Annotated in this window: 346 protein-coding genes, 8 tRNA genes, 4 pseudogenes and 1 riboswitch (1 of these 359 only partly in view); of the genes and pseudogenes, 137 read left to right on the top strand and 221 right to left on the bottom strand. The window is 73.1% G+C overall.

What is annotated here, in order from left to right; all coding sequences use genetic code 11:
- Positions 1 to 135 precede the first annotated feature (135 nt).
- Together IF55_RS02510 and IF55_RS36655 are read right to left on the bottom strand one after the other, a co-directional pair.
- Positions 136 to 957: a DUF1963 domain-containing protein gene (locus IF55_RS02510; protein ID WP_030882103.1), complete on the bottom strand. Its 822-nt coding sequence runs from the start codon at positions 955 to 957 to the stop codon at positions 136 to 138.
- Positions 958 to 1,300: 343 nt separating this feature from the next.
- A complete protein-coding gene (locus IF55_RS36655; protein WP_078643431.1) occupies positions 1,301 to 1,855 on the bottom strand; it encodes a hypothetical protein in 555 nt (184 codons plus the stop codon).
- 1,679 nt (positions 1,856 to 3,534) lie between these two features.
- On the opposite strand from IF55_RS36655, the gene IF55_RS02500 reads away from it, so the two are divergent.
- The 5 genes from IF55_RS02500 to IF55_RS02480 all read left to right on the top strand — a co-directional run bounded on the left by IF55_RS02500 (position 3,535) and on the right by IF55_RS02480 (position 11,461).
- Entirely contained in the window at positions 3,535 to 4,716 is a 1,182-nt protein-coding gene (locus IF55_RS02500) for an LLM class flavin-dependent oxidoreductase (RefSeq protein ID WP_030882097.1), read from the top strand.
- A 293-nt stretch (positions 4,717 to 5,009) separates the two neighbouring features.
- Positions 5,010 to 5,843: an SDR family NAD(P)-dependent oxidoreductase gene (locus IF55_RS02495; RefSeq protein ID WP_030882095.1), complete on the top strand. Its 834-nt coding sequence runs from the start codon at positions 5,010 to 5,012 to the stop codon at positions 5,841 to 5,843.
- A 337-nt stretch (positions 5,844 to 6,180) separates the two neighbouring features.
- Positions 6,181 to 6,729, top strand: coding sequence for a hypothetical protein (locus IF55_RS02490; protein ID WP_245661025.1), 549 nt, complete (start codon positions 6,181 to 6,183; stop codon positions 6,727 to 6,729).
- Between the two features lie 26 nt (positions 6,730 to 6,755).
- Positions 6,756 to 8,120 carry a crotonyl-CoA carboxylase/reductase gene (gene ccrA / locus IF55_RS02485; protein WP_030882091.1) on the top strand — a complete coding sequence of 455 codons (1,365 nt, stop codon included), beginning with the start codon at positions 6,756 to 6,758 and terminating at the stop codon, positions 8,118 to 8,120.
- A gap of 545 nt (positions 8,121 to 8,665) precedes the next feature.
- Positions 8,666 to 11,461: an ATP-binding protein gene (locus tag IF55_RS02480; RefSeq protein ID WP_342668257.1), complete on the top strand. Its 2,796-nt coding sequence runs from the start codon at positions 8,666 to 8,668 to the stop codon at positions 11,459 to 11,461.
- Positions 11,462 to 11,572: 111 nt separating this feature from the next.
- On the opposite strand, the gene IF55_RS02475 is transcribed toward IF55_RS02480, so the two are convergent.
- From IF55_RS02475 to IF55_RS02430, 11 genes are all read right to left on the bottom strand, one after another.
- Positions 11,573 to 12,799 carry a cytochrome P450 gene (locus tag IF55_RS02475; protein ID WP_078643428.1) on the bottom strand — a complete coding sequence of 409 codons (1,227 nt, stop codon included), beginning with the start codon at positions 12,797 to 12,799 and terminating at the stop codon, positions 11,573 to 11,575.
- 75 nt (positions 12,800 to 12,874) lie between these two features.
- The gene (locus tag IF55_RS02470) at positions 12,875 to 13,672 is read right to left on the bottom strand and encodes a thioesterase II family protein (RefSeq protein WP_078643426.1); all 798 of its coding nucleotides are present in this window, start codon (positions 13,670 to 13,672) and stop codon (positions 12,875 to 12,877) included.
- A gap of 117 nt (positions 13,673 to 13,789) precedes the next feature.
- The gene (locus IF55_RS02465) at positions 13,790 to 14,239 is read right to left on the bottom strand and encodes a nuclear transport factor 2 family protein (RefSeq protein ID WP_030882078.1); all 450 of its coding nucleotides are present in this window, start codon (positions 14,237 to 14,239) and stop codon (positions 13,790 to 13,792) included.
- A 138-nt stretch (positions 14,240 to 14,377) separates the two neighbouring features.
- Positions 14,378 to 15,220 (bottom strand): mycofactocin-coupled SDR family oxidoreductase, encoded by an 843-nt coding sequence (locus IF55_RS02460; protein WP_030882077.1) that lies wholly within the window; start codon positions 15,218 to 15,220, stop codon positions 14,378 to 14,380.
- 101 nt (positions 15,221 to 15,321) lie between these two features.
- A complete protein-coding gene (locus IF55_RS02455; RefSeq protein WP_030882074.1) occupies positions 15,322 to 15,744 on the bottom strand; it encodes an allene oxide cyclase barrel-like domain-containing protein in 423 nt (140 codons plus the stop codon).
- Between the two features lie 79 nt (positions 15,745 to 15,823).
- On the bottom strand, positions 15,824 to 16,183 hold the full coding sequence (locus IF55_RS02450; protein ID WP_030882071.1) for a nuclear transport factor 2 family protein: 360 nt from the start codon (positions 16,181 to 16,183) through the stop codon (positions 15,824 to 15,826).
- Between the two features lie 38 nt (positions 16,184 to 16,221).
- Positions 16,222 to 17,472 (bottom strand): cytochrome P450 family protein, encoded by a 1,251-nt coding sequence (locus IF55_RS02445; protein ID WP_037964384.1) that lies wholly within the window; start codon positions 17,470 to 17,472, stop codon positions 16,222 to 16,224.
- A gap of 11 nt (positions 17,473 to 17,483) precedes the next feature.
- A complete protein-coding gene (locus IF55_RS40300) occupies positions 17,484 to 20,288 on the bottom strand; it encodes an SDR family NAD(P)-dependent oxidoreductase (protein ID WP_245661023.1) in 2,805 nt (934 codons plus the stop codon).
- On the bottom strand, positions 20,285 to 35,797 hold the full coding sequence (locus IF55_RS02440) for a type I polyketide synthase (RefSeq protein WP_425428511.1): 15,513 nt from the start codon (positions 35,795 to 35,797) through the stop codon (positions 20,285 to 20,287). The genes IF55_RS40300 and IF55_RS02440 overlap by 4 nt, the downstream gene beginning before the upstream one ends.
- Positions 35,798 to 35,829: 32 nt before the next feature.
- A complete protein-coding gene (locus IF55_RS40295; protein WP_048831432.1) occupies positions 35,830 to 48,948 on the bottom strand; it encodes a type I polyketide synthase in 13,119 nt (4,372 codons plus the stop codon).
- A 47-nt stretch (positions 48,949 to 48,995) separates the two neighbouring features.
- Positions 48,996 to 49,514, bottom strand: a complete 519-nt coding sequence (locus tag IF55_RS02430; RefSeq protein WP_030882064.1) for a pyridoxamine 5'-phosphate oxidase family protein — start codon at positions 49,512 to 49,514, stop codon at positions 48,996 to 48,998.
- 498 nt (positions 49,515 to 50,012) lie between these two features.
- Between IF55_RS02430 and IF55_RS02425 the strand changes: the two genes are divergently transcribed.
- Positions 50,013 to 61,823, top strand: coding sequence for an SDR family NAD(P)-dependent oxidoreductase (locus IF55_RS02425; RefSeq protein ID WP_425428510.1), 11,811 nt, complete (start codon positions 50,013 to 50,015; stop codon positions 61,821 to 61,823).
- A 54-nt stretch (positions 61,824 to 61,877) separates the two neighbouring features.
- Positions 61,878 to 65,921, top strand: a complete 4,044-nt coding sequence (locus tag IF55_RS41120) for a type I polyketide synthase (RefSeq protein ID WP_030882059.1) — start codon at positions 61,878 to 61,880, stop codon at positions 65,919 to 65,921.
- A gap of 1 nt (position 65,922) precedes the next feature.
- Here IF55_RS41120 and IF55_RS02415 read toward each other — a convergent pair whose 3' ends face one another.
- The 23 genes from IF55_RS02415 to queC all read right to left on the bottom strand — a co-directional run bounded on the left by IF55_RS02415 (position 65,923) and on the right by queC (position 89,664).
- Entirely contained in the window at positions 65,923 to 67,152 is a 1,230-nt protein-coding gene (locus IF55_RS02415) for an MFS transporter (protein ID WP_030882057.1), read from the bottom strand.
- A gap of 31 nt (positions 67,153 to 67,183) precedes the next feature.
- A complete protein-coding gene (locus IF55_RS02410; RefSeq protein ID WP_030882055.1) occupies positions 67,184 to 67,519 on the bottom strand; it encodes a hypothetical protein in 336 nt (111 codons plus the stop codon).
- Complete coding sequence (locus tag IF55_RS02405) at positions 67,494 to 68,303, bottom strand: DODA-type extradiol aromatic ring-opening family dioxygenase (protein ID WP_030882052.1); 810 nt, start codon at positions 68,301 to 68,303, stop codon at positions 67,494 to 67,496. The genes IF55_RS02410 and IF55_RS02405 overlap by 26 nt, the downstream gene beginning before the upstream one ends.
- A 61-nt stretch (positions 68,304 to 68,364) precedes the next feature.
- Positions 68,365 to 69,429: a Gfo/Idh/MocA family protein gene (locus tag IF55_RS02400; RefSeq protein WP_030882048.1), complete on the bottom strand. Its 1,065-nt coding sequence runs from the start codon at positions 69,427 to 69,429 to the stop codon at positions 68,365 to 68,367.
- Between the two features lie 29 nt (positions 69,430 to 69,458).
- Positions 69,459 to 70,427 (bottom strand): NAD(P)-dependent oxidoreductase, encoded by a 969-nt coding sequence (locus IF55_RS02395; protein WP_048831431.1) that lies wholly within the window; start codon positions 70,425 to 70,427, stop codon positions 69,459 to 69,461.
- Complete coding sequence (locus IF55_RS02390) at positions 70,420 to 71,190, bottom strand: SDR family NAD(P)-dependent oxidoreductase (protein WP_030882043.1); 771 nt, start codon at positions 71,188 to 71,190, stop codon at positions 70,420 to 70,422. The genes IF55_RS02395 and IF55_RS02390 overlap by 8 nt, the downstream gene beginning before the upstream one ends.
- Positions 71,187 to 71,933: a 4'-phosphopantetheinyl transferase family protein gene (locus IF55_RS02385; protein WP_048831430.1), complete on the bottom strand. Its 747-nt coding sequence runs from the start codon at positions 71,931 to 71,933 to the stop codon at positions 71,187 to 71,189. The genes IF55_RS02390 and IF55_RS02385 overlap by 4 nt, the downstream gene beginning before the upstream one ends.
- Before the next feature lie 8 nt (positions 71,934 to 71,941).
- The gene (locus IF55_RS02380) at positions 71,942 to 72,580 is read right to left on the bottom strand and encodes a class I SAM-dependent methyltransferase (protein WP_030882038.1); all 639 of its coding nucleotides are present in this window, start codon (positions 72,578 to 72,580) and stop codon (positions 71,942 to 71,944) included.
- Between the two features lie 54 nt (positions 72,581 to 72,634).
- Positions 72,635 to 73,684, bottom strand: coding sequence for an HAD-IIIC family phosphatase (locus IF55_RS02375; RefSeq protein WP_037964379.1), 1,050 nt, complete (start codon positions 73,682 to 73,684; stop codon positions 72,635 to 72,637).
- Positions 73,681 to 74,817 (bottom strand): acyl-CoA dehydrogenase family protein, encoded by a 1,137-nt coding sequence (locus IF55_RS02370; RefSeq protein WP_048831429.1) that lies wholly within the window; start codon positions 74,815 to 74,817, stop codon positions 73,681 to 73,683. Before IF55_RS02370 ends, IF55_RS02375 begins: the two co-directional genes overlap by 4 nt.
- Positions 74,814 to 75,074, bottom strand: coding sequence for an acyl carrier protein (locus IF55_RS02365; protein ID WP_030882030.1), 261 nt, complete (start codon positions 75,072 to 75,074; stop codon positions 74,814 to 74,816). The genes IF55_RS02370 and IF55_RS02365 overlap by 4 nt, the downstream gene beginning before the upstream one ends.
- Positions 75,074 to 75,934, bottom strand: coding sequence for a 3-hydroxyacyl-CoA dehydrogenase family protein (locus IF55_RS02360; protein ID WP_030882027.1), 861 nt, complete (start codon positions 75,932 to 75,934; stop codon positions 75,074 to 75,076). Before IF55_RS02360 ends, IF55_RS02365 begins: the two co-directional genes overlap by 1 nt.
- Positions 75,931 to 78,927 carry a type I polyketide synthase gene (locus IF55_RS02355; protein ID WP_048831428.1) on the bottom strand — a complete coding sequence of 999 codons (2,997 nt, stop codon included), beginning with the start codon at positions 78,925 to 78,927 and terminating at the stop codon, positions 75,931 to 75,933. Before IF55_RS02355 ends, IF55_RS02360 begins: the two co-directional genes overlap by 4 nt.
- Positions 78,924 to 81,662, bottom strand: coding sequence for a non-ribosomal peptide synthetase (locus IF55_RS02350; protein ID WP_078643418.1), 2,739 nt, complete (start codon positions 81,660 to 81,662; stop codon positions 78,924 to 78,926). Before IF55_RS02350 ends, IF55_RS02355 begins: the two co-directional genes overlap by 4 nt.
- Before the next feature lie 11 nt (positions 81,663 to 81,673).
- Positions 81,674 to 83,131 (bottom strand): FAD-dependent oxidoreductase, encoded by a 1,458-nt coding sequence (locus IF55_RS02345; RefSeq protein ID WP_048831426.1) that lies wholly within the window; start codon positions 83,129 to 83,131, stop codon positions 81,674 to 81,676.
- Positions 83,124 to 84,116 carry a phosphotransferase gene (locus IF55_RS02340; RefSeq protein ID WP_157854347.1) on the bottom strand — a complete coding sequence of 331 codons (993 nt, stop codon included), beginning with the start codon at positions 84,114 to 84,116 and terminating at the stop codon, positions 83,124 to 83,126. Before IF55_RS02340 ends, IF55_RS02345 begins: the two co-directional genes overlap by 8 nt.
- Positions 84,113 to 85,075, bottom strand: a complete 963-nt coding sequence (locus IF55_RS02335) for a transketolase family protein (protein ID WP_048831425.1) — start codon at positions 85,073 to 85,075, stop codon at positions 84,113 to 84,115. Before IF55_RS02335 ends, IF55_RS02340 begins: the two co-directional genes overlap by 4 nt.
- A gap of 3 nt (positions 85,076 to 85,078) precedes the next feature.
- On the bottom strand, positions 85,079 to 85,918 hold the full coding sequence (locus tag IF55_RS02330) for a transketolase (RefSeq protein WP_078643415.1): 840 nt from the start codon (positions 85,916 to 85,918) through the stop codon (positions 85,079 to 85,081).
- Complete coding sequence (locus IF55_RS02325) at positions 85,915 to 87,168, bottom strand: hypothetical protein (protein WP_048831424.1); 1,254 nt, start codon at positions 87,166 to 87,168, stop codon at positions 85,915 to 85,917. The genes IF55_RS02330 and IF55_RS02325 overlap by 4 nt, the downstream gene beginning before the upstream one ends.
- A gap of 30 nt (positions 87,169 to 87,198) precedes the next feature.
- A complete protein-coding gene (locus tag IF55_RS02320; RefSeq protein WP_030882005.1) occupies positions 87,199 to 87,966 on the bottom strand; it encodes a GTP cyclohydrolase, FolE2/MptA family in 768 nt (255 codons plus the stop codon).
- Between the two features lie 8 nt (positions 87,967 to 87,974).
- Positions 87,975 to 88,331, bottom strand: coding sequence for a 6-carboxytetrahydropterin synthase QueD (gene queD, locus IF55_RS02315; RefSeq protein WP_030882003.1), 357 nt, complete (start codon positions 88,329 to 88,331; stop codon positions 87,975 to 87,977).
- On the bottom strand, positions 88,331 to 88,966 hold the full coding sequence (queE, locus tag IF55_RS02310; protein ID WP_030882000.1) for a 7-carboxy-7-deazaguanine synthase: 636 nt from the start codon (positions 88,964 to 88,966) through the stop codon (positions 88,331 to 88,333). The genes queD and queE overlap by 1 nt, the downstream gene beginning before the upstream one ends.
- Before the next feature lie 2 nt (positions 88,967 to 88,968).
- Positions 88,969 to 89,664 (bottom strand): 7-cyano-7-deazaguanine synthase QueC, encoded by a 696-nt coding sequence (gene queC, locus IF55_RS02305; RefSeq protein ID WP_030881997.1) that lies wholly within the window; start codon positions 89,662 to 89,664, stop codon positions 88,969 to 88,971.
- 673 nt (positions 89,665 to 90,337) lie between these two features.
- Here queC and IF55_RS02300 point away from each other — a divergent pair.
- The 5 genes from IF55_RS02300 to IF55_RS02280 all read left to right on the top strand — a co-directional run bounded on the left by IF55_RS02300 (position 90,338) and on the right by IF55_RS02280 (position 95,214).
- On the top strand, positions 90,338 to 90,922 hold the full coding sequence (locus IF55_RS02300) for a DUF4254 domain-containing protein (protein WP_048831423.1): 585 nt from the start codon (positions 90,338 to 90,340) through the stop codon (positions 90,920 to 90,922).
- 105 nt (positions 90,923 to 91,027) lie between these two features.
- On the top strand, positions 91,028 to 92,224 hold the full coding sequence (locus IF55_RS35885) for a glycosyltransferase family 9 protein (RefSeq protein ID WP_030881994.1): 1,197 nt from the start codon (positions 91,028 to 91,030) through the stop codon (positions 92,222 to 92,224).
- 300 nt (positions 92,225 to 92,524) lie between these two features.
- Complete coding sequence (locus IF55_RS02290) at positions 92,525 to 92,974, top strand: hypothetical protein (RefSeq protein ID WP_030881991.1); 450 nt, start codon at positions 92,525 to 92,527, stop codon at positions 92,972 to 92,974.
- Between the two features lie 27 nt (positions 92,975 to 93,001).
- Positions 93,002 to 94,639, top strand: a complete 1,638-nt coding sequence (locus tag IF55_RS02285) for an AMP-binding protein (RefSeq protein WP_030881988.1) — start codon at positions 93,002 to 93,004, stop codon at positions 94,637 to 94,639.
- A 125-nt stretch (positions 94,640 to 94,764) separates the two neighbouring features.
- Positions 94,765 to 95,214, top strand: coding sequence for a nuclear transport factor 2 family protein (locus IF55_RS02280; RefSeq protein WP_030881986.1), 450 nt, complete (start codon positions 94,765 to 94,767; stop codon positions 95,212 to 95,214).
- 127 nt (positions 95,215 to 95,341) lie between these two features.
- Here the strand turns inward: IF55_RS02280 and IF55_RS02275 are convergent, their stop codons facing one another.
- Positions 95,342 to 96,247, bottom strand: a complete 906-nt coding sequence (locus IF55_RS02275; RefSeq protein WP_030881983.1) for a LysR family transcriptional regulator — start codon at positions 96,245 to 96,247, stop codon at positions 95,342 to 95,344.
- 376 nt (positions 96,248 to 96,623) lie between these two features.
- On the opposite strand from IF55_RS02275, the gene IF55_RS02270 reads away from it, so the two are divergent.
- Positions 96,624 to 97,739 carry a serine hydrolase domain-containing protein gene (locus tag IF55_RS02270; RefSeq protein ID WP_030881980.1) on the top strand — a complete coding sequence of 372 codons (1,116 nt, stop codon included), beginning with the start codon at positions 96,624 to 96,626 and terminating at the stop codon, positions 97,737 to 97,739.
- A gap of 43 nt (positions 97,740 to 97,782) precedes the next feature.
- On the opposite strand, the gene IF55_RS02265 is transcribed toward IF55_RS02270, so the two are convergent.
- The 7 genes from IF55_RS02265 to IF55_RS38120 form a co-directional block, all read right to left on the bottom strand.
- The gene (locus IF55_RS02265; RefSeq protein WP_030881977.1) at positions 97,783 to 99,408 is read right to left on the bottom strand and encodes a PucR family transcriptional regulator; all 1,626 of its coding nucleotides are present in this window, start codon (positions 99,406 to 99,408) and stop codon (positions 97,783 to 97,785) included.
- A 134-nt stretch (positions 99,409 to 99,542) separates the two neighbouring features.
- Positions 99,543 to 102,689 carry an amino acid adenylation domain-containing protein gene (locus tag IF55_RS02260; RefSeq protein WP_048831422.1) on the bottom strand — a complete coding sequence of 1,049 codons (3,147 nt, stop codon included), beginning with the start codon at positions 102,687 to 102,689 and terminating at the stop codon, positions 99,543 to 99,545.
- Between the two features lie 108 nt (positions 102,690 to 102,797).
- Complete coding sequence (locus tag IF55_RS02255; RefSeq protein ID WP_048831421.1) at positions 102,798 to 103,823, bottom strand: zinc-dependent alcohol dehydrogenase family protein; 1,026 nt, start codon at positions 103,821 to 103,823, stop codon at positions 102,798 to 102,800.
- A 10-nt stretch (positions 103,824 to 103,833) separates the two neighbouring features.
- A complete protein-coding gene (locus IF55_RS02250) occupies positions 103,834 to 104,691 on the bottom strand; it encodes a HisA/HisF-related TIM barrel protein (protein ID WP_048831420.1) in 858 nt (285 codons plus the stop codon).
- Between the two features lie 216 nt (positions 104,692 to 104,907).
- On the bottom strand, positions 104,908 to 106,143 hold the full coding sequence (locus IF55_RS02245) for an FAD-dependent oxidoreductase (RefSeq protein ID WP_030881966.1): 1,236 nt from the start codon (positions 106,141 to 106,143) through the stop codon (positions 104,908 to 104,910).
- Positions 106,144 to 106,170: 27 nt separating this feature from the next.
- The gene (locus tag IF55_RS02240; RefSeq protein ID WP_030881964.1) at positions 106,171 to 106,851 is read right to left on the bottom strand and encodes a hypothetical protein; all 681 of its coding nucleotides are present in this window, start codon (positions 106,849 to 106,851) and stop codon (positions 106,171 to 106,173) included.
- Positions 106,852 to 107,347: 496 nt separating this feature from the next.
- The gene (locus tag IF55_RS38120; protein WP_211269927.1) at positions 107,348 to 107,488 is read right to left on the bottom strand and encodes a hypothetical protein; all 141 of its coding nucleotides are present in this window, start codon (positions 107,486 to 107,488) and stop codon (positions 107,348 to 107,350) included.
- On the opposite strand from IF55_RS38120, the gene IF55_RS02235 reads away from it, so the two are divergent.
- The 4 genes from IF55_RS02235 (at position 107,487) to IF55_RS02220 (ending at position 111,373) form a co-directional block, all read left to right on the top strand.
- A complete protein-coding gene (locus IF55_RS02235; protein ID WP_211269926.1) occupies positions 107,487 to 107,642 on the top strand; it encodes a hypothetical protein in 156 nt (51 codons plus the stop codon). The two genes, IF55_RS38120 and IF55_RS02235, sit on opposite strands and share 2 nt — an antisense overlap.
- A 287-nt stretch (positions 107,643 to 107,929) precedes the next feature.
- Positions 107,930 to 109,312, top strand: coding sequence for a PucR family transcriptional regulator (locus IF55_RS02230; protein ID WP_169767179.1), 1,383 nt, complete (start codon positions 107,930 to 107,932; stop codon positions 109,310 to 109,312).
- Positions 109,313 to 109,538: 226 nt separating this feature from the next.
- The gene (locus tag IF55_RS02225; protein WP_030881958.1) at positions 109,539 to 110,717 is read left to right on the top strand and encodes an acyl-CoA dehydrogenase family protein; all 1,179 of its coding nucleotides are present in this window, start codon (positions 109,539 to 109,541) and stop codon (positions 110,715 to 110,717) included.
- Between the two features lie 155 nt (positions 110,718 to 110,872).
- On the top strand, positions 110,873 to 111,373 hold the full coding sequence (locus IF55_RS02220; protein WP_030881956.1) for a flavin reductase: 501 nt from the start codon (positions 110,873 to 110,875) through the stop codon (positions 111,371 to 111,373).
- A 140-nt stretch (positions 111,374 to 111,513) separates the two neighbouring features.
- Here IF55_RS02220 and IF55_RS02215 read toward each other — a convergent pair whose 3' ends face one another.
- The 3 genes from IF55_RS02215 to IF55_RS02205 all read right to left on the bottom strand — a co-directional run bounded on the left by IF55_RS02215 (position 111,514) and on the right by IF55_RS02205 (position 113,563).
- Complete coding sequence (locus tag IF55_RS02215) at positions 111,514 to 112,470, bottom strand: Rieske (2Fe-2S) protein (RefSeq protein WP_398244130.1); 957 nt, start codon at positions 112,468 to 112,470, stop codon at positions 111,514 to 111,516.
- Positions 112,471 to 112,627: 157 nt separating this feature from the next.
- Positions 112,628 to 113,095: an ester cyclase gene (locus IF55_RS02210; protein ID WP_048831417.1), complete on the bottom strand. Its 468-nt coding sequence runs from the start codon at positions 113,093 to 113,095 to the stop codon at positions 112,628 to 112,630.
- Between the two features lie 63 nt (positions 113,096 to 113,158).
- The gene (locus IF55_RS02205) at positions 113,159 to 113,563 is read right to left on the bottom strand and encodes a winged helix-turn-helix transcriptional regulator (RefSeq protein ID WP_048831416.1); all 405 of its coding nucleotides are present in this window, start codon (positions 113,561 to 113,563) and stop codon (positions 113,159 to 113,161) included.
- A 107-nt stretch (positions 113,564 to 113,670) separates the two neighbouring features.
- On the opposite strand from IF55_RS02205, the gene IF55_RS02200 reads away from it, so the two are divergent.
- Complete coding sequence (locus tag IF55_RS02200) at positions 113,671 to 114,600, top strand: NADP-dependent oxidoreductase (RefSeq protein WP_030881942.1); 930 nt, start codon at positions 113,671 to 113,673, stop codon at positions 114,598 to 114,600.
- A gap of 129 nt (positions 114,601 to 114,729) precedes the next feature.
- On the opposite strand, the gene IF55_RS02195 is transcribed toward IF55_RS02200, so the two are convergent.
- The gene (locus tag IF55_RS02195; protein ID WP_030881939.1) at positions 114,730 to 117,444 is read right to left on the bottom strand and encodes a glycoside hydrolase family 2; all 2,715 of its coding nucleotides are present in this window, start codon (positions 117,442 to 117,444) and stop codon (positions 114,730 to 114,732) included.
- Positions 117,445 to 117,644: 200 nt separating this feature from the next.
- Here IF55_RS02195 and IF55_RS02190 point away from each other — a divergent pair, with 200 nt between their 5' ends.
- Complete coding sequence (locus tag IF55_RS02190) at positions 117,645 to 118,658, top strand: LacI family DNA-binding transcriptional regulator (RefSeq protein ID WP_030881936.1); 1,014 nt, start codon at positions 117,645 to 117,647, stop codon at positions 118,656 to 118,658.
- Positions 118,659 to 118,949: 291 nt separating this feature from the next.
- On the opposite strand, the gene IF55_RS02185 is transcribed toward IF55_RS02190, so the two are convergent.
- Together IF55_RS02185 and IF55_RS02180 are read right to left on the bottom strand one after the other, a co-directional pair.
- The gene (locus tag IF55_RS02185) at positions 118,950 to 120,086 is read right to left on the bottom strand and encodes a cytochrome P450 (protein WP_245661020.1); all 1,137 of its coding nucleotides are present in this window, start codon (positions 120,084 to 120,086) and stop codon (positions 118,950 to 118,952) included.
- 269 nt (positions 120,087 to 120,355) lie between these two features.
- Positions 120,356 to 121,369 (bottom strand): NADP-dependent oxidoreductase, encoded by a 1,014-nt coding sequence (locus IF55_RS02180; RefSeq protein WP_030881932.1) that lies wholly within the window; start codon positions 121,367 to 121,369, stop codon positions 120,356 to 120,358.
- 198 nt (positions 121,370 to 121,567) lie between these two features.
- On the opposite strand from IF55_RS02180, the gene IF55_RS02175 reads away from it, so the two are divergent.
- The 5 genes from IF55_RS02175 to IF55_RS02155 all read left to right on the top strand — a co-directional run bounded on the left by IF55_RS02175 (position 121,568) and on the right by IF55_RS02155 (position 126,264).
- Positions 121,568 to 122,170, top strand: coding sequence for a TetR/AcrR family transcriptional regulator (locus IF55_RS02175; RefSeq protein WP_030881929.1), 603 nt, complete (start codon positions 121,568 to 121,570; stop codon positions 122,168 to 122,170).
- Positions 122,171 to 122,458: 288 nt separating this feature from the next.
- Positions 122,459 to 123,556: a polyprenyl synthetase family protein gene (locus IF55_RS02170; RefSeq protein WP_030881928.1), complete on the top strand. Its 1,098-nt coding sequence runs from the start codon at positions 122,459 to 122,461 to the stop codon at positions 123,554 to 123,556.
- A 132-nt stretch (positions 123,557 to 123,688) separates the two neighbouring features.
- Positions 123,689 to 124,195 carry a DinB family protein gene (locus IF55_RS02165; protein ID WP_030881921.1) on the top strand — a complete coding sequence of 169 codons (507 nt, stop codon included), beginning with the start codon at positions 123,689 to 123,691 and terminating at the stop codon, positions 124,193 to 124,195.
- A gap of 143 nt (positions 124,196 to 124,338) precedes the next feature.
- Positions 124,339 to 125,283, top strand: coding sequence for an aminoglycoside phosphotransferase family protein (locus IF55_RS02160; RefSeq protein WP_037964368.1), 945 nt, complete (start codon positions 124,339 to 124,341; stop codon positions 125,281 to 125,283).
- A 168-nt stretch (positions 125,284 to 125,451) separates the two neighbouring features.
- Positions 125,452 to 126,264 (top strand): MerR family transcriptional regulator, encoded by an 813-nt coding sequence (locus tag IF55_RS02155; protein WP_030881913.1) that lies wholly within the window; start codon positions 125,452 to 125,454, stop codon positions 126,262 to 126,264.
- Between the two features lie 202 nt (positions 126,265 to 126,466).
- Here the strand turns inward: IF55_RS02155 and IF55_RS02150 are convergent, their stop codons facing one another.
- The 3 genes from IF55_RS02150 to IF55_RS02140 all read right to left on the bottom strand — a co-directional run bounded on the left by IF55_RS02150 (position 126,467) and on the right by IF55_RS02140 (position 128,914).
- Positions 126,467 to 126,946 carry a nitroreductase family deazaflavin-dependent oxidoreductase gene (locus IF55_RS02150; protein ID WP_030881909.1) on the bottom strand — a complete coding sequence of 160 codons (480 nt, stop codon included), beginning with the start codon at positions 126,944 to 126,946 and terminating at the stop codon, positions 126,467 to 126,469.
- A gap of 85 nt (positions 126,947 to 127,031) precedes the next feature.
- A complete protein-coding gene (locus IF55_RS02145; protein ID WP_030881907.1) occupies positions 127,032 to 127,934 on the bottom strand; it encodes a serine hydrolase in 903 nt (300 codons plus the stop codon).
- Complete coding sequence (locus IF55_RS02140; protein ID WP_048831415.1) at positions 127,931 to 128,914, bottom strand: LysR family transcriptional regulator; 984 nt, start codon at positions 128,912 to 128,914, stop codon at positions 127,931 to 127,933. Before IF55_RS02140 ends, IF55_RS02145 begins: the two co-directional genes overlap by 4 nt.
- A gap of 235 nt (positions 128,915 to 129,149) precedes the next feature.
- On the opposite strand from IF55_RS02140, the gene bla reads away from it, so the two are divergent.
- Together bla and IF55_RS02130 are read left to right on the top strand one after the other, a co-directional pair.
- On the top strand, positions 129,150 to 130,124 hold the full coding sequence (gene bla / locus IF55_RS02135; protein WP_030881902.1) for a class A beta-lactamase: 975 nt from the start codon (positions 129,150 to 129,152) through the stop codon (positions 130,122 to 130,124).
- A gap of 277 nt (positions 130,125 to 130,401) precedes the next feature.
- Positions 130,402 to 131,088: a DUF2306 domain-containing protein gene (locus IF55_RS02130; protein WP_211269925.1), complete on the top strand. Its 687-nt coding sequence runs from the start codon at positions 130,402 to 130,404 to the stop codon at positions 131,086 to 131,088.
- Positions 131,089 to 131,167: 79 nt separating this feature from the next.
- On the opposite strand, the gene IF55_RS02125 is transcribed toward IF55_RS02130, so the two are convergent.
- Together IF55_RS02125 and IF55_RS02120 are read right to left on the bottom strand one after the other, a co-directional pair.
- On the bottom strand, positions 131,168 to 132,220 hold the full coding sequence (locus IF55_RS02125) for a type II toxin-antitoxin system Phd/YefM family antitoxin (RefSeq protein WP_030881896.1): 1,053 nt from the start codon (positions 132,218 to 132,220) through the stop codon (positions 131,168 to 131,170).
- Between the two features lie 93 nt (positions 132,221 to 132,313).
- Positions 132,314 to 132,736, bottom strand: a complete 423-nt coding sequence (locus tag IF55_RS02120) for a MarR family winged helix-turn-helix transcriptional regulator (protein ID WP_030881893.1) — start codon at positions 132,734 to 132,736, stop codon at positions 132,314 to 132,316.
- A 259-nt stretch (positions 132,737 to 132,995) separates the two neighbouring features.
- Here IF55_RS02120 and eno point away from each other — a divergent pair, with 259 nt between their 5' ends.
- From eno to IF55_RS02100, 4 genes are all read left to right on the top strand, one after another.
- On the top strand, positions 132,996 to 134,276 hold the full coding sequence (eno, locus tag IF55_RS02115) for a phosphopyruvate hydratase (protein ID WP_030881890.1): 1,281 nt from the start codon (positions 132,996 to 132,998) through the stop codon (positions 134,274 to 134,276).
- Positions 134,277 to 134,815: 539 nt separating this feature from the next.
- Positions 134,816 to 136,666, top strand: a complete 1,851-nt coding sequence (locus IF55_RS02110; protein WP_030881876.1) for an ABC transporter ATP-binding protein — start codon at positions 134,816 to 134,818, stop codon at positions 136,664 to 136,666.
- A 256-nt stretch (positions 136,667 to 136,922) separates the two neighbouring features.
- Positions 136,923 to 137,885, top strand: coding sequence for a quinone oxidoreductase family protein (locus IF55_RS02105; RefSeq protein WP_030881873.1), 963 nt, complete (start codon positions 136,923 to 136,925; stop codon positions 137,883 to 137,885).
- Positions 137,886 to 138,042: 157 nt separating this feature from the next.
- Positions 138,043 to 138,645 (top strand): TetR/AcrR family transcriptional regulator, encoded by a 603-nt coding sequence (locus IF55_RS02100; protein WP_030881871.1) that lies wholly within the window; start codon positions 138,043 to 138,045, stop codon positions 138,643 to 138,645.
- A 120-nt stretch (positions 138,646 to 138,765) separates the two neighbouring features.
- On the opposite strand, the gene IF55_RS02095 is transcribed toward IF55_RS02100, so the two are convergent.
- On the bottom strand, positions 138,766 to 139,881 hold the full coding sequence (locus IF55_RS02095; protein WP_030881870.1) for a hypothetical protein: 1,116 nt from the start codon (positions 139,879 to 139,881) through the stop codon (positions 138,766 to 138,768).
- 205 nt (positions 139,882 to 140,086) lie between these two features.
- Positions 140,087 to 140,575: a hypothetical protein gene (locus tag IF55_RS02090; RefSeq protein WP_030881858.1), complete on the bottom strand. Its 489-nt coding sequence runs from the start codon at positions 140,573 to 140,575 to the stop codon at positions 140,087 to 140,089.
- A gap of 361 nt (positions 140,576 to 140,936) precedes the next feature.
- Between IF55_RS02090 and IF55_RS02085 the strand changes: the two genes are divergently transcribed.
- From IF55_RS02085 to IF55_RS02075, 3 genes are all read left to right on the top strand, one after another.
- On the top strand, positions 140,937 to 142,175 hold the full coding sequence (locus IF55_RS02085; RefSeq protein WP_030881854.1) for an MFS transporter: 1,239 nt from the start codon (positions 140,937 to 140,939) through the stop codon (positions 142,173 to 142,175).
- Positions 142,176 to 142,206: 31 nt separating this feature from the next.
- Complete coding sequence (locus IF55_RS02080) at positions 142,207 to 142,734, top strand: hypothetical protein (RefSeq protein ID WP_030881851.1); 528 nt, start codon at positions 142,207 to 142,209, stop codon at positions 142,732 to 142,734.
- Positions 142,735 to 142,805: 71 nt separating this feature from the next.
- Positions 142,806 to 143,402 (top strand): SMI1/KNR4 family protein, encoded by a 597-nt coding sequence (locus IF55_RS02075; protein ID WP_211269924.1) that lies wholly within the window; start codon positions 142,806 to 142,808, stop codon positions 143,400 to 143,402.
- A gap of 103 nt (positions 143,403 to 143,505) precedes the next feature.
- Here IF55_RS02075 and IF55_RS02070 read toward each other — a convergent pair whose 3' ends face one another.
- A complete protein-coding gene (locus IF55_RS02070) occupies positions 143,506 to 144,105 on the bottom strand; it encodes a DUF5701 family protein (RefSeq protein ID WP_048831451.1) in 600 nt (199 codons plus the stop codon).
- A 238-nt stretch (positions 144,106 to 144,343) separates the two neighbouring features.
- A complete protein-coding gene (locus IF55_RS02065; protein ID WP_245661018.1) occupies positions 144,344 to 145,009 on the bottom strand; it encodes a hypothetical protein in 666 nt (221 codons plus the stop codon).
- A 163-nt stretch (positions 145,010 to 145,172) separates the two neighbouring features.
- Between IF55_RS02065 and IF55_RS02060 the strand changes: the two genes are divergently transcribed.
- Positions 145,173 to 145,421 (top strand): DUF5133 domain-containing protein, encoded by a 249-nt coding sequence (locus IF55_RS02060; RefSeq protein WP_030881841.1) that lies wholly within the window; start codon positions 145,173 to 145,175, stop codon positions 145,419 to 145,421.
- A 243-nt stretch (positions 145,422 to 145,664) separates the two neighbouring features.
- Here IF55_RS02060 and IF55_RS02055 read toward each other — a convergent pair whose 3' ends face one another.
- Positions 145,665 to 146,936 (bottom strand): MFS transporter, encoded by a 1,272-nt coding sequence (locus tag IF55_RS02055; protein WP_030881838.1) that lies wholly within the window; start codon positions 146,934 to 146,936, stop codon positions 145,665 to 145,667.
- 84 nt (positions 146,937 to 147,020) lie between these two features.
- On the opposite strand from IF55_RS02055, the gene IF55_RS02050 reads away from it, so the two are divergent.
- The gene (locus tag IF55_RS02050) at positions 147,021 to 147,353 is read left to right on the top strand and encodes an ArsR/SmtB family transcription factor (RefSeq protein ID WP_030881835.1); all 333 of its coding nucleotides are present in this window, start codon (positions 147,021 to 147,023) and stop codon (positions 147,351 to 147,353) included.
- Positions 147,354 to 147,857: 504 nt separating this feature from the next.
- On the opposite strand, the gene IF55_RS02045 is transcribed toward IF55_RS02050, so the two are convergent.
- The 5 genes and pseudogenes from IF55_RS02045 to lanKC form a co-directional block, all read right to left on the bottom strand.
- A complete protein-coding gene (locus IF55_RS02045) occupies positions 147,858 to 148,556 on the bottom strand; it encodes a DNA alkylation repair protein (RefSeq protein WP_037964363.1) in 699 nt (232 codons plus the stop codon).
- 56 nt (positions 148,557 to 148,612) lie between these two features.
- Positions 148,613 to 149,467 (bottom strand): ABC transporter ATP-binding protein, encoded by an 855-nt coding sequence (locus tag IF55_RS02040; RefSeq protein WP_051776155.1) that lies wholly within the window; start codon positions 149,465 to 149,467, stop codon positions 148,613 to 148,615.
- Between the two features lie 202 nt (positions 149,468 to 149,669).
- Positions 149,670 to 150,404, bottom strand: a pseudogene (locus tag IF55_RS41400) (ABC transporter transmembrane domain-containing protein); the annotation flags it as partial.
- Positions 150,405 to 150,609: 205 nt separating this feature from the next.
- A complete protein-coding gene (locus tag IF55_RS38115) occupies positions 150,610 to 150,738 on the bottom strand; it encodes a SapB/AmfS family lanthipeptide (RefSeq protein WP_106980286.1) in 129 nt (42 codons plus the stop codon).
- A gap of 84 nt (positions 150,739 to 150,822) precedes the next feature.
- Positions 150,823 to 153,504, bottom strand: a complete 2,682-nt coding sequence (gene lanKC / locus IF55_RS02025) for a class III lanthionine synthetase LanKC (RefSeq protein WP_030881829.1) — start codon at positions 153,502 to 153,504, stop codon at positions 150,823 to 150,825.
- Positions 153,505 to 153,852: 348 nt separating this feature from the next.
- Between lanKC and IF55_RS02020 the strand changes: the two genes are divergently transcribed.
- Genes IF55_RS02020 through IF55_RS35875 form a run of 3 tightly spaced genes read left to right on the top strand, consistent with a single transcriptional unit; the run spans position 153,853 to position 157,447 of the window.
- Positions 153,853 to 156,786, top strand: a complete 2,934-nt coding sequence (locus IF55_RS02020; RefSeq protein ID WP_078643404.1) for an AfsR/SARP family transcriptional regulator — start codon at positions 153,853 to 153,855, stop codon at positions 156,784 to 156,786.
- A 50-nt stretch (positions 156,787 to 156,836) separates the two neighbouring features.
- Entirely contained in the window at positions 156,837 to 157,247 is a 411-nt protein-coding gene (locus IF55_RS02015; protein WP_051776154.1) for an isocitrate lyase/PEP mutase family protein, read from the top strand.
- Positions 157,248 to 157,252: 5 nt separating this feature from the next.
- A complete protein-coding gene (locus tag IF55_RS35875; protein WP_051776153.1) occupies positions 157,253 to 157,447 on the top strand; it encodes a hypothetical protein in 195 nt (64 codons plus the stop codon).
- 46 nt (positions 157,448 to 157,493) lie between these two features.
- On the opposite strand, the gene IF55_RS02010 is transcribed toward IF55_RS35875, so the two are convergent.
- The 3 genes from IF55_RS02010 to IF55_RS02000 form a co-directional block, all read right to left on the bottom strand.
- Positions 157,494 to 157,778 carry an acylphosphatase gene (locus tag IF55_RS02010; RefSeq protein WP_030881823.1) on the bottom strand — a complete coding sequence of 95 codons (285 nt, stop codon included), beginning with the start codon at positions 157,776 to 157,778 and terminating at the stop codon, positions 157,494 to 157,496.
- Between the two features lie 116 nt (positions 157,779 to 157,894).
- Positions 157,895 to 158,926 (bottom strand): NAD(P)H-dependent flavin oxidoreductase, encoded by a 1,032-nt coding sequence (locus tag IF55_RS02005; protein ID WP_030881822.1) that lies wholly within the window; start codon positions 158,924 to 158,926, stop codon positions 157,895 to 157,897.
- Positions 158,927 to 159,231: 305 nt separating this feature from the next.
- Positions 159,232 to 160,422 (bottom strand): YbfB/YjiJ family MFS transporter, encoded by a 1,191-nt coding sequence (locus IF55_RS02000; RefSeq protein WP_030881818.1) that lies wholly within the window; start codon positions 160,420 to 160,422, stop codon positions 159,232 to 159,234.
- Positions 160,423 to 160,605: 183 nt separating this feature from the next.
- Here IF55_RS02000 and IF55_RS01995 point away from each other — a divergent pair, with 183 nt between their 5' ends.
- From IF55_RS01995 to IF55_RS01985, 3 genes are all read left to right on the top strand, one after another.
- Positions 160,606 to 161,457 (top strand): LysR family transcriptional regulator, encoded by an 852-nt coding sequence (locus tag IF55_RS01995; protein WP_030881814.1) that lies wholly within the window; start codon positions 160,606 to 160,608, stop codon positions 161,455 to 161,457.
- A 701-nt stretch (positions 161,458 to 162,158) separates the two neighbouring features.
- Positions 162,159 to 163,190 (top strand): MDR family oxidoreductase, encoded by a 1,032-nt coding sequence (locus tag IF55_RS01990; RefSeq protein ID WP_048831414.1) that lies wholly within the window; start codon positions 162,159 to 162,161, stop codon positions 163,188 to 163,190.
- Between the two features lie 485 nt (positions 163,191 to 163,675).
- Positions 163,676 to 165,121, top strand: coding sequence for a CoA transferase (locus IF55_RS01985; protein WP_030881808.1), 1,446 nt, complete (start codon positions 163,676 to 163,678; stop codon positions 165,119 to 165,121).
- A gap of 148 nt (positions 165,122 to 165,269) precedes the next feature.
- On the opposite strand, the gene IF55_RS01980 is transcribed toward IF55_RS01985, so the two are convergent.
- The gene (locus IF55_RS01980; RefSeq protein WP_030881805.1) at positions 165,270 to 166,430 is read right to left on the bottom strand and encodes an iron-containing alcohol dehydrogenase; all 1,161 of its coding nucleotides are present in this window, start codon (positions 166,428 to 166,430) and stop codon (positions 165,270 to 165,272) included.
- A gap of 119 nt (positions 166,431 to 166,549) precedes the next feature.
- Here IF55_RS01980 and IF55_RS01975 point away from each other — a divergent pair, with 119 nt between their 5' ends.
- Positions 166,550 to 167,518, top strand: coding sequence for a LysR family transcriptional regulator (locus IF55_RS01975; RefSeq protein ID WP_078643401.1), 969 nt, complete (start codon positions 166,550 to 166,552; stop codon positions 167,516 to 167,518).
- Between the two features lie 29 nt (positions 167,519 to 167,547).
- On the opposite strand, the gene IF55_RS01970 is transcribed toward IF55_RS01975, so the two are convergent.
- Positions 167,548 to 168,519, bottom strand: coding sequence for a DMT family transporter (locus IF55_RS01970; RefSeq protein ID WP_048831413.1), 972 nt, complete (start codon positions 168,517 to 168,519; stop codon positions 167,548 to 167,550).
- 73 nt (positions 168,520 to 168,592) lie between these two features.
- Here IF55_RS01970 and IF55_RS01965 point away from each other — a divergent pair, with 73 nt between their 5' ends.
- Positions 168,593 to 169,486: a LysR family transcriptional regulator gene (locus tag IF55_RS01965; protein WP_030881797.1), complete on the top strand. Its 894-nt coding sequence runs from the start codon at positions 168,593 to 168,595 to the stop codon at positions 169,484 to 169,486.
- Between the two features lie 47 nt (positions 169,487 to 169,533).
- Here IF55_RS01965 and IF55_RS01960 read toward each other — a convergent pair whose 3' ends face one another.
- Positions 169,534 to 170,895, bottom strand: a complete 1,362-nt coding sequence (locus IF55_RS01960) for a B12-binding domain-containing radical SAM protein (protein ID WP_030881795.1) — start codon at positions 170,893 to 170,895, stop codon at positions 169,534 to 169,536.
- Positions 170,896 to 171,588: 693 nt separating this feature from the next.
- On the opposite strand from IF55_RS01960, the gene IF55_RS01955 reads away from it, so the two are divergent.
- The 4 genes from IF55_RS01955 (at position 171,589) to IF55_RS01940 (ending at position 176,306) form a co-directional block, all read left to right on the top strand.
- Positions 171,589 to 172,533, top strand: a complete 945-nt coding sequence (locus IF55_RS01955; RefSeq protein ID WP_030881793.1) for a TIGR03619 family F420-dependent LLM class oxidoreductase — start codon at positions 171,589 to 171,591, stop codon at positions 172,531 to 172,533.
- Positions 172,534 to 172,660: 127 nt separating this feature from the next.
- Positions 172,661 to 174,361 (top strand): amidohydrolase, encoded by a 1,701-nt coding sequence (locus IF55_RS01950; RefSeq protein ID WP_030881788.1) that lies wholly within the window; start codon positions 172,661 to 172,663, stop codon positions 174,359 to 174,361.
- Positions 174,348 to 174,689 carry a hypothetical protein gene (locus IF55_RS01945; RefSeq protein ID WP_030881786.1) on the top strand — a complete coding sequence of 114 codons (342 nt, stop codon included), beginning with the start codon at positions 174,348 to 174,350 and terminating at the stop codon, positions 174,687 to 174,689. Before IF55_RS01950 ends, IF55_RS01945 begins: the two co-directional genes overlap by 14 nt.
- 90 nt (positions 174,690 to 174,779) lie before the next feature.
- Positions 174,780 to 176,306 carry a sodium:solute symporter family protein gene (locus IF55_RS01940; protein WP_157854343.1) on the top strand — a complete coding sequence of 509 codons (1,527 nt, stop codon included), beginning with the start codon at positions 174,780 to 174,782 and terminating at the stop codon, positions 176,304 to 176,306.
- 94 nt (positions 176,307 to 176,400) lie between these two features.
- On the opposite strand, the gene IF55_RS01935 is transcribed toward IF55_RS01940, so the two are convergent.
- The 3 genes from IF55_RS01935 to IF55_RS01925 form a co-directional block, all read right to left on the bottom strand.
- Complete coding sequence (locus IF55_RS01935) at positions 176,401 to 177,258, bottom strand: fumarylacetoacetate hydrolase family protein (protein WP_030881784.1); 858 nt, start codon at positions 177,256 to 177,258, stop codon at positions 176,401 to 176,403.
- Positions 177,259 to 177,342: 84 nt separating this feature from the next.
- Positions 177,343 to 178,230, bottom strand: coding sequence for a 3,4-dihydroxyphenylacetate 2,3-dioxygenase (locus IF55_RS01930; RefSeq protein WP_030881783.1), 888 nt, complete (start codon positions 178,228 to 178,230; stop codon positions 177,343 to 177,345).
- Complete coding sequence (locus IF55_RS01925) at positions 178,223 to 179,776, bottom strand: aldehyde dehydrogenase family protein (RefSeq protein ID WP_078643395.1); 1,554 nt, start codon at positions 179,774 to 179,776, stop codon at positions 178,223 to 178,225. Before IF55_RS01925 ends, IF55_RS01930 begins: the two co-directional genes overlap by 8 nt.
- 178 nt (positions 179,777 to 179,954) lie before the next feature.
- On the opposite strand from IF55_RS01925, the gene IF55_RS01920 reads away from it, so the two are divergent.
- Positions 179,955 to 181,595: an aldehyde dehydrogenase gene (locus tag IF55_RS01920; protein WP_078643392.1), complete on the top strand. Its 1,641-nt coding sequence runs from the start codon at positions 179,955 to 179,957 to the stop codon at positions 181,593 to 181,595.
- The gene (locus IF55_RS01915) at positions 181,592 to 182,386 is read left to right on the top strand and encodes a gamma-glutamyl-gamma-aminobutyrate hydrolase family protein (RefSeq protein ID WP_048831449.1); all 795 of its coding nucleotides are present in this window, start codon (positions 181,592 to 181,594) and stop codon (positions 182,384 to 182,386) included. The genes IF55_RS01920 and IF55_RS01915 overlap by 4 nt, the downstream gene beginning before the upstream one ends.
- 314 nt (positions 182,387 to 182,700) lie before the next feature.
- Here IF55_RS01915 and IF55_RS01910 read toward each other — a convergent pair whose 3' ends face one another.
- Entirely contained in the window at positions 182,701 to 183,276 is a 576-nt protein-coding gene (locus IF55_RS01910; RefSeq protein WP_030881777.1) for a MarR family winged helix-turn-helix transcriptional regulator, read from the bottom strand.
- Between the two features lie 258 nt (positions 183,277 to 183,534).
- Here IF55_RS01910 and IF55_RS01905 point away from each other — a divergent pair, with 258 nt between their 5' ends.
- Positions 183,535 to 184,341 carry an SDR family NAD(P)-dependent oxidoreductase gene (locus tag IF55_RS01905; protein WP_030881774.1) on the top strand — a complete coding sequence of 269 codons (807 nt, stop codon included), beginning with the start codon at positions 183,535 to 183,537 and terminating at the stop codon, positions 184,339 to 184,341.
- Positions 184,342 to 184,411: 70 nt separating this feature from the next.
- Here IF55_RS01905 and IF55_RS01900 read toward each other — a convergent pair whose 3' ends face one another.
- Entirely contained in the window at positions 184,412 to 185,209 is a 798-nt protein-coding gene (locus IF55_RS01900) for an acetoacetate decarboxylase family protein (RefSeq protein WP_030881770.1), read from the bottom strand.
- 273 nt (positions 185,210 to 185,482) lie between these two features.
- On the opposite strand from IF55_RS01900, the gene IF55_RS01895 reads away from it, so the two are divergent.
- A complete protein-coding gene (locus IF55_RS01895) occupies positions 185,483 to 186,856 on the top strand; it encodes a glutamine synthetase family protein (RefSeq protein WP_030881767.1) in 1,374 nt (457 codons plus the stop codon).
- Positions 186,857 to 186,966: 110 nt separating this feature from the next.
- Entirely contained in the window at positions 186,967 to 188,247 is a 1,281-nt protein-coding gene (locus tag IF55_RS01890; protein WP_030881764.1) for a cytochrome P450, read from the top strand.
- Positions 188,248 to 188,273: 26 nt separating this feature from the next.
- Here the strand turns inward: IF55_RS01890 and IF55_RS01885 are convergent, their stop codons facing one another.
- The 8 genes from IF55_RS01885 to IF55_RS01850 all read right to left on the bottom strand — a co-directional run bounded on the left by IF55_RS01885 (position 188,274) and on the right by IF55_RS01850 (position 198,305).
- Complete coding sequence (locus IF55_RS01885) at positions 188,274 to 189,038, bottom strand: sulfite exporter TauE/SafE family protein (protein WP_030881762.1); 765 nt, start codon at positions 189,036 to 189,038, stop codon at positions 188,274 to 188,276.
- Entirely contained in the window at positions 189,035 to 190,186 is a 1,152-nt protein-coding gene (gene aepY / locus IF55_RS01880) for a phosphonopyruvate decarboxylase (protein WP_030881759.1), read from the bottom strand. The genes IF55_RS01885 and aepY overlap by 4 nt, the downstream gene beginning before the upstream one ends.
- On the bottom strand, positions 190,183 to 191,103 hold the full coding sequence (gene aepX / locus IF55_RS01875) for a phosphoenolpyruvate mutase (protein ID WP_030881757.1): 921 nt from the start codon (positions 191,101 to 191,103) through the stop codon (positions 190,183 to 190,185). The genes aepY and aepX overlap by 4 nt, the downstream gene beginning before the upstream one ends.
- A gap of 25 nt (positions 191,104 to 191,128) precedes the next feature.
- Positions 191,129 to 192,481 (bottom strand): cupin domain-containing protein, encoded by a 1,353-nt coding sequence (locus IF55_RS01870; protein ID WP_030881754.1) that lies wholly within the window; start codon positions 192,479 to 192,481, stop codon positions 191,129 to 191,131.
- Complete coding sequence (locus IF55_RS01865) at positions 192,478 to 193,746, bottom strand: phosphonoacetaldehyde reductase (RefSeq protein WP_048831410.1); 1,269 nt, start codon at positions 193,744 to 193,746, stop codon at positions 192,478 to 192,480. Before IF55_RS01865 ends, IF55_RS01870 begins: the two co-directional genes overlap by 4 nt.
- Before the next feature lie 178 nt (positions 193,747 to 193,924).
- Positions 193,925 to 194,941: a C-terminal binding protein gene (locus IF55_RS01860; RefSeq protein WP_030881748.1), complete on the bottom strand. Its 1,017-nt coding sequence runs from the start codon at positions 194,939 to 194,941 to the stop codon at positions 193,925 to 193,927.
- A 128-nt stretch (positions 194,942 to 195,069) separates the two neighbouring features.
- Positions 195,070 to 196,470, bottom strand: a complete 1,401-nt coding sequence (locus IF55_RS01855; protein ID WP_030881744.1) for an aldehyde dehydrogenase family protein — start codon at positions 196,468 to 196,470, stop codon at positions 195,070 to 195,072.
- Between the two features lie 251 nt (positions 196,471 to 196,721).
- Positions 196,722 to 198,305 (bottom strand): B12-binding domain-containing radical SAM protein, encoded by a 1,584-nt coding sequence (locus tag IF55_RS01850; protein WP_030881740.1) that lies wholly within the window; start codon positions 198,303 to 198,305, stop codon positions 196,722 to 196,724.
- A gap of 241 nt (positions 198,306 to 198,546) precedes the next feature.
- Here IF55_RS01850 and IF55_RS01845 point away from each other — a divergent pair, with 241 nt between their 5' ends.
- The 4 genes from IF55_RS01845 (at position 198,547) to IF55_RS01830 (ending at position 202,432) form a co-directional block, all read left to right on the top strand.
- Positions 198,547 to 199,563, top strand: coding sequence for an EamA family transporter (locus IF55_RS01845; protein WP_157854341.1), 1,017 nt, complete (start codon positions 198,547 to 198,549; stop codon positions 199,561 to 199,563).
- A gap of 200 nt (positions 199,564 to 199,763) precedes the next feature.
- Complete coding sequence (locus IF55_RS01840; protein ID WP_030881732.1) at positions 199,764 to 200,171, top strand: YciI family protein; 408 nt, start codon at positions 199,764 to 199,766, stop codon at positions 200,169 to 200,171.
- 42 nt (positions 200,172 to 200,213) lie between these two features.
- A complete protein-coding gene (locus IF55_RS01835; RefSeq protein ID WP_037964454.1) occupies positions 200,214 to 201,359 on the top strand; it encodes an RNA polymerase sigma factor in 1,146 nt (381 codons plus the stop codon).
- Between the two features lie 227 nt (positions 201,360 to 201,586).
- On the top strand, positions 201,587 to 202,432 hold the full coding sequence (locus IF55_RS01830) for an IclR family transcriptional regulator (protein WP_030881727.1): 846 nt from the start codon (positions 201,587 to 201,589) through the stop codon (positions 202,430 to 202,432).
- Between the two features lie 112 nt (positions 202,433 to 202,544).
- On the opposite strand, the gene IF55_RS01825 is transcribed toward IF55_RS01830, so the two are convergent.
- The 4 genes and pseudogenes from IF55_RS01825 to IF55_RS01810 all read right to left on the bottom strand — a co-directional run.
- Complete coding sequence (locus tag IF55_RS01825) at positions 202,545 to 203,219, bottom strand: hypothetical protein (protein ID WP_030881724.1); 675 nt, start codon at positions 203,217 to 203,219, stop codon at positions 202,545 to 202,547.
- Positions 203,216 to 204,622 (bottom strand): aminotransferase class I/II-fold pyridoxal phosphate-dependent enzyme, encoded by a 1,407-nt coding sequence (locus IF55_RS01820; RefSeq protein WP_169767178.1) that lies wholly within the window; start codon positions 204,620 to 204,622, stop codon positions 203,216 to 203,218. Before IF55_RS01820 ends, IF55_RS01825 begins: the two co-directional genes overlap by 4 nt.
- A gap of 134 nt (positions 204,623 to 204,756) precedes the next feature.
- The gene (locus tag IF55_RS01815; RefSeq protein ID WP_030881720.1) at positions 204,757 to 206,004 is read right to left on the bottom strand and encodes a beta-ketoacyl-[acyl-carrier-protein] synthase family protein; all 1,248 of its coding nucleotides are present in this window, start codon (positions 206,002 to 206,004) and stop codon (positions 204,757 to 204,759) included.
- Positions 206,001 to 206,258, bottom strand: a pseudogene (locus IF55_RS01810) (acyl carrier protein); the annotation flags it as partial. The pseudogene IF55_RS01810 and the gene IF55_RS01815, both read right to left, overlap by 4 nt.
- A gap of 273 nt (positions 206,259 to 206,531) precedes the next feature.
- Between IF55_RS01810 and IF55_RS01805 the strand changes: the two are divergent.
- Positions 206,532 to 209,819: an amino acid adenylation domain-containing protein gene (locus tag IF55_RS01805; RefSeq protein WP_051776152.1), complete on the top strand. Its 3,288-nt coding sequence runs from the start codon at positions 206,532 to 206,534 to the stop codon at positions 209,817 to 209,819.
- 30 nt (positions 209,820 to 209,849) lie between these two features.
- Here IF55_RS01805 and IF55_RS01800 read toward each other — a convergent pair whose 3' ends face one another.
- Together IF55_RS01800 and IF55_RS01795 are read right to left on the bottom strand one after the other, a co-directional pair.
- Positions 209,850 to 211,001 carry a hypothetical protein gene (locus IF55_RS01800; protein WP_030881710.1) on the bottom strand — a complete coding sequence of 384 codons (1,152 nt, stop codon included), beginning with the start codon at positions 210,999 to 211,001 and terminating at the stop codon, positions 209,850 to 209,852.
- Between the two features lie 494 nt (positions 211,002 to 211,495).
- Entirely contained in the window at positions 211,496 to 211,861 is a 366-nt protein-coding gene (locus tag IF55_RS01795; RefSeq protein WP_030881708.1) for a MerR family transcriptional regulator, read from the bottom strand.
- A 39-nt stretch (positions 211,862 to 211,900) separates the two neighbouring features.
- On the opposite strand from IF55_RS01795, the gene IF55_RS01790 reads away from it, so the two are divergent.
- Together IF55_RS01790 and IF55_RS01785 are read left to right on the top strand one after the other, a co-directional pair.
- Entirely contained in the window at positions 211,901 to 212,827 is a 927-nt protein-coding gene (locus IF55_RS01790) for an alpha/beta fold hydrolase (RefSeq protein WP_245661017.1), read from the top strand.
- A gap of 286 nt (positions 212,828 to 213,113) precedes the next feature.
- The gene (locus IF55_RS01785) at positions 213,114 to 214,289 is read left to right on the top strand and encodes a glycoside hydrolase family 64 protein (RefSeq protein ID WP_030881702.1); all 1,176 of its coding nucleotides are present in this window, start codon (positions 213,114 to 213,116) and stop codon (positions 214,287 to 214,289) included.
- On the opposite strand, the gene IF55_RS39930 is transcribed toward IF55_RS01785, so the two are convergent.
- Positions 214,286 to 214,846, bottom strand: a complete 561-nt coding sequence (locus tag IF55_RS39930; protein ID WP_030881699.1) for a hypothetical protein — start codon at positions 214,844 to 214,846, stop codon at positions 214,286 to 214,288. The two genes, IF55_RS01785 and IF55_RS39930, sit on opposite strands and share 4 nt — an antisense overlap.
- A gap of 69 nt (positions 214,847 to 214,915) precedes the next feature.
- Here IF55_RS39930 and IF55_RS01775 point away from each other — a divergent pair, with 69 nt between their 5' ends.
- Entirely contained in the window at positions 214,916 to 215,311 is a 396-nt protein-coding gene (locus IF55_RS01775) for a TetR/AcrR family transcriptional regulator C-terminal domain-containing protein (protein ID WP_342668253.1), read from the top strand.
- A gap of 55 nt (positions 215,312 to 215,366) precedes the next feature.
- Here IF55_RS01775 and IF55_RS01770 read toward each other — a convergent pair whose 3' ends face one another.
- Both IF55_RS01770 and IF55_RS01765 read right to left on the bottom strand, forming a co-directional pair.
- On the bottom strand, positions 215,367 to 216,875 hold the full coding sequence (locus IF55_RS01770; RefSeq protein WP_030881694.1) for a WS/DGAT domain-containing protein: 1,509 nt from the start codon (positions 216,873 to 216,875) through the stop codon (positions 215,367 to 215,369).
- 3 nt (positions 216,876 to 216,878) lie between these two features.
- Entirely contained in the window at positions 216,879 to 218,021 is a 1,143-nt protein-coding gene (locus IF55_RS01765; protein ID WP_048831409.1) for an SDR family oxidoreductase, read from the bottom strand.
- 482 nt (positions 218,022 to 218,503) lie between these two features.
- Here IF55_RS01765 and IF55_RS01760 point away from each other — a divergent pair, with 482 nt between their 5' ends.
- Entirely contained in the window at positions 218,504 to 226,567 is an 8,064-nt protein-coding gene (locus tag IF55_RS01760; protein ID WP_063763822.1) for a type I polyketide synthase, read from the top strand.
- A 140-nt stretch (positions 226,568 to 226,707) separates the two neighbouring features.
- On the opposite strand, the gene IF55_RS01755 is transcribed toward IF55_RS01760, so the two are convergent.
- On the bottom strand, positions 226,708 to 227,589 hold the full coding sequence (locus tag IF55_RS01755) for a LysR substrate-binding domain-containing protein (RefSeq protein ID WP_030881687.1): 882 nt from the start codon (positions 227,587 to 227,589) through the stop codon (positions 226,708 to 226,710).
- 185 nt (positions 227,590 to 227,774) lie between these two features.
- On the opposite strand from IF55_RS01755, the gene IF55_RS01750 reads away from it, so the two are divergent.
- Positions 227,775 to 229,094 (top strand): MFS transporter, encoded by a 1,320-nt coding sequence (locus IF55_RS01750; RefSeq protein WP_048831408.1) that lies wholly within the window; start codon positions 227,775 to 227,777, stop codon positions 229,092 to 229,094.
- 78 nt (positions 229,095 to 229,172) lie between these two features.
- Here the strand turns inward: IF55_RS01750 and IF55_RS01745 are convergent, their stop codons facing one another.
- Positions 229,173 to 229,547: a VOC family protein gene (locus IF55_RS01745; protein WP_030881683.1), complete on the bottom strand. Its 375-nt coding sequence runs from the start codon at positions 229,545 to 229,547 to the stop codon at positions 229,173 to 229,175.
- A gap of 301 nt (positions 229,548 to 229,848) precedes the next feature.
- On the opposite strand from IF55_RS01745, the gene IF55_RS01740 reads away from it, so the two are divergent.
- From IF55_RS01740 to IF55_RS01670, 15 genes are all read left to right on the top strand, one after another.
- A complete protein-coding gene (locus tag IF55_RS01740; RefSeq protein WP_030881681.1) occupies positions 229,849 to 230,244 on the top strand; it encodes a GNAT family N-acetyltransferase in 396 nt (131 codons plus the stop codon).
- 345 nt (positions 230,245 to 230,589) lie between these two features.
- The gene (locus IF55_RS01735) at positions 230,590 to 231,594 is read left to right on the top strand and encodes an ABC transporter permease (protein ID WP_342668252.1); all 1,005 of its coding nucleotides are present in this window, start codon (positions 230,590 to 230,592) and stop codon (positions 231,592 to 231,594) included.
- Positions 231,595 to 231,597: 3 nt separating this feature from the next.
- Complete coding sequence (locus IF55_RS38105) at positions 231,598 to 234,288, top strand: dipeptide/oligopeptide/nickel ABC transporter permease/ATP-binding protein (protein WP_078643377.1); 2,691 nt, start codon at positions 231,598 to 231,600, stop codon at positions 234,286 to 234,288.
- Positions 234,285 to 235,493, top strand: a complete 1,209-nt coding sequence (locus IF55_RS01725) for an ABC transporter ATP-binding protein (protein WP_078643467.1) — start codon at positions 234,285 to 234,287, stop codon at positions 235,491 to 235,493. The genes IF55_RS38105 and IF55_RS01725 overlap by 4 nt, the downstream gene beginning before the upstream one ends.
- Positions 235,494 to 235,555: 62 nt before the next feature.
- Positions 235,556 to 236,578 carry a dipeptidase gene (locus tag IF55_RS01720; protein ID WP_030881673.1) on the top strand — a complete coding sequence of 341 codons (1,023 nt, stop codon included), beginning with the start codon at positions 235,556 to 235,558 and terminating at the stop codon, positions 236,576 to 236,578.
- A gap of 230 nt (positions 236,579 to 236,808) precedes the next feature.
- Entirely contained in the window at positions 236,809 to 240,483 is a 3,675-nt protein-coding gene (locus tag IF55_RS40280; RefSeq protein WP_030881671.1) for a serine hydrolase, read from the top strand.
- 1 nt (position 240,484) lies between these two features.
- The gene (locus IF55_RS01710; RefSeq protein WP_078643374.1) at positions 240,485 to 241,783 is read left to right on the top strand and encodes a M20/M25/M40 family metallo-hydrolase; all 1,299 of its coding nucleotides are present in this window, start codon (positions 240,485 to 240,487) and stop codon (positions 241,781 to 241,783) included.
- A complete protein-coding gene (locus IF55_RS01705) occupies positions 241,776 to 242,663 on the top strand; it encodes a GNAT family N-acetyltransferase (protein ID WP_342668251.1) in 888 nt (295 codons plus the stop codon). The genes IF55_RS01710 and IF55_RS01705 overlap by 8 nt, the downstream gene beginning before the upstream one ends.
- Complete coding sequence (gene menC, locus IF55_RS01700; protein ID WP_030881663.1) at positions 242,660 to 243,769, top strand: o-succinylbenzoate synthase; 1,110 nt, start codon at positions 242,660 to 242,662, stop codon at positions 243,767 to 243,769. The genes IF55_RS01705 and menC overlap by 4 nt, the downstream gene beginning before the upstream one ends.
- 191 nt (positions 243,770 to 243,960) lie before the next feature.
- Positions 243,961 to 245,688, top strand: coding sequence for a PucR family transcriptional regulator (locus IF55_RS01695; protein ID WP_030881660.1), 1,728 nt, complete (start codon positions 243,961 to 243,963; stop codon positions 245,686 to 245,688).
- Positions 245,689 to 245,916: 228 nt separating this feature from the next.
- Entirely contained in the window at positions 245,917 to 247,089 is a 1,173-nt protein-coding gene (locus tag IF55_RS01690) for a serine hydrolase domain-containing protein (RefSeq protein ID WP_051776157.1), read from the top strand.
- A 607-nt stretch (positions 247,090 to 247,696) separates the two neighbouring features.
- Entirely contained in the window at positions 247,697 to 249,139 is a 1,443-nt protein-coding gene (locus IF55_RS01685; RefSeq protein WP_048831406.1) for a serine hydrolase domain-containing protein, read from the top strand.
- Positions 249,140 to 249,262: 123 nt separating this feature from the next.
- Positions 249,263 to 250,891 carry an ABC transporter substrate-binding protein gene (locus IF55_RS01680; protein WP_030881651.1) on the top strand — a complete coding sequence of 543 codons (1,629 nt, stop codon included), beginning with the start codon at positions 249,263 to 249,265 and terminating at the stop codon, positions 250,889 to 250,891.
- Between the two features lie 190 nt (positions 250,892 to 251,081).
- The gene (locus tag IF55_RS01675; protein WP_048831405.1) at positions 251,082 to 252,329 is read left to right on the top strand and encodes an MFS transporter; all 1,248 of its coding nucleotides are present in this window, start codon (positions 251,082 to 251,084) and stop codon (positions 252,327 to 252,329) included.
- A 265-nt stretch (positions 252,330 to 252,594) separates the two neighbouring features.
- Positions 252,595 to 254,856: a terpene synthase family protein gene (locus IF55_RS01670; protein WP_398244183.1), complete on the top strand. Its 2,262-nt coding sequence runs from the start codon at positions 252,595 to 252,597 to the stop codon at positions 254,854 to 254,856.
- Here the strand turns inward: IF55_RS01670 and IF55_RS01665 are convergent.
- Complete coding sequence (locus tag IF55_RS01665; RefSeq protein ID WP_078643366.1) at positions 254,802 to 256,988, bottom strand: ATP-binding protein; 2,187 nt, start codon at positions 256,986 to 256,988, stop codon at positions 254,802 to 254,804. The two genes, IF55_RS01670 and IF55_RS01665, sit on opposite strands and share 55 nt — an antisense overlap.
- A 520-nt stretch (positions 256,989 to 257,508) precedes the next feature.
- On the opposite strand from IF55_RS01665, the gene IF55_RS01660 reads away from it, so the two are divergent.
- Positions 257,509 to 258,660 carry a glycosyltransferase gene (locus IF55_RS01660; protein ID WP_048831403.1) on the top strand — a complete coding sequence of 384 codons (1,152 nt, stop codon included), beginning with the start codon at positions 257,509 to 257,511 and terminating at the stop codon, positions 258,658 to 258,660.
- A gap of 960 nt (positions 258,661 to 259,620) precedes the next feature.
- The gene (locus tag IF55_RS01650; protein ID WP_342668250.1) at positions 259,621 to 261,282 is read left to right on the top strand and encodes a hypothetical protein; all 1,662 of its coding nucleotides are present in this window, start codon (positions 259,621 to 259,623) and stop codon (positions 261,280 to 261,282) included.
- 66 nt (positions 261,283 to 261,348) lie between these two features.
- Here IF55_RS01650 and IF55_RS01645 read toward each other — a convergent pair whose 3' ends face one another.
- Together IF55_RS01645 and IF55_RS01640 are read right to left on the bottom strand one after the other, a co-directional pair.
- Positions 261,349 to 261,702: a hypothetical protein gene (locus IF55_RS01645; RefSeq protein ID WP_037964413.1), complete on the bottom strand. Its 354-nt coding sequence runs from the start codon at positions 261,700 to 261,702 to the stop codon at positions 261,349 to 261,351.
- Between the two features lie 193 nt (positions 261,703 to 261,895).
- The gene (locus tag IF55_RS01640; RefSeq protein ID WP_037964349.1) at positions 261,896 to 262,264 is read right to left on the bottom strand and encodes a hypothetical protein; all 369 of its coding nucleotides are present in this window, start codon (positions 262,262 to 262,264) and stop codon (positions 261,896 to 261,898) included.
- Between the two features lie 243 nt (positions 262,265 to 262,507).
- Between IF55_RS01640 and IF55_RS41115 the strand changes: the two genes are divergently transcribed.
- The 8 genes from IF55_RS41115 (at position 262,508) to IF55_RS36630 (ending at position 271,454) form a co-directional block, all read left to right on the top strand.
- On the top strand, positions 262,508 to 263,317 hold the full coding sequence (locus IF55_RS41115; protein ID WP_063763820.1) for a TetR/AcrR family transcriptional regulator: 810 nt from the start codon (positions 262,508 to 262,510) through the stop codon (positions 263,315 to 263,317).
- Complete coding sequence (locus IF55_RS01630; protein WP_030881623.1) at positions 263,314 to 264,684, top strand: phenylacetate--CoA ligase family protein; 1,371 nt, start codon at positions 263,314 to 263,316, stop codon at positions 264,682 to 264,684. The genes IF55_RS41115 and IF55_RS01630 overlap by 4 nt, the downstream gene beginning before the upstream one ends.
- A gap of 212 nt (positions 264,685 to 264,896) precedes the next feature.
- Positions 264,897 to 265,439 (top strand): hypothetical protein, encoded by a 543-nt coding sequence (locus tag IF55_RS01625; protein ID WP_030881620.1) that lies wholly within the window; start codon positions 264,897 to 264,899, stop codon positions 265,437 to 265,439.
- A gap of 90 nt (positions 265,440 to 265,529) precedes the next feature.
- Positions 265,530 to 266,366, top strand: a complete 837-nt coding sequence (locus IF55_RS01620; protein ID WP_030881618.1) for a DUF4097 family beta strand repeat-containing protein — start codon at positions 265,530 to 265,532, stop codon at positions 266,364 to 266,366.
- 722 nt (positions 266,367 to 267,088) lie between these two features.
- Positions 267,089 to 268,342 (top strand): cytochrome P450, encoded by a 1,254-nt coding sequence (locus tag IF55_RS01615; protein WP_030881615.1) that lies wholly within the window; start codon positions 267,089 to 267,091, stop codon positions 268,340 to 268,342.
- Positions 268,320 to 268,514: a ferredoxin gene (locus tag IF55_RS01610; protein ID WP_030881611.1), complete on the top strand. Its 195-nt coding sequence runs from the start codon at positions 268,320 to 268,322 to the stop codon at positions 268,512 to 268,514. Before IF55_RS01615 ends, IF55_RS01610 begins: the two co-directional genes overlap by 23 nt.
- 270 nt (positions 268,515 to 268,784) lie before the next feature.
- Complete coding sequence (locus IF55_RS01605; protein ID WP_398244085.1) at positions 268,785 to 269,684, top strand: glycoside hydrolase family 19 protein; 900 nt, start codon at positions 268,785 to 268,787, stop codon at positions 269,682 to 269,684.
- Between the two features lie 330 nt (positions 269,685 to 270,014).
- Complete coding sequence (locus IF55_RS36630) at positions 270,015 to 271,454, top strand: MFS transporter (protein WP_078643355.1); 1,440 nt, start codon at positions 270,015 to 270,017, stop codon at positions 271,452 to 271,454.
- Between the two features lie 123 nt (positions 271,455 to 271,577).
- Here the strand turns inward: IF55_RS36630 and IF55_RS01595 are convergent, their stop codons facing one another.
- The gene (locus IF55_RS01595; protein WP_030881604.1) at positions 271,578 to 273,188 is read right to left on the bottom strand and encodes a PTS ascorbate transporter subunit IIC; all 1,611 of its coding nucleotides are present in this window, start codon (positions 273,186 to 273,188) and stop codon (positions 271,578 to 271,580) included.
- A gap of 52 nt (positions 273,189 to 273,240) precedes the next feature.
- Positions 273,241 to 274,068 carry a PTS sugar transporter subunit IIAB gene (locus tag IF55_RS01590; RefSeq protein WP_030881601.1) on the bottom strand — a complete coding sequence of 276 codons (828 nt, stop codon included), beginning with the start codon at positions 274,066 to 274,068 and terminating at the stop codon, positions 273,241 to 273,243.
- A 167-nt stretch (positions 274,069 to 274,235) separates the two neighbouring features.
- On the opposite strand from IF55_RS01590, the gene IF55_RS01585 reads away from it, so the two are divergent.
- From IF55_RS01585 to IF55_RS01570, 4 genes are all read left to right on the top strand, one after another.
- Positions 274,236 to 275,048: an SDR family NAD(P)-dependent oxidoreductase gene (locus IF55_RS01585; RefSeq protein WP_030881598.1), complete on the top strand. Its 813-nt coding sequence runs from the start codon at positions 274,236 to 274,238 to the stop codon at positions 275,046 to 275,048.
- Between the two features lie 369 nt (positions 275,049 to 275,417).
- Positions 275,418 to 276,800: a family 2B encapsulin nanocompartment shell protein gene (locus tag IF55_RS01580; RefSeq protein ID WP_030881596.1), complete on the top strand. Its 1,383-nt coding sequence runs from the start codon at positions 275,418 to 275,420 to the stop codon at positions 276,798 to 276,800.
- The gene (locus IF55_RS01575; RefSeq protein WP_037964345.1) at positions 276,787 to 278,226 is read left to right on the top strand and encodes a cysteine desulfurase; all 1,440 of its coding nucleotides are present in this window, start codon (positions 276,787 to 276,789) and stop codon (positions 278,224 to 278,226) included. Before IF55_RS01580 ends, IF55_RS01575 begins: the two co-directional genes overlap by 14 nt.
- A gap of 183 nt (positions 278,227 to 278,409) precedes the next feature.
- A complete protein-coding gene (locus IF55_RS01570; RefSeq protein ID WP_030881590.1) occupies positions 278,410 to 278,814 on the top strand; it encodes a DUF779 domain-containing protein in 405 nt (134 codons plus the stop codon).
- Between the two features lie 89 nt (positions 278,815 to 278,903).
- Here the strand turns inward: IF55_RS01570 and IF55_RS01565 are convergent, their stop codons facing one another.
- The 5 genes from IF55_RS01565 to IF55_RS01545 form a co-directional block, all read right to left on the bottom strand.
- Entirely contained in the window at positions 278,904 to 281,072 is a 2,169-nt protein-coding gene (locus tag IF55_RS01565; protein ID WP_030881588.1) for a putative bifunctional diguanylate cyclase/phosphodiesterase, read from the bottom strand.
- 23 nt (positions 281,073 to 281,095) lie between these two features.
- Positions 281,096 to 281,920, bottom strand: a complete 825-nt coding sequence (locus IF55_RS01560; RefSeq protein WP_030881585.1) for an SAM-dependent methyltransferase — start codon at positions 281,918 to 281,920, stop codon at positions 281,096 to 281,098.
- 293 nt (positions 281,921 to 282,213) lie between these two features.
- Positions 282,214 to 284,424, bottom strand: coding sequence for an ATP-binding protein (locus IF55_RS01555; protein ID WP_157857222.1), 2,211 nt, complete (start codon positions 284,422 to 284,424; stop codon positions 282,214 to 282,216).
- Positions 284,425 to 284,668: 244 nt separating this feature from the next.
- On the bottom strand, positions 284,669 to 285,781 hold the full coding sequence (locus tag IF55_RS01550) for a PP2C family protein-serine/threonine phosphatase (protein WP_157854339.1): 1,113 nt from the start codon (positions 285,779 to 285,781) through the stop codon (positions 284,669 to 284,671).
- A gap of 247 nt (positions 285,782 to 286,028) precedes the next feature.
- Positions 286,029 to 287,459 (bottom strand): peptidase C39 family protein, encoded by a 1,431-nt coding sequence (locus IF55_RS01545; RefSeq protein WP_030881577.1) that lies wholly within the window; start codon positions 287,457 to 287,459, stop codon positions 286,029 to 286,031.
- Between the two features lie 293 nt (positions 287,460 to 287,752).
- On the opposite strand from IF55_RS01545, the gene IF55_RS01540 reads away from it, so the two are divergent.
- Positions 287,753 to 288,379: a uridine kinase family protein gene (locus IF55_RS01540; protein ID WP_037964342.1), complete on the top strand. Its 627-nt coding sequence runs from the start codon at positions 287,753 to 287,755 to the stop codon at positions 288,377 to 288,379.
- Between the two features lie 465 nt (positions 288,380 to 288,844).
- Positions 288,845 to 290,743 carry an AAA family ATPase gene (locus IF55_RS01535; RefSeq protein ID WP_030881573.1) on the top strand — a complete coding sequence of 633 codons (1,899 nt, stop codon included), beginning with the start codon at positions 288,845 to 288,847 and terminating at the stop codon, positions 290,741 to 290,743.
- 28 nt (positions 290,744 to 290,771) lie between these two features.
- On the opposite strand, the gene IF55_RS01530 is transcribed toward IF55_RS01535, so the two are convergent.
- The 11 genes from IF55_RS01530 to IF55_RS01480 all read right to left on the bottom strand — a co-directional run bounded on the left by IF55_RS01530 (position 290,772) and on the right by IF55_RS01480 (position 301,273).
- On the bottom strand, positions 290,772 to 291,923 hold the full coding sequence (locus tag IF55_RS01530; RefSeq protein ID WP_030881571.1) for a hemolysin family protein: 1,152 nt from the start codon (positions 291,921 to 291,923) through the stop codon (positions 290,772 to 290,774).
- Positions 291,920 to 293,245 carry a hemolysin family protein gene (locus IF55_RS01525; protein ID WP_030881569.1) on the bottom strand — a complete coding sequence of 442 codons (1,326 nt, stop codon included), beginning with the start codon at positions 293,243 to 293,245 and terminating at the stop codon, positions 291,920 to 291,922. The genes IF55_RS01530 and IF55_RS01525 overlap by 4 nt, the downstream gene beginning before the upstream one ends.
- A gap of 196 nt (positions 293,246 to 293,441) precedes the next feature.
- Entirely contained in the window at positions 293,442 to 293,906 is a 465-nt protein-coding gene (locus tag IF55_RS01520; protein ID WP_030881566.1) for a PH domain-containing protein, read from the bottom strand.
- 79 nt (positions 293,907 to 293,985) lie between these two features.
- On the bottom strand, positions 293,986 to 294,834 hold the full coding sequence (hisG, locus tag IF55_RS01515) for an ATP phosphoribosyltransferase (protein WP_030881563.1): 849 nt from the start codon (positions 294,832 to 294,834) through the stop codon (positions 293,986 to 293,988).
- Positions 294,835 to 294,909: 75 nt separating this feature from the next.
- Complete coding sequence (locus IF55_RS01510) at positions 294,910 to 295,182, bottom strand: phosphoribosyl-ATP diphosphatase (RefSeq protein ID WP_030881562.1); 273 nt, start codon at positions 295,180 to 295,182, stop codon at positions 294,910 to 294,912.
- Between the two features lie 35 nt (positions 295,183 to 295,217).
- Positions 295,218 to 295,703 (bottom strand): 6,7-dimethyl-8-ribityllumazine synthase, encoded by a 486-nt coding sequence (gene ribH / locus IF55_RS01505; protein ID WP_030881556.1) that lies wholly within the window; start codon positions 295,701 to 295,703, stop codon positions 295,218 to 295,220.
- Positions 295,704 to 295,761: 58 nt separating this feature from the next.
- Positions 295,762 to 297,042, bottom strand: a complete 1,281-nt coding sequence (locus IF55_RS01500) for a bifunctional 3,4-dihydroxy-2-butanone-4-phosphate synthase/GTP cyclohydrolase II (protein WP_030881553.1) — start codon at positions 297,040 to 297,042, stop codon at positions 295,762 to 295,764.
- Complete coding sequence (locus tag IF55_RS01495) at positions 297,039 to 297,695, bottom strand: nicotinamide mononucleotide transporter family protein (protein WP_030881550.1); 657 nt, start codon at positions 297,693 to 297,695, stop codon at positions 297,039 to 297,041. The genes IF55_RS01500 and IF55_RS01495 overlap by 4 nt, the downstream gene beginning before the upstream one ends.
- On the bottom strand, positions 297,692 to 298,297 hold the full coding sequence (locus tag IF55_RS01490; RefSeq protein WP_030881547.1) for a riboflavin synthase: 606 nt from the start codon (positions 298,295 to 298,297) through the stop codon (positions 297,692 to 297,694). The genes IF55_RS01495 and IF55_RS01490 overlap by 4 nt, the downstream gene beginning before the upstream one ends.
- 9 nt (positions 298,298 to 298,306) lie before the next feature.
- Positions 298,307 to 299,434, bottom strand: coding sequence for a bifunctional diaminohydroxyphosphoribosylaminopyrimidine deaminase/5-amino-6-(5-phosphoribosylamino)uracil reductase RibD (gene ribD / locus IF55_RS01485; protein WP_048831441.1), 1,128 nt, complete (start codon positions 299,432 to 299,434; stop codon positions 298,307 to 298,309).
- A 185-nt stretch (positions 299,435 to 299,619) separates the two neighbouring features.
- Positions 299,620 to 299,750: riboswitch (FMN riboswitch) on the bottom strand.
- 242 nt (positions 299,751 to 299,992) lie between these two features.
- Positions 299,993 to 301,273 (bottom strand): ROK family transcriptional regulator, encoded by a 1,281-nt coding sequence (locus tag IF55_RS01480; RefSeq protein ID WP_030881541.1) that lies wholly within the window; start codon positions 301,271 to 301,273, stop codon positions 299,993 to 299,995.
- 155 nt (positions 301,274 to 301,428) lie between these two features.
- Between IF55_RS01480 and IF55_RS01475 the strand changes: the two genes are divergently transcribed.
- Positions 301,429 to 302,622, top strand: a complete 1,194-nt coding sequence (locus IF55_RS01475; RefSeq protein WP_030881538.1) for an MFS transporter — start codon at positions 301,429 to 301,431, stop codon at positions 302,620 to 302,622.
- Between the two features lie 263 nt (positions 302,623 to 302,885).
- Here the strand turns inward: IF55_RS01475 and IF55_RS01470 are convergent, their stop codons facing one another.
- Positions 302,886 to 303,212, bottom strand: coding sequence for a hypothetical protein (locus tag IF55_RS01470; protein ID WP_030881536.1), 327 nt, complete (start codon positions 303,210 to 303,212; stop codon positions 302,886 to 302,888).
- Positions 303,213 to 303,473: 261 nt separating this feature from the next.
- Positions 303,474 to 304,859, bottom strand: coding sequence for a uracil-xanthine permease family protein (locus IF55_RS01465; RefSeq protein ID WP_030881533.1), 1,386 nt, complete (start codon positions 304,857 to 304,859; stop codon positions 303,474 to 303,476).
- 669 nt (positions 304,860 to 305,528) lie between these two features.
- Between IF55_RS01465 and IF55_RS01460 the strand changes: the two genes are divergently transcribed.
- On the top strand, positions 305,529 to 306,218 hold the full coding sequence (locus tag IF55_RS01460) for a DUF5995 family protein (protein WP_030881530.1): 690 nt from the start codon (positions 305,529 to 305,531) through the stop codon (positions 306,216 to 306,218).
- A 78-nt stretch (positions 306,219 to 306,296) separates the two neighbouring features.
- Here the strand turns inward: IF55_RS01460 and IF55_RS01455 are convergent, their stop codons facing one another.
- From IF55_RS01455 to IF55_RS01430, 6 genes are all read right to left on the bottom strand, one after another.
- Positions 306,297 to 307,997 carry a flavin monoamine oxidase family protein gene (locus IF55_RS01455; protein WP_030881525.1) on the bottom strand — a complete coding sequence of 567 codons (1,701 nt, stop codon included), beginning with the start codon at positions 307,995 to 307,997 and terminating at the stop codon, positions 306,297 to 306,299.
- Positions 307,998 to 308,072: 75 nt separating this feature from the next.
- Positions 308,073 to 308,873: a carbon-nitrogen hydrolase family protein gene (locus IF55_RS01450; protein WP_030881522.1), complete on the bottom strand. Its 801-nt coding sequence runs from the start codon at positions 308,871 to 308,873 to the stop codon at positions 308,073 to 308,075.
- A gap of 199 nt (positions 308,874 to 309,072) precedes the next feature.
- Complete coding sequence (locus IF55_RS01445; RefSeq protein ID WP_030881519.1) at positions 309,073 to 309,522, bottom strand: Lrp/AsnC family transcriptional regulator; 450 nt, start codon at positions 309,520 to 309,522, stop codon at positions 309,073 to 309,075.
- A 20-nt stretch (positions 309,523 to 309,542) separates the two neighbouring features.
- A complete protein-coding gene (locus IF55_RS01440; protein ID WP_030881517.1) occupies positions 309,543 to 311,054 on the bottom strand; it encodes an amino acid permease in 1,512 nt (503 codons plus the stop codon).
- A 357-nt stretch (positions 311,055 to 311,411) separates the two neighbouring features.
- The gene (locus IF55_RS01435; RefSeq protein ID WP_030881514.1) at positions 311,412 to 312,116 is read right to left on the bottom strand and encodes a class I SAM-dependent methyltransferase; all 705 of its coding nucleotides are present in this window, start codon (positions 312,114 to 312,116) and stop codon (positions 311,412 to 311,414) included.
- Between the two features lie 184 nt (positions 312,117 to 312,300).
- Complete coding sequence (locus IF55_RS01430; protein ID WP_030881513.1) at positions 312,301 to 313,767, bottom strand: GuaB1 family IMP dehydrogenase-related protein; 1,467 nt, start codon at positions 313,765 to 313,767, stop codon at positions 312,301 to 312,303.
- 276 nt (positions 313,768 to 314,043) lie between these two features.
- Here IF55_RS01430 and IF55_RS01425 point away from each other — a divergent pair, with 276 nt between their 5' ends.
- From IF55_RS01425 to IF55_RS39105, 3 genes are all read left to right on the top strand, one after another.
- Positions 314,044 to 314,760, top strand: coding sequence for a DUF6230 family protein (locus tag IF55_RS01425; protein ID WP_157854337.1), 717 nt, complete (start codon positions 314,044 to 314,046; stop codon positions 314,758 to 314,760).
- A complete protein-coding gene (locus tag IF55_RS40265) occupies positions 314,751 to 315,689 on the top strand; it encodes a DUF6114 domain-containing protein (RefSeq protein WP_245661016.1) in 939 nt (312 codons plus the stop codon). Before IF55_RS01425 ends, IF55_RS40265 begins: the two co-directional genes overlap by 10 nt.
- Before the next feature lie 347 nt (positions 315,690 to 316,036).
- Positions 316,037 to 316,381 carry a hypothetical protein gene (locus IF55_RS39105; protein ID WP_157854335.1) on the top strand — a complete coding sequence of 115 codons (345 nt, stop codon included), beginning with the start codon at positions 316,037 to 316,039 and terminating at the stop codon, positions 316,379 to 316,381.
- 264 nt (positions 316,382 to 316,645) lie between these two features.
- Here the strand turns inward: IF55_RS39105 and IF55_RS01410 are convergent, their stop codons facing one another.
- On the bottom strand, positions 316,646 to 317,614 hold the full coding sequence (locus IF55_RS01410) for a GDSL-type esterase/lipase family protein (RefSeq protein WP_048831398.1): 969 nt from the start codon (positions 317,612 to 317,614) through the stop codon (positions 316,646 to 316,648).
- 346 nt (positions 317,615 to 317,960) lie between these two features.
- On the opposite strand from IF55_RS01410, the gene IF55_RS01405 reads away from it, so the two are divergent.
- Positions 317,961 to 319,388, top strand: coding sequence for a helix-turn-helix domain-containing protein (locus tag IF55_RS01405; protein WP_157854333.1), 1,428 nt, complete (start codon positions 317,961 to 317,963; stop codon positions 319,386 to 319,388).
- Positions 319,389 to 319,758: 370 nt separating this feature from the next.
- Here IF55_RS01405 and IF55_RS01400 read toward each other — a convergent pair whose 3' ends face one another.
- The 6 genes from IF55_RS01400 to fmt all read right to left on the bottom strand — a co-directional run bounded on the left by IF55_RS01400 (position 319,759) and on the right by fmt (position 326,754).
- Positions 319,759 to 320,748 carry a sugar-binding transcriptional regulator gene (locus tag IF55_RS01400; protein ID WP_030881496.1) on the bottom strand — a complete coding sequence of 330 codons (990 nt, stop codon included), beginning with the start codon at positions 320,746 to 320,748 and terminating at the stop codon, positions 319,759 to 319,761.
- A gap of 303 nt (positions 320,749 to 321,051) precedes the next feature.
- Positions 321,052 to 321,747 carry a ribulose-phosphate 3-epimerase gene (gene rpe, locus IF55_RS01395; RefSeq protein ID WP_030881493.1) on the bottom strand — a complete coding sequence of 232 codons (696 nt, stop codon included), beginning with the start codon at positions 321,745 to 321,747 and terminating at the stop codon, positions 321,052 to 321,054.
- 239 nt (positions 321,748 to 321,986) lie between these two features.
- The gene (locus IF55_RS01390; RefSeq protein WP_030881491.1) at positions 321,987 to 322,748 is read right to left on the bottom strand and encodes a hypothetical protein; all 762 of its coding nucleotides are present in this window, start codon (positions 322,746 to 322,748) and stop codon (positions 321,987 to 321,989) included.
- 16 nt (positions 322,749 to 322,764) lie between these two features.
- The gene (locus IF55_RS01385) at positions 322,765 to 323,889 is read right to left on the bottom strand and encodes a MerR family transcriptional regulator (protein WP_030881487.1); all 1,125 of its coding nucleotides are present in this window, start codon (positions 323,887 to 323,889) and stop codon (positions 322,765 to 322,767) included.
- A gap of 337 nt (positions 323,890 to 324,226) precedes the next feature.
- Positions 324,227 to 325,765: an RsmB/NOP family class I SAM-dependent RNA methyltransferase gene (locus IF55_RS01380; protein ID WP_030881485.1), complete on the bottom strand. Its 1,539-nt coding sequence runs from the start codon at positions 325,763 to 325,765 to the stop codon at positions 324,227 to 324,229.
- Between the two features lie 53 nt (positions 325,766 to 325,818).
- A complete protein-coding gene (fmt, locus tag IF55_RS01375; RefSeq protein ID WP_030881482.1) occupies positions 325,819 to 326,754 on the bottom strand; it encodes a methionyl-tRNA formyltransferase in 936 nt (311 codons plus the stop codon).
- 816 nt (positions 326,755 to 327,570) lie between these two features.
- On the opposite strand from fmt, the gene IF55_RS01370 reads away from it, so the two are divergent.
- Positions 327,571 to 328,191: a hypothetical protein gene (locus IF55_RS01370; protein ID WP_030881480.1), complete on the top strand. Its 621-nt coding sequence runs from the start codon at positions 327,571 to 327,573 to the stop codon at positions 328,189 to 328,191.
- 184 nt (positions 328,192 to 328,375) lie between these two features.
- On the opposite strand, the gene IF55_RS01365 is transcribed toward IF55_RS01370, so the two are convergent.
- Positions 328,376 to 330,547, bottom strand: a complete 2,172-nt coding sequence (locus IF55_RS01365) for a primosomal protein N' (protein WP_030881477.1) — start codon at positions 330,545 to 330,547, stop codon at positions 328,376 to 328,378.
- A 225-nt stretch (positions 330,548 to 330,772) separates the two neighbouring features.
- On the opposite strand from IF55_RS01365, the gene IF55_RS01360 reads away from it, so the two are divergent.
- The 5 genes from IF55_RS01360 to IF55_RS01340 all read left to right on the top strand — a co-directional run bounded on the left by IF55_RS01360 (position 330,773) and on the right by IF55_RS01340 (position 336,962).
- Positions 330,773 to 332,110 carry an NsdA family TPR-like regulatory protein gene (locus IF55_RS01360; RefSeq protein ID WP_030881475.1) on the top strand — a complete coding sequence of 446 codons (1,338 nt, stop codon included), beginning with the start codon at positions 330,773 to 330,775 and terminating at the stop codon, positions 332,108 to 332,110.
- 14 nt (positions 332,111 to 332,124) lie between these two features.
- Positions 332,125 to 332,871, top strand: a complete 747-nt coding sequence (locus tag IF55_RS01355) for a toll/interleukin-1 receptor domain-containing protein (protein ID WP_051776150.1) — start codon at positions 332,125 to 332,127, stop codon at positions 332,869 to 332,871.
- Positions 332,871 to 334,832 carry a hypothetical protein gene (locus IF55_RS01350; protein WP_048831395.1) on the top strand — a complete coding sequence of 654 codons (1,962 nt, stop codon included), beginning with the start codon at positions 332,871 to 332,873 and terminating at the stop codon, positions 334,830 to 334,832. Before IF55_RS01355 ends, IF55_RS01350 begins: the two co-directional genes overlap by 1 nt.
- Positions 334,833 to 334,878: 46 nt before the next feature.
- Positions 334,879 to 336,153 carry a hypothetical protein gene (locus IF55_RS35870; protein WP_211269923.1) on the top strand — a complete coding sequence of 425 codons (1,275 nt, stop codon included), beginning with the start codon at positions 334,879 to 334,881 and terminating at the stop codon, positions 336,151 to 336,153.
- Positions 336,154 to 336,299: 146 nt separating this feature from the next.
- Entirely contained in the window at positions 336,300 to 336,962 is a 663-nt protein-coding gene (locus IF55_RS01340; protein ID WP_030879749.1) for a DUF4360 domain-containing protein, read from the top strand.
- A 91-nt stretch (positions 336,963 to 337,053) separates the two neighbouring features.
- On the opposite strand, the gene metK is transcribed toward IF55_RS01340, so the two are convergent.
- The 13 genes from metK to pyrR all read right to left on the bottom strand — a co-directional run bounded on the left by metK (position 337,054) and on the right by pyrR (position 351,530).
- Positions 337,054 to 338,268, bottom strand: coding sequence for a methionine adenosyltransferase (gene metK, locus IF55_RS01335; RefSeq protein WP_030879746.1), 1,215 nt, complete (start codon positions 338,266 to 338,268; stop codon positions 337,054 to 337,056).
- 173 nt (positions 338,269 to 338,441) lie between these two features.
- Entirely contained in the window at positions 338,442 to 339,749 is a 1,308-nt protein-coding gene (locus IF55_RS01330) for a bifunctional phosphopantothenoylcysteine decarboxylase/phosphopantothenate synthase (RefSeq protein WP_030879744.1), read from the bottom strand.
- A 142-nt stretch (positions 339,750 to 339,891) separates the two neighbouring features.
- Positions 339,892 to 340,164, bottom strand: a complete 273-nt coding sequence (gene rpoZ / locus IF55_RS01325) for a DNA-directed RNA polymerase subunit omega (protein WP_030879741.1) — start codon at positions 340,162 to 340,164, stop codon at positions 339,892 to 339,894.
- A 54-nt stretch (positions 340,165 to 340,218) separates the two neighbouring features.
- Positions 340,219 to 340,824, bottom strand: a complete 606-nt coding sequence (gene gmk, locus IF55_RS01320; protein ID WP_078643344.1) for a guanylate kinase — start codon at positions 340,822 to 340,824, stop codon at positions 340,219 to 340,221.
- A gap of 38 nt (positions 340,825 to 340,862) precedes the next feature.
- Entirely contained in the window at positions 340,863 to 341,186 is a 324-nt protein-coding gene (locus IF55_RS01315) for an integration host factor (protein WP_030879735.1), read from the bottom strand.
- A gap of 214 nt (positions 341,187 to 341,400) precedes the next feature.
- Entirely contained in the window at positions 341,401 to 342,255 is an 855-nt protein-coding gene (gene pyrF, locus IF55_RS01310; protein ID WP_030879733.1) for an orotidine-5'-phosphate decarboxylase, read from the bottom strand.
- Positions 342,256 to 342,259: 4 nt separating this feature from the next.
- Positions 342,260 to 343,360, bottom strand: a complete 1,101-nt coding sequence (locus tag IF55_RS01305; RefSeq protein ID WP_030879730.1) for a quinone-dependent dihydroorotate dehydrogenase — start codon at positions 343,358 to 343,360, stop codon at positions 342,260 to 342,262.
- Positions 343,361 to 343,488: 128 nt separating this feature from the next.
- On the bottom strand, positions 343,489 to 346,809 hold the full coding sequence (gene carB / locus IF55_RS01300) for a carbamoyl-phosphate synthase large subunit (protein ID WP_030879728.1): 3,321 nt from the start codon (positions 346,807 to 346,809) through the stop codon (positions 343,489 to 343,491).
- Positions 346,802 to 347,953, bottom strand: coding sequence for a glutamine-hydrolyzing carbamoyl-phosphate synthase small subunit (carA, locus tag IF55_RS01295; protein ID WP_030879726.1), 1,152 nt, complete (start codon positions 347,951 to 347,953; stop codon positions 346,802 to 346,804). The genes carB and carA overlap by 8 nt, the downstream gene beginning before the upstream one ends.
- Positions 347,950 to 348,513 carry a PH-like domain-containing protein gene (locus IF55_RS01290; RefSeq protein ID WP_030879724.1) on the bottom strand — a complete coding sequence of 188 codons (564 nt, stop codon included), beginning with the start codon at positions 348,511 to 348,513 and terminating at the stop codon, positions 347,950 to 347,952. The genes carA and IF55_RS01290 overlap by 4 nt, the downstream gene beginning before the upstream one ends.
- A complete protein-coding gene (locus IF55_RS01285) occupies positions 348,510 to 349,796 on the bottom strand; it encodes a dihydroorotase (RefSeq protein WP_030879723.1) in 1,287 nt (428 codons plus the stop codon). Before IF55_RS01285 ends, IF55_RS01290 begins: the two co-directional genes overlap by 4 nt.
- Before the next feature lie 2 nt (positions 349,797 to 349,798).
- Positions 349,799 to 350,833 (bottom strand): aspartate carbamoyltransferase catalytic subunit, encoded by a 1,035-nt coding sequence (locus tag IF55_RS01280; RefSeq protein WP_030879721.1) that lies wholly within the window; start codon positions 350,831 to 350,833, stop codon positions 349,799 to 349,801.
- 106 nt (positions 350,834 to 350,939) lie between these two features.
- On the bottom strand, positions 350,940 to 351,530 hold the full coding sequence (gene pyrR / locus IF55_RS01275; protein WP_030879719.1) for a bifunctional pyr operon transcriptional regulator/uracil phosphoribosyltransferase PyrR: 591 nt from the start codon (positions 351,528 to 351,530) through the stop codon (positions 350,940 to 350,942).
- A 196-nt stretch (positions 351,531 to 351,726) separates the two neighbouring features.
- Here pyrR and bldD point away from each other — a divergent pair, with 196 nt between their 5' ends.
- Positions 351,727 to 352,227, top strand: a complete 501-nt coding sequence (bldD, locus tag IF55_RS01270; RefSeq protein ID WP_030879716.1) for a transcriptional regulator BldD — start codon at positions 351,727 to 351,729, stop codon at positions 352,225 to 352,227.
- 113 nt (positions 352,228 to 352,340) lie between these two features.
- Here the strand turns inward: bldD and nusB are convergent, their stop codons facing one another.
- From nusB to IF55_RS01200, 14 genes are all read right to left on the bottom strand, one after another.
- Positions 352,341 to 352,775: a transcription antitermination factor NusB gene (nusB, locus tag IF55_RS01265; RefSeq protein ID WP_030879713.1), complete on the bottom strand. Its 435-nt coding sequence runs from the start codon at positions 352,773 to 352,775 to the stop codon at positions 352,341 to 352,343.
- Positions 352,776 to 352,777: 2 nt separating this feature from the next.
- Positions 352,778 to 353,344, bottom strand: a complete 567-nt coding sequence (gene efp, locus IF55_RS01260; protein ID WP_030879710.1) for an elongation factor P — start codon at positions 353,342 to 353,344, stop codon at positions 352,778 to 352,780.
- A 48-nt stretch (positions 353,345 to 353,392) separates the two neighbouring features.
- Complete coding sequence (locus IF55_RS01255; RefSeq protein WP_030879708.1) at positions 353,393 to 354,511, bottom strand: aminopeptidase P family protein; 1,119 nt, start codon at positions 354,509 to 354,511, stop codon at positions 353,393 to 353,395.
- Positions 354,512 to 354,597: 86 nt separating this feature from the next.
- Positions 354,598 to 355,524, bottom strand: a complete 927-nt coding sequence (locus IF55_RS01250; RefSeq protein ID WP_078643461.1) for an AAA family ATPase — start codon at positions 355,522 to 355,524, stop codon at positions 354,598 to 354,600.
- A 300-nt stretch (positions 355,525 to 355,824) separates the two neighbouring features.
- Positions 355,825 to 356,301 (bottom strand): type II 3-dehydroquinate dehydratase, encoded by a 477-nt coding sequence (gene aroQ, locus IF55_RS01245; RefSeq protein WP_048831439.1) that lies wholly within the window; start codon positions 356,299 to 356,301, stop codon positions 355,825 to 355,827.
- Positions 356,302 to 356,324: 23 nt separating this feature from the next.
- Positions 356,325 to 357,416 carry a 3-dehydroquinate synthase gene (gene aroB / locus IF55_RS01240; protein ID WP_030879701.1) on the bottom strand — a complete coding sequence of 364 codons (1,092 nt, stop codon included), beginning with the start codon at positions 357,414 to 357,416 and terminating at the stop codon, positions 356,325 to 356,327.
- A 72-nt stretch (positions 357,417 to 357,488) separates the two neighbouring features.
- Positions 357,489 to 358,013, bottom strand: a complete 525-nt coding sequence (locus IF55_RS01235; RefSeq protein ID WP_030879699.1) for a shikimate kinase — start codon at positions 358,011 to 358,013, stop codon at positions 357,489 to 357,491.
- Positions 358,010 to 359,194 (bottom strand): chorismate synthase, encoded by a 1,185-nt coding sequence (gene aroC / locus IF55_RS01230; protein ID WP_030879697.1) that lies wholly within the window; start codon positions 359,192 to 359,194, stop codon positions 358,010 to 358,012. Before aroC ends, IF55_RS01235 begins: the two co-directional genes overlap by 4 nt.
- Positions 359,195 to 359,344: 150 nt before the next feature.
- The gene (locus IF55_RS01225) at positions 359,345 to 360,205 is read right to left on the bottom strand and encodes a shikimate dehydrogenase (RefSeq protein WP_030879695.1); all 861 of its coding nucleotides are present in this window, start codon (positions 360,203 to 360,205) and stop codon (positions 359,345 to 359,347) included.
- The gene (mltG, locus tag IF55_RS01220; RefSeq protein WP_030879693.1) at positions 360,205 to 362,181 is read right to left on the bottom strand and encodes an endolytic transglycosylase MltG; all 1,977 of its coding nucleotides are present in this window, start codon (positions 362,179 to 362,181) and stop codon (positions 360,205 to 360,207) included. The genes IF55_RS01225 and mltG overlap by 1 nt, the downstream gene beginning before the upstream one ends.
- Positions 362,182 to 362,305: 124 nt before the next feature.
- Positions 362,306 to 362,770 carry a Holliday junction resolvase RuvX gene (gene ruvX / locus IF55_RS01215; protein ID WP_030879691.1) on the bottom strand — a complete coding sequence of 155 codons (465 nt, stop codon included), beginning with the start codon at positions 362,768 to 362,770 and terminating at the stop codon, positions 362,306 to 362,308.
- Positions 362,771 to 362,774: 4 nt separating this feature from the next.
- A complete protein-coding gene (alaS, locus tag IF55_RS01210; RefSeq protein ID WP_030879689.1) occupies positions 362,775 to 365,444 on the bottom strand; it encodes an alanine--tRNA ligase in 2,670 nt (889 codons plus the stop codon).
- Positions 365,444 to 365,773, bottom strand: a complete 330-nt coding sequence (locus IF55_RS01205; protein ID WP_030879687.1) for a DUF6167 family protein — start codon at positions 365,771 to 365,773, stop codon at positions 365,444 to 365,446. Before IF55_RS01205 ends, alaS begins: the two co-directional genes overlap by 1 nt.
- Before the next feature lie 8 nt (positions 365,774 to 365,781).
- Positions 365,782 to 366,219: a DUF948 domain-containing protein gene (locus tag IF55_RS01200; protein WP_078643340.1), complete on the bottom strand. Its 438-nt coding sequence runs from the start codon at positions 366,217 to 366,219 to the stop codon at positions 365,782 to 365,784.
- A 149-nt stretch (positions 366,220 to 366,368) separates the two neighbouring features.
- Between IF55_RS01200 and IF55_RS01195 the strand changes: the two genes are divergently transcribed.
- Positions 366,369 to 368,573, top strand: coding sequence for an ATP-binding protein (locus IF55_RS01195; RefSeq protein ID WP_030879682.1), 2,205 nt, complete (start codon positions 366,369 to 366,371; stop codon positions 368,571 to 368,573).
- Positions 368,574 to 368,595: 22 nt separating this feature from the next.
- Here IF55_RS01195 and rpsD read toward each other — a convergent pair whose 3' ends face one another.
- Entirely contained in the window at positions 368,596 to 369,207 is a 612-nt protein-coding gene (gene rpsD, locus IF55_RS01190; protein WP_030879681.1) for a 30S ribosomal protein S4, read from the bottom strand.
- 55 nt (positions 369,208 to 369,262) lie between these two features.
- On the opposite strand from rpsD, the gene IF55_RS01185 reads away from it, so the two are divergent.
- Positions 369,263 to 370,144 carry a DUF2470 domain-containing protein gene (locus tag IF55_RS01185; RefSeq protein ID WP_078643337.1) on the top strand — a complete coding sequence of 294 codons (882 nt, stop codon included), beginning with the start codon at positions 369,263 to 369,265 and terminating at the stop codon, positions 370,142 to 370,144.
- Positions 370,145 to 370,234: 90 nt separating this feature from the next.
- Here the strand turns inward: IF55_RS01185 and IF55_RS01180 are convergent, their stop codons facing one another.
- Genes IF55_RS01180 through IF55_RS01165 form a run of 4 tightly spaced genes read right to left on the bottom strand, consistent with a single transcriptional unit; the run spans position 370,235 to position 374,350 of the window.
- Entirely contained in the window at positions 370,235 to 371,611 is a 1,377-nt protein-coding gene (locus tag IF55_RS01180; RefSeq protein WP_030879676.1) for a replication-associated recombination protein A, read from the bottom strand.
- A 40-nt stretch (positions 371,612 to 371,651) separates the two neighbouring features.
- On the bottom strand, positions 371,652 to 372,308 hold the full coding sequence (locus tag IF55_RS01175; protein WP_030879672.1) for a vitamin K epoxide reductase family protein: 657 nt from the start codon (positions 372,306 to 372,308) through the stop codon (positions 371,652 to 371,654).
- Positions 372,309 to 372,368: 60 nt separating this feature from the next.
- The gene (gene hisS / locus IF55_RS01170; protein WP_030879668.1) at positions 372,369 to 373,628 is read right to left on the bottom strand and encodes a histidine--tRNA ligase; all 1,260 of its coding nucleotides are present in this window, start codon (positions 373,626 to 373,628) and stop codon (positions 372,369 to 372,371) included.
- An 11-nt stretch (positions 373,629 to 373,639) separates the two neighbouring features.
- Positions 373,640 to 374,350, bottom strand: coding sequence for an MBL fold metallo-hydrolase (locus IF55_RS01165; protein WP_030879665.1), 711 nt, complete (start codon positions 374,348 to 374,350; stop codon positions 373,640 to 373,642).
- Positions 374,351 to 374,500: 150 nt separating this feature from the next.
- On the opposite strand from IF55_RS01165, the gene IF55_RS01160 reads away from it, so the two are divergent.
- Positions 374,501 to 375,337 (top strand): peptidylprolyl isomerase, encoded by an 837-nt coding sequence (locus tag IF55_RS01160; RefSeq protein ID WP_030879662.1) that lies wholly within the window; start codon positions 374,501 to 374,503, stop codon positions 375,335 to 375,337.
- Between the two features lie 241 nt (positions 375,338 to 375,578).
- Positions 375,579 to 376,808, top strand: a complete 1,230-nt coding sequence (locus IF55_RS01155; RefSeq protein WP_030879659.1) for a DUF349 domain-containing protein — start codon at positions 375,579 to 375,581, stop codon at positions 376,806 to 376,808.
- A 75-nt stretch (positions 376,809 to 376,883) separates the two neighbouring features.
- On the opposite strand, the gene IF55_RS01150 is transcribed toward IF55_RS01155, so the two are convergent.
- From IF55_RS01150 to pgsA, 15 genes and pseudogenes are all read right to left on the bottom strand, one after another.
- Positions 376,884 to 379,478, bottom strand: coding sequence for a RelA/SpoT family protein (locus IF55_RS01150; protein WP_030879655.1), 2,595 nt, complete (start codon positions 379,476 to 379,478; stop codon positions 376,884 to 376,886).
- 181 nt (positions 379,479 to 379,659) lie between these two features.
- Positions 379,660 to 380,208, bottom strand: coding sequence for an adenine phosphoribosyltransferase (locus tag IF55_RS01145; protein ID WP_030879653.1), 549 nt, complete (start codon positions 380,206 to 380,208; stop codon positions 379,660 to 379,662).
- Positions 380,205 to 381,362: a protein translocase subunit SecF gene (secF, locus tag IF55_RS01140; RefSeq protein ID WP_030879651.1), complete on the bottom strand. Its 1,158-nt coding sequence runs from the start codon at positions 381,360 to 381,362 to the stop codon at positions 380,205 to 380,207. Before secF ends, IF55_RS01145 begins: the two co-directional genes overlap by 4 nt.
- Before the next feature lies 1 nt (position 381,363).
- Positions 381,364 to 383,217, bottom strand: a complete 1,854-nt coding sequence (gene secD, locus IF55_RS01135; protein ID WP_030879648.1) for a protein translocase subunit SecD — start codon at positions 383,215 to 383,217, stop codon at positions 381,364 to 381,366.
- A gap of 151 nt (positions 383,218 to 383,368) precedes the next feature.
- Positions 383,369 to 383,887: a preprotein translocase subunit YajC gene (yajC, locus tag IF55_RS01130; protein WP_030879640.1), complete on the bottom strand. Its 519-nt coding sequence runs from the start codon at positions 383,885 to 383,887 to the stop codon at positions 383,369 to 383,371.
- Positions 383,888 to 384,050: 163 nt separating this feature from the next.
- Entirely contained in the window at positions 384,051 to 385,169 is a 1,119-nt protein-coding gene (ruvB, locus tag IF55_RS01125) for a Holliday junction branch migration DNA helicase RuvB (RefSeq protein ID WP_030879638.1), read from the bottom strand.
- A 41-nt stretch (positions 385,170 to 385,210) separates the two neighbouring features.
- Complete coding sequence (ruvA, locus tag IF55_RS01120) at positions 385,211 to 385,834, bottom strand: Holliday junction branch migration protein RuvA (protein ID WP_030879636.1); 624 nt, start codon at positions 385,832 to 385,834, stop codon at positions 385,211 to 385,213.
- Complete coding sequence (ruvC, locus tag IF55_RS01115; protein WP_030879634.1) at positions 385,831 to 386,382, bottom strand: crossover junction endodeoxyribonuclease RuvC; 552 nt, start codon at positions 386,380 to 386,382, stop codon at positions 385,831 to 385,833. The genes ruvA and ruvC overlap by 4 nt, the downstream gene beginning before the upstream one ends.
- A gap of 291 nt (positions 386,383 to 386,673) precedes the next feature.
- Positions 386,674 to 387,426, bottom strand: a complete 753-nt coding sequence (locus IF55_RS01110; RefSeq protein WP_030879632.1) for a YebC/PmpR family DNA-binding transcriptional regulator — start codon at positions 387,424 to 387,426, stop codon at positions 386,674 to 386,676.
- A gap of 62 nt (positions 387,427 to 387,488) precedes the next feature.
- On the bottom strand, positions 387,489 to 388,106 hold the full coding sequence (gene pdxT, locus IF55_RS01105) for a pyridoxal 5'-phosphate synthase glutaminase subunit PdxT (RefSeq protein ID WP_281180897.1): 618 nt from the start codon (positions 388,104 to 388,106) through the stop codon (positions 387,489 to 387,491).
- 425 nt (positions 388,107 to 388,531) lie between these two features.
- Complete coding sequence (gene pdxS / locus IF55_RS01100) at positions 388,532 to 389,437, bottom strand: pyridoxal 5'-phosphate synthase lyase subunit PdxS (protein ID WP_030879627.1); 906 nt, start codon at positions 389,435 to 389,437, stop codon at positions 388,532 to 388,534.
- Positions 389,438 to 389,697: 260 nt separating this feature from the next.
- Positions 389,698 to 390,246, bottom strand: a complete 549-nt coding sequence (locus IF55_RS01095; protein ID WP_030879625.1) for a LemA family protein — start codon at positions 390,244 to 390,246, stop codon at positions 389,698 to 389,700.
- A 187-nt stretch (positions 390,247 to 390,433) separates the two neighbouring features.
- On the bottom strand, positions 390,434 to 391,594 hold the full coding sequence (locus tag IF55_RS01090; protein WP_030879623.1) for a glycosyltransferase family 4 protein: 1,161 nt from the start codon (positions 391,592 to 391,594) through the stop codon (positions 390,434 to 390,436).
- Between the two features lie 302 nt (positions 391,595 to 391,896).
- A pseudogene (locus IF55_RS01085) lies at positions 391,897 to 392,784 on the bottom strand (phosphatidylinositol mannoside acyltransferase); the annotation flags it as partial.
- The gene (pgsA, locus tag IF55_RS01080; protein WP_030879617.1) at positions 392,781 to 393,443 is read right to left on the bottom strand and encodes a phosphatidylinositol phosphate synthase; all 663 of its coding nucleotides are present in this window, start codon (positions 393,441 to 393,443) and stop codon (positions 392,781 to 392,783) included. The gene pgsA and the pseudogene IF55_RS01085, both read right to left, overlap by 4 nt.
- Positions 393,444 to 393,836: 393 nt before the next feature.
- Between pgsA and IF55_RS01075 the strand changes: the two genes are divergently transcribed.
- The 4 genes from IF55_RS01075 (at position 393,837) to IF55_RS01060 (ending at position 400,118) form a co-directional block, all read left to right on the top strand.
- Entirely contained in the window at positions 393,837 to 395,051 is a 1,215-nt protein-coding gene (locus IF55_RS01075) for a sensor histidine kinase (RefSeq protein ID WP_245661015.1), read from the top strand.
- Between the two features lie 233 nt (positions 395,052 to 395,284).
- Positions 395,285 to 395,923 carry a response regulator gene (locus IF55_RS01070; RefSeq protein ID WP_037963826.1) on the top strand — a complete coding sequence of 213 codons (639 nt, stop codon included), beginning with the start codon at positions 395,285 to 395,287 and terminating at the stop codon, positions 395,921 to 395,923.
- A gap of 176 nt (positions 395,924 to 396,099) precedes the next feature.
- Entirely contained in the window at positions 396,100 to 398,298 is a 2,199-nt protein-coding gene (locus IF55_RS01065; RefSeq protein ID WP_030879606.1) for an elongation factor G-like protein EF-G2, read from the top strand.
- Positions 398,299 to 398,468: 170 nt separating this feature from the next.
- Positions 398,469 to 400,118, top strand: coding sequence for a hypothetical protein (locus IF55_RS01060; RefSeq protein WP_030879604.1), 1,650 nt, complete (start codon positions 398,469 to 398,471; stop codon positions 400,116 to 400,118).
- Positions 400,119 to 400,173: 55 nt separating this feature from the next.
- On the opposite strand, the gene IF55_RS01055 is transcribed toward IF55_RS01060, so the two are convergent.
- From IF55_RS01055 to IF55_RS01030, 6 genes are all read right to left on the bottom strand, one after another.
- Complete coding sequence (locus IF55_RS01055; protein WP_245661014.1) at positions 400,174 to 401,367, bottom strand: YncE family protein; 1,194 nt, start codon at positions 401,365 to 401,367, stop codon at positions 400,174 to 400,176.
- On the bottom strand, positions 401,364 to 402,158 hold the full coding sequence (locus tag IF55_RS01050) for a polysaccharide deacetylase family protein (protein WP_037963763.1): 795 nt from the start codon (positions 402,156 to 402,158) through the stop codon (positions 401,364 to 401,366). Before IF55_RS01050 ends, IF55_RS01055 begins: the two co-directional genes overlap by 4 nt.
- Positions 402,159 to 402,483: 325 nt before the next feature.
- Positions 402,484 to 403,044 (bottom strand): HIT family protein, encoded by a 561-nt coding sequence (locus tag IF55_RS01045; RefSeq protein WP_030879592.1) that lies wholly within the window; start codon positions 403,042 to 403,044, stop codon positions 402,484 to 402,486.
- A gap of 157 nt (positions 403,045 to 403,201) precedes the next feature.
- Positions 403,202 to 405,187, bottom strand: a complete 1,986-nt coding sequence (gene thrS / locus IF55_RS01040; RefSeq protein WP_030879589.1) for a threonine--tRNA ligase — start codon at positions 405,185 to 405,187, stop codon at positions 403,202 to 403,204.
- Positions 405,188 to 405,324: 137 nt separating this feature from the next.
- Entirely contained in the window at positions 405,325 to 406,509 is a 1,185-nt protein-coding gene (locus IF55_RS01035) for a hypothetical protein (protein ID WP_030879586.1), read from the bottom strand.
- Complete coding sequence (locus tag IF55_RS01030; protein WP_030879583.1) at positions 406,509 to 407,075, bottom strand: DUF4365 domain-containing protein; 567 nt, start codon at positions 407,073 to 407,075, stop codon at positions 406,509 to 406,511. Before IF55_RS01030 ends, IF55_RS01035 begins: the two co-directional genes overlap by 1 nt.
- A 162-nt stretch (positions 407,076 to 407,237) precedes the next feature.
- Between IF55_RS01030 and IF55_RS01025 the strand changes: the two genes are divergently transcribed.
- Positions 407,238 to 407,969, top strand: a complete 732-nt coding sequence (locus IF55_RS01025) for an exonuclease domain-containing protein (RefSeq protein ID WP_245661013.1) — start codon at positions 407,238 to 407,240, stop codon at positions 407,967 to 407,969.
- Positions 407,970 to 407,977: 8 nt separating this feature from the next.
- Here the strand turns inward: IF55_RS01025 and IF55_RS39100 are convergent, their stop codons facing one another.
- The 4 genes from IF55_RS39100 to IF55_RS01010 form a co-directional block, all read right to left on the bottom strand.
- Entirely contained in the window at positions 407,978 to 408,142 is a 165-nt protein-coding gene (locus IF55_RS39100; protein ID WP_157854310.1) for a hypothetical protein, read from the bottom strand.
- 207 nt (positions 408,143 to 408,349) lie between these two features.
- Positions 408,350 to 408,421: transfer RNA gene (locus IF55_RS01020), tRNA-Val, on the bottom strand.
- Between the two features lie 84 nt (positions 408,422 to 408,505).
- Positions 408,506 to 408,991 (bottom strand): SRPBCC family protein, encoded by a 486-nt coding sequence (locus IF55_RS01015; RefSeq protein ID WP_030879577.1) that lies wholly within the window; start codon positions 408,989 to 408,991, stop codon positions 408,506 to 408,508.
- Between the two features lie 66 nt (positions 408,992 to 409,057).
- A tRNA-Val gene (locus IF55_RS01010) sits at positions 409,058 to 409,129 on the bottom strand.
- A gap of 360 nt (positions 409,130 to 409,489) precedes the next feature.
- Here IF55_RS01010 and IF55_RS01005 point away from each other — a divergent pair.
- The gene (locus IF55_RS01005) at positions 409,490 to 409,903 is read left to right on the top strand and encodes an SsgA family sporulation/cell division regulator (protein WP_003959770.1); all 414 of its coding nucleotides are present in this window, start codon (positions 409,490 to 409,492) and stop codon (positions 409,901 to 409,903) included.
- Between the two features lie 191 nt (positions 409,904 to 410,094).
- On the top strand, positions 410,095 to 410,649 hold the full coding sequence (locus tag IF55_RS01000) for a CGNR zinc finger domain-containing protein (protein WP_030879571.1): 555 nt from the start codon (positions 410,095 to 410,097) through the stop codon (positions 410,647 to 410,649).
- 105 nt (positions 410,650 to 410,754) lie between these two features.
- Here IF55_RS01000 and IF55_RS39655 read toward each other — a convergent pair whose 3' ends face one another.
- Together IF55_RS39655 and IF55_RS00995 are read right to left on the bottom strand one after the other, a co-directional pair.
- On the bottom strand, positions 410,755 to 410,895 hold the full coding sequence (locus tag IF55_RS39655) for a hypothetical protein (protein ID WP_169767176.1): 141 nt from the start codon (positions 410,893 to 410,895) through the stop codon (positions 410,755 to 410,757).
- 68 nt (positions 410,896 to 410,963) lie between these two features.
- A complete protein-coding gene (locus tag IF55_RS00995) occupies positions 410,964 to 411,416 on the bottom strand; it encodes a hypothetical protein (RefSeq protein ID WP_030879568.1) in 453 nt (150 codons plus the stop codon).
- A 162-nt stretch (positions 411,417 to 411,578) separates the two neighbouring features.
- Between IF55_RS00995 and IF55_RS00990 the strand changes: the two genes are divergently transcribed.
- On the top strand, positions 411,579 to 412,124 hold the full coding sequence (locus IF55_RS00990; RefSeq protein WP_030879565.1) for a DsbA family protein: 546 nt from the start codon (positions 411,579 to 411,581) through the stop codon (positions 412,122 to 412,124).
- Between the two features lie 98 nt (positions 412,125 to 412,222).
- Here the strand turns inward: IF55_RS00990 and IF55_RS00985 are convergent, their stop codons facing one another.
- From IF55_RS00985 to IF55_RS00975, 3 genes are read right to left on the bottom strand one after another with little or no spacing between them, the layout of a single operon-like run.
- Positions 412,223 to 413,053 carry a GNAT family N-acetyltransferase gene (locus IF55_RS00985; protein ID WP_030879562.1) on the bottom strand — a complete coding sequence of 277 codons (831 nt, stop codon included), beginning with the start codon at positions 413,051 to 413,053 and terminating at the stop codon, positions 412,223 to 412,225.
- Positions 413,054 to 413,093: 40 nt separating this feature from the next.
- A complete protein-coding gene (locus IF55_RS00980) occupies positions 413,094 to 413,963 on the bottom strand; it encodes an aminotransferase class IV (protein WP_048831393.1) in 870 nt (289 codons plus the stop codon).
- Positions 413,960 to 414,994 carry a chorismate-binding protein gene (locus IF55_RS00975; RefSeq protein WP_030879557.1) on the bottom strand — a complete coding sequence of 345 codons (1,035 nt, stop codon included), beginning with the start codon at positions 414,992 to 414,994 and terminating at the stop codon, positions 413,960 to 413,962. Before IF55_RS00975 ends, IF55_RS00980 begins: the two co-directional genes overlap by 4 nt.
- Positions 414,995 to 415,165: 171 nt before the next feature.
- On the opposite strand from IF55_RS00975, the gene IF55_RS00970 reads away from it, so the two are divergent.
- From IF55_RS00970 to IF55_RS00950, 5 genes are all read left to right on the top strand, one after another.
- A tRNA-Gly gene (locus IF55_RS00970) sits at positions 415,166 to 415,238 on the top strand.
- 33 nt (positions 415,239 to 415,271) lie between these two features.
- Positions 415,272 to 415,345 (top strand) — tRNA-Cys (locus IF55_RS00965).
- A gap of 1 nt (position 415,346) precedes the next feature.
- Positions 415,347 to 415,418, top strand: a tRNA-Val gene (locus tag IF55_RS00960).
- A 23-nt stretch (positions 415,419 to 415,441) separates the two neighbouring features.
- Positions 415,442 to 415,513: transfer RNA gene (locus tag IF55_RS00955), tRNA-Val, on the top strand.
- A gap of 28 nt (positions 415,514 to 415,541) precedes the next feature.
- Positions 415,542 to 415,613, top strand: a tRNA-Val gene (locus tag IF55_RS00950).
- Between the two features lie 219 nt (positions 415,614 to 415,832).
- On the opposite strand, the gene IF55_RS00945 is transcribed toward IF55_RS00950, so the two are convergent.
- Both IF55_RS00945 and IF55_RS00940 read right to left on the bottom strand, forming a co-directional pair.
- The gene (locus tag IF55_RS00945) at positions 415,833 to 416,060 is read right to left on the bottom strand and encodes a hypothetical protein (protein WP_030879552.1); all 228 of its coding nucleotides are present in this window, start codon (positions 416,058 to 416,060) and stop codon (positions 415,833 to 415,835) included.
- A 210-nt stretch (positions 416,061 to 416,270) separates the two neighbouring features.
- Positions 416,271 to 416,528 (bottom strand): hypothetical protein, encoded by a 258-nt coding sequence (locus tag IF55_RS00940; protein WP_030879550.1) that lies wholly within the window; start codon positions 416,526 to 416,528, stop codon positions 416,271 to 416,273.
- Between the two features lie 228 nt (positions 416,529 to 416,756).
- On the opposite strand from IF55_RS00940, the gene IF55_RS00935 reads away from it, so the two are divergent.
- The gene (locus IF55_RS00935; RefSeq protein ID WP_030879547.1) at positions 416,757 to 418,091 is read left to right on the top strand and encodes a serine/threonine-protein kinase; all 1,335 of its coding nucleotides are present in this window, start codon (positions 416,757 to 416,759) and stop codon (positions 418,089 to 418,091) included.
- 317 nt (positions 418,092 to 418,408) lie between these two features.
- Here the strand turns inward: IF55_RS00935 and IF55_RS00930 are convergent, their stop codons facing one another.
- From IF55_RS00930 to IF55_RS00895, 8 genes are all read right to left on the bottom strand, one after another.
- Positions 418,409 to 419,227, bottom strand: coding sequence for a TrmH family RNA methyltransferase (locus IF55_RS00930; RefSeq protein ID WP_030879545.1), 819 nt, complete (start codon positions 419,225 to 419,227; stop codon positions 418,409 to 418,411).
- Between the two features lie 53 nt (positions 419,228 to 419,280).
- The gene (cobA, locus tag IF55_RS00925) at positions 419,281 to 420,546 is read right to left on the bottom strand and encodes a uroporphyrinogen-III C-methyltransferase (protein WP_030879543.1); all 1,266 of its coding nucleotides are present in this window, start codon (positions 420,544 to 420,546) and stop codon (positions 419,281 to 419,283) included.
- A 197-nt stretch (positions 420,547 to 420,743) separates the two neighbouring features.
- A complete protein-coding gene (gene cobT / locus IF55_RS41395; protein WP_425428509.1) occupies positions 420,744 to 423,134 on the bottom strand; it encodes a nicotinate-nucleotide--dimethylbenzimidazole phosphoribosyltransferase in 2,391 nt (796 codons plus the stop codon).
- Between the two features lie 2,626 nt (positions 423,135 to 425,760).
- A complete protein-coding gene (cbiE, locus tag IF55_RS00915) occupies positions 425,761 to 426,975 on the bottom strand; it encodes a precorrin-6y C5,15-methyltransferase (decarboxylating) subunit CbiE (protein ID WP_030879537.1) in 1,215 nt (404 codons plus the stop codon).
- Positions 426,976 to 427,177: 202 nt separating this feature from the next.
- Positions 427,178 to 427,819, bottom strand: a complete 642-nt coding sequence (locus IF55_RS00910; protein ID WP_030879536.1) for a GNAT family N-acetyltransferase — start codon at positions 427,817 to 427,819, stop codon at positions 427,178 to 427,180.
- A 166-nt stretch (positions 427,820 to 427,985) separates the two neighbouring features.
- Positions 427,986 to 428,843 carry a MetQ/NlpA family ABC transporter substrate-binding protein gene (locus IF55_RS00905; protein WP_030879532.1) on the bottom strand — a complete coding sequence of 286 codons (858 nt, stop codon included), beginning with the start codon at positions 428,841 to 428,843 and terminating at the stop codon, positions 427,986 to 427,988.
- A 136-nt stretch (positions 428,844 to 428,979) separates the two neighbouring features.
- Positions 428,980 to 429,720 (bottom strand): methionine ABC transporter permease, encoded by a 741-nt coding sequence (locus tag IF55_RS00900; RefSeq protein WP_030879530.1) that lies wholly within the window; start codon positions 429,718 to 429,720, stop codon positions 428,980 to 428,982.
- A complete protein-coding gene (locus tag IF55_RS00895) occupies positions 429,717 to 430,841 on the bottom strand; it encodes a methionine ABC transporter ATP-binding protein (RefSeq protein WP_078643326.1) in 1,125 nt (374 codons plus the stop codon). The genes IF55_RS00900 and IF55_RS00895 overlap by 4 nt, the downstream gene beginning before the upstream one ends.
- Before the next feature lie 441 nt (positions 430,842 to 431,282).
- Here IF55_RS00895 and IF55_RS00890 point away from each other — a divergent pair, with 441 nt between their 5' ends.
- Both IF55_RS00890 and IF55_RS00885 read left to right on the top strand, forming a co-directional pair.
- Positions 431,283 to 431,642, top strand: coding sequence for a hypothetical protein (locus IF55_RS00890; RefSeq protein WP_030879524.1), 360 nt, complete (start codon positions 431,283 to 431,285; stop codon positions 431,640 to 431,642).
- Positions 431,643 to 431,644: 2 nt separating this feature from the next.
- A complete protein-coding gene (locus tag IF55_RS00885; RefSeq protein WP_030879521.1) occupies positions 431,645 to 432,130 on the top strand; it encodes a hypothetical protein in 486 nt (161 codons plus the stop codon).
- 74 nt (positions 432,131 to 432,204) lie between these two features.
- Here the strand turns inward: IF55_RS00885 and IF55_RS00880 are convergent, their stop codons facing one another.
- The 3 genes from IF55_RS00880 to IF55_RS00870 form a co-directional block, all read right to left on the bottom strand.
- Positions 432,205 to 432,783 carry a GNAT family N-acetyltransferase gene (locus tag IF55_RS00880; RefSeq protein WP_281180909.1) on the bottom strand — a complete coding sequence of 193 codons (579 nt, stop codon included), beginning with the start codon at positions 432,781 to 432,783 and terminating at the stop codon, positions 432,205 to 432,207.
- A gap of 3 nt (positions 432,784 to 432,786) precedes the next feature.
- Positions 432,787 to 433,341 (bottom strand): sigma-70 family RNA polymerase sigma factor, encoded by a 555-nt coding sequence (locus IF55_RS00875; RefSeq protein WP_030879518.1) that lies wholly within the window; start codon positions 433,339 to 433,341, stop codon positions 432,787 to 432,789.
- A 111-nt stretch (positions 433,342 to 433,452) separates the two neighbouring features.
- Complete coding sequence (locus IF55_RS00870; protein WP_030879517.1) at positions 433,453 to 434,652, bottom strand: glycerophosphodiester phosphodiesterase; 1,200 nt, start codon at positions 434,650 to 434,652, stop codon at positions 433,453 to 433,455.
- Between the two features lie 258 nt (positions 434,653 to 434,910).
- On the opposite strand from IF55_RS00870, the gene IF55_RS00865 reads away from it, so the two are divergent.
- Complete coding sequence (locus IF55_RS00865) at positions 434,911 to 435,579, top strand: lysophospholipid acyltransferase family protein (protein WP_037963755.1); 669 nt, start codon at positions 434,911 to 434,913, stop codon at positions 435,577 to 435,579.
- A 78-nt stretch (positions 435,580 to 435,657) separates the two neighbouring features.
- Here the strand turns inward: IF55_RS00865 and asnB are convergent, their stop codons facing one another.
- Together asnB and IF55_RS00855 are read right to left on the bottom strand one after the other, a co-directional pair.
- A complete protein-coding gene (gene asnB / locus IF55_RS00860) occupies positions 435,658 to 437,535 on the bottom strand; it encodes an asparagine synthase (glutamine-hydrolyzing) (RefSeq protein ID WP_030879512.1) in 1,878 nt (625 codons plus the stop codon).
- 207 nt (positions 437,536 to 437,742) lie between these two features.
- On the bottom strand, positions 437,743 to 438,636 hold the full coding sequence (locus tag IF55_RS00855; RefSeq protein ID WP_048831386.1) for a helix-turn-helix domain-containing protein: 894 nt from the start codon (positions 438,634 to 438,636) through the stop codon (positions 437,743 to 437,745).
- Positions 438,637 to 439,391: 755 nt separating this feature from the next.
- Between IF55_RS00855 and IF55_RS00850 the strand changes: the two genes are divergently transcribed.
- The 5 genes and pseudogenes from IF55_RS00850 to IF55_RS36610 all read left to right on the top strand — a co-directional run.
- The gene (locus tag IF55_RS00850) at positions 439,392 to 440,585 is read left to right on the top strand and encodes a M24 family metallopeptidase (RefSeq protein WP_030879507.1); all 1,194 of its coding nucleotides are present in this window, start codon (positions 439,392 to 439,394) and stop codon (positions 440,583 to 440,585) included.
- Positions 440,586 to 440,647: 62 nt separating this feature from the next.
- On the top strand, positions 440,648 to 441,724 hold the full coding sequence (locus IF55_RS00845; protein WP_030879504.1) for a PLP-dependent cysteine synthase family protein: 1,077 nt from the start codon (positions 440,648 to 440,650) through the stop codon (positions 441,722 to 441,724).
- Positions 441,721 to 443,208 carry a 4-hydroxyphenylacetate 3-hydroxylase family protein gene (locus IF55_RS00840; RefSeq protein ID WP_030879501.1) on the top strand — a complete coding sequence of 496 codons (1,488 nt, stop codon included), beginning with the start codon at positions 441,721 to 441,723 and terminating at the stop codon, positions 443,206 to 443,208. The genes IF55_RS00845 and IF55_RS00840 overlap by 4 nt, the downstream gene beginning before the upstream one ends.
- Positions 443,205 to 443,777, top strand: coding sequence for an NADPH-dependent FMN reductase (locus tag IF55_RS00835; RefSeq protein ID WP_048831384.1), 573 nt, complete (start codon positions 443,205 to 443,207; stop codon positions 443,775 to 443,777). The genes IF55_RS00840 and IF55_RS00835 overlap by 4 nt, the downstream gene beginning before the upstream one ends.
- A 41-nt stretch (positions 443,778 to 443,818) precedes the next feature.
- Positions 443,819 to 444,538 (top strand): annotated as a pseudogene (locus IF55_RS36610) (alpha/beta fold hydrolase); the annotation flags it as partial.
- Between the two features lie 522 nt (positions 444,539 to 445,060).
- Here the strand turns inward: IF55_RS36610 and IF55_RS00820 are convergent.
- From IF55_RS00820 to IF55_RS00800, 5 genes are all read right to left on the bottom strand, one after another.
- Positions 445,061 to 446,617, bottom strand: coding sequence for an MFS transporter (locus IF55_RS00820; RefSeq protein WP_048831378.1), 1,557 nt, complete (start codon positions 446,615 to 446,617; stop codon positions 445,061 to 445,063).
- Complete coding sequence (locus tag IF55_RS00815) at positions 446,614 to 447,162, bottom strand: TetR/AcrR family transcriptional regulator (protein ID WP_030879486.1); 549 nt, start codon at positions 447,160 to 447,162, stop codon at positions 446,614 to 446,616. Before IF55_RS00815 ends, IF55_RS00820 begins: the two co-directional genes overlap by 4 nt.
- Before the next feature lie 113 nt (positions 447,163 to 447,275).
- The gene (locus tag IF55_RS00810; RefSeq protein ID WP_030879483.1) at positions 447,276 to 448,250 is read right to left on the bottom strand and encodes an aldo/keto reductase; all 975 of its coding nucleotides are present in this window, start codon (positions 448,248 to 448,250) and stop codon (positions 447,276 to 447,278) included.
- 138 nt (positions 448,251 to 448,388) lie between these two features.
- Positions 448,389 to 449,819 (bottom strand): argininosuccinate lyase, encoded by a 1,431-nt coding sequence (argH, locus tag IF55_RS00805; RefSeq protein ID WP_030879480.1) that lies wholly within the window; start codon positions 449,817 to 449,819, stop codon positions 448,389 to 448,391.
- Positions 449,820 to 450,102: 283 nt separating this feature from the next.
- Complete coding sequence (locus IF55_RS00800) at positions 450,103 to 450,486, bottom strand: DUF488 domain-containing protein (protein ID WP_030879478.1); 384 nt, start codon at positions 450,484 to 450,486, stop codon at positions 450,103 to 450,105.
- Positions 450,487 to 450,533: 47 nt separating this feature from the next.
- On the opposite strand from IF55_RS00800, the gene IF55_RS00795 reads away from it, so the two are divergent.
- The 3 genes from IF55_RS00795 (at position 450,534) to IF55_RS00785 (ending at position 452,035) form a co-directional block, all read left to right on the top strand.
- Positions 450,534 to 451,127 carry a pyridoxamine 5'-phosphate oxidase family protein gene (locus IF55_RS00795; protein WP_030879475.1) on the top strand — a complete coding sequence of 198 codons (594 nt, stop codon included), beginning with the start codon at positions 450,534 to 450,536 and terminating at the stop codon, positions 451,125 to 451,127.
- Positions 451,124 to 451,858 (top strand): L,D-transpeptidase family protein, encoded by a 735-nt coding sequence (locus IF55_RS00790; protein WP_245661012.1) that lies wholly within the window; start codon positions 451,124 to 451,126, stop codon positions 451,856 to 451,858. Before IF55_RS00795 ends, IF55_RS00790 begins: the two co-directional genes overlap by 4 nt.
- A gap of 103 nt (positions 451,859 to 451,961) precedes the next feature.
- A tRNA-Pro gene (locus IF55_RS00785) sits at positions 451,962 to 452,035 on the top strand.
- Positions 452,036 to 452,158: 123 nt separating this feature from the next.
- Here the strand turns inward: IF55_RS00785 and IF55_RS00780 are convergent.
- The 6 genes from IF55_RS00780 to IF55_RS00755 form a co-directional block, all read right to left on the bottom strand.
- Positions 452,159 to 452,728: an arginine repressor gene (locus IF55_RS00780; protein ID WP_030879470.1), complete on the bottom strand. Its 570-nt coding sequence runs from the start codon at positions 452,726 to 452,728 to the stop codon at positions 452,159 to 452,161.
- Positions 452,729 to 452,735: 7 nt separating this feature from the next.
- On the bottom strand, positions 452,736 to 454,004 hold the full coding sequence (locus IF55_RS00775; protein WP_048831373.1) for an acetylornithine transaminase: 1,269 nt from the start codon (positions 454,002 to 454,004) through the stop codon (positions 452,736 to 452,738).
- Complete coding sequence (gene argB, locus IF55_RS00770; protein ID WP_030879465.1) at positions 454,001 to 454,900, bottom strand: acetylglutamate kinase; 900 nt, start codon at positions 454,898 to 454,900, stop codon at positions 454,001 to 454,003. The genes IF55_RS00775 and argB overlap by 4 nt, the downstream gene beginning before the upstream one ends.
- A complete protein-coding gene (argJ, locus tag IF55_RS00765) occupies positions 454,897 to 456,048 on the bottom strand; it encodes a bifunctional glutamate N-acetyltransferase/amino-acid acetyltransferase ArgJ (RefSeq protein WP_030879463.1) in 1,152 nt (383 codons plus the stop codon). Before argJ ends, argB begins: the two co-directional genes overlap by 4 nt.
- A 100-nt stretch (positions 456,049 to 456,148) precedes the next feature.
- Positions 456,149 to 457,186: an N-acetyl-gamma-glutamyl-phosphate reductase gene (gene argC / locus IF55_RS00760; protein WP_030879460.1), complete on the bottom strand. Its 1,038-nt coding sequence runs from the start codon at positions 457,184 to 457,186 to the stop codon at positions 456,149 to 456,151.
- A 123-nt stretch (positions 457,187 to 457,309) separates the two neighbouring features.
- On the bottom strand, positions 457,310 to 458,662 hold the full coding sequence (locus IF55_RS00755; protein ID WP_245661011.1) for a bifunctional folylpolyglutamate synthase/dihydrofolate synthase: 1,353 nt from the start codon (positions 458,660 to 458,662) through the stop codon (positions 457,310 to 457,312).
- Between the two features lie 131 nt (positions 458,663 to 458,793).
- On the opposite strand from IF55_RS00755, the gene IF55_RS00750 reads away from it, so the two are divergent.
- Both IF55_RS00750 and IF55_RS36605 read left to right on the top strand, forming a co-directional pair.
- Entirely contained in the window at positions 458,794 to 460,203 is a 1,410-nt protein-coding gene (locus IF55_RS00750; protein WP_030879452.1) for an amidase, read from the top strand.
- A 371-nt stretch (positions 460,204 to 460,574) separates the two neighbouring features.
- A complete protein-coding gene (locus IF55_RS36605; protein WP_245661010.1) occupies positions 460,575 to 461,360 on the top strand; it encodes a DUF998 domain-containing protein in 786 nt (261 codons plus the stop codon).
- Here IF55_RS36605 and IF55_RS00740 read toward each other — a convergent pair.
- Positions 461,263 to 461,373: the final stretch of an MFS transporter gene (locus tag IF55_RS00740; RefSeq protein WP_030879437.1), read on the bottom strand. The gene runs 1,236 nt beyond the window's last position; the window shows 111 of its 1,347 coding nt (coding positions 1,237–1,347); its start codon lies off the right edge, out of view; it ends in the stop codon at positions 461,263 to 461,265. The two genes, IF55_RS36605 and IF55_RS00740, sit on opposite strands and share 98 nt — an antisense overlap.

Here is a 461,373-nt window from a genome sequence, read left to right as displayed (position 1 = left end):
ACCATCCCAATCGCGGGAGCGCTGGAAGCATCACGTAGCAGTCGCACATGTGTGGCTGGCCAGGTCGATCGGCGCGGTGGCGGAAGGGGGCGGCCGATGAGCACCACTGGGGAGATGGTCGTCCGGACCGCGCTGTCAGGCCATTTCAACGTAGCGGTGGACCCGGTCGAAGCGCCGGGCTGTCACGTCTTGGCGGCGGATCACCCAGTGGGCCACGCCGGAGTCCAGTTCCGTGACGTCGTCGCCGCACCTCCAGGTGGCCAGCAGAGCCCAGTCGTCGGCGTCCTGCGCGTGGGCGGGACCGCCGTGCTCGCTGGGGCCGGCCTCCTCGGGCGTACGGGCATCGTGGACGGGGTCGTTCTGAGGGGAGGCCGGGTGGCCGCCGAGTTGCAAGGTCCAGGAGGGGCGGTAGCCGCCCACGTGTGCCCAGGCGTCGCTGAGTTCGTCGGCGAGTTCGAACTGCTCGTCCTCGGGGAAGTCGCCCCACCTGTCGAGGGCGTAGCTCTCCGGCATCTGTGCGCTCGGCTGGTGCCAGACCGTGCGCAGTTCACGGGTGCGGTACGGCTCGCGCCAACTGTGTTCGAGGGGGCTCGGGGCTGTCGGGGTCCCGGCGGGAACGTACAGCACCGCGTCGGAGACCCGGCCCCCGATGCCGCTCACCTCGGTGCCGGAGAAGAAGAGCAGGTGGCCGTCGGCGGGGAGAGGAAGGCTGGTCGCCCCCGGCGGGAGGGCCGCGAGGTCGACGGAGGCCACAAAGGGGTCGGACGGCTCCGGCACGCCGTGCGGCAGCAGGGGGACGCCGCCGATTCGGGCCACGAGGGGGCCGTCACCGCTCTCCGCCAAGTACACCGCCGGGCGGGCAACACGTATCCACTCCTCCACCTCCTCCGACGGCAGATCCCGGGATTCCGCCTCGGCCCGGAAGCGGTTCACTCTGTCCATACTCGCGTCGATCACCGGGACACCTTAACGGGCTCGGCGGCATCGGCAGGACCGAACTCGACCGAATGCGCTGGTCTTTGGCGCTAGAAGGTGCCTGAGAAGTCCCGGTCAGGACAGCAATCTTTTGCCGACGCGGTGCAGCAGGAGCGTCACGTGCACCAGATGGATCACGTTCCGTGACCAGCATCCAGGTACTCATAGTCTTTCGACAGCCGCCGGTAGAGGCTCCGCCAGGTGAAACTCCGCTGCTGGGCTTCGCCTCAGCCGTCCGGAGGGCGCTGCCGGCCGCCTCTGGTGTCAGCGGCGTCTGCCGACGGCGGTCGCTAGGCCATGTCCTTACGGCAACTCCAGGCGCGCGTCACGGCCCTTCCTGCGGTCGCTGGAGTGCCCGCCAGCGTGGGGCCTCGTCGTCGGGGGTGTCTGGAGAAGCGAAGTGGAACGGCACACCAAGGTGGTCGGCCAGCGTCCGGCCGGCTTTGGCGGCGGCGTCGACAGGGGGAGCACCGCCCCGGCGTTGGTAGACGGCCGCCAGGTGCCCCTCCCCCTCTGGGGCATCCAAGACCGCGACCAGGACAACGAACCAGTCGTGCACGGTATCGCCGTCCCACAGCGCCTCCACCGCCGCCACGCGGCCTGGGAGAGCCGCGGCGCGAGCGGCAAGTGAGGGGAGGTCGAGCGGATCCGGCGGAGTGTGCTGTACTCGGTCACCAAGAGCCTCATACCGCGCGTGGACCACCCGCTCGGCCTCGTGCAGCCCTACCCCCAGAGGACGCAGCGCCTCCCGGACGCATACGACCGCCAACAGCGGTCGATCGCGCAGTACATCGGCATCGACCTCTTGACGGGTCCATTCGTCCAGATATGCCCACCAGTCGCTCGTGCGGCCACCAGCCGGGGTTTCAGGGGGCGTCATAGGCCCAAACGTACGTCAGGACGCAGCGCGCGACCCGGCCGCCCCTGCGTGATGCTGTCCCCGAAACTCACGAACCCCTCTGTCTTCAGATGCATACCCCTCCTTCGGTTCCGTGGATTTTCCCCTCCAGGAACCAGGAGCCCGTCGTCTTGGCGCAGGGCCACCTGGGATCACCAGGCGCGGCTCGGTCGGGTCCGCTCCCCGCAGTTGATCGAGGTCCGCTGCGGCACCAGCCGGGCGCACCTGGGCCGTCTACGACGCCCCGTACAGCGCCAAGAGGGCGCCCCGCAGCGCGCGGTGCCCGGAAGCGGTTGGTCCCAGGGAGTTGTGCCCCAGGGGGAAGCGGCGGCGTCTCGCGAGGCTCCGATGGTGCCTCACGTTCGCCCGATCGTTCAGCAGACGGCCGGACCAAAGAGACAAGCAGGTGATGAGCCCGCCTACTGGAGCGGCGAAATCCTGACGGGTGGGTGCGGGCGCAGAGCACCGTCTACGGCCGCGTCCTCCCGGTACCTCACGCTCGTCGTGCAAGGCGGGCCCGCCCTGTCCCTGTTGAACGGCACGCATCTTGGCCGGAGTTGCTCTTCGTCTTTGTCCTCGTCGCGGGAATGGGGCAGCTCGCGTGCGCCGACTGATGTGCGGCGGACCTGCCGTCTTCTTCACTGTGGCGACTGTCGCGGCGTCGGCGGGGAAAAGGGCGCGGGCCCTAACGACTCTGGGAATGTTCGGCGGCGGGCTCGGGGTGGTGGTGTGGTTGGCGGGTCTCCTCGCCGCGGTCGTTGTCGCGGAGGGCGCAGCCCGGCCCGTCGAGCCGCGGCAGCTCAGCTGAGAGAACCGGTGGTCCCGGGCCGGCGAGGAGAGGGCTTCCGCATTGGGCTCTCGTTGAAGTGCTGATCTACCGGGCAGGGCACCGGAGATGAGGTTGTCGGCCTGGGCGCGTACGTGGGGCGGCTCCCTCGGCACCTGACCGCAGCCGCCCGGCGGCCGCCCCGCCCTGCTGGCCGCGGGCTTCATCAAGGGAGTCCCGCTGCGCGGCAACCCCGGAAGCATCCCGGCCGAGCCCCAGAGGGCGCGGTCGCTTCGGCTGGAGTACGCCTTGGTTGCCGCGTACTCGGTCCGGGTGGCGGCGCGGGCAGGTACGGAAACCTGGCTGTGGTGGGCGACCCCGTGGGGTCGCCTTTTCCTTGGCCGGCGGCGCGTTCCGTCGGGGGCGTTGACGAGTGTCGCCGCCAGGTCGGACGTGGAGAGGGAGACTCAGAGACCCCAGAGATGGGTTGTGACAACTAGGGGATGGCTTACCGGGAAAGTTAGGGGATGGCCCGGTGGGGCGCAGAGCCTACCGTGGGGCGCACGCAGCTCTTCGGAGGTTGATTCATGGCTTATGCCGACCAAGTGCCAGTCTTGACCCCTTTTCTGCCCGCTTTTCTGCCCGCGCCGTCACTCTTCCATTCCCCGCCGGGGCCGAACGAGCTGCGACGGGATCGGCCGCTCCCCCAGTCGCGGCTCGCTGACGGCAGTACCCGTTGGCTGGTCACGCGCTACGAGGACGTACGCCAGGCGCCGACCGACCCGCCCGAGCACACCCGTCCGCATCGGCTCGTCGCCGGTGCGTTCACCGCCCGTCGTGTGGCAGCGCCGCGGCCGCGAGTGACTGATGTGGACGCCGACCTGGTGGAGAACTTGTGACTAGTCTGCGCTTCGGCGCGTTCCTGCCCCCGATCCACCCGCTGGGGGAGAACCCGACGTGGTGGCTGCGCCACGACCTGGACTTCATGGCGCACCTCGACCGGCTGGGGTTCGACGAGGCGTGGATCGGCGAGCACCACTCGACCGGCCGGGACCTCATCGCCTCGCCCGAGATCTTCATCGCCGCGGCGGCGGAGCGCACCACCCGCATCCGCCTCGGGACCGGCATGACCTCGATCCCCTACCACCATCCGCTGTGGGTGGCCGACCGGATGGTGATGCTCGACCACCTCACTCAGGGCCGGGTGATGTTCGGGGTCGGCCCCGGGTCCCTGCCCTCCGACGTCGCCATGATCGGCATGACCCCCACCGAGAGCCGCGAGCTCCTTGAGGTCCATCTCGACATCATCCAGCGGCTGCTGGCCGGCGAGACGGTCACCGCGACGGTCGGGAGCCACAAGCTGGTCGACGCGACGTTGCAGCTACGCCCGTACACCGAGCCGTGCTTCGAGATCGCGGTGGCCGCGACGGCGTCGCCGACCGGCGCGCGCCTGGCCGGCAGCCGCGGCACGAGCCTGATCTCGCTCGGGGCGACCATGAGCAAGGACGGCTTCGACGCCCTGGCGTACCACTGGGGGATCGCCACCGAGCGCGCCGCCCACGCGGGACGCCCGGCGCCCGACCGCGCGACCTGGCGGCTGGTCACGAACGTGCACGTCGCCGAGTCCCGGGAGCAGGCCTACCGCGACGTCGAGTTCGGACTACAGCAGTGGGTACGGCACCTCAACGACAACGCGGCCACCCCTGGGCACGTGCTGCCCGACGGCAGCACGCGGGAACTGATCGAGTTCGTCAACGAATCCGGCCTGGGCGCGATCGGCACCGCCGACGACGTACGCCGCCAGATCCAGCGCATGGTCGACCAGTCCGGCGGCTTCGGCACCGTACTGCTGCTGGCCCACGACTGGGCGGGCCCGACGGCGAAGTGGCACTCCTGGGAACTCATCGCCCGTCAGGTCGCCCCGCACTTCCAAGGTCCGGGGACGACCCACGCCCAGGCATCCCACGACGCCCGTGCCCGGATTCTCGCGCGGCGCGAGGAGGCGAGCATCGCGGCCGGCGCGGCCCTGGAGCACATGAACCGCAAGTACGCCGACGAGGTGGCCGGCGGGTCCTGAGCGGACGGCCGGCGGGTCCTGACCGTACGGACGCGGGCAGGCCGTAGGCCGGGGGCAGACCGTACGGCCGGGTTCCTGACCGTACGGCTGTAGGTCCTGACCGCCTCGCCCCCCGGGCCGGCGGCCGGTGCGAGGCCCGGTCCCGTACCGGGCCGCGGCGCCTGCCGGATCGTCACCGCGCACCGCGAGCGGCACCGCCAGATCACGAAGGAACTTCGCCGGGCCGTGGACCGCGGCCCACGGCCCGGCAGCGAGCACCGATGCCGACAGAAGCAGAAGGAGACGTTTCCGTCATGGCCACATGGTTCATCACCGGGGCCGCCCGAGGGCTGGGCGCCGAGATAGCCCGGCACGCTCTGAAGGCGGGACACGATGTCGCCGTCGGCGCCCGGCGTGTCGACGCGTTGCCCGACGACCTGCGCGGCGCCGAGCGGTGCCATCCGGTCACCCTCGATGTCACCGACCAGGCCCAGATCGACCGGGCCGTCGCGCAGGTCGTCGATCGGTTCGCCACGATCGACGTGCTGGTCAACAACGCGGGCCGGGTGCTGGTGGGTGCGCTGGAGGAGGTCACCGACGCCGAGGGCAGGTCGCTGTTCGACGTCAACGTCTTCGGTCTGATCAACGTGACGCGAGCGGTCCTGCCGACGATGCGCGCTGCCGGCAAGGGCAAGATCGTGCACATCGGCTCCCGGGCGGGGTTCGAGGGCGAGGCCGGGGTGAGCCTGTACAGCGCCTCGAAGTTCGCGGTCGCCGGCATCAGCGAAGCCCTCGCCGCCGAGGTGGGCCCGTTGGGCATCCAGAGCATGGTCGTCGAGCCCGGGGCGTTCCGCACCGACCTCTTCGACGCCAGCTCCCTGTCGGTCTCCGGGACACGGCTGGCGGCCTACGACGGCACCCCCGCCCACCTCGTACGCGACGGGGTCGACGCGGCCAACCACGCCCAGCCCGGGGACCCGGCCAAGGGCGCGGCGCTGATCGTCGAGGTGACCGACGGCGAGACGCTGCCCTCGCACCTGCTGGTGGGCAGCGACGCCTACGAGCGTCTTGAGGCCAAGAACGCGATGGTCGCGGAGCACATCGCCCCGTGGCGCGGCAAGGCGCTCGACACCGCCTACCGCGACTGAGCCTGATGAGCCCGACCGTTCGCGACGCGACCGTCCCCCGGCCATGCCGTCCGGCCGACGCCGGCGCCGGAGGGATGGGCGTGGTCGCGCCCGTGATCCGGAAGTCGGGCCTACCGGTCCGTGAGCGACGAGCAATGAGCGACGAGCGACGAGCGATGAGCAATGAGCAATGAGCAATGAGCAATGAGCAATGAGCAATGAGTGTTGGCGACGGAGAGCGTGTGCACACCATGGTTCTCAGTTCGGTTATCAGTTTGGTTCCCAACGCGCGAGACGTGGTCTCGGTGAGGGAACGGCTGCCGGCCGGCACGACCCGGACCGCGGGCCGGTGAAGGCCGTGGCCGACGCGCGCGCGGACGCCGAACTCGACGGGCTCCCCGTCGCGCTGCACGCGAAGGTCGCCGCCGCGCAGGCGGCGTGGGCGGTCGCTCGCTGCGCGCGGCACGCGGTCGTCCCGGAACACTACTGGCCGCACGAAACCGATCTCGCCGCGCTGCGCGCCGGGCGCGCCCTGACCGAATCGGTCTCCCGCTACGTGGAAAGGGCCGTCGTGGCCGCGCGGGCCGAGGGGATCGGCTGGCCGGTCATCGGCGAGGCGCTGGGGGTCGCCGACCCGGAGGCCGTCTTCGGGCCCGCCGTGGCCGGCTGGACCGTAGAGCTGGCGCGCGTGCGGGCGGGAGAGGTGCGCCCGGTGGACCAACCGGCGCTCGATTGGGTCGTCGACACGGCGTGGTGGGCCGAAGCGCTGCGGGAGTGGCTCGGCAGGCCCGGTGACAACCCCCTGGACTCCGCGGCCGGACGGCCGCCGGACGGATACCGCTGGTGGCGCCCGGGTGAGCGGGCCGCCGGCGAGGACGACGAGGCCGACGCGGGCCTCCTGGCGTGAGCCGGACCAGCGAAGAGAGGAAAGCCGTGCCGAACGCGGAACTCAAGGAGATCCAGCAGGCCATCGTGGCAGGGGACCCGGGCGCACTGGCCGGGCTGCGGGTGCCGGAGAGCTACCGCGGCGTGACCGTGCACGCCGAGGAGACCGAGATGTTCGAGGGCATCGCCGGCGCGGACAAGGACCCGCGCAAGTCGCTGCACGTGGAGGAGGTCCCGACGCCGGAGCTGGGGCCCGGTGAGGCGCTCATCGCGGTGATGGCGAGCGCGATCAACTACAACACGGTCTGGACCTCGATCTTCGAGCCCTTGCCGACCTTCAAGTTCCTCCGGCGCTACGGGAAGCTGTCCCCGCTGTCGAAGCGGCACGACCTGCCCCACCACGTGGTCGGCTCGGACGCCTCGGGTGTCGTGCTGCGGACCGGGCCCGGGGTGCACCGCTGGAAGCCCGGCGACGAGGTGGTGGCGCACTGCCTCAGCGTCGAGCTGGAAGGCCCCGAGGGCCACGACGACACGATGCTCGATCCCGAGCAGCGGATCTGGGGTTACGAGACCAACTTCGGCGGCCTCGCCGAGGTCTCCCTGGTGAAGGCGAACCAGTTGATGCCCAAACCCGCGCACCTGACGTGGGAGGAGGCGGCGAGCCCCGGGCTGGTCAACTCGACCGCGTACCGGCAGTTGGTCTCGCGCAACGGGGCGCACATGAAGCAGGGCGACGTGGTCCTGATCTGGGGCGCCTCCGGCGGACTCGGCTCGTACGCCACGCAGTACGTGCTCAACGGCGGTGGCATCCCGGTGTGCGTCGTGTCCAGTGAGGAGAAGGCGGAGATCTGCCGCCGGCTCGGGGCGGAGCTGGTCATCGACCGCAGCGCCGAGGGGTACCGGTTCTGGCGGGACGAGCACACCCAGGACCCGAAGGAATGGCAGCGGTTCGGCGCCCGCGTCAGGGAGCTGACCGGCGGCGACGACGCGGACATCGTGTTCGAGCACCCGGGCCGGGAGACGTTCGGCGCTTCGGTCTACGCGGCCCGCAAGGGCGGCACCATCGTGACCTGCGCGTCCACCTCGGGATTCACGCACCAGTTCGACAACCGATATCTGTGGATGAACCTCAAGCGGATCGTCGGCTCGCACTTCGCGAACTACCGGGAGTCGTGGGAGGCCAACCGGCTGATCGACAAGGGGTTCATCCACCCGACGCTGTCGAAGTGCTACCCGCTGGAGGACACCGGCCAGGCCGCGCTCGACGTGCACCGCAACGCGCACCACGGGAAGGTCGGCGTGCTGTGCCTGGCGCCGGAAGAGGGCCTGGGCGTACGGGACGAGGCCAAGCGCGCCCGGCACCTCGGGAGCATCAACGCGTTCCGCCGGGCGCACCGGGGCTCCGGTCGGTGAAGCGCTATACCGTGGCGCGCTACCTGATCCCCCGGGCGGCCTGGGCCGCCCCCGCGGCCGAGGCCGACCGGCCGCACCCACGCTCGTAGCGTCGACCGGCATGGACGCCTCTTCGCGCCGCACCGCCGACTGGTCCGCGTCGCTCTCGAAGGAGACCGAGGCCGTCGGATCGCGGCGGTCGTGGAAGGCACTTTCACACCTCGCGTTTGCCCCCGCTGAGTGGAATGTCTGGTACGACCACCCTCGGCCCCACGGTGAGAAAGGGCACATTCCGCTTGTCGCATACGGAGCCGATCCCTGTCGAGCAGCCACGAATCCCCAGCTCACAGCTATCAACTCGGTTCTAAACCTGGGCGGTTCATCGTCCTGCCCACGGGTTCAACTGCATGATCGACTGGGGTAGACATGGGTATGACCAATGTCGGCCCATAGAGGTGTCGAACCATTTTTGTTGAATTGATGTCTGTTCTTATTCCGTCGATTTCCGCATTTGTCGATCCTTCTTTCGCGCGGTCTGTCGGTGCGCGCGACGCAGGGACCGCTCCATGAAAGACAGGGGATCGTGCATGATCGAGCGAGAGTCCGAGCTCGCCGAGTTGGCTACAGCTTTTGGCGAGTCCGCCGCCGGCGGCGTGCGGATTGTCGTGCTCAAGGGTGTTGTCGGGACCGGTAAGACAGCGTTGATCGAGGAGTTCGGCGACCGGGCCCGTGCGGCGGGGGCGCGCTTGCTCCGGGCCAGTGGGGCGCCGACCGAATCCTCGCTTTCCTTGGGGATCGTGCGTCAATTGCTTGCTGGTGAGGTTTTCGACCGCGACAGGACGGAGATCGTTCGGGGTTTGCTCGACCACCGGTTGATCGCCGACGCGGCGTACGACGGGGTGAGCCGCTCCAGGGTGTTGGACGGGTTGGCGACGGCGGTTCTGGAGTCGGCCGAGCAGAGCCCGGTGGTGATCGCCATTGACGATACTCAGTATCTCGACGCATTCTCCCAGGATTGGCTGATCTATCTGATCCGCCGTGCCGGCCTCGCCCGCATCCTGCTCGTCCTCGGCTGGCGCAACGACGACGTCGAGATGCATCCGAGCAATTCCCGGCTGCTGTGCGCCGAGCTCTACGAGCAGTCCTCCTTGCGCATGCTGCCGCTGGGCCCGCTGTCGCCGAGCGGTGTCGCGGAGCTGATGGCCGAGCGACACCCTGAGTCCCTTTCGACGGAACTGGCCGCGGAGGCGCACCAGCTCACCGGTGGCAATCTGCTGCTGCTGCACGCGTTGCTGGAGGACAGCCGGGCTGCCGACCGCGGCGACGGCCCGCCGGCCGAGCTGAACACCGGGCCCGCGTTCGAGCGGGCGGTCCAGCTCGTCCTGCGCCGGTGCGATCCGGTGACATTGCGGGTCGCGGGTGCGATCTCGGTGATCGGTGATCCGTCGCGGTTCGCGTTCCTCGACCGGCTGGTGGGCGTCGCATCGGACCGGGTCGCCGTCGCCATGGAGGCGCTGACCCGGACCGGTCTGGTGGCGGCCGGCCGGATGCGGCACCCGATCATGGCCGGCGCCGTGCTCAACGCCTTCTCGGCCGCGGACCGAGCCGAGCTGAGCCGGCGCGCCGCGGACCTGCTCAAGGCATGCGGTGCGGACTCCTTGACGATCGCGGAGCACTTCGTCGCCTCCGGCCGCCTCGACGACCCGTCGGCCGTACCGAACCTGGTGAAGGGGGCGCAGCAGGCGCTGGACGAGGGACACACCCGGCGCGCCACCGAACTGCTGCGGCTCGCGTACGAGGCCGACACCGACGGCCGGCGCCGGGAGGAGATTCTGGCCCTACTGCTGCGGGCGGGGTGGCGGGACGATCTACGGGCCTCGATCGGGCATCTGTCCGAACTGACCGAGGCGATGCTGAGCGGCCGGCTTCGGGGCCGGCACACGACGATGCCCATCATCATGCTGCTGCAACAGGGGCGGGTGGAGGAGGCCTGCTCCGTGCTCTCGCGGCTGGCGGCCGACGTGCCGCCGGGCGCCCGGCCCTCGTGGGAGTTCGAGCTGGTACGGATGTGGCTGGCCAACATGTATCCGGGCGTCTTCCGGCGAGTGGCCGACGAGATCAGGACGGACGGCACGCCGATCATGCCCCCGGGCGCCATCGGCTATCGCCTGCTCGAACACTTCCAGAGCTCCCACAACCAGGGGGCGACCGCGGAACTCCTGGTCCAAGCGGACGAGGCGCTGTGGCAACAGCCGCTGACCGATATCAACCTGCTGCCGCTCATGATCGCGTTGCACACGATGGTGTACGCCGGGCGGTTGGAGGAAGCCGAGCAGCGGTGCCGCGAACTGATGCAGACCTGCCTCGACCTCCAGGCACCCACCTGGCGCGCGGTGTTCTGCGCGATCGCGGCGGACATCGCCTTGCGCCGGGGCTCGCTCAGCGTCGCGGTCTCCCGGGCGGCCACCGCGCTCGAACTCGTCTCGGTCGCCGAATGGGGTGTGATGGCCGCTGAGCCGCTGAACACTCTGCTGACCGCGCAAACGCTGCAGGGCAAACACGACGAAGCGGCACGCACGCTCGCCCTGCGCGTGCCGGACGTGATGTTCGAGACGCCGTTCGGCCTGTCCTATCTGCTGGCACGCGGCCGCTACTACGTCGAGCGCGGCCTCGCCCAGGTCGCCCTCGACGATTTCCAGGCCGTCGCCGACACGCTCGACCAGTGGGAGGTGGCCCAGTCCGAGACGCTGCCGTGGCGCACCGAGATGGCCGCCGCCCACCTGCGACTCGGAGACCACGAGACGGCCGCGCGCTACGCCCGCGAGCAGCTCCGCCTGATCGGTCCGGAGGGCCATCTCCAGGTGCGCGGGCGCACCATGCGGCTGCTGGCGGCGACCCGTGAGGTGCACCTCCGGCCTGCCATCTTGTCCGAGGCCGTGGATGTGCTGCACCGGAGCGGGGACAAGTACGAGTTGGCGAACGCGCTCGCCGCCCTGCGCGACGCGTACACCCAACTCGGTGATGCCGGCCGGGCGCGGTCGGTGGCGCGCAAGGCCAACAGCATCAGGCAGGCGTGCTTCGCGGAACAACCCGCCCGACGGGCCAGCGCGCCGGACGTGCTGGAGGAGACGGAAGTCGACATGCACGCGCTCAGCGACGCGGAGCGGAGGGTCGCCAAGGTCGCGGCGAAGGGCCTGACCAACCGGGAGATCGCCGGCAAGCTCTACCTCACGACCAGCACGGTGGAGCAGCATCTGACCCGGATCTACCGCAAGCTGGGGGTCAGTTCACGCGTACAACTGCTGTCCCGCCTCGGCCCCCAGCCGGCCCCGCACTCCGCTCTTCAGGACGCCTCCGCCTGAGGGCTGTCACGCAACACCTGGTCGCGGGCGCCTGTGGACGCGGCGCGCCCACGGCGCGGACCCCGCGCACTGGGCGGCCGGCCCATCGGCGCCGGCCGCCGCGAAGTTCCCTCACGCCGCCGTGATCGGGATTCCCCGAAGACCCCGCAGCGTGAAGTCGGGGCCGAATTCGATATCGCCCGCGATCTCGTAGTCCGGCAGCTTGTCCAGCAGCCGGTTCAGCCAAAGACGCATCTCCAGCCGGGCCATATGAATGCCCAGGCAGATGTGCGGCCCGAAGCCGAAGCCGAGGTGCGCTTTACGGGCACGGAAGATGTCGAAGGAGTGCGGGTCGTCCCAGCGAGCGGGGTCGCGGTTCGCGCAGCCCAGAAGGGTCACGACCGCGGAGCCCTCGGGGATCGTGAAGCCCTCGACCTGGGACTCGTCGCTACAGGCGAAGCGCAGAACCGACTGCGTGAGGGTCGACCAGCGGTGGACCTCTTCGAGTGCGGCCGGAACGAGCGACCTGTCGGCGACCAGCGCGCGACGCTGGTCGGGATGGCGTCCCAGCGCGTACAACATCATCGCCATCACCTGGGCCGTACTCTCATTGGCGGCGACCGTCAGCATCGTCCCGTTCGCCAATATTTCCCGGTCGGGCATGGACGACGCGAAGTCGTCGAACACCATCTGGGCCATGAGCGATCCATCGCTCGCCCCCTGCGCACGGTGCTTTTCGATGAGGCCGCCGATGTACGAGTTCAAGGCGATCGATGCCGCGGTGCCCTCGGCGACGATCTCCTGGCCCCTCGGCGTCGGGTCCAGCCGTGCGCCGAGAACCGCCGCCGTCGCATCACTCCACTTGATGAAGTCCTCGTACATGTCCTCTTCGGCGCCCAGCAATTGGGCGGTGACAACGGTGGGGATGATCCGCGTCATCCCCGCGAGGGCGTCGAGGGGTTCGCCGGAGCGAAGGCGTTCGACGAAGTGATCCACATACACGTCCACAATTCGCTGTATTCGCGCCGTCCAGTCGGCCTCGACAGTCCTGCGCTCGAATCCCGGCTCCCAGATTCCGCGGACCGTCTGGTGCCGCGCGCCGTCGGTGCCGAGAAAAGTCGGTCCGCCGAACGCCTTCTCCATCTCCGGGAGCACATTCGCGGAGTTGAAATAGCGTATGTCGCCCAGCACTCGCGAGCAGTTGCGATGCGACATGACCATGTACTGGTCGTGATGCGAGTTGTAGACGACCGGGCCCAGGGCTCGCCATGCGGCCATGGTTTCGTAGGGGTCCTGCACGAAGTCAGGGTCGAGCATGTTCACGTCCACGGTGGGACATTCCGTCACTGCGGAGTTCATTGCAGGTCCTCTCCCCGGTCGGGGTCGATCTCATCGGGCGCCATCACGGCCAACACCTGTGCGCGGAAACGGCATTCAGCGGGAACAGCCTAGCGGCCGAGTGAGGTCGGAACGGAAGTCGATGAGCACACGTCGAACACAGCCGGCTATCTCGGCGACGTGCTCGTGTATGAAGAAATGGCCTCCGGTCAGGACCTTGATCTCGAAGGGTCCCGCCGCGTGTCCTCGCCAGGCGCTCGCCTCCTCCAGCGAAACGCTCGGGTCGCGATCGCCGGTTATCGCCATGATCGGCACGTTCAACACGGTCTCCGCGGTTGGCGCACGATACGTCTCGACTGCCCGGTAATCGCCGCGGATCACGGGGAGGATCACGCTTCTCATCTCGTCGTCGTCGAGCAGAGCCGGGTCCGTTCCGCCCAGCGACCGAAGGTGGGCGACGAGACTCTCGTCATCGGCCGTATGCGAATCCTCATCACGGTGACACGATGGGGCGCGGCGCCCGGACGCGAACAATGCGAGCGGCGCGCGGCGATTGTCCCGCTCGAAGCGCCGCGCCACCTCGAACGCCACCACCGCACCCATGCTGTGGCCGAAGAAGGCGAGCGGCTGCGTCTCCCACGGGAGCAACGCCTCGCAGATCTCGTCGGCGAGCCGGCCGATGTCCTCGATCAACGGCTCATGGCGGCGGTCCTGGCGCCCTGGATACTGGACCCCGAGCACCGAGACGTCCGGTTCGAGCGATTTCGCCAACGAGTGGAAATATCCCGCGGAGCCGCCCGCGAACGGAAAGCAGACGAGGTGTACGTGACTGCGCTGAGCTGAGCTTCGCAGCGGCCTGATCCAGGAGCCGCCACTCGTGGTTGATGCGTGCACGTTCCTTCTTTCTCGGGCCACGCGGCCGGCACCACTGCTGATCGCTCAGGATGGGATCCGAAGCAGTCGGTGCACGGCCGCGTGGTCAGTGCCGGCCGGTCTACTGAGTGGTCCGGCCTACTGACTGAATGGGCTCTGCCCTGCCGGGAATTCGAAGGTTCCGACTTCCGGCCTCGTCAACGGGATCACCTTGCGGCTGGAGAACTTCCAGACCCCGTCCTCGCGAACGTATTGATCCTTGTAGTACGCGGTGGCCCGGGAGATCCCGCCGGCCCGCACGTCCCCCTGGGCGAAGACATGGCAGTTGCCGGATGCTCGGGATTCGAGGATCTCGTCGACGACGTGGTTGGCCGTCAGGTGGCAGAGATTCTCCATCTGCCCGTAGATGTCGGCTTCGAAGTGCCGCCGGATCGCGTCCTTCCCCGTGAACTTCCCCAGCCCGAAGGCTTCTTCGTCGAAAACCGGGTCGGCGTCGCTCCACAGCTCCATCAAGGAATCGAACTGGCGAGTATCGAGCCGATAAGCGTACTTGGCCGTCAACTCAATGATATCGAGCCGATCGACCATGAGAGAGAATGCACTCTCCGTCGTCACGAGAAGCCTCCGGAAAAATTGTTCACGCCTGGGGACGCTGACAGGGTTTGAGTTGTTTCGGTTGTTTCGGTTGTTCGATGAGCGGCGTCTTATTCGTGGACCGGCCGGCTCCTATCGAATTTTGTTGGGGAGCGACATTCCGGCGTCCACGGGAAGGGTGATTCCCGTGACGTGACGCGCCGCGTCCGACGCCAGATAGAGCACGGCCTCGCTGACCCCTTGCGAGTCCAGCCAGCCGACGGGCAACGCGCTCATCTCTCGCATCACATCGTTCGCCGCCTCCGGTGTCGGGTCGGAGACTTCGGGCAGGAAGAGCTTTCGCATCGGAGCGTTGTTGACCATCGGCGTGTCGACATTTCCCGGGTTGACCGAATTCACGCGGATGTTGTGCGGTGCCAGCTCCACGGCCAGGGCACGCATCAGCCCGACCACGCCGTGCTTGGACGCGGTGTAGTGCGACATGGTCGGCACGCCGATCAGCCCCGCCGTCGAGCTGATGAAGACCAGCGAGCCGCCTTCATTCCGCTCGATCATATGGGGAATCACCGCTTTGACGGTTTTCCACGATCCCGTCAGATTGACGTCGATGATTTCTTGCCAGGCTTCCTCGGAGAGTTCCCATGAGAACCCGAAGCTGGACATGCCGGCATTCGCGCACACGACGTCGATATGGCCGAACTCGGCTATCGCCTCGTCGACGACATTCTGCAATTCCTTGAAGTCGCGGGTATCCGCCCGGCGGGCAAGGATTCGCCGGCCCGTCTGTTCGACCAGCTTCGTCGTCGAGGTGAGGTCCTGGCTGTTCGCCCCTGGGTACGGCGTGCTGTCGAGGTCCGCGCACAGGTCGACGGCCACGATGTCCGCCCCCTCCTGGGCGAGCCGCACCGCGTGCGAACGCCCCATGCCACGCGCGGCGCCAGTGACCAGCGCGACTTTCCCGGCGACCCGGCTCAATTCGCTACCTCCACGTCGGAGAACACAGGTGCCAATCCGCGGCGGAATGCCCTGAATCCTGAACTTGAGTTTCCTCGCCCCATCACGTCACCGCGAGCCGTTCACTCGGCGGCGGCAAACATGATCAGTTTCACGTCGGCGCCTTCCACCTTGCCGAGGTCGTACGGGCGCCAGGCCATGAATCCCGTCTGGCCGAGGTACCGGCCGCTGGTGCCCACACTCGGGTAGTAGGCCCAGTCCCCGGACAGGAGCGACCCGAGGTCGATCCAGCCGGCGACCCGGATCGTTCCGGACCCGTCCTCGAAGACGACCTCGTTGGTCAGGTACGCCATGAACTGCTGGTCGGATTCCCGCTGGTAGAGAATCTTGTAGCCGCCCGAGGTGGTGGCCACCTTCTCACCGGACTTGGTGAACAGGGCGTGCTCGTACACACCGCCCTGGCCGACCTGGATGTTCTCGAAGTCCTCGATGTCGGTGGTGGCGCTGACCGTCGTCTCGACCAGTTCCTCATAGCTGTTGAGCATGTTTCTACCCCTTCTTGATGGAGAGTTTCAGCGATTCTCGGGGAGCGGCAAGGCCGCATCAGGGATGCGTCGGAGAGTTTCAGGCCTTGCGGTAGACGTCTTTGAGCACGATCTTCCCGTCGCGCAGGATGAAGAGGTCGACGCCGCGATTGACCACCTTTCCGTCATCGGTCTCCACGGTCCACCGCACCAGCCCCATGTTCTCGTCGACCATGATGGGCGGCTCGAATTTCCCGTCGACCCCGGAGGCGATCATCTTTTCGCGCATCGCGTTCATACTGGTGATCAGCTCGCCGATCTGATTCTTGGTGTGGACCGTCCCGAGTCCGTCTCCGTCGGGCGTGATCCACTGCCCGTCGTCGGCGAAACATTCGACGGCGGTCTCGATGTCGCCGGCACCCGAGCTCTGGAAGAATCGGTCGATCACTTCTGCTGACATGGGTCCGCTCCATTCTCGTCGTTAACCGTGTTCATGGGTCATGCGTGCAATCTGACCGGCAGCCGCTCCAGGCCGCGGAACTGCAGGGTGTATCGCCAGGTGAGTCGTTCCAGCGGCTCGGCCGCCTCCCAGCGGGGGAACCTGTCCAGCAGCCGGGCCAGCACGATTTCGCCCTCCAGCCGTGCGAGCGGCGCGCCGACGCAGTGATGGATGCCGTGCCCGAAGGCCAGGTGCGTAGCGGCATTGCGGTGAATGTCCAGCCGGTCCGGGTCCGCGAACCGATTCGGATCCCGATTCGCCGAGGACAGCGCCAGGAACACCACCTCGCCGGCCGGGATGACCGTATCGCCGACCTCCACCGGTTCGGTGGTGTAGCGCAAGGTGGAAAGGTTCAACGGGCTTTCATACCGCAGGAATTCTTCCACTGCGTTCGGTATGAGGGCGGCGTCCCCGCGCAACTGCTCCAACTGTTCGGGGTGCTTCAGGAGAGCGTACACCGAACTGCTGATCAGGTTGGCGGTGGTCTCGTATCCGGCGTTCATCATCAGGAAGATGGTGGAAAGCAGCTCGGACTCCTCGAACCGCTCCTCGTTGTCCGGGTCGATCATCGCGTTGATCAGGTCGTCCGCGCCGTCATGACGGCTCGCTTTCTGGGCGACCAGGGTCCGGAAGTATTCGAGCGACGCCATATAGGCCCGATACTTCTCCGCCGGCTCGGATTCGACGCTGGTGAGCGCGCGGTTCCACCGGCGCAGATCGTGGTGGGCGGCGCGGGGTACGCCGAGCAATTCGCCGATCACCGCGATGGGGATGGCCATCGCCACGGACTCCACCAGGTCGACCTCGGCCCCCGGCGGGATCGAGTCGAGCAGTTCGTCGGTGAGTTCCTCGATGCGCGGCCGCAGGTTCAGTGTCCGGCGCATCGTGAACGCCCTGCTGAACATCCGGCGCAGCCGCGAGTGTTGCGGCGGATCGCTGAACAGCATGCTCTCCGACGTGATCGACGCGCCGGAGACGTCCTCCGTGCTGTGCTCGGCGATGATCGGCGCGGCGCCCCCGGCCGCCTTCGAGAGCCTGGGGTCGGCCAGCAGCCGGCGTACGTCGCTGTACTCGGTGACCAGCCAGGAACGCAGGCCGGTGCTCAAGGTCTTGATGACGAGCCGCCGGGGCCCCGTACCGGCGCGCATCTCCTGGTAGGTCAGGTAGGGGTCCTGGATGAAGTCCCAGCTCAACAGGTCGGCCTCGGCTGTCTCGGGGCCGGGGGCGCGGGGCTTCGTGGGGTCGGTCATGAGGTGTCGGTTCACTGGCCGGGTCCGCCCAATTCTCGGTTGATGAAGTCGAACAGTTCGTTGTCGTCGGCGTTCTCGATGAGCCGGCTCTGCTCGGATTGGCCGCCTTGGCCGGCGAGCGCGGCGGCCAGCTTCTGGACTCGCCGCAGCACCTGGTTCTTGGCCGCCTCGTCGATGCCGTCGTCCGCCGCCACCGCCGAGAGCATGTCCTCCAGCCGGTCGAGCTCGGCCAGCGCGGAGTCGGCCGGGTCGGCGTCCGCGCCGAACATCGCCGTCCGCAGGTGGTCGCGGAGCGCCAGCGCGGTCGGGTGGTCATAGGTGAGCGTCGCCGGCAGCGTCAGCCCGGTCGCCGCGACGAGCCGGTTGCGCAGCTCGACCGCGGCGAGGGAGTCGAAACCCAGCTCGACGAACGCCTTGGTCGGCGGCAGGGCCTCGGTCGAGGTGTGCCCGAGCGCGTCGGCCACCTGCTCTCGCACCAACTCCAGCAGCACGGCGTCACGTTCGTCGCCGTCCAGGGCGTCCAGCCGCGCCCAGGGCCGGGCCCCGCCGTTCGGCTCGGCGAGCCGGTGCCCCGCGGCGGCCGCCGGGAACGCCGCCCGGTATTCGGGCAGGTCGCTGATGACCGTGCACTTGACGGTGCCCGCGGTCGCCGTGATGAATCGGGCCCAGTCGACGTGCGTCATGGCGATGTAGGTCTCGTCGTCGTCCAGTGCCCGCCGCAGTCCGGCCAGCGACTGGCCGGGATCCATCGCGTGCAGCCCCCGGCGGCTCGCCCGTTCGGTCGCTCCGGTGTCGTCGGCCATGCCCCCGCCGGCCAGAAGGCCCCAGCCGATCGTCGTGGCCGGCAGGCCGCGCGCCCGCCGGTGGTGGGCCAGGGCGTCGAGGAAGGCGTTCCCCGCCGCGTAGTGCGACTGGCCGGGTGAGCCGATGAGGCCGGCGGCCGAGGAGAACAGCACGAAGGCCGAGAGGTCCAGGTCCTGGGTCAGCTCGTGGAGGTTCCACGCCCCCTCCACCTTGGGCCGCAGCACGTTGTTCAGCCTGTCGAGGGTCAGTTCGGTGACGACGCCGTCGTTGGCCACCCCCGCGCTGTGGAACACGGCGGTCAGCGGCAGGTCGTGGGGCAGGCTCGCGAGCACGTCCTTCACCTGGCCCCGGTCGGCGATGTCGCAGGCGGCGATGGTCACCGAGGCCCCGAGCGCGGTGAGGTCGGCTTCGAGCTCGACGGCGCCCGGCGCTTCACGGCCCCGGCGGGAGGTGAGGACGAGGTGGGGCGCGCCCTGCTCGGCCAGCCAGCGCGCGGTACGGGCGCCAAGGCCGGTGAGGCCGCCGGTGACCAGCACGCTGCCCGACGGCCGCCAGTTGCGGCGCGGCGCCTGGTCCGGGTCGGCGCGGACCAGCCGGCCGCCCAGCACGGCGCCGTCCCGCAGCGCTGCCTGCTCCCCCGTGCCGCCGTCGCCCAGCAGGCGCATCAGCCCGGCCGTAGAGGCGTCGTCGGGCGTGGCCGGCAGGTCGACCAGGCCGCCCCAGCGGTCGGGGCGCTCCAGCGCGAGGGTCCGTCCGAAGCCCCACAGCAGGGCCTGGCCGGGATGGTCGAGGCCGTCGCCGGGGACGACGTCCACCGCGCCCTGGGTGAGACACCACAGGGGCGCGTCGATCCCGCGGTCCTCCAGCGCCTGGATCAGGCCCACCGTGGCGGCCAGGCCGGCCGGCACGCCCGGGTGGTCCGGGACGCGGGACCCCTCCAGCGCCAGCAGCGACACCACCCCGGCGAGCGGCGGCTCGTCGAGCCGGGTCGCCAGCGCGGCCCGGTCGAGCTGCTGCTCGCCGACCTCCAGAACACGGACCTCGGCCCCGGCGGCGGTCATGGCCGCTGCGATCGCCGCGACCCAGGCGTCGTCGCGGTGGCCGGCGGGCACCGCCAGCAGCCAGGTGCCGGTGAGCGTGGTATCCGGCCGGGTCGGTACGGACCGCCAGCTCAATCGGTACCGCCGGCTGTCCAGCGCCGTCCTCTCGCGGCGGCCGAGGCGCCACCGGGTGAGTGCGGGCAGTACGGCGCCGAGGCCGTCCCGTTCCTCGGTGTCCAGCTCGGCGCTCAGCGCGTCGAGGTCGCCCTGTTCGACCAGCCCCCAGAAGCGGCTGTCCACGGCGTCCGGGTCCGCTGTCGTCGGGGCCGGTGTCTTCGGCGTGTCCGGCCAGTAGCGCGTGCGGTGGAAGGCGTACGTCGGCAGCGGTGTCTGTCCCGCGCCGGCCGCGGGGAACAGGGCCGGCCAGTCGACCTCGACCCCGGCGGCGAACAGGGTGCCCAGTGCGGCGAGCACGGATTCGCTCTCGGGCCGGCCGCGCCGGAGGCCGGGCACGGCGACGACCTCGTCACCGGTCACGCACGCGCGGATCAGGCCCGTCAGGGTCGCGTCGGGCCCCAGCTCCAGGAAGCGGGTCGCCCCGCCGGCCCGGAGTCCGGACACCGTGTCGGCGAACCGCACCGTGTCGCGGACGTGCTGGACCCAGTACTCGGGGGTGGCCACGTCGCCGCTGGTCATCGGTATGCGCGGTGGCTGGAAATCCAGGCCGTCGAGCGCGGCCCGGAAGTCCGCGAGCATGGGGTCCATGAGCGGGGAGTGGAAGGCGTGGCTGACGGCCAGTCGCTTCGTGCGATAGCCGGCGTCGCGGAGGCGTTGTCCGGCCTCGGCGACGGCGAGTTCGGCGCCGGAGACGACCACCGACTCCGGGGTGTTGACCGCGGCGATCGATACGCCGGGGCCCTCCTCGGCCACCAGCGGTGCCACCACGTCCTCACCGGCGTCGACGGACATCATGACACCTCGTCGAACGCCGCCGCGAACACCGGGAAATCACGGTGGAGTTCGAGGCCCATCCCCACCCGCTGCGAACCCTGACCGGTGAAGACGACGGCCAGACCGCCGCCGCCGGCCACGCCGGTGGCTTCGGCGCCGGGCGTGGCGGTGCCGGCAGTGCCGTCAGTGCCGGCAGTGCCGGCTGCGAAGGCCGCCAGTCGCTCGCGCAGTTGCTCGCGGTCGGCGGCGAGCACCACCGCCCGGTGGTCGTGCGTCGCGCGGTCGGTCACCAGTGCCCGCGCGATGTCGGCCGCCGTCAGGTCGGGCCGGTCGGTCATGTGGGCGTGGAGGCGCGCCGCCTGGGCGCGCAGGGCCGCCGGCCCCCGGGCCGACAGCACCACCGGCCGCACCCGCCCGTTCGCGGAGCGCTCGTCCGGGGCCGGTGCCGTCGGCGGCGCGGGGAGGTCCGCGGGCGGTTGTTCCAGGATGATGTGCGCGTTGGTTCCGCTGAGGCTGAACGCGGACACGCCCGCCCGTCGCGGATGCCCCTGTTCGGGCCAGTCACGGGCCTGGTCCAGGAGTGCCACCCCGCCGGAGGACCAGTCGACCTCGGGGGTCGGGGTCTCGGCGTGGAGCGTCGGGGGCAGCAGGCCGTGCCGCATCGCCATGATCATCTTGATGGCTCCGGCGGCGCCGGCGGCGGCCTGCGCATGCCCGATGTTCGATTTGATCGAACCGAGCCACAGCGGGGCGCCGGGCTCGCGCTCGCGTCCGTAGGCGGCCAGCAGGGCCTGCGCCTCGATGGGGTCGCCGAGCCGGGTCCCGGTGCCGTGTCCCTCCACCGCGTCGACCTCGCGCGCCGACAGGCCGGCGTTGGCCAGCGCGGCGCGGATGACCCGTTGCTGCGACGGGCCGCTGGGCGCGGTGAGGCCGTTCGAGGCACCGTCCTGGTTGACCGCCGAGCCGGCCAGGACGGCCAGGACGCGATGGTGGTTGCGGCGGGCCTCGGAGAGCCGCTCCAGTACGAGCAGGCCCACGCCCTCGGCCCAGCCGGTGCCGTCCGCTCCGTCCCCGAAGGCCCGGCACCGGCCGTCCGGGGACAGGCCCCGCTGCCGCGCCATCTCCACGAACATGGCGGGGGTGGCCATCGTGGCGACCCCGCCGGCCAGCGCCAGCGAGCACTCGCCGGAGCGCAGCGCCTGGGCCGCCAGGTGCAGGGCCACGAGCGAGGACGAGCACGCCGTGTCGATGGAGACGGAGGGCCCCTCGAATCCGAACTCGTAGGACAGCCGGCCGGAGATGATGCTGGCCGCGTTGCCGGTCAGCACCCGGCCGCCGAAGTCCCCGGAGTCGCGGTCCAGCAGGGCGGGGTAGTCGCTCCCGTTCGCTCCCACGAACACCCCGACCGGGCCGCCGCGCAGGACGGAGGGGACGATGCCGGCGTTCTCGAACGACTCCCAGGCCGTCTCCAGCAGCAGCCGCTGCTGCGGGTCGATGGCGATGGCCTCGCGCGGGGAGATGCCGAAGAAGTCGGAGTCGAACTCGGCCAGGCGGTCGAGGAACCCGCCCCCCTGGGCGTACGTCGTGCCGGCGTGGTCGGGGTCCGGGTCGTAGAGGCCGGACAGGTCCCAGCCGCGGTCGGCGGGGAAGCCGGTGATCCCGTCGCGGCCCTCGGCGACCAGCCTCCACAGCTCGTCCGGCGAGTCCACGCCGCCCGGGTACCGGCAGGCCATACCGACGATCACGATCGGGTCGTCGCCGGTCGCGGCGACGGGCCCGGCCGGAGTGGCGTCGGCGGTGCCGGCGGTGGCGGAAGTGTCGGTCTCCTCGCCCACCAGCTCGGACCGGAGGAACGCGGCCAGCGCCTCGGGGGTGGGGTGGTCGAACACCAGCGTCGCCGGCAGCCGCAGCCCGGTGGCCGTGTTGAGCCGGTTGCGCAGTTCGACCGCGGTGAGCGAGTCGAACCCGACCTCGTGGAAGGCGCGGGTCATGTCGACCGAGGCGCCGCTCGGGTGGCCGAGCACTGCGGCGACCTGCTCGCGTACCAGTTCGCCGATGGCCTTCACCTGGTCGGCCACGGAGGAACCGGCCGCTCGTACCGCCTCCGGTCCCGCCGCCGGCGATGCCGCCGCGCGCCGGGCCGGACGCCGCACCAGGCCCCGCAGCAGGGCGGGCACCGTGCCGGACGTACGTACGGCGGCCAGGTCGAGGCGGGCGGCCAGCACGTTGGGGCGAGCCGCGTCGGCCGCCGCGGCCAGCAGCTCAAGGCCCTGGGCGGTGGGCATCGGCAGCATCCCGCCGCGCCCCATGCGGGCCACGTCGGTCTCGCTGAGGTTCTCGGCCATGCCGCTGTCCTCGCCCCACCAGCCCCAACTGATGGCGACCGCGGGGAGGCCCTGCCGGTGCCGCTCGACGGCCAGCGCGTCGAGGAAGGCGTTGGCGGCGGCGTAGTTGGCCTGGCCCGGGGCTCCGAAGGCCGTGGCGGAGGACGAGAACAGCACGAACGCGGAGAGGTCCAGCTCCCGGGTCTGTTCGTGCAGGTGCCAGGCGCCGTCGACCTTGGGGGCCAGCACCGCGTCGACCCGTTCGGCGGTCAGGGAGCCGAACACGCCGTCGTCCAGGACTCCGGCACAGTGCACCACCGCGGTGAGCGGGAACTCCGGCTCCACCGAACGCACCAGGGCCGCGACCTGATCGCCGTCGGCGACATCGCAGGCCACGACGCGTACCGCGGCGCCGAGTTCCGCCAGTTCGGCGGCGAGTCGGACGGTCCGGGGCGAGGTGTCGCCCTGACGGGAGGCCAGCACCACATGCCGCACGTGGTGGTCGGTGACGAGGTAGCGGGCCGCGTGCCCGGCGAGGGCGCCCGAGGCGCCGGTGATCAGTACGGTGCCGGCCGACCACGCGGTGGCCCGCGCGGTGTCGACGGCCCCCAGGCGGGCCAGCCGCGGGGCCCGGAGCGCGCCGTCGCGCACCGAGACCTCCGGCTCGCCCGATGCCACGGCCGCGTGCAGCGCCGCGGTGGTGATCGCGTCGGCGCCGCCCTCGACGAGGACGATGCGGTCGGGGTTCTCCGACTGCGCCGAGCGCAGCAGGCCCCGTACGGCCGCGCCGGTCAGGCTGTCGGTCGTCACCACCGCCAGCCGGGAGGACTCCCAGGCGGGATCGGCCAGCCACGTCTGCACCGAGCGCAGCACGCCGTTCACCGCCGCGTGGACGTCGGCGGCGACGGCGGTCTCCTCCCCCGGTTCCCCCGGTACGGACACCGCCACGAGGGCCGGTACCTCGGCCGCCGCGTCCCGCCCGGATATCAGCTCCGCGAGTGCGAGCGGGCCGGCCAGCACGGTGGCCTCGGGGTGGGGCGCGCTGTCGTCGACCCGGCCGCACTCGACCCACTCGGTCTCGAACAGCGAGTCGTCGCGGGACGCGGCGGCGCGGAGCTGGTCGGCGGAGACCGAGCGGGAGGACAGCGCCGCCACGCTGAAGACGGGGGCGCCGGTCTCGTCGAAGGCGTCCAGGGCGACCGTGTCGGCGGCCACCGGCCGGACCCGGACGCGCAGCGCGGTGGCGCCCGAGGCGAACAGCCGCGCTCCGGCCCAGGAGAACGGCACCAGGCCCTGAGGGGACTCGGAGGTGAGGGCCCGGAGCACGCCGCCGTGCAGACCGGCGTCCAGCAGCGCCGGGTGCACGCCGTAGCGCTCGACGTCGGTCCCGTTCGGCGGCAGCGCCACCTCGGCGTAGAGCTCGGCCCCGCGCCGCCAGCAGGCCACCAGCCCCTGGAACGTCGGCCCGTAGTCGTGGCCCGCCTCGGCGAACAGTTCGTACGCGCCGGCGACATCGACGGCGTCGGCTCCCCGCGGCGGCCATTCGGTGAGCGGATCGGGGTCCGGCAGGCTCCCCGTGCCGGACACGGTTCCGGTGGCGTGCCGGGTCCAGGGGGTGTCGTCGGCGTCGCCGTCGGGGCGGGCGGAGATCGTGATCTTCCGGTGGCCCCCCTCGTCGGCCGCTTCCACCAGAATCTGCAGCGCGACCGAGCCCGCCGGGGCGATCAGCAGGGGCGACTCGATCGTCAGCTCGTCGAGCACGGTGCAGCCGACCTGCTCGGCCGCCCGCAGCGCCACGTCGACGAAGGCGGTGCCGGGGAGCAGGGCCTGCTCGAACAGCACGTGCTCGGCCAGCCAGGGCTGGGTCCGCGGCGCCAGCCGGCCGGTCAGCAGCACGGACTCGCCGCCGGCGACCTCCACGCCGGCCAGCAGCAGCGGATGGTCGAGCGGGTCGAGGCCGACCGCGGCGAGACCGGCCGGCGGCTCGGGGTTGTCGAGCCAGTACCGCTGGTGCTGGAACGCGTACGTGGGGAGCGGGGTGTGCCGGGCTCCGGTGCCGTCGAACAGGGCGGGCCAGTCGACGTCCACTCCGGCGGCGAACAAGGTGCCGAGCGCGGTGAGCGCCGTGTCGGCTTCGTCGCGGTGCCGGCGCAGGCCGGGGACCGCGACGGCGTCCGTCTCCGCGAGACAGTCGCGGATCGCGCCGGTCAACGGGGCGTCGGGGCCGATCTCCAGGAACCGGGTGACGCCGGCGCCGTGCAGTTCGGCCACCGTGTCGGCGAACCGCACCGTGTCCCGCACGTGCCGCACCCAGTACTCCGGGTCCGTCACCTGCTCGCCGCCCGCCATCGCGATGCGCGGCGGCTGGAATGCCAGGCCGTGGACCAGGGCGCGGAACTCGTCGAGCATCGGGTCCATGAGCGGCGAATGGAACGCGTGGCTGACGGCGAGCCGCTTCGTGCGGTATCCGTCCTCGGTCAGGCGCCGCACGATCTCCGCGACGGCCGCCTCGGTCCCCGAGAGCACCACGGAACCGGGGGTGTTGACCGCCGCGATCGACACCTCTTCGGCGTACCGCGCGACCAGCGGTGCGACCGCCTGCTCGCCCGCGGTCACCGAGACCATCACACCACCCGGGCCGAGCCGCGCCATCAGCCGGCCCCGCTCCGCCACCAGCCGGCACGCGTCCGGCAGCGACAGCACGCCGGCGACGTGCGCGGCCGCGATCTCGCCCACCGAATGGCCGGTGAGGACGTCCGGCCGGACACCCCAGGACTCGAACAGCCGGAACAGCGCGACCTCGACCGCGAAGAGCGCCGGCTGGGCGACCTCCGTGGCGTCGAGCCGATCGCCCCCGTCGCCGAGGACGGCCTCCCGGACGGCGGGATCCAACTGGCCGCACGCCTGGTCGAACGCGGCCGCGAAGACCGGGAAGCGCCGGTGCAGTTCCGAGCCCATGCCGGGGTGCTGCGCGCCCTGGCCGGTGAACACCATCGCCAGCGGGCCCCGCCGGGCCGCATCGGCGACGACTCCGGTTCCGTCGCCCCCGTGCGCGTACTCCGCCAGCCGTTCCAGGGCCTGCGCGCGGTCGGCGGCGAGCAGGACCGCCCGGTGATCGTGGCGGGCCCGGTCGGTCACCAGGGAGTAGGCGATGTCCGCCAACGCCGCGTCGGGACGGTCGCGCAGGGAGGAGCACAGCCGGTCCGCCTGGCCCCGCAGGGCCGCGGGCCCGCGGGCCGACAGTACGAGCGGCCACACCGGCAGCGTCGCCGCGGGGGTCGTGGCCGGGGCGGGGGCCGGAGCGGTGGACTCGGCCGGGGGCTGTTCCAGGATGATGTGGGCGTTGGTCCCGCTGACGCCGAAGGAGGACACCCCCACCCGGCGGGGCCGGCCGCGATCGGGCCACTCCCGCGCCCGGTCGAGCAGCGCGACCGCGCCCGACTCCCAGTCGACCTGCGGCGACGGGGTCTGTGCGAACAGGGACTTGGGCATGATCCCGTGCCGCATCGCCATGATCATCTTGATGGTGCCGGCGATGCCCGCCGCCGCCTGCGTGTGGCCGATGTTCGACTTGATCGACCCCAGCCAGAGCGGCGCGTCCTCGGTGTGCTCGCTGCCGTAGGTGGCCAGCAGCGCCTGGGCCTCGATCGGATCGCCCAGCCGGGTCCCCGTGCCGTGTCCCTCGACGACGTCCACGTCGGCGGCGGACAGCCCGGCGCTGGCCAGGGCCTGGCGGATCACCCGCTGCTGGGACGGGCCGTTGGGGGCCGTCAGCCCGTTCGACGCGCCGTCCTGGTTCAGCGCCGAACCGGCCAGCAGCGCCAGCACCTGGTGGCCGTTGCGCCGAGCGTCGGACAGCCGCTCCAGCACCACCAGGCCCGCGCCCTCGGACCAGCCGGTGCCGTCCGCGTCCGCGCCGTACGCCCGGCACCGGCCGTCCGCGGCGTTCGCGCGCAGCCGGCTGTACTCCACGTACAGGTCGGGCGTGGCCATCACCGTCACGCCGCCGGCCAGCGCGAGCGAGCACTCCCCCGACCGCAGCGTCTGCGCCGCCAGGTGCATGCTGACCAGCGATGACGAGCACGCCGTGTCCACCGTCACGGCGGGGCCCTCGAAGCCGAACTCGTAGGCGACCCGGCCCGACGCGATGCTGCCGGCGCTGCCGTTGCCCAGGTAGCCCTCCAGCTCCTCGGGCTTGGTGTGCAGGCGCGAGCCGTAGTCGTGGTACATCAGCCCGACGAACACGCCGGTCGGGCCGCCGCGCAGCGAGGCGGGATCGATGCCCGCGTTCTCCAGGGACTCCCAGGCCGTTTCCAGCAGCAGCCGCTGCTGCGGGTCGATCGTGATGGCCTCGCGCGGCGAGATGCCGAAGAACTCGGGGTCGAACTGGTCGGCGTCGTGCAGGAAGCCGCCCTCACGGGTGTAGGTGGTCCCGGGGTGGTCGGGGTCCGGGTGGTAGAGCCCGTCCAGGTTCCAGCCCCGGTCGGTGGGGAAGGGGCCGATGACGTCCCGCCCTTCGGCGACGAGGTCCCAGAGCTCGTCGGGCGAACTCACCCCGCCCGGGAAGCGGCAGGCCATGCCCACGATCGCGATCGGGTCGTCTCCTGTCCCGGCCGAGGTCGCGGCCTCGGTAGCGCCGGCGGCCGGCCGGGCCGGGGCGGGCGCGTCGCCGCCGATCTCGCCCCGCACGAACTCGATCAGGGCGGCCGGCGAGGGGTAGTCGAAGATCAGTGTGGCCGGCAGCCGCAGCCCGGTGGCCGTGTTGAGCCGGTTGCGCAGCTCCACAGCGGTCAGGGAGTCGAACCCCAGAGCGGTGAAGGGCTGCCGGTCGTCGACGGCGTTCTCCGAGGTGTGCCCGAGCACGGCCGCGGCGTGGACGCGCACCAGCTCGGCGACGGCCTGGTCGCGCTCGGCCGGCTCCAGTGCCGCCAGGCCCTCGCGAGCTCCGGCCCCGCCGGCCGGGTGAGGTTCGACGATCCGCCGCGCCGGGCGGCGCACCAGCCCGCGCAGCAGCCCCGGGACCGCGGCCGCGGTGGACAGGCCGGCGAGGTCGAACGGGGCGGCGACGACCCGGCCCTGGCGGCGGGCGGCCGCGTCGAACAGGGCGAGACCGAAGTCGTTGTCCACCGGGCGGATGCCGGTACGGGCCATCCGGGCCCGGTCCTGGGCGCCGAGGTGGCTGCCCATCCCGCTGGCCTCGGCCCACCACCCCCAGGCGATCGACACCGCCGGCAGCCCGAGCCGCCGCCGGTGCTCGGCCAGCTCGTCGCAGAACGCGTTGGCCGCCGCGTAGTTCGCCTGACCGGCGGCGCCGAACGCCGCCGCGGCCGAGGAGAACAGCACGAACGCCGACAGCTCGGCGTCCCGCGTGGCCTCGTGCAGGTGCCAGGCGCCGTCCACCTTGGGCCGCAGCACCGCGTCGACCCGGTCGGGCGTCAGCGACCCCACGGTCCCGTCGTCGAGCACACCCGCGCAGTGCACCACGGCGCTGAGCGGGAACTCCGGCGGCACCGAGCCGACGAGGTCCAGCACCTCATGGCGTACGGCGAGGTCGCACGCGACCATCCGCACCGAGGCGCCCGCCCCGGTCAGCCGCTCGACCAACTCGTCGGCGCCGGGAGCGGCCGGGCCCCGCCGCGACACCAGCATCAGCCGCCGCACCCCGCACTCGGCCACAAGGTGCTCGGCCACCAACCCGCCCAGTACGCCGGACGCCCCGGTCAGCAGCACGGTCCCGGTGCCCCACATCGAGGCCGGCTCGTCCGCCGCCGGCCCGGCGGTCTCCGGGAGCGCTTCGGCGGCGACCTTGTTCAGGCGGGGCGACCACAACTGTCCATCGCGAACCGACACCTCCGGCTCGCCCGTCGCGAGCGCGGCGCGGGCCAGGTCCTCCACCGCCGACGCCCCGGCCGGCTCCGGATCGGCGAACGACCGCTCGACGAGAACCACCCGCTCGGGGTTCTCCGTCTGCGCGGAGCGCACCAGACCTGCGACCGCCGCGCCCACGAGTCCGCCGTCGACCACCACGACCAGCCGCGACCGCTCCCACCGGGCGTCGCCGAGCCAGTCCTGAAGCACCCGCAGCGTGCCGTTCACCGCGGTGTGCACCGCGTCGACCGTCGACTCGGGTGCCGGGCCGCCGGGGACGCGGAGCACCACCAGTTCGGGCAGGGGCGCGCCATCGTCCACCGCCGAGCCGAGCGCGGCCAGGTCGGGGTGGCACCACGCGTCGGCCGTGTGCTCGTCGCGTTCGTCGTGCTCGCTGCGCTCGTTGTGTTCGTCGTGCTCGTTGAGCTCGTCGTGCTCGTTGAGCTCGTCGTGCTCGTCGTGCTCGTCGCCCGACGGCGCGGTCCGCGCCGGATCGGGCAGCGCCAGCCGGCCGATCGGCCCTTCGGCGCTCGCCACCGAACCGGTCTCGGCCGGTCCGCACCGCACCCAGCCGGGCTCGAACAGCGCGTCGCCGTGCGGGGAGTCGACATCGCGCAACTGCTCGGCGGAAACCTCCCGGGCGACCAGTGAGTCCACCCTCAGCACCGGGCGGCCGGCGGTGTCGAACCCGTCCACCGACCACGAGGACGGCCCCGTCGGGGAGAACACGAGCCGCAGCGCCGCGGCGCCCGAGGCGAGCAGCCGCACCCCGGACCACAGGAACGGCGCGCGCACGCCGGGGCTGTCCGGGCCGGCGCCCCGCGCGTCGAGCTGATCCATCGCCAGGCTGTGCTGGCCGGTGTCCATCAGGGCCGGGTGCAGGCCGAAACGGGCCGCGTCGGCCGCCAGTCGCTCGGGCAGCTCCGCCTCGGCGAAGACCTGGTCGCCCATCCGCCAGGCCCGGCGCAGCCCGGTGAAGGCGGGGCCGTAGTGGTAGCCGAGCGCGCCGAGCCGCTGGTACGAACCGTCGACGTCCAGTTCGGTCGCCCCGGGCGGCGGCCACGTCGCGTCCGCCGGCCACGGCGCCGGCTCCGGATCGTCGCCGGGCGCCGCGCTCCCCCGCGCGTGCCGCGTCCACGAGGCGCCCACGGCCTCGCCGGGCCGCGTCGGCTGGGAGTAGACCTCGACGGTGCGGCGGCCGTCGTGGTCGGGGGCCCCCACGAGCACCTGGACCAGCACGTCCTGCCGGTTCGGCAGGGTCAGCGGCGCCTCGATGGCCAGCTCCTCCAGCCGGCCGAGGCCCGCCTCGTCGGCCGCGCGGACCGCCAGTTCGAGGAAGGCCGTACCGGGCAGCAGCGGCCGGTCGAAGAGCGCGTGGTCGGCGAGCCACGGGTGAGCGTGGAGCGAGAGCCGGCTGGTGAACAGGTAGCCGGCGTCGCCGGCCAGGGTCGCCTTCGCTCCGAGCAGCGGGTGATCGACCTGTTCAAGGCCGCTGGCGGCCAGGTCGGCGGGGGCGGACGCCGCCACGGTCGGCCAGTAGCGCTGCCGCTGGAAGGCGTAGGTCGGCAGATCGACCCGCCGCGCCCCGTTGCCGGCGAAGACCGCGGACCAGTCCACGGTGAGCCCGGCCCGCCACGCGGCGGCCGTCGAGCGCAGGAACATCTCCGGGTCGCTCTCGCCGCGGCGGAGGGTCGCCAGCACGGTCGCCTCGACGCCGCCCTCCTCGGCGGTCTCCTCGATCGCGGGGGCCAGCAGCGGGTGCGGGGCCACCTCCAGCAGCACGCGGTACCCGTCGGCCAGCAGCGCGGCACAGGTGTCGTGGAACCGTACGGGCCGCACGAGGTTGGTGAACCAGTACCGGCCGTCGAGTTCGTCGCCCTCCACCCGGCGGGCGAGCGTCGGGGAGTAGTACGGCACCGAGGCGGCGGCCGGGCGGATGTCGGTCAGGAGCGCGAGGAGTTCGTCCTCGACCACCGCCATGTCCGGGGAGTGCGTCGGGTAGTCCATCGGGATGGGACGCGCGCGGACCCCGGCGGCCTCGTACTCGGCCCGCAGCGCGGCGATGCTGTCGAGCGGGCCGGTCACGACGACTGATCGCGGGCCGTTGACCACGCTGACGTGCACGCCGGTCAGATGGGCGACCCGGTCGCGCACCTGGTCGGCCGGCAGCCCGACCCAGAGCGTGGCGTAGCCGGTCACCCGGCCGGACACGCGCGCCCGCGCGGTCAGGACCCGGGCCGCGTCGGCGAGGGTGAGGATGCCGGCGATGTGCGCGGCCGCGACCTCGCCCACGGAGTGCGCGATGATCGCGGAGGGCACCACCCCTTGGGAGATCCACAGCCGGGCGAGCGAGACCATGACCGCGAACAGCATCGGCTGGACCTGCTCGGCGTGACCGGTGTCGACGCCGCCCACGCCGTCCGCACCCGCCGCGCCGTCCGAGTCCGCCGCGCCGTCGGTGCCGTCCGCGCCTGCCAGCAGATCGCGCAGGGTACGGCCGTGCCAGTCCACGTACGGCGCGAGCGCCGCCTCGCACTCCGCCATGGACGCGGCGAAGACCGGCGAGGAGTCCCACAGCCGCAGGGCCATCCCGGCGTACTGGCCGCCCTGCCCCGGGAACACGAACACCGGATCGGTGTCGCCGGAGCCGACGGGACCGGCGACCGGGGTGACGCCGGCCACCACGTCGTCCAGGCCGGAGAGGAGTTCGGGGAGGTCGGCGCCGAGCACCACGGCCCGGTGCTCCAGCGAGGCGCGGGTGCCGGCCAGTGAGAACGCCACGTCGGCCAGGTCCGCCGGGCCGGTGGCCCCGAGCGTCAGAAGGTGCTCGCGCAACCGCGCGGCCTGGCCGCGCAGCGCGGCTTCGCCGCGGCCGCTGAGCAGCAGCGGCAGCACCCGCGGCGGGTGGGACCGGTCCGCCGGCCCGGCCTCGGGTTCGGTGTCGGTGTCGGTGTCGGTGTCGGTGTCCGGAGCCTGCTCCACGATGACGTGCGCGTTGGTGCCGCTCGCCCCGAAGGAGGACACCGCTGCCCGGCGGGGCCGCCCGGTCGTCGGCCAGGGCCGGGCGTCGCCGAGCAGCCGGACCGTTCCGCTCTCCCAGTCGACGTGTTCCGAGGGCCGGTCCACGTGCAGGGTCTTCGGCAGCAGACCGTGCCGGATCGCCATGATCATCTTGATGACGCTGCCGACCCCGGCCGCTGCCTGGGAGTGGCCGATGTTGGACTTGAGCGAGCCCAGCCAGAGCGGTTCGCCCTCCCCGCGGTCCCGCCCGTACACGGCCTGCAGCGCCTTGATCTCGATCGGGTCGCCGAGCACCGTGCCGGTGCCGTGCCCGTCCACCGCGTCCACCTCGTCGGGGCGCACCCCCGCGTTGGCCAGTGCCTGGCGTACGACCCGCTGCTGGGCGAGGCCGTTGGGCGCGGTGAGGCCGTTGGAGGCGCCGTCCTGGTTGATCGCCGAGCCGCGGAGCACGGCCAGCACCGAGTGGCCGTTCCGGCGGGCGTCGGAGAGCCGTTCCAGTACCAGCAGGCCGGCGCCCTCGGCGAATCCGGTCCCGTCGGCGCCCGCGCCGAACGCCTTGCAGCGGCCGTCGGCGGACAGCCCCTGCTTGTCGAACTCCTGGAGGTCGACCGGGGTCGCCATGACGGTGGCGCCGCCGGCCAGCGCCAGCCCGCACTCCCCGGACCGCAGCGCCTGCGCCGCCAGGTGCATCGCCACCAGCGAGGACGAGCAGGCCGTGTCGACGGTCAACGCCGGCCCCTCCAGGCCGAACTGGTAGGAGACCCGCCCGGCGAGCACCGCGGCGGAGGTCCCGGTGAGCAGGTAGCCGTCGGCCAGTTCGGCGCTGCCGCGGAGCAGGTCCGCGTAGTCCTGGTCGCTGGTGCCGGCGAACACGCCGGTCCGGCTGCCCCGCATCGACTTCGGGTCGATCCCCGCCCGCTCCAGCGCTTCCCAGGTCAGTTCCAGCAACAGCCGCTGCTGCGGGTCCATCGAGGCCGCCTCGCGCGGCGAGATCCCGAAGAACCGCGCGTCGAACTGGGCCACGTCGTCGAGGAAGCCGCCGCCGCGCACGTGGGTGGCGCCCTGACGCGTCGCATCCGGGTGCAGCAAGGTGTCGAGGTCCCAGCCCCGGTCGGTCGGCAGCCCCGACACCGCGTCGCGGCCGCCGTCCACCAGCTCCCACAACTGCTCCGGCGAGGCGACCCCGCCCGGGTAGCGGCAGGCCATGCCCACCACGACGATCGGGTCGTCGGCGAGCGGGGCACGGGGCACGGCCGCGCCGGGCTCCTCGTCGGCCGCCTCGGTCACCCGCCCGACCAGGTACGACGCGAGGGCCGCGGGGGTCGGGTAGTCGAAGGCCACGGTGCCGGCCAGCCCGAGACCGAGCGCCGCGTTCAGCCGGTCCCGCAGCTCCACCGCCGCGAGCGAGCTGAAGCCCAGGTCCTGGAAGGTGCCGTCGACGTCGACCTCGGCCGGCGAGTCGAGGCCCAGTACCAGGGCGACGGAGGTCCGCACCAGATCGTTCACGACACGACGCTGGTCCACGACGGCCAGTACGTCCGTGACCCGACCATCGGTGCCCGGTTCGGACATGGCGGCCGAGGGCGCGTCCGAGGGGGCCGGGGCTGCGGAGCCGTCGCGCGGCAGCCAGTGCCGGTGCCGCTGGAAGGCGTAGGTCGGCAGGTCGACCCGCGGGCCCCCGTCGGGGAACAGCGCCGCCCAGCCCACCTCGGCGCCGCCGGCGAAGAGGCGGCCGGCCGCGTCGAGCAGGGCGACGGCCTCGGGCCGGTCACGGCGGGAGGCGGCCACCGCCGTCACCCGCCGGTCGGCGGGCAGGCACTCCCGGACCATGGCCGAGAGCACCGCGTCCGGTCCCAGCTCCAGGAAGCGGGTGACGCCCCGCTCGTACAGGGTGGCCACCCCGTCGGCGAAGCGCACCTGCTCGCGTGCCTGCCGGACCCAGTAGCCGGGGTCGCCGAGCGTGGCCGCGTCGGCCAGGGCGCCGGTGAGGGTGGACACCACCGGGATGTCGGGCGCGCCGAAGGCGAGTCCGGCGACGACGGCCCGGAAGTCCTCCAGCACCGGGTCCATCAGCGGCGAGTGGAACGCGTGGCTGGTGGTGAGCCGACGGGTCCGGTACCCGGCCGCGGCCAACTGGGCCACGACCTCCGCCACCGGTTCCTCCGCACCGGACACCACGACCGACTCGGGGCTGTTCACCGCGGCCACGGACACCCCGTCCGCCGCCGCGACCAGCGGGGCCACCGCATCCGGGGCGGCGTTCACCGCGACCATGGCGCCGCCCTCGGGCAGCGCCTGCATCAGCCGGCCGCGCGCCACGACCATGCGGCCGGCGTCGGCGAGGGACAGCACGCCGGCCGCGTGCGCGGCGCTGATCTCGCCGACCGAGTGACCGGCGACGAACTCGGGCCGGACGCCCCACGACTGGACGAGCCGGAACAGCGCGGTCTCGAAGGCGAACAGCGCCGGCTGCGCGAACTCGGTGCGGTCCAGCGGCGGACCGCCCTCCCACATCAGCTCGCGCAGCGACCGGCCCAGCGGCCCGTCGACCACCGCGCAGACCTCGTCCAGCGCCGCGTCGAACACCGGGTACCGCGCCGCCAGTTCTCGCCCCATCGCGGCGCGCTGGGCGCCCTGGCCGGTGAAGACGAACGCCAGTCGGCCCTCCCGCGCCCGGTCGACGTGGACCGCGGGGCTGTCCGTGCCGGCGGCCAGCGCGGCGAGACCGGCCAGCAGGGCGGCCCTGTCCTCGGCGACCACCACGGCGCGGTCGGCCAGCACGGCGCGGGTGGTGACCAGGCTCCGTCCGACGTCGGCCGGTTCCAGCTCCGGGTGGCGTTCGACGAAGGAGCGCAGTTCCTCGGCCTGACCGCGCAGCCCGGCGGCGCCCCGGCCGGTCACCACGAACGGCCACGGGCCGGTGCGGGCCTCCCCCGGCGGCGCGGACGCTGCCTCGGCCGGGCCTTCGGGGGCCTGCTCCAGGATGACGTGCGCGTTGGTGCCGCTGATCCCGAACGACGACACCGCGGCCCGCCGGGGACGGCCCCGGTCGGGCCACCGCCGCTGGTCGGTGAGGAGCCGGACCGTGCCCGCCGACCAGTCGACGTGGGAGGTCGGCCGCTGGGCGTGCAGCGTCCTGGGCAGCTCCCCGTGGCGCATGGCCATGACCATCTTGATCACGCCGCCGACGCCGGCCGCCGCCTGCGGGTGGCCGATGTTCGACTTCAGCGACCCGATCCACAGCGGCGTGTCCGCCGTCCGCTCCCGGCCGTAGGTGTCCAGCAGGGCCCGGGCCTCGATCGGGTCGCCCAGCCGGGTGCCGGTGCCGTGTGCCTCGACCGCGTCGATGTCGGTCGAGGACAGACCGGCGTTGGCCAGCGCGGCCCGGATCACCTGGCGCTGGGCCGCGCCGTTCGGGGCGGTGAGGCCGTTGGAGGCGCCGTCCTGGTTGAGGGCGGAGCCGGTCATGAGGGCGAGCACCTGGTGGCCGTTGCGCCGGGCGTCGGAGAGCCGCTCGACCACGAGCACGCCGACGCCTTCCCCCCAGCCCATGCCGTCGGCCTCGTCGCCGAATGCCTTGCACCGGCCGTCCGGGGCGATGCCGCGCTGCCGGGCGAACTCGATGAGCGAGGCCGGGCCCGACATGATCGTCGCCCCGCCGACCAGGGCGAGCGAGCACTCCCGCGAGCGCAGCGCCTGGGCGGCCAGGTGCAGCGCGACCAGCGAGGAGGAGCACGCCGTGTCCACGGTGACCGCGGGCCCCTGGAGGCCGAACGCGTAGGACAGCCGTCCGGAGACGACGCTGGCGATGTTGCCGGTCAGCACGTAGCCCTCGTAGGCCGCCGGCACGGTGCGCAGCGAGATGTGGTCCTGGTAGCTGACGCCGACGTACACGCCGGTCTGGCTTCCGCGTACCGCGTCGGCGCTGATCCCGGCTCGTTCCAGGGCCTCCCACGAGGTCTCCAGGAGGAGCCGCTGATGCGGGTCCATCACGGTCGCCTCCCGAGGGGGGATGGCGAAGAACTCGTGGTCGAACTGGTCCGGCCTCCGCAGGAATCCGCCGCCCCGGGAGTATGTCCGGCCCACCTTCCGGGGGTCGGGGTCGTAGAGCTCGTCGAGGTTCCAGCCGCGGTCCGCCGGGAGGCCGGAGATGGCGTCGGTGCCGTCGGCCACGAGCCGCCACAGGGCTTCGGGGCTGTCGGCGTCGCCCGGGTAGCGGCAGGCCATGCCGACGATGGCGATCGGCTCCCGGTCCCGCGCCTCGGCGTCGCCGAGCCGCTGCCGGATGCGCTCGTTCTCCTTGAGCGCGTTGCGCAGCGCGTCAACCAGTTCGTTCATGGACGGGGTGGTCATGAGGTCGGCCCCTCCGCTCGGTCGCTCGCGTCGGCTCGGCCGTATGCGGCGTGTATGAGATCAGCTATGTCCATCGAGTCGATCGCCGTCGTGGTCCCGGCGCTGTCGGCCGGCTCGCTCTCGGGGGCGGTCTCGGCCAGCCGGAGCAGGGCGTCCACCAGCCCGGCCCGCCGCAGCGAGGCGATCGGAATACGGTCGATGATCTTCTTCAGTCCGGCGTCGTCGACGCTTTCGCCGTTCTCGCTGCCGTCGTCGACGCCCTTGTCGCGCTGGCTCCCGTGGGCCTCGGTGTCCTCGCCGAACAGCTCGGCGTGCAGCAGCTCCGCGACCGCGGCGGGCGTCGGGTAGTCGAAGATCAGCGTGGCGGGCAGTCGCAGTCCGGTCGCCGCGCCGAGCCGGTTCCGCAGCCGCAGGGCGGTGAGCGAGTCGAAACCGGATTCCTGGAAACCGCGCTCCGACTCGACCGCGGAGGCGTCGGCGTGGCCGAGTACGGCCGCCACCGTGGACCGGACGAGGTCGGTGACCGCGTACGTCCGCTCGGCGGCGGGCAGTCCGGCGAGCCGCTCCCGCATACCGGTGTCGGCCGCTCCGTCCGCCGGCCCTTCGGGGGCGTACCCTGTCGCCCTGCTCGCCCCGCTCGGCTCCAGCAGTTCGGCGAGGAGCGGCCTCGACCGGGTGCCGACGAGTTCGGCGGCGAACGAGGACCAGTCGACGTCCACCACGACCACGGCCGTCTCGTCGCGGTCGATGACCTGGTCCATGGCCTGGACGGCGGCGCGGGGGTCCATCGCGCGCAGCCCGCGGGCCGCCAGTCGGCGCTCCGCTCCGTCGCGGTCGGCGAGCCCCGGGCCCTGCCACAGTCCCCAGGCGATGGAGGTCCCGGTCAGTCCGAGAGCCCTGCGGTGCGCGGCCAGCGCGTCCAACGAGCTGTTCGCGGCGGCGTAGTTGGCCTGGCCGGCCGGGCCGACCGTGCCGACGAACGACGAGAACAGGACGAAGTCGGCGAGGTCGAGGTCGCGCGTCAGTTCGTGCAAGTGCCATGCGGCGGCCACCTTCGGGCGGAACACCCGCTCGAAGCGTTCAGGGGTGAGCCGGTCGATGACGCCGTCGTCGAGCACGCCCGCGGTGTGCACGACCGTGGTCAGCGGGTGGTCGGCGGGCCAGTTCGCCAGCAGGTCGGAGAGTTGCGCCCGGTCGGCGACGTCACAGGCGACCACCGACACCGAGGCGCCCTGCTCGGTCAGTTCGGCGGCCAGCTCGGCCGCGCCGGGTGCGGCCGGGCCACGACGGCTTGCCAACACCAGGTGTCGCGCGCCGCGCCGTACGAGCCAGCGCGCCGCCTCCGCGCCGAGAGCGCCGGTGCCGCCGGTGACCAGAGCGCTGCGCGCCGGCGGCTGCTCCGTCCGGTGGGGCGCGGTTGCGGTGACCCGGGTCAGCCGGCGGCAGAACACCGCGCCGCCGCGCACCGCCAGCTCGCTCTCGCCGTCTCCGAGCGCCCCGGCCAGCGCCGCCAGGTCCGCTTGGCCGACCTCGCGCGGCAGGTCGACGACGCCGCTCCACGCCATGGGCTGCTCCAGCCCCGCGTGCCGGGCGAAGCCCCACAGCGCGGCCTGCCGTGGCCGGCTCACGGCGTCGCCCGGCCGGACGGCGACCGCGTCCTGGGTCACGCACCAGACCGGGGCCGACGAGCCGAGCTCGCTCACCGCCCGTACCAGCGCGAGCGTGGCGCTCAGGCCGGCCGGCACGGACGCGGCGTCGGCGTCCTCGGCCGTGTCCAGCGCCAGCAACGACAGAATGCTCCCGGCCGGTTCGCCGTCCAGCGCCGTGGCGAGCCCGTGGCGGAGCGCCGCGGCGTCCGCCGCCCGGGGGGCCTCGACCCGGCGGACCTGGGCCCCTCGGGCGCTCAGCGCCGCGATGGTCTGCTCGACCCACGCCGGCTCGGCGACGGCCGCGGGCACCACGACCAGCCAACGGCCGGTGAGCGGCCGGTCCGGTCCTTCGGTGGGGCGCCAGGTGACGCGGTACTGCCAGCCGTCCAGCGTCGCCTGCCGCCGGCCGCGCTCACGCCACGACGACAGGGCCGGGAGCACGGCGCCCAGCGAGGTCCGGGCGGCGTCGTCGGGGAGGGCGAGCGCCGTGGTCAGCCCGTCGAGGTCGCCCTGGTCGACCATCTTCCAGAACCGGCTGTCGGCTTCGGCGCCACGAGACGAGCGGCTGGGCGGCGTCTCGATCCAGTAGTGGGTGTGCTGGAAGGCGTAGGTGGGCAACTGGACGGTCGGCTGCCCCGAGGGGAACAGGTGTGACCACCGCACGTCGACGCCGGCCGCGTACGCCTCGGCGGCGTTGCGCAGGAACTCCCGGGCGCCGCCGTGACCGCGGCGGAGCGTGCCGACCGTCGTGACCGGCGTCCCCTCGGCCTCGGCGAGCTCCTGTATGGAGTGGACGAGTACCGGGTGCGCGCCCACTTCGTGGAACGAACGGTGCCCGTCGCCGAGCAGTTGGCCGACCACCTCCGCGAAGCGCACCATCTCGCGCAGGTTCCGGTACCAGTAGTCGGCGTCGAGCTTCCGCCCGTCGAGCATCGAGCCGGTGACCGTCGAGTAGAACGGAACCGTGCCGGGCGCGCACTCGACCACGCCCAGCGTGTCGGCCAGCTCGGCCCGGATGACCTCTACTTCCGCCGAATGCGACCCGTAGTTGATCGGTACGCGCCGGACCCGCGCTCCCTCCGACTCCCAGGTCGCCAGGAACTGATCGAGTTCGGCGGCGTCCCCGGAGACGACCGTGGACACCGGGCCGTTCACCGCGGCGACGCCGAGCGCCGGGTAGCCGGCCAGGCGTTCGCGCACCTCGTCCGCCGACCGGTTCACCCAGCCCATGCCGCCCCGTACCGCCAGCCGCCGAAGCACCTGGGATCGCAGGGACACCACGCGCGCGCCTTCGGCCAGCGACAGCGCCCCCGCCGCCACGGCGGCGGCGAACTCGCCTTGGGAATGCCCGACAACGGCCGAGGGCCGAACGCCGAGCGACGCCCACAGCCGGGACAACGAGACCCCGACCGCGAACAGCGCCGGCTGGACGACATCGTCCCGGTCGAGGCTCGGCGCGCCCGGCACCCCGGCGAGCACGTCCCCCAGCGAGAACCCGTCCCAGTCGACCCACGGCGCCAGCGCCTTGTCGCAGGTCCGCATCAGCTCCGCGAACGTCGGGCTGCTCTGCCACAGCTCGATGCCCATCCCGAGCCACTGGCCGCCCTGCCCGGGGAACACGAAGACCGGGCCCTCGTGGTCGGCTTCGCCGCTCCCCGCCACCACCAGGGCCGAGTTCTCCGACTGGCCCGCCGCGATCGCGTCGAGGCCGGTCAGGAGCTCATCGCGGTTCTCCGCGAGTACCACGGCCCGGTGGGGGTGCGTGGCCCCGCCGTTGGTCAGTGCCGCGCCGAACGAGGCCGCGTCGGTGTCCGGTGAGTCGGCCAGCGCGGCCCGCAGCCGGGCCGCCTGGCCGGCCAACGCCGCCGCTCCCCGGCCGGACACCGGGAAGGCGAGGACTCCGAGCCGCGTCACGGCGTCCGCCTGCCCGGCCGCCGGCCGCTCCGGCGCCTGCTCAAGGATGACGTGTGCGTTGGTGCCGCTGATACCGAACGACGAGACGCCGGCCCGGCGCGGCCGATCGGTCGTCGGCCAGTCGTGGTTCCGGTCAAGCAGCGCGACGGCCCCCTGCGACCAGTCGATGAACGGCGAGGGCTCCTCGGCGTGCAGCGTCTTCGGCAGGACGCCGTGCCGCATCGCCATGACCATCTTGATGACGCCGCCGACCCCGGCGGCGGCCTGGGTGTGGCCGATGTTCGACTTCAGCGACCCCAGCCACAGCGGGGTCTCCCGGTCCTGGCCGTAGGTGGCCAGCAGCGCCTGCGCTTCGATCGGGTCGCCGAGCCTCGTGCCGGTGCCGTGCCCCTCGACCGCGTCGACGCCCGACGCGGGCAGGCCGGCCGAGGCCAGCGCCTGGCGGATCACCCGCTGCTGCGAGGGGCCGTTCGGGGCGGTCAGGCCGTTCGACGCGCCGTCGGAGTTCACCGCGGAGCCCTTGAGCACCGCCAGTACCTGGTGGCCCTGCCGGCGTGCGTCCGACAGCCGCTCCAGCACCACGAGGCCGACGCCCTCGGCCCAGCCGGTGCCGTCCGCGCCCGCGCCGAACGCGCGGCACCGGCCGTCCGGGGACAAGGCCCGCTGGTGTCCCAGGTCGACGAACGTCATCGGGGTGGACATCACCGTGACCCCGCCGGCCAGTGCGAGCGAGCACTCGCCCGACCGCAGCGCCTGGGCGGCCAGGTGGAGCGCCACCAGTGACGACGAGCACGCGGTGTCGACCGAGACGGCGGGCCCCTCCAGGCCGAACTGGTACGCCACCCGCCCCGAGAGCACGCTGCCCGCGCTGCCGGTCAGCACCGCCCCGCTGAGCTGGTCCGGGACCAGGCCCACCGGCGGCGCGTAGTCGTGATACATGACACCGGAGAACACCCCGGTCCGGCTGCCGCGCAGGGAGTCCGCGTCGATGCCCGCGCGCTCGAAGGCCTCCCAGGCGACCTCCAGCAACAACCGCTGCTGCGGATCCATCGCCGTCGCCTCACGGGGCGAGATCCCGAAGAACCCCGCATCGAACTCCCCCGCCTCATGCAAGAACCCGCCACCACGCGCGTACGTCGTCCCCGGATGATCCGGATCCGGGTGATACAGCCCCCCCACATCCCAGCCACGCGACTCCGGAAACCCAGTGATCCCCTCCCCGCCCTCGACCACCAGCGACCACAAATCCTCCGGAGAACCCACCCCACCTGGATAACGGCACGCCATCCCGACAATCACCACAGGATCGTCGGCATCGTTCGTCGGCGAGCCGCCGGTCGTGTCCGCTGTCTCGCCGCTGGGGGTCAGTTCGCCGGTCAGGTGGTCGGCGAGGGCCCGCGGGGTCGGGTAGTCGAAGACGGCCGTGGTCCCCAAGCGCGCTCCCGTGACCGCGTTGAGCCGGTTGCGCAGCTCCACGGCGGTGAGCGAGTCGAGCCCGAATTCCTTGAAGGCACGGTCGGCGCCGATCGCCTCCCGCCCGTCGTACCCGAATACGCGCCCCGCCTCCGCGCGTACCAGCTCCAGCAGCCGCCCGGGCCGGGCCGCCATGTCCGCGCCGGCGCGGTGCGGTCCGTCCGGACGGGCCGGTACGGCCGCCGGGCGGGCCGGGCGCGGCGCGCTCGTGAACAACTCGCGGAGCAGCGGGGGAACGTTCCCGCCGTCCGTGGCGGAGGCGTCGGCCGTCCGCAGTGGTACGAGCAGCGGCTCGCTCCGGCGAAGAGCGGCGTCGAAGAGTGCGAGCCCTTCGGTCTCGGACAGCGTCGCTACTCCGGAGCGGGCCATCCGGTTGAGGTCGCCGGCGCTGAGCTCCGCCGCCATACCGCCCCGCTGATCCCACAGCCCCCACGCCAGCGACGTCGCGGGGAGTCCGAGCCGGGCGCGATGGCGGGCGAGCGCGTCGAGGTAGGTGTTGGCGGCGGCGTAGTTGGCCTGGCCGGCCGCGCCGATCAGGCCCGAGATGGAGGAGTACAGCACGAACGCCGTCAGCGGCATGTCGGCGGTGAGCTCGTGCAGGTTACGCGCCGCCAGCGCCTTCGGCCCCATGACCGCGTCGAGGCGCCGCGGGCTCAGCTCGGTGAACACGCCGTCGTCGAGCACGCCGGCCGCGTGGACCACAGCGGTGAGGGGCCGATCGGCGGGCAGCGCGCGCAGCACCGCGGCGAGTTCGGCGCGGTCGGCGACATCGCAGGCTTCGGCCCGTATGTCCAGACCCAGCTCTGTCAGCTCGGCCACCAGGGCGCGCGCCTCGGGCGTGACGGGGCCGCTCCTGCTGACCAGCAGCATGCTCGTCACGCCGTGCTCGGTGGCCAAGTGCCGCGCGAGGAGGCGGCCGAGCCGGCCGAACGCCCCGGTCAGCAGCACGGTCCCGGGCCCGGACAGCGGCTTCTCGGCGGAGGTGGGCGAGCCGGGGGCCACGGGCAGGCGGGTGAGGCGCGGGATGCGAACGCCCTCGGCGGACAGCGCGAGTTGCGGCTCCCCCGTGGCCACCGCGGCGGCGAGTCGCCGGGCCCCCTCGCCGCCCGGTGCCACGTCGGCGAGCACGACGCGGCCGGGGTGCTCGGTCTGCGCGGTACGCAGCAGACCCCAGATCGGCGCGTTGTCGAGATCGATGCGCCCGTTGTCGCCTCTGTCGACGGCGTTGGTGGTGACGACGACCAGGGGCGTGTCGGCCAGTGTCCCGGCGGTCATTGCCTCGGCGGTCAATGCCCCGTGGGTCGCCGTCTCGTCGGTCGTCGTCCCGTCGGTCTGCGTCTCGTCGGTCGTCGTCCCGTCGGTCTGCGTCTCGTCGGCCGTCGTCCCCTCGGCCAGCCAGTCCTGTACGAGTCGCAGGACGCGGTGCGCGACGCCGGCGTTCGCGGCGTCGGCGTTCGGGGCGTCGGCGTTCGGGGCGTCGGCCGGGGGGACCACGGTGATGACCGTGGACGGCGTCGGGGCCCCCGCCGCCAGCGCGGCCCGCAGCGCGGGGAGGCCCGCGTACCGGTCGAGCGGTGAACTGTCACCGGTCAGCTCGGCGGCGATGCCGTGCGGGTCCTCCCCCACCATCGCCCAGCGACCGGCGCCGGGGCGGGCGCCGACCTCCTTCGGCAGCCACGCCACCCGGAACAGCGCCGCCTCGCTCCGATCCGTCGACGGAGCGCGCGGGGCGTCGGGCGCGGGCCGCAGCACCAGCGAGTCGACCGACGCGACCGGGTTGCCGTCGAGGTCGGTGAGCATCATGGCCACCGAGTCGGCGCCGGTCCTCGTGATACGGGCCCGCAAGGCCGGCGGGGCCGCGGTGTGCACGGTGACACCACTCCACGCGAACGGCACCAAGGTCTCATCCGCGGTCTCGAACAGGCCCACCAGCGCGGCCTGGATGGCGGCGTCCAGGGGGGCGGGATGCAGGTCGAACACCGGGCCGCCGTGTTCCGCCGCCTCGTCCAGGACGATGTCGGCGAACACCTCGCCGTCGCCGCGCCGGACGGCTCGCAGCCCCCGGAACGCCGGCCCGTAGTCGTAACCCCGGCGGGTGAGTTCCGCGTAGGCGGTGGAGATGGCGATGGGCTGTGCGTCGGGACCGGCCTCGCCGTTCCAGCCGGTTCCGGACGCCGCTCCGGCAGCCGCTCCGGCAGCCGATCCGACAGGCGAGAGCCCGGCGGGTGGGGCGATGGTGCCTTCGGCGTGCCGGGCCCAGGTGCCGTTCCCGGCGGTGTCCCCCGCTCGGGACAGCACGCGCAGCGCACGGCGGCCGGTGGCGTCCGGCGCGTCGATCACCATCTGGAGCTGGGTGTCGCCGTGCTCCGGCACGACCAGGGGGGCGCGTACGACGAGCTCTTCCACCGGGCCGCCGCCGGTTCGCCGCGCGGCGTACGAGGCCAGGGCCAGGAATCCGGTTCCGGGAAGGATCGGGGTGCCCAGCACCACGTGGCCGGCCAGCCACGGTTGCTGGTCCACGGACAGGCGGCCGGTCAGTACGAGCGCGCCGGCATCGCCTAGGGGCATCTCGGCGCGCAGGAAGGGATGGTCGACCGGCTCCAGGCCGGCGGCGGCGAGGCCGGTGGCCGGGAGGGGGGCGGGTTCCAGCCAGTAGTGCCGGCGTTGGAAGGCGTAGGTGGGCAGTTCGGTGTGGCGGGCGCCGGTCCCGGCGAACACCTGCGACCAGTCCACCGACACCCCGGCGGCGAACAACGCGCCCAACCCCGCCAGCACCGACTCGACCTCACCACGACCCCGGCGCAGGCTCGGCACCGCCGCAACGTCGCCCTGACCGTCCAGGCATTCGCGCACCGACCCCGTCAGCACCGCATCCGGACCCAGCTCCACAAACCGCGTCACACCCCGCCCATGCAACCGCGAGACGGTATCGGCGAACCGCACCGTGTCCCGCACATGCCGCACCCAAAACTCCGGATCCGCCACCCCCTCATTCACCATTCCGATACGCGGCGACTGGAAAGACAAACCCGCCACCACCGCACGGAATTCATCCAGCATCGGCTCCATCAACGGCGAATGAAACGCATGACTCACCACCAGCCGCTTCGTCCGACAGCCTTGCTGGGACAGCCGCCGCACAACACGCCCGACGGCGGCTTCCTCCCCCGAGACCACTACTGATGTCGGGCTGTTCACCGCCGCGATCGATACCTGAGCGCCGCCCAACTCGGCCACCACCGGCGCCACCACGTCCTCACCCGCGGCAACCGCCACCATCACCCCACCCGGCGCGAGCCCCTGCATGAGGCGGGCTCGCGCGGTGACCAACGCGCAGGACACCTCGTCGAACGCCGCCGCGAACACCGGGAAATCACGGTGGAGTTCGAGGCCCATCCCCACCCGCTGCGAACCCTGACCGGTGAAGACGACGGCCACACGGCCCGAACCCGCTACAACGGGCCCACGATTCGGCCCGGCCGCCTCACCGCCGGCCACCACCGCCAGGCGCTCCAGCAACTGCTCCCGCCCCGAAGCGACCACCACCGCCCGGTCCCCATGCACCGCACGATCAACCGCCAGCGAATACGCGACATCCGCCAACGCCACATCCGGCCGCTCCCCCACAAACGACCGCAAACGAGCAGCCTGACCACACAACGCCCCCGGCCCGCGGCCCGACAGCACAAACGGGAGCACTGGCAATTCGCGCGTTACCGTCGGCGTTGACTGCCCGTCGCCGTTCGCTGATTCATTCGGCGGTTGCTGGAGAATGACGTGCGCGTTCGTCCCGCTGATGCCGAACGAGGACACTCCGGCTCGCCGAGGCCGGCCGGTGTCCGGCCAATCCCGTGACCGGGTCAGCAATGCCACCCCGCCGGAGGACCAATCCACCTCGGGCGAGGGGTCCTCGACGAACAGGGTCCTGGGCAGGAATTCGTGCCGCAGCGCCATCACCATTTTGATGACCCCGGCGACGCCTGCCGCCGCCTGTGGGTGACCGATGTTCGCTTTCACCGATCCGAGCCACAGGGGTGAGTCTTCGGTGTGCTCCCGCCCGTAGGTGGCGAGCAGCGCCTGTGCTTCGATCGGGTCCCCGAGCCGAGTGCCCGTGCCGTGCCCCTCCACCGCGTCGACATCGGCGGCCGTCAGCCCCGCGTTGGCCAGCGCCTGCCGGATCACCCGCTGCTGCGAGGGGCCGTTCGGGGCCGTCAGCCCGTTCGAGGCCCCGTCCTGGTTCACCGCCGAACCGGCCAGCAGCGCGAGCACCCGGTGCCCGTTGCGCCGCGCGTCGGACAGCCGTTCCAGCACGACCAGGCCCACGCCTTCGGACCACCCGGTGCCGTCCGCGCCCGCGCCGAACGACCGGCACCGGCCGTCCGGGGAGAGTCCACGCTGCCGCGCGAACTCCGTGAGGATCATCGGCGTGCCCATGACCGCGACGCCGCCGGCCAGCGCGAGCGAGCACTCGCCCGACCGCAGTGCTTGCGCGGCCAGGTGCAGTGCCACCAACGATGACGAACAGGCCGTGTCGACCGTTGTCGCGGGCCCCTCGAAGCCGAAGTGGTACGCGATGCGCCCGGACAGGACCCCGGGCGTGGTGCCGGTGAACAGGTATCCGTCCGCGTCGGCTCCCGCCGCCCCGTATCCGTGCGGTGTCGCTCCTACCACCACGCCGGTCCGGGTGCCGCGCAGGGAGTCCGCGTCGATGCCCGCGCGTTCGAATGCCTCCCAGGCGACCTCCAGCAACAACCGCTGCTGCGGATCCATCGCCGTCGCCTCACGGGGCGAGATCCCGAAGAACCCCGCATCGAACTCACCCGCATCATGCAAGAACCCGCCACCACGCGCGTACGTCGTCCCCGGATGATCCGGATCCGGGTGATACAGACCCTCCACATCCCAGCCACGCGACTCCGGGAAACCAGTGATCCCCTCCCCGCCCCCGACCACCAGCGACCACAAATCCTCCGGAGAACCCACCCCACCCGGATAACGGCACGCCATCCCGACAATCACCACAGGATCGTCCGCATCGTCGGGGTCATTGAGGTCAGCGGAATCAGCGGTCGGTACGGACTGGGTGCCGGCGCCGGCGTCTGCGCCCAACACCGCTGATCGCACGTGCTCGATAAGAACAGCGGGAGTGGGGTAATCGAAGATCACCGAACTCGGCAGCGTGATATCCAGGGCGCGCGAGAGCCTGTCCCGCAGTTCGGCGGACATCATGGAATCGAAGCCCAGGTCCTTGAACGTCCGGCCGAGTGCGTCCTCGCCGAGCACGCCGCCGCCGAGAGTGGCTGTGATGTGCGCGAGAGCCAGCTCCGTCATCCGATGCGTGCGCTCGGCCTCACCGAGCCCCCGCAGCTCACTCACCAGAGCCGATGTCTCTACGGGCGTCTTCTCGTCGTCGAACGTCATGTCCAGCCAGTAGCGGCGGCGTTGGAAGGCGTAGGTGGGCAGTTCCGTGTGGCGGGCGCCGGTCCCGAGGAACAGCTCCGACCAGTCCACCGCCACCCCGGCGGCGAACAACGCGCCCAGCCCCGCCAGCACCGACTCGACCTCACCACGGCCCCGGCGCAGGCTCGGCACCGCCGTCACGTCGTCCTGGCCGTCCAGGCATTCGCGCACCGACCCCGTCAGCACCGCGTCCGGACCCAGCTCGACGAACCGCGTCACACCCCGCCCATGCAACCGCGAGACGGCATCGGCGAAACGCACCGTATCCCGCACATGCCGCACCCAGAACTCCGCATCCGCCACCCCCTCATTCACCATTCCGATACGCGGCGACTCAAAAGACAAACCCGCCACCACCGCACGGAATTCATCCAGCATCGGCTCCATCAACGGCGAATGAAACGCATGACTCACCACCAGCCGCTTCGACCGACAGCCTTGCTGGGACAGCCGCCGCACAACCCGCCCGACCGCGGCCTCGTCCCCCGACACCACCACCGACGCCGGACCGTTCACCGCCGCGATCGACACCTGAGCGCCACCCAACTCGGCCACCACCGGCGCCACCACGCCCTCACCCGCGGCAACCGCCACCATCACCCCACCCGGCGCGAGCTTCTGCATCAGCCGACCCCGCGCCGTCACCAACGCGCAGGCATCCGCCAGCGACAGCACGCCCGAGACATGAGCCGCCGCGATCTCCCCCACCGAATGGCCGGTGACGAAATCGGGCCGGACGCCCCACGACTCGTACAACCGGAACAGCGCCACCTCCACCGCGAACAGCGCCGGCTGCGCGACCTCCGTCGCGTTCAGACGGTCCGCAGCACTCCCCTCACCACTCTCCTCACCGAGGACGGCCGCCCGCACCACCGGGTCCAGCAACTCACACGCCTGATCGAAAGCAGCCGCGAACACCGCGAACCGCCGGTACAACTCCCGGCCCATCCCGGCCCGCTGCGAACCCTGACCGGTGAACACCACCGCCACACGACCCGAACCCGCCACAACGGGCCCATAATTCGCCCCGGCCGCCTCACCGCCGGCCACCGCCGCCAGGCGCTCCAGCAACTGCTCCCGCCCCGAAGCGACCACCACCGCCCGGTCCCCATGCACCGCACGATCAGCCGCCAACGAATACGCGACATCCGCCAGCGCCACATCCGGCCGCTCCCCCACAAACGACCGCAGACGAGCCGCCTGACCACACAACGCCCCCGGCCCACGACCCGACAGCACAAACGGCAGCACCGCGGGTGACTGGTCGGAGTCCGCTCCATCGGTCTCGGGTTTCCTGGCGCTCCCGCGCGAGGCGGCCGAGCCGGGCGGAGCGTCGCCGATGACCAGGTGACAGTTGGTGCCGCCCATGCCGAAGGAACTGACGCCGGCGATCAAGGGGCTATCGGGCGCTTCCCACGAACCTAGGCGCTGCTGCATTCGGAGATTGAGGGCGTCCAGCGCGATCTCCGGGTTCGCCACCTCGAAATTGAGGCTGGCGGGGAGTTCGCGGTGGCGGATCGACATCGCCACCTTGATGAGGCCCGCGATCCCCGCGGCCGCCCCCAGGTGTCCCAGGTTCGTCTTGACCGATCCGACGGGCAGCGGTCGCGTACGCGGCCGGGCGTTGCCGACGACGGCACCGAGCGCGGCGGCTTCTACCGGGTCGCCGGCGGGTGTGCCCGTTCCGTGCAACTCGACGTACTGGAGTTGGGCGGCGCTGATTCGCGCGCGCTCGTGAGCGCGGCGCAGGACGTCTTGTTGGGCGAGTTCATCGGGCTGGGTCAGGGCGTGACCGCTGCCGCCGTGGTTCACCGCGCTCCCGAGGATCACGCACTGCACGGTGTCACCGTCGGCCAGGGCGTCCTCAAGCCTCTTGAGCACGACCAGGCCGCCGCCCTCGCCCGGCACATAGCCGTTCGCGCGCGCGTCGAAGGTGTAGCAGCGGCCGTCCGGTGACAGCGGCCCCCAACGGTCCGCGATGTCCACGGACTCCGGCAGCAGGTTGAGCTGCACGCCGCCCGCGACGGCGAGGTCCGACTCGCCGGTGAGCAGACTCTGGCAGGCCAGGTGGACGGCGACCAGCGACGAGGACTGACCGCTGTCGATGCCCACGCTGGGGCCGTGCGCGTCGAGGAAGTGGGAGAGCCGGTTGGCGATCACCGCGCGTTCGATGCCGGGGTAGGTGTGCTGGGTCGCCGCGGCGGGCCCGTTCCGGTGCGCGAGGTGGGCGTAGTCGTCGGCGAAGACGCCCACGAAGACGCCGAGTCGGCCGCCGCGCACGCTCGCCGGCACGATCCTCGCGTCCTCCAGCGCCTCCCACCCCAGCTCCAGGACGAGTCGCTGCTGCGGGTCGACGGACGCCGCTTCGCGGGCGGGAATGCCGAAGAACTCGGCGTCGAATTCGTCGACGGCGTCGAGGAATCCGCCCCAGGGGGGCGCGACAATGCTGCCCGCGCCACGGCGTCCGGGCGGGCGCTCGGTGATCGCATGACGTCCCTCGGCCAGGAGCCGCCACAGTTGCCGGGGCCCATCGGCGCCGGGGAAACGGCAGGACGCGCCAACCACCGCGATGTTGCCACCTTGGGCCCGGACATCCACCCGGATCGTCCCCTTCCACATCTCACATTGCGTCTTGCGGGGTCACGGCAGCGAATGCCGGAATTCGCTCAGGATCGCGTAAAGTCCCACCTGGTCGCGGTCTCCCAGCCGGCGATTCCCGTCCAGCCGTAGATACGCTCGGGATTCAGCCGGAACACCGGCGCGCTCTGGCCGAATCGCGTGTGGACACGGTCCTCGCGCACCGTGAGTTCCCAGTCGTACTTCGCGCCGACGCCTTCGGCGAGCACGTTGATGTCGTCCCCGAGCACGCGGGAGCAACTGCCCTCGATCATCACCACGTCCTCGCCGGTCTGCACGTTCACGGAGGCCCGGGGGTTGACCTTCAGGAATTCGCCGCAGCGGTTCTGGCTGGAGAACCAGAAGGTGTTCCGCTGCCAAATACCCCACAACGGCCTGCTGTGCGGGCGTCCGTCCGGGCTGGTGGTGACCAGCCAGTACGTGGGCGTGGACGTGAGCATGCGCTCCGCCCAGCTCCATGGTTGCGTCGGCCCCGGCGCGGTCTGGTTGAAGATGAATGCCGACGTTCCCCGCGGCTTCTCGTTGTTCTCCAACACCTCGGCAGTCATGTCGCTTTCCCTTCGCTCGTCCGCTGTGGGCGACCAGCGAGACGCACCGGTCTGGCTCCCGGATTTCCTGCTCGTAGCGCGCTCGGATTTCACGCTCGTAGCGCGGGCGCATTTCACGCTCCAGCGCGGTCGGATTTCCTGCTCGTAGCGCGTTCGGCGTTCATGCTCGCAGCGCGACCGCGACACCGACACCCCGAAAATCCGGGCGGTCACCGGGGTGGCGACTAGGGGGGTTAGGGGGTGCCCGCGGCCGTCGTCGCCAGAGCATGGTTGTTCACGCGACCGCCCAGAGGCGGTCCTGATCGTGGTCCCGCCCAAGCCTTTTCGGCGCGAGCCTTTCGCCGGACTGCCGATCTCAGCAGACGCCTGCCACGTGTCCAGGCATGACAAGTCCGGGTACGCCGGACCGCTCCGGGGGTCCCCCGGGCCACTGGAACAGACTGAGACAGATGGGGTTGCTCCATGGAGAACGAGGACAAGCTTCGCCAGTATCTCAAGTTGGTCACGAGCGACCTCTACCAGGCTCGCAAGAAGATCACCGAGAGGGAGGCCCAGGACACCGAGCCGATCGCCATCGTCTCGATGGCCTGCCGCCTGCCCGGCGGCGTCTGGTCGCCGGAGGACCTCTGGGAGCTGGTCGCCAGTGGCACCGACGCGATCGGCGAGGCGCCGACCGACCGGGGCTGGGACATGGACAGCATCTACGACCCGGAGCCCGGCAAGCCCGGCAAGACGTACACCCGCGAGGGCGGCTTCATGTCCGGCCTGGCCGACTTCGACGCGGGCTTCTTCGGCATCTCGCCGCGCGAGGCTCTCGCCATGGACCCGCAGCAGCGGATCGTGCTGGAGGCCGCCTGGGAGTCGTTCGAACGGGCCGGCATCGACCCGGAGACCCTTCGCGGCACCGAGACAGGCGTGTTCATCGGCTCGAACACCCATGACTACGTGCCGTTGACCGTCACGGCGCCCCGCGAGGTCGACGGCTATCTGCTGCTGGGCAACGCGCCGAGCGTGCTCTCCGGCCGCGTCGCGTACACCTTCGGCTTCGAGGGCCCCGCCGTCACCGTCGACACCGCCTGCTCCTCTTCGCTGGTCGCGATGGACTACGCCGTGCGGGCCCTGCGTCGCGGCGAGTCCTCGATGGCCCTGGTCGGCGGCGTCGCGTCGATGTGCTCGCCCCTGGTGATGGTCGACTTCAGCCGGCAGCGCGGGATCGCGCCCAACGGCCGGTGCAAGGCGTACGCGGACACCGCGGACGGCACCGGCTGGTCGGAGGGGGTCGGCCTGGTCCTGCTGGAGCGGCTTTCCGACGCGCGGGCCAACGGCCACCCGGTGCTCGCCGTCATCCGTGGTTCGGCGATCAACCAGGACGGCGCCTCCAACGGCCTGACCGCCCCCAACGGCCCCTCCCAGCAGCGGGTCATCCAGGCGGCGCTGGCCGACGGCCGGATTCCGATGGAACAGGTCGACCTGGTCGAAGGGCACGGCACCGGCACCCGGCTGGGCGACCCGATCGAGGCGCAGGCCCTGCTGGCCACCTACGGCCGCAAGAAGAAGGACGGCGAGCCGCTGTGGCTGGGCTCGCTGAAGTCGAACGTGGGCCACACCCAGGCGGCCGCGGGCGTCGCCGGGGTGATCAAGGCGGTGATGGCCATGCGCCACGGCGTCCTCCCCAAGACGCTGCACGTGGACGAGCCGACGCACGAGGTGGACTGGTCGGCCGGCGGGGTCAGGGTGCTGACCGAGAACCGCCCGTGGCCGGAGAACGAGTGGCCGCGCCGGGCGGGTGTGTCGTCGTTCGGGATGAGCGGCACCAACGCGCACGTCGTCCTCGAACAGGCGCCCGCGCCGGAGCCTGTCGAGGCCGAGCCGGTGAGCGTACGGCCGACCGCCCTGCCCTTCCTGCTCTCGGCCCGTACTCCGGGGGCCCTGGCCGGTCAGGCGACGCGGCTCCGCGACTGGCTCGCCGGCCAGGACGGCGAGGACGCCTCGCTGCCCGACGTCGCGAAGTCGCTCGCGCTGCACCGCGTGACATTCGAGCACCGCGCCGCCGCGGTCGCGGGCACCAAGGAGGACCTGCTCGCCCAGCTCGACCTGCTGGCCGAGGGCGGCAGCGGTGCCACGGCGGTCGTCGGCGCCGAGTGCCGGGGGCTCACCGCGGTGATGTTCCCAGGGCAGGGGCCGCAGCGCGTCGGCATGGGCGCCCAGCTCGCGGCCGCGTACCCCGTCTTCGCCACGGCGTACTCGGAGGTGCTGGGGCTGCTCGATCCCGAGCTGCCGCGGATCATCGCCGAGGGCGGTCCGACGCTGGACCGGCCCGAGTACGCGCATCCCGCGCTGTTCGCGATCGAGGTGGCGCTCTACCGCCTGGTCGAGTCGTGGGGCGTGCGGCCCGACTATCTGCTCGGGCAGTCCTGCGGGGACATCGCGGCGGCGCACGTCGCGGGCGTGCTCTCGCTCCAGGACGCGGCCACCATGGTCACCGCCCGGGCGCGGCTGATCCAGACCTCGCCCGCCGGCGTGATGGCCACGGTCGCGGCCGGCGCCGACGTGGTGGAGCCGGTCATCGCCGGCATCGAGGGCGTTTCGCTCGCGGGTGTCAACAGCCCGGGCTCGGTCACCCTCTCGGGGCTGGAGGGCCCGATCGAGGCGGCCGTGGCGCGGCTGTCCGAGCTCGGCCACTCGGCCCGCACGCTGCGGGTCGGCGTCGCGGGCCACTCGGTCACGATGGAGCCGATCCAGGATCAGTTCCGGGCCGTGGTGGAGACGCTGACGTATACGGCACCGACCATCCCGATGGCGGTGCCCGCCGAGGTGCTGTGCACCCCCGAGTTCTGGGTGCGGCAGATGCGCGACACGGTGGACCTCGCCGGCGGCGTGGCCCGGCTGCGCGAACTCGGCGTCACCCGGTTCGTCGAACTGTCGCCCGCCGCGTCGTTGACCAGCCATGTCCGCGACTGCTACGGCGACGAGCCGGTGGTGGTCACGCCCGCCCTCCGCAGCCGGCGCGACGAGGTGGAGTGCGTCGCCGTGGCGATGGCCACCCTGCACACCGCCGGCGTCGAGGTGGACTGGGCGGCCTTCTTCGCCGGCACCGGCGCGCGCCGCGTCGACCTGCCCACGTACGCGTTCGAGCACGAACGCTTCTGGCTGGAGACCAGCCACGTCGGAGGCCACGACCTCGGCTCGGTCGGCCTGCGCCCGGTCGACGCCCCGCTCCTGGGCGCCGGCGTCTCGCTCGCCAACGACGGCGGCTTCCTGTGCACCGGCCGGCTGTCGCTCTCCGCCCAGCCCTGGCTCGCCGACCACGCCCTGTTCGACCGCGTCATGCTGCCCGGCACCGCCTTCGTCGAGTTCGCGCTGCGCGCGGCGGACCAGGTGGGCTGCGAGCTGGTCGAGGACCTGACCATCGAGGCCCCGCTGCCGCTGGAGCGGGGCGGCGTGGCGCTGCAGATCGTCGTCGGGGAGCCGGAGGAGGCCACCGGCCGGCGGTCCATCACCATCTGGTCGCAGCGGCAGGACCCGGACTCGCCAGTCTCCCCCGGCCTCGACACGGCCTGGACCCGGCACGCCGGCGGCTTCGTCTCGCCGACCGCGGGTGTGAGCCACGACGATCCCGAGCTGGCCGAGTGGCCGCCCGCCGGTGTCGAGGAGGTCGATGTCAGCGATCTCTACGAGACCTTCGCCGCGGCCGGGTACGGCTACGGGCCGGTGTTCCGCGGCCTGAAGGCCGCCTGGCTGCGGGACGGGGAGGTCTTCGCCGAGGTGGCGCTGCCCGAGCGGGTGGCCGACGCCGGCGCGTACGGCATGCACCCCGCCCTGCTGGACGCCGCCCTGCACGCGATCGCGGTGACCGGCGACGCGCGGGACGTCATCCCCTTCGCGTGGTCGGGCGTCCGGCTGCACGCCGTCGGCGCCTCCGCGCTGCGCGTACGGCTGACTCCCGTGGGGACCGACACCTTCGCCCTGCTGGTCGCCGACGGGACCGGCCGCCCGGTGCTGTCCGTCGACTCGCTGGCCTTGCGGTCCGCCACCGCGCAGCAGATCGCCGCGAGCGCCCCCCGGGCCCACGACTCCCTCTACGAGATCGAGTGGACCTCCGCGGGCGAGGTCGAGGTCTCGGAGCCCACCGGCTGGGCGAATCTGGGCGGCACAGCGCCCATGACCGGCACGGCGTACGACGGCTTCCCCGCGCTGCGGGCCGCTCTCGACGACGGGGGCGAGGCGCCCGCCGTGGTGCTGGCCGCTCCCGGGCACGGCCACGGCCACGATGTGGCCGCGGATGTGCACTCAGGCGTCGACCAGATGCTCGGACTGGTGCGCGACTGGCTGGCCGACGAGCGGCTGGCCGCCTCACGGCTGGTGCTGGTCACCCGCGGCGCGTTGGCCACGTACGACGGTGAGCACGTCGGTGACCTGGTCGGCGCGGCCCTGCACGGCCTGTTCCGCGCGGCGCGCGCCGAGCACCCGGGCCGGCTCGTCCAGGTCGACCTCGCGCCCGGCGAGCCCGACACGTCCGTCGTGGCGGCGCTCGACGCCGGGGAGGACGAGGTCGCCGTACGCGCGGGCACGGTCCTGGTGCCGCGCCTGGTCAAGGTCGCCTCCTCGACGACGCTCGCCGTGCCGGCGGAGTCGCCCGCCTGGCGCCTGTCCGCCCCCCGCCCCGGCACCTTCGACGGGCTTGCGCTGGTCGAGTCGCCGGAGGCGGTCGCGCCGCTGGCCGAGGGCGAGGTGCGGATAGCCGTCCGAGCCGCGGGCATGAACTTCCGGGACGTCATGTCCACCCTGGGCCTGGTCCGCGGTCAGGAAGTGCTCGGCGGCGAGGCGGCCGGCGTGGTGACCGAGGTCGGCCCGGGGGTCGCCGGTCTCCAGCCCGGGGACCGGGTGATGGGCCTGTTCTTCGGGCCGTTCGGGCCGGTGGCCGTGGGCGACCACCGGATGGTGGTGCCGATCCCGGACGGGTGGTCGTACCTGGAGGCCGCGACGGTCCCGATCACCTACCTGACCGCGTACTTCGGGCTCGTCGACGTGGCCGGCCTGCGACCCGGCGAGTCCGTGCTCGTCCACGCCGCCGCCGGTGGCGTCGGCATGGCGGCCGTGCAGTTGGCCGCCCATCTGGGCGCCGAGGTCTTCGCGACCGCGAGCCCCGCCAAGTGGGCGGCCGTCCGCGAGCTCGGCGTCCCCCACGAGCGCATCGCGAACTCCCGCACCGCGCGGTTCGAAGCCGATCTGCTCGGCGCCACCGACGGCCGCGGCGTCGACGTGGTCCTCAACTCGCTCACCGGCGAACTGGTGGACGCCTCGCTGCGGCTGCTGCCGCGCGGCGGCCGGTTCGTGGAGATGGGCAAGACCGACATCCGCGACGCCGACTGGGCGGCCGAGGCGTTCCCCGGCGTCCGCTATCAGGCGTTCGACCTGCTCGGGGTGGCGCCCGAGCGGGTGCACGAGATGCTGGTCGAGCTGCTGGACCTGTTCGACCGCGGCGCGCTGACCCTGCCGCCGACCGCCGTCTGGGACGTCCGCCGGGCTCCGGACGCGATGCGGTTCCTCAGCCAGGCCCGGCACATCGGCAAGATCGCCCTCACCATCCCGGCGCCCGTCGATCCCGCCGGCACCGTGCTGCTGACCGGCGCCTCCGGCGCGCTGGGCGGCCTGGTCGCCCGGCACCTGGTCGCCGAGCACGGCGTACGCCACCTCGTGCTGGCGAGCCGGCGCGGCCCCGATGCCCCCGGCGCCGCGGAGTTCGCCGCCGAACTGACCGGGCTCGGCGCGTCCGTGACGACTGTCGCCTGCGACGTCTCCGACCGTGCGTCGCTGCTCGGGGTGCTGGCCGCGATCCCCGCCGAACATCCGCTGACCGCGGTGGTGCACGCCGCGGGCACCAGCGACGACGGCGTCGTCGGCTCGCTGAAGACCGAGCAGGTCGACACCGTGCTGCGTCCCAAGGTGGACGCCGGCTGGCTCCTCCACGAGCTGACCAAGGACCTCGACCTCTCCGCCTTCGTGCTGTTCTCCTCCGCCGTCGGGGCGTTCGGCGCGCCGGGCCAGGCCAACTACGCCGCCGCGAACGCGTTCCTGGACGCCCTCGCCCGGCACCGCCGCGCGCTGGGGCTGCCCGCCGTCTCGCTCGACTGGGGGCTGTGGGCCGCCGCGAGCAACATGACGACCTCCCTGCGGGAGGCCGACTGGGGACGGATGGCACGCGCCGGTATCAAGGCGATGTCCGACGAGGAGGGGCTGGCCCTCTTCGACTCGGCCCTCACCGTCGGCGCCCCGGTGGTGCTGCCGGTCCGGCTCGACCTGGCCGGGTTCCGCGGGGAGGTGCCGCCCCTGCTGCGCAACCAGGTCGCCGGGCGGGTGCGGCGTACCGCCGTCGCGAGCGGCGGCGACGCCGGCTCGTGGATCCGCCGGCTGCTCGCCCGGCCGGCGGCGGCCCGGCAGCAGATCGTGCTGGACGCCGTCGCCGCCGAGACCGCGGCCGTGCTCGGGCACACGTCGGCGTCGAGTCTGTCGCCGGACCGGACCTTCAAGGACATCGGCTTCGATTCGCTGGCCTCCGTGGAGCTGCGCAACCGGATCACCGCGTTCACCGGCCTGCGGCTGCCGGCGACGGTGGTCTTCGACTATCCGGACCTCACCTCGCTGAGCGCGTACGTGCTCGGCGAGGTGATCGGCACCGGCTCCGCCGCGCCGACGGCACCCGCGATCGCCACGGCGGACACCGGCGACGACGCGATCGCCGTCGTCGGCATGGCCTGCCGCTACGGCGGCGGGGCCGACTCACCGGAGGCGCTGTGGGCGATGGTCGAGGAGGGCCGGGACGCCGCCACGGAGTTCCCGGCCGACCGCGGCTGGAATCTGGCCGAGCTGTTCGACCCCGAGCCCGGCCGCCCGGGCACGACCAACGCGCGGGCGGCGGGCTTCCTGTCCGGCGCGACCGAGTTCGACCCCGAGTTCTTCGGCATCTCGCCCCGTGAGGCCACCGCGATGGACCCGCAGCAGCGTCTGCTGCTCGAATCGGCGTGGGAGGCGTTCGAGCGTGCCGGTATCGACCCGCTGGCGCTGCGCGGTACGAGGACCGGCGTGTTCGTCGGCCTCAGCGCCCATGACTACGGGAACTTGCTCGCCCGCGAATCGCGCGGCCTCGACGGCCACCTGCTGACCGGTACGGCGGCCAGCGTGGCCTCGGGCCGCATCGCCTACGAATTCGGCCTTGAGGGCCCGGCGTTGACGGTCGACACCGCCTGTTCGTCCTCGCTGACCACGGTGCACATGGCGGCCCAGGCGCTGCGGGCCGGCGAGTCCGACCTCGCGCTGGCCGGCGGCGCGGCCGTGATGTCCACGCCGGTGGTGTTCCAGGAGTTCGCGCTGCAGGGCGGGCTCTCCGCGGACGGCCGCTGCAAGGCGTTCGGCGCGGACGCGGACGGCACCGGCTGGGCCGAGGGCGTCGGACTGCTCGTACTGGAGCGCTTGTCGGACGCCCGCCGCAACGGCCACCAGGTCCTCGCGGTGGTGAAGGGCTCCGCGGTCAACCAGGACGGCGCCTCCAACGGGCTGACCGCGCCCAACGGCCGCTCGCAGCAGCGGGTGATCCGGGAGGCGCTGGCCAACGCCGGTGTCTCCGCCGCCGATGTGGACGTCGTGGAGGGACACGGCACCGGCACCAGGCTCGGCGACCCCATCGAGGTGCAGGCGCTGCTGGCGACGTACGGGCGCGAGCACGCCGAGGAGAGCCCGCTCTGGCTCGGCTCGCTGAAGTCGAACCTGGGCCACGCGCAGGCGGCCGCCGGTGTGGCCGGGGTCATCAAGATGGTCCAGGCGCTGCGCCACGGCGTACTGCCGCGGACCTTGCACGCCGACGAGCCCACCCCGCACGTGGACTGGTCGGCCGGCGGCGTGCGGCTGCTGACCTCGGCCCGGCGGTGGCCGGAGCGCGACCGGCCCCGGCTCGGCGCCGTCTCCGCGTTCGGCATCAGCGGCACCAACGTGCACGTGGTGCTGGAGCAGGCGCCGGAGCCCGCCGAGCCGCCGGTCGCGCCCGCGCCCGACCGGGTGCTCGCGCAGTCCGTCAAGCCGTTCGTCCTCTCGGCACGCGGCGCGGCGGCGCTGCGCGGCCAGGCGGCCCGGCTCGGCGCCCACCTCGCCGGGCACCCGGAGGTGGACCTCGACGCGCTCGGCCGCTCGCTCGGCGGCCGGGCCGCCTTGGAGCACCGGGCCGTGGTGCTCGCCGAGAACCTGGACACGCTGACCGCGGCGCTCAAGGCGATCGCCGACGGCACGGCGGACGCCAACGCGGACGTCGTGCTGGGCGACGGCGGTGGAGCGAGGCGGCCGGTCTTCGTCTTCGCGGGCCAGGGCGGGCAGTGGCCTGGCATGGCCCTCGACCTGTGGCGCACCAGCCCGCTGTTCGCCGCGGCCATGGCCGAGTGCGACGCGGCGCTGGCCCCGTACGTCGACTGGGACGGCGCCACCCTGGCGGACGTGCTCGGCGGCGCTCCGGGCGCGCCGGGCCTGGACCGGGTGGACGCGGTGCAGCCCGCGCTGTTCGCGGTGATGGTGTCCTTGGCCCGGCTGTGGCGGTCGCTCGGGGTCGAGCCGGCGGCGGTGGTCGGTCACTCCCAGGGCGAGATCGCGGCGGCCGTGGTGGCCGGTGTCCTCACGCCGGCCGACGGCGCCCGTATCGCCGGGTTGCGCTCGCGCCTGATCGCCGGTCTGAGCGAGCGCGGCGGGATGGGGTGGGTCGGCCTGCCGGCCGCCCGGGTCCGGGAACGGCTCGCCGACTACCCGGGGCTCGGCATCGCCGCGGTCAACGGGCCGCGGTCGGTGGTCGTCTCCGGCGCCGCCGACGAGCTGCGGGGCCTGTGCGCGGCGCTCGCGGCCGAGGAGGTCCCGGTGCGCACGCTCCTGGTCGACTACGCGTCGCACTCGCCCGGCGTGGAGGAGCTGCGCGCCGAACTCGTCGCCGCGCTGGCCGACATCGCGCCCGCCGAGGCGGAAGTGCCGTTCTACTCCACGGTCACCGGCGGGCGGGTCGACGGCACCGAACTGGACGCCGACTACTGGTACCGCAATCTGCGGGAGACGGTGCGGTTCAGCGCGGCCGTCGAGGCTCTGGTGGACGACGGGCACAGCCTGTTCGTGGAGCTCAGCGCGCACCCGGCGCTCGTCGACGCGGTCGAGGCGGTCGCCGAGGCCCGCGGCGCCGAGGCCGCCGCGTCGTGGTCGTTGCGGCGGGACGGCGGTGCCGTCGAGTTCACCCGCTCGCTGGCCACGGCCTACGTGCACGGCGCGGCGGTGCGCTGGGGGGCGGTGTTCCCCGCCGGAGGCCGCGTCGAGCTGCCCACTTACGCGTTCCAGCACCGCCGGCTGTGGGTCGAGCCCGCCGGCGCGGTGACCGCGAGCGCCGCCGACTTGGGGCTGGCGTCCGCCGACCACCCCCTGCTGGGCGCCGCCGTGGAGCGCGCCGGCGAGGACCAGGTGCTCTTCACCGGCCGGTGGTCGCTGGCGACCCACCCGTGGCTGGCCGATCACGTCGTGCTCGGCACCCTCCTGCTGCCCGGAGCCGCCTTCGTCGAACTGGTCACCCACGCCGGGCGGCACGTCGGCTGCGCCCGCCTGGAAGAGCTGGCGTTCCAGGCGCCGTTGGTGCTCTCGGAGACGTCGGGCGTGGCGGTGCAGGTCGCGGTCGGCGCCGCCGACTCCACCGGTCGGCGTTCGGTCACGGTGCATTCGCGGCGTACCGAGTCGGGCGCGGGCGGCGGGTGGATCCTGCACGCGGAGGGCACGCTCGCCCCGGTCGGCAGCGGCCCGGCGCCGGGGAATCCGGCGGTCTGGCCGCCGGCCGGCGCGGAGGCGGTCGATGTGACCGACATCTACGCCCGGCTCGCCGAGCGCGGTTACGCCTACGGGCCCGCGTTCACCGGTATCCGCGCGCTGTGGCGGGACGGCGACGACGTGTACGGCGAGGTCGCGCTGCCGAGCACGGTCCGCGCCGAGGCGGGGCGGTACGGCCTGCACCCGGCGCTGCTGGACGCCGCCCTCCAGGTGCCGGTCGCCGGGCTGATCGACAGCGAGAGCGAGGCGGTTATGCCGTTCTCCTGGAACGGCATCACCGTGCACACCCGGGGCGCGAGCTCGCTGCGCGTCGCCTTCCGGCGCAACGGCCCCGGCTCCTCCACGATGCTGCTCACCGACGGCGCGGGCGAGCCCGTCGCCTCGTTCGACTCCATCGTCGCGAGGCCGGTCAGCCGGGCGCGGTTGCGGAGCGCCGTGGACAGCGCGGCCGGTACGAACGCCGACGGCGAGCACTACCGCGTCGAATGGCGTGCGCTGACCGGCGGCACACACGCGCCGATCGGCGGCACCTGGCTGGCGGTGGTCGCCGAGGGGCGGCCGGCCGACGGCTGGGCCTCGGAGACCGTGCGCCGCCTCGCCGCCCACGTGCCCTCCCTGGTGACCTGGGCCGTACCGTGCGGGGACCTCGACCGGGCGGCGCTGGCGCAGCGGCTCCGCGAGCTCGCGGCGGACGGCACGAGCCCGGCCGGGGTGGTGTCGCTGCTGGCCGAGGACGAGACCCCGTGCGAGCACTCCGCGGCGCTGCCGCGGGGGCTCGCGGGCACGGTCGTCCTCACCCAGGCCCTGCTCGACGCCGGGCTCGACGCGCCGGTCTGGGCGGTGACCCGGGGCGCGGTGGCGGCCGGCCCCCAGGACCGCATCGGCTCGCCCGCCCAGGCGCTGGTCTGGGGTTACGGGCGGGTCGCCGGCCTCGAACACCCGCGGCTCTGGGGCGGCCTGGTCGATCTGCCGGAGACGGTGGACGACGGCGCGGCCGCCGGACTGGCCGGTGTGCTCGCGGGCGGCGGCGAGAACGAGGTCGCCGTACGGTCCGAGGCCGTCCTGGCCCGCCGTCTGGTCAGGGCGGCTGCGCCCGAGCAGGAGCCGCCCGAGTGGCGGCCGGGCGGCACCGTGCTCGTGACGGGCGGCACGGGTGGCCTCGGCACCGAAGTGGCCCGCCGGCTGGCCGACCGCGGCGCCGAACATCTGGTGCTCGCCAGCCGCGGCGGCCCGGACGCGCCCGGGGCCCAGGGCCTGGTCGAGGAACTGGCCGCCAAGGGCGTCCCGGTCTCGGTGGTGGCCTGCGATGTCGCGGACCGGTCCGCGGTGGCCGAACTGCTGGCCTCCATTCCCGCCGAGCACCCGCTGACGGCGGTCGTGCATGCCGCGGGCAGCCTCGACGGCGGGCCGATCGCCGACACGACATTGACCGAGTTCGGCGACATCCTGGCCGCCAAGGTGCTCGGCGCCGCGCACCTCGACGCACTCCTCGACCACGACAGCGTCCGGACGGTGCTGCTGTTCGGCTCCATCTCGGCGACCTGGGGCGTCGGCAACCAGTCCGCGTACTCGGCCGCCAACGCGTACCTCGATGCCCTGGCCCGGGAGCGGCACGACCGCGGCGGCCGCACCATCTCGGTGGCGTGGGGCCCGTGGGAGGCCGGAATGCTGGCCGAGGACGGGGAGCTGGCCGACTCGCTGCGCCGCGGAGGTCTGCCCCTGCTGCCGGTGGACGCCGGGCTGGCGTCCCTGGACCGTATCGTCGCCGAGGGCGAGCCCTGCCCGGTCGTGGCGCGGGTCGAATGGCCCCGGTTCCATTCCCGCTTCGCCTCGCTGCGGCCCAGCCCGCTGCTGGCGGACCTGCCGGATGTCCGCCAGTTGCCGGCGGCGGAGCCCCAGCCCTCGGTCGAGCGCGGCGCGGCCCTGATCGAGAAGCTCACCGCGCTGCCCGAGGAGGACCGGGAGCCGGCCGTGCTCGATCTGGTCTGCTCGCATGTCGCGGCCGTGCTCGGCCACGACTCCGCTGAGCAGGTCGATCGCAAGCGGGCCTTCAAGGATGTGGGCTTCGACTCGATGACCGCCGTCCAACTGCGCAACCGGCTCAACGCGGCGACCGGGTTGCGGCTGCCGGTGACGCTGGTCTTCGACTACCCGAGTCCGACGAGCCTGGCCGCGTTCCTGCGCTCCGAGGTGGCCGCCAGGGTGCCGTCGCCGACGGACGCGGCGCTGGCCGAGTTCGACCGGCTGGAGGCGTCGCTCTCGGCGATGCCGACCGAGGACACGGAAGTGCGCGATGTCCTCGTCGGCCGGGCGCGGGAACTGCTCGGCCGGCTCTCCGGCCCGGCGCGGGGCGCGGACGCCGAGGGCACTGAGGGCGACGTGGGCGACGTGGGCGACGTGGCGACGCTGACGGCGGCCTCCGACGACGAGCTGTTCGACTTCATCAATACGCAACTCGGCCGTCAGGACCAGTGATCCGTGTACCCGCGGGGAACTCGCCGCGGCGTCGGCTGAGAGGTCGAGGAGCAGATGGACGACAACGAGAACAAACTGCGGCGCTACCTGAACCTGGTCACGGCGGACCTGGTACGGGCCCGCAAGCGGTCGGAGGAACTGGAGCGGCGGGTCGGCGAGCCGATCGCGATCGTCGGCATGGCGTGCCGCTATCCGGGCGGCGTGCGCTCTCCCGAGGATCTGTGGGAGCTGGCGGTCACCGGGCGGGACGCGATCACCCCGTTCCCCCGCGACCGGGGCTGGGATCTCGACTCGCTCTACGACCCCGACCCGGGGCGCCCGGGCACCAGCTACACCCAGCAGGGCGGCTTCCTGACCGATGTCGCGGACTTCGACGCGCGGTTCTGGGGCATCTCGCCCCGTGAGGCCACCGCCATGGACCCGCAGCAGCGACTGCTGCTGGAGACATCGTGGCAGGCCCTCGAAAGGGCCCGGATCGATCCGCACGCGCTGCGCGGCAGCGGGACCGGGGTGTTCGTGGGCCCGAGCGTGACCGACTACGCGGCCCTGCTGGCGCGCTACCCGACCGGGTTCGAAGGGCTGCTGCTCGGCGGCCTGGCGGGAGCCATCATCTCCGGCAGGATCTCCTATCTCCTGGGGCTGGAGGGGCCGGCGGTGACCGTCGACACCGGTTGTTCCTCGTCGCTCACCGCCTTGCACCTCGCGGCGGGCGCGCTGCGCGCCGAAGACTGCTCGCTCGCCCTGGTCGGCGGCGTCTCCGTGCTGGTCACGCCGGGCTCGTTCGTCGAGTTCAGCACCCAGCGCGGGCTCGCTCCGGACGGCCGGTGCAAGTCCTTCGGCGATGCCGCGGACGGTACGTCCTGGGCCGAGGGCGTCGGCATGGTCGTCGTGGAGCGGCTGTCCGACGCCCAGCGCAACGGGCATCCGGTGCTGGCGGTGGTGCGCGGCTCGGCGATCAACCAGGACGGGGCGTCGAACGGGCTGACCGCGCCGAGCGGCCCGTCCCAGCAGCGGGTGATCCGGCGTGCGCTGGCCGCCGCCGGGCTCACCTCCTCCGATGTCGACGCCGTCGAGGCGCACGGCACGGGCACGACGCTGGGCGACCCGATCGAGGCCCAGGCGCTGCTGGCCACATACGGGCGGGACAGGCGGCCCGGTCGTCCGCTGTACCTGGGGTCGCTCAAGTCCAACCTGGGCCACAGCCAGTCCGCCGCCGGAGTGGGAGGACTGATCAAGACGGTGATGTCGCTTCGGCACGGCGTGCTGGCGCCGACGCTGCACGCCGACCCGCCGTCCGCCGAGGTCGACTGGACGGCCGGCGACGTGGAGCTCCTGCGGGAGCCGCGGCCGTGGCCGGACACGGAAGACCGGCCGCGGCGGGCGGCGGTCTCCGCCTTCGGCATCGGCGGCACCAACGCGCACGTCGTTCTGGAAGCCGCGCCCGAGGACGACGCCACCGGACGGGAGGGCGACGGCGTCGCGCGCCGTACGCTCACCGCCGTTCCCTGGCCGGTCTCCGGCCGCACCGCGGCCGCGCTGCGCGCCCAGGCCGCGCGGCTGGCCGGCTTCCTGACGGACCGTGCCGAGCCGGCCGACCCCACCGACGTCGGATACTCGCTGGCCACCACGCGCGCCGCCCTGGACCACCGCGGCGTCGTCGTGGCCGCCGACCGGGACGGCCTGCTCAGCGGGCTCGACGCGCTCGCCGAGGGCACACCGCACGCCGCGGTCACGACGGGCGCCACCGCGCACGGCCGGCTGGCCTTCCTGTTCACCGGCCAGGGGGCGCAGCGGCCGGGCATGGGCCGCGCGTTGTACGCGGAGCACCCTGTCTTCGCCGAGGCGTTCGACGCCGTCTGCGCGCACCTGGACGGTCCGCTGGGCCGTTCACTGCGTGACCTGACGTTCGCCGAGGACGATCCGCGGGGCCTGCTCGACCGCACCGGATTCGCCCAACCGGCGCTCTTCGCCGTCGAGACCGCTCTGTTCCGGCTCGTCGAGTCGTGGGGGGTCCGCCCGGACTTCGTCGCGGGACACTCCATCGGCGAGGTCACCGCCGCGCACGTGGCCGGGATACTGTCGCTCGCCGACGCCTGCGCGCTGGTCGCCGCCCGGGCGCGGCTCATGCAGGGCATGCCCCCCGGCGGTGCGATGGTCGCCGTGCGCGCGGCGGAAGAAGACGTTCTGCCGACGCTGGATCAGTTCACCGGCCTCGTGTCGGTCGCCGCGGTGAACGGCCCCGCCTCGGTGGTGCTCTCCGGCGACGCGCAGGCGCTCGGCACTCTCGTGGCACAACTCGCCGACAAGGGCCTTCACCCGCGCGAACTGCGGGTGAGCCACGCCTTCCACTCGCCGCGGATCGACCCGATCCTGGCCGACTTCCGCTCGGCGATCGCGCACCTCTCGTACGCCGCGCCGCGCATCCCCATCGTGCCGCTCGCTCCGGGCGCCGCGGACCGGGGCGAGCGGATGCGTTCGGCGGACTACTGGGTCGCCCAGGCCCGTGCGGCGGTGCGGTTCCACGACGGAGTCGTGCGTCTGGGCGAGGCCGGTGTCACCACCTACCTGGAGCTCGGGCCGGGCGGGGTCCTCGCCGCCCTCGGCCGGGACTGCCTGCCGCCGGCCGGCCCGGGCGCACCGGAGCGGGCCTTCGTGCCGACCCTGCGGCAGGGCCGGGCCGAGCCGGCCGCGCTGCTGGACGCGGCGGCCGCCCTGCACGTCCGCGGTGTGCCGGTCGACTGGCGCGCGGTCTACGCGGGCACCGGCGCCGCCCAGCTCGACCTGCCCACGTACGCCTTCCAGCGCCGCCGCTACTGGCTGGTCGATCATCTGCCGCCGGGGGCGAGCCTGCTGGCCGACCAGGGTGTCGTCGGCGGGACGGGCGCCCCGCTGCCGGACGCGGTGACGGCCGAGGCGGTCGCCGAGGTCCCTTCCGTACGTGGCGAGCTGGCCGATCGCCCGCGCGAGGAGTGGCCGGAGATCCTGCTCGCCGAAGTCCGCGGCCATGTGGCGCGGCTGATGGGCTACGACGCGCTCGACGACGTGGACCCCCAGCGGGGCTTCGCCGAGCTGGGCTTCGACTCGCTGACCGCGGCCTGGCTCACCGAGCGCCTGAGGGCCGCCACCGGCTTGGAGCTGCCCCGCACCCTGGTCCTCGACTCGCCGACGCCGCACGCGGTCGCCGCTCACCTGGCCGACCGCTTCGCCGCGCTCGAAGACCTCGAAACACCCCCGACGCGCCCGACGCCGGGGGACGCGGACCGGGCGGCACCGCCGACGGCCGACCCGCTGCCGGCCCTCTTCGCTCGGGCCTGCGCGCAGCACCAGGTCGAGGACGGGCTGGAGCTGCTGGCCGTCGCCGCCCGGCTGCGCGTAGGCGCCGGAGCGCCGAAGGCGCGGGAACCCGTCAGCTTCTCCCAGGGGTTCGCGGGCCCGACCCTGGTCTGCGTCCCCTCCGTGGTCGCGCCCTCCAACGTCTACCAGTACGCCCGGCTGGCCGACGCGCTGCGCACGGCGCACAACATGGTCGTACTGCCGCTGACGGGCTACGCGGACCACGAGCCCCTTCCCCCGACCCGGACCGACCTGGTGGCCGCGGTCGCCGAGACGGTGCTCGCCCACGTGAGGGGCCCCTACGTCCTCGTCGGATACTCCTCCGGCGGCTGGATCGCCCACGCGGCGGCCGCCCGCCTCAAGGACCTGGACACCGCGCCGCGGTCGCTCGTCCTGCTGGACAGCCACCTGCCCGGCAGCACCGGCCTGGCCGAGATCCAGACCGGCCTGCTCGGCGACGCCTACGCCGAGTGGACCGCGGCACAACCGCTCCGCGGCGCCGAACTGACCGCGATGGCACACCACTTGCACCTGTTCGACGACTGGGCGCCGACCGACCTCGGCGACATCCCGACCCTGCTCCTGCGCGCCACCGAACGCCTGGGCGCCCCCTCCCGCCCGGGCGACCACTGGCAGGCCCACTGGCCCTCCGCCCACGACGCCGTCGACGTACCCGGCACCCATCTGACCCTGCTCGACGCCCACGCCGCGACCACCGCCTCGGCCATCGACGACTGGCTGGCCCGCCGGCCCGTCCGCCCCTGACTCACGTGCGTCCAGCACGTTCCGCCGCCGGTACGGGGCCCAGGCCGCGTACCGGGGGCAGGCTGGTGATCAGTGTCGTGGCGCCCAGCGTGACGCCCGCGAGCAGCAGGAATGTCGAGGACGCCGACAGGTGGCCCGACAGCGGGATCATCAGGGCGGCGGCCAGCGGCGTGCTGCAGTACTGGATGAGCGTGAAGTAGGAGTTCATCCGCGAGAGCAGCCCGCGGCTCACCCGGAGTTGCACGCTGATGTGCCACACGGTCATGAAGTACTCGGCCGCGGCCCCGTCGAGGATTATCGCGCCGATGAGCAGCGGGTACGGCAGGGACAGCCCCATCATGGCGAGGATCGCCCCCTGGGCGAGCAGGCACAACTGCCCGAGGAACAGCGGGCGTCTCGGCCGGAGCCCTACCGCACCGGTCGCACCGAGCAGGCCGCCCAGGGCGCGTGCGGACATCAAGAGGCCCAGCCCCGCAGCCCCGTTGAAGCGCTCCGAGGCGATCGTGGGGGCGAGGATCTGGAAGCCCGCGACCATGCAGGTGGTATAGGAGAGGGTCTGTCCCACCGTGACGGCGATCCAGCGCTTTCCCCAGAACTCGCGCCAGCCCTCCCCTAGGGACCGCACGAGCGACACGGAGGGGGGCGGGTCCGTCTCGACCGGCTTGATGAGGAGCAGGGGGACCGTGCTGCTGATGAAGAAGACGCCGTTCAGCAGCAAGGCGACTCCGGGCCCGACGAAGCTGACCATGACGCCGCCCAGGGCCGCGCCGCCGACCATCACGGCGGTGCGGGACGCCGAGAGCAGCGCTTGGGCCTGTGCGACGTCGGGCGGTTCGACGAGGTAGGAGACGAAGCCCGCGCCGGCCGGCAGGGCCACGGCCGCGGCGAGGCCGCTGAGCAGGGCGGCGGCGAGGAGCGTCGGCACTTCGGCCGTGTGGGTCAGCAGCAGCGCGGCCATGATGAACTGCGCGACGGACGAGAGGGTGTTGGCTCCGGCGAGGATGGTCATGCGCTCGTACCGGTCGCCCAGTACGCCGCCGATCAGCACGAGCACGATGATCGGCGCTTCCTGCGCGGTGAGCACCGTGGCGACGGAGGTCGCGGAGCCGTGGGCGGCGAGGACGGCGAAGGGCAGGACGACGGGTCCGATGGCAAGGGTCAGTGCTGTGATGCTGCGACCGATGAAGTAGAGCCTGAAGTTCCGGTTCGTCCGCAGCAGTTCCGGCACCATGGGCGCTCCCGTCCCTCTCTCCCGCCCCGCCTCAGGCGTCCGTCGGGGCCCTCGGCGCGCCCCCACGGCGGCCGGCGGTCCGGATTCGGCGACTGTAGTCGTCGGCGGTGACGCCGAACAAAGACAGCGCCGCGATCCGCACCAGCAGGACCGGGTGCGCACCGCGCCCGTACAGGGCGGCGATGTCGCCGGTCAGCAGCAGGCGCCGGTCCTCGGCGGTGAGCGGCCAGTCGGCGAGGGCGCGTTCGGGGCCCTCTCGGAGCCGTCGCACGAGATCGGGGTCCCGGTGCAGTCGGTGGCAGAGCCGGTTGACGGTGTACGCGGCGCGCAGGCCGCGGATGTCACTCGCGCCAGGCGACGAAGCCATGCCCCTCCCCTTCGCGGTAGTCGAGGTGGGCGAGTTTCAGGCCCTCGGCCGCGCCCAGCATGCCCAGCCAGCTCAGCAGTTCGCCCGCCACGGTCCCGGCCTCGGCGAGCAGCCGTGGTGTGGTCTCCGCCGCCAGCGCCGCGTGCCGCCCGTACCGCAGATGGCTCAGCACGCGCGCGGCCCAGTCGGGCCGGGGGACTCCGTAGGTCGCCCCGGCGTGTACGGCCGGACCGCCGACCTCCAGGGAGAAGCTGCCGCTGGCCACCACCGCGACCCGCAGGCGGGGGGAGAACGTGCGGATGCCGTCCGCGACCGCGGCGCCGAGCTGCAGGCAGCGCCGGGGCCCGGGCAGCGGCGCGATCATGCCGTTGACGTGTATGGGGACGATCGGCAGCGGCCTGTTCGCGTTGAGGAAGTGCAGGGGCACGACCACGCTGTGGTCGACGGCGGCGTCCAGTACGAGCGCGGGGTCGAAGTCGCGGCGCACGCAGGTCTCGTAGAGGTGGGCGGCCAGGTCCGCGTGGACGGGGATTCGGGTGCGCGCCACGCCCGGCACCTCGTCGAGGGGGCCGCTCACCTCGTCGGCCGCGATCACGGCGAGGTTCGGCCAGTTGTCGAGGAAGAAGGTGTTGATGTGGTCGCTGGTGAACACGCACAGAACGTCCGGGCGCGCGGCGTCGAGCACGTGGGCGACGGCCGCGTAGCGCTCGCGGATGTCCGTGCCCTCCGGCCGGTTCGCCAGCTCCGGGAAGGCCGGCGTGTGCGGTACGCCTGCGGCCGCCACGACGCTTCCCGTCTCAAGTTCTGTCTCAAGTTCTGTCTCAAGTCCCGCCGTCGGCCCCACCTCACGCCTCCCGCCGCTGCGCGCGATCGAGTCCGGCGGCGGCGTAGAGGTCGGTGATCAGGGCCGCCATCCGCAGCCCGTTCCCGGTCGAGGCCGTCATGGGCTCGCCGCGCTGTACGGATTGCGCGAAGTCGGCGATCTGCCGCCGGTGCGAGACGCCGTAGTAGTCGATGCCCGGCGGCTCCTCCTCCGCCGCCCTCGCCCGCTCCACCGCGGCCAGCCGCTCCAGTTCGGCGCTGCCGGTGGCCCGGTGGAGGCTCGCGGGGTGGTCGATGTCGAACTCCACGGTCCCGGCCGAGCCGATGAGTTCGATCCGCGACCGCCAGGTGACGGTGGAGCCGACGGTCACGCTGAAGGCCACGGGGACCTCCCCCGCGGCCAGCAGCGCGCTGAGGGTGTCCTCGGTCTCCATCGTGGCGAACAGCTCTCCGCAGCGCGCCACCGAGGCCACCACCCGCAGCTCTCCGCAGAGCGTGCGCGCCACGTCCAGGCAGTGGTAGCCCTGGTTGATCACCGCCGAGCCGCCCTCGCCCGCCCAGGTGCCGCGCCAGTAGCTGTCCGCGTAGTACGGCTCCTCCCTGCTCGACTCCAGCGAGACGCGGCAGTGCAGCAGCCGCCCGAGCACCCCGTCCTTCACCCAGCGGTGCACGGCGCGCACCAGCGGGTCGTACAGGTGCTGCGAGACCACGGACAGCACCCGGCCGCGGTCCGCGGCCAGCCGCACCAGCCGCTCCCCGTCGGCGACGGACAGCGCGAGCGGCTTCTCGACCAGTACGTGCTTGCCCGCGGTCAGCGCCTGCTCCGCGAGCGGCGCGTGCTGGGCGTGGTCGACGGTGAGGGAGACACTGGTGACGGCCGGGTCGGCGAACACCTCGGCGGCGGACGCGGTGGCGGCGGCGATGCCGTGTGCGGCGGCGAATTCCCGCGCCCTCGCGGGTTCCCGGTCGCAGGCCCAGCCCACCTCCCAGGGCTCTGCCAGGGCCCGGAAGCCGTCGACGTGGTTCGGCGCCACCCGGCCGCAGCCGACGATGGCGTGGAGGAAGGGAGCATGGGACCGCTGGGGCATGTCGGCTTCTCCTGTCGAGCGGTTCGGGGTCAGGTGGGGGACGGGACGGCGTTGGGCGGTCGCAGGCCGCGGGCGAACCGGCTGATCTGGTCGACCGCGACGGTCCACGCGCGCTCCTCGGAGTCCCCCGCGCCACCGCCGATATGGGGACTGATCAGGACGCCGGGGGCGGACCAGAGGGGGTGGCCGTCGGGCAGCGGCTCCGGGTCGGTGACATCCAGGGCCGCGCGCAGCCGCCCGCGGCCGAGTTCGGCGAGGAGGGCTCCGGTGTCGACCAGGGCCCCGCGGCCGGCGTTGACCAGCACCGCCCGGTCCGGCATCAGGGCGAGGAACTCCGCGTCGGCCATGCCGCGGCTCTCCGCCGTCAGCGGTGCCGCGAGCACCACGGCGTCGTGGTGCGGGAGGAGTCCGCACAGTTCGTCGCGGCCGTGCACGCCGGGTCTGGCCCGGCGAGCCACCATGGTGCATCCGGCGCCGCAGGCCTCCAGCCGGACCCGGAGGGCGGCCCCGATGCTGCCGGCGCCGACGATCAGTACGCGCTTGCCCTCCAGAGTCTCCGCGGCGAACGGCCGCCACGTACCGCGGGTCTGTGACGCGAACGCCTCGGGGAACTCCCGTACCACCGCGAGCAGAGCCGCCAGCGCCCATTCCGCCGTGCAGGGGCCGTGCGCGCCTCGCGCGTTCGACAGCAGCAGGCCGGCCGGGAGCCGTCCGGCCCACTGTTCGGTCCCCGAGTGGAGCAGTTGTACGAGGCGCAGGCCGGGCAGGGCGCGCACCAGGTCCAGGTGGCGCTCGACCGGGCCGCGGCCGGGCACGAGCACGCGGGCGGCGGTGGCGGCCGGGGGCAGCGGCCCGTCGAGGGCGTAGCGCAGGGGTACGAGCCCGGGGGCGGCCCCGACCGCGCGCACCCCTCGTCCGTCGGGCACCAGCACCCCGACCGGCTCGGCCGCGGTCGCCGCCGGGCCGTTGGCGCGGGCCCTGCTCTCGGGTTCACACATAGCCGTTGACCAGCCATCCCCCGTCGACTGCCAGGGTCTGGCCGTGGATGTAGTCGGCCGCGTCCGAGCTGAGGAACAGGACGGCGCCGGCCACGTCCTGCGGGGTGCCCGGCCGCCCGGCGGGGATGCGCGCGGCGATGTCGTCGCGGCGCAGCGTGCCCGCCGCGACCGCGGGGTGCGGGGTCTCGATCCGGATCATGCCCGGCGCCACCGCGTTGACGTTGATGCCGCGCCCCGCCCAGTCCAGGGCGAGGGCCCTCGTGAGCTGGAGCACGCCGCCCTTGCTGGCGGCGTAGGCGGCGCGGCCGGGGAAGGCCGTGAACGACAGCAGGGAGGCGAAGTTGACGATCTTCCCCCGGGCGCGTTCGAGCATGCCCGGCGCCACCCGCTGGGAGACCAGCAGGGTGCCGGTCACATTGGTCTCGAACAGGTCCCGCGCCCGCTCGGCGGGGAACTTCTCCGTCGGTCCCATGTCGAAGGCCCCGGCGCAGTTGACGAGCACGTCGACGGGGCCGTACGCCTCCTCGACGCGGGCGACGGCGTCGGCCACCTGGTCCTCGTGCCGGACGTCGCAGACGAGCGGGAGCGCGGCGGCGCCCGCCCGTTCGGCTTCCGCGGCGACGGCGTGGAGTTGCTCCGCGGTCCGGGCCGCGAGGGCGACGCGGGCGCCCTCCGCGCCGAAGGCCAGCGCCAGCACTCGCCCGATGCCGCGCCCGCCGCCGGTGATCAGTACCGTTCGGTCTTTGAAACGCTGTTCGCTCATGCGCTCTCCTGGGGGATGTCCCGCTCCTGGGGAAGGTCCGCGGTAGCTGCCGCAAGGCGGCCGGGCTCGTCGGCCCAGCGCGTGATCTCGTCCGACGAGGCGGGCCGCAGCCCACGCACCACAGGCGGCGGCGCGCGGCGCGCGACCGCGAGAGCGGCGGCGAACCCGGCGGGCGCGGACAGTCTCCGCACCCAGCCGACGTCTTCGGCCGTGCCGGTGCGGGGGGCCATGCCGGCCCGCGACCACCCCGCCGCGTCGGGGGCGGTGAGGGTGATGCCGCTGAGGGGCTGGGCGAAGCCCCGCCCCACGAGTTTGAGCACCGCCTCCTTGGCGGTCCACAGCTCGAACCAGTTCCGCTCGCACCCTCGCGGGGGCGCCTCCCGGGGAGCGAGAACGCGCTTCGCGAGCCGTTGCCAGTCGACGTCCGGCCGTACGCGCTCGACGTCCACGCCGGCGGGGCCGCCGCACAGCGCGATCGCGGCCAGGTCCGCGGAGTGCGACAGGCTCAGGTGCACCGACGCCGGGCCCGTGAGAACGAGCCTGCCGTGATCGGCGGTTCCGCAGCGGGGGCAGTGGCGTACGAGCGGCACGTCGGCCGGCCGACAGCCCAGGTGGTGGGCGGCGAGCGCGCGCAGCGCCAGGTGTGCGGCGGCCCGCGCGGAGGCTCGCCCGGCGGCGAGTTCCGCGAGGTCCACCAGCCAGACGTGCGGGTGCCGAAGTGCGCCCGGCGGTGTTCCGCGCATGGCGCGCCTCATCCCGTGCGGGGCACGGTCCGCTTGCGGAAGTGGCCGAACCAGTGCCATTGGTCGGGGCGGGCGCGGGTCGGGAGGTTGCGGAACCTCCGGAACTCCTCGACCTCGAAGTACGGCGTGACGGCGTCGAGCACGTCGTCGGAGGTCAGCCGCAGGGGGCCGCTGCCGGGGGTCATGCGGTCGGAGAAGCCCACGAGGACGAACCGCCCCCCGGGCCGCAGGACGCGGGCGGCCTCGCGAACGTACGCCTGCCGGGCCTCGGGGCGGATGTTGTGGTAGATGAACGAGTCGTGCACGGCATCGGCCTCGCCGTCGGGCAGGGTCGTCGCGAGGATGTCCGCCTCGACCAGAGTGACGCGCACGCCGAAGAGGTCCATGAGCCGGCGGGCGGCCTCCAAGGCCACCGCGGAGCGGTCGACGCCGATGACGTCCATTCCGTGCCGGGCCAGGAAGGCGGCGTGCACCCCGGCTCCGCAGCCGAGGTCGACGACCCGCTGTCCGGGCCGCAGCGTCCCGTCGATGACGAGTTCGGTGAGCACGGGGCTGACCGACGCGGTGAACCAGGAGATCTCTCCCAGGGGGAGGTCGGCGTAAAGCTTGGAGAAGTGGTCGGCCCAGCGGTCGGTGAAGGCTTCCATGTCCGTTGCTCCTCTGCCGTGCGCGTGATGGGTGGCTGCGGGGCGGTGCCGGTATCAGGGGTCTTCGAGCGTCACGTGGTCGGGGACGCACCGGCTCGCCTTCGGGCCGAGGCGGAGGCGGAGCGTCCGGCCGGCGCGTTCCTCGGCGGCGAACCCCGACAGCCGGTAGAGCAGGTACATGGGCCGGTTGACGTCGGTGTGGCGGAAGTCGGCGGTGAGCCGGACGCCCTGGCGGTCCGCCGCGGCCGCCAGGTGCGCGAGCACGGCGCCGCCGATGTCGCGGCCCATCACCCGGCAGGACATCAGGAACAGCCGGATGCGCCACTCCCCCGCCTGCCGGGTCAGCAGCACCAGCCCGATGGTGCCGTACGCGCCGAAGCGGTCCCGGAGCGAGGCGACCAGCACGGTGTGTTCCCGCTGGGACATGAGCTGGCGCAGTTGTGCCTTGGAGAAGGTCAGTCCCGTGGTGTTGAGCTGGTGGGTGCGTTCCGTCAGTTCGGCGGCGCGGTCGAGGTCGTCGGGGTTCGCGTCGCGGACCGTCAGCCGCATGTCCAGGGAGCGCAGGAATTCCTTGCGCGGCCCGGTGAAGTCCTCCTCGTAGGCCTGGCGTCGCGCTTCGTCGCGGTAGCGGGTGCGCCGCAGCGTGGCGTCGGCGCTCGCCGCCTTCGGCGGCAGGTCGGCGCGGTCGAGCAGGGCGGCCAGGTCGGCCGGGTCGGCGCTGCGGACGGCGGGCAGCCGGTCGGCGACCTCGGCCCGTTCGAAGGGCGAGTCGTCGACGAACAGCAGGGTGTCGGGGCCGATGTTGAGCTGCTCGGCGATCCGTTCCAGCAGCCGGGATTTGGCTTCCCAGGAGATCTGCGGGAAGAGGAAGTAGTCGGACAGCCCCAGTTCCGCGAGTTTGGCGGCTGCCGCGGAAGGCTGGTTCTTGCTCGCCACGGACTGCAGTACGCCCCGTGCGTCGAGTTCCCGTATGAGGTCCGCGACGCCTTCGCGCAGCCGTACGTCGTCGCCCTCGGCCAGCACCCCGTCCCACACGGTGTCGTCCAAGTCCCAGACCACGCATTTGACTTGCGGGGGCCTGGTCGCCGTGCCACGGTCGTTCATGCGTCCCGTCCCGTCGTGGCGGCGCGCCAGCGCGCCGTGACCTGTTCGGCGATGAGCTGCTGCAGAAGCTGGGTGTTGCCCTCGATGATCTCCAGGACGCGGGCGTCCTGGCTCCGGCGCTCGACGGGAGAGCCCTCGGCCAGGCCCTCGGCCCCGTGGAGCTGCGCGGAGCAGTCCGCGGCGAGCCGAGCCGCGCGGCTGGCCGCCAGTTTGGCCGTCAGCACCTGGGCGACGGCCCAGTCGTCGCCGTCGTCCAGCGCGCGTGCCGCGCGCTGCGCCAGCGCCCGCGCCCCCTCCAGCGCCACTTCCGTGTCGGCGATCAGGCCCTGGACGAGCTGGAACTCGCCCAGTCGGCGGCCGAAGCGGCGGCGCTGGGCGGCGGTGTGCAAGGTGGCGTCCCGGCATGCTTCGGCCACCCCGAGCGCGCCGAAGGCGACGCACAGCCGGCCGAGGGTCAGGGCGCGCGCGGCGACCTCCGCGAGGCCGAAGCCGGGCCGTCCCACCAGCCGGTCGGCGGGGACAGCGCAGTCGTCCAGGGTGAGCCGGGCCAGGTGGGCGGCGCGGAATCCGGCGGTGCGGGCCTCGGGTTCACGGGCGAGCCCCGGGTCGTCGGCGCGCACGGCGAACGCCGCCTGCCCCCGTGGCGTACGGGCGAACACCAGGAATACGTCGGCGAGCATCCCGAAGCTGATCCAGCGCTTGACTCCGGTGAGGCGCCAGCCGTCGGGCACGGGCCGGGCGGTGCACGTCAGCGCCGAGACGTCGCTGCCCGCTTGCTCCTCGGTGAGGGCGAACGCCCCGATCTCGACGCCCGCCGCCAGACGCGGCAGCCAGTCGGCGCGGACGGCGGGGGCGCCCCAGCGGGCGAGGGACCGGCAGACCATGCCGTGGACGGTGAGCAGGCTCTGCGCGGCGGCGGAGACCGTGCCCAGCAGCCGGTTGGCGTCGCCGTACGCCGCGTGGCTCCATGGCGCGCCGCCGTACTCCGCGGGCACCATGGCCCCCAGCGCGCCGGTCCGCGCGATCGTCGCGACGGCCGTGCGCGGCACCGCTCCGGCGCGCTCCCAACGCTCCGCCTCGGCCCGGAGGCGGTCGCGCGCCGCGACCGGGAATCGCCCCGTGACCGTGTTCACGCCGTGGCCCGCTTGCGCCGGACGAACTCCTCGATCGCGTCCAGGGTGTCGAAGTTCTCCAGCTCCAGGTCCTCGTCGAGTACGGGGGCGCCACAGTGCTGTTCGATGAAGTCGATCATCTGGGTGGCGACGAGGGAGTCGAGCAGCCCCGCGGTGATGATGGGCCGTTCCTCGAAGATGTCGGGATCGTCGACGAATCGCCCGAGGAATTCCTTGACCGCCTTGCGTACGTCCCTCCCGGAGCCTTGGTCCGGCATCAGCGAGCCCCCACTTCGTCCGCCGTGTAACGGTAGAAGCCCCGGCCGCTCTTGCGGCCGAGCCGGCCGGCGTCGACCATCTGGCGCAGGAGCGGGGCCGGGGTGAATCGGGCGGGCCCGTAGTAGTGCGCGAGCACCTCCAGTGTCCGTACGACCGTGTCCAGGCCGATCAGATCCGCCGTCCGCAGCGGGCCCGAGCGGTGCCCGAGGCAGTCCTGGAAGAGCTGGTCGATCTCCTCGGGGCCCGCGACGCCGGCCGCGTGCAGATCGGCGGCCTCGTTCACGAACATCATCAGACAGCGGTTGATCACGAACCCCGCGGCATCCGCGACGACCACGCTCCGTTTGCCGATCAGGGACAGGAACGAGCGCAGCCGCTCCAGCGCCGCGGGCTCCGCGTAGGCGGTGCGTACCACCTCGACCGCGTCGATGAGCGCGACCGGGTTCATGAAGTGCGCCCCGATCACCCGGCCGGGGTGGGCCGTGGCGAGCGCGAGGCGGGTGATGGGCACGGCCGAGGTGTTCACGGCCACGACGCTCTCGGGCGCGAGCACCGCGTCCAGTTCCCGGTGCACCCGTTCCTTCACCGCGATGTCCTCGGTGACGTTCTCGATCACCACCTCGCAGTCCGCGAGGCGCCGCGGGTCGGAGGTCGGGGTGACCGGCGCGAGAGCGGCGCGGCCCTTGCGCAGTCTGGTGATCCGCTCCGCCGTCCGCAGCGTGTCCGCCACGGAGTCCAGCGCCTTCGGGGAGTTGTCGTACAGGGTCACCGGGGCGCCGGCGCGTGCGACGGCGTGTGCCACGCTGCATCCGATCACCCCCGCTCCCACCACCCCCACCGGTGTCTTCCGGCCGGTCATCGCGCGTGTCCTTTCGCGTCGAGCCACTGTTGGACGTTCTCAGCCATGCGGGCCAGGACGGCCGACTTGAAGATCACGGCGGTGGGTACGTGCGCCCCGAGGCCGTCTTCGAGCAGACGGGTCAGCCGCACCCCCATCAGCGAGTCGCCGCCCAGGTCGAAGAAGTGGTCCTGTGGCAGGGGGTCGGGTACTCCGAGCAGCGTCCGCCAGATTTCCGCCAGCAGTTCCGGTACGCCGGAGCCCTCTCGCGGGGTACGGGCGGGGGCCGGCCGCGCGGCGGTGTGGGTGCCCGGCGGCGTCGGTACCGCCCCGTCGGGCACGGCCGGCCGGTGCTCTTCGGCCGTACCGGCGCGCTGCCGTGGCGGGGGCGCGGCCCGGCCGGCGGCCCGCAGCTCCCGGTCGTCGCAGGCGTTCGGCGGCAGCGGCACGCCGCGGGCCGCGCGCCCGCCCCGCAGCGCGGCCCAGTCGACGGGCGTGCCGCGTTCCCACAGGCGGCCGAGGGTGCGCGCCAGGACCAGGTCGTCGCGGTCGTCCTCGTAGCGCCGCCGTACGGTCGCCAGCGCCGCCACTCCCGCGCGCGCGATGCCCGACTGGCTCACCACGGTGCGCAATTGGCCGGGCCCGAGTTCCAGCAGTACAGGGCACCGCCCGGACATGCGCAGCGCCCCGTCCCCGAAGCGGACCGTGGAAGTGAGCTGCCGGACCCAGAAGTCCGGCCGGGCGATGTCCGCGCCGGCCCAGTCGCCGCCCAGCCCCGTGACCAAGGGAGTCTCGGGGGGCCGCAGGGGCATGGCGGTGAGCAGGGCGCGCAGCTCCTCGGCCGCGGGCCGCATGAGCGGGGTGTGGAAGGCGTGCGAGACGCCCGTCATCCGCGTCTGGACGCCGCGTTCGCGCAGCCGCTCGGCGACGGCCAGCAGGTCCGCCCGGGCCCCGCCGAGCACGCAGCTCGCGGGCGTGACGACGGTCGACAGCCACACGCGCGGGCCGGTGAGTTCGACGGCGCGGTCCTCCGGCAGGGCGACCGCGAGCATGGCGCCGGCCGGCAGCGCCGCGACGTGCTGGGCCCGGCGCACCACGACGCGGTACGCGTCCTGCCGCGTGAACACCCGCGCCACGGTCGCCGCCGCGAGCTCGCCGAGACTGTGGCCGAACACGGCCGCGGGCACGACGCCGAGGTCGGCCAGGGCCTCGGTGAGGGCCAGTTGCACGCAGAAGACGGTGACATGGGCGTTGACCGGGTCGTTGAGGGCCGCCTCGCGCGGCGCCCCGCGCAGCATGGCGCGCAGGTCCACGCCGCCCGCCGCGCGGCGCGGCGTCCGCCGCGGCGGGAACAGCAGCGCCTGGAAGTCCCGGCCGGCGAGTTCGCCGGCCGTCGTCAGAGCGTCGGCGAGCCGCGGGCGGAAGCCCGGCAGATAGTCGAGCAGTCCCGCCGCCATGCCTTCGTAGTGGTCACCGATCCCCGGGTAGACGAATCCGCACCGCGGCGGCCCGTCGGCGACGCCGCCGGAGCCGGGCGCCAGGAGCCCTTCGCGCGCCTCCTGCCATCGGGTGGCGGGCACCGCCAGGCGGTGAGGCAGCGGGGCCCGGCGCTCCTGAAGGGTGTGCGCCGCGTCGGCGAGAGGCTCGGCCGCGGACGCGGCGGCGAGGCGCGCCGCGGTGGCACGCAGCGCGGTCGCGGTGTGCGCGCTGACGGTGAGGACTTCGGCGGCGGCCGGCCCGGCCGCCGGGGGCGCGCTCGGGGGCGGCTGCTCGACGACGACATGGACGTTGGTGCCGCCCAGCCCGAAGGAGCTGACCCCGGCCCGGCGGGGCAGCGGCCCCGTCCACGACACGGTGCGGTCGGGCAGGCGCAGCCCGGTCGCCGTGTCGCGGACGTACCGCGCGGGGCGCCCGTCGTGCAGGCTGGCGGGCACCCGGCCGGTGCGTACGGCGCCGACGGCCTTGATGAGCCCGGCGATCCCGGACGCCTCGCGCAGGTGGCCGACGTTGGACTTGGCGGAACCGACCAGGACCTCGTCCTTGAACACCCGGCCGAGCGCCGTCCATTCGGTCTCGTCGCCGAGCGCCGTGGCCGATCCGTGCGCCTCGACGCACCCGATGCCGCCCGGGTCCGTCTCCGCCAGGCTCAGCGCCTCCTCGATGACCTGCTGCTGTGCCCTGGCGCTCACGGCCGCGAAGCTCCCCTTGGCCCCGTCGTTGTTGACCGCCGAGCCGCGGAGGACGGCGAGTACGGGATCACGGCCGGCCCGCGCGTCCGCCAGTCTGCGCAGGGCGACGCAGCCGACGCCGTCACCCGGTACCGCGCCGTCGGCGTGCGCGGAGAAGGGGCGGCAGCGCCCGGTGGGGGAACCGATCGCTCCGTGGGTGAACACATAGCCGTACTCCAGCGGCACCCGGACGGCGGCGGCCCCGGCGAGCGCGGTGTCGCACTCGTAGTTCGCCAGGGACAGGCATGCCTGATGCACGGCCAGCAGCCCCGTGGAGCAGGCGGACTGCACCACCACGCTGGGGCCGGTGAGCCCGAGGCGGTAGGAGAGGCGGGTGGCGAAGTAGTCCTTCCCGTTGCCGATCTCCAGCATCAGGTCCTCGGCGTCCGGGTCGGGGAGCGTGGAGCGCACCCAGTCCTCGTGCCGGTTTCGGCCCACGCCGGCGAAGACGCCGATCCGGGCGGCGTCCACCGCCCGGATCCCGGCGTTCTCCAGCGCCTCGCGGGCCGCGTGCAGGAACAGCCGGTGCTGCGGGTCGGTGACCGTCGCCTCGCGGGGCGACATGCCGTACCGCTCCGGGTCGAAGGCGAACACGTCGTCCACGAGGCCGGAGGCGGCGACGAACCGGGGGTGCGCGCGTACCTCCTCCGGGACCAGTCCGACGAGTTCCCGCGGCGCGGCCCGGTGGACGCTGTCCCGCCCGGCTGTCAGGTTGGCCCAGTACGCGTCGGCGTCGGCCGCCCCGGGGAACCGGCAGGACAGCCCGACGACGGCGATGCCCGTCACGCGGGTTTTCCTTCCCGCGGAGCCTGGCCCCGGTGGTCCGGAGCCGGAACCTGGTCCGGAGCCGGAACCTGGTCCGGAGCCGGAACCTGGTCCGGAGCCGGAACCTGGTCCGGAGCCGGAACCTGGTTCGAAGCCGGAACCCGTCCCGACTCCGCGGCCTGTTCCGGAGCCGCGGTCTGTTCCGGAGCCGCGGGCTGTTCCGACTCCGCCTGTTCCGAATCCGCGGCGGGGAGCCGCGCCGGGGCCGGAGCCGGGACGCCGCCCATTGCCGCGCGCCGTCGCTGCTGCTCGCGGTGGCGCGCCTGGGCCGCCGCCCGGCCCCGCGTCGGTGTGCCGTCCTGCTCCGGCCCCCGGTCCGGGGCCGCCGCGCCGTCGGACGCCGTCGCATCGGGGCCGCGGCGGGTGAACAGTTCGGCCTGCACGCCCACGGTCGGGCGGTCGAAGAGGTCCGCCACCTCCACGGCGGCCCCGAACTCCTGCTCCAGCAGCGACCGGAGCACCAGCAGCCGCAGCGAATCGCCGCCCAGGCCGGCGAAGTCGTCGTCGCGCCCGACCCGGTCCAGCCCCAGAGCCCGGCTCCACTGCGCGGCCACCCGGCGCTCCGCGTCGGTGCGCGGCGGTACGTAGGGGACGCGCAGCGGCGGCCGGTCGCCGGGGACCGGCACGAGGGCCGCGCGGTCCGTCTTGCCGCTGGGCAGCAGGGGCAGCCGGTCGAGCAGCACGAAGTGCGCGGGGATCGTGTGCGGGGGCGTCCGCTCGGCCAGGAAGGCTCGCAGGCTCTCCACGGAGGTGCCGTCGGGCTCGGGCCGTACGAAGCCGAACAGCCGGAAGCCCTGGTCGGGGTCGGGGTATCCGACGACGGCGGCGTCCGCGACGTCGGGGTGCTCGCGGAGCACCGCCTCGACGGCGGTCGGCTCCACCCGCAGGCCGCGGATCTTCACCTGGAGATCGGCCCGGCCGATGTACTCGACCTCGCCGTTCGGCAGGAAGCGGGCGAGGTCGCCGGTGCGGAAGAGCAGCGGCGCCCCGCCGGCCGCTCCGGGCGGACCCTCGAAGGGGTTGGGCACGAAGCGCCGGGCGGTCTCCGCGGGCTGGTCCAGATAGCCGGTCGCGAGTCCGGGGCCGCCGGTGCGGATCTCGCCGACCACGCCGGGAGGTACCCGCCGGCCGTCCGGGTCGCACAGGTAGACCCGCATGTCCAGGGCCCGGCCCGCGACGCTGCCCGTGCCCGGCTGGTCCGTCGGCCCGCGGCGGTGCAGGACGTAGTCGGCCTCGGTGAGTGTGTAGGTGTTGTGCACCGCGTGCCCTTGGGCGATCAGCCGTTGTTCCAGGTCACGGGGGAACTTCTCGCCGCCGACGAAGATGTGGCGCAGGGCGTCGAGTTCGGCGAAGGCCGGGTCCGCCGCGAGCAGCCGCAGCATCGAGGGCACGAAGCTGACCACGGTCAGCCGCTCCTCGCGCATCAGCGAGAGCAGGTAGCGGTCGTCCCGGTCGCCGCCCTCGCGCGCGATGACGGCCCGCGCCCCGACCGCGAGGGGCCACAGGAACTCCCGGAAGGAGACCGCCGACTTCAGCAGTACGCGGTCGCTCGGGCCGAGTCCGTACATCGACTGTTCGAGGTCGATGCGCGAGGTGTGCATGCGGTGCGGGCGTACGACCCCCTTGGGGCGGCCCGTCGTCCCCGAGGTGAAGATCACGTAGGCGGGGTCCTCCGGCCCGGCCCCCTTTCCGGGGTGTTCGGGGTTGCCGGAGTCCCCGCCTCCGGGCGGGGTGTCGGCGTGCTCGGCCTCGGCGAGGATGCCGTGCACGGGCAGTTCCGCGAGCGCGCTTCCCGCCGCGGCGGGGACGGCGCCGCCGGGGGCGACGACGACGATACGCAGGCCGGCGGCTGCGACGACGGAGCTGTGGTAGGTGTCCGGCTGCGCCGGGTCGAGATGGACGATGGCGCCGCCGGCCTTGAGTACGCCCAGCAGGGCGACGAAGAGTTCCAGGCAGCGCCCGCCCGCGACCGCGACGAGCGTGCCGGGGCCGACGCCCAGCTCGGCGAGGCGGTGGGCGACCGTGTTCGCGGCGCGGTCCAACCGCCGGTAGCCGAGCCGCTGCTCGCCGTGGGACAGGGCCACGGCGTCGGGGGTTCGCCGCGCCTGCCGGGCGACGAGTTCGTGGAGGGTCGTGGCCGGGTAGTCCCGGGGACGGCCTCCGTGCCGTTCCAGGAATTCCCGTTCCCGGTCGGTCAGCAGGTCGACGTCGGCGAGTGCGCGGCCGGCGGCGCACTGGTCGAGCACGGCGTCCAGGTGGTCGCCGATCCCCCGCAGCGTGTCGGGGCCGAACGAGGCGGGGTTGGCTTCGAGGACCAGGGTCCTGCCCGCCACGCGCACCGCGAGGTCGTCGGTGCGCGGGTCCAGTGCGGCGCCCGCCCGCACGAGGGGGGCCGCCGCTTCCTCCTCGGCCTCGTGCGGCGTCCCGGCCGCGGGCAGCAGGTCGCGCAGGCACGTGGCGGTCGCGACGCGCGCCGGGGCGGGCGCGGCAGCTCGCAGCCGCCGGTTCCAGTGCTGCCGGTAGCGGTCGGCGAGCAGGGTCAGGGCGGCGCAGAGCACGTCGTCGGGGGGCGCGTCGAGCGCGGCGGCCGCCCGCAGCACGGCGTCCGCGGGCCGGCGCAGGGCCGTCGCCGTCGTCCCGGGGGCCGGGGCGCTGGTGTGTTCGGGGAGTACGAGCACGATGCGCTTCCTTTCCACGCGGCCGACGGTCAGCGGGCAAGCGCGGCGCGCGCCGCGATACGTCCTGTGACCGCGCCGTAGGTGACACCGATGATCTTGGAAGAGGAGTCTCCGGCGAAGAACAGGCCGGGCACACTGGACTCCATCTCGTGCGAGAGCGTGATCGCGGGGTAGACCCGTTCCACTACGGGGGCGGCGATCAGCGCGTGCCCGCCGATCATGCCGGGGCTGAAGTCGTTGAGCCGCTCGATCATCTGCGCCACGTCGGCCACCCGCCGGCGGCCGAGCGCCCCGGCGAGGTCACCGCGGACCGCGGCGGGCAGGCTGGACGCGAGCTGCCGGGTGGGGCGCTCGCGCCAACCGAGGAAGTCCGCGGCCTGCTGCACCACCGCGCCGCCGCGCCCCACCTTGTTGACGCGGCGGGCGAAGTCGAGGCCGTGCTGGGTGCCGTCCTCGCCGGGCGGCACCCGCACGCTGGTCACCACGCCGAAGTTGGTCCGCCGGGTGGGGGCGCTCAGGCAGTGCTGGCCGTCCAGCACCACCGTGTCCAGGAACTCGTACTGCATGATGCGTCCGCCGACGCACACGCAGAAGGTGCGCACGGTGTCCTCGGCCTCGTTGAGGAAGCCGAATTTGGGGTTGTGGCAGTTCTCGGTGAGAGGGGCGGCCTCGTCCAGCGAGACCTCCAAGCGCACCCCGACATCGATCCGCTCGGGTGTCGCGTACGCCACGTCCAGTTCGGCCAGTACCTCCCGCACCCAGCCCAGCCCGAGCTTCCCCACGGCGACGATCACGGACCGGGCGGTGTACTCGCCGCCGTGGTCGCCCTCGACGCGCACGGCGAAGCCGTCCGCGCGCCGCGCGACGCGGGTGACACGGTGCCGGAGCAGGATGCGGCCGGTGCTCCGGGTGATCTCCGCGCTCATCCGGTCCATGACCACGAGCGCCTCGTCCACCATGATCGGCTGGGACGGCGCGGTGTCGGCCAGCGCGAACCCCGCGGTGCCCCCGGCCGGCCCCGGGGCCGCCTCCGGGAAGTCCGCGCGGGTGAGCCCGAAGCCGTAGAAGAGCTCGTAGACCTCCCCGATCTCGTGCCGCGCGGTCTCGAAACCGCCGAGCGCGCGCTCCAGCCCGCTGTACGCGCGCACGCCGCCCTGTCCGTCGCTCTCCACCTTCGACCGCGTCAGGCCCTTGATGTAGCCGAGGTTGGTGTCGAAGTGGAAGGCGGCGCCCCCGAGGCCGGTCAGACAGGTGCAGTGGGCGCACTGGAGCCGGAACTTCTCGGCGTCCCGGATGCGCCTGCCGCGCGCCACGGCCTTGACCCTCGGGCACAGGCTCTGGGCCATGCCGTCGCCGGCTTCGAACAGCAGCACGCGGCGTCCGTGCCGGGCCGCCTCGTGCGCGGCGAACATCCCGGACGGTCCGCCCCCGACGACGATGACGTCCCAGCGCGTCCGGGGTGGCGACTCGGCGGTCGCGTCACTCATCGAGCTCTCCGATCCAGTGCGGTGCGGTACGCAGGAAGTGGTCCATGAGGGGCAGATAGAACATGCCGCTGGTGTCCCGGCCCTGGTTGCGAATCCGCCGGTCCAGCCACAGGCAGGCGACCGGCAGGAGTTCGGCGAGGGCGACCGCGGACTGCCCGGTGCCCCGGGCGTAGCGGCGCAGCGCGTTCGCCACGACGGACCGGAAGGGGCCGGCCACGTGGAAGACCTGTTCGCCGAGCCATTCGAAGCCTCGTCGCGGATATTCGGGGAAAATCAGGAGGGCACAGGTGAAGACCGTGTTGAGCAGGTCGATCGCCTGGATTCCGGCCGGCTGGTAGTCCTCCCAGTCGATCAGGGTCAGCGTGTCGCGTCCGGTGGCGCACCGGATGTTCCACGGCCCGAGGTCGCCGTGGGTCGGTCCGGTGCGCGCGCCGGCCAGGGCCGCGAGCGCGGCCGGCCCGGCCCGTTCGAGGTCCGCGCCCAGGAAGCCGTGGGCGATCTCCAGGGGGCTCGCGCGCCGCGCCGGGGGCGGCTGCCAGGCCCCGGCGGCGGTGTGCAGCCGGAGCATCAGCTCGACGCACCGGGCCAGCAGCGGGTCGAGGCCGGCCGGGTCGGTCAGTGCCGCGACGGCGTCGGGCAGGTCGTGGTCGGGGGCCCACTCCATGACCCAGCCGCGGGCCAGCCGGGCGATCGGCCGGGTCCTGGCGGGCCCGCCGGCGGGCAGACTTCGCAGGACGGCCCACTCCTCCTCGACCTTTTCGTCGGCCGGGTCCAGCGGGACCTTGGCGACGCAGACGGGGCGATGGCCGGCGACGGACGCGACGAACAGCCGGCGGCGCTGCCGCCGGGCCCCGCGCGGCACCCAGTGGCGGTAGGTCACCCCGCGCCGCACCAGGCCGAGTTCGGCGTGCAGCGCGGCGAGGTCGGAGGTGACGCGGGCGACGACGGCCGGGTCCGCGTCGGCCGCTTCCCGCACGGCGGTCACGGTGTCCCCCCGCACGCCGCCGCGGCACGTACCGCGCTGCCGACGGACCGGGCGTCCACGCCGTAGAAGGCCAGCAGCTCCGCGCGGTCGCCGACCGGCGGATAGCGGTCGTCCAGGGCGTGCACGAGGAACCGGCCGCGCCAGGTCCCGGCGAGCGCCAGTGCGGTACGGGCCGCCAGCCCGGTGGCATCAAGGTGCTCCTCGACGACGGCGACGACGCCCGTCGACGCGGCCGCCGCGCGGATCTCGTCGGCGGGAAACGGCTTGAGGGCGCTGAGCGCGAGAACGCCGAGACCCACGCCGTCCGCCGCGAGCAGGTCGGCGGCCCGGAGCGCCACGGCCACCCCGGCGCCCATCGCCAGGGCCAGCGCGTCCCGCGCCGGGCGCAGCGGCCGGCCGCGCCCGAGGTCGAAGGGTTCCGTGTCCGGGTAGAGGACCGCGTCCTCGCGGGCGCCGAGCCGTACGTACGCGGGGCCCGGCCAGTCGAGCGCCTCGCGCACCGCCCAGGCCGCCTCGGTGGCGTCGGCGGGGCACAGGACCAGGGTGTTGGGCATCGCGGCGAAGGAGCCGAGGTCCTCGGGGGCGTGGTGGGTCGGTCCGAGGGTGCCGTAGCCCAGCCCGCCGCCGACGCCGAGGAAGGTCACGTCCAGGTTGGGGTTGCACACGTCGTTGCGGATCTGCTCCTGCGCGCGGCGCACCAGGAAGGGCGCCATGGTGCCGACCACGACGGCGTGTCCCGCCCGTGCCAGTCCGGAGGCCACGCCGACGAGGTTGGGCTCGGCGATGCCGACGTCGATGTAGCGCTCCGGAAAGGCCGATCGCACCCCCATGGCCAGGCCGTGCCCGTCCGCGCCCAGTACCACGAGGCCGGGCCGCTCGTGTGCCGCTTCGGTCAGGACGCGGGCCACGGCCGGCCGCATGGAGGCCGTCGGGGCCGCCGTCGGAACGGCGCTCGGCATCGCTCACGCTCCCCTCTCGCCCGCCGCCAGCGCCGCCAGCGCCGCCGTGAGCTGTTCTTCGTCCAACTGCCCGTAGTGCCAGGCGGCGCTGCCCTCCATGAACGCCACCCCGCGCGCCTTGACGGTGCGGGCGAGGACGACGCTGGGCCGGTCGTCCGGCGTACGGGCCGTGCGCAGGGCGCCGGTCAGGGCGGCGCAGTCGTGGCCGTCGGTCTCGATCACCCGCCAGCCGAAGGCGGCCCACTTGGCGGCCAGCGGCTCCAGGGCGAGCACCGCCTCCGTACCGCCCTCCTGCTGCATGCCGTTGCGGTCCACCACCGCGATCAGCGTGTTCAGCCGCCGGTGGGCGGCGAACATGGCCGCCTCCCACACGGAGCCCTCATCGAGCTCCCCGTCGCCGAGGACGACGAGGGTCCGGCGGTCGGCGGCGTCGAGGCGGGCGGCCTCGGCGAGGCCCGCGCCGATCGACAGGCCGTGTCCCAGCGCGCCCGTGGCGGCCTCCACGCCGGGCGTGCCGTCGATCGGATGGCCGGCCCGGGGCTCGTCGAGCCCCGCGACGCCCAGTTCGGCCAGCACGCTGTAGAGCCCCCACACACCGTGCCCCTTGCTCAGGATCAGCCGGTCCCGGTCGGGGCGGTCGAGGTCCCGCGGGTCGTGGCGCATCGTCGCGAAGGCGCAGACCAGGATCTCCACGACGGACAGCGAGGCGCCCAGGTGGACGGGGCGGGAGGCCGCCAGTCCCAGCAGACGCGCGCGGGCGCGCCGGGCGGTCTCGGCCGGGCGGGCGGCGCCGGCGGGGGGCCGGTCATCCGTCACGGCGCGGCTGCCGGCCCGGCCCGTCATCGCTCCTCCCCCGCGCCGACGGCGGCGGGCAGGGCCGCGGCGACCACGTCGTCGAAGGGCGGCCCGGCCAGCAGGTCGCGGAGCTCCCCCGCTCCCGCGCGCCGTTCGTCGTCGCCCACGGCGAGGTAGCGTTCTACGCGTTCGTTCATCCGCTTCCTGAAGCGGGCGTAGGCGTCGTCGTCCTCGATCAGGCGCCCGACGTGTTCCGCTACGGCGGCCGTGCCGGCGAAGTCGTCGGCGGGCACGTCGTATCCGTCGATCAGATCGGCGAAGCGGCACCCCAGCCGGTGGAAGGCCGTGCCCGCCAGGCTCTCGTAGTTGAAGATGTGGCCGTAGTGCTGTTCCGGCATGCACAGCGCCAGCCGCCCCAAGGCGTTGGCCTCGTGCAGCGATGTCAGGCCGGGCGTCATCATGCAGTGGCGGGCGGTCGCGAGGGCGCGGAGGAAGTCGCGCTGCGAGGGGCAGTGGAACCGCGCGGTGCGCCCGCGCACCGATACCCGGCCCTCCCGCCCGTCGGCGAACCCCCCGCAGCACACCGAGACGCTGCCGAACCCCCGCTGGTCCGCGAGGAGATCGGGCACCCACTTCGAGAAGAGCCGCAGATATTCGTCGTGGGTGCCGGGGTCCAGCAGGAAGTTCTTGAACCCGCCGAGGTTGATGAGCAGATCGCTGCCGGGCCCCTGGTCCGCGGCGACGCCCTGGAGCGCTTCCTCGTCGACGATGGGCCCCGACAGGTGCACGCGGTCCTTGCCGAGCCGGGCGGTCTCGGCCATCCGTTCGGGCACGCCGGGGAAGTTCTGGACGATGGAGGCGTCGGCGAGCAGATGCGCCGCGTACTTGCGCTCGTGCACGGTCAGCCCGGACAGCCGGCGGCGCAGCGCGGGCAGTCCGCCGCGCGTCCTCGGCAGGCACAGTTCGGCGATCCGCCGCGGCGAGTCGCTCAGTTGCCAGAAGGAGAAGAGGCTGTCGACCATCATGACCGGCCGGCCGGCGGCCACGGCCTGGAACACCAGCTCCTCGTCCATGACCGAGATCACGTAGTCGCAGTCGGCGGCCAGGCCCTGGGGCGCGTCGCCGTCCGGGCGGCACGCGAGGATCCGGTCGAACGCGTCGGCGTTGCGCCGGGCGAAGTCGAGGGCCGTGCCGGTCCCGGTGAACACGCGGTCGTGTCGCGGCAGTCGCCGGGCGAGCCCCGCGAGCTTCGACACCGGGCCGAAGCCGCAGCTCTTGGCGCCGAACAAGACCTTCATACGGGCTTCCTCCGTTCTCCGCCCATCGGTTCAGCCCCTGATGCTCGCGACGGCGTCGTGGCTGTGGATGCTCTCCAGGTTCCGCACCCGCACGGTGTGCCGCAGGCGCTGCGCACGGCAGACGGCCGACACCTCCCTGGCCATGTCCTCGACGAAGGCCGGCCGGTCGAAGGCGCGCATGGTCAGCGCCCGTTCGTCCGGGCGCTTGACGAGGGGGATCACGGGCGCGCTGGCGCATCCGTCGAGGATGGCCACGGCCGCCGGCACCGGCAGCGGGTAGGGCTCGTCGCCGTCGCCGGTGACGTCGAGGGTGACGCGGCTGCGCTGGTTGTGCGCGCCGTAGTCGGAGATCGCCTTGGAGCAGGGGCACAGGCTGGTCACCTCCGATGTCACCGACGTGACCACCTCCACCGCCCCTTCGTCGAGGCGCCCGGTCACCTTGACGTCGTGCACGGACCAGGACCGCGCGCCGGTCGCCGGGGCCCGGACCTCGACGCCCACCGGCAGGGCCAGGGTCACGGTGATGGCCGGTGCGTCGAGTTCGTACGCCCCGGCCTTGAGCAGTTGCGGCATCTGCCGGGGGGCGAACTGCCGCGCGTGCTCGTGCACGATGGCGACCATGCGGCTCATGTGCGTGCCGCGGCGGTCGTGCTGGAGCCGTACGGTCACCGAGATGTCGGCGATTCCCTGCTGCCGGATCCGGCCGTCGTCGAAGCACACCGGGTAGCGCAGTCCCACGATGCCGACTTCGTCGACGCCGATGCCACGGGAATCGTGCTCATTCTGGATGTCGGGCATAGCCAAGGTCAGTCACCCCTGTAGGTGCAGCCGGACGTGCAAGTTTCCCGCACGGTGAGGGCGGAGAGGATGGGGAGTTCGTCGCGCAGCCGGTCCCACACCCATCGCACGAGCACTTCGCTGGTGGGGTTGTCGAGACCTTTGATCTCATTGAGGTAGTGGTGGTCGAGCGTTTCGATCAGCGGCACCATGGCGCGCTTGATGTCGCCGAAATCCATCACCCATCCGGTCTTTTCGTCCACCGGCGACTCCACGTGCACCTGAATTCGGTAGGAATGCCCGTGCAGTCGCCCGCATTTGTGGCCCACCGGGACGTTCGGCAATCGGTGCGCGGCCTCGAAGGTGAACTCTCGGAAGATCTCCATCACCGGATTCCAAGCTGCTTGTGTGTCTGCAGGGAAAGGGACCAGTTCGGATGCGCCAAGCAGTACTCCAGGGCCGACCGGGTGTGGCTTTCGACGTCCGGGCAGTCCATCGGCTGGAGCCGGAACGAAGCGAACCGAAGATGCTCGAACTGCGCGGGGTCGCCGCCCTCCTGCGGATAGACGAGTTTCAGTTCGTCGCCCTGGCTGACGACCAATTCGGTACCGATCTTCGGACTCACGCACAACCAGTCGATGCCCTGGGGCGGAACGCGCGTGCCGTTCGTCTCGACCGCTACTTCGAATCCTCGGCCGTGCAGGCTCTCCACCGCCGCGGCGTCCAGTTGCAGCAGGGGTTCACCGCCGGTGCACACGACGAATCTGCGGTCCTGGAAGCCGGCGGGCCAGCACGCCTCCACCGCGTCCGCGAGCTCCTCGGCCGTCGCGAACCGCCCGCCGTCCGGCCCGTCGGTGCCGAGGAAGTCGGTGTCGCAGAACGCGCAGATCGCACGAGCGCGGTCGGCCTCGCGCCCGGTCCACAGATTGCACAGGGCGAACCGGCAGAAGACCGCGGGCCGGCCGGCGTGCTGCCCCTCACCCTGCAGCGTGTAGAAGATCTCCTTGACCGCATACCCCACGGTCAACTCCCCTGGTACGGGACCGGGTCGACCATTCCGGCCTCGGAGAAGCCCTTCAGGCGCAGCAGGCACGTATCGCAACGGCCGCACGCACGGCCCCGCTCGTCCGGGTCGTAGCAGCTACAGGTCCGGGAGTAGTCGACGCCCAGGCTCGTCCCCCGGCGGATGATCTCGGCCTTGGTCAGGCGCATCAGCGGCGTATGGATCACGAGGGGCCGCGCCCCCCGCACCCCTTCGCGGGTCGCCAGGTTCGCCATCCGGGCGTAGGCCTCGATGTACTCCGGCCGGCAGTCCGGATAGCCGCTGTAGTCCACGGCGGTGACCCCGATGAAGATGTCGTGGGCGGCCACGACCTCGGCGTACGCGAGGGCGAAGGACAGGAAGATGGTGTTGCGGGCCGGCACGTAGGTGACCGGGATGCCGCCGTCCTCCGCCTCGTCGAGGCTGCCGCGTTTGGGCACATCGATATCGGAGGTGAGGGCGGAGCCGCCGAACACGCGCAGGTCGATGTCGGCGATGATATGGCGCGCGACCCCCAGGGAACGGGCGACGGCTTTCGCCGCTTCCAGTTCGACGCTGTGCCGCTGCCCGTAGCGGAAACTCAGCGCGTACGGGGTGAATCCCTCGCTCTTGGCGATCGCTGTCGTGGTGGTCGAGTCCAGCCCTCCGCTGAGCAGTACGACTGCGGGACGCTCCATCTTGATCTTTCCCCCACCCTTCCGCTGTGTCCCTCGCACATGCCGCGGAGGGATTTCTTATCGGCATGCCGGTGGCATACCCGAGACCATGAGGAGTTCCACGGAATGGAAAACAAACGAACAAGGGCCGGCCCGGCCTCATGCGAAGATCTTCGCGCCGCGTCAACACCCGCACTGCGGCACCCAATCCGGCCCGGAGCGCGCGTATCCGCCACCGGATGTAGCAGGAAATGATCGTGGCAACTGCGCTCAGCCGTATATCACGCTAGCAGTGGCCCAGCACGGAAGCAATAGCCCCTGTCTTCTCAACAACCCCCCATCCGCCGCGCGCCTTGACTCGCATCTGTCGGCTCGCCAGACTCAGCACGGAAAGACCGGCAGAGAGATGTGATCAAATACCAGGATCAATGATCTCCCTGCCGCGATCTTTTCACCTGACCCTTTTCCGTTGATCCTATTTTCTGCGGCCTGTTTTCCGTGGCTTGTTTTCCGCGCCCCGTTTCCGCGATCTTCTCGGCGCGATCTTTTCCATCCGCCGTCGCGCACCGGCGTATCCGCGCCATGGCCGTCCCCGTACGGGCCGACGGACTCGATCGATCGGCGGCACCGTTCCCCACACGGCGCGGTCGCGTCCCGGCAAGAGACGGTCGACAGCGATTCGAAGGGAGTCGAGATGCACATCGACGACGCGCTCCGCACGGTGCCCGGCGCTCTCGCACCGCCCAGGGCGGCGAGCATCCTCGGCGGCTTCGGCGCGGCGGATGCCGAACAGGACGACCACCCCGTCCTCGCTATCGCCCGCGAACTGTGCGGCCAGCACCGCCGGCAGTGGGAGGCCGAGGACCTTTCCCGCGCCCCGGCCGCAGACGCCCAGACGCTGGCCGCCGTCAAGAGGACGATCGACGCCCTCAACTCCCGGCGCGGCAGCCTGATCGACGCCCTGGACGAGTGGGCGGGCCGGAGCCTGCGCCAGAACCCGAGGGCACCACTGCACACCGAGACACTGGGCAGCGTCGTCGACCGCCTGTGCATCGCCTGGGTGCGCGCCGAGATGCTCCGGCCGAAGACGCCTCCCGCCCCGCCCCCGGGGCCGGCCGCGCAGGGAGCCCCGCCCGCCGACGGCGGGCCGGCCGCCAGAGGGGAATCGGCCGCCAGGCAGTTGGCCGAACTCGCCTTCGCCTACGACACCTTGACCGAGGAGATCGCCGCCGGACTGCGCCGGGTGCCCGACTGGCGGCTGCTGAAATCCTACGGGTAGACCCGTCACGGGGTGCCCCCGAGCGCGGCGCCCTATGGGCAGACCCGCCACGGCACGCCTCGCCGGCGCACACGACCCGCCACCGGAGTTCGGAGTTCGGTACGCATGTGGAGAATCGACGGACCCAAGTTCCAGCGGGGCGGCCCGCTGGTGGTACCCAGGCAGGCCGCCCCCTTGGGCGTACGCCTCCCCTATCGCCGGGCCGACGGCGAGGGCCCCGGGGGCCCGTCGCCGCTCTTCGCGTCCGTCGCGGCCAACGGCTGGGCGCTGGACGTACGGCACGACCCGGGCGGCGCCCCCGCGACAGGTCCCTCGCCGGTGAGATTCGGCGACCTGCTGCTCGAACTGGCCACCGCCCAAGCGCTCTCCGACGCCCTGCGCACAGCATGGGGAAGAGCCCCGGAACTCGTCTACCGGGGCCCACGGCACCGCCTGATGGAGCGCTGCGATCTCCCGTTCGCCGCGTGCGAGGCGGACGACGGGCACTCGGTGACCACCGCCTCGGACCCGGGCGACTCCCCCGTCCATGTCGAGGTACGACCGAACCTCTGGCCCCGCTGGGCAGCGGAGCCCCCTCCGGCGAACGACCGCCCCGCCCACGTCCCGCCCTGGCTCGACCTGTTGGACGACAAACGGGTCCAAGTCCACTCGGCACTGCCCATGCGCTACTACCTGGCGGTCGAGCGGAGTCTCGGCGTGCGCCTCCCGCTGGACGGCGCACCGGCTCCCCGGTTCCGTACGGACGCCACGGCCCAGCCCCGGCACGTCGTCCTCGTCGCGACGACCAGCGCTCCGGGCAGCGGTCAGGATTACGGAGCCGACCGGCTGCTCGCCGTGGCGCGAGGGCTGCGCCACGCCGGGGATTCCGGCCGGCGCTGCACGCTGCTCACCAACGACGACCGTCCCGGCGGCCCCCGACCCGACCGCGATCTCGTGGACACCGTCATCGGGGCCGACGACGTGGACTGCCTCGACCTCTTCGGCTCGGCTGAGCTCGTCGTCGGCAACGACACCGGGCTCACCCACCTGGCGGCCTTGACCCGCCGCCCGGACGGCACCGGTCCCCACGTCCTCGCCCTCCACGGGCGCTACAGCCATCTGAAATGGGTCACCGGCTCCCCACGGCACCACTCGGTGGCGACCCCCGCCTCCCAGATGCTGGCCCTGGCCGACAGCGGCCTGTACACCACCCCGTACGGCCTCCCGATCGACGACTCCCTGTGGGGCACGAGCGACATCCGCGACATTTCCCCGGACGCCATCGCGCGTTTCGCCCAGAGCTGTCTCGACGGGACCGGCTGAAGCCGAGCAGGAGCACGCACCCGTTCGCCGCGCCCCGCGGCGGGGAGCCGGTCGCCGCCCTGCCCCCTGACGGTCCCCACGGTGGGGGGCCGGTCAGTGCCCCTGCCGCCTGACGGTCCCATGGGGCCCATGCGCCATGTGCATTTGCGAGATCCGCAACTTGCGTTGGTGACGACCCGTTCGGCGGTGGATGCTGGCTCGCGTGACGCAGCACGGGACAGCTACCGGGCGGGTCCCCGCGCAGCTCGGTCGACGCGGCGGCTGCGGCCGTCACCGGTGCACCTCGCGGAAGGAACGATATTGACCATCGACCTGCGGCCCGCCGCCGCGCTCCCGGACGAGGCCGGCTTTCCCGACCAGCGGCAGGTGGTGCAGCGGTTCGGGGACCTCGCGCCGGACGGTGCGACGAGCACCGTAGCGCTGTCGCGCATGTTCGAGCAGTCTCTGGTCGGGCTGCGCTTCGCGCGGTTCGACGGGCGCGTGGCCGGGGGCGGATTCGGGCCGTACCGCTTCCTGTTCGTCAGCCGGCGTGTCGAACGGTGGAGGGCCTTCGGCGAGATCGGCGAGGCCGTACGGATCGGCACCGGCATCCGGGCGATCGGGCGGTCCTCGTACACCTATGGCTGTGCACTACGAACTGGGCCTGTTCGACGGCGGACGGTGTCTGGGGACAGCGGACGCCACCGCCCCTCGCGGTGCGCTCCCCGGCGCCGCGCTCGCGGACGCGGCACCGTCGCCGCGGACGCCTGACGCCTGACGCCGGGAGGCTCACGAACCATGCCGAAGATCTTGACGGAGTCGTACTGGCCCGCTGACGCCGGCGCACCCGTGCTGGAGCTGACCACAGGCGACCTGCTGCGGGAGGCCGCGCGCGACGCCGGGCCCCAGAACGCCCTGATCGAGGTCGCACCGCTGGAGGCCCCCTCGCTCTCCGGCGCCGAACGCACCGATCGCCGCTGGACCTACCGGCGACTGCTGGCCGAGGCCGAGCAATGCGCGCACTGGCTGCTGACCCGGTTCTCCCCGGGCGAGCGGATCACGGTCTGGGCCCCCAACATCCCCGAATGGATCATTCTCCAGTACGGCGCGGCCTTGGCCGGTCTGGTGGTGGTGACCGCCAACCCGGCGCTGCGAGCCGCGGAACTGCGCTACGTACTCCACCAATCCCGCTCGTCCGGGCTCTTCCACACCGCGGCGTTCCGCGGCAGTGACATGACCGCGATCGCCCGGGACGCCACGCGCGGACTCCCGGGGCTCAGGGCCACCGTCTGCTTCACGGACTGGCAGACGACCGTACGCGCCCATCAGGGCAGCGGGCCGCTGCCGGAGGTGCGCCCGGGTGAGGCCGCCCAGCTCCAGTACACCTCCGGCACCACCGGATTCCCCAAGGGAGCCCTGCTCCACCACCGCGGACTGGTGACCAACGCGAAGTTCGCGATCGACCGGGCCCAGTTGCCCGAGCGGGGCACGCTGGCGTCCGCCGCGCCGCTGTTCCACACGGCCGGCTGCGCCATGGGGGTGCTCGGCAGCGCCCACCGACGGGCTTCCTACGTCCTGTGCCAGCTCTTCGACCCCGCGCTCGTGCTCGGCGCGGCCCAGGACCACCGGGCGGACATGCTCGGCGGGGTCCCGACGATGCTCATCGCGCTGCTGGAGCACCCCGGATTCGAGCGGTTCGACCTGTCGCACCTGTCGCGGGTGCTCTCCGGCGGCAGCCCCATCCCGCCCGAGCTGGCCCGTCGCGTCGAGGACCGCTTCGGAGCCCGGTTCAGCGCTGTCTACGGCCAGACCGAACTCTCCCCGGTGATCACCCAGACCAGCCCCGACGATTCGCCCGAGGACAAGGCCGCCACCGCCGGCCGCCCCCTGCCGCGGGTCGAGGTCGCCGTCCGCGATCCGTGGACCGGGGACATCGTGCCGGTCGGACAGCCCGGGGAGATATGTGCTCGTGGTTACCAAGCCATGCTCGGCTATTTCGAGCTGCCCGAGCGCACCGCCGAGACCATCGACCCGGCGGGCTGGGTGCGCACCGGCGACCTGGGCCGCCTCGACGAACGCGGATATCTCACGGTCGTCGGACGGCTCAAGGACGTGATCATCCGGGGCGGGGAGAACATCTACGCCGCCGATATCGAGCAGGTTCTGTCCACCCACCCGAAGGTGCGCGACATCGCCGTCATCGGCCTGCCGGACCCTCTATGGGGAGAAATCGTCGTCGCCGTGCTCGTACCCGCCGAGCCCGGCCAACCGCCCACGGCCACGGAGCTGCACGACTTCTGCCGCGCGCGGCTGGCTCCCCACAAGACGCCGGTGCGCTGGCTCCGGACCGCGGAACTCCCCCTCACCGACTCCGGCAAAGTCCGCAAACACCTGCTGCGCGAACAAGCGGGCCACGCCGGGCTCCAGGAACTATGACGACGACGCCATGTTCTCGATGCGATGCGGCGATTTTCCTGACCGCCGCGGTCTGCGCGGCCCTGGCGTACCATCCGCGCAGCGCCCGTCAACCCTTGCACCCTTGCACCATCTCAGGAGGTCAAGTGCTCAACATCCAAGAGATTTCCGACCGGTTGGAGATCCAGGAACTGCTGGTGGCTTACGCGACCGCCGTCGACGGCAAGGATTTCGACGCCCTGGACCAGATATTCACCGAAGACGCCCATATCGACTACACGGCATTCGGCGCTATCGCGGGCACCCTCGCCGAGATGAAGAAGTACCTCACTTCGAGCATGGCGCAGCTCACCGCGTGCCAGCACCTGATGGCCAACACGGAGATCCGCTTGGACGGCGACCGCGCGACGGGACGGGTGATGGCCTGGAACGCCCTCGGCTTCCCGACCGAGGACGGCGAGCCGCACATCGCGTTGCTGGGCATGTGGTACATCGACGAATACACCCGCACACCGGCGGGCTGGCGGATTTCCCGGCGGGGCCAGGAACGCAACTGGACAAAGGGCTTCGGCGACGTCATCGGGAACGGGCGCTGACTCGTGTTCCCGGATGGTTGGGCCCCGCTGTGCCTGGTCGGCGGGGCCCCGACCGTGATCGGCAGGCCGTGATCGGAAGGCCATGAACGCGGACCTCGGTCGCCGTTCAGGGCGCCCGGTACGGCGGTCAGCCGGTCAGGTCCTTTGCCGCCGCGCGGATCATGTCGCGCAACCAGGAGTGCATCGGGTCGGTTTCCAGCCGCGGGTGCCAGATCATCCCGTACGGATACGCGTCGAACTCTTCCGGCGCCTCGACCAGCCGCACCCGCGGATCGGTGGCCGCCCGGAATTCCGCGAGCCGCCGCGGGATCGTCGCCACGAGAGCCGTACCGGGCAGGACGTCGAACGCCGAGCTGAAGTGCGGCACCCGCACCGCGGCCCTCCTGCCGTGGCCGAGCGTCTGGAGCCACTGTTCGATCATGGGCTGCTCCTGGTGCAGCAGTGTGATCACCACGTGGCGGGCGACGACGTAGTCGGCCAGTGAGCAGCGATCCCGTACCGGGTGGTCGCGGTCCACGACGCAGACCACGTCGTCGGTGAACAATCGCTCCCACCGCAGCCCCGTGGCGGGGCGGAGCACCGACAGCGCGATGTCGGCCCGGCCTCGTTCGAGGTCCGCGTACGAGTCCTCGTCCCGCGGTTCGATACGGACTTCCAGCTCGGGCGCGGCCCGGAGCAGCCGGGGCAGCAGATGGGGGCCCAGCGTCGAGGTGGTGTAGTCGGTGCCGATGACGCGTACGATCCCGGTCGCCGTGGAGGGGTCGAAGCCCCGGCCGGCCACCAGGCTCTCCAAGCGTGGCAGGAGCAGGGCGAGTTCGCGCTGCATGTCCCGCGCGCGAGGGGTCAGCTCGTAGTCGCCGCCGGACCGGACCAGAAGCTCGTCACCGAACAGTGCGCGCAGCCGCTGCAACGTGCGGCTCATGGACGACTGGCTCAGGTGGAACAGGCCGGCGGCCCGGGTCACGTTCCGTTCTTCGAGCAGGATGGAGAGAGCACGCAGTTCGTGCAGCAGCCCAAGATCGCTGTGCGGCATGCGCACAGTATGCATCCGCGTCAGTGGCCCATACCGTCAGACCGGCACCCGCCAGGCCAGTACCGCCAGGCAGGCAGGTACCGCCAGGCCGGTCGAGGCCACCGCGGCAGCCGGTCCGGGTCCGCCGCGCCGGGGCGCGGAGCCGCGCGCCGGCCCCGGCCTCACCCTACGCGCGGCTGAGCCCCCACCCTTTGGCCGCCGGCACAATCCGCCATCTCCATGGTTGGCCAGGCGGCCAACTCCAGAACCGGGTGCGGTTCCTAGAGTGACGTTCTCCCCGGTCACGGCGGCGTTCTCCCCGGCCCAGGGGGCGACGGCCGCGTGGCAACGAGGGCGGGCGCGCACCGTACGCGGCTCGCCTCTGACGAACGGAGACATGGTGCGACGGAAGACGTGCGCGGTAGTGGCCTTGGCGTTCACCGCCTCCTTGCTGACGACTCCTGCCGCCTCGGCAGAGCCACGTCAGTGCGACACCCAGCGCATCCAGGCGGCGATGAAGGACCTGGGGAGCGTCGGCGCCTCGGGGATCAGCGTGACGGTGCAGAGCCCGCTGTGCGGGGTCCGGAGCGGCGGCACCGGCTTCGCCGACCTCAGGACGGGCCGCAAGGTCGTCGGCGATGAGCACAGCCGTATCGCCAGCAACACCAAGACCTGGACGGCCACGGTCGTGCTGCAGCTTGTCGGCGAAGGCCGGATCGGGCTCGACGACACCGTGGACCAGTATCTGCCCGGCCTGATCCGCACCGAGCACTACGACGGCCGCGAGATCACGGTCCGCCGGCTCCTCCAGCACACCAGCGGCCTGCCCGACTACCTGGACGCTCCGTTCTGGAACGACCTGGACGCCCACCGCTGGGATCACATCGACCCCTTGCGGACCGTCGAGCAGACGCTGACGCTGCCCCCGCCCGACAGGACCCCCTCCGGCTTCGCCTACTCCAACACCAACTACAACCTGGCCGGCCTGATCGTCGCCGAGGTCACCGGCCACGACATCGGCACCGAGATAGAGCAACGGATCATCGGGCCGCTCGGGTTACACGACACCTACTGGCCCGGCGACCGGACCACGCTCCCCCAGCCCGACCTGCGAGGCTATGCCCAGGAGCACGGTAAGCCGGTGGACAAGACCGAATGGAACGTCTCGGCGGCCGACGCGTCGGGCGCGCTGGTCACCACCGGTGCCGACGCCACGGCCTTCTGGACCGCCCTGTGGACCGGGAAGCTGCTGGCCCCCGCCGAGCTGGCCGAGATGAAGCACACCGTTCCCGAAGAGGAGGGCGGGCGCTACGGCCTGGGCGTCGAGCGCTACGAGCGCACCCCGGGCTTCGTCACCTGGGGCCACAGCGGCTCCATGGAGACCAGCCACAATTTCCGGAACGCCGTCACCGACGACGGGCAACGCGCCGTCACCCTCCTGATCGGCTCGGACCAGTTCGACTCGGCGAAGGTGGACGCCGTCATCGACGACCTCCTCCGGAGCCTCCGCTGACAGGGAGCCGGGAACGCCGGGTCGGAAACCTCTGGCCCCGCCCTCACGGCGGAGGGGGAACGGCGGTGCCGCCCGTCCCCGCCCCCGTCCCCGCGGAACCGCCGAGCCCCGCGAGGGCCCTCAACTGGAGCCAGAGAACCAGCCGTTCGTCGGGGTCGTCGAGATCGATGCCGAGCTGTCGACTGGCCTGTCTCAGGCGGTAGCGGCAGGTGTTGGGGTGGACGGAAAGCTCTTTGGCCGCCCTCGCCACGTCACAGCCCGCGTCGAACCAGGCCACGAGAGTACGGGCGTAGTCGGAGCCGTGATCGGCGTCCGCCGCCAGCACCCGCCGCCAGGCGCCCGCTCGCAGCATCCGCTCCTTCCCCATCAGCTCGGAGAGCAGCAGGAGCGCCGCCCGGGGACGCACTTCGTCGATCACGGCCACCGGCAAGGCATCGTCCAACAGCCGCAGGACCAGGTCCGCGTCCGCCCGCGAGTCGGCCACTTCGCCGAGATGGGACACCACCCCGCCGAGCGCGGCGCGCACCGGCACCCGCAGCGACCGGCGGGCCGCGCGCACGATGTCCTCCGCCATCTGCCGGTGCCGCCGGTCGACCGCGCTCGGCCCCTGCGGCGCGCGGCCCGCGCCGTGCTCCCCGGGCGCGGGCAGCAGCCCGTACACCACCCCGTCCAGGAGTACGCACGCCTGTCGCCCGTAGCGTGCCTCGCACTGGAGGCGCACGACATCCAGCAGCCTGAGCGAGGTCCGCTCGGCGTCCGGCACGCTCACCGCGGAGTCGATCGCGAACGCGGCCACGCGGACCGTCTCCCACCCCAGGCGGTGCGCCGCCGACCGAGCGTCCGCGGTGCCGTCCAGCAATCGGCGGACCAGGTCGGTGTTCTGGTGGTGGGCGAGTTCCTGGGCGGCGCGGGCCCGCAGCAGGAGCAGCGCCGCCGTCGACGCGCCCTGGGCCAGGGTCTCCTCGGCGTCCCCGGCGAGCGTGCCGCCGTCGACCGCCCAGACCGATCCGAGGGTTTCGCCGCCGGCCCGCACCGCGACGGCGAGCCGCGGCAGTCCGTGCGGTGTGAGCGGCGGCAGCCGAACCGGCCGGTCCGAGGCGAACACCGTCCGGACCTGTTCCGAGTTCTCCACGTCGTCCGGGACCTGGAGCCCGAGGATGCCCTGGCGGCGGGCCTCGTCGACCGGCTGGCCGGGCACGGTGGAGTAGGCCAGCACCCGCTGGCGCGGGTCCTCCACGGACACCGCTCCGCCGGCCGCCGCCGCGATGGCGTCGGCCAGCGCGAACAGGTCCCCCAGCCCGCCGGCGTGCTCGGGCCGGGTGCCGATGGCCGAAGCGAGCAGCAGGTGCACATGGTGCCAGGCCGTCTCCTCATCGACCGCCAGCAGCGCCACGCCGTGCGCCTCGGCCTCGCCGACCGGCCCGTCCGCGCCGCGCACCACGACTCCGGTCATCCCTGCCCGCGCGGCGGCCCGCACCAGCGGCCCGGCCGCCGCCGCCCGCACGCCGACCGCGAGCAGCAGCGCCCCGGGCACCGCCGGCAGCGGCGCGTGCGGGTCGAACAGCAGCACCTCGGTGACCTGGGCCGAGGGGTCGGCCGGCGCGGCCTGCAACCGTAGGGCCGGGCCGCCGACGACATCCATCAGGCCGCTGAAAGTACAGCCGTTCATAGCCCCTCCTCCCGCATCGACTCCCTCACCATGCCCCACGAAGATCATTCCGCATGGGCCCCGCAGGGAGCGGACCCGCCCGATCGGCTGAGTAGCTACGACACCTCCGAGGCGGAAGGCGACGGCCCCGGAGGTCAGGAGCGCGTGTTCTGTTCGGGCGGGGCCAGGAAGCCGGTTTCTTGGAAGCGTCGGAGGTAGAGGTCGAGCATGGCGGCGTCGACCGGTGGGCAGGTCGGGCCGCTGGTGCGCAGGGCGGAGTCGACGTTGGTGCGGTCGAGGTCGGGGAAGGTGCCGGCGAAGTAGAGCTGCTTGATGGTGTGGTCCGTGCCGCGGGCGGAGCCGGTGAACATGGGGAGGTAGGGGGCCATGGGGTGGTCGGGGTGGTGGGAGGTCAGTTTGGCGAGGCGGGCGACCCAGTCGTCGTAGCCGAGGTCGGTGAGGGGGTAGCCCATGGCGCGCAGGCGGTCGTTCAGCAGCGGGAGTCGGGCCGGCCGGGGGTTGGTGAGGTGGTAGGCGCGGCCGTCGGGGCGTTCGTGGGTCAGGATGTGGACGACGGCCTGGGCGGTGTAGTCGACCGGGACGAAGTCGAGGGGCAGCGGGATGTCCGGGGCGAGGCCGGTCTCGGCGATGGTGCGGAACAGGGCGCACATCATGGTGTCGGTGTTCCACACGCCGCGGTCCCGGGTCCCGGTGATCTCGTACGGGCGGTGGACGGCGGTCGGCAGTCCGCGCGCGGCGGCCTGGGCGATGAGGCGTTCGGCGACCCACTTGGTCTCGGGATACCCCAGGGAGATCAGTTCGGGGTGGCCGGGCGGGGTGTCCTCGTCGAGGCGGCGGGTGCCGGCGGCGCCTTCGCCGGCCGCGACGGCGACGGTGGAGATGTAGTGGACGGGCTTGAGGCGGTGCGTCGCGGCCAGTTCGAGGACGGTGCGGGTGCCGCCCACATTGGCCGGCGCCAACGCCTCGTACGGGTAGGCGAAGTTGACGCGCGAGCCAGCGTGCACGATGACATCGGTGGTACGGGCCAACTGCTGCCAGTCGGCGTCGGACAGTCCGAAGCGGGGCGCCTCCAGAGTGCCGGGAACGGGCACGATGCGATCCTCGCAGCAGGAAGGGTCCAGCCCGTAGTGGCGCATGCGTGCGGCGATGCGCGCGTGCGCGGCCGCGCTGTCGTCGGCCCGGGTGAGGCAGCGGATCTCCGGCACCCCGGCCTCGGCGAGCTGGTCGATCAGGTGGACGCCGAAGAACCCTGTGCCACCGGTCAGCAGCACGGTCTCGGGGGCGGTGGGGTCGGAGCCCGACGGCGCGTCGAAGGTCAGCCGGTCGTCGAGCTCGGCCTCCGCGGCGAAGTCCACCCCCTCGCCGTCCTCGCCGCCGTCCCCGGGCCGGTCCTCGCGCAGGGCGTCGGCACGGGCCGCGAAGGCCGCCAGCCCGGGGCCGTCGAGCAGGCTGCTCAGCAGCGCCCGGTCCGTGTGCGGGGCGAGGCCGAGCCGGTCCCGTACGGCGGAGACGGCCTGGGAGGCGAACAGCGAGGTGCCGCCCAGCGTGAAGAAGTCGTCGCCGCGGTCGACGCGGCTCAGGCCCAGCAGCTCGGCCCATACCGCCGCGACGGCCTCTTCGGCCGGGCCGTGTGGCGGGTCGCCGTCCCCGGCGGCCCGGTCGTCCTGCCGCGTGACCAGTTCCATGAACCGGTCCCGGTCGATCTTCCCGCTGGCCTTGAGCGGGATCTCCTCGACGGCGGCGAGCTGCGCCGGGACCATGTACCGCGGAAGCCGGTCCTGGACATGGGCGGTCAGCCGTGCGGGCAGGTCCTCGGCCCGGCTGCCGGGGGCGGGCACGGCCGCGGCGGCCAGCCGCTGCGCGGCGCCCTCGCCCACGACGTCCACCGCCGCCTCGCGGACCTCGGGGTGGCCGGACAGGGCGAGTTCGATCTCGTCCAGCTCCACGCGATAGCCGCGGATCTTGACCTGCCGGTCGCGGCGCCCCCGGTACTCCAGGATTCCGTCGCGCCGCCAGCAGGCCACGTCGCCGGTGCGGTACAGCCGTCCGTGCGCGTCGGGCCCGAACCGGTCGGGCACGAAGACCTCGGCGGTCCGCTCCGGGTCGCCGAGGTAGCCGCAGGCGATGCCGTCGCCGCCGAGCCACAGCTCACCGTCCTCCCCCGGCACCGCCGGCCGGCCGTCCTCGCGCACCACGTACGCCGTGGAGTTCGCGATGGGGCGGCCGATCGGCACGGTCTCGGCGTGCGGGGCGAGGCCCTCGACGCGGTGGGCCGTGGCGAGCGACGAAGCCTCGGTCGGACCGTAGCCGTTGATCAGCAGACCGGGGCGGCCGTGCCGCAGCACGGCGCGCACCGCGGACGGGCTGAGCGCGTCGCCTCCGGCGATCAGCGCCCGCAGCGTGCCGAACATCCGCGGGTCGTCCTCGGCGTGCTGGTGGAACAGCCCGGCGCTGAGCCACATCACCCCGATCCGCCGACGGCGCAGCAACTGCCCCAGCGCGTCGGCGGAAAGCAGCGCCTCGGGGTCCGGCAGCACCAGAGCGCCCCCGTTGAGCAGCGGGCCGAAGATCTCCAGGCAGGAGACGTCGAAGGTCAGCGCGGTGGTCGCGAGCAGCCGGTCGTCGGGGCCCAGTTGCAGGTAGTCGGTGTTCCGCACCAGCCGGACGGGGCCGCGGTGCGGACAGACGACCCCTTTCGGCTCCCCGGTGGAGCCGGAGGTGTAGATCACATACGCGGGGTCGGTGGCCCTTCGGTCCACGCCCCAGCGCTCGTCGTCGGCGGGCGGGCGCTGTTCGGACAGGGCTTCCGTGGTCGCCTGTGTGCAATGGCGGCCTACGGGGGCCGGCGGCTCGCCCGGCGCGGTGACCGCGTGACGGACGCCGGCGCCGGTCAGCACCGTTTCCAGACGGTCGTCCGGGTCCCCGGGGTCGAGGGGCAGGTAGGCGCCCCCGGCCTCCAGTACGGCCAGCACCGCGACCACGGCCTCCGGCGAGCGCCGCAGCAGCACGGCGACGGTGTCCCCGTCCTCCATACCGCGGGCCCGCAGGTGCGCGGCGGCCCGGCGGACGCGGTCGTAGAGCTCTCGGTAAGTGAGACTGCCCCCGTCCCACTCCAGCGCGGGGCGGTCGGCGTGCCGACGGGCCTGCTCGGCGAACAGGGCGGGAACGGTCGCGTGCCGCGGGTAGTCGGTGGCGGTGTCGTTCCAGGCTCGGACGGTGTCGAGGATGGCGTGCGAGCGCTCTTGGGGCTCGTGGGGCTCGTGATGGTGGTCCTTGCGCATGACGTGTCCAGACGGAGGTCGCGGAGGGGGCGAACTTGAGGGGCGATAGGGGGTGGGCGGCTGATGGGAGTGGGGCGTGCGCGGCGGGGGACGCGCTGCGAGAGGGCTTCAACTCGTCAGTACGGCCTTGGACATGCGTCCGGGGCTCGGCGTGTGCCGTACGGCGCGGGCGACGTCGGCCAGGTCGAAGCGCTCGGCCTCCGGAACGGCGAAGGACTCTCCCCCGGCTTGTCCGTCGGCGAGCCGCCGGGCGATGCCTCGTATCAGCCGCCCCACCTCGTCGGCGGGCAGCCGGCCGAGACGCTCCGGCAGCCAGAACCCGGTCAAAGTGATGCCGCGGAAGACCAGTTCGTCCGGGTCGACGGAGACGGGACGGCCGGAGAACATGCCGTAGCTGATGAACCGCCCCTGGTCGCGTAGCGCCCGCAGGGCGAGCGTCCCGGCGGCTCCGCCCACGGCATCGAGGACGGCCGCGACGCCGCGCCCGTCGGCGAGCGCCGCCAGCCGCCGCCCGACGCCCTCGTCGTCCTGGACGAGTACGGCCTCGGCACCGGCCTCCAGCAACGCGGGCCGGTGCCGCTCGTCCCGTACCAGGCACAGGCAGCGCAGCCCACGCCCGTGCGCGAGCCGGACCAGCATCCGGCCGACGGCGGAACCGGCCGCGGTGAGCAGGACGAGGTCGCCCTGGTCCACGGACAGCTCGTCCAGTTCGTCGAGGAGGAGTTGAGCCGTGACCGGGTTGATCGTGAGCTGGCAGGCCACGTCGTCGGGGAGGGTTTCGGGCACCGGAACGACATCGGCCGCGTCGGCGACGACGTACTCGGCCCAGGTGCCCAGCGCGGAGACCGCCACCCGCTCCCCCACGCGGAGGGGCGCGTCGGCGCCGACAGCGTCGACCACGCCCGCCCCTTCGAAGCCGACGGGCGAGGCGGTGCTCCGATCCGGATGCGGACCGGACCGGAAGGCCGCGGGACGCCCGTAACGGCCGCGGACCAGCAGCAGATCGGAGGGGTTCACGGGGCTGGCGTGCAACCGGACCCGCACCTGCCCGGCCCCGGGCTCCGGCACGGGGCGGTCGCTCAGCCGCAGTACGTCGCAAGGCTCGCCGTAGCGGGAGAAGACGATCTGTCGCATCGTGGCCGCCTCACTCGGCCGTGTCGTCGGAAGAGGGAGAGGGCGGGGAGGTGGGAGAAGAGGGCGACGAGCGGGAGGAAGGAGAGAAGGAGGAGTGGGCCAGCAGGTGGTCGCGGACCTCTTCGATGCCGTACTGCCCCTTGTGCAGCATGTTGTTGACCAGTACGTACGTCGCGTCGCCCGCGGCCAGCGCCTCGGTGAGGTGGTCGAGCGTTCCGCACCCGCCGGAGGCGATGACCGGCAGCCCCGAGGCGGCGGCGATCGCGTGGAGCAACTCCAGGTCGAAACCGTCGCCAGTGCCTTCCCGGTCGATGCTGTTGGCGAGAACGGCGCCGACTTGGAGCTCCGCCAGCCGTTCGGCCACGTCGACGGCGCTGACGCCGGCGTCCTTCTCGCCGTCGTGCGTGAAGGCGCCCCACCGACCGGGCCCGGTCCGGCGGCAGTTGACGACGCCCATCAGCCGTCCGGCGCCCCACTCCCGGACCGCCGCCTCGACGGTCCCCGGCTTCTCGATCAGGCTGGTACTGACCGACAACGCGTCCGCGCCGGCCTCCAGCAGACCGCCGGCGTGCATCACGGACGGAAGATCACCGTGTGCCACGGAGACCAGCGGCCGGACGCCCGATGCCTTGATGTCGCGCAGCAAGGGCGGGAGGTAGTCGATGGCGTCCCACGCGTCGAAGACGTCCAGGAAGACCTTGCGGGCGTGGCCGGCGGCGTAGGCCGCGACGATGGCCGCGACATCGCCGGGGTCGTCCAGACCGGCGATGCGGCTGGGCTCGGTGGCGCGTCCGTTCGCCACGTCCACACAAGGGATCACCAGATCGCCGACGTGGTCGCGCTGGCTGTGGAACACGGGCTCGGTCATGGTGTCGCTCCTGTCGGATGGTTCCTGTCCGATGACTGGTGTCCGATGACTTGTGTCCGATGGCTTGTGTCCAGTGACTGCTGTCCGATGGCCGCTGCCCGATGGCCGCTGTTCAGTGACCGCTGTCCGATGGCCGCTGTTCACTGACCGCTGTCCGATGGCCGCTGTTCACTGACCGCTGTCCGATGGCCGCTGTCCAATGGCTGTGTCGAATCGCTATCCGGCGGCGCCCGCGAAGGGGGTCAGGCGCGGGCTGTCGGGGGCCAGCCTGCGGGCGACCGCGACGGCCGAGCCCAGGACGCTGTCGAGGTCGTCGAGGGGGGTGGTGATGTGGCCGGCGAAGTAGAGCCCGCCCTCGCCCTGCAGGCGCAGCAGTTCGCTCTGGGCGGTCAGCATCGCCGGGGTGGGCTGGAGCAGCCGGAACGCCGTCGAGGTCAGCGACGCGCGGGGCAGCGTCTCGCGATGGGTGAGCTGGCTGACGAACACGTCGCCGTCGGGCAGTTCATGCCAGGTCGTCGTCTCCGCCCAGGCCCCGTGCAGCGAAATGGTCATCGGCGCCCACTCGCCACGCTCGGCGGGCAGGTAGCACGGATCGCTGTGCACTCCGTAGACCAGGTCGTTGTAGTCGTAGGCGCCCAGGAGGCGATGCAGCGGGCCCGCACCACCGAGCGCCCCCACGACGCAGCGCGCTGCCTCGGCGGTCAGCGCCAGGACGACGGCGTCCACCATGTGTCGCGCACCGCCCGAATCGACCAGCTCGAACTGGCCGTTGAAGCGGCGCACTCGGCGAACCGCGGCTCCGTTCACGATCCGGGTGTTCGGACACTGCCGGGCCAACTGCCATGCGAGCGACTGCATTCCGCCGCGCAGCCGGTACGTGCGGGCATCCGCCCCCGGGCCGGGATCGGCGAACAACGGTCCCACGGCGCGGGCCGACAGATGCTGGGCGTCGACCGGAGCGCAGCCGAACACCGAGGCCGGAAGGGCGTACACCGCTTGGACCTTGACATGGCGCGGCAGGTCCCAGGGCTCCACCAGCTCGGCCAGCGTCGTGGTCCACGGGACTTCCTTCCGCTCCCAGTCCGCGGCGTGCGAGGCGAGCAGCCCTTCCGCCTCCCGGGCCTCGTCGCCGGTGACGCGCGGGACGCCGGCCGACCGCGGCGAGGGCGCGTCGTCGTGGACTATGGCGCGGCCTGGGGGCACTTCCTCCCACTGATCTTCCAGTCCGACGGCTTTGGCGAACTCTCCGACCACGGTCGTCAGGTGCAGAGGAACTTCCTGCACCCCCAGTTCGAGCGCGGTGGGGGCCCCTGTGCTGTCGGGCACGTACGCCGAGCGGAGATTGCCGCCGACGCTTTCCCGTGCTTCGAGCACCAGCGTGTCGTGCACGCCGTCCAGCAGCCACGCGGTGGCCAGCCCGGCGACTCCCGCCCCGACGATGCCGATCCTCATGTCCTCACCTCCATTCGCCGTAGGCCGTCACGCGCCCAGCGCTTCAGGGGTGCCCGCGGCCGCGCGCCAGAAGTACCCGATGGATTCCTCCAGCAGCCGCGCGCAGAAGACCGTCTCATCTGGGTCGTCGCCTTGGTCCAGGCCGTCCTGTACGACGTCCAGGGCGAGTTGACTCAGTTCGTCGGGGGCCTCGTCGTCGTAGTAGTCGAGCAATTCCTGCGGCACGTACAGCGGTGTTTCCTGCACACGCCTGATCGCTTCGGCGCAGCCGGCGAAATACACCTGCATATCGGCGTAGCCGGCGAGAGCGAACGCGGCCTGTGTGCCCTGGGAGGCCAGCCAGCTCAGGGTGCCGTTGAACGCGTACGCGGCGTACTCGGTCGGCCATCGCTGCGCGTGGACATCGCCCTCCATCCCGAGCGCCCGCGCGCAGTCCCGCAGTTTGGGCTGGGCATCGCACACCAGCCGGGCCAGCCGGATCAGTAGGTCCGCCGCCGGGCGGTGCGGGAACCGGGCGAGCAGCGTGCCGTACGCCGCGAGTTCGGCCGTGTGGCAATGGGCCTCGGTCCCGATCATGCGCCGCAGCGACTCCTCGGACAGCCGCCCCTTCGCGGCGGCCTCCAGCAGCGCGTTGCCCACGGGCTCGCGCTCCCGGAGTTCGCTGAGCCGCGCGGCCAGCTCGACGGCGGTGACGGACGAATTGACCATGACCTGTTCCTCTCCTCGATTGACACGGGAGGCCAGATGACAATTTTCTGAACCGGCGCGCGGGCACAACCATTTCGAAGGCGCGCCTCAGAAATCACCTGGCAATGCTCCAAAGGGCGGCCTCGCCCGCGCCTTTTCATCAGAAGCTAGGTCTCGGCTAACCCCTGAGCGCCACTCCAACCGGCCGCAGCGAACATTGGCCGTAAATCCGCATCGCAGACGACGCATGGAGGGCTGCCGGTTCCCGGCACATCAGAGAACTACGAAATCACCGGGTCGACGGAGAAGGCCGCATCGAAATCCGGCCAACGGTGAGCGGGCATTCCTGGCCGCCCGACAACGCCGGAGGCGGTAACTCCGAAAGCGATGGGCGATCGACGATCGGCTATCGACGATCGGCCATTGGCCATCGGCGGTACGTGCTCGGCCATCCCGGCGCCGCAGGGTCACCCGGCCCCACCACCCGGCGAGCCGCAGGTTCGGCGGCCCAGAACGGTCAGGCCGACGGCCGCTTGGCGCGGGCGGTGCGGCGTTCCCCGTTGCGATGGCCTATGTCGGCCTTCTGCTCGTCGGTAAAGGGCGAGTTCTCCAGGAAGGAGCGGGACCCCGCGCTCCTCGTCGCCCTGCGTGAATCCATGATCACCACCGTCACCACCCAGGAGGGGGCCGTACGGGAACCAGGTCCGGCCGGCGCCGCCCGCGCCCTGCGCGCCGCGCTGCCCGGCCAGAGCGCCCTCACGAAGGCCGAACAGCAGCTCCTGATGGACTGGCTGCGGCGACTGTCCGTATAGGCCGGGATAGAGAGCGGATGAGGGGCCCCAGTGCGGGCGGAGCCAGCCCGGTGCGGCCCGCTTGCCGTCGGCCAACGCCCCCGTACCTCTGCACAGGCAAGCCCTCGGGGCGAAGTACCGTACAAGGCGCCGAAAGACGGAACTACTTACGTACACACGGAGAGCGGGCAGCAGATGGGCGACGGGCGTTTCGCGCGCCGACGTGGGGCCTCATGAGCGCGGCGGGAAGCACTGAGTGGAGCTCGCCGGGGGACACGGCGGGGAGTCCGACGCCGAAAGATTCGTGGTTGAGGAGGCTGCGGCCCGAGGACGAGACGGTGATCAGCTCGACCATCTCCGATCCCATGCTGGTCGCCGAGGCGGTCGCCCGGGTGGGGCGGGCAGCGGCGGGATGGGCCGTAGAAGCAGGCCGCGCCATGGCCTCCCGGCGGAACGACGGCGACCTCTCCGACGCCCGTTACATCCACTTCCGGCCGCAACGCTTCTACGAGGCGCTGGCGCTGGCGGCCGTCGTCTCCCTCACGGGCGACCACACCCTGCCCGCCGCCCTGCGCGGCGAGATCTCCGTGCTGGTCAAGGAAGCCGTGCCGAGGGGCGTATCGGTGGACGTGGGACTACAGGGCGTCCAACTCTTCCACGCGGACTTCCTCGGGAGGCTCTTCGACTGGTGCCGAGCCCACCTGCCCACGGAGAGCCAGGCCGAGGGCATGCGGCAGATGTCCGCGGACCTGTTCGAGGGGATGGCCGCGCTCAGCGCCCTGATGGCGCAGGAGTTCACGGTCGTCCGGGACCGCTGGCTCGCGGGCGCCGCGGCGGCCCGACAGGAGATGGTGCGGGACATCCTCGCGGGCAGGGACGTGGGCCGCGACCGCGCCATGTCCCGGCTGTCCTACGACCTGACCGTGCACCACCTGGCGCTCATCGCCTGGTCCGAGAGCGATGTGACCGACGACACCGAATCGATCGTCCACTCCGATTCGACCGCCAATACCGGGCCGTACGACAGCACCGACAGCACCGGCCCGTCCCACGGCACCGGCCCGTCCCACGGCGCCGGCGATCTCGCCGACGCCGCGACACGGCTGCTGAAGTCCGCCGGCTGCTCCTCGATCCTGCTGGTACCGACCGGCACGGCGAAGTTGTGGGCGTGGGGTGGCCGAGTCGGCGGGCTGCCCGAGCCGGGCGCCGACAAGGATTCCTCATCGCGGAACTGGCGCCTCCCGCCTCATCTGCGGGTCGCGCTGGGCCGCCCTGGGTCGGCTCTCGCCGGCTTCCGCCGCTCCCACGAGCAGGCGCTGGCGGCCGAACGGGCGGGCAGGGTAGGGCAGTTCCCCGGGCCCGTATACGACTACGAGCGACTTGAGCTGCCGATACTCCTGAACGCCCGTCCGGACGCGGCCGGTGAGTTCATCACCCGGGTGCTGGGGCCGCTCGCGGCCGACGACCCGGCGATGGCGGAGCTACGGACCACACTGAGGGTCTACCTCGACGAGGACCGGGCCGTCTCCGCTGTCGCCGAGCGGCTGCACATCGCCAAGAACACCGTGCTGTACCGGGTGAAGAAGGCCGAGCAGTTGCGCTGCCGCACGGTGAAGGAGGACCGGCTGGCCGTACACGCGGCCCTCACCTTCATCGAGGTGTTCGGGCCACCGGCACAGCGACCGGAGTGATTTCTGCGCGCGGGCACGACGGCCGGGCCGGGCCCCGTTCGCCGGCACGACGGCCGGGCCGGGCCCTGCTCGCCATCACGAAATCCAAGCCGCCCCCTGCTCGCCATCACAAAGACCGGCCTGATCTCTGGTCGCCGTCACAAGAGAAGCACCGTGCCGCTCGGCTTGACTCGGTTCCACCGGGGCGGAACCCCGGACCAGGACATCGAGTGAAGCGAGCATGACGATGACGACGACGACTGCCCCCGGCCACGAGTACGGCGCTGTCCCCACCCGCGAGGAGTTGGTGGAACGCGCCGCCGCGCTCGTACCGCTGCTCAGGAAGCACGCCGCCGAGACCGAGGAGCGGCGGCACGTGAGCGAGGCGAGCCTCGCCGCGATCACCGAGGCGGGGTTCGCGCGGGTATGCGTGCCCGTCGAGTGCGGCGGTTACGGTCACGGCATCGGGACCCTCACCGCGGTGACGGCCGAACTGGGGCGCGGATGCGCCTCCTCCGCCTGGGTGGTGGGGGTCAGCGGGCAGATCGCGGTCTCCCCGAAGAGCCCCGCCATCAACTCCACCCTGTACGGCGAGGGGCCGGACGCATGGCTGTGCGGTTCGCTGAACCCCACCGCCGGCCAGGTGGAGACGGTCGACGGCGGGGTCCGGCTGACCGGCCGGTGGGGGTACGCGTCGGGCTGCTCACACAGCCGGTGGGCGATGGTGCTGGCCACGGGCACCACCCCGGACGGCGGCCGGACCGTCCACGGCCTCACTGTTCCGATGAGTGACCTGACCATCGACGAGGACTGGTGGGTCGCCGGCATGGGCGGCAGCGGCAGCCACACCCTCGTGGCCTCGGACCTCTTCGTCCCGGCCGAACGGGTCATGGCCGCCACAGGCGAGAGGAGCCCGGAGCAGACGATCCTGAGCGGGATCGGCGGATCGGCCATGATGGCGGGCCCGCTGCTCGGCGCCACGCACGGGGCGCTGGACCTGGTCCACGAGACGCTGGCGGCGAAGAAGAAGGTCGTCTACAGCCGTTACCCGTCCGCCCCGGAGGCGGTGGTGACGCAGCTCTGGCTGGCCGAGGCGACCCAGTACCTGGACACCGCCCGGATGCACACACAGCGGGCGACCGACGCGATCGACGCCGCGGTCGCCTCGGGCACCGCGATGAGCCTGGTCGAGCGGGCCCGCGCCCGTATGGACATCACCACGGCGGTGGAGAGCTGCCGCCAGGCGATGGCGCGGCTGCTCGACATCCACGGCGCGAGCGGTTTCGCTCAGGCCAATCCGCTGCAGCGCGCCTGGCGCGACCTTGAGACGGCGAGCCGCCACGGCTTCCTCAACACACAGTTGGCCCGCGAGGCCTACGGGCGTGCGCTGGTCGGCATCGACGAGCCCATCGCCATGAACATCTGACACCTCAGATCGCCTAGAAATCGCCTAGAAGACGCCGTACTTCGAAAAGCGGCAAGAGGCGCGGTGGCGAAACCCGACGAGTCGGGACACGAACGAGCAGGACCGAGCGGGACCGAGCAGGACCCAGCAGGACAAGGACAAGGGCGGAATCGAAGATGACGACGAGCACAGCGGACCGAGTGGAATTCCGGGATGCCATGGCGCGTTTGGCGGCGGCGGTCAACATTCTCACCACCGACGGGCCGGCCGGCCGGTGCGGGATCACACTGAGCGCCGTCTGCTCGGTCACGGACACCCCGCCCACGGTCCTGGCGTGCGTCAACCGGAACAGCGCCATGCACGATGTTTTCGTACGCAACGGCCGAGTCGCGCTGAACGTCCTCGGCGGAGGCCAGGCGGAACTGGCGCGGCACTTCTCCGGAGCCACGAAGGTGGCGATGGAGGAACGCTTCGCCTGGGACGTCTGGGAGCCGACGGCACAGGTGCCCGTGCTGCGCGACGCGCCGGTGACGATGACCGGCGTGCTGCGTCAGCAAACGCCGATGGGGTCCCACAGCGTCCTCTTCATCGGGGTCGAAGAGATCCGCGTACGGCGCGACGGCGGCGGCGACGGGCTCGTCTACCACAACCGCGACTTCCACCGGTTGGGCGCGTAGGCCCGTAAGCCTGTAGGTCCGTAACCCTGTACGCCCGTACGCCGACACACCCGTAGTGGCCTGGAACGTCGTGCGCGGGAGGTCCGATCCGGCCCCTCCCGCGCACGGCCGCGCCGGGATGGGGCCAGGGCGGCCGAGACTCACCCCGCCCCGGGAAGCCTCACGCGTACGGTCCCGTCGCCGTCCACGCGCGTCTGGAAGGCGGGCTGCGGTGCGGTGGCCGGTCCGCGTACGTTCCAGCCGTCCGACAGGCGGAAGACGCTGCCGTGCCAGGGGCACTCGACGCACCCGTCGGCGAGCTTGCCTTCGGAGAGCGGGCCGGAGAAGTGGCTGCACCGGTCAGCCAGGACGTGGATTTCGGTATCGCTCTGGCGCACCACCAGGAGGGGCACCTCGCCCAGTTCCCTGCGCACGGCCTCGCCGACGGGAAATTCGCCCACCGTGCCGAGGCTCTGCCACTCGGGGTCGAGCAGATGGGGGACCGGTTCGCTCTTGTTGGCACCGGCCGCCTGCCGATACGCGAGGTGTCCGCCCAGCATCCCTCCGACGCTCGCGGCGCCGAGCCCCGCGAACCCCAGAACCCGGCCCCAGCCCCGCCGGCCGCGCCCCCGAGCCGTCCAGGAACCGGCGTACAGGCCGATGGCCACGGCGTTCGACGCGGCGTGCACCAGGCCGACGCGCATCTGCTGCTCGTGCTGCTCGGCCCAGTCGACCCAGCCCGCCAGCGCGGCGGGCACCGCCGAGACGACGCCGAGGCCCACCAGGAAGCGGGCGCCGCGCCGACCGCCGGGGACGAGGTCCAGCGCGGCGGCCGACAGCCACGCGCCCATGGGGAGCTGGACGAGGAGGGGGTGCAGAGGGTGGCCGAGCTGGCGACCGTGCAGCACATCGCGCCCGCGCCCCAGTGGCAGGGCACGGACCAGTCGCCGCACCGGGCCGACCGCCCGGTCCAGCCCCTCCATGCCGCCCATGGAGTCGAGGAACTTCAGGAACGCAGCCTCGGCCGGCCGCTCACCGACCGCGCTCCGAACCTCGTCTCGAACCTCGTCCCGGACATCTGACGCGAACTTCGTGGAACCCGCTGAAGGCAACCGCATGATTCCCGAGTGACCTCCGCCATGGCTTCCCAAACAGGCAGCGGGCCCGTGCCACTCTCGTGGCCCCCGCCCGTACGCCCGTACGATCGCGAAACCGCGCGCCTCGCCAGCCCTCCCCAGCCCTCCTCAGCCCTCCTCAGCCCTCCTCAGCCCTCGATTACGGTCGCTCCCGCCCAATCGAGGGTGTGTCGGCCTCCCCCGGGCCAGGTCGGAGCTGTTCCAAGGCACCGGGCAGGTCCCAGTTGATCCAGGTCTCGGCGATCTTTCCCTCGTCAAATCGCAGGGTGATCTGGCCGGTGGCCTCGAAGCTTCTGCCGCTCGGCGGATTTCCCTGGTATTCGCCGGTGTGGCGGCCGCGCACGGTGAACCGCGCGCTGGCCAGGTCGCCCTCGGCGATCAGGCTCTCCGCCGTGTGCCGGAGCCCGAAGGCCGCGATCAGCTCGCGGTACACCTGCGTGGCCTCGGCCAGGCCCACCGTCTTCCGCGGCATGGACGGATCGTGCTCAAGGTAGTCGGCGGTGCACAGCTCGGCGTAGGCGGCTTCGCGGTTGCGGTCCTGGGTCTCCTCCAGGAAGCGCCGGGCCACACCTTTGTCGCATGTGCCGCGTTTGTCGTACTGTTCCATGCTCGTGTTCATAGCGCGCCTCGCGGCCCGCGGCGCGGATTCTCACCCCTACGCAGCGGGCCGCTACGGACGACGACCGCGGACGGCCGGATCGGGGACGGCCGATTCGGGGGCCGCCGCGTCGAGTGCGTCGAGCACCGCGTCGCCGTTGGCCATCGCCCATTCGGTCAGCATGTGGATCGGCTCGATCAGCGTTTCCCCGAGCGGAGTGAGTTCGTACTCGACGCGGGGCGGCACCTCGGCGTAGGCGTGCCGGCGGACGAGGCCGTGATCGGCCAGACGGCGGAGCGTCTGGGTCAGCATCTTGCGCGAGATGCCGCCGATCACCTCGATCAGCTCGCCATGGCGCACGGGGCCCCTGCTGAGGCCGTAGAGCACGGCCACCGTCCACTTGTCGGCGATCAACTCGACTGCCATACGCGCCGGGCAGTCGGCGAGGAAGGGGTCGCCGGGACCGAAACCGCTCATGGCGCCAACGGTACCTGCGGGTTCCTATCGGAAACGTAGCGTGGGGTTCTCCCCACCGATTCCCCCCGCGCGAAGCCCTTCGCACCCTTTCGAAAGCCAGGAAAGCCATGCGAGTCATCACCCAACAGTCCTTCGGCGGCCCCGAAGTGCTCACCATCGTGGACGCGCCGGAGCCCGAGCCCCTGCCCACCGAGGTCCTCGTCCACGTCAAGGCGATCGGCCTGAACCCGCTGGAGGCGCGGCTGCGCGCCGGTGAGTTCCCGCTGCTCGGCCGGCCGCCATTCGTCCTCGGCTGGGACATCAGCGGCGTGGTCGGTCAGGCGCCGCGGACGTGGCGGTTCCGGCCCGGCGACGAGGTGTTCGGGATGCCGCTGTTCCCGCGGGCGGCGAGCGCGTACGCCGAGGCCGTCGCGGCGCCGGCGCTGCACCTGATACGCAAGCCGGCGTCGCTCTCGCACGTCGAGGCGGCGGCGCTGCCTGTCGTCGGGCTGACGGCGTGGCAGGGCCTCGTGGACCTCGCCGGCGTGTCCGAGGGCGACCGCGTCCTGATCCACGGCGGCGGTGGCGGGGTCGGACACGTCGCGATCCAGATCGCGAAGGCGCTCGGCGCGTACGTCTTCGCGACCGCGAGCGGGAGCAAGCGCGAGTTCGTGGAGGGGTTCGGCGCCGACGAGGTGATCGACTACACGGCCGTCGACTTCGCCGAGGCGGTCCGCGATGTCGACGTCGTGCTCGACACGCTCGGCGGCGACACCGCCGAGCGGTCGCTCGCGGTACTCCGCCCGGGCGGCCACCTGGTCACGGCGGTCGCCGAGGAGAACGCGCGGCTCATCGCCCGGTACGAGGCCGCCGGCATGCGCTTCAGCGGCATCGCCGTCGACCCCGACCCCGTCGGCCTGCGCGCTCTGGTCGACCTCGTCGAGCAGGGGCGGCTCCGGGTCCATGTGCAGGAGACGTTCCCGTTCGAGCGCGTCGCCGACGCGCACCGAGTGCTCGACGACGGCCACCTCCGGGGCAAGCTCGTCCTCACGCTCTGACCCCGTCGCGGTGACGCCAGGGAGGGCGGCCCTCCGCCCATGGCGAGCGGCCGGCCACCCCTCCCCTCTTCACACCGCGGTCAGATCACCACTTCAGGGCCACCGACCGCCGACCATCGGACCACCGCCTCACGCACACCCCGCGGGCCGATCCCGCGAAGCGTCCCGGATGAGGGCCCGCTGCGCGTCGTGCACCCGCTTCACATCGGGCTTCACGACCCGGCGGTCGTAGGTGACGAGGCCGTTCAACTCGCCCTCCACGTCGGATATCTGCGTGTAGACGGCGCCGTTGCCACCCTTGCAGACCAGGGCCCGTACCTCGTTCAGCTTGCGGAGGTAGTCATCCGTGTACGTGGCGGGGTCCACGTCCACGTACGACTGCTGTACGGACCACGCGTGCCCGGGGACGCCGAGTCCGAGCCCCCCGTACTCGCCCGCGACCAGGGCCCGCTTGCCGTCCGGGTGCGGCGGCAGCGCGGGGCTGGGGTAGCCGTGCTCGTCCATGATGTCGCCCGTACCGCCGTCGGCCCCGAGGTTGATCCCGGACATCGAGTTGATGAGCCGGGTCGGGTCCCAGGCCTTGGCCTGGTCGGCGATGCGGGCCTCGTCGTACTGCCCCCAGCCCTCGTTGAACGTGACCCACATGGCGACCGAGGGGTGGTTGTAGTGCTGGTCGATCATCGTCTTCATCTCACGCTCGTACTCGGCGCGCGCCGCCGCGCTCGGGTTCACCCCGGCCGCCATCGCCGGCATGTCCTGCCATACGAGCAGCCCGAGCCGGTCGGCCCAGTAGAACCACCGGTCCGGCTCGATCTTGATGTGCTTGCGGACGGAGTTGAACCCCAGCCGCTTGTGCATCTTCAGGTCGTACGCGAGGGCCTTGTCGCTCGGCGCGGTGTGCAGCCCGTCGGGCCAGAACCCCTGGTCCAGGGTGGCCATCAGGAAGACGGGCTGCCCGTTCAGCATGGTGCGCGGGGTGCCGTCCACCCGCTGCACGGAGATCGAGCGCATGCCGAAGTAGCTGCGGACGCGGTCCCCGCCGACGCTCACCTTGAGGTCGTAGAGGTAGGGGTCGTCCGGTGTCCACAGGTGGGGCTTGGAGATCTTCAGTTCGAGCGGGCTCCCCGACCGGCCCTTGACGGTGCCGACCTTGTGCCGTCCGGCGTACGCGGTGGCGGTGACGGGAAGGCCGTCGCGTACGCCCCTGGTCTCGATGGTCAGCTTGCCGTTCGCGTCGGGCGTGAGCTTCAGGTCGGAGACGTGGTCGGCCGCGACGGGCTCCATCCACACGGTCTGCCAGATCCCGGAGGACGGTGTGTACCAGATGCCGCTGGGGTCGAGGCGCTGCTTGCCCATCGGCGGGTTCTCGCCGCCCCTCGCGTCGGTCGGGTCGTACACGCCGACGATGAGTTCCTGGGTGCGCCCCGGCTTCAGCGCGTCCGTGATGTCGGCGCTGAACTTGTCGTAGCCGCCCTTGTGATCGGCGACCTGCCGGCCGTTCACGTAGACCCGCGCCTGCCAGTCGACGGCCCCGAAGTTGAGTTGGAGCCGCTGGCCGCGGCCGACCTTCCAGTTCGCGGGAACCGTGAAGGTGCGCCGGTACCACATGCGGTCCTCGTGGCGCTCGATCCCGGAGAGCTGCGACTCCACCGGGTACGGCACCAGTATCTTCTCGCCGAGCCGCTGGCCCGCCGGTACGGCGTCGCCCGCCTTGGCCGCGGCGAACTCCCACGTCCCGTTGAGGTTCTGCCACTTGGACCGGGCGAGCTGCGGGCGCGGGTACTCGCGGTGCGCGTTCGCGGGGGTCACCTTGTCGCCCCACGGCGTGCTCAGTTCGTACGTGGAGTGGTTGGGCCCACTCGACCAGAAGCGGCCGACGGCGGCGCCGTCCGATCCGGCCAGGCCGCCCTTCCCGTCGTACGTCACGTCGACGATGCCCGGGGCGTCGCCGTTCTTGTTGCCGACGACGGGCTCCTTCAGCCCGACCAGCAGGCCGTGCGGGTCCTTCGGGTCCCTCCTGACCTTGCTCAGCGGCCACTTGGACCCGCCGATCACCGCCGAGACATGGCCGTTCACCTCACCAGGCACCCTGCCGATCTTCTGCGCGAAGTCGAGCTTCAGGGTCCGCCCGTCGCCGAGCACGGTCGTGCCGATGGCTCCGTCGTACTTCCAGTCGTCGGGCAGCCGGAACGCCGACGACGGGATGGCCCTCTTCTGCCGGCCGGGCTCGGTCCACCGCAGGTGCAGATTGGAGCCGCCGACGTGCTCGAAGTACTCGACCTTGATGTCGACCGCCTGGCCGGCCGTCAACTCCACCGGCTTCGCCGTCTGTTCCCTGTCCCAGTCGTCGACCCAGTGGTCTATGACGAGCTTTCCGCCCACCCACAGCCGGAAGCCGTTGTCCCCGATGATGGAAAACGTTGTCGCACCGGATGTCTCCGGCACGAGCTTCCCGGTCCAGCGCACACTGGCGTTGTCCGACTGGCCCGTGGCGGTCTGCAGCCGGGATTCGAGGCTGCCGAAGTCGAGGTTCGGATCGAACCCTGTCGCCTTCAACGTGCCGAAGTCGAACGCTCCGGGGGCGGATTGCGTGTAGTACTCGCCCTTGAGCCCATGCGGCACGACGTTCCCGTGCGGTCCGACGTGTCCGTTCAGCCCGTCTTGTCCATTCGATCCGGCGTGACCGTTCGATCCGGCGTGCCCGTTCATCCCAGTGGCCGGGGCGGCCGTGTCAGCCGTGTCGGCCGTGGCGGCTGGGACCGCGGTGAGCGCCGTGAGTCCGAGGGCCGCGGTGAGGAGCAGGGCCAGATGTCGGCCGGTTCGTCTGAGGGGTCTGGTGCGCACAAATCCTCCTGTAGGGGAACGCGTCCGCCGGACGCGGTGAGGAAGGGTGGCGGCTCGCCGCTCAAGTCGGTACAACTCTTCTGGGTACGTACAACGTTGAAAAGAGCGACAGTTGGCATGACAGCACGTGATCCGGCGCGCTGTCCAGGGCCGCGACGAGCACGCCCGACGGACGGGCGTGCCGAGCCGAAGGAGGTTCAGTGCGGGTGAGTCTCAAGGATGTCGCGGAGCACGCCGGCGTCTCGATCAAGACCGTGTCGAACGTCGTGAACAACCACCCGCATGTGACCCCGGCGATGCGCAGCCGCGTCCAGCGCACCATCGACGAACTCGGCTACCGCCCCAACCTGGCCGCCCGCCACCTGCGCAAAGGCCGTACGGGCATCATCGCGCTCGCCGTACCCGAACTGGGCAACCCCTACTTCGCCGAACTCGCGGGAGCCGTGATCGACGCGGCCGCGGAACACGACGTCACGGTGCTCCTCGACCACACCCAGGGCGACCGCGAGCAGGAGATCCTGGTCAGCCAGGGGTTCCGGGAGCGGGTGATAGACGGGCTCATTCTGAGCCCGCTGGAGCTGGAGGCCGAGGACCTGGGCGGCAGAGACGGCGACGTACCGCTGGTGCTGCTCGGCGAGCGCGAGTACGACCTGCCGTACGACCACATCGCCATCGACAACGTCGCCGCCGCCCGCACCGCGGTGCGCCACCTGCTGGGCCGCGGCCGTACCCGGATCGTCTACCTCGGCGCCCGCACCGACTCGGCGAACCGCCCCGCGCACCTGCGACTGGACGGGTGGCGCGCGGAGTTGACCGCGGCGGGGCTGCCGGCGCCGGACGAGCTGGTCGGCGAGACCACCGGCTGGGACCGGGACGACGGCGCCTACGCGATGGCCCGGATACTGGACTCGGGGGTCCGCCCGGACGCCGTGTTCGCGTACAACGACCTGGTGGCGATCGGCGCGATGCGGGTGCTGCACGAACGGGGCCTCAGGGTGCCGTGGGACGTGGCGGTGGTCGGCTTCGACGACATCGCGGAGGGCCGGTTCGGCGCGGTCACGCTGACCACGATCTCGCCCGACAAGCCCGCGATCGCCCGGCTCGCCGTACGGTCGCTGCTGCACCGACTGGAGCGTCCCGAGGAGCGCACGGGACGCAGGCTGACCCCCGAATACCGCCTGATCGAGCGCGAGAGCACCCTTGGCCGCCGCTGAACCGAAAGGCGCGTCGAATGCCTTTACGGCCTTCTTCCAACGATGTAAAACCTTGCTGTACCGCCGCTCGAACGGCCAACCGGCTCGGCCTGCCACTCCGGCCGACCCGCCGGTCCGGCCGGCCCGGCCCCGTCAGCCTCCCCGCTCCGGGGCGCGACGGCGGCTCGTACGCCAGTGACCACGGCGTACGAGCCGCCAAGGCGGGCCAGGAACCCTAGAGCCAGACGTCCGGCTCCCAGAAACTGGCGGGCTTGTTCCGGATGATGCGTCGGATAGCGGCGAGCATGGCGTTCACCTCCCTTCACCAACGGTCTCGGCAACGGTCCTGGAGGAGGGCTTGAGGGCGCGGCGCAGGGTGAACGGGCGGGGGAGCACGGCGCCGGCCACGACGGGCCGGTCATCGCCGCCGCTGACGCTGAGCTGCGCGTCCTGAGCGAGGGCGATGACCGCCTCGGTGGTCATGCTGTGCGCGACGGCCGCTCCGGCGCAGATGAACGGGCCGGTGCCGAAGGGGAGATAGGGGCCTTGTTCGCCGTGCTCACCTCGCTCGACTCGCCCGCTTTGCTCGCCTCGTTCACGTCGCCCACCTCGCCCGCCTCGCTCCCCCGGGGCGCCGCCCCAGCGTTCGGGCCGGAACAATTCGGGGCGGTCCCAGCGCCGCGGGTCATGGTGCAGCAGGTAAGGGCTGACCGACAGGATCGCGCCCGCGGGGAACGACATGCCGCGGAATTCGAGCGGGCGAGGGGCCGGCCGGCCCACCATCCAGACGAACGGGCGGTGCCGCCCCGCCTCGCGGACCAGCCAATCGGTGGGCCACGGCCAGGGCGGGCCGGCCGGATGGCGAAGGCAGGCCAGCAGGAGCGACCACGCCACCGCATAGCCGACGTTGCCCACGATCGACTGGAACAGCAGCACGTACAGATCCGTCACGGCCCGGTCGGAAAGCTCCCGGGGACCGGCCCGGAGCACGGCGTCCAGCACGTCCCGCGGCTCGCCCCGCACGGGGCCCTCGGCGCGGCGGCTCCGTACGTGATCGGTGATCCCGGCCAGCAGCTTGGGGCGCACCATTTCCACCCGCGCGCGCTGCCACATGTGCGGTTGCCGGGCGGTCAGCCCCGCCGATACGGCCTGTGCCAGCCGGCGCCGCAGGGGCGAGGGGGCGGCGGGGTGCAGCAACGCCTCCGCCGTGCACCGGTACATCAGGGTCGGCCCCGCCGCGGGCCACTGGCTGACCGTTCCGAGCCCGGCCGCCGCCTCGGCCAGGCGCCGGCGGTAGGCGGGCAGATGCGCTCGCATCACGTTCCGCACGGCACGGCCTACGTCGATCTGAGCGGCACGCGAGGGCAGCATCTCCCCGAAGAAGCTGGACATACCGCCATGGAACTCCGGGTCTCGCAGCACCGTGAGCGCCAACTCGGTGTCTCTCACACACCAGGCGCCCCATGGGAGCCGGAACACCTCGCTCCGACTCCGCCGCGCACGCTCTTCGATGTATCCCAGCGGATCGCGCCGGAACCGGCGCATTTCCCTCACGCTCACCGCATGCCCTTCCAGAGGGACGTCACACGGGCCATTCGCAGTCACCACTGACGTGGGGCATGTACCCACCGGCAACCCGACTCAATGCCGTATCGCCCATACGAGTGAAGGCACCGCCATCGCCGGCTACACGTCCCCCAGCGACGCGACCGGTCGCCCTATTCGACGGCCGTGAGCACGATCTTGCCCCGGATGTGCCCTCGCGCGGCGCGTTCGTGGGCCGCCCGGGCATCCGCGAGCGGGAACGTGCTGTCTATGGCGACGCGGATCGTGCCCGCGTCCAGCAAGCGGCCCACTTCGGCGAGTTGCGCGCCGTTCGAGCGGACCTGGGTTCCCGAGACCGTAACGCCCAGCCTCGCGGTCTCTTCATCGTCGTAATCGCCGAAGAACACGGGGAAGAGGGCGCCGCCGCGCTTGAGCGTCCGCAGGAAGCGGCTGCTGTGGGGGCCGCCGACCGCGTCGAGTACGAGGTCGACACCGCTGACGGCTTCTTCGGGGCGGCGTCGGGTGTAGTCGATGAACTCGTCGGCGCCCAGTTCGCGCAGGAATGCCTCGTGCCCGCCCGAGGCCACCGCGGTGACATGGGCGCCCTTCCACTTCGCCAGTTGCAGCGCGAAGTGCCCCACGCCTCCCGCGGCGCCGTTGACGAGCACCGTCGTGTCGGGGCCGAGGGCCACCGGCCGGTGCCGCGCCGCCTGGAAGGGCGACGGGTGGTCGTGGCCGAGGTCGATGAGGAACTGCCACGCCGTCAGGAGCGACATGGGCGCCCCGGCCGCGTGCACGTGATCGATGCCGGCCGGCTTGTGCGCGAGGTCGGACGCGGGCGCGGCCACGTGCTCGGCGTACGCCCTGCCGTCGAAGCCGGGGAACCGGAGGAGCCCGAAGACTTCGTCGCCCATGGCGAAGCCCTCCACATCGGCGGCGACGGCCTCGACGACGCCCGAGACGTCCGTCCCCGGGGTAACGGGCAGGTCGAACGCCGGCCGGGTCTCCGGGGGCAGGTTGCTCAGCCCGTCGCGCAGGTACCAGTCCGGCGGGTTGACGCCGACCGCATGGACGCGCAGGAGCACCTCGCCCGGCCCCGGCTCGGGCATCGGCACCTCGTCGTAGCGCAGCACCTCGGGGCCGCCGTGCTCATGCAGCCGAACGGCCTTCATCGTGTGTGTTGGCATCGTTTTTTCTCCCGCCCTCTGCTGAGGGTACGCTGAGTGGATCAGCGATCCGCTTTTCCGGATCACTGGAACGAATATATGAACCACTGATCCGGATAGTCAACCGGGGCACGCCACCGGCCGCGGTCCCGACCCTGATTCCGATCCCGACCCGGAAAGCCGCCACCGGCGAGAGCCGACGGCGGCGGAAGAGGACAGATGCGGGCTGACGCCAGAAAGAACCGTGACCGCCTGCTCACCGTCGCGGGCGCCGTCATCACCGAGCAGGGCGCGGAGGCGTCCCTGCGCGACATCGCGCGCAAGGCCGACATGGGGCTCGCCACGCTCCTCCGCCACTTCCCCACCCGCGAGGCGCTGCTCGACGCCCTGCTCCGCACGAACTTCGACGACCTGACGGCGAGGGCAGGCGAACTCGAAGAATCGAGCTCGCCGACGGACGCTCTCGTCGCGTGGCTACGCGACTGCGTAGCGTGCGCGCACGCCTACCGTGGCGTGACCTCACTGATGTCGGCCGCCCTCGAAGACCCCGCGTCCGCGCTCCATGCCTCGTGCGTCGCCATGCGTACGGCCGGTACGGGGCTCCTCGCCCGTGCCCAGGCCGCGGGCGAGGCCCGTACCGACGTCGACGGCACCGATCTGTTCGCGCTCGTGGCGGCGCTCGCCTGGCTCGGCGATCAGCCCGTGTTCGAAGCACGCGCCGATCACCTCCTCGATGTCGTCGCGAGCGCGATCCTGACGAGCGGCGCGCGGCGCGGGGAAGGGCGACGCCGGGGAGGCGTGAGCAGCACCGCGGCGCGCTGAGGGGTACCGAGGAGCCGGCACGGCCGAACGCGGGCCGTCGGCCCGGTGGCGAACCGTGCACCAGTGGACGCTCACGCCCCGGAAACCGCCTGGGAACGCCGCGGTTCCGGAACGTTCAACGCGTGCACGCCCCCGTCGCGTACGAGCGCTTGTCCGGCCTCGCGGACCGTGGCCTGCTGGAGACCGGGCCGAACCGCGAACGGGCTGAATCGCGCGGGATCGAACCGGCCTGACCGGACCAGCGTTCCAGGTGCTTCCCGGACAGGGGTTGGCCAGACAGGGGTAAGGATGACCCTCGTGAACCCGCGGTCGGCGTACTCCCCCGACCTCGCCGCGACGACCATCGAGCGGGTGGACGCCGTCCTGGCCCGGTTCCTGGAACGCAAGTCCGCCTCCGCCGCCGCCCAGCGTCTCCCCGCCGAGGCCACCGAGGCGCTGACCGGCCTCCTCGCGGCCGGCGGGAAGCGGCTGCGCCCCGTGCTCTGCGTGACCGGCTGGCACGCGGCGGCCGGCCGACAGCGCGCGCCCGAACCGGTGTTACAGGTCGCGGCGGCGCTGGAGATGTTCCACGCCTTCTGCCTCATCCACGACGACGTCATGGACCGCAGCCCCACCCGCCGCGGCCGGCCCACCCTCCACCGCGCCCTGGCCGACCGGCACGCCGCGGCCCGCCCGCGCAGGTCGGCCGATCAGTTCGGCGACGCCGCCGCCATCCTCATCGGCGACCTCGCCCTGAGCTGGTCCGACGAACTCATCCACACCGCCGGACTGCCTCCCCGCCAGCTCACCGCGGTCCTGCCGCTGCTCGACGCGATGCGCGCCGAGATCATGTACGGCCAGTACCTCGACGTGGCCGCCACCGGACAGGCCACCGGCGATGTCGACCAGGCCCTGACCGTCATCCGCTACAAGACCGCCAAGTACACCGTCGAACGCCCCCTCCACATCGGCGCCGCGCTCGCCCAGGGGACCACCCGCCTCGCGGACACGCTCTCGGCCTACGCGCTGCCGCTGGGCGAGGCGTTCCAGCTCCGTGACGATCTCCTCGGCGTGTTCGGCGTGCCGGGGCAGACCGGTAAGTCCCGGCTGGACGACCTGCGCGAGGGCAAACACACCGTCCTGGTCGCCCTCGCACTGCGCGACGCGCCCGCCCAGCACACCGACGTCCTGCGCAGCCTCCTCGGCCGCCCCGATCTCACCGAGGCCCAGGCCGTACGGGTCCGCACCATCCTCACCCGCACCGGAGCCCGTACCCGGGTCGAAGACATGATCGCCCGCCGCCGCGCCCACGTCCTCCGCCTCCTGGCCGCCCCCGCCCCCATCCACCCCAGCGCCGTGCCCACCCTCCGCCGCCTGGCCGACGCCACCACCCGGCGCACCTCATAGAGAGCCGCGTAGGCCCACCTCATAGCGAGCCGCATAGGCGCACCTCCTGAGGGGCCGCCCCGTCCCGTATCCGCGTGGGCCCGCAGAAAAAGGCCGGGCTTCGGCAATCGCCTCCCTGGCAGGATTGCCCGCATGAACGATCACCAGCGGACCGAACCCTCACGGACAGCCGACGAGCGCGCCTCGCTGACCGGATTTCTGCGGTATCAGCGCGAGACCCTGGCCATGAAATGCGCGGGGCTGACCCCCGAGCAACTGAAGCGGCGGGCGGTCCCGCCGTCCGGTCTCTCGCTGCTCGGGTTGGTCCGGCACACGGCCGAGGTCGAGCGGAGCTGGTTCCAGGTCATATGGAACGGCGAGGACGCGCGCGGCTATTGGCCGGGGAAGGTCAACGGCACGTTCGCCGAATTCGATGTCGACTCGGCCGATCCCGACGAGGCGTTCGAGATCTGGCGAGCGGCGTGCGAGCGGTCCGAGGAGATCGTGGAGGCCACCGATTCCCTTGACGCCACCGTGCGATGGCGCGACGAGGTATTCACCCTCCGCTACATCCTCACCCACATGATCGAGGAATACGCACGCCACAACGGCCACGCCGACCTCCTCCGCGAACTGATCGACGGAACGACCGGGGAATAAACCGGGGAATAGGCGGAATAGGCGGAACAGCCGGGGAATTGCCGGGGCTGCCCCGATGGCCCGGCGCCCGTATCTCCAGCTCCGGCTCCGGCTCCGGCTCCGGAGCCGGAGCCGGAATCCTGCCCCCAGTAGGGTGACTTCGCATGACTGAGTCCGAGACCGAGTCCGGGGCCGAGCCCGGGGCCGAAACCGAGATCGAGATCGAGATCACCGCTGACCTGGTACGTGACTTGCTGCGGGAGCAGCATCCGGACCTCGCGGGGCGGGCCGTTCGCGAGGTAGCGGGTGGGTGGGGCAACCAGATGTGGCGGCTGGGGGACGATCTGGCCGTGCGTATGCCGCGTAGGGGAAGTGCCGCGGATCTCCTGCGCAAGGAGTGCCGGTGGCTGCCCGTCCTGGCCCCGCGCCTGCCGCTTCCGGTGCCCGAGCCCGTACGGACCGGTGAACCGTCCGCGCGCTTTCCGAAGCCCTGGGCCGTCATGACGTGGGTCCCCGGCGAGCCGCTGGACCGCGCTTCCATCAGCAGGGGCGACCACGCGGCCGAGACTCTGGCGGACTTCCTCACGGCGCTCCACGTGGCGGCGCCCGATGACGCGCCGGCCAGCGAGGACCGCGGCGGTCACCCCAAGAATTGCACCGAGGGGTTCGACCACTTCTTCCACGCCGTCGTCCCCGATGGCCTCGCCGACGACGTCCGGGCCGTCTGGGACGACGCCGTCGCGGCGCCCGAGTGGGAGGGCCCGCCGCTCTGGGTGCACGGCGACCTCCACCCCGCGAACGTCGTCGTCTCGGACGGGACGCTCGCGGGCGTGATCGACTTCGACAGCGTGTTCGCCGGCGACCCGGCGTGGGACCTCGCCGCCGCCTGGGTCGTCCTTCCCGACGGCGCCGCCGCGCCCTTCTTCGACGCGTACGGGCAGGCGGACGAGGGAACGATCCGGCGCGCCCGCGGGCTGGCCGCCCTGAAGAGCCTGTTGCTCATGCTGATTGGCCAGAACGGCGACCGCGGCCTGCCCGGCGGCAAGCCGGCGTGGGGGCCCGCGGGCCGGGCAGCGCTCGATCGTGTCCTGAGAGACCGAGTGCGGTAGGCGTCAGGCAGTCGTCAGAGGGGCGTGAGGTAGGCGTCGGGTAGGCATGGAACGGCCGGGCCTCGGCCGTACGTCATCCGGATATCGCTGCCGGATCTGCCCGCGCCGACGCGCTCCAACAGCGTTCTTGACCCTCACACCGTGTGAGGCGGTCAACTCGGAGACGTCATGTTCACCATCGGAGACTTCGCCCGGCACGGTCGCGTCTCGGTCCGGATGCTGCGTCATTACGACGCGACCGGCCTGCTGCGACCGGCCCACGTCGACCCGGCCACCGGCTACCGCTACTACACGGCCGCCCAGCTCGCCCGCCTCAACCGCGTCATCGCGCTCAAGGACCTCGGCTTCACCCTCCAGCAGGTTCAGACGATCCTGGACGAGAAGGTGACGACCGAGGAACTGCGCGCCATGCTCCGGCTGCGGCGCGCCGAACTGGAGGCCGCGATGACGGCCGCGGCGGCCCGGCTGGCCCAGGTCGAGGCGCGGCTCCGTTCGATCGAGAGCGAGGGGCAGATGCCCAGCGACGATGTCGTATTGAAAAGACTGCCGAGCGTACGGCTGGCCGAGATGACCGGAGTGGCACCGGACTTCGACACCATCGGCCCGGTCATCCAGCCGCTGTACGACGAGCTGATGCGACGGCTCGAAGCGGCGGGGATCGCCCCGTGCGGGCCCGGGGTCGCCTACTACGAGGACGCGCCGGACGGCGGAATCCTCGTCCACGCGGGCATCGAGGTCTCCGCGCCCCTCGGCGAGAACGACGGGCTCCGCGTCGTGGACCTGCCGCCCGTCGAACAGGCGGCGACCGTCATGCACCGCGGCCCGATGGAGGCCGTACTGCCCACCGTCCAGCTCCTCGGCCGCTGGATCGACGCCAACGGGTACCGCTCGGTCGGCTACCCCCGAGAGATCAACCTGGAAGTCCCCGACAACCGCGATGAATGGGTCACCGAACTCCAAGAGCCGGTGAGCAAGGTCTGACACCTGTCCGACACCGGCCTGACGCCTGCCTGACACGGGTCTGACTGAGACCTGACGAAGGAGAGGTGACTGGTGAAGGACTGAACAGCGCTGGGTCGGTCCGGTTCTCCCGGCCGGCCCAGCGCCGTTCGCGATCAGCGCGTACGCACGGCCGCGGCCTTCGGATCGGTGGTTCGCGTACGGACGTACGGTACGCACACGGTCAGAGACGGGTTTCGAGGCGTACGAAGGGGAGTCGGCGCCCGACGGCGCGGTAGTCCTCCGGGGTGCCGTCGACGGAGAAGCCCATGAAGCGTACGAGCCTGCGGGCGGCCTTCGGGTGGCGGGGCGCGTAGCGGGCCATGAGGTCGCCGCCTTCGTCCGTATCGAGGGGGCGCGCGGTGACGGGGATGGTGCGCAGGGCGACTTGGATGCTGGCCTGGGGCGTGGCGAGGAGGTTCCGGTACCAGGCGGCTGTGGGGCCGAAGCCGGAGCAGACCACGTAACTGCCGTCGGCGCGGTCGTGTTCGATGACTTCGATGACGACTTGGCGTTGTTTGCCCGAGACGCGCCCGGTGTGGTTCAGCAGGAGCAGCCGGCCGCCGAAGAGCCAGCCCAGGCGCCATCGGTAGAGGCGGATGGGGGCCCGGAACAGCAGGCGGCGGACGCCGGTGGGCGGGGCGGGACGCTGGGAGAACTCCACGGGGCCTCGTACTCCTTGCTTGCTTGTACTCCTTGGCGGGCTCGCCCCTGCTTTTTGCGGGGCTCCTCGACCGTGCCCGCCGCCGTCAGAACTGTCGCAGGTGGTCACGGAGTCTGCGGGCGACCTGTGACATGAGCGCGTCGGCGCCGGGCTGGGCGCCGGCCGGGACGAGGGATTCGGTGAGGACGGCGATGGCGAAGGCCTGGCCGTCGGCGTGCTCGACGACGCCCATCTCGTGCCGGAGGTTGAGGAGGGTGCCGGTCTTGGAGGACCAGGTGGTGGCGTCGGAGCTGAAGTCCGGGGTGAGCCGGTGCCGTATCAGGTTGTGGGCCATGAGGCCGCGTACGCGTGCGGCCACCTCGGGGTGGATCTTCGAGGGGGTCCATAGGGCCTGGAGCAGTTCGACGTGGGCGCGGGCGCTCCCGGTGTTGGCCCGCGTGGTGTCGAGCTGCGGCACCCGGTGGCCGCGGCCGCTGGTGCCGGCGTCGATGGCGAGGGCGTGGGCGAGGTGGAGCTGGTCGGCGTCGAAGCGTTCCACGGGGGTTTCGGCCAGTTCGCGCATGGTGTGCCGGACGGTGATGCCGCGCAGGCCGAGCCCGTGCAGGAGCTCGGTGACCTGGGCGGGAGGGGTGAGGTCGAACAGCGCGTCGGCGGCGGTTCCGTCGCTCACGCAGGTGCTGAGGTAGAGCAGGTCGTCGATGGCGATCCGGGCGGGGTGGCGGAAGCGGCTCAGCCCGGCGGGGCCGGGCGTGGTGATGCGGCCGGGCTGTACGTCGATCGTCGTCGCCCCGTCCAGCTCGCCCCGGCGGACGCGTTCCAACGTCGCCAGCGCCAGCGGGACCTTGACGAGGGACGCGGAGGGCAGCGGGGTGTCCGGGTCGATGCCCAGTTCCTCGCCGGTGTGCAGGTCCCGTACGAGCAGGCAGCCGCGAAGCCCGCCATCGTGCAGTTCCCGGCGCAGGTCGCGCAGGAGCGCCTCGGTGTTCACGCCGTCGTCCTTCCCGAGGTCGGTCCGGTGGGTCCGGTGGCGCGCGCCCGGTGGTCCGCGCCGAGGCAGCGCGCGATGGCGTCGCCCAGGGGCCCTTCGGCGGGGAAGGGACCTTCGGTGGGCAAGGGGCCTTCGATGCGGGAGGGGCCCTCAATGGGCGGGGGGTCGCCGCCGTCCGCGGCGGTGAGGAGGGCGAAGCCGCGGCTGAGCCGCACTTCGCCGATGGGCCGCCAGGCCAGGGCGAGTTCGTCGGCCTGGGCCGGGGAGCACAGCAGCAGATCGTCACCGCAGAGGACTTCGGCCGCGGCGGTCATCAGATCGGGCGCGGCGACGAGCTGCGCGGGCCGCAGGCCGAGCGCGTCGCGCAGACGCGTCAGCGGGTCGCGGATGTGCGGTACGTCGTCCTCCGGCTGGAGCCAGACGCGGCGGGGCGGCCCGGTGGACGCCCGGCCGGCCCGTAGCGTTTCGAGGTAGAGGCGCTTGACGCCGTGGTCTTCTTCGGCGGCGGCGAGACCGAGCGGTACGGTCCATGTCGCCTCGTCCGGCGGGACCGCGAGCAGGGCGGCCCGTACCTGCTGCGAGTGGACGTACTCCCGCCGTCGCGCGGGGGCGGCGCGCCGGGGTTCGAGGGTGACGCCGTGCCGTCTCGCCTCGGCGACGAGGCGGGCGAGCGCGGTGGTGGAGCAGGTCTCGGGAACGGCCAGCCGCCATGGCCTGTGCTTGGCGGCCTCCGCCTCGTGCAGCAGGACCTCGGCCGCCCGCACGACGTCCCTGGCCGCGGGGAGCAGGTCGCGGCCGAAGGCGGTGAGGACGGCGCGCCGCGATGTGCGCTGGAACAACTGCTCGCCGAGGCGTTCCTCCAGCGCGGCGACGCGGCGGCTGGCCACCGACTGGGACATCCGGGCAGCGGCCGCACCCACGGTGAAGCTGCCGTGCTCACCGACGCTGACGAACGCGCGACACGCTCCCACGAGATCCACGGCTCGAACTCTATGCCAGTTCGGCATGGAACGGCGCGGGAGCGTATTGGACCGCATGGCCGCCCCGAGGTGAGAGTGCTGCTGGCCTTCACGATCAATGCGGTCATGGCATGGGCCGATGCCATGCCGGGCCTCGTCGTGCCGTGCCGTGCCGTTCCACGCCATTAGTCGTCCTGCGCACTGTGCGCCCTGGGCCCTGCGTCCGCCGAGGGGCGAGGCGCATTGGAGGTTTGCCATGAAGCTCGTCCGCACCCGAGGCGCCGTTCGCGGCGTGCTCGCGGCGCTCGTCCTCGTTCCCCTCGCGGCCTGCGGACATGACGCGTCCCCGGCCGCGTCGTCGGCGTCCCCCTCAAGCCCGGCATCAGGGACCGCGACAGCCGGGCAGGAGGGAGAGAGCGGGGAGAAAGGGGAGAACGGTGCCTCGAAGCCGTACGCCCACACCCTGAAGGGACTTGAGGGCAAGTACGACGCCAAGCTCGGCGTCTACGCCGTGGATACCGGCTCCGGCCGCGAGGTGACCTACAACGACGGCGAGCGATTCGCCTACAACTCCACATTCAAAGCGCTGGCCGCCGGCGCTCTGCTGCGGAAGTACTCGCTGAGCGGAATGGACCGGCTGATCACCTACTCCAAGGACGATCTGATCGCCGATTCGCCCGTGAGCGAGAAGCACGTCGATTCCGGGATGAAACTCGGTGAACTGTGCGATGCGGCCATCCGCTTCAGCGACAACACCGCGGCGAACCTGATGTTCGACGAACTCGGCGGCCCCAAGGCCCTGAACGCCGAACTCAAGAAGATCGGCGACGACGTCATCCGGATGGAGCGCCGCGAGCCGCAACTGAGCCGCTGGGTACCGGGAGAAACACGGGATACCAGTACCCCCAGGGCGATGGCCGCGGACCTGCGCGCCTTCGTTCTCGGCGATGTCCTGCACAAGGAGGAACGCGCACAGCTCACCACATGGCTGCGGACCAACAAGACCGGCGACGAACTGATCCGGGCCGGGACGCCCAAGAGCTGGGTGGTCGGCGACAAGACCGGGACCGGCAGCTATTACGGGGCTCGTAACGACATCGCCGTACTGTGGCCACCCCACAAAGCGCCCATCGTCGTGGCGATCCTCTCGCACCGCAATAAGAAGGACGCCAAGTTCGACAACAAACTGATCGCCGAAACGGCGAAGGTGGTGACCAGCACACTGTCATAGCCACCCCGCCACGCCCGCCACGCCTGTCACGCCTGCCGCCGCCGGCTCCGTATGGGTTCCGCCCCTCCGGGGACGGTCGGCGGCCATACTGCGTTGAGGTATCAGCCCGCTCCTCGCGGGGGCGGCGCTCAGAGTACGGACACCACGCAATCAAGACAGTTCAGTCCCGCACCTTCCCTTCGCGTGGAAAGGCTCCTCCGTGACCATGACACCGACGGCGACACCGCCCGGGGCCAAGAGCAAAGCCCGGGGCAGTTCCCGGCTCAACTGGACCGTGATGACGCTGTTGTCCCTGGCCGTCGCAGGCTACTTCACCGGCCAGTACGCGACCGACAGCCTGCAATCGCTGGGCTCCCGGAACGTCGGGCTGGCGGACGAATACGCGTCTCGCCCGTTACCGATCCAGATCGCCTTCTACACTCACATCAGCGCGGCCGGCCTGGCCCTCGCGATCGGCCCATTCCAGTTCGTCCGCGCGATCCGGCGCCGCCGCCCGGGTCTCCACCGCTGGACCGGCCGGGTCTACTTGATAACCATCGGCTTCGCCGCGGTCGCCGGTTTTGTGATGTCGTTCTTCAATTCCGCCGGCCTGGTCGGCTTCTTCGGCTTCGGCGGCCTGGCCGTCCTGTGGGCATGGGTCTCCTACCGCGCCTACCGCGCCGCCCGCGAACGCGACTTCGCCAGCCACCGGGCCTGGATGATCCGCAGTTTCGCCCTGACGTTCGCCGCCCCCACCCTGAGGCTCTGGCTCGGCCTGCTCATCACCGTACAAAACCTCGCCGGCAGCGATGCCGAGGGCCAGGAGATCTTCGACAACGCCTACGCCGCCGTCCCCTTCCTCTCCTGGCTCCCCAACATCGTCATCGCCGAACTCATGATCCGCCGCCGCAATCTCCCCGGCCTCCGCTTCTCCCCCTCCCCCACCCCACAACGCCTCACCCCGCCCCCAGAAGCCTCCGCCTGATCATCCGCCCCCTGGCGGAGCGGTTGTCACCTCCTCGCCCGCCCGCCTCGGTCTTCCGCGGCGGTGGGCCGTTGGCAGGTCAGTGGGGGGGGGTGGGGTGGGCGCAGGGGGTTTGGCCGGTGGTGAGGGCTTGTTGGGGGAGGGAGAGGGCGAAGGCGCGTTCCAGGCCGGCGAAGAAGAGGGCGATGCTGTCGGTCCAGTCGGTGTGCTCTTCCGCGCGGCGGATGTGGGGGTTGAGGAAGGCGAGCGGGGCGTCGGGGGCGAAGGGGGGCTCGCCGGGGGTGTACCAGGGGATCTCGTACATCTCCGGCCGGGCGTCGGCGCCGGTCTCGGGCGGGGTGGGGTTCTGGTGGACCCCGTCCTTGATGTAGGCGAACTCGTAGATGCCCTTGGCCATGATGGCGGTCAGCGTGATGCGGTGGGCCGGCGGCGGGTCGAGGGTGCGGGTGAAGGCGAGGCCGACATCGTGGTAGCCGAGCCACGTCCACTCGCCGGCTGCGCCGAAGGCGAGCACGTCGAGGAGGTCGTCGGTGCCTTCGCGTTCGTCCTTGTCGCGCACCTGGTGCAGTCGCAGCCCGTCCGCGATGTCCCGGGGGTCGGCCCCGTAGGCGAGGGCGGCCTCCTCGGGCGTCGGGCCTTTGAGGAATTCGAGCACGGTGAAGGGCTCTTGGCCCCTCCAGCTCTCGGCGATCCACGCTATGCCGTCGCCGACGGGCGGCTGGCGGGCGAGGAACTCCTCGAAGGCGGCCGCCTGCTTCGGGTCCATGTAGCCCTGCCGGGCCGTGCGCGCCTTGTCCTCCAGCCAGTCCAGCTCCGCTACGGAGCGCAACTCGGCCACCGTCACCCGGTCCCGTACGAACGTCATCCGCACCCCGTCGGCGTGCGCGTACAGGACGTACGGGCCTTGCCGCTCCGGGCCCGCCGGGCGCTCCCGCCCAGCCGTGGGCCGGGGCCTCGGGCCGCCGTGGACTCTCTGCGCGAAGTGTTCCAGTTCGGCGAGGTCGGCCGCCGGGAGGAGTACGCCCGCCGGTTCGCCGCCGTCGGTGACGGACAGCCGCTCGCCGGTCTCCTCGACACGGCCGATCAGACCGGCGAAGTCCGCCATGACATCGCTCAGTTCAACGCTGTTCATGTGCTCGGACCCTACCGGCAGGCCCCCGCCCAGTGGCCCTTCCGGCACCACCCCCCGTCGCGTTGACGGTCAGGCGGGCGGTCGGCTCGGCGGTCAGTGCGACGCGATGCGCTCCACCAGCGCGATCCCGCTCGCCAGCAACTTCCGCTCCTCCTCCGTCAGTTCCGCCTCGATGGCCCGCGCCAGCCAGTCGGCCCTGCGCTCCCGCTCCTCCTCCAAGAGGGCGTGGCCCGCGCTCGACAGTTCGACCAGGCTCTTGCGGCCGTCGGTCGGGTGCGCGCGGCGCGTGATCAGCCCCTGCTCCATGAGCAGCCCCACGGCGCGCGCCATGGACTGCGGCCGTACCCGTTGCGCGGTCGCCAGCTCGCTGGTGGTCATGGCGCCGTTGCGGTCCAGCTCGCCGAGGACGGCCACCTGGCCGAGCGGCATCTGGTCCTCAAGCTTGACGCGCCGGGTGAGCTTTCCCATCGCTGTGCGCAGTTCGGCGGCGACGGCGGCGGATTCCGGAAGGGGCATACCGCACTTTATCGCAGGGCCGTGAGGCTGCCTGAACAGCGTCACTGCGCAGGACGGCTGTGCAGTGCGTCTGCGTAGCGCGCCTGCGCAGTGCGCCTGTACGGCACATCTACTCAGCACACCTACTCAGCACATCTGCACAGCATGACTGATCAGCCAAACTGCACAGCATTGCTGTAGAGTCTCCCTGTCGGGACCAGCGCCACCGTCGTCGCAGCCGGGCCCCGGCACGTACGCGAAACGGGAAGGACCCACTCCCATGACCGCCATCACCTCCGTCACCGGCCGCCGCGTCCTCGACAGCAGGGGCAACCCCACCGTCGAAGTGGATGTCGAGCTGGCGGACGGCTCCACCGGCCGGGCCGCGGTGCCCTCCGGCGCTTCGACCGGGGCCCGCGAGGCCGTCGAACTGCGCGACGGCGACCCGGCCCGCTGGCACGGCAAGGGCGTCGACCGCGCGGTGCGCCACGTGAACACGGAACTCTCCGCCGCCGTCCTCGGCCGCGACGCGGAGGACCAGGCCGGACTCGACGCGGCCCTCGTCGCCGCGGACGGCACCGCCACCAAGGCCCGGCTCGGGGCCAACGCGATCCTCGGGGTCTCCCTGGCGAGCGCCAAGGCCGCGGCGGCCGCTCACCGGCAGCCGCTGTACCGGTACCTCGGCGGGGTCGAGGCCCGGCTGCTGCCCGTACCGATGATGAACATCGTCAACGGCGGCGCGCACGCCGACAACCCCCTGGACTTCCAGGAGTTCATGGTCGCCCCCATCGGCGCGGAGACCTTCGCCGAGGCCGTACGGATGGGGTCGGAGATCTTCCACACCCTGCGCCGCGACCTGCTCGCCGCCGGGCACTCCACCGGCGTGGGCGACGAGGGAGGCTTCGCGCCCGCGCTGCGTACGGCGGAGGAGGCCCTCGACTTCGTCGTCGCCGCCGTCGAGCGCACGGGCTACCGGCCGGGTACGGACATCGGCCTGGTCATGGACCCCGCGTCGTCCGAGTTCTTCCGCGACGGCGGCTACGACTACACCGGCGAGGGCGTCCGGCGCACGCCCGCCGAACACGCCGACTACCTGGTCCGGCTCATCGACGCCTACCCCGTCGTGTCGATCGAGGACCCGATGGCCGAGGACGACCTGGAGGGGTGGCGGGACCTCACCGCGCGGGTCGGCGCGCGCTGCCAGCTCACCGGCGACGACGTGTTCTGCACCAACGAGGCCATCCTGCGCGAGGGCATCGACTCCGGCGTCGCCAACTCGGTCCTGGTGAAGGTCAACCAGATCGGCACCCTGACCGAGGCCCTGGCCACCGTCGGCACCGCGCACCGGGCCGGCTACACCGTCGTCATGTCGCACCGCTCGGGAGAGACGGAGGACACCACGATCGCCGACCTGGCGGTGGCCACGGGCTGCGGTCAGATCAAGACCGGCTCCCTCTCCCGCTCGGATCGCACCGCGAAGTACAACCAACTCATCCGCATCGAGGAGGGGTTGGGCGAGTCGGCGCGGTACGCGGGCACGACGGCGCTGCGGCGGCGCTGAGGTCGCGTTTCGGGTTTCGGGTTTCGGCCATCGGCGTTACGGGGCGGTTCCGGCCCTGGTAAGGGTCGGTGTATTCGGCAGAGGAACGCATCCGAGCCTTCCCAAGGTTCCGAGCGCGTCCGAAACACACGCGTTCGAAGCGCGGGGGCTTTCGTTGGATGCCGTGACATCCTCTCGAACTCCCCGCTGGAGGCCGCCATGCACCCCCTTCCCGCTCGTACGCCCTCTCCCCCGCCCGCTCCCACCAGCGCCTATGCCGGTACGGCCGCGTGTACCACCCACCGCCTCGCCGACGGCGTCCGCGCACGGCGCCCCGATACGGGGTGGGCGGCATGAGCGAGTCCGCCGGTACGCCGCCGACCGACGGCCTCCCCGAACCCCGCACCGGCCCCCCGGCCTCATACGCCGGGCCGAGAAACGGGCCGGGGAACGGGCCGGGGAACGAGCCGGAGAACGGCACGGCGAAGGGGACGGGGAATAGGGCGGGGAACGGGACTGGGGGTGGGTCGGCTGCCGCGCCCGCGCCCGACGGCGGGACGATGCGGTACGTCGACCTCACCGGTAGCCGGGAGGCGGCGGGCCGCTCGATCCGGATGCGCGACATGGCCCGGCGGCTGCCGCGGCTCGTACGGCGGTCGCTCGCCCTGGCCTGGCGGGTCGACCCGCGGGCGACCGTCGGGCTGCTGGTGTGCCAGACGCTCTCCGGCGTGCTCCAGGCCGTCGGCCTGGTCGCCATCAGCGGCACCCTCAGCGCGTTGCTCGCCGACGGAGAGGTGTACGACCGGCTCCTGGAGGCGTGGCCGTCGGTCGCCTTACTGGCCGGCGCGGCCGGCGTGCGCGCCCTGCTGGGGATCACCACGAACTGGCTGTCCTCCCGGCTGGGCCCGATGATGTCGCGGGAAGCCGAGCAGATGCTGCTCACCGGCTGCGCCGAGGTCGAACTGTGCGCGTACGACGAACCCGACTTCAACCGCGACCGTGAAGCCGCCGACCGCGGGGCGCAGGTCACCGGCGACCTCATCAACGAGGGCCAGGACCTGATCGCCTCCGGCGCCGGCTTCCTCGCGGGGGCGGTCGTACTGGCCGGAGTGCACTGGACCCTGCTCCCGCTCCTGGTGGCGGCCAGCCTGCCGCAGGCCCTGGCCCAGATCAGCGCCGCCCGGGTGCGCTACCTGGCGAACCTGCGCAGCAACGGCGACAACCGGATGCTGTCCGTACTGCGCTGGCACATCTTCACCCGCGAGGCCGCCGATCAGATCCGCGCCGGCACCATGGCCGCCTTCCTGTCCGGCCGTTACGGGCAGACCGTGGCCCGCATCAACCGCGAGGACCGCGCCGCGGCGGACAAGGGCGCCCGGATGTCCCTGGTGGGTGCGGCGTGCGGCGGCGTGGGGTCGTCCGTGGTGTGGGCGACGGTGGTGGTCCTGCTGGCCACCGGCCGTATCGGCGTCGGAGCCGCGGGCACGGCGGTCTTCGCCCTTCAGACGGCGGGCCAGTCGGTCCGCGGCCTGGTCGCCATCGGGGCGCGCGCCATGCGCACCGGGCTGTACATGGACGACTGGACCGGCTTCCTGGACAGAGCGGGCGGCTACCGCATGCGCCGGGGCACGCGCCGCCCCGGCCGGCCGAAGACGATCGAGATCAAGTCGGTGAGCCACCGCTACGCGGGCAAGGACCGCGACGCGCTGTCCGACGTCTCGCTCACCCTGCGCCGGGGCGAGGTCACCGCGCTCGTCGGCTTCAACGGCTCGGGCAAGTCGACGCTGTCGAAGCTGGTCAGCGGCCTGTACCTGGCCACGAACGGACAGGTCCTGTGGGACGGTGTGCCCACAGGCGACACCGACCCGCAGGAGCTGTGGCGACAGGTGGCGCTGGTCCCCCAGGACTACGCGCGCTGGCCGCTGACCGTACGCGAGAACGTCACCCTGGGGCAGCCCTCGGCGCGCGGCGACGCCGCGGTGCGCGAGGCGTGCGAAGCCGCCGGCGCCGACGAGGTCGTCGACGGCCTCGGCGCGGGCCTCGGCACCCTCCTCGCCCGCGAATGGCTCAACGGCGAGGAACTGAGCGGCGGTCAGTGGCAGCGCATCGCCCTCGCCAGGGCGTTCTTCCGCGAGGCCGGCCTGCTGGTCCTCGACGAGCCGACCGCGAACCTGGACCCCCGCGCCGAGTACCGCGTCTTCCAGCGGCTGCGCGGCCTGGCCCGGGACCGGATCGTGCTGCTGGTGACCCACCGCATCACCAATGTCGCGGTCGCCGACCGGATCGTCGTCCTCGACGAGGGCAGGATCGTGCAGGAGGGCACCTATACGGAACTGGCCCAGCAGCCGGGCCTGTTCGCGCAACTGCTGTCCTACCAAGTCTCCGCCGAACCGGAGGAGGAGAGGCTGTAGCCCCCGGCGGCCGCGTGGCGCCCTCCGGCTTCGTGCCCGTTCGCCGGGCGGCAGCGCTCAGCTTCGTGCCCGCCTGCCGCGCGGCTGGGGTCCCGCCTGCCGCGCGGCCTTGGATTCGCTCGCCGCGCGGCCTCGGCACGGAGTGCCAACGCGCCCCTGACCAGCAGGTTTTGGACTTGCTGGTCCAATTTTTTTTGGCGGCCTAGCGTGCTGCCGTTCCCCCACGACACGTCCACTCTCGCAGAGAGGTTCACCCATGCACGCCATCCGCATAGAAGAGCACGGCGGCCCCGAGGTCATGCGCTGGACGGAGCTGCCGGACCCCGTAGCCGGGCCAGGCGAGGCGCTCGTACGGCTGGGCGCCGCCGGGGTGAATTTCATGGATGCCGGGGCGCGGACGCAGGGCGGACCCGGGTGGGCCGCGCCGGCCGTCCTCGGGGTGGAAGGGATGGGTTACGTCGAGGCGCTCGGCGAAGGCGTACGGGACCTCGCCGTCGGCGACCGGGTGGCGTGGTTCTACCACCCGGGCAGCTACGCCGAACTGCTGGCCGTACCGGCCAGCTCGCTGGTCAAGGTGGCCGACGGAATCAGCGACGAGACGGCCGCCGCGCTGATGATGCAGGGGCTGACCGCCAGCCACTTGAGCACCGAGACGTACCCCGCCGGACCGGGCGACACCGCCGTGGTGCACGCGGCGGCGGGCGGGGTCGGCCGGCTGCTCACGCAGATGATCAAGGCCCGCGGCGGCCGCGTGATCGCCCTGGTCTCCCGCGAGGAGAAGGCGCCCGTCGCGAAGGAAGCCGGCGCCGAGCACGTACTGGTCCACGCCGGGGGCGGCTTCGAGGAGCGCGTCAGGGAGCTGACCGGCGGGCAGGGCGCCGATGTCGTCTACGACGGCGGCGGCGCCGAGACGTTCCGCTCTTCCCAGGCGGCCCTGCGCCCCCACGGGGTGCACGCCTACTACGGCCCCTTCATGGGCGTGCCGACACTGCGCCCCACCGACCTGCCCAACAGCATCCTGCTGACCTACCCCGTCGTGCACCATCACGTCGCCACCCGCGAAGCTCTGCTGCGGCGGACCGGCGAGGTCTTCGACCTGGCCCTGGAGGGGCGGCTCACGCCGCGGATCACGGGGCGCTACGCCCTCGCGGACGCGGCCCGCGCCCATACCGACCTCGAATCGCGCCGGACCACGGGCAAGCTGCTGCTCCTGCCGTGACCTGGTGCCGGTGCCGATCTCGGTGTCGGTCTCGGTGTCGGTGTCGGTGTCGGTGTCGGTGCCTGTGACCGGGGTGGTGCCTCCGGTGCCTCCCCTCCCCGCTCCGGCTCGGCCGCGCTTGAATGGCAGACGCCCGTTCGTACCAGGAGGACCACACGTGCCGTTGACCCGCAAAGGCGCCGCCACCAGGCAGCGCATCATCGAGGGCGCCGCCGAGCAGATCCGCGAACAGGGCGTGTTCGCGCTGCGCCTGGAGGACGTCATGGCCCGCACGGCGACCAGCAAGAGCCAGCTCTTCCACTACTTCCCCGACGGGAAGGACGCGCTGCTCCTCGCCGTGGCCCGGTACGAGGCCGACCGCGTCATCGAGGACCAGCAGCCGGAGCTGGGCTCCCTCACCTCCTGGCCCGCCTGGCACCAGTGGCGCGACAAGGTCGTCGCCCGCTACCGCGCCCAGCGCAGCGACTGCCCGCTCCACACGGCCCTCGCCCAGCTCGGCGCGGCCAACGACGCCACCCGGACCGTGGCCGGCGAACTCCTCGACCGCTGGCAACGGCAGCTCGCGACGGGCGTCCGCCACATGCAGGAGAGCGGCGAGATCGGCCCCGAGCTGGACGCCGACCGCGAGGCGGCGGCCCTGCTAGCCGGTATCCAGGGCGGCGTACTGATCCTCCTGACCACGGGCAGCGACCGCTATCTGGAATCCGCCCTCGACCTGGGCATCGCCCACCTGCGGGCCTCCGGCCGTGGGGGGCTCTGAGCGGAACGGGCCGGCCCGCCCTCCGCCGCAAGCGGCATCCGGCCACCCGCGCCCTTCGACCCTCGACCCTCGCCCCCGCGTCCGTCGCCCGTCGCCCCTCGACCCTCGACCCTCGACCGCTCACGATCGGGTGGCGGTTCGGCAGCCCCCTCCGTCCGTCGCGCCCGTCCCTGTCCCCGTCCCCATGGCCTCGTCCGCCGGCTTGCTCCGGTCGTACGGGTCGACCTCGGTGCCGTTGCCCGAACCGGCACGGTCGGCGCCGAACGGAGGGGTGAAGTAGCCGGTATAGGTGTCGCAACCGCCGTTGGTGATGTCGGCCTTGTACGACACCAGGGAGAAGGTTCCCGGCTCGGTGACCACCTTGGCCGGATCGTCCCAGCTCATCACGGTCTCGCGGCGCACGATGGTCCGTACGATCTCCTCGCCGTCGCCGCCATGGCCCGCTCCGGCACGGACGACCGGATAGACGTACGTGACGTCGGCGGTGACCTCGACCGCGCCGCGCCGGCCCTCATGGAACGTGAGCCGCCCCCGCGTCTTGACCACGTGACCGACCAGCCGCACCTTCTCCTTGTCGAAGCGGCTGAACAGCAGCCGGGCGTCGTTCTCCCGGCTGGGCGTGCGGAAGGCCGCCGTCAGGTAGTCCTGGACGTCCGCTTGGCGCGGGTTGATCAACGCGATGGCCTTGGCGGGCCGGTCGCCGCCGAGCACGCCGGGGTCCAGGCTGGACGCGGCGAGGAAGTCCCTGGACCGGTCGAGGGCGTGCGCGACCTGGTTCCGGCTCATCCAGCCGGTCGCCCGCGCCTCGGGCACATGGATCCCGGCCGTCCCGTCGCCCCACTGGGCGGCGGGCGACCCCTTGAACGGCGCGTCCATCGTCGGGCGTTGGCCGGCCCCCGCCGCCGGCGGCTGACCGGGGCTCTCGGACTCCGCGGCCAGCGGCGTACCGTCGTCGCCACCGGCCCCGAACCAGCCGAGCACCTTCCCCGGCATCAGGGCCACCACGAGCAGGACGACCGCGAGGAGCATCCCCAGCACGTACCAGCCCTTGCCCCGTCGCGGCCGGGCCGGCTCGTACGTACGCCACCCCGGCGGCTGCCCGGCCCCGCCCCGCGGCAGCCGCGCCGCACTCCGGGCCCGCGCCGACGGCTCCTCGGGCGCGCCAGGAGACCCGGCCTCGGCATCCCGGAGGAAGCGCTCCCACTCCTTGTCCGATATGGACCCGTCCTTGCCCACCCGCGTTCCCGCCCCTTCTTCCGCTCCTGAACCCGGTTCTCCCCAGAACCGGCCGATATCGGAGCATCATCACACGGCCCACTGACAGGGGCGGGCGCCGGGACGGGAGACGAGGACGGACAGCGAAGCGTCCGTCCTCGTCCGATCAGCCAGTCAGCCTGTCGGCCAGTGGGTCAGTGGGTCAGTGGGTCAGTGGGTCAGTGGGTCAGCAGAGGACCATTACCGTGGCCCGGACGAACTTGTCGTCGCGGAAGCCGTCCACGATCGGTCCGAACGCCTCGGCGGCGGTCCTGGGAGCGGGCGCCGGGGCGCTGACGTGGACCTCGCGCTCGGTTTCCAGAGTGGCCCTGACCTGTTCGCCGGGACAGTGCACGCCCCGGTTGGCGACAAGGACCTCGGTGATCTGGGTGACGAGCTTCGGTACGTCGGTCTCGGACCAACTGGAGACGGTCCCTTCGGCGTCGTCGAGGTTGAAGCGCTCGAAGACGCGTGCCTCGCAGCGGCTGTCGCCCTGGACCATGAGCATGTAGACGCGGCGGGCGACGAGTTCGTCGGGCAGGCCGACGAGGTTCGTCATCACGGTCTCGGGCGATCCCATGAACTCGTGCGACTGGCAGTCCCACGCCGCTGCCTTGCAGGCCTTGGTCGTGGCCTCGGTCAGATGCTGGGAGGCCCGTGCGGACTCGGTCGTCATTGTGCGTACCCCCTGGTCTTCGGATGGCCGCTCGACGGCGGCCAGGCCAGTCACGGAACGGCGGGGGTCGGGACGGGACCGGGATTCGGCCTTCGGAGGACCGAGAGCCGGCCTTCGGCGAGACGGCCGCCCGCGGCTGGCGGGTGGGTCGTTCTCGGGTCGTTCGTGACGCTACCACCGCGCTCCCCGGCCGTCTTCGGCCCGGGCACCCCGGACTTTCCAGGATGCTTCCCGGCTTCCCGGCTTCCCGGCTTCCCGGCTTCCCGGCTTCCCGGCTTCCCGGCTTCCCGGCTTCCCGGCTTCCCGGCTTCCCGGTAGCGTCCGACCGGCGTCAGGATTCCGCTGCGTGGGGGTGGCCCGTATGGCAGTCATCGCTCGGTACGGATCAGCCCTCTCCCACCCCGGCATCGCGCGCGTGGTGACGGCCGCTTTCGTCTGCCGGATGCTGTCCGGCATGGTCAGCCTGGCGCTGCTGCTCGTCGCCGAGGACGCGAGCGGCAGTTTCGCCAACGCGGGTGCGGTATCCGGCGCTTACGCCGTCGCACTCGCCTTCACCTCCCCGATGTGGGGCCGGATCGCCGACCGGCGTGGTTCGCGTACCGCGCTGGCCTGGGCCGTCTGCCTGCAGACCCTGTTCTTCGGCCTGTTCGCGGCGCTGGTGGCCGCCTCGGTCTGGCCGGGCCTGCTCATTCCGGCCGCGTTCTGCGCCGGGGCGGCGACCCCGCCCGCGGCGGCGGTGTCCAACGCCGTGTACATGGCGGTGGTCCCGGAGGAGGACGACCGCAAGACCCTGTTCGCCCTCTGCGGGCTGCTGACCGAGAGCGTCTTCGTCTGCGGGCCCCTGCTGGTGGCGGCCATCGTGGTCCTGCTCCCCGTGCTGTACGCCGTCGTGGTCACGGCGGCCGTCTCCTTCGTCGGCGTGTGGTGGCTACGGGCCGCGCCGGCCGTACGGCGGGTGGACCGGGAGCGTCCGCCGCTGGCCGGGCCGGGCATGCGGCTCGACTGGAACCGGCGACAGGTGCGCATCCAACTCGTAGTGGCCGCGGCCGCCTTCGCGATCGGCGGGGTGCAGGTGACGGTGACCGCCCACGCGGGCGCCCTCGGCACGAGCGCCGGCCTCTTCGTCGCCGCGCTGGCCTGCGGCGGCGTACTCGGCAGCTTCCTGTACGGCGGCCTCCGCCTGCCCGGCACCGGGCCCGCCCAGCTCACCGTCGCCCTGGCCCTGTACGGAGGGTGCGTCCTGGCCCTCGGGCTGGGCCCCGCCGCCCTCCTCACCGTGGCCCTGCTCGTGGTCATCGGCTTCGTCAACGGCCCGGCCGACGCCATCGAGACCGTACTGGTCGGCGAGTACGCCTCGGCCGCCAGCCGGGCCCAGGCGTTCGCGTTCCTGGTCGCGTCCAACTGGGTGGGGTTCGCGGCCGGCAGCTTCGTCACGGGGGTGGTCGTACAGCACGCCTCCACCGCGGCGGGGGCGTTGACGGCGGGGGCCGCGGCGCTGTGCGCCGCCGCGTCCATGGCGCTGTCCGCCGCGAAGGAAATCCGACGGCCGGTACCACGGCCCGAACCCGGCTCGGCGGAGGCGCCCACCGGGCAGCCCTGACGCCCCCCGGGCGAGAGGAGATGGAGAGAAGATGACCGCCACTGACCCCGCCGGCACGGCGGGCCGCGCACCCGAGTCCGCGACCGATGCCGAGCCCGCGACCGATGCCGAGCCCGCAGCCGACGCCGTGTCAGCGACCGCGGCCGCGACGGCGACTGGGACCGACGCCGAGTTCTACTTCTTCTCGGGTTCCCCGGACGCCCTGGCCCGGCGTCTGTTCGCCCTCCCTCGCGATGTCGTACGGCGGCGACTGTGGGCCCTGCTGTTGCAAGGTCCGCACGGCGCGCACATCCAAACCCAGGAGCGCGAGACACCGGACTCCCCTACGGGCCGGGTGCGTTCGTGGGAGGGCGCGGACCTGGGCCCCCTCCCCGCCCGACTGGTCGCGCTGCTGCCCACCGCCTCGTACCGGGAACTGCGCGCGGCCCTTCTCGATCACGGCTCCTACACCGACCTCGGTACGGTCCCGTGCCCGCCCAGCCCGCGCGGCGCCTTCGGCCACCCGCTCAAAGCGCACGCCGCCGAAACGGTCGTACGGGCGTACGTCCTCGCTCTGTAGCGGCGGCCGTCGGTCCCATCCGTCGACGCGAGCCCTGGACGTGCGATCCGTACGGGCGCACGTACAGATGCGTGGACGTACGACGTACGACGTACGATCCGTACGGGCAGTCGCCGACGGGGCACACGGGGGGCGTAGTGGGGTACTTCGAGGGTTTCGACGTCGCCGGTTTCTGGGAGGACTCGCCGGTGGCGCGCGACGAGTACGCGGAGATGACGCCGCCCGCTCCGGAAGTGATCGCCTCGGTGGAGGAGGAGTTGGGCGGCTACCGGCTGCCCGGCTCGTACGTCGAGCTGATGGGGGTGCGGAACGGCGGCGTGCCGGTCCGGGTGCGCTTCCCGATGTCCGAACCGACCTCCTGGGCCGGCGACCACCTGGTGATCAACGGCATCATGGGCATCGGGCGTACCAGGCCGTGTTCGCTCGGCGGGGAGTTCGGCAGCCGGTTCTGGATCGAGGAATGGGAGTACCCCGACATCGGCGTCTATTTCGCCGACACCCCCTCGGCCGGCCACGACATGCTCGCCCTCGACTACCGCGCGTGCGGCGCGGGCGGGGAGCCGGTCGTCGTCCACGTCGACCAGGAGAACGACTTCGCGATCACCTTCGCGGCGGAGAGCTTCGAGGCGTTCGCCAGGGGTTTGGAGTCCACCGCGTTCGGCCTCTGACCGCCGACCGCCGTCGCCTCACGGGCGAGGCCGGGGCGCGGTCGGCGGTCGGCGGTCAGCGGTCAGCGGTCAGCGGTCAGCGGTCAGCGGTCAACCATCTCCGTCACCCGCGGCCCGTGGCGGAGGCGAAGCCCAGCCAGGTGTGGCGGTTGCCCCACCAGCACCAGCCGACCTTGGGGGCATCGCGGCGTTCGCGGCCGTCGCGCCCCGTGCCGTTGCTGATCCATACCGCGGGAGTACGGGCGTCCAGGGCGCCGTTCGCCTTGCGCAGCCGGGAGCCGATGGTCATAAAGCAGCGGTTCCGCTCAAGGGCCTCCGGCTGCTGGAGCACCCAGTGAAGGCCCTCGGGGAGCAGCAACGGCGTGCGGCCCTCCTCGGCCAGCGCCGGAAGCGCCTCCTCCGGGCTCCAATTGGCCATCCTGTCGCCGCGGTCGACGCCGGTGACGAGATAGAGAGGGGCGTCGGGCAGCTCGATGCCGCACGGTACGAACTGGTCGACATCGGCCATGTCGGTGACGACGAAACCCGGCTTCCCGGCTCGGCGCAGCAACGGCGCGAGCGCCGAGGCGGGGGCCCGGTCGGGATGAACAGCGAGCAGGGCCCGCCCGTCTCCGTCCGTGCTCCCCTCCCTCTCCCTCGCGGCGAAGGCCCGCATCTCGTCGGCGGTCACGCCCGCCGTCTCGTGCACCGCCAGCCCGATCAGACGCTCCGCCTGCGCGGCGAGCGGCGGAAGCGGCGGAAGCGGCGGTAGAAGCGGCGGCGACGGCTGTGGCGGCGCGACAGTGGTGGACGGCGTATCGCGATCACGCGAGGTGTCAGGCAAGGTGCTCTCCCCCGGTTCATTGCTCACGGCAGCAGACCTGACGTCAAACGAGGCGGCCTCCCCAAGTGTTCCCGGCATCGGCCACCGCGGGGCCGGCGTGAGCGGGCCGGGCCAACGGCTACGGCGATGGAGTGCGGGCGAGCAGGCCCGTGCCGTGGACGGGCGTCTCCGCGCCGAGTTCATGCGGACTGACCCCGAGCGCCGCGGCGAGCTTCGGGGCCATAGCGGCGACTTCCCACTCCCATTCGTCCTCGGCCCCGTCGTCCCCCGCCCCCGCCTCCCCGAGGGGCGGCAGCCCCAACCGCTCACGCCGGGCCAGCTCGTAGGGCAGGGGCTCGCCGAAGGTGAGGAGTTCGTCCTCGTCCTCGCCGATGTCGCAGTAGCTCCGCAGCACCGCCCCCCGTTCCGTGACGAGCCAGGCGGAACCGTCGCCCTGATCGCCGTAGTAGAAGGCGTGCGCATGCCCGTACCGGCTGCTGAGCCGGGTGCACAGCCGGCGGACTTCGTCGCTGCGATCCGGGTCGGTCGGGTCGCACCAGCGGCCGATGACCAGGGTCCAGCCGTCGAGTGCCGGGCTGACATAGACCCGGCCGACGCCTTCCGGCTCCCGGTCGTGGGCGTCGGAGTCGATGAGTTCCGCCGCCGCGGCGAACGTGATCGGGCTGGGGTCGGCCAGCCCCATGGTCTCCATCACACCGGCCTGGTCACCAGTGGATACGGCGATCCAGTGGAGCCAGCAGGCGGTCAGCGGTATGGGCGAGTCGACGTCAGGTTGTGTGTGCACGGCGCCACCATGTCAGCTCGCCCTCCGCGTGGTTGGGCCGGGGTGCGGGGCCGCGTTCGCAGCCGGAAGGGGGCCGGAAGGGGGCCGGAAGGGGAATGGCCTCGGCGTGGGCGGGTACGCGCGATCATGAACCACTCGCACGGCCGGAGAGAAGGAGATCGGCATGCTCATGGCCCACCCCGCGGTGCTGGCGAACCTCCTCGACGAATACGAGACCCTCACCGCCCTGGGCGGCGAACGCGGTAGTCACGAGATCCGGCAGCGCATGGATGATGTCGCCTACACGCTCTGCGTTTCCACCGGCACCCGTGACGTCGACACCGCGCTCATCGCCGCGCGCTTCCAACTGCCCGGGGCGCGGCCCGAAGACGATTCCGTGCTCCAGCCCTCCGGGGCCGGCGGTCGCCGGTGAGGGCATACGACGGCGAGGCTCCGTAACACGGCGGCGTGTTACGGAGCCTTCCTCGGCCGGGGCTTCCGCCGGCCGAGCGGCGGCGGCCGTCAGGCGAGTAGGAACAACTTCACTTCCTGGCCTTCCAGTGGGGTTCCCGGCGCCGCCTGGCCCGACATCGACCTCCCGAAGCGGCCTGGCCGCTACCGGCCGACCGCGCTGCCCGGTGTCACGCACCGGGCAGCCGGAAGGTGGTAGCGCCGGTCAGTCGATCTCGCTCAGTCGCCGGGGCGTGTGCTCGGGGACCGCCGCGTCCCGACTCGGCGCTGTCGCTGCCGTACGGCGCTCCGCTCGGCGTCCCAGCACGCGCTCGACGACCACGGCCGAGAGGCAGAGCGGGGCCGCGAGCACGGAGAAGACGGGGAAGATCGCGGTGTCGCGCCAGACGGTCGCGCCGATGCCGACGAGGAGGGTGGGCGTGATGAGCGCGCCGTACGCGAGCAGGTAGAACATGGACATGACGGCGCCGCGCCGCTCGGCAGGGATGTGCGCGGTCAGATGGCGCAGGGAGCCGCCGAAGGCGAGCCCGTAGGCGCCGCCTTGGAGGGCGACGGTGACGATGATGACGACCGGGTCGCCGGTAGCGAAGCCGCCCACGCCGGCCAGCATGAGCACGGCGAGCGCCGTGTCGCCGACGAGGGCGACCGTACGGGCCGGGTAGCGGGCGCTGACGATCTGTGTGCAGGCGGCGGCGAGGGTCACGGCCGCGATGATGACGCCGCCGAAGAACGGCCCGGTGACGTGCGCGGCGTGGGCGGCGATCGAGGGTTCCAGCGAGAAGCAGACTCCGAGCACGGCCCAGGCGGCGCCGGCGCCGATCACCGCGAAGACGAAGCGGCCGCGGATCTCCTTGGGCACGTGGGGGCGGGGGATGCCGAGGGGCGCGGCGCCGGCGGAGGGGTGCGGCTCACGCATCGTCAGGAGGAGCACGAGCAGGACGAGGGCGATGAGCGCGTCGGCGAGGTACGGCAGGAGCAGGGGGTGGAAGCCGGTCTGGGCGAGGCCGGCGGTGCCGAGCGCGGCGCCGGCGATGCCGACGTTGAACGCGATGGCGGTGAGCGTTCCGCTGCGGGCCGCCCGTTCGGGGCTGACGTCGAGGAGGGCGGCCCCGCCGACGAGGACGATCGCGCCGATGCCCAGGCCGTTGAGCATCCGCGCCACGACGAGGTAGCCGGGCCCCGCGGCGAACACGAAGACGGCGAGCCCGGCGAGCAGCAGCAGGACGGCGGCGATGAGTACGGGCCGGCGGCCGTACCGGTCGGAGAGGGCGCCGGAGACGAGGATCGCGACGACCGCCACGGCGCCGTACGCGGCGAAGATGACGGTGGTGAGGAAGGGCGGATAGTCCCACTTCGCGGCGTAGAGGGAGTAGAGCGGCGAGGGGATGGCGGAGGTCGCCTGCCCGAGCATGAGGAGGACGAGCAGGGTCGCGTATCTCCATGACTGGGGGCGACTGCCCGCGGAGGCTGCCTTCACGAGGACTCCTGGCAAGTATGATGGAAGTCGTACTTCGTGGATGCTAGGGAGAAGTACGACGTCCGTCAAACTTGGAGTGGTCCGATGCCGTCCTGGGAGATCCCGTCCGACCAGTTGCCGCCCGTCGCCGCCGTCCAGAAACTGCTGCGCGCGCTCGCGGACCCCGCACGCCTGGAAATGGTCCGCCGCCTGGCGTCACTCCCCGAGGACAAGGCCGAGGCCCCGTGCTCGGACCTCTACGAGGGGCTGTCCAAATCCACCGCGACCCACCACTTCAAGATCCTGGTCGAGGCGGGCGTCCTCCACCCGGTCATGGTCGGCCCCTCCCGCGGCCACCGCCTCCGCCGCCCCGCCCTCCAGGAAGCGGCCCCGGGCCTGCTGGACGCGCTGATGGCGGCTCTGGCGCGGGAGCGCTGAGGAGTTTGCCGGGCGGCGGGGCGCGTGGCGGCGCGGGGGCCGTGAGGCTCGTGTGACGGTGGGGACCACAAGGCCCGCGCGCAAGCCGTCAGCACGCCCGAGCCGGCGGTCGCGCTCGCGGGGAGCGGGGGTCTCGGGTTCCTGCACCACAACCGGCCCGTCGAGGAACAGGTGGCGGCGGCGGTCCGGCAGGTGAAGGCCGACCAGGCGGGCCAGGCGGGACCGGAGCCTGAAGGAGCGCTACCCGCAGACCCCGGTCGGCGGCAACGTCGTCGACGGCGAGGCGTTCGCCTTCCTCGCCGCGGCGGGGCGGACTTCGTCAAGGTCGGGGTGGGCGGCGGCTCCGCCACGGCCCGGCTGACCCTCGTCTCGGACCAGAGCTTCCAGGAAAGCCACGCCAACGTCACCCTGCGGGAGGCCCCGGCGACGCTCTCCTGACTCCGCCGCGTACGAGCAGTACCCGCCCTCTCTCCTCGAAGGGCCCGGAGGGGGGCGGGTGCCTGCTCAGCCCTTGGCCTGGGTCTGGGACTGGGGCTGGGCCTGCTGCCGGCGCACGATTTCGGTGATCCAGGTGGGGGCGTACGGAGAGGTGCAGCCCGGAGGCGTCGGGTAGTCCTTGAGGACCTGAAGGCGCTCGCCGATGGCGAGGGCGCGGGGGCGGTGCTCGGCGTGCTGGATGCCGATATGGGCGAGGCAGCAGTTCATCGACCACTGGAGGCGGTCGGGGGCGTCCTTCATCTCCGCCTCGATGACGTCGAGCAGTCCGTCGAGGTCCAGCCCCGCGGGCTTCTTCAGCACGCGGTCGGCGGTCAGCGCCCAGCCGGCGCTCGCGACCACCGGGTCGGGGTCGTCGGTCCAGGCCAGGCGCAGCGCTTCGGCGTGCGGGCTCTTCTTCACCACGTTGCCGAGGAGCCAGTCGTGCACCTTGGGAGTGCGCGCCTCCCGCAGCATGGCGTCCAGTTCGTCGCGCCCGTACTCCCTGGGGCGGCAGACCAGGGTCGCCAGCAGCCGCGCGGCGCTGTCACCCGTCGCCCAGAGGCCGCGCGCGAGCACGTGCTGTGTTTTCAGCCGCTTCGCGACCGCCCGCAGCCTGGTGAGGTTCACGCCGTGATCGTCGCCGTGTCTCTCATTGATCCTGCGCGCCTTCGGGTCCTCAAGCTCAGCCAGCTCGGCCATGACCTCGGCCACGGCCATCTCGGACATCTCAGACCTCTCGGGCATCTCGACCTCCTCTCCGCTCGTGTCTTCAGCCTACGAGCCTACGAGCACGCACTGACTTCGCCGGGACGGGTGAGCGGGGGCGGCTGAGCGTCGAGGAGGCGTCGGTAGGGGCCGGCGCGGCGGGCGAGTTCGGTGTGGGTGCCCTGCTCCGCGATCTTGCCGTCGGCGAGGACCAGGATCAGGTCGGCGTGGCGGACGGTGGACAGACGGTGGGCGATGATCAGGCAGGTGCGGCTGCGCAGGAAGGGGCGTAAGGCTTCTTGAAGGGCGTGTTCGGTGGCGTTGTCCAGGTGCGAGGTGGCTTCGTCCAGCACGACGACCTCCGGCTCGCGGAGCAGCATGCGGGCGATGGCGAGCCGCTGGCGCTCGCCGCCGGAGAGTTGGACGCCGCGGTCGCCGATGACGGTGTCCAGCCCTTCGGGCAGTCGCCGGATCGTGGCCAGGACCTGGGCCGTCGCGCAGGCGGCCAGGAGCCGGGCGTCGTCTGCGTCGGGCCGGGCGAGGCGGAGGTTGTCCCGGATGGAGCCGTGGAAGAGGTAAGGGTCCTGGGTGACCATGCCGATGTGGCGCTGGAGGCCGTCGAGGGCGAGTTCCCGGACGTCCGTCTCCCCGATCTCCACGCGTCCGGCGGTGGGTTCCCACGAGCGGTTGAGCAGCCGGGCCAGGGTGGACTTGCCGGATCCCGAGCTGCCGACGACGCCCACTGACATGCCGGGTTCGGCGGTGAAGGTGATGTGCTCCAGCACCGGGCGCGGGCGGTCGTAGTCGCCCTCGGGCCCCGAGGGCCCCGGCGGCCCCGAGGACCGCGAGGCCCCCGGCGGCCCCAGGGTCTTCGGCGGCATCGCGAGCGACGCGGGGACGCCGGCCGCCCGTGCGGGATAGGCGAAGGACACATCGGTGCACGGTGGTCCCCGCGACGGCCCGGGCGCCGGGCCGGTCGGTGATCGACGGGGCGAAGCGCATGATCTCGCGTACCCGGTCGAAGCTGACCATTCCCCGGACCAGGTCCAGGCGGCAGACGGGGAGCGCGGTGATGGGCCCGTACAGGATGGTCAGCAGGCTCGCCATGGCGACCATGGTGCCCACGGTCATGCCGCCGCCGATGACCATCGTGCCCGCCCAGACGTAGACGACGGCCGTCGCGGAGGTGGTCACGGCGGTCAGCGCGGCCCCGACGCGGGCGTCGAGGAGCGTTCCGCGCACCATCGTGTCGCGCGATCGCAGCGCGGCGCGCCGGAACCGGGCCGCCTCGCGCGGCCCCGCGCCGAAGAGCCTGACCGTCTCGGCGCCGCCCGCGCTCAGCCGCTCGGCGGCCAGCGAGTCGAGGTCGGCGGTGGCGTCGAGCTGGTCGTGGGCGATGCGGCGGAGAACCGCTCCGGAGCGTGCGGTCAGGGCATACACCAGCGGCGCCAGGGCCGCGGCGGCCAGGGCGATCCGCCAGTCCAGGACGAGCAGCGCGACACCTGCCGAGGCGAGCATGACCAGCGACGAAACGGCCGTCCGCAGGGTGCGGGCGATCAGGTCGTGGACGCCCTGCACATCGCCGTGCAGCCGGGAGACGACCGCCCCGGAGCGCGCCCCGTTGAAGAATGCCGCGGACTGGCGCTGGAGGTGTGCGAAGAGATCGCAGCGGAGCCGGGCGGTCACGTCCTCGGCGAGCCGTGTGACCAGCCAGCGCTCCCCCAGGGCGGCGCAGGCGGCGAGCAGCCCGGCGGCCAGCAGCGCCGCGCCCAGGGCGCGGACGCGCGTGAGGTCTCCTGCCAGGACGCCCTTGTCGGTGAGCTCCTTGGCGAGGAAGGCCGGCAGTACGGCCGTCCCCGCGTTCACCATGATGAGCAGACCGGCCAGGGCCGTGCGGATACGGAACGGGGCGAGAAAGCCCCGGAAGGACGCGTACGCGTCGTCGATCATGGTTCGTTCCCCCTGAGTGAGCGCGGCCGGCAGCGTGCGGCGGCGCGGAAAGGGCGTGAGGCACGCGGGTATCCGTCGGTCTCACGCCCTCCGGTCAGCGGTTCAGCGGATGGCGACCGTGGGCTCAGCCACAGGCGAAGAACGACTGCTGGCTCGGCCGGTGGTCACCGCAGGACCACCAGCTGTAGTCGCTGGCCATTCGCTCTTCGGACTCCTCGGGCGGCTTCAGACCCTGGAGGTCGTGAATGCTCATGTCATCTCTCCTTATGCAGGTTTCTCTCGTTGGTTGGGTTTCCTCCGGACCAGACAGTCCGGAGGGCTCATGGGGCGGGTGTCGTCACCGCAGGAAGGGCAGGCTCACCGGTCGGCCGTCATGGCGTACGCCGTGCGCCGCCGCCAGAGCCAGCAGGACGCCGGCGCCGCCGGAGGCCAGGTCCATGGAGAGCCGCAGCAGTTGGTCGCCGGGGAAGGCCGTGTGGCCGCGCCACTGGAGTACGTGCCAGTTCAGGCCGCGCACCTGGTCCGCGACCGCGTTCGCGGGTGCGTCGGGACCGGCGGCCGCGTTGAAGAGGACCATGCCCGCGCGGCCGTTGAACAGCCCCGAGAAGACGTAGTAGCCGGAACGGGAGGCGGGCCCGATCGCCCGCAGGCTCTCCGCCAGGAACGGCTCGTGGCGGTGCGCCAGATAGTGCCGCAGCGCGAAACCGATGCCGACGCTGCCCGAATTGAGGTACGGAAGGGTGCGGCGGCCGTCGTCGACGTGCAGGACCCCCCGCGCGTCGTGGACGCAGCGCGCCAGGTCGTGCCGCAGGGCGGCGGCCGCGGCATCGAGCCAGGCGGCGTCCCCGCCCGCCTCGTACATGTGGGACATCAGCAGCGCTGAGCCGGACGCTCCCCGCATCAGGCCGACCCTGGCGGGCCGCTCGGGCCACTCCTCGATGCGTCGGCGCAGTAGGGCGGCGGTCTGTTCGGCGCGGCGGAAGAAGGGGCCCTCGTCCTGCCACCGGGCGAAGGCGAGCCAGTTCAGACCGATGCCGGCCAGTCCGCCGTACAGGCTGTGGTCGAGATGGCCGAGGTCGGCGCCCGCGGCACGGTCCAGCAGGGTGAGCGCGGCGTCGTGGTCGCCGAGTTCCCACAGGGCGTGGGCGATGCCGTGGGCTCCGTCGTAGAAACCCGGCGGCAGGGGCGCGGGGGTGTGCCGTACGCGGTGGGCCAGCCACTCGGTCCCCTCGGCGTACTCCTGCGCACCGCTCGCCCGCAGGGCCCAGAGCACCCCGGCGGCACCATGCGCGAGATTCACTCCCCCCACGCCGGTGAACTGCTCGATGTCTCCCGGGAAGAGGCGGTCGGCGCGGGCGGGCGTGGCGCTCGCGGCGATCGCGCCGGCCAGCGAGGCGCGCAGACGCGGCCAGCTCGCCGGGTCCAGCTCGATCCGGCCGCACTCCCGTTCGGGGGCGGCACACGCCGCGCCCGACGCGCCGCGGGTCGGCTTCGTGGCCGGCCCTGGCGACGGTGCCGGCGCGGGTATCGGCCTTGGCGTGAGTATCGGCCTCCGCCTCGACGCCTGCGCCGGCTCCTGCTTCTGCCTCCGCGTCGGCGCGAGGACCGCCACCGCGGCCTCGAAGTACGCGCGCGGCACGCCGAACGCCTCGGCGACCAGGTCCGCCAACTGCGCCGCCTTGGCCGGTCGCAGCCGTACGAGAGTGGTCAGCGGCACGTACAGGGCCAGCCGCAGTGCGGCCAGGGCGTAGCGGTCCGGGTCGAAGCCGTGTCGGTCGGGCGGCGCGCCGAAGCCGGGGTGCTCCAAGGTGGGGCGGCGGGGGCTGTCGACCGGCCGGGCGACCTCGAAGTCGAGGAGTACGGCCCGCGGTTCGCCCTCCGCCCCCTCCCCTTGCCCCTCCTGGATCAGGATGTTGAACGGATGCAGGTCGCCGTGGACGATGCCGCGCGCGTGGACGCTGTCGAGGGCCGAGGCGACGGCACACGTGACGCGCTCCGCCCACCGCCCGTACGCGGCCAGTTCCTCGCGGGTGCGTCCGGCGTCGCCGAGCGGGTTGCGCTGGGCGTAGCAGTTGTTGAGTGTGGTCCCCTCGATGAACTCCTCGACCAGGAACTCGTTCTCGCCGAGCCTGCGGTAGTCCACCACGGCGGGCACGCACGGCAGTCCGCTCAGTGTGCGCAAGATGTCGCGCTCCGCCCGGAGCCTGGTCACGGCATCCTGGTGAGCGGCGTCCAGCCCCGCGTGCGGCCGGGCCTCCTTGACGATCAGCCGCCGTCCGGTGGCCGGATCCTTCGCCTCGTAAACACCGCCGCCATTGGAGAAGTGCAGGGCGCGCACGATCTCGTACGGGAAGTCGTCGACGGTCGTCTCGTCGCGCCGGGCCAGTTCGGGGCGGAGGAAGGCGGGGAGCCGCATCCAGTCGGGCGTCCGGAACACCGGTCCCCGCGGGTCGGCCTCCAACTGCCCCCGCGGATTCTCGATGCCCGAGCGAACGGCACCCGACGCGTCGACGAAGGGGCGGTGCAGGAACGCCCCGTAGCGCACATAGAGCGGCCCGTCCCGCCAGCGCAGGTCGCTCAGGATGTACGGGCCCGGCCGGCCGTCGAGCAGCGCGCCCAGCTCCTCCAGCGTCCGCAGCAGCTCGGTCTCGTCCGCCGGGTAGAGGGTGGCGAGCTTCCCGCTTCCCTCGCGCGGAGCGTACTTGGAGTTCTTCATCACCCACTCATGGGGGCCCGTCACGATCTTGAAGGGCAGCCGGCGGGCGACGCAGTACTCCCTGATGACGCCCGCCACTTCGGCCGCGTCCGCCACGACCGCCGACACATGGACCTTCCAGCCCTGGGCCGGAATCCGCACGTCGGGCGGCGCGTAGGAGCGCCAGCCAGCCAGCTCGATCCGCTGCCAGCCGGGCGGTGGTTCGCGCCGGTTGGCTTCGAACTCGTCCGCGCCGCCGGCCGGGCCCGGCGCCTCGTAGAACTCCGGATCGGTGAGACAGAACTCCTGATACCTCTGGTCCATCGTTGTTTCCCCCGTGTATCGTCCCGGTCCCGCTCCGCGGGCCCCCAGCCCCCGGCCCGTGGCCTGTGGTGCTGCTTCCGGTTGTCCCGTCGGTGCGCGGTCCCCTCCGCGCGGTGCCCTGGCCACCCCCGTGGACCAGGGGGCCGCGGCGGGCAGTGACCGCCATGGGCCACTCTGCTCGGGCGGCTTGGGACGAACCTTGACGGAACCTTGAATCGACTGGTCGGTGGCGTTCGGCGACGAGTGCGCGGCGCTTTTCGGCCCACTTCCGCGGATCGCCCGGCGAGCCGCCTCGCGTGGCCGAAGACTGGTGGGAGCACGGCTGGTGACGGCGGTCGGGGGGACCAGGTGACCGTACGGTTCGCGCTGCTGGGCGATATAGAGCTGCGGCTTGGGGAAAGGGCGGCCGACCTCGGCCATGCCCGCCAGCGGTGTGTGCTCGCGGCGCTGCTGGTCGACGCGAACCGCGTCGTGCCGGTCGACCGGCTCGGGGAGCGGGTCTGGGGCGAGACCCCGCCCAGCCGCTTCCGCGCGAATCTCTACAGCTACGTGTCCCGGCTGCGCGGCATCCTCCACGCGGCGTCGTACGAGGCCGGGGTGGAAGGGAGCGTGGCGGAAGGGGTCGGGGCTGAGTGGCCTGCGGCGGTCCCGGGTGGGGGCGCTGCCGGGAGGGCCGGGGCGGGCGTGCGGATCGATCGGGAGCCGGGCGGGTACCGGCTGTCCGTCGACGCCGCCGCCGTCGATCTGCATGTGTTCCGCGGTCTCGTCGCCCGGGCCCGCGCGGAAGCGGACGACGCCGCGGCCCACGAGCTGTTCGGCCGGGCCCTGGAACTGTGGCGGGGCGAGCCGTTCGCGATAGCGGACACTCCGTGGTTCAACTCATTGCGGGAGGTTCTGGTCCGCGAGCGGTTCACCGCGCGGCTGGACGCCAACGACGTGGCGCTGCGCCGGGGCGGTCACGCCCGGCTGCTCGCCGACCTGTACGTCATGGCGGACGAGTATCCGCTCGACGAGCGCCTGGCGGGCCAGTTGATGCTCGCCCTCCACCGGTGCGGCCGGACCGCCGACGCGCTCGGCCGCTACGAGCACATCCGGGCGCGCCTCGCCGACGAGCTCGGCATCGACCCCGGGCCGCCGCTGCGCCGGCTGCGGCAGCGCGTCCTCACCGCGCACCCGGGCCTCGACCCCGTGCCGGCCGCCACCGGGCCGCCCGCCGCGCCCGTACCGCGGCAGCTCCCCGCCCCGCCGGCCGCGTTCACCGGCCGCGTCCCCGAGCTGGCACGGCTCGACCGCGCCCTCGCCGACGGCGCGGCCGGCGGCACCGTCGTGATCTCCGCGATCGGCGGTCTCGGCGGCATCGGCAAGACCTGGCTGGCCCTGCGCTGGGCGCACCGCAACGCCGAGCGGTTCCCCGACGGGCAGTTGTACGTCGACCTGCGCGGCTTCGCCCCCTCGTCGCCGCCCATGGCACCGGTGGCGGCGGTGCGCCAGCTCCTGGAAGCGCTCGGCGTCGACCGCGACTCCATCCCCATCGACCTGGAAGCGGCGTGCGGGCTCTACCGCAGCGTCCTGGCCGGCAAGTCCGTGCTGGTGGTGCTGGACGACGCGCGCGACGCCGAGCACGTACGGCCCCTGCTGCCGGGCAGCGCCTCCTGCACCGTGCTGGTCACCAGCCGCGACCGGCTCACCTCCCTGGTCGCCACCCATGGCGCCGGGCTGCTCCACCTGGACGTGATCAGCGACGCCGACGCCCGCGCCCTGCTCGTACGCCACCTCGGCGAACAGCGGGTAGCCGCCGAACCGGAAGCCGTCGCGGCCCTCATCGGGTACTGCGGCGGGCTGCCGCTGGCCCTGGGCATCGCGGCCGCACGGGCCGTCTCGCACCCGGACTTCCCGCTCGGCGTGCTCGCCGACGAACTCCGCGCGGCCGCCCACCGCCTCGACGCGCTGGACGTCGAGGGCCGGGCGGCGGACCTCCGCGCCGTCTTCGCCGCCTCCCAACAGGCCCTGTCCGCCCCGGCCAGGCGCTTGTTCGCCCTGCTGGGCATCGCGCCGGGGCCGGACATCGGCGCGGACGCCGCGGCGAGCCTCGCCGGGCTCGCCCCCGCGCCCGCCTGGAAGCTGCTGGCCGAACTGGAGGCGGCGCACCTGGTCGAGCAGTGGCGCCCGGGCCGCTACCGGATGCACGACCTCGTCCGGCTCTACGCGGCCGAATCGGGCGGCGCGGCGGCGGAGCGGCCGGCGGCGCTCGGCCGTGTCACGGACTTCTACCTGCACACCGCCTACGCCGCGAACCGGCTGCTCGACGGGCCCGACACCCCCTTCCGCCCCGCCCTCGCACCGCCCGTCGACGGCTGCCTGCCCCGCGAGCCGGCCGACGCCGCCGCCGCGCTGGAGTGGTTCGCCGCCGAACACCCCTGCCTCCTCGCCGCCCAGGCCACCGCCTTCGAGGAGCGCCGATACCCGGTGGTGTGGCAGTTGGCCTGGACGCTGATCTCCTTCCACCTCAGCGGCCACCACTTGGAGGAGTACGAGGGCGTATGGCGCAGGGCCCTGTCCGCCGCCGAGGACCACAGCGGCGAGCCCGGCCCCAGGGCCCTGGCGCACTGGCGCTCCGGCCACGCCCGCGCCCTGCGCGGCGCGTACACACCGGCCCTCGAACACCTGGAACTGGCGCTCGCCCTCGTCCGCCGCGACGCGGACACCGCCGGCCAGGCGCACGTCCACCGCACCATGGCCTGGGTGTGGGAGCAGAAGGACGACTGCCCGCGCGCCCTGGAGCACGCGACGCGCGCCCTCGACCTGTACGCCCGCGTCGGCAACGCCACGTGGGAGGCCAACCAGCTCAACGCGGTGGGCTGGCTGTGCGCGCGGCTGGGCCGGTACGAGGAGGCGCAGGCCCACTGCGAACAGGCCCTGGCGCTGTTCCGCCGGGGCGACCGGCCGGACGCCGCGGCCTCGACGCTCGACAGCCTGGGCTACATAGCCCACCGCACGGGGCGCTGGGCGAGCGCCGTGGACTACTTCGAGCAGGCGCTCACGCTCTTCGCCTCGATCGGCGGCGCGTACGACCAGGCCGACACCCTCGCCAACCTCGCCGACACCCTCGACGCCATGGGCCGCCCCGACCGGGCCCGCGCCACCCGGCTCCAGGCGCTCGACCTCTACCGCACCCAGAACCGGGCGACGGGCGTCGAACGGATGCGGCGCCTCACGGAGCGGGCGGGCGACGACGGGACGGGGGAGGAAGGGGCGGCGGGCGACGGGACGGGGGGCTGCTGACGTTCGGCTGCTGACCGGCCGGTCGGAGGGCGGGTACGGGCGGGCGCCGAGTGACCGGGGCGGGGGTCACCAACACCTACCTCGGCCTGCCGGACCTCGCCCTCGTGTCGCTGCCCGAGATGGCGGCGCACGTCGCGGCCCCGAAGCGCTGCGGCCACTTCGTCGGCCAGGAGGTCGTTCCGGCCCAGGAGATGGCCCAGAAGGTGCGCGCCGCCGTCGACGCCCGCCGCAGCGCGGACACGCTCGTCATCGCCCGTACCGACGCCCGCGCCCGGCACGGTCTCGACGAAGCCCTCGAACGCGCCGCGCTGTACGCCGAGGCGGGGGCGGACGTGCTGTTCATCGAGGGGCTGCACTCCCGCGACGAACTGCTCGCGGCGGGCCGGGCGGTCCCGGGCGTGCCCAAGGTGGCCAACATGGTCGAGGGCGGCAAGACGCCGCTGCTCCCCGCGACGAGCTGACGGGCATGGGCTACTCCGTCCTGCTGTACGCCAACGCCGCGATGCAGGGCGCCACCCTCGGCACCCAGGCCGTGCTGTCCGGCCTGCGCGACGCCGGCTCCCTCGCCCCGGTCCTGGACCGGCTCGCACCCTGGGCGGAACGCCGGCGGCTGGTCCGCCGGGACGAGTACGAGGAACTGGAGCGGCGCTACAAGTCCTGACGGTCGCCCGTACGCGCCGCATGTAACAGCGCCCCGCACGGTCGTACTACGCAGCCGGGGCGTCGTCCAGTACGCGGAAATCGCGCTCGCCCTCGGGGGTCTCGTCCGCCACGGCGCACTCGGTCACCTCGGCGGCGCCCGGCCCCTCGGCGGCCCAGTCCACCAGGCGCTGGACATCGCCCGGCTCACCCTCGAAGACGGCTTCGACGTCGCCGTTGTGGAGGTTGCGGACCCATCCGTTCACGCCGGTCTCGCGGGCGAGTCGGCGGCAGGTGTCGCGGTAGTACACGCCCTGTACGAAGCCGCGGACGTGGACGTGTCGTCGGATCATCACGGGGACCCCTTCGAAGGAGAACGGTGGCGGAGCGGGGCCCGTAGGGCGCACCGGGTGCGGCAAAGGCGCCGGGCGGCCGTACGGGCCGGTCGTGTAGGAGGCGGCTGCTCAGTTCAGAGTCGGCTGCTCAGCCGGTCGATGGTCTGGGATACGGGTTCGATCCTGGCCTCTCGGTAGCCGGTTCCGGCCCACAGGTGGATCAGGCGCGTGTCGCCGGCGGCCGTGGCGGCCTTGCGGAGCGCGCTGGTGAGGTGGTGCAGGGCGGGGTAGCCGGCCGGGGCGCGGTCGGAGTACCGGTCGGTGAAGTGGTTGCGCAGGGCGCGGGCCGGCCGCCCCGTGAAGGCGCGGGTGAGGACGGTGGAGTCGAACGCCGGGTCCGCGAGCGCGGCCTTGTGCGGGGCGGAGGCCGCGCTCTCGTCGGTGCGCAGCAGCGCGGTGCCGACCATGACGGCGTCCGCCCCGGCCCGCAGGGCGTCGGTCACGTCGTTGGGGGTGGCGATCCCTCCGGTGGCGACGGTCGGCAGGCCGGTGGCGGCGCGTACCTCGGCGGTCAGGTCCGTCAGCGGGACGGAGGCGATGGGCCGGTCGGGGGTCAGGGTCGCCGAGTGGCCCCCGGCGGCCGGAGCCTGCACGATCAGCGCGTCGACCCCCGCTTCGGCGGCGAGCCGGGCCTCGTCGGCCGTGGTGACGCACTGCAGGACGGTGGTCCCGGCCCGGCGCAGGCTCGTGATGACGTCCCGGTCGGGGATGCCGAAGGTGAAGGACACCCAGGGGACGGGGTGGGCCTTCAGCAGTTCGATCTTCTCGGACCAGTGGTCGTCGTCGTCCAGCGGCGCGGTCTCGGGCAGCGTCAGCCCGTAACGGTCGGCCTCTTCCCGCAGTTCGCGCGCGTAACGGCCGTACTCCTCGGCGGAGATGGGCACCGGGTTGCGTACGAAGAGGTTGACGCCGAACGGGACGCCCTCGGCCTCGACGGCGTGAATCTGTCCGGCCAGCGCCTGCGCGGTCTTATAGCCCCCGGCGAGGAAGCCGAGACCGCCCGCGCGGGCGGTCGCCACGACCAGGGCCGGGGTACTCGGCCCGCCGGCCATCGGCGCGGCGAGGATCGGTCGGTCAACGCCGAGGCCGGTCAGCAGTGTGCTCATGAGCGCTCCTTGAGAGATGCGGTGCGGTCAGGTGGTAGGTGCTCGGCCCCCCGCCGGCGAGGCTACGCACGCCCGCCCGGCCCGGGCGGGCGGGGCGGAATGACGCGCCGCCGACCGACGAGGAGCTGTGGGGGGCGACCCACGGGCCCCTCGGCCGGCCGAAGGACGGGGGCGCGGCCACGCGCCGTTCGGAACGGCAGGGCGACGGCCGGGGACGCGAGAGCGCGCCACCCGGGGGTAGCAGGGGCGGGGGCGACGGACCACCAGCCGATCGGGGGCGGCCACGTGCGCGAAGTGGCATGGGGTCAGGCGGTTGGGGTTGATGGGGCGAGGTGGTGGGGGAAGCGGATGCGGACGGCGGCGGCCGCGGCTCCGGCTGCGGCCACCATGACGCTGCCGAGCAGCAGGGCCCGGTTGTAGCCGTGGCTCAGGAGTGGTGCGGCGAGCAGCGGGCCGAGGATCTGGCCCGCGCTGTAGCCGGCCGTCAGCAGGGCCACGGCACGCGGCACCTGGAGGTGGGCGCCAATGGACAGGGCGATGGTGCTGATGCCCATGAACGTGGCGCCGAAGAGCACCGCCGAGACGAGCGCGGGCGCCGGGCCGCCGACGAGCGCCGGCAGCGCGATGCCGACGGCCTGGATGATCAGCGCGGTCAGCAGCAGGGTGGGCCGGGACCAGCGGTGGGCCAGCCGGGTCCACAGGGCGCAGGAGGGCAGGGCGGCGAGGCCGACGACGATCCACGCCCCGCCGCCCAGCCGGCCCGGCACGCCTTCCTGGATGGCCGCGACGAGGAAGGTGCCGGCGATGATGTAGCCGATGCCCTCGAAGGTGTAGCTGGCGAGCAGGGCGATGAACCAGCGGTGGGTGCGCGGCCGGTCGGTCCGCTGGACCGTTTCGGAGTGTTCGGGCGCGTGCCGGTGCGGGGCCAGCGGCCAGGCGAGCGCGGCGAGCACCGCGGCGAGGGCGGCGCAGGTCAGCCAGGCCGCCTCCCAGGTCGAGGCCGCCTGCACGGCGACGACCAGCAGGCCGGACAGGGCGATGCCCGCGCCGACCCCGCCGAAGGCCCAGCCGACCAGGTGGTGGGCGTGCGCCCGTAGCCCGGTGAGCATGGCGCTGACGGCGATCACGAACGTCAGCGCGCTGGCCGCGCCCGCCACGAGCCGCAGGACGAACCACAGGACGCCGTCGTGTGTGGCGGGCATCAGCGCCAGCGTCCCGACCAGCACGAGCAGCGAGCCGCGCAGGGCCGCCGCGGACCGTACGACCGCGGGCGCGGCGATGCCGATGAGGGCGCCGAGGAGGTAGCCGATGAAGTTGGCCGTGGCCAGGTTCGCGCCCAGCGCCGACGAGAGTCCGGCCTGATCGCGCATCAGCGGCAGGATGGGCGTGTAGACGAACCGGCCGACCCCCATGCCCGCGGCGAGCGCCGCCGCTCCCTGGACGACGATCGGCCAGGGGGATGTCGTACGCGGCGGGGGCGGGGGTGAGGCGTGCACGGCTGTGGTCACCTTCCTGATGGCGTTCGGCGGGGGCGTTCGGCAGGGACGCCGGGGGTGGCGTCCCGTAGTGGCGTTCGGGTGCCGCCTTCGACGCTAGGCAGCCCGTACGCGGCTGAGAAATGCCCGTTAGGCTGGCTCTATGCATGACGCGCATGGACGCCGGTGAGGGCCGCTACGGGCATGGACATCGAACTGCGCCACCTGCGGGCCTTCTCCTCCGTCGCCCGCCACCGCTCCTTCTCCCGGGCCGCCGAGGAACTCCTCATCACGCAGCCGGCCCTCAGCCGGACGATCGCGCAGTTGGAGAACCGGCTGAGCGTCCTGCTCCTGGACCGGTCCTCCCGGCACGTCGAGCTGACCGAGACCGGCGCGCGGTTCCTGGACCACGCCGAACGGGTGCTGGCCGCCATGGACGACGCCCTGGCCGTGGTCCAGCACCGCGGCGCCCTGCGGCTCGGCTTCAGTTGGCTGCTGCCCGACCCCTGGGCGCAGCGCACGTTCAGCCGCTTCGAGGAGGACACCGGCGCCTCGGTGAGCCTGAGCCGCGCCGACGACCCGATCCAGGCGCTGCGCCAGCGCACCGTGGACATCGCCCTCGTACGCGGGGACGCGGAGGTGCCGGCGGGGATGCGGGCGGTGCGGCTGTACGACGAGCCGCGGGTCGCGGTCTGCTCACGCGACAGCGATCTGGCCCGCTTCACCCATCTGGCGTGGGCCGACGTCCCGCACTGGGCCCTGGTCATCAACACCGTCAGCGGCACCACGGGCCCCTCGTCGTGGCCGGACGGGCAGCGCCCGGCGAAGGTCATCGAGACGGCGAACTACGACGAGTGGCTGGAGACGGTGGCCGCGGGCCGGGGCATCGGCATCGTCCCGGAGGTCGCGGAGCGCCGCGCGCAGCATCCGGCCCTGCGCTTCGTCCCCCTCGTCGGCGCGCCACCGAGCCCGGTGCGCCTGGTCCATCTGCCCGACACGCAGCGGACGCTGGTCCGCCGCTTCCTCGACGCCGCCTTGCGGAGCGCGTCCGAGTGACCTCGGCCGCCCGGCCGTCTCCGGTGGAACGCGGCCGGGTGACATGGGCCGCCCGGCCGTCTCCGGTGGCACGCGTCCGGGTGACCTGGCCGCCCGATCGCCCCCGGTGGGACGCGGCCGGGTGACCTGGGCCACCTGGCCATCCCCGGCGGAGCAGGCCCGCGCGCCCTGCCGACTGCCCGCCTCCGGCAAGGCACGCCCGCGCGCCCCGGCCGCCCGGCCGCCCCTGGCGGAGCGCGTCTGAGCGACCGTGCCCGCCGGCCGCCCCCGGCAGCCTGTCCGCAGCCGCCAGCCGCCAGCCGCCAGCCGCCAGCCGCCGGTCACCAGCCGCCATGTCCGCCGCGCATGGATGCGTCGCGGCAGGCATTTCCCCCGGGCCCGGCCCCGTCTCTAGCGTCGGAGGCGCGACAGGCGGTCGGCGCGGCACCGGTATCGGTATCGGCATCGGTGTCGGTGTCGGCCTCCGTCGCCAGGCGGGCCCGCGCTCCGTGGAGCCGCCGGACGTGGAGGGCCGCCGGGCGTCGGACCGGGCTCGACCCGGCTCGACCGATTCCGACCGGTCGAGCCCGACTCGGACCGGCCCAGAGCGGTCTCGTACGAGGCCGGGGCCGATCTCGTACGAGGCCGGGGCCGCCCGCCACCGCACCATCCGCCCACCGCACCCGCGACCGACGCGACAAACGCGACGAAAGGGCCGCCCCATGACGGCAAACACGGCAAACACGGCACACACGGCGAGCACCGGGTTCACCGGCTGGATCACCCGCGAATCCCCGGATGGGCACAGCGCCACGCTCGAAGAACTCGACTCCGGCATCCTGGAGGACCGGGACACCACGCTGCGCGTGCACTATTCGAGCGTCAACTACAAGGACGCGCTGGCTCTTCAGGGCCGCCCCGGCGTGGTGCGCCGCCTCCCCCTGGTGCCCGGCATCGACGTCACCGGGGAGGTCGTCGGCAGCAGGCACCCGCTCTGGCGCGAGGGCGACATGGTCACGCTGAACGGCGCCGGCCTCGGCGAGGACCGGCACGGCGGGCTCGCGGAGCTCGCGACCGTCGACGGCGGGGACCTCGTGGCCGTGCCCGCGCCCTTCACCCCGGCGCAGGCGGCGGCCGTCGGCACCGCCGGGTTCACCGCCGCGCTCGGCCTCCTCGCCCTCGAACGGCAGGGGCTGGCCCCCGAGCACGGGCCGGTCCTGGTCACCGGGGCGGGCGGCGGCGTCGGCTCGATCGCCGTGGCGCTGCTGGCCCACGCCGGCTACGAGGTGATCGCCGCGACCGGCCGCCCGGAACTCCTGCACGACCGGCTCACCGCGCTCGGCGCCGCCCAGGTCGTCGACCGCGCGGAGCTGGCCCCCAAGGGCCGGCCGCTCGCCAAGCAGCGCTGGGCGGGCGTGGTCGACGCGGTCGGCGGCCCGGTCCTGGCGGGCGCGCTCGCCGGACTGCGGCACTCCGGTACGGCCACCACCTGCGGAAACGCCGCGAGCGCCGAATTCCCGGGAAACGTCCTGCCGTTCATCCTGCGCGGCGTCGCCCTGATCGGCATCGACTCCGTGCGCACCCCGCGCGGGCGCCGCGAGGCCGCCTGGCAGCTCCTCGCCCGCCACCTCGACCCGGCCCTGCTCGACGGCGTGACCCGGACCATCCCCCTGGCCGCCGTGCAGGACGCCGCCGCCGGCATGCTCGCCGGCCAGGGCACCGGCCGCATCGTCGTCGACGTCCGCGCCCGCTGAGGCGTCCGCGCCCGCTGAGGCGTCCGGGCCGGCTGAGGCGTCCGGCCGGCTGAGATGCCCGTACCCGCTGATACTTCCGCAGCCGCCGACACGCTCGTACCCGCTGAGACACCCACACCCGCCCGACACACCCGTACCCGCTGAGACACCCACACCCGCTGAGACACCCACGCCCCGCTGATACGTCCGCCCGCCCACCGAACCGGCCGCGCACCCACCGAACCAGCGGCCCGCCCACCGAACCGGCCGCGCACCCACCGAACCGGCGGCCCGCCCACCGAACCGGCGGCGCGCCCACCGAACCGGCCGCGCACCCACCGAACCGGCGGCCCGCCCACCGAACCGGCGGCGCGCCCACCGAACCGGCGGCCCGCCCACCGAACCGGCCGCGCGGAACCGACCGTTCAAGCACCACCCCCCTGCCGCCCCGGCCACGGAAGACCCCGCGTGACGGGCGGGGCAGGGGCCGTACAAAGGAGAACACCATGGCCACCACAGAGGAAGGGCCGCGCGCCTTCGACGAACTCATGGCACTGCGGGGCGGCGAGCCCCCGGCGCCCGGCGAGGTGACGACGACCGGGGACGACCCGCTGTTCGTCTCGCCGTTCCGCGTCGGCCGGACCCTCGCCGACGCCCTCGCGGCCCGCGCCGTCGCCGCCAACGACCTGTGGGAGCTGCGGACCGGCCGCCGGCAGCGGATCGGGGTCGACGTACGGGCAGCCGCGGCCACCGCGCTCGGCGGCGAGGACATGACGCTCGTCCGCGACGCGGCGGGCGCGTACCGGCCCATCCCCGTCTCGCCCGACGTCGAGCACATGGAGTCGATCACCCAGCCGTGGCGGACCGCCGACGACCGCTGGTTCGTACCGCACTTCAACCTCCCGCACCTCGAACAGCGGGTGCTGAACGTGCTGGGCTGCGAGCCCACGCCCGCCTCGGTGGAGGCCGCGGTCGCCCGATGGCAGGCGGAGGACCTGGACGAGGCGATCGCCGCGGCCGGCGCGTGCGGCGGCATCGTGCGCACCGCGCGGGAGTGGCTGGACCACCCGCAGGGCGCCTATCTCGCCGGGCGGCCGGTCGTGGAGATCACCAAGATCGGCGACAGCGACCCCGAGCCGCTGCCCGCCGCCGGCGACGCGCCGCTCGCCGGCCTCCGCGTCCTCGACCTCACCCGCATCCTCGCGGGGCCCACCGCCGCCCTGAGCATGGCCGAGCACGGGGCCGACGTGCTCATGGTCACCGCGCCGCACCTTCCGCAGGTGGAGCCGTTCGTCCGGGACACCAGCCACGGCAAGCGCAGCACCTACCTGGACTTCACCCGTCCCGACGAGGCCGCGCGGCTGCGGGAACTCGCCGCCGACGCGGACGTGTTCATCGAGGGGTACCGGCCGCACCGGCTGGAGGCGCACGGCTTCGGCCCCGCCGACCTCGCCGCCGTACGGCCGGGCATGGTGTACGTCAGCGTCAACTGCTTCGGCTCAGGCGGCCCGTTCGGCGGACGCGCCGGCTGGGACCAGGTGGCGCAGGCCGTGACGGGCGTCTGCGACGTCCAGGGGCGGGCGACGGGGGCGGGGCGGCCGCGGCTCACGCCGGTCTTCCTCTGCGACTTCCTCACGGGCTTCCTCGGCGGCTACGGCGCGATGCTCGCCCTCGCCCGCCGCGCCCGCGAGGGCGGTACGTACCGCGTCAGCGTCTCCCTGAGCCAGTCCGCGATGCTCCTCCAGCGACAGGGGCTGACCGACGGCTTCGAGGACGCGCCGGGCAGGCTGGAGGCCGCCGAGTTCGAGCGGTACGCGGTGGCCGACGACGGCACCGCCTACGGCGACCTGAAGAGCCTCGGGCCCGTCATCCGGATGTCGGAGACGGCGCCCCGCTGGGCGGGGACGACGCCGCGGCTGGGCAGCTCGCGCCCGGAGTGGCTGCCGCGCTGAGCCCGGCTGCCGTTGTGCCTGAGCCGCCCCGGTCGGGGCGGCTCAGGCGTATATCGAGGCCGCAGGCACGATCGGGACGGCTCGGGCGTGTGCCAGTGGCGGGCCTCAGGCGTATATCGGGGCCTTGGGCGTACACCGGGTGCGGGCCTCAGGCGTATATCCGCGCGTAGAGGCTCTCGATCTCCTCCGCCGTGGGGACCCTCGGGTTGTTGGCGGGGGAACCGGAGGCGAGGGCCTGCTCGGCCATGAGCGGCGTCAGCCGGGTCCACGCGTCCTTGTCGATGCCGTGGGCCGCGGGGGTGGGGACCTCCAGGTCCGTACAGAGGTCGCGGAGCGCCTGGACGAGCCGGTCCGCGGCGCGGGCGTCGTCGTCCTCGGCGGTCGCGGCGCCGAGCGCGCGGGCGCAGTCGGCGTACCGGGCGGGGGCGGCGGGGACGGAGAAGGCGGTCACGGCGGGGAAGAGCATGGCGTTCGAGAGGCCGTGGGCGACGTGGAAGTGCGCGCCGATGGGGCGGCTCATGCCGTGTACGAGCGCCACGCTGGAGTTGGAGAAGGCGATGCCGGCCTGGGTGGCGGCGAGCATCATCGCCTCGCGGGCCGGTCCGTCGCCGCCGTCGGCGTAGGCGCGGCGCAGGTGGCGGCCGATGGTGGTGATCGCGGTGAGGGCGAGGCTGTCGGCGAACGGGTTGGCCTTGCGGCTCACGTATGCCTCGACGGCGTGGGTGAGGGCGTCGACGCCGGTGTCGGCGGTGAGCCGGGGCGGCATCGACATGGTCAGTTCCACGTCGACGACGGCGGCGAGCGGCAGGAACGCCGGGCCGGAGCAGAGCATCTTCTCGTCCGACGCGCTGTCCGTGACGATGGTGAACTGGGTGGCCTCGGAGCCGCTGCCGGCGGTGGTGGGCACGGCGATCACGGGCAGCGCGGGGCCGAGGTTGACGCGGGGGGCCTTGTAGTCGCGCATGTGGCCGCCCTGCACGCCGAGCAGGGCGAGGGCCTTGGCGGTGTCCATCGGGCTGCCGCCGCCGAACCCGATGACCGAGTCCGCCGTGTGCTCGTGCAGCGCCTGGATGCCGGGGGCGAGGGAGTCGGTGGTCGGGTCGGGCACGGTGCCGGAGAAGATCCGCGGGTGCGCTCCCGCGCCCCGCAGCGTCTCGGCGAGCCGCTCGGCGGCGCCGGTGCCGGCGAGGAACGCGTCGGTCACCAGGAGCGGGCGGCTGAGCCCCAGTCCCGTGATGACCTCGCCCAACTCGTCGGCGGCGCCGCGGCCGACGCGCAGGATCCGGGGCAGGGACAGGGTGACGCTCATGGCGGACCTCTCAGGCGGAGGGGGTGATCTCGGCCGTTCGACTGTGCCGCGCCCGGCGATGTGCGCTCAAGCACCAAAAACGCAGACGCGATGTGCGGTTCTGCAGATACGGTCGGCTCATGCCCTCTCGTTCCCGCCCGGCCGACACGAGCCCGCCCCCGCCCCGGCGGGCCGGCCGTGGCACGGTCGATCCCCGCCGTATCCGCGCCGACGACCTGCGCTGTCTGCTCGCGGTCACGCGTACGGGCCGCCTGGTGGCCGCCGCCGACGCGCTGGGCGTGGACCACACCACGGTCTCCCGGCGCATCGCCGCGCTGGAGAAGAGTCTCGGGCTGCGGCTGATGGAGCGGGGCGCCGAGGGGTGGGTGCTCACCGACGCCGGGAAGGCCGTCTCGGAGAGCGCCCGCGCGATCGAGGACGCGCTCGCCCGCGTCGCCGAGGCGGCGTCCGGGCAGGACTCGCCCTCGCTGCACGGCACGGTGCGGGTCAGCGCCCCCGACGCGTTCGGCACCGTCGTCGCCACCCCGGCCCTGGCCCGTATCCGCCGCGACCATCCCGACCTCCAGGTCGAACTGATCACGGCGACCCGCCAGTTGGCCCTGCATCCGGCGGGTTTCGACCTCGCGCTGGCCATCGGCCGGCCGGCGGGCAACCGCCTGGTGACGGAGCACCTCACCGACTACGCGCTGGGGCTGTACGCGAGCGACGGGTACGTGGAGCGGTACGGCTGCCCCGCGTCGGCCGCCGAGCTGCGGGACCACCCGCTGATCTTCTACATCGAGTCGATGCTCCAGGTCGGCGACCTCGACATCGAGCGCCACCTGCCGGGCATCACCCCCGCGTTCTCCTCCACGAACGTCTTCGCCCAACTGGAGGCCACCCGCCTCGGCGCCGGCATCGGCGTGCTCCCCGCCTTCCTCACCCACCGCTCGGGGCTGCGCCGGCTCCTGCCCCACGAGGTCGACATCCGTCTGCCGATCACCCTGGCCGTCCGCCGCGAAGCCGTCTCCCACCCGGCCGTACGAGCCGTCCGCGCCGCCCTGCGCGCGGAGGCCGCCGACCGCGCGGCCGAACTGCTGCCGCGATAGACCGGCGGGCCCGAGCGGCCGCGGCACGTTCAGGGGTCGGCGCGGGGTCCGGTGGGGCGGCTGTTGTACCAGACGGCGGCGATGACCAGGGCGCAGCCGGCCGCCTGGGTGGGGGTGGGGCGTTCGCCGATGAGGGTGCCGAGGCCGAAGGCCATGACGGGTTGCAGGAGGAGGAGCGCGGCGCCGACGTTGGGGGGCAGTCTCGGGAGGGCGGAGGTGATGAGGAGCCAGGCGAGCACCTGGCCGACGAGGGCGAGGGTGATGAGCCAGCCCCAGGCGGGCCAGCCGGGGTCGAGGTCGATGCCGGTCCACAGGCCGCCCAGGACGGCGGCGGTCGCCGCGGCGGCGGCCGTGGAGAGGCCCACGGGCGCGATGGTGTGCCGCTGTCCGCCGCCCATGCGCATCAGCAGCAGGTATCCGGCGTAGGCGAGGCCGGCCGCGATGCCGTACAGGACGCCGGCGAGGGGGTCGCTTCCCGTGCGCGCCTGGCCGATCGCGCCGCCGGCGAGCGCGACGCCGAGCAGCATCAGCGGGGCGAGGAGCAGGAATCCGCGCGTCAGCGGGGTGCCCGTCAGCACGCGGGCGAGGAGGGGGAAGAAGACGACCTGGATGTTGAGCAGCACGGTGGAGACGGCGGCCCCGACGTGTACGACGCTCGCCGCCCAGAACACCATGTCGACGCCGAGGAGCACCCCGGCGCCGAGGTCCATGAGCTGGTGGCGGCGCGGCCGCGGCCCGAGCCGGCGCATCTCCCGCCAGGTGAGCGGCGCGAGGACCAGGAGCGCGAGCGCGCAGCGCAGGAACGCGGCGGTGCCCGCGTTCGTGCCGGACAGCTTCATGAACACGGCCGAGGCGGAGATGCAGGCCGAGCCCATGATGGCCATCAGCGCCGGGCTGCCCGTCGGGTTGCCGCGGCCCCCGGGGCCGCCAGGGTGTTCGCCGGGCGCCGTACGCGACGCGGGGGGCGTACCTATGGCGGCCGGGCTGCTCTTCTCCGTCATGCGATCACTGTGCCCGCCCCGACGAGGAAGGAAAAGCAACAGGTTCTAGCTCTGAGTCGGTAGCATTCGTGATGTGTTCAGTGTCGACCGACTCCGCGCCCTGGCCGCCGTCGCCGCCCACGGCTCGATCGCCCGCGCCGCGGCGGCCCTGCACATCACGCCCTCGGGGCTGTCCCAGCAACTGGCCAAGCTGGAGCGCGAGGCGGGCCACGCGCTCCTCGAACCGCAGGGCCGCAGCGTCCGGATCACCCATGCCGGCCGCGTGCTCGCCGCGCACGCCGACCGGGTCCTCGCCCAGCTCGCGGCGGCCGAGACCGATCTGCACGACCTGCACGACGAGGTGCTGGGCCCGCTGCGGATCGGCGGGGTGGGCAGCGCGGTGCGGACCCTGCTCCCCCAGGCCCTGGACTCGCTGACCGCCGCGCACCCGCGGCTGCGCCCCACGGTGCACGACGGGGAGGCCGTCGATCTCGTGCCGCGGCTGCTCGACGGCCGGCTCGACCTGCTGCTCATCGAGAGCTGGGCCAACCGGCCCATGTTCGTGCCGGCGGGCATCACGCTGCGGACACTCGTCGGCGAGGACGTGTGGGTGGCGCTGTCCACCCGGCACCCGCTGAGCGGCCGCGAGACGGTCGATGTCACCGAGCTGAGCGGCACGGCCTGGACGAGCTGCCCGCCCGGCACCGAGCCGCACGAGGCCCTGGTGCAGGCGCTCCGCGCCCGCGGCGTCGAACCCGACGTGCGCTACGTCCTCGCCGAGCACATCACCCAGCTCGCCCTGGTCGAGAAGAACCTCGCCGCCGCCCTCATCCCCGCCATGTCCCGCGGTCTGGCCCCGTCCGGCGTGTGCTTCGCCCGGCTGCGGCCCGCCCTGCGCCGGGAGATCAAGGCGGCCTGGTGCACGAACGCGGAGACCCCGCCCGTACGCGCGTGCGTCGCCGCCCTGGAGGGCGTCCCCCGCGAGTAGCCGGGGCCGCCGAGGAGACCGCCGCGGGCATCGGGGAGTACGCGCCGTCAGGGGCGGCTTTCGGGTGACGCGGGCCCGGCACGCCACTTCCCGACCCGCTCGCCGACGCGGCTCGGGTGCTTCTCGCGGCCGAAGACGATGTCGTAGGCGCGCCGGCGCTCGACCGGCTCGGGGAACGCGCCGTCGGGCAGGATCTGCCGGTTGTGCAGGGCGAGGGCGTCCACGGACGCCATCGGGTCGAGCCGTTCGTGCGGGCTGTATATCGTGGGCCGGACGCGCCCGCCGAGGGCCCGGACGCGGGCGACGGCCGCCTCCGCGTCGGCGACGGTGGTGCCCGGCAGGCCGACGATGACGCAGCAGTTCAGCTCGATGCCCGCGCGCTCGCACCAGGCGGCGAGCGCGCCGACGGCGTCCTCGCCCTTCCGCTTCGGCCACGGCAGGGCGGCGTGCCCGGACGCCGCCAGGGTCTCCACCCCGACGCTGATGCGTACGCACCCGCTGCGCCCCATGAGGGCGACCAGTTCCGCGTCGAGGTGGTGCACCGTGGTCGCGCACATCCAGGGGTAGCGGGCGCCGCGCCGCACCAGTTGGTCGCACAGCCGGGTCGTCCAGGCCCGGTTGAGGGTGAATGTCGGCGCGTAGAAGGAGACGTACTCGAACGGCAGGCCGGCGAAGGACTCCTCGATGTACCGCACCGTCTGTTCCACCGAGGCCCGCCGCTCCGGCTTGCCGAAGACGGCGGGGACCTCGCAGTACGCGCAGCCGATGGGGCAGCCGCGGGCGACCGGGACCACCAGTTCCCGGCGGCCGGGGATGCCGTGGAACTTGTTCTGGTCGTCCCGGTACAGCCAGTCGTAGGCGTGGTAGGGGATCTCCGTCACGTCGGGCATCACCCAGTCGTGGGCCAGCAGGACGCCGCCGGGCGCGGTGGGTTCGCGCCAGCCGCCGTCCGTGCGCAGCCAGAGGCCGGGCAGCGCGCCGGCCGTCAGCGGCCCTTCGCCCACGGCGCGCACGAACGCCGCCACCCCCGGCTCGTAGTCGCCCGACGCGACGATCGCGTCCAGGTCGAAGCGGGCGAACAGGCGCGGCAGCATCCCGCTGAGCCGCCCGAAGGTCACCACCCTTGCCTGCGGGGCGAGTTGGCGGGTGTAGGCGAGGAAGCGGGTCAGCCCGTCCACGCCGTCCAGATCGTTGGTGACCGCCACCACGTCGTAGCCGCCCTGGTGCAGGCGGTCGCCGATCTCCTTCCACGTCCGGGATTCCACGGAGGCGTCGATGGTGTCCACCTGGTCGACCTCGGGCTGCCGGCGCAGATAGTCGGCGACGCTGTAGATGAGGTGGTGATGGCCGGCGTTGAAATAGCTGAGGACCTGGGGCGGCCAGATCACGAGGACGCGCAGAGCGGGCATGGCCATCCATTCCTTGCTGTCTCGGTCGGTCGGCGGCGGTCCGGCGCGCCGGCGCCGAATCCGGCGGCGCGCGGTCGGCCGACGGCGGTTCCGGCGGGGCGCGACCGGCCGGCGGCGGTCGGCACACGCCTTTCGCATTACGGCCGCCGAGGGGGCTTCGCGGGCGGTCGGCGCGCCCCGTTCTCCGATGGAATCCGCCCCGGTCACCGGGGTGCCGACGGCCGGGGAGGTGAAATACGAGCGGCCGTCGTCCGACCGGCGACGAAAGGAGCGGGGCGCCGAAGGCATTCCTTACGGGTGTTCCTTGCCGGAATTTCTCGCCAGTTTCCCCACTGGCGGTGCTCATTCGCGTTCCTCGATCGAACGTATATATCAGTCAGGGATATTCGCCGACGCGGCTTCAATTCAATTAAGGCAGCACCAATGGATCAGCACAAGCGACTTTCGGCCAACGGTCCGGACAGGCCGGGCACGGTTTCACCGGAGGGCGCGAGAAGGCGCGGAAAAGGCGCACGAGGGGCACGGGGCGGAGCACAAAGGGGGAAAGCGGCGACCCGCGCCGAGCCGCCCGCCGCGGATCGCCGACCGTGCGCGGCCGCGCACGACCGGATGCGGCGCGGCTCTTGAGCGGGACGCCGCGCCGCCCTACCGTTTGAGGCCAAACAATAGCCTCGACCGCAGCCGGGAGCCCGGATGACCAAGCCCCACCCCCGCATGACGCTCGTACTGACCGAGAACTGGACCATGACCGGCGGCCGTTGCAATACGGACGCCCTGGTGCGCTGGGCGCGCGAGGCGGAGGACGCCGGGTTCGACTCGGTCATGCTCAGCGAGCACATCGTGCTCGGCCCGGACGCGGGCGCGAACGGCCCGATGCCCAATCCGCGCGAGTACGCCCTGCCGGGGAATCAGACCCCGGACACGCCATGGCCCAGCTCCGTCGTCCTGCTCGCCGCCATGGCCGCCGTGACCGAGCGCGTCCGGCTCGCCGCCGCGGCCGTACTGGCGCCGCTGCGCCATCCGCTGCTGCTGGCCAAGGAGTTGGCCACGCTGGACCTGCTCAGCAAGGGCCGGCTCGTCGTCCTGCCCACGGTGAGCTGGAGCGAGGACGAGTACGCCGCGCTCCAGGTGCCCTTCGCCCGGCGCGGCCGGCTCCTCGACGAGCACCTCGCCGCCTGGCAGCGGCTCTGGGAGCCCGGCCCCGCCTCGTTCGAGGGCGAGCACTACCGCTTCCACGACGTCTGGCTGGAGCCGAAGCCGTACCGGCCGGGCGGCCCCGAGCTGTGGTTCGGCGGCTCGACGCTGCACGCCGCGGTGGTGCGGCGGCTGGTGACGTACGGACACGGCTTCAACCCGCTGGGGCGGCCCGCGCCCGGCGAACTGGAGAAGCTGCGCGCGGCGATGGCGGAGGCCGGGCGCGACATGGCCGATCTGGAGATGATCGGCGGCACGCGCGCCGTCTTCCCCGACGCGGCCTCGGTGGCCAGTCTCGAACGGGCGCTGGAGGCCGTCCCGGAGCAGATGGAGCAGGGTTTCACGACGTTCTGCATCAAGCCGTCGCAGTTCACGGACGATCCGGACGGGGTCGGGGGATTCTGCCGCGAGGTGATGCGCCGGGTGGAGCGGCTCACCGGGTGACGGTTCACCGGGTGATGGCGCGGCGGGCCGCGCCCGCCGAGGGCCCGGGAATTCGCGCAGAACCCTTGCGTCGGGGTCAGCCACCGGGCATATGTTTGGGCCCAAACGAACTGGAGGGAGGTCATCCATGCCCCAAGCTGCCGACCTCGTGCTGGTCAATGGCACGGTGCTGACCGTCGACGCCGCCTTCCGCGCCACGCGGGCCGTCGCCGTGCGCGACGGTCTGATCGCGGCGACCGGGAGCGACAGCGAGATCCGCGCGCTCATCGGGCCCGGCACCGAGGTCATCGACCTCGAAGGACGCACCGCGCTCCCCGGGATCAACGACTCGCATCTGCACGCCGCCGCCTTCGGCGCCACCCGGCCGCCGCTCGCCCTCGACGTGGCCTCGCCCGCCGTCTCCTCGATCGCCGACATCCGCGAGGCCGTACGTCGCAAGGCCGCCGAATCCCCGCCCGGCGACTGGATATTCGGCAACGGCTGGGACGTCGGCTACCTCAAGGAGTGCCTGGCCGAACCCGGCCGCACCCCCCGCCGCCAGGACCTCGACGAGGTCTCCCGGGACCACCCGGTGCTCCTGTACGAGTTCTCCGGGCACACCTCCTGGCTCAACTCCCGTGCCCTGGAGGCCGCCGGCATCACCGGCGCCACCGAGCCGCCGCCCGGCGGCATCATCGAGACCGACGCCGACGGCCGCCCCACCGGCATCCTGCGCGAGGGCGCGCAGGACCTGGTGAACGCCGTGGTGCCGCTGATGGACGACGCCGCGCGGGAGTCCGCCATCCGGGCCGCCATCGCGGTCTGCCACGCCGAGGGCATCACCAGCTTCACCGAGCCGGGGCTCGGCCCCGGCGGCACCTCGCTCTTCCTCGGGGTCGCGGACACCGGGACGCTCAAGATGTACGCGCGCCTGGAGGCGGCCGGCGAACTCCGGGCCCGCGTCAACGTGCTGCTGCTTCCCCTGGAGATGGGCGGCGCGGCCCGCCACCTGCACGAGCGGATGCACCGGCTCGAAGAGATCTGCGCCGAGGCCGATCCGCGGCGGCTGCGCGTACTCGGCGTCAAGCTGTTCGCCGACGGCATCCCGCCCAGCCGCACCGCCTGGATGCACGAGGAGTACGTGGGCGGCGGGTACGGCAGCCTCTGCCTGCACGGCCACACCCACACGCAGCGCGTCGAGGAGCTGGACGCCATCGTGCGGTACGCCCACAGGGCCGGCCACCAGCTCGGCGTGCACATCACCGGGGACCACGGCATCGACGCGGTCGTCGACGCCTTCGAGGCGGCGCAGACCGACGCCCCGCGCCCCGACGCGCGCCACTACGTCATCCACGGCGACTTCGCCTCCCCCCGCTCCCTGGCCACGCTCGCCCGGCACGGCTGGGGCATCAACATGAACCCCGGGGTCAAGGACGCCATCGCCGACCTGATGGACGGGATCGTGGGCCCCGAGCGGTCCGCCTACCAGTGGCCCGTGCGCAGCGCCTCGGAGGCCGGCATCCCCGTGACCGCCAGCTCGGACGCGCCCATCACCTACCCCGACTGGCGCCGGGGCGTGGCGTCGATGATGCTGCGGGAGTCGAAGGCGAGCGGCCGGCCGAGCGGCCCCGAGCAGTGCGTCGACCTGGAGACCGCGATCCGCGCGTACACCTCGAACGCCGCGTGGCAGGACTTCGCGGAGAGCTGGAAGGGTTCGCTGGAGCGGGGGAAGGTCGCCGACATCTGCGTGGTGGACGGCGATCTCGCGCACGCGGACCCGCACGAGATCGCGACGATGCCGGTGGCGATGACGGTCTTCGACGGGGAGATCGTCCATGACGCCCGGTGACATGACGCCCGGCGGCGGCACGGTCCCCGCCGGCAGGACGCCGCAGCCGTTCCAAGAGGGCCCGTTCCCAAAGGGGCCGCTCTCCCGGCGGTTCGCCCGCTGGGCCCTCGCGCTCTCCCCGCGCCGCAAGTGGGCCGTCTTCGGCTCCTGGTTCGCGCTCGACGGCGTGGTGGCGCTGGCGCCGCCGGTGTACTGGGCCGCGGGCGACCCCGCGTTCCAGAGCGGCGTCTGGCTGTCCTTCTGGTACTTCCTCGCCATCGGCGCGCACGTCTCCGCCGGCGTCATCGCGCTGTATTTCGTCGAAGCGGCCCGCGGCGAGATCGACTGACCGCCGCACCGGACCCACCGGCCCCCGGCGACCGCGACAGGCGGCGCCGTCGGCCGACACCTCCTCGGACCTGAGAGGGGTTCGCCCCCAGTGAATGTGTTCCTCGGCTACGGCATGGTGGTGCTCTTCTTCGCCGGAGTGCTCCTCACGCTGTATATGCACCGCCGGCGCGACGCCGACTTCACCGACTACGCCGTGGGCGGGCGCAGCTTCGGCAGCGGCTACCAGACCATGTCGATCCTCAACACCTGGTTTCCCGGCTCGGTCTTCATCGCCGACGCCGGGCTCGCGGCCCGCAGCGGCGTGATCGGCTTCCACCTGCTGGTCTACGGGCTGTTCGCCTATCTGCTGATGTATCTGATGTCCCGGCGGGTGTGGATGTGGGGCGAGCTGAACGGGCTGCGCACCCAGTCCGACCTGTTCGGGCTGCGCTACGGCGGTACGGCCTCGCGCACCGTGCCCGCGCTCATCCAGGTCCTGGTCAACTTCCCGATGACCGTGCTCGGGATGCAGGCGATGGGGCTGATCTTCTACTACATCTCCTTCGGGCACCTGAGCTATTCGCAGTCGGTGCTCGCGGGCGTGCTGGTCCTCGTGGCGCGCCAGTTCTGGACGGTGCGGATGGGGATGCGCGGGGTGGTCGTCACCGACTTCTACCAGGGCATGATCGCGTACGTCTTCGGCTCGGTCCTGCTCGTGGGGCTCATCGTCTATCTGGTCGTGAGCGGCCATGGGTTCGCCCGGCTGCCCGTCGAGCGGCTGTCGCTGCCCGTGGACGGCGGCGGCAGCGGCGGGCTGTACCTCTTCGCGCTGACGTTCACCGGCGCGGTGGGCGGCTGGTGCCTGTCGGGGATGTTCGTGCGGCTCTTCACCGCGGACGGGGTGCGGAGCGTCAAGCGGTCGGCGATCTTCGTCATGCCCGCGTCGCTCGTCTTCGCCGGGCTGCTGCTGACCGTCGCCCTGCTGTCCGGGACGCTGCCCGGCGTCTCCGACAACCCGGACCGCGCCCTGTTCACGCTGGCCCAGCACATCGGCGGGCCGTGGATCGTCATCGCGATCGCCCTGTGCGTCCTGGCGGCGCAGATCGGCATGGCGGACGGGGTGCTCCAGTCCGTGGGGACGCTCATCGCCAACGACCTGGTGGCGGTGGTCCGGCCGATGAACGACAAGGGGCGGCTGCTGTCGGCGAAGATCTCCATCGCGGTCTACACGGTGGCCTCCGCGCTGGTCGCCAACATCGGGCTCAGCAACCTCATCACGCTGTCGATCATGGCGTACCAGGGGGTGGTGCAGCTCGCGGTGCCGCAGTTCCTCGGTCTGTTCTGGAAGCGCGGCAACCGGATCGGCACGGTCGCGGGGACCCTCGTCGGCTTCTGCACCGCTGCCGGGCTCTCGGCGGCGTACCCGACCTCGATCCCCTGGCTGGACGGCCTCACCTCGGGCGTGGTGGGCATGGCCCTGAACCTCGTGATCTACGTGGCCTGCGCGTACCTCTTCCCGCAGAGCGCCGCGGAGGGGCGGCGGGTCGCCGAGCTGTTCGCGGCCACGTCGGTCGTCAAGGCGCCCGCCGCGCCCGGCCCGGCCGCGACCGCCCCGCCGGGACCGGCGCGGACCTGAGAAAGCGGGCCTGAGAAAGCGGACTTGAGAAACGGGTACGCCCCCGCCGGCCGGCCGCTCGGTGCGGCCGCGGCGGGGGCGTACCCGTCGTGGGTCAGGACCGGCGGGGCGGCCGGATGCCGCGGTACTCCCAGTCGCCGCCGAAGGCCGTGGAGCGGACCTCCTCGGAGGCGGTGGGCTGCGCCCCGCAGTCGTCCCGTACGGGGGTGGGGCCCGTCACGATGCGGTTGGTCAGCCGTCCCAGGCCCTCCGCCTCGACCTCCACGACGTCGCCGGGGTGCACGGGGCGGGAGTTGGCGGGCGTGCCGGTGAGGAGTACGTCGCCGGGGACGAGGGTGATGGTCCGGGCGATGTCGGCGACGAGGTAGTGCATGTCCCAGGTCATCTCGTCGGTCGAGCCGTCCTGCACCAGCTCCCCGTTGACGTACGTCCGCAGGTACTTGCCGCGGAAGTCCCAGCCCGTCACCAGTCCGGGGCCGAGCGGGCAGAGCGTGTCGGAGCCCTTGACGCGGAGCATGGAGCCGGCGTCCGTGTCCCGGAAGTCGTGCAGGCCGTAGTCGTTCGCGACGGTGTAGCCGGCGATGTACTCCGCCGCGTCGCGCGGCGCGACGTTGCGGCACACGCGGCCGATGACGACGGCGATCTCGCCCTCGTAGTTGAGGTACTGGCAGCCCTCGGGGCGCACCACCGCGCCGCCGTGCGCGTTCAGCGCGGAGACCGGCTTGTGGAAGTAGGTGGGGGCGGGCGGCAGCGTGGTCCGGAACTCCTCGACGCGGCTGCGGTGGTTGAGGTGCACCGCGATCACCTTGGTGGGCTGTACGGGCGGCAGGTGGCGGGCGTCGGCGGCCTTGACGCGGCGGCCGTCGCCCGCCACGAGTTCGTCGCCCTCCCTTACGGTCTGCACGGCGGCGCCGTCCAGCAGGATGCGGCGGTAGTCACGGGTATCGCTCATTCCGGTTGGCCTTCCTCGGGGTTCGGACAGCTCAAGGGGCGCCCTGCGGGGCGCCCCGGACAGACGCGCGGTCCGCCGGACCGGCTAGGGGGCCCAGCCGCCCGCCGGGCGGTCGAACCACAGGTGGACCTGGCCCGTGCCGATCGAGTTCTCGTAACTGCTGTAGGCGCGCCCGGGCGCGGTCAGCCGCTCCTCGCCGAGGGCGCCGGCCATCATCAGGTAGTGCCCGAACCCCGCCTCGGGCTTGTGGGCGGCGAATTCCGGCATGGTGCGCAGGACGCGCGCGTGGTCGCCGCTCAGCAGCCAGTCGACGCGTTCCTCGTCGGCGGCGCGCGCCTGGGGGGTGCGCAGGTGCACGGGGTCGCTCGCCTCGTGGTCGCGGAGTTCGCGCAGCGGCCAGAAGGTGTGCGAGAGCGCGCCGGAGGCGATCAGCAGCACCTTGCGGTCGGGCAGCGCGGCGATGCCGTCGGCGAGCGCGCGGCCGAGCCGCAGGTGGTCCTCGGCGTCGCCGGTCTGGCAGACCCCGATGGACATCCACCGCTTGTCGGGCAGCCCGCGGCCCAGGTACGTCCAGAGGTTGACGGTGGCGTAGTGGATCGGCAGGTACGGGTCGTCGATGGGCGTGATCCAGGTACCGTGGCGCTCGGCGAACCCGGCGGTCGCGCGGGCGAGTTCGGGGTCGCCGGGGAAGTCGTAGGGCATGCGGCACATGCCGCGCGGCAGCTCCTCGGAGGTGAACAGGCCGGCCCTGCGGGGCTGTGCGGCGATGACGAACTCGACGGTGGTCGCCCAGTGCGAGTCCAGGACGACGACGGTGTCGTAGTCGAGGGGTTCGAAGACGTCGGCGCGCAGCCTGCGCAGCCCCGGCACGAGGCTGACCTCGCGGCCGCCGTTGAGCTCCCGGCGGCCCGCTTCGGGCAGGACGATGGTGGGGACGTGGGCGAGGAGGCCGGCCCCGACGATCTCACCCATGGTGCTGCCACCCCTTCGGCGCGGTGACGGTGTTCTTGAGGTCGCAGTAGAAGTCGAAGCTCCAGTCGCCGCCCTCGCGGCCCATGCCGGAGGCGCGGGAGCCGCCGAAGGGCGCGGCGAGGTCGCGTACGAAGAAGCAGTTGGTCCAGACGGTGCCGGCGACGAGGCGGGCGGCGACGCGGTCGGCGCGGTCGCGGTCGCCGGTGGCGAGGGTGGCGGCCAGGCCGAAGCGGGTGCCGTTGGCCAGGGCCACGGCCTCGTCCTCGGTGGTGAAGGTCTGGAGGGTGAGCACGGGCCCGAAGACCTCCTCCTGCACGATCTCCGAGTCCTGCGCGACGCCGGCGAGCAGCGTCGGCCGGTAGTAGGCGCCCCCGGTGCGCCCGGTCAGTTCGGTGTGCGGGCCGCCGCCGAGGAGCGCGGTGGCGCCGGCCGCCAGCGCCCGCCGCACGAAGCCGTCGACGCGTTCCAGGTGCCGGGGGTGGATGGTGGGGCCGATGCCGGTGGCCTCCTCGCGCGGGTCCCCTTGGACGAGGGCTCGGGCGCGGTGCAGGAAGCGCTCCAGGAAGGCATCGCGTACGGGCTCCTCGACGAGCAGCCGGGTGGCGGCGAGGCAGACCTGGCCCGCGTTGTCGTACTGCTCGACGGCGAGGTCGGCGGCGAGGTCGAGGTCGGCGTCGGCGAAGACCAGCAGCGGGGATTTGCCGCCGAGTTCGAAGCTGGTGGGCACCAGGTGCTCGGCCGCCGCGCGGGCGATGCGGCGCGCGGTGGGCACGGAGCCGGTGAAGCTGACGCGGCGGATGTCCGCGTCGGACACGAGGGGTTCGCCGGCCTCGGCCCCGTACCCCTGGAGGACGTTGAAGACGCCCGGGGGCAGCCCGGCCTCGGCGGTGATGTCGGCGAAGAGGGAGGCGGTGAGCGGGGTCCACTCGGCGGGCTTGAGGACGACGGGGTCACCGGCGGCGAGCGCGGGGCCGATCTTCCAGGTGGCGAGCATCAGCGGCGCGTTCCACGGGGTGATGAGCGCGGCGGGTCCGGCCGGGTCCCAGGTCACGTGGTTGGTGTGGCCGCGGGTCGTGAAGTCGTCGTGGCCGAGGGCGAGGAGGCGGTCGGCGAAGAAGCGGAGGTTGTGGGCGGCGCGGGGCATGACGCCGCGGCGGTGGGAGCGGAGCAGCGCGCCGTTGTCGGCCGTCTCGACGGCGGCGAGGTCTTCGAGGCGCGCGTCGACGCCGTCGGCGATGGCGTGCAGCAGCCGGGCGCGTTCGGGCGGCGGGGTCGCGGCCCAGCCGGGGAAGGCGGCGCGGGCGGCGGCGACGGCGGCCCGGGCCTCCTCGGCGCCGCCGCGGGCGATCTCGGCGAGGGGCGTCCCGTCGATGGGCGAGCGGTCGGTGAACGTGGCGGCGGAGTCGAGGCGTTCGCCGCCGATCCAGTGGCGGGTGTCGACGGTGACTCCGGCCACCGTGGCGGTGGGCGGGTGGTCCCGGGACTCGGACGGCGCCGGGGCCGCCTGGTGTGCCGGGGGTCCTGGTGCGGGCGCGGGGTGGGCCATCGCGGTCTCCCATTCGTTTGAGCCCAAATCGTTTGAGCCCAAACAAAATAGGCGACCCCGTTCGGGGTGGTCAACCCTCTTCCCCGGCGGCGGCCCGTGACTATCATTTGGCCCCAAACATTGGCCCGGAGACGCGCCCGCGGCCCCAGCGGACACCGCGCACACGGAGGAGACGCCTATGCCGGACAGCCGGACGAACAACGAGACGGGCCGCGCCGACGGCCACGCGGACGAACGGCCCGACGGCCGTGCGGAGGAACGGCTCGACAACCGCGCGGAGGCACGGCCGAACGGCCCTGCCGACGGGCGCGAAGTCGGCCGCGAAGACGGGCCTGCCGAGGAGCACGAGGGGTGGCTGCGCCGGGCGGAGCGGTGGACGCCGCCCACCCGGCACCGCGTCGCGGGCGCGGACGAGGACGGCTCCGGCGCGTCCTTCCGCGTCCTCTCCCCGCGCGACGGCCGCGAGCTGGCGGTCGTCGCGGACGCCGGCGAACGGGAGGTCGACCGCGCCGTCGCCGCCGCCCGCCGCGCCTTCGACACCAGCCCCTGGCCCCGCCTCTCCCCCGCCGAACGCGGCCGGGCCCTGCTCCGCCTCGCCGACCTCCTCGAAGCGCACCGGTCGGAGCTGGCCCTGGCCGTCAGCCTGGAGAACGGCAAGCCCATCAGCGAGGCGTACGGCATCGAACTGCGCGCCGTCATCGCCACGTTCCGCTGGTACGGGCAGCTCGCGGACAAGCTGCGCGACGAGTCCCCGCACACGGACCCCGGCGCGCTCGCGCTCGTCACCCGCGAGCCCTCCGGCGTCGTCGGCGCCGTCGTCCCCTGGAACTTCCCGCTCTCGCTCGCCGCCTGGAAGCTCGCCCCCGCGCTCGCCACCGGCTGTACGGCCGTACTCAAACCGTCCGAGCTGACGCCGCTGTCCGCGCTGCTGCTCGGCCGGCTCGCGGACGAGTCGGGGCTGCCGCCGGGCGTGCTCAACGTGGTCGCGGGCGACGGCCCGACGGCCGGGCGCGCCCTCGGCCGCCACCCGGACGTGGACGTCCTCGCCTTCACCGGCTCGACGGCCGTGGGCCGCCACTTCCTGCGCTACGCCGCCGACTCCAACCTCAAACGCGTCTGGCTCGAACTCGGCGGCAAATCACCGAACATCGTGCTCCCCGACGCGCCCGACCTGCGGGCCGCCGCCACCACGGCGGCCTGGGGCATCTTCTTCAACCAGGGCGAGATGTGCACGGCGCCCTCCCGGCTGCTGGTGCACTCCTCCATCGCGGAACAGGTCGTGGACACGGTGGTCGAACGCGCCCGCGCGCTGCGCGTCGGGGACCCGCTGGACCCGGCGACGGAGATGGGCGCGGTCGCGGGCGCGGCCCGCGCCGAGGCGGTACTCGGCCACGTACGGGCGGGGCGGGAGGCGGGGGCCAGGCTGCGGACCGGCGGCGAGCGGCTGGAGCGCGTACCGGGCGGCAGCTACCTGGCCCCGACGGTCTTCGACCGGGTGACGCCGGACATGCGGCTCGCGCGGGAGGAGATCTTCGGCCCCGTGCTGTCCGTCCTCACCTTCGACACCGAGGAGGAGGCCGTGGCCCTGGCCAACGACACCGAGTACGGGCTCGCCGCGGGCGTGTGGACGGCGGACCTCGGCACCGCCCACCGCCTCTCGCGCGCCCTGCGCGCGGGCACGGTCTGGGTCAACTGCTACGAGGAGGGCGACCTCACCGTGCCGTTCGGCGGCTACAAGCGGTCCGGCAACGGGCGGGACAAGTCCGTGCACGCGCTGGAGAAGTACACCGAGCTCAAGACCGTCTGGATCCAGTGGTGACGGCCGCGCGCCGCGATCGCCCGCGCCGACCCCTCATCGCCCTCCCCCAGCGCTTCTCCGCCACCGCGTCCGCCCTGCGCTACGGAGCCGTGGTCACCGCCCGGGCGCTGTCCGAGGCAGTCCTGCGGGCCGGGGGCGAGCCGTTCATGATGCACCCCGGGCCGCCGGAGGAGGCGGCCGAGCGGCTGGCCCGCTGCGACGGGGTGCTGCTGCCGGGCGGCGGTGACGTGGCGCCGCGGCTGTACGCCGCGGACGCCGCGGTCCACGACCGGGTCTACGACGTCGACGCCGAACAGGACGCGTTCGACCTCGCGGTCGCGCGGCACGCGTTGGCGGCCGGGCTGCCGCTGCTGGCCGTCTGCCGCGGCCTCCAGGTCGTCAACGTCGCCCTGGGCGGCACGCTCCGCCAGGACATGGGCGGCGACCGCGCCGACCACCGGCACCGCGTGCACCGCGTCACGCTCACGGCGGGCTCGGCGGTTGCGACCGCCATGGGGCCCGCGGGCCCGGCCGCCGGTCCCGCCGGGGGCGGCCGGGAAGTGGAGGTCTCGTGCTACCACCACCAGTGCGCGGACCGGCTCGGCGCCGGGCTCGCCGTCACCGGCCGCGCCGAGGACGGCACCATCGAAGCCCTCGAACTACCGCGCCACCACGCCTGGTTCGCCGCCGTCCAATGGCACCCCGAGGACACCGCCGACTCGAACCCCGCCCAACAGGGCCTCTTCAACGCCCTGGTCACGGCGAGCCGTGCCCGACTGCCGTCACCCGCGAACAACGGGCGGCTGCCCTGAGGGGCGGGCGGGGCGCCGGCGACAAGCCGGGCCCCGAGGACGGCCCCGCCCACGGCGTAGTCGGCCAGGACGCCGGCGACTGGCCGGGCCCCGGCAGCCGACCAGACTCCCGCGGCGGACCGGACACCGGCAACAGGCCGGCCACCGGCGGTAGTCCCGGCTTCGGCTGCGGGTCGGAACCAGCCCGCGAGCCGGGCACCGGCAGCAAGCCAGGAATTGGCACCGGCGCCGCCGCCGGGCCGTGCCCCGCCCGCCGAGCGGGCGCCGGCGGGGGACCGTGCCCAAGCGACGCGCCGCGCCCGGCGAATGGCCGCTCAGCCCCGCGCGGGCCGTCGGCCGCTGCGGCGCGGGCGCGGGTCGGCGCCGTTGAGGAGGGCGAGGCGGCGTTCCTCGCCGTGTTCCTCCGTCTGGGTGACGATCTTACGGAGGAGGTCGGCGAGGGTGCCGCACTCCTTGTCGGTGAGGCGCTCGGCGACGAAGACCTCTTCGGCGTTGAAGGCGGGGAAGACCTCGGCCATCAGCTCCTCGCCCTTGTCCGTCAGCCGCAGCAGCACCAGGCGGCCGTCGGTGGGGTGGCCGGCGCGTTCGAGGAGGCCGCGGTTCTGGAGCGTGCGGGAGACGCCGGTGAGGGTGCCCTTGGAGATGCCCGCCTCCTCGGCGACGTAGCGGGTCTCCATCTCGCCCCAGATCCATACGACCCACAGGACGACGAACGAGGTCCACGTCAGTTCGGCCCCGCGCAGCACGGAGTTCTCGAAGTGCTGGCGCACGGCCGCGGCGGCGCGGTAGATGTTCGCCACCGCGACCATCTGCTCGTGCCGGATCGGCGTGTCGCCCAGCTTGGCCCGCACGGCCCGCTCGGTCTCACGGATGGAACGGTGCACCGTCACGTCGTGTTCTCCCGCATCTCTCGCCGCTTCCCGCGAACCCCCGTCGGGCCCCCGGCGCGCCGTGCCGGGCCGCGTCCGCGCCCGTACGACCGTTGCCGTTCGCGACCCTTACGGACTCAAACGATAACCCGGCCCGTCCCGGCGGCCCCGCCGTCCCCCTTCCGCCCGGAACCGCTTCCTCCGCCCCTCGCCCGGCGCACCGGCCGCGCCGCGCCCGTACCGCTTCGTCAAACACCTTCTCGTGACAGGGAGTTCCCCATGAACCAGCCCTCCGGCCCCCGGCCGCCCGTCCTGCTCGTGGCCGGGGCCAGCAGCGGGATCGGCGCGGCCGTCGCCGCGCGCGGCGCGCGGGACGGGGCCCGCGTCGCGGTGTGCGCCCGGCGCGCCGACGCGCTCGGCGAGGTCGCGGACGCGTGCGGCGCGACGCCGTACGTCGCCGACGTGACCGTACGCGGCGACGTCGACGATCTGGTCGCGGCCGTGGTGCGCGACCACGGCCGACTGGACGGCGTGGTCGCGAACGCCGGGACCATCCGCCCCGGCGGCCTGCTCGACCTCAGCGACGAGGACTGGGACGTCACACTGCGCACCAATCTCACGGCGGTCTTCCTGCTGGCCCGCGCGGCCCTGCCGCATCTCGCCGCCGCGCGCGGCGCGTTCGTGACCGTGGGCTCCGTCGCCGGGCTGCGGGCCGCCACGGGCGCGGGCGCGTACGCGGCGTCCAAGGCCGGGGCCGCCATGCTGACGAGCGTCATCGCGACGGAGTTCGGGCCGCGCGGGGTGCGTGCCAACACGGTCTGTCCGGGCTGGACGCGTACCGAGATGGCCGACGAGGAGATGCGGGAGTTGGGCGGCGAGGCCCGGCTGGACGCCGCGTACGCGCGGGCCACGGCGCTGGTGCCGCAGCGGCGCGCGGCGCTGGCCGAGGAGGTCGCGGACGCCGTGCTGTGGCTGCTGGGGCCGCGGTCGTCGTATGTGAACGGGGCGACGCTGGCGGTGGACGGCGGCCTGACCATGGTCGACGCGGGGCGCGTCCCGTTCGACTTCACGCTCGCCCCGCGGTGAGCCGCGGGGGACGCGCTCCGCGGGGACGGCCCGTACCGGCCGTACGGGCACATCGGCTCCCTCGGGGGCGCTACTCGCCCCCGCCCCGCTCCAGCAGCGTCCCCCCGTCCCACACCACGCCCACCTGCCGGTAGTACGCCCCGATCGGCTCCTCGACGGTGAGGGACGCGAGTTCCTCCGTGGGCGAGTCGAAGAGTTCGAGGTCGGCGTCGGCGGCCCAGGCCGGGCCGGCCTCGAAGGACGCGGCGCCGCTTTCGACGAGTTCGTCGAGGGCGAGCCCGGTGCCGTCGATGGAGGGCAGCCAGCGGTGGTGGGCCATCGGGTGGCCGTTGACGAAGCCGCCCGTCTCCGAGGGCTCGCGCAGCGTGGCGACGGCCTGCGCGAGCCGCCGGTCCCCGGCCGCGAGGGTCGCGCCGAAGACGGCTCCGGGCTCGATGCGGGGCGCCGGCCCGTACGGGTGGGGCCTGGTGAGGTGGATGGAGCCGAGCTTCTTCGGGTAGCCCTGGTGGATGCCGCGGGCGAGGGCGAAGTCCTTGTCGACCCAGATGTGGACGCAGCGGGAGTACGTACGGCCGCGGTAGTCGCACCGGACGACGGCGAAGCACTCCTTGTACTGGCCGCGCACGGGGTCGAGCAGTTCCTCCTTCCCGGCGCCGCAGGACTGCCAGTCGGCCCAGATCAGCGCGACGGCGCCGGGGTCCTCGGCCGCGGGGGCGAGCGGCGCGGGCAGGAGTTCGCGGACGCGGGCGGGGTCGGTGCGGTATTCGATGGTGAGCAGGTCGCCCGAGTAGTGCCAGGGCGGGGCGGGGATCAGCGACGCCCGCCCGGTGGCGGTCTTGGGCGGGAAGAAGCCTCGGACGGTCGGCACGGTGGGCACAGCGGACTCCTCGGGTTCCTCGCCGGACTAATCGTTTGGACCCGTACGTTATGACCTGGGCCCCGCGTTGTCACGGGCGGACCCGGATCGCCGCCGATTCGCCGCGACCCCTTGCGCGGCACCCGGCCCCTTCATATTGTTCGACCCCAAACGATTTTCCGAGTGAGCCCGCGAACCGCAGAACGAACCCGCGAGCCGCCGGGTGAGCCCGCCGCGCATCGCCGAACGAGCCCGCGAACACGCCCCGCAGGAAGGCTGGCCAGGGTGACCGACACAAGCCCCGCCCACGACGACCGGGCCCAGCAGGCCGTCACGGCGCTGCGCGCACAGGACATCGACGTGGTGCGCGTCGTCTACCCCGATCTGCTGGGCGCCGACCGCGCCCGCGACGTCCTCGTCGACCATCTGCCGGCCGCCGTCCGCAGTGGCCTGACGTTCTGCCGCGCCGTCTACCACACCAGCCCGCAGAGCGATGTCGTCCCCATGCCCGGCGGCCTGGCCGCGGGCATGCCGGACATCTCGGTCCGCCCCGACCTGGAGACCCTGTGCGCCCTGCCCTGGGAGCCCGGCGTCGCCTGGTGCCTGGGCGACGCCGTGGACCCGGCGACCGGAGAGGCGGCCACCGAATCCCCGCGCGACCTGCTGCGCGGCGTCCTTGGGCGGACCGCCGAGGGACCGCGCGCGGTGATCGGCCCCGAGCTGGAGTACTACCTGTGCGAGCGGGACGCGTCCTCGGCCACCGGCTGGTCGCCGTACGGGCGGGCCCCCGGCAACGTCTACAGCGCGGGGCTGCGCGGCGACCCGGACGGCCATCTGCTGCGCACCCTGCGGCACTTGAAGGGGCTGGGGATCGGCGCGACGGCCGGCAACCGCGAGTTCGGCAGCGGCCAGTTCGAGATCAACCTCGACCACTCGGCGGCGCTCGACGCCGCCGACCGCGCGTTCCGCTTCAAGTCGGCCGTCAAGGAGATCGCCCGCACGGAAGGGCGGCTGGCGACCTTCATGGCCCGGCCCTTCAACGAGGAGGGCGGCTCCGGCTTCCATCTGCACCTGTCGATGGTCGACGCGGACGACCGCAACGTCTTCGAAGGCCGCGCCGACGGGGACGCCGACGCGCACGGGCTCTCCGGCACCGCGCGGCACGCCATCGCCGGCGTCCTCGCCCACGCGCCCGCGCTCACCGCGCTGCTCAACCCGACCATCAACTCCTACAAGCGCTTCGGCCCCGACACCCTCGCCCCCTGGCTGATCGACTGGGGACTGGACAACCGCAGCGCGATGGTGCGCGTACCGCCGGAGCGCGGCGACGGCACCCGGCTGGAACTGCGCCTCGGCGACGCCACGGCCAACCCCTATCTCGCCGTCGCGGGCATGGTCGCCGCGGTGGGGCTCGGCCTGCGGGAGAAGCGGGAGCCGCCCGAGCCGCTGCGCGGCTACGGCTACCAGGAGGGCACCGCGGCCCGGCTGCCGGGCACGCTCGGCGCGGCGCTCGACGCGCTGGAGGCCGACGCCGACCTGACGGAGGTGCTGGGGGCCGACTTCACCCGCTCGTTCCTCGCGTACAAGCGCAACGAGATCGAGCGGTTCCAGCAGTACGTCACCGACTGGGAGTTCAAGGAGTACGCGGCGCTCATCTGACGGGCCGTCCGCTGCCGCCGCCCGGCCGCGGCGCGGCCCACCGCACCCGCTCCCCCGCGGCCCCCAGCCCGGCGCCCGCCGCCCGCCCGCCCGCCTCGAAGGACAGGCCCATGACCGTCACGTCCACCGCACCCGAACCGCTGCCCCTCGACGCGGTCGACCTCACCGACCACGACAACTTCACCGACGGCGAGCTGCCCTGGCGGATGTACGACACGCTGCGCCGCGAGGACCCCGTCCACTGGCAGTCGGAGCCCGCGCCGGGCAGCGGCTTCTGGGCCGTGACCCGGCACGCCGACATCGTGCGGGCCGGCAGCGACCCCGAGACGTTCACCTCCACCGCATTCACCAACCTCGAAGAGGTCGACGAGGAGCACCGCGAGATGCGCCGCTCCCTCCTGGAGACCGACGGCCCGCGCCACCGGGCCATGCGCCGGCTGCTCCAGCGGCAGTTCACCCCGCGCGCCGTCGCCGCGTACGAGGTGTTCCTGCGCGGCCTGACCGCGCGGACCCTGGACACGGCGCTCGCCAAGGGGAGCCGCTTCGACTTCGTCCGGGAGATCGCGGCCGACTTCCCCATCAACGTCCTCGCCCGCATGCTCGGCGTCCCCGAGCACGACACCCCGCGGCTCATCGACTGGGGCAACCGCATCATCGGCAACACCGACCCCGACTACGCGGACGTGCTGCTCGGCACCGAGGAGAGCGAGCGCTACCGCGACCTGCCGTTCCGCAGCCCGGCGGCGCTGGAGGTCTTCGCGTACGGCCGGGAGCTGGCCGCGCGGCGCGCGGGCGGCGGCGGCGAGGACCTGGTGAGCCGGCTCGTCGACCAGCCGCCGTCCGACGGGGTGGCCCTCTCCGAGCGGGACTTCGACAACTACTTCCTGCTGCTGGTCGTCGCGGGCAACGAGACCACCCGGCACGCCATCTCGCACGCCATGCTCGCGCTGATCGACCACCCGGAGCAGCGGGAGCGGCTGCGCCGGGACCCGTCCCTGATGCCGGGCGCGGTCGAGGAGTTCCTGCGCTGGGCCTCCCCCGTCCACCACTTCCGGCGCACGGCGACCCGCGACACCGAGCTGGGCGGCCGGCGCGTCGCCGAGGGCGAGAAGGTCGTCCTGTGGTTCGCGTCCGGCAACCGCGACGAGACGGTGTTCGAGGAGCCGTACCGCTTCGATGTCACCCGCTCCCCCAACGACCACCTCACCTTCGGCAAGGGCGGCCCGCACTTCTGCCTGGGAGCCTCGCTGGCCCGCCTGGAGCTGCGCGTCATGTTCGAGGAACTGCTCCCGCGCCTCGCCGACATCCGCCTCACGGCCGCCCCCCGCCGCGTCCGCTCCAACTTCGTCAACGGCCTCAAGGAACTCCCCGTCGAGGTCACTTTGGTCTAGGGCGCTTCTGACGGATCTCCGCGGCGTCAGGCCCACCGGCGCAGGATCAGCACGGCCGTGGCCGTGAGGCCGACCGTGACCACGCAGCCGCGCAGTACCGCCGGCGGCATGCGGCGCGCCGTGCGGGCGCCGATCCTGCCGCCGATGAAGGAGCCCACCATGAGGAGGAGCGCGGGAAGCCAGGCGATCGTCGCGATGATGACGAAGACCACGGCGGCGGCCGCGTTGACCAGTCCGATGCAGACGTTCTTGATGCCGTTGAGGCGCTGGATGTTCTCGTTGAGCAGCAGCCCGAACAGGGCGAGCAGCATCACCCCCGCCGCCGCCCCGAAGTAGCCGCCGTAGAGGCCGGCGACGAAGAGCCCGGCCCACAGGACGGGTCCGCCGCCGGCGGCGGTCTTCTCGGTGCGTTCGCCGAGCCGCCGCTTGAGCCACGGCTGGAGGAGCACCAGCAGGGTGGCGAGGAGGACCAGCGCCGGGACGACGGCGTCGAAGGCGGCCGGCGGCAGGACGACGAGGCCCAGGGCCCCGATGACCGCGCCGACGAGCGCGACGGCGCCGAACTGGGCGACCCGGCGCACCTGCCCGCGCAGTTCGTGCCGGTAGCCGTACGCGCCGCTGAAGTTCCCGGCCACGAGCCCGACGGTGTTCGACATATTGGCGAGGACGGGCGGATAGCCGCTGGCCAGCAGGACGGGGAAGGTCACCAGGGTGCCCGAGCCGACCACCGTGTTGATCACCCCCGCCAGTACGCCGCTGGTCAGCACGGCCGTCACGGTCAGCCAGGTCACCGCGGCCCCACGGCGAGGAAGTGCCGGAAGCGGCGCGCCACTTCGTACGGGGTGACGGTGGGGCGGCCGAGCCCCGGCGGCGAGCCGGGGGCGATACGGGCGTGCAGCAGGTGCGGTCCCGGCCGGGCCAGGGCCGTGCGGAACGCCGCGGCGAAGCCGTCCGTGTCGTCGCTGACGGCGGCCGACCGGTAGCCGCAGGCGAGCGCGGCGCGGCCGAACTCGACCCCGGCGGAGACCGTGGCCTGCCCGCCGGTCGAGTCGTGGACGCCGTTGTCGAGGATGACGTGGACGAGGTTGGGCGGTGCGGTGGCTCCGATGGTCGCCATGTTGCCCATTTTCATCAGCGCCGCGCCGTCCCCGTCCAGCACGACGGTCGTACGCGGCGTGTTCAGCGCGACGCCGAGGGCCATGGCGCTGGCGCAGCCCATGGAGCCGACCTGGTAGAAGTGCTGCTCCCGGTCGGCCAGGGCGAACAGTTCGCGCCCGCACTTCCCGGTGGTCGCGATGACGGCCGCCTCGGGCGGAACCTCGGCCAGGACGGACTCCAGGACGTCCCGCCGCGCGGGCCGCGGTCCGCCGCGGGTGCGGTCGTCCAGCGCGGTGTCGCGCGGCCCGGGCGCGTACGGGGGCTGGTCCAGGGGCTCGTCCTGGGCGACCGCGCCCTTCCGCATGATCAGCGCGGTGGGCAGTTCGCCGTCGGCCATGAGCTTGACGGCCTCGTCCAGGGCGGGCTCGATCAGCTCGGGACGGTCCGGGAACGGGCGGTGCGGGACGCGGATCGTGGTCAGCAGATCGTGTGTGACGCCGCCCATCACCTCGTGCTGCGGCTCGTCCTTGAGGCCCGGCTGCCCTCGCCAGGTGCACACGAGCAGGAACGGGACGCGGAACGGGTGGCTCAGCGAGGTGAGCGGGTTGATCATGTTCCCGAGCCCCGAGTTCTGGCACATCGCGACGGGCTGCCGGCCTGCCAGCCAGGCCCCGGTGGCCAGCGCGACGGCCTCGCCCTCGCTGGTCGCCCCGACGTAGCGCAGCTCCTGGTGGCTGATGGTGCCGTTGATCAGCGGGGTGAGGAACGAGCACGGGACTCCGGTGTAGAAGTCGAAGCCCCGGCTCAGGGCGGCGCCGAGGAATTCCCGGGCGCGGATCACGAGGTGGCCTCGGGGGCGCCGGCCGGCAGGTAGCGGCGGCCCGCTTCGTCGAGTTCGGCGTAGTCGAGGAAGTCGAAGATCTCCTTGACCGGGGCGAGGGCCGGCTCGACGTCGCTGAGCCGGTTGTTCTCGAAGACGGCCCGGCTGACGTCGCGCATCGCCTGCACCGAGGCGCGCATGTTCTGGTTGGCCCAGATGAGCGTCGAGACGCCCGCGCGCTCGAACGCCTCGACGCCGACCGCGTGGTACGTGGTGGGCGTGATCACCAGGGGGCAGCGCCGCGCCCACTCCTCGGCGAAGGCCAGGATCTCCTTGCCGTCCTTGCTCTTGGAGTGGATGAAGACGGCGTCCGCCCCGGCCCGCCGGTACGCCTCGCCCCGGTCGAGGGCCTCGGCGAGGCCGCGGCCGGAGACCAGCGCCTCGACGCGGGCGATGACGGAGAAGTCGCCGTCGGTCTGGCTGTCCTTGCAGGCGGCGATCTTGCCGCAGAACTCGTCGACGTCCGCGAGGGGCTGCTCGTCGCCGATGAACGAGTTGGTCTTCGGGAACAGCTTGTCCTCGATGCAGACCGCCGAGACGTCCAACCGGCACAACTGGCGGACGAACCGGCGGGCGTTGTTGAAGTTCCCGTAGCCGGTGTCGCCGTCGACCATGATCGGGATGGTGGTGGCGTCGGCCATGTAGCCGACGGCGTCGAGCACTTCGCCGGCGGAGATCTCGTTGCTGTCCCGCACGCCGAGCGCGGTGGAGATCGAGAATCCGGACGCCCAGATGCCGGCGAAGCCCACGTCCTGCACGATGCGCGCGGACAGCCCGTTGTGCGCCTCCATCAGGAAGCTGAGGCCGGGCGAGTCGAGTAACTTCCGCATCCGGGCGGACTTGGACGCCGCGGAGGTGAATCGCTGTGTGCTGTCCATCGTTCTGCTCCTCTCGAACGGGGTCTCACGTGGCGGGCTCGTAGCCCCAGTCCGCGCGGTCGTGGCGGGCGCGGCGCAGGGTGGCCTCGCGGTGGACGGTGTGGTTCAGCTCCAGGTGCTCCAGATAGCCGTAGCCCTCGCCGTTGCCCAGCTTGATCAGGGCACCGGCGCCGCTGAAGCCGTGGGCGACGCAGGGGGCTACCCACAGGCTGTCGTCGGGGGCCAGCGGCTGTTCCCGTACGGTGCCGTCCGGCTCGGTCCACCAGGCCGTGGGGGTGCCGCGGGTCACCAGGAAGTGGCTCGCGCCGTGGTCGAACAGGTCGAGCGGCGCGCGCTCCTCGCGGTCCACGGCGAGGTACAGCCCGACCAGGTCGGGCAGTTGGGGGGCGCCGGCCATGGAGGCGGCGCGGTACCCGCCGAATTCCCGTACGGACGCGATGCCCTGCTCGATCGTGCACCAGGTCTTGCCGATCTCGTCGTGCAGCGGCTCGGGCGGCAGCAGCAGCCGGTGGTCGACGCCGAGGAGCGCGCCGACGCGCCGCAGCGCCGCCGTGTCCAGGGCGTCCTGGTCGCCGGCCAGGCACCGTTCGACCGCGTCCCGCGGCACGTCCGCGGCCGCCGCCAGCGCCCGCGGCCCGTACGCCCTGCGGGCCATGGCGATGCCCAGCATCGCCGCCTGGTCGCCGGCGGACCAGTCCGCGACGAACCGGTCGTACGAGCCGTCCGGCCAGTCGTTGGCCAGCGTCAGCAGGGCGTGCAGGTTGGACTTGGCGGTGTAGGAGATGATGCGGGCGCTCTCGTCGCCGGCCAGCGAGTAGCTGTGCGGCCGGTAGGACGGTTCGAGGTACGAGTCGCCGATGATCCACTCGTGCCCGGCGGTCCGGTTGGCCCTCAGCACCGCCCAGTTCAGCTCGGTGATCTCGGTGCCCCAGCGGCCGTGGATGTCGCCGGGCCCGATGTTCACGGTGATGGCCGGCTCCAGGTGGCCGTTGTTGAGCTGGGGCAGCCGGTCCGCGGGGCAGAGGATGTCGAGGATGACCGGGGCGATGTACCCCGAGGGGGCGGGCAGCGAGTAGTAGTTGTAGAAGTGGATGCCGTCGCGCCGCACCGCGCGCCGGGTCGCCTCCGTCTCGGCGCGGCTCTGGAAGATCGCGGCGGGCGTCCGCCCGGCGCCCGGGGCCAGTTGGGCGGGGGCGATGTCCAGGGCGGCGGCCAGCCGCCGCAGCTCCGGCTCCGGGAGCGTGAGCCGGCCGCCGGCCTCGCCGGCGCCGAGGTCCAGCTTGATGCCGGTGAGGTCGAGCACGTGGTCGGGGGTGAGCTTGCGCGCGTTGAGCCAGTGCATGAGCTTGTAGAGGTCCACGGAGACCGTAGCCGTCATGGGGTGTGCCTCCCAGGGGGTCGGCGGGCGCTCTCCGCGCTCAGCAGCGCCGCGAGTTGCGTCCGGGTCATCTGGCGGGGGTTGTTGTCGAAGCGGCTGTACGAGACGACGTCGTCGACGATGTCCGTGCAGTCCGCGTGTCCGTAGGCGCGCAGATCGGGCAGGCGCAGCCGCCGCAGCAGATCGTCGAGGCGGCGGCGCGCGGCGGCCGGCGTCGGGGCGCGCAGCCCCGCGGTGATCGCGCGCAGCGCGTCCCTGCTGTGGCCGGCGCCGCGCGGGTCGCGGCAGTCGCGGTCGGTGACGGCCGCGTTGAAGCACAGCACCGCGCCGAGGGTCAGGGCGCAGGCGTGGCCGTGCGGGATGCCCCAACGCATGGTCAGCGGGTACGAGACCGCGTGCGGGACGGTGGTGCGGGTCGCGGCGATCGCGAGCCCGGCGAAGACGCTCGCGTAGCTGAGGAGCGTACGAGCGCGGGGGGCCGCGGGGTCGGCGAGGACCGCGTCGAGGCCATCGGCGGCCAGCCGCACGGCGGGCAGGCTGAACCGCGCGGACTCCGCGGTGGCGGCCACCGCCCAACTGGCCTCGACCGCCTGCGACAGCGCGTCCAGCCCGCAGCCCGCCCACACCGCGTCGGGCGCGCTCATCGTCAGCAGCGGGTCGACGACCGCGAGGTCCGGGAAGAGGCCGGGGTGGTCCAGCGCGCGTTTGCGCTGGGCGCGTTCGTCCCAGACGGTGGCGGTGCGGGTGGCCTCGGCGCCGCTGCCGGCCGTCGTCGGCACGGCCGCCAGGGCGGTGGTACGGGCCTCGGGCACGCCCGTGCGCAGCGCCTCCTCGACCGTCCGCGTGCCGCCCGCGAGCAGGGCCACGGTCTTGCCGGTGTCCAGCACGCTGCCGCCGCCGATGGCCACCACCGCGTCGGCGCGGTGGCGCCGCGCGGCGGCCAGCACCGTCTGGATGCTCTCGGGCGTCGGGTTGGTCCGCGGGTTCTCCACCACGACGGCCTCGCCCAGCCGCCGGCCCGCGTCTACGGCTGCCTCCTGCCACGGCTTGGCCGCCGACCGCCGCCCGATGAGCACCAGGACGCGCCGGAGCCCCCGGTCCCCGAACCGGTCGCGGACGGTCTCGGCGAGGCCGGCCGCCGCGCCCTCGCCGAAGACGACGCGGGTCGGCACGTACGCGGGTACGGGCAGGTGGTACGGGCGGCGGGCGCGGTCGAGGAGGTCGTGGGCCGCCGGTAGTCGGGACGGCCCGGGGGCGGTGGGCATGGTCTCTCCCTCTGTCGTGGCTCCGAGCCGGCGGGGGCCCGGGCCGGGCGGGCGGTCGGTCGGGCCGGGCAGTCGGTCGGGCCGGGCGGTCGGTCGGGGCCGTCGGTGGCTCGGGGCCGTTGGTCGCTCGGGTCCGTGGGCGGCCGGGCCCCTCGGTGTCGCCGGCCGGCCCGGGCGGTCAGGCCAGGCGGCCGAAGAGCGGGGGTTCGCCGGAGACGAGGACGCGCCGGACCTCCTGGGCGAGGCGCAGCCGCTGGCTGTGCTCGGCGGCGTCGGACAGGAACGCCCGGTGGGAGCTGACCACGGTGTTGGGGAAGGTGAGGATCTCCTTGTTCACCGGGTGGTCGCAGGGGTTCTCCGGCGCGAACACGTCCGCCGCGTAGCCGCCGAGCCGCCCGTCGCGCAGCCGCTCCAGCACCGCCTCGGGCTCCACCAGGGCGCCGCGGGCCGTGTTCACGAGCAGGGCGCCGGGCGTCAGGGCCTCCAGCGTGTCGTCGTTGAGCATGTTCCGCGTGGTCGCGTCCAGCGGGGCGTGCACGACGACGGCGTGCGCGTCGGCCAGCAGGCCGGCCAGGGAGGGACGGGGGTGGACGCCGTAGCCGCGCATCAGGTCGGCGTGCACGTACGGGTCGTGGGCCAGGACCTGGCCGTAGAACGGCTGGAGCTTGCGGGCGGTGGCCCGCCCGATGCGGCCGAAGCCGATGACGCCGACGCGGCGGTCGGCGGTGCGCGGGGGCACGCCGCCGCCGTGTATGTTCCACTTCCCGTCCTTGACCAGGCGGTCCTGCACGATGAGGCCGCGCTCCAGGGCGAGCAGCATCGCCACGGTGTGGCTGCTGACCTCGTCCACGCAGTAGTCGGGGACGTTGAAGCCCAGGATGCCGTTCGCGGCCAGCAGCTCCGCGTTCAGGTTGTCGACTCCGACGCCCTGCCGGGCGACGACGCGGCAGGTCGGCTTGAGGACGTCGATGACCTCCTGGGTGATTCTGGCCCGGTAGACGGCGACGGCATCGGCCCCTTCCAGGGTGCGCAGGAATTCCTTTCCGCTGACGTCGAAGGCGCCATCGCGGTACGGGCCGAATCGCATATCGATCTCCGCGCCGTACACACCGTGCTCGATATCGGCCCGCGAGGCATCGACGGCCCCTTCCGGACCGACCGCCCACGCGGGGTCGGTGTAAACGACGACGGGCACAGGTCATCACCTCACTGGGCTCAGGGGCGAAAGGGAGACCGCCGGCGCCGCGCGGGCGCGGAATTTCACGGCTCGCGGTTTCCTCCGCCAAGCTATGGCGTGCTTCTTCGCGTACTGTGCGCGGAAAGTCAGAGAACCAGGGTCTTGATACGGGACATCTCGCGCATGGCGTAACGCACGCCCTCGCGCCCGTGGCCGCTGTCCTTGACACCGCCGAAGGGAATGTTGGGCGACTCGAATTGCGGGCCGCCATTGATCACCACGGCGCCGGCCTGAAGTCCGCGCGCCATCTTCATGGCATCGCCGATCCGCTGGGTGAACACGCCCGTCTGGAGACCGTAACGACCGGAATTGAGGTAATTCATCGCTTCGTCCATGCCGCCGACGCGGATGACCGGGGCGCACGGCCCGAACGTCTCCTCGCGCACCAGCGGCGCGTCGCGGTCGACGTGGTCGAGGACGGTCGGCCAGAACTGCGCCCCGTGCCGGTGCCCGCCGGCGCGCAGCCGCGCGCCTCTGTTCACGGCCTCGGCGACCCTCGATTCGACCTGTCCCGCGGCCTGTTCGTCGATGAGCGTCCCGATGTCGGTCTTGGCGTCCCACGGGTCGCCGACGGTCAGCCGCTCGGCCGCCGCCACCAGGAGGTCCGTGAAGGCGTCGGCGACGTCCTCGTGGACCAGGATTCGCTTGACTCCGCGGCAGGACTGCCCCGCCGTCGAGAACGCCCCGGCGGCCGCGGCCGCGGCGGCGGCCGTCAGATCCGCGTCGTCGGCCACGACCAGGGCGCCGCTGTCGCCGAGTTCGAAGGCGCTGCGGATCATCCCGATGCGGCGCGCGATCGCCTTGCCGACGGCTGCGCTGCCGGTGAAGGTGACCATGTCGATGAGGTCGGAGCCGACCAGCGCGTCGCCGATCTCTCGCGGGTCCCCCGTCACCAGCGAGATCATTTCGGCGGGCAGCCCGCTGTCCAGCAGCGCCCGGACGAACAGCACCGCCGTGAGCGGCGCCTTCTCGGACGGCTTGACGAGCACGCTGTCGCCGACGGCGAGGGCCGGCACGACCTTGGTGGCCACCTGGTTGAGCGGCCGGTTGAACGGCGTGATGGCGCAGACCAGGCCGATCGGTTCGACCAGGGTGACCGCCAGCCGGCGCGCCCCGTAGTCCGTGACGTCCGTGGTGATGCTCTCGCCGACGAGGCGCTTGGCCTCCTCCGCGCCGAACCGGAGCTGCGCGACGGCGCGCCGCACCTCGGTGGCCGCGTCCTTACGCGCATTCCCCGTCTCGTCCACGATCGACCGCATGAACACTTCGGCGTCGGCGTGAATGCGATCGGCCGTCCGGGAGAGAACTTCGCTCCGCTCGAAGGCGGTCAGTGAACACCGGTAGCTCTTCGCCGAATTGATCGCATCATTCACCTGCTTTACCGTCGCTTGACCCACCCGCCCCACGACCTCGCCGGTGTAGGGACTGCGCACCTCCACGACACGATCGGACCGCAACCAACGTCCGCAGCTTAAGATCGACTCCATAGTGAATCTTGTCGCTTCCTGCCGGAATTGATCCCTCTTTCACCTTCGGACTCTTGCTGGATGGAATCCTAACGGCTACCCGCCATTCACCGTCAAGACACCCTCCCTTAATGATCGGTCGACGAAGGAATCGCACGGAATCACAATTGAGAGATCACTTCAGGGGAATGACCAATGATTCGATATGGCCGCCGCGCGAGGACCATAGATCCGCACGCCGTCGGATTCCGTGCCGGCCGCCGCGGCGGCCGTCACTCGCCGATGACGATGCCCGCCGCCTTGCCGTACGCGCGCAGTCCGCCGCGCGCCGCGGCGAGATCGCCGAGGGTCAGGCCGGGCATGACCGCGGCCACGTAGTCGGCCATCGCCGCCTCGCGGTCGATGACGTCGCGGTGCCGCCAACGGGCGGCGATCTCACGGCGGACGGGCTCGGCGGCGACGGTGAGACCCAGCCGCCGGGCCGCCGCGCCGGCCGCCTCCGGTTCGGTGAGATAGCGGTAGTCGAGCGAGCCGGGCTCGGGGGAGAGCACTTCGACGTCGAGGGAGGCGATGACGCCCTTCCCCTCGTCGACGAGGCGCCGCATGGAGGCGATGTTGTCGGCCAGCAGCTCGGGACCCATGCCCAGGTGGCCGATGACGAAGCCGACCTTGAGCAGCAGGCCGTGCTCGCGGGCGGTGCGCATGGCCCGTACGTTGTGCTCGAACATCAGCTCCGCCCGGTGGGCCGGGTCGGCCTCCTTGAGGGGGCTCAAGGGCTTGTTCATCGCCTTGAGGGAGACCGGCGACCCGGCGTCCAGGCCCACCATGAGCTGCCGGACGCCGAGGCGGCGGAGCGTTTCCGCGTGGCGGGGGTTGGAGAGCCCGTCGGCGCGCGCGTAGCCCACCATGACCGGTCGGTCGCTCTCCGGCGTGCCCGTCCACCACGGCGGCGCCTGCTCGTACATGGAGCGCAGCAGAGCGCCGAAGGTCAGGGGCAGTTCGTCGGCGGTCAGGTAGAGGTAGTCGTACGTGCGTCGGCTCATGTGCTCGATGAGCCGCCACGCCGCCTCCGGGCCGTCGACCGCGTTCTTCCACATCCCGCCGAACTGGATGGAGCAGAACGAACAGGCGTCGTCCCGGCGGAACTTGATGCAGCCCCGGCCGATCTCCACGGGCATGCCCGCGCGCAGGTCCACGCCGAGCATCTTGCGCAGCCGCGGCGCCACGCGCGTCTGGAAGTTGGCCTTGTACGGCGTGGTGTGGTCGAAGGCGGCGTCGACGAGCTCATGGCGGAGGGCGGTGAAGACCGGCTCGGGCCGCTGCGGCGCCTGGACGACCGCCCCGCCCGCCCACACCGCGATGCCGGGGTAGGCGGCCGGTGCGCGGACCCTGCCGAGGCGCAGGTCGGCGATGAGGTCGCGGAACGGGCCGACGACCTCGTTGCCGCGGAACCCGAAGTCGACGCAGGCGTGGTGGTTGGCCAGGCACCGCTCCGTCAGCGCCGTGAAATGGTCGTTGCCGACCACGGTCCGGATGGCCGGCCGTACCGCCTTGGCATGCGCCAGGATCGCGAGGGCGGCCTCGTACGTGGCGGTCAGGGCGCTGGCGCACACGGCGAGAATGCCGCCCGCGTGGGTGTCGATGTACTCCAGCAGCGTGGGCCAGGGCACGACCGTGCCGTCGATGTAGACGGGGGTCACGCCCGGGACGTCCGCGAGCGCCGAGGCGAGGGTCAAGGCCCCCAGGCTCGGGAAGTTGGACCAGTCGGTGTGGTCCTCGGGACGGGTGACGGTGCACACGGAGCCGTCGAGGACGGTGTTGGAGTTGGGCGGGTTGACGATGATCACCTGGGACATACGCCCGACTCCTCGTCTGAGAGGGCACGTTCACGGCACGTGGGAGGGGCGGAACGGCCACGCTACGCACGGGGGCCGCCGAGGGTGGCCGAAACGGCCGGTCTGGCGCGTTCGGTCTCGGACATGGCCGGATGGCGCGTAGACACGGCTGACGTGTCGCCGCCCCGGACAAGTACGAGCGGGCACGGGCGGGTACGACGCCGTGCGCCGGGCGCGCGGCGCGTCACGGGAAGGGGCTCATGTGGCTTTATTACTCGGGTTGTTGTCGAGCGTGCTGTGGGGCACGGCGGACTACGTCGGCGGGCGGCTGTCGCGGGTGCGGTCCGCGTACTCGGTGATCTTCGTGGCGCAGACGGCGGCCCTGTGCGGCACCGTCGTCCTCCTCCTCGCCGATCTCGCCGCCCGCGCCGCCGCCGGAGACGGACCGGCGTGGAATTCGGCCGCCCTGGCCTGGGGCGCGCTGGCGGGGCTGGCGGGGGCGGTCGCCCTCGGCGCGTTCTACCGGGCCCTGGCCATCGGGCAGATGGGCCTGGTCGCCCCGGTGGCGTCCACGTCCGTGGCGCTCCCCGTCGTCGTCGGCGTCGCCCAGGGCCAGACGCCTCCGCCGCTCCAGTTCGCCGGCCTGGTGACGGCGGGCCTGGGCGCGTGCCTGGCCGTGGCGCCCGAGCTGCGGCCCGCCCCCGGTGCGGGCGTGTCGGCCGCGCGGTCGATCGGCCTGGCGCTGCTGGCCGCCGCCGGGTTCGGCGTCATCCTCATCGCCATCGCCCAGGGCAGCCGGTCGTCGGTCCCCCAGACGCTGCTCGGCCAGCGGGCCGCGTACGTCGCCGCGGTCGGCGCGATCCTGCTGCTCCGTGCCCGTGCCCGTGGTCGTACGCGAGGTGGTGCTCGTGCGCGGGACGGTGCTCGTACGCGAGGTGGTGCCCGTACGAGCGATCGTGCCCGTACACCGGACCGTGCTCGTACACCGGACCGTGCCCGTACGCCCGGCCGTGCCCCCGCCCGTACGCGATCGCCGGGCTGGGGCCGGCGCCACCTCGCGACGGCCGCGGCGGTCGGCCTGGCGGACATGGCGGCCAACCTGCTGTACGCCTACGCCACCCACACCGACCTGCTGCCCGTCGTCTCCGTCCTCTCCTCCCTCTATCCCGTGGCGACCGTCCTGCTGGCCCGGCGGCTCGACCACGAGCGGCTGCGGCCGCCGCAACTGGCGGGCATCACGGTGACCTTCCTCGGCGTCACCTTCATCGCGGCCGGCTGACCGCCTCGACGCGGCCGTTCGCCGCCGCCCGCGCGCCCCGGACCGAGCCGCCGCGGAAGAATCCGAGAAAGTCTCCGCGGTGATGTCGAGAACCCGTGCCCGGCTCCGTCCCCGGGGTGAACACGACGACGAACGCGACCACGAAAGCAGTCACGGAAGCGGCCACAATGGGCCGCACGAGAACCGAGGAGAGTCCCACGATGGCCAAGTATCTGCTGCTCAAGCACTACCGCGGCGCCCCGGCTCCGGTGAACAACGTGCCCATGGACCAGTGGACGCCCGAGGAGGTCTCGGCGCATGTGCAGTTCATGCACGACTTCGCGGCCCGGCTGGAGAAGACCGGCGAGTACGTCGACGGGCAGGGGCTCTCGCCCGAGGGGACGTTCGTCCGGTACGACGGCGAGGGCCGGCCGCCCGTCACCGACGGGCCGTTCGCCGAGACCAAGGACCTCATCGCCGGCTGGATGGTGATCGACGTCGACAGCTACGAGCGCGCCCTCGAGCTGGCCGGGGAGCTGTCGGCCGCGCCCGGGGCGGGCGGGAAGCCGATCCACGAGTGGCTGGAGCTGCGCCCCTTCATGGCCGCGCCGCCCGTCATCACGGAGTGACATGTGACCTCCGAGAACTCGGTGACCTCGATGCCCGCTGAGGTGAACGAGGCCCTGATCAGGAGCCTCGCGCCGAGCGTGCTCGGGGTCCTCGTCCGCCGCGGAGCCGACTTCGCGGCGGCCGAGGACGCCCTCCAGGAAGCTCTCATCGAGGCGTTCCGCGGCTGGCCGGCCGACCCGCCGCGGGACGCGAAGGGCTGGCTCACCACCGTGGCCTGGCGCAAGTTCCTCGACGCGAGCCGGGCGGAGGCGGCCCGCCGGCGGCGGGAGGGCCGCGCCGACGAGGAGCCGGCGCCGGGGCCGGCGCCCTCGGTGGACGACACGCTCCAGCTCTACTTCCTGTGCGCCCACCCGTCGTTGACGCCGTCGTCCGCCGTCGCCCTCACCCTGCGCGCGGTCGGCGGGCTCACCACCCGGCAGATCGCCCAGGCGTACCTGGTGCCCGAGGCGACCGTGGCGCAGCGGATCAGCCGGGCCAAGCGCACCGTCTCCACGGCCCGCTTCGACCGGCCCGGAGACGTCGCCACCGTGCTGCGCGTCCTCTACCTGGTCTTCAACGAGGGCTACTCCGGTGACATCGACCTCGCCGCCGAGGCCATCCGGCTCACCCGGCAGCTCGCCGCCGCGATCGACCACCCCGAGGCGGCGGGGCTGCTCGCCCTCATGCTGCTGCACCACGCCCGGCGAGCGGCACGGACCGCGCCGGACGGCAGCCTGGTGCCGCTCGCCGAGCAGGACCGCGGCCGGTGGGACACCGCCGCGATCGCCGAGGGCATCGAGATCCTGCAAGCGGCCCTGGCCCGCGACCGGCTGGGCGAATACCAGGCCCAGGCCGCCATCGCGGCCCTGCACGCCGACGCGCGCACCGCGGCGGAGACCGACTGGCCGCAGATCGTCGAGTGGTACGACGAGTTGGCGGCGCTGACCGACAGCCCTCTCGTCCGGCTCAACCGCTCCGTCGCCGTCGGCGAGGCCGACGGCCCGCGCGCCGGCCTCGCGGCACTGGCGCCCCTGGACGGCTCCCTCCCCCGCTACGCCGCGGTGGCCGCGTACCTCCACGAGCGCGAGGGGGACGTGGCGACGGCCGCCCGGCTGTACACGGAGGCCGCCGCCAAGGCGGCCAACCTCGCCGAACGCGACCACCTGACGCGCCAGGCCGCCCGCCTCAACACCCGTCGTCGACGCTGACGCCCCAGGAGCCCCGCCGCCCACGGGGGCCGGAGCCCCGCACGCCCGCCCGCGAGCGTTCAACACGTTCACGCTCCCGGGCCGCCGCACGCCTTCCCCTCGTGGAGTGGCCGGTGCTTGATGGATTCAAGGGAGATACAGCCCATTCAGATCTTTCGGCCCCTTCAGAACAGGGGTCCGCCGGGCGAACGCCCCGGCGCGAGACACGAAGAGGAGGTTTCTCACGGGTGTATACATCCGAGTGTGAAAGCGGGTGCGACAGCGAGACACCGCCGCTGTCCGCCTCCCGCACACCGGGCGGCGGGCGGCTCGCCGGCCGGCTGCTGAGCGTCCTGAAGGCCGTACGGGCGACCGGCGGCTCCGCCACCCTCACCGAGGTCGTCCAGCTCACCGGCCTGGCCAAGACCACTGCCCACCGCCTGCTGGCGGATCTGCGGGAGCTGGAGATGGTGAGCCGGGACGGCGAGGGCTACCGGCTGGGGAGCGCGGTGCGCGAACTGGGCGCGCCCAGGGAGGAAGAGCACACCAAGCGCCTCAGGAACGCCCTCAAGCCGGTCCTGCTCCCCCTGCACGAGCAGACGCGCTATGTCGTCGGCCTCGGCGTGCGGAGCGGGGAGAACGTGCGCTTCATCGAGCTGGTCTACAGCGAGCGGTACAGTCCCGTGATCGGGCGGCTCGAAGAGCCGGCGCCGCTGCCCGGCAGCGCCGCCGGCAAGGCGCTCCTCGCCTATCCCCCGGCGCGGTGCGCGCCGGGCCGGGGCGGACGGGACAGCGCCGAGCGGGAGGAGGCCGAGCGGTCGGCGGCGCGGCCGGAGCTCGGCACCGAGCTGGCCCGGATACGGAGCCGCGGCATCGCCCTCGCCGAGCGCGAGTCCGAGCTGGGCCTGTCCGCCGCGGCCACCCCCGTGTTCGGGCCCCACGGGCAGCCGCTGGCCGCGCTGAGCATCGGCGCCGTCCCCGAGATGTTCGACGTCGCGAGGGGCTGCGCGCTGCTGCGCCGCGCCGGGCTGCACGCCCGCCGGGTGCTGCGGCGGCCCCTGCCCGCCGCCGACCGGTGGGGGAACGAGTTCTGAACCGTACGGACGGGCCGGCCCTGGTCCGGGCCGGCCCGCCTGGGACCGTCGGTGCGCCGGCACTGGGTTGTGCCGGCCTGAGTTGTGCTGGTGCAGGCCCTTATACAGGCCCTTACTGGTCGGCCGCCCGCCAGAACGCGGCGAGGTGGTCCTCCATCAGCCGGGCCGTGCCGACCGTCTGCTGGAGGTCCTGGCGCCCCTCCGCCACCTCCCCGGCGACGATCTCCAGGGCCTGGTCGAGTACCTCAGTGGGCCGCTCCTGGTACCCGGCGAAGTAGTCCACCACCTCGGTCGGCAGCCCGGCGTGCTTCTGCAGGGCCGGGGTGAGGATCACGCAGGCCTCGTGCCACAGCGCGACGTCCGCGTGGGCGACCAGCGCGATGGCGGCCGGGTCCGCGTTCAGGCAGAGCCAGTTGATGAAGCCCATGTAGCCGTAGGCGACCGATTCGAGCCGCTGGCCGGGGATCTCCTCCAGCGCGGTGCCGTAGGCGGCGGCGCCGGCGCGGATGTTCCTGCGGTCCGTGCTGACCATCTGGCCGAGGTCGAGCAGGAAGTCCATCGCCGGGGTGTTGGGGAAGCGGCCGGCGGCGAGCGCGATGCAGCCCGTCACGTTGTCCAGGGTGGCGTTCTCCAGCCGGACCAGGGCGGCGATGTCGTCGTCGGTGAGACGGCCGGCGCGCGCCTTGGCGATGTAGGCGTTGTCGGTCGCGACGTAGCGCATCGCGGTGACGAGCCGTTCGGCGGCCGCGCGTACGGACTCGGTCTCCGAGGTGAGAGCGGTGGTCATCGTTTCTCCTTTTCTGTTCCTGATTCCTGTTCCTGACTTCCGGGTTCGGTGGTGCCGGTCGTGCTGATGGTGCTGTCATCCGTGCTGGTGCCGGTGGCGGCGCCCGTTTGCGCGCCCGTCTCCGCGTAGGCGGACGCGACGGCGTCCGAGATGACCTTGGCGGCCCGGACGAGATCGCCCGGCTGGAGCGCGCTGGAGAGCTGGAGGCGGTAACGCGCGCGGCCACGCGGGACGATGGGGAATTCGACGAGGTGGAACAGGGCCCCCTCGGCGCGTGCGAGGCCCATCGCCTTCCTGCCGACCGAAAGCGAGTCCACCTCGACCGGCACGATCGGCGAGGGGTCGCCGAGGACCGTGCACAGCTCGTCGTCGGCGAATTCCCGGCGCAGCACCTCGGCATTCCGGCGGACCGCCGCCCTGCGCCGCTCCCCCTCGGCGGAGACCATGAGGTGCGCGGCGGCCAGGGCCCCGGCGGTCTGCAACGGGGTGAGCGCCGAGGAAAACATGTGCGTGCTGCCGAAATAGCGGACGTATTGGGCGACCGCCGCGGAATTGGTGGCCAGATAGCCGCCGTTGGTGGCGAATGCCTTGCTGAACGAACCGATGACGATATCGATGCGTCCGAGCATGTCCTGCGCGGCGGCGTGTCCTCGGCCGTCCGGGCCGAGTACGCCGATGTCGTGTGCCTGGTCGACCAGGAGCACGGCGTCGTATTCGCGGCAGATTCCTTGCAGTTCCGCGAGATCGGGTGTGTCGGAGTTCATCGAGAACAGGCTCTCGGTGACGACCAGGATGCCGTTATCCGCGTCGTCCGCGCGGATACCGCGCAGCGTCTCGCGCACCGCCTCGTTGTCGAGGTGCGGCGCCCGGGTCACCCGCGAACTGCGGCTCGCGGCGATGCCCTCGTGCAGGCAGGCGTGCGACAACTCGTCCACGACGACGTGGTCGAAGCGCCGCACGAGGGCGTTGAGCGCCCCGAAGCCCGCCGCCCAGCCGGTCGGGAAGAGCACGATGTGCCGCATCCCGGTCAGCTCGGCGAGTCGCTCGGAGAGTTCGCCGGCCAGCGGGGTGTTCCCCGCGACGATCGGCGAACCGGCCGCGTGCGGGCCGTAGTCGGCCAGCGCCTTGGTGATCGCCTCGTGCACGTCCGGGTGGTCGCTGAGGGCGAGATAGTCCTGGCTCATCAGGTTGACCCCGGTGCCGTCGCGCGCGAACTCGTCGCGCACCCGCGTCCGCGGCGCGAGGTGCGAGGTGACCATCTGCTGGTGGTAGCCCCAGACGCCGTCCTCGGCGTACGGGCGGCGCCACTGCTCGAGGGGGCTGACGCGGTGGAGGATGTGCCGTCCCCGGAGGGCGGCGAAGGAGCCCAGGGAACGTCGGTCGTCGTCGCCGTGGCGGGCCATGCGGATGCGCTCCTCGTGTGTCGCGGGGGTGATTGGGGATCGGGTGGGCCGGAAGGGGGCGGAGGCCAGGCCGGCTCTGGCGAGCCGACGTTGTCGGTCAGGGGCGAGACGTTGCCGGTCAGGGGTGATCGGAGTCATTCGGGCGTGATGACCAGGGACGCGTTGTAGCCGCCGAAGCCGAAGGAATTGCTCAGGACGGCCCGTAGCCGTTCGCGGCGCGCCGCTCCGGCGACGAGGTCGACAGAGATGTCGGGATCCGGGTCGGTGAGGTTGGCCGTCGGCGGCACGATCCCGTCGCGCAGGGCCAGTACCGCGTACGCCGCCTCCAGCGCGCCCGCGGCGCCCAAGGGGTGCCCGGTGACGCCCTTGGTGGAGCTGACGGGCACATCGTCGCCGAGGAGGTCGGTGACGACCGCGCTCTCCACGGCGTCGTTGAGGGGTGTGGACGTCCCGTGGGCGTTGACGTAGTCGATGGCGTCCGCACCCATGCCCGCGTCGGCGAGCGCGGCGAGTATCGCGCGCCGTGCCCCGCCCCCGTCGGGATCCGGGCGAACGGGGTGGTATCCGTCGGCGGCGGACCCGTACCCGGCGATCGAGGCCAGCCGGGGCGCGCCTCGGGCCCTGGCGTGCTCCTCGCTTTCGAGTACGACGAAGCCGGCGCCCTCGCCGAGCACGAAGCCGTCCCGCGTGGCGGAGAACGGGCGCGAGGCGGCGGGCGGGTAGTCGCCTCGCCGGGACAGCGCGCGCAGCCGGTCGTATGCCGCGGCGTTCAGCGGCGTCAAGGGGGCGTCGGCGCCCCCCGCCAAGGCGACGTCGAGGGCCCCCGTCCGGATGAGGTCGCGGGCGGTCCCGATCGCGGTCGTACCGGAGGCGCAGGCCGTGGTGACGCTCATGGAGGCACCGAGCAGCCCGAAACGCGCGGACAGTGCTCCGGCCGCAGAGCTGACCAGCCCCAGGGGGATGGTGCGCCCCGCCACCGCGGTGGGCCCGTGCCGCTCCAACTGCGTCTGCTGGGCCTCGATGGTGGCGGTGCCGCCCGCCAGGCTGCCCAACACCACCCCGATGCGCGCGGGGTCGGTCGTCCCGGCGGACCGCTCGGTCGGCTCCCGGACGGCCACCCCGGCGGAGTCCATCGCCTCCTCCGCGGCCACCATCGCCAACTGGGCGTACCGGTCCAGGGCTTCGGCCCGGCTTCGCCCCAGGTGCTCGGCCGGATCGAAGTCCGGGACGGCGCAGCCGAAGTCCACGGGGCAGCCGTCGAGCCCGGGGGCGTGGAGCGCGGTGGGCTCTCCCGCCACGATCCGCCGCCAGTTCGCCTCCGCGCCGATGCCCGCCGCGCTGATCAGTCCCATGCCGGTGACGATCACTCGCGGCGCGCTCATGACGATCGCGCCTCCTTCTGCCGCTCCTGCCGCCGCTGTAAGGCCTCCACGATGTCCTCCAGCGTCGAGCTGGCGGTGAACTCCTCTTCCGGGATGTCGAGGCCGAGGGTGGCCCCGATCCGGTCGGCCAGTTCCACCTGTGCCATCGAGTCCAGCCCGAGCTCCTCCAGGCTGGCGTCATCGCGGATGTCGTCGGGTGCCACTTCGAATGTCGAGACCATCAGGTCGACGACGTCGTCACGGACCATCTGTCGCTCGCTCCTCGATTCTTGGAATGAGGGGGAATTAGGGGAATTACGGGAATTAGGGGTTCGGCGGGATCATCGCGGCCCTCAGGACCACCACCCAGTGCACCGTAAGCACGCCCTGGAAGGCCAGTCGAGCCCCCGTCCCACGGAGCGGAACGGCCCCTTACCGGGCCCCGGCCCCTTCTCGTACGGTCGAAATCCTGAAAACGGAGAGGAGTAATATTCGTGTGCGCAGAAGTAAATCCCGGAGAAAACGAACGGAATTCCGCATGGGATACCGTGGTCACGCCGTATCCGCGGAATTCCCCGCTGCACCGGCTCTTCGAGGAGCAGGTGCGCGAAACCCCGGACGCCCCGTGCGTCGGCGACCGTACCGGCGACGCGAGTGTGACCTACCGTCAGCTCGATCGGCTGGCGAACGCGGTCGCGTGGCGACTGCACGAGCACGGCGTCGCCCCCGGCGACCGCGTCGGCGTCGTGGCGCGGCTCTCGGCGGAGGCCATTGCCGCCATGCTCGGGGCGTTGAAGGCGGGCGGGGTGTACGTACCCCTCGACCCCTCCTTCCCGGCGGGCCGGCTCGCGGCCATGTGCGAACAGGTGGGCGTACGGGCCGTGGTGGGCGATCCGATATCGGCGGAGGGCCGGGAGGAGACCGGCGACTCGATATCGGCTGGCGGCCGGGAGGAGACCGGCGACTCGATATCGGCTGGCGGCCGGGAGGAGACCGGCGATCCGTCGGCCGACGCCCGTATCCGCGTACCCATGCCGCGCCTGGGCGATGGCGGAAGGGACGAACCACCCGCCGTCGAGGACCCGTCGGCGGCCGACGCCGCGTACATCATGTTCACATCCGGAACGACCGGCCGGCCGAAGGCCGTCAGCGTCCCGCACCGGGCGCCGGCCCGGCTCGTCACCGGCGGGAGCCCGCTCGGCGGGAGCCAGCTCGACGTGGGGCCCGGGGACACCTGGCCGGCCACCACCAGCATGGCCTTCGACGTCTCCTGCTTCGAGATCTTCGGCGCGCTGCTGAACGGCGTCCGCCTGGTGCCGCTGGCCCAGGACACCCTGCTCTCGCCCGACGCGCTCGCCGACCGTATCCGGGACGAGCGGGCCACCGTGATGGTGCTCAGCGCTGGGCTCTTCCACGAGATCGCCGCCTGGCGGCCGGATGCCTTCGCCCCGCTGCGCCGGCTGTACGTCACCGCCGATGTGGTCAACGCCTCGGCGGTCCGCGAGGTGCTGCGGCACGGGGCGCCGCGGCGGCTGATCAACGCGTACGGCCCGACGGAGAACGGGATCTTCTGCACCATGCACGAGATCACCGAACTCGCCGAGGAGGAGACCTCCGTGCCCATCGGCCGCCCGGCCGCCAACTCCACGGCCCACGTCGTACGGCCCGACGGCACGCCGGCCGGGGTCGGCGAGGAGGGCGAGCTGTGGGTCGGCGGCGACGGACTGGCCCTCGGCTACCACGGCGACCCGGAGCGTACCGAGGAGCGCTTCGTCGAGGCCCCGTTCCCGGCGGCGCGCGGGGCGCGGCTGTACCGGACCGGCGACCGGGCCCGCAGGCGCGCGGACGGCGGGCTGGACTTCCTCGGCCGCGCCGACCGCCAGGTGAAGCTCAACGGCTACCGCGTCGAACTCGCCGAGGTCGAGAACACGTTGAGCGCCCAGCCGGAGACCAGCGAGGCCGTCGCCGACACCCGTACGACGCCCGCCGGGCGCAGCCGGCTCGTCGCCTGGGCCGTCCCGGCGCCCGCCTCCGGCCACCGGCGAACCGCCGACGAGCCCGAGCACGGGACCGACGACGCGCACGGGGCCGGCGCCGAAGCCGAAGCAGAGGCCGATGCCGATGCCGATGCCGATGCCGATGACAAGAGCGATGCCAAGGCCGATGACGAGGGCCGCGGCGCCTTCGCCCGCGACCTGCGGGATTTCGCGGCCGACCGGCTGCCCGCCTATATGGTCCCCGCCACCGTGCGCGTCGTGGACGAGCTGCCGCGGAACGCCAACGGCAAGGTCGACCGCGCGCGGCTCCCCTCGGCGCTCCCGGCGGCGCGCGCCGAGGTACCGGCGGACGAGGCGCCCGCGACCGGTACCGAGCGGGTCGTGGCGGAGGTGTGGGCGGATCTGCTGGCGCTCCCGGCCATCGGCCGCGACGACGGTTTCTCCGCCCTGGGCGGGCAGTCGCTGCCCGCGGTACGCGCCGTCGCGGCCCTGCAGCACCGGCTGGCCGTCCCCGCCTCGGCGGCGCCGGCGCTGATCAGGCTGCTGCTGGACGGCCCCACCGTGCGGGAGTTCGCGCGTGCGGTCGATGAGATCGCCGCGGGCCGGGGGCGGTCCGGCGGCTACGTCGACCTGCGCGCGGAGGGGGAGCTGGACCCCGGTCTGAATTTCTCGGCGGCGCCGGCCGGCGATCCTCTGGAGCCCGGGCACGTGCTGCTCACCGGGGCCACCGGGTTCCTGGGGGCGTTCCTCCTGGACCGGCTGCTGCACCGTACGGGCGCCACGGTCCACTGTCTGGTCCGGGCGGCCGACGCGGCGGAGGCGCGGCGGCGGCTGCGGGCGGGCCTGCGGCGGTTCGGCGTGGCGGCCGACGCGACGTGGCGGCGGGTCGTCGCGGTCCCCGGCGACCTGGCGGAGCCCGGGTTCGGGCTCGGCGCGGCCGGTTTCGACGCCTTGGCCCGCGAGGTGGACGCCGTCGTCCACAACGCCGCGCGGGTCAACTTCGCCTACCCGTACGACGCGCTGCGCCCCGCCAATGTGGGCGGCACCCGTACGGTGCTGCGCCTGGCCGCCGCGTACCGGCTCAAGCCCGTCCACTACGTGTCCACGATGGACACGCTCGCCGGGGACGGCCTCGCGGGCCGCGCCCATATGCCCGAGGACGAGCTGCCCCGCCACCCCGACCGGCTCGGCGTCGGCTACGCGCAGACCAAATGGGTCGCCGAGAGCCTGCTCCGCGAGGCGTCCGCGCGGGGGCTCCCGACGGCCGTCTACCGCCCGTACGAGATCAGCGGCGCCGTGGACCGGGGCGGGTGGCCGACCGACACGCTGATGTGCGCGCTGATCAAGGCCGTCGCCGACACGGGGCTCGCGCCGGACGCGCCGCTCCCCCTGAACCTCGTTCCCGTGGACTTCGCCGCCGACGCGCTCGTCCACCTCCTCACCCACGAACCGCCGCGCGGGCGGGCGTACCACGTCACCAACGGCCGGCCCGCCGACCTCGGCCTGCTCGTCGACCGGCTGCGCGCACGGGGGCGTACGGTCCGCCGGCTGCCCGCCGGCGAATGGCTCGACGCCATGGCGCACCACGCCGCCGAGGCCCCCGACTTCCCCCTCGCCCCGTTCCTGCCGACGCTCATGGCCCCGGCCGGGCCGGCCGCGGACGACTCCCGGCCGCTGCTCACCGCCGCGCTCCCCGCGTTCGGGCGCGAGAACTTCGAGCGGGCCATGGCGGCGTCGGGCATCGTCTGCCCGCCCGTCGACGACGCCCTCATCGACCGCTACCTGGACCACTTCGAGGCCATCGGCTTCCTCGCCGCCGGGCGCCCCGCCGCGCCGTGAGGCCTAGGGGCGGCGACCGGTCGCGCCGGGCTACTTCTTCGGGGTGCGGAAGCGGCCGAACACCTTCGTGAGGGCGTTGAGCGGTGAGCCGTCCGACGCGCCCGGCCCCAGGACGGAGGCCCTGGGCGCCCCGTCGCCGCCGGTGGCCCGGGCCAGGGCGGCCTGCGCCTCCTCGGCCGCTTCCCGGTAGAGGTCGCGGGCGTTGGTCATGGCGTCCAGCGCCTCGGCGTACTTGGCGACGAGGCCCTGGGCGTGGACGAGTTCCTCTTCCGGGGTGAGCAGGTGCCAGCCGTGGCGCAGCCGCGTCAGGGCCCGTTCGGCGTCGGCGGGCAGCGGTCGCGGCAGCGCGGCGAACTCCTTGATCCGGTCGAGGAGTTCGGTGGGTTCCGAGCCGTCCAGGAAGACGTTGCGCACCGTGTACCGGTCGGCGTCGTACTCCGGGTCGCGCGGCCGCGCGGGCAGCACGACGGCGCCGCCGCGCGGCATGCGCACGCCCAGCTCGCGCTTCATCGCGAAGTCGGCGATCTGCGCCTGTTCCGGCGTGGCGCGGTGTTCGACCACCCGGTGCCGCAGGCTCGGCGGCAGGAACACCGAGACCGGCCGCTGCCCGCGCGCGTCCGGCGTCATCGCCTCGTGCACCACGACGTGGACGTACCAGCTCTGCCGGGTGCAGTCGCGCAGCCGGTGGCGCAGATCGTCGTCGTCCTTCGGGAGGTGGTTGGCCGAGCGCAGCCGCACGTCCTGGAGCGGGTCGTAGTCCCAGGCGAGGCGGTCGCTGTCGGGCCAGAACATGGTGGCGGGCGAGGGCCAGTGCGGTTCCCACGCCCGTTCCGCCTCGGCGGCGAGGACCCAGGTGACGCCGTCGCCCTTCTTGCGGCGGGCCTCGGGATCGTACGTGGTGAGCTGCGCGCGTACGGTCACGTCGTCGCTCACCCGCCAGCGGGCCTCGAAGAGGCGGCGGGCGGCGGGGCCGGGGTCGGCGGACTCGTCGCGCGGGTGCAGGACGGTGGAGCGGGCCGCCTCGGCGGGTTCGAGGTCCAGGAAGTCGTCGAGCACCCCGGCCGCCTTGAGGGCGATCAGGTTGCGCCGGGCGTCCTGCTCGGGTTCGGGCCCCAGGTGGCGCCCGCACGCCAGCCACACGGAGTCGGGGGCGGTGGTCGAGGAGGTGCTGTTCTTGGCCATGGAGTGTTCTGTGGGTGTTCGGGGCCCGACCAGTGTGGTCTGCGGACCTGGCGGTCATGGTCTGTGAACCTGGCGGTCATGCTCGGTGAACCTGGCGTACGGTCCGGGAACCCGTCGTGCGGTCCTCGGGCCCGGCGTACGGTCCTGACGTACGGTCGTGAACCTGGCGAGGGAAGCGGTACCCCCTCCACGGCCCGACCACGCTCGACGAGTGGTGCGCGGAGTCGGGCGAGGACGGACTCGAACCGGATCCTATAGCGGCCCCCTCGACGGACGAGGGAACGCGGCTCCGACACCAGCGCGCCCTGGGACCTCGGCATACGCGCGACGGGGGTTCGCGGGGCGCGCGGTCGGCGGGGTGCGCCGTGTTCGCGGGGGTCGCCCTGGTCGCGGGGGGCGCCGTGGGGACCGACCGGGTGTGCGGGCCCTGCGGACGCTCGGGCGGCGGGCGGCGGGCTACCGGGTTCAGGCTCGGCGGACGGCTCGCCGGCCGCTCAGCCGCCCTTCGCCGGCGGCCCGGCGGCGATGACGGTGTCGAGCATCGCGCGGGAGGCGCGCAGGGCGTCGATGCTGCGGGTGATCCGCTCGCTCTCGTCCTTGAGCTGGGCGACGAGGTCCGGGCAGGTGGGGACGAGGCGGTCGCCGTCCGTGCGGACGCAGGGCAGGATCTGGGCGATCAGGGCGGTCGGCAGCCCGGCGGCGAGCAGGCAGCGGATGCGGTGGACGGTCTCCACGTCCGGTTCGCCGTAGACGCGGTAGCCGCTGGGCAGCCGGTCCGGTTCCAGCAGCCCTTGCTGCTCGTAGTAGCGCAGCAGCCGCTCATGCACCCCGGTGCGCCGGACCATCTCCTTCATCCGCATGCGGCTCGCCTCCCGGCTCGCGACTTGACTCTGACACTGATGTCGGAGTTTAGCTTCGTCGGCATGAACTCCCTCGACACGACCCTCACCGGCGCGACCCTCACCGGCGCGGCCACCGTCGGCACGAACTCCAGCGGCACGCCCCCGATCGACACGAGCACCGCTGAGCGATCCCTCCCCGCCCCGCGCCTCGATACCGTCGTACGGGGCAGCGGCCCCGGGCTGCTGCTGGCCCATGGCGCCGGGGGCGGCATCGAGGGCAACTTCGGCCTCGTACTGGACGACCTCGCGCGGGACCACACTCTCGTCGGACCGCACTACCCGGGGGCGGGCGGCACCCCCGCGGCCACGGCCCCCTTGGAGCTGGACGACCTCGCGGACCAGTTGGTCGCCTCGGCCGTCGCGGCGGGCCAGGAGTCGTTCGCGGTGCTCGGCGAGTCGCTGGGCACCGCCGTGGCCGTACGGGTCGCGGCGCGCCACCCCGAGCGGGTCACGGCGCTCGTCCTGACCGCGGGGTTCGCCGTCGCGGACCCGGTCCTGGCGCTGGCCGCCCGGCTGATCGGGGTGCTGGGCGGCGCGGGCCGGTGGGAGGAGGTGGCCCGGCTGGCGACCGTGTCGGTCATGTCCGCGGCGGAGCTGGCGGAGATCGCGCCGGCCGACCTCGACGCCAGGGCGGCCCGGACCCTGGCCGGGCTGCCGCCGGGGATGCGGGACCACTTCGACCTGGCGTCCCGAGTGGACGTCCGGCCGGACCTGGGGAGCATCGCCGTGCCGACCCTGGTGGTGGCCCCGACCGGCGACCGGCTGGTGCTGCCCGAGAGCTCGTACCGCCTGGCGGCCGGCATTCCGAACGCCGAACTCCTCGAACTCCCCGGCGCGGCCCACATCCTCGGCGAGCCCGACCGCGTGACGTGGCTACGGCACGTACGCGCCTTCCTGGCCACCGCGACCGGTGGACCGGCCTGACCGCTCCATCGGGCTCAGCCTCCGCCGGCGTCCCGCCGCACTCAGCGGGCTACGGGCTCAGCGGACCGCGGACTCAGCAGACCACGGACTCAACGGGCTACGGCCTCAGCGGACCACCGGTTTGCCGCCCGAAAACGGGCGGAATTCGGAAGCTGGATCGCCACTACCGGACCTGCCGCACCACTGATGTCGCGCGCTAACTTCTGCGGTGACCTGTTTCTCGGGCTCTCGGCCCCTGGCTCGTCGACCGGGGGCCGAGCCCCACTTCGCCGAGGAGCGCCACTTCATGAGCACGCATATCAGCCGCAGGAAGTTGCTGGGAGGGGTGGCGGCGACCGTCGCCGCGGCCGGAACCGGCCTCACCCTCGCGAGCCCACGCGCCATCGGCGCTCAGCGGCAGGCCGACACGCTGCCTCTGACGATCGTCAACAGGACGGGAAAGTTCGGCAATTCGTCGATATGGGTCTACATCGTCGGCAACCAGGGCGATCGGCAGGTCCGCGTCACCCGGGACGGCAAGGCCGTGCCCGTACAGCTCTCCGACAACGGGGCCGGCGGCTGGACCGACTACGCCATTCCGCTGGCGGGGAACGGGGACACCAAGCTGTCGGTGCCCCGGATGTCCGGCCGGATCTACGTCTCCCTCGGCAGCAAGCTGAAGCTCAAGGTCGTCAAGGACGGGGCGGGCAGGCCCGCGCTGCAGTACCCGGCCGGGTGGGTGTCCGGTGACCCGAACTACAAAATCCTGCACGACAGCGCCGAGTTCACCTTCGACGCGGGCGGCATGGGCTGGAACACCACCATGGTGGACATGTTCAGCGTCCCGCTCGCCCTCCGCCTCACGGGGTCCAGGACCCAGACGGCGGGCACCCTGAAGCCGGGGGCGCGGGCCAAGATCTTCTCGGACGTCGCCGCCGTGCCCGCGTTCAAGCCCCTGGTCCTCGGCGGTGACCTGCGCGTCATCGCACCCGGCCACGGCCTGGACGCCGGCCTGTTCGCCAAGGACTACCTCGCCCCGTACGTCGACCAGGTGTGGAACGCGTACACGTCCAAGGACCTCAAGGTCACCACCAACGCGGGCACGTTCACCGGCCGGGTGCGCGGCGGGAAGCTCACCTTCACCGGCCCGGCCGCCGTGTCCATCGCCAAGCCCTCCACCCGTGACGTGCTCTTCTGCCACGGCGCCCTGGCGGCCCCCAACGACGGCCTGTCCGGCCCGGTCGCCGCCGTCCTCGGCGCGGCCCTCAACCGCACCACGCTGCACAACACCCCCAACCAGCCCGCCACCGACCCGGCCGCGTTCTATCGGGAGCGGCTGACCAACCACTACGCCAAGGCCATGCACGCGGCCTCCACCGACGGCCGCGCCTACGGCTTCGCCTTCGACGACGTCGCGGGCTTCGCCCCCTACATCCACGACCCGGCCCCCACAGGAATGACCCTCACCCTGACCCCCTTCTAACCTTCTGACCTTCTGAGCCACCCCCGGCGCCCCCGCGACCAACCGCCGCGGGGGCGCCGCTCCCTCCGCCCACGCTCTCTTACGCGGCGCTCTTCCCCGCCGCCGTCGAAGCCCTCGAACGGCGCGACGCCGGGCTGCGTCGGCTCACCGCCGCGCCGCCGGCGGCCGGGAACCCGGCGCACACCGCCATCACCCTGCCCGAGCCGGGTCTCGATGAGCGCCATGAGCCGGTCGGCCTCGGCGGAGGGCGGTAACCACGGCCGTACGCCGCCGCGGTGGCCGCGTTCAGTGCTGAGCCCGCCGCGCGTGCCGGGGCAGGAGGGGGACAGACAGCAGGGTGAGAACGTAAGGGCGGCGCAGACGGCGAAGACGAGTTTGGCGGCGGCGAAGTAGGAGTGTGTGGAGGGGCGCCCCACGCGGGCGAAGAAGGCGGTGCCCAGGGCGGCGACGCCGATGGCGTTGGTGAACTGCTGGACGGCGTTGAGCATGCCCGCGCCCGTACCGGCCTCCTCGGCGGTGGCGTCGCCGAGGAGGTAGTCGAACAGCGGGATGAACACGAGGCCCGCCCCGAGCCCGGTCAGGAACAGCGCCGGCGTCGGCTTCCAGACGGTGAGGCCGGCGCCCCAGTGGGCGGTGGACCACCACAGGCCGAGTACGCCGACGGCGGCGGTCGACAGGCCGTGCGCAGGGCGGTGCGCCCCAGTCTCGCCGCGAGCACGCTGCGCCTCGCCGAGGGCATGCTCGCCATCCTGCTCGCGGGCGGCATCGCCCCGCGGGCCGCCGCCTGGGGCATCGACGCCCTGACGCTCTACGTCAACGCCTACACCTGGGAACTGCCCCTGCTCAGCCGCTCCGGCGACGAGTGGGCCGCCGGACGCGAGGAGGTGCTGCGGCGGTTCGCCCAGTTCCCCGACGCCTTCCCGCAGACCAAGCGCTACGCCGCCGAACTCGCCTCCGGCGCCGAGCACGAACGCTTCGACTTCACCATCGGCCTGATCCTCGACGGCCTCACCCGCCGCTGAGCCCCCGGCCCCCCCGCCGCCTCCGTACGGTCCGTACGGGCGCGACTCGCCGCCCTCAGGGGCCGGGCGCACGGTCCGTGGTCAGTGCCGTCAGCTCCCGCAGCCACAGGTTGGGCAGGTCGGCCGCGCCTCGCAGCGAGGCGTCGGTGGTGAAGCCGACGCTCACCCGGCCGTTCAGGCTCATCAGCACCACGGACAGCGGGTGGCCGGCGGGGAGGAAGTTGAGCGGGAGGACTTCGCGTACCGGCGCGCCCGCCAGGCGGAGCGGGTGGGCGGGGCCGTGGACGTTGCTGGCGAGGAGGGTGCTGCGGTCGGGGTGGAAGTAGCGTTCCACGCACCACGCGCCGAGGGCGCGGGGCAGCCCCCGGAACACGCCGTGCACCACGGGATGGCGCAGGGCGCGCGCCAGGCCCCCGGTGCGGGCGGCGACCGCGGCGAGCCGCTCGCCCGGCGTGGCGAGGTCCACGGGCAGCGTGACGCGCACGGGGAGGTGGCGGTTGCGCAGTTCACCGCCGCGTGGCCGGCGGATGTCGACCGGACACAGGACCCGTACGGCACGCAGCCCGTCGGCGGCCCCCTCCCCCGCCCACGTGCGCACCGCCCCGGCCAGCGCCGCCAGGTAGACGTCGTTGACGGTCGCGCCGTGCCGGCGGCCGACACCGCGCAGCACGTCAAGGCGGGTGTGGGCGAAGTGGTGGCGCAGCCGGGGCGGGGCGTCGGACCGTACGTCGGCGAGCCGGTCGGCTGAGCCGGCGCGGGCCAGCAGCGGGCCGGCCACCGCCCGGCTCGCGCGGGCCAGGTCGAGGACGGCCCGCCCGGCGGCCCCGGCCCTGGTCCCGGCCCCGACGCGTCGTGGTGCGGCGCGGAGGGCCGCGGACGGCGCGGGCCCAATGTCCTCCGGGCCCTCGGGGTCCTCCGGGTCCCCGGAGTCCTCCGGGTCCCCGGCGGAGCAGAGCGCGGCGAGGACGGCCGCGGCCCCGGCCCCGTCGAGCAGGACGTGGTCCCCGCGCCACAGCACCGCGAACCGGCCACCCGCCAGGCCCGCCCCGCCCGGCAGACCCAGACCCGTAGCCCCCACCACGCCCTCGTCGCCTGCCAGGCCCGTACCGCCCGGCAGGCCCGTATCCCCCACCAGAAACTCGTCGCCCGCCAGGCCCGTACCTCCCGGCAGGCCCGTGAGGACCGCGCAGTCCCAGCCCGCCGCGGGCAGCGGCCGGGCGGCCTCGGCGTCGAGTGTCCGGTGCCAGTGCCCCGCCGCCGCGTCGGCGGCGTTCACGGGCGCGTACCGCAGCCGGCCGCCCGACCCCTCGGCGCCGCCGAGCGCGGGAAAGGCCGCCACGGCACGTTCCAGGACCGTCCGCAGCAGGGCGTCCTCGGGCACCGGCCCGGCGCACACCAGGGCCGCTCCGATGGCCAGGCTGGTCCGGGGGTGCCCGGCCCGGTAGGCCGCGAGCCCCGCGTCGGAGAGCAGGACCGCCCCGGCGGCCGGTCCGGGTCCGGGCCGCCGCGGCTCGCGGCCCTTCTCCGGGCGGGGCGTCCGCGCCCCTTCCCGCGCCGTGGCCACGGCCTACACCGCTGCCCGCTGGCGCGCGTCGCGCCGGTCGAAGGCGCGGCTGAGGTAGGCCGCGTCCACGTCGGGGGGGTCGGGCAGGTCGCCCACGTCCTCGCGCAGATGGGTCCGGTCGTACGTACGGCGCTGCGCGCTGAAGTCGAGGAGGTGGCCCGCGTGCTGAAGGACGAGGGCTTCGTAGCGGGAGGGGTTGCGTACGGCCGGGACGACGGTGAGGCGCAGGCCCGGGTAGAGGGTCCGCAGGGCCTCGCGGGCCGTGGGGAAGGTGACCTCGCGGGGGTGGGTGATGTGCACGGTACGGACGCCCGCGCCGGTGCGGGCGCGCCCGGCGGCGGCCACGCGCATCAGGGCCGCGGCGGCGTAGTCGACCTGGAGGAGGTTCATGGCGCCGTGCGGGTCGCCCTGGAGCCGCAGGGGCAGGACGCCGCCGCGCACGGGGCGTACGAGGGGCCCGCCGGTGGGGGGCAGGAGGGCGTCGTCGACGAGCCGGGACACGTAGTCCAGGGGCTGCGCGGGCAGTCCGGCGGGGGCCGAGCGGTCGGCCACCAGCAGGCTGGGGCGGGCGATGGTGGCGCGGCGGCCCTTGGCGGCGGTCCAGGCGCGGATCATGCGCTCGGCGGTGTACTTGGTCTCCTCGTAGCGGGTGTGGAAGCCGTCGGCGTCGCTGAGGTCGTCCTCCATGATGTGGCCCGCGTCCCGGCGGCCGGCGACGAAGGCGGTGCTCACGAACACGAGGTGGGCGTCGGGGGCCCGGTCGGCCAGGTCCAGTACCGCGCGGGTGCCGCGGACGTTGGTGCTGAAGAGGTCCGACTGGTCGCCGGCGAGGTGCAGTTGGGCGGCGCAGTGCCACACCTGGGCGGCGCCGTCGGCCGCCGCGGTGAGCTCTTCCGGCGGCAGCCCCAGCGCCGGGCGGGTGAGGTCGGCGCCGACGCAGCGCACGCGCTGCCACGCGTCCGGCGGCAGGGGCGGGCCGTCGTGCGGGCCGTCGAGCCAGCCGACGGCGGCCTGGACGCGCTCGCGCAGGGACTCCGGGGAGCCTCGTCCCAGCACCGTGACTCTTTCGCGCGTCTCCTCGGCGAGCAGGTGCCGCAGGACGCGGCTGCCCAGGAATCCGGTTGCTCCTGTGATGACGACTGACACAGCGCGCTCCTTAGCGAGTTCCCGTCTCGGCGCCGCCCGGGGCGGCGTATACCGCCCGATCCGATCACCGCGGCGACGGTCCTCGCGTCCGGCGCCCCTCCCCGGGCGCTCCGCTTCCGGGGCCGGGGGCCGGACAGGCCATGCCCGGCAGGGCGTTCTCGAATTCACTCCGACGAGTGAACGCAGGTGAATGAACCCCTTTTCACCCTGTTCAGCGTTTCTCAGGCATTCGCCCTTGATAGGCGACTTCAACCGCTCTTGACGGCAATCGGCTATTACGGTGCGTCCGCTGGCAGTGGCGCGCGCGGCCGCCCGCCGCCGCCGACAGCCCCGGCGACAGACCCGACGGCAATCCCGACGACCGACCGCTGACAACCCCGCTGACAGATGCAACGGCAAACCTGACGACAGAACCGACAACAGACCGACAAGCACAGACAAGAACCGACAAGAACCGACGAGAACTGACGAGAAGAGGCTCGATGCAGCAGAGCAACGCGGCGCCCCGCCCGCCCATCGCCGTGGTCGGGGTCGCCTGCCGACTGCCCGGCGGGGTCAACTCGCTCCGCGAGCTGTGGTCGGCGCTCGAAGAAGGGCGCGACCTGGTCGGCGAGGCGCCGCCGGACCGGTTCGAGGCGGAGCGCTTCGTGGACACGAGCGTGCCGCGGCCGGGCAAGAGCTACACGGCCGCCGGCGGCTTCCTCGCGGACGTCGCCTCCTTCGACGCCTCCTACTTCGGGATCTCGCCCGCCGAGGCGGAGCAGATGGACCCGCAGCACCGGCTGCTGCTGGAGCTGACCGCCGAGGCGCTGGACGACGCGGCCCTCGACCCGCGGCGGCTCGCCGGTTCGGACACCGCCGTCTACGTCGGGATCTCCGACGCGTCCTACGGGGCGCTCCAGTTGATGGCCCAGCGCTCCATCAGCCCGTACACGATGTCCGGCGGCGCCTCGTCGCTCGCCGCCAACCGCCTCTCGTACGCCTTCGACCTGCGCGGCCCGAGCATGGCCGTGGACACGGCGTGCTCGTCGTCGCTCATCGCCCTCGACCGCGCGTGCCACACGCTGTGGGAGGGCACCAGCCGGGCCGCCGTGTGCGGCGGCGCGAACCTGCTGATCTCCCCCTACCACTACGTGGGCTTCTCCCAGGCGTCGATGCTGTCGGTACGGGGCGTGCCCGCGCCGTTCTCCGCGCGGGCCGACGGGTTCGTACGCGCCGAGGGCGGCGGCGTGGTGATCCTCAAGCCGCTGGAGGCCGCCCTCGCCGACGGCGACCGGGTGCACGGGCTGATCCTGGGCACCGGCGCCAACAGCGACGGCCGCACCCTGGGCATCGCGCTGCCCAACGACCGGGCCCAGGAGGACCTGCTGCGGGAGGTGTACGCGCGCACCGGAGTGGACCCCGACGACCTGGTGTACTTCGAGGCGCACGGCACCGGCACCCCGGCCGGCGACCCGCTGGAGGCGATGGCCATCGGCCGGGCCCTGGGCACCCGCCGCATCACCGGCGACCTGCCCTTCGGCTCGGTCAAGAGCAACCTCGGCCACCTGGAGCCCGCGTCCGGCATGGCCGGGCTGTGCAAGGCGCTGCTGGTCCTGCGGCACCGGTCCATCCCCGCCACCCTGCACGCCGAGGAGCCCAGCCCGCACATCGACTTCGCGGGGCTCGGCCTGGAGCTCGCCACCACCCCCCGGCCCGTCGCCGCCGCGCGGCGGCCCGTGGTGGGGGTCAACTCCTTCGGCTTCGGCGGCGCCAACGCGCACGCGATCGTCGCCGCCGCGCCCGCCACCGTCCCCGCGCCCCGCCGCGCCGACCCCGACGCCCCGCCGGACGCGCCCCTGCCGGTACTGGTCTCCGCACGCGACGAGAAGGCCCTGGGCGAGGCCGCGGCCGCGCTCGCGGAACACCTCGCCGACGTGCCGCAGGAGGAGTTCTACGACATCGCCCACACCACGTGCCGGCGGCGCGGCCGCCACGAGCACCGGGCCCTCGTCCTCGCCCGTACGCCGCGCGACGCGTCCCGCGCCTTCGCCGAACTCGCCGCCGCCGAACGGACGTCCCCTCGCCCCGGGCCCGGCGGCGCCGTCGGCGCCCGCGCCCAAGGGGTGCGCGGCGGGCGGATCGCGTTCGTGCTGTGCGGCAACGGCTCCCAATGGGCCGGGATGGGCGCCGACCTGCTCGCCCGCGACGCCGCCTTCCGCGCCGCCGTCGAGGAGTTCGACACCCACCTGACGCCGCGGCTCGGCTGGTCGGCGGCCGAACTCCTGGCCTCCGCGCCCGACGGATGGCGGCTCGCGGCCACCGAGATCGCGCAGCCGCTGCTGTGCGCCGTGCAGTTGGGTCTCGCCGCCGCGCTCCGCGCCAGGGGCATCGAACCGGCCATGGTGGTGGGCCACAGCGTCGGCGAGGTCGCCGCCGCGCACCTCGCCGGAGTGCTCACCCTGGCCCAGACCGCCCACGTCATCGCGGAACGCGGCGCGGCGCAGGCCCCCACCGCGGGCCGGGGCCGGATGGCCGCCGTGGGCCTGGGCGAGGACGAGACGCGGGCGCTGCTGGCCCCGTACGGCGAACTGCTGGAGATCGCGGCGGTGGGCAGCGCCCGGGACGTGACCGTCTCCGGCGACGCCGGGGCGCTCGCCGCGCTCGGCGGGGAACTGGCCCGGCGGGACGTGTTCTTCCGCGACCTCGGCCTCGACTACGCCTTCCACAGCCGCGCCATGGGCCCCCGGCAGGCCGCCCTCACCGAGGCGCTGGCCGCGCTGGAGCCGTCCACCGCGACCCTGCCGATGTACTCCACCGTCACCGCCGACCGCGTCCTGGGCCCGGAGCTGAACGCCCAGTACTGGTGGCACAACGTGCGCCGGCCGGTACGTTTCGCCGCGGCCGTCGAGCGCGCCATCGACGACGGCGCCGACATCCTCCTGGAAGTCGGCCCCCACCCCGTACTCCGCGGCTCCCTGCGCCGCATCACCGCGAGCCGCCCCGCCGCGCACATCGCGGTACTGCCCACGATGCGCCGCCCGTCGAAGGCCGAGCGGGCGGAGGGCGTCGCGGCGGAGGCCGCGCAGGCGGACGCCACCGCCCAGCGGGAGCCCGACCAGGCGAACGTCGCGCAGGCGGACACCACGGCGCAGGCGGACGGCGTGCGGGCTGAGTTCGACGAGGCCGACGCCGCTCACGCGGAGGCCGCGCAGAGGGAAGCCACGCGGACGGAAACCACGCGGACAGTGCCCGCGCAGGAGCGAGCCGGCCACGCGGAGGCGGTGCGGACGGCGGCCGCGGTGCCGGTCGACGCCGTTCACGCGCTCGACACCACCTGTGCGGCGCTGCTGGCGGCCGGGGCGGAGTTCGACTGGGGGCGGCTGCTGCCGGTGGCCGGGCGGGTGGTGGACCTGCCCGCGTACCCGTGGCAGCGGCAGCGGCACTGGCGGGGCACCCCGCAGTCCTGGGTGCGTTCCAGCGGCGACGGCGTGCTGCGCCATCCGCTGCTCGGCGAGCGGCTGCCGGCCCCGCAGCCGGTGTGGCAGGGGTCGGTCGAGCCCGTGCTGGTGCCGTGGCTCAGCGGCCACCGGGTGGGCGGCTCGGTCGTCATGCCGGCCACCGCGTATCTGGAGATGGCCCTGGCCGCGGGGCGGGAGGCGCTGGACACGGCGGTCGAGGTCGAGCACATGGACATCAGCAACGCGCTGGTGGTGCCCTGGCCCGACGCGGGCGGCACGAGCGTGCAGGCGTCCCTGAACCCCGACGACGGAACGTTCTGCCTCACCAGCACCACCGAGAACTCCGGGCAGACCCGGTCCCACGCCCGTGCGCGGGTGCGGGCCCAGCTCCGGCCGCGACCCGAGCCCCTCGACGTCGAACGGGCCCGCCGGGACTGCCCCGAGCCGCTGACGGCGGAGACGTTCTACGGCGCCTGCGACTCCGTCGGGCTGTGCTACGGACCGGCGTTCCGGGTACTGGAGGAGATGTGGCGCGGGCCGGACGCCGCGCTGGCCGCCTACCGGCACGACGCGCCCGGCGACCCGTACACGGTGCACCCCGCCCTGCTGGACGGCGCCCTGCAGACCGGCGTGGCCCTCCTGCTGGACCGGATCGCCGCCGGCCACCCGCACCTCCCGTCGACCATCGCCGCGCTCCGGGTGTGGAAGACCCCCGCGCCGCACGGCCTCATGCTCGTACGTGAACGCAGCCGGACCGACGAGGAGGTGTGCTGGGACATCCTCCTCACCGACCCCGACGGCACCGTCTCCGCCGAGCTGGAGGGCTGCCGGCTGCGCAGGCTCCAGATCGGCCGGCTCACGCGGGTCGGCGTGATGGAGACCGTGCTGCGGGCGGCCCCGCACAAGGAGCTGCCCCGTACACCCGTACCGCTGCCCGCCCCGGCGGAGCTTGTGGAGCGGGCGGAAGAACGGATCGCGGAGCTGCGCGCCGCGTGGCACGCGGCGGGCCACGCCGAGGCCGTGGAGAGCATGCGGCGGTACACGGCCGCGCGCTACGGGGAGCTGATCGCCGCGCTGCTCGACGACGCGGACAAGCCCTTCGCCGTCGCGGACCTGATCGCCAGGGGCCTCCCGGCCCGGCACGAGCGGCTGTTCACGCTGCTCGCCCCGTTCCTGGAGCGGCAGGGCGTATGGCGGGCGGAGGACGACCGGTGGCGGCTGTGCGCTCCGGCCGCGCCCGGATCGTTGCTGCTGACCGAATTCGTCGGCCGCCACCCGGCCTTCGTCTCCACCGCCGCCCTCACCGCGCGCCAGCTCCAGGCCCTCGACGACTCCTGCCGCGACGGCGCGGACGCCGCCCAGGCGGCGATCTCCGAACCCGTGGCCCGCATGCTGGAGCAGTACTACGACGTCTCGCCGCTCTGCCGGTTCCACAACCGGGTGGCCCAGGCGCTGGTGGAGCAGATGACCGCCGTCTGGCCCGCGGACCGCGCGCTGCGGGTGCTGGAGATCGGCGCGGGTACGGGCGGCACGACAGCGGCGCTGCTGCCGCTGCTGCCCGCCGACCGCACCCACTACACGTTCACCGACGTCTCCACCTCCTTCCTCACCCGCGCCGAAACCCACTTCGCCGCGTACGACTTCGTCGAGTACGCCGCCTTCGACCTCGACCGGGACCCGGCCGAACAGGGTCTGGCCGCCGGCGGGTTCGATCTCGTCGTGGCGTCGAACGCGCTGCACACCGCCGCCGACCTGCGCGCGTCGCTGCGCCGGGTGCGCTCCCTGCTGGCCCCCGGCGGGCAATTGCTGGCGTTCGAGACGCATGACGCACAGACGCTGGCCCCGGTGTTCGGCGCCCTGGACAGCTTCTACGCCCACACCGACCGCGACCTGCGGCCCGACTCCCTGCTGCTGCCCCGCGACGAGTGGCCGCGGCTGCTCGTCGAGTGCGGCTTCGACGCGGTCACGCGGACAGGGGACGACGAGCCGCCGCTGCGCGAAGGGTGGTCGGTCTTCCTCGCCTCCGCCGCGGCCGAGGCGGCGGCGGAGGAGGCGGCACTGCCCGGGGCGGACGGCGCCGGCGCGTATCTCGTCGTCGCCGAGCGGGCGAGCGAACTGCCCCTCGCCCGGGCGCTGGGCGAGACGCTGGCGGAGCGGGGCGCGGGCACGGTCCGTACGGTGCCGCTGCCCGACCGGCCCGAGGAGTGGGAAGCGCTGCTCACGGAGGCGGTGACGGGCGCGGAGCCCGCCGAGACGGTCGTCGTCACCGTACTGCTCGGGGCGGGCGACGACCCCAGGGTGCACGGCGACGACGTCAGCGCGCGGGATGATGCCCCTCGCGCGCACGGTGACGATCCCCGCGTACGCGATGACGAGGGGGAGGCCGTCGCCGTGGCCGCGCGCCGCGCCGTCGCTCTCGGTACCCTCGCCACCGCCCGCGAAGGGCTGCCCGACGGCGTCCGCGCCGAACTGTGGCTGGTCACCCGCCCCTGCGGGGCGCTGCCCGCGCTGGAGGAGATCACCCATCCCGAGGACGCGGCGGTCTGGGGCATCGCCCGCACCCTGGCCAACGAACACCCCGAACTCGTGGGCCGTCGCGTGAGCCTGTGCCGCGGCGCGTCGCCGGCCGGCGACGCCCTGCGGCTGGCGCGCGAGATGCTCGCCGCGAGCGACGAGGACGAGATCGTGCTCACCGCCGCGGACCGCTTCGTCCCCCGGGAGCGGCCGCGCCCCGAGCCCGCCCGGCCCGCCGGGGCCACCCCGTACGCCCTGCGCGTCCGCCACCCCGGCCTCTCGTACGAGCTGGTGTGGGAGGAGACGCCCGCACCGGCCCCGCCGGGACCGGACGAGGTACTGGTGGACGTACGCGCGAGCGCCCTCAACTACCGCGACATCATGAAGGCGGTCGGCCTGCTGCCCGTCGAGGCGTGCGTGGACGCCGCGGAAGCGGCGAGCGTCGGCCTGGAGTGCGCGGGCGTGGTCCTGGCCTGCGGCCCCGGCGTGACGGACTTCGCACCCGGGGACCGCGTCGTGGGCATGACGTACTCCGCGTGCGCCAGCCACGCCCTGATGCAGCCGGCCAAGATGTGGCGCCTGTCCGACTCGGTGTCCTTCGCCGAGGCGGCGGCGGCCCCCATCGCGGTCAGCACCGTCCAGTACGGACTGGGCGAACTGGCGCGGCTGCGGCCCGGCGAGACCGTGCTGGTCCACGGCGCCGCGGGCGGCGTGGGCCTGGCCGCTGTCGCGTACGCGACGCTCAAGGGGGCGCGGGTGATCGCGACGGCGGGCAGCGATCTGAAGCGCACATTCCTGCGGAGCCTGGGCGTCGAACACGTCCTGGACTCGCGGACCCTGGACTTCGCCGAGCAGGTCCGCGCCATCACCGGCGGGCAGGGCGTGGACGTGGTGCTCAACTCCCTCGCCGGGGAGGCCATGGCCCGCAGCCTGGAGCTCCTGAGGTCCGGCGGCCGGTTCGTGGAGCTGGGCAAGCGCGACTTCTACGAGAACAAGCCGCTGCTGCTGCGCCCGTTCACGAAGAACATCTCGTACTTCGGCGCGGACGTCTCGCAGGTCCCCGACCACTGCTTCCCCCGCATGCGCGCGGAGATGGGCGACCTGACCGGCGGGAGCGCGCACGTCAAGGTGCCGCACACCGCCTTCCCCGCCGCCCGCGTCGCCGAGGCCTTCGCCCTCCTCCAGCACTCCCGCCACATCGGGAAGGTCGTCATCACCTACGACCCGCTGGACGAACCGCTGCTCATCGAGGAGCGGCCGGCCCCGCCCCGGCTCGACCCCGAGGGCAGCTACCTGGTCACCGGCGGCACCGGCGGATTCGGCGCGGCCACCGCGTGCTGGCTCGCCGAACTCGGCGCCCGTCACCTCGCCCTGGTGAGCCGGAGCGGCGAGCGGGCCCCAGAGGCCGCGGCCACCGCCGCGCGCCTGGCCGAACTGGGCGCGCGCGTCAGCGTGCACGCCGCGGACGTCACCGACCCGCGGGCCGTACGCGCCGTCCTGGCCGAACTGGAGGCGGCGGGCCGGCCGCTGCGCGGCATCGCGCACGCGGCGATGCACCTCGACGACGCGACGCTGAGCGAGCTGAGCGAGGAGCGTATTCGCGCCACGCTCGCGCCCAAGATGGCGGGGGCCCAGGTCCTGGAGTCCGCGGCCGCGGAAGCCGGCGCGGAGCTCGACCTGTTCCTGCTGCACTCCTCGGGCACCACCCTCATCGGCAACATCAAGCAGGCCCCGTACGTGGGCGCCAACCTCTATCTGGAGGCGCTGGCCCGCAGGCGGCGGCAGCGGGGCGAGGCGGCGCTGGCCGTCGGCTGGGGCCCCATCGCCGACGCCGGCTACGTCGCCCGCAACAACATCGGCGACAGCATGGAGCAGATGGGCATCAAGCCGACGACCTCGGCCGAGTCGTTCGCGGCGGCGGTGCCGCTGCTCACCTCCGGGGCCGACGCCGCCTCGGTCCTGCGGGTCGACTGGAGCCGGCTGCCCGCCCTGATCCCGCAGATGGCCGCCCCGCGGCTGCGGGATCTCGCCCCCGCCGGGGCGGGCGACGCGCTGAGCCGGGAGGAACTGCTGGCGCGGCTCGCCGCCATGGGCGCGGACGAGGCGCTGGAGTACCTCCGCACCACCCTCGCCGCGCTGCTGGCCGAGGTGCTGCGCATGGAGGCCGACCAACTGGACCACTACCGCAGGCTCGACGAGTACGGCATGGACTCGCTCATGGCCGCCCAGGTCCTGGTCACCGTCCACCAGCGGTACGGCGTCGACATCCCGCCGATGGAGCTGCTGCGCAGCAACGGCACCATCGACGACCTCTCGCGCATCCTGCACGTACGGCTCGGCCTGGCCACTCAGCCGACGCCGGCGGCGACGGCGGCCCCGGCGCGGGTCGTGGCCCAGACCCGCGCGGAGCGGGAGCCGGGGGCCGGGACGGCAGGGGGTGGGGAGCCGGGGGCCGAGCCCGGGTCCGTGTCCGGGTCGGGGCCCGAGGCCGGGTCCGAGTCCCAGTCCGAGTCCCGGTCCGGGTCCGGGGAGGCGGCGGCCGACGAAGCGGCTGATCCGCGGTCCGGCGGCCGGCGGGGCGAGGCTCCGTAACGGGCGGCGGGGTGCGACGGCGGTACGCGGCCGTCGCACCCGGCCCGGCGTGATCGGGAGCCGCCCCGCCCGGAGCCGCCCCCGCCCGCCCGGGAGCCGCCCCGAGTGCCAGGGAGCCTCCCGGCGTACGCGCCGCCCGATCACTCCCCGTCCGGCGTCGCGTCGAGTCCGCGCAGGAAGGCGGCGGCGGGCGGGGAGGGGCCCAGGCGGCTCCAGACGAGCCGTTCGGTGCGGACGGGCGCGCCCCGGACGCGCAGGATGTGCAGCCCGGTGAGTTCGGAGGCGATGGCTTCGGGCACCATGCCCACCCCGAGCCCCGCGCGCACCAGCTTGGCCAGCATTTCCAGCGTGGTCACCTCGAAGGCCGCCTCCGTGCGCAGCCCGGCGGCGAGGAACGCCTCCTCGGTCTGGCGGTGGGCGGCGGAGCCCGCCGTGTAGGCGACGAAGGTCTCGCGTGCCAGCCGCCGCAGGCCGACCCGCTCCTGGCGCGCGAGCGGATGCCCCGGCGCCACCACGGCCACCAGTTCCCCGTGCGCCAGCACCTTCTCGCGTACGCCCTTGAGGCGCGCGCCGGGCACCAGGCCCACGAAGGCGACGTCCAGGGTGCCCTGGCGGACCTGCTCGATCAGCGCGTCGCTCATGTCCACGCGCATGCTGATCCGCACCTTGGGGTGCCGGGCGTGGAAGGCGGCCAGTTCTTCGGCCAGGTCGACGGCGGCGACGGTGGAGATCGCGCCGACCGCGAGCCGGCCGCGCACCTCCCCGGTCGCCGCCTCCACCTCGGCGCGGGCCCGCTCGGCCGCCTCCAGCGTCTGCCGGGCGACGGGTACGAACGCCTCCCCCGCGGCTGTCAGCCGCACGCTGCGGCTCGTACGGTCGAAGAGGCGGGCGCCTAGTTCCTGCTCCAGGCGGGCGATCTGGTGGCTGAGGGCGGACTGCACCACGTGACACCGTTCGGCGGCGCGGGTGAAGCCGCCGGTCTCGGCGACCGCGACGACGTAGCGCATCTGCTGGAGCTCCATGGCGGCGAGCATAGCGATCGACGAGCGAGATCGATCGCCAGACGAGATCGATCGCGGAACCAGATCGATAGGATGAAAATGATGCGTTGGACTCATTGCTGGGCGGCGGCGCAGGCTGGAGGCTGTGCACCGGCCCCGCAGGGCGAGCCGGTGGTCGATCGTGTACGTGGTGCCAGGGAGGACATATGGGAGCGACTGAGCGCGGCCGGGACGGGACGGCCCCGGGGCTGGGGCGCGGCACGCTGCTGCTGATGTCCGTCGCCACCGGGCTGTCGGTGGCGGGCAACTACTTCGCCCAGCCGCTGCTCGACGTCATCGGCCGCGACCTGGGGCTGAGCGCGTCGACGGCGGCGCTGGTGGTGACGGTGGCGCAGACCGGGTACGGGCTGGGGCTGCTGCTGCTCGTACCGCTGGGGGACCTGGTGGACCGGCGGCGGCTCGCGGTGGGGCTGTGCGCGGCGACCGCGGTCTTCCTGACGGTGATCGCGAGCGCCCCCAACGGCACGCTGCTGCTGGTCGGCACCGCGCTGACGGGGCTGGCGTCCGTCGCGGCCCAGGTGGTCGTGCCGTACGCGGCGACGCTGGCGGCGCCCGCCGAGCGCGGCCGGACCGTGGGCACGGTCATGACGGGGCTGCTGCTGGGCATCCTGCTGGCCCGTACGGCCGCCGGGCTCCTCGCCGACCTCGGCGGGTGGCGCACGGTGTACTGGGTCAACGCCGTGCTGATGCTGCTGATGGCGGTGGCGCTGCGGCTGCGGCTGCCCGTGCTGCCGACGCCGCGCGGGGGGCGGGGGTATCCGGCGCTGATCGGATCCACGCTGCGGATGTTCGCCGACGAGCCGGTGCTGCGGTGGCGGGCGGCGCTGGGGGCGCTGACGTTCGCGCCGTTCAGCGTGTTGTGGACGGCGCTGGTCTTTCTCCTCTCCGGTCCGTCCTACGGCTGGTCGGAGGCGGCGATCGGGCTGCTGGGCCTGGTGGGCGCGGCCGGGTCGCTGGCCGCCTCGACGGCCGGCCGGCTGGCGGACCGCGGGCTGGTCCAGCATGTCTCCGGCATCGGCGCGCTCCTGCTGCTCGGCTCCTGGGGCCTGCTGGCTCTCGCCGGTGGCGGCGGCCCCTGGGCCCTGGCGGCCCTGCTGGCGGGCGTCATCATCCTGGACCTCGCCGTGCAGGGTGTGCACATCAGCAACCAGAACCTGGTCTACGCCGTCCGTCCCGAGGCCCGCAACCGCCTCAACTCGGCCTATATGACCAGCTATTTCGTCGGCGGGGCCATCGGCTCCGCACTGACCAGCGCGGTATGGGGCGCGGCCGGCTGGGGCGGCGTCTGCGCGCTGGGCGCGGCCCTCTCGGCGGCGGGCGCCGTGGTGTGGTCTGCGGAACGGCTGCACCACCGGCGCCGATCCGCGCCCGCCGCCGTACCGGTCGTGGTTCCGGCGCCCGCCACCGAGCGTGAGGCGGGACATGGGGCGGGGCGCGGGGCGGAGGCCCGGCCCGGGTCCCGGTAGGCGGCGGACTCCACCGCCCGGCCGCCTGGCCGGACGCCGTATCCACGGGCGTCCCGGCCGGGCGGCAGCGGGTGCCGGTTACAGATACGGGCGGGTGATCAGCTCGATCGCGTGACCGGCGGGGTCCTTGAAGTAGACCCCCCGGCCGCCGTGTTCGTGGTTGATCTCGCCCGCCCGCCGCATCCGCGGATCGGCCCAGTGCGTGATACCGCGGTCGCACAGCCGCCCGTACGCCCGGTCGAACAACTCGTCGTCGACCAGGAACGCGTAATGCTGCATCTGGATCTCCACCGGCGGCTCCGCGAATTGCAGCAGCACGCCGTCGGAGAGCTGGACATTGGTGAACGGCCCCCAGGACGGCGCTTCCGCGAGTTCCAGCAATTCGCGGAAGAAACGGGCCGACTCGTCGCGGTTCACGGCGGCGATGATGGTGTGGTTGAACGTGGCTGTCATACGGCTGACCTCACTGTTGGTTCGACACGAAAAGGACTCGCAGTGCACGAGCACTGAGGGGGTCCGCGTGCCGAACCAGGAGCGCGCCGTCCGCGCACCCGGCGGGGGCTCAGCCCTCCACCGGATAACCAATCCGCGCATGGCGCCGCCGCGCCGTCCCGGTGTTCACGCCGGCGACCCTACACCAGGCCGCTCAGGCGTTCGACGGCGCGCCGAGCGGCGCGCGGTACGGCGGGTTCGCCGAGTGGCGGGCGCGCGACTCGTTGGGCGGCTGACGAGGGCGGGCCTTACGATCCCGGCCATGACGATCACTTATGAATGGCGGGGCGAGGTCGACAACGAGGCCATCGAGGCGTTGCACGCCGAGGGCTTCGACCACGCTCCGACGGAGACCGACTGGCTGGCGCAGCTTCGGGGGCACAGCCTGGGGTGGGTTTGCGCGTGGGAGGAAGGGCGGCTGATCGGGTTCGTCAACGTGCCCTGGGACGGCGGGGTGCACGCGTTCGTTCTGGATACGGTCGTGGCGCGGGCGGGGCGGAACCGGGGGGTCGGGAGTGCGCTCGTCGCGGCGGCGGTGGAGGGGGCGCGGGCGGCGGGATGCGAGTGGCTGCACGTGGACTTCGACGACGGTCTGGAGCCCTTCTACTTCGATTCCTGCGGATTCAAGACGACGAAAGCCGGGCTGATCGCGCTCTGAAGTTCGGGTTCTCGCTGCGCCGCGGCCAGGAGCGGCGGGTGTTCGGGGCGCTGCGGCCACGGCTCGAAGCGGCGGCGGGGCGGGGGTCACGGTCGCGGCGCGGCTCGCCGGCCGGGCGCAGCGGTCCGTGTCGAACCCCGCTCTGCTGGAGCGCCCGCCAGACGATCATGGAGAGGGAGTAAGGGGGCGGAGCGCGTGGGCAGGGCGTGCGCGCCGTCGGTGCCGTCAGTTGTGCTGTAGTACCAGGTGCCGCCCGCTTCTTGTGCGCGGGGACGAATCGGTGGCTCCCTGGTGGGCGCGACACTCGCTGGGTCCCGGTAGGGAGTCCGACGGAGGTCGTTTCTGGTGTCCAGTGTGGTTGCCGGGCCCGCGGCATCGGGCGGGGTGCTGTCGGGGGTGCTGAGGAGTCCGTGGCTGTCGTTCGCGGTGCGGCGGCTGGGGCGGTTCGCGGTGTCGCTGTGGGTGGTAGTCACCGCCGCGTTCGTGATGATCCATCTGATCCCCGGCGACCCGGTGCGCTCCGCGCTCGGGATGACGGCGCCGGTGGCGGCGGTGAACGCGCGGCGCCACGCGCTCGGCCTGGACGACGGGCTGCTCACGCAGTACTGGCACTACCTGCGGTCGCTGGCCGCCGGCGACTTCGGCACGTCCATGCTGAGCGACCTCCCGGTGTCCCGGCAGATCGCCGACCGGCTCCCGGCGACGGCCCAACTGGCCCTGGCCGCCTTCGCCGTCGCCATGGTGATCGCGGTGCCGGTGGGCGTGGCGATGGCCGCCCTGACCCGCGGCGGCCGGCGCAAGGGCGCCGAGCTGGCGTTCACGTCGACCAGCGTGCTGCTGGCGGCGATCCCCGAGTTCCTGCTGGCCGTCGGGCTCGTCTATGTGTTTTCGGTGCACCTGGGGTGGTTCCCCGTGGCCGGGCGCGGCGCCATGAGTTCGTACGTGCTGCCCGTACTGGCGCTCGCCGCCCAGCCCGCCGCCGTCCTCGCGCGGATCGTGCGGGTCGAGATGCTGGCCGTGCTGGGCCAGGACTTCGTCCGTACGGCCCGCGCCAAGCGGCTGCGCGCGCCGCGCGTCTACGTACGGCACGCGCTGCCCAACGCGCTCACCGCCACGCTCACCATGGGCGGCCTGGTGCTGACCGGGCTGGTGGCCGGGACGGTGCTGGTCGAGAACGTCTTCGCGTGGCCGGGGCTCGGGTCGACGATCGTGCAGTCCATCCAGTCGAAGGACTACCCGGTGGTGCAGGCCGTCGTCCTCGTCTACGGCATCGGCGTGCTGACGGTGAATCTGCTGGTCGACGTGGTGCTCGCGGTGCTCGATCCGCGCTCGACGATCCGGGGGGCCTGAGCCATGCGCGACGACGACGCGTCATCGTCGGGCGGGTTCGCGGAGGGCGGGTTCGTGGAGGGCGGATTCGTGGAGGGCGGATTCACGCGGGGCGGGTTCGCGAAGGGCAGGTTCGCGAAAGGCGGATTCGCGAAAGGCGGATTCGCGCGGGGCAGGTTCGCGCACGTACGGGCAGCCGTACGCACCCCCGTGGGCGCCTGTTCCGCCGCCCTCCTCACCCTGCTGATCGCGCTGACCCTGTTCGCGCCCCTCCTGTGGGGCGGCCGGGCGGCGGCGATCGACACGGACGCGCTCCAGCAGGGGCCGACCGGCGCGCACTGGCTCGGGACGGACGGCCTGGGCCGGGACATCCTCGCCCGCGTCCTCGTCGCGACGCGGCTGTCCATCGAACTCGCGGTGACGGCCACCGCGATCGGGGTGGCGGCGGGCACGCTCCTGGGGGCCGCGCCCGCCGTGCTGCCCCGCTGGGCGGGGCGGCTCGTGACCTCGGCCGTGAACGTCGCCGTGGCCTTCCCCGGGCTGCTACTGGCCCTCTTCTTCGCCATGATCTTCGGAGTCGGCGCCACGGGCGCGGTCCTCGCCATCGGCCTCGCCATGGCCCCCGCCTTCGCCCGGCTGACCCAGACGCTGTCCGCGGCGATCGCGGGCCGGGACTTCGTGGCTGCGGCGCGGGTGGCCGGGGTGGGCCGGGTGCGGCTGCTCGTACGGCACGTACTGCCCAACATCGGGGAACCTCTGATCGTCAACGCCACCATCAGCGCCGGCATGGCGCTGCTCACCTTCGCCGGGCTCTCCTTCCTCGGCATCGGCGTGCAGGCCCCCGCCTACGACTGGGGCAGGCTGCTCGGAGAAGGACTCAACCAGATCTACGTCAACCCGACGGCGGCCCTCGCGCCGGGCGTCGCGGTGGTGGTCGCGGGGCTGGCCTTCAACCTGTTCGGGGAGACCGCGGCGGGTGTGGTCGGGGCGCGCTCTGCGGCCCCCGCGCGGCTGAAGGAGGCACCCCCGCAGGCCCCTGCGCAATCGCCCGCCGTGCGTGCCGAGGACGATGACGGCCGGCCCGTGGACGCGGAAGGCGGAGACCAGCCCGTACTGGCCGTACGGTCCGTGCCCCCCGTACCCCCCGTGCTCGTCGTCGAGGACCTGCGCGTCGCCTTCCCCGGCCCCTCCGGGCCCGTGACGCCCGTACGCGGCGTCAGCTTCACCGTTGGCGCCGGGGAATCCGTCGGCGTGGTCGGCGAGTCCGGTTCGGGGAAGAGCCTGACGGCGCTGGCGATCTCCCGGCTGATCGAGGCGCCGGGCGTGGTGTCGGCCGACCGCCTCGACTTCCTCGGCACACCGCTGCTACGGGCGTCCGACGCCGACGTGCGCGCGCTCCTCGGCACGTCGATGGCCCTGGTGTTCCAGGACCCGATGACCTCCTTCAACCCGACCCAGCGGATCGGACGCCAACTCGCCGAGGTCTCCCGGCAGCACCACGGGCTCTCGCGCGCCAAGGCCCTCGCGCGGGCCGTGGAGCGGCTGCGAGCGGTACGTATCCCGGCGGCCGAACGGCGGGCGCACCAGTACCCGCACGAGTTCTCCGGAGGCATGCGGCAGCGGGCGATGATCGCGATGGGACTCATGGGCGAACCCCGCCTGGTCATCGCCGACGAACCGACCACCGCGCTGGACGTGACCGTCCAGCGACAGGTCCTGCGCCTGCTCGCCCGCGTACGCGCCGAGGCGACGGAGCCTGCGGCGGCCTCTGGGGTCGAAGCTACGTCCGAGGAGATGGCGGCCTCTGCGGCTGGGTCCGCCGCGCCCGGGGCGGCGGCAGCCCCTGCGGCTGGGCCTACGGCCGGGGCGACGACGGCCCCCGCGGTTGCTTCTCCCGCTGGGCCGACGTACGGGGCTGGGGCGGCGGCTGCGGCCCCCGCGGCCGAGTCCACGCCCGAGGCAACGGCAGCCCCTACGGCCGAGCCCACGCCCGGGGCAACGGCATCTGCTGCGGCCGGGGCCGCGTCCGGGGCTGTGGAAGTACCCGCGGCCGAGTCCACGTCCCGGTCAACCGCAGTCCCCGCGGCCGAGTCCGCATCCGGGGCCACGGCCCCCGCGGCCGGGTCCGCGTCTGATGACTCAGCCGCGCCCGCGGTTGATGCTTCCGCTGGGCCCGTGCCCGGTGGCCCGTCCGGGGCCCGGCCCGTACGGAGCAGGTCGGCCGCCGCTCTGCTGCTGATCAGCCATGACATCACCGTGGTGGCGCAGAGTTGCCACCGGGTGCTGGTGATGTACGCAGGGCGGATCGTGGAGGAACTGCCCGCAGATGGGCTTCGCGGCGCCGCGCGCCACCCGTACACCCGGGCGCTGCTCGCCGCCGTGCCCGCGCTCGACACCGACCGTGACGCGCCGCTGGCGGTCATTCCGGGTCGGCCGCCGGAGCCGGGCCGTACCGGGGCCGGCTGCGCGTTCGCCGCGCGCTGCGCGTTCGCCGATGAGCGGTGCAGGACCGAGGAACCGATACCGGTGCAGGTGCCAGTGCCGGTGCCCGTGCCGGTGCAGGCCGGCATCGGCTATGGGCACCCGGCCCGGCACCGTGTGGCGTGCTGGCATCCGCAGGACGGCTCGGGCGGCGAGGGCAGCGAACACCGGCCGGGGCCCGGAGCGGGTGACGGCCGTGACGTCGAGGTCGAGGCCGCCGGAGGTGGCGCGTGAGCGAGCTGGTCTTCGAAGACGTGAGCGTGCGGTACGGGAGCCGGCGCGGCGGGCTCACCGCCGTGGACGGGGTGAACCTGACCGTGCCGTCAGGCCAAGTCGTCGGCCTGGTCGGCGAGTCCGGCTCCGGCAAGTCGACGCTGGCGCGCAGCGCCGTCGGCCTCGCGCCCCTCACCGCCGGACGCGTGCTGCTCGACGGCACGGACGTACGGCGGTGGCCGGGGCGCCGCCGCCCGTTGCAGATGGTGTTCCAGGACCCGTACTCCTCGCTGGATCCGCGCATGACCATCGGGGCGTCGATCAGCGAGGCGATGCCGATGCCGCGTACCGGCGTACGGTTCGCGGGACGGCGCGCGGCGGCGCGGCGGGCCGAAGTGGCGCGCCTCCTCGAACTGGTCAACCTCGACCCGGACCGGGCCGACATGCTCCCCGGCCACCTCTCCGGCGGCCAGCGCCAACGCGTCGCGCTGGCCCGCGCGCTCGCCGGCCGGCCGCGCGTGGTGATCGCGGACGAGATCACCTCCGCGCTCGACGTGTCGGTGCAGGGCGCCGTGCTCAATCTCGTACGGGACGTGCGGCGGCAATTGGGCCTGTCGATGCTGTTCGTCTCGCACAACCTCGCCGTCGTGCGCTACCTCAGTGACATCGTCGCCGTCATGTATCTCGGGCGGATCGTCGAGGCCGGGCCCACCGAGCAGGTGCTGTCCGATCCTCAGCACCCGTACACCCGTGAGCTGTTGAGCGCGGCGCCGTCCTGGCACACGCCGCTGTTCGAGGGCTCGCGGGACTTCGAGGGCTCGGACGCGGAGCCGAGCGATCCGCACCGTCCGCCGGCCGGCTGCCGCTACCACCCGCGCTGCGCGCTGGGCCCCCGCGCCCGCCCCGACCGCGACGTGTGCCGCACCGCCGACCCCGCGCGGGACGCCGAACGACGCCCGCACCGGGCCGCCTGCCACTTCGCGGGCGAGGACTACTTCGCGGGCGAAGACCTCGCGGGCGAAGACGACGACCGACAGGAGCCCTCGGCCCTGGCGAGCCGGGCCCCTGAAGCGGGCCGGCTCTCCCCCACGAGCCCCGAAGATCACAAGCGCCCCGGAGCGGGTAGATCCTCCCCGTCGAGCGCCGAACAACCCGCCCGGCCGGGAGCCGACCGCCCCACGCCCCCGACCGGTGGTCCCACCCCGCCGAAAGGAGCCCGTACGTGACCACATCACCCGCCCACACCACGAACCACCCCACCGACCACCCCACCGACCACGCCGCCGACCTGCACCGACGCAGCGTCGTCGCCGACACGCACAACGACCTGCTCTGCGCCGTGACGGCCCGGCCCGTCGACCAGTGGGCGTCGTTCTTCCGCGAGCAGTGGCTGCCCCAACTGATAGCGGGCGGCGTGAACATACAGGTGCTGCCCGTGTTCATCGACGACGAGTACCGGCCGGAGGGGGCCCTGCGGCGGACCCTGCGCATGATCGAGGCCGCGCACCGCCTCGCCGCCGGGAACGCCGACGCGGTCCGGCTCTGCCACGACGGGGCCGAGATCGACGCCGCCTTGGGAGAGGGCAGGATCGCGCTCGTACTCGCGCTGGAGAGCGCGCCGGGCATCGGCGAGGACGTCGAACTCCTGGAGACCCTCTACCGGCTCGGCGTACGGATCGCGTCCCTCGCGCACTTCGGGCGTACGGCGCTCGCCGACGGCAGCGGCGAGGACGCGGCCGGGAGCCGGCTGACCCGCGCGGGCGTCGCCGCGGTCGCCGAGATGGAACGCATCGGCATGATGTTCGACATCAGCCACCTCGGCGCCGCGGGCGTCGGCCATGTGCTGGAGCTGGCGACCCGGCCGGTCATCGCCACCCACTCCTCGGCGCGTGCGCTGCGCGACCACCACCGCAACCTCACCGACGACCAGGTGAAGGCGACCGCCGCGGGCGGCGGTGTGGTGTGCGTGAACTTCTTCGCCCCGTTCCTGCACGAGAGCGACTACACGGTCGACCGCCTGGCCGACCACATCGAGCACCTCGCGAACGTCGCCGGCATCGACCATGTCGGGCTCGGCCCGGACTTCGTGCAGGAGGTACTGGCCGACACCACGCCGCCGTGCTGCGCGCACGCGGTCATCGAGGGCGTACCCAGCGACCAGTACCTCCCCGGACTCGAAGGGCCCGCCGGGCTTCCGCTGGTGACGGAGGCGCTGCTGCGCCGCGGCTGGGCCGCCGACGACATCGCGCGCGTGCTCGGGGGCAATGTGCACCGGCTCTTCCGCGACCGGCTCGGCCGCCCCACGGCCTGACACCGGCCCACGGCCTGACCCTGGTCGACGGCCTAACACCGGCCCACGGCCTGGCCCCGGCCGATGGCCTGACGCCGCCCCACGACCCGACGACGACGCCCCACAGCCTGACGCCATCCCGCACCCGCATCCGCGTCCGCGTACGCCGACCAGCGCCCAACCCACCATCGTCCGGCCCCTTCCACACCGCACCGCACCCGCACTCGCACCGCCCCAGGAGGTACCGCCCCGTGACCCAGAGCACCCACCGCGACCAACGGCCCCAACACCCCCGCCGCCTGCGCATAGACGACCTGTACGGTCTCGCGGTGCCCGAGCAGCCGGCCGTCTCCCCGGACGGCGCCGAGATCGTGTACGTACTGCGCAGCCCGGACCGCGACGCCGACCGCGACGTGACGACGCTGTGGCGGGTGGCGGCCGCCGAGGACGGCGGTGAGCCCCGGCGGCTGACGAACGGCCCGGCGGACAGCGCGCCCGTATGGTCGCCCGACGGGACCCGGATCGCGTTTCTGCGGGCGCGGGAGGGCGCACCCCCGCAGGTGTGGCTGCTGCCCGCGGCGGGCGGCGAGGCCGAGCAGGTCACGGAGGCGCCGCTGGGCACGGGCGCGCCGGTATGGAGCCCGGACGGCGGCACGCTCGCGTTCACCGCGCCCGTCGACCTGGCGGCGGTCGACGGCGAGAGCGACGCCGACCGGGCCCGGCGCGCCAAGCGGCCGGTCGTGACGCGGCGGTCGGACTACAAGGCGGACGGCTTGGGGCTGCTGGGCATGGTCCGTACCCATCTGCACACGGTCCGCCTCGCCGATCGCGAGGTCCGGCAGATCACGTACGGGGACTGGCACGCCGGCGCCCCCGCCTGGTCGCCGGACGGGACCCGGCTGGCCTTCTCGGCGTCCCGCGGGGCCGACCACGACCTGTCCCTGAGCAGCGCGGCGTACGTGGTCGAGGTGGGGCCGCGCCGCGCCGAGCCGGTCCTGGTCGGCTCCGACACCGGGCAGGCGGGGACCCTGACCTGGACGGCGGACGGTGCGGCGCTGCTGGTCGTCGGGTCGACGAACGCGGACGTCGGGCACTCCCGCCTGCTGCGGGTGCCGTTGGACACCCCAGACGCCCCGGACACCCCAGGCACCCCAGGCACCCCAGGCACCCCAGGCACCCCGGACACATCAGACGCCTCGAACGCCTCCTACAACCCGAGCGGCAGCGGTCAAAGCCCGCCCCCCACCGACCTCACCGGCTGTCTCGACCGCAATGTGATGCCCGGCGGCACGCTCGGTTACGCCGGGGCGCCCCCGCAGCTCACCGCCGACGGCCGCGAGGTGCTGGTCTGCATACGGGACCGCGGGTTCACCCACCTCTACGCGGTCGGTCTCGACGGCGGCGGCGCGCCGCGCCGGGTGGTGGGCGGCGGCTCGTACCACGTGACCGGGGCGTCCACCGCGGGCGGCACCGTCGCGATCGTGCTGGCCGGCGCCGACTCGTACGGTGAGGTCGCCACCGTCGATCTCGCCTCCGGCGCGACGCGGATACGCACCGGGCACGGCGTGTCCGATATCGCCCTGTTCACGCGGGAGGAGCGGGAGTTCACTGTCTCGGACGGCACGGTGGTGAACGGCTGGCTGCTGCGCGATCCGGGGCGGAGCGGCCCGACGCCGCTGCTGCTGGACGTGCACGGCGGCCCGCACAACGGATGGCATGGCGCGGCCGACTCCTTCCACCTCTACCACCAGGTGCTCGCGGAGCGCGGCTGGACGGTCCTGATGCTCAACCCGCGCGGCAGCGACGGCTTCGGGGAGAAGTTCTTCACCGCCGTGCTCGGCGGGTGGGGCGTCGCCGACGCCGCGGACCTCACCGAGCCCATCGATCAGCTCGTCGCCGAGGGCGTCGCCGACCCGCGGCGGCTCGCCGTCACCGGGTACAGCTACGGCGGGTTCATGACCTGCTATCTGACCAGCCGCGACGACCGGTTCGCGGCGGCCGTCGCGGCCGGCGTGGTCACCGATCTGACCAGCATGGCCGGCACGTCGGACGCCGCGCGGATGCTGGGCGCGGCCGAGCTGGGCGGCACGCCGTGGGGGGCGCGCGAGCTCTACGCCCGGCAGTCGCCCATGAGCCGGGTCGAGGACGTACGGACGCCGACGCTGGTGGCGCAGGGCGCCGAGGACCAGCGCTGCCCCGTCGGCCAGGCCGAGCAGTGGTTCAACGCGCTGCGCGCGCGGCGCGTGCCGACGGAGCTGGTGCTGTATCCGGGCGGCACGCACATGTTCCCGCTGGACGGTCCGCCCTCCCACCGGGTGGACTTCAATCAGCGCGTCGTGGACTGGGTGGAGCAGTACGCCGGGGAGCCGGGGCGGCCGCGCAGGGCGCCCCTCGACGCGGCCCACTGGCAGCGGCGGCTCGCCGAACTCGCCACGGCGCACCGGGTGCCGGGCGCGGCCCTGGGCATCCTGCGGCTCGATCCGGCCGCGGCGGGCGGCGCCCCGGACGGCACGTCCCCCGCCGCCCCGGACGGCACGTCCCCCGGCACCTCGGACGGCACGTCCCCCGCCGCCTCGGGCGGCTCGTTCCCCAACCCCTCCGGCGACGGCGAGGAGCTGGTCCAGGCGCACCACGGGGTCCTGTCCACCGCCACGGGCGTCGAGGTCACGGACGGCTCGGTCTTCCAGATCGGGTCCATCACCAAGGTCTGGACGGCGACGCTCGTCATGCAGCTCGTCGACGAGGGCCGGCTGGACCTGGACGCGCCGCTCGTGGACGTACTGCCCGAGCTGCGGCTCGCGGACCCCGCCGCCACCCAGAAACTGACGATGCGTCACCTACTCACGCACACCAGCGGCATCGACGGCGACATCTTCACCGACACCGGGCGCGGCGACGACTGCCTGGAGCGCTACACCGAACTGCTGGCGGACGCCGCGCAGAACCACCCGCTCGGCGCGACGTTCTCGTACTGCAACTCGGGGTTCAGCCTGGCCGGGCGGGTCATCGAGAAGCTGACCGGCCTGACCTGGGACCGGGCGCTGCGCGAGCGGCTGTGCACGCCGCTCGGGCTGACCAGTGCGAGCACGCTCCCCGAGGAGGCGCTGCTGCTGCGCGCCGCGGTCGGGCACGTCGCCGAGGGCGGCGCGGACCCCGCGCCCGCCGAGATCTGGGGGCTGCCCCGCTCGGCCGGACCCGCGGGGCTGATCACCGCCGGGACCGCCGATGTGCTGGCCTTCGCCCGGCTGCATCTCACGGGCGGCCTCGGCCCGGACGGCGAGCGGCTGCTGAGCGCGCGGAGCGCCGCCGCGATGGCCGCCCACCAGACCGGCCTGCCGGACCGGGACACGCTGGGCGACTCCTGGGGGCTGGGCTGGATCCGGTTCGGCTGGGACGGGCAGCGGCTGTACGGGCACGACGGCAACACCATCGGGCAGTCGGCGTTCCTGCGCGTGCTGCCCGACCAGGGGCTCGCGGTGACGCTGCTGACCAACGGCGGCAACGCGCGCGACCTCTACCAGGAACTGTTCCGGGAGATATTCGCCGAGATCGCGGGCGTGGCCATGCCCGCCCCGCTCGCCCCCGCCGCCCGGCCGGCCCCCGTCGACGCGGCGCGCCACGCCGGCGTGTACGAGCGGGCCGGAGCCCGCGCCGACATCACGTACAAGGACGGCAGGTTGACGCTGCTCCACACGGTGACGGGGCCGCTCGCCGCGTACGAGACCTCGCCCGCCCAGGAGGCCGAACTCCTCCCGGCCGACGATGGCAGGAGCGGCGGGAACGGCGGCCAGGAGGCGGCGGTCGACGGGAAGTTCGTCTTCCGGATGCCCGGCACGCGGACATGGGTGCCGGTCACCTTCTACACGCTGGAGACCGGTGAGCAATACGTCCACTACGGCGCCCGCGCCACCCCGAAGGTGAGCTGACATGGCTGTTCACGACCCCCGGCCCGCTACGGTCGACCCCCCGTCCGCCGTCTCCGTACGCGACTTCGAAGCGGCCCTGCCGCACGTCCTCGCCGACATCGAGGCGCTGGTGTGCCGCGAGTCGCCGTCGTCCGACCTGGCGGCCGTGGCGCGCAGCGCCGATCTGGTGGCCGAGATGGGGGCCGCGCACCTGGGGGCCGCCCCCGAGCGCGTCGTCCTCGACGGGCGTACGCACCTGCGCTGGCGGCTCGGCGACGGGCCGCGCCGCGTCCTGGTCCTCGGCCACCACGACACGGTGTGGCCCCTGGGTTCGCTGGCCACCCACCCGTACGGGATCGAGAACGGGCTGCTGCGCGGGCCCGGCTGCTTCGACATGAAGGCGGGCGTGGTGATGGCCTTCCACGCCGTCGCGGCGCTCGCGGCGGCATCCGCCGCCGGCGCCGACGGCGTCACCGTGCTCATCACCGGCGACGAGGAGCTGGGCTCCCCCTCCTCCCACGCGCTCGTCGAGGAGGAGGCGCGCGGCTGCGACGCGGCGCTGGTCCTGGAGGCCTCGGCGGACGGCGGGGCGCTGAAGACGGAGCGCAAGGGCGTCTCGCTATACGAGGTGGCGGTGCGGGGCCGGGCGGCGCACGCCGGGCTCGAACCGCACCGCGGCGTGAACGCGAGCGTCGAGGCCGCCCACCAGATCCTCGCGATCGCCGGGATGGGCGACGCCGCGACCGGCACCACGGTCACGCCGACGCTGCTCACCGCGGGCACCACGTCGAACACCGTCGCCGCGGCAGGGCTGTTCGCGGTCGACGCGCGGGTGCGCGACGCCGCCGAACAGGACCGGGTGGACCGCGCGATGCGGGCGCTGCGGCCCGTACTCGACGGCGCGGGCGTCACGGTGTCGGGCGGCCCCAACCGTCCGCCGCTCCCCGGGGCCGCGTCGCGGGCGCTGTTCGCCCGCGCCGCCCGGCTCGCGGACGCGCTGGGGGTCGGGCCGCTCGCCTCGGTCGCCGTCGGGGGCGCGTCGGACGGCAACTTCACCGCGGGCGTCGGCACGCCCACCCTGGACGGCCTCGGCGCGGTCGGCGGGGGCGCGCACGCCGACCACGAACACGTCGTGGTGGCCGAGCTGCCCCGGCGCACGGCCCTGCTCACGGCGCTGCTGCGGGACGTTCTGGGGCGTCCTGACGGCGAATACGGCTCCAACTGCGCCCGTGGCGCCCACGACACCCATGACAGACACAGCACCCACAGCACCCCCGACACGAACGTCACACACGACAAAGAAGATGACTCCCGTGGTTGATCTGCCCAGCGACCCGGGCCGGACCGCCGGCACGGGCGGCGAGGCGGCCGAGGAGGCCACCGCCGCGGCGCGGGCGGCGGCCCGCGCATCCCGCACCTCGATCCGCACCCTGTCCTCCTTGGCCGAACTGGAGTCCGTACAGCGGCTCTACGAGCGCATATGGCGGCCGGACGGCAAGATCCCGCCGATCACGGCCGAGTTGCTGCGCGCGCTCGCGAAGGCGGGCAGCTACGTGAGCGGCGCCTACGACGGCGACGAACTCGTCGGCGCCTGCGCCGGGTTCTTCGCGCCCCCCGCCGAGCGGGCCCTGCACAGCCACATCGCCGGGGTGGCGGACGCGACGCGCGGGCGCAACGTCGGATACGCGCTCAAGCTGCACCAGCGGGCCTGGGCGCTGCGGCACGGCGTCACGGAGATCTCCTGGACGTTCGACCCGCTCGTGCGCCGCAACGCCTACTTCAACCTCCACAAGCTGGCCGCCGGGGCCACCGAGTACCTGCCCGACTTCTACGGCCCGATGAACGACGGCATCAACGGCTCCGACGCCACCGACCGGCTCCTGGTCACCTGGCCGCTCAAGGCGCCGGAGACCGTCGCGGCCTGCGCGGGCCGGCCGCCCGCCGTCAGCACGGCGGGCGCCGTCACGGGCCTGTCCGTCTCCCCGCGGGAACGCCCCGTCCCCGGCCGCCTCGACGGCCCGACCGTGCTGGTCGCCGTGCCGGAGGACATCGAGCGACTGCGCGCCGCCGACCCGGCGTCCGGCGCCGCCTGGCGGTCGGCCCTGCGCGAGGTCCTGGGCGGGCTGCTCGCGGACGGGGCGCGGGTCACCGGCTTCGACCGGGCCGGCTGGTACATCGTCGAAAGGAAGAGAGCGTCATGAAGCTGACCGGAGTCGAGATCCGCCGCGTACGGATGCCGCTGGTGGCGCCGTTCCGGACGTCGTTCGGCACGCAGACCGTCCGCGAGGCGCTGCTGCTGCGCGCGGTGACGGACGGGGCCGAGGGCTGGGGCGAGTGCGTCGCGATGCACGACCCGCTGTACTCCTGCGAGTACGTCGACGCCTGCGCGGACGTGCTCGGCCGGTTCCTCATACCCGCGCTCGCCGAGCGCCGCGAGAACGTGGACGCCACCGCCGTCGCGCTCGCCCTCAGCCCCTTCAAGGGCCACCAGATGTCCAAGGCCGCCCTGGAGATGGCGGTGCTGGACGCCGAGCTGCGCGAGCGCGGCGTGCCGCTCGCGCGCGAGCTGGGGGCGGTACGGGAGCGGGTGCCGTGCGGGGTCTCGGTCGGCATCATGGACTCGGTGCCCGAACTGCTGGACGCCGTCGCCGGATACCTCGACGCCGGTTACGTACGCATCAAGCTGAAGATCGAGCCGGGCTGGGACGTCGCGCCGGTACGGGCCGTACGGGAGCGGTTCGGCGACGACGTGCTGCTCCAGGTCGACGCCAACACCGCCTACACGCGGGCCGACGCCCGCCTGCTGGCCGGGCTCGACCCGTTCGACCTGCTCCTCATCGAACAGCCGCTACCCGAGGACGATCTGCTGGGCCACGCGGAGCTGGCCCGCCGGGTGCGGACGCCGATCTGCCTGGACGAGTCCATCACCTCGGCCCGCGCGGCGGCGGACGCGATCGCGCTCGGCGCCACCAGCATCATCAACATCAAGCCGGGCCGGGTCGGCGGCTATCTCGAAGCCCGCCGCATCCATGACGTGTGCGCGGCCCACGGGGTGCCGGTGTGGTGCGGGGGCATGCTGGAGACCGGTCTCGGCCGGGCGGCGAACGTCGCGCTGGCCGCGCTGCCGGGCTTCACCGTGCCGGGCGACACCTCCGCCTCCGACCGCTACTACCGCACCGATATCACCGTGCCGTTCACCTTGGAGGAGGGGCATCTGCGGGTGCCGACGGGGCCGGGCATCGGCGTGGAGCCGCTGGCGGACGCATTGGAGGAGGTGACGGTGTCCACGCGGTGGGTCGCGGTGTAGGCGGGGGGTGAGTCAGGGGGCCGGGCCTCGGGTACGGGCCGGGGCTGTCGCGGGTGGCGGGCACCGCATAGGATCGCGGCCTATACGACCTATACGGCGTACAAGTCGTCGACGTGGCGCATATGAGCGGGGCGTACGGGTGGCGCGCACGCCGTGCGTGGAAGGCCGGTCTTCGCCCCGAGGGAGGAAACGTGCTCATCCCGGTGACCCCCCAGCCGCGAACCGGCCTCCGGCGCGTCCTCGAAGATCTCGGCCCCACCTTCCTCGACCTCGTGTGCGGCACCGTCGATGGGACAGCCGGGGCGGCTGGGGCGACCGGCTCCGGTTCCGGGTCCGGTTCCGGGTCGGGTTCCGGGTCCGTCGACATCGGCGGGGTCGTCATCCACGACCCGTACGACGAGCCCGTACCGCCGCCCCGGGCGCTCGTGCTCGGCGTCGCCGTCCACGAGAGCGCCCACATCGTCGAACTCCTCGACGCCCTGGGCGAGCAGGGCGCCGTGGGGCTCGTCGTCCGCGCGCCGGTCACCGCCGACGCGGAGGTCGCCGCGGCGGTCCGGCGCTCCGGCGTCGCCCTGCTCGGCCTGGCCCGCGGCGCGTCCTGGGCGCAGCTCGCCGCGATGCTGCGCTCGCTCCTCGCCGAGGGCGACATCGGGGACCCGGGCCCGCAGACCCTGGGCGGTGTCTCCTCCGGGGACCTGTTCGCGCTGGCCAACGCGATCGGCGCGCTCCTCGACGCGCCCGTCACCATCGAGGACCGCAGTTGGCGGGTGCTGGCCTTCTCCGGCCGGCAGGGCGAGGCGGACTCCTCCCGCGTCGAGACGATCCTCGGCCGCCAGGTGCCGGAGCGCTACACCAGGGTCCTGGAGGAACGCGGCGTGTTCCAGGCCATGAACCGCAGTGACCGGCCCGTGTACGTGGACCCCATCGCGGAGGGCGACGGCGCGGCCGACAGCCTGCCGCGGGTGGCGCTGACCGTACGCGCCGGGGACGAGATCCTCGGCTCCATCTGGGCCGCCGTGCGCGAACCGCTCAGCGACGAGCGCGCCCAGGCACTGTGCGACGCGGCGAAGCTGGTCGCCCTGCACCTGCTGCGGCTGCGCGCGGGCGCCGACGTGGAGCGCAGGCTCCGCTCCGACCTCGTGGCCACGGCGCTGGAGGGCGGGGCGGGCGCCGCCGAGGCCGTCGCCCGGCTGGGGCTGGCCGAGCGGCCGGGCGCGGTGCTCGCCCTCGCCGCCGCGGGCCGCGCCGACGGCGACCAGTCCGCCGCCCGGCACGCCCGCCACGTGGCCGAACGCCAGCGGCTGACCGACGCGTTCGCGATGCACCTGAGCGCGGTGCACCCCCGCTCGGCGGCGGCGCTCGTCGGCGACGTCGTCTACGGCATCGTCCCGGTCCACGCCGGCGGCGCGGACGCCGAGGAGCGGGCGGCCCGGATCGCGGCCGACTTCCTGGAGCGCGTCGGCGAGCGCCAGGAACTGCGCGTGGGCGTCGGCCCGTACGCCCGTGACAGCGGCGGACTGCCCGCCTCCCGTGCCGGGGCCGACCGGGCGCTGCGCGTGCTGCGCGCGGGCGCGGGGCCCCGCTCGGTGGCCCGGATCGCCGACGTGTTCGTCGAATCGCTCCTGCTCGAACTCGGCGACGTGATCGCCGAACGCGGCGATCCGCCGTCCGGGCCGGTGGTGCGGCTCATGGCGTACGACAAGGCGCACCACACCCGTCTGGTCCCGACGCTGCGGGCGTGGCTCGACTCGTTCGGCGACGTGGTCACGGCGTCCGCCGCCGTCCATGTGCACCCGAACACCTTCCGCTACCGGCTGCGCCGGCTCGCCGAGGTGGGCGGCCTCGACCTCGCGGACGCCGACGCGCGCTTCGCCGCGATGCTGCAACTGCGGCTGTGGCCGTACGCGGGGCGCGGCTGAGGGGGCGCGTTCCCGACGCGCCACGCCTCGTGAGCCGGCCGACCGACGTGGGGGCAGCCCCCGTCGGACCCCTGCGGCTGCCCGGATGGCGCGCCGGGCGGGGCGGGCAGCAGGCTGAACCCCGTTGCTCGGATGCTCGGTTGCCCCGTTGCCCCGTTGCCCCGTTGCCCCGTTGCCCCGTTGCCACAGCCGCGTACACGAAGGAAGGGCAGGCCCATCATGTCGTCGATGCCGAACAGGCCGAAGCGCTCGCACCGCCGCCGGATCACGGCGGCGGCCATGTCGGCCGCCGCCGCCCTGCCCGTGGTCCTGGCCCTGGCGGGCCCGCTGCCCGCGTCCGCCGCGCAGCTCCGCACCGCCGACCCGGTACGCCGCGGGCTGGACCGGCTGGTGCGCGAGGACCGCTACCCCGCCGCGCTGGCCGCCGTCACCGGCCGCGACGGGCGTACCCGCAACGCCGCGGCGGGCGTCGCCGACCTGCGGACCGGGGCGAAGGCGCCGGTCGACGGGCAGATACGGGCGGCGAGCGTCACCAAGTCGTTCACCGCGACCGTCGTCCTGCAACTCGTCGAGGAGGGAGAGGTCGCGCTCGACGCCCCGGTGGACACCTACCTGCCGGGGCTGCTGCGCGGCGACGGCATCGACGGGCGCCGCATCACGGTGCGCCAACTGCTCCAGCACACCAGCGGGCTGCCCGACTACACCCCGTACCTGGACGATCTGGTCGCCAACCGCCACCGCTACTACGAGCCCAGGACACTCCTCGACGTCGCGCTCCGGCACAAGGCGGGGTTCGAGCCCGGCACGGGCTGGCGGTACTGCAACACCGACTACGTGGTGGCCGGGCTGCTCATCGAGCGGGTCACCGGGCGCCCGGTGGGCGAGGAGATCACCCGCCGGGTGATCGACCGCGTCGGGCTGCGGCACACGTACTTCCCGGCCCAGGGCGAGCAGACCCTCCGGGACGCCCATCCGCACGGCTACGTCGCGACGAAGCCGGACGCTCCGCTGCTGGACGTCACCGAGATGGACCCGTCGGCCGCCTGGGCGGGCGGCGCGCTGATCTCCACGCCGAGCGAGCTGAACCGCTTCTTCCGCGCCCTCCTCGACGGCGAACTGCTCCACCCCGAACAACTCGCCCAGATGCGCACCACGGTGGCGATCCCCGCCGACGCCGGCTACCCGCCCGGCACCCGCTTCGGCCTGGGCCTGGCCGGCTACCGGCTGAGCTGCGGCGGCCTCATGTGGGGCCACGACGGCGACTTCCTCGGCTACGCCACCTACCCCTTCGCCACCGACGACGGCCGCGCCGCCACCATCGCCGTAACCGCCGACCCAGGCCCCACCGACCACGGCCGCCAACACGCCTTGCGGCTGGCATCCACCGGCCTGTGCGAGTAACCCACCGCGTTGTGCGCTACGAGCCCGCGAGGCCGACACGGCTGCCCTGGCTGCCGCCTCAGCCGACGCGACGCGCTCACGGACCCTCCGAACAACGCAACCGGCACGGCAGGCACCCGGCGTCGGCACACACCACTCCCGCGCCCCCGCGCAGCCGTTGTCGCCGCGGCGGGTCGGCAATCGACGCTTCGGCGGCGGCATCGCCAACGCTCCCTGCGGGGAGTCCCCTTCACGTCCTCGGTGCGACTGCACGCGCGGCCCTGGCGGCCGTCGTCGTCGCCGGAACAAGCCCAGCGCGAGCGCAGAGGGCGGCGGGCAGGCCCGCCACGCGGCCAGGCGTGGCGTGCGCGGGTGTAGACCGGCGGTGGCTCGGCCTCGGGTGGGGGCCGGCGGCTCGCCGGAAGGCGGGGGCGGCGGCCCGGGGCGCGGCTGGGCGCTCGGCGGGAGGCGGCCGGCGACGCGGGCCCGGCTTGTGCCGGGCGATGGATCGTAGGCCCTCGTCTCGTGCGCGCGGACGAATCGGCGGGTGGGGGCGGTGGCCTAGCCTCGCCGAGGAGTGGTCAACTCCCCCTTCCGCCACCGGCCCCTCAGAGATTTAAGGACTCGCATGCCACAGGCACCGTCGGAATCGCCGTCGCACGCCCCCTCCGGCCCGGAGGCCGATCCGCGGCTCGACGCGCTGAGCGCGTGGCTGAGCGGGCGGTTGCCGGAGCTGCTCGCCGAGCATCGCGTGCCGGGGGCCGCCGTCGCTGTGAGCGTCGGGGGCGCGGTGATCGATGCGGCGGCCGGGGTGCTCAGCAAGAGCACGGGGGTCGAGGCCACGCCCGACTCCGTGTTCCAGATCGGCTCGATCACCAAGGTCTGGACGGCGACGCTCGCCATGCAGCTCGTCGACGAGGGGAAGCTGGCCCTCGACGCGCCCGTACACGACTATCTGCCGGACTTCGCGCTCGCCGACGCCTCGGCCGCCGCCGCGATCACCGTCCGGCACCTCATGTGCCATGTCAGCGGGTTCGAGGGGGACATCTTCACCGACACCGGCGTGGGCGACGACTGCCTGGAGAGGTTCGTCGCCACGCTCGGCGACGCGCCGCAGCTCTTCGCGCCGGGCGAGCGGTTCTCGTACAACAACGCCGGCTACTGCATGCTCGGCCGGATCGTGGAGGTGCTGCGCGGGAAGACGTACGACGCCTGTCTGCGGGACCACCTCTTCGCCCCGCTCGGGCTCACCCACGCGGCCACCGGCCCGTACGAGGCGATCCTGCACCGCGCCGCGGTCGGCCACATCCAGGCCGGCCCGGACGCCCCGTTCGAACCGGCTCCGGCATGGGCGCTCCCCCGCTCGAACTCCGCCGCGGGCGCCATGCTCGCCATGCGCCCCCGCGATCTGCTCACGTTCGTACGGGCGCACCTGGCCGACGGCCTGGGCCCGGACGGTACGCGCGTGCTCGGCGCCGAGAGCGCGCGGGCCATGCGCGAACGCCAGACGGACGTCCCGTACCTGGGGTTCATGGGCGACGAGTGGGGCCTGGGCTGGGAGATATTCGACTGGCCCGGCGGTACCGTCATCGGCCACGACGGCGGCACCCTCGGCCAGTCGGCGTTCCTGCGGGCGGTGCCGGGCCGCGATGTCGCCGTGGCCGTGCTGACCAACGGCGGCGAGCCGATCGCCGTGTACGAGGAGATCACACGGCGCGTCCTGCGCGAACTCGCCGACGTGGAACTGCCGCCGCTGCCGGCGCCCGCCCCGGACGCGCCGCGCGTCGACGCCGCGCGGTACGTCGGCACGTACTCCTCGGGCATCGCCGACACCGTCGTCAGCCAGGACGAGGAGGGCCGGATATGGGCCGAGCGGACCCCGAAGGGCATCATGGCCGAATTCGGCGGCCCCCCGGAGCGGTTCGAACTCGTGCCGGCGCGCGAGGGCTCCCTCATCGCCGTCCAGCGTCAGCACGGCATGCACCAGGTCCACTCCTTCGTCGGCGACGACGGCGACGGGCACGCGCTGTTCCTGCACACCGGCCGCGCCGACCGCAGGGTCGCCCCGTGACCTGACCGACCGCCGGGCGGCTGCTGTACGGACGGGACGAGGCGCGACGGAACGGCACGGCACGGTCGGCTACCAGTGCGCCCCCGCGGCCGTGCCGCCCGTACACACCCCAGGGAGACACGGATGAGAACCGCGCGGACCGCGCCGGCGGTCGTCACCGCCGTCGCGCTCGGCCTCGTCGGCCTCGTCGGGCCGGCCGGCCTCACCGGCTGCGGCGGCCCGTCCGCCGCCGGCAGCCGGCCGCAGCCGGGCGACACGCCGGCCGAGGGCCGGACGTTCACGATGGCGATGCCGGCCGACCCCGGCACGCTCGACCCGGCGCTGACCGTGCTGTCGGCCGCCATCCAGGTCGGCCGCTTCCTCTACGATCCGCTGATCCAGGTGACGGCGGACGGCCGGGCGCGGGCGGGGCTCGCCGAGAAGTGGGCGGGGGACGCCACCACGGCCCGCTTCAGGATGCGGCCGGGCGTCACCTGCTCCGACGGCACGCCGCTGACCGCGCGGGACGTGGCCGCGAACATCGCGTTCGTGGCCGATCCGACGAACAGGTCCCCGCTGACCGGCCTGTATGTGAACCCCGGCACCACGGCGACGGTCGACGCCGCGAACCGCGAGGTCACCGTCGTCAGCAAGGTGCCCGACGCGTTCCTCACGCGCAACGTCGGCATGGTGCCGATCGTCTGCGGCAAGGGCCTCGAAGACCGCGCGGCGCTCGCCGAAGGCCGGTACGGCACGGGGATGTTCACGCTGACCGAGGCGGTCCCGGGCGACCACTACACCCTCACCCGCCGCAAGGACTACACCTGGGGCCCGGGCCACTGGCGGGCGGGCCAGAAGGGGCTGCCGGACAAGGTGCGCGTACGGATCGTCCCCAACGAGACGACCGCGGCGAACCTCCTGCTCTCCGGCGAGCTGAACGCCGCGAGCCTCCTCGGCCCCGATCAGCAGCGCCTCTTCGGCCGCGGCCAGTACCACGCCGACGCGACCGCCGCCCTGGGCGAGATGTGGTTCAACCAGGCGCCCGGCCGGCCGGGAGAAGACGAGACGACGCGCCGGGCCCTCGCCCGGGCCGTCGATCTGCCGGTCATCGGCAAGGTGCTGTCCAGCGGCACCGGCAAGCCCTCGGGCGGGCTCATCAGCATCGAGCCGAAGACCTGTACGGACGCCACGGCGGCCCGCGCCCTGCCGTCGCACGACGTGGCCGCCGCCAAGACCCTGCTGGACGCGGCCGGTTGGCGGGAGGGGCCCGGCGGCGTACGCGCCAAGGACGGGAAGCGGCTGCGGATCGCCCTTCTGTATCCCAGCCAGATCGGGCAGCCGGCCGCGTCGGCGGCCGAGCTGATCCAGAAGGCGTGGCAGGCCGTCGGCGCCGAGGTGACACTGCGGGGCGTCGACAACCCGGGCCTCAACCAGATCGTCGGCGGCACCGCCTCCTGGGACGCCGCCGTCCTGCCGCTGGGCCTAGCGATCCCGCCGCAGCTCCGGCCGTTCGTCTCCGGCCCGACCCCGCCGAACGGCACGAACTTCGCGCACATCGACAACAAGGAGTACGTGTCCCTGGCCACCGCCGCCGCCCGCATGCCGGGCACCGAGGGCTGCCCGACCTGGAACCGCGCCGAGTCCGCGCTGATCGAGGCGGTGGACGTGCTGCCGTTCGTGGACGCCGTGCAGCCGACGTTCGGGGCGGGCGCGCGGTTCGAGAAGAGCTACGGGAGCATCACGCCGTCGTCGATCCGAATGTTCAAGGAATGATGTTGACGGAATGCCGTTCAACGGCCGCTCAAGGAATGACGTTCACGGAGTGATCGTCGAAGGGTGATGGTCGAGGCGTGATGGCCGAGGAGTGACGTCCGCGGGGCCGGGCGCGTCGTACGGTGAACCCGATGTGATCACCACGGTGTGGTCACATCGGTGCGATCACCACGACGACGGAGGTCCGGCGATGGCGGCGGCACAGGCGGGCTCGGGGCGCGGGACAGGTTTGTGGCGCAGGGCGGCCGTGGTCGCGGCCCTGATGCTGGCCGCGTTCACCTTCAACACCACCGAGAACCTCCCGATCGGCGTGCTGGAGCTGATCTCCGACGACCTCAAGGTGTCGCTGTCGGCCGTCGGCGGCCTCGTGACCGGGTACGGCGTGACCGTGGCCGTGGTCTCCCTTCCCATAGCGCACGCCACCCGCGCCATGCCCCGCCGCCATGTGCTCACCGCGCTGCTGGGCGCGCTGGTCGTGGCGAGCCTGGTCTCGGCGGCGGGCTCCTCGTACTGGCTGCTGCTCGTCGCCCGGATGGTGACCGCCCTCGCCCAGGCGCTGTTCTGGGCGGTGATGGGGCCCGTGGCCGTCGGGCTGTTCCCCCGGCGGGTGCGCGGGCGGGTGATCGGGCTGCTGTCGGTCGCCGGTTCGCTGGCGCTCGTCCTCGGCATCCCGGCCGGGACCTGGCTTGGCCAGCAGCGCGGCTGGCAGGTGCCGCTGGTCGTGCTGGCCGGGCTGGGCGCGGTGTCGCTGGTGGTGATCGCGGCGCTGCTGCCCACCTCGCGGCCCGAGGAGGGGGCCGCGGCGTACGGGCCCGAGCCGGACGTCCGGCGGTTCGGGGCCGTCCTGGCGACCACGGCCCTGTCGGTGACGGGGGCCTTCGCCGGTTACACGTACATCGTGAAGTTCCTGGGCGATGTCAGCGGCTTCTCGACGGCATCGGTGAGCACGCTGCTGATGGTCGCCGGGGTGGCGGGCGTCCTCGGGGTCACCGTCACCGGTCCGCTGCTCGACCGCTTCCCCCGGGCCACGCTCGCCGTCCCCGTCGCCACCCAGACGCTGGGAATGCTCGGGCTGTACGCGCTGGGCGGCGGGCGGGCGGCGGCGGTGGCGATGCTGGCGCTGCTCGGGGCGTCGTTGGGGCCGGTCTTCATGGCCGCGCAGGCGCGCGTGCTCCAGTCCGCCCCGGGCCGTACGGAGATAGCGCTGGCCGCCAACTCCGGCGCGTACAACGCGGGCGTGGCCCTCGGCGCGCTGCTGGGCGGCGCGCTGCTGCCCGTGGTGGGGGTGCGCGGCACGTTCCTGGTGGGCGGGGTGTGCAGCGCGGCGGCGCTGACGGTGCTGGGGTGGGAGCGGCTGACGGCGGCGGGCGGCGGCGGCCTGCCGGCCGGTGCGGAGCCGCGGAGAGCGGACGCCGCCCAGGGGCCCCTGCCGGAGTGAGCCGTGGCCGAGCACGGGTGAGCTCCGGCAAACTCCCGTGAGTTCCGGTGGATACCGGTGGATTCCACTAGGTTGCGGTGAACTCCGGTGAACTCCGGTGAATTAAGCATGAACGGCTGATCGGGCAACACTCGTACGTGTGGTTTGCCGTGCGGAACGGTGCGGCGATTCGGCGGGGGCTTCTACGTTCGCAGGCGGCTATTTCGTGTCACCGCTCGCTGGAGGCCCAAGCACCGTGCAGCCCTTCGAACTCCCCGACTTCTACATGCCGTACCAGGCCCGGCTCAACCCCAGCCTGCCCCGCGCCCAGGCGCACGCCGCGCCGTGGGCCCGGAGCATGGGGATGCTGGAGGGTTCGGGGGTGTGGGAGGAGGCGGACCTGGACGCCCACGGATATCCGCTGCTGTGCGCCTACACCCACCCGGACGCCGCCCCCGAGGCGCTGGACACCGTCACGGACTGGTATGTGTGGGTGTTCTTCTTCGACGACCACTTCGTGGAGACGTTCAAGCGGACCGGCGACATCGCGGGCGCCGAGGCGTACTTGGACCGGCTGCCGCTGTTCATGCCGCGCGACGGCTCCCCCATGCCGGAGCCGGGCAATCCGGTCGAGGCCGGGCTCGCGGATCTGTGGGGCAGGACCGCGCCACGGATGTCCCCGCAGTGGCGGGAACGATTCTTCGAGTCGACGTTCAACCTCCTCCAGGAATCGATGTGGGAGCTGCACAACATCAACGCGGGCCGGGTCGCCAACCCGGTCGAGTACATCGAGATGCGCCGCAAGGTCGGCGGCGCCCCCTGGTCGGCGGGGCTCGTGGAGTTCGCGAACGGCACCGAGGTGCCCGACGCCGTGGCCCGCAGCCGGCCGCTGCGCGTCCTCAAGGACGCCTTCGCGGACGCCGTGCACCTGCGCAACGACCTCTTCTCGTACCAGCGCGAGATCACCGAGGAGGGCGAGCTGAGCAACGGCGTGCTCGTCGTGGAGCGGTTCTTCGGGTACGGCCCGCAGCGGGCCGCCGACACGGTCAACGACCTGCTGACCTCGCGGCTGCACCAGTTCGAGCACACGGCCCTGACCGAACTGCCGCCGCTCTTCGAGGAGTACGGCCTCGCGCCCGACGACCGCGCGCGGGTGCTCGCGTACGCGCAGGGGCTGACGGACTGGCAGAGCGGCGGCCACGAATGGCACCTGCGCTCCAGCCGGTACATGAACGGCGGCGACGGCACGTGCGGCGGCGCGGCACCGTGGTCGCCGCCGGGGCCCCGCGGGATCGGCGCGGGACGGATCGGGACGGCCGCCGCCCGGGTGGCCCGGGCGCCGTTCCAGGGTGTCAGCACCCGGGCGCGCTCCTTCCGCCTCCCCGCGTACGAGCGGGTCGGCCCGACCCCCGCGCCGGAACTCCACATGCCGTACGCCCTGCGGCTCAACCCGCATCTGGAACTGGCGCGCCGGGACCTGACCGAATGGGCCCGGCGGACCGGCCTCACCGTGCCGACGCCCGGAGTGCCCGATGACGGCCGGTGGACCCAGGACGTCCTGGACTCCTGCGACTTCGCCCTGTGCTCCGCGGGGCTCGACCCGGACGCCTCCGCCGAGGACCTGATCACCAGCGCCAGATGGCTGACCTGGGGCACGTACGCCGACGACCGCACCCCGGCCTTCAACGCCGCCCACGACGCGGTCGGCCTGCGCCAGTACATGGAGCAGGCGCGCCAGTGCCTGCCGGTGGACGGCTCGCCCGCGCCGCCGCCCGTCGACGCCTCCACCCGCGCCCTGACGGAGCTGTGGACCCGTACGACCGCGACGATGAGCCGACAGGAGCGGGAGCGGTTCCGGCGGGCGTGCGACGAGTTCATCGACAGTTGGTGGTGGGAGTTCGCCAACGCGGAGCTGAACCGGGTGCCCGACCCGGTGGACTACATCGAGATGCGGCGCAAGACGTTCGGGTCCGAGCTGACCATCCTCCTCGGCCAGTTGGGCCGCGGTCGCAAGGTCCCGCCAGAGCTCTTCGCGACCACCACGCTCAAGAGCATCGAAGCCGCCGCCATGGATTACGCGACGCTCCTCAACGACTGCACGTCGTTCCAGAAGGAAATCGAGTTCGAGGGCGAACTGCACAACGGCGTGCTCGTGGTCCGGCAATTCTTCGACTGCACCACGGAACAGGCCAGGAATATCGTCATCGACCTGATCAATTCCCGGATGCGGCAATTCGAGCACCTCGTCGCCAAGGAACTCCCCCTGCTGTGCGCGGCCCACGGCCCGGCCGTCGGCCGGGAACTCGAAGGGTACGTGGACGGCCTCAAGGACTGGATGAGCGGCATCAAGAACTGGCACAAGGAGGTCGGCCGCTACAAGGAACCGAATTTGCGGAAGCGCTATGGGCGGTACGAACGGTACGAGGGAGAGGAGCGGGCCATCGATCGGCTCGGTTTCGCAGCGCTCGGTCCGCTCGGGCGCCGCCCCGGGGGTCACTCGGCGGAGTGCGCTCCCGGTCGCCGCAGCGGCGTCCCGTCGATCTCGTGACGCCACATGATGTCGATGATCCGCTCCACCGCGGCGGCGAGGTGACGCCGGTACGTACTGAAGGGCAGGCCCAGCCGGCGGGCGGCGGCTTCCTGGGTCGAGGCCCCCTCGACGAACGCGGCCATGGCGGCGCGGTGGCTCTTCTCGCCGCCCCGCTCCAGCGGGAGCCGGTGGATGGCGTTGTGGAGGACGTCCGCCAGCGGCATGGCGTGGGTCCGTACCAGGCGGCTGTTCCGGAGGGGGTTGAGGGCCAGTTCGTCGGGCCAGCGGAGGGTGCGGAGCGCGGAGCGGGCCGCGGCGGTGAACTCGGCCCGGGTCAGGATGAGGGCGTCGCCGCCCTGCGCGGCGGCGGGCGCGGGGTCCGCGGGCGCGGTGCCGAGCATCTCGTCCGTCTTCTCCGCCAGCCAGGAGTCCGCGGGCTGGGGGCGCCAGTCGTGGGCGAACAGGCGGTAGCGGTGGCCTCCGGTCTCCACCGTGGTCTCGACGGGCCGCATGTCGCAGTGGAGGAGGTGCCGGTCCCAGAAGCCGTCGTCGCGCATGACGATGAAGGTCCAGGCGAGCCTCTCGTCCCGGACGATCTCGCCCAGCATGCGCCACAGCACCAGGTCCATCACGGGCGAAGGCCGCTGGTAGGTGCCGCGGCCGATGTGGAAGCGCGCCATGGCGATGTGCTCTCCCGCGCGCAGCGGGCCGTGCCGGCGGACGTGCTCCCAGGCCACGGCCGCGACCGGGTCCTGTGACTCGCCGTCGAAGGCCGCCAGTTTGAGCCAGGCCGACCATCCGGCGACGTCCTCGGCGGGCGGCACGCGCTGGACGCGGAACGCCTCGGGCTGCCGCGCGAGCCAGTAGGCGGCGGCGCGGGCCGACTCCGCTCCCTCCCGGTCCCGGGCCAGTTCGAGCACCACCGGTTCGTGGTCGGGGCGGTAGGGCAGGTCCTCCACCAGCCCGTACGGGTGCCAGCGGTGCGTATCGGCCATGAACCCGTCCGTGCGGTACAGGAACTGGAGCTCCCCCACCGCCTGGAGGAAGCGGGCGGGCGCCGCCGTGCCGACCCGCTCCAGCATGTACTGCCTGAGCCTGGTGTGCAGATCGGCGAAGCCGTCCGGGTCGCGCCAGCGCAGATCCGCTTCGAGCGCTTCCCGGACCACGTCGTGCGGGTGGACGCCCGCTGTCGTGGTCTCGATGTAGGGCTGCTCCCTGAGCCAGGCGAACAGTTCGCGGCCCTGTTCCCCGAGGAGGGCGCGCAGCAGTGGTTCGGAGGTGATGTGGGCGTGCGCGCACACTTCCAGGGCGGCCCAGTGGGCCCGGCTGGGGGGCTCGCCGACGAGGTGGCGCAGCAGGGCCGCGATGACGTCCTGGCCGGGCGCCCAGTCGACGGCGGCCGGCTGGTCCATGCCGGACTGGGGGCCGGTGTGCCGCGTCGCGGCGGCGGCCAGGGCGAGGGCCAGCGGATGGCCGCCGGTGAAGGAGAGGATGTCGTGGTGCAGGGGCTCGGGGACGCCGCGCCGCAGGAGGAAGAGGCGGCCCTCGGCGGGTTCGAGGGCGGTCACCGGCAGCACGTCGAGGAGCCCCGCCCAGGCGGGGTCGGCGAGCCGGGCCGGGTCGGGCGCCCGGCGGCCCGCGACGACGGTGACCGTGCCGTCCGGCAGGTACGGCAGGCACTCGTCGAACAGCCACGTCTCCAGGTGCCCGCGGTCCTCGAAGGTGTCGATGAGGAGCACGGCGCGCGGGTCACGCGACGCGGGGCGGACGGCGTGGTCGAAGCCGCGCGCGTCGGTCGGCGCGGTGCGGCCGTCGACCTGGACGACGGGGCGGTTCCTCAGCTCGGCCGCGTCGGCGAAGCGTTGAAGGAGGGCGGACTTGCCGACGCCTCCCGGGCCGTGCAGGAACAGCACGCGAGGCGCGTCGGGGCCGCCGTCCAGCGCCCGGCCGAAGCGCCGCAGTTCCTCGTCGCGGCCGACGAAGGACGCGCGGCGGGTCTGCTTGAGCCGGTCGCCGAGCGTCGTCGTGTTCGTCGGATCGCCGAGCGTCGTCATGTTCGCCGGATCGCCGAGCGACGTCATGCCGTTGCCGCTCATCGTCGCTGGTGCTCGTCGCCGCCGCTGCTCATCGTCATCGTCGTTCCTGCTCATCCGTGCCTCGGCCGTCGTCCCGCTCCTGGAGCGGAAGGTCGTCGTCCCGCTCCTGGTGGGGAAGGGATCGGGCGTACGCGCTGGGGACGGGGAAGCCCGGCGCCGTCACCAGCATAGGAGCCGCGCGATCACGGAGGCCGGGCGGTGCTCCGCCGCTCCCGGATGGACAGCCTCTCCCGGGCGGCCAGCCTCTCCCGGGCGGCCAGCCTCTCCCGGATGGACAGCCTCTCGCCGATGGACAGCTCTCGCGGATGGACGGCCCCCTCCCCGGCGAACTGCCCGGTCGGCGGACGGTGAGCGGAAGCGGTTTTTGTCGACGCCGAGTGAGCACCGTATGAGCGCTGTCTCACCGCTCTGACCTCGCACAATGGTCGGGAGCCGCGCCGTGGACCGTACCGGCCGAACGTACGCGACCCGGCTGCCGCGGACCGTGGAGCACGTCCGCGCGGGCCCTGCCCCCCGTGGCAGGGGCCCGAGCACCGGCGCTCCGACCCTGATCCGACAGGAAGACCGAACCACCATGCGCATTCTGTTCTCCGGCATGCCCGCCTACGGGCACCTCCTGCCGCTGCTGCCCCTTGAGCGGGCGGCGCGGAAGGCGGGGCACGACACGGCCGTACTCACCCACGGCTCCATGGCCGACGTGGTCGCGCCCGCGAAGACCCTGGCAGCCGGCCCGGATCTGGAGGCGATCATGGGGGAAGTGCGGCGCCGTACGGGTGCGGACGCGTGGACGGACACGAGCGCGGAGACGGTCGGCGAGTTCTTCGGCGGGGCCCGGGTGGACCTCGGGATCGACGAGTCGATCGCGGTGGCGCGGGAATTCCGCCCTGACCTGATCGTGGCCGACTACGCGGACTTCCTGGGCCCCGCGGTGGCCGCCCGGCTGGAGGTGCCGTGGGTCTCGCACGCCGTCGGCATCGCCATCGCGACCGACTCCCACGAGGCGATGAAGGCCGCCGCCGCGAAGCGGATGCGGGAGCGCGGCTTCTCCCCCACCGCCCCGCTGGCCCTGATCGACCCCTGGCCCGCGTGCCTCCAGCGGGACGACTGGACGGCGTCGCCGGACCGTATCGAGGTGCGTTCGGCGGCCTACGAGTCGGAGACGTCGGAGATGTCGGAGGCAGAGGAGAATTCCTGGTCCCGGCCGGAGTTCCCGGGCCGTGAACACCTGCCGCGGGTACTGGTCACCCTGGGCACCGTCGTCGACGATCCGGACACGCTGGCCGCGATCGTCGACTCGCTGGGGGCGCTGGACGTCAACGCGATCGTGGCCGTGAACCCGGCCGCGGACACGGACAGCGTGAGCGTGGACACCTCGCGCGTGCACCTGGTGGGGTTCGTCCCGATGAGCCGTCTGCTCGACGGCGTCGACGTGGTGGTCACCTCCGGCGGCGCCGGAACGGTCCTGGCCGCCCTCAGCTCGGGCCTCCCGATGGTGGTCCTCCCCCTGGGACTCGACAAGCCCCTCAACGCGGAGCGCGCCGCCAACATCGGCGCGGCCGCGGTCGTCACCGACCCGCGCGACATCGCCCAGGCCGTCGACCGCGTACTCACCGACCCGTCCTTCTCCGAAGCCGCCGCCACCACCGCAAAACTGATCGCCGACATGCACACCCCCGAGGACATCCTCACCACCCTCCTCACCCGCCTCGCCCCGACCGGACGCTGAGCGGAGGGGGCGACGTTCCCCCACGTGTACGTGCCGGAGCCACCATCAGCGCGTCCGCCACTTCCTCCTCCGGCGACGGGCCGCTCCCCCGCCCGCGATAAGGCCGGGTGCCAACTGGCACCCGGCCCTGTCGGCATGCCGCCCTCCGAACGGAGGGCCCCACCCCGCCCCCTCGGCGAACCGGCCTCCGTCGTGCTCGGCTGCGGCCTATGCCGGCAGCGGTCAGGAGAGACCCCACCGGACCAACGCATAGCCGATCAACAAGATGCCGATCAGCGCCGAGCCCACAATTGCCCGCAGGTACGCGAATCGAGGGTGCCGGTCTGCGACATATATTTCGTGCACCCTCTTCGGGTCGTAGGAGATGGAGATCGGGCGTCCGACTTCGACACTGATTCCTTTGGTGCGAAGCAGCACCGTGTCCTCCCCGCCCACACGGGAATCACACTCCAATAAGTGCCGCACCACACCAGCGGGTTCATCATGAACCGCCAGGCAACGAGCGGAAGCTGTCACTCTTCGGCGAAACGCGAGGAGGTCCGTGACAGCGAAGACCGCTCCGAATATCAACCACCCGCAACCCGTCACAAATATGTGCCACGGAAAAGCGGCCAGAGGGCCCGGTCCTGCAAACGATTCAGCTCCCACTCGAAATCCCCTTGTGCCAGTCTCGGGGACGGCGCCCCACCGCCATCATCCTCGACGCCCACGCCGCCCCCACCTTCGTCCCCCTGCACCGCCCCCTGCTGCCGGGCCGGGCAGTGGCCTTCCGTACGGAGGCGCAGAGGGAAAGGCGGCAGGGCGCGCGGGGTCTGAAGTTCCGTTCTGCGGATGCTGGGGGGCGGTATCCGTGATGATGGGATCACACGGGGCAACGGATCGAGCGACATGGGGAGTACGCATATGGCGGTGGAAGCCGGCGCACGGCAGGGCGAGCGTGTCGCAGGCCGGGTGTGGACAGTGCGCCTGGATCCCTACGGGCGCCCTTCCGCCGGCGGGGTCCGGGTCTCCTGCTCCCGCCCGGCCTGCGCCGAGCAGCGCTTCCCCGATGGCACCGCCGCGGGGCGCAAGGCGGCGATCGCACACGTCAACGCGCACCTGGCCCGTATCCGCGAGGGCGGCGGCCCGCGCGCCGCGGCGTGGTGCGCGTGCCGCGCCGCGGACTGCGCGTGGCACACCCCCGCCTCCGACGCCGGACGCCGCGACGGGACGCGACCGTCGGACACGGTGCGGTGCGGCGGCCCGGTGGTCCTGGCCGTCTGCGCGGACCGTGCCGGAAGGCTGTGGCGAATCGCGGAGATGTGCGCGCGCTGCGCGGCCGCCACCCCCAACTGCCGCGTCCTGGAGACCGCCGCGCCTCCGGAGCGTACGGCCCCGGAGTGTACGACCCCGGCCGGGGCGGACCAGCGGGTGGGGGCGCCGGGTACGGCCCCTGCGGGCAGCACGGCGGGAGCGGGAGGCGGCATCGCGGCGATGTTCTCCGACCTCGGCTCCGCCCCCGCCGGGGCTTCGGCCTCCTCCGCCAGGCCGTCGGCTTCCCCCGCCGGGGCCTCGTCCCCCGCCGGAGCCTCGTCTTCACCCGCCGCCGCACCGGCTTCCGTGCCGGGCGCCCGCAGGACGTCGCCGGGCGCGGCGACGCGACGGGCACGGCGTACGGGGAAGATCGCGCAGCGGATCGTGCCGCACGACCTCGAACCCGCCGTCCTGCGCATGGAACTCATCGCGCTCGGGGACGCCTTCCGCGCCTACCAGCGGCGCCCCGAACCCGACCTCACCCTGCTGGCCACCCTGCACGAACGCAAAGCCCGCGCCTTCGCGCTGTGGGCCGACGTGAGCGGCGACGAGAGCCTGCACGACGAGGCCCAGCGCGCCGAACTGGCCGCGCGGACCACTCTCGAAATGCATCAGAACCGCACCGGCCACGTGACCGGCGACCCGGAGGACGGCGACGGCCCGGTGGTGGAGCGGCTGCTGACCCGCCCTCAGGCCGTGCACGCCCGAGCCGTGCTGGAGTACACCGCCACCCACTCCCCGCACCCCGAGGCCGAAGTACGCCTGGCCGTACTCATGATCGCCCTACGGGCCGCACGCGCCGGCACCGGGAATGTCACGGGCCAGGACCTGACCTCCTGGCTCCAGGGCGATGCCGAGCGTGTGCTGGAGCAACTGATCGACGCCGGCTGGCTGTGTCTGCCCGGTACCATCGCCGACGCCATGGCCTCCCGGCCGGAGTCCCCCACCGCCGTCACCGTCCCCACACTGCTGCCCGAGCAGTCCCGCCCGTTCGCCCTCGGCAAGAACCATCGCACGAGGGTCTCCGGCTGGGCCCAGAAAGTGGTGGGCGACCGGAAGCTCCGCAAGAAGAGGCTCGGCGCCACCACCCGGCTCCTGGCGCTCTACACCGCGGCCCACACCCGCCCCGACGGCCGTCTCGGACGCCCGGAGGACGGCGGCCTCCCCCTGGCGGAGGTCGCAGCGTTCTGCAATCTCCCCCCCGACCAGGTCAGCACGCACGCCGACCTTCTGGTCACCGCCGACTGGCTCACCGAAACCGACACCACAGAAGGCCAGTTGCGCGGACGGCTCACCGACCGGGTCCTGCCGCTGGCGGGGCTGCTGTGACGTGCTCCACGGCCTGAAGCCCAACACCCGGCCCTCCAGGGACATCCCGGGACAGCTCCGGCTGCCTCAGCGGAACTCGTGGACCACCTGGATCTCACCGACGATGTGGGCGTTGAAGTCGTCCAGTTCCTCGGCCGGAACCCAGAGTTCGAGGATCGTCCGCCCGCCCGCCTGCTGGACGGGGTACCGGCTCAGGAACTCCGACTCGACCTCGAAACGAGTGACGAAGCCGGCTCCATCGTGCTTCACGTTCCAGTCCCGCGCGATCCTGACCGCGTAGTCCTCGTTGAGGACAGGGTAGAAAATCGGCTGCTCGGGCAGCCGAGGCGGCCACGCCCTCCAGTTCAGCTCCCGAACCAGATCCAGCTCCTTGGGGCCGGTGGGGCGCCACAGGGTCGTCGTCGCTCGCCGGCTGGTCATGTGCATCGCTCTCTGAACGCAGGTCGCCCCCGCTACGGCGGGGATCGGGAGTCGGAAGACCGGACAATACCCGCACACAGACCTGGCAGCCACGCGGTTTTTCGCACCCTGGCCGGCCCCGTGACCAGCCGATACGGGGCATTCTTCAGGCGTGAGCGGGAGGGCGGGCCGACCCAAGATCAGGTAAGAAGGATCAGATACGAACGAATCCGGCGGGGTCGGCCAGATAACGGTCGAGGTCCGGGTCTTCGTGAAGCTCGAAGTACTCGTCGCAAATCCGCCATTCGGGACCGAGTTCGACACGGAGGCGGCCGACCGCCTGGCGTACCGCCGCATTGAATTCCTGGCACTCCGCTTCCCGCCACGGCCCCGGGTGCGGAGGGTAGTCCCAGTTCAACGACGTGTCGTAGCGAGCTATCAGCCTGTTCAGTTCGTCGCGCAGCTCGTGACTGATCGGTAGTCGGTCCAGCACAACCGGCTGCCCCCACACCTCCCAGTCCTCCAGAGGCACCCAGAGGACCGCGCCTGATCCCGCGTCGAAAAAGAACCTGGCAGTGGGCACGGCGTCGACCTTTCGACGAAGATATCGGCGCAAGCCGCCGGCATCACGGGCTGCCCGACGGCCCGCGCGTGAATGTGCAGAGGGTACCTGCGGGCCCCGTCGACCAGGCCGCCACCCGGTGCTAGAAGAGCGCCGCCACCTGCTCGCGGCGCGCCGCCGCCCACCAGGTCCGGGCCGCGCCGCACCCGTCGATCTCCCACCCCTCTCTGGTTTCGATACAGATCTGCACTGTATTGTTTCCGCGTGAAGCCTGACGACGACGGCGCACGCGGCGCCGACCCATCCGTACGGTCCACCCGCCCCCGACCCCCGGGTCGCCCCCGCAGTCGCGAGGCGGACGAGGCGATCCTCGCGGCCGCCCTCGATCTGCTGATCGAACGCGGCATCGGCTGGACGAGCATCGAGCAGATCGCCCGCCGCGCGGGGGTCACCCGCGCCACGGTGTACCGCCGCTTCCCGAACCTCACGGAGCTGCTGGTACGGGCGATCGAGTGGGAGTACCGGGAGACGGACGCCGCGGCGTGGCGCTGGCCGGACATCGACGCGATGGCCACGGACTGGGCCGAGCACCTCAGCGGGCCCCGTGCGCGCCGCCTGATCCGCCGCCTCTACGGTTCGGTGGACGACTTGCCCGAACTGCTGAGCGCCTACCACAGCGCCCATGGCCGACCGCGCGGCCAGGCGGTCCGTACCACGCTCGAACAGGCCCGCGCGGCGGGCAGCCTCCCCTCGTACAGCGACCCGGACGTCCTGCAACAACTGCTCAGTGGCGCGGCCCTGCAACACCTTGCCGCCCACCCCGGCGCCACCAACACGGCCGAGGTGAAGGCGTACCTCCTGGCCGTACTCCGGCAAGCCGGCTACCGGCCCACCCCCGAGACAGCCGAGACGACTGCGACGTCCAGGACAGCCGGGACAGCAGAGACGGCCGAAACGTCCGAGACAGCCGGGACAGCCGGGACAGCCGGGACAGCCGGGACAGCCGGGACAGCCGGGACAGCCCGACAGTCGACAGGGCGCGGCCCGGTCGCGGAAGGAGTGTGCGGCGCATGAGTGACAGCGCGTCACATCTGGGCCGGGACATCCGCCGGGCCCGCGCCCAGGGCCTGTCCGCCATCGCGCGGCGCCAGGAGGACCGGCTGGCCGACATCGTCGCCCACGCCCGCGCCACATCGCCCTACTACCGCGAGCTGTACCGCGGCCTGCCCGAGCGCGTGGCGGACCCGGCGCTGCTGCCGGTCACCGACAAGAAGAAGCTGATGGCGAGCTTCGACGACTGGGTGAGCGACCGCGAGATCACGTACGAGAAGGTGTCCGCCTTCGCCGACGACCCGGAGTTGATCGGCCACCGGTTCCTGGGGAAGCACATGGTGGCCACCACGTCGGGGACCAGCGGCCGGCGCGGCCTGTTCCTGCTCGACGACGGGTACATGGCCGTCACCTCCGCGCTGACCTCCCGCGCGCTCACGACCTGGCTGGGCCCCGCCGGCGTCCTGCGGGCCACGGCCCGCGGCGGGCGCTTCGCCCAACTGGTCGCCACCGGCGGCCATTACGCCGGGTTCGCCGGGTACTCCCGCATGATCCGCGAAGGCGGCTGGCGCGCGAAGCTGATCCGGGCGTTCTCGGTGCACACTCCGATGGCGGAGCTGGTGGCCCGGCTCAACGCGTACCGCCCGGCCGTCGTCATCGGCTACGCCAGCACGATCATGCTGCTCGCGGCCGAGCAGGAGGCGGGCCGGCTGCGGATCGACCCGCTCCTGGTCGAGCCGGCGGGCGAGACGATGACCACGGGCGATACGGACCGCATCGCGGCCGCCTTCGGCGCGAGGGTCGGCACGGTGTACGGGGCGACGGAGTGCGCGTACCTCAGCTACGGCTGCGCCGAGGGCTGGTACCACGTCAACAGCGACTGGGCCGTGGTCGAGCCCGTCGATGCCGAGTACCGGCCCACGCCGCCCGGGGAGTTCTCGCACACCGTCCTGGTCAGCAACCTCGCCAACCGGGTGCAGCCGTTCCTCCGCTACGACCTCGGCGACAGCGTCCTCGTCCGGCCCGAGCCCTGTCCCTGCGGCAACCTCTTGCCCGCCGTCCGCGTCCAGGGGCGCGCCGGTGACGTCCTCACCTTCCCCGACGGCCACGGGGGGAACGTGAGTCTCGCCCCGCTGGCCTTCGGCACGCTCTTCGACCGGACGCCCGGAGTCGAGATGTTCCAGATCGAGCAGACCGCGCGCACGACGCTGCGGGTGCGGCTGCTTCCGGCCGCCGGCGCCGACCCGGACAGCGTGTGGGAGGCCGCCCGCCGTGAGCTGAGTCGCTTGCTCACCGACAACCACCTGGGCGGCGTCACCATCGAACGGGCCGAGGAGCCGCCCCGCCAGGCGCCGGGCGGGAAGTACCGCACGGTCATCCCGCTCGCCTGACACACCGGCCATTCCACCATTCCAGCCGTCTGGCTATTCGCGGCCTGGTGCCAACAGTTCGCGGCCTGACTCTGACCGTTAACGGTCTTGTGATGGTCATTCACCGCCTGACGCTGACCGTTCGCGGCCTGGAGCTGGCCATTTGCCGCCTGGCGCCAGGCTTGCGCCATGCAGCTCTTGCGGTGACGCCATCATGGTGCCATGATGGCGTCATGGACCTCACGCCGTATGTCGACAACCTCCGGCACGAACTCGCGGTCGCCGCGGATACGGGCGGGGACGAGGCGCGCGAGCTCGCCGAGCGTCTCACCACGCCTCTTGAGTCGGCCGTCCGGCTCATGCTGTTGAACGCGCTGTCCAGCGCCATGGGCGAGGTCACGCAGGAGTTGGCCCCGGGCTCGGTCGACGTACGGCTGCGCGGGCTCGATCCGGAGTTCGTCGTGACGCCGCCGCCGGCCCTTGAGGGGTTCGAGGACGTCGGGATAGAGGAGGGCCCGCCCGGTGGCGCGCGGCCACCCGCGGCACCGGCCCTCACGGCCTCGGACGGCGACGACGGCGGCACGGCGCGCGTCAATCTGCGGCTTCCCGCGCATCTGAAGACCCGCGTCGAGGAGGCGGCCGGGCAGGAGGGGCTGTCGGTCAACGCCTGGCTTGTACGGGCCGTGGCCGCCGCCCTGGAGCCCGCCGAGCGCGGCCGGCCGCCGGGGCGCGGCCGCCATATGGGCCGGCAGGGCTTCACGGGCTGGGTCCGCTGACCGGGCCGACCGGAGCGACGTTCGGGCACTACTTTCCTTCACCCGCCTCACCAGCGGGAACGCAACCTGAGCCATGAGGACGGGACAGCCATGCCTACCTTCGACACCCCGGAACCGATCTCCGCCACCCTGGAGTTCGACGTCGGTTCCGCCCGGATCGTCGCGACCAAGCGCATCGACACGGTCGTCGAGGTGCTGCCGAGCAACGCGGCCGAGGACGCCGACGTGCGCGCCGCCCAGCAGACCAAGGTCACATACGCGGACGGCAAGTTGCTGGTCAAGGGGTCCAAGAAGCGTTCACTGTTCGGCAAGACCGGCTCGATCGACGTACGCGTCGAGCTGCCGGCCGACTCCGACCTCCACGGCACCACACCCATGGCCGACTTCCTCTGCACCGGCCGCCTCGGAGAGTGCCGACTCAAGACCTCATTCGGCGACCTGCGGGTCGACGAGGCGGCGGAGACCTACCTCAAGACGGGCCATGGAGACATCCGCGCCGCCCGCCTCAGCGGGGACGCCGAGGTCATCGGCTCCGGCCGGGTCGAAGTCGGCACCTTCGAGGGCACCGCGAAGGTCAAGAACGGCAACGGCGAGACCAAGATCGGCGAGGCCGCCGGCGACCTGCGAGTGAGCGCGGCCAACGGCGCCATCTCCGTCGATGTCGCACACGCCGACGTCGACGCCAAGTCCGCCAACGGCGGCATCCGCGTCGGCGACGTCGCGCGCGGCAACATCACGATCCAAGCCGCCATCGGCGACGTCGAGATCGGCATCCGCGAAGCCACCGCCGCCTGGCTCGACGTGAGAACCGGCGTCGGCAGCGTCCGCAACTCCCTGAACACGGCGGACGGCCCCGGCACCTCCGACGAGACCGTCGAGGTACACGCCGGCACCGGAATCGGCGACATACTCATCCACCGGGCCTGACGGGCGGGCCCGTGCGGCGGGCCTGACGTGGCCTGGGCGGCGGGCGCGGCGGCCGAAACTCGGCGGTGGCTGTGGTCGGTGGGGCCGGTTGGCGGATCCGGTTGGCGGATCTGGCTTACGGACCGGCCGACGAGTCCGGTTAGGGGCCCGAACGGGGCCCGGCCGCAGGTCTGACGCGTGGGCCCAGCGCGTGGCGCTGACCGGAAGGGTTCGCCAATGAGGTGATGGCCCATCCCGCCGGTTCGGTGAACCGAGCCGGCAAACCGCACGCACCGCACCGCACCGCACCGCACCGCACCGCACCGCACCGCACCGCACCGCACCGCACCGACCAACGCTTAGCACCCCGCACGCAGCGCGTCGCGTGTGCTCGGCTCCGGACTCGACTTGCCGCACACGCCCCGCCCCTGCCACTGCCCCGCCCTGCCACCCCCTGGGGCAGGCGCACCGCGAGTGCGCGACGGACGGCGTGCGGCAGGCGGCCCGGACGGGCCGAGCGGCCGCACGACCAACGGCCGGACGACCAGCGGCCGGATGGCCGGGGGTCACCCAACCCCAACTTGCCGTCGCAGTAGCGGCTTTGGGCTTCGTTTCACTTGCCCGGAGGGCGTTCGGTCCGTGACCGGCGCACCGCCGGGCGGCGGGCGGCGGGTCGGTCACGGACCGAGCCGCGCTTCGCACCGCACATGGCACGTCACTCTGCTCTCTGCATCGGAGGACCCATGCACCACCACACACCACCGCCACACCCTGAGCCGGTCACGCTGCCGGTGAACCGTACGGAAGGCTGCCCGTTCGACCCGCCGGCCGAGCTGGCACGGTTGCGGGAGGAGCGGCCGTTGACCCGGCTGCGCTATCCGGACGGGCACATGGGGTGGCTGGCGACCGGTCATTCCGTGGTCCGGGAGATACTGGCGGACCGGCGCTTCAGCTCGCGCCAGGAGCTTCTGCACTCCCCGATCATGGATCTCGGTGAACTGCCGCCGGCGATGGTCGGCGACCTCACGGGGATCGACGCGCCGGAGCACACCCGTTATCGGCGGCTGCTGATAGGGAGTTTCACCGTGCGGCGCATGCGGGCGCTCACGGAGCGGGTCGAGCAGATCACCACCGAGCACCTCGACGCGATGGAGCGCGAAGGGCCGACGGCCGATCTGGTGGAGGCGTACGCGCGGCCCGTTCCCGCGCTGATGATCTGCGAGTTGCTGGGGGTGCCCTACGCCGACCGGGAGCTCTTCCAGGACCACGCGGCGACGCTGCTCACCCAGAGCGCCGATGAACAGGAGCGGGATACGGCTCTGACGGCGCTCCACGAGTATCTGCGGAACCTGGTGCTGGCCAAGCACACGGAGCCCACCGACGACCTGCTCAGCGACCTGACGGCCGCCGATCTCACGGATGAGGAACTGACCGGCATAGGCAGTCTGCTGCTGGTCGCGGGTCTGGACACCACGGCGAACATGATCGCGCACGGGACGTTCGCCCTCCTCAGCAACCCGGATCAGCTCGCCGCCCTGCGCGCCGATCCGGACCTCGCGGACCAGGCCGTGGAGGAGCTGATGCGCTATCTGACCATCGCGGACCCGGGGGTACGGGCGGCGCTGGAGGACGTCGAGCTGGACGGCCAGTTGATACGGGCCGGTGAGTGCGTCACGCTCTCGCTCCAGGCCGCCAACCGCGACCCGTCGCGGTTCCCGGACCCCGACACGCTGGATCTGCGCCGGAAGGCCACGGGGCATCTGGGTTTCGGTCACGGCATCCACCAGTGCCTGGGGCAGCAACTGGCGCGGGTGGAGATGCGGGTGGCCATACCGGCCCTCCTGGCGCGCTTTCCGTCGCTGCGGCTCGCCGTGGCACCGGAGGACGTGCCGATGCGCGCCGCCACGAACATCTACGGCGTGGAGCGCCTGCCCGTCACCTGGGCCCCCGTCACCTGGGACGAGGGGGAGGCCGATGGAGCTCAGCGTCGACCGTGAGCGCTGCGTGGGCGCGGGGATGTGCGTACTCGGCGTTCCCGAGGTCTTCGATCAGGATGCCGAGGACGGCCGGGTGCTGGTTCTGGACGCCGAGCCGCCGCCGGGGCGGCGGGCGTCGGTGCGGCTGGCCGCGGGGGTCTGCCCGGCGGGTGCCATCACTGTGCGGGAGTGAGGAGGCATCGGTTCCCGCCGACTGTTCGGACGGCTCTTTCGTCGAGCGGCGGTAGAAGTTGACGTCCCGTTTGCACCGATCGGGAGGCATGTAGTCGATCTGCGGTCTTGACTGGTCCAGACCGCAACGGTTGAGTACCTCATCCCTGCGGTCGCGTCCGGTTCCCCGGACGCGACCGCGGGGTGCAGGCTCGCGCGTCGGGTCGTCCGACGCCGATCACATGCGGCTCGTGCCGCACTGAGGAGTGATCACGTGTTGCTGAGACAGCGCATGGCAGCAATTCTCTCCGCCGTCGCGTTCACCGCCACTCTCGCCGTCGCGGCGCCGTCCGCGATCGCGGCCCCCACCGCCTCGGAGGCAGCCTCTTCGCCCACCACTGTCGCGAGTTGTAACTACACCACTTGGACCGCCGGGAAGTCGTATGTGACCGGCGACATCGTGAAGTACACCAATGGCAACTTCTACCGCGCCACGCACGACAACCCGGGCTACGACCCGGTCATCAGCACCTGGTTCTGGGAGCCCTACAACTGCGGCCCGACCGCGCCCTCGAACTTCATTGTGAGCGAGGCGCAGTTCAACCAGATGTTCCCGAACAGGAACCGGTTCTACACGTACCAGGGGCTGGTCAACGCCCTGAGCGCCTACCCCGGCTTCTCGAAGACGGGCAGCGACACCATCAAGAAGCGGGAGGCCGCCGCCTTCCTCGCCAATGTCAGCCACGAGACGGGCGGCCTGGTCCACATCGTGGAGCAGGACACCAGCAACTACCCGCACTACTGCGACTACAACAGGCCGTACGGCTGCCCGGCCGGGCAGGCCGCCTACTACGGCCGCGGCCCGATCCAGTTGAGCTGGAACTTCAACTACAAGGCGGCGGGCGACGCGCTCGGCATCGACCTGCTGCACAACCCGAACCTCGTGCAGACCGACCCGGCCGTGGCCTGGAAGACGGGGCTGTGGTACTGGAACACCCAGCGTGGCCCCGGCACGATGACACCGCACGACGCGATCGTCAACGACCGCGGCTTCGGCGAGACCATCCGCAGCATCAACGGAGAGGTGGAGTGCTACGGGCGGAACCCGCAGCAGGTGCAGAGCCGGATCGACACCTTCCGTCGGTTCACGCAGATATTGGGCACGTCCACGGGCGGCAACCTGAGCTGCTGAACCCGCGCTAGCCCGCCGGTTCACACTCTACGATCCTGATGCCGGTCACGGGGCCGGCGCTACGTCGGCCCCGTGACCAGCCGAGGAGACCTCGCGACCAGCCGAACACAGAGGAAAGGGGACCGACAGGTCTATCGACATCAAGTATCTTGACATCGAGATTAACCCCCGGCAGGCTACCCCTCGGCCTATTGATCTCTTGACGTCGAGATATATCCGAGGGGGCGGGCGATGCGGCGCGGCGGCACACCGGGCGGGCGGGGTCGGAAGGACGGACAGGGCCTGATCGCCCAGCTACGCAATCCGCCGGGCGGCCGAGACGCACGGATCATGCTGCTCGCCCTGGCCCTCGACCGGACCGGGTCGGGGCTGTGGGCCTCGTCCTCGGTGCTGTACTTCACCTTCGTCACCCACCTGAGCGCCCAGCAGATCGGGGTGCTGCTGGGCACGGCCGGGGTGGCGGGCATCGCCGGTTCCCCGCTGGCCGGGTGGCTGGCGGGCCGCTTCCCGGTGCGCCCGCTGTTGATCGGCGCGCATCTGCTCCGTCTGGTGACGCTCAGCCTGATGCTGGTGTGCACGGAGTTCGCGGCGCTGCTGCCGGTCGTCGCCGTCACCTACCTGGGCGACCGGGCGGCGAAGATGCTGGAGATGCTGTTCGCCACCCGGGCGGCGGGCGAGCGGCGCGTGGCCTATCAGGCGCTGTCGCGCAGCTCGGCCAACGCGGGGTACGCGGTGGGCGCGGGGCTCGCCGCCATCGGCCTGGCCGTGGGGACGGGCGGTGCCTACCGGGTGCTGATCCTGGGCGACGCGCTCTCGTTCGTCGCCGCCGCGGCCCTGGTGTGGCGCGCCCGGGAACCGAGGGCGGCCGGCGTCGAGGTGGCGCGGTCCCACGCCACGGCGGCGGCCGACGGCGCGCCCGCGACCGCGCGGCCGGAGCCGGAGGCCGCGACCGGCGGCGAGACGAGGAGCGGGGACGGCCACAGGCCAGGGGCGGGGAAGGGTGCGGGGGACGGGACAGCGAGGGGGAACGGCCCGGCGGACCCGGCGGGCGGGCGGGCGGCGAGCCCGTGGCGGGACCGCGGCTATCTGCGGTTCGTGCTGCTGGACATCGGGATGAACCTCGACGACTCGGTCCTGAGCGTCGGGCTGCCGCTGTGGCTGGTCGACCGGACGTCGGCGCCGCACGCCCTCGTTCCGGCCTTCCTGATCATCAATACGGTGCTGGTCGTGGTGTTGCAGCTCAGCGTGTCGAGGCGGGCCGAGGGGCCGCGCCGGGCCACGCGGGCGGTGCTGCTGTACGGGGTGCTGATGTTCGTGTGCTGCGCGGTCGTGGCGGCGGCCACGCGGGGCGGCGCCTGGGTGGCCGGGGCCGCGCTGCTGGTGGGGGCGTTGTTCGCCACGCTGGCCGAGTTGATGCGTTCGGTGAGTTCATGGGAGCTGGCGGTGCTGCTCGCCCCGCCGGAGGCCCGCGCGGCGTATCTGGGGGTGGCCGGGATGTCCCAGTCCATCCAGAAGTCCGCCGGCCCGCCGCTGCTGACCGGGGTGGTGATGGCGGCTGGCCCGGCCGGGTGGCTGGTGCTGGGCGCGGTGGTCGCCGGACTGTCGGTCGTCCAGCAGAGCGGCTGTTCCCGGCGGCTGCGCCTGGGGGCGGCGCCGCTCCCCTCCACGCCGTCGGCCGCCGCCCCTGTAGCCGACCCGTCGGCTGTCTCCTCCCCCGTCGTCGCCGGGCGGGCGAAGGTGTCCCGGATGTGGGGCAGGCCGGGCCGGTAGCGGAGGCTTCGCGCCCGTACGGAAGCGTGCTCGTACGGAAGCTCGCTCGTAGGGGCACGTTCTCGCACGGGCACGTCCCAGTACGGGCAGTCGCGACCTCAGCCGTCGGCCGCTTCTCGCGGCTCACGCCTCACGCGACGGGGACGGAGGCGGCGGGGGTGGGGTCGGGGCGCCGGGTGGGGGCGCGATGCGCCCGTACGACCGGGTAGGGCCCGCGGCCCCGGCCGTATCGTCAGGCGACGCGTCGTCGGGCGACGCGTCCTCCGACGGCGGGCCGCCCTGCGGGGAGTCGGCGTCGCGGCGGGCGCCCGGGGACCAGCCGCGTTCGACGACGCGCTTCTGCACCAGTACCGCGCCGCCCAGGACGAGGGCGCCGATCAGCAGCAGGAGGAGGACTCCCCCGGCCCCGCCCGCCTTGGCGGCGTTGCCGGTGAGGGAGCCGAACCAGCCGAAGTCGGCGTCCCCGAACGTGGTGTTCTCCTTGCCGAAGGCGCCGAGTACCTCCAGGAGCAGGGCGGGCAGGAAGGTGATCAGCAGTCCGTTGAGGAACGCGCCGACCGCCGCGCCGCGCCTGCCGCCGGTCGCGTTGCCGTAGACGCCCGCCGCGCCGCCGGTGAAGAAGTGCGGTACGAGGCCGGGCAGCACGAGGGAGAGGCCGAAGGCGGGGCCGAGGAGCGCGGACAGCAGGCCGAGGCCGACGAGTCCGCCGACGAAGCTGGCGACGAAGCCGACGAGCACGGCGTTCTGGGCGTAGGGGAAGACGATCGGCGCGTCCAGTGCGGGCACCGCGCCCGGTACGGCCTTGCGGGCGATGCCCTGGAAGGCGGGGACGAGTTCGCCGAGGATCGTCCGGACGCCGAAGAGGATCACAGCGACGGCGATGCCGAACTGGAGCCCCTGCATGACGGCTTGCATGAGGTAGTCGCCGACGCCGTGCGCCGCCGTGCCGCCCTCGGCGGCGAACGCCTTGAACGCCGGGGCCCGGCCGGCCTTGGCGAGGTAGCCGACGGCCATCAGGACGTAGATCAGCACCATGGACAGCGCGGTGGCGACCATCGAGTCGCGCAGGAAGCGCAGCCCCTCCGGCAGCTTCATGTCCTCGGTGCCGCGGCTGCGCCTGCCGACCAGTTGTCCGGCCGCGCCCGCCGCGACGTATCCGGCGGTGCCGAAGTGGCCCATGGCGACGGAGTCGTTGCCCGTGATGCGACGCGTCCAGGGGTGCGCGAAGGCCGGCATAGAGACGAGCATGATGCCCAGCAGCACCCCGCCGACGATCACCACGGCGGCCGACGGCAGCCCGGCCGTGGCCAGCACCATGGTCAGCAAGGTGGCCATGAACAGCATGTGGTGACCGGTCAGGAAGACATAGCGCAGCGGCGTGAACCGGGCCAGCAGCAGACTGACCCCGAACCCGAGGATCATCAGCCAGGCGACGCGCGCGCCGTACCGCCCCTGGGCGATGCCGACGATGGCCTCGTTGGTCGGGATCACGCCGTGTGCGCCGGTCGCTCCTTGGATCATCTCGCCCAGCGGCCCCAGGGATTTGACCACGAGCCCCGCGCCCGCGCCGATCAGCAGGAAGCCCAGCGTCGACTTGATCGCTCCGGCGACGACCTGGCCGGCGGGTTTTCGCAGGGCGAGCAGACCGGCGGCCGTGATGAGGCCGATGAGGTAGGCGGGTTGGCTGAGGATCTCGTTCACGAGGAACTTCGCGAGCGCTACGAGCCAGTCCATGTCCGTGCTGCCTTTCGTCCCGCTCCCGAAACCGTTCCTGACGTCTCAGATGTCATACGTCATAGGTGTCTCTGAGCACGGCGTCGGTCTCGGCCGCGCTGGTGAAGTCCTCGACGACCTTCACCGGCACGCCCACGTCGCCGAGCGTCCGCGCGATCTCCCGTGAGGTGAGGATGGCGACGGCCTCGGCCGCCTTGCCCTTGGCCGAGACGGTGTCGGTGGCCTCGACCGTGACGTACCGGGACCAGCCCCAGCGGTCGAGGACCTGTTCCAGCGTGTTCTTCAGGAACAGGCTGGTGCCCAGGCCGTTGCCGCACACGGTCAGGATCTTGTGCACGGCGGGGCCCGCCGCCCGCGGCAGCGGTTCCGGTCCGGCCGCGCCCGGGTCCGGGGCCGGCTCTGGCTCCGGGGTCGGCTCTGGCTCCGGGGCCGCGCGCCCGGTCAGCACGGCGTGCGTCGCCTGGGGCGTACGGGCTGCCCGCAGCGCCCGTTCGGTGCCGGGGTCCGCCAGCAGCCGCGCCAGTTCGGCCATGGCGGCCGTGTGCGCGCTCGTGTCCCGCGCGGCGAGCCCGGCGATCAGGGTCACCGGATCGTTCGTCTCGTGTCCGAACGCCACGGGCCGCCGGAGCCGCACCCAGGACATACCGGTCCTCAGCACGGCGGGCGACGGCCGGGCGTGAGCGAACGCGAAGCCTGGCGCGAGCACGATGTACGGCCCGTTCTCGGCCACGTTCCGGATCATTTCCGCCGTGTAGTCGGCGGTGCAGGCGCCCGTGGCGACCAGCAGGTCGCCCGCGGCCCGGACCGCTTCCCGCCAGTCCGCCGCCGGAGCGTCCAGCCGGACGGCCTCGACGGGGAGGAGCTCGCTCAGTGTCGCCATGCGAGGGATCTTGACATGTCCCACCGCCGCCGGGCACGGGCGCGGAGCGCTTCTCTCGTTGGCACACGTTGGCACATCGCGCACCAGCAGGCGCTCTCGCCCCACGACCAGCACGGGCGTAGGCTCGCAACCGCCTGCAAGCGATCACATTCGGAGGGTGAACACCCATGAGCGATCGGCGAGTTGTCATCGTCACCGGCGGGGGAACAGGCATCGGCGCCGCCACCGTACGGCTGCTGCACGCCGCCGGGCACCAGGCGGTCATCTCCGGACGGCGGCCCGAGCCCCTGCACCGGCTCGCCGAGGAGACCGGCGCCCTCGCGCACCCCGCCGACGCGGGCGACCAGGACGCGGTCCAGGGGCTCGTCGACGCGGCCCTGAACGCCTACGGGCGGCTCGACGGCCTGGTGCTCAACGCGGGTATCTCGCGCCCCGGAGCCGTGGGCGACGTCTCCGCCGAGGACTGGGAGACCGTCATGCGCACCAATGTGACCGGTCCCTTCCTGCTGATCCAGGCCGCGCTGCCGCACCTGCTCCAGGCGCGCGGCTCCGTCGTCGCGGTGGCCTCGGTGGCCGCCCTGCGCAACGGCGTGGGCAACGCGGCGTACGCCACGTCCAAGGCCGCCCTCCTCCAGCTCTGCCGCTCGCTCACCGCCGATTACGGGCCCCAGGGGCTGCGCGCCAACACGGTGTGCCCGAGCTGGATCCGTACCGATATGGCCGACCGCCGCATGGCCCGATTCGCCGCCGAGGCGGGGTTGGGGGACGGCGGCGCCGAGGCGGGGTACGAGGCGGCGACCCGGCTCACGCCCGCGCGCCGCCCCGGGGAGCCGCGGGAGGTCGCCGAGGCGATCGCCTGGCTGCTCTCGCCCGCCGCTTCCTATGTCAACGGGGCCGCGCTCGCCGTGGACGGCGGGGTGACGACGATCGACGTGGGGACCGCCGCGTTCGGCTTCCACGTCGAGCCGCGCGACGCCTGAGCCCTGGTCTCCCTGCGGGGCCCGTCCCTCCGCCCGGCGGCCGTCGGGGCCGGGGCCCGGCGCGGGCGCCGGTTTCGCCACGGGCCGATTCTGGACGCATATGCGGGCGGTCGCGGTACCCGGTCCGCGCGTCCCCGCCCGGGCGGGTCGCGGGACCGCGGAGCCGCGTACGTGGTCGTGGAACCTTTTGCCCATGAATCGTTCATCTCTGCACGGATTTGCACAAGCACCGGCCCGCATATTTCAAGCCTGTAGCAGCAAAACGGCGTCTTGTGGACACGAGGTGACGAGAAGAGCATCGGGCATCATTCCGTGCGCGGTTTTTGGCCTGGCGTCCGGATCGCGCACCGGCCTTCGAGGGGGTTGTCCATGAACGACCGGTTGAGCCTCAGTCCCGATGCCGCACGGCAGTTGGCCACCGCCACCAAGACCACTCCGCAGATGCGGGCGATCAGCCCGCGGTATCTGCTGCGCGCGCTCCCCTGGGTCGACGTCGAGGCCGGCGTCTACCGCGTCAACCGCCGTCGCACGTTCGTCGTCGGCGACGACCGGATCAGCAGCTACACCGAGAACGACGCGCACCACATCGTCGCCGAGGACCTGCGGGAGATCCCGTATCTGCGCGACGCCGACCAGGGATTGCTCAACGATCTGGCCGGGGCGTTCACCGAAGTCAACTTCGAGGCCGGGCAGTTGCTGGCGCAGGAGGGCGACTCCGCGGACCGGCTGTGGGTGCTCGTACGGGGCCGCGCCGAGAAGCGGGTGACGGGGCGGTACGGGCAGGACGCGCTGCTCGAAGTGGTCTGCGACGGCCAGTTCTTCGACCTCGACGCGTGGGCCCGCTCCTGTCCCATGCCCTACCGGGTGCGGGCGCTGACCGCCGGGGTGGCGCTCTGTGCCGACCACAGCGCGCTGGCCTCGCTGGCCGAGCGCGACGAGGGCGTACGGACCGCGATCGACGCGTACGTGGCCGGGGAGATGCCCGAGCCGGGGGCCGAGGTGCCGGTGGACCTCACCGCCGGGCACGTCGGGGAGCCGCTGCTGCCGGGCACGTACGTCGACTACGAGGACTCGCCGCGCGAGTACCACATGAGCCTCGCGCAGACCGTGCTGCGCGTGCACAGCCGGGTCGCCGACCTCTACAACGAGCCGATGGACCAGACCCGTTCACAGGCCAACCTCACGATCCAGGCGCTCCGCGAGCGTCAGGAGTCGATGCTCCTGAACCACCCCGAGTTCGGGTTGTTCAACAATGTCTCGCCGGGCCAGCGCGTACAGACGCGCACGGGGTCACCGACCCCCGACGATCTGGACGACCTGCTCGCCAAGGTCTGGAAGCAGCCGGGCTACTTCGTCGCCCACCCCAAGGCCATCGCGGCGTTCGGCCGCGAATGTACCCGCCGGGGTGTGCCCCCGGTCACCGACAGCCGGTTCGGCAGTCCGCTGCTGACCTGGCGCGGCGTTCCGCTGCTGCCGTCCGACAAGGTGCGCTTCGCTGGATCGGAGTGCGCCGGCACCACCGAGATCCTGCTGATGCGGGTGGGCGAGGCCGAGCAGGGCGTGGTGGGCCTGCGCCCGGCCGGCGTCCCGGACGAGGTCGAACCGGGGCTGTCCATGCGCAACATGGGCACCGACCAGAAGGGCATCACCTCGCATCTGATGACGGCGTACTTCAACACCGCGGTCCTGGTGGAGGACGCCACCGCCGTGCTCCAGAACGTCGAGGTGTCGAACTACCATGACTACTCCTGACGCCACGGCGGGAGTCCCCGGGAGCGAGAGCCTGGAAGGGGCGCTCCTCGGTACGGCGCAGGGCCTCGGCGCACGGACCGGCATGCCCCGCTATCCGACTTCACCGACGGCCGGCGCGGCCAACGTTCCCGGCGGCGCCGACCTTCCCGGTGCGGCCGACATCCCCGCCGGCGTCCCCGGCGTTCCCGGTGCGACGGCGGCGCGGCGTGGGGGCTTCGCCCCCGAAGCCGCCCGGCAGGACATCCCGATCCTGCACCGGATGGTGAACGGGCGCCCCCTCGTCTGGCTGGACAACGGTGCCACCACGCAGAAGCCCCGCCAGGTGATCGAGGCGCTCGCCTCGTTCTACGGCGCCGCCAACTCCAACATCCACCGGGGCGCGCACACGATGGCCCGTGAGGCGACGGAGGCGTACGAGGCGGGCCGCGCGGCGGTCGCCGACTTCCTGGGGGCGGGGGCGCCCGAGGACATCGTCTTCACCCGCGGCACCACGGAGGCGATCAACCTCGTCGCGCAGAGCTGGGGACGGGCCAATCTCGGCCCCGGGGACGACATCCTGGTGCCGGTGCTGGAGCACCATTCCAACATCGTTCCCTGGCAGTTGATCGCGAAGGAGCGGCATGCCCGGGTGGTGCCGGTGCCGCTCACCCCGGAGGGGGAGATCGACCAGGACGCGTACGCCGATCTGCTGTCGTCGCGGACCCAGCTCGTCGCGCTCAGCCACGCCTCGAACGTGCTGGGGACCGTGCCGCCGGTGGCCCAGATGACGGCGCTGGCGCACCGGTACGGGGCCAAGGTGCTGGTGGACGGAGCGCAGGCGGTCGCCCATCTGCCCGTGGACGTCCAGGCGTTGGACGCGGACTTCTACGCGTTCTCGGGGCACAAGCTGTTCGCCCCGACGGGCGTCGGCGCCCTGTACGCGAAGCCGGAGGTGCTGGCGGCCATGCCGGTGTGGCAGGGCGGCGGCAACATGATCGAGTCGGTCGACTTCGGCGAGACGACGTTCGCGGCGGTCCCGCACCGCATGGAGGCGGGGACGGGCGACATCGGCGGGGTCGTCGGGCTGCTGTCCGCCCTGCAGTGGCTGACCTCCTTCGACCGGGACGCCGTCGCCGCGTACGAGACGGCGCTGACGGGCTACGCCCAGCAGGCCCTGGCCACGGTGCCGGGCCTGGAGGTCCTGGGCGCCGCGGCGGACCGGATCGCCGTGCTGACGTTCACGCTCGCGGGCCAGGACCCGGCGGCCGTCGCCGACTGCCTGGACCGGGACGGGATCGCCGTACGGGCCGGTCACCACTGCGCGCAGCCGACCCTGCGCCACTACGGGCTGGAGAGCGCGGCCCGGGCGTCGTTCGCGCTCTACAACACCTCCCAGGAGGTGGACGAGCTGGTGGCCGCCCTGCTCCGCATGCAGCGGGGCCGGTGAGCCCATGCCCCTGTCCGGTGACCACCGCCGGGCAGGGGCACGCCGTCGGGGCCGCCGGTCTCGTCTCGGCTGGGGCCCCGGGCGCCGCTCGCGGTGGCAGCGCTCGTTCGCAACGTCCTTGCAACGGGCCGCCTGCTCTCCTGGTAAGGAACCGGTTCCGGCGAAGCCCCGGAGGAGATCTCCATGACCCTCGCGTCCCGTATCGCGCTGACCCCGGCCGCCGCGCGGTTGCTGCGGCGACTGCGCGGTACACACGGCCCGCTGATGTTCCATCAGTCCGGCGGCTGCTGCGACGGCAGTTCGCCCATGTGCTTTCCGGCCGGCGAGTTCCGTACGGGCGCCTCCGACGTGCTGCTCGGCTCGCTGGACGTCGACGGGGTGGCCGAGCCGGTCGGCTTCTGGATGTCGGCCGACCAGTTCGAGCGCTGGCACCACACCCACCTGACCGTGGATGTGGTGCCGGGGCGCGGCGGCGGCTTCTCGCTGGAGGCTCCCGAAGGGGTGCGCTTCCTGATCCGTTCGCGGCTGCTCACCGACGAGGAGCGCGCACAGCTCGACGACCCGCGCGACCCGCCGGTGGGCCCGTAAGCCCCGTACCTCCTATGACATCGCCCCTTACACAGGCCCGTATGCGGGCCCCCGGAGGGGACGCGCCACCGCCCGCGCCCGGGCCGCCGTCAGGACGCCGCGTCCACGAGCGAGAGCGTGTGCAGGCGCTCCGGCGGGCCGGGGCGGGCGTAGTACCAGCCCTGGGCCGTGTCGCAGCCCAGCACGCGCAGGCACTCGGCCTGGCTCCCGGTCTCGACGCCCTCGACCGTGACCGAGAGGTCGAGGGTGTGGGCGAGGGAGACGATCCCCTCGACGATCTTCACGTCGACGGGGTCGGCGGGCGAGCACTGCATGCCGCGGGTGAAGGAGCGGTCCAGCTTGAGCGTGGAGACGGGGAGCCTGCGCAGGTAGGAGAGGTTGGAGTAGCCCGTTCCGAAGTCGTCGAGGGCGATGTCCACGCCGAGGTCGGCGAGTTGCCGCAGCGGCCGCAGGGCGTCCTCGTCCGCGCCGATCAGGGCGTTCTCGGTGACTTCCAGGCACAGGGCGGCGGGGTCGAGGCCCGCGTCGGCGAGCACCTCCACCGTCTCGGTGACCAGGCCCGGGTAGCAGAGCTGGGCGGGTGAGAGGTTGACGTTGACGCGCAGCGGCCCGGCGTCCGGCCCGGCCCCCTCGGCGTGCTTCCAGGCGCGGGCCTGCCGGGCGGCCTCCTGGAGGACCCAGCGGCCGAGCGGCACGATCAGCCCGGTGGACTCGGCGAGCGGGATGAACTGGTCGGGGCCGAGGACCCCGTGCACCGGGTGCAGCCACCGTACGAGCGCCTCCGCGCCGCGGACGACGCCGTCGCCGAGCCGTACCAGCGGCTGGTACTCGATGAAGAACTCGCCGTTGTCCAGGGCCGCGGGCAGGCAGTTGGTGAGGGAGTGACGGGCGATGGCGCGGGCGTCGCAGGCGGCGTCGGCGAGTTCGTAGCGGTTTCCGCCCGCGGCCTTGGCGCGGTACATGGTGATGTCGGCGCTGCGCAGCACCTCGGCCGCGCCCCGCGAGCCGGCCGTGCCGGTCTTGCCGCCGACGACGCCGATGCTGGCCCGTACGGACAGTTCGCGCCCTTCGAGGTGTACGGGGTCGGCGAGGGCGCGCAGCATCCGGCGGGCGAGGGCGGTGACGTCGGCGCTCGCGGTCGCGCCGGTGACCAGGCCGACGAACTCGTCGCCGCCGAGGCGCGCCACGAGTTCGCCGGGGGCGGTGGCGCAGGCCCGCAGCCGTTCCGCGACGGCGACGAGCAGTTCGTCGCCGACGGCGTGGCCGAGGCTGTCGTTGACGGCCTTGAAGCCGTCGATGTCCAGGTAGCACAGGCCGACCCGGTCGCCGCCGGCGCCGTCGGGGCCGCCGGCGAGGGCGCGGTCGAGGTGTTCGAAGAACATGGTGCGGTTGGGCAGGCCGGTGAGGGCGTCGTGGCGGGCCTCGTAGCGCAGCCGTTCGTGCAGCCGCCGCCGTTCGGTGATGTCCTCCATGAGGGCGATCTGGTATTTGGGCGTGCCGTCGGCGTCGCGCAGCAGGGAGACCGTGAGGGTGGTCCACAGGACGCTGCCGTCGCCGCGGGCGTACGGCTTCTCGATGCTGTAGTGGTCGCGCTCGCCGCGAACCAGTTCGCGGTACAGGCCCCAGACCTCGGGCGAGTCCTCGGGGTGTCCCCAGTCGGTGGTCCGGCTGCCGCTGGCGAGGTGTTCCATGCCGCCGAACATCCGGGTCAGCGCGTCGTTGACCTCCAGGACCTGGCCGTCGATGTCGGCGATCCCGATGCCGACGGCGGCGCCTTCGAACACCGCGCGAAACCGGGCCTCGCTGGCGTGCAGCGCCTGTTCGACCTCGGCCCGCGCGCCCAGCGCCGCCCGGGTGATGGCCTCCTGCTCGCTGCGGGTGCGCTCGCGCAGGGCGCGGGCGAAGCCGGCGGCGACGTGGTGCTGGAGGCGGGTGCAGCGGGATCGGCTCTCCTCGGCGGACAGTCCGTCGCCGGGCGGGCAGTAGAGCACCAGGTAGGCGTCGATGACGCTGAGGATCAGGGGCAGCGCCTCGGGGTCGGTGCAGTGGGCGTCGACGAGCGCGGCGCCGATGTCGGCGGCGGGCCCGGCGTCGAAGGGCTGGGCGCGCAGGGCCTCGCTGAGCCGGGCCGCGAGCGGGACGAGGTAGTCCTCGAACTCGGCGCGCGTCATGGAGGTGGTGGTGGCCGGGTAGACGGCGCGGCTCCAGATGGCGGCGAACCGCTGGAGCCGGTCCTCGTCGGCGGCGTCCCGTGGCATGTGTCTGCCGCCCCTCGCGACGGTCACTGCTTGCGCCCCACGCCGGCGAATCCGCTGAAGACCACGGGGTCCTCGTCGGCGTCCTCGGGCGTGTCGGCCGCGTCCGGCCGCCAGTGCGGCATGGAGACCAGTCCGGGGTCGACGAGTTCGAACCCGTCGAAGAACCGGATCACTTCCTCGCGCGAGCGCATCAGCAGCGGCGAGCCCACCTCGCGGTAGACACCTTGCACTCCCTCACCGTCCTCCGGTTTCCGCGGGCCGCCCTCCGTGGAGGCGTGCGTCAGGACCAGCAGGCTGCCCGGGGCGAGCGCGTCGCGCAGCACGGCGAGCGCCTTCCAGGGGTCGTCCTGGTCCTCCACGAAGTGGAGCACGGCCACGAGCAGGAGCGCGACCGGACGGTCGAGGTCGAGCAGCCGGCCGACCTCGGCGCTGCCGAGGATCTCCCGGGGTGCGCGGAGGTCGGCGGCGACGATGGCGGACTGGTCATCGCCGTCGAGCACGGCCCGGCTGTGGGCGACGGCGACCGGGTCGTGGTCGACGTAGACCACCCGGGCGGCGGGGTCCGCCGCTTGGGCTATCTCGTGGACGTTGCCGAAGGTGGGGATGCCGGAGCCGATGTCCAGGAACTGGTTCACACCCTCGCTGACGGCGTAGCGCACGGTGCGCCGCATGAAGGCGCGATTGACCTGCATGAGCTTCGGCAGCCCGGGAAATGCCGCGATCGCCCTGCGGCCGGTCTCGCGATCGGCCTCGAAGTTGTGCGAGCCGCCCAGGTAGTAGTCGTAGATCCGGGACACGCTCGGCACAGACAGGTCGATTCCCTGGGGGGCCCAGGTGGGACGCTCCATCAGTCAGTCGCTCCAGCTCATCGCGGGTGTGTTGAGCCGAGGCTACTGATCGTCCGTTCGAATGGAACCCCGAAGCGGAAAAGAACGGTCCGCATTCGGCCATGGCGGGGCGCATGTGACACGGCGTGAGCCCGTCAATCGTACGGTCTCCGGCCCCGTAGCGCACGCCGCGCGGAGGGTGCCGCACAGCACATTCCGTTCGAACACGCGCCCCCGGCGCACGCCCCGAACCGGCAACCAGCAACCAGCAACCAGCAACCGGTGATCGGCCCGAGCCGGCGGTCGGCGGACTGTCAGCGCGGCGGTGCGGAGGCGGGGTCGAGGACTTGGGCGATGCCGGTGTTCAGGTTGGTGGCGTGGCCGAGTCCGAAGGCGCGCCGATAGGCGTCCTCCCCGAGGGCTTCCCGCGTACGGCACGCGCAGGCGTGATGCGCGGCCACCATCTGGGGGATGCCCGCCTGCGGCCGGCCCAGCGTCCCCCAGAGCCGCGCGGCCAGACCCAGCAGCCACGCGGCGTCCTGGTGGCGGCCCGTGGCGGCGTCGGCGCGGGCCAGCGCCTCCAGGGCCATCCCGGTGCCCACGCCGTCCCGCAGCCGGTGTTTGACCAGGAGGGCGGCCCGGGCGTGCTCGCGCGCCTCCTCGAACCGGCCCAGGGCCAGCTCGGCCTGGGAACGTACGAAGTCGCCCCACGCGCGCATGCCGCGCTCGCCGCTCCGGTCGCAGGCGGCGCTCAACTCGTCCAGCCGGGCGACAGCTTCCTCGAAGCGGCCCGCGGCGACGAGCGTATGGGCGCCGAAGACCAGGGCCGCCAGGGGGACCAACGTGAGCGGTTCCGCGCGCCAGTCCGTCGCGAGCTGGGCCTCGACCCGGGACAGCACCTGCTCCGTGTCGCCGCGCAGCACCCGCACCCGCAGCTCCGTGGCGGCGGCGCAGGCGCGCTCCGCGGCGCCGAAGCGAGCGGCCAGGGCGGTGCACTCGGCGGCCCGTTCCTCCAGGGCGGGCAGGTCGCCCAGGCAGAGCAGCACCGGACCGCTGACGTACAGGGCCCTCACGCGCGCCGGAGAGGGGGCGGTGTCGGCGGCCAGGGCCTGGTCCAGGTAGAGCCGACCCTCCTTGAAAAACCCGCAGCCGTACCAGAAGAACCACAGGGCCGCGGCCATCTCCAGCGCGCTGTGGCCCTCCGATTCGGCCAGGCTGTACTCCAGCGCGGCACGGAGGTTGTCGTGCTCCGCGGTCATCCGGTCGTACCAGGCGAACTGCTCCGGGCCGATCCACTCGGCGTCGCCCCGGCGGGCGAGGGCCAGGTAGTGGTCGCGGTGGCGACGGCGCAGCGTGTCGTCCTCGCCGAGTCCGCGCAGCCAGTGGACCCCGTACTCGCGGATGGTGTCGAGCATGCGGTAGCGCTCGCCGCCCCCGGTGGGCTGCCAGATGAGGATGGACTTCTCCCCCAGCGTGGCCAGTACGGCGGGGATGCGCCGGGCCGGGAGGTGGTCGTCGGCGCAGACCCGTACGGCCGCCTCGGCGTCGAAGCCGCCGGCGAAGACCGACAGCCGCGCCCATAGGAGCCGTTCGGCGGGGGTGCACAGTTGGTGGCTCCAGCCGATGGCGGTGCGCAGGGCCTGGTGCCAGGGGGGCTCGGCGTCGCCGGCGATGTCGTCGGTGTCGCCGAGGACGGCGAAGCGGTCGTCCAGCCGGGCGGTCAGTTCCCGTACGGGCAGGTCGCGCAGGCGGGCCGCGGCCAGTTCGATGGCCAGGGGCAGGCCGTCCAGCCGTCGGCACAGCCGTACCAGCTCCGCGCGGTCGGCGTCGGCGACGGTGAAGCCGGGCACGGCCTCCCTGGCGCGCAGGGTCAGCAGGGCCACGGCGTCCGCTGTGTCGGCCCGCGCGTCGTCGGCGTCGGGTACGGGCAGCGGCTCGATGGTGATGACGCGTTCGCCGACCACGTCGAGGACGCGGCGGCTGGTGGCCAGGACGCGCAGTCCGGGGGCGGCCCGTAGCAGGATCTCGGTGACGAGCGCGCAGTCGTCGGCCAGGTGCTCGCAGGTGTCCAGCACCAGCAGCAGTTCGCGCTCGGCCAGGTACTCCGCCAGTACGTCGATCATGGGGCGGGTGCTCTGGTCGGCCAGCAGCAGGGTCTCGGCGATGACGTGCGCCAGGAGGGCGCCGCGGCGCAGCGGCGAGAGCTCCACCAGCCAGACCCCGTCGCGGAAGCGGGGCTGGAGCGCGGCGGCGGCGTTCAGCGCCACACGGGTCTTCCCGACCCCGCCGACCCCGGTGAGCGTCACCAGCCGGGCCGCCCCCTCGCGCGAGGGTTCCTGGAGCAGGCGCTCGATCTCGGCCACTTCCGTGCGCCGGTCGACCGTCGCCGTGCGCGGCGCGGTCAGGTTCCCCGGCGTCCGCTCCGCTCGCGGCTCTTCGCGCCGCCCCTTCGCCGCCGCCACAACGATCGTCCTCCCCGGCCCGGCCCACGCCCCCTCGCGTGCGCTGAGGGCGGCAGTCTGCACCAGTGCGCCGTGCGACGCGAACCCACGCCGGCGAGCTGTCCGCATGAGCCGTCCGGCGGACCGTCATGGATCGATTCTGACCACAAGGGATCGCTTGGGTTCTTATCGCCGCCCTTGCGGGCGTGATCGCCCGTGGATCAGTCCATGGGCATATTTGTTGCGCGATTGCCCACGGATGATCGGTCGGGTCGCCGCCACGCGGGGCCGGCGGGCGGGGGCCGTTCGTCGCGCGGAGACCGGCCCGTCAGGTGGAGCGCAGCGGCGGTCGCCGGTCCTCGCCGTCCAGCGCCCGGCCGGGCTCACCGCCGAGCACGCCCACGGTGGGCTGGACGAGGAGCAGGGTGAGGTCGTCACCGCCCCTGGCCCTCTCCCCGCCGGCGGTGTGCTGGTGGAACAGGTCGAGCAGGTCCGCCACGGCCTCCTCGACGGTGGGCGCCGCGAGGGCGGCCTGGACCCGGCGGTCGAACGGGAACATGTCCCCGCGGGCGTTCCGGGCCTCGCTGAGGCCGTCGGTGTAGAACAGCAGCCGCTGGTCGAGGCCGAGGGCGACCCGTTGCAGCGACGGCCGCGGGGCGAGGCCCAGGGGCGGCGACGGGTTCGGCGCCTCCAGCAGCTTCATACGGCCGCCCGTGCGCAACGGCGGCGGATGCCCGCAGTTGACCAGGCGGACCTCCTCGGGCCCGAAGTCGGCCAGCAGGAGCGTCACGAAGTCCTCGTCGCCCAGGTCGGGGGCGATGCGGTCGTCGAGGAGGTGGGCGAGGGCGACCGGGTCCGGTTCGGCGGCGGCGGTCTGCCGGAAGGCGCACAGCACGGCCGCGCCGACCCGGGCCGCGTCCACGCCGTGGCCCCGTACATCCCCGATGAGCAGCCGCGGCCCGGCGGCGGTGAGCGTCGCGTCGTACAGGTCGCCGCCGAGCAGGGCCCCGTCGGTGGCGGAGCGCGTGCGCAAGGCCAGGTCGAGCCCGCCGATCTCGCGCGGCAGCGGCCGGACGACGGCCCGTTGGGCCAGTTCGGCGAGGCGGGTCAGCCGCTCCAGGGCCGCGCGGTCGCCGGTACGGGCGCGGGCGCTCAGCACCGCCGACGCCCCGCCGGCGGCCACGGACAGGACGGACACCACGGGGCCGTACGCGGCGAACGGCGCGTACGGGGCGTCGCCCGTGCCCGACGGCAGGGCCGCGAGCGCCACGGCCGTGCCCGCGAGCCCGGCGGTCGCGCGGACGGTCAGCCGGTGGGACGCGAGCAGCGGGCCGAGGACCAGCAGCACGGCCGGCGGGGCCGCCGGGCGGATGAGGACGCTCGCGACGACGGCCGCCCCGACCATCGCCGCCAATATCAGCCAGCCCCGCTCAGAGCGCACTCCACGCCTCCCTGGCAGTCGCCGCTTCCCAGAAGGATGAACCCTCGCACCTTCCCAGAAGCGCCGCACACGGAGCGTCACTTGAGCACTATCGGTCATACGGCACGCCACAGACCGGCGATCTCGGATCGGGTACGACAGACGATGACCGCGAGGGAGCGCCGGATGAGCCTTTGCCGCCGCCGACCGCCCGCCTGCTTGCCCGCCCGGCAGGCAGGCAGGCAGGGACACAGTCAGGCGAGCGGGATCAGCGAATCCCGAGTTCCCCCAGGACCCGGCGCTGGTCCGCGGTGAGGTCGACGGGGAAGTAGAGGTAGCAGATGCCGCCGGTGCCGCTCACCACCTTGTTGGAGGCGTTGTAGCGCTTCGTTCTGAGCCAGATGTTTTCCCATTGGCGGCGTTTGTAGACGCGCCGGACCGCCGCGTTGCTGGGCGACGCCGGGTCGTTGGCGATGACATCGCCCTTGGCGGTGAAACCGACGACCGTCATCAGGTGGCCCGCCGTGCCGTAGCCCGCGCCGTCCAGCTCGGTGGCGAGGAAGGACTGCGAGGTGATGAGGGGGATGCCGACGCCGATGAGCCGCTCGGCGTCGTTCAGGGAGCCGAGCCGGGTGACGACGCCCCGCAGGTCGCGGTAGGTCGCGGCGTAGGCGGCGTTGAAGGGCCAGTTGCCGCAGCCCTGGTACTGGTAGTCGTACGTGTAGCGGGCGGCGTGGCAGACCTGGGGGTCCGCGTAGGCGGGGTTGACCCAGGCCAGGTCCGCCGGGGTGGGGCGGCGGCCCCAGTACTCGATGATCATCTGCGAGGAGGTGGGGCTGCACCACGCCTCGCCCCCGTTGTCGTACTCCGGGTACTGCCCCTTGTGGATCTCCTGCGAGTAGCGCGGCACCTTCAGCTCGCGCCGGCCCGCCGGGTCCGGCGTCGAGGCGGGCACCGTGAAGCGGCCGGGCAGGTCGGAGGCCATCGCGCCGAGCCGCCACACGGTGGGCGTGAGGGCGGTGCCCGGCCTGCGGTAGAGGGTGATCTTCAGCTCGTACCCGGCCAGGCGGAGCGGGCCGGCGGCGGCGTCCATGGCGAAGGTGTCCGTGGAGATGCCGCTCTTGCCGTCGCGCTGGTCGTCGACGGAGGTGCGCCGGATGTCCCCCTCGGCGTCGCCGGAGGTCCAGCGGCCCAGCACGTACCAGGGGGTGCTGGTGCCGTCCGTGTACGTGCCGTGCAGCTCGATCTGGAGCCAGGTGCCGGGCGGGGTGTGGGCGTTCCAGGAGACGACGGCCTCGCTCGCCGGTACGGGCAGGGTGTACCGCGGGGTGGTCCAGGCCGCGTACTCCCAGGCGGTCCGGGCGCCGGTGTGCGGGTCGGTGTAGAGCGTGGTGCCGATGGGGTGGTCGATGACCACGCCCGGCCGGTCGCCGGTCTCGACGCGGGTGCCCTCGGCGGTGCCGCTGCGCCAGTCGCGGCAGCTCGCCCAGCCGTGGTAGTCGATGGCCGCGCTCGCCGTCGCGTCCGCGTCCGTGCGGGCGTCCGGGGTGCCGTCCTCGGGACCGTCCGGGCCGTGCGGGCCGACCGGCCGCTGGGGGCCGCGGCGCGGCGCGGCGTGCGCCGAGGAGGAGACGGCGGCCACGACGACGCCGATGGCGACGGCGAGCACGGTGCGGCGTGGAGTGGGTCTGCTGGTCATGGCGGGTGTCCCCCAGTCGTCTGCGGAGATCGTCTGCGGATGGGGCGGGAACTGCGGGCGGGAGCTGCGGACGGGACGTGCGAGTCGGAGCTGCGGGCGGGACCTGTAGGCGGGAGCTGCGGATGGGACGTGCGAGTCGGAGCTGCGGGCGGGAGCTGTGGGAGCGCGTCACAACTATCGCCCGCGTTCGGCGCCCTGGACCAGTGATTCCCCCTGCGGCGCGCCACGAATATAGGGAAATGCCACTGCCGGTGGCGTGCGGCCCTTCTCGCGGCGGATCGTAGGGTGACCAGGTGAAAGATCCCACCACCGGCGGCACCCCCGCTCCGCTCGACGGCCCCTCCTCGCTCGACGCGCTCGTCCGGCGGCTCGAAGCGCTGCCGCCCTCCCTCGGCCCGGTGCGGCTGGTCGCCGTGGACGGGCACGCGGGCTCCGGCAAGACCACGTTCGCGGGACGGCTGTCGGCGGCGCTCGGCGGCGCGCCGGTGCTGCATCTGGACGACCTCGCGACGCACGAGGAGCTGTTCGCCTGGACGGGCCGGCTGCGCGAACAGGTGCTCGACCCGCTGGGCCGGGGCGAGACGGCGCGGTACGGCGCGTACGACTGGGTGGCGCGGCGGTTCGCCCGCACGAAGGAGATCGGGCCCGCGCCGGTCGTCCTGGTGGAGGGGGTGGGGGCGGGGCGGCGCGCGCTGCGGCCGTATCTGTCGTGCCTGCTGTGGATGGAGCTGCCGCGCGACGACTCCTGGGAGCGGGGCCAACTGCGGGACGGCCCGGGGCTGTCCGGATTCTGGGACGGCTGGATGCGCGCGGAGCGGGCGCATTTCGCGGCGGACCCCTCGCGTCCGTATGCCGAACTCCTGGTGTTCTCGCGGGATCAGGGGTATGAGGTACTGCCGGGGCCCGCCGGGCCGCGCTGAACGGCCCTTACCCTTACTCTCCGTGACCGGGTGCGATCCGTCCGCTTTCCGTCCTCGGACGATCCCCGCCCGGTGCCTCAACTCCGCTTGACCTGGGGGCCGTACAGGACTTACGTTCTCAATGTGCGGCCTGCGAGGGCCGCCGGCAGACGCGAAGCCCCCGGTTGTTCCCCCGTGATCGGGGGCTTCGTTCTGTCCTCGGGCGGCTGTTTGCGGCCTTTGCGCAGTTCGACCCTTACCCTCGGTCACCACTGCCAGGATTCCCCTTCGCACCGCGAACAGCCGTGCGGCACCCTTCGGTCGACGGCAACTCCGCAGGTACGATGCCAAACGGCGCACTCGGCGGGTCGCCGCACGAGGGCGCCGACGCAATGGTCAACTCCCGTCCACGGCACAGCGGTCAGAAAGCGCGGCCAGGCACTCGCCCGGCGGCACGCCACGGGGGCACGGTTTGTGGGGGACGTGATGGAATTCGGCACGCAGGGCTCACACGCCCCGGCCGAACTCGCCTGGCTGCGCGCCGTCGACGCCTACACCATGGGCGCGTACGCGCAGGCCGAGGAGGAGTTCCGGGTCGCGGTCCGCATCGATCCGGCGATGGCCGACGCCTGGCTCGGCCTGCACGCGCTGCGCGCCGACACCACCACCGCGCTGCTGCGCATGCACCGCCACCGCGACCGCTTCGGCGAGCAGCGCGCCCGTCACCGACGCTCCCTCAATTCCTGGTACTGGCTCGGCTGGTGGGTGCAGCCGGTGCTGGAGAGCGGCCGCGACCTGCTGCTCGCGCACGCCTCGCACTGGCTGGACGGCCGCCATGTCCCCGAGCTGGACCGGGCGCTGGCCGGCTGCCCGCCCGTCGAGGCCGACGCGCAGGTGCGGTTCCTGCACGCGTGCCGCGCCTATCTGGTCAAGGACTGGGACCAGCTCGTACGCCACACCGAACCGCTCCTCGACGACCCGGTCCTCGGCATCGAGGCAGGGCTGTTCGGCGGCATGGCCCGGGTCCGGCTGGAGATGTACGGGCAGGCCGAGCCGCTGCTGGCCGCCGCCCTGATGCGGTGCCGCAGCGAGCAGCCGCAGCGCAAGGAGCTGCGCTACTGGCTCGCCCGCGCGCACGAGGGCACCGGCCGCAGCGCCGCGGCCCTCCCCCTCTACCGCGCCGTGCACCGCGTCGACACGGCGTTCATGGACACCGCCGCGCGGCTCGCCGCCATAGCCGACGGGGACGGCTTCGACAGCGAGTCGGACCTCGCGGCCGTATCGCTGGCGGGCGTCGGCCAGGACGCGGCTGCCGATCCCGAGACGCCGTCCGCAGCCGACAGCGCGGCCGACGGCCGCGACCTGCTCGCCGGCCTCGACCCCGACCTCCCCGGCCCGGCGCAGCCCGGCACCGCGCCGCGCGACACCGACGGCATACGGTCCAAGGGCCGGCCCCCCGGCCGGCCCGGCGGCGACGAACTGCCCACCGGCCCCTCCAACCCCGTGCTGCTCGCCAAGGCGCTCGGCGAGCTGGAGCGAATGGTGGGCCTGGAGCCCGTGAAGCGGCAGGTGCGGGCGCTCTCCGCGCAGCTCCACATGGCGCGGCTGCGGGCCGGCCAGGGCCTGCCCGTACAGCCGCCGAAACGGCACTTCGTCTTCTCCGGCCCCTCCGGCACCGGCAAGACCACCGTCGCCCGCATCCTCGGCCGGGTCTTCTACGCCCTCGGGCTGCTCGGCGGCGACCATCTGGTGGAGGCGCAGCGGGCCGACCTCGTCGGCGAGTTCCTGGGCCAGACGGCCGTCAAGGCCAACGAGCTGATCGATTCGGCGCTGGGCGGGGTGCTCTTCGTCGACGAGGCGTACAGCCTCTCCAACTCCGGCTACAGCAAGGGCGACGCCTACGGCGACGAAGCGCTCCAGGTGCTGCTCAAGCGCGCCGAGGACAACCGCGACCGGCTGGTCGTCATCCTGGCCGGCTACCCGGAGGGCATGGACCGGCTGCTCGCCGCCAACCCCGGCCTCGGCTCCCGCTTCACCACCCGCGTCGACTTCCCCAGCTACCGTCCGCTCGAACTCACCAGCATCGGCGAGGTGCTGGCCGCCGAGAACGGCGACGGCTGGGACGACGAGGCGCTGGAGGAGCTGCGCAGCATCAGCGGCCACGTCGTCGAGCAGGGCTGGATCGACGAACTGGGCAACGGCCGTTTCCTGCGCACGCTGTACGAGAAGAGCTGCGCCTACCGGGACCTGCGGCTGTCGGGCTTCCCGGCCACCCCCACCCGCGCCGACCTCGCCACACTGCGGCTGCCGGACCTGATGCAGGCGTACGGCGAGGTCCTCTCGGGCCGCGGCCCGCTGGACCGCGACCCCCGGGAGCCGCAGTAGCTCCCGCGGGCCGTCTCCCGGCTGTCGCTCAGCCCGCCATCGCGTCCCGCTGCTCGGCGGCGGGCACCAGCGGCGTGGCGCCGGCCGTCCGGGGCCGCCGCAGCACCTCGCCCGGCACCCCCGGCACCGCTTCGGGCCGCACCCGCGGCAGGTCGCGGTGGGCCGGGTCGCGGACCTCGCCGACCAGCTTCTCCAGCACGTCCTCCAGCGCGACGAGCCCCAGCACCCGGCCCGAGGCGTCCGCGACGGCCGCCAGGTGCGCGGCGGCCCGGCGCAGCACGGTGAGCGCGTCGTCCAGGGGCAGTTCGGCCCGTAGCGTGTCGATGCGCCGCCAGACGTGCTGCGGCACCGCCCGGTCCCGGTCCTCCAGCTCCAGTACGTCCTTGACGTGCAGGTAGCCCATGAAGGCGCCGCCGGGGGCGCGGACCGGGAAGCGCGAGTAGCCGGTCCGTACGGTCAGCTCCTCGATCTGCCGGGGGGTGGCCGACGGGTCGACGGTGACGAGGGCGGCGGGGTCCAGGAGGACGTCGGTGACCGGGCGGCTGCCCAGCTCCAGGGCGTCCTCCAGCCGTTCCTGCGCCTCCGGGTCGAGCAGCCCCGCCTGCCGGGAGTCATCGACGAGGTGGGTGAGCTGCTCGCTGGTGAAGACGGCCTCCACCTCGTCCTTGGGTTCGACGCCGAAGAGCCGCAGCACGCCGCGGGCGCACGCGCCGAGCAGGGCGGTGACCGGCCGGCACAGCCGCGCGAAGGCGACGAGCCCCGGCCCCAGCCACAGGGCCGCCCGGTCGGGGGCGGACATGGCCAGGTTCTTCGGCACCATCTCACCGATGACCAGGTGCAGGAAGACGACCAGGGCGAGCGCGATGGCGTAGCCGAAGGGGTGGACGAGCTGTCCGGGCAGGTGGGCCGCGTGGAAGAGGGGTTCCAGCAGGCGCGCCACGGTGGGCTCGGCGACCGCGCCGAGCGTCAGGGAGCAGATGGTGATGCCGAACTGGGCCGCCGCCATCATCTGCGGCAGGTTCTCCAGGCCGGTCAGCACGGTACGGGCGCGCGCCGAGCCCTCGGCGGCGCGCGGTTCGATCTGGCTGCGCCGTACGGAGACGAGCGCGAACTCGGCCCCCACGAAGAAGCCGTTGGCGAGGACCAGGAGGAGGGCGAAGAGGAGTCGCAGCAGGCTCATCGGGTCTCTCCCTGCGTGCCGCCGGTCCGGGCGATCCGCACCCGTTCGGCGCGGTGGTGACCGACCTGGCGCACCGAGAGCCGCCAGCCGGGCAGTTCGGCGCTGTCGCCGGGGGCCGGGATGCGGCCGAGCAGGGTGGCGACGAGTCCGGCCACGGTCTCGTACGGGCCGTCGGGGGCGGTGAGACCGATGCGGCGCAGGGTGTCGACCCGGCAGCCGCCGTCGGCGTCCCAGGCGGGCCGCCCGTCCTCGGTGAGGGCGGCGGCCAGCTCCGGCAGGTCGTGGCCGTCGTGTTCGTCGCGGACCTCGCCGACGAGTTCCTCGACGATGTCCTCCAGGGTTACGACCCCGGCCGTACCGCCGTACTCGTCGACGACCACGGCTATCGGCTGCTCGCTGCGCAACCGCTCCAGCAGCGGCCGTACGGGCAGCGTCTCGGGGACGAGCATCGGGGGGACGGCGACGCGGCCCACGGGGGTGCGCAGCCGTTCGTGGGCGGGGACCGCCAGGGCGTCCTTGAGGTGGACCATGCCGACGACCTCGTCGAGGCGCTCGCGGTAGACCGGGAAGCGGGAGAGGCCGGTGGCGCGGGTGAGGTTCAGGACGTCCTCGGCGGTCGCGGACGACTGGAGGGCGCTGACCTTCACACGCGGCGTCATCACGTGCTGGGCGGTCAGCTCGCCGAGCGAGAGGGTCCGTACGAACAGGTCGGCGGTGTCCTGTTCGATGGCGCCGGCGAGCGCCGAGTGGCGGGCGAGCGAGACCAGCTCGCCGGGGGTGCGGGCGGAGGCCAGCTCGTCGGCGGGTTCGACGCCCAGGGCCCGTACGAGCCGGTTGGCGACGGTGTTGAGGGCGGTGATCACGGGCCGGAAGAAGCGGGTGAAGGCGTGCTGCGGGCCGGCGACGAACCGGGCGACCTGGAGCGGCCGGGAGACCGCCCAGTTCTTGGGCACCAGCTCGCCGATGATCATCTGGACGGCGGAGGCCACCAGCATGCCGACGACCACGGCGATGCCCGCTCCGGCGCCGCCGGGCAGGCCGACGGCCGAGAAGGGGCCGGCCAGCAGCCGGCCGAGGGCGGGTTCGGCGAGCATGCCCACCACCAGGGAGGTGATGGTGATGCCGAGCTGGGTGCCGGAGAGTTGGAAGGAGAGTTCGCGGAGCGCCTCGACGACGGTCCGGGCGCGGCGGTCGCCGGCGGCGGCGGCCCGCTCGGCCTCCGGCTTCTCGACGGTCACCAGCCCGAATTCGGCGGCGACGAAGAAGCCGTTGGCCAGGATGAGGAGGAGGGCTGCCGCGAGCAGCAGGAGAGACACGGTGATGCTCATGCCGCCGCCTCGTGGTGGGGGGCGGCGCAGGTACTACAGGACGATCCGTCCATCGCTGGAGGGAGTCACTCCTCGGTTCGCAGGTCCCCCGCCGGCCGGGTTGGGGCGCGGCCGCTTGGGTGCGGGGCGGAGCACGGTGTGTGCCCGTGGCACCAGAGTAATCAAGGAGGCCCCGCCCGGGGCAGCCGCCTCAGGCGGAAGCCGCGCCCGCTCCGTGCGTCTCGGCCAGGGCACGCAGCGCGCGGGCGTCGCCGATGGCCTGTTCCTTGGCGACGCCGGGCTGGATGCCCATGGCGGGCAGGCTGGTGCCGTCGGCGAGGTCGAGGTGGACCCAGGCGTCGCCGGGGCGCAGATTGACGCGGACGATCTGCGCCCAGTCCAGCCGACGGGTCGTCGTCAGATTGACGACGACGACGCCGTCGGGCCCGGCGACGACCTTGGGGCGGCTGAGCAGCACCAGCACCGCGAAGATCACCAGGCCGGTGCAGATGAAGGTGGCCCGGTCGCCGGTGCTCAACGTCTCCAGCAGCAGCGACATCACGGTGAGCGCGACGAGCACGGCCACGCCCACGGTCAGCAGGACGACCCGGGTGCGGGTGGGCCGGAAGGTGACCGGCAGGGCGGGGAGGTCGGGCTGGTTCGCGGACACGGACATCGTCTCTCGTGGGGGATCCCGTGGTGGGATCTCGCGGCGGGATCTCGTAGGGGATCTGGTGGCGGGGCCGCGCGGGCGGTCAGAGGCGGCAGGCGTGGATGCCCGTGGTGAGGATGGCGCGGGCGCCCAGTCCGTACAGCTCGTCCATGATGCGCTGGGCCTGGTCGGTCGGGACCATCGAGCGGACCGCGACCCAGCCCTCGTGGTGCAGCGGGGAGACGGTGGGCGACTCCAGGCCGGGGGTCAGGGCGACGGCGCGCTCGACGTGCTCGACGCGGATGTCGTAGTCCATCATCACGTACCGCCGGGCGACGAGGACGCCCTGCATCCGGCGGAGGAACTGCTGGATCTTGGGGTCGTCGACGCCCTCGCCGGTGCGGCGGATGACGACGGCCTCGGACTCCAGGATCGGCTCGCCGATGATCTCCAGGCCCGCGTTGCGCAGCGTGGTGCCGGTCTCGACGACATCGGCGATGATCTCCGCGACGCCGAGCTGGATGGCGGTCTCGACGGCCCCGTCGAGGTGGACGACGGCGGCGTCCACGCCGTGGTCGGCGAGGTGCTTGCCGACCAGCCCGTTGAAGGAGGTGGCGACGGTCATGCCGGCGAAGTCGCGGACGTCCGCGGCGGTGCCGGGGCGGGTGGCGTAGCGGAAGGTGGAGCGGGCGAAGCCGAGCTGCATGATCTCCTCGGCGTTGGCGCCGGAGTCCAGCAGCAGGTCGCGGCCGGTGATGCCGATGTCCAGCTTGCCGCTGCCCACGTACACGGCGATGTCGCGGGGGCGCAGGAAGAAGAACTCGACCTCGTTGGCGGCGTCGACGAGGACGAGTTCCCTGCGGTCCTTGCGCTGCTGGTAGCCGGCCTCATGGAGCATCGCCGACGCAGGCTCGGAGAGAGAACCCTTGTTGGGAACGGCGATGCGCAGCATGAGGTCGGTTTCCTTCGTACGTCGGGGTGTCGGGCGTGCCCGTCGAGATGCGGTGGGGACCCGGCCGGGGCCGGGTCAGAGGTGAGCGTATACGTCGTCGAGGGAGATCCCCCGGGCGACCATCATCACCTGAACGTGGTACAGGAGCTGGGAGATCTCCTCGGCGGTGGCGGCGGCGCCCTCGTACTCGGCCGCCATCCACACCTCGGCCGCCTCCTCGACGACCTTCTTGCCGATGGCGTGCACGCCCTTGTCCACCAGTTCGGCGGTGCGGGAGGTGCTGGGGTCGCCGGTGGCGGCCTTGCGCTGGAGCTCGGCGAAGAGCCCCTCGAATGTCTTGTCAGCCATGGTGGGGCCCAGCCTACGGGGTGGCGGGCCGGGGCTCAGCGCCAGGGCTCCGACACGGAGCGCAGCGTGGTCGCGGTGGCGACGGCGGCGGTGACCGCCTCGTGCCCCTTGTCCTCGGTCGACCCCTCGATGCCCGCCCGGTCCAGGGCCTGCTCCTCGGTGTCGCAGGTCAGCACGCCGAAGCCGACGGGCACCCCGGTGTCCACGCTGACCTGGGTGAGCCCCTGGGTCACGCCCTGGCAGACGTAGTCGAAGTGGGGGGTGCCGCCGCGGATGACGACGCCGAGGGCGACGATCGCGTCGTAGCCGCGGCCGGCGAGGACCTTCGCGACGACGGGCAGTTCGAAGCTGCCCGGCACCCGCAGCACGGTGGGCTCGTCGATGCCCAGTTCGCCCAGCGCGCGCAGGGCGCCGTCGACGAGGCCGTCCATGACCTTCTCGTGCCATTGCGCCGCGATGACCGCCACTCGCAGGTCGCCGCAGTTCTTCACAGTCAGTTCGGGTGCGCCCTTGCCGCTCACGTCTCTCCTCGGTGCTGGTGCTGTGCTGCTGAGCAGTTGCTGAGTACTCGGTCCGGTCCTACTGGTTGCCGCAGGCGGAGGCGCGCTCGGCGTCCAGCCACGGCAGGTCGTGCCCCATCCGGTCCCGCTTGGTGCGCAGATAGCGCAGGTTGTGCTCCTGGGCCTGTACGGGCATGGGCTCGCGGCCGGTGACCCGCAGGCCGTGCCGGACGAGGGCCGCGACCTTGTCGGGGTTGTTGGTCATCAGCCGGAGGCTGCGCACGCCGAGGTCGGCGAGGATCTGCGCGCCGGCCGCGTAGTCCCGGGCGTCGGCGGGCAGGCCCAGCTCCAGGTTGGCGTCGAGCGTGTCGCGGCCGCGCTCCTGGAGCTCGTACGCGCGCAGCTTGGAGAGCAGGCCGATGCCGCGCCCCTCGTGGCCGCGGAGGTAGAGGACCACGCCGCGGCCCTCGGCGGTGACACGTTCCAGGGAGGCGTGCAACTGCGGGCCGCAGTCGCAGCGCTGGGAGCCGAAGATGTCGCCGGTCAGGCACTCGGAGTGGACGCGGACCAGCAGGTCCTCGCCGTCCCCGAGGTCGCCGCCGACCAGCGCGATGTGCTCGACGCCGTCGACGGTGGAGCGGTAGCCGTAGGCGCGGAAGTCGCCGAACGCGGTGGGCAGATGGGTCACGGCCTCGCGGCGGACGGTGGGCTCGGCGGAGCGGCGGTAGGCGACGAGGTCCTCGATGGAGATGATCGCGAGGCCGTGCTTGCGGGCGAAGGGCACCAGCTCGGGCAGGCGCAGCATGGCACCGTCCTCGCCGGCGATCTCCACGATGGCGGCGGCCGGGCGGAGCCCCGCGAGGCGGGCGAGATCCACGCCGGCCTCGGTGTGGCCGGGCCGGACCAGGACGCCGCCGGGGCGGGCGCGCAGCGGGAAGACGTGGCCGGGGCGGACGAAGTCGCCGGGGGCGGCGTCCGCGCCGGCCAGCAGCCGGATGGTGGTGGCGCGGTCGGCGGCGGAGATGCCGGTGGTGACGGCGTGCGCGGCGGTCGCGTCGACGGAGACGGTGAAGGCGGTGCTCATCGACTCGGTGTTGCGGTCGACCATCTGCGGCAGGTCGAGCCGGTCGAGGGCGCTCGCCTCCATCGGCGCGCAGATCAGGCCGCGGCACTCGCTCATCATGAAGGCGACGATCTCGGGCGTGGCCTTCTCGGCGGCGACGATCAGGTCGCCCTCGTTCTCGCGGCTCTCGTCGTCGACCACGACGACGGGGCGGCCGGCGGCGATGTCGCTGATCGCCCGCGCGACGGGGTCGAGGGTGAGGTCTTCGGTCTCGTACCAACTGTGCAGTGCGGTCATGCCGCCGCTCCTTCCGGGATGGGCTGCTGGGTGGTCGTGCGGGACCGCAGCCACCAGTCGCGCAGGCCCCACAGGACGAGGCCGAGGTAGACGACGTAGACGAGGCCGGCGAAGGCGAGGCCGCTGGTGAAGGCGAGCGGGACGCCGACCAGGTCGACCAGGAGCCAGGCGAACCAGAATTCGACGAGGCCACGGGCCTGGGCGACCATCGCGGTGAGGGTGCCGACGAAAATGTACGCGTCCGGCCAGGGGTTCCAGGACAGTTCGGGGACGGCGGTGAAGAGCCCGCCGACGGCGAGGGTGCCCAGCGCGGTGCCGCCGGCCAGCAGGGCGCGCTCGCGCCAGGTGGCGAAGCGGACGGCGATGGAGCCGTCCTGCGCGTCGCGCCGGCCGCGCTGCCACAGCCGCCAGCCCCACAGCGCGACGCCGATGACCAGGAGCTGCTTGCCGACTCCGCCGGACAGGTGCGCGTAGGCGTAGGCGGAGACGAGGACGAGGCCGGAGAGGAACTGGGCGGGCCAGGTCCATATGGAGCGCCGCCAGCCGAGGGCCAGGGCGATCAGCCCGATGGTGTTGCCGACCATGTCGGACCAGATGACGTGCTGGCCGAGGGCGGCGAACGCCTCGTCGTTGAGTCTGCCGAGGACGCTCACTTCGCGCTCTCCGTACGGTCGCCCAGCAGCCGCTCCACGTACTTGGCGACCACGTCCACCTCCAGGTTGACGCGGTCCCCGGGCTGCTTGATGCCGAGGGTGGTCAGGGCGAGGGTGGTGGGGATGAGGCTGATGGTGAAGTAGTCGGGGCCCGCGTCGACGACGGTGAGGCTGACGCCGTCGACGGTGATGGAGCCCTTCTCGACGACGTAGCGGGCGAGGTCGGGGGGCAGGGTGACGCGGACGATGTCCCAGTGCTCCGAGTGCTCGCGGCCGGCGATGGTGCCGGTGCCGTCCACGTGGCCCTGGACGAGATGGCCGCCGAGCCGACCGCCGAGCGCCATCGGCCGTTCGAGGTTGACGCGGGAGCCCACGGTGAGGTCCGCGAGGCTGGAGCGCTTCAGCGTCTCGGCCATCACGTCGGCGGTGAACTCCCCGTCGCCCCACTCGACGACGGTGAGGCAGACGCCGTTGACGGCGATCGAGTCGCCGTGGCCGGCGCCCTCGGTGACGACGGGGCCGCGCAGGCTGAAGCGGGAGGCGTCGCCGAGGTCCTCGACGGCGGTGACCTCACCCAGTTCTTCGACGATTCCGGTGAACACGTGACTCTCCTAGCGGGCGGGGTGGGAGGCGGCGGCGCGGCCGGGGGCCGAGGGGCCGGCGCCGGCCGCGTGCTGGTGGCGGGGGACGGCCGTGACCCGCAGGTCGGGGCCGAGGCGGTGGACCTCGCTGACGTCGAGGCGCAACGCCTGCGAGATCGTGCCGATTCCGGCGTCCGTCAGCACGGCGGGGCCGGCGCCGAGCAGGGCGGGGGCGAGGTAACCGACGACCTTGTCGACGGCGTCGGCGGCGAGGAAGGCGCCGGCCAGGGTGGCGCCGCCCTCCAGCAGGACGGAGCGCACGCCGCGCCCGTACACCTCGGCGAGCAGGGCGTGGATGTCCAGGCCGCGGCCGCCGGCGGCGCGCGGCAGGCGCACCACGGGGGCGAGCCCGTCGAGGTGTCCGACCTCGGCGTCCTCGGCGACGGCGATGAGGGTGGGCGCGGTGCCGTCCAGGACCCGGGCGCCGGGCCGTACGGCGGTGGCGGTGGTGTCGACGACGACCCGCAGCGGCTGGCTGATCTCGGTGTCGGGCAGCCGCGCCGAGAGCTGGGGGTCGTCCGTACGGGCGGTGCCGGAGCCGACGATCACGGCGTCGGCCTCGGCGCGCAGCCGGTGCACGTCGGCGCGGGCCTCGGGCGAGGTGATCCAGCGGCTGGTGCCGTCGGCGGCGGCGGTGCGGCCGTCCAGGGTGGCCGCGTATTTCCACAGCACGAAGGGGCGGTGGCGCAGCATCGAGGTCAGCCACGCCTCGTTGCCGGCCGCGGCCTCGTCGGCGAGCAGCCCGCCCTCGACGTCGACGCCCGCGTCCGCGAGGGCGCCGGCACCGCCGGTCGCGGCGGGGGTGGGGTCGGCGACGGCGTAGACGACGCGGGCGATCCCGGCGTCGAGGAGGGCCTGGGCGCAGGGGCCGGTGCGGCCGGTGTGGTTACAGGGTTCGAGGGTGACGACGGCGGTGCCGCCGCGGGCCCGCTCCCCCGCCGCGCGCAGCGCCACGACCTCGGCGTGCGGGCCGCCCGCCTGCGCGTGCCAGCCCTCGCCCACGGCGCGGCCCCGGGCGTCGAGGATGACGCAGCCGACGACGGGGTTGGGGCTGGTGGCGCCGAGGGCGCGCGCGGCGAGCGCGATGGCGCGGCGCATGGCGTCGCGCTCCCCGAGGGGCGCTGCGGCTGAGGTGGCCACCGGGTCCTCCTGCCTTATCAGGCACGGACTCCGGGGCTGTCGGAAACGACAACAACGGGAACACGGACGGCTACGCCCACGCCGGGATACAGGTCGCCCAAAGGAGGACGAGCCGTCGGCGACGGCATACCGAAACGAGCCCGCCGCGCACTGCCTCCCATCCGGACTTTAACCGTCGGTCCAGGAGTTTCACCTGGTCAACCGGCCGCTGGAGGCGACCGGGTCGCGGACTGTAACCGCCGGTTCGGACTTTCACCGACCCCGGAGTGCGCTTGCGTATATCAGTACGCCCCCAGTCTGCCACGTCTGATCGAAGGGCATGCGAGCGATCCGTTGTGCACTGGGTCACACGGACCGAGGGTTTCGGACATCCCGGGTGCTCCTCGTGCGCGGCCGGGCGGTCCGGGGACGGCCGCCGGCCCGGCGAGCCCGGCGCGGTCGACGGCCCGACGAGCCCGAAGCGGTCAACGCCCCGACGAGCCCGAAGCGGTCAACGCCCCGGTGAGCCCGAAGCGGTCAACGGCCCGACGAGAACAGCTCCTCATGGGCGGCGTCCATCGCGGTCAGGACGGCGCCGCTCAGCACCGCGGAGCCCGCTACGGCCGTGGCCCGCACCTCGGTGCGCAGCGGGGACATTCGCGCGAGGCGCCGCTCGACGCGTTCGGCGAGGGCCGCGCCGCCCGCGCGGCCGGTCTCGCCGCCGAGGACGACGCACCCCGGGTCGAGCACGGCGCACAGGGCGGCGACGCCCAGCACGACGCGGTCGGCCAGCGCGTCGAGAAAGTCGAGAAAGCCGAGAAAACCGCCGCCCCGCTCCCCCGCCTCGCCCGCGGCGCGGACCACGGCCTCCGCGGCGGCGGCCCCGTCCGGCGCCTCTGCCGGTGCCGCCGCCCGGGACTCGGCTCGCGCGGCGGCGGGCGCATCGGCGGGCGTAAAGGCGGTCGTGATGCCGTGGTCGCGGGCGAGGGCGCATACGGCGGCGCTGCCGACGAGGGAGTGGAAGCCGCCGTCGCAGGCGGTGGCCGAGGGCAGCGCCGAGGTGCCGGGGACCGGCAGGAAGCCGATCTCGCCGGTGCCGCCGGACGCGCCGCGGTGGAGTCTGCCGCCCAGGACGACGGCCGCGCCGGTGCCGAGCCCGAGCCAGAGCAGGGCGAAGGTGTCGCGGTCGCGGACCGCGCCGAGCCGCCGCTCGGCGACGGCGGCGAGGTTGACCTCGTTCTCCAGCAGGACGGGGACGGCCAGCCGCTCGCGCAGGACGGCGGAGAGCCGGCCGTGCCAGCGCGGCGGGCCGCCGGCGGGCGAGAGCGCGCCGGTGGCCGGGTCGATCAGGCCCGGCGCGCCGATCGCCACGGTGTGCAGCCGGGCGGCGCCGGCCTCCGCGACCGTACGGGCCACCAGGTCCGCGGCGTCCACCAGGACGCCCGTCGGGCGGAGGCGCGGTCCCGTGCCCGCGTCCGGGTCGACGGGGAGCGACGCCTCGGCGAGCGGCCTGCCGAGCAGGTCGGTGACGCGGACGGTGACGCTGTGGGCGCGTACGTCGACGGCGGCCAGGTGCGCGCGGTCGGCGACGAGCCCGTACAGCCGGGCGTTGGGGCCGCGGCGCTCGGCGCCCGCCTCTCCGACGACCGCGATCAGGCCCGCCTCGCGGAGCCGTTCGAGGAGGTCGGCGACGGTGGGGCGGGCGAGCCCGGTGCGGGATCTGAGCTGGCCGGCGGTCAGGGGGCCTTCGTCGCGGAGGAGTTCGAGTGCGATGCGGTCGTTGATGGCGCGGGCCGTGCTCGGGGTCGCAGTGCGCATGCCGGGTTCCTCGCAGACGGTGGGGATGTCACTGAAGTGAAAGCTATGGGAGTGAACGCTATTTAACAGGCAGGGTTCCTGATAGTTTTTCGCCCCGGATGGACAGGGCAGGACGGGAGGGGGGCGGAGCGGCCCTTCGGGGAGGACATGGCGGCATGGCCAAGGGCACTGATCCGCAACTGCGCAGGGGGCGCGTCGCCATCTCGGTGGTCTTCGCCGTGCACGGCGCGGTCACCGGCAACTTCGCCACCCGGGTCCCCTGGATCCAGGAGCACGCGGGCGTCAGCCCGGGGCTGCTCGGGCTGGCGCTCGCGTTCCCGGCGATCGGGGCGTCGTGCGCGATGCCGCTCGCGGGCCGGATATCGCACCGCTTCGGCTCGCGGGCCGCGCTGCGCGGGCTGCTCGCCCTGTGGTGCGCGGCCCTCGCGCTGCCGGCGATCGCGCCGGGCCTGATCGGGCTGTGCGCGGTGCTGTTCGTGTACGGGGCGACGGCCGGTGCGGCGGATGTCGCGATGAACGCGCTGGGCGTGGAGACCGAGGAGCGGCTGGGCCGTTCGATCATGTCCGGGCTGCACGGCATGTGGAGCGCGGGCGCCCTCCTCGGGTCGGCGGCGGGAACGCTCGCCGCGCGGTCCGACGTGGACGCCCGGCTGCATCTGGGCGTCGCGGCGGGGGTCCTCGTCGCGCTCGGCGCGCTCGCCTGCCGGTGGGTTCTCGATCTGCGCGGCGCGGCCGAGGAGCACCCGCCGCCGAGGTTCGCGCTGCCGCCGCGCTCCGCGCTGGTCATCGGCGCGGTCGGGTTCTGCGCGGTGTTCGCGGAGGGCGCGAGCCTGGACTGGTCGGCGGTCTATCTGCGGGACGTGATGGACTCCGACGCGGGCCTCGCCGCCGCCTGCACGACGGCGTTCTCCTGCACGATGGCCGCCTCCCGGTTCGCGGGCGACGCGATGGTGCGCCGCTTCGGGCCCGTACGGACCGTGCGGACGAGCGGCGTGCTGGCGACGACGGGCGGCCTGCTGGTGGTCCTCGCGAACGGCCCGGCGCCCGCCATCGCGGGGTTCGGGCTGATCGGGCTGGGCATCGCGGTCGTGGTCCCGCTCGCCTTCGCGGCGGCGGCGCGGAGCGGCCCGGCGCCCAGCCAGGCCATCGCGGGCGTCGCGACGATCACCTACACCTCAGGGCTCGTCGCCCCGGCGGCCATCGGCCAGATCGCGGGCGCGACCTCGCTCACCGTCTCCTTCGGCCTGGTGACGGCCCTCGCCTTCGGGCTGATCGCGGGCGCCGGCGTGCTGCGCGGCGCGGGCCGCGAGGCGGCCGGGGCGCCGTCCTCGGCGATCGAGCACATCTGACCGCGACCCGGGCGGTACGCGCGTACGGACGGGCGCGTGCGTTCAGGCGAGCACGCCTCTACGGACGGGGGCACGCGCGTACGGACGGTACGTACGTGCGTAAGGGCGGTACGGGCGTGCGTAGGGGCGGTACGGGCGTACGGGCGCCGGGCCGGAACGCGACGTGGGCCGTACCCCGCTCCCCTGGACGGGGGTGCGCGGTACGGCCCACGGACTGCCGGGCTGTCAGCGGCAGCGGCAGCAGCGGCGGCAGCGGTCGGGCGTCAGATGCCCCACCCGTGGTGGTGGTTGTAGTTGTTGTGGTGGTGACCGCCGTGCCAGCGGTGGTTGTCACAGCCCCAGCGGCCGCTGCTGCTGTGGCCCCAGAAGCCGCTGTGGCCCCACAGGGCGTTGTCCCAGCCGTTGTTCCAGCTGTAGCCCCAGCCGCGGGCGGGGAGGTCGTGGTAGCCGCCGTAGGAACGGCAGTTGTTGTGGTGGCGCCAGTTGTTGTAGTGCCCGCCGTCGTGAGCCTGGGCCACGCCGGACATGGGCACGACGACAGCGCCCGCCAGAATCGTGGCGGCCGCGGCGCGACCGATGAACTTCAGCATGTTGCGTCTCCTGTTGCGCAGGAAGAATGTGACACCGAACGCTTACCGCGCCGTCCCGCCGGTCGGTTCCCGGCTCGGCGTCATTGCATTCGATGGAGTGGCCGGAATTGAGCCGGTTGCAGCAGCTCAGCGGGCATGGCGACCCGCCCTCCGGCATGGTGCGGAAGCCCGGCCGTCCCTCAGTACGCGCCCGCGAAGCACCGCCCGTGGCCCGCGCGGCCCGGCCCCCTCGCCCGGCCTGCCACCCCTCGGCCGAGCCGCTCAGTTCCCGCTGTCGGCCGCGTGGTCGTAGTCGGTGGTCCCGCCGTCCAGCAGCGAGGGCCGCTGCCGGCCGGCGGCGCGGGAAAGCCAGCGCAGCGCGTGGTATCCGGTGAGGACGATGAGGGTGCCCAGCGCGATGCCGCTCAGCTCGAAGTTGTCGGTGAACTTCAGGGTGACGCCGCCGATGCCGATGATGATGCCGGCCGCCGCCGGCACGAGGTTGAGCGGCTGCGCGAAGTCCACCTTGTTCCGCACCCAGATCTGCGCGCCGAGCAGGCCGATCATGCCGTACAGGATCACGGTGATGCCGCCGAGCACGCCGCCGGGGATGGCGGCCACGACCGCGCCGAACTTGGGGCACAGCCCGAAGAGCAGGGCGAAGCAGGCGGCGGCGGAGTAGGCGGCGGTCGAGTAGACGCGGGTGGCCGCCATGACGCCGATGTTCTCGGCGTACGTGGTGGTGGCCGGGCCGCCCACCGCGGTGGAGAGCATCGTGGCCGTGCCGTCCGCGATGATGGCGGTGCCCATCTTGTCGTCCAGGGCGTCGCCGGTCATCTCGCCGACGGCCTTGACGTGTCCGGCGTTCTCGGCGATGAGGGCGACCAGGACGGGGAGCGCGACGAGGATCGCCGACCAGTGGAAGTTGGGGGCGTGGAAGGTGGGGACGCCGATCCAGTCGGCCTCGGCGACGCCGGAGAAGTCGATGCGCCAGTGGTCGACGACCTTGCCGGCGCCGTCCGCCGAGTGGATCTGGCCGAGCGTCGCGTCGAGTACCCAGGAGAGCACGTAGCCGAAGACCAGGCCGAGGAAGATCGCGATTCGGCCCCAGAAGCCGCGCAGCACGACGAGGGCCAGCCCCGTGAAGAGCATGGTGGCCAGGGCGGTCCACTGGTCCTGGGGCCAGTAGGTGGTCGCGACGACGGGGGCGAGTCCGAATCCGATGAGCATGACGACGGCGCCGGTCACCGCCGGGGGCAGTACGGCGTGGATGATCCGCGCGCCCATGACGTGCACGGCGATGCCGCAGCCGGCGAGGCAGGCGCCGACCACGAGCATGGCGCCGGTCAGGGTGCCGGCGTCGCCCCCCTGGCCGGCGATGACGGCGGACACGCCGACGAAGGAGAGCGAGGACCCCAGGTAGCTGGGGATGCGGCCGCGGGTCATCAGGAGGAAGAGCACCGTGGCGACGCCGGAGGCCATCAGCGCGAGTCCGGGGTCCAGGCCCATGAGCACGGGGGCGACGAAGCACGCGCCGATCATGGAGACGACGTGCTGGGCGCCGAGCCCGAACGTCCTGCCCCATGTCAGCCGCTCGCCCGGTTTGACCACTTCGTCCGGCCCCAGGTGTTTGCCGTCGCCGTGCAGCTTCCACCCGAAGCCGGCCATGATCACGCTCCACATCTGTGCCGCCCTGCACGCCACAGAGCCGAAGTGATTAATAGCTGATCACTTCGACAGGGACAAACCGAACCGGAAGGGGGTATTCGAGTGGACTCGCTCAGTGACGAAGGAACCGGGCCTCCCCGTGGGTCCGCCCCCCGACGGAACGGCCCCAGCCGCGGCCGTACCCGGACAGCCATGCACCCCCGACGGAACCGGGCCCCACGGCCGTCCCGGCGAAGAATCCGGAAGGACGCCCTCCGTGCCCCGCGCACGCGATGTGCCCGCTCTCTGTCCGCGCACACCCTGTTGCTCGCGTCACACGCGGTCGACGCTGCGTCATACCCCTTCGGCGCCGGCGCGGCCGAAGGGGGCGGCCCCCGCCCGGAGCGCGTCCGGGCGGGCGGCCGGCGGGGCCGTGTGCGAGCGGCATGGGCACGCGGCCGGCACGGGCCCGCTGGGCGGCCGGGCCCGAGCCCGCGCTTCCGTCGGCCTCCCCCGCCGGAGGCGCCGCCGCGGCCGCCGCCCCGGCCACCGCTGACACCGGGGGCAGCGGTGGCCGCGCCGCCGCGTGCGGAACGCGGCCGCGGCCCCGGGCACGGCGCGGTTCATCCGTTCCGGTCATCCGCCGCCCGGCGACCGCCGCGCCCGGTACGGCCCTGCCACGCTGAGCGCATGACGACGACGCAGTCGCAGGGGGCCCTGACCGATGTCGACGGCGTGCTGGCGCGCATGCGGGCGCTGGACGCCGAGCTGCCGCCCGGCGACGGCGTGGCCGTCTTCAACCGGGTGTACCTGTCGGTCACTTCGCGGATCGCCGCGCGGATCGCGGCCGGGCAGTTCCGGGACCGGGCCGCGGCGGCGGAGCTGGACGCCCGGTTCGCCGGGCGGTATCTGGCGGCGGTGGACGCGGCGGCGGCCGGCCGCCGGCCCCCCGCCTGCTGGCGGCCGCTCTTCCAGTCACGGCGCCATCCGGCCGTACGGCCCCTCCAGTTCGCGCTGGCCGGCATCAACGCCCACATCGGGCACGATCTCGCCCTCGCGCTCGTCGACACGTGCCGGGCCCGGCGCCTCGAACCGGCCGCCCTGGAGGGCGATTTCGACCGGGTCGGCGATCTGCTCGTCGGGATGGAGGAGCTGATCCGCGAGGAGCTGATGCCCGGCCCCGACGCGCTGGACGTGGCCGATCCGCTGACGCATCTCGTCGGGTCGTGGAGTCTCCAGGCGGCGCGGGAGGCGGCCTGGTCGGCGTTCCGCACGCTGTGGGCGGTGCGCGCGCTCGGCGATGTCGCCGAGGAGCTGGCGGAGCGCATCGACGCGAGCGTCGGCCTGGTCGGCCGCTGCCTCCTGACGCCGCTGCGCTGAGTCCCGCCCACGGCGGCGGCCCACGGCCCGTCTGCGGGACGGCCTGTCTGCGAGACGGCCCGCCGGCGAGGCGGTCCGTCAGTCCTCGGGCAGTTCCACGGGCGCGATCTCCTCGAAGCGGTCGCCCGGGCCGGGGTTGGCCGGGTCGGTGGCGCCCCCGAAGTGGTGCAGTACGCCCCATACGGCGTTCAGCGCGGTCTGCACGGCGCCTTCCGCCCACCCCGCGGTCCAGGAGATGTCGTCGCCCGCGAGGAAGAGGCCGCGCTTGTCCTCGGCGAGCCGGTCCTGCATGAAGTGGGTGAACAGCCGCCGCTGGTAGCGGTAGTGGCCGGGGAGGTTGGCCTTGAACGCGCCCATGAAGTAGGGCTCGTTCTCCCAGGAGACGGTGACCGGGTTGCCGATGATGTGCTTGCGGATGTCGACCTTGGGATAGATCTCGCCGAGCGACTTCAGCATCACCTCCATCCGCTCGTTCGCGGACAGCGGCAGCCACTTCAGGCTGTCGTCGCACCAGGTGTACGAGAGGCAGATGGCGGCGGGCCGGTCCGGGCCGTCGTCCAGCAGATAGGTGCCGCGGGTCATGCGGTCGGTGAGCGTCATGCTCATCACGTCCCGGCCGGTCTCCTCGTCGGTGTCCCGCCAGAAGGGCCGGTCGACGGGGACGAAGAGCTTGGACGACTCCATGTAGTGGGTGCGCTCCACGGCCGTCCAGTGGTCGATGGGCAGCAGCGCCTCATCGCAGGCGATCTTGGAGAGCAGCATCCAGGACTGCGCGGTGAAGACCGCCGCCCGGTACGTACGGATGTCGCCGGACGCGTCGGTGACGGTGACGCGGTTGCCCGCCGTACGGTCCATCCGGGTCACCGCCGGGCGCGGCTCGCCGCCGTGCAGCGAGGCCAGCGAGGTGCCGGGCGCCCAGTGCACGATCTTGGCGGGCTCGCGCTCCCACAGCCGCAGCGGAAGCTGCTGGCTGCCGCCGACGATCCCCCGGTGGTCGTCGTCCGCGCCGGTGTAGACGACGCGCAGGATCTCCAGGATCGAGTTGGGGAAGTCGGTGTCCCAGCCGCCGGTGCCGAAGCCGACCTGGCCGAAGATCTCACGGTGCCGGAAGGACTTGAAGGCCGGGGAGTCGCAGAGGAAGCCGTAGAAGGTCTGGTTGTCGAGGCGTTCGACGAGCCGCGCCCAGATCTCGCGGATGCGCGGGATGTCGCGCTCGCGGATGGCGTGCTGCATGTCGGAGAAGTCGGCGCCCTCCTCCAGGCAGGCGTTCCAGGCGTGCATCACCTGGTGGTAGACCTCGGGCAGGTCCTCGACGGTCTCGGCGTAGTGCGTCTCGCCCTTGAGGTCGACGACGGTGGAGGGGGTGTCGGGGGCGAGCGGGTTGGGGAACGGCTCGGTCCGCAGCCCGACCAGGTCGATGTAGTGCTGGAGCGCGGTGGAGCACGGCGGGAAGCGCATCGCGCCCATCTCGGCGGTCAGCGTCTCGTCGCAGCCCTCGAAGCGCTCGGTGCGCAGCCGGCCGCCGATCCGGTCGGCTTCGTAGACGACGGGTCGCAGCCCCATCTTCATCAGCTCGTACGCGGTGACGATGCCGGAGAGGCCGCCGCCGATGACCGCGACCTCCGTGCCGTGCTCGGTCGCGGGTATCTGGCCGAGGCCCGCCGGGTGGGCGAGGTAGTCGTCGTAGGCGTAGGGGAAGTCCGGGCCGAACATGGTGATGGGCGGCTCGGCGGGCTGCGCCTGCTCGTCGTGGACGGCGGTGGGCACCGTGGACGTCATCGGCTGAACTCTCCTACTGGAAAAGGCCCTGCTGGAAAAGGTCCTGCTGGGAAAGGGGGGTGAGGGGGCGGGCGCTCACACGAGCGAGGTGTAGAGCCGGGGCCGCCGGTCGGCGAGGTAGCTGTTCTCGGCGCGGGACGCCTTCAGGAAGTCGGTGTCGACGTCGGCGAGGATCAGCTCCTCGGCCGCGCCGGCCCGCGCCCGTACGGTCCCGTCGGGCGCGGCGAGACAGCTCATCCCGGCGAAGTCGAACTCCCCCTCCGCGCCGCAGCGGTTGGCGTAGGCGAGGTAGAGCTGGCTCTCCCAGGCGCGGGCCGGGATGATCGTCCGCGGCACGATCTCGTACGGGCGCATCAGCGCGGTCGGCGCGAGGAGCAGTTCCGTGCCGGCCAGGGCGTGGGCCCGTACGGCCTCCGGGAACTCGACGTCGTAGCAGATCAGCAGGCCCAGCCGGACGCCGTCGAGGTCGGCCTGGACCACGAGGTCGTCGCCGGGGGTGAAGCAGGCCGTCTCGAACGGGCCGAAGAGGTGGGTCTTGCGGTAGTTCGCCAGCCGCTCGCCGGCCGGGCCGATGAGCTGGACGGAGTTGTAGAGGGCGGTTCCGGACCGCTCGGGGTAGCCGTAGCCGATGGCGATCCCCGTCTCGGCGGCGATGCGGGCCACGGCCTCGGCGCCCGGCCCGGAGGCGGACTCGGCGCGCCGGTGTACGTCCTCGCCGAGCGCGTAGCCGGTGAGGTACAGCTCGCCCGTCAGCAGCAGCCGGGCCCCCGATCCGGCCGCGCGGCGGGCGGCGGCGGCGAGGGCGGCAAGAGAGTCCGCGGTGGACTCGGGGATGCCGCTGGGGCCTTGGTACAGCGCGACGCGCAGCGACGGCATGGGGCACCTCTTCACCGGGTCGAGGGGGCGGCTGACCGGGGATCGAAGAGGCGACCGCCGGGACGTCTCGACGCTACGTTTTCCGTTCGGCGCCGGACAAGCGGCCGACGTTGCGCGCTGCCCGATGATTCGTTGCGTGTTGTACGGACCGGGCGGCGATTCATTGCGCGGCGCCCGGCGAGGGATATGACACAGGCTCTCAGGAGGGGGCGCCGGAGGCGAAGCGGCGCAGCAGCGGGGAGAGCACGAGGACGGACTTCGTGCGCTCCACGAACGACTCCCCCGCGATGCGCTCCAGCACCCGCTCGAAGTGGCGCATGTCGGAGGCGAAGACCTGGACGATGGCGTCCGCCTCGCCGGTGACGGTGGAGGCCGACGCCACCTCCGGGTAGCGGGCGAGGCCGCGGTGGATCGACTCGGGCGAGGTGTTGCGGCGGCAGTACAGCTCGATGAACCCCTCGGTCTGCCAGCCGAGGGCCGCCGGGTCCACGCGGACGGTGAAGCCGGTGATGGCGCCCTCGGCGCGCAGCCGGTCCACGCGCCGCTTGACGGCGGGCGCGGACAGGCCGACCTCGGCGCCGATGTCGGCGTAGGAGCGGCGGGCGTCCTGGGCGAGGGCGTGGACGATGCGCTGGTCGAGCTCGTTCATCTGGCGCACGTGCGGACGGGTCACTTTTCTACGGGTGCCTGCGGGTCTGCTGGGGCGGGCCGGGCGTCGCGGGCGAGCCGCGAACGGTGCATGCCGTACCCGAAGTAGATCACGAGGCCGATCGCCATCCAGCCGGCGAAGACCGCCCACGTGATCGGGGACAGACTACCCATCATGTAGACGCACAGGGCGAAACCGACGGCCGGGAAGAGCGGTGCGAGCGGCACCCGGAAGGTGCGGTGCATCTCGGGACGGGTCCGGCGCAGCACGATGACGGCCACGTTGACCAGCGCGAACGCGAAGAGCGTGCCGATGCTGGTGGCGTCGGCGAGCTGGCCGAGCGGGATCGCGGCGGCCAGGACGCCGCAGAAGAGGGAGACGAGGACGGTGTTGGCGCGGGGGACGCCGGTGCGCGCGTGGACCGTGCCGAAGACCTTCGGCACGAGCCCGTCGCGGGCCATCGCGAAGAGGATGCGGGTCTGGCCGTAGAGCACGGTCAGCACGACGCTGGCGATGGCGATGACCGCGCCGGCCGCGAGCAGCACGGCCCAGAAGCTCTGCCCCGTGACGTCCTCCATGATCCTGGCGAGGGCGGCCTCGGAGCCCTTGAACGACCGCCAGGGCATGGCCCCCACGGCGACGGCCGCGACGAGCACGTACAGGGCGGTGACGATCAGCAGCGACAGCATGATCGCGCGCGGCAGGTCGCGCTTGGCGTCCTTGGCCTCCTCGCCCGCGGTGGAGGCGGCGTCGAAGCCGATGTAGGAGAAGAAGAGGGTGGCTCCGGCGGCGCTGACGCCGCCGAGGCCGAGCGGCAGGAACGGCGCGTAGTTGCCGGCGCGGATGCCGGTGAAGGCGACGGCGCAGAAGAGCAGCAGCGCGACGATCTTCACGCCGACCATGATGGCGTTGGCGCGGGCGCTCTCGCGGGCGCCGCCGAGCAGGAAGGCCATGCACAGCGCCACCACGAGCAGCGCGGGCAGGTTGAAGACGCCGCCGTCGCCGGGCGGACTCGCGAGCGCGGCGGGGATGGTGACGCCGACCGTGCCGTCGAGGAGTTCGTTGAGGTACTGGCCCCAGCCGACGGCGACGGCCGCGACGGAGACCCCGTACTCCAGGATCAGGCACCAGCCGCAGACCCAGGCGACGAGTTCGCCGAGGGTGGCGTAGGTGTACGAGTACGAGGAGCCGGAGACCGGGATGGTGCCCGCCAGTTCGGCGTAGGACAGGGCGGAGAACAGCGCGGTGACCCCGGCCAGCACGAAGGAGATCATCACGGCGGGCCCGGCCTTGGGCACCGCCTCGCCGAGCACGACGAAGATGCCGGTGCCCAGCGTCGCCCCGATGCTGATCATCGTGAGCTGCCACATGCCCAGGGAGCGCCGCAGCGAGCCGCCCTCGCCCTGCCCGCTCTCGGCGACCAGCAGCTCGACGGGCTTGCGCCGCAGCACGCGGCGAAGGGGGCCGGCGGACGGCCGCGGGGGCCGCCGCCCGGGGTCCGCGGCCGGGGGCGCTGCGCCGTGCTCCAACACTGGGGTGGCTCCTTCATCGCTGCCGGTCGGGCGGCGACCGGCAGCGGGAGGCCCGGGCGCGGGCGCGCGAAAGGCGCGTACAACCCGTAGCCGAGGGACCGCCGAGCAGGCGGTCCCCGCCACTCCACGTACAGCGCACGACCCTACGAGCTGGGTACGTACGCCCGTAATGCATCATTCTTGCGCACCGGCGCACGATCGTTGCGCAGGGGGCGGTCGAATGAGGAAACGTTGCACCTCAGGTGATCAATCGGTACATCCCGACGGTCGCCTCCTGGTACGAGCCGGCGATCGACCCCTGGTGCGATCCGGCGGCCAGCCGGTACGGCACGGAGGTCAGCCGGTGCATCCCAGCGGTCAGCCAGTGGCTGCCGGCACCGCCCGCAGCCAGGTCCGGTCGTCGGTGAGATGGGCGTCGAGCCGCAGCCCGGCCTCGGCCAGGGCCTTCTCGACCGCCGCCTCGTCCAGTTCGTGCGAGGTGTGCGTCTGGCTCCAGCGGCGCCCCTCGAACTCGTACTCCATGCGTACGGACGTGACGCCCGCCCCGAGGGGTTCGGCGGCGGCCACCCTGATCAGCAGCGGGCCGCGCCGGTGCTCGCGGGGCACGTTCGCGGGGTCGTTCCAGCCCGCGCCCTCGCGCTGGATCAGCACGCAGCCGTCGTCCTTCACATGGCGGCGGCAGGTGCGCAGCAGCTCCGCGCGGACCGCGGGCTCGGCGGTGTTGATGAGATAGGAGGCGAGCAGCACCGCGTCGAACCGCTCGCCGAGGTCGAGCCCCTCGATCGTGGCGCGCACGGTGCGCGCGCCGCGGATCTCGGCCAGCATCTCGGGCGACTCGTCGACGGCGACCACCTCGAAGCCGAGGTCCAGCAGGGCGTGCGTCACCCGGCCCGCGCCCGCCCCCAGCTCCAGGATGGTCCTGGCCCCGGCCCGCATCGCGCCCGCGACGATGTGCTGCTCGCCGTCGGCCTCCATACGGGCGTACATCTCGACGGCGCAGCCGTCCGGCGTGATCGCTCCCGGCCCCGCTCCCGCGCTTCCCGCGCGCTGATATTCGCTCATGCGGGACAGCTCAACACGGGGCCCGGAGGGCGGGAAGGGATTCGGGTGGAGGCGAATCACGGGTCGGGAGGGACCGCGAATCCCCTACGGGCGCCGCCGGGTCATACGGCGAGGGCCCGGCCGCCGCACTGATCGCGGTGGCCGGGCCCGTGGCCGGTGCCCGTACGGTACGAGGCCGGGGGGCTCAGCTCCAGCTCGCGTGCAGCGGCTTGCCCTCGGCGTAACCCGCGGCGCTCTGGACGCCGACGACAGCCCGCTCCTGGAACTCGGCCAGCGAGTCCGCCCCGGCGTACGTGCAGGAGCTGCGGACGCCCGCGATGATCGAGTCGATCAGGTCCTCGACGCCGGGCCGGGCCGGGTCCAGGAACATCCGCGAGGTGGAGATGCCCTCCTCGAACAGCCCCTTGCGGGCCCGGTCGTACGCGGACTCCTCGCTGGTGCGGTTGCGCACGGCGCGCGCCGAGGCCATCCCGAAGCTCTCCTTGTAGAGCCGGCCGTCGGCGGTCTGCTGGAGGTCGCCCGGCGACTCGTACGTACCGGCGAACCAGGAGCCGATCATGACGTTCGAGGCGCCGGCGGCCAGCGCCATGGCGACGTCGCGCGGGTGGCGCACGCCGCCGTCCGCCCAGACGTGCTTGCCGTACTTGCGCGCCTCCTTGGCGCACTCCAGGACGGCGGAGAACTGCGGGCGGCCCACGCCCGTCATCATGCGGGTGGTGCACATGGCGCCGGGGCCCACGCCCACCTTGATGATGTCCGCGCCGGCCTCGATGAGGTCGCGCACGCCCTCGGCGGCGACGATGTTGCCCGCGACGATCGGCACCTGGGGGTCGAGCGCCCGCACGGCCTTGATCGCGTTGATCATCGAGTCCTGGTGGCCGTGCGCGGTGTCGACGACGATGGTGTCCGCGCCGGCCGCGAGCAGCGCCTTGGCCTTGCCCGCCACATCGCCGTTGATGCCGACGGCGGCGGCGACGCGCAGCTTGCCGTCGGCGTCGAGGGCCGGGGTGTAGAGCGTCGCGCGCAGCGCGCCCTTGCGGGTGAGGATGCCGGCGAGCCGGCCGTCCGCGTCGACGGCGGGGGCGAGCTTGCGGTGGGCGGCGTCGAGCCGGTTGAACGCCTCGCGCGGCGCTATCCCGGCGTCGAGGAGCAGCAGCTCCCTGGACATCACCTCGGAGACCTGGGTGAACCGGTCCACGCCGGTCAGGTCGGTCTCGGTGACCACGCCGACCGGCTTGCGGTCGCCGTCCACGACGACGCCCGCGCCGTGCGCCCGCTTCGAGAGCAGGGCCAGCGCGTCGGCGACGGTCTGGGAGGGCGCGAGGACGATCGGGGTGTCCAGCACGTGGTGGCGGGTCTTGACCCAGCCGATGACCTCGGTGACGACGTCGATCGGGATGTCCTGCGGGATCACCACGAGCCCGCCGCGGCGGGCGACCGTCTCCGCCATCCGGCGGCCCGCGATGGCCGTCATATTGGCGACCACCAGCGGAATGGTCGTGCCCGTGCCGTCCGGCGAGGACAGGTCCACGCCCTGCCGGGAGCCGACCGCGGAGTGCCGCGGGACCATGAACACGTCGTCGTACGTCAGGTCGTACGGCACGGAGGAATCGCTCTCCACGGCGCCGGTCCGCGGGTTAAGGAATCGCATGCCACCAGGGTACTTGCCCCCTTCACACGCAATACGATCGTCCGATCGCGGGCGGTCCCGCTTGTAGGAACACCTGACGGCCCCGGCGTTCCGGCTGATGTTTCCCGGCCGGCGTTCCCAGGCTTTCCCAGCCGATGTATCACGTCCCGCTTTATGGCCCGATCGGCTGGATATAGCACCGAAACTCCCCGCCCACGTGTCCTACGCCCTCGCCTCTCGGTTATCGCCACTGCCACGGCCATAACGACGGTGGCCATATCGACCGCGGAGGAACGCATGACCTCTCAAGAGCCCGGCGGCACCGCCGGGTACGGAGCGGGGGCCGGGGAAAGAACAGCGGGCGGGAGCGGGATGGGCGCTATGGGGGGCGCGGGGGGAATCACGGGCGGCGGGGCGGCCGGCCGGCGGCGGGGGCGTACGGACTGGCGGCGGCTCGCGCTCGCCGCGCCGCTGGCGCTGGCGCTGGCGGCGGGAAGCGTCTGGGCGACGACCGCCTCGGCGGTCCCGGTCACCTTCGCCGTGTCGGGCAGCACCTTCCAGGTCGCCGCCGCGCACCTGGCCGGCAAGGACGCCGTGCAGTTCGCCTCCTTCGCCACCGACGCCGCCGGCAAGCGCCGCCCCGTGGCGGTGGCGGGCATCGGCCGCGCGCGGATCTCGCACCTGTGCCAGTCGTCGGTGGCGCACACCCCGTTCGGCAGCGTGACGCTGACCATCCGGTCCGGCGAGGAGCACCCCGTCAAGGCCGAGAACCTGGTCATCGACCTCAAGCGGCTGGACGGCGACCTGCGGTTCGGGCGGGTGCAGATGGGCCGGGACGCCGGGTCGCTGGACGCGGTCGAGGGGGTGCGCGGGGACCGCGGCACGTACGGACAGCAGGCCCGCACCCTCGACATCGACCGGATGCGGCTGCGCGCGTGGTCGCTGACCGCCGGCACCTTCAGCCTCAAGGGCGCCAGCATGGCCATCAGCCCAGGTGATCGCTCATGTCTGTGAACACGTCCGGGGACGGCTCCCCGCGAGCCGTGACCAACGCCGTGACCAACGCCGTGCCCGGCGCCGAGAGCGGCCCCTCCACCGGCCCCGAGAGCGGCCCGCAGAGCGGCCGTCGCGGGCTGCGGGAGCGTCCGCTCTCGGCCGCCGCGCTGATGGCGGCGGCCGGCGTCGAACTGGCCTACTTCCCACTGCGCCGCCCCGAACTGCTCGGCCTCCAGGGCGTCGGCGGAACCTCCGCCGTCCTCCTCTCCTGCGGTCTCCTCGGGTGCGCCGTCCTCCTCCTGCTGCGCCCCCGCCGGGCCCCGGCCTGCGGCGTGGCGGCCATCGTCCTGGGGCTGGTCTCCTGCCCCATGGCCAACCTCGGAGGCTTCCTCGTCGGCATGGTGCTCGCCGTCCTGGGCGGCGCGTTCGCCGTGGCCTGGCGCCCCGCCCCCGAACCCGAGCCCCTGCGGCTGCCGGCGCCCGGCCCGCGACCCGCACGGTCCCCGGCGGCCGGGGCCGAGACCGAGGCGGAACCAGGGGCCGTACGGGCGTCAGCGGCCGAACCAGAGGTCGTACGGGCATCAGCGGGCGGGGCCGAAGCCGTACGCGTCCCAGCGGCCGGGGCCGAGGACGCACGGGCGTCAGCGGCCGAGCCCGCGACCGTACGGGACTCCGCGCCCGCGCCCGCACCCGCACCCGCACCCGCACAGAGAGCCGCACCCGAGCCCGGGCGCGGCCCCGCGCCCGGCGCCGTACACGGAACCGGGCCCGTGCCCGTGCCCGTACAGGAGGCCGCGCCCGAGCACGGACACATCGCCGCGCTCGAACCCGAGGCCGCGCACGTGCCCGTACAGGAGGAGTCGGCGCCCGTACGCGAGGCCGCGACCGCGCCCGTGGACGCGTCGGCGCCCCCGCCCGGGTCCGACGACTCCGCGACGGCGCGGTGACTCGCGCGGCGACGCGCTGGACGGCCCTCGCGGTGCTGGTCCAGACCTCCCTGGGGACGGCCGCGCCGGCCTGGCCGGCCGCTCCCCCGCCGGACGCCCGCGCATCGGCACCGGCGCCAGCGCCGGCACCGGCACCGGCACCGGCAACGCAGTCCGCCGCCGCGCCCGCCTCGGCGGACGCCGCACCCGCCTCGGACAACGAGCGCTGCCGGCGGGCCGCGCTGCCCCGTTCGGCGGCGCCGGAGTCGGCGCGGGCGGCCGCGGCGGCGTTGGCGGAGTGTCTGACCGGGGGCCGCCGCCCGGCCGGGCCTCCGCGCGGCGGGCCGGTCTCGCTCACCGCGCGGACCATGACGGTGACCGGCCTGCTGTGCCCGCTGCTGCCCCTCGCCCACGGCGTGTGCCGGGCCTCGTCCGTCGTCCTCGACGAGCCGGTGGTGTCCTACGGCGGCGACCGCGAACTGTGCACCTCGGCGCGGCGGTTGACGATCCGCGGCACGGTGCGGCTGCGCGCCGAATGGCTCACCGGACGCGTCTTCGGCCTGCTCCCGGTGGCGTTCTCCACCCGCGTGCTGCCGCCGGTGCCCGTTCCGTACGTGACGCTGACCGACGTACGCGCCGTCGGCACCGCGCTGAGCGCCGACGATGTCCGCGGCGACCACGTGACCATGGGCATCGGCCGGGAGTGCGGCTGACGCCGCCGAGGCGCCGGCCACCGGGGCAGCGCCTGGTGGCGAGCCCGGCCCCGCGCGTTTCCCGCGGCTTTCGGCCGGCGCTCAGGCCAAGGGCTCTCGCCCCAGGGCCTCCCCCGCTCGCGCGAGACCGACAGCCCCGGGGCGAGCCCGACGGCACCGCGACGTACCTGGGCGAGCCCGACGGCACGGCGGCAGCGCCGCGTACCGGCCCTCGGCCGTCGAAGGCCAACGCCCGAGGGCCGGCGTCCGCGGAAGGCGCGGCCCTTACGGCCCCAATGGCAGCGGAAAGTCCGTCAGGCGCACGACCGCCCGGCCGGGGCGGCCCGGCGCGCACTGGAGGCCGGGGATGATGACGGCCGCGGCGGCGGCGGTGCGGAGGGGGACCTCGCGGCCGTGCGGCCAGGGGCCGCCCGGGCCCACCGGCCCGTCCGCCGACCGCCGGGGCTCCGGCATGGCCCGGTGTTCCGGCGGCCGCGGCCGTCCGGGTTCGGCGGCCGGTCGCGCGGTGGCCTGGATGGCGGGGACCAGGCGCCGCAGGTGGAGCGCGTAGCCCTGCGCGGAGGGGTGCAGGCCGTCGGCGCACAGCAGGTCCCGTCCGGGTTCGGCGCCGAGGTCGAGGTGGTGGTCGAAGAGCGAGACCGACTGGGCCCCGCAGCGCAGCGCGGCGTGGGTCTGGGCGCGGGCGAGGCGGCGGCTGCGGCGGGCCGTGAGCGAGCGGGCCCAGCGCCGTACGGCGGGCTGCTGGCGCACGTACGGCACGGTCGCGATCGTCACGGACCAGCCCGCCTCGGTGAGCCGCCGCAGCTCGGCCTCCAGGTGGCGGGCGGCGGTCCGGGTCCGTACGGGCGCGAGCACGTCGCTGGTGCCGATGGCGACGACGGCGACGCCGGGGTGGGCGAGCATCATCCGGTCCACCTGGCGGCTCAAGGAGCTGCTGAGCGCCCCGAAGCGGGCCAGCACCCGGAGTTCGACGCGGCGTGCGGCGCTCTTGGAGAGCGCGGTGGCCAGGACCGCTCCGACCGTCTCGGGTCGGCGTTCGACGCCGATGGACAGCGCGGCCGAGTCGCCGAGCAGGACGAGGCGCAGCGGTTCCCCGGGGCCGTCCCCGTACGTGCCGGAGCAGGCGATCTCGGACTGCCGGCCGGGTTCCTCGCCGCGGGTGAGGACCGCCGCCGCCCAGAGCCTCGACAGCGCCTTCCTGACGGGTCGTCGGCGGGCGGGCCGGGGTGTCATGTGATCTCCAAGAACTCTGATGGTTTCGTCATCGATCCGAATTCATGATGAGAGCCATGGATCTGCATGGGTCTGTATGGGTCGGCATGGACCAAGAACTACCCGCAATCGTCAATCCATGAGGCCGAACCACACACCATCATGTGTTGAAAGTGTTGAAAGCCCGGCTCGGCGGAATATGACTCCGCGCCCTGCCCAATGCGCCCTTTCCCGCCCGGTCACCGCTATGAGATGAATGGGGTGAGCTGCCCCGCCGCCACGGTCGGACCGCGCGTGCGCATCGTCTCCGGCCTCCCCCGCCCGGCAGTCGGCCCGTAATGATGATTTGCGGTTTACCGGAGGCATGATGGCCGAACGACGGTGCCCCAATGAACGATTGCGCGCGCTGCTGCGCGAGGCCGGATGGACCCATGAGGCATTCGCCCGGGCGGTCAATTCAGTCGGCTCGGAGATCGGTCTGAGCCTCGCGTACGACCGCAGTTCCGTATCGCACTGGCTGGCCGGCACCCGGCCGAACGCCCCCGTGCCGCAGCTCATCGTCGAGGCGCTGACGCGCAGGACGGGGCGGGCGATGACGGTGAGCGCCGCCGGGTTCGAGGAGCCGCCTGCCCAGCCTCCCCCCTCGTCCCAGCGGCCCCGGCGCCCCCAGGAACCGCCGGCTGCCCCCCGGCACTCCGGGGCCGGCCGGACCGGCGGCACCCTCAACGCCCTGGCCGTGCTGAGCCGGCAGGACACGGACCCCGTGACCCGGGCGCCGCTGCTGCTGCGCCCGTTCCGGGCGGCCATCTCGCACGTGCCGGCCTGGACCGAGCCGGAGGGGGCCCCGCCGGGACCGCTCACCGCCGAGCGGCTGCGCGTCGGCCAGAGCGAGGTCACGGTGTTGCGCGGCGCGGTGCGGTTCTTCGCGTCCTCGATGGGCGCGCACGGCGGCGCGCACGCCCGGGTGGCGCTGGCGGCCTGCATCGCCGACACGGCCGTACCCTGGCTGCGCGCGCCCGGACCGCGCGACGTGCGGGACACGCTGCGCACGGAGACCGCCCGGCTGGCGTTCGTACTGGCGCGGATGCACGCCGACATGGCGGGGCACGGCCTGGCGCAGCGGTATCTGCGCCTCGCCATGGAGCTGGCCAACCAGACCCGGGACCGGGCCACTTGGGCCGTCGCGCTGCGCGCGATAGGCGCTCAGTCCCTGGCCCTGGGGCACCACCGCACCGCGCTGCACTGCGTGGAGGCGGCGGTCGAGGCGCTGCCCGCGCACGCCCCGCACGCGGTACGGGCGTTCACCCTGGCGCAGTTGGCGCTGACCCGCGCGGCCACCGGCGAGAAGCAGGCGGCCCTGACGGCGCTCACGGCCGCCGAACGGTCCGGGGAGCGCTCCTGGGAGCGCCCCGGCGACCGGCCGCCGCCGGACGGCGGCCCCTTCGCGCACTACCCGCCCGCGGCGCTGGCGTTCCAGACCGCCGAGACGCTGTACCGCCTGGGGCAGCTCACGGCGGCGTACCGCGCCCTGGAGCGCTCGCTGCGCCACCGCGCCCCCACGGACCGCCGGGGGATCGCGCTGACCCTGGCCCGGCAGGGGGAGATCCTGCTGGAAACGGGCCAGTTGGAGGAGGCGTGCGCCACCTGGCGGGAGTTCCTGCGGGTCGGCGACGGGCTGCGCTCCCACACGGTGAGCAGCGCGGTCCAGTCGATGCGCGCCGGACTCACCCCCTACCGCGGCCACCCGGCCCTCCACGGCCTCCACCCGGAAACCCGCAAACCAGCGGCCCGCTGAGGCGCCGACGTCAGCGAGCCGGGGCTGGACTGGGCTGGGCCGATGCCGCCCCTGCTGCTGTGCGTGTGCCGCTACGTCCGTACCACTACGCCCGTACCGCTACGCGCGTGCGGGCCGATCCGGCGCTGACCGCGGCCGGCACACCGTCCGTAGCCCTACGAGCGATCCGGCGCCCCGTATCTCTACGTCGCGTGCGGAACCGCCCTGTCCGGCACCGCCCGTGCGAAACCGTCCCGTCCGGCGCCAGCCCGGGCCGGCACCGCCCGGGCCGACGCGGGCCAGTTGGACACCGCCCGTAGCCCGGCGGCAGGCCGTCCGGCACGGGCGGGGCCGCTGCCGGGCCGCCCCGGCAGCGCCGTGACGAGAGCCGCTACGCGCCGTCCGGGTCCGCCCGGTCCAGGGCGGGGCGCGGGCCGGGGCCCGTCTCCAGGAGCAGGTAGTCGGCGGCGGCGGTGTCCGTGACGAGGCTGGTCACGAGCCCGGAGCGGAGTACGGCGCCGATGGCGGCGGCCTTGCGGGAGCCGCCGGCGATGGCGACGACTTCCGGTATGCGCCGCAGCCGGTCGGCCTCGACGGTGATGCAGCGCTCCCCGAGGTCCCGGCCGACGCGGCGGCCGTCGGCGTCGAAGAGGTGGGCGGACATCTCGGCGGCGACGCCGAAGGAGGCGTAGCGCGCCCGCTCCTCGGGGGTGAGCATGTCGTACACGGTGGAGATGCCGGGCTCCCAGGAGCCGATGGAGACGGCGGCGACCGTGACCTTGTCGAAGTACTCGAAGGCGCGGGCGATGCCGGTCTGGTTGCGCAGCGCGGCGGCGGTGGCCGAGTCGGGCAGCAGCATCGGCGCGTAGATGGGGTGGGCCTCGCCGCCGGAGACCTGGGCGGCCCGCCGTACGGCCTCGACGGAGCCGCGCTCGGCGGTGCCGGCGTCGTACACGCCGGTGAGCTGGACGACGGTGCACGGCGGCAGGCGGTGCAGGGCGGCGGCCATGTGGATGGTGGAGCGGCCCCAGGCGAGGCCGAGCACATCGCCCTCGGCGACGAGCTCGCCGAGCAGGTCGGCGGCGACCTCGCCGAGGTTCTCCGGGTCGGGCGCGTCGTCGCTGGCGTCGGCCGGGGACTCCACGACGACGGCGTGGCGCAGGCCGTAGCGGGCCCGGAGCGCGTCGGAACGCTCCGCGTCGAGCTCCGCGGGCACCCTGATCTCGATCCGCACGAGGTCGTTTTCGAGCGCCGTCTCCAGGACGCGCGCGACCTTGAAGCGACTGACGCCGAACTCCTCGGCGATCTGGATCTTGGACTTGCCCTCCAGGTAGAAGCGGCGGGCCATCGCCGCCGCTTGAACCAGTTCGGCGGGTCCCATCCGCGTGGCTGAACGGCCCGTCGACACCGCGGTCTCCTCACTTAGTTCACTGCTTGGTGCACTGCTCAGTTCACGACTTGGTTCAAGACTTAGTTCAAGGCTTGCTCAAAGACTTGCTTCAAGGCTTGGCTCAAGTCTTGGCCCAAGCGACGAATTCACCCTACGAGTCGGCGCTACGGATTCAAGCCGTGAGTTCAAGCTCTGTGTGCGGCTGATGGGCCCGCGGCACGGGCACCACCGTCATCCTGTCAGATGGTGCGGGCCCGGCTCAGGCCCTGACCTTCGAGTTCACTTCCCCGTGGCTCAGTGGTCGCACGACCAGCCCGCCCGGCCGGTGCTCTCCTCGGCCATCGAGCGCAGGGAGCGCACGGCCTCCGCGGGGTCCGCGGCGCCGTACACCGCGGAGCCCGCGACGAAGACGTCCGCGCCGGCCTCGGCGCACCGCTCGATGGTCGTCGCCGACACCCCGCCGTCGACCTGGAGCCACAGCTCCAGCCCATGCTTGGCGATCAACTGCCGGGTGCGGCGGATCTTGGGCAGCATGATGTCGAGGAACGCCTGGCCGCCGAAGCCCGGCTCGACCGTCATGACCAGCAGCATGTCCAGTTCGGGAAGCAGGTCCTCGTACGGCTCGATGGGCGTGGCGGGCTTGAGCGCCATGGACGCCCGCGCCCCCTTGGCCCGGATCTCGCGGGCAAGCCGTACGGGCGCGGCGGCGGCCTCCGCGTGGAAGGTGACAGAACCGGCGCCGGCCTCGACGTACGCGGGCGCCCAGCGGTCCGGCTCCTCGATCATCAGATGGCAGTCCAGCGGGGTGTCCGCGGCGCGGCTCAGCGACTCGACGACCGGCACGCCGAGCGTGAGGTTCGGCACGAAGTGGTTGTCCATGACGTCCACGTGGAGCCAGTCGGCGCCGCCGGGGCCCCCTACGCGACGCGCCTCGTCGGCGAGTCGGGAGAAGTCCGCGGACAGGATGCTGGGGTTGATCTGCACGGCCATGCCCCAAGCCTGCCATGCCCGCGGCCCGCCCCCGACTCCGGAGGCAGGCATTCCGCGACCGAGCCGCACATATCGCCTCGGATTCGGGGCTGCCCCGCCGTTCCGGCGGGCCGCTTGCCGCGCGGGTGCCGCGCCCGAGCCGCCGCGCCGGCGTCCGGCGTACGGCATCCGGCACCCGGCACCTGGCACCCGGCGTGACCACATCGCACGGCGCGCCCACATCACACGGTGCGCCCACATCACACGGTCGCCGGCTCCTCCCGCGCCCGGAGGGAGGCGATGATCTCGCCGAGGGATGCCTGCTCCGCGGCGGGCAGCCGCCGCCCCGCGTGCAGCATGCCGAGTGCGGTCAGCAGCCGCAGGCGGTCGTCGTCCGTGCCGAGGTCGCCCACGAAGGCGGGCAGCACCAGGGCCAGCGAGACGAGATCCGCACGGTCGCACAGCGCGACCACCAGCGCCCGCAACCGCGCGTCACGCCCATCGCACTCGTCACGTCCGTATCGTCCGTCGCACGCATCACACCCACCGCACCCACCGCACCCATCGTGCCCGTCGCACGCGCCACCCCCGTACGCCCCCTTCACGCCGCCCGTCGCCCGCAGCCCCTCGGCGACCGCGTAGCGGCCCCAGTCCCCGTACGGCCCCGGCGGCGCGTCCGCGAGATGCCGGGCGGCCAGTCGGAAGTGCTCACGGGCGCTCTCCCGGTCACCCAGTTCCTGGTGCGCCCGCGCCATGTTCAGGTGCAGCGAGGGGAAGAAACCCCGCACCCGCTCGTCGGCCACCAGTTCCGCGCGGCGCAGGCACTCGGCGTTCCAGTTTAGCGTCGCCCGCGCGGTGGACTGGTGCCGCGCCACGTAGTGGGCCGCGACGCACGCCTCGTAGTCGTCGGCGGCCGTCTCCCAGGCGCGTACGAACAGCCGGCGCGCGTCGGCGTCGGCGCCGCGGGTCTCGGCCTCCATGCCCTGGACGCAGAGCCGCACGACGGGATTGTCGGGGTCCATCACGATTTCGCTCTCCTCATACGTTTGAAGGGTGGCCGTGGACCGGCATGACCAGGGTGGTGAAGCTGCCCTGGTCGGCGGAGCGGACGACGACCGGTTCGGCGGCGGAGGCGATCTCCAGCAGGACGTCGGGGCCGACGCTCGCCTCCAGGGCCGGCAGCAGTACGGCGGGGTCGAAGGCGAGATCCTGCGGCGGCCCCGTACGGACGGCGGGCAGAACCGCGGGCTCCGAGTCGCCCCGGCCGAGGGCGAGTTCCCGCTCCCGGGCCCGGAGGCGTACCGCGCCCTCGCCGTGCCACCCGCCGAGGGCCGCCCGCAGCGCGCCCCGGTCGGTGACCACCCTGGTCCGTACGGGCGCGAGCGCGTCGAGCATCGTGCGGTACGAGGGGAACGTGCCCCGGCCTCCCGTCAGGGCACGCCGCGGTCCGTCGTCGGCGCACAGCACGGCCCTCCCGCCGTCGACGCCTTCCTCGCCCCCGACCTCGACCTCGATACGTACGTCCGTACCGCGCAGCGCCCAGTCGCCGAGGTCCGCCAGCAGGTCGGCGTCGACCAGCGCCCGGCCGGGCCCGCCCGCCATCGAGCGCCCCGGCAGGACGCGGACGGCGAGGCGGTAGCGGTCGGTGGCCACCAGCCGCACTTCCTGGCCGTCGAGTTCGATGAGTACGTTGCCGAGGACCGGGAACTCCTCGCGGGCCGCGCCGCGCGCCACCGCCGGCGCGACCTGCCGCAGCGCGCTCGCGAGTTCGGGCCCGCCGACGACGGCCACCGCCCGCCCGCCGCCGCCCGGCAGCGCGCCCAACGCCTCCTCGACGGCCGCCCGCGCGGTCTCGGCCAGGTCCCGGGTCCGCAGCAGATGCGCGTGCAGCACCCGCCGCGCCTCCTCGGGCTCCCCGTCCAGCACCACCCCCACCTCGCCCAACGGCAGCCCGGCCGCCCGCAGCCTCCGCAACGCGACCGCCCGCGACCGCTGGGCGCGGTCGTAATAGCGATACCCGGTGGCCTCGTCCACCCGAGCCGGCCGCAGCACATCGCAGTCGTCATAGAACCGCAGCGCGCTGGGCGCCAGCCCCACCCACCGAGCGAAGGCCCCAATACTCAGCAACGGCCCGGTCCCGTGGTTCTCGTCCTCGTCGTCCATGAGACCGATGGTGGGCGTTCAACCAGCTCGAAGGTCAACTCGGCGGACCTCGACCGGAGGAGCCGTCCCCGCTCAGGCGGTCGCCCGGTCGTAGTTCAGGCCGTACGCCGCGGACTCGCCGCCTCCGTCAGGCCGTACGCCGCGGACTCGCCGCATCCGTCAGGCCGTGCACCGTAGAAGCGGCGCATCCGTCCGTTCGTATGCCGCCGCACAGACGAACCCGTCAGGCCGTACGCCGCGGCACAGCCGGAGCTCCGTCAGTCGTCCGTACGCCGCAGCGCGGCCGGCCGGGTCCGTCACGCGGCAGGCCGAGTCCGTCAGCGGCCGGCCGGGTCCGTCAGGCCGTACGCCGCAGCAACGCCAAGTACATGGCATCCGTACCGTGCAGGTGCGGCCAGAGTTGTACGTCCGGGCCGTCGCCGAGGGCGGGGACGCCCGGCATCAGGGGGCGGGCGTCGATCAGTTCGGCGGTGGGGGCGGGGCCGCCGCGGCCCTTGAGGACGTCGTCGACGACGGCGCGCGTCTCGGCCAGGTGCGGGGAGCAGGTCGCGTAGCCGACGACGCCGCCGACGCGCACGGAGCGCAGGGCCTCGCGCAGCAGCCCGCGCTGGAGCGGGGCGAAGCCGTCCAGGTCCTCGGGCCGGCGTCGCCAGCGGGCTTCGGGGCGGCGGCGCAGCGCGCCGAGGCCGGTGCAGGGCACATCGACGAGGACGCGGTCGAAGACGCCCTCGCGCCAGGGCGGGCGGGTGCCGTCCGCCGCGATGACCTGGTACGGGCCGGGGTTGCCGGCCAGCGCCCGGTCGACGAGGCGGGCGCGGTGCGGCTGCTTCTCGGCGGCGAGCAGCGCCGCGCCGCGCTCGGCGGCGAGCGCCCCGAGCAGCGCGGCCTTGCCGCCGGGGCCCGCGCAGCCGTCGAGCCACCGCTGGTCGGGGCCGTCCAGCGGGGCGTTGGCCAGGGCGATCGCGACCAGTTGGCTGCCCTCGTCCTGTACGCCGGCCCGGCTCTCGCGGACCGCGTCGAGGGCGCCGGGCTCGCCGCCCTCGGCGAGCCGCACGGCATACGGCGACCAGCGGCCGGGCAGCCCGGAGTCCTCGCCCACCGCGTGCATCAACTCGTCGACGGTGGTGCGGCCGGGGCGGGCCACGAGCGTCACCTCGGGCCGTTCGTTGTCCGCTTCGAGAAGGTCCTCGATGCCGGCCCGGCCGCCGCCGAGGGCGTCCCACAGCGCGGAGACGACCCAGCGCGGGTGGGAGTGGACGACGGCCAAGTGGTCCTCGGGGTCCGCGTCGTAGGGCGGCGCGACCTTCTCCAGCCAGCCGTCGAGGTCATCGGCGGCGATCTTGCGGAGCACGGCGTTGACGAACTTCGCGCGGCCGTCGCCGAGGACGACGCGGGCCAGTTCCACGGTGGCGGAGACCGCCGCGTGGCTGGGGATGCGGGTGCCGAGGAGTTGGTGCGCGCCCAGCCCCAGCACGTCGAGGACCGGCGGGTCCACCTCGCGCAGCGGCCGGTCCACGCAGGCCGCGATGATCGCGTCGTACGTGCCCTGGCGGCGCAGCGTCCCGTAGACCAGCTCGGTGGCCAGCGCCGCGTCCCGCGCGTCGAACCCCGGGCCGCCGTCCTTGCCCGTTCCGCCGTTCCCGCCCGTCGCGTTCTTGCCCGTTCCGCCGTCCTGGCTGGCCCCGCCGTCCTTGCCCGCGGCGGCCTTCTCACGGGCCTTGCGCAGCAGCGGCGGCAGCACCAGGTTCGCGTAGGCGTCCCGCTCGTCCACGGCGCGCAGCACCTCGAAGGCGAGGATCCGCACGGGGTCCTTCTTGGGGCGGCGGTGGGGTTTCGCGGGCCTGGCGGGCCGGCGGCGGGGGGCCTGATCGTTCACGAAAGGTGCTCCGGAGCTGGGATGACGATGGGCTCAAGGCTACGCCCCGCGCCTTACGCGACGCCGAGCCGCTCGCCCTCGGCGATCCGGACGCCGCGCGCCCAGTCGGCGGCCTTCATCGGCTTCTTGCCCTGGGGCTGGACCCACAGCAGCTCGACGGCGTGCGAGCCGGTGCCGACGTGCACGGCGTTCTTGGCGGCGGCCAACTCGCCGGGGGCCAGGTCGCCGCGGTCCGGGCGCAGGGCCACGGACATCAGCTTGAGCCGCTCGCCGCGGAAGCGGGTCCACGCGCCGGGGGCGGGCGCGCAGCCGCGCACCACCCGGTCGACGCGGAGCGCGGGCGCGGCCCAGTCGACCTCGGCGTCCTCGACGTTGATCTTCGGCGCGAGCGTGACGCCCTCCGCCGGCTGGGGCACGGCTTCGAGGGTGCCGTCCTCGATGCCGTCCATGGTGGCCACGAGCAGCCCGGACCCGGCGAAGGCCAGCCGGGTCAGCAGGTCGCCGCTGGTGTCGGTGGGGCGGATCTCCTCGGTGAGCACCCCGAACACCGGCCCGGAGTCGAGCCCCTGCTCGATCAGGAACGTCGACGCGCCCGTCACCTCGTCCCCGGCCAGCACCGCGTGCTGTACGGGCGCGGCGCCGCGCCACGCGGGCAGCAGCGAGAAGTGCAGATTGACCCAGCCGTGGGCGGGCACCTCCAGCGCCGCCTTGGGCAGCAGCGCGCCGTACGCGACGACGGGGCAGCAGTCGGGGGCGATCTCCCGCAGCCGGGCGAGGAATTCCTCGTCGCGCGGCTTGGCGGGCTTGAGCACCTCGATGCCCTCCTCCTCCGCGCGCTGCGCGACCGGGCTGGCCACCAGCCTGCGGCCGCGCCCGGCGGGGGCGTCGGGCCGGGTGACGACGGCGACGACCTCGTGCCGGTCCGACGCGAGCAGCGCGTCGAGGGCGGGCACTGCGACCTCGGGGGTACCGGCGAAGACGAGCCTCATGGGTGGCGATCTACCTCTCAACGCGCCGAGCGGAACGGCGGACCAGTCTAGAGCCTGCCGGGCGGGCGGCATTCGGGCCGGGCGGAAGCGAGGGGGGAGGGAGGCTGGAGCGGGGTGAGAGCGGGGTGAGAGCGGGCCGGCGGAGGAGCGGCGCGCGGGAGGTGGGGGGCGGAACCTCGGCCGGCGGGACGCGGGGCGGTGCGGCCTCGGCCGTACGGGCGGGGGCCGGGGATCAGGGAGCAGGGGTCCGGAGGCGGGAGCGGGGGCTCGCGACCGTACGAGCGGGCCCGGAATCAGCGTCGCGTCCGCGTCCCGCAGGCCGCAGGCCGCAGGCCCGACACCGCCTCCGGACCGGACCGGCTGCCTGCCCCGTAGTCGACGGACACGGGCCGTACGAGCTCCTGACCTTCGTCCCGGCGCGACGGCCGTACGGGCCCAGGGCCGGGGGACACAGCCTGAGGGCCGGGGGACACAGCCTGGGGGCCGGGGCCAGGGGGCCGACCCTGGCCCCGGGGCGTGAGCGAGGAGGCCGACCGAGGCCCCGGGGGCGTGGGCGCGGAAGCCACAGGCCCAGGCCACACCCCCAGGGGGCGTACGCGGCATTTCGCGCCCCGCCGCGCAGACCGTACGCCCCCTCACGTGACCCACGGGGCACGTCTCGCGTTGAGGTCAAGAGAGATTGACCGGAACGGGCCACGGCACGGTCCGGCCCTCGTTCGCTTCCGATGGCCAGCCGACTCACTGCCCTGATGTCCGCGTTCCACCTTGTTCCACCTTCCCTATTCCGCATTCCACGCCGGTTCGAGAGGCTTGTTCATGGCCGACCACGCAACCCACGACGCCCAGGCACGGGCCAGCCTGCATCTGCTGGTGCGGGATATCGAGCGGGTCCGCCGACAGGTGGACGCATTGCGCACCCTCACCGCCCAGCTCGGAAACGTCTACCGCCCGCGGCGCACCGGCCCGTCCGCGGGCTTCGTCGTGTACGGGCGGGCGCCCGCCCCGACCGTACGGCTCGCGCAGGAGCTGCGCGACAGCATCGAGACGCTCGTCACCGCGGCGGTGGACTTCGACCGCTCGCTGGGCTTCTCGTGGGACGCGGTGGGTTCGGCGCTCGGCGTCACCAAGCAGGCGGTGCACCGGCGTTACGGCACGCGCCGGGCCGGAGCGCAGAACGCGGCCGGCGGCGGCGAGGGCCGTACGGCGGACGCGGCCGGGCTGCCGGCCGTATCCGTCGGCCCCCAGCTCCCCGCCGTACCCGCCGCCCGCGCCATGCCGGGGCAGTCGACTCCGGCGCTGCGGGAACCGGGCCTTCGGGAAACCGGCCTGCGCGACGCGGCCATGCGCGACCCGTCGATGCGGGACGCGTCGATGCGTGACTCGGCGGTGCGGGACGAGCCGCGGCCGAGCGCCTTCCCCGGCCCCCGCAACGGCTGACCCCGCATCCGCCCGCTCCACCTCCCCCTCTGCCCCGAGGCCCGGCCGCGCCGGACCGCGGGGCAGCGCCGTGCCGGCCACGACGCGCGCCGGCTGACGAGCCTTTGCCGACGGGCTCCCGCCCGACGCGCCTCCCTCGACGGGCCGACGAGCTTCCCTCCGGAGGACTCCACCCGACGGCCCCTCAGCCGATGTCCGGCGGATCGATCCTGATACGGACCGGGGCTCCCTCGCGCCGCGCCAGCCGGGCCGCGTGGGCGGTCTTCAGCGCGGCGGCCAGGGCGGCGCCGTTGCCGGGGCGCACCCGCAGCAGCGCCCGTTCCCACCGCTCCCCCGGCGGCGGGTCGCCCGTACGGCGCGGCCGTCCGGCCTCCGTCACGGGCAGCGCGACGGGGCCCAGCACCTCGGCGTCGGCGGGGAGTTCGGCCACCTCGATCAGGTCGGCGACGGCCTCCGGCGGGCCGGCCACGGCGGCCATCCGCGAGACGGGCGGGAACCCCAGCTCGGCGCGGTCCGCGAGCTCCCGCACGGCGTGTCCGGCCGGGTCCCAGCGCACCAGCGCCTGGACGGGCCGCAGGGTGGGCTCGGCGACGACGACCACCGTGCCGCCGCCCGCGTCCTGCCCCCGCACCAGGGCGGCCGCGGCCAGCCAGCGGCGCAGCGCCTCCTCGCCCGCGCGCAGGTCGGGGCGGGTGAGGAGCGCCCAGCCGTCGAGGAGGAGCGCCGCCGCGTAGCCCCCTTCGGCGACGGGTTCGGCGCCGGGCGTCGAGACGATGAGGGCGGGCGCGTCGGGCACGGTGTCCAGGATGTGGTCGCGTCCGGAGGTCCGTACGGGCACGGCGGGAAACGCCCGGCCCAGCTCCTCGGCGGTGCGCCGGGCCCCGACGATCTGGGCCCGCAGCCGGGAGCCGCCGCACTCGGCGCAGTGCCAGTCGCGGGCCTCGCGCCCGCACCAGCCGCAGTGCAGTTCGCCGTCGCCGCCGCGCGCCTCCAGGGGGCCGGCGCAGTGCGCGCACCGCGCGGGCTCGCGGCACCGCTCGCAGGCCAGCCTCGGTACGTACCCGCGGCGCGGCACTTGTACGAGCACCGGGCCGCTCTTGAGGCCGTCTCGCACCGCCTGCCAGGCGAGGGTGGGCAGCCGCGCGGCGCGCGCCGCCTCGTCACGCGCCTGGTCGCCGTCGCCGACCGTACGGATCACGGGGGCGGCGGCGCGCACCTGGGCGCGGTCGGCGGCCAGCGGCAGCGCCCAGCCGGTCTCCACGAGCTGGGCGGCCTCGACGGTGCAGCCGTGTCCGCCGAGCAGGAAGGCCGCCTTCTCGTGCGCGGCGCGCAGCAGCAGCACCTCGCGGGCGTGCGGCTGGGGGGCGTGCAGTTCGCTGTGGCTGGCGTCGCCGTCGTCCCAGATCGCGACCAGGCCCAGGTCGCGTACGGGCGCGAACATCGCGGCACGGGTGCCGACCACCGCCCGTACGCCGCCGCGGCTGACCGCGAGCCAGCGGCGGTAGCGCTCCTCGGGCCCGGCGTCGGCGGTGAGCAGTGTGTGCCGGCCGGCGCCGAGCAGCCCGGTGAGCGCGGCGTCCACGCGGGCGGCGGCGCGCCCGTCCGGCACGACGATCAGCGCGCCCCGGCCGGAGGCGAGGGCCGCGGCGGCGGCGCGGGCCAGCTCCTGCGGCCAGTACGGGCCGGGGAGCGCGGTCCATACGGCGCGCGGGCGCTCGCCCCGGCGGAGCGCGTCGAGGTAGGCGGGGCCGGTCGGATAGCGGACCCAGCTACCGGGCTCGGGCGGGGCCGGCGGGGGCAGCGGCTCGGGCGAGGGCTCGGCCTCGGGGCGGGCGCGGCGGGGCGGCACGGCGAGCTGGACGACATCGGCGAGGGTGCCCGCGTAACGGTCGGCGACGGCGCGGCACAGCGCCAGCAGCTCGGGGCCGAGCACCGGCTCCGGGGAGAGGACCTGGGCGATCGGGGCGAGCGGACCGCGGTAGTCGCTCTCCGCCCGGCGCTCCACGATGAACCCGTTGTGCAGCTCCCCGCCCTCACGGCGCCCCTTGGCGACCCGCGCCCCGAACCGCACCCGAACCCGCGCCCCGGGCCGCGCCTCCGCGTCCATCGCCTCGGGCACCGCGTAGTCGAAGAACTGATCGAGATGGATGAGCCCCTTGTCCACCAGCACCCGGGCCACCGGCCGGTCCGCCGCGAGCGCGGCCCCCCGCCACGTACGCGGCTTCGCCCGAGGCTTCTTCGCCTCCCGCACCGTCTCCCGAATGAGCGCGAGCTGCTCCCCCCCGGCGGGGTCGCCCGCCGAGGGCGTGTCCGCCCGTGCCGGCTCACCCTCCGGCCGCCCATTCTCGCTGCTCACAGCTCCAGTCTTAGCAGACCCCACCGACACACCCCTCCAAGCCCGCCCCCCTGCACCTCACGCCCCCTCCCCCGCCGCGTTCCCTCCGCCCACCCACGGGAAAGCCCCGAACGGCAATCTGAACGGGAAACGGGAAACGTCCCCATTCGCCTTGTTCCGCCGGTCGGCCTGTCGCACGCTACTCGCGGCGAACGCCTGCCCGGCGCGTGGAGTACGGAGGGTGAAATGCCGGAGCAGCCGTACGAGTTCGGGCGGGAGCTGCGCAGACGGCGCCTGGCCGCGGAGTGGTCCCTGGAGCGGCTCGGCCAGTCGGTGCACTACAGCAAGGCGCAACTGAGCAAGGTGGAACGGGGGCTCAAGCGCCCCACGCCGGAGCTGTCACGGCTCTGCGACACCGCGCTCGGGGCCGGGGGCGCGCTCGCCGCCCTGGTCCCCGACCGGCCCGCGATGACCGGCCGGCCGGGTTCCGACCCGCGTCACAACGGTCCGCGTCACGACGACGCGCACCACGACAACGCACATCACGACGATGAGGTGTGGCTCATGCGCTTGGGCAAAGACGGAACGGGCTCGTTCCGCCCGATGAACCGCCGCCGAGTCCTCACGGCGGGAGCCGTCTCGGTTCTCGCCATGGGCGTCGGCGGCGTACAGATCGCCACCGACACCGGGGCGACGACCCTGGTCGACGCCCACCGGGCGATGTTCGACCAGTTCCGCCGACTCGGCCAGCTCTCGGGCCCCGGCGGCGTCCTTCCCCCGCTCATAGCCCAGACCCACAGCCTCGAACAGCAAGCCGCCCGCTCCGGCCCGGCCACTCGGCGAGAACTGCTGGTGCTCGCCTCCCGGTACGCGGAGTACGCGGGCTGGATGGCCCAGGAGTCCGGCAACGACGACTCCGCACTGTGGTGGACCGCCCGGGCCGTCGACCTCGCGACCGCCGGCGGCGACAACGAACTCGCCGTCTACGCGCTCGTGCGCCGCTCGCTCGTCAGCCTCTTCCGCGGCGACACGGCCACGGCCATCCGCCTCGCCGACCACGCCCTGACCAGCGCCGCCCCGCCCCGCATCCGCGGCCTGGCGGCGCAGCACCTCGCCCAGAGCCACGCCGTGGCCGGTGATCACGACGCCTGCATGCGCAGCCTGGACCGGTCCCGCGACCTGCTCGCCCTCGACGCCGCGGACCCGTCCTCGCCGGTGATCGGCGCGTCCCACCTGCCCGACGTGGTCTCGATGTTCACCGGCTGGTGCCTGTACGAACTCGGCCACCCGCGCCGCGCCGCCGAGGCCCTCGACCGGGAGACCGCCCGCCTCCCCGCCGACGCGCTGCGCACCCGGTCGCGGTACGGCGTGCGGCGGGCTCTCGCCCACGCCGCAGCCGGCGAGATCGAGCAGGCGTGCGCCGTGACGCGCGGCCTCCTCGACGCCGTCGACCTGGTGCGCTCCGCGACGATCACGGCGGATCTGCGACGGCTGGCGCGGGTGCTGGGGCGCTACCCGCGCAATGCGGCGGTGCGGGGGCTGGCCCCGGAGCTGTCGAGCCTGGTGACCCATTCGTCTCTCTGAGAGGACCGCACATCATGCACGAGATATTCATCAATTTCCGCGTCATGGGCGCCAAGCCGATCGCGTACGAATTCAAGCGGGTGCTGGAAGAGCGGTTCGGGGAGGACAGCGCATTCCTCGCGGGAGGCTCCATCGAGTTGGGCTCCAATTACGTCGAGACGCTCGACAACAAGGTACGGCGCAGCAGCGTCCTGCTGGCGCTCATCGGCCCGGACTGGCTCGATGTCCCCGACCCGAAGCGGAGGGGGCGCAGGGCGCTGAACAACCCCGCGGACTGGGTGCGCCGTGAACTGGAGACCGCATTCGAGTGCGGGGTGCTGGTCGTACCGGTACTGCTCGAACGGAAGACGGAACAGCTCGATCCCCGACGGTTGCCGAGGTCGCTGTCCAGGCTGGCGGAGTGCCAGTTCGAGCGGTTTTCGCAACGGACGTCCACTACCGACCTCACCCGGCTCGGTGACCGGCTGGTCCGGCGGGTACCGGAGCTGGCCGCGCTGGACAGGCGTCCCGACGCGCGTAAGAAGAAGGCGCAGGAGCCTGCGGGACCGTCCGTGAACAACACCGGACAGCGTGGCGGAATCGGTAATTTCCAGGGTGAGCTCGGCACGTACGTGCAGGACTCGAACGGTCCGCTCAACACGGGCCCCGGGTCGCAGGTCAACAACCCTCATTACAACGGCCACGGAACCAGCTACGACAATCAAGGGGAGATCCGCTACCAGTTCGGCTCCTCCCGTCGCGAAGAGGACGGTGACCGCTGATGACCGACCCGATGCTGGAGTCCCTCGCAACTTACGTCAACCAGGCCCACGGGCCCACCAACACGGGTGAAGGCCAGCAGCTCAACAACTTCTACTTTCAGGCGGCTTCGCGGGTGGGCCGGCGAAATCGCGACCGGCTCGCCGTGGCCCAGGACGAACGCGAATGGCTCGACAGGCGCTTCACCGAACCCGAACGGTATGGCAAGGCCCGCGACATGCTTCGCGATCACAGCACTGTCCTGCTCGACGGGCAGCCGGGCAGCGGCCGACGGGCAGCGGCGCTGATGCTGCTGCATCGGTCACCCGGCGGCACGGGCAGTCTCCACGAGCTCCCCGACACCTCCGATGACGAGGGCTCCCGGGCCCTGGATGCCTCGGTGGTCGGCGAAGGCGACCGCCTTCTACTGGACCTCTCGAACAGCGACGAGACACACTACCTCGCCGTGCAGAGCGAGCTTTCCGCGTTCCGGGACGTGGTGCGGCAGAAGGACGCGCGGCTCGTGGTGGTGCTGCCGTACGGCCTCCGCTACCTCCAGCAAGGCGGCCCCGGGCAGTTCACCGTCCAGATCCTGCGGCCGCGCGGCCGGGACGTACTGATGCGGTACTTGCGGCTCGACGGCATCACGCCCTCACCCTCCGAGCTGAACACCGTCCCCGAATTACCCGACTATCTGCTCCGCACCCGCTTACAGGACATCGCCGAACTGGCGCGCTCCATCCGGGAACAACGGGACGGCTGCTCCGATCGGCCCGACGGGTTCCCCCAGTGGTGTTCGCGCGCCCTCGCCCTCGTCAGCGACCGTACGCCCGAAGTCGCCGCCTTCATCGCCTCGCTGGACGGACGGCGTCGGGCGCTCTCCCTCTCGCTCGCGATGCTCCATGAACGCACCCCGGCCACGGTGTTCCACGCCACCGAAGAGTTGCTGAAGGCCATCAACCACCCGCCCGACGAGCAACCACGGCTGGAACGCACCGACCTCACCGAGCAGTTCAAGGCCATCAAGGCCGAAACGCGGACCGATGGCCGCGTCCGCTTCCTCACTCCCGACTACGACAAGGCGGTCCGCGCCCACTTCTGGACCTACTGCCCTGATCTGCGGGACTCGTTCCGCAACTGGGTCGGGGGCTGTGTTCAGCGCGGTGCGCTCACCGACGACGAGCGCGCCGAGCTGATCCCCCGCTTCGCCGAGCAGTGCCTCCGCACCGACCGCCCCGAGGACGTGTTGGAGCTAGCCGAACATTGGACGCAGCACAACGGTGACCAGGGCCGACTCATGCCCGACGCGGCCCAGCTCCTCGCGGAGGGGCTCCGTCACGAACGCCACGGCCGTGCTTTCCGAAAGGCGATCTACACCTGGTCCAAGGACCCGTACCTACCGATGGTGCGGCGGCGCGCACTCGTGGTCGTCTGCTTCGAGACGATGGCCATGACCCACCCCGACCAGGCCCTCGTCCGCCTGCACCACCTCGCCCGACGCGAGAAACCGGCGAAGGACAACCCGGCCCTCGATGCCCTGCTCGCCCTCGCCGCAGGCGACGGCCGGCTGTTCCGTCTGCTCCTCGACCGGCTGGAGCCCGGCAAGTGGCCGCGGGACGCCACCGCCTTCTACGCGCTCGCCGACCACGCCGCCCGCTCCCGGGCCCTCTACTCCAGCGTCGCCGCGCGCGAGCGCCTGGTCACCGGCTGGGCCGACATCTTCGGGTACCGCTCGCACGAGGAATGGCGCGAGCCCGCCTGCCGCTGGCTGGCGGCGGCCGATGCCCTGGTGGAAGGCCGGGGCGAGCGGCTGATGGACGTCCTCGCCAGGGCGGGCGCCCGCAGCCCCGGGGCGGCGGGCAGGCTTCATGTCGCCTTCCGGGACTGGGCGTACGCGGCCCCGCAGCGCGCCGCACTCGTATCCCGCTTCGACCGCGCGCTCGACGAAGCGCAGGGCGTCGAGCCCCTCCCCCTCGGCACGTGAACGTGTCGGGGAAAACTCAGTTGATTCGGACGCGGGAGGCCGCGCTATGAGTTCTGGCCACAAGACCATGACGTTCTTCGTCACCGTCATCGTCGGGCTGATCCTCGTCATTGTCGGGCTGACCGTGCAGTGGCCCCGGTGGGCGTGGGTGGTGGCCGCCGCGGCCCTGCTGGTCGGGGCGGGTCTCGCCCTCGCGGCCGGCCCTCGCCCCCGCGGGCCGGTTCCGCCGGAGCACGCGCTGGAGCCGGATTGGCCGATTCCGTGGGCGGAGCGCTGGGAGCAGGCCGTTTCGGGGATCGCGCTGCCGAGCGGGGTGGACGACTACGACTTCCTCTTCTCCGCCACCGTCCGCTGGTGTCCGCTGGACGCCCCGGCCGACGCCCCGCACGTCAACGCGGGCGCGCTGGCGATCGAGTCGGTGCTGGAACGGGCCCGGCACGTCACGGTCCTCCAGCCCCCGCACCGCAGTTCACTCGCCCAGTACCAGCTCAACGGCGTGCTCGGCACGATGCGTCCCGATCCGACGTGCCGAGTGGAGGCCATGGCGGAGAACGTCGTGCTCCGCCTCTGCGACACCGACGCCGAGCGGCTGACCAAGCTCTCCGCCGTGCGCAAGGACGAGGACGTCTGGGAACACGAGCGCAACTGGGAGCGCAACAAGCGCGAGTACTTGGGAAAGGACGTGCTCAAGGACACCGGCAGCGCGGTGGTGTGGTGGATGGCGCGTAACGAGGACGAGGTCGAGAAGACCGTGAACCTCATCGGCCCGCTCGCCCAGCTCACCTCGGCGGCCAACAACCAGGACGTCCCCGAGCCCTTCCAGCGGCTGGTGCCCGGCTCACGTCCCGAGCCGGAACCGCGGTTCGGCGGAATGTGGCCGGGCCCCTTCGAGGAGCCGCCACCGGCCGACGGCCCCTTCCCGGACGACGACTTCGCCGGCGACGAGCCGTCGGGCGACACGGGCGTGTCGCACCTGCTGAACCGGCTGATGGACGAGGCCGGCATGGCGGAGGACGCCGCCGAGCGCGCGTTGTTCGCCCGGCGGATCGCGAACGACCTCGACGCGGCGAACGCGCCCGATGCCGCCGACGAGGTCCGCCGCCGCTTCGACGCCCCGGCGCCCCCGCCGGGTTATGGAGATCCGGCTCACGAGAAGCCACGCGATCAGGAGTCGGACGGCGGCGAGCCGGAAGGCGGGGGGCCGGAAGGCGGGGGGCCGGAAGGCGGGGGACCGGACGGCGGCGAGCCGGGCGCCGGGGAGCCGGGGAACGAAGGCCCCCCACCCCAACCCCCCAGAAATCCCCCGCCGCCCACCGGCTGAATCAAGGCGTAGTTTCGCACCGACTCTCGGAGCGGGCGGGGTCCGATTCATGATCCTCGTGCTGACATGCCCTCGCCATTCCCTCGCAGTCCCCTCCTGCCGCCCCGCCCCGTGCGGGGCGGCGGGACGATCGGAAGGAAGAGCCCATGTTCCGCACCTTGGGTGTTGGTGCCGTCGCGGCGGCGTTGGTCCTCATCGGTTCGGCCGCCCCCTCGTCGGCGGCGCGTGGCGGTGATGACGATGTGCCGCCGCCGACCGGCAAGATCACGATTACGGTGGCCACGGTCAACGGGTCCGGGTGCCGGCCCGGCAGCGCGAAGGTGGCCGTGGCTCCGGACAACACGGCGTTCACCGTGACGTACAGCGAATACCTCGCCCAGGCGGGCAAGGACAGCAAGCCGACCGACGGCCGCAAGAACTGTCAGATCGCGCTGGACGTGCATGTGCCGCAGGGCTTCACGTACGCGATCGCCCGCGCCGACTACCGCGGCTACGCCTCACTCGCGGCCAAGGCGACCGGTCTGGAGCAGGCCGGGTACTACTTCCAGGGCTCCCAGCAGACGGCCCGGCTGAGCCACCGGTTCGCCGGTCCGTACGACGGCAACTGGCAGACCTCGGACGAGACCGACCTCGACGCGCGCGTCTACGCGCCCTGCGGCGAGCAGCGCTACTTCAACATCAACACCGAGCTGCGGGTCGACGCCAAGAACGCGGACCCCGCGCTCACCAGCTACATGGCGATGGACTCCACCGACGGCAGCATCAACACCCTCTACCACTTCGCCTGGAAGAAGTGCCCCAAGCGGTAGCTCCGAGCGGTAGCCCCACACAGCACCTCGCCCCGCCGATCAAGACGATCGGCGGGGCGAGGCGGACAGCAGATGACAGACGGCAGTGGACCTACAGCCCCGCCGCCCGGCGCAGCGCGTCCACGCGGTCCGTGCGCTCCCACGTGAAGTCCGGGAGCTCGCGTCCGAAGTGCCCGTACGCGGCGGTCTGCGTGTAGATCGGGCGCAGCAGGTCGAGGTCGCGGATGATCGCGGCGGGGCGGAGGTCGAAGACGTCCGTGATGGCCGTCTCGATCTTCTCCACGTCCACGGTCGCCGTGCCGAAGGTCTCCACGAACAGGCCCACCGGCTCGGCCTTGCCGATCGCGTACGCGACCTGGACCTCGCAGCGCGAGGCGAGGCCGGCGGCGACGACGTTCTTGGCGACCCAGCGCATGGCGTACGCGGCCGAGCGGTCGACCTTGGACGGGTCCTTGCCGGAGAAGGCGCCGCCGCCGTGGCGGGACATGCCGCCGTAGGTGTCGATGATGATCTTCCGGCCGGTGAGGCCGGCGTCGCCCATCGGGCCGCCGATCTCGAAGCGCCCGGTGGGGTTCACCAGCAGGCGGTAGCCCTCGGTGTCGAGCTTGATGCCGTCCTGCAGCAGCTCGCCCAGGACGTGCTCGACCACGAACTCCCGGATGTCCGGTGCCAGCAGCGAGTCCAGGTCGATGTCCGAGGCGTGCTGGGAGGAGACGACGACGGTGTCGAGGCGGACGGCCTTGTGGCCGTCGTACTCGATGGTCACCTGCGTCTTGCCGTCGGGGCGCAGGTACGGAATGGTCCCGTTCTTGCGGACCTCCGAGAGGCGGCGGGAGAGCCGGTGCGCCAGGTTGATGGGCAGCGGCATCAGCTCGGGCGTCTCGTCGCAGGCGTAGCCGAACATCAGGCCCTGGTCGCCGGCGCCCTGCTGGTCGAGCGCGTCGCCGTCGGCGGCGCCCCCGACCCGCTTCTCGTAGGCGTCGTCGACGCCCTGCGCGATGTCCGGGGACTGGGCGCCGATGGATACGGACACGCCGCAGGAGGCTCCGTCGAAGCCCTTCTTGGACGAGTCGTACCCGATGTCGAGGATCTTGTTGCGCACGAGCGTGGCGATCGGCGCGTATGCCTTCGTCGTCACCTCGCCGGCCACGTGTACCTGGCCGGTGGTGATCAACGTCTCAACGGCGACCCGCGAGGACGGGTCCTCCTTGAGGAGAGCGTCGAGGATCGTGTCGCTGATCTGGTCAGCGATCTTGTCGGGGTGACCCTCGGTCACGGACTCCGAGGTGAACAGGCGGCGGGACACATCGCTCCCTGGGGTTGCAGCGGCTGCTGGCTGATCATTGACGGACCGGTCGGGGGCTGCGCCCGACGCCGATCCGGGGCCAGTTTATCCGGCCCTTCTCCCGAGCCGGGCATCGCGTCTCGGTCTATGGGAACGTCGTGACCTGCGACACCCTCGAACGACGCGCGATCCGCTCAGGCCAGACGGGGTGCGACCAGGCTCCACACCGTGTCGGCCAGCGCCTCTTTGGGCCCGTACGGCACGGAAGTCTCGGTTCCGTCGGCGGCGAGGACGACGGCCTCGTTCTGCTCGGAGCCGAAAGTGCGACGTTCCCCGACTTCGTTGACAACGAGCAGGTCACAGCCTTTTCGGGCGAGTTTCGCGCGGCCGTTGGCGAGGACGTCGTCGGTTTCGGCGGCGAAACCGACGATGATCTGTCCCGGACGCGCCCGTGACGCGGAGATCTCCGCCAAAATGTCCGGATTACGGGTGAGGTTGATCGGGGCGGGCTCCTCCCCGTCCTTCTTTTTGATCTTCCCCTGGGCGTACTGAACTGGCCGAAAATCGGCTACCGCCGCGGCCATCACTACTGCATCGGCGTCCACGGCGGCCCCAAGCACCGCCTCCCGCAGCTCCAGCGCCGTGCCGACCCGCACCACGTCGGCCCCGGCGGGGTCGGGCAGCGCCGAATTGGCCGCGATGAGCGTCACCCGGGCGCCGCGCGCCACGGCCGTACGGGCGAGGGCGTAGCCCTGCTTGCCGGAGGAGCGGTTGCCGAGGAAGCGCACCGGGTCCAGCGGCTCGCGGGTACCGCCGGCCGAGACGACCACATGACGGCCCGCGAGATCGCCGCGAGCAGCCCCCAAGCCGCCTGCCACCCCCGAGCCGCGCACCGCCCCCGAGCCCCGGGCTGCCCCCGAACCGCCCGCCCCCTCCGAGCCGCGCGCCACCTCCGCACCCCGCGCCAGGACGCCGCGGCACACCTCGAAGATCTCCGCCGGGTCGGGGAGGCGGCCCTTGCCGGTGTCGACGCCGGTGAGCCGACCCACGGCGGGCTCGATGACGAGGGCGCCGCGCCGGCGCAGGGTCGCGACGTTCTCCTGGGTCGCCGGGTGCTCCCACATCTCGGTGTGCATGGCGGGCGCGAAGACGACCGGGCAGCGGGCGGTGAGGAGCGTGTTGGTCAGCAGGTCGTCGGCGAGGCCGTGGGCGGCCTTGGCGAGCAGGTCGGCGGTGGCGGGGGCGACGACCACGAGGTCGGCGCCCTGACCGATGCGTACGTGCGGCACCTCGTGGACCGCGTCCCACACCTCGGTGGAGACGGGGTTGCCCGACAGCCCGGACCAGGTGGCCTCGCCGACGAAGTGCAGCGCCGAGGCGGTCGGCACGACCCGTACCGAGTGGCCCGACTCGGTGAGACGGCGCAGCAGCTCGCACGCCTTGTAGGCGGCGATGCCGCCGCCCACCCCCAGGACGACCTTGGGCTTGTCCGACGCATCCATAGCTTCCACGGCTCTCGCTTCTTCCCGCGTTCTCAGGTGTATCGCGCTGTACCGCCTGCCGCGTGCAGGCTCCCGCAGGTACCCATGACACACCACGGGCCCGGCAGCCGCGCTGCCGGGCCCGTGGACGGGAGGTTCTGGCTTACTGCGCCGGGGCCTCGATGGCCTCCGAGGTCAGCAGGCCCGCGTTGATCTCGCGAAGCGCGATCGACAGCGGCTTCTCGTGGACGTGCGTGTCCACCAGCGGGCCGACGTACTCCAGCAGGCCCTCGCCGAGCTGCGAGTAGTACGCGTTGATCTGGCGCGCGCGCTTGGCGGCGTAGATCACGAGGCTGTACTTCGAGTCGGTTGCCTCAAGCAGCTCATCAATCGGCGGGTTGATGATGCCCTCGGGCGCGGTCATAGAAGAGGACACGCTCTGCCTTCCGCTGCGTCGTACTGCGGGGGTCATCCCCCAGAGTGGCCGGGGTCACTCCCCGGAGTCATTCAGCATCAAGGCTAGCAGCTCACGGGCCACGTCCTCGACGGAGGTGTTGACAAGGGTGGTGTCGAACTCGGCCTCGGCGGCCAGCTCCACCTTGGCGGCGGCCAGCCGGCGCTCGATGACCTCGGGCGGCTCCGTGCCCCGGCCGGTGAGCCGGCGCACCAGCTCGTCCCAGCTCGGCGGGGCCAGGAAGGTCAGCCGGGCGTCGGGCATCGACTCGCGGACCAGCCGCGCGCCCTGGAGGTCGATCTCCAGGAGGACGGGCTCGCCCGCCTCCAGCCGGTCCAGGACCGCTTGCCGGGGGGTGCCGTAGCGGTTGCCCGCGAACTCGGCCCATTCCAGCAGCTCACCATTTGCGATGAGCTTGTCGAACTCCTCGTCCTCCACGAAGAAGTACTGGACCCCGTCCCGCTCGCCGGGCCGCGGCTTGCGGGTGGTGGCGGAGACCGAGAGCCATACCTCGGGGTGGACCTTGCGCATATGCGCGACGACCGTGCTCTTGCCGACCCCGGAGGGGCCGGAGAGCACGGTCAGCCGCGGACGTCTGGCCGGAGGGACGGGGGCCGTCCCCCGGGAGACTGGTGTACTCATGCAGCGATTATCCCGGTTCCCAGCAGTGCCTGGAAACGTCAGGCCGCCTTGCCGCCGAACTCGCGCTCCAGGGCGGCGATCTGGTTGGTGCCGAGACCGCGGACACGGCGGCTTTCGGAGATGCCGAGTCGCTCCATGATCTGCTTGGCGCGGACCTTGCCCACGCCGGGGAGCGACTCAAGCAGGGCTGAGACCTTCATCTTGCCGATGACGTCGTTCTTCTGTCCCTGCTCGATGACGTCATGCAGCGAGGCGCCGGAGTGCTTGAGTCGATTCTTGACCTCGGCGCGCTCCCGGCGAGCCGCGGCGGCCTTTTCTAGCGCGGCTGCGCGCTGTTCAGGGGTAAGGGGCGGAAGAGCCACGCCTACGTCACCTCGGATGTCGAACTGTCGGATACGGACCGGTGAGGAACCTAGTCGCCCCACACCTACGGAGCAACGAGCAACGCGCTTGCACGTTCGCTCTCGTCGGAGACTAGCGGCCGATCCCGCTCCAGTCAGCGAGAACAGGTGAAAACTCCTGGTCAGACTCGCTCGACCAGTACTTTTCCGGACATAACAACCAACAATTTTGACGTCAGCCGACCGCGGCGCGTACTTCTTCGGCGAAGCGGACGGCGGAAGCACGCAGTCCGGCCGGGTCCGGGCCGTGCCGCAGCACCCCCCGGCTGACGCTCGGGACGACGTTGCGCACGGCCGCGCCGAAGACCCTCGGAAGGTCGGCGGGGGTCGCGCCCTGCGCGCCGATGCCGGGGGCGAGCAGCGGGCCGTTGATGGCCGGGTCCACGCCGTTCGCGCCGAGCGTGTCGCCCAGCGTCGCGCCGACGACGGCGCCGTACGAGCCCATGGGCGCCGCGCCCGCGTTCTCCTCCCGGAGGCGGCCGAGGACCGTGGCGGCGACGCTCGCGCCGTCGGCCCGTACGGCGTGCTGGACCTCGGCGCCCTCCGGGTTGGAGGTGAGCGCGAGCACGAAGACGCCCGCGCCGCTCTCGCGGGCCAGGTCCAGGGCCGGGCGCAGCGAGCCGTAGCCGAGGTACGGGCTGAGGGTGACGGCGTCCGAGAAGAGCGGGCTCGCCGGGTCGAGGTAGGCGGCGGCGTACGCGGCCATGGTGGAGCCGATGTCGCCGCGCTTGGCGTCCATGAGGACCAGGGCGCCGGCGGCGCGGGCGTCGGCGACGGCGCGTTCCAGGACGGCGATGCCGCGCGAGCCGAAGCGTTCGAAGAAGGCGGACTGCGGCTTGAGGACGGCGACGCGGTCGGCGAGCGCCGCCACGGCCGTACGGGTGAAGGTCTCCAGCCCGGCGATGTCGTCGCCGAGCCCCCAGTCGGCGAGGAGCGAGGGGTGCGGGTCGATGCCGACGCAGAGCGGGCCGCGCTCGTCCATAACGCGGCGCAGGCGGGCTCCGAAGGGTTCCGGTGCGGTGGTGGTCATGCGGTCACTTCCGGTGCTCGGCGCCGACGGCGTCGGCGAGGGTGGCGTACGGGCTGGCGGCGAGGCGCTGGGCGAGGCCGCGGTGGAGGGCGCGGCACCAGAAGGGGCCCTGGTAGATGAAGCCGCTGTAGCCCTGGACGAGGGTGGCGCCGGCGAGGATGCGCTCCCAGGCGTCGTCGGGGCTCTCGATGCCGCCGACCCCTATGAGGGTGATCCGGTCGCCCACGCGGGCGTACAGGCGGCGCAGGACCTCCAGGGAGCGGGCTTTGAGGGGCTGTCCGGAGAGGCCGCCGGTCTCCTTGGTCAGCGAGGGTTCGGAGGTCAGGCCGAGGCCGTCGCGGGCGATGGTGGTGTTGGTGGCGATGATGCCGTCGAGGCCGAGTTCGAGGGCGAGGTCGGCGACGGCGTCCACGTCCTCGTCGGCGAGGTCGGGGGCGATCTTGACGAGGAGGGGGACGCGGCGGCCGGGCACGGTGCGGTCGGCGGCCTCGCGGACGGCGGTGAGCAGCGGGCGCAGGTGGCCGACGGCCTGGAGGTCGCGCAGGCCGGGGGTGTTCGGCGAGCTGACGTTGACGACGAGGTAGTCGGCGTGGGCGGCGAGCCGTTCGGTGGAGGTGACGTAGTCGGCGATCGCGCCCTCTTCGGGGACCGCCTTGGTCTTGCCGATGTTGACGCCGACGGTGGTCCGGAAGACGGGGTTGCGGGCCGCGAGGCGGGCGGAGACGGCCGCGGAGCCCTCGTTGTTGAACCCCATGCGGTTGATCAGCGCGCGATCCCCCACGAGGCGGAAGAGGCGCTTCTTGGGGTTGCCGGGCTGCGGCTCGGCGGTGACGGTGCCGATCTCGACGTGGTCGAAGCCGAGCATCGTCATGCCGTCGACGGCGACGGCGTTCTTGTCGAAGCCGGCGGCGAGGCCGAAGGGGCCGTGCATCCGGCGGCCCAGGGCCTCGACGCGCAGCGCCTTGTGGCGGGGGGCGAGGAGGGCGGCGAGGAGGGTGCGCAGGACGGGAACGCGGGCGGCGGAGCGGATCCAGCCGAAGGCGAGGTGGTGGGCGGCCTCCGGGTCCATGCGGCGGAAGATCAGTTGGAAGAAGATTCGGTACATATCGGGCCTTCTGGGCATAGGGCTGGGCGGGCCTCGCGAAGAGAGCGGATCTCGCGCGGAGAGCAGGTCTCGCGAAGAGGGGGGCTCGCGAAGAAGGGGGACACCGGCCGGTGTCCCCCTCCCGCGCGCTACGCCTCGCGAGCCGCGATCAGATGTTCCGCGTGGTCCTGGAGGGAGCGCACCCCGACGTCGCCGCGGGTCAGCGCCTCGATGCCCTGCACGGCGGCGGCCAGCGCCTGCACCGTGGTCAGGCAGGGTACGCCGCGGGCCACGGCGGCCGTGCGGATGTCGTAGCCGTCGAGCCGGCCGCCGGTGCCGTACGGGGTGTTGACGATCAGGTCGACCTGGCCGTCGTGGATGAGCTGGACGATCGTCTTCTCGCCGTTGGGCCCCTCACCCTCGCTCTGCTTGCGCACGACGGTGGCGTTGATGCCGTTGCGCCGCAGCACCTCGGCCGTGCCGGAGGTGGCGAGCAGTTCGAAGCCGTGCGCGACCAGCTCACGGGCCGGGAAGATCATCGAGCGCTTGTCGCGGTTGGCGACGGAGACGAAGGCGCGGCCCTTGGTGGGCAGCGCACCGTACGCGCCCGCCTGCGACTTCGCGTACGCGGTGCCGAAGACCGAGTCGATGCCCATGACCTCGCCGGTGGAGCGCATCTCCGGGCCGAGGACGGTGTCCACGCCGCGCCCGGAGGCGTCCCGGAACCGCGACCAGGGCAGCACGGCCTCCTTGACGGAGATCGGCGCGTCCAGCGGCAGCGTGCCGCCGTCCCCGGTCTTCGGGAGCATGCCCTCCGCGCGCAGCTCGGCGACGGTCGCGCCCAGCGAGATGCGGGCGGCGGCCTTGGCCAGCGGCACGGCGGTCGCCTTCGAGGTGAAGGGGACCGTGCGGGAGGCGCGCGGGTTGGCTTCGAGGACGTAGAGGATGTCCCCGGCCATCGCGAACTGGATGTTGATCAGCCCGCGCACGCCGACGCCCTTGGCGATGGCCTCGGTGGAGTTCCGCAGCCGCTTGATGTCGTAGCCGCCGAGGGTGATCGGGGGCAGCGCGCACGCGGAGTCGCCGGAGTGGATGCCGGCCTCCTCGATGTGCTCCATGACGCCGCCGAGGTAGAGCTCGTGGCCGTCGTAGAGCGCGTCCACGTCGATCTCGATGGCGTCGTCGAGGAACCGGTCGATGAGGACCGGGTGCTGGTCGATCAGGCCCGCGTGGCGCTCCAGGTACGCGCCCAGGGACGGCTCGTCGTAGACGATCTCCATGCCGCGCCCGCCCAGTACGTAGCTGGGGCGGACCATGACCGGGTAGCCGATCTCGGCGGCGATGTCCTTCGCCTCCGCGAAGGAGAAGGCGGTGCCGTACTTCGGCGCGGGCAGCCCGGCCTCGGTCAGCACCCGGCCGAACGCGCCGCGCTCCTCGGCGAGGTCGATGGCCTCCGGCGAGGTGCCCACGATCGGCACGCCGTTGTCCTTGAGCGCCTGGGCCAGGCCCAGCGGGGTCTGGCCGCCGAGCTGGACGACGACGCCCGCGACCGGGCCGGCCTGCGTCTCCGCGTGGACGATCTCCAGGACGTCCTCCAGGGTGAGCGGCTCGAAGTAGAGCCGGTCGGAGGTGTCGTAGTCGGTGGAGACGGTCTCCGGGTTGCAGTTGACCATCACGGTCTCGTACCCGGCGGCGGACAGCGCGAAGGAGGCGTGCACGCAGGAGTAGTCGAACTCGATGCCCTGGCCGATCCGGTTGGGCCCCGAGCCCAGGATGATCACGGCGGGCCGCTCGCGCGGCGCGACCTCGCTCTCCTCGTCGTAGGAGGAGTAGAAGTACGGCGTACGGGCGGCGAACTCGGCCGCGCAGGTGTCGACCGTCTTGTAAACCGGCCGTACGCCCAGCGCGTGCCGCACCTCGCGCACGACGTCCTCGTTCAGCCCGCGGATCGCCGCGATCTGGGCGTCGGAGAAGCCGTGCCGCTTGGCCTCGCCGAGGATCTCCGGCTCCAGCTTCTCGGCCGCCGCGATCTCGTCGGCGACCTCGCTGATCAGGAAGAGCTGGTCGACGAACCACGGGTCGATCTTGGTGGCGTCGAAGATCTCGCGCTGCGTGGCGCCGGCGCGGATGGCCCGCATGACGGTGTTGATCCGGCCGTCGGTGGGGACGCGCGCCTTCTCCAGCAGCTCCGCCTTCTCGCCGATGGCGCCGGGCACGGCGGCGAAGTCGAACTGCGAGCCCTTCTTCTCCAGCGAGCGCAGCGCCTTGTTCAGCGCCTCGGTGAAGTTGCGGCCGATCGCCATGGCCTCGCCCACCGACTTCATGGTGGTGGTGAGGGTGGCGTCGGCGGCCGGGAACTTCTCGAACGCGAAGCGGGGCACCTTGACCACGACGTAGTCGAGCGTGGGCTCGAAGGACGCCGGGGTCTTCTCGGTGATGTCGTTGGGGATCTCGTCCAGCGTGTAGCCGACGGCGAGCCGGGCCGCGATCTTCGCGATCGGGAAGCCGGTCGCCTTCGAGGCCAGCGCCGAGGAGCGGGAGACGCGCGGGTTCATCTCGATGACGATGACGCGGCCGTCTTCGGGGTTGACCGCGAACTGGATGTTGCAGCCGCCGGTGTCGACGCCGACCTCGCGGATGATCGCGATGCCGATGTCCCGCAGCCGCTGGTACTCGCGGTCGGTGAGGGTCATGGCCGGGGCGACGGTGATCGAGTCGCCGGTGTGCACGCCCATCGGGTCGAAGTTCTCGATGGAGCAGACGACCACCACGTTGTCGTTGCGGTCGCGCATCAGCTCCAGCTCGTACTCCTTCCAGCCGAGGATGGACTCCTCCAGGAGCACCTCGGTGGTCGGCGAGAGCGTGAGCCCCTGGCCCGCGATGCGGCGCAGCTCGTCCTCGTCGTGCGCGAAGCCGGACCCCGCGCCGCCCATGGTGAAGGAGGGGCGGACGACGACGGGGTAGCCGCCGAGCTGGTCGACGCCCGCGAGGACGTCGTCCATGGAGTGGCAGATCACGGAGCGGGCCGACTCGCCGTGGCCGATCTTGGCGTTGACGGCCTCGACGACGCCCTTGAACAGGTCGCGGTCCTCGCCCTTGTTGATCGCCTCGACGTTGGCGCCGATCAGCTCGACGCCGTACGCCTGGAGCGTGCCGGCCTCGTGCAGGGAGATCGCGGTGTTGAGCGCCGTCTGGCCGCCGAGGGTGGGCAGCAGCGCGTCGGGGCGCTCCTTGGCGATGATCTTCTCGACGAACTCGGGGGTGATCGGCTCGACGTACGTGGCGTCGGCGATCTCCGGGTCGGTCATGATCGTGGCCGGGTTGGAGTTGACCAGGATGACGCGCAGGCCCTCGGCCTTGAGCACGCGGCACGCCTGGGTACCGGAGTAGTCGAACTCCGCGGCCTGGCCGATGACGATCGGGCCGGAGCCGATGACCAGGACGGACTGGATATCGGAGCGCTTAGGCACGCTGGCCCTCCATGAGCTGGACGAAGCGGTCGAACAGGTAGGCCGCGTCGTGCGGCCCGGCTGCTGCCTCGGGGTGGTACTGGACGCTGAAGGCCGGCCGGTCGAGCAGGCGCAGGCCCTCGACCACGCCGTCGTTGAGACAGACGTGGGAGACCTCGGCGCGGCCGTAGGGGGTCTCGGAGACCGCGTCGAGCGGCGCGTCGACGGCGAAGCCGTGGTTGTGCGCGGTGATCTCGACCTTGCCGGTGGCGCGGTCCTGCACCGGCTGGTTGATGCCGCGGTGGCCGTAGCCCAGCTTGTACGTGCCGAAGCCCAGCGCGCGGCCCAGGATCTGGTTGCCGAAGCAGATGCCGAAGAGCGGGGTCCGCCGGGCCAGCACCTCCTGGACGAGGCTCAGGTCCGCGGTGGCCGGGTCGCCCGGCCCGTTGGAGAGGAACACGCCGTCGGGGGCGGTCGCGTACAGCTCCTCGGCGGTGGCGGTCGCGGGCAGCACGTGCACCTCGATGCCGCGCTCGGCCATCCGGTGCGGGGTCATGCCCTTGATGCCCAGGTCGACGGCGGCGACCGTGAACTTCTTGGCGCCGATCGCCGGGACGACGTACGGCTCCTCGGTCGCGACCTCGGCGGCCAGGTCGGCCCCGGTCATCTGGGGCGCCTCGCGGACCCGGGCGAGCAGCGCCGCCTCGTCCGCGACGCTCTCGCCGGAGAAGATGCCGACCCGCATGGCGCCGCGCTCGCGCAGGTGGCGGGTGAGGGCGCGGGTGTCGACGCCGCAGATCCCGACGACGCCCTGCCGGGCCAGCTCCTCGTCCAGCGTGCGCCGGGAGCGCCAGTTGGACGGCGTACGGGCGGGGTCGCGCACCACATAGCCGGCGACCCAGATCCGCCGGGACTCGTCGTCCTCGTCGTTGACCCCGGTGTTGCCGATGTGCGGGGCGGTCATGACGACGACCTGGCGGTGGTACGAGGGGTCCGTGAGCGTTTCCTGGTAGCCGGTCATGCCGGTGTTGAAGACCGCTTCGCCGAAGGTCTCCCCCACGGCCCCGTAGGCGCGGCCGCGGAAGCTGCGGCCGTCCTCCAGGACGAGTACGGCGGGGGCCGCCCCTCGCCTCTGCGAGGCGTTCCCCGGCTTGGAGGTCGTCATCGTGCGGTGCCTTCCGTTGCGTTGATCATGGTGTTGATGGCCTCGGTCCAGGCCGGGTGCTCGTCGGCCCGGTCGGAGCGGAAGCCGGAGTCGAGCTCCTTGCCGCCGTGCTCCCAGGTGACGATCAGCAGACCGCCCTCGGCGAGGACCTTGCCGGCGATGCCCTTGTCGAGCCGGGCGCCACGCAGCCGGTCCGCGGGGATGAAGAAGTCCTGCGCCCCGGGGCGTACGACGTCCAGCCCGGCGTCGGTCAGGGTCAGCTCGACGCGGCTGCGGGTGCCCAGGCCCCGGGCGACGATGCGGTCGAGCCACTGGCCGGCCGTGGTCGAGCCGTGGTAGCGGCCGGTCATGGCCAGCCGCGCCTCGCCCGGCGCCTCGGGGGCCGCCGGCAGCTCGGGCAGGTCGCCCTGGAGGGAGCCGCGCCACTTCCAGCCCTCGCGCATCAGCCAGTAGACGAGCGCGATGAAGAGCAGCAGCCCGACGACCCAGCCGATCCGGCCGGCCCAGTCGGTGACCTCCTGCGACTTCTGCTCCGCGGCGAGGATTGTCGAAAGTCTCACGTCAGCTTCCCGTCCATGACCGTTGCCCGGCCCCGCAGGAAGGTGTGGGTGACGCGCCCCGGCAGCTCGCGGCCCTCGTAGGGGGTGTTGCGGCTGCGGGAGGCGAAGCCCGCGGGGTCCACCGCTCCACGGTAAGCGGAATCGAGCAGGGTGAGATTGGCGGGCTCCCCGACGGCGATGGGGCGGCCGTGGCCACGGAGCCGGCCGATGGCCGCGGGGCGCGCGGACATCCGGTCGGCGACGCCCGGCCAGTCGAGGAGGCCGGTGTCGACCATCGTGTGCTGGACGACGGAGAGCGCGGTCTCCAGGCCGACCATGCCCATGGCCGCGGCGCCCCACTCGCAGTCCTTGTCCTCGTGCGGGTGCGGGGCGTGGTCGGTGGCGACGCAGTCGATGGTGCCGTCGGCGAGCGCCTCGCGCAGGGCCAGCACGTCGGCCTCGGTGCGCAGCGGCGGGTTCACCTTGTAGACCGGGTTGTACGACCGTACGAGCTCGTCGGTCAGCAGGAGGTGGTGCGGGGTGACCTCGGCGGTGACATGCCAGCCCTTGGACTTGGCCCAGCGCACGATCTCGACGGAGCCGGCCGTGGAGAGGTGGCAGATGTGCACGCGCGAGCCGACGTGCGCGGCGAGCAGCACATCGCGGGCGATGATCGACTCCTCGGCGACGGCGGGCCAGCCGCCGAGGCCCAGCTCCGCGGAGACGGCGCCCTCGTTCATCTGGGCGCCCTCGGTGAGCCGGGGCTCCTGCGCGTGCTGGGCGACGACGCCGTCGAACGCCTTCACGTACTCCAGCGCGCGGCGCATGATCACCGCGTCGTCCACGCACTTCCCGTCGTCGGAGAAGACCCGCACGCCCGCGGCGCTGTCGTGCATCGCGCCGAGCTCGGCGAGCTGCTTGCCCGCGAGGCCGACGGTGACGGCGCCGACCGGCTGCACGTCGCAGTAGCCGGACTCCTTGCCGAGCCGCCAGACCTGTTCGACGACGCCCGCCGTGTCGGCCACGGGGAAGGTGTTGGCCATGGCGTGCACGGCGGTGAAGCCGCCGACGGCGGCGGCCTTCGTGCCGGTCAGGACGGTCTCGGAGTCCTCGCGGCCGGGCTCGCGCAGATGCGTGTGGAGGTCGACGAGGCCGGGCAGCAGGATCTGCCCGTCGGCCTCGACGATCTGGGCGTCGGCGGCCTCCAGGGCGGGGCCGACGGCCGCGATGGTCCCGGCGTCGATCAGGACGTCCCGCGGCTCGCCGCCGAGGGGGCGCGCACCGCGGATAAGGATCTTGCTCATGGTCATGTGTTCTCCTCGGTGCGTGCGGTGGTCGAAGGGGCGGGCGCGGGCGTGGAGCCGAAGGCCGCGCCGCCGAGCAGCAGGTACAGGACGGCCATGCGGATGGAGACGCCATTGGCGACCTGCTCGACCGCTGTGCAGCGGACGGAGTCGGCGACCTCGGCGGTGATCTCCATGCCGCGGTTCATCGGGCCGGGGTGCATGACGATGGCGTGGTCGGGCATCTTGGCCATCCGCTCGCCGTGGAGCCCGTAGCGGCGCGCGTACTCGCGCTCGGTGGGGAAGAACGCGGCGTTCATCCGCTCGCGCTGCACCCGCAGCATCATCACGGCGTCGGACTTGGGCAGCACGGCGTCGAGGTCGTAGGAGACCTCGCAGGGCCACTGTCCGACGCCGATCGGGACGAGTGTGGGCGGCGCGACGAGCGTGACGTGGGCGCCGAGCGTCGTCAGCAGGTGGACGTTGGAGCGGGCGACGCGGCTGTGCAGGATGTCCCCGACGATCGTGATGCGCCGCCCGGCGAGGTCCCGGCCGGTGCCGTCGCCCGGCCCCCGGTGGTGGGTCGGGCCGCCGTCGGCCGCGCCCGCCAGGTGCCGGCGCATGGTGAAGGCGTCGAGCAGCGCCTGGGTGGGGTGCTCGTGCGTGCCGTCGCCGGCGTTGACGACGGAGCCGCCGATCCAGCCGGAGGTGGCGAGGCGGTGCGGGGCGCCGGAGTCGTGGTGGCGGATGACGACGGCGTCGGCGCCCATCGCCTCCAGGGTCAGCGCGGTGTCCTTGAGCGACTCGCCCTTGGAGACCGAGGACCCCTTGGCGGAGAAGTTGATGACGTCGGCGGAGAGCCGCTTGGCGGCGGCCTCGAAGGAGATGCGGGTGCGGGTCGAGTCCTCGAAGAAGAGGTTGACGACGGTCCGGCCGCGCAGGGTGGGCAGCTTCTTGATCGGCCGGTCCGCGACCCGGGCCATCTCCTCGGCGGTGTCGAGGAACAGTACGGCGTCGTCGCGGGTGAGGTCGGCGGCCGAGATGAGGTGACGATTCATCCGGGTACTCCGTGGGTGCTGAAGAGGTGCGTGGATGCCCGCAGGGCAGGCAGGCAGACGGAGCCACGGGCACCGGCCGCGCCGGGTCCGTGGGGGTGCGTCCGCGCTACCGCTCGCCGCCGGCCTGGGCGGTGGGCTTGACGCCGAGGAGCACGCTGTCGCGGCCGTCCTCCTCGGTGAGCTGGACCTTGACCGTCTCCCGCAGCGACGTGGGGAGGTTCTTGCCGACGTAGTCGGCGCGGATCGGGAGCTCGCGGTGGCCGCGGTCGACGAGGACCGCGAGCTGGACGGCGCGCGGCCGGCCGATGTCGCCGAGCGCGTCGAGGGCGGCGCGGATCGTACGGCCGGAGAAGAGCACGTCGTCGACGAGGATCACCAGGCGGCCGTCGACGCCGTCACCGGGGATCTCGGTGCGGGCGAGGGCGCGGGCCGGGCGGAGCCGCAGGTCGTCGCGGTACATGGTGATGTCGAGGGAGCCGACGGGCATCGTCCGGCCGGTGATCTCCTCCAGCTTGGCGGCCAGCCGGCCGGCGAGGAAGACGCCGCGGGTGGGGATGCCGAGCAGCACCACGTCGTCGGCGCCCTTGGCGCGTTCGACGATCTCGTGGGCGATGCGGGTGAGGACCCGCGCGATGTCCGGGGCTTCCAGCACGGGCCGTGCCGGTTCCGGACCGGGGTCCGGGCTCTTGGTGTCCATGGGAAACGGACCTCCTTCTCCGCCTCACGGGACGGACCTTAAAGGACGTCGGGTTTACGCCATTCACGGTACCAGGGTCGTACGGGACGCCCGTCAACACCCCTGACGGGGGACGGCATGGACCGTTCGGCTTGACGAAGTGAGATTACGCTGCGTAACCTCACAGTGAGTTACCAGTCTTCGTCCGGGGAGCTTTATGTCCAGCGAATACGCCAAACAGCTCGGAGCCAAGCTTCGCGCCATCCGCACCCAGCAGGGCCTCTCGCTGCACGGCGTCGAGGAGAAGTCCCAGGGCCGCTGGAAGGCCGTGGTGGTCGGTTCGTACGAGCGTGGCGACCGAGCAGTCACCGTGCAGCGCCTGGCCGAGCTGGCCGACTTCTACGGCGTCCCGGTGCAGGAGCTGCTGCCCGGCACGACGCCCGGCGGCGCCGCCGAGCCCCCGCCGAAGCTGGTGCTCGACCTGGAGCGGCTGGCCCACGTGCCCGCCGAGAAGGCCGGCCCCCTCCAGCGGTACGCGGCCACGATCCAGAGCCAGCGCGGCGACTACAACGGCAAGGTGCTCTCGATCCGCCAGGACGACCTGCGCACCCTCGCCGTCATCTACGACCAGTCGCCCTCGGTGCTGACCGAGCAGCTCATCAGCTGGGGCGTGCTCGACGCCGACGCGCGCCGCGCCGTGCAGCACGAGGACCTCTGAAGCCCCCACGGCATCGAACGCCTCGCCACATCACTGCAGAAACGTGCCGCCGCCCTCGGCGGAACCCCTTCCAAGGTTCCGCCGAGGGCGGCGGTCCTGCGTGTGCTGCCGCTCTACCGCGTATCGCGCCGCAGGCTCGGCTTGAGCTCCTTGAGACGGCCGAGAAGACCATTGACGAACGCGGGCGAATCGTCGGTGGAGAACTCCTTGGCGAGCTGCACCGCCTCGTCGATCACCACCGCGTCCGGCGTCCCGTCCTCCCAGACCAGCTCGTACGTGCCGAGCCGCAGGATGTTCCGGTCGACCACCGGCATCCGGTCGAGCGTCCAGTCGACCGCGTAGGTGGCGATCAGCTCGTCGATCCGGGGCGCGAACTCCGCGTACCCCTCGACGAGCTGCATCGTGTACTCGGTGACCGGCGGCTGCCGGTCGTCCGAGCGGGAGTGCCGTATCCAGTCCGCGAGCACGTTCTGCACGGACGTACCGCGCTGATCGGCCTCGAAGAGGATCTGGAAGGCGCGTTTGCGGGCCTTGTTACGGGCAGCCACGGTTAGCTGTTCACCCGACCGAGGTACTCACCGGAACGGGTGTCGACCTTGATCTTCTCACCGGTGGTGATGAAGAGCGGAACCGCGATCTCGTAACCGGTCTCCAGCTTGGCCGGCTTGGAGCCGCCGGTGGAGCGGTCGCCCTGCACACCCGGCTCGGTGTGCTCGATGACGAGCTCGACGGAGGCCGGCAGCTCGACGTAGAGGGGGTTCTCCTCGTACACCGCGACGACGGCCTCGAAGCCCTCCAGGAGGTAGCGCGCGGCGTCGCCGACCACCTCCGGGGCGATGAACATCTGGTCGTAGGTCTCCATGTCCATGAAGACGAAGTTTTCGCCGTCCTTGTACGAGAACTGCATGCCGCGCTTGTCGACATTGGCCGTCTCGACCTTGGTGCCGGCGTTGAACGTCTTGTCGACGACCTTGCCGGAAAGCACGTGCTTCAGCTTGGTGCGCACAAAGGCGGGGCCCTTGCCGGGCTTGACGTGCTGGAACTCGACGACGGACCAGAGCTGGCCGCTGTCGAGCTTGAGCACCATGCCGTTCTTGAGGTCGTTCGTGGATGCCACGGTTGCGGAATCTCCTGGACTGAAGCTGGTGGGACCAGGAGGCGCGCGCTAGAGCGCGAGCAGCTCCTTGGTCGTAATGGTGAGTAGCTCGGGGCCGCCGTCCGCCTCGGAGCGGACGACGAGCGTGTCATCGATCCGGACACCACCCCGTCCCGGGAGGTGAACCCCCGGTTCGACGGTGACCGGCACGCAAGCGTCCAGTTTACCCATGGCCGCGGGCTCCAGCCGAGGGTCCTCGTCGATTTCGAGTCCCACCCCGTGACCGGTGCGCGCTTCGAGCCCCTCGCCATGGCCGCCGGCCCGCAGCACCTGGCGCGCCGCCCGGTCCACGTCCCGGCACGCCACGCCCGGCGCGAGCGCCTCCCGGCCGGCCCGCTGCGCGGCGAAGACCAGCTCGTACAGGTCGATCTGCCAGGACGCCGGGGACGTGCCGATGACGAACGTACGGCCGATCTCGCAGCGGTAGCCGCCGTAGTCCGCCCCCAGCCGGACGCTGAGGAAGTCCCCCTCCTCCACCCGGCGGTCCGTCGGCTGATGGTCCGGCGAGCCCGAGTTCGGCCCCGCGCCCACGGAGGTCGGGAACGCCGGCCCGGCCGCGCCGTGGTCCACGAGGCGGCGCTCCAGCTCCAGCGCCAGATGCCGCTCGGTGCGGCCGACCAGGATCGACTCCAGGAGTTCGCCGAGCGCCTGGTCGGTGATCTCCGCGGCGATGCGCAGGCAGGAGATCTCCTCCTCGTCCTTGACCACCCGCTGCTGCTCCACCGCGCGGCCGAGGTCCGCGAGCCGCACCCCCGGTACGACCGAGCGCACCGCCCGGTACTGGGCGACGCTCAGATGGTGCTCCTCGACGGCGAGGGAGCCGGCGCGGGCTGCCGCGGCGCGGGCCGCGGCGGCGACGGCGGGGTCCGCGTCCGGGGCGGGCAGCACGGCGATCCGCAGCCCCTCCGCGGGCCGGCCGCCGGGCCGCGGCTCGCCGAAGGGGTCCTGGGGGCACATGAGGAGGTCGTGGTCGCCGCCGGGCGGGCCGAGGAGGAGGACCGCTCCGGGCGGCGCGCCGCCGGCCAGATAGCGGACGTTGGCGGGACGGGACACCAGGGCGGACTCGCTGCCGGCGGCGGCGCACCGGTCGCGCAGACGGGTGCGTCGGGCCTCGTACACCTCGGACATGCGCCGAGCCTACGATCAGCGGCCCGGGGCGGCCGGTTCAGCGCGTCCGACCGGGCGGCGCGCACCGGGGCCCGCGGGCGCGGCGGCTACCAGCTCGGCGGCGAGGCCAGCGAGCGGGCCACCACGTCGTCCAGGAGGCGGGCGGTGGTCGCCACGTCCTGCTGGGTGTTGTCGATGATCGGCAGCCCGGAGCCGTACCAGCCGGCCATCCGGCCGTGGATGCGGGCGACCTCCTCGTCGCCGAGGCGGCGGTTGCCGGACCGGGCGGCGTTGCGCTCCAGGACGACCTCCAGACCGGGCAGCAGGACGACGGGGAGCAGGCCGGGGCCGACATGGCGCTTCCAGCCGCCGAGGCCGACGACGGGGCGGTCCGGGAAGACGGCGTCGTCCAGGATGCAGGAGATGCCGTTGGCGAGGAAGTTACGGGCCGCGAAGCCGCACGTGCGGCGCGCGAGCCGGTACTGGGCCTCGGAGTGGTCGTTCCAGCCGGACTGGGGGTCGGCGAAGCCCGCCCGCACCCATTCGCGGACGTCGTCCAGGCTGATGTGGGCGGTCGGCACGCGCCGGGTGTCCGCCCAGTGGCGCGCCACCGTCGTCTTGCCCGCGCCCGCCGGGCCGATCAGCAGCACCGCCACGGCGGCGTGCGCCGCGTCCGCCGCGGCCGTACCGGGACCGGCCCCGGGCACCGGCACCGGCGCCCCGGCCGGCAGCCGCACCTGGCCGCCCGCCTCGGTCGGCTGATGGCCGGCGGGCGGCCCGCCGGGGCGCCTCTCCCAGCCGGGCGCGGCCGCCGGGGCGGGGGCGGCGGGCGGTACGGGCGCGGGTGCCGCGCCCGGCGCGGGCGCGGGGACGGGCGGAGGCGCGGGCGCGGGTGTCGCCGGAGGCGCGGGGTTCGTCGGAGGCGCCGGCGGTACGGGCGCGGAAGCGGCCGGCGGCGCGGACGCAGGGACAGGGGGCGACGCGGGATTCGTCCGAGGCGTCGGCGGTACGGGCGCGGAGGCGGCCGGTGCCACGGGCGCGGGGGGCGGGGCGGTGGGCGGCGGTACGGGTCCGCCGGTGCCCGCGGCGGCCGGGCCGGGCGGCGGCGGTGCGGGGTGGGACGCGTGCCCGTGGCCGCCGGGGCCGGCGCCCTGCCCGGGGGCGGGGGGCTGCGGAGCCCCCACTGCGTACTGCATCTCGGTGGCACTCCGTCTCGTGCGGGCGTCTGGCGCCGTGTCAAGCGGCCGCGAGGGCCGGGCCGGTACCGGAGAGTACCCGCCCCGGCCCTCGCGGTGTGAACGGCCCGGGCCCCCGCGTCGTGCCCGCGTACCCCGTCAGCCTGCGAGTTCGCCGGCCTCGTCGGCGAGGGCGCGCAGCGCGAGGCGGTACGAGCCGATGCCGAACCCCGCGACCGTACCGCTGGCGACGGCCGCGATGACGGAGTTGTGCCGGAACTCCTCGCGGGCGTGCGGGTTGGAGATGTGCACCTCGATCAGGGGCGCGGTGCGCTGCGCCGCCGCGTCCCGCATCCCGTACGAGTAGTGCGTGAAGGCGCCGGGGTTGATGACCACGGGCAGGCGGCCGTCGGCGGCCTCGTGCAGCCAGCGGATCATCTCGCCCTCGTCGTTGGTCTCGCGGACGTCGACCTCGAAGCCGAGTTCCGCGCCCAGCGCCGTGCAGGTCTCGACGAGACCGGCGTAGGAGGTCGCGCCGTACACGTCGGGTTCGCGGGAGCCGAGGCGGCCGAGGTTGGGCCCGTTGAGGACCAGTACCCGGCGCGGGCCCGTACCGTTCGCACCCGTCTCACTCACGCCGCTCACGCCGCTCACGCTGCTCACGCCGCGATCTCTGAGTGGGCCGCCAGCAGCATCGCCGGGTCCGGGCCCTCCAGCACGGTCGGCTTGGCCAGCCCGTCGAGGACGATGAAGCGCAGCAGGTCGCCGCGGGACTTCTTGTCGACCTTCATGGTCTCCAGCAGCTTGGGCCACTGGTCACCGCGGTAGGTCACGGGCAGCCCGACCGATTCCAGGATCGCGCGGTGCCGGTCCGCGGTGGCGTCGTCCAGCCGCCCGGCGATCCGGCCGAGTTCGGCGGCGAAGACCATGCCGACGGAGACGGCCGCGCCGTGCCGCCAGTTGTAGCGCTCGTTCTTCTCGATCGCGTGGGCGAGGGTGTGCCCGTAGTTGAGGATCTCGCGCAGCCCGGACTCCTTGAGGTCCGAGGAGACCACGTCGGCCTTGACGCGGATGGAGCGCTCGACGAGTTCGGCGGTGTGCGGGCCGCCGGGGGTGCGGGCGGCCTCGGGGTCCGCCTCGATCAGGTCGAGGATGGCCGGGTCGGCGATGAAGCCCGCCTTGATGATCTCGGCGAGGCCGCTGACGTAGTCGTGCACGGGCAGCGAGTCCAGCGCGGCCAGGTCGCAGAGCACGCCGGCCGGCGGGTGGAAGGCGCCGACGAGGTTCTTGCCCTCGGCGGTGTTGATGCCGGTCTTGCCGCCGACCGCCGCGTCGACCATGCCCAGCACGGTGGTGGGCACCGCGATCCAGCGCACCCCGCGCAGCCAGGTCGCGGCGACGAAGCCCGCGACGTCGGTGGTCGCGCCGCCGCCGACGCCGACGATCACGTCGGTGCGGGTGAAGCTGGTCTGGCCGAGCGCCTTCCAGCAGTACGCCGCGACCTCGACGGTCTTGGCCTCCTCGGCGTTCGGGAGCTGGATGGCGATGGCCTCGTACCCCTGCTCGGCCAGGTCCTCGCGCAGCACCGAACCGGTCTCGGCGAGCGCCTCCGGGTGCAGGATCGCGACGCGCTTGGCCGCGGGGCCGATCAGCGCGGGCAGCTCGCCCAGGAGCTGCCGGCCGACCAGCACCTCGTACGGCGCGCTGCCCGCGCTGCCGGCGACCTGGATACGGGTGGGTGCCTCGGTCATACGTTCCTCACTGCGTGCTGCCTCGTGCCCGCGGCCGGGGGCGGCGGCGGGTCGGTCCTTGAGAGCGCCGGGTCAGTCCTTGAGGACATCTCGGAGCTCCAGGGCGTCGAGGACCGCCTCGGCGACGTCCTCGGGGGTGCGGCCGTCGGTGGTGACGACCGCGCGGGCGACCTCGGTGTAGAGCGGGCGGCGGGCCTCCATCAGCTCGCGCCAGCGCTGCCGCGGGTTGACGGCGAGCAGCGGGCGCGGGGCGTCGAGCCCCACCCGGCGCACGGCGTCGGCGAGGGAGACGTCGAGGAAGACGACCGGGAGCCCGGCGAGCAGGGCCCGGGTCCCCTCGTCCATGACCGCGCCGCCGCCGAGGGAGAGCACCCCGGCGTGGCCGGCGACGGCGGCGCGTACGGCCTGCCGCTCCAGCTCGCGGAAGTGCGGCTCGCCCTCGTCGATGAAGATCTCGGAGATCGGCTTGCCGGCGCTCCGCTCGATGTCGGCGTCGGTGTCCCGGTAGCCGGTGCCGAGGCGGTCGGCGATCAGCGCGCCCACGGTGGACTTGCCCGCGCCCGGCGGGCCCACGATGACGACGGCGGGCGGCGTCACCTGATGGCCAGCCCGTCGAGGTAGCCGCGGACGTTGCGGCGGGTCTCCGGCACGCTGTCACCGCCGAACTTCTCCGCCACCGCGTCCGCCAGCACCAGCGCGACCATCGCCTCGGCGACGATGCCGGCGGCCGGCACCGCGCACACGTCGGAGCGCTGGTGGTGGGCCCGGGTGGCCTCGCCGGTGGCGACGTCCACGGTGGCCAGGGCGCGCGGCACGGTCGCGATGGGCTTCATGGCGGCCCGTACGCGCAGCAGTTCGCCGGTGCTCAGGCCGCCCTCGGTGCCGCCGGAGCGGCCGGAGGTGCGGCGGATGCCCTCGTCGGTGGAGACGATCTCGTCGTGCGCCTGCGAGCCGGGCACCCGCGCCAGGTCGAAGCCGTCGCCGAGCTCGACGCCCTTGATGGCCTGAATGCCCATCAGGGCGCCGGCGAGGCGCGCGTCGAGGCGGCGGTCCCAGTGCACATGGCTGCCGAGCCCCACCGGGACTCCGTAGGCGAGCACCTCGACGACGCCGCCGAGCGTGTCGCCGTCCTTGTGGGCCTGGTCGATCTCGGCGACCATCGCCTCGCTCGCGGCCGCGTCCAGGCAGCGCACGGGGTCGGCGTCGAGCCGTTCGACGTCGGCGGGGGTGGGGAGGACGCCGTACGGGGCCTTGGCCGCGGCCAGCTCCACGACGTGCGAGACGATCTCGATGCCGGCCGTCTCCTTGAGGAAGGAGCGGGCCACCGTGCCGAGCGCGACGCGGGCCGCGGTCTCGCGGGCGGAGGCGCGCTCCAGGATCGGGCGGGCCTCGTCGAAGCCGTACTTCTGCATGCCGGCGAGGTCGGCGTGGCCCGGCCGGGGCCTGGTCAGCGGCGCGTTGCGGGCCAGCGCGGCCAACTCCTCGGGGTCCACCGGGTCGGCCGCCATGACCTGTTCCCACTTGGGCCACTCGGTGTTGCCGACCATGATCGCGACGGGCGAGCCGAGGGTCAGGCCGTGCCGGACGCCGCCGAGGAAGGTCACCTCGTCACGCTCGAACTTCATGCGCGCGCCCCGGCCGTAGCCCAGCCGCCGCCGGGCCAGGGCGTCCGCCACCATGTCCGTGGTGATCGGCACGCCGGCCGGAAGGCCCTCCAGCGTCGCCACCAGTGCGGGGCCGTGCGACTCCCCCGCCGTCAGCCAGCGCAACCTGCTCAACGGTGCTCCTCTTGCTCGCGCCTCGGACCTTGAGTCGGCGCGGTCCGGTGCGCGGCCCTGACCCGCCGCCCCCGATCCTCCCATGGTTCGCGGCGCGGCCCGGACGCCGGTCCGGGACGTGGACCGGCGGCGGCCGGCCGTACGGGCCGCTCAGGCCGTACGGGCCGCCAGCGCCGACTCGCCCGCGGCGCGCATCGCGGCGAGCGGGCCCGGGGCGCGGCCCGTCATCTGCTCGACCTGGAGCACGGCCTGGTGGATGAGGAGGTCGAGGCCGCCGATCACGGCGCCGCCGCGCTCCGCCCAGGCGGCGGCCAGCGGCGTCGGCCACGGCTCGTACAGCACGTCGAAGAGGGTGCCCGGAGCGCTCGGCACGGCGTCCGCGAGCACGTCCGCGGTGCCGGCCGGGGTGGTGGCGACGACGAGCGGCGCGGTGAGGGCCGCGGCGGCGTCCGCCCAGTCGGCGGTGCGCACCGGCACCCCCAACCGCTCGCCCCACCCGCGCATCTCGGCGGCGCGGGCGGCGCTGCGCACGTACACGGTGACCTCGCCCGCGCAGATCCGCCCGAGGGCCGCCAGCGCGGCGGAGGCGGTGGCTCCGGCGCCCAGGACGGCGGCGCTCGCCACCCGCTCGACGCCGCGTTCGCGCAGGGCCGCGACCATGCCGGGGATGTCGGTGTTGTCGCCGAGCAGCCGGCCGTCCGCGGTGCGGACGACGGTGTTGACCGCCTCGACGGCGGCCGCGGTGTCGCTGACCTCGTCCAGCAGCGGCAGGACGGCGCGCTTGAGCGGCATGGTCAGCGACAGCCCGGCCCAGCCGGCGTCGAGGGAGTCGACGAAGCCGGGCAGCCGGTCCTCGGTCACCTCGAAGCGGTCGTACGTCCAGCCGGTGAGGCCGAGTTCCGCGTACGCGGCGCGGTGCAGCACCGGGGAGAGCGAGTGGGCGATCGGCGACCCGAGCACGGCCGCCCGGCGGCCGTGCCGGTGCTCGCGCTGGTCCTGCTGGTCCGTCATCACGTGCCGTTCTTGTGTTTCTGGTTCGCGTTGAACTCCTGCACGAGCTTGTCGTGCTCGGCCAGGGTCTTGGCGAACTTGGTGACCTTGCCGTCCGTGGCCACGAAGTAGTACCAGTCCCCCGCCTCCGGGTCGAGCGCCGCTTCCACGGCGTCGCTGCCCGGGTTGTCGATCGGGCCGGGCGGCAGCCCCCTGATGTAGTACGTGTTGTACGGGTGGTGGAAGGCCCGGAGCTGCGCGGGGCTCAGATTGATCTTGCTCTGGTTCGTCGCGTAGTTGTACGTCGAGTCGAATTCGAGCTTGCCGTTCGTCTCCCTGTTGGTGGGCTTGAGGCGGTTGTAGACCACGCGCGACATCTTGCGGAAGTCGTCGTGCGTCATGCCCTCGGCCTGCACCAGGCTGGCCACCGTGATGACCTCCAGCGGCGACTTGAGCCCCAGGTCCTTGGCCTTGGCCTCCAGGTCGTACTTGGCGTACCGGCTCTTCGCCCGGCTGACCATCTCCCGCAGCACGTCCACGGGCTTGGTGCCCTTGCCCACGCTGTACTGCGAGGGGAAGAGGAAGCCCTCCAGCGGGTCCTTCATCTCCCCGTCCCCCTCGGCCCAGTCGGGCAGCCCGAGGTTCTTGGCCTCGTTCTTGGCGACGTCCTTGGTCGTGCCGTCCTTGAGGCCGAGCTTCTTGTCGATCGCGGCGTAGACCTGCACGTTGCGCCGGCCCTCGGGGATGGTGAGGGAGTTGCGGGTCTTGGGGTCCGTCATCAGCGCGACGGCCGCCGCGCCCGACATCTCCTTGCGCAGGGTGTACGTGCCGCCCTGGATGGACTTGCCCTGGGGGTTCTTGGCGACGGCCTCGGTGAACGCGCCGACGCTCTTCACGACGCCCTTCTCCTTGAGGACCCGGCCCATCGCGATGCCGCTCGCGCCCGCCGGGATGTCGACCTGGACCTCGCCGGTGCCCTCGCCGGAGAAGTCGGGCGCGGCGCCGTAACGGTCCTGCCAGAACTGGTACGCGAAGTACCCGCCCCCGCCGACCACACCGGCCAGCACCACGACGACGACCAGGCAGGCCATGCCGGAGCGGCGCTTGGTCTTCTTGCCGCGGCGGTCCCCGCCGTCCTTCCGGCCCTTCCCGGCGGCCCCGTCGCCGTCGTCCTCCTCGTCCTCGTCGTCCCCCGCAGGCCCCTTGTTCCGCTTGTCTCGCTTGTCGCGGTCGCCGTCACCGCGGCCCGAGAAGAAGGGGTGGTCGTCGGCGCCGTCCGGCTCCGCGTCCCACTCCTCGGCCCGCTCGGGGACCTGCGGCTGGGTCTGGGTGCGCTCCAGCGGGCTCTCGGCCTGGTCCGCCTGATGCGGGGCCGGAGCCTGGGCCTGGGCCTGGGCCTGCTGAGGCGCGGGCGCCTGCTGGGGCGCGTACTGCTGCTGCCCCTCGTGCGGCTGCTGCGGGTGCTGCGGCTGCTGCTGCGCGTACGTGCCCTGGCCGCCGTAGTAGTCCTGCTGCTGCCCGCCGCCGTAGGGGTCGGCGGGCTGGCTGTACGGATCCTGGGGGTTCATCCCGTACTGCGCCGGAGCCCCCTGGAGGGGGTCCCAGCCGTACTGCTGCTGATCGGCGTACTGCTGCTGCCCGTGCTGCTGGACCTGGTACTGCTGATTCTGGTACTGCTGGTTCTCGTACCGCTGATCCGGCTGCTGCCCGTACCCCGGAAACTGCTGGCCCTGGTACGGCTGACCGGGGTATTGCTGCTGCTGATCGGGGTACTGCTGCTGTCCGTACTGCTGAGGGTGGTGCTGTTCGTACTGCTGGTACTGCCCCTGCTGTGACTGGTCCGCGTACTGCTGCGGATGGCCGCCGTAGGCGTCCTGCCGAGCGCCGTGCGGGTCGTGGGCGCCCGTCGGCTGGTGCCCGCTGTAGCCCTGGTCCCCGTAGAGAGGGTCCTCAGGATGCCACGGTTGGGGCTCCGGACCCCGGCCATACTCAGTCATCGATCCCCTAGAGCCGCGTTTCGGCGACCGGCCCGCGCTCCGTGGAGCTTGGCCGGCCGCCTGGTTTCTTCACGGCCGGCGTTCGAACGGCTGCCGTTTCGCGCGGAACGTTACCGTACCTCCATCAGTCGTCCACTTCGACGCCCTCCCCGGGCGGCTGCCCGGAGGTGCGCTCCGTCTCCAGGGCGTTCTGCAGGATGATCACCGCGGCCGCCTGGTCGACGACGGAGCGGCCCTTCTTCGCGTTCACCCCGGAGGCGCGCAGCCCCTGGGCCGCCGTGACCGTGGTCATCCGCTCGTCCACCAGCCGGATCGGCACCGGGGCGACGCGCCCCGCCAGCTCCCGGGCGAAAGCCCGCACCTTGGCCGCCGCCGGCCCCTCGCCGCCCTTCAGGGAGCGGGGCAGGCCCAGGACGACCTCGATCGGCTCGTATTCGTTCACGATCGCCACGAGCCGCCGGTACGCGGCCGGGAGGTCGCGCCCCGGCACGGTCTCCACCGGCGTGGCCAGGACCCCGTCGGGGTCGCACGAGGCGACCCCGATCCGGGCGTCCCCGACGTCGACGGCGATGCGTCTGCCGCGTCGCACGGCGCTAGGCCGCTTCGGCGACGAGGCGTTCGACGGCGGCGATGGCCTCGTCGACCGCCTCCGCGTTCTGGCCGCCGCCCTGGGCGACGTCCGGCTTGCCGCCGCCGCCCCCGCCGAGCGTCTTGGCGGCCGTACGGACCAGGTCGCCGGCCTTGAGGCCGCGGTCGCGGGCGGCGTCGTTGGTGGCGATGACGGTCAGCGGACGGCCGTTCGCGACGGTGAACAGGGCGACGACGGCGGGCCGGCCGCCCTGGATGCGGCCGCGCACGTCGAGGACGAGCTTGCGCAGATCGTCGGCGGAGGTGCCGTCGGGCACCCGGCCGACGGCCAGCGCCACGCCGCGGACGTCCTTGGCGCCCTCGGCCAGCCCGGCGGCGGCCTGGAGGACCTTCTCGGCGCGGTACCGCTCGATCTCCTTCTCCGCGTCCCGGAGCTTGGCGAGCATGCCGGAGATCTTCTCCGGCAGCTCCTCCGGCCGCCCCTTGACCAGGTCGGTGAGCTGGGCGACGACGGTGTGCTCCTTGGCCAGGAAGTTGTAGGCGTCGGCGCCGACCAGGGCCTCGACGCGGCGCACGCCGGAGCCGATGGAGGACTCGCCGAGCAGCTTCACGAGGCCGAGCTGGGCGGTGTTGTGCACGTGGGTGCCGCCGCACAGTTCCTTGGAGAAGTCGCCGATGGTCACCACGCGCACCCGCTCGCCGTACTTCTCGCCGAACTCGGCGATGGCGCCCTGCTTCTTGGCGTCGTCGATGCTCATGACCTCGGCCTGGACGTCGAGTTCGCGGGAGAGCACGTCGTTGATGCGCTGTTCGACGTCGGTGAGGACCGTGCCGGGCACGGCGTTGGGCGAGCCGAAGTCGAAGCGGAAGCGGCCGGGCGAGTTCTCGGAGCCGGCCTGGGCGGCGGTCGGGCCGAGGGCGTCGCGCAGCGCCTGGTGGGTCAGGTGGGTGGCGCTGTGGGCGCGCGCGATGGCGCGGCGGCGCCCCACGTCGATGGCGGCGTGCGCGGGGCTGCCGATGACGACCTCGCCGACCTGGACGACGCCCTTGTGGACGTGGACGCCGGGCACCGGCTTCTGGACGTCGCGGACCTCGATGACGGCGCCGCTCTCCAGCCGGAGCCGTCCCGTGTCGGCGAGTTGGCCGCCGCCCTCGGCGTAGAACGGGGAGCGGTCGAGTATGACCTCGACCTCGTCGCCCTCGGCGGCGGCCGGCGAGGGGACGCCGTCGACGAGCAGGCCGACGACGGTCGACTCGTTCTCGGTGAGGGTGTAGCCGGTGAAGTCGGTCGCGCCGGAATTGTCGGCGATCTCGCGGTACGCGGAGAGGTCGGCGTGGCCGGTCTTCTTGGCCTTGGCGTCGGCCTTGGCCCGCTCCCGCTGCTCCTTCATCAGGCGGCGGAAGCCGTCCTCGTCCACGGACAGGCCCTGTTCGGCGGCCATTTCCAGGGTGAGGTCGATGGGGAAGCCCCACGTGTCGTGGAGCAGGAACGCCTTGTCGCCGGGGAGCACCTTGCCGCCGGCGGCCTTGGTCTCGGTGACGGCGGTGTCGAGGATGTTGGTGCCGCCCTTGAGGGCCTTGAGGAAGGCGGCCTCTTCGGCGAGGGCCACGGTCTCGACGCGCTTACGGTCCGTCAGAAGCTCGGGGTACTGCCGGCCCATCGTCTTGATGACGGTGTCCACGAGGTCGGCGACGACCGGTTCGGTGGCGCCGAGGAGGCGCATGTTGCGGATGGCGCGGCGCATGATGCGACGCAGTACGTAGCCGCGGCCCTCGTTGCCGGGGGTGACGCCGTCGCCGATGAGCATGACGGACGTACGGAGGTGGTCGGCGACCACGCGCAGCGAGACGTCCGAGGCGGGGGCGGCGCCGTAGGCCACGCCGGTCAGTTCGGTGGCCTTGTCGATGACGACGCGCAGGGTGTCGGTCTCGTACATGTTCCGGACGCCCTGGAGGATCATCGCGAGGCGTTCGAGGCCGAGGCCGGTGTCGATGTTCTGGCTGGGCAGGTCCCCGAGGATCGGGAAGTCCTCCTTGCCGTCGCCGGCGCCGCGCTCGTACTGCATGAAGACCAGGTTCCAGATCTCCACGTAGCGCTCGTCGTTGACGGCCGGGCCGCCCTCGGGGCCGAACTCGGGGCCGCGGTCGTAGTTGATCTCGGAGCAGGGGCCGCAGGGTCCGGGGACGCCCATGGACCAGTAGTTCTCGGACTTGCCCAGGCGCTGGATGCGCTCGGCGGGGACGCCGACGACCTCGCGCCAGATCCGCTCGGCCTCGTCGTCGTCGAGGTAGACGGTGATCCAGAGCCGCTCGGGGTCCAGGCCGTAGCCGCCGTCCGCCACGGAGCTGGTCAGCAGCTCCCAGGCGAAGGTGATGGCGCCTTCCTTGAAGTAGTCGCCGAAGGAGAAGTTGCCGCACATCTGGAAGAAGGTGCCGTGCCGGGTGGTCTTGCCGACCTCTTCGATGTCCGGGGTGCGGACGCACTTCTGCACGCTGGTGGCGCGCTGCCAGGGGGCCTTGACCTCGCCGAGGAAGTACGGCTTGAAGGGGACCATGCCCGCGGGGACCAGGAGCAGCGTCGGGTCGTCCGCGATCAGCGACGCCGACGGCACGACGTGGTGCCCGCGCTCCTCGAAGAAGCGCAGCCAGCGGCGGCGGATTTCAGCCGACTCCATCAGTGGTCCTCATTCCGGTTGTACGGGTACTTCGTCTGCTGCGGTTCCAGGGCGGCGTAGCCGTGCCGCGCGGGGAGCGCCTGCCGCTCGGGGCCGCCCGCCGGCGCGGTGAGGCCGAGCGCGTCCTTGAGGGCCGCCTCCCGGTCCGCCATGCCGTCGCGCACGTCGAGGGCGAAGAGCTTGACCTTCCGGCCGGCGATGACGGCGCGGTCGGCGGCCTGCATGGCGAGGCTCTCCGGAGCGAGCTGGTTCAGCTTGCGGTTGACCTTGGTGGTGGCCCAGACGCCGGCGGCGACGCCGGTCGTGAACCAGAAGGTGCGGCGGAACATTCCTCGGGTCAGCCCTTCCCACGGGTGCGGCGGCTGCCGCGCCGGGCGGACGGCAGGCTCTTTCCGATGACGACGGTGCGCTCGGGGGCGGGGGCCGCGGCCGGCTTGCGGCCGATGGCGCGGCGGACGCCGTAGCCGAACGCGGCGACCTTGACCAGGGGTCCGCCGAAGGCGGAGGAGACGGTCGAGGAGAGCGCGGAGGCGTTCGCGGTGACTTCCTGGACGTCCGCGGCGATCGAGTCGACGCGGGCGAGCTGGCTGTTGGCGGACCGTACGGTCGCGGAGGCCTCGGAGAGCAGCGGCACGGCCTGCTCGGAGACGTCCGAGACGAGTTTGGTGGTCGCCTTCAGGGTCTGCGCGAGCCTCACCAGCACCAGTGCGATGAAGGACACGAGGATCGCCCAGAAGACGGCCACGAGGATGCCGGCCACCTCTCCACCGGACACGTTGCACCGCTCCCTGCTGGTCGTAAACGTCGGGTACCGACCTTATCGCGCCGGGGCGAAGGGCCCGTACCGCATTCCCACGGGGCGTCAACGACCACGTCGGCACGGGTGTTTACGGTCCGCTTACTTATGAGTACGCTACGTGTCTCATGCGACGCTCTTTGCGCCCCGGACTCTTCTCCGGCCCCAGCTCAGCGCGGCCCGGCAGGCCGGGCAACCTCCCCGCGGAGCTCAATCGATTCATCGGGCGGGAGAGCGAACTCGCCGCACTGACCCGGCAGTTGGACGACGCCCGGCTGGTGACGGTGACCGGCGTCGGCGGCGTCGGCAAGACCCGCTTCGCGACGCACGCGGCGGCGCGAGTGCAGGATCGCTTCTGCGACGGCGTGTGGCTGGTCGAGCTGTCCGCCGTCCACGACCCGGCGCTGGTGGACCACACGGTCGCGGAGGCGCTGGGGCTGTCCGACGCCACGGACCGCGCGCCGCGCGCCGCGCTCGCCGGCCACCTCGCCGACCGGCGGCCGCTGCTGGTGCTCGACGGCTGCGAGCAGTTCGTCGAGGAGTGCGCGGCGCTCGTCCGCGAGTTGCTGCGGCGCGCGCCCGGCCTGCGGATCCTCGCGGTCGGCAGGCGGCCGCTGGGCGTCTCGGGCGAGCGGCGCTTCCCGCTGGGCCCGATGCCGGAGCCGGCCGCGATCGCGCTGTTCGAGGACCGGGCGGCGGCCGTCGTCCCCGGCTTCGCGACCCGCCCGGGCAGCGCGGACCGGGCCACCGTCGCCGAGCTGTGCCGGCGGCTCGACGGGATTCCGCTCGCGCTGGAGCTGGCGGCCGGCCGGCTCGGCGCGCTCTCCGTGGAGCAGGTGCTGCACCGCCTCGACGACCGCTTCGAGCTGCTGACCGGCGGGGCGCGCGGCGAGCTGCCGCGCCATCAGGCGCTGCGGACGGCGATCGGCTGGAGCCATGAGCTGTGCACCCCGAGCGAGCGGCTGCTGTGGGCGCGGCTGACCGTCTTCGCGGCCCACTTCGACCTGGAGGCGGCCGAATACATCTGCTCGGGGCCGGACTTGCCGGAGCGCGAGGTGCTCGACGTGCTCACGGGGCTGGTGGCCCAGTCCGTGCTGAGCCGGGAGGAGCATCCGACGGGGGTCCGCTACCGGCTGCTGGACACCGTGCGGATGTACGGGGCGGGGTGGCTGGACTCCCTCGGGGACACCGAGCGCATGCGCCGCCGGCACCGCGACTGGTACATGGGGCTGGCCACGTGGTGCGAGCTGGAGTGGTTCAGCCCCCGGCAGGCGGAGGTCGCGGCGCGCGTCGACGTGGAGCTGCCGAACCTGCGGGCGGCCCTGGAGTGCGGTCTGACGCAGGAGGACGCCCACCTGGGCCAGTATCTGGCGGGCACGCTGTGGTTCTTCTGGGTCGGCTGCGGGCGGCTCACGGAGGGGCGGCTATGGCTGGACCGCGCCCTGGAGCTGGACACCGGCCATGACGAGGCGCGGCTGAAGGCGTTGTGGGTGGCGGGCTATGTGTCGCTGCTCCAGGGGGACACGGTCGCGGCCCTCGGGGCGCTCCAGGAGTGCGGCGACGAGGCGGCGCGTACGGGCAGCGAGCCGGCCGGGGCGTACGCGCTGCACCGCATGGGGTGTCTGGCGCTGGTCTCCGACGACATGGCGCGCGCCGAGGAGCTGCTGCGGGCGGCGCTGGCGCGCTACCGCGAGATCGGCGAGCTGAACAGCAATGTGCTGATGGGCCAGGTCGAGCTGGCGATGGCGATCGCCTTCCAGGGCGATGTCGCGGGCGCGGTCGATCTGTGCCAGGAGGTCCGGGAGATCTGCGAGGACCACGGCGAGCGGTGGACGCTGGCGTACGCGCTGTACGTGCTCGGGTTCGCGGCCTGGACGCGGGGCGAGCCGGCGCGGGCCCGGGCGTTCCTGGAGGAGTGCCTGGTCATCGACCACGCCTTCAACGATCTGGTGGGGACGGTGCTGGCCGTGGAGCTGCTGGCGCTGCTGACCGCGGAGGGCGGCGATCCGGCGGAGGCCGCGGTGCTGCAGGGGGCGGCGGGGCGGATCTGGCGGTCGGTGGGGCTGCCGCTGTTCGGTTCGCGGTTCTTCAACGCGCCGCACGCGCTGTGCGAGGAGGCGGTGCGGGGCCGGCTCGGCGCCGACCGGTACGCGCGGCTGGTGCGTGAGGGGGCCGCGATGGAGCCGGACGCGGCGGTGGCGCGGGCGCTGCGCGGCTGCCGGCGGCGGCCGGCGCCGGTGCCGGGCGCGCGGGGCGCGGTGGAGTCGGTGCCCGCGCCCACGCAGCAGCCCGCCGCCTCCCCCTCCGCGAGCGGCGGGGAGACGGCGGGCTGAGTGAGTGCCGCGGGCCGCTGGATCAGCGGGCGTAGTACTCGACGACGAGCTGCTCGTCGCAGATCACCGGGATCTCCTTGCGGTTGGGGTCCCGGTCCAGGCGGAAGGCCAGCGCCGGCAGGTTGACCTGCAGGTAGCGCGGGGTCTCGCCCTCGGTGTCGTAGCCGCCTTCGCGCGCGACCTGGAAGGGGTGCTTCTCGCGGCTGCGCTCGCGGACCATCACGACGTCGTCGGGACGGACGCGGAAGGAGGGCTTGTCGACCTTGCGGCCGTTGACCTCGATGTGGCCGTGGACCACCATCTGGCGGGCCTGGTAGATCGTGCGGGCGATTCCCGACCGCAGGACGAGCGCGTCCAGACGGCGCTCAAGCTCGACGATCAGGGCTTCGCCCGTCTTGCCTTCGACCTTCCGAGCGCGGTCGTAGGCACGGACCATCTGGCGCTCGCTGATGTCGTACTGCGCGCGCAGACGCTGCTTCTCCAGCAGACGGACCTTGTAGTCGCTGTTCTGCTTGCGACCACGGCCGTGCTCGCCGGGGGGGTAGGGGCGGGCCTCGAAGTACTTGACGGCCTTCGGCGTCAGCGCGATGCCGAGCGCGCGCGACTTCTTGACCTTGGGACGCGACTGGTTCACGTGGAACGGACCTCCATGTAAGTTAGGTTAGGCTTACCTTAGCGGAGGAGATCGCATGTTTCGACCTGGGAGCCCCCTGCCCAGCACCGACAGCACCGAGCGGAGTCAGCCGCGCCCCGTGGAAGACGCCCAGCGGCCCGATGCCGCCGAGCGCGTACGAACCCTCGCCGAATCCAACGCTACGGCCTCTCTCTCGATTCCGGGAATCGAGGAGGGCCCGGAACCCGCTCTCGGGTCACCGGCGGCGCGAACTGTCACCCCCGAGGGTGACGTGCTCCTGCTGCTTCCCGGCGACTCTCCGGCGGCCCGCGCCGCCGCGCACGCCCAGGACGACGACCTCGCCGCCGTGATGGAGATCACCGACGTCGCCCCCGTCGCGGTCCCCCACCGCATCCGCGGCCGCGCCTGGATCGCGGGCTGGCTCACGCCCGTACGCGGCGCGCGGCGCGCCGAATACGCGATGCTGCTCGCCGAGCGCCACCCCGTCGGCGAACTGCTCGGCATCGACGAGGCCCTCCGGCCCGACCCGGTGCCGGGGCAGTACGGGCGGCCCGCCTGGATGCTGCTGCGCCTGGAGGTCGGCGAGGCGTGCGTGGACGACCTCTGGGGCGCGCAGAACGTCGAGCCCGACGCGTTCGCCGCGGCCGCCCCCGACCCGCTCGTCGGCCACGAGGCGGACCTGCTCCAGCATCTGCACTCCGCCCACGGCGAGCAGGTGCGCTCGCTGTGCGGACTGCTCGGCGAGCGCGCCGCCGAAGTCTGCGGCGCCCGCGACCGGGCCGTACCGGTGGCCCTGGACCGCTTCGGGCTCCGGGTGCGCTTCACCGACCCCGCGGGCCGCTCCTTCGACGCCCGCTTCGACTTCCCCGAGCCCGTACGGGACATCGCCGAACTGCGCCGGGCCATGCACACCCTCTTCGACGCCGCGTCCGGCTGACGCCCCTCCCGGCAAGCTCTGCCCCGCGCGCCGCCCGGCACGCACGCTCCTTCCGGGCAGACACGCCGGGCACCGCAGCCCCCGCTGCCGCTACGTCCCCTCCCCGGCGGGCGCCGGCTGCTCGCCGCGCAGCCGGGCGCGGACCCGCTCCACCACGTCCGCGTACCGCGCCTCGGCGCCGTAGCGCGTCGGCTCGTAATAGCGCTTGCCGTGCACCGCGTCCGGCGCGTACTGCTGGGCGGCGATGCCGCCCGGGAGGTCGTGCGGGTAGAGATAGCCCTGCCCGTGGCCGAGCTTCTGAGCGCCCTTGTAGTGCCCGTCGCGCAGATGCGGCGGCACGGGACCGGCGAGCCCCGCCCGTACGTCCGCGAGCGCCGCGTCGATCGCCAGATAGGCCGCGTTGGACTTGGGCGCGAGGGCGAGGGCAACCGTGGCCTGGCCGAGGATGATCCGGGCCTCCGGGAAACCGATCATGGCGACGGCCTGCGCGGCGGCGACGGTGGTCTGCAGGGCCCCGGGGTCGGCGAGGCCCACGTCCTCGCTGGCCGAGATCATCAGCCGCCGGGCGATGAACCGGGGGTCCTCCCCCGCCTCGATCATGCGCGCCAGATAGTGCAGCGCCGCGTCCACGTCCGAGCCGCGGATGGACTTGATCAGCGCGCTGGCGACGTCGTAGTGCTGGTCGCCGTCGCGGTCGTACTTCACTGCGGCCTGATTGACGGCGTCCTGCAGAGTCTCCAGCGAGATCTCGCCCTCGCCGTTGGCGATGGCCGAGCCCGCGCCCGCCTCCAGCGCGGTCAGCGCCCGGCGCGCGTCGCCGCCCGCGATGCGCAGCAGATGCGCCTCGGAGTCGGCGGGCAGCGTGACGGCGCCGCCAAGGCCCCGCTCGTCCGTGAGCGCCCGGTGCAGCAGCCCGCGCAGGTCGTCGTCGGTCAGCGGCTCCAGGGTCAGCAGCAGCGACCGGGAGAGCAGCGGGGAGATGATCGAGAAGTAGGGGTTCTCGGTGGTGGCGGCGACGAGGGTCACCCAGCGGTTCTCGACGGCGGGCAGCAGCGAGTCCTGCTGGGCCTTGCTGAAGCGGTGGATCTCGTCGAGGAAGAGGACGGTCTCCTTGCCGTACCCCCCGGAGGCGCGGCGGGCGCCGTCGATGACGGCCCGCACCTCCTTGACGCCCGCGGTGATCGCGGACAGCTCCACGAACCGCTTGTTCGTGGCCTGGCTGACGACGTAGGCGAGCGTCGTCTTGCCGATGCCGGGCGGGCCCCAGAGGATCACCGAGGACGGCCCGGCCGGGCCGCCGCTCCCCTCGCCGACCAGGCGGCGCAGCGGTGAGCCCGGCTTCAGCAGATGCCGCTGGCCCACGACTTCGTCGAGGGTGCGCGGGCGCATCCGGACGGCCAGCGGACTGCTGGAGGGCTCCTTCTCCTGGCGGTCCTCGGCGGCGGCGGTGAACAGGTCTGGTTCCACACCGAAACCCTAAGCCACCCCACTGACAACGCCCCTACGATCAGGCGCTGCCGCCGGTCCAGAACGACCACCACCGGGTGAGGATCAGCATGCCGATGACGCCGACCCAGAGCACCGGGACGACCCAGTGGAACTCCAGGAGGCCGCGGCGGAGCCCGGCGGGGAGCGGGATGAAGCCGTGCCGGATGTTGTTCAGGGTGACGTACCAGAACATGAAGATCGTGGCGACCCACGCCAGGCAGCACCAGAGGCAGAGCGAGCCGATGACGTACAGCGACTGGTACTGGAGCCAGGAGACGAAGCCGACGCCGAAGAGGCAGCCGGCCTCGAACCCGAGCCAGTACCAGCGGCGGTAGCGGGCGCCGGCCAGCAGCCCCAGCCCGATCGAGATCACGATGCCGTACGCGACCAGGCCCAGCATCGGGTTGGAGAACCCGAACGCCTTGGCCTGCGGGCTCTCCATGATGTTGCCGCAGGAGACGATGGGGTTGAGGCTGCAGCCGGGCGTGAACGTGCGGCCGGCGACCTTGGCTTCGAGGATCTTGGTCTTGTCCAGCGTGATGACCCAGGCGGCCAGCAGCCCCAGAGCGCCGGTGATCACCAGCGTGAGGGCGAACGCGCGGCTGCCGCCCACGGCGCCCGAGCCGCCCGCCCTGTCCTCGTCCGCTTCCGTGCGGTCAAGTGCCTCAGTCGTCATAGCGCCGTTTCGTCCCGTCAGTCGGTCGTGGACCGCCCATTCTGCCCCAGCCCCGGGCAATCAGCCCCGCTTGGCCAGCAGTTCACTCACAACGGTGTCGAACGCGACCGGCGCCTGCTCGCCGCTCTCCAGGTCCTTGAGCTGCACGACTCCCTCGGCGAGGTCACGCTCGCCCGCCACCACGGCGTACCGGGCGCCGGAGCGGTTGGCCGATTTCATGGCGTTCTTCAGGCCCTTGCCGCCGTACGCGAAGTCCGCGGCGACCCCGGCCCGGCGCAACTCGGTGACCACCGTGAAGAGCGCCCGCCGGGCCTCCTCGCCGAGCGGCACCGCGAAGACCTCGGTGGCCGCGGGCAGTTCGAGCTCGACGCCCTCCGCCCGCAGCGCCAGGACCGTACGGTCGACGCCGAGCGCCCAGCCGACCGACGGCAGCTCCGGGCCGCCGATCATCTCGGAGAGGCCGTCGTAGCGCCCGCCGCCGCCGACCGCGGACTGCGAGCCGAGCCCGTCGTGGACGAACTCGAAGGTGGTGCGGGTGTAGTAGTCCAGCCCGCGCACCAGTTTCTCGTCGTCCTCGAAGGCCACGCCCGCCGCCGTCAGCAGCTCGCGCACCCGCTCGTGGTACTCCTTGCACGCCTCGCACAGGTGGTCGCGGAGCATCGGCGCGCCCACGAGCTGCTGCTGCACCGCGTCGCGCTTGTCGTCGAGGACGCGCAGCGGGTTGATGTCGATGCGGCGGCGGGTCTCGTCGTCGAGGTCGAGGCCGCGCAGGAAGTCCTGGAGGGCCGCGCGGTACGCCGGGCGGCACTCCTTGTCGCCCAGCGAGTTGAGCAGGATGCGGAAGTTCCGCAGCCCCAGCGAGCGGTACGCGTCGTGGGCCAGGATGATCAGCTCCGCGTCGAGCGCCGGGTCCTCGGCGCCCAGCGCCTCCGCGCCGACCTGCGAGAAGTGGCGGTAGCGCCCCTTCTGCGGCCGCTCGTAGCGGTAGTACGAGCCGGAGTACCAGAGCTTCACGGGGAGGCCGCCGCGGTGCAGGTTGGCCTCCAGCGCCGCGCGCAGCACGGAGGCGGTGCCCTCGGGGCGCAGCGCCAGTTCGTCGCCGCCCTTGGTGGTGAGGGTGTACATCTCCTTGGTCACGATGTCGGTGGACTCGCCGACGCCGCGCGAGAAGAGTTCGACGTTCTCGAAGCCGGGCGTCTCGATGTAGCCGTAGCCGGAGCGCCTGAGCGGCGCGGAGATCGCCTCGCGGACCGCGAGGAACGCCGCGGAGTCCGGGGGGATCAGGTCGTACGTGCCCTTGGGTGCCTTGAAGGTGCTCACGGGATGAAGATTCACATTCCTCGTCGTGGAGCCGGGGTGTCGGCTCCGAGGCCGGCGGCCACGTCCCGCAGGAACGGGTTGGTGGCGCGCTCGCGGCCGATGGTCGTCTGGGGGCCGTGGCCGGACAGGACCACGGTCGAGTCGTCGAGCGGCAGGCACACGCGGGCCAGCGAGTCGAGCATCTCGGCGTGGTCGCCGCCGGGCAGGTCGGTGCGTCCGATGGAGCCGGCGAACAGGAAGTCGCCCGCGAAGAACACCGACGGCACATCGGCGGTCTCGGGCGTCCGGAAGGTCACCGACCCCTTGGTATGGCCGGGCGCGTGCGCGACGGAGAACTCCAGTCCCGCCAGGCGCAGCGTCGCGCCGTCGGTCAGCTCCTCGACGTCGTCCGGCTCCCCCACGGTCAGCTCGCCCATGAGCGGCTGCCCGATGGAGCGGCCGAGCGCCTTCTCCGGGTCGCTCAGCATGTAGCGGTCCGCGGGGTGGATCCAGGCCGGCACGTCATGGGCGCCGCAGACGGGGACGACCGAGGCGACGTGGTCGATGTGCCCGTGGGTGAGGACGACGGCCACGGGCTTGAGCCGATGCTTGGCGAGCGTCTCCTCGACTCCGGGGGCCGCCTGGTGGCCCGGGTCGATGATCACGCACTCCTCGCCGGCGGCGGGGGCGACCAGGTAGCAGTTGGTCCCCCAGGCCCCGGCGGGGAACCCGGCAATGAGCACGTTCGTCCTTAAATCGTCCGGAGGCAGATCACGAGGGAAGATCTCGGCTGCCCAAAGCCTACCGGCGGCACTCCTGCCGCCGCGAACCCATATACCGTACGGCCAGGCTCAGGTCATGGCTGGTACGCGACGGCAGGAGGAGATGGCCCGGTGGTCAACAACGAGCAGCGGCGGCGGCAGCTCGCCCGGGAGAAGTTCGAGCGGCAGCAGAAGCGGCGCGAGGCGGCCCGGCGCAAGGCGCGCCGCCGCAATGTGGTGATCGCCTCGGGTCTCGCCGTGGTGCTGGCGGCGGGCGTGGCCGCGTACGCCTCGACGTCGCTGACCGACGATTCGGGCAAGTCGAACAAGTCGGGAAAGGATGAGGCGGTCGATCAGGCTGCCCCCACCGGCGCCCCCAAGGCCGCCGACCCCTGCAAGGCCAAGCCCGCGCCGGGCTCGCCCGCCACGGCGACGTGGAAGAAGGAGCCCGACATGTCGGTGGACACGTCGGCCGCGTACGCGATGAAGCTCGACACGACCTGCGGCGGCATAGGGATCAAGCTCGACGCGAAGAACGCCCCGCACACGGTCAACTCCTTCAAGTTCCTCGCGGACAAGGGGTTCTTCGACCACACCAAGTGCCACCGGCTCACCACCAGCAATATCTACGTGCTCCAGTGCGGCGACCCGAAGGGCACCGGCAGCGGCGGCCCCGGCTACACGCTGCCGGACGAGAACCTGAAGTCCCCCTCCCTCAAGGGCGACGTCTACCCGGCCGGGACGGTGGCCATGGCCAACACCGGCCAACCGCACACCGGGGGCAGCCAGTTCTTCCTCGTCTACCAGGACAGCAAGCTGCCGCCGCAGTACACGCCCTTCGGGACGATCGACGCCGAGGGCATGAAGGTGCTCAAGAAGATCGCCGCCGCGGGCGAGAGTTCCGGCCAGGGAGACGGCGCCCCGAACGCCACGGTGGTGATCGACAAGGCGACGGTGACCAGCTCCTGACCCCCGCCCCACTGCCCGTACCGCGAAATTTCGGTCGCGCGAGCTACGGACAGCCGGGCCGCCGGTCGCCTATGTTGGCCTTGTGCAGGGTGCCTGCTCCGACGGCCGTCACCCTGCGAGGCGCAAACGAGAGCCGGCAACTTCAAGCCGTCGGACCGGTCAGGGCGCTGCCCGGCCGGAAGAAACTGTGGACGATGCCCGCGGGCCGCACGCCCGCCCGGCATCATGTGGAGGAGGCGCTGTGAGCAGCGACCCATGGGGCCGCGTCGATGAGACGGGGACCGTGTACGTGCGTACCGCCGACGGCGAGCAGGTCGTCGGGTCATGGCAGGCGGGAACCCCCGAGGAGGCTCTCGCTTACTTCGAGCGCAAGTACGAGGGCCTGGTCGTCGAGATCGGCCTCCTCGAACGCCGGGTGCGGACCACCGACCTGTCGGCGAAGGACGCGACGACCGCCATCGACCATCTGCGCACGCAGATCGACGAGCACCACGCGGTCGGCGACCTGGACGCCCTGCGCCGGCGGCTCGACAAGCTCGTCGCCGATGTCGAGGCGCGGCGCGAGGAGCGCAAGGCCGCCAAGGCCCGCCAGTCGGACGAGGCCCGTAGCGCCAAGGAGGCGCTGGTCACCGAGGCCGAGGAGCTGGCCGAGAGCGAGCAGTGGCGGGCGGCCGGGGAGCGGCTGCGGGCCCTGGTCGACACCTGGAAGGGGCTGCCGCGCCTGGACCGCAAGACGGACGACGAGCTGTGGCACCGCTTCTCGCACGCCCGCTCGGCGTTCTCCAAGCGGCGCAAGGCGCACTTCGCCTCGCTGGACGCGCAGCGCGAGGAGGCCCGTAAGACCAAGGAGAAGCTGGTCTCGGAGGCCGAGGCGCTGTCCAACTCCACCGACTGGGGCCCGACGGCCGCCCGGTACCGCGAGCTGATGGCGGACTGGAAGGCCGCCGGGCGCGCCCAGCGGGAGGCCGAGGACGATCTGTGGAACCGCTTCCGCGGGGCGCAGGACATCTTCTTCCACGCCCGCAGCGAGGTGTTCGCGGAGCGCGACGCCGAGCAGCAGGGCAACCTCACGCGCAAGGAGGAGCTGGTCATCGAGGCCGAGAAGCTCCTGCCGGTGTCGGACCTCAAGTCCGCCCGCGCCGCCTTCCGCTCGATCAACGAGCGGTGGGAGGCCATCGGCCACGTACCGCGCGACGCCCGGCCCAAGATCGAGGGCCGGATGCACGCGGTGGAGCGCGCGATCCAGGAGGCCGAGTCCACCGAGTGGCGGCGTACGAACCCCGAGGCGCGGGCCCGCGCGGCGGGGCTCACCGGCCAGTTGCAGGCGGCGGTCGACAAGCTCCAGGAGCAGATCGACAAGGCGCGCGCGGCGGGCAACACCGCCAAGGCCGACAAGCTCGCCAAGGAGCTCGAAGGCCGGCAGGCGCTGCTGGACCAGGCCCTCAAGGGCCTTGAGGAGTTCGGCGGCTGACGCCCGGCTGACGCGACGCGGCCCGGCGGGAGATCTTCTCCCGCCGGGCCGTCGCCGTTCCGCCCGGCTACCGGCTCAGGGCCTGCGGGCCGAGGTCACGCGGTACACGTCGTACACGCCCTCCACCGTGCGGACCGCCTTGAGGACGTGGCCGAGGTGCTTGGGGTCGCCCATCTCGAACGTGAAGCGCGAGGTGGCGACCCGGTCGCGGGAGGTCTGCACGGCGGCGGACAGGATGTTGACGTGCTGGTCGGAGAGGACCCGCGTGACGTCCGAGAGGAGCCGGGACCGGTCGAGGGCCTCCACCTGGATGGCGACGAGGAAGACCGAGGACTGGGTGGGCGCCCATTCGACCTCGATGATCCGCTCCGGCTGCTGCGACAGCGAGTCGACGTTGACGCAGTCCGCGCGGTGCACCGAGATGCCGTTGCCGCGCGTGACGAAGCCGATGATGGGGTCGCCGGGCACGGGCGTACAGCAGCGCGCGAGCTTGACCCACACGTCGTCGACGCCCTTGACGACCACGCCCGGGTCCGCGTTGGAACGCCGCTTGGAGCGGCCGCGGATCGGCGTGGACTCGACGATGTCCTCGTTGGCCGCCTCCTCGCCGCCGAGCGCCTGGACGAGCTTCTGCACGACGCCCTGCGCGGCGACGTGGCCCTCGCCGATGGCCGCGTACAGGGAGGAGATGTCCGGATAGCGCATCTCGTGGGCGAGGGTGACGAGCGAATCGCCGGTCAGGATGCGCTGGATGGGCAGGTTCTGCTTGCGCATCGCCCGGGCTATGGCGTCCTTGCCCTGCTCGATCGCCTCTTCGCGGCGCTCCTTGGAGAACCAGGCGCGGATCTTGTTGCGGGCGCGCGGGGATTTGACGAAGCCGAGCCAGTCGCGGGACGGCGCGGCACCGGACGCCTTGGAGGTGAAGACCTCCACCAGGTCGCCGTTGTCCAGGGTCGATTCGAGCGGTACGAGCCGCCCGTTGACGCGGGCGCCTATGGTGCGGTGGCCGACCTCGGTGTGCACCGCGTACGCGAAGTCGACGGGGGTGGCGCCGGCCGGGAGCGCTATGACGTCGCCCTTGGGCGTGAAGACGAAGACCTCGTTGCGGGAGAGGTCGAAGCGCAGCGATTCGAGGAACTCGCCCGGGTCCTCGGTCTCCTTCTGCCAGTCGAGCAACTGGCGCAGCCACGCCATGTCGTTGACGGTGTCCTGGCCCTTGCCCGCGTTCTTCGGCACGTCGGTGCGGACCTTGGAGGCGCCGGCGACGGCCTCCTGCTTGTACTTCCAGTGCGCGGCGATGCCGTACTCGGCGCGGCGGTGCATGTCGAACGTGCGGATCTGGAGTTCGACGGGCTTGCCGCTGGGGCCGATGACCGTCGTGTGCAGCGACTGGTACATGTTGAACTTGGGCATCGCGATGTAGTCCTTGAACCGCCCCGGCACCGGGTTCCACCGGGCGTGCACGGTGCCGAGCGCCGCGTAGCAGTCGCGGACGGTGTCGACGAGGACGCGGATGCCCACCAGGTCGTAGATCTCGGCGAAGTCGCGGCCGCGCACGATCATCTTCTGGTAGACGCTGTAGTAGTGCTTGGGCCGTCCCGTGACGGTGGCCTTGATCCGGGCGGCGCGCAGATCGGTCTGGACCTCGTCGGTGACGATCGCCAGGTATTCGTCGCGCTTGGGGGCGCGCTCGGCGACGAGCCGCACGATCTCGTCGTACATCTTGGGGTAGAGGATCGCGAAGGCTAGGTCCTCCAGCTCCCATTTGATGGTGTTCATGCCCAGCCGGTGCGCCAGCGGGGCGTAGATCTCCAGGGTCTCGCGGGCCTTCTTCTCCTGCTTCTCCCGCTTGAGGTAGCGCATCGTGCGCATGTTGTGCAGCCGGTCGGCGAGCTTGATGACCAGGACGCGCGGGTCCTTGGCCATGGCGACGACCATCTTGCGCACGGTCTCGGCCTGGGCGGCCTCGCCGAACTTGACCTTGTCGAGCTTGGTGACGCCGTCGACGAGGAGGGCGACCTGGTCCCCGAAGTCGCGGCGCAGGGTGTCGAGCCCGTACTCGGTGTCCTCGACGGTGTCGTGCAGCAGGCCCGCCATCAGCGTGGCGGGGTCCATGCCCAGCTCGGCGAGGATGGTGGTGACGGCCAGCGGATGGGTGATGTACGGGTCGCCGCTCTTGCGCTTCTGGCCGCGGTGCCAGCGCTCGGCGACCTGGTACGCCTTCTCGATCTGGCGCAGCGTGGAGGCGTCGGCCTTGGGGTCGTTGCCCCGGACGATGCGCAGCAGCGGTTCGAGGACGGGGTTGTACGGGCTGGAGCGCTGCACGCCGAGGCGGGCGAGGCGGGCCCGGACGCGGTTGGAGGAGCCGGAGCGGGCGGGGGTGCCGGCGGGCGGGCGCGCGCCGAGGGCGGGGCGGTCCGCCGCCGGGGCCGGCTGGGCGGTGGTCCGCGGCCGGTCGGCGGGGGTCGGCGGCACGGCCTCGGCCGCGGTCTTCGGGGCCGTCGTCGGCAGGGGCCGCGGTGCGGGCTCGGGCCCGGCCTTCGCCTCGGGGTCCGCCGGGGGCTGGGCCCTGGTGTCACCGCGGTCCCGGGGCGTGTCCGCGGCCGCCGCGGCCTCGGGCGTGGGCTTCTGCGGCTGCGCGGCGGTGAGCGGCTGGGCCTCGTCTGGCAAGAGCACTCTCCTCATGCGGGTCCGGCCCCCGGTCAGGTCCGGACTGCCATGGTAACGATCCCGGCCACCTCGCTCTCCCGCAGGCGGCCGGCCTGTGGATAACGGAAAGCGGGCACCGGAGTCTTCCCGGTGCCCGCCTCCGTTTCGAGAGGTGTCGCGTGAGATGCGGCCGCGCCGCTGCTCAGACCGTGATCAGGGTCTCCAGCGGGGCGCCCGCCAGCGCCTTCTCCAGCCGCTCGCGGCCGGGCAGGAAGCCCAGCTCCAGCAGGACGGCCACGCCCGCGACCGCCGCGCCCGTACGGCGGATGAGCTGGAGCGATGCCTCGGCGGTGCCGCCGGTGGCCAGGACGTCGTCGATGACCAGGACCCGGTCCCCGGGCCGTAGCGCGTCCGCGTGTATCTCGATCTCGGCGCTGCCGTACTCCAGGTCGTACGACTGGGCGAGCGTCGCTCCGGGGAGCTTGCCGGCCTTGCGTACGGGCACGAAGCCGAGGCCCGCGCGGACGGCGACCGGGGCCGCCAGGATGAAGCCGCGCGCCTCCAGGCCGACGACCTTGTCCGCGTGGTAGCGCTGGCAGAGCTCCGCGAGGGCGTCGGTGAGCGCGCCGAACGCCTTGGCGTCGGCGAGCAGTGGGGTGATGTCCTTGAAGACCACGCCCGGCTTCGGGTAGTCCGGCACGTCCGCGATGCGGCTGAGCAGCAGGGAGCGCAGGGGCTCGGCGGCGTTCATCGGCGCTTCCCGGAGGGACGGCCGCGACCGCGGTTGCGGGCGGCGGGCTGGCGGCGCGGTCCGACGACGCCGGCCGCGGCCGTGTCGTCGCCGTCGTCGCCTTCGTCGTCATCCGGCTCGTCGGCGGCGTCGTCCGCGGCGTCATCGGCGGCCGACCCGTCCGCGCCGCCCGCCTCGGCCTTGGCGGCGGCCGAGGCGCGCTTCGCGCGCACCCGCTTGGCCAGGGCCTTCATCTGCGGGTCGCGTTCCTTGAGGTCGGCGACGAGCGGGGTGGCGATGAAGATCGAGGAGTACGCGCCGGCCGCGAGGCCGACGAACAGGGCGAGCGAGATGTCGTTGAGCATGCCCGCGCCGAGGAAGCCGCCGCCGATGAAGAGCAGGGCGGCGACCGGCAGCAGCGCCACGACCGTGGTGTTGATGGAGCGCACCAGGGTGCCGTTGAGGCTGCGGTTGGCGATCTCGCTGTAGGTGTAGCGGCTCTGCTTGGTGATGCCCCGGGCGCTCTCCTTGAGCCCGTCGAAGACGACGACGGTGTCGTACAGGGAGTAACCGAGGATCGTCAGCAGACCGATCACGGTGCCCGGAGTGACCTCGAAGCCGACGAGCGCGTAGACGCCGACGGTGATGGAGAGGTCGTGGACCAGGGCGATCAGGGCGGCGATGGCCATCCGCCACTCGAAGGCGATGGCGAGGTAGATCACCACCAGGACCATGAAGATCCCCAGGCCCATCCACGCCTTGTTGGCGATCTGGTCGCCCCAGCTCGGGCCGATGATGTCCGTGTTGATCTTGTCGGTCGGGACGTCCAGCTTCTTGGCGAGCGCCTCCTGCGTCTGGCGGGAGTCGCTCGTGCTCAGCTCGCTGACCTGGATGCGCAGCGACTTGTTGCCGAGCTTCTGGACGATCGCGGTGTGGCCGGACGCCTCCTTGGCGGTCTCCTCGGCCGCGTGGGCCGACACGGAGGTCGTCGGGGTGGTGAAGACGGCTCCGCCGGAGAAGTCGATGCCCATGTTGAGGCCGCGCACCGCCAGGCCGACGATGGCCGTGATGGTGATGAGGATCGAGATGCCGTACCAGATCTTCCGCTTGGCCACGAAGTCGTAGCCGACCTCGCCGCGGTAGAGCCGGGCGCCGATGCTGCCGAGTTTCGACATCTCACGCCTCCTTGGGGTCGACGGGGGCGGAGGGGCGGCGGCGTCGCAGCGGCGGTTTCACGCCGAGGCGTTTGGGGTCCAGCCCCGACCACGGGTGGCCGCTGGCGAAGAACCTGCGCCGGGCCAGGATCGTCATCAGCGGCTTGGTGAAGAGGAAGACCACCACGACGTCGAGCAGCGTGGTCAGGCCGAGCGTGAAGGCGAAGCCCTGCACCTTGCCGACGGTGACGATGAAGAGCACCGCGGCGGCGAGGAAGGACACGAAGTCGGAGACCAGGATGGTGCGCCGGGCGCGCGGCCAGCCGCGCTCGACCGCCGGGCGCAGGGACCGGCCGTCGCGGATCTCGTCCCGGATGCGTTCGAAGTACACGATGAAGGAGTCGGCGGTGATGCCGATGGCCACGATGGCGCCGCAGACGGCCGGCAGGTTCAGCGCGAAGCCGATGGCCGGGCCGAGCAGGGTCATGATCGTGTAGGTGAGGATCGCGGAGACCGCGAGGCTGGCCAGGGCGACGAGCGCGAGACCGCGGTAGTACGCGACCAGATAGATGATCACCAGCGCGAGGCCGATGGCGCCCGCGAGCAGACCGGCGTGCAACTGCTCGCCGCCGAGCGCCGCGGTCACGGTGGTCTCGGTGACGACGTCGAAGGAGAGCGGCAGCGCGCCGAAGGACAGCACGTTGGCGAGGTCCTGGGCGCTCTGCTGGGTGAAGCTGCCGGAGATCTCGGCCTCGCCGCCCGCGATGGACTGGCTGACCGACGGGTCGGAGACGACCTCGCCGTCGAGGACGATCGCGAACTGGTTCTGCGGCGGCTGCTGGCTCGCCAGCTTGCCCGTGACGTCGGCGAACTTCTTGGAGCCGCCGGAGGTGAACTTCAGTTGGACGATCCAGCCCTGGCCGCGCTGGCTGTCGAAGACGGCGGAGGCGCCGTTGACGTCGGTGCCCTCGACGGCGACCGGGCCGAGGATCTCCTTGGCCGAGCCGTCCTTCTTGCACGCGACGACCGTGTCCTTGGGGGCGGCGTTGGCGGCCTTCTCGCGCGCCTTGGCCATGCCCTCCTTGGTCGTGCAGTCCAGCTCGGCGAGCTGCTTCTGGAGGGCGGCGGCGTCCGGGGAGCCGGACGGCGTCTGGGAGGGCTTCGGGGCCTGGTCGCCCTTCTTGCCGTCCTTGCCGTCCTTATCGCCCTTCTTGCCGTCCTGTCCCTTGCCCGTGACCTCGGGGTCGGGCGTCGAGTCGGCCTTCAGGGCGTCGGTGACGGCCCGGCCCTGCGTCTTGGTCGTCGGGGTGCCGGTGGGCGTGGCACTGCCGGACGGGCTGACCTTGTCGCCGTCCTTGGCCTTGTCGCCCTTGCTGTCCTTGTCGCCCTTGTTGTCCTTGCCGTCCTTGCCCTTCGCGCTGGGGGAACTGGGGGAAGGGGTGGGCGACGGCGGCGGGGACTTGCTGACGGGTGTGGTGTTCAGCACCGGGCGGAAGCCGAGCTGCGCGGTGGTGCCGACCTGCTGGCGGGCCTGTTTCGCGTTCGTCCCCTTGGGGATATTCACGATGATGTGATTGGCGCCCTGCGTCTGAACCTCGGCCTCGGTGACGCCCAGACCATTGACACGCCGGTTGATGATGCCCACGGCGGTGTTCATGTTGGTCGTGTTGATGGCGTTGGGCTTGCCCGGCTGGTTCTTGGCCTCCAGCGTGAAGCTCGTACCACCGGCGAGGTCGATGCCCAACCGCGGCGTGGTGTGCCCGGAGGCGAACATTCCGCCCACGAGCGCCACCATGGCGATCAGGATCAGGGCGAGGACCCGCCCCGGCCTGCCCTGGCCGCCCGGGGACCTACGGCCCTTCTTCGGTGCTGCCACCTTGTCGTATCTCCCTGTCCAACCGTCCGGCGTCGGGTGTGCGCCGGGCGGCCACGAAGTGTTGTGGGGACGTGCCCCCGCCGGAGCCTAGACCGTCAGGGAACCGCGGCGCACCGCTCAATGGGCGCTCCGCGGTTCGTCGTACGGGGCCTTACTTCGCGTCGGTGTCGCCGTCGCGCTTGCCGTCCTTGTCGGCGTCCTTGGCCTTGGCGTCCTTCGGCTCGGCGCCGTCCGCCGCCTTGGGCTCCGCGTCGTCCGCCGACGCGCCCGCCTCGTCCGTCTTGCCCTTGCCGAGGTCGATCTTCTTCTCGTCGGCGGCCGGCTCGATGTCCTCGGTCAGGGAGGAGGCGTCGTCCGGGACGACGGGGGTCTCGGTGGACTCGGGCTCGATGCCGTGCACGATGCGGTTGTACTCCGCGTCCTCCAGGACGGCGCCGATGGCGTTCTTCGCGTAGATCGCGTGCACGCCGGGGGCGACCTCAAGGCTGACCGCGTCGTCGTGGACCTCCTTGACGGTGGCGTACATGCCCCCGATCGTGCGCACGCCGGAGCCCGGCTGCATCTGGTTCCGCATCTGGGCGGCCTGGCGCTGCTTGTTCTTCGCCGACCGGGTCATCAGGAACATGGCCCCGATGAGCACGATGAACGGGAGGAGAGTCACGAGATTCACGGGACGGGTTTCCTTCACACGACCGCCGGGGAGCGGCCTGGACTACGGGGGGTGGTATGCCGCACGGAGACGGACGGCATCGGCGGAGTCTAAGCGAGCCCGCACCTATGGAACAACGCCCAGCATGGCACCGGGGTTCCTGAGCCGACCAGCCCCCGCGCCGTCAGCCGTCGAACAGGCCGCTCTGTCCCGGCCGTCCCGGACCGCCCGCGTCCTGCCGCGGCGGCAGGAGTCCGAGGTGCGTCCAGGCGGCCGGGGTCGCGACCCGGCCCCGGGGCGTACGGGCCAGCAGCCCCTCCCTGACCAGGAACGGTTCGGCGACCTCCTCGACCGTCTCGCGCTCCTCCCCCACCGCCACGGCGAGGGTGGAGAGGCCGACCGGCCCGCCGCCGAAGAGCTTGAGGAGGGCGGTGAGCACCGCACGGTCGAGCCGGTCGAGGCCACGGCCGTCCACCTCGTACACGTCGAGGGCCTGCGCCGCGACCTCCGCGGTGATCAGGCCGTCGGCCTTGACCTGCGCGTAGTCACGGACGCGGCGCAGCAGCCGGTTGGCGATGCGGGGCGTGCCGCGGGACCGGCCGGCGATCTCGCCGGCGCCGTCCGGCTCGATCTCGACGTCGAGGAGGCGGGCCGAGCGATGTATGACGCGTTCCAGCTCCGCCGGGGCGTAGAACTCCATGTGGCCGGTGAAGCCGAAGCGGTCGCGCAGCGGGGGCGGCAGGAGGCCGGCGCGGGTGGTGGCGCCGACCAGGGTGAAGGGCGGCAGTTCGAGGGGGATGGCGGTGGCGCCGGGGCCCTTGCCGACGATGACGTCGACGCGGAAGTCCTCCATGGCCATGTACAGCATTTCCTCGGCGGGCCGCGACATGCGGTGGATCTCGTCGAGGAAGAGGACCTCGCCCTCGGCGAGGGAGGAGAGGATCGCGGCGAGGTCGCCCGCGTGCTGGATGGCGGGGCCGGAGGTGATGCGGATGGGGGCGCCCATCTCGGCGGCGATGATCATCGAGAGGGTGGTCTTGCCGAGGCCGGGCGCGCCGGAGAGCAGGACGTGGTCGGCGGTGGCGCCGCGCTGGCGGGCGGCGCGCAGCACCAGGTCGAGCTGTTCGCGGACGCGTTCCTGCCCGACGAACTCGCCGAGGTCCTTGGGGCGCAGGGCGGCCTCGATGGCCTGGTCGTCGTCGCCGGCGGCTCCGGCGGCGGCGTCCACCAGCCGCCCGGCGGCCCCGGCGGGGCCCTCCGGGTCGGCGTCGGGTGTGGCCGCTGCGGGCTCGTCCCAGTTCATGGTCGGTCTCTCACGTAGGCGGTGGCGGGCGGGTACGGCCGTCAGCGGGCCCGGTTCAGGGTCTGCAGCGCGGCGCGCAGCAACTGCGGTACGGCCGGCCGGCCGCCCTCGGCGATGGCCGCCTCCGCCTGCGGGGCGACGGCGACGACCGCCTCGTCGGCCTCCCGGGTGGCGTAGCCGAGGCCGATCAGTGCGGCGGTGAGCTGCTCGCGCCAGCCGGGGCCGGCGGCGCTGCCGACGCCGGCGTCCGCGCCGGGTCCGACCGGGTCGCCGAGGCGGTCCTTCAGTTCGAGCAGCAGCCGCTGGGCGCCCTTCTTGCCGATGCCGGGCACGGCCGTCAGGGCCTTCTCGTCGCCGGTGGCGACGGCGCGCCGCAGGGCGTCGGGGGCGTGCACGGCGAGCATCGCCTGGGCGAGGCGGGGGCCGACGCCGCTCGCGGTCTGGAGCAGTTCGAAGACCTGGCGCTCGTCGTCGTCGGCGAAGCCGTAGAGAGTCAGCGACTCCTCGCGGACGACGAGGGAGGTGGAAAGCTTGGCGGGCTGTCCGACGCGCAGGGCGGCGAGCGTGCCGGGGGTGCACTGGAGCGCCATGCCGACACCGCCGACCTCGACGACTGCGGTGTCCGGGGCGAGGGCCGCGACCCGGCCGGAGACGAAGGCGATCATCGGGTGCCTTTCGGGAGACGTGCGGGGGCGAGCGTGCGGCGGTGGGCCGCGACGGCTTCCTGGAGGCGGTTGGTGGCCGGGGCCCGCCAGATGTGGCAGATGGCGAGGGCCAGGGCGTCGGCCGCGTCCGCCGGCTTCGGCGGCGCGTCCAGCCGCAGCAGCCGGGTGACCATGGCGCCGACCTGCGCCTTGTCGGCGCGGCCGGAGCCGGTGACGGCGGCCTTGACCTCGCTGGGGGTGTGCAGCGCGACGGGCAGTCCGCGGCGGGCGGCGCAGAGCATGGCGACGGCGCTGGCCTGGGCGGTGCCCATGACCGTGCTGACATTGTGCTGGCTGAAGACGCGCTCCACGGCGACGCACTCGGGGCGGTGCTCGTCCAGCCACTGCTCTATGCCGCGCTCGACGAGGACGAGCCGCTGGGCGACCGGCGCGTCGGCCGCGGTCCGTACGACGCCGACGCCCGCCATCCGCAGGGGCCGGCCCGCCACGCCTTCCACCACGCCGATGCCGCACCGGGTAAGCCCCGGGTCCACGCCGAGTACGCGCACGGTGCCCCCACCCTTCCTTGGCTCCTTGGCCGACTGTTCACGCAGGTTACCGGCTGCCACTGACAACGACCGGGTGCGGGCACGCCCATGGCCCCGACCGGCGGTGGCGCGGCGTCGGAGGGCGGGTCGGACGGCGCGCGGCGGGAACGCGGGCGGGGGTGCGCACGGCACGCCGAAGGCCGCACCGGACGGCGGGTCCGGTAGGGGGCCGGGGTCGGCCGCCGACATGACGAACGGGCCGACGGAGCATCCCGTCGGCCCGCCCGTACCCGCCCGTGCGCGGTCAGCGGCTCAGGCGTCCACCTTGGCCATGACGTCGTCGGAGACGTCGAAGTTGGCGAAGACGTTCTGCACGTCGTCGCTGTCCTCCAGCGCGTCGATCAGCTTGAAGATCTTGCGCGCGCCGTCCTCCTCCAGCTCCACCTGCATGGTGGGGACGAAGTTGGCGTCGGCCGAGTCGTAGTCGATGCCGGCGTCCTGGAGAGCGGTGCGGACCGCGACCAGGTCGGTTGCCTCGCTGAGCACCTCGAAGGAGTCGCCGAGGTCGTTGACCTCCTCGGCGCCCGCGTCCAGGACCGCGCCGAGTACGTCGTCCTCGGTCAGGTCGGCCTTGGGGACGATGACGACGCCCTTGCGATTGAAGAGGTAGGACACCGAGCCCGGGTCGGCCATCGAGCCGCCGTTGCGGGTCATCGCCACGCGTACGTCCGAGGCGGCGCGGTTGCGGTTGTCGGTGAGGCACTCGATGAGCACCGCGACGCCGTTCGGGCCGTAGCCCTCGTACATGATCGTCTCGTAGTCGGCGCCACCGGCTTCGAGACCGGCGCCGCGCTTGACCGCGGAGTCGATGTTCTTGTTCGGCACCGAGCTCTTCTTCGCCTTCTGGATGGCGTCGAAGAGGGTCGGGTTGCCGTCGACGTCGGGGCCGCCGGTGCGGGCCGCGACCTCGATGTTCTTGATCAGCTTCGCGAAGAGTTTGCCGCGCTTGGCATCGATCACGGCCTTCTTGTGCTTCGTCGTAGCCCATTTAGAGTGGCCGGACATCCGCGTGTCTCCTTCGCGTAACCAATTCTTGAATGAACGCCTGCGATCCTACCGGGGCGAGCTCACAGGGTGGCGCGCACCATGTCGACGAAGAGCGCGTGCACCCGGTGATCGCCGGTGAGTTCGGGGTGGAAGGACGTGGCCAGCACGCGGCCCTGCCGGACGGCGACCGTGTGGCCGTCGTGGACGGCCAGCACCTCGACGCCGGCGCCCGTCGACTCGACCCACGGCGCGCGGATGAAGACGCCCTCGACCGGCCCGCCGGAGACGCCGGCGACCTCGACGGCCGCCTCGAACGACTCGTTCTGCCGGCCGAACGCGTTGCGGCGCACGATCATGTCGATGCCGCCGAGGGTCTCCTGGTCCTCCCTGCCGTCGAGCAGCTTGTCCGCCACCATGATCATGCCGGCGCAGGACCCGTACACGGGCAGCCCGGCGCGTACCCGCGCGCGCAGCGGTTCGAGCAGCCCGAAGGCGACGGCGAGCTTGGAGATCGTGGTGGACTCCCCACCGGGAATCACCAGCCCGTCCACCTCCGCCAGCTCCTGCGGACGGCGAACCGGCCTCCCCACGGCACCGGCCTCCGCGAGAGCGACCAGATGCTCACGCACGTCGCCCTGAAGAGCGAGCACTCCGACGAGGGGACGGCCAGGAGCGGGTTCGAACTGGGACAGGGACACGGAGTGGACACCTTTCAGATTTGTGACGCCGACGGGGCCCTCCCGGGCCCCGAGGACCGCGGCCTCGAGGGTCGAGGCCCGCGCGAGTCGCACTGGGCGCGGGTCGTACGGGCGTGGGAGCCGCGGTCGTACGGCGCCCGCGGGACCGGGCCCCTGAGCCTGCGGGAGCCGCGGTCGTACGGGCCGCGGGGCCGTGACCACGCGAGCCGCGAAAGCCGCAGTCGTACAGGCCGTGGGGCCGGGATCGCGTGGGCCACGGCACCCCGTGTCCGTACGGACGGCAGACGCCCTGCCCGTACGGGCCACGGCCCCGTGGTCGTACGAGCGCCGGAGCTGGGGCGCCGGGGGGCGCAGCAGTCCGGCGTTGGGCGGGCCGGGGGCCGTGGGTGTGCGTACGGGGCGTCCATCGGTCGGTTTCGGCGCGGCTACCAGCCGCGCTTGGCGTAGCGTTCGGACTCGGGGAGGGTGTCGCAGTTGATGCCGACCATGGCCTCGCCGAGGTTGCGGGACGCGTCCGCGATGATCTTGGGGTCGTCGTAGAAGGTGGTGGCCTTCACGATCGCCGCGGCCCGCTTGGCCGGGTCGCCGGACTTGAAGATGCCGGAGCCCACGAAGACCCCCTCGGCGCCGAGCTGGCGCATCAGCGCCGCGTCGGCGGGGGTGGCGACGCCACCGGCGGAGAACAGCACGACCGGCAGCTTGCCGAGCTCGGCGACCTCCTTGACCAGCTCGTACGGCGCGCGCAGCTCCTTGGCCGCGGCGAACAGCTCGTGCGAGTCGAGGGCGCGCAGCCGGCCGATCTCGCCCTTGATCTGCCGCATGTGGCGGACGGCCTCGACCACGTTGCCGGTGCCGGCCTCGCCCTTGGAGCGGATCATGGCGGCACCCTCGGCGATCCGCCGCAGCGCCTCGCCGAGGTTGGTGGCGCCGCAGACGAAGGGGGTGGTGAACGCCCATTTGTCGCTGTGGTTGACCTCGTCGGCCGGGGTCAGCACCTCGGACTCGTCGATGTAGTCGACGCCGAGCGACTGGAGGACCTGGGCCTCGACGATGTGGCCGATGCGGGACTTGGCCATGACCGGGATGGAGACGGCCTCGATGATGCCGTCGATCATGTCCGGGTCGGACATCCGGGCCACGCCGCCGTCCTTGCGGATGTCGGCCGGGACCCGTTCCAGGGCCATGACCGCGACGGCGCCCGCGTCCTCGGCGATCTTGGCTTCCTCGGGCGTGACCACGTCCATGATCACGCCGCCCTTCAGTTGCTCGGCCATGCCGCGCTTGACGCGCGCGGTACCGGTCTCGGGGCTTGCCGCGGGGGTGGTGGACACGTGATGACCTCGCTATCAACGGCTGAGTCGCTGCGTGAACCACCGAACCCCACCCGTACGACCTGCGGAAAGAGCCAATCCGAGGCCGGTGGCCCGTACAGCCGGTCGGCGACCGCACGAGCGCCGCCGCCCGCCGTACGGACGGCGGTGGCGGTAGGGCCCGTCCCCGACCCTGGCCGTACGGGCGCCCCCCGGCCCTACGGGCGTCCCTGGCCGTACGAGCATCAGTGACCGTACGGGCGTCCCTGGCCGTACGGGCGTCAGTGGCCCGCGTGCGTGTGCTCGGTCAGGACGGGCGGCGGCTCGTCGTCCATCTCGAAGGCCAGCGGGAACGGCGCGTGGCCGGCCAGCCGGAACCAGCGCACCACCCGGTGCTCGCGCACGGCCCGCGCCGCCCGCACCGAGTCGTTGTGGAAGCGCCGCGCCATCGGCACCCGGCGCACGGCCTCCGTCAGCTCCCGCACCGACTCCTCGCCCCCCGGCGCCTCCTGTACCGCCTCGACCTGCGCCGACTCGGCGAACACGGCGCGCAGCGCCTGGCTCAGCTCGCTCTCGGCGACCTCCCGTTGCTCCTCCTCGGCCTGCCGGGCGGCGTGCGCGGCCTGGTAGAGGACGATGGACGCCGCCGGGTCCAGCACCCCCGAGGTGCCCAGCTCCTGCGCCACCGACGCGCGCCGCAGGAGCTGCGCGTCGAGCGCGGCCTTCGCCGCGTCGATGCGGCTGTGCAGCCGGTCCAGCCGCCCCGCGGTCCAGCTCAGGTAGACGCCGATGACGACCAGGGCCGCCGCGATCCAGATGAAAGTGGTCACGCCGGGTCACAGTACCGGCCGCCGCGGCCCGCTCCCGGCGCGGACGCGGGCGGAGGAACAGCGGGGGACAGCGGGGGGCCAGGGGAGGAACACGACCGCGGGAGGCGGAGGCAGCGCCCGCCGACGGCCGACTCCGACGTAGGCCCCGCCGGTACGCCCTGCCCCTCGGTCCAGGGTCAGTTCCGGGTCAGTCCCGCGCCAGCCCGAATCGCGCCCGCAGGCCCGCCCGTTCGTCCGCCGCGACGGAGGCCGCGCCCGCCGTGACCATCTCGTAGACGGCGAGGATCTCCGCCCCGACCGTCGACCAGTCGAAGCGGCGCACGTGCCGGCTGCCGTGCTCGCTCAGTTCGGTGCGCCGCTTCGGGTCGCCGAGCAGCCGGATCGCCGCGGCGGCGAGCGCGTCGGCGTCCTCATTGGCGAACAACTCGCCCGCCGTGCCCTGGTCGAGGACCTGCACGAAGGCGTCGAGGTCGCTGGCGAGCACCGGGGCCCCCGCCGACATCGCCTCGACGAGGATGATCCCGAAGGACTCGCCGCCGGTGTTGGGGGCGACGTACACGTCGACGCTGCGCAGCAGCCGCGCCTTGTCCTCGTCGCTGACCATGCCGAGGAACTCGACGCGCCCGCGCATCTCCTCGGGCAGGCTCGCCACCGCCTCCTCCTCGTCGCCGCGCCCGGCGACGAGGAGCCTGGCCTCCGGGCATTCCGCGAGGATCTTCGGCAGCGCGCGCATCAGGACCGGCAGTCCCTTGCGCGGCTCGTCGATGCGGCCGATGAAGCCGATGGTGGAGCCCTGCCACTCCGCCTTGGGCTCGGCGTCGGCGAAGAAGCCGACGTCGACGCCGTTGGGGATGACGACCGCGTCCCCGCCGAGGTGTTCGACCAGGGTCCGGCGGGCGTACTCGCTCACCGCGATGCGCGCGCTGATCTTCTCCAGGGCGGGCTGGAGGATCGGGTACGCGGCGATCATGAAGCGGGAGCGCGGGTTGGAGGTGTGGAAGGTCGCCACGATCGGGCCCTGCGCCGCCCAGCAGGCGAGCAGGCCGACGGACGGGGTGCCGGGCTCATGGATGTGGATCACGTCGAAGGCGCCGTCGTGCAGCCAGCGGCGCACCCGGGCGGCCGACAGGAAGCCGAAATTGAGCCGCGCGACCGAACCGTTGTAGGGCACCGGTACGGCACGTCCGGCGGAGACCACGTACGGCGGCAGCGGTGTCTCGTCGTCCGCCGGGGCCAGTACGGACACCTCGTGGCCGAGCCGGATCAGGTGCTCGGCGAGGTCGCGGATGTGGAACTGGACGCCGCCGGGGACGTCCCACGAATACGGGCAGACGATCCCGATCCTCAAGGCTTCTCCGTTCCGGAGCTGTCATCGGAGTGGGGCTCAGGTCTGGTCCCGGCACCGGGGCGGGACTCGCGGTCCGCACCGGAGCCGGGGTCGGGGTCCGCGCCGGGACGGGGCCCGGATTCCGCACCGGAGCGGGCCTCCGCGTCCGCACCGGAGCCGGGGCCGGCGTCCGCACCGCGGCCGGACCCGGAGTCCACACCGGAGCGCGGCTCGAAGTCCGCGCCGGAGCTGGGCTCGGGCACCGCGCCCGGTCCGGACACGGAGGCGCCGCCCGGAGCGGACTCGGCTCCAAGGCCGCCCCGCCGCGGTTCGAGGTCGGCGAGCCACAGGCGCTGGAGCATGTGCCAGTCCTCCGGATGCTCGGCGATGCCCGAGGCGAACGCGTCGGCCAACTGCTGCGTCATGGCGGCGGCCTGCTCCGCACGGGTCCCGGTCTCCGGAACCTCGATCTCCGGGTGCACCCGGCCGCGCATGATGGGTGTTCCGTCGTACCAGAGCGTGACCGGCAGCAGCAGCGCCCCGGTCTGCCGCGCCAGCATGGCAGGGCCGGCGGGCATCCGCGCGGTCTCGCCGAAGAACTTCACCTCGACGCCGGAGGCGGAGAGGTCCCGGTCGGCCACGAGGCAGACCAGGCCGCCCGCGCGCAGCCGCCGGGCCAGCGTGCCGAACGCGCTGCCGCCGGTGTGCGGCAGCACCTCCATCCCCAGCCCCTCGCGGTAGGCGACGAACCGGTCGTACAGCGTCTCGGGCTTGAGCCGCTCGGCGACCGTGGTGAACGGCACGCCGAGCTTGGTGGTGACCCAGGCCCCCGCGAGGTCCCAGTTGCCCAGGTGCGGCAGGGCGAGTATGACGCCGCGGCCGCTGGCCAGGCCGTTCTCCAGGTGGTGCACGCCCTCGGGGGTGAAGCCGGCGCGGATGCGGTCCTTGCTCCAGGCCGGCAGCCGGAAGGACTCCATCCAGTAGCGCAGGTACGAGCGCATGCCGGCCTTCGACAGTTCGGCGAGGCGGGCCGGGGTGGCGTCGGGGACGACGCGCGCGAGGTTCGCCTCCAGGCGCAGCACGCTCTTGCCGCGCCGCTTCCACGCGGTGTCGGCGATCTGCTGCCCGAGCCGTACGGCCACGGGTTCGGGCAGCTTCTTGACGGTGCTCCAGCCGAGCCCGTACAACGCGTCGGTCAACCGCTCCTTCATGCCGTGTCGCCCCCCTGGGCCAGCGCCTGCGCGTCCGCCTCGGCGGCCTCGCGGCGTACGGTCACCACCCGCTGCACCAGCGTGACGAGGCTGCCGACGGCCACGGCCCACAGGGCGATCGGCAGCAGTACCTGGATGCCCGGCACGCCGAACTTGTGCAGTCCGGAGAAGCCGCAGGCGACCAGGGAGATGACGAGCCGCTCGGCGCGCTCGACGAGGCCGTTGACGTTCACCGGCAGGCCGATCGCCTCGCCGCGCGCCTTGGTGTACGAGACCACCTGGCCGCTGGCGAGGCAGAAGATCGTCACCGCGCAGAGGACGAGGCTGTCGCCGCCGCCCGCGTACCAGAGCGCGAGGCCGCCGAAGATAGCGGCGTCGGCGACCCGGTCCAGCGTGGAGTCGAGGAACGCGCCCCAGCGGCTGGAGCGGCCGAGCTGGCGCGCCATGTTGCCGTCGACCAGGTCCGAGAAGACGAACAGGGTGATGACGACGGTGCCCCAGAAGAACTCGCCCTGCGGGTAGAAGACCAGCGCGCCGGCCATGACACCGCCGGTCCCGATGAGGGTCACCGCGTCGGGGCTGACACCGAGCCGGATGAGCAGAGCGGCGAACGGCGTGAGAACACGCGTGAAGAACGCACGCGCGTACTTGTTCAGCATGGCCTTCCCGGAGGTCGAATCGGGCCGGATGGTCAAGGGGCCACCGGCTGGCCCATCGTAGTCACGCGACACGCGCACACCGCGAACGCATCGCGCCCGGCGACCATGGCGCTCGTCACGGCCGCCGAACCGCCAACGCGCCGGGGGCGCGGACGGCCCGCCCGTGCCATGGCGCTCGCGGCGCGTACGGACCGACCGCGCCCAGTGCACCCGCGCCGGGTGTGCTCGCGCCATCGCCGGCAGCCGCGCCGTACGGACAGGCCGCCGGGCCCCGTACGAGCACCCCAGCCCCAAGGCACGGTCCCCGCCCCGGCCGACCGGCCGAGGTCGCCCGGTCCGTATCGGCCGATCGGCCGACGGCGCGGCCGGGGGTCGGTGCGTAGCCTCGGGGCCGTGAGAGATCGCGTACCGTTCCCCCGTTTTCGCGCGCAGTATCTGGCCGTCTGCGCGCTGTACGCGGCGCTCGCGCTGCTATGGGTGGCCGATTTGTCGTCGGCGCGGGCGGGGCACGCCGGGGCCGGGCCGCGGGCGTGGCTGTTTCCGGTGGTGGGGCCGGTGATCGCGGGGCTGGTGCTGCTGCCCGCGGCCCGGCCGCGTGCCGTGACGTGGCGGATGGCGGCCGCGGTCGTGCTGTCCTGGCTGCTGACCGGCTTCCTGCTGCTGCCCGGCGAGCGGATCGTGAACGGCGCGTGGGGGCTCCTGGAGACCGCGTGTCTGCTGGTGGCCCTGGTGCGCGTCGCGCGGAAGGAGGGGCCGCCGGGCATGGCCGTCGCGCTGAGCGCGGCCCTGGGTCTCGCGGTCATCGTCGTGCCCCTGCGCATGGCCGAGCTGAACCTGATGGTCGCCTTCTCCTTCCTTCTCACCTTCTGCGTCGGCGCGGCCATCGGCCTCGGCAGTTATCTGCGCGTGCTGGACGGCCGCCGCGTCCGCGCCATCTCCGCCGTCCGCGAGGGCGAACGGCGCGAACTCGCCCGCGACCTCCACGACTTCGTCGCCCACCACGTCACCGGGATCGTCATCCAGGCGCAGGCCGCCCGCACCATCCGCCAGACCGCGCCCGAGCAGGTGGACCCGCTGCTGGAGGGCATCGAGCGGGCGGGGGCGGAGACGCTGGACTCGATGCGGCGGCTGGTGCGCGTGCTGCGCGAGGAGGAGGGCGAGCCGCTGCGCCCCGGCGACACGCTCGATGAACTGCCGTCCCTTGTCGCCGAGTTCACCCGCAACGGCGGCCCGCCGGTCGCCCTGGAGGTCACCGAAGCGGCCCGCCGGGCCCGGCTGGGGCCCGAGGTGGAGACGTCCGTACAGCGCGTGGTGCGGGAGGCGCTGACCAATGTGCGCCGGCACGCCCCCGCCGCGCCGTCGGCCGACGTCCGTATCGACGCGGACGCGGAGCGGCTCACCGTCCAGGTCCGCAACGCCCCTTCCCCCGAGCGGCGGTTCGCGCCGCTCGGCGGGCGCGGCGGCTTCGGCCTGCTCGGGCTGCGGGAGCGGGTGGAGGCCGTCGAGGGCGAGCTGCGGGCGGAGCCGACGGCCGACGGCGGCTGGCTGGTCGCCGCCGCCTTCCCCGCTCCGGGCGGCGCGGGGCCCATGGCAGGATCACCCCGGTGAGCAGCTCCACGACGCCCGTATCCGCGCGGCCCCTGTCCGGTACGCCCATATCCGCGAAGTCCCCGGCCGGTACGCCCATATCCGCGCCGCCCGCAGCCGAAAGGCCCGCAGCCGGAAAACCCGCCCCCGAGGCTCCCGCATCCGAAAAGCCCGCCGCCGAGACGCCCCCCTCCGGCGCGCCCGCCCCCGAGGCCCCCTCGCCCTTCTCCCCCGCCGCCGAGACGACCGTCCTCATCGCCGACGACCAGGAGATGGTCCGTACCGGCTTCCGGCTGATCCTCGACGCGCAGCCCGGCATCACGGTGATCGGCGAGGCGGCGGACGGCGCCGAGTGCGTCGAGGCCGCCCGCCGGCTGCGCCCCGACGTGTGCCTGGTGGACGTGCGGATGCCGCGGCTCGACGGCCTGGAGGTGACCCGGGTGCTCGCGGGCCCGGAGGCCGCCGATCCGCTGCGGGTGGTCATCGTCACCACCTTCGACCAGGACGACTACCTCTACACGGCGATGCGGCACGGGGCGTGCGGCTTCCTGCTCAAGGACGCGGGGCCGGGGCTGCTGGTCGAGGCGGTGCGGGCGGCGGCGCGCGGCGACGCGCTGGTCTCCCCGGCCGTGACCGTACGGCTGCTGGCGCGCCTCGGCGAGCAGCGGCACAGGCCGGCGGCCCGGGCGGGGGCCGCGCTCACCGGCCGGGAGACGGACGTGGTGCGGCTGGTCGCGGTCGGCCGGACCAACCAGGAGATCTGCCAGGAGCTGTTCCTCTCCCTCTCGACGGTCAAGACGCACCTGGCGAGCGTCCAGTCGAAGCTGGGGGTGCGCAACCGCGTCGAGATCGCGGCCTGGGCGTGGGACACGGGCGCGGTCAGCTCCCGCTGACGGCGGCACGGGGCCGGCGGGCCCGTCTTCCGGCCGCCTCGCGAAGGTCCATTTCCGGCCGATGAGTTGATCTTCGTCCGGCCGGTCCCGTTACGGGCGCGTGTGCGATGTATGGACGCACCATGGCCCCGGTGGAAAGCTCGACATACCGCAGTGTCGACCGGGAGGCGAGACACATGGGCGACAAGACGAGTACGCACCCAGGGGCCGCCGGCAGGGCAGTGGCGGCCGACCGGCCCGGCTCCATTCGGAATGTGGTGCTGGTCGGCCACAGCGGGTCCGGGAAGACGACTCTGGTGGAGGCCCTGGCGCTGGCGACCGGCGCGGTGAACCGGGCCGGACGGGTCGAGGACGGCGGCTGTGCCTCCGACTACGACGAGATCGAGCACCGCCAGCAGCGCTCCGTACAGCTTTCGCTGATCCCCGTGGAGTGGGGCGGCATCAAGATCAATCTATTGGACACCCCCGGCTACGCCGATTTCGTCGGGGAGCTGAGGGCCGGTCTGCGCGCCGCGGACGCGGCCCTCTTCATCGTGTCGGCGGCCGACGGCGTGGACGGCGCCACCCGCATGGTGTGGGACGAGTGCGCCGCGGTGAACATGCCGCGCGCCCTGGTCGTGACCCACCTCGAAGCCGCCCGCGCCGACTTCGAGGAGATGACGGAGGTCTGCCGGCGGACGCTGGGCGGCGACTCCCCCGACTCCGTGCTCCCCCTGTACCTGCCGCTGCACGGCCCCGAGGGCCCCGACGGCCACGCGTCCGTCACCGGGCTCATCGGCCTGCTCTCGCAGCGGGTCTTCGACTACTCCACGGGCGTACGGACCGACGAGCCGCCGGACGCGGCGCACCTGCCGCGGATCGAGGAGGCGCGCAACCGGCTCATCGAGGGGATCATCGCCGAGAGCGAGGACGAGACCCTGATGGACCGCTATCTCAGCGGCGCGGAGCTCGACGTCAAGACGCTCGTCGAGGATCTGGAACGGGCCGTGGCGCGCGGCAGGTTCCACCCCGTGCTGGCCGCCGCCCCCGCCGCCGAGGGCGCCCGGCAGGGCCTGGGCACCGTCGAGCTGCTGGAGCTGATCACCGGCGGCTTCCCCACCCCGCTGGAGCGCGAGGCGCCCGCCGTCGCGCACCCCGGCGGCGCCCGGCGCCCTCCGCTGGCCTGCGATCCGGCGGGCCCGCTGGCTGCGGAGGTGGTCAAGACCTCCTCCGACCCCTACGTCGGCCGGATCTCCCTGGTCCGGGTGTTCTCGGGGACCCTGCGCCCGGACGAGACCGTGCATGTCTCGGGCCACGGGCTCCAGGACCGCGGCCATGAGGACCACGACGTCGACGAGCGGGTCGGGGCCCTGTCCTCGCCGTTCGGGAAGGTGCAGCGCACGGTCCCGGAGGCCATCGCGGGCGATCTGGCCTGTGTGGCGAAGCTGGGTCGCGCGGAGACCGGCGACACGCTCTCCGCCAAGGACGACCCGCTCCTGATGGAGCCCTGGGTGATGCCGGACCCGCTGCTGCCCGTCGCCATCGAGGCGCACAGCAAGGCCGACGAGGACAAGCTCTCGCAGGGCCTCGGCCGCCTGGTCGCCGAGGACCCCACCATGCGGCTCGAACAGAACCCGGACACCCATCAGGTGGTCCTGTGGTGCCTGGGCGAGGCCCATATGGACGTGGCGCTGGAGCGGCTGCGCACCCGGTACGGCGTGCAGGTCGACACCGTGCCGCACAAGGTCTCGCTGCGGGAGACGTTCGGCTCGAAGGCGGCGGGGCGCGGGCGGCACGTCAAGCAGTCCGGGGGCCACGGCCAGTACGCGATCTGCGAGATCGAGGTGGAGCCGCTGCCGCCCGGTTCGGGCATCGAGTTCGTCGACAAGGTGGTGGGCGGCGCCGTGCCCCGGCAGTTCATCCCGTCCGTGGAGAAGGGCGTACGGGCCCAGGCCGCGCGCGGTCTCGCCGCCGGGTACCCCCTCGTCGACGTGCGGGTCACCCTGCTCGACGGGAAGGCGCACTCGGTGGACTCCTCGGACGCGGCGTTCCAGACGGCGGGCGCGCTCGCGCTGCGGGAGGCGGCGGCGGACGCCCGTATCCATCTGCTGGAGCCGGTCGCCGAGGTGCGGGTGCTGGTCTCCGACGAGTTCGTCGGGGCGGTGATGAGCGACCTCTCCGGGCGGCGCGGCCGGGTGGTGGGCACCGAGCAGTCGGGGGCGGAGCGCACGCTCGTACGGGCCGAGATCCCGGAGATCGAGATCGGCCGGTACGCGGTGGACCTGCGGTCCCTGTCGCACGGCACCGGGCGGTTCAGCCGCTCGTACGCGCGTCACGAGCCGATGCCGGCGCAGCTCTCCGACCGGATTCGGGAACAGGCCGAGAACGGCCGATAGTTCGCGAGCCGCCCGCCTCAACTCGGTTGCGACGGGCGGCTTCCCGATCTCCGGCGACACGGGGTGGACACCGCCGATACGCTGGACCGGCAGCTCACAAGGTGTGGCGTGAGCGGGAGTCGGGAACAGACCGCAACACCAGGTGTGCGGCGTTGGGGGCGGTAGTGGCTATAGGGGACGCGTTCGACTTCAGTCCGGGGGCGCAGGTTCCGCTCTCGGGTGCGGCCGGGCAGACGGCGGCGACGCAGGCGCTCGCCTCCGCGGCGTACCGGGACGGCCCGATGGACGAGCTGCTCAAGGCCAACTCGGACACGGCCACCTCCGAGGTGCAGAAGCCCCGGTTCGCGCTGCTCGAACCCAACCTGGGCGAGGCGTTCTCGCGCGCCGTGCAGAAGCGCATGATCGACGAGGGCCGCAAGCCGCTCATCCAGTCCTTCGGCATCGAGCCGCAGACCGTCGTCGAGCACTGCCTGGCCGCGCTGCGCATCCGCAAGCAGCGCGACACCCAGCTCACCGTGATCATGGTCGTCTTCGGGCTGCTCTTCCTCCCCGGCGTGCTGCTGTGGCTCGGCGGCTTCCAGCTCCGCCGGCTGATCGCCGGGGCCCAGAACAAGCGGGCCGGCGTGCTCGGCACGGCGCTGCTCCTCGCGCTCGCCGTGCTCGGCGTGATCTTCATGATCAAGCTTCCGTTCAACGGCTTCTGGGGCGTCTACCTGCGCGCGATGCTCATCGCCCCGCTCATCGGCGGCTTCTGGGCGAAGATCATCTGCGAGCGCACCGCGAAGGATCTCCGCGACCGCTGGAGCGGCCTCCTCTCCGGCGGCGGGGTGGGCGCGAAGATCCCCGAGGCGGTGCCGAAGAACCCCGGCGAGAGCGCGGCCGAGCGGCTGCGGCAGAGCCTGGCCCACCTCAGCGCGGAGCAGCGCAGCAACGTCGTCTACTACGCCGGCCCCAAGGGCATACTCGGCATGGGCACCCGCTGGGGAAGCTGGCAGATGGCCGAGGACCTGGTCCCCAGCGACCCGGAGAAGGAGATCCACCCCTTCCGCAGTTGGGACGTGGTGCGCGCGGTGTACGACCAGCTCCAGCTCCTGGAGCGCAGCCCGCTGCACACCGGCGGCTTCACCCCGCCCTTCGTGGAGCACTGGGTGGTCTCCCCCATCGGCGAGGGCGCCTCGGAGGTCTCGCGCCCCGGCGGCGGCGAGAAGGGCTCGTACGAGATAAGGGGCTCGGAGCTCCAGAAGATCTGCAACGAGCAGCAGTTCGGCAGCGGCAACCGGCACTACCTGGGCGTCCAGTTCGTGCTGTGGGACGGCCAGTTGGTGATCACGCTGCTGATCACCGTCACGGTGCTGCACAAGACGCTGCGCATCGAGATCACCGGGCACGCGCTGGGCCCCGTCCACCCGATGTTCTCGAACAAGCCCAAGGCCCGTACGAAGGAGGTCAAGGGGCTCAAGTTCTGGGCGCCGACCCAGAAGACCCTGCCGATCGTGCACGCCCGCGAGGTCGCCCGGCTGACGGCGCGCGCCCCCCTCACGTGGTACCCGCCGCTGCTGGAGTACTGGGGCGGCAAGCTCAAGCTCCCCGAGCCCTTCGGCCTGCGGCACGCCTGGGCCGACAAGCCCTGGCGGCACCGGTTCATGGCGGACGACGCGATGCGCGCGGCCACGCCCGTCCTGCGGGTGGTGCACGAGGCGGCGCTGCGCGTACTGGAGGAGAACGGGGTGGACATCACGAAGTTCGGCAACCGGGCGGCGTTCCTCAGCGGTGCGATCCAGGACCCGTCGCCGCGCAAGGCGGACGACTACGCGGGCTGAGGCGCGCCGCCTCCGGCAGGCACCCCAGCGTCCGCCTCCGGCAGGCACCCCGTCGTCAGCGGAAGATGCCCGTGTGGCCGAGCGAGTAGCGGCCGGGCTGCGGGTAGACCGCCAGTCCGTGCGGGCCGCTGCCGACGGGGATACGGGCGAGCTGGCGGCCGCTGCCCGTGTCGATCGCGTAGACCTCGGCGTCGTACCGGCCGGAGAGCCAGAGCACCTTGCCGTCCGCCGAGACCCCGCCCATGTCCGGGCTGCCGCCGTCCGGCAGCCGCCACTTCTTCACCAGCTTGCGGCTGGGCAGGTCCAGGACCGAGATGGTGCCCTCGCCGCGGTTGGAGATGTACATCGACTTCGAGTCGCGGGAGACGTAGAGTCCGTGGGCGCCCTTGCCGGTGCGCATCAGGCGCGGCTCGGTGAACTTGTCGCCGTCCAGGACCCAGACGCCGTGGGCCATCATGTCGGCGATATACCAGGTCTTCCCGTCCGAGGAGATCTTCACGTCCTGCGGCATCGCGCCCTGGAACGGCAGTTTCCGCTGGCCGGTGACCTTCATGGCGGCGGTGTCCACCTTCAGCAGCTCGCCGGAGAACTCGCAGGAGACGATGAAGTACCGCCCGTCGGGCGAGAAGTCGGCGTGGTTGACGCCGTGGCAGCTCACCGGGACGGTCTTCTTCACGGCCATGGTGTGCGGGTCGCGGAAGACCAGTTGGCGGTCCATGGAGGCCATCACGACGGCGTATTTGCCGTCCGGCGTGAAGTAGAGGTTGTACGGGTCGTGGACGTCGACGGGCTTGCCGGCCTTTCCGGTGGCCGGGTTCAGGGGCGTCAGCGAGTGCCCGAGGTCGTTGTTGACCCACAGGGTCTTCAGGTCCCAGGAGGGCACGACGTGCTGCGGCTGCCGGCCCACCGGGATCGTCTCGACGACCTTGTACGTCTTGGGGTCGATGACGCTGACCGTGTCGGATTCGGTGTTCGGCACGTAGACGCGCGAGGGGAAGTCCTTGACCACCGGGGACAGGGCGTTCGGCCGGTCCGCGGCGTAGAGGTCGTGCGGATCGAGCAGCGGCGGCATGCCCGGCAGCCCGGGGGCGGCGGCGGGGGTGGAGGCGCGCGGCCGCGGCGTGCGGCCGGCGGCCTCGTCGCTGTGGCCGCCGCCCCCGCAGCCCGTCGCGAGCAGGACGCCGGCGACGGCCAGCAGGGCGGTGCGGCGGAGGGCGCGAGGAGTGGGCCGGGTCATGAGGGCAGTCATGAGGTCAGCAGCTCCGTAGTGGTCACGGCGCGCAGGCCGCGCCGGTGCAGGCCGTCGAGGATGCCGGGCAGCGCGGTGAGGGTACCGGCGTGCCCGAAGTGCAGGGAGACCACCGAGCCGGGCCGGACGGCGGCCAGGACGGTGCGGCGCACGGCGTCGCCGCCCGGGTCGGTGTAGTCGAGGGAGTCCACGTCGTACGAGAGGACGTGCGGGTAGCCGGCCTTCGCGGCCAGCCGGGCGACCCGTTCGGTGGCGTACTGCGCGCGGGAGGGCCGGAACCAGCGGCCGATGGAACCGGTGAGCCGCCGCAGCCGGTCGGCGCACTCGGTGATCTCGGCGTACGCGGCCGTCCCGGACATCGTGGAGATGTCGAGGTGGCGCATGGTGTGGTTGCCCAGCTCGTGCCCGCCGTCGAGCACCCGGCGGGCCATCCGCGGCGCCTCGTCGAGCCACTGGCCCACGGCCAGCACCGTCAGCCGCGCCCCGGCCCGCTCGGCCTCGGCGAGGAGCGCGGTGGCGAGCTTCGGGTCGCCGCGGCCGTGGAAGGTGAGGGCCACCGCGGTCCCGGCGCGCGGCCCGTGCGCGATCTGGGCCGGGAGCCCCCGGGGCAGCGGCCGGGCCGACGCCGCCGGTACGGGCGTGGGCGCCGGGTCCCGGGCCGCCGACGGCGCGTGCCGGGCGTCGGTGGCGGCGCGGTCCCCCGCGCAGCCCGGCAGCAGCGCCCCGGCGGCCGCGCCGGCTGTGGTCCCTGCGGCGGCGCGCAGCACACCGCGGCGGTGAAGGAAGGTCACCGGTCCATCAGACCGTCTTTGTCCGCGATGCGCGCGCTGATCCAGTTTTCGGGTGAATCCCGGCCGGAAATCGCGGTCCGGCCGCCCGGCGCGCGGCGAGGGCCGCCTCGGCCCGGGGCCGCGTCGGCCCGGGACCGCGTCGGCCCGGGACCGCGTCGGCCCGGGACCGCGTCGGCCCGGGGCCGCGTCGTCCGCCTCCCGTCGCGCGGCGAGGGGCGCCCGGTACGTACGGGGCCCGCTTCCGGAACGCGCCCGCCGACGGCGGCGCGGGCGGGGGCCGGGCCCCCGCGGGGCGCGACGGCCGGGCCGGGCGCCCGGCGTGGCGTCAGGCGGTCGGCCAGGCGTCCGCGAGCATCTGGCGGGTGTCCGCGAGGAGTTGCGGCAGCACCTTGGTGCTGCCGACGACCGGCATGAAGTTGGTGTCGCCGCCCCACCGCGGCACGACGTGCTGGTGCAGGTGGGCTGCGATGCCGGCGCCGGCGGTGGCGCCCTGGTTCATGCCGATGTTGAAGCCGTGCGCGCCGGAGGCGGTCCGCAGCGCGGTCATCGCCCGCTTGGTCAGCTCCGCCAGCTCGGCGGTCTCGGCCGCGTCCAGCTCCGTGTAGTCGGCGACGTGCCGGAACGGGACGACCATGAGGTGGCCGCCGTTGTACGGGTAGAGGTTGAGCACCGCGTAGACGTGCTCGCCCCGCGCGATGACGAGCCCGTCCTCATCGGATTTCGAGGGGATCGTGCAGAACGGACAGCCGTCCTCGGCTCCGGGTCCGGTCGGCTTGTTCTCGCCCTGGATGTACGCCATCCGGTGGGGCGTCCACAGTCGCTGGAAGGCGTCCTGCGTCCCCACTCCGATCTGCTGTTCCGGCTCGCTCGTCATGGTGTGCAGCATATGGCTTCGCCCGAACGCGGCGTCGCCCCGGGGGCGGTCCTGAACCGCTCCGGGGCGACGCCGGCCGCCGTGCGGCGGCCCTGGTCCGTACGACCGTGCCGACGGGCCGTACGGTCGGGACCGCCGGGCCGTACGGCCGGGGCCCGCAGGCCCTCCGTCAGACCTGCACGCGGTCCTCGACGGCCTGGACGATCTCGGCGAGGGCGTCGTCGACGGGCACGCCGTTCTTCTGCGAGCCGTCGCGGTAGCGGAAGGAGACCGCGCCGTTCGCCACGTCCTCGTCACCGGCGATGATCATGAACGGCACCTTGCTCTTCTGCGCGTTCCTGATCTTCTTCTGCATCCGGTCCGACGAGGCGTCCACCTCGACCCGCAGCCCCTTGGCCTTCGCCTTGGCGGCGAAGTCCTGGAGGTAGGGCACGTGCGCGTCGCCGATCGGGATGCCGGTGGCCTGCACCGGAGCCAGCCACGCCGGGAAGGCGCCCGCGTAGTGCTCCAGGAGCACCGCGAAGAACCGCTCGATCGAGCCGAACAGCGCCCGGTGGATCATGACGGGCCGCTGCTTGGAGCCGTCCGGCGCGGTGTACTCCAGGTCGAAGCGGTCGGGCAGGTTGAAGTCGACCTGGATGGTCGACATCTGCCACGTACGGCCGATGGCGTCGCGCGCCTGCACCGAGATCTTCGGGCCGTAGAAGGCCGCGCCGCCCGGGTCCATGACCAGTTCCAGGCCCTGCTTGCCGGCCGCCTTGCGCAGCGTCTCGGTGGCCTCCGCCCAGTTCTCGTCCGAGCCGATGAACTTCTCCGGGTCCTTGGTGGACAGCTCCAGGTAGAAGTCCTTCAGGCCGTAGTCGCGCAGCAGGTCGAGCACGAAGGTGAGCAGCGAGTCGAGCTCGTCCGCCATCTGCTCCTTGGTGCAGTAGATGTGCGCGTCGTCCTGGGTGAAGCCGCGGGCCCGGGTCAGACCGTGCACGACGCCGGACTTCTCGTACCGGTACACCGTCCCGAACTCGAACAGGCGCAGCGGCAGCTCGCGGTACGAGCGTCCCCGCGCGTCGAAGATCAGGTTGTGCATCGGGCAGTTCATGGGCTTGAGGTAGTAGTCCGTGCCCTCGTCGAGCTGCATGGGCGGGTACATGCCGTCGGCGTACCAGTCCAGGTGGCCGCTCTTCTCGAAGAGCTTCCCCTTCGTCGCGTGCGGCGTGTAGACGAACTCGTAGTCCGCCTCCTCGTGGCGCTTGCGGCTGTAGTCCTCCATCGCGCGGCGGATCACGCCGCCCTTGGGGTGGAAGACGGCCAGGCCCGAGCCGATCTCGTCGGGGATGGAGAAGAGGTCCAGCTCGGAGCCGAGCTTGCGGTGGTCGCGCTTCTCGGCCTCGGCGAGGAATTCGAGGTGCGCCTTCAGCTCGTCCTTCGACGGCCAGGCGGTGCCGTAGATCCGCTGGAGCTGCGGGTTCTTCTCGCTGCCCCGCCAGTACGCCGCCGCGCTGCGCATCAGCTTGAACGCCGGGATGTTCCGGGTCGTCGGCAGGTGCGGGCCGCGGCACAGGTCCTTCCAGCACAGCTCGCCGGTCTTGGCGTCGAGGTTGTCGTAGATGGTCAGCTCGCCGCCGCCGACCTCCACGCTCGCGCCGTCCGCCCCGTCGGCGAGGGGCGCGCCCTTGAGGCCGATCAGCTCCAGCTTGTACGGCTCGTCGGCGAGCTCGGCGCGGGCGTCCTCGTCCGTGGTGACCCGGCGCGAGAAGCGCTGGCCGCGCTTCTGGATCTCCTGCATCTTCTTCTCGATGCGCTTGAGGTCGTCCGGGGTGAACGGGGTCTCGACGTCGAAGTCGTAGTAGAAGCCGTCCTTGATGGGCGGGCCGATGCCCAGCTTGGCCTCCGGGAAGAGGTCCTGCACGGCCTGCGCCATGACGTGCGCCGCCGAGTGGCGCAGGATGTTCAGGCCGTCCTCGCTGGCCAGCTCGACGGGCTCCACCTCGTCGCCGTCGGCGAGCGCGTAGGTGAGGTCGCGCAGCTCCCCGGCCACGCGAGCGGCGACGACCGTGCGCTCGCCCTCGAAGAGCGCGGCGGCCGTCGTGCCCGTCGTGACCACTCGCTCTTCCGGTTCGGCGGAATCGCGTTTGATGATCACACGGACGTCTGACACCGGTAGCTCCTGACACATGGGTCCTGCGGCAGCGGGCGCTGCGCACGGTGAATCGTACCGAGCCGCGCGAGCGCATCGCGAAACGGTTTGGCAGCCGTCTGCCCGCCCTGATCACGGCCCGGCCGGAGCCGCCGGCGCTACTCCCCGCCGCACGCCCCCTCGAAGAAGTCCAGGTTCTCGTGCATCGACTTCAGCAGCCGGTCGCGCTCGGCGTCGTCGACCCGCACCGGGGTGATGCCATGGGCCCCGGTGACCCGCCGGAAGCCGCCCCGGCTCTCCAGCCGGCCGCTGATGCGGATCGGCAGCCCCACGAGGTGGGCGTGGCCCGCGAGGCGGTAGTCGTCCTCGTCGAGCGCGACGCGCACCTGCGCCACGTCGGCCCCGGAGAGCACCCGCAGCCGTACGCTGCCGGGCCCGGCCGGGCCCTCCCGGCGCAGCCGCACCACGGCGCCGGTCAGCCGCACCGGCACGGAGGGCTCGTCGCGTACGTACCGGGCGCCGGCCTCGCGCAGGGCGGGGAGGTCCCCGGGGGAGAACTCCACCGGCTCGGGGCGGGCCGCGAACCCGTCGTGCGGGCCGAGCGCCGGCGACCAGTCCACGGCGATCCGGACGCCCTCGGAGCCGCGGACGAGCTGGACCAGCGCCTCGGTCAGCTCCTGGCACACCCCGGCCTCGACCGCCGCGTCGTACGCCTCCATGCCGCCGGTGGCGCGCTGGTAGTCGGTGGCGTCGCGGGCGGCGTGCAGGGCGCGCAGCAGCGTCGTGACCATCGGGCGGCCGTCCGCGACGGGCACGTACACGGTCAGCTCCCGGCCGCCGGGGGCGGGGCCGACCAGCAGCCGGTCGAGGGCGGCCTCCGCGCCCCGCCGGTGCCGGGCGCCGTAATAGCCGGCGCGGCCGCGGGCGGCGAGCGCCCCGGCGAGCAGCATGGCGCGGGCGCCGTCGCGCAGCCGCTCCTGCGCGCTCCAGGCGGCGGCTCCCCCGGCGGGTTCGGGCACCTCGCGCCGCCAGTGGATCTCGTCGCTCGGCGTGGCCAGGGCGACGAGGACCGCCCTGGCGGAGGGCGCGGCGCTGCGCTCCAGCGCGGTGAGCGCCTCGGCGAGCAGGTCGACGGCGTCGGGGAAGCGGCGGCTGGCGGGGATGAGCAGGCTGGCGCCGCCCGCGGGGCCGCCGGGCGGCGCCCAGTGGGTGTAGCGCCCGGCCGCTCCCCCGCGCCGCCGCCAGCCGTGCCGGGCGAGCAGCGCGCCGAGGACGGCGGGGTCGACGTCCTCGGGGGCGGGCGGGGGCATGGGGTGGGCGGGCTGTTCGGTCGGCCGGTGCATCAGGGGGTCTCTCCCTCCCCGACCCGCGTCATGATCTCGCAGAGCGCGCGGTCGTCGAAGACGCGCGTGGTCGGAATCCGCACGGTGGTCCTGCGCCTGCCCGTCACCGGGTGTCCGGCCAGGTTGGTCCAGTAGCAGCAGTGCCGCAGTTCGAGGCGGTCGTGGCCGGCCCGCAGCCACGCGTCCTGGGTACGCGGTACGAGCATCACGACGAGGATCTTGTGGACGGCGACCGGGGTGCGCGCGAGCTTGGCGAGGTGGCCGTTGTCGAGGGTGAAGGAGAAGGCGGGGCCGCTGGGCCGGGGCGCGATCTGGTACGTGCACTTGAGCTGCACCTTGATGGTGACCTCGTCGTCGACGGCGTGGCCGGGCGCGCTGTGGCTGACGTGCCAGTCGATGCCGCTGTCCGGGAAGGGCTGGGCCAGTGAGCAGCCCGCGGCGGCCGTGACGGCGTGCAGATAGCCGACTTGCAGGGTCTCCATGCAGGCGGTGGTGGCGAGGGAGCCGCGCCGCGGTGCGAGCCGCCCGGGCGAGCGTCCGCCCGGGTCGGGCTGCGTGAGCGCCATGGCCGAATCGACCTCCGGACTTCACCGATCCGTCGGGTCCGTACTCCTGTGTTGTCTCCGTCCGAACTACCCGCCAAACAGGGGCGGTTCGGACACGTCACCGGCCGGGTATCACCCGGTGGGGCGGGGATTGGGTCAACTGCGAGGTGAATGCGAGGAGTTGTGGAGAAGCCGTGCTGGTACGAAGGACCGCTCGCCGCCTTCGACACCGAGACGACCGGTGTTGACGTGGAGAACGACCGCATAGTCTCGGCCGCGCTCGTGGTGCAGCACCAGCCGGGCGCCCCGCCCGCGATCCGGCGCTGGCTCGTCGACCCCGGCGTGCCCGTCCCCGCCGGCGCCACCGAGGTGCACGGCCTGACCTGGGCGTATCTCCAGCATCACGGCCGGTGGCCGGCGCCGGTGATGGAGGAGGTGGCGCGGGCGCTGGCCGCGGTCTCGGCGCGCGGCACGCCGCTGGTGGTGATGAACGCCCCGTTCGATCTGACGCTGCTCGACCGGGAGCTGCGGCGGCACCGCTCCGCGCCGCTCGCCGACTATCTGGGCATGTCGTCGCTGTGCGTGCTGGACCCGCGCGTCCTCGACAAGCACCTCGACCGCTACCGCAAGGGCCGCCGCACGCTGACGGACCTGTGCGCGCTGTACGGGGTGGAGCTGTCCGGCGCCCATGAGGCGGCGGCGGACGCCCTCGCCGCGCTGGAGGTCGTACGGGCGGTGGGCCGCCGCTTCGCCGCCCGGCTCGGCCGGCTGAACGCGGCGGAGCTGCACGCCCGCCAGGCCCTGTGGCACGCGGCGCAGGCGCGCGGCCTCCAGGCGTGGTTCGCGACGCAGGGCACACAGGAGGTCTGCGACCCGGCCTGGCCACTGCGCCCCGAACTTCCCGCCGCCGCGTAAGGGCGCGCTCAGCGGGCGCGGCGCGTGGTCCACAGCCCGATGCCCGCCCCGAGCGCGCAGAGCCCCGCCATCACGCTGAGGACGAGTTGCAGGGCGCTCTCGCCCATCAGCAGGCTCGTCGCCACATTGACGGCGAGGCAGGCGGTGAACACCGTCCAGAGCGTGGTCCTCATCGCTGCGTTCATGTCTTTCGCCCTCCGGAGTCGGACGGCCGGGCGGCCGTTCTCGGACTCCTCGAACGTTAGGCGGGGGCGGTGGGCCCGCACGATGGGGAACGCACCCGTCCCATGGTGTACCTCGCTACACCCCTGTGCTCCCGGCCGCGCTCCCGGCGAACGACGAAGGCCGGCCCGTCTGTTGACGGACCGGCCTGTTCGGCGTGGGCGATACTGGGTTCGAACCAGTGACCTCTTCGGTGTGAACGAAGCGCTCTCCCACTGAGCTAATCGCCCGGGTGTCCGGCCGGGGTCTCCCCCGCGGAACGTCCCGAACAATACAGGCCGCGGCCGCCGTACTTCAAATTCCCGCCCCCCTTCTCACCGGCGGTCGGGGGCCGGCGGCGGGGCGGCCAGCAGCGCCCGCAGCCCGCGCCGCCCGCACCGCATCATCCAGGCGTGGTTGGCGCGGAAGACGGGGCGGCCGACGAGCGCGAGCCGGCGCATCAGCGGCTTGGCCACCCGGACCTCCTGTTCGAAGCGGACGCGCGAGCCGGCGCCCCGGGCGGTCACCGTCCAGCGCGCCCAGCCGCACAGATCGCCGCTCATCCCGGCCTCCAGCACCCGGGCCACGGGGTCGCGGCGCCGCTCGCGGGCGGTGACGACGAGGTCGTACGGGAGGAAGGAGCGGAAGCGGGCGGTGCCGCCGCGCTCGTCGAGCGGCCGGACCTCGCGGACCTGGGGCCACCAGCGGGGGTAGTCCTCGGCGCGGGCGAGCAGCGCGTAGACGGCGTCGGGGGCCGCTGCCACGAGCCAGTCGCTGCGGAACCGGTAGCGGCAGAGGTCTGCGGTCCGTGGTCGGAACATGCCCGTCAGCGCATCCGAAAAGCCGGAAGTCCGCAAGGCATGAGCCTCACGGACTTCCGGTCGGGGTGGGCGATACTGGGTTCGAACCAGTGACCTCTTCGGTGTGAACGAAGCGCTCTCCCACTGAGCTAATCGCCCCCTGCGCAGCGCAAACATTACCCCATGCCGGGCGGTGGCCGTGACCATGGCCGGGCGGGCTGCGCCGTCCCGGGCGGGGTCCGCCCGGCGCGGCGCAGCCCGCCCGGCACGGCGCGGCGAGAGCGCCCCGATCGCCCGCCGCTCCACTGTCGCGTCAATGCCACGTAGACGTCACGTCAATCTGACGTATCGCGATGTTCACCGAAACGGCGGTATACATACAGGGTGCGTACGGCCGTCCGAGCTACCCGAAGGGCCGCAAAGCGGGCAGAGGGGTTTACAACGACACCGTAGGTGGCATGTCGATTTCGCCGACGTGCGAATCCCCGAGCGCACACTGAGCGAAAGGCCCTGGCGCTTATGAACACCACGGTCAGCTGCGAGCTGCACCTGCGCCTCGTCGTGTCGAGCGAGTCCTCACTCCCCGTACCCGCAGGTCTGCGGTACGACACGGCCGATCCGTATGCCGTGCACGCCACCTTCCACACCGGAGCCGAAGAGACGGTCGAGTGGGTCTTCGCCCGCGACCTGCTCGCCGAGGGCCTGCACCGGCCCACGGGCACCGGAGACGTCCGTGTCTGGCCGTCCCGCAGCCACGGTCAGGGCGTCGTCTGCATCGCGCTGAGCTCTCCGGAGGGCGAAGCCCTGCTGGAGGCCCCGGCGCGGGCCCTGGAGTCGTTCCTGAAGCGGACCGACGCCGCGGTGCCGCCCGGCACCGAACACCGGCACTTCGACCTCGACACCGAGCTCTCCCACATCCTGGCCGAGAGCTGAGGCCGGACGGGAGCCGACCGGACCACCACGAACGGCCGTCCTAACTCGGGGGGACGGCCCCAGCGCACCTGACGGACGATGGCGCCGTCGCCGCGGAACCACCGCGCGCGACGGCGCCGTCGTGTCGTGGAGCCGCTAAAGTCTGCTCCCTCGGAAGCCAGCCGCCCGTCCCGTCGGCCAGGGAGCGAACCGTGCTGATCAACCACGACACCCGGTGCGCGCTCGACGCCGTCGTACGGCTCCTGAACACCGAGGGGCCCGGCGACGACGACGGCCTCGCCACCCCGGCGGACCTGCGCCGCTACGCGACGAGCTGCGGCTTCCGGGACCCCGGCCCGCTCGGCGCCGCCGACGTCGCGGCCGTGCGGTCCGTACGGGAGCGGTTCGCGCGGGTCTTCGCCGCGCCGGACACCGCGAGCGCGGCCGCGCTGCTCAACGCGATGGTCGCCGAGGCGGGCACCACGCCCCGGCTCTCCGACCACGACGGCTACGACTGGCACGTGCACTACTTCGCGCCCGGCGCCTCGCTCGCCGACCATCTGGCCGCCGACGGCGGCATGGCGCTCGCGTTCCTGGTGGTGGCCGGCGAGCGGGAGCGGCTGCGCCGGTGCGAGGCGCCGGGCTGCGGGCGCGCCTTCGTCGACGTCTCGCGCAACCGCTCGCGCCGGTACTGCTCCAGCCGCACCTGCGGAAACCGGCTGCACGTCGCCGCCTACCGCGCGCGCCGCCGGGAGACCGCCGGCTGAGCCCCGCGCGCCGTACCGCCGCTCCGGGCGATCGCGCGGGCGTCCAGCGCATTGCCGCGGTCCGGCGCGTCCTCGGGAGCCGGCGCGCCCTCGCGGTCCGGCGCGTCACCACGGGTAGAGATCATGCGCCGCCGTGAGCAGGATCAGCGTGGCGATGAAGGCCAGGAACAGCATCAGCGGGGGCTGGGAAAGGGCGAAGAGGCAACCGCGCGGTTCCTCGGTCATCTCGGCCTGTTCGTCGTTCATTTGGGCCAGATGATGGCGCAGCGGCGCCCCGAGCGGTGATCAACACGCCCGTACCGTCGGCGAGTTCGTCAGATCCCGTGTTTTTTCAAAATGGCCTCGATGTCGGAGAAGTCCTCCCCGCCGCCGGCCGCCCTGCCCTTCTTCGGCTCGGCCGCCGCGGCGGCGGGCCGGGCCGGGGCCTGGCCGAGGGAGGGGGCCGAGGCCGCCGGGGCCGTCGCGGCGCGCTGCTGCGCGGCCGCCGCCCGGCGCTCCTTGCGGGTGCCGCCGCCCCGCCGCTCGACGGCCCTGGTGATCATGAAGAGCACGGCCGACAGCGCGAGCACGCCGAAGCCCACCCAGACGCTCGGCTTGAACACCAGGTCCTTGACCCAGTCGATGACGCCCGTCATCACCAGTCCGATGGGGACCAGGGCGTAGGCGGCGATCCGGGCCGCGGCCAGGAAGCGCTTGCGGTACGCCGTCAGCAGGGCGATGCCCAGGCCCGCCGCGGACACCGCGGCGCAAATGGTCGAGGTCAGCATCCGGTCCTCCTGGCGATGGGGTCTCCCGTCCATCCTGCACCGGACGGCCCCCGGAGTGCCACGATCCGAGGCGCGCGGGGGCATATCTCGGGGTGATCTAAGGGGGGTCCTCCTCCCCAGGTGCTGTTTCCGCTCGCCCGCGTCGGCTGGGAGACTGAACCCATGAGCCACGCCACCCCCAGCAGCCCTGACCAGAGCGCCCGTCCCAGCCGTCCCGTTCTGGACGTCTGGTGCGAGCTGCAGTGCCCCGACTGCCACCGGGCCGTCGACGACCTCCACGCGCTGCGCGCCCGCTACGGCGACCGGCTGGAGATCCGGCTGCGCCACTTCCCGCTGGAGAAGCACCAGCACGCCTACGAGGGCGCGCAAGCCGCCGAGGAAGCCGCCGCGCAGGGGCTGAGCTGGCCGTACGTGGAGGCCGTGCTGGCCCGGACCGAGGAGCTCGGCGCCAAGGGACGCCCGGTCCTGCTGGACGCCGCCGCCGGGCTCGGCCTGGACGCCGAGGAGATGGACACCGCGCTCGTCGACGGCCGGCACCTGCTGATCGTCGACGCCGATCAGGCCGAGGGCAAGGCCATCGGCGTGACGGGCACCCCCACCTATGTGATCGGCGGGGAGCGGCTCGACGGCGGCAAGAGCCAGGAGGGGCTGCGGGAGCGGATCGAGGAGATCGCCGACCGCCTGCTCGCCGAGCAGGGCCAGAGCTGATCCGGCCTGATCCGGCCTGATCCGGCCCGCCCCGGCCGCCGGCCACCGCGGCAGCGGCCCGTAGCGGCGGCTCGTAGCAGCGCCACGGCCGCCGGCCGCTACAGCAGCGGCTTGTAGAAATGGATGTCCGTCGCCTCGTAGCCGAGCGACTCGTACAGCCGCAGCGCCGGGGTGTTGTCCGCGAACACGTTGAGCGCGATCCGGTCCACCCCGGCCGCCAGGCACTCGCGCTCGGCCACCAGCATCAGGGTGCGGCCGTGCCCGCGGCCGCGGTGCGCGGGGTCCACCTCGACGTCGAAGACGAAGCCGCCCTGCCGCTCCGGATCGCGCAGCCGCACCCACAGGGCGCCGACGTCCACGCCGTCGTGGGCCAGGAAGCGCAGCGCCGTGTGGGCCGTGTCCGGGCCGTCGGGGAGCGCCGCCGCGTTGTCGGCCTCGGCCTTGGCGCGGGCCTCGGCGCGGCCCATCCCCCGCTCGACCAGGCTCTGGACGTACCCCTCCTGCGCCGTCGCCTCCCAGGCCGGGTACTCGGCGGCGCCGATCGGCCGGACCGCGCTGCCCGCGGGCAGGTCGGGGGCGGTGGTGAGCGCCTTGGCCATGCCGCGCCCGCGCTCGGCGTAGCCGAGCGCGGTGGCGAGCCCGAGGGCGGGCCCCGCGGCGGCCGGGACGCTCAGCTCCGCCCGGCTGCACCCCCAGCCGCGCAGCACCTCCTCGGCCGCGAGCGCGGCGACCGTGCCGCGGCCGCGGTGCCGGTCGGCCTCGTCTATATGGAGCCGGACGATCCGCCCCACACGGGTGCCGAAGCGGTCGTCCGTCGCCAACTGGATCCCGCCCACGGGGCGGCTGTTGACGCAGACCTCGTACGGCCGGGACCGGCCGCCGTGCTCGGTGCGCTGTTCTGCCGCGGCGGGCCGCAGGGTGGTGGTCACGTTCGTGTTGTACCTGCCCCACGGCCGTACGTCACGGGGTTTATGGATTCGGCTCGGCCGCCGACCGCTCCTCGAACACGCGCATCGCCTTCGCGGTCACCGGGCCCGGCGCCCCCGGCAGCAGCCGCTCGCCGGCCTCTCCGTGGATGCGGTGGACGGCCTGCACATCGCGGAGGCTGGAGGTCAGGAAGACCTCCTCGGCCCGGTCCAGCACGTCGTACGGCAGCTCCGTCTCCTTGGCGCCCGTCCACTCGATCGTCAGCGCGCGGGTGATGCCCGCGAGGCAGCCGGAGGCGAGGGTCGGGGTGTGCAGTTCGCCGTCGAGGACGACGAAGACGTTGGAGCCGGTGCCCTCACAGAGCGCGCCGACGGTGTTGGCGAACAGCGCCTCGGTCGCGTCGTGTTCGTGCGCGCGGGAGAGCGCCAGCACGTTCTCGGCGTACGACGTGGTCTTGAGCCCGGCGAGGGCGCCGCGCTCGTTGCGGACCCAGGGGACCGTGATGACGGCGGTGCTGTCGGGCCGCCGCTTGGCCGCGCCGAGCGCGACGACCAGGGTCGGGCCCGTATCGCCGCGGTCGGAGCTGAGCGGCGAGAGCCCCCCGGTGTAGGTGATCCGCAGCCGGCCGTGCTCCATCGGGTTGGCCGCCAGCACGGCCGCGCACGCCTCGCGCGCCTCGTCCAGATCCGGCTCGGGCAGCCCCAGGCCGCGCGCGGACGTCGCCAGCCGGCGCAGATGGCGGTCGAGCGCGAACGCGCCGCCGTTCGTCGCCTTGAGCGTCTCGAAGACGCCGTCGCCCGCGGTCAGCCCGTGGTCGAACACCGAGACGCGGGCGCCGTCGGCCTCCCTCAGCGCCCCGTCGAGCCAGATCCGGGATGCCGGGGCCGAGGCCCCGTTGGACTGTGTGTTCACCGTGAAATCCCTTCGCTCGCCGCAATATCCCCAGACGCTACCCCGAGCAGCCGGGCCGCCTTCAGCTCGGTCTCCTCCCACTCCCGCGAGGGGTCGGAGCCCCAGGTGATGCCGGCGCCGGTGCCGAATCTCAGCACGGGCCCGCCGGCCGCCGTCCGGTCGATCCAGAAGGTGCGGATGCCGACGGCCAGCTCGGCCGTGCCGCGGTCGGCGTCCACCCAGCCGACGCCGCCGCAGTACGGGCCGCGCGGCGCGGTCTCCAGTTCCTCGATGATCCGCAGCGCGCTGGACTTGGGGGCGCCGGTGACGGAGCCGGGCGGGAAGGTCGCGCCGAGCAGGTCCGCCCAGGTGGCCCCCGCCCGAAGATCGCCGCGGACCGTGGAGACGAGGTGGACGAGGCCGGGGTGCGGTTCGATCGCGCAGAGTCCCGGCACGGTCACCGAGCCGCTCGCGCAGACCCGGCCGAGGTCGTTGCGGACCAGGTCGACGATCATCACGTTCTCGGCGTGGTCCTTCTCCAGCAGGTCGGCGGCGGTCCGGCCGGTGCCCTTGATCGGCCGGGACTCGACGGTGCGACCGGTCCGGCGCACGTAGAGCTCGGGCGAGGCGGTCGCCACCTCCACGCCGTGGGCCGGCAGCCGAATCGTTCCGGCATGCGGGGCGGGGTTGCCGCGGGCCAGCAGCGCGGTGAGCGCGTCCACGTCGGCGGCGTCCGGGTCCGGCAGCGGCGCCGTGAGAATTCGGCAGAGATTCGCCTGATAGACGTCGCCCGCCGCGATGTGTTCGCGTATGCGCCGTACGCCCGCGGTGTACGCGCCGCGATCCAGCGAGCTGGTCCAGTCCCGGGGCGCGGGGCCGCGCCAGCGCCCCGGCGCGGGCACCGGCGCGGGGCGTACGTCCCCGAAGCGCGCGCACACCAGTCCGCCCTCGAAATCGGCGGTCACCGCCCACCAGCCCGAGGAGTCCAGGGCCGCCGGGTCGCTGGTGACGTCGCGCAGGTCACGGGCGAGAAGCCCGCCGAATCGAGCCATCGGGGAGAGGTGGGACACGCTCGCGAGTCTATGACCGGCCGCCCGCCGGACCGCCCCGGGGGAAATGAACCCCGCGGCAAGCTGGGCAAACGGAATTTGAGCTGGCGCTGGAATCCGCTAGAGTTCAACACGTCGCCGGGACGCGCAAGCGCACCGGGCACAACGACACCTGCGGACGTAGCTCAGTTGGTAGAGCACCACCTTGCCAAGGTGGATGTCGCGAGTTCGAGTCTCGTCGTCCGCTCGAAGTGGGGATCTTCCCGAACCCCGCACTCCGGGTGGAGTGGCCGAGAGGCGAGGCAACGGCCTGCAAAGCCGTCTACACGGGTTCAAATCCCGTCTCCACCTCCAAGGACGATTAGCTCAGCGGGAGAGCGCTTCCCTGACACGGAAGAGGTCACTGGTTCAATCCCAGTATCGTCCACCGGGACCCGCGAAGGTCCCCCCGCGCGATTAGCTCAGCGGGAGAGCGCTTCCCTGACACGGAAGAGGTCACTGGTTCAATCCCAGTATCGCGCACGCGACAGAGCAGCACCCGCGACACCGAGGACGATTAGCTCAGCGGGAGAGCGCTTCCCTGACACGGAAGAGGTCACTGGTTCAATCCCAGTATCGTCCACACAGCACAGCGGCCGGGCCCCGGTAAAGGGCCCGGCCGCTGACGTTTGCCCGTACGCCCCGCCGGTCCGTATCCGCTCCGGCGAGAGCGCACCGGAACGCGCGATGGCCGGGTACCTCCCCAGGTACCCGGCCACTCGTGCCGTCCGCCGCACCCCCGTCCCCACGGGGTTAGGCCGGAATTCCCCGGCCCGGGCCGCTCTCCCGGGCCGCGGGGCGCTCAGCGCCCCAGCGTTCCGGCCACGGACGACGCTTGGATGACGACGGCGTCCCAGCCGCCGAAGGCCACGGCCAGGAGCACCGCCAGCGGCAGCACCATCGCCGCCGCGATCAGCGGGTGGCGGGTGCGGCCGGACTGCCGGAGGCCGAGGGCGCCCAGGGCGCCGAAGGCGTCGACGGCCCGGCGCCCGCGGCCCCGGATCATCGCGCGTCCCGCACTGTCCGCCATCGTTCCCCGCTCCCGCCGTATCCCGTCGATTCCTGTTCGTTGCCGCAGCGGCGGGCGTCCGACCTCGGGGGACGAGTGCTACGCCCGCCGCTTGACCTCAACATTAGGCGCGCGCCGCACCCCCGGCGTCATGCCCTCGTATCGATTGGCGGCACTCCCGGAGGATGACGGCGGCTCGCTCCGGCTACTCCCCTGGGTGGAGAGCGCCCCTCACGCCTTGGGGTCTTCCCGGAGGGGTCGCTCGGCGTCGTCGACCCTCGGCACCGGGTGCTCGACCAGGGCCAGCACCCGGGTGGCCATGAAGCGCGCGGTCCGCACCACCGAGCCGCTGCGGGTGACTTCACTCACTTCCACCACTCCGCGGCGCACCGCCGTCTCGACCCTGCGCCCCGCCCTGCTCGCCACCACGTCGTACGTCCGTGTCGTGTCCCCGGCGTCCACCACTATCTCCACGCGGTCACCCTTCACCGGCCCAATCCCCCTTCTGTGCACTGCCTTTGCGACCCGGGGCCCGGATTCGGAACCAGGACCCGGCGGTCCGCGTCCACCCTTCAAGGGTCCCACCCGGCACTGACAATCCGGTTGACGACGCATGCGCGGCCTATCAGCACGCCGGGCCGTCAATCCGTAAGCTGTGCCTCGTCAAGACGGATGGGCAGCGGAGTGGGGCCTCCCCACCGGAGGTAGGGGACGGACATGGCGATGATGCGGCTCCGGCGCGAGGACCCGCGTGTCGTCGGCTCGTTCCGGCTGCACCGGCGGCTCGGCGCGGGCGGGATGGGCGTGGTCTACCTCGGTTCCGACCGGCGCGGGCAGCGGGTGGCGCTCAAGGTGATCCGGCCGGACCTGGCGGAGGATCAGGAGTTCCGGTCCCGGTTCGCCCGCGAGGTGTCGGCGGCGCGGCGGATTCGCGGCGGCTGCACGGCGCGGCTGGTGGCCGCCGATCTCGAAGCGGACCGGCCGTGGTTCGCCACGCAGTACGTGCCCGGGCCCTCCCTGCACGACAAGGTGAACGAGGAGGGGCCGCTGTCGGCGGCTCAGGTCGCCGCCGTCGGCGCGGCGTTGTCCGAGGGCCTGCTGGCCGTGCACGACGCGGGTGTCGTCCACCGCGACCTCAAGCCGTCGAACATCCTGCTCTCCCCCAAGGGCCCGCGGATCATCGACTTCGGCATCGCCTGGGCCACCGGCGCCAGCACGCTGACGCACGTCGGCACGGCCGTGGGCTCGCCCGGCTTCCTCGCACCCGAGCAGGTGCGGGGCGCGGCGGTGACGCCGGCCACGGACGTCTTCGCGCTGGGCGCGACGCTCGCGTACGCCTCCACGGCCGACTCCCCGTTCGGCCAGGGCAGTTCGGAGGTCATGCTCTACCGCGTCGTGCACGAGGAACCGCAACTCATGGGCGTACCGGACGCGCTGGCGCCGCTGCTCCACGCGTGCCTGGCGAAGGACCCCGAGGAGCGGCCCAGCACCCTCCAGTTGTCGCTGCGGCTCAAGGAGATCGCGGCGCGGGAGGCGCACGGCGTCGCGGAGAACCGGCCGCCGGCCCCTCGCCGGGAGCCGGAGCGCCCCACGGGCCGCCGCGCCGAGGAGTACGCGCAGCAGCACACCGAGCGGCGGCCGGGCGGCACCCCGGCGCCGCGCCCGCAGCAGCCGCGCGCCGCGGAGAGCCCCCGGGCGTCGGCGCCGCGTACGGGCGGCGGGCGCACGACGAACGGCGGGGGGCGCGCGAACGGGGCGCGTACGGGCAGCGGCCGCACCACGGGCGCCGGGCGCGGACCGGCGGGCCGGAGCGGTGCGCGCCCCCCGGCCCGTACGACCGGCACGGGACGACGCTCCCCCGGACCGGACCGCCGGCTGCTGCGCCAGCGCCTGATCGTCTTCGTGGTCGTCACGCTGCTGGTGGCGCTGGGCATCGCGGCGGCCCAGGGCTGCCAGGGCCCCGCCAACAGCATGCGCGAACTCCACCGTCCGCCGGTGGAATCGGCCGGGGCGGGCCCGGCAGGCCCGGCCGCCCCGGCGGCGGGGGCCTGAACAGCCCTACGGGATGGGGGCGGTGACGGCGGGGGGCAGGGTGCCGCGCGCCGCTTCGAGCCGGGCCGGTGTCGACGGGAGCGGGGGGTGCTCCTTCGGGGCCGGTGCCAGTGACGATGGGGCAGGAACCGCGCGCCTCTTCGGGCCGAGGCCGGTGACGGCAGGGACAGTTCCCGGCGGCTCCTCGGGTCAACTCCCGGGGCCCCGGGTGCAGTCTCGCCAGTTCGTCAGGCCGACCCTGGCGTGCCCTTGGGGCAGTCTCGCCAGTTCGTCGGGCCGGACCCGGGGCGCCCGGGGCAGTGCCGGCGGCCACCCGGTCAGTTCTGGGGGCGTCCGGTGGCTACCGCGTAGAAGGCGACGGCTGCCGCGGCGCCGACGTTGAGGGAGTCGACGCCGTGCGCCATGGGGATGCGTACCCATTCGTCGGCGGCCATCAGGGCGCGCGCGGAGAGGCCGTCGCCCTCGGCGCCCAGCATGAGGGCGGCGCGTTCGAGGCGGTGCGGGGCGGCCTCGTCGATGGCCGTGGCCTTCTCGTCGGGGGTGAGCGCCAGCAGCTTGAACCCGGCGTCGCGTACCGTCTCCAGGTCGCGGGGCCAGGTCTCCAGCCGCGCGTACGGCACGGAGAAGACCGCGCCCATCGACACCTTCACCGACCGGCGGTAGAGCGGGTCGGCGCAGTCCGGGGAGAGCAGCACGGCGTCCATGCCGAGGGCGGCGGCGCTGCGGAAGATGGCGCCGATGTTGGTGTGGTCGTTCACGGACTCCATGATCACGATCCGCCGCGCGGCGCCCAGCAGGTCGGCCGCGGCCGGCAGCGGCTTGCGCTGCATGGAGGCGAGCGCGCCCCGGTGCACGTGATAGCCGGTCACCCGCTCGGCGAGCTCCGGCGCGACGGCGTAGACGGGGGCCGGCACCTCGTCGATGACGTCGCGCATGACGTCGACCCACTTGGCCGACAGCAGCATCGAGCGCATCTCGTACCCGGCGTGCCCGGCGCGTCTGATGACCTTCTCGCCCTCGGCGATGAACAGTCCCTCGGCGGGTTCGCGCCGGCGGCGCAGCTCCACGTCCGTGAGCCCGGTGTAGTCGCGCAGGCGGGGGTCGTCGGGGTCGTCGACGGTGATGAGATCGGCCACAGGGTGATACTGCCTTGTCGTGGTTGCGGTGCCAATGTGCGGGACGAGAACGGTTACCGGCTGGTACCGGAGCCGAGGGCCACCACGTCGCCGATGACGATGACGGCCGGCGGCCGTACCCCCTCGGCCGTGACCGTCTCCCCCAGCGTTCCCAGCGTCGCGTCCACCCGGCGCTGGGCGGCGGTCGTGCCCTCCTGGACGACGGCGACCGGGGTGTCCGCGGGCCGCCCGGCACGTACGAGGGCCGCGGCGATGGCGCCGCTGTTCTCGACGCCCATGAGGACCACGAGGGTGCCGCGCAGCTTGGCGAGCGCGGCCCAGTCGACCGTGGAGCGCTCGTCGTCGGGCGCGACATGGCCGCTGACGACGGTGAACTCCTGGGCCACACCCCGGTGCGTCACCGGGATGCCGACGGCGCCGGGCACACTGATGGAGCTGGAGATGCCCGGCACCACGGTGCACGGTATCCCCTGCTCCGCCAGGGCCGCGGCCTCCTCCATGCCGCGGCCGAAGACGAAGGGGTCGCCGCCCTTGAGGCGGACGACGGCCTTGCCGGCCCTGGCGTGTTCGATGAGCGCGGCGTTGATGGCCTCCTGGGCCATGAAACGGCCGTACGGGATCTTCGCCGCGTCGATGACCTCGACGTGCGGCGGCAGTTCGTCGAGCAGATCACGCGGGCCGAGCCGGTCCGCGATGACGACGTCGGCCTCGGCCAGCAGCCGCCGCCCGCGCACCGTGATCAGATCCGGGTCGCCGGGCCCGCCGCCGACGAGGGCGACTCCGGTCGTACGGGCGCGGTGGTGCGGCGCGGGCAGCGTGCCGTCCCGCAGCCCCTCGATGATCGCGTCCCGGACGGCGGCCGACCGGCGCGGGTCCCGGCCGGTCAGGACCGCGACGGTCACGCCCTCGCTGCGCCCGGTGGCCGGTGTCCAGGCCGACGCGGCCTCCGCGTCGTCGCTGCGTACGCACCACACCCGGCGCGCCTCGGCCTCCGCCGACGCGGCGGCGTTGACCTCGGGGTCGTCGGTGCTGATCAGCGCGTACCAGGCGGCGGCGAAGTCGCCGTCCCGGTAGCCGCGCCGTTCCCAGCGCAGTTCGCCCGCCTCGGCCATGGCCTCCACGGAGGGGGTAGCCGACGGCGATACGAGCAGGATGTCCGCGCCGGCCGCGATCAGGGCGGGCAGCCGCCGCTGGGCGACCTGCCCGCCGCCGAGGACGACGACGCGGCGCCCGGCGAGGCGCAGTCCGAGGGGGTAGGCAGCGCTCGCGGCGTGCGCGGTGTCCTTGACGTGCCCGGCGTCCTTGACGTGTTCGGACATGGTGCTCGCGGCTCCTTGGTACGGCGACGGGGCGCCGCTTCAGCGGTGGAGCGGCAGGTCAACGGGGGGACGGGCCCCGGCGAACACTTTACGGTGCGGCGCCGGGGCCCACGGCTGCCGTACGGGCGCGGGAGACCGGGGAGGGCCTCCGCGCGCCGTTCACGGTCGGCGATGAGCGGGCTCGCGCCCGCCGCCGCTCACGCCTTCTCGGTCACCCCGGCGGCGTCGAACGTGGCCACCTCGTGCATGGCCCGCGCCGCGCTCTGCACCACGGGCAGCGCCAGCAGCGCCCCCGTGCCCTCGCCGAGCCGCAGGTCGAGGTCGACCAGCGGTCGCAGCCCCAGCTTCGTCAGCGCCGCCACGTGGCCGGGCTCGGCGCTGCGGTGGCCCGCGATGCAGGCCGCCAGCGCCTCCGGCGCGATGGCCCGCGCCACCAGGGCGGCGGCGCCGGCGCTCACGCCGTCCAGGATCACCGGCGTACGCAGCGAGGCGCCGCCCAGCACCAGTCCGACCAGCGCGGCGTGCTCCAGCCCGCCGACGGCGGCCAGTACGCCCACCGGGTCGGCCGGGTCCGGCTTGTGCAGGTCGAGGGCGCGCCGTACGACGTCCACCTTGCGGGCGTGCATCTCGTCGTTGATGCCCGTGCCGCGGCCGGTGATCTCGGCCGGGTCGGTGCCGGTGTAGACGGAGATGAGCGCGGCGGACACGGTCGTGTTCGCGATGCCCATCTCGCCGGTCAGCAGCGCCTTGTTGCCGGCGGCGACCAGGTCGCGGGCGGTCTCGATGCCGACCTCGATGGCGCGCAGCGCCTCCTCGCGGGACATGGCGGGCCCGGCCGTGAAGTCGGCGGTCCCGGCCCGTACCTTGCGCGGCAGCAGCCCCGGCGTGCTCGGCAGGTCCCCGGCGACGCCCACGTCGACCACGCAGACCTCGGCGCCGACCTGGTTGGCGAAGGCGTTGCAGACGGCGCCGCCGCCGAGGAAGTTGGCGACCATCTGCGTGGTCACCTCCTGCGGCCAGGCCGTGACGCCCTGGGCGTGCACGCCGTGGTCGCCGGCGAAGACCGCGACGGCCGCGGGCTCCGGGATCGGCGGCGGGCACTGCCGGGACAACCCGCTGAGCTGCGCGGAGATGATCTCCAGCATGCCGAGCGCCCCGGCGGGCTTCGTCATCCGCTTCTGCCGCTCCCACGCCTCGCCGAGCGCCTTGGCGTCCAGCGGCCGGATGCCCTGAAGGGTCTCGGCGAGCAGGTCGTGCGGCTCCTCGCCGGGCAGCGCGCGCCGCCCGTACGTCTCCTCGTGCACGACCCAGGACAGCGGGCGCCGCTTGGACCAGCCCGCCTGCATCAGCTCCGGGTCCGCCGGGAACTCGTCGACGTAGCCGACGCACAGGTAGGCGACGACCTCCAGGTGCTCGGGGAGGCCGAGTTCGCGGACCATCTCGCGCTCGTCGAAGAAGCTGACCCAGCCGACGCCGAGCCCTTCGGCGCGGGCGGCGAGCCACAGGTTCTCGACGGCGAGCGCGGAGGAGTACGGGGCCATCTGCGGCTGCGTGTGCCGGCCGAGGGTGTGCCGGCCGCCGCGGGTCGGGTCGGCGGTGACGACGATGTTGACCGGGGTGTCGAGGATCGCCTCGACCTTCAGCTCCTTGAACTGCTTGGCCCGCGCCTTCGGCAGCGACTTCGCGTACGCCTCGCGCTGCCGCGCGGCCAGGTCGTGCATCGTGCGGCGGGTCTCCGCGGAGCGGATGACGACGAAGTCCCAGGGCTGCGAGTGCCCGACGCTCGGCGCGGTGTGCGCGGCCTCCAGGACGCGCAGCAGCACATCGTGCGGGACGGGGTCGGTACGGAAGCCGTTGCGGATGTCGCGGCGCTCGCGCATCACGCGGTGTACGGCGGCGCGCTCGGCGTCGTCGTAACCGGCGGCGGCTTCACCGGCGGCCACGGCCTCGGCGGCCTCCGCGGCGTCTTCCGTCTCCCCGTCGGTCGCGACCTGATCGGCGGCGGCGCCGTCCTGCGGTGCGGCCGACTCGGCTGCCGCGTCGGCGCCTATCGAGTCGCCCGGCGCCGGGCCGGGGCCGACTCCTTCGGCCCCGGCTTCCGCGGCTCCGGCCGCCTCGGGGCCGGTCGCACCGGCCTCGGCCTCTTCCGAAAGGTGCGCGACACCGTCGCTGCCGACGGCGAACGGCGTGGACAGCGACGGTACGGTCGCGTCCTCGCCGCCCGCGGGCCGCGGGGCGTCCGTGCTCCCGGGTACGCCTGCCGTGCCACCGGGCTGGTCGGTCGGCTGGTCAGTCGGCTGGTCGGCCTCGTCGCCGGCCGCTTCGGCGGCGGGGGCCGCGGGCTGGAGCGCGGAGCCTTCCTCGGCGGGGGCCGCTGCCTGAGCTTCACCGCTCGACTCGGCAGACGTCTGCGCGGAGGCGACGGCGGCCTCGGCCCCAGCCGCACCGGCCGGCTCGGCGGCCACGTCAGCGCCGGCGGCTTCGGGCTGCGCCTCGCCGCTCGGGTCGGCAGCCACCTGGGCGGTGGCCTCGTCAGGACCGGCAGTCTCGCCGGCCGGGGCCCCGGACGCGGACACAGCGGCGGCCACAGCCTCGGGCTGCGTCTCGCCGCCCGACTCGGCAGGCGCCTGCGCGGCGGCGTCGCCCGCCGGGGCGCCGGAGGCGGCCTCATCGGCCTCAGGGGCCTCACCCGCAGTTGCCCCGGAAGCGGGCTCAGCGGCGCCTACGGCTCCGGGCTGGGCCTCGCCACCCGACTCGGAGGCAACCTCCCCGGAGGCCGCGTCGGCGCCGGCAGCCTCGCCCGCCGGAACCCCGGCGGCGTGCCCAGCAGCAGCCACAGTCTCGGAGGGGGCCGCATCGTCCGAATCGGCAACCGCCTGGGCGGCGGCCTCGTCAGCGCCGGGCGAATCCGCAGGCGCCTGCGCGGCGGCAGCGGCGGTCTCGCCCGCCGGAGCGCCGGACGCGGGGTCAGCAGCAGCCGTAGAGGCGACGGCCTCGGCCCCGGACTGCGGTTCGGCGGCGGCCGAACCCTCCGCGCCGGGGGCCGCCGCAGCCTCCGGCGCATCGGCCTGCTCAGCGCCTTCCGCCTCCGCGGAGCCCGATGCAACGGGCGCGGGCTCGCCCGCCGTGGCGGGGCCGGCGGCCTCAGCCGACGCGGCCTCTTCGGACGCTCCGGCGTCCTCGGGCCGAGGCTCCGCCTCCCCCGCCGACTCCGGCTCGGCGGTCCCCGCCACCGCCTCAGCGGGTACGGGCTCGGCAGCCCCAGCGTCAGGCACGGGCGCGGTGGCATTGGGCGCGGAAGCGCCAGGAGCGGACCCAGCTTCGGCCGCAACGGCGTCCGGAGCGAGGGCATCGGCGTCAGGCGTGGCCCCACCATCCGGCGCGGAAGCGCCAGGAGCAGGCTCGGCCCCCGGCACGGAGGCGGCCGCATCCGACGCGGAGGCGTCGGCGTCAGACGTGGCCCCGGCGTCCGGCGCGGCAGCGCCAGAAGCGGGCTCGGCCCCCGGCACGGCCTCAGCGTCGGCCGCGCCGACACCCGGCGCGGGCTCGACGACCGGCGCGGAGGCAGCCGCATCGGGCACGGACCCGGCCACCGAACCAGGGGCAACGGCGTCCGAAGCCGGCGCGGCAGCAGCCACATCCGGCGCAGGGGCACCAGCGTCAGACGCAGCCCCACCATCCGGCGCGGCAGCACCAAGAGCAGGCTCGGCCCCCGGCACGGACTCAGCGTCCGCCGCGACGACACCCGGCGCGGGCTCGGCGACCGGCGCAGAGGCAGCCGCATCGGGCACGGACCCGGCCTCCGGACCAGGGGCAACAGCGTCCGACGCCGGCGCGGCAGCAGCCGCATCCAGCACAGGGACACCAGCGTCAGACGTGGCCCCCGCGTCCGGCGCGGCAGCGCCAGGAGCGGGCTCGGCCTCCGGACCAGGGGCAACGGCGTCCGACGCCGACCCGGCCACCGGCGCGGCAGCAGCCGCATCCGGCGCGAGGGCACCAGCGTCAGACGCAGCCCCACCATCCGGCGCGGCAGCACCAGGAGCAGGCTCGGCCCCCGGCACGGCCCCAGCGTCGGCCGCGCCGGCAGCCGCAGCATCAGGCACAGTTCCAGCGACCGGCGCGCCGGCAGCCGCATCCGACGCAGCCTCGCTCACCGGCGCGGAGCCGTCGGCGTTGGGCACGGTCCCGGCCTCGGGCGCGCCGGTGGCCGCGTCCGGCGCGGGCCCGGCCACCGGCGCGGCAGCGCCAGGAGCGGGGCTCGGCGCGGGCACGGAGGCGCCCGCCGGGGCGGGCTGCGTCGGCGTCTGCGGGTGGGCGTCCCAGGCGCCCGCCTGCGGCGGGACCTCGCCTAGGCGCGGGCCGTGGTCGGCGCCGTCGCGCGGCACGTCGAGGTATTCGGGGCCCGCGGTCGGGGGGCCGGGGTGCCGTACGGGCGGGACGTTCCGCGGGCCGGCGGCGGGGCCGCGGTCGGCGAGGGAGCGTACGACCCCGCCGGAGGTGTCCGGGACGGGCGGCCCCATGTGCAGGGGGCGCCGCGGCGGAGTGGGCGGGGCGGTGGGCCGGGAGTCGCGGACGGCCCCGTACTCGACTGAGGCGGTGTCGCGCCCGCCGGTCTCGTGCGTGCTGCCGCGCGGCGTGGGCGCGGGCCCGGCCGGGGGGTTCTCCGTCCAGGCGCCCTGCGCGCCCGGCATCAGCAGCAGGTCGTCCTCGTCCATGCCGCCGTCGAGGCTGCCGTCCAGGTCGCCGGCGCCTTCCTCGACGGCGTCCGGGCCGGCGAGGAAGGCGTACGTGGAGGGGGCGTGGGCCGGGCGGCCCGGGAGGCTGACGCGGGGCGCGCCGGCGGGGGCAGGGGCCGCGGCGTCCGCGGGGTGCGGCTGTCCGGGCTGTGCGCCTGCGTTCCCCGGCTGTCCCTCGCCCGGGATCTGGCCGGTGTCGGTCATGCGTACCCCTCGCCCATCGGTAGTGCTCCTTCGAACCGCTCCCGCCCTTGCGTCAAGAACGAGCGTCCGTGCCTCGCGGCACGTTGCGCGCGGTATGCCGCCCGTACCACCCTGCCTCGTGCGCCACCAAGCCGGTGGTGCTTTCCGGACATTGGCGACCGGGAAGTCGAATGCCGGGCGGCCGTACAACAGTCGGCCAGCCTACCCTTTGCCGTGCTCGGCGGGGGCATGGGTGGGATCGGCGGCACCCTCGTGAGCAGGCACGGGGGCGGTTTCACGGGTGGGCGCGGTGGCCGCTCAGGAGGAAGGCCACGGCGCGCTCGCGCTCCGTCCAGCCGCGGGGGTCCAGCTCCATCGCCTGGAGCAGTACGCACTCGACGCCGTACCCGGCGGCCGCGAGGACCCGGCCCACGGCCTCGGCCTCGTCGCGGGTCGAGGCGTGCGTCACGATCCGCTCGGGGCGGCGGGCGGCGCACGCGTCGACGACCCGCGCGCCGCCGCCGCCGACGCGGATGACGTCGGGTTCGGGGAGGTCTTCGAGGACCTGGGGGGCGGTGCCGTGGACGATGTCGAGCTGGACGCCGAAGCGGCGGGCGACGGCGGCGGTGCGGCCGCAGGCGTCGGCGTCGCGGTCCACGGCGATGACGGCCGCGCCGAACCGGGCGGCCTCGACGGCCGCCGCGCCGCTGCCGGAGCCGATGTCCCAGACGAGGTCGCCCACGCGCGGGCCGAGGCGGGCCAGTTGCGCGGCGCGCAGCTCCGTGGACTCGCCCTCGCCGAGTGCGGTCCCGTACGCGCCGGCGGGCAGCGCCCAGCCCCGTACCGGCGGCGGGTAGCCGGGGTCGCGGCCGGCGAGCCAGCCGCTGCCCTGTACGGCGGCGGTGCGCGAGCCGCCGATGACGATGACGACGTTGGGGTCGCGCCAGGCGTGGTCGACGACCTTGTCGGAGGTCAGCACGGTGACCTGTTCGCGCTCGGTGCCCAGGGCCTCGCAGATGACGAACGTGCGGTGCACCGGGCCGAGCAGCAGGGCCAGTTCGGCGGGGCCGGCGCCGGGCGAGGTGAGGACGGCGACCTTGGTGTGGGCGCGGCAGACGTTGACGGCGCGGCGCAGGTCGCGGCTGTGGGCGACGACGACCTGGGCGTCGTCCCAGGGCATGCCGGCGCGGGCGAAGGCGGCGGCGACGGCGGAGACCGCCGGGACCACCTCGACCTCCAGGCCGTGTTCGGGGGCGCGGAGGGTGCGTACGACGCCGAAGAAGCCGGGGTCGCCGTCGGCGAGGACGACGGCGGTGCCGCGGTGCTGGGCGATGCGCCGGGCGGCGAGGTCCAGGCTGCCGAGCCTGATCCGTTCGGCGGCGGGCGGTACTTCGGGCAGTGCCAGGTGGTGGGCGGCGCCGGCCACGAGGGTGGCCGCTTCCATGGCGGAACGGGCGGCGTCCGTGAGCGGGGAGCCGTCCCAGCCGATCACCGTGACCCGGTCGGCCATCGTCGTCAGTCTCCTGGGCTTGTCGCGGGTCGGGCGGATCGACAGGTCTGGCAGCGGTCGGTCGGCGGACAGGTCGAAACGGACCCGCGGGGGCGCGGGTCCGGGCGGGGGCGCGAACACGGTGAGCGTATCGCGACTGGTCCAGACCGGGCAGCGGCCGTTGCCGTCCGGGCTCGGCCGGGGGCCGCTCGCCGGGGCGCCGTCAGCTCCAGTCGGGGTAGGCGGCGGCGTACCCGGAGTCCTCGGCCGCCTCGTCGTGGGCGCCGTCGAGGTCTTCGGGGAGCAGGCTCCACACGAGGAGGTCGGTGCGGATGCGGGCCCAGCCGCCGTCCTCGGTGCGGGTGCGGGCTATCCAGGCGTTGCGGAGCACGCCTTCGCTGATGCAGCCGATCTTCTGGGCGACCTGCTGGCCGGCCGCGTTGTCGGCGGCGGTGCGCAGTTCGACGCGTTCGAAGCGCAGGTCGCGGAAGAGCCATTGGGCGACGGCGAGCACCGATTCGCAGGCGTAGCCCTCGCCGCGGGCCCAGGGGGCGGTGGCGTAGGACATCTCGGTGGTGAGCATCCGCCAGTCGGTGTTGCGCAACTGGACGGTGCCGACGAGCCGCTGGGTGAGGAATTCGGTGACCGCAAAGACGATTCCGCGCCCGCTGGTGCGCTCGGCGGGGGCGCGCCGCGCGGTCCAGTCGCGGGCGTCGGCGGTGGTGTAGGGGTGGGGCGCGGCGGTCCAGGCGGTGATGAGTTCGTCGTTCATCATCTCGGTGAGCGCGGGGACGTCGGCGTCCTCGAATGGGCGCATCACCAGCCGGTCCGTGCTGATGGAGATGTCCGGAAAGGTGGATGTCATGCTCTGCTCCAACGCCGGGGACCGGGGTGATCTGGACCGTCTTGAGTGCACAAGCATGCAGCATGGGCCCGCGGGGGTGCCAAGCGCGTGGGCCCCGCGCACGCCGCTCGCGTGTGCGGGGCCCGGGTCCGTACGGACGGGCGGCCGGGGGCCGCGGGGGCCGGTGTCAGCTCTTGACGGGGCCGAAGGCGGGCAGGACGGAGCCGTCGGTGTACTTGGACTCGATGAACTTCTTGACGTCGTCGGAGTTGAGGAGCTTCGCGAGCTTCTCGACGCGCGGGTCGTGCTCGTCGCCCTTCTTCACGGCGAGGAAGTTGGCGTACGGGTTGCCCTTGGCCTGTTCCAGGGCGAGGGCGTCCTCGGAGGGCTTGAGGTGCGCGCCGATGGCGAAGTTGCCGTTGATCACCGCCGCGTCGACGTCCTTGAGGCGGGTCGGGATCTGGGGGGCCTCCAGCTCGGTGAAGCTGAGCCCCTTCTTGTCGGTGATGTCGGACAGCTTGGCGTTGGCGCCGACCCCGGCCTTGAGGTCGATGAGCTTGTGGTCGGCGAGCAGTTTGAGGGCGCGGCCCTCGTTGGTGGCGTCGTTGGGCACGGCGATCTTGGCGCCGGCCTTGAGGTCGGAGAGCTTCTTGGCCGTCTTGGAGTAGAGGCCCAGCGGCTCGATCTCGACGTTGACGACGGGCACGATGTGCGTGTTGTTCTTCTTGTTGAACTCGTCCAGGAACGGCTTGTGCTGGAAGAAGTTGGCGTCGACGTCGCCGTTCTCGGTGGAGGTGTTGGGGAGGTTGTAGTCGTTGAACTCCTTGACCTCCAGGTTGAGCCCGGCGTCCTTCGCCAGCTTGTCCTTGACGTAGTCGAGGATGACGGCGTGCGGGGTGGGGCTGGCGGCCACGACGAGCTTGGCGTCGGCGCCGCCCTTCTTGCCGCCGGAGTCGGTGTCGGAGGGCGCGCTGCACGCGCTGAGGCCGGCGGTCAGCGCCGCGGCGACGGCGACGGCTGCGGAGATCTTGATGGTGTCGCGCACGAAGAGTGCCTCTTTCTCATCTCACGAAATGGTGCGCCCGGCGAAGGGTCCGGGCTCGTGGGTACGGGGTGCGGGGCGGCGTGACCGGCGGTGGGAGACACCGGAGATACGTCTCCAGCGGCGGCGCCCGCGCGGGTCAGGGCTTGGCGATCGTGGCCTCCTGGGCGGTCCGGGCCGACCAGGGCAGCCGGATCCGTACGGGCGTCTGGGCGCGGGAGGTGCCGCGCGGGGCCAGCCGGCGGGCGACGAGGTCGCCGATGAGCTGGACGAGGGTGACGATGACGATCAGCACGATGACGGTGACGACCATCAGGCCGGTCTCGAAGCGCTGGTAGCCGTAGACGATGGCGAGGTTGCCGAGGCCGCCCGCGCCGATCGCGCCGGCGATGGCGGAGTAGCCGATGAGCGCGATGACCGTGGTGGTGAGCCCCGCGACGATCGAGGGCAGCGCCTGCGGCAGCAGGACCTTGAGGACCAGCGTCCAGGTGCCGCCGCCCATCGACTGCACGGCCTCGATCAGGCCGTGGTCGACCTCGCGGACGGCGGTCTCCACGAGCCGGGCGAAGAAGGGGATGCCGCCGACGGCGAGCGCGACGACCGCGGCGCTGGGGCCGATGGAGGTGCCGACCACGAAGCGGGTGAAGGGGATCAGCACCACCATCAGGATGATGAACGGGATCGAGCGCCCGATGTTCACGACGGCGCCGATGACCTTGTTCACCAGCACGTTCTGCAGCAGGCCGCCGCGGCCGGTGAGGACCAGCAGGACGCCGAGCGGCAGCCCGACGACGACGGTCCACACGGTGGACCACAGCACCATGAAGAGGGTGTCGAGACAGGCGTCGGACAGCAGCGGCTGCATCTCGGACCAGCTCACTGGGCACCGTCCTTCGCGAGTCCGGCGGCCTCCTGGAGGCCGTCGGAGTCCACGGCGTCGGCCACGGCCGCGACCTCCACCTGGAGCCCCTGCTCGCGCAGGAAGCCGATGGGGACGACGTTCTCCTCGAAGCGGCCGGGCAGTTCGATGCGCATCCGGCCGACCTGCTTGCCCGCGACGGTGTCCATCGCGGCGCCGAGGATCGAGATGTCGATGTTGTACGTACGGGAGAGCTGGGAGATGACGGGCTGGGTGGCGGCCTCTCCGTGGAAGGTGACGTCGACGACGGTACGGTCCGGGCCGGACGGCTCGCCGCCGACCGGGAACAGCTCCGCGGCCAGCTCGGAGCCGGGGGTGGCGAGCAGTTCGGAGACGGTGCCGGACTCGACGACGCGGCCGCCCTTCATCAGGGCCGCGGAGTCGCAGATGGTCTTCACGACGTCCATTTCGTGGGTGATGAGCAGCACGGTCAGGCCGAGCTGCCGGTTGAGGTCGCGCAGCAACTGGAGGATCGAGCGGGTGGTCTCGGGGTCGAGGGCGGAGGTCGCCTCGTCGGAGAGCAGCACCTTGGGGTCGCCCGCGAGCGCGCGGGCGATGCCGACGCGCTGTTTCTGGCCGCCGGAGAGCTGCGCCGGGTACGCCTTGGCCTGCGCGGAGAGGCCGACGAGGTCGAGGAGTTCCAGCGCCTTGCGGGTGCGCTCCTTGCCGGAGACGCCGAGGATTTCGAGCGGCAGCTCGATGTTGTCGCGCACGGTGCGGGAGGAGAGCAGGTTGAAGTGCTGGAAGACCATGCCGATGCGGCTGCGGGCCTGGCGCAGTGCGGCGTTGGCGCGCTGGCCGCGTCCGGCGAGGGCCGTGAGGTCCTGGCCGGCCACGGTGACCGTGCCGGAGCTGGGGCGCTCCAGGAGGTTCACGCAGCGGATGAGGGTGGACTTCCCGGCGCCGCTCCGGCCGACGACGCCGTAGACCTCGCCCTCGCGGACGTGCAGGTCGACGCCGTCGAGGGCGGTGACCTCGCGGCCGCGCGAGCGGTAGACCTTGGTCAGGTCCGTGGTGGTGATCACAGGGGTTTCCGTCACTGTCGAGTGCGCGGCGCGGTCGCGCCGGGCACGGGCATGCATTGCGGAACGCGGCGGGGAACCCGGCGGGGCGCGCGGGCGCGGTCGGGGGTTCCGGTGACGCGGGGCGTGGCCGGCCGGTACGGGCAGCGCGCGTACGGTCACGGCGTCATGGCTCACGGTCTCGCTTCGGGGCGCGAGGCTCGGACAGGGGCCCTCAGCGGTCACACATTCGACACAGGCGGCGAGCACCGGGCGGCGTGATCGCCTCGGTCGCAAGGGTGCGGCTGCTCGTCGTGGTCATGCCGTCAAGTAAAACAGACGTACGGACGGCCCGATCAAGCGTGTCCGTATTTTGGACGCTAGCGACCAGCCTGTGGACATTTCCGCTCGGGCCGCGAGCGGCGCCGGCGGGGGTGCGCGGAGCCCGGCGGTGGTCGCCGATTAGAGTCGGCGCATGCCTGTCACGCCCGCTCCCTCCGCCCGTACCGCGCGGAGGCCCTGGTGATCACCGCCCTGACCGTCGCGGTCGGCGGGTGCGCGCTCGCGCTGGCCGCGTGGTGCGGCTTCGCCGCCTACCGCGACCAGCCCACCAAGGACTGGCACTTCATCGGCATGGCCGTGGTGTCGCTGCTCGCCCTCGTCCAACTGGTCGTCGGCGTCGTGCGGCTGGCGGGCGGCGACCGGCCGGACCAGGGGCTGCCGATCTTCCTGGCGTATCTGATCGGCTCGGCCGTGTGCGTACCGGCGGCCGGCTTCATGTCGCTGTCGGAGCGGACCCGCTGGGGCTCGGTGACGGTCGCGGCGGGCGGCGTCATCCTGGCCGTACTGGAAGTGCGGCTCTACGACATCTGGGGAGGCTGACGATGCCCGACTCCACGACGGCCGCGCGCTCCGACGGCGAGAGGGGCCGGACGGAGCCGACGGACCCGACGGACCCGACGGGCCGCACCGGCACGAAGCCCGGGTTCAGTCTCGGCCAGGGCCCGGGCCGGCTGCTGGTCTGGCTCTACGGCGTGTTCACCGTCGCGGCGGCGTCCCGCTCCATCGTCCAGATGATCATGGACTTCGGGCGGGCGCCGCTCGCCTATGTGCTCTCGGCCGTCGCCGCCGCGGTGTACGCCTTCATCACGTACTCCCTGGTGCGCGGCGGCGAGGGCGCCCGCCGGGCGGCGCTGGTGTGCTGCGCGGCCGAGCTGGCGGGGGTGCTGGTCGTCGGCACCTGGACGCTGGTGGCGCCGTCCGCCTTCCCCGACGCGACGGTCTGGTCGGACTACGGCATGGGGTACCTCTTCATCCCGGTCATCCTGCCGGTGACCGCGATGATCTGGCTCCGCCGGGCGAAGCGCTGAGGGCGGGGCGCGCGGCGCCGACGGGCCGTCCGGCCGGGGCGGCGGTCCCGCCGCCCCGGACCGTTGCGGTGCGCTCAGGCGCTGGCCACGTACGAGTCGGCGTCGGCGGCCTTCTCCAGGGTGACCACCGTGAGGTGCCGGCTGACCTCCTCGCGGGAGACGGGGGCGTAGCCGTACTTGCGGTAGAGGCGCAGCGTGCCCTCGTTGCGGTGACCGGTCAGCAGCCGGAACCGCTTGGCCGCCCGCTCCTGCGCCAGCCGCTCCTCGATCGCGGCGAGCAGCCGCCCGCCGAGGCCGTGCCGCTGCAGGCGCGGGTGGACGATCAGCTTGTCGATGCTCGCCGTGCCGTCCGCGTCGACCGTGCCCCGCACCGAGCCGACGACTTCCCCGCCGAGCCGGGCCACGAGCACGCATCCGGCGCCCAGTTCGGCGCGCACGTCGTCGAGCGACTGGGTGAGCGGTTCGATGGAGTAGTCGCCGTACAGCGCGGCTTCTCCCTGGTAGCAGAGGTACTGGAGTTTGAGGATCTGCTCGACGTCGTGCTCGGTCGCCGCAGAGATGGTCACGCTCATGCCCATGTGCGCATGCCTCCCTTTTCGGTGCCGCTCGGCCGGAACGACGCCGAGGGTGGACGTCGTCTCCGTGGCGCCGATTGTCTAACGCTCCCTTCCCCAGGGGTCAGGAGCCGCAATCTCCGCCATGAGCATTCTGCGCAGGCATCCCAGGCAACGGGAACGGACTGGCCCCAAAGATCCTTGTGAGATACCCAACTCTCCTGCGATTTCCCGGTACGTAGGGTCAGTTTTGGACAGAAGTGCGCCCAGCAGCCGTGGACAGCGGCCGGGCAGCCGGCGCACGGCGGCCCGCAGCGCGCGCCGCTCCTCGGCGGCCAGCACCTCGCTCTCGACCTCGGATTCCGCCCCGGTGTACGGGCCCGCGTACGGCCCCGCGTACGCGCCGCCCGGGGAGGGCCCGCCCGCCTGGTCGTACGGCACCTCGCGGCGGGCCCGGCGGCGGGCGTCGCGCGCCTCGGTCCGTACGGCCGTGCGCAGCCAGGCGGCGGGCTCGGCCGGCGGCCCCGTCCTGCGGGTGCGCTCCAGCAGCCGCAGCCAGACGCCCTGTTCGAGGTCGGCCGCCTCGATACCCGCCGCGTGCGCCTCGGCCCGGGCCTCGGCCGCGAGCAGCGGGCTCAACTCCTTCAGGATGTTCATGCCGGGCGGGACGTGGCCGCGGCGACGCGCGGTTGCCGATCCGGCCGCGCCCCACCCGTGCGGGTCAGGCGGCGCCCGCCGTTTGACGCCCCGTCGCCGGGGCCCGGCGCGTCACCGCGCGCGGAAGGCGTCGCGGGCGAGGGCCGCGGTGTCGCAGTTGTCGGAGAAGATCCCGTCGATGCCGGTGGCGAAGTAGACCTGGAACGCGCCGAAGGCGTCGCCGTAGGCGTTCGGGTCGCTGCCGCGGCGGAAGTCGGCGGGCAGGAAGGTGTTCTCGTTGCGCATCGTGTACGGGTGCAGGATGAGGCCGGCCGCGTGCGCGTCCCGTACCAGGGTGGTGGGCTCGGTCAGCCTGCCGTCCTTGTCCCGCGGGATGATCAGCAGCAGCGTCGGCCCGATGCCCTGCGCGAAGGAGGCGACCCAGTCGAGCCCCTTGGGGGTGATCAGGTCGGCGACGGTGCGCGGGTCGTTCGCCACGACGAAGTCCCAGGGACGGGTGTCGGCGGCGTCCAGCAGGAGGACCTTGGGGGCGGACGCGCCGAGCCGGCCGAGCCGTTGGAGGCTGCTGGGCTCGAAGGACTGGAGGAAGGTGTGGCCGTCGCGGCCGGCCCGCCCGTACCGGCGCAGCAGCCCGACGAGACGTTCCTCCAGCCCGAGTCCTATGCCGCGGAAGTACGTGGGGTGCTTGGTCTCGATGTGCAGCCAGATCCGCCGGCCGCGCTTGCGGCCCTGCTCCTCGGCCCAGTCGAGGACCTCCTCGAAGGTCGGCACCGCCCAGCGCCCGTTGTAGAGGGTGTTGTGCTGGCGGGTGCCCGGGATGCGCTCCTTGGCGCGCAGGGTCTTCAGTTCGGCGAGCGTGAAGTCCTCGGTGAACCAGCCGGTCAGCTTGGTCCCGTCGACGGTCTTCGTGGTCTTTCGGTGCGCGAACTCGGGGTGGGCGGAGACATCGGTGGTGGCGGTGATGTCGTTCTCGTGGCGGCACACGAGGTGGCCGTCCTTGGTGGGGACGACGTCCTGCTCGATGACGTCCGCCCCGTTGTCGAGGGCGAACTGGTAGGAGCCGAGCGTGTGCTCGGGGCGGTAGCCGCTGGCGCCGCGGTGGCCGACGACCGTGGGCGTCGGCAGGCCGCGGTACGAGCCGTGCCCGCCGTGCGAGCCGCCGCGCGGCGCCGCCTCGGCGCTCCCCGCCCCGCCCAGCACCGCGGCGCCCGCTCCGAGGGCCGCCGCCCCCAGGAGGGCGCGCCGCGCCGGGCCCTGGCCCCGCTCGCCCTGGTGGCCCCGCTGGCCCTGGGTTCCCCGTTCGTGCTCCATGAGCGCTCCTCTTCCGTCCTGTGCTGCTCTGTCCGGTGCTTCTGTCATGTACCGCACCGATCATGGGTCCGGCCGATGGTAGACGTCCGGCGCTTTCATAGGGGACCCTCTGGGCGAAATGACGGAGAAACCCATATCAACACTGCGTATCGACCGATGAGCCCGGTGTGCGGTGCGCGGGCCGGCCCGAGTATCGTCCGGAGGCGCGCCCAGGTGCGCAGCGTGCGCAGCAGCCGACCACCACGACCGGAGGACCCGTTGTCCCGGATCATGCTCAAGGCGACTCTTGGATTGCTCATGCGCGTCCTGTACCGCCCGAGGGTCGAGGGCCTGGGGAACATCCCCGCGTCCGGGCCGGTGATCCTGGCGGGCAATCACGTCACCTTCATCGACTCGCTGTTCATGTCGCTGGTCGTGAAGCGCCCGGTGTACTTCATCGGCAAGGACGAGTACGTCACCGGCAAGGGGCTCAAGGGCCGCCTCATGGCCTGGTTCTTCACCGCCTCCGGGATGATCCCGGTCGCCCGTGACGGCGGGCGCGGCGGCGTCGCGGCGCTGATGACGGGGCGCCGGGTGCTGGAGGAGGGCAAGGCGTTCGGCATCTACCCGGAGGGCACCCGCTCCCCCGACGGCCGGCTCTACCGCGGCCGTACGGGCGTGGCCCGGCTCACCCTGATGACGGGCGCGCCGGTGGTCCCGTTCGGGATGATCGGCACCGACAAGGTGCAGCCGGGCGGCAAGGGCCGGCTGCACATCAGCCCGGTGACGGTCCGCTTCGGCGAGGCGCTGGACTTCTCCCGCTACGAGGGCATGGACCGCGACCGGTATGTGCTGCGGGCCGTGACGGACGAGATCATGAGCGATGTCATGGACCTCTCCGGCCAGGAGTACGTGGACGTCTACGCGACGAAGGCGCGCGCCGCCTGAGCCGTGACCGCGAGCCCCTGGCCGCCGGTCCCCTTCGCGAGGGTCCCGTCGGCCAGGGGCTCCGTGCTGTCCGTACGGTCAGGGCAGCTTGATGGTGGGCGCGTACATGTCGATCCATACGGCGAGGTCCAGCGTGCGTTCCAGGTCGCGCCGGGACGCCTGGTCGATCTGCGGCGTCCGCGCCGACACCGCCTCGCGCAGCCGCCCCTTGTCGATGAGGTCGAACACCGGGTGGCCGGGCGCGGCCAGCAGCTCCGCGCACTGGCCGCGCAGGGCGGCGGCGTAGGTGGGGTCCTGGGTGGAGGGGTAGGGGGACTTGCGCCGCTTCACGACGGACTCGGGCAGCACATCGGCCGCCGCCGCGCGCAGCAGCGACTTCTCCTTGCCGTCGAAGGTCTTCAGCGCCCACGGCGTGTTGTACACGTACTCGACGAGCCGGTGGTCGCAGAACGGGACGCGCACTTCCAGGCCGGACGCCATCGAGGTGCGGTCCTTCCGGTCGAGCCAGACGCGGACGAACCGGGTCAGGTGCAGATAGCTGATCTTGCGCATCCGCCACTCCGGTTCGCTCTCGCCGTCGAGCCGCCGGATGCCGGTGACGGCGGAGCGGTACGAGTCCTGGATATAGGCGTCGAGGTCGAGCGCCCCCTCCAACTGGTCGCTCAGCAGGCTCGCCCGCGCCTGCCCCTCTCGCCCCTTCTGGCCCTCCTGTCCCTGCCCGAAGAACTGCTGGTGCCGCGCGAGCCACGGGAAGGGCGTGCCCTTGCGCGCCTCGGGGTCGAAGAACTGCCGGTAGCCGCCGAAGAGCTCGTCGGCCGACTCGCCGGACAGCGCCATGGTCGCGTGCCCGCGGATCGCCTTGGCCAGCAGGTACAGCGAGGTGTCGAGGTCGCCGAGGCCGGAGGGGATGTCGCGGGCGCCGATCACCTTGCGGCGCACCTCGGGGTCGGCGATGTCGGCGGAGCTGAGCACGATGTCCTGGTGCAGGGTGCCGGACTTCGCGGCGACGTCGTGCACGAAGGGGGTGTCGGGGGCGTCGCGCAGCGCGTCGGGGACGAAGTTCTCGGTGAGTCCGACGAAGTCCACGGCGAAGCTGCGCACCTTCTCGCCCTGGCCGGCGAGTTGCGCCGCGGCGATCGCGGTCATCGCCGAGGAGTCGAGGCCGCCGGAGAGCAGGGTGCAGCTCGGCACGTCGGCGACCATCTGACGGCGCACGATGTCGTCGAGCAGGTCCCGCACCCGGGCCACCGTGGTGTCCCGGTCGTCGGTGTGCTCCCTGGTCTCCAGGGTCCAGTAGCGGGTGGTGCGCAGGCCGGCCCGGCCGACGGTGACGACGGTGCCCGGCTCGACCTCGCGCATGCCCTCCCACACGGCGTGGCCGGGGGTCTTGATGAAGGCGAACAGTTCGCGGAAGCCGTCGACGGTGACGGTGCGCTCGGCGAGCGGGTTGGCGAGGATCGCCTTGGGCTCGGAGCCGAAGAGCACGCCGTCGGGGGTCGGGTAGTAGTAGAAGGGTTTGATGCCCGAGCGGTCGCGGACCATCAGGAGCCGCTGTTCGCGGCCGTCCCAGATCGCGAAGGCGTACATGCCGTTCAGCCGCTCGGCGACGGCGTCGCCCCACTCCAGATAGCCGCGCAGCACGACCTCGGTGTCGGAGTGGGTGGTGAACGCGTGGCCGCGGGCGGCGAGTTCGGCGCGCAGCTCGGTGAAGTTGTACACCTCGCCGGAGTAGACCATGGAGACGGTGCCGTGCGGGGTGTCCGCGTTCATCGGCTGCGCGCCGCCGGGCAGGTCGATGATGGCCAGCCTGCGGTGGCCCAGCGCGACATGTTCCGCCACGTAGGTGCCGCGGCCGTCCGGGCCGCGGCAGGCCATGGGGTCGGTCATGGCGTCCACGGTCGGCTGCTGGGTGCGCAGGTCGCGATCGAAGGCGACCCACCCTGCGATGCCGCACATATGTCTCCTGCCTTCCTGTATGAATTATTTGGGCATCCGGGTTCGGGCATCCGGAATGGCCAGGGGCCGCTCGCGGCGGATTTCACGAATACCCGCCGCGGTGTCGCATTCGGGCCGGTACGGGCCGTGGCCGAGCGGAGTTCACGCGGCGGCGCCCGCTTCGGCATTCGCGCCGCGCGGGTCGCGAACAGCATCGCGGTGAACGACTCAAGGGGTCTTGCACAAACGCGACACGGCCGTCGTGCGGCCGTGCAGCAGTTCGCTCATGAACTGGTCGGGAAGGGAGTCGAGCGGCCCGCTGCGGCCGGTCTCGGCGCGGGTCGCGGGAAATCTTCCGGGGGTGCAGCCAATCATCGCCTTGAAGCTGCGGGTGAAGTGCGGCTGATCGTGATAGCCGGCGGCCGCGGCCACTTCCGCCCATGTCATCCCGCGCTTTTTGTAGCGCAGCGCCGCCTGGAGCCGCAGCACCTGCGCGAGGGACTTCGGCGGCAGGCCGACCTGTTCCAGGAAACGGCGCTCCAACTGGCGGTGGCTCCAGCCCGTACCGGCGGCCAACTGCCGTACCGATGTCCGGCCCGCGGTCCGGTGCAACTGCCGCCAGGCCCAGGCGAGTTCGGGCGCGCACCGCGGCCCGGCGAGCAGCCGGGCGGTGAGGAGCTGGTCGAGCAGGGCGAACCGCGAGCCCCAGGTCGGCGCCTCCGCGAGGGCGCCGACGACCCGGCGTAATCGCTCCCCCAGCAGCTCGGTCATGTCGAGGTTCCGGCAGGCCAGCCGGTCCATCGGCACGGCCAGCAGCCGGTAGGCGGCGAGCGGTGTCAGCAGCACCGTGACGCCGTGCACCGGGCCGGTCCGCTCGCCCACCGTGGCGGTCGCGTGGACGCCGCTGATCAGGGAGATCGCGGTGACCGGCCGGGTGGGCCGGACCGCGTCGGCCACCCGCAGCGGCCCGCTGAAGCCGAGGACGACCTTGACGACGCCGTCCGGCGCGACCAGCCAGCGGCCGGGGCCTCTGGCCCCGAACAGGAACCCCCGGTATCCCAGCACCTGGCCGCGCAGCGCCGGTCCGGAAGACCTCCAGACCAGCTCGTTCGAGTGTGCCACCGCTAACTGGCCTTTGCTCACGCCTGATACCCCCGAGGATTTGGGAACACCGGTCCGTACGGATTTCGACGCGTGCCGTGCTGAGGGTTTTCCCCATTTCCCCGCGCGGGCAGCCGTAGCCGGGGGAAGTGGTGTGAGAGGGCGCCGAAAGGCAGCGGAAGCCGTTCGGCCAATGCCCGAACATGCGCCGCACGAAAACAGGCGCGACAGCGGAAGTTCCGCGGGCATTTGCAGAATACACAGGCGGGTTGGCGGGGACAGCGGTCCGCACCGGTCGATTCCGGGCGCGGATTGGCCGCAATCAGTCGTACGAGCCGACATTCGCCCAGCTCACTCGGGCACCGGAGGCGCCGAACCGGGAGGGCGCGAAGCGGTGGGACCTGCTCCGACTCGGCAAAACCTGTGATCTCGGTCACTCGGCAGGGGCGTGATCAGCCGCCGCCGGCCCGCCCGTCGCGCCGCCGAGGTCGCGTTCGTACAAGACCCCTCTACGCGGTCACAGGAATGCTGTCACACAACAAGGCACGACAGGGCTCCCGAAACAGAACCGTTCCCGCGGGGAAACCCCGGCGGTGACGCGGCGCCCTCGTACCCCCGCCGACCGCCCCGCACGCGTCGCCGTGGCCGAGCGGGCCCCGCGCGAGCACGGCGACGCGCACCGCCCCAGGCCGGACCCGCCACCGGGGACCCGGCCGCCGCACGGCCGGCTCCGCGCTGCCGCCGGCCGCCCACGACCAGCGAGGAGACCGGAACGCATGCGCCTCAACCATGACCGTCTGCAGCGGCGGATGAGCCAGTTCGGCCTGGACGCCGTGGTGAGCACCACCGCGGAGAACCTGACGTACCTCACCGGCGTCGAAAGCGTGCACCTGGACATGTTCCCGCACTCCGGCCGCGCCTTCGCGGTCCTCACCCAGGACACCCGGGCCGGCGCGGTGTTCATCTGCGGGCGCTGCGAGGTCGACCAGTTCCTGGACGCCGACGAACGGATCTCCGAGGCCATCGGCTACGGACCCTTCTACCGGGAACTGCCGGAGGAGGTGGACCTCGGCCACGACGACGGGCTGCTGCACGCCATGACCGGCGACACCCGCTTCGCGGACCCGCTCGCCGCCCTCGTCCACGCGGTCAGGCAGGCATGTCCCGGCGGCGGCCGGGTCGCCGTCGACGAGGAGGGCGTGCCGCCGGACTTCCTCGACGCGCTCGGCAAGGAGCTGTCCGGCTGGCAACTGGTGCCCGGCGCCGCCCACTTGCGCCACGCCCGCCAGGTGAAGACCGCCCGCGAACAGGAGCTGGTGGCCGCCGCCGCGGCCGTCGCGCAGAACGCGATCCTCGCCACCGTCGCCATCATGCGCGAAGGGGTCACCGAACGGGAGCTGGTCAGGGAGTTCAACCGCTCCGTCGCGGCCCAGGGCGGCACGCCGCGCTTCACCCTGATCCGCATCGGCGCCAACGCGGTCGCCGGCCAGCGGCGGCCCACCGGCACCGCGCTGCGCCGGGGCCAGGCCGTGTGGTTCGACGTCGGCGCCGTGGTGGACGGCTACTGGTGCGACATCGCCCGCGTGTGCACGCTGGGCGAGCCCGAGGAGCGGCTGGCGCGGCTGTACGCGGCCGTGCTGGCCGGCGAGGAGGCCGCGCTGGAGCAGGCCCGCCCCGGCATGACCGGCCGGGAACTCTTCGACCTCACCGTCGCGGCGGTGCGCGACGCGGGCATCCCGCACTACCGGCGCAGCCACGTCGGCCACGGCATCGGCGTCGAGGTGTACGACCGGGTGCTGATCCGGCCGGACAGCACGGACGAGCTGCGGGAGGGCACGGTCGTCAACATCGAGACGCCCTACTACGAGTACGGCTTCGGCTGTGTGCACGTCGAGGACCCCTTCGTCGTCGGCCCGGCCGGCAACCGCCTGCTGACCACGCTGGACCGCGGGCTGCTCATCGCCCCCTGAACCGGCCCCGGCCCCCGCACCGGCCCCATCGGCTCACCTGCACCGCCCCACGAGGAGAAACCGTGATCTACGAGAACGTGCTGGAGACGCTCGGGGACACCCCGGTCGTCCGGTTGCGCCGGCTGCTGCCCCGGCCGCAGGACCGCGTCTACGTGAAGCTGGAGGGCGTCAACCCGTCGGGCAGCATCAAGGACCGCGCCGCCCTGCACATGGTCGAACAGGCCGAACACGAGGGCCGGCTGCGGCCGGGGGCGACGCTCGTCGAATCGACCTCCGGCAACCTCGGCAAGTCCCTGGCCCTGATCGGCGCGGTCAAGGGCTACCGGATCATCCTCGTCGTCGACCCCAAGACGCCCCAGTCCGTGCTCTCCTACGCCACGAGCCTCGGCGCCGAGATCGACATGGTCACGCGGCCGGACGCGGACGGCAGCTACCAGGCGGCCCGCATCCGCCGGGTGCGCCGGCTGGTCCAGGACCTCCCCGGCGCCCACACCCTGGACCAGTACAACAACCCCGACAACCCGCGGGCGCACCGGCTGCACACCTCCCGCGAGATCACCAAGGACTTCGACCAACTGGCCGCGCTCGTCGCGACCGTCAGCACCGGCGGGCACCTGAGCGGGCTGAGCGCCGGACTCCGCGAGCAGTTCCCGGACCTGCACGTCCGCGCGGTCGACGCGGTCGGCTCGGCCGCCTTCGGCCACCGCTTCGAGCCGTACAAGATGCGCGGCATCGGCCTGAGCTGGCGCCCCGGCAACCTCCGGCCCCAGGCGATCGACTCGCTGCACCGGGTCGCCGACACCGAGGCCCTGTCGGTCTGCCGGGTGCTGGCCGCCGAGGAGGGGCTGCTGCTGGGCGAGTCCGGCGGCGCCGCGGTCTTCGCGGCCCTCGCCTACGCCGCCGCGCACCCCGGCGCGCCGGTGCTCGCGATAGCCCCGGACACCGGCGCCAACTATCTGTACGAGACCTATGACGACCAGTGGCTGCGCGAGCACGGCACCCCGCCGGAGGTCCTCTGGCGCACCAGCGGCGACCTGCTGCACCACGCCCGTACGCCGCTGCACGCGCCGAGTCCGCTCGGCGGCGAGGACGAGGGCGCGGCGGGGACGGGCCAAGTGGCGATGGGAGCGCAGGCATGACGATCCGTACGGGAGCCGAATACCTCGGCGGGCTGCGGGACGGGCGCGAGGTGTGGCTGGGCGGCAAACGCGTCGACGACGTGCTCGCCGAGCCGGTCCTGGCCTCGGCCGCGCACACCGTGGCCCGCCTCTACGACCAGCAGCACGACCCGGTCCTGCGGGATGTCCTCACCTACGAGAACGGCGGCGAGCGCTACCCCATGTCGCTGGCCGTGCCGCGCGACGCGCGGACCCTGCGGCGGCGCGGCGCCGCGTTCCGCACCACCGCCGAGGCCACCTTCGGACTGGTCGGCCGGTCACCGGACTTCGTGAACGCCGTGGTCACCGCCTTCGCGTCGGCGAGCGGCTTCTTCGACCGGGCCGACCCGCGCTTCGGCCGCAACGTCGCCGCGTTCCACACCGCGTGCCTGGCGAGCGACCGGTTCCTCTCGCACGCCGCCATCAACCCGCCGCTCAGCCGCGCCCGTTCCTCCAGCGAGCAGGACGACCCGTACGTCCATCTGCGGATCGTCCGCGAGACCAGCGAGGGCATCGTGGTGCGCGGCGCGAAGCTGATCGGCACGCTGGTGCCGGTCGCCGACGAGATCGTCGTCTTCCCGCTGCCCAAGTACCACCCCGGCGACGAGGCGTACACCGTCGCCTTCGCCGTGCCCGTCGCCACCCCCGGGTTGCGGATCGTCTGCCGCGAACCCCTGGTCACCGACCCGGACCGGCTGGTCAGCACCCCGCTGGCGCCGTTCGAGGAGATCGACGCGACGTGCGTCTTCGACGACGTCCTCGTGCCGTGGGACCGGGTCTTCTTCCACGGCGACGTCGACGCCGCCAACCGCATGTACGACGTGACCACCGCGCGCCACCACACCGGCCAGCACGGCATCGTGCGCGGCGCCGTCAAGGCCGAGTTGCTGACCGGCATCGCCGTCGCGCTCGCCGAGATGTCCGGCACCAACTCCTTCCTGCACGTCCAGGAGATGCTCGGCGAGGTGCTGGGCTCCCTGGAGCTGGCGAAGGCCGGCATCCTCGCCGCCGAGGCCGACGCCGAGATGAGCGAGTGGGCCACGCTCACCCCGGCGATCGCCCCGGTGCTCGCGCTGCGCTACCACTTCCCGCGGATGACGAGCCGCATGATCGAGGTCATCCAACTCCTGGGCGGCGGCAGCCTGCTCAGCACCCCCTCCGAAGAGGACCTGAACAGCGAGCTGTGGCCCGCCATCGAACGCTTCTTCCGCGGCGCGGACGGCGTGCCCGCCGAACACCGCGTCCGGCTGCTCAAGCTCGCCTGGGACGCCACGGGCAGCGCGTTCGGACAGCGGCAGATGCAGTACGAGCGCTACCACTCCGGCGACCCGGTCCGGCTGGCCGCGGCCCAGTACTTCGGCTACCGCACCACCCCGCTGCTGGAGACCGTGGACCGCGCCCTGCGCCCCGCGCCGCGCGGGACGGGCACGGCCCCCGGCGCGACCCCGCAGGAGGCCCACTCGTGATCACCGCCGAGCCCCGCCGGATGCTGGTCCTGGCCGGGGCCGCCGCCCACGCCTCGCGCACCCGCTCCGTGGCGGAGCTGGTCTGCCGCGACATCGCCGCGGCCGGCGGCCGGCCCGTCCTGCGCGACCTCGCCGAACACCCGCTGCCGCTGCTGCACGCGGACCCCGACGGCGCCAACCTGGCCGACGTCCAGATACAGGCCGCCGAGGCCGACGCCATGATCTGGGTGACCCCCTGCTACCACGGCAGCTACTCGGGCATCCTCAAGAACTGCCTCGACCACCTGCGCGAGGACGCGCTGCGCGGCAAGCCCGTCGGCGTCGTCGCGGTCGGCGCGTCCCTGACGGCCGTCTCCGCCTGCGACCACCTGCGCGCGGTCGCCCGCACCCTGGGCTGCGTCACCGCGCCCACCCAGGCGGTGGTCTCCGGGGGCGGCCTCCTCGACGACGGCGCCGACTCCGGCGCGTACCCACGGATCGTCCGCATGATCGGCGAACTCCACGCGCTGACCGGCGTGACGGGAGTGCTGCGCCAGTGCGCGACGGCGGACGTGGGGAGCCCCGCGTAATCCCCGCGCGCGCCCGTAGGGGAACTCCTAGGGTGAGGCGGATGAACTCCGCCTCACCCTCCCCCTCCTTCCGCACGCTGCGCGGCCGCCGGCTGAGCTTCCTCGACTTCGGCGGGCCGGGCGCGCCCGTGCTGGCCCTGCACGGCCACTTCGGCCGCGCCCGCTCGTACGCCCCGCTCGCCGCCGCCCTCGCCCCGCGCCACCGCCTGATCGCGCTCGACCAGCGCGGGCACGGGCTGAGCGAGGGCGGCGGCCCCTTCTCCACGGACGAGTACGCGGCCGACGCCGCCGCCCTGATCGAGGAGTTGGGCATCGCGCCGCTGCCGGTGGTCGGGCACTCGATGGGCGGCCTCGTCGCCTACGCCCTCGCGGCGGCGCGCCCGGAGCTGGTACGGGCCCTGGTCATCGAGGACATGGGCGCGGTCAACCAGCCGCCCGAGGTGGCCCACCCCGTACTCGACGTCTCCGACTGGCCGGTACGGGCGGACAGCCGCGAGGCGCTGGGCGAGGCGATCGCCGCGCGCGGCATCCCCGACCCCGCGTACTTCCTCGACAGCGCGGAACCGGACGGCGACGGCTGGCGGCTGCTCTTCGACTCCGCCGACATGATGGAGTCCCAGCGAGCCACAACCGGCGACCACTGGCCCCGCTGGCTCGCCTCCTCCTGCCCCGCCCTCCTCCTCCACGGCGAGCACAGCTTCATGCTCTCCGCCGCCCACGCCCACGAGATGACGGCCCGGCGGCCAGGCGTGAAACTGCTGGAGTTCCCCGCCTGCGGCCACTGGCTCCACGACGACGCCCCCGAGGACTACGCCCAGGCGGTGGCGTCCTACCTCAACAACCTCCGACCGGTCCGCCGAAGGAGCGCGGGGAACCGCGCGACCAGCCCCCGGCCTCACCCACCCAGCCCCCAAAGGGGCGCGGGGAACTGCGCGACCAGCCACGACGCACCCGCACCTATTCCCCGGCCTCAGCCCCCCGAAGCCCAAAGGGGCGCGGGGAACTGCGCGATCAACCACAACGGACCCGCACCTATTCCCCGGCCTCAGCCCCCCGAAGCCCAAAGGGGCGCGGGGAACTGCGCGATCAACCACAACGGACCCGCACCCAACCCCCGGCCTCACCCACCCAGCCCCCAAAGGGGCGCGGGGAACTGCGCCAAGCCACGACGCACCCGCAGCCGACACCGCGCCTCAACCCCCCGAGCCCCAAAGGGGCGCGGGGAACTGCGCGACCAGCCACGACGGACCCGCAGACGGCAAAATGGCCAGGCCAGGGCAGCGTCAATGGTCGGCGGGGGCATCCTCCAGGCGCTGCCCTCGCAGCAGGAACCACGCCGCCACCGCGGTGGCGAAAAGGACCGCGGCCCCGGCCGCCGCCGCGAACCGCAGCCCTTCCGTGAAGGCGTCCTGCGCCGAGGCGAGAAGGGCCGCACCCTTCTCCGGCGGGAGAGTGGCGGCGGACTCGACCGCGCCCCCCAAAGACTCGTGGGCGTCGGCGACGGCAGACCCCGGCACCCCGTCCGGGACGCCGAAGCCGCGGTAGACGCCGGTGACGATCGAGCCGAGCAGGGCGATGCCGAGGGCCGCGCCGAGCTCGTACGCGGTCTCGGAGACCGCCGAGGCCGCGCCGGCCTGCTCCTTGGGCACGCTGGAGAGGATCACGTCGGCGGTGACGGTGAAGGAGAACCCGGCCCCGGTGCCGACGACGAGCAGCACCGCCCCGAGGATCGGGTACGGCATGTCGCCGTGCAGCCAGATCAGTACGGCCAGGGAGACCGCGATCGCGCCCAGGCCGCCGGCGACGACGCCGCGTACGGAGTAGCGGCGGGCGACCTTGCCGGCGAGCAGCCCGGCGGTGACGGCCCCCACGGCGGCGGGCAGTTCGGCGAGGCCCGCCTCCAAGGGGCCGCGCCCCTGGACCAGTTGCAGGAACTGGGAGAGGAAGAAGACGAGCCCGGACAGGCCGAGGATGGTCAGCAGGTCGGCGAGGACCGCTCCGGAGAAGCCGCGGTGGTGGAAGAGGCGCATGTCCAGCAGCGGCGCGGGCAGCCGGAGCTGGCGCCGTACGAACCAGAGCAGGGCCAGTACGCCGATCACGCCCGCCGCCGCGATGTCCCAGCGCATGCCGTGCGCGGCGGCCTCCTTGATGGTGTAGACGACGCCGACGATGCCGATTAGCGACAGGGCGACGCTGCCGAGGTCCCAGGGGCCGGGCGACGGGTCGCGCGACTCGGGCAGCAGCTTGATGCCGACGACCACGAGGACGACCATCACGGGCAGGTTGATCAGGAAGACCGAGCCCCACCAGAAGTGGCCGAGCAGGAAGCCGCCGACGACCGGCCCGACGGCCGCGCCGGCCGAGGCCATGGCGCCCCAGATGCCGACGGCGAGGCTGCGTTCCTTGGGGTCGTGGAAGATGTTACGGATCAGGGCGAGGGTGGACGGCATCAGCGTCGCACCCGCTATGCCCAGCAGGGCGCGGGCGACGATCATCAGCTCGGGGCTCGTCGCGTAGGCGTTGAGCGCGGAGACCGCGCCGAACGCGACGGCGCCCGTGAGCAGCAGTTTCTTCCGTCCGATGCGGTCGCCGAGGCTGCCCATGGAGACCAGGAGCCCGGCGATGACGAAGGAGTACACGTCGCCGATCCACAGCAACTGCGTGCCGGAGGGGCGCAGGTCCTCGCTGAGGAACGGCGTCGCGAGGCCGAGCACGGTCGCGTCGACGGCGACGAGCAGCACGGCGAGCACGAGGACGGCGAGCGCCAGCCAGCGGCCGGGCGCGGGGACGCCGGTCCCCGCCGCCGGCACGGCCCGGGTCTTCTCTGCGGACTCGCTCATTTCTCCATGCTCCGTCGGGCGCCGCCGAGCAGCAGCTCGGCGATCGAGTGGTTGAGATCCTTGCGGGCGACACGCCCGTCGTGGACGGCCCAGGCGCCGGCGCCGATCAGTCCGTACAGCGCCTCGGTGAGCCAGACGGAGCTGAGGTCGATCCGGAAGCAGCCTTCTTCCTGGCCGCGGCGGAAGACGGCGTTGATACGGGCGTCCAGCCGGTCCCAGCCTTCGTGGAGGTCGCCTTCGAAGAGCTGGTTCTCGGTGCAGAGGAAGGCCATGAAGGCGAAGACCGGCTCCGCTTCGGCGAGCAGCCGGCGCAGCGCCCCGACGGCGTCGCCCTCGTCGAGCCGGGCGGCGTCGAGGGCCTGCTCGAACTGGGCGAGGCCGAGGTCCTCCAGGGCCCGTATGAGCGCGTCGCGTCCGGCGAAGTGCCGGTGGAGCGTGGCGCGGCTGATGCCGGCGGCCTTGGCGATCTCGTCCATGGAGGCCGTGGCCTTGCGGGTGAGCAGGCCGGCGGCTTCTTTGAGTACGTGTTCACGATCAACGGCCATGAGACGCACCCTACCCGAATGAGACAGTGACGTCTCACGCGTTTCGTCCGGGTGAGGTCGCTCAAGGCCGGCTCTGCCTGATCAGGGGCGGGCCAGGCCCTGATCAGGACCGGTCAGGTCCAGGGCAGCTCCGAGCGGTGCCGCCAGTAGGCCGCGGCGGGCTCGGCGAGACCGGCCAGACGGGTGAGCTGGCCCTCGGTGAGGCGGAGCCGCACCGCGCCGACGTGCGAGGCGAGCTGTTCGACGGTGGCCGCGCCGGAGAGCACCGTGCCGGCCCACGGCTGGTGGAGGACGGCGGCGACCGCCACGGCATCCGGCGCGGCGCCCGTCTCCTCGGCGATCCGCAGCAGCTCCGGCGGCGCGTGCTCGGCGGTCGCGAGCCGCCCGTTGGCCACCGCCTCCTTGATGATCACCGACCGGCCCGCCGCGTGCGCCTCGGCCAGCGCCGTCCCCGCGCCGGTCTCCAGAACGTTGTACGTGGACTGGACGGTACGGAAGAGGGGTTCGCCCTCCCAGGTGATGTCGAGGGCCACGCGGATGGCGTCGGCCTGGGCGGGGCCGCTGGTGGAGAGGCCGATCGTGACGCCCTCGGCGGCGAGGGCGGCCAGCCGTCCGTGCAGCGCGCGGTCGGTCAGGGCCGGGCTCTCGGGGGTGACGGAGTGGATCTGGTAGAGGTCCAGGCGCGGTCCGAGCAGGGCCTGCGTCTCGGCGAGCTGGCGGTCGTACGCGGCGACGCGGTGGTCCTTGACCTCGTGCACCTCGGCGTCGGTGCGCCAGTCGGCGACGTAGGTGTAGCCCCACTTGCTGCCGATCACGGCATCTTCGGCATCGGGACGGGCTCGCAGCCAGTCGGCCAGGAACTCCTCCGAGCGCCCGTAGGACCGCGCCGCGTCCAGATACCGCACGCCGTGCCCGTACGCGGCGTCCAGCAACTGGTGGGTGCGCTCGCGCAGGGCGTCGACGGTCCGCTCGGCCGGGAGGTCCCGGTCGCGGCCGTGGTTGATGTAGCCGGGGCGGCCGATGGCGGCCAGTCCCAGTCCGATACGGGCCGCCGGAGCGGCGGCTTCCGCGAGGCGCGCGAACGCCATGATGTTCTCCCCAGGGCCGGTGAATGTGCTGGTCGGATCGTTTCACCGTACCCAAGGCGACGGCGGGCCGGGGCCGAGCGACCGGCCTCCGCCCCGGCCCCGGCCGGCCCTCGCCCCGCCCCCGCTCCGAGGACCCGCTCAGCCCTTGGCGTCCGCCCAGGCCCGCTGCCCGGCGAGGTCTGCCTTGACCTCGGCGAGCTGCGCGGCCACCGCCGACGGCGCGGTGCCGCCGCGCCCGCTCCGGGAGGCGAGCGCGCCGGGCACGTCGAGGACCGTACGGACCTCCGGCGTCAGATGCGGCGAGATCTTCGCGAACTGCTCGTCCGTGAGCTGGTCGAGCTCGATGCCGTGCGCCTCGCACTCCTTGACGCACTCCCCCGCGACCTCGTGCGCGACGCGGAACGGCACGCCCTGCCTGACCAGCCACTCGGCGATGTCCGTGGCGAGCGAGAAGCCGGCCGGGGCCAGCTCCGCCATGCGCTCGCGGTGGACGGTGAGCGTGGCCATCATCCCGGTGAACGCGGGGAGCAGCACCTCCAGTTGGTCGCAGGAGTCGAAGACCGGCTCCTTGTCCTCCTGGAGGTCGCGGTTGTACGCGAGCGGGAGCGCCTTCAACGTCGCCATCAGGCCCGTCAGGTTGCCGATCAGCCGTCCGGACTTGCCGCGCGCCAGCTCCGCGATGTCCGGGTTCTTCTTCTGCGGCATGATCGACGAACCGGTGGAGAAGGCGTCATGCAGGGTGACGAAAGAGAACTCCTTCGTGTTCCAGATGATGACCTCCTCCGCGATGCGCGAGAGGTTGACGCCGATCATGGCGGTGATGAAGGCGAACTCGGCGACGAAGTCCCGCGCCGCCGTGCCGTCGATGGAGTTGGCCGCGCTGCCGCCCTCGAACCCGAGGTCCGCCGCGACCGCCTCCGGGTCGAGCCCGAGGGAGGACCCGGCGAGCGCCCCCGATCCGTACGGGGAGACCGCCGTCCGCTCGTCCCACTGCCGCAGCCGCTCCGCGTCCCGCGAGAGGGCCTGGACATGGGCCAGGACGTGGTGGGCGAAGAGGACCGGCTGGGCGTGCTGGAGGTGCGTACGGCCCGGCATGGCGACGTCCGGGTGCGCCTCGGCGAGGCCGGTCAGCGCCTCCTGGAGGTCGGTGATCAGACCGCCGATGATCCGCGCGTGGTCGCGCAGGTACATCTTGAAGAGCGTCGCCACCTGGTCGTTGCGCGAGCGGCCGGCCCGCAGCTTGCCGCCGAGGTCGGCGCCGAGCCGCTCCAGCAGCCCGCGCTCCAGGGCGGTGTGCACGTCCTCGTCGGCGATGGTGCCGGTGAAGGAGCCGTCCGCCACGTCCGACTCCAGCCGGTCGAGGCCCGCGAGCATGCGCGTGAGCTCGTCGGCGGTGAGCAGCCCCGCCTTGTGCAGGACGCGCGCGTGGGCGCGGGAGCCCGCGATGTCGTACGGGGCCAGCCGCCAGTCGAAGTGGACGGACGCGGACAGCTTGGCCAGGGCCTCGGCCGGACCGTCGGCGAACCGACCGCCCCAGAGCCGAACGTCACCGCTGTTGCCGTTGCTCACTAGCACTGCTCCTCATGAAAGGCGAGTCGAACCCCGACCGCCTCGACCTCGAAGGCCGTTCTTCAAGCCCGTCCGGCGATTGAGGACTCCAGAAGCGCGTTCCGCGAGCCCGTCCGGCCTTCGAGGACTCCGGGAGCGCGGTCTTCTCAGCCCGTCCGGCGTTTGAGGACGATCGGGAAGGGGCGGGGTGGGGAAATCTACATCTACATCGAGTGGCATAAGTATGCAGAACTCTGCATGACTCGTCAACGTCGACGGGGCAAACCGAGGCGGCAAGCCCGCGTCAGGTGCGCGCCCCGCGCGCCTTCCGCACCACCTCCGCCAGCACCACCACATGCCCGCGCTCCACATCCTTGGTAGCCGTGAGCAGCGTGAGCCGCCCGGACCCCGCCCGCTCGCACAGTTCCCGTACGGCCCGCTCCCCGTCCTCCTCCGCCAGCTCGGCGCGGTAGCGCTCGGCGAACTCGTCGAACTTGTCGGGGTCGTGCCCGTACCAGCGCCGCAGTTCGTCCGATGGAGCGACGTCCTTGTCCCATTCGTCCAGCTCCGCCGCCGCCTTCGACAGGCCGCGCGGCCAGAGCCGGTCGACCAGCACCCGCGTCCCGTCGGCCGGCGCGGGGGCGTCGTACACCCGCCGCACCCGCACCTCGTTCGTGTCACGCGCCATCGTCGCCTCCTGCCGTGGAACGGCCCCCTCGCCCCATAATGCGAGCCATGGGAAAGGTGTACGAAAAAATAGACGGCCGGCTGCGCGCGTTCATCGAGGCCCAGCACATCTTCTTCACCGCCACCGCGCCGCTCGACGGGGACGGCACCGTGAATCTCTCCCCCAAGGGCCTGCGCGACTCGTTCGCCGTGCTCGACGAGCACACCGTGGCGTACCTCGACTACGCCGGCAGCAACGCCGAGACCATCGCCCACCTCCGCGAGAACGGCCGCATCACCCTGATGTGGTGCGCCTTCGACGGCCCGCCGAACATCGTGCGCGTCCACGGCCGCGGCGAGCCGGTCTTCCGGGACGACCCGCGCTGGCCGGCGCTGCTGGCCCGCTTCCCCGCCGCCTCTCCGGCGCAGCACGGGCCGCGCGCCATCGTCGTCGTCACCGCCGAGCTGATTCGGGACACCTGCGGGTACGCCGTGCCGTTCATGTCGTTCGACGCGGAGCGGGACCTGCACGGGAAGCGGTTCGCGCGCGAGACGGACGCGTCCCTGGACGCGTACTTCCGCAAGAAGGAGAACGTCGCGTCCAGCATCGACGGCCTGCCGGGCCTCCCCCTGCCCCTGCCACCGCTCCCACCGGCCTCATGAGGGGCCGGACCGGCCGGATGGCCGTGGCGCTCGCGGCCACCGCGGCGGCGCTGACCGGCACGCTGGGCCTGGCCGCCCCTCCCCCTGCCCCCTCCCCGAGCCAGCCCCCGCTCCCGTCCCGGATGGCCGACACCGGCGGCGGCAGCCAGCTCATCACCGCGGAGGCGCCCCGTACGGGCTCGACGACGGGCACGCTCACCTGGTGGGAGCGGCGCGGCGGCCGCTGGCGCGCGGCGGGGTCCGCCCCGGCCCGGTTCGGCGCCAAGGGCCTGACCGAGGGCCGCACCCGCAGGCAGGGCACGAACACCACACCCACCGGCCTGTACGCGCTCCCCTACGCCTTCGGCAACGCCGCCGCCCCGCCGGGCGCCCGGAGCCCGTACCGCAAGGTCACCCCCGCCTCCTGGTGGTGCGAGGACAACGCCTCCCGCTCCTACAACCGCTGGGTCGAGGGCCTGCCGGCCGACTGCGCCGCCAAGGAGTCCGAACACCTCGCCGACTACCCCACCCAGTACAGCCGCGCCCTCGTCATCGCCTTCAACTACGCCCGCCCCGTCCACGGCCGCGGCGCCGGCATCTTCCTGCACGTCAACGGCCGCGGCGCGACCGCCGGCTGCGTCTCCGTCCCCGCGGAGTCCATGACCGCGATCCTCACCTGGCTCCGCCCCTCGGCCCGCCCCCACATCGCGATCGGCACCCGGTCCGGACCGACCGCGATCACCCGCTACTGACGCCCGCGGCGCCGCCGACCACCCCCCGATTCGGCTCACCGGCCGGAACAGGGTATTTTCTTCTTGCACGCCCGAGCCGGGAGAACCCGGCAGCGGCGGGCACCGGGACGTGGCGCAGCTTGGTAGCGCACTTGACTGGGGGTCAAGGGGTCGCAGGTTCAAATCCTGTCGTCCCGACGGTGCGGTAGTGAGAAGGGCCCGGCGGCCGGATTCGATCCGGCCGCCGGGCCCTTTCGCGGGTACGGGCCCGCCCCCGGCCTCCCGGCCACGGGCCCTGGTGCGCCGAGCGCGCCCGCCCCGTCAGGTCGCCTTCTGGGCCAGCCGCAGGAGGTGGTCGGCCAGGGCCTGGCCGCCGGCCGGGTCGCGGCTGATGAGGAGGAGGGTGTCGTCGCCCGCGATGGTGCCGATGATCTCGTGCACCCCGGCCTGGTCGATGGCCGAGGCGAAGAACTGGGCGGCGCCGGGCGGGGTGCGCAGGACGACGAGGTTGGCGGAGGCTTCCGCCGAGATCAGCAGTTCGCCGGCGAGCCGCGCCATGCGGCCCTCGGTGGCCGACTCGCCGAGCGGGGCGCGGGGCGTGCGGTCGCCGCCCTCGGAGGGGACCGCGTAGATCAGTTCGCCGCCGGTGTTGCGGATCTTGACCGCGCCCAGCTCGTCGAGGTCGCGCGAGAGGGTGGCCTGGGTGACGGAGAGGCCGTCGTCGGCGAGCAGCTTGGCGAGCTGGCTCTGCGACCGCACCGGCTGCCGGCCGAGGATGTCCACGATCCGGCGGTGGCGGGCGGTGCGGGTCTGCGGCACGGCCGGACCGCCGGGTGCCGTCTCCGCGGCCTCGGCCCCCTGGGCCGGCTCGGTCTCCTGCGCCTCGGTCATCGTTGTGTCAGTCCTCGGATCGTCGTTCCCCGTCGGCCGTGCCGGCCGCGTGTGCCCCGTGCGCGGCGTCGAGGACGGCGGGCAGCGCCCGCAGCAGCGTCTCCACCTCATCATCGGCGATGATCAGCGGCGGGGCGAGCCGCACCACGTCGGGCGCGACCGCGTTCACCAGGAGACCCGCTTCCTGCGCTGCCTGCTGCACCTGCGGTGCGAGGGGCTCGGTGAGGACAATACCCAGCAGCAGGCCGCTGCCGCGTACCCGGTCGACGAGCGGGTGTCCGATGGACGCGATCCCGTCACGCAGCCGCGCGCCAGAGCGCCGGACGCCGTCGAGCGCTCCGTCGGCCGCCAGCGTGTCGAGCACGGCCAGCGCCGCGGCGCACGCGACGGGGTTGCCGCCGAACGTCGAGCCGTGCTGACCGGGCGTCAGCAGGTCGGCCGCCGCGCCGAAGGCCACAGTCGCACCGATCGGCAGGCCGCCGCCGAGCCCCTTGGCGAGGGTGACGAGATCGGGCTCGACGCCCTGCGCCTGGTGCGCGAACCAGTGCCCCGTACGGCCGATGCCGGTCTGGATCTCGTCCAGCGCCAGCAGCGTGCCCGTGGCGCGGGTGATCTCGCGGGCCGCCGCCAGATAGCCGCCCGGGGGCACGACGACGCCGTTCTCGCCCTGGACCGGCTCCAGGACGACCAGCGCCGTCTCGGTGGTGACCGCGGCGCGCAGCGCCTCGGCGTCGCCGTACGGGACGTGGGTGATGTCGCCGGGCAGCGGCAGGAAGGGCTGCTGCTTCTTCGGCTGGCCGGTGAGGGCGAGGGCGCCCATGGTGCGGCCGTGGAAGCCGCCCGCCGCCGCGACCATGTGCGTACGGCCCGTGAGCCGTCCGATCTTGAAGGCGGCCTCGACGGCCTCGGCGCCGGAGTTGGAGAAGTACACGCGTCCGGTGCGGCCGAAGAGCGCGAGGAGGCGTTCGGCGAGCGCGACCGGGGGTTCGGCGGTGAAGAGGTTGGAGACGTGGCCGAGGGTGGCGATCTGGTCGGAGACGGCCCGGACGACCGCGGGGTGGGCGTGGCCGAGGGCGTTCACGGCGATGCCGCCGACGAAGTCGAGGTACTCCTTGCCGTCGGCGTCCCAGACCTTGGCGCCCTCGCCGCGCACGAGCGGGATGCGGGGCGTGCCGTAGTTGTCCATGAGGGCGCCCTGCCAGCGCCTTGTTAGGCCGGCGTTGGTGTCCGCGGCCGTCACGCCCGGCAGGCTCGTCGGGCTCGTCGGGCTCGTCATGCCGTCCCCTCCTCATCGGGCACGACCATCGTGCCGATTCCTTCGTCGGTGAAGATCTCCAGCAGGATGGAGTGCTGCACCCGGCCGTCGATCACGCGGGCGGTGTTGACGCCGTTGCGCACCGCGTACAGGCACCCCTCCATCTTGGGCACCATGCCGCTGGCCAGCTCCGGCAGCAGCTTCTCCAGTTCCCGCGCGGTGAGCTGGCTTATGACGTCGTCGCTGCTCGGCCAGTCCGCGTACAGGCCCTCGACGTCGGTGAGGACCATGAGCGTCTCGGCGCCGAGGGCGGCGGCGAGCGCGGCGGCGGCGGTGTCGGCGTTCACGTTGTAGACGTGGCCGTCGTCCTCGCTGCGGGCGATGGAGGAGATCACGGGGATGCGGCCGTCGTCGAGGAGCGCCTGGACGGCGCCCGCGTCGATGCGGGTGATCTGCCCGACCCGGCCGATGTCGACGCGCTCGCCGTCCAGCTCGGCGTACCGCTTGGTGGCGCTCATGGTGTGCGCGTCCTCGCCGGTCAGTCCGACGGCGAGCGGCCCGTGCTGGTTGAGGAGGCCGACCAGCTCGCGCTGCACCTGGCCCGCCAGCACCATCCGTACGACGTCCATCGCCTCGGGCGTCGTCACGCGCAGCCCGGCCTTGAACTCCGTGACCAGCCCGAGCCGGTCGAACTGGGCGGTGATCTGCGGCCCGCCGCCGTGCACGACGACGGGCCGGAGCCCGGCCTGCCGCAGGAAGACGACGTCCTGGGCGAAGGCGGCCTTCAGCTCCTCGTCGACCATGGCGTTGCCGCCGAACTTGATGACGACGGTCTTGCCGTTGTGCCGGGTGAGCCAGGGCAGCGCCTCGATGAGGGTGCGGGCCTTGGGCAGGGCGGTGTGCTTGCGGGTGCTCATGAGGAATACGCGCTGTTCTCGTGGACGTAGTCGGCGGTGAGGTCGTTGCTCCAGATGACGGCGGACTCGGCGCCGGCGGCGAGGTCGGCGGTGATCCGGACCTCCCGGTAGCGCATGTCGACGAGTTCGCGGTCCTCCCCCACCGAGCCCTTCTGGCAGACCCAGACGCCGTTGATGGCGACGTTCAGCTCGTCCGGCTCGAAGACGGCCCCGGTGGTGCCGATCGCGGACAGGACGCGGCCCCAGTTGGGGTCCTCGCCGTGGATCGCGCACTTGAGGAGGTTGTTACGGGCGATGGACCGGCCGACCTCCACGGCGTCGTCCTCGCTCGCGGCGCCCACGACCTCGATGCGGATGTCCTTGGAGGCGCCCTCCGCGTCGCCGATGAGCTGCCGGGCCAGGTCGTCGCAGACGGACCGTACGGCCTCGGCGAACTCGGCCCGGCCGGGCGTCACCTCGGACGCGCCGGAGGCCAGCAGCAGCACGGTGTCGTTGGTGGACATGCAGCCGTCGGAGTCGACCCGGTCGAAGGTGGTGCGGGTCGCCGCGCGCAGCGCCGCGTCGAGCTGGTCCGCCGGCACGTCGGCGTCGGTGGTCAGCACGACGAGCATGGTGGCGAGGCCCGGGGCCAGCATGCCCGCGCCCTTGGCCATGCCGCCGACGCACCAGCCGTCGCCCTCGGCGACCGCGGTCTTGTGCACGGAGTCGGTGGTCTTGATGGCGATGGCGGCCTTCTCCCCGCCGTGCTGGGAGAGCGCGGCGGCGGCCGCGTCCACGCCGGGCAGCAGCTTGTCCATGGGGAGGCGGAGGCCGATGAGGCCGGTGGAGGCGACGGCGATCTCACCGGCGCTGTGGCCGAGCGCCGCCGCCGCCCGCTCGGCGGTGGCGTGCGTGTCCTGGAAGCCGAGGGGACCCGTACAGGCGTTGGCGCCGCCGGAGTTGAGGACCACCGCGGTGACCTGGCCGCCCTTGAGGACCTGCTCGGACCAGCGGACCGGGGCGGCCTTGACGCGGTTGGAGGTGAAGACGCCCGCGGCCGCCGAACGCGGACCCTGGTTGACGACGAGCGCCAGGTCCGGGTTGCCGTTCTCCTTGATCCCGGCGGCGACGCCCGCCGCCGTGAACCCCTTGGGTGCCGTGACGCTCACTGCTTCTCCTTGTGTGGTGCCGTGGTCGGTGTGCGGCCGGTGCGGTCCGTACCGCCCGCGCTGTGTGTGCGGCCGGTGCGGTCCGCTGTGCTCATGCCGCTCACGGCGCGATCCCGGCCGTGGTCAGGCCCAGCTCTTCCGGGAGGCCGAGGGCGACGTTCATGCTCTGCACCGCGCCGCCGGCGGTGCCCTTGGCGAGGTTGTCGATGGCGCTGATCACGACGATCCGCCCGGCGGCGGCGTCGTACGCGACCTGGATGAGCGCGGCGTTGGAGCCGTACACGGCGGCGGTGGCGGGCCACTGCCCCTCGGGCAGGAGCGCGGCGAACGGCTCGTCCTGGAACGCCTTCTCGTACGCGGCCCGTACGGTCTCGGCGGTGACGCCCGGCTTGGCCTTCGCGCTGCACGTGGCGAGGATGCCGCGGGGCATGGGGGCGAGGGTCGGGGTGAAGGAGACGGTGACGGGCTCGCCCGCGGCGGCCGACAGGTTCTGGATCATCTCGGGGGTGTGCCGGTGGCCGCCGCCCACGCCGTACGGGCTCATGGAGCCCATGACCTCGCTGCCGAGCAGGTGCGGCTTGGCGGCCTTGCCCGCGCCGGAGGTGCCGGAGGCGGCGACGATCACGGCCTCGGGCTCGGCGAGCCCGGCCGCGTAGGCGGGGAAGAGCGCGAGCGAGACGGCGGTCGGGTAGCAGCCGGGCACGGCGACGCGCCGCGCCCCGCGCAGCGCCTCCCGCGCGCCGGGCAGCTCGGGGAGCCCGTACGGCCAGGTGCCCGCGTGCGGCGAGCCGTAGAACTTCTCCCAGTCCCCGGCGTCGGCCAGCCGGAAGTCGGCGCCGCAGTCGATGACCAGCACGTCGTCGCCCAGCTCCGCGGCGACGGCGGCGGACTGCCCGTGCGGCAGCGCGAGGAAGACGACGTCATGCCCGGCCAGCGCCTCGGCCGTGGTCGGCTCCAGCTCGCGGCCGGCGAGCGGCAGCAGATGCGGCTGGAGCGCCCCGAGCCGCTGCCCCGCGTTGGAGTTCCCGGTCAGCGCGCCGACGCCGGCGGCCCCGACCTCGGGGTGCCCGAGCAGCAGACGCAGGATCTCCCCTCCCGCATACCCACTCGCTCCGGCCACCGCCGCACGTACCGCCATCGGAAAACCCTCCTCGTTGATGGCATGACTATACGTTGCGTGACAGTGTTATGCAATGGAGCGCATATTTTCCGTGCTTGCGGCCGCTATGGCTGATGACGGCCGTGCTGCGACTGCTGCTGCTTACGCGGGTTGCAGGCCGAGCGCGGTGCGGGTTTCGCCTACGAGGCGCAGCGAGCCGAAGACGACGATCAGCCCGCCGGGTCCGGCGAGTTCGGCGGCCCGGCGCAGCGCGGAGGGGACGTCTTCGGCCGTCGGGCACGGCCCCTGGCGGTCCGGGGCGAGCCGACTGTGCATGGTCGCGGTGTCCGCGGCCTCGTGGGAGTCGGTGCGGGTGAGGACCAGCGGCCAGCGGGAGGGGAGCGGGGCGAGCATGCCCGTGATGTCCTTGTCGGCCTTCGCGGCGAAGACCAGTACGGGCGGGGTCGAGGGGCCGTCGGCGCGGGCGTGGCGCAGGATCTCCGGGGCGACGGTCGCGACGCCCTGCGGATTGGTGGCGCCCTCCAGGAGGACGCGGCCCGTCCAGTCGTCCAGCCGAACCTGGGGGATCAGTTCGAGGCGGCCGGGCCAGGAGGTCGCCGCCAGGCGTGCGCGGAGGAGTTCGCCGTCGGGTTCGCCGATGTGCCCGCGGTCGGCCATCGCGTCCATCGCGGCGATGGCGACCGCGAGGTTGTGGTGCTGGTGGGCGCCGGGCAGCGGGCAGGGCAGACCGCGGTGGACGGCGCGCGGGGTGGTGACGTCGACCAGCGTCCCCGGGCCGCCGTCGCCCGCGTGCCCGGTGGTGCGGGCCGTGTAGTGGATCTCCTGGTCCATGCGCCATACGGACAGCCCCGTGCGCTCCTTGAGGACCTGCTCCGCGGCGGTGGCCGCTTCGGGAACCAGCCGCCCGAGAACGACATGGTCGCCGTCCCGCGCGGCTGCGATCTTGGCCTGAGCGATGTGGGTCAGGGTGCCGCCGAGCAGTCGGGTGTGGTCGAGTCCGACGCCGGTGAGGACCTTCACGTCCAGGCCGAGTTCCGCGGCCGCGGCCCTGCTCCCGCCGACACTCGCCTCGGCCACCGCCAGGCCGACGCCGGCCCGCCGGAAGTGCACGGCCGCGGTCGTGGTGAAGATGCCCTGGCCCAGGACGGGCAGGCCGTGCCGCTCGATCGCCTGCCAGACCTCGGCGAACGCCGCGGCGTACTCGGCGCGCGTGACAGGAACCCCGTCGATCCGGATGCGCTCCCGGGGCTCCTGAAGGTGCGGGCTGGGCATACTGCCCACCCGCGCGCCGGTCGCGGCCACCGCCGACACCGCGAACGCGCAGGTCGACCCCTTGCCGTTCGTCCCGACCACCAGCATTCCGCGCAGCCCCCGCTGAGGACAGCCCAGCGCCTCAAGCAGCCTGGGGACATTCGCCTGCCGCAACTCCCTGGGAAGCCCGAGGGGGTTATCATGCAGTTTTGCCAGGATGTCCACGCAGTGTTGGTAGTCCACGGCCCGGATTCTGCCCCCTGGCGCGGCGGATCAGACGTAACGGCGGGAGCCTCTGGGCCGCCCGGCCGCCGCGCACGACAGGGCGGGACCCGGCCCACAAGCGTGATCAACGGCGGTGTTATACACGCAGGATGAGCACACTCGCGGAACAGACCCGCTGGTACGACGCCACCGACCAGGCCGCACTCGTCGCGTCGGGCGAGGTGAAGCCCGGCGAACTCGTGGAGGCCGCGATCGAGCGGATCGAACAGTTCGATCCGGCTCTCGGCGCGGTCACCCTGCGGTATTTCGAGGAGGCGCGCGCGGCCGCGGCGGCCGGGCCGAGCGGACCGTTGGCGGGCGTTCCGTTCCTGGTCAAGGACCTTCTCACCGATGTCGCGGGACAGATCTGCACCAACGCCAACGTCGCCTTGAAGGAGCACGCCCGGCCGGCCGGGGCGGACAGTCCGCTGGTGGCGCGCTTCCGCGCCGCCGGGCTGGTCTTCGCCGGACGGACGGCGAGCAGCGAGTTCGGCACCGTACCCGCCGCCGAGTCGACGGCCTGGGGAGCGACCCGCAACCCGTGGGACACCACGCTCTCGCCCGGCGGTTCCAGCGGCGGCTCCGCGGCCGCGGTGGCCGCGGGCATGGTGCCCGCCGCCCACGGCACCGACGCCGCCGGCTCGGTCCGCATCCCGGCGTCCTGCTGCGGGCTGGTCGGCCTCAAGCCCTCCCGGCCGAGCGGCAAGGGGGCCATCACGTCCGTACACGATCTGATCGTCGACCTGGCCGTGACGCGGTCGGTACGCGACACCGCGCTGCTGCTGGACATCGCGCGCGGCGCCGAGGGCGCGGACCCGGCGGACGGCCACCTCGCCCGACTCGGCGCGGAGCCGGGCCGGTTGCGGGTGGGGCTGCTCGACACCCGGGTGGACGGCACGGCGGTGCACCCGGAGTTCGCCGAGGCCGCGCGCTCGACGGCCCGGCTGCTGGAGTCGCTGGGGCACCACGTGGAGCCCGGGTTCCCGGCCGTACTGGGCGACACGACGCTGGACCGGCTGTTCGCGGCGTTCTGGTCGACCGGCATGGCCGAGGTCCTGGGCGATGTCGCCCGCCAGTTGGGCCGCGAGGTCACCGAGGCGGACGTGGAACCGCTCAACTGGACCCTCGGCGCGCTGGCCGCCGACGTGACCGCCGAGGACCGGCAGGCCGCGCGCGAGGGCGTCGCCGGGTTCGCCCGGTCGGTCGTGAGCTGGTGGGACGACCACGACCTGCTGCTCACCCCGACCCAGGCCGAGCCCCCGCTCCCCTCCGGCACCCTCGCCTCCGACCCCGCCGACCCCATGGCCCCCCTGCGCCGCAGCGGGCAGTTCGCCCCCTTCACCCCCTTCGCCAACTTCACCGGCCAGCCCGCCATCTCCCTCCCCCTGCACACCACCCCCGACGGCCTGCCCATCGGCGTCCACCTGGTAGCCGCCCCGGGCCGCGAGGACCTACTGCTACAAGTGGCAGCACAACTGGAATCGGCCGCCCCATGGCAGCACCGCCGCCCGACGCTGTAGCCGCAGCCTCCCCGCACCCGCCGCACGGCCCGTAGGCGCAATCCGTCGCCTCGGCCCGTACGCGCGGCCCGTACGCGTCCCTACGCACGGCCCGTACACGCAGTCCGTCGGCTCGACGCGCCCCACGATTCCGCCCGCGCGGCCGCCGTCGGCCCAACGGTGTGACTCCAAGAAGCTGCCTCACCCCCCTTTCCTGATAGGCCGCCGCCCGGTGGTGGTAGGGATCAGGAATTCGGGATCGGGCCGATCAGTGAGGGCCACGGGTGGAGATGCGCGGTGTGGTCGGGCGTGGCGGGTGCGGCGGGCGGCGGGGGGTCGATGCGGCGGGGCCGCGGCGGTGGGCGGCGGCGGGGCTGCTGGCGGCGGCCGGTGTGACGTACAACGACTGGTTGTTGCAGTGGTGGGTGCCCACCGGGCTGGATTGGCGCGACTCCTATGTCAGCGAGGCGTTCGCCGCCGATCAGCCGCACCGGGTGCTGTTCAACGCGATCGAGCTGGCCACGGCCGCCATGGTGCTGGCCGCGGCCGGCCTGGCCGGAAGCGTGCCGGGGCGGCGGGGGTGGCCGGCCGCCGGGTGGGGGGCGGTGGCGGCGTTCGGGGCCTGCTCGGTGGCGGACGTGGCGCTGCCGATGCGGTGCGCGCCCTCGCGGGAGGCGGGGTGCCCGATCGACAGCGTCGCGCACACGCTCACCAGCGGTCTGGTGCACCTGTCCGTCTTCGCCTCGATAGCGGCCTTCGTCCTCGCCGTCCGTTCGGCCCCGCGCGGCGGCTCTCGGGCCGGGCGGTGGGCGGTGTGGCTGCTGCCGGTGTCGATGGCCACGGCCATCGCCTCCGCCGGGCCGTATGTGGGCTATCCGGGCGGTCAGGGGATCGCCCAGCGCCTGCACCTGGTCACGGTGGGGATCTGGCTGTGGCTGCTGGCCGCCGACCTGCCGAACGGCCCGCCGCACCTGCCCGGACGCCCCGGCCCCTCCGCCGACGCCGCCGGCGCCTTGGCGCTGCACGCGGCCCCGGCTGACGCGGTGCCGAGCGCGAGCCCCCCGCCCTCGGGGGCCCGGCCTACTTCTCCAGCACCGTGGTCCGCGTCAGCGGGAGGCGCATGGTTTCCCGGAAGGAGAAGAGGACGACCAGGGCCGAGACGGCGGCCAGGGCCATGAGGTAGAAGCCGGG

Source organism: Streptomyces varsoviensis, from assembly GCF_000718635.1.
Classification (GTDB): Bacteria; Actinomycetota; Actinomycetes; order Streptomycetales; family Streptomycetaceae; genus Streptomyces; species Streptomyces varsoviensis.
This window is presented reverse-complemented; position numbering and strand designations above follow the sequence as displayed.

Excerpts from the sequence above, each read along its gene's own strand:
- IF55_RS36655 (WP_078643431.1), bottom strand. The coding sequence starts at position 1,855 with ATGACGCCCCCTGAAACCCCGGCTGGTGGCCGCACGAGCGACTGGTGG.
- IF55_RS02495 (WP_030882095.1), top strand. The coding sequence starts at position 5,010 with ATGGCCACATGGTTCATCACCGGGGCCGCCCGAGGGCTGGGCGCCGAG.
- IF55_RS02480 (WP_342668257.1), top strand. The coding sequence starts at position 8,666 with ATGAAAGACAGGGGATCGTGCATGATCGAGCGAGAGTCCGAGCTCGCC.
- IF55_RS02475 (WP_078643428.1), bottom strand. The coding sequence starts at position 12,799 with ATGAACTCCGCAGTGACGGAATGTCCCACCGTGGACGTGAACATGCTC.
- IF55_RS02465 (WP_030882078.1), bottom strand. The coding sequence starts at position 14,239 with ATGGTCGATCGGCTCGATATCATTGAGTTGACGGCCAAGTACGCTTAT.
- IF55_RS02455 (WP_030882074.1), bottom strand. The coding sequence starts at position 15,744 with ATGCTCAACAGCTATGAGGAACTGGTCGAGACGACGGTCAGCGCCACC.
- IF55_RS02450 (WP_030882071.1), bottom strand. The coding sequence starts at position 16,183 with ATGTCAGCAGAAGTGATCGACCGATTCTTCCAGAGCTCGGGTGCCGGC.
- IF55_RS02445 (WP_037964384.1), bottom strand. The coding sequence starts at position 17,472 with ATGACCGACCCCACGAAGCCCCGCGCCCCCGGCCCCGAGACAGCCGAG.
- IF55_RS40300 (WP_245661023.1), bottom strand. The coding sequence starts at position 20,288 with ATGATGTCCGTCGACGCCGGTGAGGACGTGGTGGCACCGCTGGTGGCC.
- IF55_RS40295 (WP_048831432.1), bottom strand. The coding sequence starts at position 48,948 with ATGTGGAAGGGGACGATCCGGGTGGATGTCCGGGCCCAAGGTGGCAAC.
- IF55_RS02430 (WP_030882064.1), bottom strand. The coding sequence starts at position 49,514 with ATGACTGCCGAGGTGTTGGAGAACAACGAGAAGCCGCGGGGAACGTCG.
- IF55_RS41120 (WP_030882059.1), top strand. The coding sequence starts at position 61,878 with ATGGACGACAACGAGAACAAACTGCGGCGCTACCTGAACCTGGTCACG.
- IF55_RS02415 (WP_030882057.1), bottom strand. The coding sequence starts at position 67,152 with ATGGTGCCGGAACTGCTGCGGACGAACCGGAACTTCAGGCTCTACTTC.
- IF55_RS02410 (WP_030882055.1), bottom strand. The coding sequence starts at position 67,519 with ATGGCTTCGTCGCCTGGCGCGAGTGACATCCGCGGCCTGCGCGCCGCG.
- IF55_RS02400 (WP_030882048.1), bottom strand. The coding sequence starts at position 69,429 with ATGCCCCAGCGGTCCCATGCTCCCTTCCTCCACGCCATCGTCGGCTGC.
- IF55_RS02395 (WP_048831431.1), bottom strand. The coding sequence starts at position 70,427 with ATGTGTGAACCCGAGAGCAGGGCCCGCGCCAACGGCCCGGCGGCGACC.
- IF55_RS02390 (WP_030882043.1), bottom strand. The coding sequence starts at position 71,190 with ATGAGCGAACAGCGTTTCAAAGACCGAACGGTACTGATCACCGGCGGC.
- IF55_RS02385 (WP_048831430.1), bottom strand. The coding sequence starts at position 71,933 with ATGCGCGGAACACCGCCGGGCGCACTTCGGCACCCGCACGTCTGGCTG.
- IF55_RS02380 (WP_030882038.1), bottom strand. The coding sequence starts at position 72,580 with ATGGAAGCCTTCACCGACCGCTGGGCCGACCACTTCTCCAAGCTTTAC.
- IF55_RS02375 (WP_037964379.1), bottom strand. The coding sequence starts at position 73,684 with ATGAACGACCGTGGCACGGCGACCAGGCCCCCGCAAGTCAAATGCGTG.
- IF55_RS02365 (WP_030882030.1), bottom strand. The coding sequence starts at position 75,074 with ATGCCGGACCAAGGCTCCGGGAGGGACGTACGCAAGGCGGTCAAGGAA.
- IF55_RS02360 (WP_030882027.1), bottom strand. The coding sequence starts at position 75,934 with ATGACCGGCCGGAAGACACCGGTGGGGGTGGTGGGAGCGGGGGTGATC.
- IF55_RS02345 (WP_048831426.1), bottom strand. The coding sequence starts at position 83,131 with ATGAGTGACGCGACCGCCGAGTCGCCACCCCGGACGCGCTGGGACGTC.
- IF55_RS02335 (WP_048831425.1), bottom strand. The coding sequence starts at position 85,075 with ATGCCGAGCGCCGTTCCGACGGCGGCCCCGACGGCCTCCATGCGGCCG.
- IF55_RS02330 (WP_078643415.1), bottom strand. The coding sequence starts at position 85,918 with ATGACGGGCCGGGCCGGCAGCCGCGCCGTGACGGATGACCGGCCCCCC.
- IF55_RS02325 (WP_048831424.1), bottom strand. The coding sequence starts at position 87,168 with ATGAAGGTCTTGTTCGGCGCCAAGAGCTGCGGCTTCGGCCCGGTGTCG.
- IF55_RS02320 (WP_030882005.1), bottom strand. The coding sequence starts at position 87,966 with ATGCCCGACATCCAGAATGAGCACGATTCCCGTGGCATCGGCGTCGAC.
- queD (WP_030882003.1), bottom strand. The coding sequence starts at position 88,331 with ATGGAGATCTTCCGAGAGTTCACCTTCGAGGCCGCGCACCGATTGCCG.
- queC (WP_030881997.1), bottom strand. The coding sequence starts at position 89,664 with ATGGAGCGTCCCGCAGTCGTACTGCTCAGCGGAGGGCTGGACTCGACC.
- IF55_RS02300 (WP_048831423.1), top strand. The coding sequence starts at position 90,338 with ATGCACATCGACGACGCGCTCCGCACGGTGCCCGGCGCTCTCGCACCG.
- IF55_RS35885 (WP_030881994.1), top strand. The coding sequence starts at position 91,028 with ATGTGGAGAATCGACGGACCCAAGTTCCAGCGGGGCGGCCCGCTGGTG.
- IF55_RS02285 (WP_030881988.1), top strand. The coding sequence starts at position 93,002 with ATGCCGAAGATCTTGACGGAGTCGTACTGGCCCGCTGACGCCGGCGCA.
- IF55_RS02275 (WP_030881983.1), bottom strand. The coding sequence starts at position 96,247 with ATGCCGCACAGCGATCTTGGGCTGCTGCACGAACTGCGTGCTCTCTCC.
- IF55_RS02270 (WP_030881980.1), top strand. The coding sequence starts at position 96,624 with ATGGTGCGACGGAAGACGTGCGCGGTAGTGGCCTTGGCGTTCACCGCC.
- IF55_RS02265 (WP_030881977.1), bottom strand. The coding sequence starts at position 99,408 with ATGAACGGCTGTACTTTCAGCGGCCTGATGGATGTCGTCGGCGGCCCG.
- IF55_RS02260 (WP_048831422.1), bottom strand. The coding sequence starts at position 102,689 with ATGCGCAAGGACCACCATCACGAGCCCCACGAGCCCCAAGAGCGCTCG.
- IF55_RS02255 (WP_048831421.1), bottom strand. The coding sequence starts at position 103,823 with ATGCGACAGATCGTCTTCTCCCGCTACGGCGAGCCTTGCGACGTACTG.
- IF55_RS02250 (WP_048831420.1), bottom strand. The coding sequence starts at position 104,691 with ATGACCGAGCCCGTGTTCCACAGCCAGCGCGACCACGTCGGCGATCTG.
- IF55_RS02245 (WP_030881966.1), bottom strand. The coding sequence starts at position 106,143 with ATGAGGATCGGCATCGTCGGGGCGGGAGTCGCCGGGCTGGCCACCGCG.
- IF55_RS02240 (WP_030881964.1), bottom strand. The coding sequence starts at position 106,851 with ATGGTCAATTCGTCCGTCACCGCCGTCGAGCTGGCCGCGCGGCTCAGC.
- IF55_RS02235 (WP_211269926.1), top strand. The coding sequence starts at position 107,487 with ATGATCACCACCGTCACCACCCAGGAGGGGGCCGTACGGGAACCAGGT.
- IF55_RS38120 (WP_211269927.1), bottom strand. The coding sequence starts at position 107,488 with ATGGATTCACGCAGGGCGACGAGGAGCGCGGGGTCCCGCTCCTTCCTG.
- IF55_RS02225 (WP_030881958.1), top strand. The coding sequence starts at position 109,539 with ATGACGACGACGACTGCCCCCGGCCACGAGTACGGCGCTGTCCCCACC.
- IF55_RS02220 (WP_030881956.1), top strand. The coding sequence starts at position 110,873 with ATGACGACGAGCACAGCGGACCGAGTGGAATTCCGGGATGCCATGGCG.
- IF55_RS02215 (WP_398244130.1), bottom strand. The coding sequence starts at position 112,470 with ATGCGGTTGCCTTCAGCGGGTTCCACGAAGTTCGCGTCAGATGTCCGG.
- IF55_RS02210 (WP_048831417.1), bottom strand. The coding sequence starts at position 113,095 with ATGGAACAGTACGACAAACGCGGCACATGCGACAAAGGTGTGGCCCGG.
- IF55_RS02205 (WP_048831416.1), bottom strand. The coding sequence starts at position 113,563 with ATGAGCGGTTTCGGTCCCGGCGACCCCTTCCTCGCCGACTGCCCGGCG.
- IF55_RS02200 (WP_030881942.1), top strand. The coding sequence starts at position 113,671 with ATGCGAGTCATCACCCAACAGTCCTTCGGCGGCCCCGAAGTGCTCACC.
- IF55_RS02180 (WP_030881932.1), bottom strand. The coding sequence starts at position 121,369 with ATGCCAACACACACGATGAAGGCCGTTCGGCTGCATGAGCACGGCGGC.
- IF55_RS02175 (WP_030881929.1), top strand. The coding sequence starts at position 121,568 with ATGCGGGCTGACGCCAGAAAGAACCGTGACCGCCTGCTCACCGTCGCG.
- IF55_RS02170 (WP_030881928.1), top strand. The coding sequence starts at position 122,459 with ATGACCCTCGTGAACCCGCGGTCGGCGTACTCCCCCGACCTCGCCGCG.
- IF55_RS02165 (WP_030881921.1), top strand. The coding sequence starts at position 123,689 with ATGAACGATCACCAGCGGACCGAACCCTCACGGACAGCCGACGAGCGC.
- IF55_RS02160 (WP_037964368.1), top strand. The coding sequence starts at position 124,339 with ATGACTGAGTCCGAGACCGAGTCCGGGGCCGAGCCCGGGGCCGAAACC.
- IF55_RS02155 (WP_030881913.1), top strand. The coding sequence starts at position 125,452 with ATGTTCACCATCGGAGACTTCGCCCGGCACGGTCGCGTCTCGGTCCGG.
- bla (WP_030881902.1), top strand. The coding sequence starts at position 129,150 with ATGAAGCTCGTCCGCACCCGAGGCGCCGTTCGCGGCGTGCTCGCGGCG.
- IF55_RS02130 (WP_211269925.1), top strand. The coding sequence starts at position 130,402 with ATGACGCTGTTGTCCCTGGCCGTCGCAGGCTACTTCACCGGCCAGTAC.
- IF55_RS02125 (WP_030881896.1), bottom strand. The coding sequence starts at position 132,220 with ATGAACAGCGTTGAACTGAGCGATGTCATGGCGGACTTCGCCGGTCTG.
- IF55_RS02120 (WP_030881893.1), bottom strand. The coding sequence starts at position 132,736 with ATGCCCCTTCCGGAATCCGCCGCCGTCGCCGCCGAACTGCGCACAGCG.
- eno (WP_030881890.1), top strand. The coding sequence starts at position 132,996 with ATGACCGCCATCACCTCCGTCACCGGCCGCCGCGTCCTCGACAGCAGG.
- IF55_RS02110 (WP_030881876.1), top strand. The coding sequence starts at position 134,816 with ATGCGGTACGTCGACCTCACCGGTAGCCGGGAGGCGGCGGGCCGCTCG.
- IF55_RS02105 (WP_030881873.1), top strand. The coding sequence starts at position 136,923 with ATGCACGCCATCCGCATAGAAGAGCACGGCGGCCCCGAGGTCATGCGC.
- IF55_RS02090 (WP_030881858.1), bottom strand. The coding sequence starts at position 140,575 with ATGACGACCGAGTCCGCACGGGCCTCCCAGCATCTGACCGAGGCCACG.
- IF55_RS02085 (WP_030881854.1), top strand. The coding sequence starts at position 140,937 with ATGGCAGTCATCGCTCGGTACGGATCAGCCCTCTCCCACCCCGGCATC.
- IF55_RS02080 (WP_030881851.1), top strand. The coding sequence starts at position 142,207 with ATGACCGCCACTGACCCCGCCGGCACGGCGGGCCGCGCACCCGAGTCC.
- IF55_RS02060 (WP_030881841.1), top strand. The coding sequence starts at position 145,173 with ATGCTCATGGCCCACCCCGCGGTGCTGGCGAACCTCCTCGACGAATAC.
- IF55_RS02050 (WP_030881835.1), top strand. The coding sequence starts at position 147,021 with ATGCCGTCCTGGGAGATCCCGTCCGACCAGTTGCCGCCCGTCGCCGCC.
- IF55_RS02045 (WP_037964363.1), bottom strand. The coding sequence starts at position 148,556 with ATGTCCGAGATGGCCGTGGCCGAGGTCATGGCCGAGCTGGCTGAGCTT.
- IF55_RS38115 (WP_106980286.1), bottom strand. The coding sequence starts at position 150,738 with ATGAGCATTCACGACCTCCAGGGTCTGAAGCCGCCCGAGGAGTCCGAA.
- lanKC (WP_030881829.1), bottom strand. The coding sequence starts at position 153,504 with ATGGACCAGAGGTATCAGGAGTTCTGTCTCACCGATCCGGAGTTCTAC.
- IF55_RS35875 (WP_051776153.1), top strand. The coding sequence starts at position 157,253 with ATGGGCTACTCCGTCCTGCTGTACGCCAACGCCGCGATGCAGGGCGCC.
- IF55_RS02010 (WP_030881823.1), bottom strand. The coding sequence starts at position 157,778 with ATGATCCGACGACACGTCCACGTCCGCGGCTTCGTACAGGGCGTGTAC.
- IF55_RS02005 (WP_030881822.1), bottom strand. The coding sequence starts at position 158,926 with ATGAGCACACTGCTGACCGGCCTCGGCGTTGACCGACCGATCCTCGCC.
- IF55_RS01995 (WP_030881814.1), top strand. The coding sequence starts at position 160,606 with ATGGACATCGAACTGCGCCACCTGCGGGCCTTCTCCTCCGTCGCCCGC.
- IF55_RS01990 (WP_048831414.1), top strand. The coding sequence starts at position 162,159 with ATGACGGCAAACACGGCAAACACGGCACACACGGCGAGCACCGGGTTC.
- IF55_RS01985 (WP_030881808.1), top strand. The coding sequence starts at position 163,676 with ATGGCCACCACAGAGGAAGGGCCGCGCGCCTTCGACGAACTCATGGCA.
- IF55_RS01980 (WP_030881805.1), bottom strand. The coding sequence starts at position 166,430 with ATGAGCGTCACCCTGTCCCTGCCCCGGATCCTGCGCGTCGGCCGCGGC.
- IF55_RS01975 (WP_078643401.1), top strand. The coding sequence starts at position 166,550 with ATGCCCTCTCGTTCCCGCCCGGCCGACACGAGCCCGCCCCCGCCCCGG.
- IF55_RS01970 (WP_048831413.1), bottom strand. The coding sequence starts at position 168,519 with ATGACGGAGAAGAGCAGCCCGGCCGCCATAGGTACGCCCCCCGCGTCG.
- IF55_RS01960 (WP_030881795.1), bottom strand. The coding sequence starts at position 170,895 with ATGCCCGCTCTGCGCGTCCTCGTGATCTGGCCGCCCCAGGTCCTCAGC.
- IF55_RS01955 (WP_030881793.1), top strand. The coding sequence starts at position 171,589 with ATGACCAAGCCCCACCCCCGCATGACGCTCGTACTGACCGAGAACTGG.
- IF55_RS01950 (WP_030881788.1), top strand. The coding sequence starts at position 172,661 with ATGCCCCAAGCTGCCGACCTCGTGCTGGTCAATGGCACGGTGCTGACC.
- IF55_RS01945 (WP_030881786.1), top strand. The coding sequence starts at position 174,348 with ATGACGCCCGGTGACATGACGCCCGGCGGCGGCACGGTCCCCGCCGGC.
- IF55_RS01935 (WP_030881784.1), bottom strand. The coding sequence starts at position 177,258 with ATGAGCGATACCCGTGACTACCGCCGCATCCTGCTGGACGGCGCCGCC.
- IF55_RS01930 (WP_030881783.1), bottom strand. The coding sequence starts at position 178,230 with ATGGGTGAGATCGTCGGGGCCGGCCTCCTCGCCCACGTCCCCACCATC.
- IF55_RS01925 (WP_078643395.1), bottom strand. The coding sequence starts at position 179,776 with ATGGCCCACCCCGCGCCCGCACCAGGACCCCCGGCACACCAGGCGGCC.
- IF55_RS01920 (WP_078643392.1), top strand. The coding sequence starts at position 179,955 with ATGCCGGACAGCCGGACGAACAACGAGACGGGCCGCGCCGACGGCCAC.
- IF55_RS01905 (WP_030881774.1), top strand. The coding sequence starts at position 183,535 with ATGAACCAGCCCTCCGGCCCCCGGCCGCCCGTCCTGCTCGTGGCCGGG.
- IF55_RS01890 (WP_030881764.1), top strand. The coding sequence starts at position 186,967 with ATGACCGTCACGTCCACCGCACCCGAACCGCTGCCCCTCGACGCGGTC.
- aepX (WP_030881757.1), bottom strand. The coding sequence starts at position 191,103 with ATGGACAGCACACAGCGATTCACCTCCGCGGCGTCCAAGTCCGCCCGG.
- IF55_RS01870 (WP_030881754.1), bottom strand. The coding sequence starts at position 192,481 with ATGACGGCTACGGTCTCCGTGGACCTCTACAAGCTCATGCACTGGCTC.
- IF55_RS01865 (WP_048831410.1), bottom strand. The coding sequence starts at position 193,746 with ATGCCCACCGCCCCCGGGCCGTCCCGACTACCGGCGGCCCACGACCTC.
- IF55_RS01855 (WP_030881744.1), bottom strand. The coding sequence starts at position 196,470 with ATGGAGTCGATCTTAAGCTGCGGACGTTGGTTGCGGTCCGATCGTGTC.
- IF55_RS01850 (WP_030881740.1), bottom strand. The coding sequence starts at position 198,305 with ATGTCCCAGGTGATCATCGTCAACCCGCCCAACTCCAACACCGTCCTC.
- IF55_RS01840 (WP_030881732.1), top strand. The coding sequence starts at position 199,764 with ATGGCCAAGTATCTGCTGCTCAAGCACTACCGCGGCGCCCCGGCTCCG.
- IF55_RS01825 (WP_030881724.1), bottom strand. The coding sequence starts at position 203,219 with ATGACCACCGCTCTCACCTCGGAGACCGAGTCCGTACGCGCGGCCGCC.
- IF55_RS01820 (WP_169767178.1), bottom strand. The coding sequence starts at position 204,622 with ATGGCCCGCCACGGCGACGACGACCGACGTTCCCTGGGCTCCTTCGCC.
- IF55_RS01815 (WP_030881720.1), bottom strand. The coding sequence starts at position 206,004 with ATGAGCGCGCCGCGAGTGATCGTCACCGGCATGGGACTGATCAGCGCG.
- IF55_RS01800 (WP_030881710.1), bottom strand. The coding sequence starts at position 211,001 with ATGGCCAAGAACAGCACCTCCTCGACCACCGCCCCCGACTCCGTGTGG.
- IF55_RS01795 (WP_030881708.1), bottom strand. The coding sequence starts at position 211,861 with ATGCGGATGAAGGAGATGGTCCGGCGCACCGGGGTGCATGAGCGGCTG.
- IF55_RS01790 (WP_245661017.1), top strand. The coding sequence starts at position 211,901 with ATGTCGGAGTTTAGCTTCGTCGGCATGAACTCCCTCGACACGACCCTC.
- IF55_RS01785 (WP_030881702.1), top strand. The coding sequence starts at position 213,114 with ATGAGCACGCATATCAGCCGCAGGAAGTTGCTGGGAGGGGTGGCGGCG.
- IF55_RS01760 (WP_063763822.1), top strand. The coding sequence starts at position 218,504 with ATGCAGCAGAGCAACGCGGCGCCCCGCCCGCCCATCGCCGTGGTCGGG.
- IF55_RS01755 (WP_030881687.1), bottom strand. The coding sequence starts at position 227,589 with ATGGAGCTCCAGCAGATGCGCTACGTCGTCGCGGTCGCCGAGACCGGC.
- IF55_RS01750 (WP_048831408.1), top strand. The coding sequence starts at position 227,775 with ATGGGAGCGACTGAGCGCGGCCGGGACGGGACGGCCCCGGGGCTGGGG.
- IF55_RS01745 (WP_030881683.1), bottom strand. The coding sequence starts at position 229,547 with ATGACAGCCACGTTCAACCACACCATCATCGCCGCCGTGAACCGCGAC.
- IF55_RS01740 (WP_030881681.1), top strand. The coding sequence starts at position 229,849 with ATGACGATCACTTATGAATGGCGGGGCGAGGTCGACAACGAGGCCATC.
- IF55_RS38105 (WP_078643377.1), top strand. The coding sequence starts at position 231,598 with ATGCGCGACGACGACGCGTCATCGTCGGGCGGGTTCGCGGAGGGCGGG.
- IF55_RS01710 (WP_078643374.1), top strand. The coding sequence starts at position 240,485 with ATGGCTGTTCACGACCCCCGGCCCGCTACGGTCGACCCCCCGTCCGCC.
- menC (WP_030881663.1), top strand. The coding sequence starts at position 242,660 with ATGAAGCTGACCGGAGTCGAGATCCGCCGCGTACGGATGCCGCTGGTG.
- IF55_RS01690 (WP_051776157.1), top strand. The coding sequence starts at position 245,917 with ATGCCGAACAGGCCGAAGCGCTCGCACCGCCGCCGGATCACGGCGGCG.
- IF55_RS01685 (WP_048831406.1), top strand. The coding sequence starts at position 247,697 with ATGCCACAGGCACCGTCGGAATCGCCGTCGCACGCCCCCTCCGGCCCG.
- IF55_RS01680 (WP_030881651.1), top strand. The coding sequence starts at position 249,263 with ATGAGAACCGCGCGGACCGCGCCGGCGGTCGTCACCGCCGTCGCGCTC.
- IF55_RS01675 (WP_048831405.1), top strand. The coding sequence starts at position 251,082 with ATGGCGGCGGCACAGGCGGGCTCGGGGCGCGGGACAGGTTTGTGGCGC.
- IF55_RS01670 (WP_398244183.1), top strand. The coding sequence starts at position 252,595 with ATGCCGTACCAGGCCCGGCTCAACCCCAGCCTGCCCCGCGCCCAGGCG.
- IF55_RS01665 (WP_078643366.1), bottom strand. The coding sequence starts at position 256,988 with ATGAGCAGGAACGACGATGACGATGAGCAGCGGCGGCGACGAGCACCA.
- IF55_RS01660 (WP_048831403.1), top strand. The coding sequence starts at position 257,509 with ATGCGCATTCTGTTCTCCGGCATGCCCGCCTACGGGCACCTCCTGCCG.
- IF55_RS01645 (WP_037964413.1), bottom strand. The coding sequence starts at position 261,702 with ATGACCAGCCGGCGAGCGACGACGACCCTGTGGCGCCCCACCGGCCCC.
- IF55_RS01630 (WP_030881623.1), top strand. The coding sequence starts at position 263,314 with ATGAGTGACAGCGCGTCACATCTGGGCCGGGACATCCGCCGGGCCCGC.
- IF55_RS01625 (WP_030881620.1), top strand. The coding sequence starts at position 264,897 with ATGGACCTCACGCCGTATGTCGACAACCTCCGGCACGAACTCGCGGTC.
- IF55_RS01620 (WP_030881618.1), top strand. The coding sequence starts at position 265,530 with ATGCCTACCTTCGACACCCCGGAACCGATCTCCGCCACCCTGGAGTTC.
- IF55_RS01615 (WP_030881615.1), top strand. The coding sequence starts at position 267,089 with ATGCACCACCACACACCACCGCCACACCCTGAGCCGGTCACGCTGCCG.
- IF55_RS01610 (WP_030881611.1), top strand. The coding sequence starts at position 268,320 with ATGGAGCTCAGCGTCGACCGTGAGCGCTGCGTGGGCGCGGGGATGTGC.
- IF55_RS01605 (WP_398244085.1), top strand. The coding sequence starts at position 268,785 with ATGGCAGCAATTCTCTCCGCCGTCGCGTTCACCGCCACTCTCGCCGTC.
- IF55_RS36630 (WP_078643355.1), top strand. The coding sequence starts at position 270,015 with ATGCTGCTCGCCCTGGCCCTCGACCGGACCGGGTCGGGGCTGTGGGCC.
- IF55_RS01595 (WP_030881604.1), bottom strand. The coding sequence starts at position 273,188 with ATGGACTGGCTCGTAGCGCTCGCGAAGTTCCTCGTGAACGAGATCCTC.
- IF55_RS01590 (WP_030881601.1), bottom strand. The coding sequence starts at position 274,068 with ATGGCGACACTGAGCGAGCTCCTCCCCGTCGAGGCCGTCCGGCTGGAC.
- IF55_RS01585 (WP_030881598.1), top strand. The coding sequence starts at position 274,236 with ATGAGCGATCGGCGAGTTGTCATCGTCACCGGCGGGGGAACAGGCATC.
- IF55_RS01580 (WP_030881596.1), top strand. The coding sequence starts at position 275,418 with ATGAACGACCGGTTGAGCCTCAGTCCCGATGCCGCACGGCAGTTGGCC.
- IF55_RS01575 (WP_037964345.1), top strand. The coding sequence starts at position 276,787 with ATGACTACTCCTGACGCCACGGCGGGAGTCCCCGGGAGCGAGAGCCTG.
- IF55_RS01570 (WP_030881590.1), top strand. The coding sequence starts at position 278,410 with ATGACCCTCGCGTCCCGTATCGCGCTGACCCCGGCCGCCGCGCGGTTG.
- IF55_RS01565 (WP_030881588.1), bottom strand. The coding sequence starts at position 281,072 with ATGCCACGGGACGCCGCCGACGAGGACCGGCTCCAGCGGTTCGCCGCC.
- IF55_RS01560 (WP_030881585.1), bottom strand. The coding sequence starts at position 281,920 with ATGGAGCGTCCCACCTGGGCCCCCCAGGGAATCGACCTGTCTGTGCCG.
- IF55_RS01545 (WP_030881577.1), bottom strand. The coding sequence starts at position 287,459 with ATGACCAGCAGACCCACTCCACGCCGCACCGTGCTCGCCGTCGCCATC.
- IF55_RS01535 (WP_030881573.1), top strand. The coding sequence starts at position 288,845 with ATGGAATTCGGCACGCAGGGCTCACACGCCCCGGCCGAACTCGCCTGG.
- IF55_RS01530 (WP_030881571.1), bottom strand. The coding sequence starts at position 291,923 with ATGAGCCTGCTGCGACTCCTCTTCGCCCTCCTCCTGGTCCTCGCCAAC.
- IF55_RS01520 (WP_030881566.1), bottom strand. The coding sequence starts at position 293,906 with ATGTCCGTGTCCGCGAACCAGCCCGACCTCCCCGCCCTGCCGGTCACC.
- hisG (WP_030881563.1), bottom strand. The coding sequence starts at position 294,834 with ATGCTGCGCATCGCCGTTCCCAACAAGGGTTCTCTCTCCGAGCCTGCG.
- IF55_RS01510 (WP_030881562.1), bottom strand. The coding sequence starts at position 295,182 with ATGGCTGACAAGACATTCGAGGGGCTCTTCGCCGAGCTCCAGCGCAAG.
- IF55_RS01500 (WP_030881553.1), bottom strand. The coding sequence starts at position 297,042 with ATGACCGCACTGCACAGTTGGTACGAGACCGAAGACCTCACCCTCGAC.
- ribD (WP_048831441.1), bottom strand. The coding sequence starts at position 299,434 with ATGCGCCGCGCCATCGCGCTCGCCGCGCGCGCCCTCGGCGCCACCAGC.
- IF55_RS01480 (WP_030881541.1), bottom strand. The coding sequence starts at position 301,273 with ATGCGCACTGCGACCCCGAGCACGGCCCGCGCCATCAACGACCGCATC.
- IF55_RS01475 (WP_030881538.1), top strand. The coding sequence starts at position 301,429 with ATGGCCAAGGGCACTGATCCGCAACTGCGCAGGGGGCGCGTCGCCATC.
- IF55_RS01470 (WP_030881536.1), bottom strand. The coding sequence starts at position 303,212 with ATGCTGAAGTTCATCGGTCGCGCCGCGGCCGCCACGATTCTGGCGGGC.
- IF55_RS01465 (WP_030881533.1), bottom strand. The coding sequence starts at position 304,859 with ATGGCCGGCTTCGGGTGGAAGCTGCACGGCGACGGCAAACACCTGGGG.
- IF55_RS01460 (WP_030881530.1), top strand. The coding sequence starts at position 305,529 with ATGACGACGACGCAGTCGCAGGGGGCCCTGACCGATGTCGACGGCGTG.
- IF55_RS01455 (WP_030881525.1), bottom strand. The coding sequence starts at position 307,997 with ATGACGTCCACGGTGCCCACCGCCGTCCACGACGAGCAGGCGCAGCCC.
- IF55_RS01450 (WP_030881522.1), bottom strand. The coding sequence starts at position 308,873 with ATGCCGTCGCTGCGCGTCGCGCTGTACCAAGGCCCCAGCGGCATCCCC.
- IF55_RS01445 (WP_030881519.1), bottom strand. The coding sequence starts at position 309,522 with ATGAACGAGCTCGACCAGCGCATCGTCCACGCCCTCGCCCAGGACGCC.
- IF55_RS01435 (WP_030881514.1), bottom strand. The coding sequence starts at position 312,116 with ATGAGCGAATATCAGCGCGCGGGAAGCGCGGGAGCGGGGCCGGGAGCG.
- IF55_RS01430 (WP_030881513.1), bottom strand. The coding sequence starts at position 313,767 with ATGCGATTCCTTAACCCGCGGACCGGCGCCGTGGAGAGCGATTCCTCC.
- IF55_RS01425 (WP_157854337.1), top strand. The coding sequence starts at position 314,044 with ATGACCTCTCAAGAGCCCGGCGGCACCGCCGGGTACGGAGCGGGGGCC.
- IF55_RS40265 (WP_245661016.1), top strand. The coding sequence starts at position 314,751 with ATGTCTGTGAACACGTCCGGGGACGGCTCCCCGCGAGCCGTGACCAAC.
- IF55_RS39105 (WP_157854335.1), top strand. The coding sequence starts at position 316,037 with ATGACGGTGACCGGCCTGCTGTGCCCGCTGCTGCCCCTCGCCCACGGC.
- IF55_RS01410 (WP_048831398.1), bottom strand. The coding sequence starts at position 317,614 with ATGACACCCCGGCCCGCCCGCCGACGACCCGTCAGGAAGGCGCTGTCG.
- IF55_RS01405 (WP_157854333.1), top strand. The coding sequence starts at position 317,961 with ATGGCCGAACGACGGTGCCCCAATGAACGATTGCGCGCGCTGCTGCGC.
- IF55_RS01400 (WP_030881496.1), bottom strand. The coding sequence starts at position 320,748 with ATGGGACCCGCCGAACTGGTTCAAGCGGCGGCGATGGCCCGCCGCTTC.
- rpe (WP_030881493.1), bottom strand. The coding sequence starts at position 321,747 with ATGGCCGTGCAGATCAACCCCAGCATCCTGTCCGCGGACTTCTCCCGA.
- IF55_RS01390 (WP_030881491.1), bottom strand. The coding sequence starts at position 322,748 with ATGGACCCCGACAATCCCGTCGTGCGGCTCTGCGTCCAGGGCATGGAG.
- IF55_RS01385 (WP_030881487.1), bottom strand. The coding sequence starts at position 323,889 with ATGGACGACGAGGACGAGAACCACGGGACCGGGCCGTTGCTGAGTATT.
- fmt (WP_030881482.1), bottom strand. The coding sequence starts at position 326,754 with ATGAGGCTCGTCTTCGCCGGTACCCCCGAGGTCGCAGTGCCCGCCCTC.
- IF55_RS01370 (WP_030881480.1), top strand. The coding sequence starts at position 327,571 with ATGGCCGACCACGCAACCCACGACGCCCAGGCACGGGCCAGCCTGCAT.
- IF55_RS01360 (WP_030881475.1), top strand. The coding sequence starts at position 330,773 with ATGCCGGAGCAGCCGTACGAGTTCGGGCGGGAGCTGCGCAGACGGCGC.
- IF55_RS01355 (WP_051776150.1), top strand. The coding sequence starts at position 332,125 with ATGCACGAGATATTCATCAATTTCCGCGTCATGGGCGCCAAGCCGATC.
- IF55_RS01350 (WP_048831395.1), top strand. The coding sequence starts at position 332,871 with ATGACCGACCCGATGCTGGAGTCCCTCGCAACTTACGTCAACCAGGCC.
- IF55_RS35870 (WP_211269923.1), top strand. The coding sequence starts at position 334,879 with ATGAGTTCTGGCCACAAGACCATGACGTTCTTCGTCACCGTCATCGTC.
- IF55_RS01340 (WP_030879749.1), top strand. The coding sequence starts at position 336,300 with ATGTTCCGCACCTTGGGTGTTGGTGCCGTCGCGGCGGCGTTGGTCCTC.
- IF55_RS01330 (WP_030879744.1), bottom strand. The coding sequence starts at position 339,749 with ATGGATGCGTCGGACAAGCCCAAGGTCGTCCTGGGGGTGGGCGGCGGC.
- gmk (WP_078643344.1), bottom strand. The coding sequence starts at position 340,824 with ATGAGTACACCAGTCTCCCGGGGGACGGCCCCCGTCCCTCCGGCCAGA.
- pyrF (WP_030879733.1), bottom strand. The coding sequence starts at position 342,255 with ATGACCACCACCGCACCGGAACCCTTCGGAGCCCGCCTGCGCCGCGTT.
- IF55_RS01305 (WP_030879730.1), bottom strand. The coding sequence starts at position 343,360 with ATGTACCGAATCTTCTTCCAACTGATCTTCCGCCGCATGGACCCGGAG.
- carA (WP_030879726.1), bottom strand. The coding sequence starts at position 347,953 with ATGACGACCTCCAAGCCGGGGAACGCCTCGCAGAGGCGAGGGGCGGCC.
- IF55_RS01285 (WP_030879723.1), bottom strand. The coding sequence starts at position 349,796 with ATGAGCAAGATCCTTATCCGCGGTGCGCGCCCCCTCGGCGGCGAGCCG.
- IF55_RS01280 (WP_030879721.1), bottom strand. The coding sequence starts at position 350,833 with ATGAATCGTCACCTCATCTCGGCCGCCGACCTCACCCGCGACGACGCC.
- pyrR (WP_030879719.1), bottom strand. The coding sequence starts at position 351,530 with ATGGACACCAAGAGCCCGGACCCCGGTCCGGAACCGGCACGGCCCGTG.
- bldD (WP_030879716.1), top strand. The coding sequence starts at position 351,727 with ATGTCCAGCGAATACGCCAAACAGCTCGGAGCCAAGCTTCGCGCCATC.
- IF55_RS01255 (WP_030879708.1), bottom strand. The coding sequence starts at position 354,511 with ATGTCCGAGGTGTACGAGGCCCGACGCACCCGTCTGCGCGACCGGTGC.
- aroB (WP_030879701.1), bottom strand. The coding sequence starts at position 357,416 with ATGACCGAGGCACCCACCCGTATCCAGGTCGCCGGCAGCGCGGGCAGC.
- IF55_RS01225 (WP_030879695.1), bottom strand. The coding sequence starts at position 360,205 with ATGACGGACCAGCAGGACCAGCGCGAGCACCGGCACGGCCGCCGGGCG.
- mltG (WP_030879693.1), bottom strand. The coding sequence starts at position 362,181 with ATGACTGAGTATGGCCGGGGTCCGGAGCCCCAACCGTGGCATCCTGAG.
- alaS (WP_030879689.1), bottom strand. The coding sequence starts at position 365,444 with ATGGAGTCGGCTGAAATCCGCCGCCGCTGGCTGCGCTTCTTCGAGGAG.
- IF55_RS01205 (WP_030879687.1), bottom strand. The coding sequence starts at position 365,773 with ATGTTCCGCCGCACCTTCTGGTTCACGACCGGCGTCGCCGCCGGCGTC.
- IF55_RS01195 (WP_030879682.1), top strand. The coding sequence starts at position 366,369 with ATGCGACGCTCTTTGCGCCCCGGACTCTTCTCCGGCCCCAGCTCAGCG.
- IF55_RS01185 (WP_078643337.1), top strand. The coding sequence starts at position 369,263 with ATGTTTCGACCTGGGAGCCCCCTGCCCAGCACCGACAGCACCGAGCGG.
- IF55_RS01175 (WP_030879672.1), bottom strand. The coding sequence starts at position 372,308 with ATGACGACTGAGGCACTTGACCGCACGGAAGCGGACGAGGACAGGGCG.
- IF55_RS01145 (WP_030879653.1), bottom strand. The coding sequence starts at position 380,208 with ATGAACGCCGCCGAGCCCCTGCGCTCCCTGCTGCTCAGCCGCATCGCG.
- secF (WP_030879651.1), bottom strand. The coding sequence starts at position 381,362 with ATGTCGAAACTCGGCAGCATCGGCGCCCGGCTCTACCGCGGCGAGGTC.
- ruvB (WP_030879638.1), bottom strand. The coding sequence starts at position 385,169 with ATGAACTGGGACGAGCCCGCAGCGGCCACACCCGACGCCGACCCGGAG.
- ruvA (WP_030879636.1), bottom strand. The coding sequence starts at position 385,834 with ATGATCGCCTTCGTCTCCGGCCGGGTCGCGGCCCTCGCCCCGGACACC.
- IF55_RS01110 (WP_030879632.1), bottom strand. The coding sequence starts at position 387,426 with ATGTCCGGCCACTCTAAATGGGCTACGACGAAGCACAAGAAGGCCGTG.
- pgsA (WP_030879617.1), bottom strand. The coding sequence starts at position 393,443 with ATGCTGAACAAGTACGCGCGTGCGTTCTTCACGCGTGTTCTCACGCCG.
- IF55_RS01065 (WP_030879606.1), top strand. The coding sequence starts at position 396,100 with ATGGGCGACAAGACGAGTACGCACCCAGGGGCCGCCGGCAGGGCAGTG.
- IF55_RS01055 (WP_245661014.1), bottom strand. The coding sequence starts at position 401,367 with ATGACTGCCCTCATGACCCGGCCCACTCCTCGCGCCCTCCGCCGCACC.
- IF55_RS01045 (WP_030879592.1), bottom strand. The coding sequence starts at position 403,044 with ATGCTGCACACCATGACGAGCGAGCCGGAACAGCAGATCGGAGTGGGG.
- IF55_RS01035 (WP_030879586.1), bottom strand. The coding sequence starts at position 406,509 with ATGCACCGGCCGACCGAACAGCCCGCCCACCCCATGCCCCCGCCCGCC.
- IF55_RS01030 (WP_030879583.1), bottom strand. The coding sequence starts at position 407,075 with ATGGCGCTCACGCAGCCCGACCCGGGCGGACGCTCGCCCGGGCGGCTC.
- IF55_RS39100 (WP_157854310.1), bottom strand. The coding sequence starts at position 408,142 with ATGAGGACCACGCTCTGGACGGTGTTCACCGCCTGCCTCGCCGTCAAT.
- IF55_RS01015 (WP_030879577.1), bottom strand. The coding sequence starts at position 408,991 with ATGTTCCGACCACGGACCGCAGACCTCTGCCGCTACCGGTTCCGCAGC.
- IF55_RS01005 (WP_003959770.1), top strand. The coding sequence starts at position 409,490 with ATGAACACCACGGTCAGCTGCGAGCTGCACCTGCGCCTCGTCGTGTCG.
- IF55_RS39655 (WP_169767176.1), bottom strand. The coding sequence starts at position 410,895 with ATGAACGACGAACAGGCCGAGATGACCGAGGAACCGCGCGGTTGCCTC.
- IF55_RS00995 (WP_030879568.1), bottom strand. The coding sequence starts at position 411,416 with ATGCTGACCTCGACCATTTGCGCCGCGGTGTCCGCGGCGGGCCTGGGC.
- IF55_RS00990 (WP_030879565.1), top strand. The coding sequence starts at position 411,579 with ATGAGCCACGCCACCCCCAGCAGCCCTGACCAGAGCGCCCGTCCCAGC.
- IF55_RS00975 (WP_030879557.1), bottom strand. The coding sequence starts at position 414,994 with ATGGCTCGATTCGGCGGGCTTCTCGCCCGTGACCTGCGCGACGTCACC.
- IF55_RS00945 (WP_030879552.1), bottom strand. The coding sequence starts at position 416,060 with ATGGCGGACAGTGCGGGACGCGCGATGATCCGGGGCCGCGGGCGCCGG.
- IF55_RS00935 (WP_030879547.1), top strand. The coding sequence starts at position 416,757 with ATGGCGATGATGCGGCTCCGGCGCGAGGACCCGCGTGTCGTCGGCTCG.
- cobA (WP_030879543.1), bottom strand. The coding sequence starts at position 420,546 with ATGTCCGAACACGTCAAGGACGCCGGGCACGTCAAGGACACCGCGCAC.
- cbiE (WP_030879537.1), bottom strand. The coding sequence starts at position 426,975 with ATGGCCGACCGGGTCACGGTGATCGGCTGGGACGGCTCCCCGCTCACG.
- IF55_RS00910 (WP_030879536.1), bottom strand. The coding sequence starts at position 427,819 with ATGACATCCACCTTTCCGGACATCTCCATCAGCACGGACCGGCTGGTG.
- IF55_RS00895 (WP_078643326.1), bottom strand. The coding sequence starts at position 430,841 with ATGCATGCCCGTGCCCGGCGCGACCGCGCCGCGCACTCGACAGTGACG.
- IF55_RS00885 (WP_030879521.1), top strand. The coding sequence starts at position 431,645 with ATGCCCGACTCCACGACGGCCGCGCGCTCCGACGGCGAGAGGGGCCGG.
- IF55_RS00875 (WP_030879518.1), bottom strand. The coding sequence starts at position 433,341 with ATGAACATCCTGAAGGAGTTGAGCCCGCTGCTCGCGGCCGAGGCCCGG.
- IF55_RS00870 (WP_030879517.1), bottom strand. The coding sequence starts at position 434,652 with ATGGAGCACGAACGGGGAACCCAGGGCCAGCGGGGCCACCAGGGCGAG.
- asnB (WP_030879512.1), bottom strand. The coding sequence starts at position 437,535 with ATGTGCGGCATCGCAGGGTGGGTCGCCTTCGATCGCGACCTGCGCACC.
- IF55_RS00850 (WP_030879507.1), top strand. The coding sequence starts at position 439,392 with ATGCGCCTCAACCATGACCGTCTGCAGCGGCGGATGAGCCAGTTCGGC.
- IF55_RS00840 (WP_030879501.1), top strand. The coding sequence starts at position 441,721 with ATGACGATCCGTACGGGAGCCGAATACCTCGGCGGGCTGCGGGACGGG.
- IF55_RS00820 (WP_048831378.1), bottom strand. The coding sequence starts at position 446,617 with ATGAGCGAGTCCGCAGAGAAGACCCGGGCCGTGCCGGCGGCGGGGACC.
- IF55_RS00815 (WP_030879486.1), bottom strand. The coding sequence starts at position 447,162 with ATGGCCGTTGATCGTGAACACGTACTCAAAGAAGCCGCCGGCCTGCTC.
- IF55_RS00810 (WP_030879483.1), bottom strand. The coding sequence starts at position 448,250 with ATGGCGTTCGCGCGCCTCGCGGAAGCCGCCGCTCCGGCGGCCCGTATC.
- IF55_RS00800 (WP_030879478.1), bottom strand. The coding sequence starts at position 450,486 with ATGGCGCGTGACACGAACGAGGTGCGGGTGCGGCGGGTGTACGACGCC.
- IF55_RS00795 (WP_030879475.1), top strand. The coding sequence starts at position 450,534 with ATGGGAAAGGTGTACGAAAAAATAGACGGCCGGCTGCGCGCGTTCATC.
- IF55_RS00790 (WP_245661012.1), top strand. The coding sequence starts at position 451,124 with ATGAGGGGCCGGACCGGCCGGATGGCCGTGGCGCTCGCGGCCACCGCG.
- IF55_RS00780 (WP_030879470.1), bottom strand. The coding sequence starts at position 452,728 with ATGACCGAGGCGCAGGAGACCGAGCCGGCCCAGGGGGCCGAGGCCGCG.
- IF55_RS00775 (WP_048831373.1), bottom strand. The coding sequence starts at position 454,004 with ATGACGAGCCCGACGAGCCCGACGAGCCTGCCGGGCGTGACGGCCGCG.
- argB (WP_030879465.1), bottom strand. The coding sequence starts at position 454,900 with ATGAGCACCCGCAAGCACACCGCCCTGCCCAAGGCCCGCACCCTCATC.
- argC (WP_030879460.1), bottom strand. The coding sequence starts at position 457,186 with ATGGCGGTACGTGCGGCGGTGGCCGGAGCGAGTGGGTATGCGGGAGGG.
- IF55_RS00750 (WP_030879452.1), top strand. The coding sequence starts at position 458,794 with ATGAGCACACTCGCGGAACAGACCCGCTGGTACGACGCCACCGACCAG.